446 protein-coding genes, 4 tRNA genes, 5 pseudogenes, 2 riboswitches and 2 other annotated features (2 of these 459 cut by a window edge) are annotated in these 461,373 nt (G+C 45.1%); of the genes and pseudogenes, 61 read left to right on the top strand and 394 right to left on the bottom strand.

Annotated elements, in window-relative coordinates; translation table 11 throughout:
• The 14 genes from MHI37_RS15375 to MHI37_RS15310 form a co-directional block, all read right to left on the bottom strand.
• Nucleotides 1-2,066, bottom strand: the 5' portion of a protein-coding gene (locus MHI37_RS15375; RefSeq protein ID WP_076338625.1) for a UvrD-helicase domain-containing protein. It extends 19 nt beyond the left edge of the window; only the first 2,066 of its 2,085 coding nucleotides appear in the window; it begins with the start codon at nt 2,064-2,066; its stop codon lies beyond the left edge, outside the window.
• Nucleotides 2,067-2,146: 80 nt separating this feature from the next.
• Nucleotides 2,147-2,452, bottom strand: coding sequence for a DUF1294 domain-containing protein (locus MHI37_RS15370; RefSeq protein ID WP_076338624.1), 306 nt, complete (start codon nt 2,450-2,452; stop codon nt 2,147-2,149).
• A gap of 284 nt (nt 2,453-2,736) precedes the next feature.
• Nucleotides 2,737-5,259 carry an ATP-dependent helicase HrpB gene (hrpB, locus tag MHI37_RS15365; protein WP_076338623.1) on the bottom strand — a complete coding sequence of 841 codons (2,523 nt, stop codon included), beginning with the start codon at nt 5,257-5,259 and terminating at the stop codon, nt 2,737-2,739.
• 28 nt (nt 5,260-5,287) lie between these two features.
• Nucleotides 5,288-6,112 carry a hypothetical protein gene (locus MHI37_RS15360; RefSeq protein WP_076338622.1) on the bottom strand — a complete coding sequence of 275 codons (825 nt, stop codon included), beginning with the start codon at nt 6,110-6,112 and terminating at the stop codon, nt 5,288-5,290.
• 25 nt (nt 6,113-6,137) lie between these two features.
• The gene (gene corA / locus MHI37_RS15355) at nt 6,138-7,085 is read right to left on the bottom strand and encodes a magnesium/cobalt transporter CorA (RefSeq protein WP_076338621.1); all 948 of its coding nucleotides are present in this window, start codon (nt 7,083-7,085) and stop codon (nt 6,138-6,140) included.
• Nucleotides 7,086-7,111: 26 nt separating this feature from the next.
• Nucleotides 7,112-7,822, bottom strand: a complete 711-nt coding sequence (locus MHI37_RS15350) for an adenosylcobinamide amidohydrolase (RefSeq protein WP_076338620.1) — start codon at nt 7,820-7,822, stop codon at nt 7,112-7,114.
• A gap of 33 nt (nt 7,823-7,855) precedes the next feature.
• Nucleotides 7,856-8,959: a threonine-phosphate decarboxylase CobD gene (gene cobD, locus MHI37_RS15345; protein ID WP_076338619.1), complete on the bottom strand. Its 1,104-nt coding sequence runs from the start codon at nt 8,957-8,959 to the stop codon at nt 7,856-7,858.
• Between the two features lie 18 nt (nt 8,960-8,977).
• On the bottom strand, nt 8,978-9,793 hold the full coding sequence (gene cobS, locus MHI37_RS15340) for an adenosylcobinamide-GDP ribazoletransferase (RefSeq protein WP_076338618.1): 816 nt from the start codon (nt 9,791-9,793) through the stop codon (nt 8,978-8,980).
• Complete coding sequence (gene cbiB, locus MHI37_RS15335) at nt 9,775-10,755, bottom strand: adenosylcobinamide-phosphate synthase CbiB (protein WP_076338617.1); 981 nt, start codon at nt 10,753-10,755, stop codon at nt 9,775-9,777. Before cbiB ends, cobS begins: the two co-directional genes overlap by 19 nt.
• Entirely contained in the window at nt 10,752-11,342 is a 591-nt protein-coding gene (gene cobU / locus MHI37_RS15330; protein WP_076338616.1) for a bifunctional adenosylcobinamide kinase/adenosylcobinamide-phosphate guanylyltransferase, read from the bottom strand. The genes cbiB and cobU overlap by 4 nt, the downstream gene beginning before the upstream one ends.
• A 10-nt stretch (nt 11,343-11,352) precedes the next feature.
• Nucleotides 11,353-12,417: a nicotinate-nucleotide--dimethylbenzimidazole phosphoribosyltransferase gene (gene cobT, locus MHI37_RS15325; RefSeq protein ID WP_076338615.1), complete on the bottom strand. Its 1,065-nt coding sequence runs from the start codon at nt 12,415-12,417 to the stop codon at nt 11,353-11,355.
• 32 nt (nt 12,418-12,449) lie between these two features.
• On the bottom strand, nt 12,450-13,232 hold the full coding sequence (locus MHI37_RS15320; protein ID WP_076338614.1) for a heme ABC transporter ATP-binding protein: 783 nt from the start codon (nt 13,230-13,232) through the stop codon (nt 12,450-12,452).
• Entirely contained in the window at nt 13,229-14,266 is a 1,038-nt protein-coding gene (locus MHI37_RS15315) for an iron ABC transporter permease (protein ID WP_076338613.1), read from the bottom strand. Before MHI37_RS15315 ends, MHI37_RS15320 begins: the two co-directional genes overlap by 4 nt.
• 4 nt (nt 14,267-14,270) lie before the next feature.
• Nucleotides 14,271-15,263 carry an ABC transporter substrate-binding protein gene (locus MHI37_RS15310; RefSeq protein WP_076338612.1) on the bottom strand — a complete coding sequence of 331 codons (993 nt, stop codon included), beginning with the start codon at nt 15,261-15,263 and terminating at the stop codon, nt 14,271-14,273.
• Nucleotides 15,264-15,405: 142 nt separating this feature from the next.
• Nucleotides 15,406-15,560: riboswitch (cobalamin riboswitch) on the bottom strand.
• Between the two features lie 195 nt (nt 15,561-15,755).
• Between MHI37_RS15310 and MHI37_RS15305 the strand changes: the two genes are divergently transcribed.
• Complete coding sequence (locus MHI37_RS15305; RefSeq protein WP_076338611.1) at nt 15,756-16,199, top strand: hypothetical protein; 444 nt, start codon at nt 15,756-15,758, stop codon at nt 16,197-16,199.
• A gap of 13 nt (nt 16,200-16,212) precedes the next feature.
• On the opposite strand, the gene MHI37_RS15300 is transcribed toward MHI37_RS15305, so the two are convergent.
• The 9 genes and pseudogenes from MHI37_RS15300 to MHI37_RS15260 form a co-directional block, all read right to left on the bottom strand.
• Nucleotides 16,213-16,899 carry a sulfite exporter TauE/SafE family protein gene (locus tag MHI37_RS15300; protein WP_076338610.1) on the bottom strand — a complete coding sequence of 229 codons (687 nt, stop codon included), beginning with the start codon at nt 16,897-16,899 and terminating at the stop codon, nt 16,213-16,215.
• A complete protein-coding gene (locus tag MHI37_RS15295) occupies nt 16,896-19,166 on the bottom strand; it encodes a heavy metal translocating P-type ATPase (protein ID WP_179090277.1) in 2,271 nt (756 codons plus the stop codon). Before MHI37_RS15295 ends, MHI37_RS15300 begins: the two co-directional genes overlap by 4 nt.
• 99 nt (nt 19,167-19,265) lie before the next feature.
• A complete protein-coding gene (gene argS, locus MHI37_RS15290) occupies nt 19,266-21,131 on the bottom strand; it encodes an arginine--tRNA ligase (RefSeq protein ID WP_076338609.1) in 1,866 nt (621 codons plus the stop codon).
• Nucleotides 21,132-21,181: 50 nt separating this feature from the next.
• Nucleotides 21,182-21,415, bottom strand: a binding site (T-box leader).
• A 74-nt stretch (nt 21,416-21,489) separates the two neighbouring features.
• Entirely contained in the window at nt 21,490-22,818 is a 1,329-nt protein-coding gene (locus tag MHI37_RS15285) for a HAMP domain-containing sensor histidine kinase (protein WP_076338608.1), read from the bottom strand.
• A pseudogene (locus MHI37_RS15280) lies at nt 22,811-23,486 on the bottom strand (response regulator transcription factor). Before MHI37_RS15280 ends, MHI37_RS15285 begins: the two are co-directional and overlap by 8 nt.
• Nucleotides 23,487-23,512: 26 nt before the next feature.
• Nucleotides 23,513-24,928, bottom strand: a complete 1,416-nt coding sequence (locus tag MHI37_RS15275; protein WP_076338607.1) for a hypothetical protein — start codon at nt 24,926-24,928, stop codon at nt 23,513-23,515.
• A 182-nt stretch (nt 24,929-25,110) separates the two neighbouring features.
• A complete protein-coding gene (locus MHI37_RS15270; protein ID WP_179090276.1) occupies nt 25,111-25,959 on the bottom strand; it encodes a MetQ/NlpA family ABC transporter substrate-binding protein in 849 nt (282 codons plus the stop codon).
• Between the two features lie 41 nt (nt 25,960-26,000).
• Nucleotides 26,001-26,663: a methionine ABC transporter permease gene (locus tag MHI37_RS15265; protein WP_076338605.1), complete on the bottom strand. Its 663-nt coding sequence runs from the start codon at nt 26,661-26,663 to the stop codon at nt 26,001-26,003.
• Nucleotides 26,656-27,672 carry a methionine ABC transporter ATP-binding protein gene (locus MHI37_RS15260; RefSeq protein ID WP_076338604.1) on the bottom strand — a complete coding sequence of 339 codons (1,017 nt, stop codon included), beginning with the start codon at nt 27,670-27,672 and terminating at the stop codon, nt 26,656-26,658. The genes MHI37_RS15265 and MHI37_RS15260 overlap by 8 nt, the downstream gene beginning before the upstream one ends.
• A gap of 1,404 nt (nt 27,673-29,076) precedes the next feature.
• Here MHI37_RS15260 and MHI37_RS15255 point away from each other — a divergent pair.
• Entirely contained in the window at nt 29,077-30,732 is a 1,656-nt protein-coding gene (locus MHI37_RS15255; protein WP_342556554.1) for an exosporium glycoprotein BclB-related protein, read from the top strand.
• 422 nt (nt 30,733-31,154) lie between these two features.
• On the opposite strand, the gene MHI37_RS15250 is transcribed toward MHI37_RS15255, so the two are convergent.
• The 8 genes from MHI37_RS15250 to MHI37_RS15215 form a co-directional block, all read right to left on the bottom strand.
• Nucleotides 31,155-31,625: a hypothetical protein gene (locus tag MHI37_RS15250; RefSeq protein WP_076335976.1), complete on the bottom strand. Its 471-nt coding sequence runs from the start codon at nt 31,623-31,625 to the stop codon at nt 31,155-31,157.
• A gap of 2 nt (nt 31,626-31,627) precedes the next feature.
• On the bottom strand, nt 31,628-31,822 hold the full coding sequence (locus MHI37_RS15245) for a helix-turn-helix transcriptional regulator (protein ID WP_076335977.1): 195 nt from the start codon (nt 31,820-31,822) through the stop codon (nt 31,628-31,630).
• Between the two features lie 185 nt (nt 31,823-32,007).
• Nucleotides 32,008-32,577 carry a hypothetical protein gene (locus MHI37_RS15240; RefSeq protein WP_076335978.1) on the bottom strand — a complete coding sequence of 190 codons (570 nt, stop codon included), beginning with the start codon at nt 32,575-32,577 and terminating at the stop codon, nt 32,008-32,010.
• A gap of 124 nt (nt 32,578-32,701) precedes the next feature.
• Nucleotides 32,702-33,781, bottom strand: coding sequence for a GerAB/ArcD/ProY family transporter (locus MHI37_RS15235; protein WP_256710333.1), 1,080 nt, complete (start codon nt 33,779-33,781; stop codon nt 32,702-32,704).
• Between the two features lie 39 nt (nt 33,782-33,820).
• Nucleotides 33,821-34,063, bottom strand: a complete 243-nt coding sequence (locus MHI37_RS15230; RefSeq protein WP_076335980.1) for a hypothetical protein — start codon at nt 34,061-34,063, stop codon at nt 33,821-33,823.
• Nucleotides 34,064-34,083: 20 nt separating this feature from the next.
• Nucleotides 34,084-35,229 carry a Ger(x)C family spore germination protein gene (locus MHI37_RS15225; protein ID WP_076335981.1) on the bottom strand — a complete coding sequence of 382 codons (1,146 nt, stop codon included), beginning with the start codon at nt 35,227-35,229 and terminating at the stop codon, nt 34,084-34,086.
• 6 nt (nt 35,230-35,235) lie between these two features.
• Nucleotides 35,236-36,822, bottom strand: coding sequence for a spore germination protein (locus tag MHI37_RS15220; RefSeq protein WP_256710267.1), 1,587 nt, complete (start codon nt 36,820-36,822; stop codon nt 35,236-35,238).
• Between the two features lie 174 nt (nt 36,823-36,996).
• Nucleotides 36,997-37,749, bottom strand: a complete 753-nt coding sequence (locus MHI37_RS15215) for a ThuA domain-containing protein (protein WP_076335982.1) — start codon at nt 37,747-37,749, stop codon at nt 36,997-36,999.
• Nucleotides 37,750-37,906: 157 nt separating this feature from the next.
• Between MHI37_RS15215 and MHI37_RS15210 the strand changes: the two genes are divergently transcribed.
• Nucleotides 37,907-39,568, top strand: coding sequence for a GMC oxidoreductase (locus MHI37_RS15210; protein ID WP_076335983.1), 1,662 nt, complete (start codon nt 37,907-37,909; stop codon nt 39,566-39,568).
• Nucleotides 39,569-39,865: 297 nt separating this feature from the next.
• On the opposite strand, the gene MHI37_RS15205 is transcribed toward MHI37_RS15210, so the two are convergent.
• Genes MHI37_RS15205 through MHI37_RS15195 form a run of 3 tightly spaced genes read right to left on the bottom strand, consistent with a single transcriptional unit; the run spans nt 39,866 to nt 42,494 of the window.
• Nucleotides 39,866-40,522: a response regulator transcription factor gene (locus MHI37_RS15205; RefSeq protein ID WP_076335984.1), complete on the bottom strand. Its 657-nt coding sequence runs from the start codon at nt 40,520-40,522 to the stop codon at nt 39,866-39,868.
• Nucleotides 40,519-41,682 carry a sensor histidine kinase gene (locus MHI37_RS15200; RefSeq protein WP_076335985.1) on the bottom strand — a complete coding sequence of 388 codons (1,164 nt, stop codon included), beginning with the start codon at nt 41,680-41,682 and terminating at the stop codon, nt 40,519-40,521. The genes MHI37_RS15205 and MHI37_RS15200 overlap by 4 nt, the downstream gene beginning before the upstream one ends.
• A 29-nt stretch (nt 41,683-41,711) precedes the next feature.
• Entirely contained in the window at nt 41,712-42,494 is a 783-nt protein-coding gene (locus MHI37_RS15195) for a CPBP family intramembrane glutamic endopeptidase (RefSeq protein WP_342556553.1), read from the bottom strand.
• Between the two features lie 195 nt (nt 42,495-42,689).
• Here MHI37_RS15195 and MHI37_RS15190 point away from each other — a divergent pair, with 195 nt between their 5' ends.
• Together MHI37_RS15190 and MHI37_RS15185 are read left to right on the top strand one after the other, a co-directional pair.
• Complete coding sequence (locus tag MHI37_RS15190) at nt 42,690-43,271, top strand: TetR/AcrR family transcriptional regulator (RefSeq protein WP_076335987.1); 582 nt, start codon at nt 42,690-42,692, stop codon at nt 43,269-43,271.
• A 24-nt stretch (nt 43,272-43,295) separates the two neighbouring features.
• Nucleotides 43,296-44,492: an MFS transporter gene (locus MHI37_RS15185; RefSeq protein ID WP_076335988.1), complete on the top strand. Its 1,197-nt coding sequence runs from the start codon at nt 43,296-43,298 to the stop codon at nt 44,490-44,492.
• An 84-nt stretch (nt 44,493-44,576) separates the two neighbouring features.
• On the opposite strand, the gene MHI37_RS15180 is transcribed toward MHI37_RS15185, so the two are convergent.
• Nucleotides 44,577-45,008 carry a VOC family protein gene (locus MHI37_RS15180; RefSeq protein WP_076335989.1) on the bottom strand — a complete coding sequence of 144 codons (432 nt, stop codon included), beginning with the start codon at nt 45,006-45,008 and terminating at the stop codon, nt 44,577-44,579.
• A gap of 327 nt (nt 45,009-45,335) precedes the next feature.
• Between MHI37_RS15180 and MHI37_RS15175 the strand changes: the two genes are divergently transcribed.
• Genes MHI37_RS15175 through MHI37_RS15165 form a run of 3 tightly spaced genes read left to right on the top strand, consistent with a single transcriptional unit; the run spans nt 45,336 to nt 47,201 of the window.
• Nucleotides 45,336-46,190, top strand: coding sequence for an ABC transporter ATP-binding protein (locus tag MHI37_RS15175; protein WP_076335990.1), 855 nt, complete (start codon nt 45,336-45,338; stop codon nt 46,188-46,190).
• Entirely contained in the window at nt 46,183-46,836 is a 654-nt protein-coding gene (locus MHI37_RS15170) for an ABC-2 transporter permease (RefSeq protein ID WP_076335991.1), read from the top strand. Before MHI37_RS15175 ends, MHI37_RS15170 begins: the two co-directional genes overlap by 8 nt.
• A complete protein-coding gene (locus MHI37_RS15165) occupies nt 46,836-47,201 on the top strand; it encodes a GntR family transcriptional regulator (protein WP_076335992.1) in 366 nt (121 codons plus the stop codon). Before MHI37_RS15170 ends, MHI37_RS15165 begins: the two co-directional genes overlap by 1 nt.
• Before the next feature lie 226 nt (nt 47,202-47,427).
• Here MHI37_RS15165 and MHI37_RS15160 read toward each other — a convergent pair whose 3' ends face one another.
• The 11 genes from MHI37_RS15160 to MHI37_RS15110 form a co-directional block, all read right to left on the bottom strand.
• Nucleotides 47,428-48,717 carry an extracellular solute-binding protein gene (locus tag MHI37_RS15160; protein ID WP_076335993.1) on the bottom strand — a complete coding sequence of 430 codons (1,290 nt, stop codon included), beginning with the start codon at nt 48,715-48,717 and terminating at the stop codon, nt 47,428-47,430.
• Nucleotides 48,718-48,758: 41 nt separating this feature from the next.
• Nucleotides 48,759-49,919, bottom strand: a complete 1,161-nt coding sequence (locus MHI37_RS15155) for a biotin/lipoyl-binding protein (protein WP_076335994.1) — start codon at nt 49,917-49,919, stop codon at nt 48,759-48,761.
• Nucleotides 49,920-50,028: 109 nt separating this feature from the next.
• Nucleotides 50,029-50,904: a carbohydrate ABC transporter permease gene (locus tag MHI37_RS15150; RefSeq protein ID WP_076335995.1), complete on the bottom strand. Its 876-nt coding sequence runs from the start codon at nt 50,902-50,904 to the stop codon at nt 50,029-50,031.
• 13 nt (nt 50,905-50,917) lie between these two features.
• Complete coding sequence (locus tag MHI37_RS15145) at nt 50,918-51,829, bottom strand: sugar ABC transporter permease (RefSeq protein WP_179090168.1); 912 nt, start codon at nt 51,827-51,829, stop codon at nt 50,918-50,920.
• 114 nt (nt 51,830-51,943) lie between these two features.
• Nucleotides 51,944-53,041: a HAMP domain-containing sensor histidine kinase gene (locus tag MHI37_RS15140; RefSeq protein ID WP_076335996.1), complete on the bottom strand. Its 1,098-nt coding sequence runs from the start codon at nt 53,039-53,041 to the stop codon at nt 51,944-51,946.
• Nucleotides 53,034-53,729 carry a response regulator transcription factor gene (locus MHI37_RS15135; protein WP_076335997.1) on the bottom strand — a complete coding sequence of 232 codons (696 nt, stop codon included), beginning with the start codon at nt 53,727-53,729 and terminating at the stop codon, nt 53,034-53,036. The genes MHI37_RS15140 and MHI37_RS15135 overlap by 8 nt, the downstream gene beginning before the upstream one ends.
• A 217-nt stretch (nt 53,730-53,946) precedes the next feature.
• Nucleotides 53,947-54,810 (bottom strand): M15 family metallopeptidase, encoded by an 864-nt coding sequence (locus MHI37_RS15130; RefSeq protein WP_076335998.1) that lies wholly within the window; start codon nt 54,808-54,810, stop codon nt 53,947-53,949.
• 587 nt (nt 54,811-55,397) lie between these two features.
• A complete protein-coding gene (locus MHI37_RS15125) occupies nt 55,398-58,028 on the bottom strand; it encodes a cation-translocating P-type ATPase (protein ID WP_218638926.1) in 2,631 nt (876 codons plus the stop codon).
• A 611-nt stretch (nt 58,029-58,639) separates the two neighbouring features.
• Nucleotides 58,640-59,092: a VOC family protein gene (locus tag MHI37_RS15120; protein ID WP_076336000.1), complete on the bottom strand. Its 453-nt coding sequence runs from the start codon at nt 59,090-59,092 to the stop codon at nt 58,640-58,642.
• A 217-nt stretch (nt 59,093-59,309) separates the two neighbouring features.
• The gene (locus MHI37_RS15115; protein ID WP_256710275.1) at nt 59,310-60,200 is read right to left on the bottom strand and encodes a hypothetical protein; all 891 of its coding nucleotides are present in this window, start codon (nt 60,198-60,200) and stop codon (nt 59,310-59,312) included.
• A 618-nt stretch (nt 60,201-60,818) separates the two neighbouring features.
• Nucleotides 60,819-61,901, bottom strand: a complete 1,083-nt coding sequence (locus MHI37_RS15110; RefSeq protein WP_076336002.1) for a glycoside hydrolase family 172 protein — start codon at nt 61,899-61,901, stop codon at nt 60,819-60,821.
• A 176-nt stretch (nt 61,902-62,077) separates the two neighbouring features.
• On the opposite strand from MHI37_RS15110, the gene MHI37_RS15105 reads away from it, so the two are divergent.
• Entirely contained in the window at nt 62,078-62,962 is an 885-nt protein-coding gene (locus tag MHI37_RS15105) for an AraC family transcriptional regulator (RefSeq protein ID WP_076336003.1), read from the top strand.
• Nucleotides 62,963-64,130: 1,168 nt separating this feature from the next.
• Here MHI37_RS15105 and MHI37_RS15100 read toward each other — a convergent pair.
• The 15 genes from MHI37_RS15100 to lepB (MHI37_RS15030) form a co-directional block, all read right to left on the bottom strand.
• Nucleotides 64,131-64,535 (bottom strand): hypothetical protein, encoded by a 405-nt coding sequence (locus tag MHI37_RS15100; protein WP_076336004.1) that lies wholly within the window; start codon nt 64,533-64,535, stop codon nt 64,131-64,133.
• A 162-nt stretch (nt 64,536-64,697) separates the two neighbouring features.
• Entirely contained in the window at nt 64,698-65,444 is a 747-nt protein-coding gene (gene map / locus MHI37_RS15095) for a type I methionyl aminopeptidase (RefSeq protein ID WP_076336005.1), read from the bottom strand.
• 143 nt (nt 65,445-65,587) lie between these two features.
• Complete coding sequence (locus tag MHI37_RS15090; protein WP_083676156.1) at nt 65,588-66,007, bottom strand: hypothetical protein; 420 nt, start codon at nt 66,005-66,007, stop codon at nt 65,588-65,590.
• Nucleotides 66,008-66,182: 175 nt separating this feature from the next.
• Nucleotides 66,183-66,494, bottom strand: a complete 312-nt coding sequence (locus MHI37_RS15085) for a rhodanese-like domain-containing protein (protein ID WP_076336007.1) — start codon at nt 66,492-66,494, stop codon at nt 66,183-66,185.
• 110 nt (nt 66,495-66,604) lie between these two features.
• Entirely contained in the window at nt 66,605-66,916 is a 312-nt protein-coding gene (locus MHI37_RS15080) for a YbjQ family protein (RefSeq protein ID WP_076336008.1), read from the bottom strand.
• An 80-nt stretch (nt 66,917-66,996) separates the two neighbouring features.
• Nucleotides 66,997-67,335 carry a DUF3889 domain-containing protein gene (locus MHI37_RS15075; RefSeq protein ID WP_083676157.1) on the bottom strand — a complete coding sequence of 113 codons (339 nt, stop codon included), beginning with the start codon at nt 67,333-67,335 and terminating at the stop codon, nt 66,997-66,999.
• A 157-nt stretch (nt 67,336-67,492) separates the two neighbouring features.
• Nucleotides 67,493-69,073 carry a SagB family peptide dehydrogenase gene (locus MHI37_RS15070; RefSeq protein ID WP_076336009.1) on the bottom strand — a complete coding sequence of 527 codons (1,581 nt, stop codon included), beginning with the start codon at nt 69,071-69,073 and terminating at the stop codon, nt 67,493-67,495.
• Between the two features lie 28 nt (nt 69,074-69,101).
• Nucleotides 69,102-71,039, bottom strand: a complete 1,938-nt coding sequence (locus tag MHI37_RS15065) for a TOMM precursor leader peptide-binding protein (RefSeq protein WP_076336010.1) — start codon at nt 71,037-71,039, stop codon at nt 69,102-69,104.
• Complete coding sequence (locus tag MHI37_RS15060) at nt 71,036-73,000, bottom strand: putative thiazole-containing bacteriocin maturation protein (protein WP_306010665.1); 1,965 nt, start codon at nt 72,998-73,000, stop codon at nt 71,036-71,038. The genes MHI37_RS15065 and MHI37_RS15060 overlap by 4 nt, the downstream gene beginning before the upstream one ends.
• Nucleotides 73,001-73,163: 163 nt before the next feature.
• Nucleotides 73,164-73,301, bottom strand: coding sequence for a hypothetical protein (locus MHI37_RS15055; protein ID WP_179090169.1), 138 nt, complete (start codon nt 73,299-73,301; stop codon nt 73,164-73,166).
• 380 nt (nt 73,302-73,681) lie between these two features.
• Complete coding sequence (locus tag MHI37_RS15050; protein WP_076336012.1) at nt 73,682-76,705, bottom strand: efflux RND transporter permease subunit; 3,024 nt, start codon at nt 76,703-76,705, stop codon at nt 73,682-73,684.
• A 24-nt stretch (nt 76,706-76,729) separates the two neighbouring features.
• The gene (locus MHI37_RS15045) at nt 76,730-77,419 is read right to left on the bottom strand and encodes a response regulator transcription factor (protein WP_076336013.1); all 690 of its coding nucleotides are present in this window, start codon (nt 77,417-77,419) and stop codon (nt 76,730-76,732) included.
• Nucleotides 77,397-78,875: a HAMP domain-containing sensor histidine kinase gene (locus tag MHI37_RS15040; protein WP_144023632.1), complete on the bottom strand. Its 1,479-nt coding sequence runs from the start codon at nt 78,873-78,875 to the stop codon at nt 77,397-77,399. Before MHI37_RS15040 ends, MHI37_RS15045 begins: the two co-directional genes overlap by 23 nt.
• Before the next feature lie 159 nt (nt 78,876-79,034).
• Complete coding sequence (locus MHI37_RS15035; RefSeq protein WP_076336015.1) at nt 79,035-79,967, bottom strand: DUF4184 family protein; 933 nt, start codon at nt 79,965-79,967, stop codon at nt 79,035-79,037.
• A gap of 20 nt (nt 79,968-79,987) precedes the next feature.
• Nucleotides 79,988-80,530: a signal peptidase I gene (gene lepB, locus MHI37_RS15030; RefSeq protein ID WP_076336016.1), complete on the bottom strand. Its 543-nt coding sequence runs from the start codon at nt 80,528-80,530 to the stop codon at nt 79,988-79,990.
• 164 nt (nt 80,531-80,694) lie between these two features.
• On the opposite strand from lepB (MHI37_RS15030), the gene MHI37_RS15025 reads away from it, so the two are divergent.
• Both MHI37_RS15025 and MHI37_RS15020 read left to right on the top strand, forming a co-directional pair.
• Nucleotides 80,695-81,906, top strand: coding sequence for an MFS transporter (locus MHI37_RS15025; RefSeq protein ID WP_076336017.1), 1,212 nt, complete (start codon nt 80,695-80,697; stop codon nt 81,904-81,906).
• Complete coding sequence (locus tag MHI37_RS15020) at nt 81,903-82,508, top strand: HAD-IA family hydrolase (RefSeq protein ID WP_076336018.1); 606 nt, start codon at nt 81,903-81,905, stop codon at nt 82,506-82,508. Before MHI37_RS15025 ends, MHI37_RS15020 begins: the two co-directional genes overlap by 4 nt.
• On the opposite strand, the gene MHI37_RS15015 is transcribed toward MHI37_RS15020, so the two are convergent.
• Nucleotides 82,476-84,203: an ATP-binding cassette domain-containing protein gene (locus MHI37_RS15015; RefSeq protein WP_076336019.1), complete on the bottom strand. Its 1,728-nt coding sequence runs from the start codon at nt 84,201-84,203 to the stop codon at nt 82,476-82,478. The genes MHI37_RS15020 and MHI37_RS15015 overlap by 33 nt on opposite strands.
• Nucleotides 84,193-85,059 carry an ATP-binding cassette domain-containing protein gene (locus tag MHI37_RS15010; RefSeq protein ID WP_076336020.1) on the bottom strand — a complete coding sequence of 289 codons (867 nt, stop codon included), beginning with the start codon at nt 85,057-85,059 and terminating at the stop codon, nt 84,193-84,195. The genes MHI37_RS15015 and MHI37_RS15010 overlap by 11 nt, the downstream gene beginning before the upstream one ends.
• Nucleotides 85,060-85,165: 106 nt before the next feature.
• Between MHI37_RS15010 and MHI37_RS15005 the strand changes: the two genes are divergently transcribed.
• A complete protein-coding gene (locus MHI37_RS15005) occupies nt 85,166-85,780 on the top strand; it encodes a biotin transporter BioY (protein WP_076336021.1) in 615 nt (204 codons plus the stop codon).
• A gap of 962 nt (nt 85,781-86,742) precedes the next feature.
• Here the strand turns inward: MHI37_RS15005 and MHI37_RS15000 are convergent.
• The 3 genes from MHI37_RS15000 to MHI37_RS14990 all read right to left on the bottom strand — a co-directional run bounded on the left by MHI37_RS15000 (nt 86,743) and on the right by MHI37_RS14990 (nt 89,524).
• Nucleotides 86,743-87,237: a YlbF family regulator gene (locus MHI37_RS15000; RefSeq protein ID WP_076336023.1), complete on the bottom strand. Its 495-nt coding sequence runs from the start codon at nt 87,235-87,237 to the stop codon at nt 86,743-86,745.
• A gap of 16 nt (nt 87,238-87,253) precedes the next feature.
• The gene (gene miaB / locus MHI37_RS14995; protein ID WP_076336024.1) at nt 87,254-88,849 is read right to left on the bottom strand and encodes a tRNA (N6-isopentenyl adenosine(37)-C2)-methylthiotransferase MiaB; all 1,596 of its coding nucleotides are present in this window, start codon (nt 88,847-88,849) and stop codon (nt 87,254-87,256) included.
• Between the two features lie 69 nt (nt 88,850-88,918).
• A complete protein-coding gene (locus tag MHI37_RS14990) occupies nt 88,919-89,524 on the bottom strand; it encodes a TetR/AcrR family transcriptional regulator (protein WP_083676158.1) in 606 nt (201 codons plus the stop codon).
• A 182-nt stretch (nt 89,525-89,706) separates the two neighbouring features.
• Here MHI37_RS14990 and MHI37_RS14985 point away from each other — a divergent pair, with 182 nt between their 5' ends.
• Nucleotides 89,707-91,200 carry an MDR family MFS transporter gene (locus MHI37_RS14985; RefSeq protein ID WP_076336026.1) on the top strand — a complete coding sequence of 498 codons (1,494 nt, stop codon included), beginning with the start codon at nt 89,707-89,709 and terminating at the stop codon, nt 91,198-91,200.
• A gap of 92 nt (nt 91,201-91,292) precedes the next feature.
• Here the strand turns inward: MHI37_RS14985 and MHI37_RS14980 are convergent, their stop codons facing one another.
• The 98 genes from MHI37_RS14980 to sucC all read right to left on the bottom strand — a co-directional run bounded on the left by MHI37_RS14980 (nt 91,293) and on the right by sucC (nt 190,155).
• Nucleotides 91,293-91,865, bottom strand: a complete 573-nt coding sequence (locus tag MHI37_RS14980; protein WP_076336124.1) for a phosphate propanoyltransferase — start codon at nt 91,863-91,865, stop codon at nt 91,293-91,295.
• Between the two features lie 106 nt (nt 91,866-91,971).
• A complete protein-coding gene (locus MHI37_RS14975; protein ID WP_076336027.1) occupies nt 91,972-92,838 on the bottom strand; it encodes a 2-oxoacid:ferredoxin oxidoreductase subunit beta in 867 nt (288 codons plus the stop codon).
• The gene (locus MHI37_RS14970) at nt 92,816-94,573 is read right to left on the bottom strand and encodes a 2-oxoacid:acceptor oxidoreductase subunit alpha (protein WP_076336028.1); all 1,758 of its coding nucleotides are present in this window, start codon (nt 94,571-94,573) and stop codon (nt 92,816-92,818) included. Before MHI37_RS14970 ends, MHI37_RS14975 begins: the two co-directional genes overlap by 23 nt.
• A 183-nt stretch (nt 94,574-94,756) precedes the next feature.
• Nucleotides 94,757-95,701, bottom strand: coding sequence for a dipeptidase (locus tag MHI37_RS14965; RefSeq protein ID WP_083676159.1), 945 nt, complete (start codon nt 95,699-95,701; stop codon nt 94,757-94,759).
• 111 nt (nt 95,702-95,812) lie between these two features.
• A complete protein-coding gene (locus MHI37_RS14960; RefSeq protein WP_006036664.1) occupies nt 95,813-96,073 on the bottom strand; it encodes a stage V sporulation protein S in 261 nt (86 codons plus the stop codon).
• A gap of 137 nt (nt 96,074-96,210) precedes the next feature.
• Nucleotides 96,211-97,005 carry a TIGR00282 family metallophosphoesterase gene (locus MHI37_RS14955; protein WP_076336030.1) on the bottom strand — a complete coding sequence of 265 codons (795 nt, stop codon included), beginning with the start codon at nt 97,003-97,005 and terminating at the stop codon, nt 96,211-96,213.
• A gap of 89 nt (nt 97,006-97,094) precedes the next feature.
• Nucleotides 97,095-98,636, bottom strand: a complete 1,542-nt coding sequence (gene rny, locus MHI37_RS14950) for a ribonuclease Y (RefSeq protein WP_076336031.1) — start codon at nt 98,634-98,636, stop codon at nt 97,095-97,097.
• Nucleotides 98,637-98,818: 182 nt separating this feature from the next.
• Nucleotides 98,819-99,523: a RecX family transcriptional regulator gene (locus tag MHI37_RS14945; protein ID WP_256710290.1), complete on the bottom strand. Its 705-nt coding sequence runs from the start codon at nt 99,521-99,523 to the stop codon at nt 98,819-98,821.
• Nucleotides 99,524-99,602: 79 nt separating this feature from the next.
• Nucleotides 99,603-100,652, bottom strand: coding sequence for a recombinase RecA (gene recA, locus MHI37_RS14940; RefSeq protein WP_076336032.1), 1,050 nt, complete (start codon nt 100,650-100,652; stop codon nt 99,603-99,605).
• Nucleotides 100,653-100,895: 243 nt separating this feature from the next.
• Complete coding sequence (locus MHI37_RS14935) at nt 100,896-102,146, bottom strand: competence/damage-inducible protein A (RefSeq protein WP_076336033.1); 1,251 nt, start codon at nt 102,144-102,146, stop codon at nt 100,896-100,898.
• Nucleotides 102,147-102,232: 86 nt separating this feature from the next.
• Nucleotides 102,233-102,808, bottom strand: coding sequence for a CDP-diacylglycerol--glycerol-3-phosphate 3-phosphatidyltransferase (gene pgsA / locus MHI37_RS14930; protein ID WP_076336034.1), 576 nt, complete (start codon nt 102,806-102,808; stop codon nt 102,233-102,235).
• Nucleotides 102,805-102,948, bottom strand: coding sequence for a hypothetical protein (locus MHI37_RS14925; protein ID WP_179090170.1), 144 nt, complete (start codon nt 102,946-102,948; stop codon nt 102,805-102,807). The genes pgsA and MHI37_RS14925 overlap by 4 nt, the downstream gene beginning before the upstream one ends.
• Nucleotides 102,949-103,106: 158 nt before the next feature.
• Entirely contained in the window at nt 103,107-103,601 is a 495-nt protein-coding gene (locus MHI37_RS14920) for a YajQ family cyclic di-GMP-binding protein (RefSeq protein WP_076336035.1), read from the bottom strand.
• 30 nt (nt 103,602-103,631) lie between these two features.
• The gene (locus MHI37_RS14915; protein ID WP_076336036.1) at nt 103,632-104,546 is read right to left on the bottom strand and encodes a RodZ domain-containing protein; all 915 of its coding nucleotides are present in this window, start codon (nt 104,544-104,546) and stop codon (nt 103,632-103,634) included.
• A gap of 18 nt (nt 104,547-104,564) precedes the next feature.
• Nucleotides 104,565-105,332 carry a DUF3388 domain-containing protein gene (locus MHI37_RS14910; protein WP_076336037.1) on the bottom strand — a complete coding sequence of 256 codons (768 nt, stop codon included), beginning with the start codon at nt 105,330-105,332 and terminating at the stop codon, nt 104,565-104,567.
• Nucleotides 105,333-105,519: 187 nt separating this feature from the next.
• Entirely contained in the window at nt 105,520-105,771 is a 252-nt protein-coding gene (locus MHI37_RS14905; RefSeq protein ID WP_076336038.1) for a DUF3243 domain-containing protein, read from the bottom strand.
• 107 nt (nt 105,772-105,878) lie between these two features.
• A complete protein-coding gene (gene fabG / locus MHI37_RS14900; RefSeq protein WP_076336039.1) occupies nt 105,879-106,625 on the bottom strand; it encodes a 3-oxoacyl-ACP reductase FabG in 747 nt (248 codons plus the stop codon).
• Entirely contained in the window at nt 106,622-107,908 is a 1,287-nt protein-coding gene (locus MHI37_RS14895; protein ID WP_076336040.1) for a pitrilysin family protein, read from the bottom strand. The genes fabG (MHI37_RS14900) and MHI37_RS14895 overlap by 4 nt, the downstream gene beginning before the upstream one ends.
• Before the next feature lie 3 nt (nt 107,909-107,911).
• The gene (locus MHI37_RS14890) at nt 107,912-109,204 is read right to left on the bottom strand and encodes a pitrilysin family protein (RefSeq protein WP_076336126.1); all 1,293 of its coding nucleotides are present in this window, start codon (nt 109,202-109,204) and stop codon (nt 107,912-107,914) included.
• 129 nt (nt 109,205-109,333) lie between these two features.
• Nucleotides 109,334-110,119 (bottom strand): spore cortex-lytic enzyme, encoded by a 786-nt coding sequence (gene sleB / locus MHI37_RS14885; protein ID WP_076336041.1) that lies wholly within the window; start codon nt 110,117-110,119, stop codon nt 109,334-109,336.
• Nucleotides 110,120-110,237: 118 nt separating this feature from the next.
• Nucleotides 110,238-112,913 carry a DNA translocase FtsK gene (locus MHI37_RS14880; RefSeq protein ID WP_076336042.1) on the bottom strand — a complete coding sequence of 892 codons (2,676 nt, stop codon included), beginning with the start codon at nt 112,911-112,913 and terminating at the stop codon, nt 110,238-110,240.
• An 81-nt stretch (nt 112,914-112,994) separates the two neighbouring features.
• Nucleotides 112,995-113,207, bottom strand: coding sequence for a YlzJ-like family protein (locus MHI37_RS14875; RefSeq protein ID WP_076336043.1), 213 nt, complete (start codon nt 113,205-113,207; stop codon nt 112,995-112,997).
• Complete coding sequence (locus MHI37_RS14870) at nt 113,204-113,938, bottom strand: ClpP family protease (RefSeq protein WP_083676169.1); 735 nt, start codon at nt 113,936-113,938, stop codon at nt 113,204-113,206. Before MHI37_RS14870 ends, MHI37_RS14875 begins: the two co-directional genes overlap by 4 nt.
• A gap of 184 nt (nt 113,939-114,122) precedes the next feature.
• Nucleotides 114,123-115,802 (bottom strand): ribonuclease J, encoded by a 1,680-nt coding sequence (locus tag MHI37_RS14865; RefSeq protein WP_076336044.1) that lies wholly within the window; start codon nt 115,800-115,802, stop codon nt 114,123-114,125.
• Nucleotides 115,803-116,290: 488 nt separating this feature from the next.
• A complete protein-coding gene (dapA, locus tag MHI37_RS14860) occupies nt 116,291-117,166 on the bottom strand; it encodes a 4-hydroxy-tetrahydrodipicolinate synthase (RefSeq protein ID WP_076336045.1) in 876 nt (291 codons plus the stop codon).
• A gap of 27 nt (nt 117,167-117,193) precedes the next feature.
• Entirely contained in the window at nt 117,194-118,408 is a 1,215-nt protein-coding gene (dapG, locus tag MHI37_RS14855; protein WP_076336046.1) for an aspartate kinase, read from the bottom strand.
• A gap of 58 nt (nt 118,409-118,466) precedes the next feature.
• The gene (locus MHI37_RS14850) at nt 118,467-119,501 is read right to left on the bottom strand and encodes an aspartate-semialdehyde dehydrogenase (RefSeq protein ID WP_076336047.1); all 1,035 of its coding nucleotides are present in this window, start codon (nt 119,499-119,501) and stop codon (nt 118,467-118,469) included.
• 32 nt (nt 119,502-119,533) lie between these two features.
• On the bottom strand, nt 119,534-120,121 hold the full coding sequence (locus MHI37_RS14845; RefSeq protein WP_076336048.1) for a dipicolinate synthase subunit B: 588 nt from the start codon (nt 120,119-120,121) through the stop codon (nt 119,534-119,536).
• Complete coding sequence (gene dpsA / locus MHI37_RS14840; protein ID WP_076336049.1) at nt 120,118-121,017, bottom strand: dipicolinate synthase subunit DpsA; 900 nt, start codon at nt 121,015-121,017, stop codon at nt 120,118-120,120. The genes MHI37_RS14845 and dpsA overlap by 4 nt, the downstream gene beginning before the upstream one ends.
• Before the next feature lie 121 nt (nt 121,018-121,138).
• Nucleotides 121,139-121,618 carry a dUTP diphosphatase gene (gene dut, locus MHI37_RS14835; RefSeq protein WP_144023633.1) on the bottom strand — a complete coding sequence of 160 codons (480 nt, stop codon included), beginning with the start codon at nt 121,616-121,618 and terminating at the stop codon, nt 121,139-121,141.
• On the bottom strand, nt 121,563-122,831 hold the full coding sequence (locus tag MHI37_RS14830) for a pitrilysin family protein (RefSeq protein WP_076336051.1): 1,269 nt from the start codon (nt 122,829-122,831) through the stop codon (nt 121,563-121,565). The genes dut and MHI37_RS14830 overlap by 56 nt, the downstream gene beginning before the upstream one ends.
• 123 nt (nt 122,832-122,954) lie before the next feature.
• Nucleotides 122,955-123,953, bottom strand: coding sequence for a polysaccharide deacetylase family protein (locus MHI37_RS14825; protein WP_083676160.1), 999 nt, complete (start codon nt 123,951-123,953; stop codon nt 122,955-122,957).
• A gap of 206 nt (nt 123,954-124,159) precedes the next feature.
• Nucleotides 124,160-126,259 carry a polyribonucleotide nucleotidyltransferase gene (pnp, locus tag MHI37_RS14820; protein WP_076336053.1) on the bottom strand — a complete coding sequence of 700 codons (2,100 nt, stop codon included), beginning with the start codon at nt 126,257-126,259 and terminating at the stop codon, nt 124,160-124,162.
• A 149-nt stretch (nt 126,260-126,408) separates the two neighbouring features.
• Entirely contained in the window at nt 126,409-126,678 is a 270-nt protein-coding gene (rpsO, locus tag MHI37_RS14815) for a 30S ribosomal protein S15 (RefSeq protein WP_053375765.1), read from the bottom strand.
• Between the two features lie 210 nt (nt 126,679-126,888).
• Nucleotides 126,889-127,839: a bifunctional riboflavin kinase/FAD synthetase gene (locus MHI37_RS14810; protein ID WP_083676170.1), complete on the bottom strand. Its 951-nt coding sequence runs from the start codon at nt 127,837-127,839 to the stop codon at nt 126,889-126,891.
• A 44-nt stretch (nt 127,840-127,883) separates the two neighbouring features.
• A complete protein-coding gene (gene truB / locus MHI37_RS14805; RefSeq protein WP_076336055.1) occupies nt 127,884-128,798 on the bottom strand; it encodes a tRNA pseudouridine(55) synthase TruB in 915 nt (304 codons plus the stop codon).
• A gap of 3 nt (nt 128,799-128,801) precedes the next feature.
• Nucleotides 128,802-129,791 (bottom strand): bifunctional oligoribonuclease/PAP phosphatase NrnA, encoded by a 990-nt coding sequence (locus tag MHI37_RS14800; protein WP_076336056.1) that lies wholly within the window; start codon nt 129,789-129,791, stop codon nt 128,802-128,804.
• On the bottom strand, nt 129,788-130,144 hold the full coding sequence (gene rbfA / locus MHI37_RS14795) for a 30S ribosome-binding factor RbfA (protein WP_076336057.1): 357 nt from the start codon (nt 130,142-130,144) through the stop codon (nt 129,788-129,790). The genes MHI37_RS14800 and rbfA overlap by 4 nt, the downstream gene beginning before the upstream one ends.
• A gap of 7 nt (nt 130,145-130,151) precedes the next feature.
• A complete protein-coding gene (gene infB / locus MHI37_RS14790) occupies nt 130,152-132,785 on the bottom strand; it encodes a translation initiation factor IF-2 (RefSeq protein WP_076336058.1) in 2,634 nt (877 codons plus the stop codon).
• A complete protein-coding gene (locus MHI37_RS14785; protein ID WP_076336059.1) occupies nt 132,775-133,107 on the bottom strand; it encodes a ribosomal L7Ae/L30e/S12e/Gadd45 family protein in 333 nt (110 codons plus the stop codon). Before MHI37_RS14785 ends, infB begins: the two co-directional genes overlap by 11 nt.
• Complete coding sequence (locus MHI37_RS14780) at nt 133,094-133,408, bottom strand: YlxR family protein (RefSeq protein WP_076336060.1); 315 nt, start codon at nt 133,406-133,408, stop codon at nt 133,094-133,096. Before MHI37_RS14780 ends, MHI37_RS14785 begins: the two co-directional genes overlap by 14 nt.
• A gap of 52 nt (nt 133,409-133,460) precedes the next feature.
• Nucleotides 133,461-134,558 carry a transcription termination factor NusA gene (gene nusA / locus MHI37_RS14775; protein WP_076336061.1) on the bottom strand — a complete coding sequence of 366 codons (1,098 nt, stop codon included), beginning with the start codon at nt 134,556-134,558 and terminating at the stop codon, nt 133,461-133,463.
• Nucleotides 134,559-134,595: 37 nt separating this feature from the next.
• Entirely contained in the window at nt 134,596-135,057 is a 462-nt protein-coding gene (gene rimP, locus MHI37_RS14770) for a ribosome maturation factor RimP (protein ID WP_076336062.1), read from the bottom strand.
• A 169-nt stretch (nt 135,058-135,226) separates the two neighbouring features.
• The gene (locus tag MHI37_RS14765; protein WP_076336063.1) at nt 135,227-139,534 is read right to left on the bottom strand and encodes a PolC-type DNA polymerase III; all 4,308 of its coding nucleotides are present in this window, start codon (nt 139,532-139,534) and stop codon (nt 135,227-135,229) included.
• A gap of 42 nt (nt 139,535-139,576) precedes the next feature.
• Nucleotides 139,577-141,025, bottom strand: a complete 1,449-nt coding sequence (gene proS / locus MHI37_RS14760; RefSeq protein ID WP_076336064.1) for a proline--tRNA ligase — start codon at nt 141,023-141,025, stop codon at nt 139,577-139,579.
• A gap of 10 nt (nt 141,026-141,035) precedes the next feature.
• Nucleotides 141,036-142,310 (bottom strand): RIP metalloprotease RseP, encoded by a 1,275-nt coding sequence (gene rseP, locus MHI37_RS14755; protein ID WP_076336065.1) that lies wholly within the window; start codon nt 142,308-142,310, stop codon nt 141,036-141,038.
• A gap of 88 nt (nt 142,311-142,398) precedes the next feature.
• Complete coding sequence (locus MHI37_RS14750; RefSeq protein ID WP_076336066.1) at nt 142,399-143,538, bottom strand: 1-deoxy-D-xylulose-5-phosphate reductoisomerase; 1,140 nt, start codon at nt 143,536-143,538, stop codon at nt 142,399-142,401.
• A gap of 17 nt (nt 143,539-143,555) precedes the next feature.
• Nucleotides 143,556-144,350, bottom strand: coding sequence for a phosphatidate cytidylyltransferase (locus tag MHI37_RS14745; RefSeq protein ID WP_076336067.1), 795 nt, complete (start codon nt 144,348-144,350; stop codon nt 143,556-143,558).
• A gap of 27 nt (nt 144,351-144,377) precedes the next feature.
• Nucleotides 144,378-145,142 carry an isoprenyl transferase gene (locus tag MHI37_RS14740; protein ID WP_076336068.1) on the bottom strand — a complete coding sequence of 255 codons (765 nt, stop codon included), beginning with the start codon at nt 145,140-145,142 and terminating at the stop codon, nt 144,378-144,380.
• Between the two features lie 61 nt (nt 145,143-145,203).
• Nucleotides 145,204-145,758, bottom strand: coding sequence for a ribosome recycling factor (frr, locus tag MHI37_RS14735; protein WP_076336069.1), 555 nt, complete (start codon nt 145,756-145,758; stop codon nt 145,204-145,206).
• The gene (gene pyrH, locus MHI37_RS14730) at nt 145,758-146,486 is read right to left on the bottom strand and encodes a UMP kinase (RefSeq protein ID WP_076336070.1); all 729 of its coding nucleotides are present in this window, start codon (nt 146,484-146,486) and stop codon (nt 145,758-145,760) included. Before pyrH ends, frr begins: the two co-directional genes overlap by 1 nt.
• Nucleotides 146,487-146,589: 103 nt before the next feature.
• The gene (tsf, locus tag MHI37_RS14725; protein WP_076336071.1) at nt 146,590-147,240 is read right to left on the bottom strand and encodes a translation elongation factor Ts; all 651 of its coding nucleotides are present in this window, start codon (nt 147,238-147,240) and stop codon (nt 146,590-146,592) included.
• Between the two features lie 161 nt (nt 147,241-147,401).
• Nucleotides 147,402-148,100, bottom strand: a complete 699-nt coding sequence (gene rpsB, locus MHI37_RS14720) for a 30S ribosomal protein S2 (RefSeq protein WP_076336072.1) — start codon at nt 148,098-148,100, stop codon at nt 147,402-147,404.
• 185 nt (nt 148,101-148,285) lie between these two features.
• Nucleotides 148,286-148,837 (bottom strand): hypothetical protein, encoded by a 552-nt coding sequence (locus tag MHI37_RS14715; protein ID WP_076336073.1) that lies wholly within the window; start codon nt 148,835-148,837, stop codon nt 148,286-148,288.
• Complete coding sequence (locus MHI37_RS14710) at nt 148,830-149,399, bottom strand: hypothetical protein (protein ID WP_076336074.1); 570 nt, start codon at nt 149,397-149,399, stop codon at nt 148,830-148,832. Before MHI37_RS14710 ends, MHI37_RS14715 begins: the two co-directional genes overlap by 8 nt.
• Before the next feature lie 38 nt (nt 149,400-149,437).
• Nucleotides 149,438-149,764 carry a hypothetical protein gene (locus tag MHI37_RS14705; protein WP_076336075.1) on the bottom strand — a complete coding sequence of 109 codons (327 nt, stop codon included), beginning with the start codon at nt 149,762-149,764 and terminating at the stop codon, nt 149,438-149,440.
• Between the two features lie 38 nt (nt 149,765-149,802).
• Entirely contained in the window at nt 149,803-151,209 is a 1,407-nt protein-coding gene (locus tag MHI37_RS14700) for a FapA family protein (protein ID WP_076336076.1), read from the bottom strand.
• A gap of 14 nt (nt 151,210-151,223) precedes the next feature.
• Nucleotides 151,224-152,009 (bottom strand): FliA/WhiG family RNA polymerase sigma factor, encoded by a 786-nt coding sequence (locus MHI37_RS14695; protein ID WP_076336077.1) that lies wholly within the window; start codon nt 152,007-152,009, stop codon nt 151,224-151,226.
• Nucleotides 152,010-152,013: 4 nt separating this feature from the next.
• On the bottom strand, nt 152,014-152,454 hold the full coding sequence (locus tag MHI37_RS14690; RefSeq protein WP_076336078.1) for a hypothetical protein: 441 nt from the start codon (nt 152,452-152,454) through the stop codon (nt 152,014-152,016).
• Nucleotide 152,455: 1 nt separating this feature from the next.
• Nucleotides 152,456-152,950 (bottom strand): chemotaxis protein CheD, encoded by a 495-nt coding sequence (locus MHI37_RS14685; protein ID WP_076336079.1) that lies wholly within the window; start codon nt 152,948-152,950, stop codon nt 152,456-152,458.
• Nucleotides 152,947-153,567: a chemotaxis protein CheC gene (locus MHI37_RS14680; protein WP_076336080.1), complete on the bottom strand. Its 621-nt coding sequence runs from the start codon at nt 153,565-153,567 to the stop codon at nt 152,947-152,949. The genes MHI37_RS14685 and MHI37_RS14680 overlap by 4 nt, the downstream gene beginning before the upstream one ends.
• A 2-nt stretch (nt 153,568-153,569) precedes the next feature.
• The gene (locus tag MHI37_RS14675; RefSeq protein ID WP_076336081.1) at nt 153,570-154,031 is read right to left on the bottom strand and encodes a chemotaxis protein CheW; all 462 of its coding nucleotides are present in this window, start codon (nt 154,029-154,031) and stop codon (nt 153,570-153,572) included.
• Nucleotides 154,032-154,044: 13 nt separating this feature from the next.
• Nucleotides 154,045-156,141: a chemotaxis protein CheA gene (locus tag MHI37_RS14670; RefSeq protein WP_076336082.1), complete on the bottom strand. Its 2,097-nt coding sequence runs from the start codon at nt 156,139-156,141 to the stop codon at nt 154,045-154,047.
• Between the two features lie 44 nt (nt 156,142-156,185).
• On the bottom strand, nt 156,186-157,544 hold the full coding sequence (locus tag MHI37_RS14665; protein ID WP_076336083.1) for a chemotaxis response regulator protein-glutamate methylesterase: 1,359 nt from the start codon (nt 157,542-157,544) through the stop codon (nt 156,186-156,188).
• A 26-nt stretch (nt 157,545-157,570) separates the two neighbouring features.
• Complete coding sequence (locus tag MHI37_RS14660; RefSeq protein WP_076336084.1) at nt 157,571-158,440, bottom strand: MinD/ParA family protein; 870 nt, start codon at nt 158,438-158,440, stop codon at nt 157,571-157,573.
• Nucleotides 158,437-159,657, bottom strand: coding sequence for a flagellar biosynthesis protein FlhF (gene flhF, locus MHI37_RS14655; protein ID WP_076336085.1), 1,221 nt, complete (start codon nt 159,655-159,657; stop codon nt 158,437-158,439). The genes MHI37_RS14660 and flhF overlap by 4 nt, the downstream gene beginning before the upstream one ends.
• On the bottom strand, nt 159,654-161,684 hold the full coding sequence (gene flhA, locus MHI37_RS14650; protein WP_076336086.1) for a flagellar biosynthesis protein FlhA: 2,031 nt from the start codon (nt 161,682-161,684) through the stop codon (nt 159,654-159,656). The genes flhF and flhA overlap by 4 nt, the downstream gene beginning before the upstream one ends.
• 22 nt (nt 161,685-161,706) lie before the next feature.
• A complete protein-coding gene (gene flhB, locus MHI37_RS14645) occupies nt 161,707-162,804 on the bottom strand; it encodes a flagellar biosynthesis protein FlhB (RefSeq protein ID WP_076336087.1) in 1,098 nt (365 codons plus the stop codon).
• A 12-nt stretch (nt 162,805-162,816) separates the two neighbouring features.
• Nucleotides 162,817-163,614 carry a flagellar biosynthetic protein FliR gene (fliR, locus tag MHI37_RS14640; protein ID WP_076336088.1) on the bottom strand — a complete coding sequence of 266 codons (798 nt, stop codon included), beginning with the start codon at nt 163,612-163,614 and terminating at the stop codon, nt 162,817-162,819.
• Nucleotides 163,615-163,625: 11 nt separating this feature from the next.
• On the bottom strand, nt 163,626-163,895 hold the full coding sequence (fliQ, locus tag MHI37_RS14635) for a flagellar biosynthesis protein FliQ (RefSeq protein ID WP_076336089.1): 270 nt from the start codon (nt 163,893-163,895) through the stop codon (nt 163,626-163,628).
• 21 nt (nt 163,896-163,916) lie between these two features.
• On the bottom strand, nt 163,917-164,624 hold the full coding sequence (gene fliP, locus MHI37_RS14630) for a flagellar type III secretion system pore protein FliP (RefSeq protein WP_256710341.1): 708 nt from the start codon (nt 164,622-164,624) through the stop codon (nt 163,917-163,919).
• 37 nt (nt 164,625-164,661) lie between these two features.
• Nucleotides 164,662-165,261, bottom strand: a complete 600-nt coding sequence (locus MHI37_RS14625) for a flagellar biosynthetic protein FliO (protein WP_179090171.1) — start codon at nt 165,259-165,261, stop codon at nt 164,662-164,664.
• Between the two features lie 56 nt (nt 165,262-165,317).
• Nucleotides 165,318-165,680 (bottom strand): response regulator, encoded by a 363-nt coding sequence (locus tag MHI37_RS14620; RefSeq protein WP_028611027.1) that lies wholly within the window; start codon nt 165,678-165,680, stop codon nt 165,318-165,320.
• 21 nt (nt 165,681-165,701) lie between these two features.
• Nucleotides 165,702-166,934 (bottom strand): flagellar motor switch phosphatase FliY, encoded by a 1,233-nt coding sequence (gene fliY / locus MHI37_RS14615; RefSeq protein WP_076336091.1) that lies wholly within the window; start codon nt 166,932-166,934, stop codon nt 165,702-165,704.
• Nucleotides 166,924-167,925: a flagellar motor switch protein FliM gene (gene fliM / locus MHI37_RS14610; protein WP_076336092.1), complete on the bottom strand. Its 1,002-nt coding sequence runs from the start codon at nt 167,923-167,925 to the stop codon at nt 166,924-166,926. Before fliM ends, fliY begins: the two co-directional genes overlap by 11 nt.
• A gap of 37 nt (nt 167,926-167,962) precedes the next feature.
• On the bottom strand, nt 167,963-168,427 hold the full coding sequence (locus MHI37_RS14605; protein ID WP_076336093.1) for a flagellar basal body-associated FliL family protein: 465 nt from the start codon (nt 168,425-168,427) through the stop codon (nt 167,963-167,965).
• Complete coding sequence (locus tag MHI37_RS14600; RefSeq protein WP_076336094.1) at nt 168,424-168,651, bottom strand: flagellar FlbD family protein; 228 nt, start codon at nt 168,649-168,651, stop codon at nt 168,424-168,426. The genes MHI37_RS14605 and MHI37_RS14600 overlap by 4 nt, the downstream gene beginning before the upstream one ends.
• A gap of 56 nt (nt 168,652-168,707) precedes the next feature.
• Nucleotides 168,708-169,526, bottom strand: coding sequence for a flagellar basal body rod protein FlgG (gene flgG, locus MHI37_RS14595; protein WP_076336095.1), 819 nt, complete (start codon nt 169,524-169,526; stop codon nt 168,708-168,710).
• 114 nt (nt 169,527-169,640) lie between these two features.
• On the bottom strand, nt 169,641-170,018 hold the full coding sequence (locus MHI37_RS14590; protein WP_076336096.1) for a TIGR02530 family flagellar biosynthesis protein: 378 nt from the start codon (nt 170,016-170,018) through the stop codon (nt 169,641-169,643).
• Nucleotides 170,018-170,524 (bottom strand): flagellar hook capping FlgD N-terminal domain-containing protein, encoded by a 507-nt coding sequence (locus tag MHI37_RS14585; RefSeq protein WP_076336097.1) that lies wholly within the window; start codon nt 170,522-170,524, stop codon nt 170,018-170,020. Before MHI37_RS14585 ends, MHI37_RS14590 begins: the two co-directional genes overlap by 1 nt.
• 41 nt (nt 170,525-170,565) lie before the next feature.
• On the bottom strand, nt 170,566-171,924 hold the full coding sequence (locus MHI37_RS14580; RefSeq protein WP_076336098.1) for a flagellar hook-length control protein FliK: 1,359 nt from the start codon (nt 171,922-171,924) through the stop codon (nt 170,566-170,568).
• Between the two features lie 33 nt (nt 171,925-171,957).
• Nucleotides 171,958-172,863 carry an MgtE protein gene (locus MHI37_RS14575; protein WP_076336099.1) on the bottom strand — a complete coding sequence of 302 codons (906 nt, stop codon included), beginning with the start codon at nt 172,861-172,863 and terminating at the stop codon, nt 171,958-171,960.
• Nucleotides 172,864-172,900: 37 nt separating this feature from the next.
• A complete protein-coding gene (gene fliJ / locus MHI37_RS14570; protein WP_076336100.1) occupies nt 172,901-173,347 on the bottom strand; it encodes a flagellar export protein FliJ in 447 nt (148 codons plus the stop codon).
• An 8-nt stretch (nt 173,348-173,355) separates the two neighbouring features.
• The gene (gene fliI / locus MHI37_RS14565; protein ID WP_076336101.1) at nt 173,356-174,681 is read right to left on the bottom strand and encodes a flagellar protein export ATPase FliI; all 1,326 of its coding nucleotides are present in this window, start codon (nt 174,679-174,681) and stop codon (nt 173,356-173,358) included.
• Nucleotides 174,668-175,507 carry a FliH/SctL family protein gene (locus MHI37_RS14560; protein ID WP_076336102.1) on the bottom strand — a complete coding sequence of 280 codons (840 nt, stop codon included), beginning with the start codon at nt 175,505-175,507 and terminating at the stop codon, nt 174,668-174,670. The genes fliI and MHI37_RS14560 overlap by 14 nt, the downstream gene beginning before the upstream one ends.
• Entirely contained in the window at nt 175,500-176,513 is a 1,014-nt protein-coding gene (gene fliG / locus MHI37_RS14555; RefSeq protein WP_076336103.1) for a flagellar motor switch protein FliG, read from the bottom strand. The genes MHI37_RS14560 and fliG overlap by 8 nt, the downstream gene beginning before the upstream one ends.
• 11 nt (nt 176,514-176,524) lie before the next feature.
• Entirely contained in the window at nt 176,525-178,093 is a 1,569-nt protein-coding gene (gene fliF / locus MHI37_RS14550; protein WP_076336104.1) for a flagellar basal-body MS-ring/collar protein FliF, read from the bottom strand.
• Nucleotides 178,094-178,135: 42 nt separating this feature from the next.
• Complete coding sequence (gene fliE, locus MHI37_RS14545; RefSeq protein WP_076336105.1) at nt 178,136-178,441, bottom strand: flagellar hook-basal body complex protein FliE; 306 nt, start codon at nt 178,439-178,441, stop codon at nt 178,136-178,138.
• 139 nt (nt 178,442-178,580) lie between these two features.
• Entirely contained in the window at nt 178,581-179,030 is a 450-nt protein-coding gene (gene flgC / locus MHI37_RS14540; RefSeq protein WP_076336106.1) for a flagellar basal body rod protein FlgC, read from the bottom strand.
• 2 nt (nt 179,031-179,032) lie between these two features.
• Nucleotides 179,033-179,446, bottom strand: a complete 414-nt coding sequence (flgB, locus tag MHI37_RS14535; protein ID WP_076336107.1) for a flagellar basal body rod protein FlgB — start codon at nt 179,444-179,446, stop codon at nt 179,033-179,035.
• Nucleotides 179,447-179,661: 215 nt separating this feature from the next.
• The gene (gene codY / locus MHI37_RS14530; RefSeq protein ID WP_076336108.1) at nt 179,662-180,432 is read right to left on the bottom strand and encodes a GTP-sensing pleiotropic transcriptional regulator CodY; all 771 of its coding nucleotides are present in this window, start codon (nt 180,430-180,432) and stop codon (nt 179,662-179,664) included.
• A gap of 27 nt (nt 180,433-180,459) precedes the next feature.
• Nucleotides 180,460-181,860 (bottom strand): ATP-dependent protease ATPase subunit HslU, encoded by a 1,401-nt coding sequence (gene hslU, locus MHI37_RS14525; RefSeq protein ID WP_076336109.1) that lies wholly within the window; start codon nt 181,858-181,860, stop codon nt 180,460-180,462.
• A 68-nt stretch (nt 181,861-181,928) separates the two neighbouring features.
• A complete protein-coding gene (gene hslV, locus MHI37_RS14520) occupies nt 181,929-182,474 on the bottom strand; it encodes an ATP-dependent protease subunit HslV (protein ID WP_076336110.1) in 546 nt (181 codons plus the stop codon).
• Nucleotides 182,475-182,533: 59 nt separating this feature from the next.
• A complete protein-coding gene (gene trmFO / locus MHI37_RS14515) occupies nt 182,534-183,853 on the bottom strand; it encodes an FADH(2)-oxidizing methylenetetrahydrofolate--tRNA-(uracil(54)-C(5))-methyltransferase TrmFO (RefSeq protein ID WP_076336129.1) in 1,320 nt (439 codons plus the stop codon).
• Nucleotides 183,854-184,261: 408 nt separating this feature from the next.
• Nucleotides 184,262-186,367 (bottom strand): type I DNA topoisomerase, encoded by a 2,106-nt coding sequence (gene topA / locus MHI37_RS14510; RefSeq protein WP_076336111.1) that lies wholly within the window; start codon nt 186,365-186,367, stop codon nt 184,262-184,264.
• A 28-nt stretch (nt 186,368-186,395) separates the two neighbouring features.
• On the bottom strand, nt 186,396-187,529 hold the full coding sequence (gene dprA, locus MHI37_RS14505; RefSeq protein WP_256710327.1) for a DNA-processing protein DprA: 1,134 nt from the start codon (nt 187,527-187,529) through the stop codon (nt 186,396-186,398).
• Between the two features lie 471 nt (nt 187,530-188,000).
• Nucleotides 188,001-188,933 carry a succinate--CoA ligase subunit alpha gene (gene sucD, locus MHI37_RS14500; protein WP_076336112.1) on the bottom strand — a complete coding sequence of 311 codons (933 nt, stop codon included), beginning with the start codon at nt 188,931-188,933 and terminating at the stop codon, nt 188,001-188,003.
• Between the two features lie 61 nt (nt 188,934-188,994).
• Complete coding sequence (gene sucC, locus MHI37_RS14495) at nt 188,995-190,155, bottom strand: ADP-forming succinate--CoA ligase subunit beta (protein ID WP_076336113.1); 1,161 nt, start codon at nt 190,153-190,155, stop codon at nt 188,995-188,997.
• 348 nt (nt 190,156-190,503) lie between these two features.
• Here sucC and MHI37_RS14490 point away from each other — a divergent pair, with 348 nt between their 5' ends.
• Nucleotides 190,504-192,075, top strand: coding sequence for a YifB family Mg chelatase-like AAA ATPase (locus tag MHI37_RS14490; RefSeq protein ID WP_076336114.1), 1,572 nt, complete (start codon nt 190,504-190,506; stop codon nt 192,073-192,075).
• Nucleotides 192,076-192,137: 62 nt separating this feature from the next.
• Here MHI37_RS14490 and MHI37_RS14485 read toward each other — a convergent pair whose 3' ends face one another.
• The 7 genes from MHI37_RS14485 to rplS form a co-directional block, all read right to left on the bottom strand.
• A complete protein-coding gene (locus MHI37_RS14485) occupies nt 192,138-192,542 on the bottom strand; it encodes a YraN family protein (RefSeq protein ID WP_076336115.1) in 405 nt (134 codons plus the stop codon).
• On the bottom strand, nt 192,535-192,843 hold the full coding sequence (locus MHI37_RS14480) for an EscU/YscU/HrcU family type III secretion system export apparatus switch protein (RefSeq protein ID WP_076336116.1): 309 nt from the start codon (nt 192,841-192,843) through the stop codon (nt 192,535-192,537). Before MHI37_RS14480 ends, MHI37_RS14485 begins: the two co-directional genes overlap by 8 nt.
• A complete protein-coding gene (locus MHI37_RS14475) occupies nt 192,840-194,693 on the bottom strand; it encodes a hypothetical protein (RefSeq protein ID WP_076336117.1) in 1,854 nt (617 codons plus the stop codon). Before MHI37_RS14475 ends, MHI37_RS14480 begins: the two co-directional genes overlap by 4 nt.
• 244 nt (nt 194,694-194,937) lie before the next feature.
• Nucleotides 194,938-195,552, bottom strand: coding sequence for a ribonuclease HII (locus tag MHI37_RS14470; RefSeq protein ID WP_256710330.1), 615 nt, complete (start codon nt 195,550-195,552; stop codon nt 194,938-194,940).
• Between the two features lie 21 nt (nt 195,553-195,573).
• A complete protein-coding gene (gene ylqF, locus MHI37_RS14465) occupies nt 195,574-196,440 on the bottom strand; it encodes a ribosome biogenesis GTPase YlqF (protein WP_083676163.1) in 867 nt (288 codons plus the stop codon).
• Nucleotides 196,441-196,449: 9 nt separating this feature from the next.
• Nucleotides 196,450-197,070, bottom strand: coding sequence for a signal peptidase I (lepB, locus tag MHI37_RS14460; RefSeq protein WP_256710344.1), 621 nt, complete (start codon nt 197,068-197,070; stop codon nt 196,450-196,452).
• 186 nt (nt 197,071-197,256) lie between these two features.
• A complete protein-coding gene (rplS, locus tag MHI37_RS14455) occupies nt 197,257-197,598 on the bottom strand; it encodes a 50S ribosomal protein L19 (RefSeq protein ID WP_076336118.1) in 342 nt (113 codons plus the stop codon).
• Nucleotides 197,599-197,797: 199 nt separating this feature from the next.
• Between rplS and MHI37_RS14450 the strand changes: the two genes are divergently transcribed.
• On the top strand, nt 197,798-199,210 hold the full coding sequence (locus MHI37_RS14450) for a CAP-associated domain-containing protein (RefSeq protein WP_076336119.1): 1,413 nt from the start codon (nt 197,798-197,800) through the stop codon (nt 199,208-199,210).
• 92 nt (nt 199,211-199,302) lie between these two features.
• Here the strand turns inward: MHI37_RS14450 and MHI37_RS14445 are convergent, their stop codons facing one another.
• Nucleotides 199,303-199,587 carry a hypothetical protein gene (locus MHI37_RS14445; RefSeq protein ID WP_179090146.1) on the bottom strand — a complete coding sequence of 95 codons (285 nt, stop codon included), beginning with the start codon at nt 199,585-199,587 and terminating at the stop codon, nt 199,303-199,305.
• 249 nt (nt 199,588-199,836) lie between these two features.
• Between MHI37_RS14445 and ltrA the strand changes: the two genes are divergently transcribed.
• Nucleotides 199,837-201,099, top strand: coding sequence for a group II intron reverse transcriptase/maturase (gene ltrA, locus MHI37_RS14440; RefSeq protein WP_342556552.1), 1,263 nt, complete (start codon nt 199,837-199,839; stop codon nt 201,097-201,099).
• Between the two features lie 80 nt (nt 201,100-201,179).
• On the opposite strand, the gene trmD is transcribed toward ltrA, so the two are convergent.
• The 18 genes from trmD to MHI37_RS14350 all read right to left on the bottom strand — a co-directional run bounded on the left by trmD (nt 201,180) and on the right by MHI37_RS14350 (nt 217,717).
• Nucleotides 201,180-201,932, bottom strand: a complete 753-nt coding sequence (trmD, locus tag MHI37_RS14435; protein ID WP_076335263.1) for a tRNA (guanosine(37)-N1)-methyltransferase TrmD — start codon at nt 201,930-201,932, stop codon at nt 201,180-201,182.
• Between the two features lie 3 nt (nt 201,933-201,935).
• Nucleotides 201,936-202,460 (bottom strand): ribosome maturation factor RimM, encoded by a 525-nt coding sequence (rimM, locus tag MHI37_RS14430; protein WP_076335264.1) that lies wholly within the window; start codon nt 202,458-202,460, stop codon nt 201,936-201,938.
• 153 nt (nt 202,461-202,613) lie between these two features.
• On the bottom strand, nt 202,614-202,844 hold the full coding sequence (locus tag MHI37_RS14425; RefSeq protein ID WP_076335265.1) for a KH domain-containing protein: 231 nt from the start codon (nt 202,842-202,844) through the stop codon (nt 202,614-202,616).
• Nucleotides 202,845-202,869: 25 nt separating this feature from the next.
• On the bottom strand, nt 202,870-203,142 hold the full coding sequence (rpsP, locus tag MHI37_RS14420) for a 30S ribosomal protein S16 (RefSeq protein ID WP_053375694.1): 273 nt from the start codon (nt 203,140-203,142) through the stop codon (nt 202,870-202,872).
• 33 nt (nt 203,143-203,175) lie between these two features.
• Complete coding sequence (ffh, locus tag MHI37_RS14415; RefSeq protein ID WP_076335266.1) at nt 203,176-204,552, bottom strand: signal recognition particle protein; 1,377 nt, start codon at nt 204,550-204,552, stop codon at nt 203,176-203,178.
• 26 nt (nt 204,553-204,578) lie between these two features.
• Nucleotides 204,579-204,941, bottom strand: coding sequence for a YlxM family DNA-binding protein (ylxM, locus tag MHI37_RS14410; protein ID WP_076335267.1), 363 nt, complete (start codon nt 204,939-204,941; stop codon nt 204,579-204,581).
• Nucleotides 204,942-205,107: 166 nt separating this feature from the next.
• Nucleotides 205,108-206,115 carry a signal recognition particle-docking protein FtsY gene (ftsY, locus tag MHI37_RS14405; RefSeq protein WP_076335268.1) on the bottom strand — a complete coding sequence of 336 codons (1,008 nt, stop codon included), beginning with the start codon at nt 206,113-206,115 and terminating at the stop codon, nt 205,108-205,110.
• A gap of 46 nt (nt 206,116-206,161) precedes the next feature.
• On the bottom strand, nt 206,162-209,737 hold the full coding sequence (gene smc, locus MHI37_RS14400; RefSeq protein WP_076335269.1) for a chromosome segregation protein SMC: 3,576 nt from the start codon (nt 209,735-209,737) through the stop codon (nt 206,162-206,164).
• A gap of 188 nt (nt 209,738-209,925) precedes the next feature.
• A complete protein-coding gene (gene rnc / locus MHI37_RS14395; protein ID WP_076335270.1) occupies nt 209,926-210,630 on the bottom strand; it encodes a ribonuclease III in 705 nt (234 codons plus the stop codon).
• Nucleotides 210,620-211,861, bottom strand: a complete 1,242-nt coding sequence (gene fabF / locus MHI37_RS14390; protein ID WP_076335464.1) for a beta-ketoacyl-ACP synthase II — start codon at nt 211,859-211,861, stop codon at nt 210,620-210,622. The genes rnc and fabF overlap by 11 nt, the downstream gene beginning before the upstream one ends.
• Before the next feature lie 269 nt (nt 211,862-212,130).
• Nucleotides 212,131-212,364 carry an acyl carrier protein gene (locus MHI37_RS14385; RefSeq protein ID WP_053375686.1) on the bottom strand — a complete coding sequence of 78 codons (234 nt, stop codon included), beginning with the start codon at nt 212,362-212,364 and terminating at the stop codon, nt 212,131-212,133.
• A gap of 91 nt (nt 212,365-212,455) precedes the next feature.
• Entirely contained in the window at nt 212,456-213,205 is a 750-nt protein-coding gene (gene fabG, locus MHI37_RS14380) for a 3-oxoacyl-[acyl-carrier-protein] reductase (RefSeq protein WP_076335271.1), read from the bottom strand.
• A gap of 23 nt (nt 213,206-213,228) precedes the next feature.
• Complete coding sequence (gene fabD, locus MHI37_RS14375) at nt 213,229-214,158, bottom strand: ACP S-malonyltransferase (RefSeq protein WP_076335272.1); 930 nt, start codon at nt 214,156-214,158, stop codon at nt 213,229-213,231.
• Between the two features lie 22 nt (nt 214,159-214,180).
• A complete protein-coding gene (locus MHI37_RS14370) occupies nt 214,181-215,167 on the bottom strand; it encodes a beta-ketoacyl-ACP synthase III (protein ID WP_076335273.1) in 987 nt (328 codons plus the stop codon).
• A 9-nt stretch (nt 215,168-215,176) separates the two neighbouring features.
• Entirely contained in the window at nt 215,177-216,166 is a 990-nt protein-coding gene (plsX, locus tag MHI37_RS14365) for a phosphate acyltransferase PlsX (RefSeq protein ID WP_076335274.1), read from the bottom strand.
• Nucleotides 216,150-216,746 (bottom strand): transcription factor FapR, encoded by a 597-nt coding sequence (fapR, locus tag MHI37_RS14360; RefSeq protein ID WP_076335275.1) that lies wholly within the window; start codon nt 216,744-216,746, stop codon nt 216,150-216,152. The genes plsX and fapR overlap by 17 nt, the downstream gene beginning before the upstream one ends.
• Nucleotides 216,747-216,985: 239 nt before the next feature.
• The gene (gene rpmF, locus MHI37_RS14355; RefSeq protein ID WP_006036546.1) at nt 216,986-217,159 is read right to left on the bottom strand and encodes a 50S ribosomal protein L32; all 174 of its coding nucleotides are present in this window, start codon (nt 217,157-217,159) and stop codon (nt 216,986-216,988) included.
• Between the two features lie 36 nt (nt 217,160-217,195).
• A complete protein-coding gene (locus MHI37_RS14350; RefSeq protein WP_076335276.1) occupies nt 217,196-217,717 on the bottom strand; it encodes a DUF177 domain-containing protein in 522 nt (173 codons plus the stop codon).
• Between the two features lie 160 nt (nt 217,718-217,877).
• Between MHI37_RS14350 and MHI37_RS14345 the strand changes: the two genes are divergently transcribed.
• Nucleotides 217,878-219,125 carry a nucleotidyltransferase gene (locus MHI37_RS14345; protein WP_076335277.1) on the top strand — a complete coding sequence of 416 codons (1,248 nt, stop codon included), beginning with the start codon at nt 217,878-217,880 and terminating at the stop codon, nt 219,123-219,125.
• A 10-nt stretch (nt 219,126-219,135) separates the two neighbouring features.
• Here the strand turns inward: MHI37_RS14345 and MHI37_RS14340 are convergent, their stop codons facing one another.
• Nucleotides 219,136-220,191 (bottom strand): S16 family serine protease, encoded by a 1,056-nt coding sequence (locus tag MHI37_RS14340; RefSeq protein ID WP_076335278.1) that lies wholly within the window; start codon nt 220,189-220,191, stop codon nt 219,136-219,138.
• A gap of 206 nt (nt 220,192-220,397) precedes the next feature.
• Here MHI37_RS14340 and MHI37_RS14335 point away from each other — a divergent pair, with 206 nt between their 5' ends.
• On the top strand, nt 220,398-221,618 hold the full coding sequence (locus MHI37_RS14335; protein WP_076335279.1) for a nucleoside recognition domain-containing protein: 1,221 nt from the start codon (nt 220,398-220,400) through the stop codon (nt 221,616-221,618).
• Nucleotides 221,619-221,642: 24 nt separating this feature from the next.
• On the opposite strand, the gene coaD is transcribed toward MHI37_RS14335, so the two are convergent.
• From coaD to MHI37_RS14045, 58 genes are all read right to left on the bottom strand, one after another.
• A complete protein-coding gene (gene coaD / locus MHI37_RS14330; RefSeq protein ID WP_076335280.1) occupies nt 221,643-222,158 on the bottom strand; it encodes a pantetheine-phosphate adenylyltransferase in 516 nt (171 codons plus the stop codon).
• Nucleotides 222,145-222,738: a 16S rRNA (guanine(966)-N(2))-methyltransferase RsmD gene (gene rsmD / locus MHI37_RS14325; protein ID WP_076335281.1), complete on the bottom strand. Its 594-nt coding sequence runs from the start codon at nt 222,736-222,738 to the stop codon at nt 222,145-222,147. The genes coaD and rsmD overlap by 14 nt, the downstream gene beginning before the upstream one ends.
• Nucleotides 222,739-223,136: 398 nt before the next feature.
• A complete protein-coding gene (locus tag MHI37_RS14320) occupies nt 223,137-223,436 on the bottom strand; it encodes a YolD-like family protein (protein WP_076335465.1) in 300 nt (99 codons plus the stop codon).
• Between the two features lie 44 nt (nt 223,437-223,480).
• Entirely contained in the window at nt 223,481-224,746 is a 1,266-nt protein-coding gene (locus MHI37_RS14315; protein WP_076335282.1) for a DNA polymerase IV, read from the bottom strand.
• Entirely contained in the window at nt 224,736-224,933 is a 198-nt protein-coding gene (locus tag MHI37_RS14310) for a hypothetical protein (protein ID WP_076335283.1), read from the bottom strand. The genes MHI37_RS14315 and MHI37_RS14310 overlap by 11 nt, the downstream gene beginning before the upstream one ends.
• A gap of 195 nt (nt 224,934-225,128) precedes the next feature.
• A complete protein-coding gene (locus tag MHI37_RS14305) occupies nt 225,129-225,419 on the bottom strand; it encodes an STAS-like domain-containing protein (RefSeq protein WP_076335284.1) in 291 nt (96 codons plus the stop codon).
• Nucleotides 225,413-226,408 carry a hypothetical protein gene (locus tag MHI37_RS14300; protein ID WP_076335285.1) on the bottom strand — a complete coding sequence of 332 codons (996 nt, stop codon included), beginning with the start codon at nt 226,406-226,408 and terminating at the stop codon, nt 225,413-225,415. Before MHI37_RS14300 ends, MHI37_RS14305 begins: the two co-directional genes overlap by 7 nt.
• 42 nt (nt 226,409-226,450) lie before the next feature.
• The gene (locus MHI37_RS14295) at nt 226,451-227,212 is read right to left on the bottom strand and encodes an N-acetylmuramoyl-L-alanine amidase (RefSeq protein ID WP_076335286.1); all 762 of its coding nucleotides are present in this window, start codon (nt 227,210-227,212) and stop codon (nt 226,451-226,453) included.
• A complete protein-coding gene (locus MHI37_RS14290) occupies nt 227,205-227,441 on the bottom strand; it encodes a hypothetical protein (protein ID WP_076335287.1) in 237 nt (78 codons plus the stop codon). Before MHI37_RS14290 ends, MHI37_RS14295 begins: the two co-directional genes overlap by 8 nt.
• Before the next feature lie 12 nt (nt 227,442-227,453).
• Nucleotides 227,454-227,750 carry a hemolysin XhlA gene (locus tag MHI37_RS14285; protein WP_144023606.1) on the bottom strand — a complete coding sequence of 99 codons (297 nt, stop codon included), beginning with the start codon at nt 227,748-227,750 and terminating at the stop codon, nt 227,454-227,456.
• Between the two features lie 57 nt (nt 227,751-227,807).
• On the bottom strand, nt 227,808-228,017 hold the full coding sequence (locus MHI37_RS14280; protein WP_076335288.1) for a hypothetical protein: 210 nt from the start codon (nt 228,015-228,017) through the stop codon (nt 227,808-227,810).
• Between the two features lie 83 nt (nt 228,018-228,100).
• Entirely contained in the window at nt 228,101-228,559 is a 459-nt protein-coding gene (locus MHI37_RS14275; RefSeq protein WP_076335289.1) for a hypothetical protein, read from the bottom strand.
• Between the two features lie 39 nt (nt 228,560-228,598).
• Nucleotides 228,599-230,707 carry a phage tail protein gene (locus tag MHI37_RS14270; protein WP_076335290.1) on the bottom strand — a complete coding sequence of 703 codons (2,109 nt, stop codon included), beginning with the start codon at nt 230,705-230,707 and terminating at the stop codon, nt 228,599-228,601.
• Between the two features lie 208 nt (nt 230,708-230,915).
• On the bottom strand, nt 230,916-232,142 hold the full coding sequence (locus tag MHI37_RS14265) for an acyltransferase (RefSeq protein ID WP_076335291.1): 1,227 nt from the start codon (nt 232,140-232,142) through the stop codon (nt 230,916-230,918).
• 236 nt (nt 232,143-232,378) lie between these two features.
• Nucleotides 232,379-233,830 (bottom strand): hypothetical protein, encoded by a 1,452-nt coding sequence (locus tag MHI37_RS14260; RefSeq protein ID WP_076335292.1) that lies wholly within the window; start codon nt 233,828-233,830, stop codon nt 232,379-232,381.
• An 18-nt stretch (nt 233,831-233,848) separates the two neighbouring features.
• Complete coding sequence (locus MHI37_RS14255) at nt 233,849-235,021, bottom strand: tail fiber protein (RefSeq protein ID WP_076335293.1); 1,173 nt, start codon at nt 235,019-235,021, stop codon at nt 233,849-233,851.
• Nucleotides 235,022-235,033: 12 nt separating this feature from the next.
• Complete coding sequence (locus MHI37_RS14250; RefSeq protein WP_076335294.1) at nt 235,034-235,765, bottom strand: hypothetical protein; 732 nt, start codon at nt 235,763-235,765, stop codon at nt 235,034-235,036.
• Between the two features lie 12 nt (nt 235,766-235,777).
• Entirely contained in the window at nt 235,778-236,590 is an 813-nt protein-coding gene (locus MHI37_RS14245) for a phage tail domain-containing protein (RefSeq protein ID WP_076335295.1), read from the bottom strand.
• Nucleotides 236,587-241,353, bottom strand: a complete 4,767-nt coding sequence (locus tag MHI37_RS14240; protein ID WP_179090147.1) for a phage tail tape measure protein — start codon at nt 241,351-241,353, stop codon at nt 236,587-236,589. The genes MHI37_RS14245 and MHI37_RS14240 overlap by 4 nt, the downstream gene beginning before the upstream one ends.
• A gap of 330 nt (nt 241,354-241,683) precedes the next feature.
• Nucleotides 241,684-242,007 (bottom strand): hypothetical protein, encoded by a 324-nt coding sequence (locus MHI37_RS14235; RefSeq protein WP_076335298.1) that lies wholly within the window; start codon nt 242,005-242,007, stop codon nt 241,684-241,686.
• Between the two features lie 45 nt (nt 242,008-242,052).
• Nucleotides 242,053-242,835, bottom strand: coding sequence for a hypothetical protein (locus tag MHI37_RS14230; RefSeq protein WP_076335299.1), 783 nt, complete (start codon nt 242,833-242,835; stop codon nt 242,053-242,055).
• Between the two features lie 30 nt (nt 242,836-242,865).
• Nucleotides 242,866-243,045 (bottom strand): hypothetical protein, encoded by a 180-nt coding sequence (locus MHI37_RS14225; protein ID WP_076335300.1) that lies wholly within the window; start codon nt 243,043-243,045, stop codon nt 242,866-242,868.
• 5 nt (nt 243,046-243,050) lie between these two features.
• Nucleotides 243,051-243,485 (bottom strand): hypothetical protein, encoded by a 435-nt coding sequence (locus MHI37_RS14220; RefSeq protein WP_076335301.1) that lies wholly within the window; start codon nt 243,483-243,485, stop codon nt 243,051-243,053.
• A gap of 4 nt (nt 243,486-243,489) precedes the next feature.
• Nucleotides 243,490-244,071, bottom strand: coding sequence for a hypothetical protein (locus tag MHI37_RS14215; RefSeq protein WP_076335302.1), 582 nt, complete (start codon nt 244,069-244,071; stop codon nt 243,490-243,492).
• Nucleotides 244,068-244,637 (bottom strand): hypothetical protein, encoded by a 570-nt coding sequence (locus tag MHI37_RS14210; protein WP_076335303.1) that lies wholly within the window; start codon nt 244,635-244,637, stop codon nt 244,068-244,070. Before MHI37_RS14210 ends, MHI37_RS14215 begins: the two co-directional genes overlap by 4 nt.
• Before the next feature lie 6 nt (nt 244,638-244,643).
• Nucleotides 244,644-245,084 (bottom strand): hypothetical protein, encoded by a 441-nt coding sequence (locus MHI37_RS14205; protein ID WP_076335304.1) that lies wholly within the window; start codon nt 245,082-245,084, stop codon nt 244,644-244,646.
• Complete coding sequence (locus MHI37_RS14200) at nt 245,074-245,460, bottom strand: hypothetical protein (RefSeq protein ID WP_076335305.1); 387 nt, start codon at nt 245,458-245,460, stop codon at nt 245,074-245,076. The genes MHI37_RS14205 and MHI37_RS14200 overlap by 11 nt, the downstream gene beginning before the upstream one ends.
• Nucleotides 245,461-245,475: 15 nt before the next feature.
• Complete coding sequence (locus MHI37_RS14195) at nt 245,476-246,492, bottom strand: major capsid protein (protein ID WP_076335306.1); 1,017 nt, start codon at nt 246,490-246,492, stop codon at nt 245,476-245,478.
• A 15-nt stretch (nt 246,493-246,507) separates the two neighbouring features.
• Nucleotides 246,508-246,876 (bottom strand): head decoration protein, encoded by a 369-nt coding sequence (locus tag MHI37_RS14190; RefSeq protein ID WP_076335307.1) that lies wholly within the window; start codon nt 246,874-246,876, stop codon nt 246,508-246,510.
• 2 nt (nt 246,877-246,878) lie between these two features.
• Nucleotides 246,879-248,153, bottom strand: a complete 1,275-nt coding sequence (locus MHI37_RS14185) for a hypothetical protein (RefSeq protein ID WP_076335308.1) — start codon at nt 248,151-248,153, stop codon at nt 246,879-246,881.
• 4 nt (nt 248,154-248,157) lie between these two features.
• Nucleotides 248,158-249,606 (bottom strand): hypothetical protein, encoded by a 1,449-nt coding sequence (locus MHI37_RS14180; protein WP_076335309.1) that lies wholly within the window; start codon nt 249,604-249,606, stop codon nt 248,158-248,160.
• Nucleotides 249,607-249,642: 36 nt separating this feature from the next.
• Nucleotides 249,643-251,097 (bottom strand): AAA family ATPase, encoded by a 1,455-nt coding sequence (locus MHI37_RS14175; protein WP_076335310.1) that lies wholly within the window; start codon nt 251,095-251,097, stop codon nt 249,643-249,645.
• Nucleotides 251,090-251,863: a phage terminase small subunit gene (gene terS, locus MHI37_RS14170; RefSeq protein WP_144023608.1), complete on the bottom strand. Its 774-nt coding sequence runs from the start codon at nt 251,861-251,863 to the stop codon at nt 251,090-251,092. The genes MHI37_RS14175 and terS overlap by 8 nt, the downstream gene beginning before the upstream one ends.
• 214 nt (nt 251,864-252,077) lie before the next feature.
• Nucleotides 252,078-252,638: a tyrosine-type recombinase/integrase gene (locus MHI37_RS14165; RefSeq protein WP_076335312.1), complete on the bottom strand. Its 561-nt coding sequence runs from the start codon at nt 252,636-252,638 to the stop codon at nt 252,078-252,080.
• 673 nt (nt 252,639-253,311) lie between these two features.
• The gene (locus MHI37_RS14160; protein ID WP_076335314.1) at nt 253,312-253,704 is read right to left on the bottom strand and encodes a hypothetical protein; all 393 of its coding nucleotides are present in this window, start codon (nt 253,702-253,704) and stop codon (nt 253,312-253,314) included.
• Between the two features lie 86 nt (nt 253,705-253,790).
• Nucleotides 253,791-254,090 carry a hypothetical protein gene (locus tag MHI37_RS14155; protein WP_076335315.1) on the bottom strand — a complete coding sequence of 100 codons (300 nt, stop codon included), beginning with the start codon at nt 254,088-254,090 and terminating at the stop codon, nt 253,791-253,793.
• Nucleotides 254,087-254,530, bottom strand: coding sequence for a hypothetical protein (locus tag MHI37_RS14150; RefSeq protein WP_076335316.1), 444 nt, complete (start codon nt 254,528-254,530; stop codon nt 254,087-254,089). Before MHI37_RS14150 ends, MHI37_RS14155 begins: the two co-directional genes overlap by 4 nt.
• Nucleotides 254,531-254,534: 4 nt before the next feature.
• Nucleotides 254,535-254,864, bottom strand: a complete 330-nt coding sequence (locus MHI37_RS14145; RefSeq protein ID WP_076335317.1) for a hypothetical protein — start codon at nt 254,862-254,864, stop codon at nt 254,535-254,537.
• Nucleotides 254,865-254,894: 30 nt separating this feature from the next.
• Nucleotides 254,895-255,227 (bottom strand): ASCH domain-containing protein, encoded by a 333-nt coding sequence (locus tag MHI37_RS14140; RefSeq protein WP_076335318.1) that lies wholly within the window; start codon nt 255,225-255,227, stop codon nt 254,895-254,897.
• Nucleotides 255,228-255,446: 219 nt separating this feature from the next.
• Complete coding sequence (locus tag MHI37_RS14135) at nt 255,447-255,929, bottom strand: DUF2538 family protein (protein WP_256709987.1); 483 nt, start codon at nt 255,927-255,929, stop codon at nt 255,447-255,449.
• A gap of 73 nt (nt 255,930-256,002) precedes the next feature.
• The gene (locus MHI37_RS14130; RefSeq protein WP_144023609.1) at nt 256,003-256,284 is read right to left on the bottom strand and encodes a hypothetical protein; all 282 of its coding nucleotides are present in this window, start codon (nt 256,282-256,284) and stop codon (nt 256,003-256,005) included.
• Nucleotides 256,265-257,104, bottom strand: coding sequence for a hypothetical protein (locus tag MHI37_RS14125; RefSeq protein WP_076335321.1), 840 nt, complete (start codon nt 257,102-257,104; stop codon nt 256,265-256,267). The genes MHI37_RS14130 and MHI37_RS14125 overlap by 20 nt, the downstream gene beginning before the upstream one ends.
• Before the next feature lie 97 nt (nt 257,105-257,201).
• Entirely contained in the window at nt 257,202-258,572 is a 1,371-nt protein-coding gene (dnaB, locus tag MHI37_RS14120) for a replicative DNA helicase (RefSeq protein ID WP_256709989.1), read from the bottom strand.
• A 4-nt stretch (nt 258,573-258,576) separates the two neighbouring features.
• A complete protein-coding gene (locus MHI37_RS14115; RefSeq protein ID WP_076335323.1) occupies nt 258,577-258,945 on the bottom strand; it encodes a replicative helicase loader/inhibitor in 369 nt (122 codons plus the stop codon).
• Nucleotides 258,942-259,823 carry a hypothetical protein gene (locus MHI37_RS14110; protein WP_076335324.1) on the bottom strand — a complete coding sequence of 294 codons (882 nt, stop codon included), beginning with the start codon at nt 259,821-259,823 and terminating at the stop codon, nt 258,942-258,944. The genes MHI37_RS14115 and MHI37_RS14110 overlap by 4 nt, the downstream gene beginning before the upstream one ends.
• Before the next feature lie 32 nt (nt 259,824-259,855).
• Nucleotides 259,856-260,899 carry a DUF3102 domain-containing protein gene (locus MHI37_RS14105; RefSeq protein WP_076335325.1) on the bottom strand — a complete coding sequence of 348 codons (1,044 nt, stop codon included), beginning with the start codon at nt 260,897-260,899 and terminating at the stop codon, nt 259,856-259,858.
• On the bottom strand, nt 260,896-262,476 hold the full coding sequence (locus tag MHI37_RS14100) for a PcfJ domain-containing protein (protein ID WP_076335326.1): 1,581 nt from the start codon (nt 262,474-262,476) through the stop codon (nt 260,896-260,898). Before MHI37_RS14100 ends, MHI37_RS14105 begins: the two co-directional genes overlap by 4 nt.
• 14 nt (nt 262,477-262,490) lie before the next feature.
• Nucleotides 262,491-262,826 carry a hypothetical protein gene (locus MHI37_RS14095; RefSeq protein ID WP_076335327.1) on the bottom strand — a complete coding sequence of 112 codons (336 nt, stop codon included), beginning with the start codon at nt 262,824-262,826 and terminating at the stop codon, nt 262,491-262,493.
• A gap of 57 nt (nt 262,827-262,883) precedes the next feature.
• Nucleotides 262,884-263,624 carry a hypothetical protein gene (locus MHI37_RS14090; protein ID WP_076335328.1) on the bottom strand — a complete coding sequence of 247 codons (741 nt, stop codon included), beginning with the start codon at nt 263,622-263,624 and terminating at the stop codon, nt 262,884-262,886.
• Between the two features lie 32 nt (nt 263,625-263,656).
• Complete coding sequence (locus tag MHI37_RS14085) at nt 263,657-264,037, bottom strand: hypothetical protein (RefSeq protein ID WP_076335329.1); 381 nt, start codon at nt 264,035-264,037, stop codon at nt 263,657-263,659.
• A gap of 35 nt (nt 264,038-264,072) precedes the next feature.
• Entirely contained in the window at nt 264,073-264,225 is a 153-nt protein-coding gene (locus MHI37_RS14080; protein ID WP_179090148.1) for a hypothetical protein, read from the bottom strand.
• Nucleotides 264,222-264,416 (bottom strand): hypothetical protein, encoded by a 195-nt coding sequence (locus MHI37_RS14075; protein WP_076335330.1) that lies wholly within the window; start codon nt 264,414-264,416, stop codon nt 264,222-264,224. Before MHI37_RS14075 ends, MHI37_RS14080 begins: the two co-directional genes overlap by 4 nt.
• 254 nt (nt 264,417-264,670) lie before the next feature.
• Nucleotides 264,671-264,883 (bottom strand): hypothetical protein, encoded by a 213-nt coding sequence (locus MHI37_RS14070; protein WP_076335331.1) that lies wholly within the window; start codon nt 264,881-264,883, stop codon nt 264,671-264,673.
• A 77-nt stretch (nt 264,884-264,960) separates the two neighbouring features.
• A complete protein-coding gene (locus MHI37_RS14065) occupies nt 264,961-265,161 on the bottom strand; it encodes a hypothetical protein (protein ID WP_076335332.1) in 201 nt (66 codons plus the stop codon).
• A 14-nt stretch (nt 265,162-265,175) separates the two neighbouring features.
• Nucleotides 265,176-265,427, bottom strand: coding sequence for a helix-turn-helix transcriptional regulator (locus MHI37_RS14060; protein WP_076335333.1), 252 nt, complete (start codon nt 265,425-265,427; stop codon nt 265,176-265,178).
• Nucleotides 265,428-265,599: 172 nt separating this feature from the next.
• The gene (locus MHI37_RS14055) at nt 265,600-265,797 is read right to left on the bottom strand and encodes a helix-turn-helix domain-containing protein (protein WP_076335334.1); all 198 of its coding nucleotides are present in this window, start codon (nt 265,795-265,797) and stop codon (nt 265,600-265,602) included.
• Nucleotides 265,798-265,812: 15 nt separating this feature from the next.
• On the bottom strand, nt 265,813-266,022 hold the full coding sequence (locus tag MHI37_RS14050; RefSeq protein WP_076335335.1) for a hypothetical protein: 210 nt from the start codon (nt 266,020-266,022) through the stop codon (nt 265,813-265,815).
• Between the two features lie 29 nt (nt 266,023-266,051).
• Complete coding sequence (locus MHI37_RS14045; RefSeq protein ID WP_076335336.1) at nt 266,052-266,297, bottom strand: helix-turn-helix transcriptional regulator; 246 nt, start codon at nt 266,295-266,297, stop codon at nt 266,052-266,054.
• A gap of 152 nt (nt 266,298-266,449) precedes the next feature.
• On the opposite strand from MHI37_RS14045, the gene MHI37_RS14040 reads away from it, so the two are divergent.
• The 4 genes from MHI37_RS14040 (at nt 266,450) to MHI37_RS14025 (ending at nt 269,843) form a co-directional block, all read left to right on the top strand.
• Entirely contained in the window at nt 266,450-266,848 is a 399-nt protein-coding gene (locus MHI37_RS14040) for a helix-turn-helix transcriptional regulator (RefSeq protein ID WP_076335337.1), read from the top strand.
• Entirely contained in the window at nt 266,845-267,636 is a 792-nt protein-coding gene (locus tag MHI37_RS14035) for an ImmA/IrrE family metallo-endopeptidase (RefSeq protein ID WP_076335338.1), read from the top strand. The genes MHI37_RS14040 and MHI37_RS14035 overlap by 4 nt, the downstream gene beginning before the upstream one ends.
• 116 nt (nt 267,637-267,752) lie before the next feature.
• Nucleotides 267,753-268,931 (top strand): site-specific integrase, encoded by a 1,179-nt coding sequence (locus tag MHI37_RS14030; RefSeq protein WP_256709991.1) that lies wholly within the window; start codon nt 267,753-267,755, stop codon nt 268,929-268,931.
• A gap of 519 nt (nt 268,932-269,450) precedes the next feature.
• Nucleotides 269,451-269,843, top strand: a complete 393-nt coding sequence (locus tag MHI37_RS14025; RefSeq protein WP_179090154.1) for a (deoxy)nucleoside triphosphate pyrophosphohydrolase — start codon at nt 269,451-269,453, stop codon at nt 269,841-269,843.
• A 115-nt stretch (nt 269,844-269,958) separates the two neighbouring features.
• Here the strand turns inward: MHI37_RS14025 and MHI37_RS14020 are convergent, their stop codons facing one another.
• Both MHI37_RS14020 and MHI37_RS14015 read right to left on the bottom strand, forming a co-directional pair.
• Complete coding sequence (locus MHI37_RS14020; RefSeq protein ID WP_076335341.1) at nt 269,959-270,435, bottom strand: GNAT family N-acetyltransferase; 477 nt, start codon at nt 270,433-270,435, stop codon at nt 269,959-269,961.
• A 425-nt stretch (nt 270,436-270,860) separates the two neighbouring features.
• Nucleotides 270,861-271,604 (bottom strand): restriction endonuclease, encoded by a 744-nt coding sequence (locus MHI37_RS14015; RefSeq protein ID WP_076335342.1) that lies wholly within the window; start codon nt 271,602-271,604, stop codon nt 270,861-270,863.
• Nucleotides 271,605-271,853: 249 nt separating this feature from the next.
• Here MHI37_RS14015 and MHI37_RS14010 point away from each other — a divergent pair, with 249 nt between their 5' ends.
• The gene (locus tag MHI37_RS14010) at nt 271,854-272,198 is read left to right on the top strand and encodes a hypothetical protein (protein ID WP_076335343.1); all 345 of its coding nucleotides are present in this window, start codon (nt 271,854-271,856) and stop codon (nt 272,196-272,198) included.
• 471 nt (nt 272,199-272,669) lie between these two features.
• Here MHI37_RS14010 and MHI37_RS14005 read toward each other — a convergent pair whose 3' ends face one another.
• On the bottom strand, nt 272,670-273,377 hold the full coding sequence (locus MHI37_RS14005; protein ID WP_076335344.1) for a zf-HC2 domain-containing protein: 708 nt from the start codon (nt 273,375-273,377) through the stop codon (nt 272,670-272,672).
• A 2-nt stretch (nt 273,378-273,379) separates the two neighbouring features.
• On the bottom strand, nt 273,380-273,859 hold the full coding sequence (locus MHI37_RS14000; protein ID WP_076335345.1) for an RNA polymerase sigma factor: 480 nt from the start codon (nt 273,857-273,859) through the stop codon (nt 273,380-273,382).
• Nucleotides 273,860-274,210: 351 nt separating this feature from the next.
• On the opposite strand from MHI37_RS14000, the pseudogene MHI37_RS13995 reads away from it, so the two are divergent.
• Nucleotides 274,211-275,383: pseudogene (locus MHI37_RS13995) on the top strand (GDSL-type esterase/lipase family protein); the annotation flags it as partial.
• Nucleotides 275,357-275,995 carry a cohesin domain-containing protein gene (locus MHI37_RS13990; protein WP_342556563.1) on the top strand — a complete coding sequence of 213 codons (639 nt, stop codon included), beginning with the start codon at nt 275,357-275,359 and terminating at the stop codon, nt 275,993-275,995. The pseudogene MHI37_RS13995 and the gene MHI37_RS13990, both read left to right, overlap by 27 nt.
• A 292-nt stretch (nt 275,996-276,287) precedes the next feature.
• Here MHI37_RS13990 and MHI37_RS13985 read toward each other — a convergent pair whose 3' ends face one another.
• The 9 genes and pseudogenes from MHI37_RS13985 to MHI37_RS13945 form a co-directional block, all read right to left on the bottom strand.
• The gene (locus MHI37_RS13985) at nt 276,288-279,323 is read right to left on the bottom strand and encodes a GDSL-type esterase/lipase family protein (protein WP_179090149.1); all 3,036 of its coding nucleotides are present in this window, start codon (nt 279,321-279,323) and stop codon (nt 276,288-276,290) included.
• Between the two features lie 59 nt (nt 279,324-279,382).
• A complete protein-coding gene (locus MHI37_RS13980; protein ID WP_076335348.1) occupies nt 279,383-280,411 on the bottom strand; it encodes an S-layer homology domain-containing protein in 1,029 nt (342 codons plus the stop codon).
• 74 nt (nt 280,412-280,485) lie between these two features.
• Entirely contained in the window at nt 280,486-280,914 is a 429-nt protein-coding gene (locus MHI37_RS13975; RefSeq protein WP_342556562.1) for a dockerin type I domain-containing protein, read from the bottom strand.
• Nucleotides 280,915-280,998: 84 nt separating this feature from the next.
• Nucleotides 280,999-281,289 (bottom strand): annotated as a pseudogene (locus MHI37_RS13970) (cohesin domain-containing protein); the annotation flags it as partial.
• Between the two features lie 27 nt (nt 281,290-281,316).
• Nucleotides 281,317-283,680: pseudogene (locus tag MHI37_RS13965) on the bottom strand (rhamnogalacturonan lyase); the annotation flags it as partial.
• 343 nt (nt 283,681-284,023) lie between these two features.
• Nucleotides 284,024-284,605: a hypothetical protein gene (locus MHI37_RS13960; protein ID WP_076335350.1), complete on the bottom strand. Its 582-nt coding sequence runs from the start codon at nt 284,603-284,605 to the stop codon at nt 284,024-284,026.
• 242 nt (nt 284,606-284,847) lie between these two features.
• Complete coding sequence (locus tag MHI37_RS13955) at nt 284,848-285,753, bottom strand: NAD(P)/FAD-dependent oxidoreductase (protein WP_076335467.1); 906 nt, start codon at nt 285,751-285,753, stop codon at nt 284,848-284,850.
• A 129-nt stretch (nt 285,754-285,882) separates the two neighbouring features.
• The gene (locus MHI37_RS13950) at nt 285,883-286,284 is read right to left on the bottom strand and encodes an RrF2 family transcriptional regulator (protein WP_076335351.1); all 402 of its coding nucleotides are present in this window, start codon (nt 286,282-286,284) and stop codon (nt 285,883-285,885) included.
• 57 nt (nt 286,285-286,341) lie between these two features.
• Nucleotides 286,342-287,496, bottom strand: coding sequence for a benzoate/H(+) symporter BenE family transporter (locus MHI37_RS13945; protein ID WP_076335352.1), 1,155 nt, complete (start codon nt 287,494-287,496; stop codon nt 286,342-286,344).
• Nucleotides 287,497-287,707: 211 nt separating this feature from the next.
• On the opposite strand from MHI37_RS13945, the gene MHI37_RS13940 reads away from it, so the two are divergent.
• The 3 genes and pseudogenes from MHI37_RS13940 to MHI37_RS13930 all read left to right on the top strand — a co-directional run bounded on the left by MHI37_RS13940 (nt 287,708) and on the right by MHI37_RS13930 (nt 288,540).
• On the top strand, nt 287,708-287,830 hold the full coding sequence (locus MHI37_RS13940) for a sporulation protein YjcZ (protein WP_083676087.1): 123 nt from the start codon (nt 287,708-287,710) through the stop codon (nt 287,828-287,830).
• A 143-nt stretch (nt 287,831-287,973) separates the two neighbouring features.
• Nucleotides 287,974-288,396: pseudogene (locus MHI37_RS13935) on the top strand (NucA/NucB deoxyribonuclease domain-containing protein); the annotation flags it as partial.
• Nucleotides 288,391-288,540, top strand: a complete 150-nt coding sequence (locus tag MHI37_RS13930) for an excalibur calcium-binding domain-containing protein (RefSeq protein WP_342556561.1) — start codon at nt 288,391-288,393, stop codon at nt 288,538-288,540. The pseudogene MHI37_RS13935 and the gene MHI37_RS13930, both read left to right, overlap by 6 nt.
• Before the next feature lie 33 nt (nt 288,541-288,573).
• Here MHI37_RS13930 and MHI37_RS13925 read toward each other — a convergent pair whose 3' ends face one another.
• On the bottom strand, nt 288,574-289,782 hold the full coding sequence (locus MHI37_RS13925) for an MFS transporter (RefSeq protein ID WP_256709919.1): 1,209 nt from the start codon (nt 289,780-289,782) through the stop codon (nt 288,574-288,576).
• Between the two features lie 57 nt (nt 289,783-289,839).
• Nucleotides 289,840-291,369, bottom strand: coding sequence for an FAD-dependent oxidoreductase (locus MHI37_RS13920; RefSeq protein WP_076335355.1), 1,530 nt, complete (start codon nt 291,367-291,369; stop codon nt 289,840-289,842).
• 136 nt (nt 291,370-291,505) lie between these two features.
• On the opposite strand from MHI37_RS13920, the gene MHI37_RS13915 reads away from it, so the two are divergent.
• On the top strand, nt 291,506-292,381 hold the full coding sequence (locus MHI37_RS13915) for an MBL fold metallo-hydrolase (RefSeq protein ID WP_179090151.1): 876 nt from the start codon (nt 291,506-291,508) through the stop codon (nt 292,379-292,381).
• Between the two features lie 251 nt (nt 292,382-292,632).
• On the opposite strand, the gene MHI37_RS13910 is transcribed toward MHI37_RS13915, so the two are convergent.
• Nucleotides 292,633-292,899, bottom strand: coding sequence for a hypothetical protein (locus MHI37_RS13910; RefSeq protein WP_144023610.1), 267 nt, complete (start codon nt 292,897-292,899; stop codon nt 292,633-292,635).
• 393 nt (nt 292,900-293,292) lie between these two features.
• On the opposite strand from MHI37_RS13910, the gene MHI37_RS13905 reads away from it, so the two are divergent.
• Both MHI37_RS13905 and MHI37_RS13900 read left to right on the top strand, forming a co-directional pair.
• Nucleotides 293,293-293,451, top strand: a complete 159-nt coding sequence (locus MHI37_RS13905) for a hypothetical protein (protein WP_179090152.1) — start codon at nt 293,293-293,295, stop codon at nt 293,449-293,451.
• 109 nt (nt 293,452-293,560) lie between these two features.
• A complete protein-coding gene (locus MHI37_RS13900) occupies nt 293,561-294,151 on the top strand; it encodes a nucleotidyltransferase family protein (protein ID WP_076335358.1) in 591 nt (196 codons plus the stop codon).
• 401 nt (nt 294,152-294,552) lie between these two features.
• Here MHI37_RS13900 and MHI37_RS13895 read toward each other — a convergent pair whose 3' ends face one another.
• From MHI37_RS13895 to MHI37_RS13830, 14 genes are all read right to left on the bottom strand, one after another.
• A complete protein-coding gene (locus tag MHI37_RS13895) occupies nt 294,553-295,332 on the bottom strand; it encodes a glucosaminidase domain-containing protein (protein WP_076335359.1) in 780 nt (259 codons plus the stop codon).
• 130 nt (nt 295,333-295,462) lie between these two features.
• Nucleotides 295,463-296,281: a TatD family hydrolase gene (locus MHI37_RS13890; protein ID WP_256709923.1), complete on the bottom strand. Its 819-nt coding sequence runs from the start codon at nt 296,279-296,281 to the stop codon at nt 295,463-295,465.
• Nucleotides 296,281-297,078, bottom strand: a complete 798-nt coding sequence (locus MHI37_RS13885) for an ABC transporter ATP-binding protein (protein ID WP_076335360.1) — start codon at nt 297,076-297,078, stop codon at nt 296,281-296,283. Before MHI37_RS13885 ends, MHI37_RS13890 begins: the two co-directional genes overlap by 1 nt.
• A gap of 3 nt (nt 297,079-297,081) precedes the next feature.
• Complete coding sequence (locus tag MHI37_RS13880; RefSeq protein ID WP_076335361.1) at nt 297,082-297,855, bottom strand: ABC transporter permease; 774 nt, start codon at nt 297,853-297,855, stop codon at nt 297,082-297,084.
• Nucleotides 297,845-298,147, bottom strand: a complete 303-nt coding sequence (locus tag MHI37_RS13875; RefSeq protein WP_076335362.1) for an MTH1187 family thiamine-binding protein — start codon at nt 298,145-298,147, stop codon at nt 297,845-297,847. Before MHI37_RS13875 ends, MHI37_RS13880 begins: the two co-directional genes overlap by 11 nt.
• 59 nt (nt 298,148-298,206) lie before the next feature.
• On the bottom strand, nt 298,207-299,232 hold the full coding sequence (locus MHI37_RS13870; protein WP_076335363.1) for an ABC transporter substrate-binding protein: 1,026 nt from the start codon (nt 299,230-299,232) through the stop codon (nt 298,207-298,209).
• Between the two features lie 173 nt (nt 299,233-299,405).
• Nucleotides 299,406-299,514: riboswitch (TPP riboswitch) on the bottom strand.
• 60 nt (nt 299,515-299,574) lie between these two features.
• The gene (locus tag MHI37_RS13865; protein ID WP_076335364.1) at nt 299,575-300,999 is read right to left on the bottom strand and encodes a glycosyltransferase; all 1,425 of its coding nucleotides are present in this window, start codon (nt 300,997-300,999) and stop codon (nt 299,575-299,577) included.
• A 234-nt stretch (nt 301,000-301,233) separates the two neighbouring features.
• Nucleotides 301,234-302,325, bottom strand: a complete 1,092-nt coding sequence (locus tag MHI37_RS13860; RefSeq protein ID WP_076335365.1) for an endospore germination permease — start codon at nt 302,323-302,325, stop codon at nt 301,234-301,236.
• 17 nt (nt 302,326-302,342) lie between these two features.
• Entirely contained in the window at nt 302,343-303,551 is a 1,209-nt protein-coding gene (locus MHI37_RS13855) for a Ger(x)C family spore germination protein (protein WP_076335366.1), read from the bottom strand.
• A gap of 20 nt (nt 303,552-303,571) precedes the next feature.
• Complete coding sequence (locus tag MHI37_RS13850; protein WP_076335469.1) at nt 303,572-305,119, bottom strand: spore germination protein; 1,548 nt, start codon at nt 305,117-305,119, stop codon at nt 303,572-303,574.
• A 157-nt stretch (nt 305,120-305,276) separates the two neighbouring features.
• Entirely contained in the window at nt 305,277-306,212 is a 936-nt protein-coding gene (gene cysK, locus MHI37_RS13845) for a cysteine synthase A (RefSeq protein WP_076335367.1), read from the bottom strand.
• Between the two features lie 282 nt (nt 306,213-306,494).
• Nucleotides 306,495-306,977, bottom strand: coding sequence for a hypothetical protein (locus MHI37_RS13840; protein ID WP_076335368.1), 483 nt, complete (start codon nt 306,975-306,977; stop codon nt 306,495-306,497).
• A complete protein-coding gene (locus MHI37_RS13835) occupies nt 306,974-308,227 on the bottom strand; it encodes a DNA polymerase IV (RefSeq protein WP_256709931.1) in 1,254 nt (417 codons plus the stop codon). The genes MHI37_RS13840 and MHI37_RS13835 overlap by 4 nt, the downstream gene beginning before the upstream one ends.
• Nucleotides 308,228-308,882: 655 nt before the next feature.
• Entirely contained in the window at nt 308,883-310,175 is a 1,293-nt protein-coding gene (locus tag MHI37_RS13830) for a DUF2515 domain-containing protein (RefSeq protein WP_076335370.1), read from the bottom strand.
• Between the two features lie 183 nt (nt 310,176-310,358).
• Here MHI37_RS13830 and MHI37_RS13825 point away from each other — a divergent pair, with 183 nt between their 5' ends.
• Nucleotides 310,359-311,054, top strand: a complete 696-nt coding sequence (locus tag MHI37_RS13825; RefSeq protein WP_076335371.1) for an SOS response-associated peptidase — start codon at nt 310,359-310,361, stop codon at nt 311,052-311,054.
• 40 nt (nt 311,055-311,094) lie between these two features.
• Here the strand turns inward: MHI37_RS13825 and MHI37_RS13820 are convergent, their stop codons facing one another.
• The 5 genes from MHI37_RS13820 to MHI37_RS13800 form a co-directional block, all read right to left on the bottom strand.
• Entirely contained in the window at nt 311,095-311,382 is a 288-nt protein-coding gene (locus tag MHI37_RS13820; protein ID WP_076335372.1) for a stage VI sporulation protein F, read from the bottom strand.
• A 70-nt stretch (nt 311,383-311,452) separates the two neighbouring features.
• Nucleotides 311,453-313,504, bottom strand: coding sequence for an ATP-dependent DNA helicase RecG (recG, locus tag MHI37_RS13815; RefSeq protein ID WP_076335470.1), 2,052 nt, complete (start codon nt 313,502-313,504; stop codon nt 311,453-311,455).
• Between the two features lie 7 nt (nt 313,505-313,511).
• Nucleotides 313,512-314,366: a DegV family protein gene (locus tag MHI37_RS13810; RefSeq protein ID WP_076335373.1), complete on the bottom strand. Its 855-nt coding sequence runs from the start codon at nt 314,364-314,366 to the stop codon at nt 313,512-313,514.
• Between the two features lie 35 nt (nt 314,367-314,401).
• Nucleotides 314,402-316,129, bottom strand: coding sequence for a DAK2 domain-containing protein (locus tag MHI37_RS13805; protein ID WP_083676099.1), 1,728 nt, complete (start codon nt 316,127-316,129; stop codon nt 314,402-314,404).
• Nucleotides 316,130-316,186: 57 nt separating this feature from the next.
• Nucleotides 316,187-316,546: an Asp23/Gls24 family envelope stress response protein gene (locus MHI37_RS13800; protein WP_076335375.1), complete on the bottom strand. Its 360-nt coding sequence runs from the start codon at nt 316,544-316,546 to the stop codon at nt 316,187-316,189.
• Nucleotides 316,547-316,838: 292 nt separating this feature from the next.
• On the opposite strand from MHI37_RS13800, the gene rpmB reads away from it, so the two are divergent.
• Nucleotides 316,839-317,027 carry a 50S ribosomal protein L28 gene (gene rpmB / locus MHI37_RS13795; RefSeq protein WP_053375639.1) on the top strand — a complete coding sequence of 63 codons (189 nt, stop codon included), beginning with the start codon at nt 316,839-316,841 and terminating at the stop codon, nt 317,025-317,027.
• Nucleotides 317,028-317,125: 98 nt separating this feature from the next.
• Here rpmB and spoVM read toward each other — a convergent pair whose 3' ends face one another.
• The 23 genes from spoVM to MHI37_RS13680 form a co-directional block, all read right to left on the bottom strand.
• Nucleotides 317,126-317,206: a stage V sporulation protein SpoVM gene (gene spoVM / locus MHI37_RS13790; protein WP_010345573.1), complete on the bottom strand. Its 81-nt coding sequence runs from the start codon at nt 317,204-317,206 to the stop codon at nt 317,126-317,128.
• Between the two features lie 120 nt (nt 317,207-317,326).
• Nucleotides 317,327-317,602: a hypothetical protein gene (locus MHI37_RS13785; protein ID WP_076335376.1), complete on the bottom strand. Its 276-nt coding sequence runs from the start codon at nt 317,600-317,602 to the stop codon at nt 317,327-317,329.
• Nucleotides 317,603-317,614: 12 nt separating this feature from the next.
• A complete protein-coding gene (rpe, locus tag MHI37_RS13780; RefSeq protein ID WP_076335471.1) occupies nt 317,615-318,259 on the bottom strand; it encodes a ribulose-phosphate 3-epimerase in 645 nt (214 codons plus the stop codon).
• Between the two features lie 5 nt (nt 318,260-318,264).
• Nucleotides 318,265-319,257, bottom strand: a complete 993-nt coding sequence (gene rsgA / locus MHI37_RS13775; protein ID WP_256709939.1) for a ribosome small subunit-dependent GTPase A — start codon at nt 319,255-319,257, stop codon at nt 318,265-318,267.
• Nucleotides 319,190-321,316, bottom strand: a complete 2,127-nt coding sequence (gene pknB / locus MHI37_RS13770; RefSeq protein WP_076335377.1) for a Stk1 family PASTA domain-containing Ser/Thr kinase — start codon at nt 321,314-321,316, stop codon at nt 319,190-319,192. The genes rsgA and pknB overlap by 68 nt, the downstream gene beginning before the upstream one ends.
• A gap of 5 nt (nt 321,317-321,321) precedes the next feature.
• The gene (locus MHI37_RS13765) at nt 321,322-322,083 is read right to left on the bottom strand and encodes a Stp1/IreP family PP2C-type Ser/Thr phosphatase (RefSeq protein ID WP_076335378.1); all 762 of its coding nucleotides are present in this window, start codon (nt 322,081-322,083) and stop codon (nt 321,322-321,324) included.
• A 7-nt stretch (nt 322,084-322,090) separates the two neighbouring features.
• The gene (gene rlmN / locus MHI37_RS13760; RefSeq protein ID WP_076335379.1) at nt 322,091-323,137 is read right to left on the bottom strand and encodes a 23S rRNA (adenine(2503)-C(2))-methyltransferase RlmN; all 1,047 of its coding nucleotides are present in this window, start codon (nt 323,135-323,137) and stop codon (nt 322,091-322,093) included.
• Nucleotides 323,138-323,236: 99 nt separating this feature from the next.
• The gene (rsmB, locus tag MHI37_RS13755) at nt 323,237-324,760 is read right to left on the bottom strand and encodes a 16S rRNA (cytosine(967)-C(5))-methyltransferase RsmB (RefSeq protein ID WP_083676092.1); all 1,524 of its coding nucleotides are present in this window, start codon (nt 324,758-324,760) and stop codon (nt 323,237-323,239) included.
• Nucleotides 324,757-325,713 carry a methionyl-tRNA formyltransferase gene (fmt, locus tag MHI37_RS13750; protein ID WP_076335380.1) on the bottom strand — a complete coding sequence of 319 codons (957 nt, stop codon included), beginning with the start codon at nt 325,711-325,713 and terminating at the stop codon, nt 324,757-324,759. The genes rsmB and fmt overlap by 4 nt, the downstream gene beginning before the upstream one ends.
• Nucleotides 325,714-325,717: 4 nt before the next feature.
• Entirely contained in the window at nt 325,718-326,203 is a 486-nt protein-coding gene (gene def / locus MHI37_RS13745; RefSeq protein ID WP_076335381.1) for a peptide deformylase, read from the bottom strand.
• 42 nt (nt 326,204-326,245) lie between these two features.
• On the bottom strand, nt 326,246-328,738 hold the full coding sequence (priA, locus tag MHI37_RS13740; RefSeq protein ID WP_076335382.1) for a primosomal protein N': 2,493 nt from the start codon (nt 328,736-328,738) through the stop codon (nt 326,246-326,248).
• Complete coding sequence (gene coaBC / locus MHI37_RS13735) at nt 328,735-329,949, bottom strand: bifunctional phosphopantothenoylcysteine decarboxylase/phosphopantothenate--cysteine ligase CoaBC (RefSeq protein WP_076335383.1); 1,215 nt, start codon at nt 329,947-329,949, stop codon at nt 328,735-328,737. Before coaBC ends, priA begins: the two co-directional genes overlap by 4 nt.
• A gap of 74 nt (nt 329,950-330,023) precedes the next feature.
• The gene (locus tag MHI37_RS13730; protein ID WP_076335384.1) at nt 330,024-330,548 is read right to left on the bottom strand and encodes a YfiT family bacillithiol transferase; all 525 of its coding nucleotides are present in this window, start codon (nt 330,546-330,548) and stop codon (nt 330,024-330,026) included.
• Nucleotides 330,549-330,712: 164 nt separating this feature from the next.
• Nucleotides 330,713-331,246 (bottom strand): NUDIX hydrolase, encoded by a 534-nt coding sequence (locus tag MHI37_RS13725; protein WP_076335385.1) that lies wholly within the window; start codon nt 331,244-331,246, stop codon nt 330,713-330,715.
• 87 nt (nt 331,247-331,333) lie between these two features.
• Nucleotides 331,334-331,522: a hypothetical protein gene (locus MHI37_RS13720; protein ID WP_076335386.1), complete on the bottom strand. Its 189-nt coding sequence runs from the start codon at nt 331,520-331,522 to the stop codon at nt 331,334-331,336.
• Between the two features lie 161 nt (nt 331,523-331,683).
• A complete protein-coding gene (locus tag MHI37_RS13715) occupies nt 331,684-332,694 on the bottom strand; it encodes an iron-hydroxamate ABC transporter substrate-binding protein (protein WP_076335387.1) in 1,011 nt (336 codons plus the stop codon).
• Nucleotides 332,695-332,813: 119 nt separating this feature from the next.
• Nucleotides 332,814-334,427 carry an AraC family transcriptional regulator gene (locus MHI37_RS13710; protein WP_083676093.1) on the bottom strand — a complete coding sequence of 538 codons (1,614 nt, stop codon included), beginning with the start codon at nt 334,425-334,427 and terminating at the stop codon, nt 332,814-332,816.
• A 698-nt stretch (nt 334,428-335,125) separates the two neighbouring features.
• Nucleotides 335,126-335,335 (bottom strand): DNA-directed RNA polymerase subunit omega, encoded by a 210-nt coding sequence (gene rpoZ / locus MHI37_RS13705; RefSeq protein ID WP_076335389.1) that lies wholly within the window; start codon nt 335,333-335,335, stop codon nt 335,126-335,128.
• 16 nt (nt 335,336-335,351) lie between these two features.
• Nucleotides 335,352-335,969 (bottom strand): guanylate kinase, encoded by a 618-nt coding sequence (gmk, locus tag MHI37_RS13700; RefSeq protein WP_076335390.1) that lies wholly within the window; start codon nt 335,967-335,969, stop codon nt 335,352-335,354.
• 13 nt (nt 335,970-335,982) lie between these two features.
• Nucleotides 335,983-336,243, bottom strand: coding sequence for a DUF370 domain-containing protein (locus tag MHI37_RS13695; RefSeq protein WP_005548256.1), 261 nt, complete (start codon nt 336,241-336,243; stop codon nt 335,983-335,985).
• A gap of 330 nt (nt 336,244-336,573) precedes the next feature.
• Nucleotides 336,574-338,451, bottom strand: a complete 1,878-nt coding sequence (locus tag MHI37_RS13690; RefSeq protein ID WP_076335474.1) for a bifunctional homocysteine S-methyltransferase/methylenetetrahydrofolate reductase — start codon at nt 338,449-338,451, stop codon at nt 336,574-336,576.
• 30 nt (nt 338,452-338,481) lie between these two features.
• Nucleotides 338,482-339,312 carry a diaminopimelate epimerase gene (dapF, locus tag MHI37_RS13685; protein WP_076335391.1) on the bottom strand — a complete coding sequence of 277 codons (831 nt, stop codon included), beginning with the start codon at nt 339,310-339,312 and terminating at the stop codon, nt 338,482-338,484.
• A gap of 121 nt (nt 339,313-339,433) precedes the next feature.
• Nucleotides 339,434-342,217 (bottom strand): calcium-translocating P-type ATPase, SERCA-type, encoded by a 2,784-nt coding sequence (locus MHI37_RS13680; RefSeq protein ID WP_076335392.1) that lies wholly within the window; start codon nt 342,215-342,217, stop codon nt 339,434-339,436.
• A 180-nt stretch (nt 342,218-342,397) separates the two neighbouring features.
• Here MHI37_RS13680 and MHI37_RS13675 point away from each other — a divergent pair, with 180 nt between their 5' ends.
• Nucleotides 342,398-344,164 (top strand): NFACT RNA binding domain-containing protein, encoded by a 1,767-nt coding sequence (locus MHI37_RS13675; RefSeq protein ID WP_076335393.1) that lies wholly within the window; start codon nt 342,398-342,400, stop codon nt 344,162-344,164.
• A gap of 473 nt (nt 344,165-344,637) precedes the next feature.
• Here the strand turns inward: MHI37_RS13675 and MHI37_RS13670 are convergent, their stop codons facing one another.
• From MHI37_RS13670 to MHI37_RS13640, 7 genes are all read right to left on the bottom strand, one after another.
• A complete protein-coding gene (locus MHI37_RS13670; protein WP_076335394.1) occupies nt 344,638-345,507 on the bottom strand; it encodes a PHP domain-containing protein in 870 nt (289 codons plus the stop codon).
• Nucleotides 345,498-346,409 (bottom strand): selenium metabolism-associated LysR family transcriptional regulator, encoded by a 912-nt coding sequence (locus tag MHI37_RS13665; RefSeq protein WP_076335395.1) that lies wholly within the window; start codon nt 346,407-346,409, stop codon nt 345,498-345,500. The genes MHI37_RS13670 and MHI37_RS13665 overlap by 10 nt, the downstream gene beginning before the upstream one ends.
• A gap of 131 nt (nt 346,410-346,540) precedes the next feature.
• The gene (locus MHI37_RS13660) at nt 346,541-346,978 is read right to left on the bottom strand and encodes a hypothetical protein (protein WP_076335396.1); all 438 of its coding nucleotides are present in this window, start codon (nt 346,976-346,978) and stop codon (nt 346,541-346,543) included.
• A gap of 212 nt (nt 346,979-347,190) precedes the next feature.
• Nucleotides 347,191-347,454, bottom strand: coding sequence for a YlbG family protein (locus tag MHI37_RS13655; protein WP_076335397.1), 264 nt, complete (start codon nt 347,452-347,454; stop codon nt 347,191-347,193).
• A 47-nt stretch (nt 347,455-347,501) separates the two neighbouring features.
• Nucleotides 347,502-347,996 carry a YlbF family regulator gene (locus MHI37_RS13650; RefSeq protein ID WP_076335398.1) on the bottom strand — a complete coding sequence of 165 codons (495 nt, stop codon included), beginning with the start codon at nt 347,994-347,996 and terminating at the stop codon, nt 347,502-347,504.
• A gap of 70 nt (nt 347,997-348,066) precedes the next feature.
• Nucleotides 348,067-350,109: a helicase-associated domain-containing protein gene (locus MHI37_RS13645; protein WP_076335399.1), complete on the bottom strand. Its 2,043-nt coding sequence runs from the start codon at nt 350,107-350,109 to the stop codon at nt 348,067-348,069.
• Entirely contained in the window at nt 350,106-351,809 is a 1,704-nt protein-coding gene (locus tag MHI37_RS13640) for a DNA repair helicase XPB (protein WP_076335400.1), read from the bottom strand. Before MHI37_RS13640 ends, MHI37_RS13645 begins: the two co-directional genes overlap by 4 nt.
• A 280-nt stretch (nt 351,810-352,089) precedes the next feature.
• Between MHI37_RS13640 and MHI37_RS13635 the strand changes: the two genes are divergently transcribed.
• Nucleotides 352,090-352,938 carry a thermonuclease family protein gene (locus MHI37_RS13635; protein ID WP_076335401.1) on the top strand — a complete coding sequence of 283 codons (849 nt, stop codon included), beginning with the start codon at nt 352,090-352,092 and terminating at the stop codon, nt 352,936-352,938.
• Nucleotides 352,939-353,029: 91 nt separating this feature from the next.
• Here the strand turns inward: MHI37_RS13635 and MHI37_RS13630 are convergent, their stop codons facing one another.
• Entirely contained in the window at nt 353,030-354,226 is a 1,197-nt protein-coding gene (locus tag MHI37_RS13630) for an amidohydrolase (protein ID WP_306010659.1), read from the bottom strand.
• A 274-nt stretch (nt 354,227-354,500) separates the two neighbouring features.
• Between MHI37_RS13630 and MHI37_RS13625 the strand changes: the two genes are divergently transcribed.
• Nucleotides 354,501-354,845, top strand: coding sequence for a YugN family protein (locus MHI37_RS13625; protein WP_076335402.1), 345 nt, complete (start codon nt 354,501-354,503; stop codon nt 354,843-354,845).
• 10 nt (nt 354,846-354,855) lie between these two features.
• Nucleotides 354,856-356,016: a putative lipid II flippase FtsW gene (gene ftsW, locus MHI37_RS13620; RefSeq protein ID WP_076335403.1), complete on the top strand. Its 1,161-nt coding sequence runs from the start codon at nt 354,856-354,858 to the stop codon at nt 356,014-356,016.
• Nucleotides 356,017-356,119: 103 nt separating this feature from the next.
• Here the strand turns inward: ftsW and MHI37_RS13615 are convergent, their stop codons facing one another.
• Entirely contained in the window at nt 356,120-356,509 is a 390-nt protein-coding gene (locus MHI37_RS13615) for an Asp23/Gls24 family envelope stress response protein (RefSeq protein WP_076335404.1), read from the bottom strand.
• A gap of 273 nt (nt 356,510-356,782) precedes the next feature.
• Between MHI37_RS13615 and cax the strand changes: the two genes are divergently transcribed.
• The gene (gene cax, locus MHI37_RS13610) at nt 356,783-357,841 is read left to right on the top strand and encodes a calcium/proton exchanger (protein WP_076335405.1); all 1,059 of its coding nucleotides are present in this window, start codon (nt 356,783-356,785) and stop codon (nt 357,839-357,841) included.
• A 68-nt stretch (nt 357,842-357,909) separates the two neighbouring features.
• On the opposite strand, the gene MHI37_RS13605 is transcribed toward cax, so the two are convergent.
• The 5 genes from MHI37_RS13605 to MHI37_RS13585 all read right to left on the bottom strand — a co-directional run bounded on the left by MHI37_RS13605 (nt 357,910) and on the right by MHI37_RS13585 (nt 362,758).
• Complete coding sequence (locus MHI37_RS13605) at nt 357,910-358,197, bottom strand: YlaN family protein (protein ID WP_076335406.1); 288 nt, start codon at nt 358,195-358,197, stop codon at nt 357,910-357,912.
• A 139-nt stretch (nt 358,198-358,336) separates the two neighbouring features.
• Nucleotides 358,337-358,579, bottom strand: a complete 243-nt coding sequence (locus MHI37_RS13600) for an HPr family phosphocarrier protein (protein WP_076335407.1) — start codon at nt 358,577-358,579, stop codon at nt 358,337-358,339.
• Between the two features lie 138 nt (nt 358,580-358,717).
• Nucleotides 358,718-359,833 (bottom strand): aminopeptidase, encoded by a 1,116-nt coding sequence (locus MHI37_RS13595; RefSeq protein WP_076335476.1) that lies wholly within the window; start codon nt 359,831-359,833, stop codon nt 358,718-358,720.
• Nucleotides 359,834-359,908: 75 nt separating this feature from the next.
• The gene (locus MHI37_RS13590) at nt 359,909-360,622 is read right to left on the bottom strand and encodes a hypothetical protein (protein ID WP_076335408.1); all 714 of its coding nucleotides are present in this window, start codon (nt 360,620-360,622) and stop codon (nt 359,909-359,911) included.
• Nucleotides 360,623-360,814: 192 nt separating this feature from the next.
• Nucleotides 360,815-362,758: a diguanylate cyclase gene (locus tag MHI37_RS13585; protein ID WP_083676094.1), complete on the bottom strand. Its 1,944-nt coding sequence runs from the start codon at nt 362,756-362,758 to the stop codon at nt 360,815-360,817.
• Nucleotides 362,759-363,122: 364 nt separating this feature from the next.
• Here MHI37_RS13585 and rpsD point away from each other — a divergent pair, with 364 nt between their 5' ends.
• Entirely contained in the window at nt 363,123-363,725 is a 603-nt protein-coding gene (rpsD, locus tag MHI37_RS13580; protein WP_076335410.1) for a 30S ribosomal protein S4, read from the top strand.
• A 58-nt stretch (nt 363,726-363,783) separates the two neighbouring features.
• Here the strand turns inward: rpsD and MHI37_RS13575 are convergent, their stop codons facing one another.
• Together MHI37_RS13575 and MHI37_RS13570 are read right to left on the bottom strand one after the other, a co-directional pair.
• The gene (locus tag MHI37_RS13575) at nt 363,784-365,310 is read right to left on the bottom strand and encodes a flotillin family protein (RefSeq protein ID WP_076335411.1); all 1,527 of its coding nucleotides are present in this window, start codon (nt 365,308-365,310) and stop codon (nt 363,784-363,786) included.
• A 27-nt stretch (nt 365,311-365,337) separates the two neighbouring features.
• Nucleotides 365,338-365,868, bottom strand: coding sequence for a protease (locus MHI37_RS13570; protein ID WP_179090153.1), 531 nt, complete (start codon nt 365,866-365,868; stop codon nt 365,338-365,340).
• A 308-nt stretch (nt 365,869-366,176) separates the two neighbouring features.
• Between MHI37_RS13570 and MHI37_RS13565 the strand changes: the two genes are divergently transcribed.
• Complete coding sequence (locus MHI37_RS13565) at nt 366,177-369,248, top strand: transglycosylase domain-containing protein (protein WP_076335413.1); 3,072 nt, start codon at nt 366,177-366,179, stop codon at nt 369,246-369,248.
• Nucleotides 369,249-369,420: 172 nt separating this feature from the next.
• On the opposite strand, the gene MHI37_RS13560 is transcribed toward MHI37_RS13565, so the two are convergent.
• On the bottom strand, nt 369,421-370,380 hold the full coding sequence (locus MHI37_RS13560; protein ID WP_076335414.1) for an aldo/keto reductase: 960 nt from the start codon (nt 370,378-370,380) through the stop codon (nt 369,421-369,423).
• Between the two features lie 226 nt (nt 370,381-370,606).
• On the opposite strand from MHI37_RS13560, the gene MHI37_RS13555 reads away from it, so the two are divergent.
• The gene (locus MHI37_RS13555; protein WP_076335415.1) at nt 370,607-370,990 is read left to right on the top strand and encodes a VOC family protein; all 384 of its coding nucleotides are present in this window, start codon (nt 370,607-370,609) and stop codon (nt 370,988-370,990) included.
• 81 nt (nt 370,991-371,071) lie between these two features.
• Here MHI37_RS13555 and acsA read toward each other — a convergent pair whose 3' ends face one another.
• Complete coding sequence (gene acsA, locus MHI37_RS13550; protein WP_076335416.1) at nt 371,072-372,796, bottom strand: acetate--CoA ligase; 1,725 nt, start codon at nt 372,794-372,796, stop codon at nt 371,072-371,074.
• 238 nt (nt 372,797-373,034) lie between these two features.
• Between acsA and MHI37_RS13545 the strand changes: the two genes are divergently transcribed.
• The gene (locus MHI37_RS13545) at nt 373,035-373,670 is read left to right on the top strand and encodes a GNAT family N-acetyltransferase (RefSeq protein WP_076335417.1); all 636 of its coding nucleotides are present in this window, start codon (nt 373,035-373,037) and stop codon (nt 373,668-373,670) included.
• Between the two features lie 154 nt (nt 373,671-373,824).
• Nucleotides 373,825-375,006, top strand: a complete 1,182-nt coding sequence (locus tag MHI37_RS13540; protein ID WP_076335418.1) for an acetoin utilization protein AcuC — start codon at nt 373,825-373,827, stop codon at nt 375,004-375,006.
• Between the two features lie 65 nt (nt 375,007-375,071).
• Here the strand turns inward: MHI37_RS13540 and MHI37_RS13535 are convergent, their stop codons facing one another.
• From MHI37_RS13535 to MHI37_RS13490, 10 genes are all read right to left on the bottom strand, one after another.
• On the bottom strand, nt 375,072-375,401 hold the full coding sequence (locus MHI37_RS13535; RefSeq protein WP_076335419.1) for a hypothetical protein: 330 nt from the start codon (nt 375,399-375,401) through the stop codon (nt 375,072-375,074).
• A gap of 143 nt (nt 375,402-375,544) precedes the next feature.
• Nucleotides 375,545-375,802: a DUF1871 family protein gene (locus MHI37_RS13530; protein ID WP_076335420.1), complete on the bottom strand. Its 258-nt coding sequence runs from the start codon at nt 375,800-375,802 to the stop codon at nt 375,545-375,547.
• A gap of 865 nt (nt 375,803-376,667) precedes the next feature.
• A complete protein-coding gene (locus tag MHI37_RS13525) occupies nt 376,668-376,925 on the bottom strand; it encodes a hypothetical protein (RefSeq protein WP_076335421.1) in 258 nt (85 codons plus the stop codon).
• Nucleotides 376,926-377,060: 135 nt separating this feature from the next.
• Nucleotides 377,061-377,432 carry a VOC family protein gene (locus MHI37_RS13520; protein ID WP_076335422.1) on the bottom strand — a complete coding sequence of 124 codons (372 nt, stop codon included), beginning with the start codon at nt 377,430-377,432 and terminating at the stop codon, nt 377,061-377,063.
• Nucleotides 377,433-377,490: 58 nt separating this feature from the next.
• The gene (locus MHI37_RS13515) at nt 377,491-377,886 is read right to left on the bottom strand and encodes a nucleoside 2-deoxyribosyltransferase (RefSeq protein ID WP_076335423.1); all 396 of its coding nucleotides are present in this window, start codon (nt 377,884-377,886) and stop codon (nt 377,491-377,493) included.
• A 174-nt stretch (nt 377,887-378,060) separates the two neighbouring features.
• Nucleotides 378,061-378,759 carry a 5'-methylthioadenosine/adenosylhomocysteine nucleosidase gene (locus MHI37_RS13510; protein WP_076335424.1) on the bottom strand — a complete coding sequence of 233 codons (699 nt, stop codon included), beginning with the start codon at nt 378,757-378,759 and terminating at the stop codon, nt 378,061-378,063.
• Nucleotides 378,760-378,764: 5 nt separating this feature from the next.
• Nucleotides 378,765-379,769, bottom strand: coding sequence for a catabolite control protein A (gene ccpA, locus MHI37_RS13505; protein WP_076335425.1), 1,005 nt, complete (start codon nt 379,767-379,769; stop codon nt 378,765-378,767).
• A gap of 317 nt (nt 379,770-380,086) precedes the next feature.
• A complete protein-coding gene (locus MHI37_RS13500; RefSeq protein WP_144023612.1) occupies nt 380,087-380,389 on the bottom strand; it encodes a stalk domain-containing protein in 303 nt (100 codons plus the stop codon).
• A 36-nt stretch (nt 380,390-380,425) separates the two neighbouring features.
• A complete protein-coding gene (locus tag MHI37_RS13495) occupies nt 380,426-380,803 on the bottom strand; it encodes a hypothetical protein (protein ID WP_306010660.1) in 378 nt (125 codons plus the stop codon).
• Nucleotides 380,804-380,998: 195 nt separating this feature from the next.
• Nucleotides 380,999-381,436 (bottom strand): VanZ family protein, encoded by a 438-nt coding sequence (locus MHI37_RS13490; RefSeq protein WP_076335428.1) that lies wholly within the window; start codon nt 381,434-381,436, stop codon nt 380,999-381,001.
• A gap of 53 nt (nt 381,437-381,489) precedes the next feature.
• Here MHI37_RS13490 and MHI37_RS13485 point away from each other — a divergent pair, with 53 nt between their 5' ends.
• Nucleotides 381,490-382,020 (top strand): type 1 glutamine amidotransferase domain-containing protein, encoded by a 531-nt coding sequence (locus MHI37_RS13485; RefSeq protein WP_076335429.1) that lies wholly within the window; start codon nt 381,490-381,492, stop codon nt 382,018-382,020.
• Here the strand turns inward: MHI37_RS13485 and ptsP are convergent.
• The 6 genes from ptsP to MHI37_RS13455 form a co-directional block, all read right to left on the bottom strand.
• A complete protein-coding gene (gene ptsP / locus MHI37_RS13480; protein WP_076335430.1) occupies nt 382,017-383,759 on the bottom strand; it encodes a phosphoenolpyruvate--protein phosphotransferase in 1,743 nt (580 codons plus the stop codon). The two genes, MHI37_RS13485 and ptsP, sit on opposite strands and share 4 nt — an antisense overlap.
• Complete coding sequence (locus MHI37_RS13475) at nt 383,756-385,642, bottom strand: glucose PTS transporter subunit IIA (RefSeq protein ID WP_076335431.1); 1,887 nt, start codon at nt 385,640-385,642, stop codon at nt 383,756-383,758. The genes ptsP and MHI37_RS13475 overlap by 4 nt, the downstream gene beginning before the upstream one ends.
• A gap of 398 nt (nt 385,643-386,040) precedes the next feature.
• On the bottom strand, nt 386,041-386,664 hold the full coding sequence (locus tag MHI37_RS13470; protein WP_076335432.1) for a hypothetical protein: 624 nt from the start codon (nt 386,662-386,664) through the stop codon (nt 386,041-386,043).
• Between the two features lie 111 nt (nt 386,665-386,775).
• Nucleotides 386,776-387,216, bottom strand: coding sequence for a CoA-binding protein (locus tag MHI37_RS13465; protein WP_076335433.1), 441 nt, complete (start codon nt 387,214-387,216; stop codon nt 386,776-386,778).
• Between the two features lie 47 nt (nt 387,217-387,263).
• Complete coding sequence (aroA, locus tag MHI37_RS13460) at nt 387,264-388,571, bottom strand: 3-phosphoshikimate 1-carboxyvinyltransferase (protein WP_076335434.1); 1,308 nt, start codon at nt 388,569-388,571, stop codon at nt 387,264-387,266.
• A 78-nt stretch (nt 388,572-388,649) separates the two neighbouring features.
• Nucleotides 388,650-389,174: a shikimate kinase gene (locus MHI37_RS13455; RefSeq protein WP_076335435.1), complete on the bottom strand. Its 525-nt coding sequence runs from the start codon at nt 389,172-389,174 to the stop codon at nt 388,650-388,652.
• Nucleotides 389,175-389,319: 145 nt separating this feature from the next.
• On the opposite strand from MHI37_RS13455, the gene MHI37_RS13450 reads away from it, so the two are divergent.
• Nucleotides 389,320-389,643: a hypothetical protein gene (locus MHI37_RS13450; protein ID WP_076335436.1), complete on the top strand. Its 324-nt coding sequence runs from the start codon at nt 389,320-389,322 to the stop codon at nt 389,641-389,643.
• Nucleotides 389,644-389,656: 13 nt separating this feature from the next.
• Here MHI37_RS13450 and gndA read toward each other — a convergent pair whose 3' ends face one another.
• The 6 genes from gndA to MHI37_RS13420 form a co-directional block, all read right to left on the bottom strand.
• The gene (gene gndA / locus MHI37_RS13445) at nt 389,657-391,069 is read right to left on the bottom strand and encodes an NADP-dependent phosphogluconate dehydrogenase (RefSeq protein WP_076335437.1); all 1,413 of its coding nucleotides are present in this window, start codon (nt 391,067-391,069) and stop codon (nt 389,657-389,659) included.
• A gap of 262 nt (nt 391,070-391,331) precedes the next feature.
• Nucleotides 391,332-391,928 (bottom strand): hypothetical protein, encoded by a 597-nt coding sequence (locus MHI37_RS13440; protein ID WP_076335438.1) that lies wholly within the window; start codon nt 391,926-391,928, stop codon nt 391,332-391,334.
• A gap of 230 nt (nt 391,929-392,158) precedes the next feature.
• Complete coding sequence (locus tag MHI37_RS13435; protein ID WP_076335439.1) at nt 392,159-393,856, bottom strand: proline--tRNA ligase; 1,698 nt, start codon at nt 393,854-393,856, stop codon at nt 392,159-392,161.
• Between the two features lie 356 nt (nt 393,857-394,212).
• Nucleotides 394,213-395,373: an ABC transporter permease gene (locus MHI37_RS13430; protein ID WP_076335440.1), complete on the bottom strand. Its 1,161-nt coding sequence runs from the start codon at nt 395,371-395,373 to the stop codon at nt 394,213-394,215.
• On the bottom strand, nt 395,366-396,535 hold the full coding sequence (locus MHI37_RS13425) for an ABC transporter permease (protein ID WP_076335441.1): 1,170 nt from the start codon (nt 396,533-396,535) through the stop codon (nt 395,366-395,368). Before MHI37_RS13425 ends, MHI37_RS13430 begins: the two co-directional genes overlap by 8 nt.
• Nucleotides 396,536-396,547: 12 nt before the next feature.
• Nucleotides 396,548-397,492 carry an ABC transporter ATP-binding protein gene (locus MHI37_RS13420; protein WP_076335478.1) on the bottom strand — a complete coding sequence of 315 codons (945 nt, stop codon included), beginning with the start codon at nt 397,490-397,492 and terminating at the stop codon, nt 396,548-396,550.
• Nucleotides 397,493-397,711: 219 nt separating this feature from the next.
• Here MHI37_RS13420 and MHI37_RS13415 point away from each other — a divergent pair, with 219 nt between their 5' ends.
• Genes MHI37_RS13415 through MHI37_RS13405 form a run of 3 tightly spaced genes read left to right on the top strand, consistent with a single transcriptional unit; the run spans nt 397,712 to nt 400,199 of the window.
• The gene (locus MHI37_RS13415; RefSeq protein WP_076335442.1) at nt 397,712-398,842 is read left to right on the top strand and encodes a sensor histidine kinase; all 1,131 of its coding nucleotides are present in this window, start codon (nt 397,712-397,714) and stop codon (nt 398,840-398,842) included.
• A gap of 39 nt (nt 398,843-398,881) precedes the next feature.
• A complete protein-coding gene (locus MHI37_RS13410) occupies nt 398,882-399,526 on the top strand; it encodes a response regulator transcription factor (protein WP_076335443.1) in 645 nt (214 codons plus the stop codon).
• Nucleotides 399,527-399,551: 25 nt separating this feature from the next.
• Nucleotides 399,552-400,199, top strand: coding sequence for a DUF1054 domain-containing protein (locus MHI37_RS13405; RefSeq protein ID WP_076335444.1), 648 nt, complete (start codon nt 399,552-399,554; stop codon nt 400,197-400,199).
• 178 nt (nt 400,200-400,377) lie between these two features.
• Here MHI37_RS13405 and MHI37_RS13400 read toward each other — a convergent pair whose 3' ends face one another.
• Entirely contained in the window at nt 400,378-403,401 is a 3,024-nt protein-coding gene (locus MHI37_RS13400; protein WP_076335445.1) for an efflux RND transporter permease subunit, read from the bottom strand.
• A gap of 262 nt (nt 403,402-403,663) precedes the next feature.
• On the opposite strand from MHI37_RS13400, the gene MHI37_RS13395 reads away from it, so the two are divergent.
• Together MHI37_RS13395 and MHI37_RS13390 are read left to right on the top strand one after the other, a co-directional pair.
• The gene (locus MHI37_RS13395) at nt 403,664-404,347 is read left to right on the top strand and encodes a helix-turn-helix domain-containing protein (protein ID WP_076335446.1); all 684 of its coding nucleotides are present in this window, start codon (nt 403,664-403,666) and stop codon (nt 404,345-404,347) included.
• A 20-nt stretch (nt 404,348-404,367) separates the two neighbouring features.
• Nucleotides 404,368-405,222, top strand: coding sequence for an IS3 family transposase (locus MHI37_RS13390; protein WP_342556523.1), 855 nt, complete (start codon nt 404,368-404,370; stop codon nt 405,220-405,222).
• Nucleotides 405,223-405,342: 120 nt separating this feature from the next.
• Here the strand turns inward: MHI37_RS13390 and MHI37_RS13385 are convergent, their stop codons facing one another.
• Nucleotides 405,343-406,524: an MFS transporter gene (locus MHI37_RS13385; RefSeq protein WP_076339229.1), complete on the bottom strand. Its 1,182-nt coding sequence runs from the start codon at nt 406,522-406,524 to the stop codon at nt 405,343-405,345.
• Nucleotides 406,525-406,716: 192 nt separating this feature from the next.
• On the opposite strand from MHI37_RS13385, the gene MHI37_RS13380 reads away from it, so the two are divergent.
• The gene (locus MHI37_RS13380) at nt 406,717-408,186 is read left to right on the top strand and encodes an aminotransferase class I/II-fold pyridoxal phosphate-dependent enzyme (RefSeq protein WP_076339187.1); all 1,470 of its coding nucleotides are present in this window, start codon (nt 406,717-406,719) and stop codon (nt 408,184-408,186) included.
• 196 nt (nt 408,187-408,382) lie between these two features.
• Nucleotides 408,383-408,799 carry a DUF1885 family protein gene (locus MHI37_RS13375; protein WP_076339188.1) on the top strand — a complete coding sequence of 139 codons (417 nt, stop codon included), beginning with the start codon at nt 408,383-408,385 and terminating at the stop codon, nt 408,797-408,799.
• Between the two features lie 135 nt (nt 408,800-408,934).
• Here the strand turns inward: MHI37_RS13375 and MHI37_RS13370 are convergent, their stop codons facing one another.
• From MHI37_RS13370 to MHI37_RS13360, 3 genes are all read right to left on the bottom strand, one after another.
• Nucleotides 408,935-409,243, bottom strand: a complete 309-nt coding sequence (locus MHI37_RS13370) for a DUF1292 domain-containing protein (protein ID WP_076339189.1) — start codon at nt 409,241-409,243, stop codon at nt 408,935-408,937.
• A 115-nt stretch (nt 409,244-409,358) separates the two neighbouring features.
• Nucleotides 409,359-409,922 carry a stalk domain-containing protein gene (locus MHI37_RS13365; RefSeq protein WP_076339190.1) on the bottom strand — a complete coding sequence of 188 codons (564 nt, stop codon included), beginning with the start codon at nt 409,920-409,922 and terminating at the stop codon, nt 409,359-409,361.
• Between the two features lie 167 nt (nt 409,923-410,089).
• The gene (locus tag MHI37_RS13360; protein ID WP_076339191.1) at nt 410,090-410,293 is read right to left on the bottom strand and encodes a hypothetical protein; all 204 of its coding nucleotides are present in this window, start codon (nt 410,291-410,293) and stop codon (nt 410,090-410,092) included.
• 140 nt (nt 410,294-410,433) lie between these two features.
• On the opposite strand from MHI37_RS13360, the gene MHI37_RS13355 reads away from it, so the two are divergent.
• Nucleotides 410,434-411,150, top strand: a complete 717-nt coding sequence (locus MHI37_RS13355) for an MBL fold metallo-hydrolase (RefSeq protein WP_076339230.1) — start codon at nt 410,434-410,436, stop codon at nt 411,148-411,150.
• Nucleotides 411,151-411,249: 99 nt separating this feature from the next.
• On the opposite strand, the gene MHI37_RS13350 is transcribed toward MHI37_RS13355, so the two are convergent.
• Nucleotides 411,250-411,501 carry a DUF3892 domain-containing protein gene (locus MHI37_RS13350; protein ID WP_076339192.1) on the bottom strand — a complete coding sequence of 84 codons (252 nt, stop codon included), beginning with the start codon at nt 411,499-411,501 and terminating at the stop codon, nt 411,250-411,252.
• 153 nt (nt 411,502-411,654) lie between these two features.
• Entirely contained in the window at nt 411,655-411,822 is a 168-nt protein-coding gene (locus MHI37_RS13345; protein ID WP_179090305.1) for a hypothetical protein, read from the bottom strand.
• Nucleotides 411,823-412,211: 389 nt separating this feature from the next.
• Between MHI37_RS13345 and MHI37_RS13340 the strand changes: the two genes are divergently transcribed.
• Together MHI37_RS13340 and MHI37_RS13335 are read left to right on the top strand one after the other, a co-directional pair.
• Nucleotides 412,212-412,379 (top strand): aspartyl-phosphate phosphatase Spo0E family protein, encoded by a 168-nt coding sequence (locus tag MHI37_RS13340; RefSeq protein WP_083676502.1) that lies wholly within the window; start codon nt 412,212-412,214, stop codon nt 412,377-412,379.
• A 226-nt stretch (nt 412,380-412,605) separates the two neighbouring features.
• A tRNA-Val gene (locus MHI37_RS13335) sits at nt 412,606-412,678 on the top strand.
• Between the two features lie 593 nt (nt 412,679-413,271).
• Here the strand turns inward: MHI37_RS13335 and MHI37_RS13330 are convergent.
• Nucleotides 413,272-413,967, bottom strand: a complete 696-nt coding sequence (locus MHI37_RS13330; RefSeq protein ID WP_076339193.1) for a CAP domain-containing protein — start codon at nt 413,965-413,967, stop codon at nt 413,272-413,274.
• Nucleotides 413,968-414,245: 278 nt separating this feature from the next.
• Between MHI37_RS13330 and MHI37_RS13325 the strand changes: the two genes are divergently transcribed.
• Nucleotides 414,246-414,422 (top strand): YjfB family protein, encoded by a 177-nt coding sequence (locus MHI37_RS13325; protein ID WP_076339194.1) that lies wholly within the window; start codon nt 414,246-414,248, stop codon nt 414,420-414,422.
• 86 nt (nt 414,423-414,508) lie between these two features.
• Here MHI37_RS13325 and MHI37_RS13320 read toward each other — a convergent pair whose 3' ends face one another.
• Nucleotides 414,509-416,014, bottom strand: a complete 1,506-nt coding sequence (locus tag MHI37_RS13320; protein ID WP_076339195.1) for a stalk domain-containing protein — start codon at nt 416,012-416,014, stop codon at nt 414,509-414,511.
• Between the two features lie 249 nt (nt 416,015-416,263).
• Here MHI37_RS13320 and MHI37_RS13315 point away from each other — a divergent pair, with 249 nt between their 5' ends.
• Nucleotides 416,264-417,217, top strand: coding sequence for an S-layer homology domain-containing protein (locus tag MHI37_RS13315; protein WP_076339196.1), 954 nt, complete (start codon nt 416,264-416,266; stop codon nt 417,215-417,217).
• 66 nt (nt 417,218-417,283) lie between these two features.
• On the opposite strand, the gene MHI37_RS13310 is transcribed toward MHI37_RS13315, so the two are convergent.
• The gene (locus tag MHI37_RS13310; RefSeq protein ID WP_076339197.1) at nt 417,284-417,979 is read right to left on the bottom strand and encodes a uracil-DNA glycosylase; all 696 of its coding nucleotides are present in this window, start codon (nt 417,977-417,979) and stop codon (nt 417,284-417,286) included.
• A gap of 501 nt (nt 417,980-418,480) precedes the next feature.
• A complete protein-coding gene (locus MHI37_RS13305) occupies nt 418,481-418,966 on the bottom strand; it encodes a hypothetical protein (RefSeq protein ID WP_076339198.1) in 486 nt (161 codons plus the stop codon).
• 172 nt (nt 418,967-419,138) lie between these two features.
• Here MHI37_RS13305 and MHI37_RS13300 point away from each other — a divergent pair, with 172 nt between their 5' ends.
• Entirely contained in the window at nt 419,139-419,669 is a 531-nt protein-coding gene (locus MHI37_RS13300; RefSeq protein WP_076339199.1) for an RNase H family protein, read from the top strand.
• Between the two features lie 47 nt (nt 419,670-419,716).
• Here MHI37_RS13300 and MHI37_RS13295 read toward each other — a convergent pair whose 3' ends face one another.
• From MHI37_RS13295 to MHI37_RS13280, 4 genes are all read right to left on the bottom strand, one after another.
• Nucleotides 419,717-419,926, bottom strand: coding sequence for a hypothetical protein (locus MHI37_RS13295; protein WP_076339200.1), 210 nt, complete (start codon nt 419,924-419,926; stop codon nt 419,717-419,719).
• A gap of 275 nt (nt 419,927-420,201) precedes the next feature.
• Nucleotides 420,202-420,287: transfer RNA gene (locus MHI37_RS13290), tRNA-Leu, on the bottom strand.
• A gap of 21 nt (nt 420,288-420,308) precedes the next feature.
• Nucleotides 420,309-420,385: transfer RNA gene (locus MHI37_RS13285), tRNA-Ile, on the bottom strand.
• 37 nt (nt 420,386-420,422) lie between these two features.
• Nucleotides 420,423-420,499: transfer RNA gene (locus MHI37_RS13280), tRNA-Met, on the bottom strand.
• Nucleotides 420,500-420,940: 441 nt separating this feature from the next.
• On the opposite strand from MHI37_RS13280, the gene MHI37_RS13275 reads away from it, so the two are divergent.
• Complete coding sequence (locus MHI37_RS13275; RefSeq protein WP_076339201.1) at nt 420,941-421,453, top strand: 2'-5' RNA ligase family protein; 513 nt, start codon at nt 420,941-420,943, stop codon at nt 421,451-421,453.
• Nucleotides 421,454-421,529: 76 nt separating this feature from the next.
• On the opposite strand, the gene MHI37_RS13270 is transcribed toward MHI37_RS13275, so the two are convergent.
• From MHI37_RS13270 to lspA, 16 genes are all read right to left on the bottom strand, one after another.
• The gene (locus tag MHI37_RS13270; RefSeq protein ID WP_076339202.1) at nt 421,530-423,047 is read right to left on the bottom strand and encodes an extracellular solute-binding protein; all 1,518 of its coding nucleotides are present in this window, start codon (nt 423,045-423,047) and stop codon (nt 421,530-421,532) included.
• Nucleotides 423,040-423,942, bottom strand: a complete 903-nt coding sequence (locus MHI37_RS13265) for an ABC transporter ATP-binding protein (protein WP_076339231.1) — start codon at nt 423,940-423,942, stop codon at nt 423,040-423,042. The genes MHI37_RS13270 and MHI37_RS13265 overlap by 8 nt, the downstream gene beginning before the upstream one ends.
• 8 nt (nt 423,943-423,950) lie before the next feature.
• Complete coding sequence (locus tag MHI37_RS13260; protein ID WP_076339203.1) at nt 423,951-426,848, bottom strand: FtsX-like permease family protein; 2,898 nt, start codon at nt 426,846-426,848, stop codon at nt 423,951-423,953.
• A 3-nt stretch (nt 426,849-426,851) separates the two neighbouring features.
• Nucleotides 426,852-427,919 (bottom strand): efflux RND transporter periplasmic adaptor subunit, encoded by a 1,068-nt coding sequence (locus MHI37_RS13255; RefSeq protein WP_076339204.1) that lies wholly within the window; start codon nt 427,917-427,919, stop codon nt 426,852-426,854.
• Nucleotides 427,891-428,622 carry an ABC transporter ATP-binding protein gene (locus tag MHI37_RS13250; protein WP_076339205.1) on the bottom strand — a complete coding sequence of 244 codons (732 nt, stop codon included), beginning with the start codon at nt 428,620-428,622 and terminating at the stop codon, nt 427,891-427,893. The genes MHI37_RS13255 and MHI37_RS13250 overlap by 29 nt, the downstream gene beginning before the upstream one ends.
• A 177-nt stretch (nt 428,623-428,799) precedes the next feature.
• Nucleotides 428,800-430,527, bottom strand: a complete 1,728-nt coding sequence (locus MHI37_RS13245) for a HAMP domain-containing methyl-accepting chemotaxis protein (protein ID WP_076339206.1) — start codon at nt 430,525-430,527, stop codon at nt 428,800-428,802.
• A 178-nt stretch (nt 430,528-430,705) separates the two neighbouring features.
• Complete coding sequence (pyrE, locus tag MHI37_RS13240) at nt 430,706-431,353, bottom strand: orotate phosphoribosyltransferase (RefSeq protein ID WP_076339207.1); 648 nt, start codon at nt 431,351-431,353, stop codon at nt 430,706-430,708.
• Nucleotides 431,346-432,083 (bottom strand): orotidine-5'-phosphate decarboxylase, encoded by a 738-nt coding sequence (pyrF, locus tag MHI37_RS13235; RefSeq protein ID WP_076339208.1) that lies wholly within the window; start codon nt 432,081-432,083, stop codon nt 431,346-431,348. Before pyrF ends, pyrE begins: the two co-directional genes overlap by 8 nt.
• A gap of 131 nt (nt 432,084-432,214) precedes the next feature.
• Nucleotides 432,215-435,439, bottom strand: a complete 3,225-nt coding sequence (carB, locus tag MHI37_RS13230) for a carbamoyl-phosphate synthase large subunit (RefSeq protein ID WP_076339209.1) — start codon at nt 435,437-435,439, stop codon at nt 432,215-432,217.
• Complete coding sequence (gene carA, locus MHI37_RS13225; protein WP_076339210.1) at nt 435,426-436,571, bottom strand: glutamine-hydrolyzing carbamoyl-phosphate synthase small subunit; 1,146 nt, start codon at nt 436,569-436,571, stop codon at nt 435,426-435,428. The genes carB and carA overlap by 14 nt, the downstream gene beginning before the upstream one ends.
• A gap of 61 nt (nt 436,572-436,632) precedes the next feature.
• Nucleotides 436,633-437,919 carry a dihydroorotase gene (locus MHI37_RS13220; RefSeq protein WP_076339211.1) on the bottom strand — a complete coding sequence of 429 codons (1,287 nt, stop codon included), beginning with the start codon at nt 437,917-437,919 and terminating at the stop codon, nt 436,633-436,635.
• Between the two features lie 46 nt (nt 437,920-437,965).
• Complete coding sequence (locus MHI37_RS13215; protein WP_076339212.1) at nt 437,966-438,865, bottom strand: aspartate carbamoyltransferase catalytic subunit; 900 nt, start codon at nt 438,863-438,865, stop codon at nt 437,966-437,968.
• Nucleotides 438,862-439,437 (bottom strand): bifunctional pyr operon transcriptional regulator/uracil phosphoribosyltransferase PyrR, encoded by a 576-nt coding sequence (pyrR, locus tag MHI37_RS13210; protein WP_076339213.1) that lies wholly within the window; start codon nt 439,435-439,437, stop codon nt 438,862-438,864. The genes MHI37_RS13215 and pyrR overlap by 4 nt, the downstream gene beginning before the upstream one ends.
• A 348-nt stretch (nt 439,438-439,785) precedes the next feature.
• Nucleotides 439,786-441,021 carry an LL-diaminopimelate aminotransferase gene (locus MHI37_RS13205; protein WP_076339214.1) on the bottom strand — a complete coding sequence of 412 codons (1,236 nt, stop codon included), beginning with the start codon at nt 441,019-441,021 and terminating at the stop codon, nt 439,786-439,788.
• Between the two features lie 119 nt (nt 441,022-441,140).
• The gene (locus tag MHI37_RS13200; RefSeq protein ID WP_083676504.1) at nt 441,141-442,079 is read right to left on the bottom strand and encodes an RluA family pseudouridine synthase; all 939 of its coding nucleotides are present in this window, start codon (nt 442,077-442,079) and stop codon (nt 441,141-441,143) included.
• Entirely contained in the window at nt 442,060-442,581 is a 522-nt protein-coding gene (gene lspA / locus MHI37_RS13195; protein ID WP_076339216.1) for a signal peptidase II, read from the bottom strand. Before lspA ends, MHI37_RS13200 begins: the two co-directional genes overlap by 20 nt.
• Before the next feature lie 182 nt (nt 442,582-442,763).
• On the opposite strand from lspA, the gene MHI37_RS13190 reads away from it, so the two are divergent.
• Nucleotides 442,764-443,495, top strand: a complete 732-nt coding sequence (locus MHI37_RS13190; RefSeq protein WP_076339217.1) for a TraR/DksA C4-type zinc finger protein — start codon at nt 442,764-442,766, stop codon at nt 443,493-443,495.
• On the opposite strand, the gene MHI37_RS13185 is transcribed toward MHI37_RS13190, so the two are convergent.
• The 12 genes from MHI37_RS13185 to spoIIGA all read right to left on the bottom strand — a co-directional run bounded on the left by MHI37_RS13185 (nt 443,496) and on the right by spoIIGA (nt 454,711).
• On the bottom strand, nt 443,496-443,834 hold the full coding sequence (locus MHI37_RS13185) for a DUF5665 domain-containing protein (protein WP_076339218.1): 339 nt from the start codon (nt 443,832-443,834) through the stop codon (nt 443,496-443,498). It lies immediately after the preceding gene.
• A 143-nt stretch (nt 443,835-443,977) separates the two neighbouring features.
• Nucleotides 443,978-447,076: an isoleucine--tRNA ligase gene (ileS, locus tag MHI37_RS13180; RefSeq protein WP_076339219.1), complete on the bottom strand. Its 3,099-nt coding sequence runs from the start codon at nt 447,074-447,076 to the stop codon at nt 443,978-443,980.
• A gap of 51 nt (nt 447,077-447,127) precedes the next feature.
• Nucleotides 447,128-447,432 (bottom strand) — a binding site (T-box leader).
• Between the two features lie 77 nt (nt 447,433-447,509).
• Nucleotides 447,510-448,010 carry a DivIVA domain-containing protein gene (locus tag MHI37_RS13175; protein WP_076339220.1) on the bottom strand — a complete coding sequence of 167 codons (501 nt, stop codon included), beginning with the start codon at nt 448,008-448,010 and terminating at the stop codon, nt 447,510-447,512.
• Nucleotides 448,011-448,106: 96 nt separating this feature from the next.
• Nucleotides 448,107-448,889 carry a YlmH/Sll1252 family protein gene (locus tag MHI37_RS13170; protein ID WP_076339221.1) on the bottom strand — a complete coding sequence of 261 codons (783 nt, stop codon included), beginning with the start codon at nt 448,887-448,889 and terminating at the stop codon, nt 448,107-448,109.
• A 33-nt stretch (nt 448,890-448,922) separates the two neighbouring features.
• A complete protein-coding gene (locus MHI37_RS13165; protein WP_256710677.1) occupies nt 448,923-449,195 on the bottom strand; it encodes a YggT family protein in 273 nt (90 codons plus the stop codon).
• Nucleotides 449,196-449,202: 7 nt separating this feature from the next.
• Nucleotides 449,203-449,652, bottom strand: coding sequence for a cell division protein SepF (gene sepF, locus MHI37_RS13160; protein WP_076339222.1), 450 nt, complete (start codon nt 449,650-449,652; stop codon nt 449,203-449,205).
• A 2-nt stretch (nt 449,653-449,654) separates the two neighbouring features.
• Entirely contained in the window at nt 449,655-450,374 is a 720-nt protein-coding gene (locus tag MHI37_RS13155; protein ID WP_076339223.1) for a YggS family pyridoxal phosphate-dependent enzyme, read from the bottom strand.
• A 3-nt stretch (nt 450,375-450,377) separates the two neighbouring features.
• Nucleotides 450,378-451,229, bottom strand: a complete 852-nt coding sequence (gene pgeF, locus MHI37_RS13150; RefSeq protein WP_076339224.1) for a peptidoglycan editing factor PgeF — start codon at nt 451,227-451,229, stop codon at nt 450,378-450,380.
• 207 nt (nt 451,230-451,436) lie between these two features.
• The gene (locus MHI37_RS13145; RefSeq protein WP_076339225.1) at nt 451,437-451,718 is read right to left on the bottom strand and encodes a YlmC/YmxH family sporulation protein; all 282 of its coding nucleotides are present in this window, start codon (nt 451,716-451,718) and stop codon (nt 451,437-451,439) included.
• A gap of 425 nt (nt 451,719-452,143) precedes the next feature.
• Nucleotides 452,144-452,926 carry an RNA polymerase sporulation sigma factor SigG gene (sigG, locus tag MHI37_RS13140; protein ID WP_076339226.1) on the bottom strand — a complete coding sequence of 261 codons (783 nt, stop codon included), beginning with the start codon at nt 452,924-452,926 and terminating at the stop codon, nt 452,144-452,146.
• Between the two features lie 104 nt (nt 452,927-453,030).
• The gene (gene sigE, locus MHI37_RS13135) at nt 453,031-453,753 is read right to left on the bottom strand and encodes an RNA polymerase sporulation sigma factor SigE (protein ID WP_076339227.1); all 723 of its coding nucleotides are present in this window, start codon (nt 453,751-453,753) and stop codon (nt 453,031-453,033) included.
• Between the two features lie 37 nt (nt 453,754-453,790).
• On the bottom strand, nt 453,791-454,711 hold the full coding sequence (spoIIGA, locus tag MHI37_RS13130; RefSeq protein ID WP_076339228.1) for a sigma-E processing peptidase SpoIIGA: 921 nt from the start codon (nt 454,709-454,711) through the stop codon (nt 453,791-453,793).
• A 321-nt stretch (nt 454,712-455,032) separates the two neighbouring features.
• Between spoIIGA and MHI37_RS13125 the strand changes: the two genes are divergently transcribed.
• The gene (locus MHI37_RS13125; protein WP_256710678.1) at nt 455,033-455,719 is read left to right on the top strand and encodes a DNA-binding response regulator; all 687 of its coding nucleotides are present in this window, start codon (nt 455,033-455,035) and stop codon (nt 455,717-455,719) included.
• 1,438 nt (nt 455,720-457,157) lie between these two features.
• On the opposite strand, the gene ftsZ is transcribed toward MHI37_RS13125, so the two are convergent.
• From ftsZ to murA, 4 genes are all read right to left on the bottom strand, one after another.
• A complete protein-coding gene (ftsZ, locus tag MHI37_RS13120; RefSeq protein ID WP_076339893.1) occupies nt 457,158-458,270 on the bottom strand; it encodes a cell division protein FtsZ in 1,113 nt (370 codons plus the stop codon).
• A 117-nt stretch (nt 458,271-458,387) separates the two neighbouring features.
• Nucleotides 458,388-459,629: a cell division protein FtsA gene (gene ftsA / locus MHI37_RS13115; protein WP_076339894.1), complete on the bottom strand. Its 1,242-nt coding sequence runs from the start codon at nt 459,627-459,629 to the stop codon at nt 458,388-458,390.
• 219 nt (nt 459,630-459,848) lie between these two features.
• On the bottom strand, nt 459,849-460,610 hold the full coding sequence (locus MHI37_RS13110) for an FtsQ-type POTRA domain-containing protein (RefSeq protein ID WP_076339895.1): 762 nt from the start codon (nt 460,608-460,610) through the stop codon (nt 459,849-459,851).
• Between the two features lie 113 nt (nt 460,611-460,723).
• Nucleotides 460,724-461,373 carry the 3' portion of a UDP-N-acetylglucosamine 1-carboxyvinyltransferase gene (gene murA, locus MHI37_RS13105; protein ID WP_076339896.1) on the bottom strand. Its footprint extends 619 nt past the window's final position, so only the last 650 of its 1,269 coding nucleotides appear in the window; its start codon lies beyond the right edge, outside the window — the gene reads right to left on this strand; its stop codon occupies nt 460,724-460,726.

The following is a 461,373-nucleotide window of genomic DNA, read 5'->3' as shown; positions in this document are numbered from 1 at the left end:
AACAGCGTTGTAAGATTGCCTCTGTAGAAAAGCTTTAGCTTATGAAGTGCACGCGTACAGCCGACATATAGCAGCTTCGCATCAAGCGCTGTATAAGCATCCTCACCGCAGTCAGCAACGAGCACAGCATCAAATTCAAGACCTTTAGATAAATAGACTGGAACGACTGACAACCCGCCGCCATACGCAGGCTGCTTGCTTTGGACAAGCGAAGCATCCAACCCTTGTGCAACCAGATGCTCATAAATTTCATCACATTCAAGCGCTGTCCGACCAATTACAGAAATGGTTTCATATTCGCCTTTTGCTTGCCATTCGCGAACTGTTGCTTCGATAGAGGAGAGCCAGCTTTGCTGAGCTACGCTTTCAGTAAATACTTCATCGCCACTGCGGAATACAGGGACTGCCGGCTTAACGCCGCCTGTCATGCTTCCTAATATTTTGTTGGCAAATTCGATAATTTCCATCGTTGACCGATAGCTTCGGTTTAGCTCGTAGAAGCCTATTTGCTCTTGCTCGAACAATGCCGTGAGCTCTTCCCAGCTTCGTACCCCTGCATAGGCATGAATTCCTTGCTGCAAATCTCCCAGCACCGTCATTGAAGCTGTTCGCTGACATAGTCGAAGCACTTCAAGCTGGAATGGGGAATAGTCCTGCGCCTCATCGATGACAATGTGATCAAACGCCTGCTTCGGCAACCCGAATAATTGAAGCTGGATATAAGCAAGCGGCGCCAAATCCTCAGCAGCAGCCAACCCTTTTTTCAATCTTGCAGCTGTTGCAGCAGCAATAGGCTTAGGTATGCTGCTTACGAGCTGCTTCCCGCTGAATAAAGAGGCATAGAGCTGGACAGACGTATAGGCTGGAATTTTCTTCGTATAGCTATTAAATCTTGTGAGCGCCTTCGCACGCACCTTCTTATCCGCGATACCCTTCATTTTCAGCTCAGACTCAAACCAGCGGCGAATACGGCTCACTAATCGATCGCGCTTCTTCATCAAGGTTTCCTCACCGTAATCGGTGTCATACCATTCGCGCATTTGCGCTGGCGACAGCTCAAGGCCATCGATTGGAATAAATGGAGTCGTTGGCATGATTCTTTGTTCAAAATCAACCATTCGTTCATCAACGAGAGCTTTAAACGCTAAATTCCCTTTAAACCGGCCTGACGCATGCTCGATTTCATCTGCCGTCCTACGCTCCTCAAACCAATACGCCATCGTATCTGCTGGATCAGTTATCATTATCGTTTTTTCCAGCAGCTCAAGCGACCAGTCGCTGAAAGTTGTCTGTTGAATATCACCAACGCCAAGCTCGGGCAATACGCCGGATATGTAGTCGAGAAACATTCGGTTTGGCGCAAAAATAATCATGCGCTCCGCCCGCATGCGGTCAGCGTACTGATAGAGCAAGAAAGCAAGGCGATGCAGCGCAACCGTTGTTTTACCGCTGCCTGCTACTCCCTGTATAAACAAAGCTTTATTTCGATCCGCACGAATAATTCTATCCTGCTCGCCTTGAATCGTCGATACGATGTCCCGCAGCTTGTTGTCCTTGTTCTCGCCTAGACGATATAACAGAAATTCGTCGGTAACGTTGCCTTCCTCCTGGCCTCGCACATAGCTATCCACCAAGCGAACGATCTCGCCCTGACGAATCACGAAATTCCGTTTTAAATGAACGTAGCCTTCGATTTCCCCATCAGGCGATTCATAGGAAGCAGGCGCATCGCCGCCAGTAAAGGAATAAAATACGCTTGCTGCCGGCGCACGCCAGTCAATAACGAGAAGCTCGTTGCTGTCTTGCTTGGCTACGCCTGCTTTGCCAATATATAATGGTTTCTGCCCTTCTGCGGGCAGCTCTTGAAAATCAATACGGCCAAAATAAGGCTCACGCTTAGATATTTCAAGCCTTAGTCGCCGTTCCTCTTGCTGTAGATCGAGCATTTGCTCCGTAAAATCATCGCCCTTATAGCGTGGGCCGATCTCTTGCAGCTGTCTCATAATGTCATGCAATGCTTCCGTTAACCGATCCTGCTCCTCTTGATAGGCACTTTGAACTGTCAAGTCAGTTACCTCCTAAGTTTTGATGTGCTAGAAAAAAAAAGAGAAGCCCCAATATAACATAGGACAGCTTCTCAAAGCAATTAAGAGTTTGCAGTTATTCCAATAAGCCACAATGCGCCAATTAGCAGCAGCAAATTTAAACCAAACAAAAAGGGAATGCCGACGGTAAAGGAGCGGTGCTTCGTCTTATGACGCCATGCCTTCATCGCAAGCCATGTCCCTCCAGCTCCGCCGATGGCGCTAAGGGTAAATAATCTGTTTTCGGATATACGCTGACGATGCTTTTTGGCTCTCGATTTATCTAAACCCATGATCGCAAACGTATAGACATTAATAAGAAGAACATAAATAATTAATAGATATAATGTAGTAATATTAAAGCACACCCTCTCTACATTTAGTTAGAACATGTATGGTGCGGATCAAGGTGAAACGGCTGTCGCCGTCCCTATGGCGGTGGCGCGTTTCATTCCGGAGAAATATAGAGAAAGTATAGCGAAATGATATACTTTCCTATATTTCAAGGTGAAACGGCTGTCGCCATCCTTATGGCGGTGGCGCGTTTCATTCCGGAGAAATATAGAGAAAGTATAGCGAAATGATATACTTTCCTATATTTCAAGGTGAAACGGCTGTCGCCATCCTTATGGCGGTGGCGCGTTTCAAAAAATCAACCTTGTCTGGGCTTCGTCCGATTCGTTGGCATTGCCGCATAAGGATCATCCGGCCAGGAATGCTTCGGGTATCTACCCTTTAAATCCTTCTTCACCTCGAAATAGGCATTCTCCCAAAAGCTTCTGAGATCCCGCGTTACTTGAACAGGACGCTGTGAAGGCGACAATAAATGCAAAGTTACGGGAAGCTTGCCTCTCGCTAGTCTAGGCGTATCCTTCATGCCAAACAGCTCCTGCAATCGAACAGCAAGCACTGGCGACTCCGGGTCACTATAGTCTACTGGTATGCGTGAACCGCTTGGAACAACGATATGTGTTGGCACCTGCTCGTCCAGCTCCTGCTTCTGCTTCCAGCTGAGTCTTCCTTCCAGCAGTTGCACCATCGGCAGCTTCTGTAGATCCGAGCGGCTTCGCATTCCATAAATATGCGGCTCGAGCCAATCTTCGAGCGTGTTCAGCAGAGCTTCGTCAGAGGCATTAGGCCAATCCTCACCGGCAAGTGACATCAGCTTCATGCGAGCCTTCATCTGCTGCGCCTGCCTGCTCATTGGAAGCATGGTGAAGCCTGCTTGTCTAATGGCCATCAGCAAGGCGGCAGCCACTTGCTCTTCATCTGGCTGTTGTAGTATAGATTCTTTCAGCACAATGCTGCCTAATCGAACTCGTTTTCTCGCTCGCACAGCTTGAGCAGACGGTTCCCACTCTACCACGTTTTCTGTAGAGAGATAGGAGCCTAGATAGGTGTTTAACTCTTCTAAGCTTAGCTCCGCGGCAAGCCGTATTCGGCTCTCAGCTCCAGCATCATCAAGCTCACAGGCTGCAAGAAACGCTGATCTGGATAATGGCTGGAGCTCAGGCAGCACTGCGCCTCTTCCATTTGCTAATAAATGCCGGCCGTCGCTGCGTCTTTGAGCAATCCGATCTGGATATGCATAAGCCAAAAGAACACCAAGCGGAAGTGGTTCTTTCCTTTGTGATTGGCTTTTACTCTCTTGCGCAACCAATCGTTCCCATTGCTCCGCTTGAGCACTTATTCGAAATGCAGCTTGAATGTCGAGCTGCCGGCTTTGATTACTTTGATGAGCCTGATGGTTTCTTCCAGTTAGCTGATAGAAAAGATCCAGCCGTAGCTGCATATCAACATTTCTCTCCTGTGGAAGCAGATCCCTTTCCGTTAACAGCGCAGCCAAATGGCAAGCCTCTTGCAGCGATCCTTGCTCGGATGCCTTTAGAATCATCGCGCCAAGACGAGGGTGCAGTCCTAGCTTCGCCATTTGCAGCCCTTCGGCTGTCGGCTTTCCTTCGACATTGATCGCATTTAATTGCCGTAGTAATGCGCTCGCTTGTTCATATGCTGCAGCTGGAGGCGGGGTCAGCCAGCTAAGCTCCAGCGGATCTTGAATCCCCCATACCGCCAGTTCTAGTGTAAGAGAAGCTAGGTCTGCTTCAAGAATTTCAGGAGTGCTTTGCTCAGGCAAAAAGTGCTGCTCAGACTCTGTCCAGAGCCTGTAGCAGCAGCCCGGCGCTAAACGTCCTGCTCTGCCGCGCCGCTGATTTGCGGATGCAGCGGATACGGCTACTGTCTCCAGCCGAGTCATTCCAGTTCTCGGAGAGAAACGAGGTATACGCATTAACCCGCAGTCAACGACAATCATAACGCCTTCAACCGTCAAGCTCGACTCCGCTATTGAAGTAGCTAGCACAATTTTCCTCTCGCCAGAGCGGCAGGGAGCTACAGCCGCATCCTGCTTCTCCAGCGGCAAGCCGCCATGCAGCTCCTCAATACGAATATTTGCTGGAAGCGCTGCTTCCGCTAAACCTCTCGCCGTTCGCCGTATCTCGGCAACGCCCGGCAGGAAGGCAAGCACATCGCCCTCATGCGCCCGCAGCGCCGCAGCAATTGTTTGTACCATATGGGACTCCACCGGCCCTGTGTGCTTAGCTTTCGCGTAATATGTTGCTACGGGAAACACTCTGCCTTCACTGCGAATAACCGGAGCATCGCCCAGCAGCTCGGCAACCGGCCCCGAAGCAAGCGTTGCCGACATGACGACAAGGCGCAGATCCTCGCGCAGCAGCTGCTGCGACTGTAAACAAAGCGTTAAGCCAAGATCGCCGTGCAAATGCCGCTCATGGAACTCGTCAAACAAAATAGCTCCCACCTGCTCAAGCGCTGGATCCTCTTGCAGCATTCGGGTGAGTACCCCCTCCGTAATGACCTCAATGCGAGTACGCGAGCTCACACGTGAATCCAATCGGACACGGTAGCCAACGGTTTCACCTGTCCGCTCGCCTAGTGACTTCGCCATAAATTGTGCAGCGGAGCGTGCAGCAAGTCTGCGCGGCTCCAGCATTATAATTTTTTTGCCGGCAAGCCATGGCTGATCGAGCAGCGCAAGCGGTACGCGCGTCGTCTTTCCCGCTCCCGGCTCAGCTACCAATACGGCATTTGTACCGCTGACCAGAGACGCCAGCAGCTCAGGCAACACCGCATCAATCGGCAATTGCAATGGATTCATGCAGATTTCCCCTTCACTTTTCCCCTACTTATTTTACAATGCGCAGCATTTGTACTACGGGCCGATTATCACCAGGCAAGGCTGCCTCTTTGCTGAATAGCTGTGAGGAGCCGTCACCATCAAGAAATATACCATCAACAAGCTTACCGTCACCAATACTATTAACAATTGCCTCACGAAACAGAGCTAATGAACCTTTTGTCTCACTTACGATAAGATACAAGGTACCCGAGAGGTCATATACCGCAGCTGAGCGAAGTCGCTCTTCCTCTGAGAAAGGCGCATTTTCCTTTTTGGCCTGCTGAGCCCAAGCCTCGTCCTTGCCAAGACTCATGCTGATGCCTCCCTGTGCCCAAAATCGAGTATGGTCCTTTACCTTCAGCTCTGATGCTTTGCTGGCAACCTGAACGCTTAATTCATCCGCTGCCCCATCCCAAACGAGCGTCCCGCGTGCATATTTTACGTTCTCATCCCCGATGCCAAAGTTGCCAATATCCCTGTTAACCGGAAGACTATTTACCATGCCGATGCTGAGCAGCTGATTTCCATAAAAAAATCCACCATTAATGCCAACCTTCCCTGACAAGGTAACGTTATTATTAATCGTTTCTAGAGTTACATAAGCAGGCTTCGTCTCCAGCACATGGAGCTTCATGCCGTTTGAAGAGGCTTTAGTAAAATAAGTATAGTGGAGTGTTTGCTCCAGCTTCAACGTATTCGCCGCCGAGCGGTTGCCAAGCGCAATAATCATCAAATAAAGCATGACAGCAAGACCAATAAATATGGCCGCCAATATCCCTACAATCGCAATCCAGTTTTTTTTGCTCGTTGGAGTGGATTCTTTCATTTCCATGATGGGCTATTCCCCTTAACATTCCTCATTTAAACCATCCTTTTCTTCGAAACCATGCATACATAGAAACCCCGATGATGAGCATGACTATTAATACTGCAAAATATCCCCAACTCCATTCAAGCTCGGGCATATTGCGAAAATTCATTCCATAAACGCCCGCCATAAAGGTTAACGGCATAAATATAGTCGTAATTACGGTAAGAGTTTTCATAATGTTATTCATCCGATTTGAATTGAACGAAATATAGCTGTCACGAAGGTCAGCCGTCATCTCTCTGCTTGAATCTATCATCTCAGAAAGTTTAATCAGATGATCATAAATATCATGATAAAAAGCCAAATATGGCTTTAGCCCTTGAATTCGATCTGTATTCGTCAGTCGATACAATAAATCCCGCATAGGCATAATCGTTTTTCGAAGCCGAAGCAATCGCGAGCGAATGTTGAAAATATCACTCATGACTGTCTGGCTTTGATCATTGCTCCCAACCTCCATATCCAGAAGCTGATCCTCAAGCTCATGAACCGCAGGGAAATATTGATCCACAAGCTTGTCTATAATGAGATACGCCGCATAAATTTGGCCAGTCTCGCCTATTTTTGTGCTAGACATCAGCTTGCTTCGGGCATCATTGATTTCAGGAGATGAGGCATAATGAAAGGTCACTAGAAAATGGGGTCCGATAAACATATTAATTTCATTGATAGTTAACGTCTTCCACTCCACCTCATGCAGCACCATAAAATGAACATCCTCGTAATGATCCAGCTTAGGCCGCTGCAGCAATTGATAGCAATCCTCAATGGCTAACGGATGAAAGTGAAAAAAAGTTTCAAGATGCTTGCATTCTTCCTCAGTAGGGTTAAAAAAATCAACCCAATACCAATCGAGCTTTTCCGATTCGAGATCCTCGAAAGTCAGGTCCGTCCACCATTCTTTGTTTTTCGTATATCCATCAATTCGAATCAAGGGAGAACACCTCCATTATAAATAGATCAGTCCTCATGCTGAGTACGAGTTGCCTCAAGCACCGTATCATAAACAGCTTCGCCAATGGCACAGCCGATCGTCGTCGCTACGCCAGCATAGGCGTGCAGCGCATTCCAGCTTGCCGCCTGGCTAACGCCAATTACGATAGCGTCTGTTGTCGTTCCGGTTGCTGCTTGTCCGTTCGCTTGCTCTATAATGCCTAACTGCTGCAGTGCCGCAGTTTTTGCTTCCGTTGCCGTTATGATCGCGTTAACCATAGCAGCTTCTGTCATTTGTCCATCAATTAAAATAATCGTATTGATCGTTCCAGCGGTGTATGCGGGAAAGGTACTGCGCGGCAAGCCTGCTCTAGCTGCATTCCGAGTCCCGACAGTCGTGCAGCATAGCAGCTTAAACCGATCTCCCTCAACCTCTGCTACAGCTGCATGCGTCAGCTTCGCCGCAGTAATCAGACCAATCGTATCTTTGGCATCGCAGCCCCACTCTTTGCAATGCTCAATTATATCACGAACCGGATCATCACACTGATACGTCAGCGGTACTCTCCAATTTACAATTCGATTCGTATAGGAGAAGCCGCCTGGATGAATGGCACTGCTAAGGGCATACAATTGCTCTGGAGTGCTCGCTTCAATGCGATCCTCCTTCAGCAGCAATGTAACACCGCTCCAAATGGTTGAATCATATTGGTCTCCCGATCGAAAGGGCTGAGTCACGAATCCCCCTCCTCTGACTTATTAATGTTCCAATCATTTAACGCCGTGGGTCTCATTAGGCTGCAAGCATTGCTTAAATGCCGCCACTAGCTGTACATTTTGCTCGCGAAGCTTAATCGCTACACGAATATAGGTATGATCCAGACCGGAAAACCGGGAAGCATCACGGATAAGCACCCCTCGCTTGCCCATCTCAAGCTGAAGCATGCTGGCGCTAAGTCCAGCTGACTTCGGAATACGAAGGAGCAAATAATTAGCAGCACTTGGGTTTACCACAAAGCCGATATCCTCAAGCTGTGCGGTCAGCCACGGCCTTTCCTGCTGCAGCCAGCGTATCGACCGTTCTTCGAATTCAGAGTCCTCCAGCACCGATTCTCCTATGAGCTGCGCCAAAGAATTTACACTCCAGGGAACCTGAAGACGTCTCAACACACTTAACGATCTTGGCATTCCGACGATATAGCCCAGCCGAATACCAGGGATAGAATAAAATTTGGTCATCGAACGAATAACGAACAATCTCTCATGCTGCGTCGCTTCTTGAATCAGGCTGAGCCTCGACTCATCGGGGACAAAATCCATAAACGCCTCATCAACAACGACATACGCGCCCATGCTAAGCAAGGATCGAATGTGGCTTGGATCAACAAGCTGGCCTGTCGGATTGTTTGGCGAGCCAAGTATAAATAAAGAGCCCGCTGCAGCCGCAGCGCACACGTCCTCAGCGTTTATGATCCATTCAAAATGATTTTCTGCGGCAAGCTTGATTTCGTATACTGCGCCGCCTATTTTTCGAACTGCATCACCGTACTCATCGAAGCAAGGGATGGCGAGTGTCGTTAATTCCGGCTGCAAAGCACGAACAATTAAATCAATCAGCTCTGCTGCTCCATTGCCAACAACAATCGACTGCTCATCGATATTGTGCCGCTGCGCCAGCTTGCTTCGCAAACCGCGAACGGCTGGGTCAGGATACTGATCTATCATATCCGCATAGGCATGCAACGCTTTTTTCACACCTGATGGCGGACCAAGCGGATTCATATTAGAGCTAAAATCAACAAATTGTTGGGCGGGTATGCCGAAGGCTTCCTCAGCGGTTCGCAGATCACCACCGTGACCGTATCTTTCCAGCATTTTCAAAACTCAACTCCTCTATATCTGAGCATGTATCCAAATGATAGCTGCCAGCAGCAGAACCGCTTCCACAGCTTCATTCAAAGCACCATAGGTATCGCCGGTTAAACCGCCAAGCTTATGGCTTAACCAAGCAGCAAGAAGTCCGCCGCTGCCGATGGTGAGCAATAAAATAACGATTAACCACATTAAAGAAATCGCAGCTCCCATATCAGCGATCCAAAAAACAAAGCCCGAGCAAAGTGCAGCCACAGCCATTGAGGCCGCAGCATGTAAACCTTTAACCTCATTAAATAATACACCAATTCCTTCACCTTGCCTTGCGCTCGGCCAAAAGGCTATCGCAGCACTCATCCAAGCTCTGCTCCATATCGGACCAATCAAGAGCAGCGGCCAGTATAATTTCAAATGATTTCCCTCTAGCAACTCAACCATTAATGAGGCTTTGAGCAGCAGCAGCAGGACAGCAGCAAGCACCCCCATCGCGCCCACCCGGCTATCCTTCATAATTTCGAGCATACGCTCGCGGGAACGGTGACTGAGCACGCCGTCTGCGGTGTCCATCCATCCATCTAGATGCAGTCCACCGCTTAATGCGGTCCATATGGCGAGCACTAGAACTGCGCTTGGCCACGGTGGAATAAATAGAGTGAGCAACCAGGCGAAGGCTGTGAGACTTACACCTATGAGTGCTCCAGCAAGCGGGAAATACACTACACTTCGCTTCAGGACAGATCCTTGAAAAGGAACGGCAATCGGAATAGGGAAACGTGTTAAAAATTGAAAAGCTGCGATAACCGCTTGGAATTGCAGCTTTACCTCGCGACGAACCATACGGCTATCACTCCTATAAACAAAATGACGCTGACACTATACAATAAACGGACCGTTTGCATAATGTCCTGTGGCTGCAATTCGCGCAGCGGCCAGCCCATTCTTGCACGCTCACTAGGAACACCAAAATAAACATTTCTCCCGCCCAGCTCGATGCCAAGCGCGCCCGCAACCGCTGACTCAGGAATCCCGCTATTAGGGCTTGGATGAAGATGTGCGAAGACAGCTATCGCCCGTCCAGCCTGCCTTGCATTCATTTTCGGAAAAAAAAGTGCAGAAATCGTAAGCATTACGCCAGTTAGCCTTGCTGGGATGTAATTTAGCCAATCGTCCGTCCGTGCCGAGCACCAGCCAAAATGCACATATTTCTCATTTCGATAGCCTACCATGGAATCAAGTGTATTTGTTGCACGGTAAAGCATAGCCAGCGGTGCTCCTCCAATAAGCGCAAACAACAAAGGAGATACAAGAGCATCAACCGTGTTCTCCGCAACCGTCTCAATGGTCGCACGCGATGCCTCTCGCTCATCAAGCTCGGCGGTGTCTCGGCCAACAATATACCCTACATACTTTCTAGCCTCGTCCAGCCTTCCCATGACCAGGGGACGATAGACGAGCACGGCTGCATCCTTCAAGCCCTTCACTGCTAGTGTTGTCGAAATAAGCCAAGCGCTCACCGCATAGCCAAGCCAAGGATGCAAAGCATCTGCTGTTAAAACAATACCCCAGGTAGAACCGAAGCTGATGAGCAGCGTTATAGCAGTCAAAGCAACGCCCAACTGTTTAACCACTTTGGGCTTCGCAGCAAACCGCTCTGGTGCAAGAAGACGCTCCAGCCAGCGAATCAGCCGTCCGATCCGAATGACGGGATGGGTTGGCCATTTCGGATCGCCTATGATCCAATCTATCACTATCGCTGCTGCTGCAAGCAGCAGCAGCTCCTTCAACGAGTAAAGAATCATAATTGATCCCACCTAAAAGCTTGCGACTTCAGCTCTATCGGTATACCTGCCGTCACGAGAAAAACACGCTCGCAAATCGCAGCAACCCGCTGATTCAGACGTCCCGCCTCATCGCGGAACAATCGGCCCAGCGCATAAGCGGGTACAATACCGTCACCAACTTCGTTTGTGACGATAATCAGCGGATAAGGATAGCTATGTATAGCTTCCAGCAGCTTCATTATTTCTATTTCCAGACGATCGTCTGTCAGCGATTGCTGCTCTATTTGCATTAGCCAATTCGTCAACCATAACGTTAAACAATCGAGCAGCACGACTGGCGACTCCTTGCCCTGCTGCGCTTCCACAAAAAATTTCTTTTCTAATTGTCGAAGTACGTCCGCTGCAGCATACGCATCCTCGATCGTCTCCCAGCTGAAGCCTGAATCATCTCGATCCGACTGGTGCTTCCCAATTCGCTTGCTCATTTCTTCATCATACGGCTGACAGGTAGCAATATAAATGCCACTTGCCGCGACTCGCATCGCGTATTGCTCTGCGAAGCTGCTCTTGCCGCTGCGCGTTCCGCCGGTTACAAGTACTGCCATGGACGCTCACCTAATCCTTAGATACGCCTGCGCTCTCAAACGTTGCCATCTCTTGCATGAGATGGAGCGCAGCGTCAATGAAATGAAAACATAATACAGCTCCGGTGCCTTCACCCAGCCTCATTTCAAGCTGCATGATAGGCAGCAGGCCAATGGATTCCAGCAGCTTCAAATGTCCCTGCTCCTGAGAGAGATGTGAAGCGATCATATAAGGCAGCGTTTGCGGCGCAATTCGTGATGCGACTAGTGCAGCTGCTGACGATATGTAACCGTCGATAACTACAGGGCAACCGCTCGCAGCAGCACCGATAATGACACCGACCAGACCAGCAATTTCCGCTCCGCCTAATTTAGCAAGCACATCAATAGCATCATTCGCATCAGGGTTATTTATTGCAATCGCACGCTTCACAACAGCTACCTTATTCAGCCAGCTTGCATCGTTAATGCCAGTGCCCCGGCCCACCGACTCTTCAGGTGCGAGTCCGGTTAATACCGTTGTTAGAGCGGCGCTTGCTGTCGTGTTGCCAATGCCCATTTCACCCGTGGCAAACAATTGACAGCCGCGCTGCACTTGCTCATTTACTACTTCAATGCCTACTAATATCGCTTGCAGAGTCTCCTCGCGAGTCATCGCGGGCTGCTTCGCCATGTTCGCAGTTCCTCGGACTACCTTGCGGCTAATTAGCAGCTCATGCTCTAAATCCGCATTTACGCCAATATCAACGCATACGACCTCAGCGCCTGCTTGTCTAGCCAGCACGTTCACTGCCGCACCGCCATTCAAAAAATTCATAACCATCTGAGGAGTAACCGCCTGTGGAAATGCGCTGACCCCTTCCTCGCATACCCCATGGTCCCCTGCCATGACAATGACTGCTTTACGCGATAAATCCGGCCATAATTGCCCTGAGATTCCAGCTAGCTGAATAGAAATGGATTCCAGCTTTCCTAGACTTCCGGGCGGCTTCGTTAATCCATCGGAATACTTCATCGCTAAAGCAGCTGTCTCTTCATCGAACGGTTTGATTCTTTCAATTGTTTCCGCCAGCTTCGTGTCCAAATTGCTGATCATTTTTAAAAACTCCTTTTATTCTAATTGGAAAATTAGTATATGACCTTCGGCTGCAGCATAATTTGCGGAGCTCCCGTTAGTGGATGCGAGATGATTGCTGTTTTTGCTTCGTAAACCTGATCGATTAGCTCAGTCGTTAATACAGCATGAGGAGTGCCTACTGCTGCGACTTTTCCTTGATGAAGCACAACGAGCTCATCGCAATATAGCGAAGCCAAATTCAAATCATGAAGCACCGCGATGACAGTCAGCTTCCGCTCGCGCTGCCAAGCCCGCACAGTATCCAGAAGCTGAACTTGATAGCCAATATCCAAATAAGTCGTCGGTTCATCGAGCAAAATAATCGAGGGCTCCTGTGCCATCAGCTTAGCGAGTGCTACACGCTGCCGCTCGCCTCCGCTTAACTGATCCATTTTGCGATGCTCCAGCTCTTGAAGCCCCATTGCCCTTAAAGCAGCATTAATGATCGTCTCTCCATCCTCCGAATCAGTACCGAGCCAGCTCTGGAATGGGGATCTCCCCATGCTGACGACCTCGCGGACGGAAAAACCAACAGGGGGCAAGCCGCTTTGCTGAAGAACAGCCATTTTCTTAGCTAGCTGCTTGCGCGGGTAAGAAGCCATACTAACGCCATCCAGCCGTACCTCTCCGCGGCTTGGCTGATCAACCCCAGACAATAAGTGCAGAAGCGTTGACTTCCCAACACCATTTGGACCTATAACACCATACATGCATCCTTGCTGGAAGGTACAGGAAAGACCATTCAGTACAGGTCTTCCTTGTACTCTATGTACAATATCGCGCACCTCAATCATAGTGCTCCTCCTTGCTTTTGCTTCCGTCTATGCAGCAAATAAGCAAAAAACGGCGCGCCAATGAGTGCAGTAACGACGCCAAGCGGAATTTCCTTAGGAGTCAGTGCCATTCGCGCCAGCGTATCTGCCCACAAGACAAAAATCCCGCCTCCGATTGCGGCTAATGGTGTAATTAATCGATAATCTGGTCCAACGAGCAATCGGATGACATGCGGAACAACTAAACCGACGAACCCTATAACACCGGATACGGATACGGCAGCTGCTGTTAATAGCGTTGAGCTGATTAGTACAATTAGCTTTGTGCGTTCCACGCGTATGCCCAGATGGGCTGCATGCCGCTCGCCAAGCACGAATAAATTTAGAGATTGACCATATAAGAGCAAGATCGGCAGACCTAGTGCTAGAAGCGGAAGCAGCATATAAACATTGCTCCAGCTGCGCATAGCTAGCGAACCCATTAGCCAAAACAAAATTTGGTTCACAACGCCCTCCGACATCGATACCATGAAGGATACAAAGGCGCCTAAAAACGCTTGTAAAATGACTCCTGACAAAATCAATGTTTCAATCTGCATGACCCCGTTGTTTCGTGACAGCCAGAAAACGCCTAACAACGTAACTGTTCCTGTTCCGAATGCAACGAGCGGTATCGTCCACATGCCAAGCGCTGTCTGCAAGCCGAACAAAATAATAAATGCAGCGCCGACTGAGCAGCCCGAGGCAACCCCTAATGTATAGGGATCAGCAAGCGGATTGCGAAGCACTCCTTGAAAGCCAGTACCAGCTAGTGCAAGGCATGCCCCAACAAGGACAGCAAGCAATACGCGCGAGAGCCGTACCTGCGTTACGATTGCAATTTCTGCGGACGAATAAGGAACTGGCTGATCAGACAGCCAAGGCAGTTGATGCAGCATGATTCCCCATACGTCCCTTACTGAGATGCCGGCTGATCCTATCGAAAGGCTGACAACGATAGAAACAGCAAGAAGGAGCATAGCTGCTCCTCCATACCAAACCAATTTATATGTCATTTTATTATTTTACGAGATCCGGGTGAATAACTTTAGCAAGCTCCAGCAAACCATCAGCAAGACGCGGTCCTACGCGTACGAGCGGATCCTCGGTCACTGCATGCATATGCTTGTTCTTCACTGCATCGATGACATTCCAGCCTGGGCGGCTTTCAATGCTCACAACGATAGGATTCGGCTCCTCCTTCAATGCAGGATATATAATAAACTCTGGGTTTTTCTTGACGATATCCTCAGCGCTAATCTCGTACCAGCCTGGGAGCGAACCGGAAATGTTGCTGCCGCCAGCGAGCGTAATAAGCTCATCAAGAAATGTGCCGGAGCCTACAGTCCAGCCAGCATCGAACTCTAAGTATACCTTCTTCTTCTCGGCATCCTTAACCGCTTCAGTTACCTGCTGCTTTACTAGGCTCATATGCTCAGCAATTGCAGCTGCCTCGGATGGTTTATTCATAATATGGCCTAAATTTTCGATTTTGGCAATGACTGCATCGTAGGTGAGCGGATCTGTTGCATAAACGTTGATGTTCAGCTCGCGAAGCTTCGCAATCGCTTCTGTATTCATTGACGATGATGCGAGTACAAGATCGGGCTCAAGGGCGAGTACCGCTTCAATATTAGTCGTGATATCGCCTACCTTTGGCTTAGACGCAACCTCCTCTGGATAATTGCTCCATTCATCAACTCCAACAATCTGCCCGCCAGAGCCTATAGCATAAATGGCTTCTGTTTCACTAGCTGCAAGCGTGACGATCTTAGTTGGCACTTCCGTAAAGGTGATTTCTTCTCCTGTATCATCCTTTATCGTAAAGGGATAAACAGTGGCACTCCCTTCTGGCGAAGGCTCATGCGTCGTTGTTTGCCCAGATTGATTTGCTGTATTTGTTGGCTTGTTCTCGGTATCCTTGACATCACCGCATGCAGCTGTAATCATAACCAGCATCGACAATAGCAAAGCGAATAACAGCTTCATCCTATTACTGTTTTTTCCAATCATCTTTTACTACACTCCCATAATTTTTTTCGTATGAACAACAAAAAGCATCTCTGACAAAGGTGTCAGAAATGCTGTTATACGCTGCTTAGCCGTTAGCTTAAGCGAATAGCTTCTCCAACACTTTCCCCAAGTCCACGTAGGTTTAAGCGTTACATAAACAGGCAGATTTTCTGACTCGGCAGCTGCAGCGCTGCTATTGCATAGCTGCTGTGCCTTACAGTGGCGGGTCCGTGCCGGATTTTCACCGAGCTTCCCTATTAAGCGTAAGCTAAGACCATCTATGTGGACATTCATCCTCATCGCTTAGCTCCTGCACCTGTTCACTTCAATCTATGAGATTATCAGTAGTAAATATAACATTGACCCATAAAATTTGTCCAATACTGACCTAGCTATATGAAATGAAGGGTACCAGTTCTGCTCACAGCATTCACCGCATAGGTAACGTAATGAGCGATATTCGGATTAAGGCGAAGGAGGTTTTTATTAAAAATGACGTCTGAGCCAAAAGCACATGCTCCCTTCATCAAATATATACTCATATTTGTTGTGCTAGCGCTGCTTGCCAGCTTGACATTTATTTGGCTCCGTTCAGGAGCTAAAGCTGCTCCCCCAATTACAGAACATACATTTGAGCTTGGTCAAGCTGTTTGGGAGATAGATGCCTACCCTGCCAAGGTGCTTCAAGAAAACCACTTCGAGGTTGGCCTTACAGATCTAACGGGTGCTCCCTTGCAGGGTGCAATTCTTTCCGTCAAGCTTGAAATGCTGAATATGGTTTGTGGAGATTATGAATTTCAAATGACTGAAGTTCTGCCAGGAAAGTATTCTGGTGAAGGAATACCTTTGATGGCAGGCAAATGGAAAGCAACAATAACGCTGGAAAAAGCAGAGCATAGCTACACCCTCGTTAGAGTGCTGCAAGCGATTCATTAGCAGCATTGCTTTCTTACCACAGCCACGGATTAATAGAAGGAATAAAGCCGTTAGCGGCCAGTCCTCGCAATATCGAGATGATTCCAACAGCTAAAGCCGTTGCTACACTCGCTTTCCTCATAAACCGACGCCACTTTTTGTTTGCGAATGCTGCGATAGATGCAGCCGCCGCTAACGCAGGAAAGGTTGATAAACCGAATAAGGCCATGACGGCCGCCCCTTCGAGCCATGATCCCGTGGAGGCTGCCGTCATTTGCATCGCATAGGTCAGGCCGCAGGGCAAAAAACCGAACGAAATTCCCGTAGCGAGCAAATGTCTAGTTTCTTGACTTTCTGACCGCTGTACTCCCCCAGCCAAGCGCTTATGGAGAAAGGCCGATAATCGATGCATGAATGGCAGCTGAAATCTCCTCCACAGCCAGAGCAGCAAGAAGCAGCCGCCTATAATAGAAGCTAAGCCCTGTACCCCTGCGAGTCTGCCTGCTACATCGACGAAGGAGCCAACAGCACCCATCACACTTCCCAGCAAGGTATAAGATAATATTCGACCTGCATTATAAAGGAGCATTGATTTCGTTACCGATGCGGAGGAGTTCAAGGACACTGCCGATACGATGCCTCCGCACATGCCAATACAATGCGGTGCGCTGAACAATCCGGTTAAAATAATAAACCCGATTTGCTGCCATGTAATAGTCATTGTCCAGCTCCAGCTCGTCGTCTCAGCTGGCCGCTCAGCCTAAGCGCATTAGCAACGACCGATACGGAGCTAAGCGCCATCGCGGTCCCAGCCATCCAAGGCTCAAGCAGACCAAACGCGGCAAAGGGGATAATGAGCACATTATATAGGAATGCAAAGGTTAGGTTTTGACGCACATTTCGAATCGTTAAGCGGCTAATTTTAATCGCTTCTGGTATTGCCTGCAGCCGTGAGAACAATAGCGTCATATGACCTGCGCTTAGTGCTGCGTCAGCCCCCTCCCCCATTGCAAGCCCCACATCGGCGGCCGCTAATGCAGGCGCATCATTCCAGCCATCGCCTGCCATGGCGACACGCTTGCCTTGACGCTTCAGCAGCTCCACTAACGCAACCTTGCTCTCGGGCAGCATTGAAGAATATAAATTAGTGATGCCTGTCGCTTTAGCTACAGCTCGAGCAGGCGCTTCATGGTCACCGGTAGCAAGCAGCGAAGCGACACCTAACGCTTTGAGTTCTCTAATCGTTTCTCTCGCGTTAGCCTTCACTTTATCGCTTAATGCAATAACGCCTATGCACTGTCCTTCTACGGCAGCATAAAGCAGCGTTTCCCCACTCTCCTGACGCTGCTCTGCAAAGCTTGACACCTCGGTGTTCATCGCCCAGCCCCGATCCGAAGCAAATTTGGCATTGCCAATGGCAAATTGCTGGTCTTCAATGACAGCTTCTACTCCGCCTCCAGGTGTAAACAAAAAATCACTTACCTTTGGAATAACTAAGCCTTGCTTGCCAGCTTCATGAACAATCGCAATAGAAAGCGGGTGAACGGCTTCTGCTTCAGCAGCAGCCGCTAATCGGAGCAAAGAAGCTCTGCTTCTCTTTATTGCCAGTACAGTGCTGACATGAGGCTTGCCTTCGGTTAAAGTACCCGTTTTATCGAAAATAATCGTTTGAATTTTTGCCATTCTTTCAAGCGCTCCCGCTTCCTTGGCAATTATTCCGTACTTGGCTAGCTTGCCGGATGCAAGCACTAGAGAGATCGGCGCCGCTAAGCCAAGCGCGCAGGGACAAGCGGCTAACAGCACAGCAATTGCACAAATGAAAGCCTGGCCCCAATTGCCTGGATCTAGAAATAACCCCCACATTAGAACCGTAGCAAGCGCAAAAGCAAGCATCATCGGCACAAACCAGCTTGCCGCTGCGTCAACATTGCGTTGAATATTGGATTTCGAACGCTGTGCTTGCCGTACCAGCTCTTGAATCCGATTCAGCATCGTATCATGTCCCGCAGCCTTCGTGCGGATTCTCAAGTCTGAACTTATATTATGTGTTCCTGCCCACACCGAATCTCCCTCACGCTTAGCAATCGGCAGGCTTTCGCCAGTGAGCAGTGACTCATCCGCTGCAGACTGACCGCCGCATACAATGCCGTCAACGGCCACGATCTCACCGGCTTGACAGACAACAATATCGCCTGCTCGTACAAACTCTGTTTGAATTTGTATAAGCTTGCCTCCGCGTTCCACACATGCCGTCTGGGTTTGCAGCTTGCCATAACCCTCAGTCCCTTGCTGTGCGCGGATCGAGGCTGAAGCTTCTATAAATTTCCCGAGCAGTACGGCCGTAATGACAACCGCTGACGTTTCAAAATATAATGGGGCCGCATGCGTGGCAAAGGCTGACAAAGGCTGCAACCATCCATTAAGAAATACAACATAGTGACTATAGAGGTAAGCTGCTGTTGTACCAATGACAACCAACACATCCATGTTTGCGCTTCGCTCACGTACCGCATGGTAAGCGCCGAAATAAAAGGGCATGCCGATGACGAACTGGATAACCGTTGCCAAAACAAGCTGCAGCCAAGGCATCGTCAGCCATAATGGCAAGCTTGCCAGCAACGGCTCTAAAAGGGGAATATGCTGCAGCATTCCCGTTAGAAGCGGCAGCGTAAGAACAGCCGACATAATAAGCCTGACTTTCAGCGTCTTATGCTCTTGTTCCAGCCCTTCCTTGGCTGTTTCATTCAGCAGTGCAACAAAGCCTAGCTGTTTGACTCGATCAGCTATTTGCTCGGGTCCAAGCTGCTCTGACTTAAATTGTACCCATGCCGTTCGAAGCGGGAAGCTGACTGCTGCCATCTGGACACCGTCCATTTTGCCAACAGCCTTCTCAATTCTCGCCGCACAAGCGGAACAACTCATCCCTTGTACAGCAAAATCTATCGTTACATCTGGTATGAACTCATCAACTTGAGCTGCATGCTCCAAGCTAAGCACCCGCCTTCCATTCGTCGCTATCCTCAGCTGCCTGTACCTCTGCGTTAAACTATATGACAGGCAATCGAATTGCATGAATGGAACATACGGCTACATTCGGCTCGGGGTGGGCAAACCCAAAATCTCAAGAGCTTCCTGCATAGCCTGCTTATAGCGCTCCGTAAGCCAGATACGTTTGGTCTTGACCTGCCCCTCTGCTTTCAATATCGGACAAACCGCATAAAAATGGTTAAATAAAGCAGAGAGATCATAAACATAGCTGCAAAGCAGGCTTGGCGAGAGCTCCTTGACGGCTGCTTGCAGCGTCTCCGGCCAGTAAGCCAGCTGACGAAGCAGCTGGTGCTCGGCAGGCTCTAGCTCGCCTAACGCCAGCTCCCAGCCTAAGCTGCGACCACCCTCCCCTGCCTTCTGCAAGATACTGCAGGAGCGGGCATAGGAATACAACATATAAACGCCGGTATTTCCTGAAACCTCTGTCGCTTGGTCAATATCAAAGACAATCTCCGTCTGAAGCTGGAAGCGCAATAAATAGTAGCGAATGGAAGCAGCAGCTATCGCATGGCTCGTAATGCCAGCTTTGCGGGAACGCTTGCCGTCGATGATTTGCTCCATTTGAACTAAGAAATCTGCAATTTTTATGCCAATTCCCTGTCTTCCACTCATGGCATAAGCATGCTTGCCCTCTGATGTATCGATGCCTAACCCTTTTGCTGTATTCGCGCTTAATGAAACAACACCGTAGCTAACATGTCGCAATTGCTCAGCTTGCTGCTCGTAGCCAAGGGCCAGCAACGCCTGCTTAACCATCGCCTGCGGGTATTCCTGTCTCTGATCAATGACATTGATCACCATATCAGCGTGACCGATTTTTTTCTTCGCTCCGCTTGCATGGGTTGACCATAGACGGTCTGAAAACCTTTTGTAACGGAAATCTTTATCCAACAAACCAAACTTCCAAAGATGATAGGCAATATCCTTCGCTGTATACGTTAAAATCCCGTTGGAGCGCACAAGCACCTTATCCGTCTGATACTCATTAGTTTCATCTGCCTCATGCTCCTGATGCTTAAGCACCCAGCAGCCTGCCAGCTTCCCTTCGGTTTCCTTGCGGAAAATGCTTGTTTTTTGCAGCAGCTCGAAAGCTCGCTCCCAAAACCCCTCTCTTACGATGCTGCTCTCCCACACCAAAACGTCATAGGAAATGCCAAATTGCTTCATTTCCTCTACATGCTCCCGTACAATACGTTCAGCAATGAGCAGCCCCATCCATGCAACATTCGAATGGCCTTCCTCCAGCTGGGTTAGTACACTCGTACGCTGCTCGAGCAGATCTGGATTTTCCTTATATGCTTTATTTATTTTAGAATACGTCTCCCAGCAAAAATCCCCGAAACGCTCGTAAGGCTGCTTCGTCGTTGTTTGTAAAACACCAACCACCGTATCCGCCAGCTGATTGCCAAGATCATCGATATAGTTGTGCACCTCAACTTGGCAGCCTGTTTTTGTCAGCATTCTAGCTAATGTGTCGCCTATGCAGGAGTTGCGCAAATGTCCAATATGAGCCGATTTGTTTGGGTTGATCGATGTATGCTCTACTAGCACCTTATTTCTCAATGCTGTTTTTGAAGTTGAAGTCTGCTCAGAGGCTGCTGCCCACCACGACCAATCCACATAAAAATTCAGGAAACCTGGCGAGGCAACCTCGATTTGTGCAATCGAATGAGAAAGGAGTGGATGGGATTGCAGCTTTTGCTGGAACTCGCCAGCAATCTGAGCGGGTGCTCGCTTTAATAACTTGGCTAGCTGCATCGCTATGTTGCTGCTGTAATCACCATGCTCCAAATTAACAGGATGCTCGAGAGCAATGACGAGCTTCTCTGGCCGAGCAAGCTTACCCTCCAATAACATACTTTCCGTCATTTCTTCAATGGCTGCTATCAATTGTTCGTGAATCATCCCTGCATCCTCCCCTTCCTCGAAAATAAAAAAAGGCCCCCGTCTCTATAATAAGAGACGAGAGCCGTGAAGATCCCGTGGTACCACTCTAAGTGCCAAGCCTGTTTCCGGACTTGACCCCTCGTTTTCGTAACGGTCCATGACCGGATTTGCCTACTTCTGCTTGCTCGGTTCGGCAAACCATTTCCTGGGCCCGCTTCATCTAAGACATCCGTACCGGCTTCCACTGACCCGGCTCGCTGCGACTATCTGTCCAAGATTACTGTCCCATTCACTAATGTTTGATATCCAGTTTCATGCTTAAATGTATTTATACAGGAAGCGGGCTGCTGTGTCAAGATTTATGTTGTGTGAACTATTACGATTTAACTAACGCTCCCCTGGCCTCAGCGCTTTTGGGGATGATGACAATAAACGTTTTTCCGTCCCCGCTATCCGATTGTACTTGAACGCTTCCCTCATGGATATCAACGATTTTCTTCACAATGGATAGACCTAATCCGTTGCCTTCTATAGAGCGGTCTCTGGCTCGATCCGCCTTGAAAAATCTATGAAATATTCGCTCGCGATCCTCAGATGCGATTGAAATCCCATTATCAAAAAATCCGACCTTCACTTGCTCTTCTTCAGCATACAAATCGATTGCGATCTTCCCGCCTATAGGCGCAAACTTAATCGCATTCGACATCAAATTGATCCATACTTGGTTCAGAAGCTCTTCATCCGCATGAACCATCGTTCGGGATGCTCGCATCTCTACGTCCAACTGCCTAGCCGACCATAAAGGCTCAAAAGTGAGAACCGTGCGCCTAATTTGTTCAGCAAGATCAAAGTACACTTTGGAAGACACATACTTCTCTGAGTCTATTGTCGCTAACCGAAGCAAATGCTCGCTCAGCTTCGATAAGCGATCGCTCTCCTGCATCATGATCTCAATGGATCGTACACGCTCCGATTCATTAAGTGTTCCCTCAAGCAGCATGGTAGAAAAGCCTTTAATTAAAGTAAGCGGAGACTGGAATTCATGAGATACGTTAGCAACAAACTCCTGCCGCTCTCGGTCCAGTTGCCCTAATTCCACAGCCATTTGATTAATGGCTGTAGATAACGAGCCCATTTCGTCCCGACGATCCTCGGGTAGCTTCACATTAAAATCGCCTGTTGCAAGCTGTTTGGCCGCTATCGTAACCTTCTGAATCGGGCTAACCAAATGTCTGGCAAACAGCAAAATAATCGATCCTCCCACTAAAAGGACAATGGCCAGTATAAGTGCAATTTCCGTTAAGACTGACGATCCGTAGGCATCTACGGAGGATGATTGAGCAAGCTCCATGTGATAGACATCCCCATTTAATACCCATGGGACAATGATCGATAGATCACAATCGCAGAAACTGTCCTCCGCAGACCAGTTAATGAACTGCTCTTCTTGCGAATCCGGAGCAACGATCTTCAACCTAACGGACGAGAGCTGTGCAGCCTTCTCCAAAAACAACTGCTTATCCTCAGGATTAGTTTGATTGTACAGCTTAACGATATTTTCACCTTTCTCCCGAAGCTCACTTTCCGTATATTTATTTTTAGAATCCTGAAAAACAAAAAGCGCTGAAGCCCAAGCGACTACAACTCCTATAAGGACAGCAGAAAAATAATAGAATACAATTCGAACATAGAGCGTCTTAAACATGCTTAACCTCCAACCTATATCCGAACCCCCTAACTGTCACAATTTCAAAGCTGTCTGTTAGTTTAGAGAACTTCTCCCTAAGTCGCTTTACATGCACATCTACAGTCCGTTCATCTCCTTCAAAATCGACGCCCCATACGCGCATGATGATCTGATCACGGGTCAAGGTTCGGTTCGGCTCCGAAGCGAGCCGATACAAAAGCTCAAACTCTTTAGGCGGCAATGGTACGACCTGATCTCCCACACATACATGCCTCTCGGCATTCAAGTACAGCTCGCCAATTTGAAAAGAATAGCCTTGGTCGAATCGATATCGCCGAAGCAGCGCCTTCACACGATAACTCAGTTCTTTTGGATCAAATGGTTTTACGACATAATCATCCGTTCCAGCTTGAAATCCAGTCACCTTGTCGATATTCGCAGCTTTGGCTGTCAACATAAGAACAGGGATATCAAGATGCCGTTTGATCTCCCTGCACACTTCAAGTCCATCCTTGCCAGGCATCATAATGTCTACAATCGCAAGTTCCAGCCGTTCGGAGTGAATTTTGGTAATCGCGTCTGTGCCATTCTCCCGACTCCAAGATGCTATAACCATCTGAACGCAGTGCCAGTCTGACCAGCTCACGAATAAAAGGATCATCATCCGCCACTAATATATTTATCATCCAGTCCCCCCGCTTCGATTACAACCTTATTCTATTGTTTTAACATGTACATCAAAAAACTGCACCAACTTTTCATTTATCGTTTCAATCAAAGATAGATCACCATCTCCCAATAATGGCGAGTACAGCACCGTATCGGAGAAGCTCATGTGATCAGCGCCAGAAACCACCCATTCAGACCCGCCATTCTTCAACATCCCATTCTTTCTTCGTGTATACTCAGCCGCAGCCTCAAAGTATTCCTCTTCGGATTCCAGTCCAGGATATTTTTTGGAATCGGACCAAACATCCTCCGAGAGCTCTCGTTTTCCAAAGGCATCACTGTCAGTCGTTTGGATATATAAGAAAGGATTAGTCAATCCGTCTTCAATCGCTGCGCCATATGGAAATCCATCCATATTCAAGCCAGCCAATACCCGAGAATCCTGATGCATCACCTGTGCAGCAGCCGCGCCTCCGAACGAGTGACCTAGCATGCCAATACGATTCAAATCCATCTTTCCAGATAAAATGTTCTGATCCTTTGATTCGTTTAACACGTACAATTGATTGAGGACAAACCTCACGTCTTGCGCCCATAGCTGCATATGTTCGCTCATATTGTCCCACATGAATGGGTCTGCATCTAACGCCACCTGCCCTGCTGTAATTCTTCCATCTGGATAAATAGTCGGTATTTGCGTATAATACGGGTGCTCAATTGCAACCACGATGTACCCGTGGCTTGCCAAGTTTTCAGTAAAACTCGTATACATGAAATTGGATGCTCCAAAGCCAGGCGACATGAGCAGAACAGGATAGCGGCTTGCGACAGAAGAGACTGGCACTTGAAGATACGAATGTACCTTTGTATTTTTAATAGCATCTAGTAATACCTTCACATATAATGGTTGATCGTTGTACAATTGCTCCATTTGTTCAACGTTATATGCGTAAGAGGCAGTTTTCATATTTTCTATTGGTTCTGCTGGGTACCAGACACGAACTAAGACATCTCTATGGTCGGCTTCATCAGATGTAAATGACTCCAAACGACTCTCGTCGATCCAGTTGTAGCTGGACGTGCCTATTATATGCGTCCCCGTCGGCATGGGCAGAGTAATTATAGGCAATACGTATAACGGAATGAGGAAAGCTATTGCCAGTATTACCGTTCCTATGCCTCCAACAGTTATTCGCTTCCACAACCTCGGCTTCTTTTCTAATTTCACCGTTCTTCTCCATAATGCCCATGCTGTGAAGCTTAACAAGCTGACCGCAAAAAGAAGATAAAACAAAAGCATTTGTATTCTGTAGCCATCACGCACCAGTTGCAGACCAAGCATCAATGTTCCTACGCCAAGTGCAGTAAATATCCTTCTCCCTATCATTAGCACACCTGACATATACCCCAATATAATTACAGCAGTAATCAATGCTAAACTGATCTCTAACCAACTCATCTGAACCTCTCCTTTCATTTCAAAGAGAGCGTAACAGAGCATTATGAACAATTGATGAATGAATCGAAAAAATATTCACAAGATAAACAACTCATCGATCATACACAGGCTCTCTAAGCTGGACTAACATAAATAAGACCGTGCTGCATGATGAAGCAGCACGGTCTTATTTATTCATTCTCTTATTTTGTCATCCATTCAGGTTTAGAGAAGCCTTGGAACTGCTCATCGATCTTTTGCTCGAATTCAGCAGATTCAATAACTTCTTTCAAATCCTTGGCGAATTGGCTTTCAGCATCTGTTGTTCTAACAGCTACAACGTTGCGATAATTCTCTGACATGTTCTCAAGCTGCAGAGCGCTAGTCAGGTCCATCCCCGCTGCAAGGGCGAAGTTCCCCGCTACAACAGACAGATTGGAACTATCCAGTGTCCGCGGAAGCTGTGCAGCCTCGAGTGATGTTATTTTAAGATTCTTCACATTATTTTCAATATCCTTATCGGAAATCGTCGCCGGATCTGCATCGTCTTTAATTGTAACGAGCCCAATATCCTGAAGCAGCAGAAGCGAGCGTGCTAGGTTGGCAGGGTCATTCGCAATCGTAAGAGAACTTCCCTCTTTAATATCGTCAATGGATTTGATTGTATTTGAATATAGCCCCATGGGCGCAGTTGGAACACTTATGACAGAGCTCAGTTCAAGCTTGTTATCCTGAGCAAACTTGTTCAAATAAATAATGTGCTGGAACAGATTGGCGTCGATCGATCCGTTATCAAGCGATTTGTTCGGCTGAACATAATCGTTGAACTCAACAATCTCAATTTTATAGCCTTTCTCTTCCATAAGAGGCTTAATCGCTTTATTCACCATATCACTGTATGGACCAGCCGTTGCTCCAATTTTCAGCGATTTTTTCTGCAGTGCAGCTCCTTCGTTAGAAGCTGTTCCTTCTTCTTTGTTATTGCTGCCGCAAGCGGCCAGCATTGACATTAACAGGATGCACAACGTAACGATCATTAATTGCTTTTTCAAGATTATTATCCCCTTTTTCTAAGTTGTGAAAATCTTTTATCTTAACGTTTATCTACTTTACGCGATGCCCAATCTCCAACGAATTGGATGATTTGGACAACCACGATAAGTAGAATAACCGTTGTGAACAGAACTTCATTATCATAACGATAATAACCGTATCGTATGGCCAGGTCCCCAATTCCTCCGCCGCCGACCGTACCTGCCATCGCAGAGAAACCAAGCAAGCTGATAGCGGTTATGGTAAGTCCTGAAATGATGCCGGACTTTGCTTCTGGCAGCAGTACCTTGCGGATAATAAGCCAAGGTCTTGCCCCCATTGCTATAGCGGCTTCGATGATCCCTTTATTCACCTCTCTAAGTGAGTTTTCTACCAAGCGCGCATAGAAAGGTATAGCTGCAATGGAGAGTGGAACAGCTGCGGCTGATGGACCAATCGTAGTTCCAAGTAAAAATTGCGTAAATTTCAACAGCAGCACAAGTAAAATTAAGAACGGGATCGAACGTACCATATTCGAAACCACGCCCAAAATCATATTAATTGCTCGGTTCTCTGAGAATAGCCCTTTGCTGCTAATAAACAACAGTACGCCAAGCGGCAGACCAAGGATGAATGCTATCAATAGCGAGATACCAACCATGTAGAGCGTTTCATAAAATGCTTTTCCCATATCGGGAAGCATTTCAATCAAGGAGCTAAACATGCTGAACCACCTCCACAATGCAAGAACGATCATTCAAATACCGAATGGCCGAATCAACTTCCTCATTTGTTCCGGTCACTTCCATAATGAAGGTTCCAAGAGGCTTCTCACCTATATACTCTATTTTCCCATGCAAAATATTTGCTTTAATGCCGCTCTTCTTCAGCAAATCAGAAATAATTGCCTGTTCTGCTGCATCGTCACGGAACAACACCTTTAAAACCTTGCTAGATCGGTCAAGCTTCTCCCATAGTTTCGCTGGCAGCTTAAATTCCAATACACTATTGATAAATTCTCGAGTCAGCGGCTGTACTGGATTAGCAAAAATCTCATATACGCTGCCGTCTTCAATCACCTGACCATTCTGCATAATGGCAACCCGGTGACATAGCTCCTTCACTACTTCCATCTCATGAGTAATGAGCACAATTGTAAGCCCCAGCTTACGATTGATTTCTCGAAGCAGTGCCAGAATCGACTGTGTGGTCATCGGGTCAAGCGCTGACGTTGCTTCATCGCATAACAGCACTTGCGGATCGTTGGCCAACGCGCGAGCGATGCCGACACGCTGTTTTTGGCCTCCACTTAATTGAGCAGGGTAGCTGTCTGCCTTATCCGCCAGACCGACGAGCTGAAGCAGCTCCGTGACTTTGCTGTGAATAGCCGACTTCGGAGTATCCGCTGCTTCCAGAGCAAGCGCAACATTCTCAAATACGGTTTTGCTTCCCACAAGGTAGAAATGTTGAAATATCATGCCGATCTTTTGACGAGCGACTCTCAGATCATTTTTACTCAAAGCGGTAAGTTCAACGCCGTTCACCAGCACTTTTCCTGAGGTTGGCTTCTCAAGTAGGTTAATGCAACGCAGCACTGAGCTTTTGCCCGCGCCGCTATAACCAACGATGCCAAATATTTCACCTTTAGCGATATGAAGATTGACGTGGTCGACGCCAACTACTGTGCCTTTATTCGTTTTGTACAGCTTGTGTAAGTCAATGAGTTGAATCAACCTTTATCCTCCTAGCCCGCCAGTTACTTAGTTCTCTATATATCTGTCTATGATTCGTTCTATTTCCGATGATTTCGCTGTGAATTAGTATAACAAATAATTTAGGTGATTTACAATTTATTTTTTTCCTTTTTTCTAGTTCTTTTGGTGCAATCTAAATTATTATTATTGTAAGATAGAACATATTCTCTTCTTGAATACAAATAATACCTATTATGTATTTAGTTATGTATATTGAACATGCGATTCTCTCCAACTATTATTGATGATTTGAGTAAATTCATGGGCACTACGATCTCCATACTACTTTCTTTGCTGCCCTAGCCAATAGCAATGAGTTTACCATTATGATTTATTATAACCAAAATATAATAAAGCTCATGCTATCTCAGCATGAGCACATTCGTTGTCGTTATGATGAAGTTAAAGCATCCATAAGTGCAGTATTTTTATAAACTTTAGCTTCGTATTACAGAATGGTTTTAGAGTTTTGAATAGATAAATTTCATAAATGAAACCATCAGCTATATCTTCGACAAAAGACACTTTAAGTCTTTTGATGTTCATATGTTATATGCGAGGGTAGATGCTCCCCTTAAAACCATCGTTTCATTTCCTTATTTTTTTGAACATCATGTCAAGAATCAGCTCATTTTTCGAAAAATCCCTTTAAGTAAATTGAATATTTTTATTATTCTTTTAAAAGATATTTAATTTAAGTTCATTCAGGCTACAACTTCGCCACCCCCTTTTTCTAAATAATTATTGATCCCTCCCACAATGCCAATGGTGCCAATCGAAAGTATGATAGCCGTTAAGATGATTCTGTAGATGCCCTTAAGGTTATCTCGGTCACGGGGTACTAATCGCTGTCCGCAAAATCCTACCACAGTCCCTAGTTGCTGCTTTGAGAACAGTTTATATGGATGTATAACTTTGAGCAACTCCGTCACATCTCATTTATTGATTCAGAGTCATCAATATTAGACACTCCACATGAGAAGAGTGCTGAGGATAGAATAAACTAAGATGTGGCTGTATTCCCCATCCACCTGGTTTTTTTACTTTCGTTCCAATTGCATTCGAACAAAAGTGTAATCCAGATTACAGAATTTAATGTTGGCTTGATTTATTATAGAAATAACTAAACCAGTTTCGGTAAGTATCCTTGTTTATTTGGGAAGGGAATAAGTGAACTGGAAAGGAGATTGTTACCAAGAGAGGGGCATAGTCGGTATTATGTGAATGGTCGAAAAATTTGTCAGTATAAGGAGGTCCCATTAATGGAGAGCCAACTCCATTTCTTTGAAAAACAAGTATTACAACTATGCTGTACCTCTGTCATACTCGCATAGTTTGCTATATTTCTAAGTTGAAAGTACACCATCACGAGGAGGAGTTTATGTGCTCAAGAGAAAAGTAATCGCTTTTCCAGTTATTGTTGCACTTTTATTTCAAATTATGTTCATTCCCGTAAGTTATGCTGCAAGCGCAATAAAGCTTGAGGTCAACGGCATTAGTAATTCTGATGAACATGCCCCTGTTCTCATAAATCAAACTGTGCTCGTACCTTTCAAGTCTATTTCCGACACATTCAAAACATCCATTCATTGGGATCAAAGAACGAAAACAGCGACATTGATCAAAGATAACGTAACCGTCGTACTGGTCATGGGATCGAACAAAGCAACTGTGACTATCGATTCTGTTGCGAAGGAAATTGATCTTGCCGAGCCCGCTCAAATCAAAAATGGAAGAGTAATGGTACCAATCCGTGCACTCGCCGACATTTTCGGAGCTAAAGTCTCTTGGGACAAATCCTCCCAAATGGTCAAAATACAAATAGAGGAAGATTCTACAGGTTCGTCTGGCGCGCAAGGTCCTGCGGGTTCACAAGGTCCTTCCGGCGCGACTGGCGCTACCGGGCCACAAGGTCCTGCGGGTCCGGCCGGCGCTACTGGTGCGACTGGCGCAACTGGACCGCAAGGCCCTGCGGGTACGAATGGCGTAGGCTTAAATGGACTCGTTGCTTTCAATCCAGCTCAAGCTCCATCTTATCCGGTCTATCAAGTTGTTACTTATGACGGAAGCACTTATATGGTAAATACTGTACCACCGACAGGAACACCGGATAGCTCTTCGGATTACACCTTACTTACAAGCAAAGGCGCCACAGGTCCGCAAGGTCCTGCGGGTTCGAACGGCACTACAGGTGCAACTGGACCACAAGGTCCTACGGGTCCAGCAGGTCCAGCAGGTCCGGCCGGCGCTACTGGACCGCAAGGCTCTGCGGGTACGAATGGCGTAGGCTTAAATGGACTCGTTGCTTTCAATCCAGCTCATGCTCCATCTTATCCGGTCTATCAAGTTGTTACTTATGACGGAAGCACTTATATGGTAAATACTGTACCACCGACAGGAACACCGGATAGCTCTTCGGATTACACCTTACTTACAAGCAAAGGCGCCACAGGTCCGCAAGGTCCTGCGGGAGCGACTGGGGATACAGGCCCAATAGGTCCGGCTGGCGCCGATGCTGCGGGTACGATCATACCATTCGCTTCAGGCACGCCCATCGCATTAACTACGGTTCTCGGAGGAACACAAAACACAAGCGGGTCGATTGGCTTTGGCAACTCAGTCAGCGGTATTAACATCACTGGAGGAACGATCGATCTAACCGGAGCTTCTGGAACTCTAGCAAACTTCGCGTTTTCAATGCCTAGAGCCGGTACAATAACGGACATCTCCGCTTTTTTCAGCACAAGCGCTGGCTTGAGTTTGATAGGATCAAATATTTCGATTACAGCACAATTGTTCCAATCTACTGTACCTAACAATACTTTCACTGCCATTCCAGGGGCAATCGTAACCCTGTATCCTACTCTTACAGGGATAATAGGAATTGGTACTCAATCCAATGGAGCAACTACCGGATTATACATCCCCGTTGCAGCCAACACACGACTTCTGCTCGTATACACAGCTACCGTAACTGCCGGACTTGACGTAGCCACTGCAATACAAGGCTATGCAAGCGCTGGAGTCAATATCAAATAAGGCGCTCCACCCGCGAGCATCATAATCTCATTCAGGAGCCGAGCCTGCCCAGATAACATTACCGGTTAAACACCCTAATTGTGGACACTGTACCTCTTATTCGACATTGAGTCCCATCTTTTGACCGACTTCATATATACGTATGGAGAGAAGCCATGTATGCTGCCATGTAGGCGAATGCGGTACTAGTTGGCATGCATCTGCAGGGTGCAGTGGCGATATTCACTGTCAATATGAAGCATAACAAAACAAAGGCTAATTCTCATTCATAATAAATGGAATTAGCCTTTGTTTTACTAAAAGCTGACCTCATCGCTGCCAGCGATGTGCTCTCTCGCCTAAGGGTATTTAATACCCTTAAACATACCTCATATTAATTCCCATCATCTATAGCTGCAAATGAAGTTATCCTTTCCTGCACCCTAATTCATACCATGCTTAGAATTGTTTTCACATAACAAATGCCGATATATTCCTTGTAGAATCATAGATCCTAATAAGAGTATTAATAATATCCACCATCCGGCCGACTCGAAAATTTCATGTGGAAAAATAAATGTGTAACCAAAATAAGTTAAAAACAATACTCCTTGGAGTAATTTAAACGTTTTCGCATCGGCTTCATTATTTAATGTCACAAGCCTTTCATCACTCTCTTTAATAATAATGCTTCGCATCTTCTGGGGGGATTTCTTTATTCTTAATAATTTCAGGAAAGAAACGAATGCTAAGCTTAACGGTAAAAGTGACAATGCTATCAATGCCTTATTGTTTGAAATTAAAGTAATATCCAATTGTCTAAATACAAGACCGACTAACAAAAGAACGAGACCTACGATCAACGATACAGACATAGTCACTTTTGCTTCTTTAACTATTTTCTCACCACTCATACTCATTCCTCCCAAAATAGATCATTCAAAGTTTTGCCCAGTGCCTTGCATATTTCAATACATAACTTAAGGCTCGGATTATAGCTGCCGGACTCGATTAAATTTATTGTTTGCCTTGTGACACCAACGATCTCAGCTAAACGCTCCTGCGATACTTCGGCTTCTATTCTGGCAATCTTCATTTTTTTATTTTTCAAGATGCCTCATCTCCTTTCACTTATATAATACCAAGTCACATTACATAATGTCAATTATATATTACATTATGTAATGTTTATAATTCAAACAGACTGCAAAACATGTAATCAAAGTAAAAAAGCAGCCGCATTGGGCTGCACAATTCGTATGACTTATGGATCCTGATGGGAATGAGTAATTTTTTTCATAACGTGCTAAGCCGAAGTTCATAAAAATACTGCACAATTGGATGCTTCAACTTCATCTTTTCGGTCATGTTTAAAATCCGTTTTTTCCCAACGCGTCTGTCCACCAAAGCTAGAATATTTAATAAGATATCATTGCTCTCTATGCTTTCTTCTATAGATATGGATAAAAACTTAGTAGCTACAACGATAAAATTCGATTTACTTAATGAAGACTGTGCTAACAAAAGCTCTTTTGCATATTCTGATATTTTTCTACTTCTTGCAATTACTTTCAGACGATCCTCCGGAACGATCCCCTTGGTATCTCTTCTGACCGCTTCAATTTCTTCATTGTTGATTGGAATTTGGATATCTGAATCATTTTTAATTTCCAGATCCGTCTGATACCATCTGATTAAGGTAGTTGTATCACTCATATTGAGTATGTTCTTTTTATCTACCGCGATATAACAAATTCCCGCTTTATCAGGTAAATAACGATAGCCGGTTGCTCGGTATTCGACCCTTCCATTTAACGCAGGACTGAGAAAGCTCTCCAGATGTTGCTTTAATTTGCTCCAGGACATGTAATCCTCCTAAGTTCTATATTATAAATAACTATTAAGGCAGTCATTCTATTAACCATAATACAATAACAAGCAGATCGATAGTTGTACAGTTCGGATAATTACCAGCAGCCTCAAAACGTTTTCAGTTAGCTGTCTTTTTTTTGAATAAGGCGATAACCGTGAGCAGCAGCAATGGAATTATAAATGCCGCAAACGTCCATACGGGATGAATCGTAGTCACGATGTATCCCCACTCCGTCGCCCCATCGACGGTTACCAGTCCCATAAAGAAACCGATTAAGGCTAATGGCATAACTAAGGTCTGAGTATTTTCAAAACGAAACAACTGACTTAAATACAAGTTAAGCACATACAGCGTTATGGTTGTTTTCATGAATGAACCCAAAATCAAGGACATCCCTATAATCGACTCTATTCGTTGTATGATCTCCTGGAATTCGACGACCCGAGCCAGTGAAAAAAACACATAAGGTTTCTCGCCAGCGAAACTGCCAAAAATCATAATTGCGCATATGACAGATAAACAAAGCACCAAAATATTAATACCCAGCGCAAACAGCATCGTCTTAGATAGCTTGCGGGTCGGGCCATCATTGACAAACGGCAGCAGCATGGAGAACAAGAATACCTCCACATAAGGGAAACCAAAGGTAAAATATGCCCCATGCAGAACGGGCTTGATCCCTTTTGGCAATATCGGGAGCAATAGAGCAGGATTATAGTCTGGGATAGCGATTATTAGTACAAAAAAGATACTTATCGATGTCAAAATCATCGTCAATGTAAACATTCTCGCCATGACCTCAATTCCCGCACGTACCACTACAGACGATATGGCAAATATGAGGAAAGTAAAAGCATACATTGGCGTTTCTCTTAACATTGAGCTGACCATAAACAGCCCAACGTCATTTACAATGGCCGATTGCATTTGAAGGAGAAAGGATATCGTAAACAGAGAGAAGAGGATTGTAAGCGGTGTCCCCATTAAATGGCGGCTATATTGCACAAAGGTCATGGTTGGAAATCGCCGATGCAAGAATAAGATACAGATTAGAATGAGAAAGCCTATACCTCCGGATAGGAGCAGAGAGAGCCAAGATCCATTATCTGCCTTACCAATGAGTGTACCTGGAATATTGATGATGGAAGAACCAGTCATAAATACAAAAAACAGTACGCCCATCTGGTATGCACTTATCGTTTGCTTATCGATGCTTTTCTCCTCCCTTATCCACTGTCATGCATTCACATTTAAGAAGCCATCTATCGCTTTAGATATATCTTCAAAAACAGGAATCATCAAATCAAAAAAATCAAACCAATCCTTATTTACAACGAAGTCCATGCCCATGTATAAGCAAATGAGGCAGGCAATGGTGTATATTCCTTTCTCACGCTTGCTGACTTTTTTCAAAGTCAACAAATCGTACAGCAACATACTGCCAAAGCCCACGACTATGACTAGAATTCGCTCCACCATGCCAACTCACCTTTCCCTGCCTAACCGGCAGGCTTACCGGATATCGTTCCGGTTGTGATTAATCTTAGTTTTATTTGAATAGTAAACGGGAGTTCAGAGAATTGCGTATCCCAATTCTCTTTTAACCGCTCCCATTTCCGAGGATCTGAACGATAGATCGTATCCGCGATTCCAATCACATCCAGCTTGTTCGACTGAAGAAATTGAAACGTGCTTTTAATCTGCTCCGACAGTTTAACTTCTATTTTCTTAATGAATTCCTCTTCATCTTCGGTACTTTTTATATTGCTGCATTTAAGCTCTCCAATCGCGATATCGCTAACAATCGTGCTGTTGACTGAAATTTGATCTCCTTTTATCTGAGGCTTCGTTTTTGCGTTAAGCGAGAGAACCTCCGCCGTTTCATAATCTCCATTTTTTCCGGGACATTTGATCTCAATGACACCGGATTGATAAGAATTGCGAAGCATAAGCAGCCCTTCTACTTCGGAAGAAGGCAGAACGGCTTTCATTTTCCCATCTTTTAAGAGGGCTAGTCCTGCCGCTGAAAATATATCCTTTGATTTTTTGTCCTCATACACAAAAGGAACAATCGCATCGCCGTTGGCGCTTCGCAGCTGGAGCATCAAATCCAGCAAATTATAATCTACCGTTTTGGCCGAGGTGATGTATGAGGATTCTTTCGCTCTTAAGAACTGCTGCGCAGTAGTCTGCTCGATTAACGGTTTCTTCTCAAATAGCTTGCCCGCAGTTCCCTTTGAGATCATGATGGTTACACTGCCTCTTGGCTCATGAGCCCGATAGAATAGATCCAGAAGATGACCGATATTGCTCGATCTAGCTAGCTTCTCACCTACAATAATGACGCGAAGATGGCTCCATTGCGCTTTCCTTCCCAAGTGTATTGGAATATCGCGAATCGCTTCCATCACCGAATCATCTTTGGTCTTAATGTTAATACTGGAGGCGCTGCTTGAGACGGAAGATAGTGTCTGTGTAGAGGTTGGACGGTAAATTTGTGTAAGTAATTCAATCTCCCCATTCTCTCCTTGATCGAGAGCGACACCCATTACGAATGCCCGTTCAGTCAACTCAAATTTACTCCAACAACCGGAGACTATAAATATGCTAAGCAGCAGAGCAAGACATAAAGTTCCTTTTTTCATGATTCCTCAATCCTCATTCTTTCCGTTATGAAGCGGTTTGTGCTTATGATGATTTCGAGGAGAACGAAGCAGTGTCTTGAGCGGCGCTCTTATGACGACATCCCTTAGCTCCTTTAATCGAAACGGTGCCAACGGAGCCAAGTAAGGCTGCCCAAGCGAGCGCAGCTTGCAAACATGGAGCAAAAGGAATAATAAACAAATCATCATCCCAAATCCACCTAATACTGCTGCGCTAATCATAAGCGGAAACCTTAGAATTCGCATTGCGATCGCAATGTTATATTGTGGAATCGCAAAGGAAGCAATGCCCGTTAAGGCCACAACGATAACCATAATCGGAGAAGCGATCCCAGCGCTTATCGCCGCATCTCCAATAACAAGAGCTCCCACAATACTGACAGCGGAGCCTACCGGCCGAGGCAGCCTCACGCCCGCCTCACGCATCAGTTCGAAGAAAAACTCCATGAGCAGCGCTTCAAATACCGCAGGCAGAGGCAAGCCCTCGCGAGCATCAAGGATAGCCAGAAGCAGAACTGTAGGAATTAGCTCTGGATGGAAGGTCGAAAGCGCAATGTAGATGCTCGGCAAGGTTAAGGCAATAAGGAAGGCAACGATCCGAAGCCAACGGACCAAAGAAGCGATGAGCGTGCGCTGGTAATAATCCTCGCTGGATTGAAAAAATTCGGTAAATAGCCCCGGACATAACAAAATGCCGCCCGTGCCTTGGCTGAGTACTGCAATTTTCCCAGCGAGCAGTCCTGCTACCGCCATATCGGTCCTCTCCGTGTAGCGATGCTGCGGAAATGGTGAATAAGTAGAGTCTTCAATCAACTGCTCGATATAGGAGGTTTCCAAAATTTCAAGCTCTTTGATTTGCACTATCCTTTTTTTGAACTCCGCCAGCACTTCTGCATCGACGGCATCATCAATATAACCGTAAACAACAATCGTTTTGGTTTCTCCACCCGAAATAATTCTTTCCAATTTAAATTTTGGTGTTTTTAGACGTAGACGAAGCAAGCCTAGATTTTTCTGTAAATTTTCTACGGTACTTTCCCTTGGACCCTGTACAACGGATTCATTTACAGACTCATTGACTTGTCTCGTCTCGACGGATTCCGCTTTAAAGCTTAACGCTTTATCCCATTGATCAAACAAAATGAGGAGACGGCCATTCGATATCTCATCAATGACCAGCTCCAAATCATTAAGAACGGCTGCTTTTTTCGCCGATACGCCATCATGCTCAAAAAATGAACGAATATCCTGAGGTGTAACATCCATGCCTGGACCAATCTCATGTGTGGCTAGGTCTTGCAGCGAAATTTTCATGTAATTAACGGTATCTTCCTGAACGAGCGATTCATAATATACCGAACATGCGGCAAATTTCAGCTCAGGACCGTAGTTCCAATGCCTGAAAACAATATCTGTGCTTTTCGAAAAAATCGTTTCTAAATAACCAAAATTATCCTGCAGCTGTTCGGAAATGTTTTTTTTCGGTGTGTTAGTCGGTTTATCGCCGTTTGCTCCCATTGTTCCGCTTGAACCTGATGTTCCGGATTGTGTTACTCCTGAAGTACTGTTCGCCATGAAGAAACCACCTTATTTCACTTAGTCCCATTATTCCCTTCCAGTGTGGCTATATACAGAATAGCCCATTTTCATTTCTATTCTTCTCTTCATAAGCCAGCATCAGGTTAAGATTCCTGTAGCGCTCGGCCCTCATCATGCTTGTGCTGAGCGGTAATCTCTTGTATGTTATTCTCATTCCAGAGGCTTCGCATTTCCGAACACAGGCTCTGCTCCATGAGGAGATGCCGCCCATCTAACTGCATTCGCGATTACTAGTAAAATCTCTTTATTATAATAAGTCGGATGCGTTTCATGTCCTGGTTGAAAATAAAATATTTTCCCCCTTCTACGATAAAACGTACAGCCGCTTCGAAAAACTTCTCCTCCCTGAAACCAACCTACGAAGATGAGCTCATCCGGCGCAGGAATATCAAAAAATTCCCCATAAGTCTCTTCCTGCTGCAGTTCGATATAATGTCCAAGCCCTTCCGTAATGGAATGCGACGGATCTACGACCCATAAAATTTCACGTTCATTCGCTTCCCGCCATCTCAGTTGACAGGTCGTTCCCATCAGCCTCTGAAACAGCTTAGAAAAATGTCCGGAATGTAGTACGATTAGCCCCATGCCCTGCAATACCTTTTGATAAACGCATTCGACTACAAGGTCATCCACCTCTTCGTGCGCCAAATGCCCCCACCAGATTAACACATCAGTATCGTTAATGACCTGCTCTGTCAATCCGTGCTCGGGCATATCTAAAGTTGCCGTTCGAATCCGCAAGCCATAAGGAGCCAGTCCCTCTGCTAAGGCATAATGAATCCCTTTCGGATATATGTTAGCTACCTCAGGATCCGTTCTTTCAGCTACAAATTCATTCCAAATCGTTACTCGAATTATTCTTGCTTCTATGAATGCCTTACTGCCTATCACCGCTTTAATCATTTGCATTAGCACCTCAGATACAATCAATGTTGTTTATTTTATGCGCCTATGCCAAAACGGTGAACGTTGAGAACCTATTCAGCACGACCCGAAGTTTATCATTAAACGGATTCAAATACATAAATATAAGGAAACCTTGACAAAGGAAGTGTGCGCAATGAGGCTGTACATTGCTGGCAAGAATGATACATTCGAAACCATCGCCAAACAATATCAAATAGACGTGGAGCTGCTTCGCATGGTCAATACACATATCCTACACCACCATACAAGCATTGCCGGGGCAACTATACGAATTCCTGACGGGTCTGAGGGCGTTACGTCTGGCACCACCTTCTCCTGTCCACCTGTAGATCCTACGCCTTATTTGAATAACTGGATTCCACTAGCCTCTCTGCAGCAAATGGCGGAAACGGAATATGACGTTCTCATTATCGGTTCTGGAATAGGCGGAGGCGCAGCCTTATGGCGCTTATGTGAGCATTGGTCGTCTACCGGCATGAAGATCGGGGTAATTGAGAAAGGCGGCCTCCTGCTGCAAACACATTCTTGGAATGTTCCAACCTTAAATAGCAGCAGGGCAGCCCGGCTCTTTGCCAATCCTGCCGTCTCCACTCCTATAGGCTTGACTCTTCCCCAGTTTTCAGGAGCGAGAGAAGTATACTCGCTCGGAGGGCGCACACAGTTTTGGGGCGCGGTTACACCTCGCCTCCAGCGTCATGAGATCGCCAATTGGCCGATATCGCCAGAGGAATTAACGGCTTATTACAACATCGCGGAAAGCGTCATGACCGTCTCGAACGGATACAGCAAGGATTCTTCGATGACCGAATCGGTGCTGAATAGGCTATGGGCGAACGGCTTCACGGAAGCAGTAAACAGTCCGCTTGCGGTAAATATGAACCCGACCAAATACGGAAAGATTCTTTCGTCGGCCGTGTTCAGCTCTATCGATTTTTTCGCAAAAGCGCTTAATACAGCTCCTTTTGATTTAGCGGTAAATACGTATGCCACGCGAATCGTAACGGAGGGTAACAGGGTTATCGGCGTTCAGGCGGCCAATCCCGACAAAAAAAACTTCTTCCTGAGAGCAAGATCCGTCATTCTAGCTGCCAGCGCCCTGCAAACGCCTCGTTTACTTCTGCATTCGGGAATTCCCGGCAGAGCCATCGGGCACTATCTGACCAATCACTCCATGGTCGTTACGAACGGATCGATACCTACAGCTTCATTTCCTGAAGTACAAGGGACGTTAGCCATTCTGCTGCCATCAACGTCTAAGAACCATTATCAGGTTCAAATCCAAGGTCCGGAGCCTTACTATTGGTATCATGACATGACTAAGGAACTGCAAAACGATGGGATGCTTAATTTCTTTGGAGGGTTCGGTACCGTTGAATCGAGGTTTGAAAACGAAGTCTATCTGGATTACTCCTGCAAAGACGAACACGGTGTTCCTGGCATTGCGGTCAACTTCTCCTACAGCGCCAAAGACCAAGCTATTATTGAACAAATAAAGTCCAATATTCCAATCATCGCACTGGCAGCCGGCATTCAATTGACGGGCTCCATGGGGAAGCCCGATCTTTGCCTGCTAGCGCCCGGCTATGACTTTCATGAATCCGGCACATGTCGAATGGGTGATGACCCTAACACATCGGCTGCGAATCGTTATGGCCAGATTCATGGCATATCCGGTCTTTACGTCGCGGGAAACAGCGTATTGCCCTCCATTGGAGCTGCAAATCCAACGCTCACCGCTGCCGCTATGGCCATAAGAACAGCAGACTATTTGTCAGAGAATATGTCTCGAATATAAGTGCTTTTAAATAAGATAAACTTAACATTTATGGTTTAGGCGCTGCACGAGTAGATCATTCTGGATGGTCGCGGTTGCAGCCAGATTCTTTGATTTCCTAAAGTCACCGCTAGATGAAGGAGAAGCGCCTACACTGCACTATGTACAATGAAAACCTCACATGAGAGCTGTTTCGTAAGGCTACGTTGTACAAACTGCAACGTAGCCTCTTCCTATAGCGCTGAGCCCATCGAGCTAGTACGATCACCAACTCGCCAGTTCCCTTTTTGTGTTCATATCTTCATAGCCATTCTGTTCTCAAGATGATAAATACCTGCTTAATAACAAGACCGCTTTAGCCCGGTCATTAGTGCCGATCTTGCTGTATATGTCACTCAAATAGTTTTTAACCGTACCTTGAGTCAAAAATAATTTTTCGGCTATTTCCTTTGAATTGTAGCCCTCTACAAGCAGTCTTGCGAGGTCAAGCTCTCTTTGCGTCAAGTCAAGCTCTTCGCCAGCTCTTTCAAACCGGCTTTTCTTGTTGCGAATATTACGGGCAAGCTTGTGAGCCACTTTGCCAGTCAGAAGCAAATTTCCGGAAAGCGCTTCATAGATGGATTGAACAAGCTTGTCTCCATCGATGTCTTTAAGCAAATAACCTGCAGCCCCATTGCTTAAAGCTTCTATGATATACTCATCATCGTCGAAAGTCGTTAAGATGAGAATAACCACATGCGGATGTAGCTCCTTAATCACTTCGGTTGCCTTCACCCCTCCCATACCTGGCATGCGGATGTCCATCAAAATGACATCCGGAACGACCGAACGAAGTCGTTCAAGCGCTTCTTCTCCGCTTTGAGCCGTCGCGACGATCTCCATGTGCGATCGTATCGAAAGCAACGTTTCCAATCCTTCCAGCATAATTTTCTGATCATCCACAAGTATAACGCTGATCTTGCTATCGACATTCACTGCTCATCCCCCCTTGCAATAGGTATTCGGACTTGAAGAACGAATCCATTGATAGGTTCACTTAGCACGCTCAATTGGCCTCCGATGGCCTCAATCCGTTCCTCCATCGATTTAAGACCAAAGCCATAGATGACCGAATCGCTGCCTGTTCCATTGTCCCTCACCGTAATATGAATCATATCTTGTTGCTCTATGATACTGATTTCAATCCTGCTCGCGTTTCCGTGTTTTAGCGCATTAGTGATCGATTCCTTGATGGAGTTGATCATGACATACTCCTGAAGGGATATAAGGGAAGTAGTCATCTCATAATGAAAAACAAATTGAACCCCCGTCTGCTTCGACGTATCATTCATGATCTTTTGTATCCCTTCCTTACCTCCCATAACATCCAAACTCCCGTCTTTTGCTTTCAATGTTCGGACGACTTGACGGATGTTGCCAAGTCCCTGCTTTAGTTGTTCACGCGCGACGAGAATCTTCCGTTTAGATTCCTCTGGTTTTATATGGAAGAGCAGCCCAGCCCCCTCAAGGGCAACAATCGCTGTCGTTAACGAATGTCCCACCGTATCATGAACTTCTTCCGCTATACGAATTCTCTCCTTATATATTGCCAGCTCTTCCCTCGTTCTAGCTTCCTGAATCAAAGCTTCGTTTAATCGAAGGTTCATATCCCTTTGATTGAGCAGCAGCTTAGTGCTCCAAATCGGAATAACGAGACATGTATAGCTTAAAATATAGAAAACATTCCGCCACAAATCTTTTCCATCTGCTGGCCACAAAAAAAGGTAGGCTACAAAACCGTCGTAAGCAAAAGGTAAAGCGTACCACGACTTGTAGTGAAGGAGAAGATCCGCAACAAAGAGGACAAATACGATACTCTCAATTTCCGTACCGCTCTGCAGAAATAATAGAAATAGAAGCACGATTTCGACGACCGGGGATACGGCTGCAATGAGATGAAACCTCGGATGGTTTAACACATATTTTGAGTGCCTTATGAAATAGAGTCCAATCAGGATCGCAACTACTACCAAACCTTTATATTGAAAAAGTACAACATAAAGCAATAATAGGATCACGTAAGCGCAAGCCAACCCATAAAAAAATATTCTTGATACTTTCGTATTGCTTAGTGTATAAACAGCTGAAATATTCATTTGACCACTCATCTCTTAGAAATGGATCGTTATAGAAAACCTAAAATGACGGCGGTAACGCCTAATAGCAATGGAATAGCTTCCACTCCATGAATAAGGATAGCCGGCCAAAAGCTGCGGTATTTGGCGTTTAAAAAACCATAAAAAAGCGAACCAACGATAAACAAAGGAATTTCCGATACTTTATGAAGGTGGTACGTTGCGAACAAAACACCGTTCATGACCCAATCCCATCTTCCAAAGGCTCCCTTCATCTTCGGCAAAAGAACGCCTCGGAAGAATAACTCTTCCCCTAGTAAATAATTAAAGAGACAACTGATCAGAGCAATACCGAGCAAATACCAGGCCCCTACAAATTCAGGGATAGCCAGATTTTCTATCCTAGTATAATCCTCGGGGGCCAACAATGGAAAAATAAGGTTGATCGTTTCTTCAATAAAACCAAACAAGCCAGTGCTTTCAAAGAAAAAAGCGTACATAATGATTGGAATTGTGAATGCATATGCGATTTTATAAACCTTGAACGTTTTCGGATGTACTGGATGATTTAACCACAGTCTTTTTTTTAGCTTCTCCCAGCTCAAATTGCCCAATTCTCTTTTTAAGAGGAAAACAGATAGTACAAACTGCCAGATCATGCCGACAATCATAAGAATCCAATAGAGAATACCCGGATGAAAACTGACGATGGGTGCAAGAACCGGCAGCAACATGAATCGAAAGAAGACCATCGGCAACGCGACCAAAGCCCATAAACTAAAAACCTTTCTAATACTGTATTGTTTTATTTCCAATTCCATTTCTCTATGCAACCTTCCCACTCCTTCTAAGACAAAGTCAATTCTGAAAATAAATATATATAAAAAGACCATCATATGATAAGTGACGATCGTCATAAATGCAGTACACCAATCTCTCTAAACATTGAGAGCAATTTACATTTGTAAAAAGAAATTAAATTTGATAAAATAACTGACGAACGTTCGTTAATATTCGAGGTGATAATATTGAAAAGTAATGAGATTAAAGACGTAGCTTTAAAATTTTTCACCATTCATGGGTATGAGGGAGCTTCTCTGTCTCAAATTGCCGAGGATGTTGGTATGAGAAAACAGTCTCTTTATGCTCATTTCAAAGGGAAAGATGATCTATTTCTACAGGTATTGCAAGATGCCAAAGAGGCAGAAACCTCATCGAAACTAAAATATTTGAGTAAAGTGGACAAGCACAATCCCAAAGCAGATTTATTTGGCTATCTGCAATTGGTTATTGAATTGTTTCAAAAGAGTGAGCAGTTAAAGTTTTGGCTCCGTATGTCTTTTTTTCCCCCTCTCCATCTGGCAGCAGCGATCAATGAGGAAGTAATGGATACGGAAGAAAAAATTCAAACCGTACTTGAAAGCAAGTTTCAAGATTGGATCGATGCCAAAGCCATCATGGAAGATGTCGCCTCCATCCCTACTCTTGCTTTCTTAGGTGTCGTTGATTCGATCATGTTAGAGCTTGCATATGGGAATAATGAAAAACGTTTGGATGATAAATTACATGCCTCATGGACCATATTTTGGAGAGGTATTTCACAGCTATGATTTTACAGAGAGAGGTATTTCTTCATGACGAAACCATTGAAAGAACAAAAAACAGTCTTACTCATTCTATTAAGTAATATATTCATTGTTTTTCTAGGAGTTGGACTTATCGTCCCTGTTATACCATCGTTTATGAATATTATGCATTTATCAGGACAAACGATGGGCTATCTTATGGCGGCCTTTGCGTTCGCACAATTTCTTATGTCTCCCCTGGCAGGAAGATGGATTGATACTTATGGCAGAAAGAAAATGATCATCATAGGCTTACTCCTCTTCAGTATATCTGAGGTAATCTTTGGTTTAGGTACACATGTATCCGTGCTTTATTTATCCAGAATTCTAGGAGGCATTAGCGGTGCATTTATTATGCCAGCCGTAACTGCCTTTATTGCAGATATTACCTCAGTAGAGGAAAGGCCAAAAGCGATGGGCTATATTTCTGCCGCCATTAGCATCGGTTTTATTATTGGTCCAGGTATCGGAGGTTTTATTGCTGAGCTCGGTGTGCGTGCCCCCTTCTATTTTGCTGCTGGCTTCGCATTGATAACATGTATTTCATCCCTGTTTATTTTAAAAGAGCCGTTAACGAAACAGCAACTTCTGGAAATTTCTCATCTCAAAAAAGGGACCAGCTTTGTATCTGATCTTAAACGTTCGCTTCATCCGCAATACATTATTGCCTTTATTATTGTATTTGTACTGGCCTTTGGTTTATCCGCATATGAAACCATATTCAGTCTGTTTTCAGATCATAAATTTGGTTTCACTCCAAAAGATATTGCAACCATTATTACAATAAGTGCAATCTTCGGGGTTGTAGTTCAGGTCTTTATGTTTGGTAAAATGGTAGATAAACTCGGTGAAAAAAAACTCATCCAGATCTGCTTAATTGCTGGCGTAGCATTAGCGGTAGCATCCACTATGATCTCCAGCTATTTAGCCATTTTGCTAGTCACTTGCTTCATCTTTCTCGCATTTGACTTGCTGCGGCCAGCATTAACGACCTATTTATCAAAAACGGCTGGGAAAGAACAAGGATTTGTTGCTGGAATGAACTCAACCTATACTAGCCTCGGCACTATTGCCGGACCTGCGTTAGCCGGTATATTATTTGATGTAAACATCAACTATCCGTATCTCTTTGCGGCAGTCATTATGTTTATTGGTCTTGTCATTACAATGATGTGGAAAGAAAAACAATCAGCTAGCGCTTGGTAAAATAAAAACAACCACGTCTATGGACGTGGTTGTTTTTATTTGTGGAACCTAGGGGATACATCTGGCCTAACTCGAGCGGTAGATTCAGACGACGTGCTCCTCAATATCCCATGCGGGATTCCAAACTATTTCCCACAAATGGCCGTCAGGGTCGAGGAAATGTCCGGAGTATCCTCCCCAGAAGGCGTCGTGCGCAGGATCCGTGATGCTGGCTCCAGCCCGCTCAGCCTGCAACATAATCCTATCCACTTCTTTTTTGCTGCCGACATTATGACCGATTGTCATTTCAGTTGAGCTTGGCGGCAATAGAGGAACTTTCGTTTCATGAGAGAGATCCTTACGGTTCCAAATGGCAAGCTTCAATCCCGCCTGCAAGTCAAAAAAAGCAACCGCACCATGCTCGAATTCTCTGCCCACGATCCCCTCCGTCGGAAAACCTAATCCGTCCCTGTAGAACGTTAACGATCTTTCCAGATCATCTACTCCCAATGTGAGTACGGTAATGTGTGGTTTCATCATGTTAACCTCCATTCAAAAAATGATTTCGTGCGCCCTACCTTTCTCCTTATGATTTTTCACTTTCATTTAAAGAAAACACGATTGAATCTGAGTTTGCTTAGATTAATAAGCGCTACGCATTCGCTCCATATTCACAGTCTAACCTTATAGGTCTCCATCAACCAATAAAAATCTGATAAAATGGTTTTATATTGGTTGATGAAGTCTAGAGGAATGTGTGAATCTTTGAAAGAATGGCTTTGATAAAAGTTATTGACATAAGAACGGTCTCGATGATATATTGTGCATGCACAATATGCACAATTTTGAATTGGAGGAGACAATATGCTGGCATTAGATATCAAAAATTTAAATAAAAAATACGAACATTTTCAATTAAAAAACGTATCTTTTCAACTGGAAAAGGGTTATATTATGGGATTTATCGGAGCCAATGGCGCAGGAAAAACAACCACCATTAAATCCATTTTGAATTTAATACGCATGGATAGCGGCGAGATTCAGATTTTAGGCAGGAACATGACCGAGCATGAAGTTCAATTGAAACAAGAGATTGGCTTTGCATTTGGAGACATCAACTTTTATACGCGCAGTAAAATCAAAACGTTAACGAATATGATCAAAAGGTTCTATTCAAATTGGGATGATAAAACCTATTACAAGTATTTGAAAAAATTCAACTTGATTGAAGACAAAAAAATAGCTGAATTATCAACTGGCATGAAAGTAAAATACAGCTTGGCCCTTGCCTTATCACACGGCGCAAAGCTTCTTATTCTGGATGAACCAACAAGTGGACTAGATCCAATTGCCAGAGACAATCTGCTGGATATTTTTCAGGAGCTGGTGCAAGATGGCGAAATCAGCATCCTGTTTTCATCTCATATCACATCCGATTTGGAAAAATGCGCAGATTATATTACCTATATCCATAACGGACAGATTATCAACAGTGCGGAGAAGGAAGAATTTATCGATACGTATCGCTTGTTGAATGGTAAGAAAGAGCAATTGGATACGGTCAAAAACCAACTAATCGCCTACAAAATCAATTCTTTTGGCTTTACAGGCTTGATCCATACCAAAGACTTTGAACCATCATCAGACATTAAATCATCCGTACCGAATCTTGAGGAGATCATGATCTACTGCTCAAAAAAGGAGGATATGTATGTATAACTTATTAATAAAAGAATTAAAGTTAGGCGTAAACCCTTTTTTTTATTTCATGCCTTTTTTGACAGGCGCGTTAATGCTCATTCCTGGATGGTTATATTTCCTTGTCATCCTTTACTTTTGTTTTCTTACAGTACCGAACATGTTTGCAGGCTATAAAACTCAGAACGATTTAATATTTTCAAGTATGATGCCTGTTACCAAAAAAGACATTGTAAAAGCAAGGGTGTCGGTTATTGTAATCCTGGAGGTCATGCATATTGTTGTTGCCATGATCTATGGCGTGATAACACTACGTTTGTATCCGAATCTGAAGTACTTTTTCTTCGCACCCTCCTTTGGTTTCTGGGGGCTCTGTTTCGTCATGCTGGCGATTTTCAACATTATTTTTATTATCATGTATTACAAGACGGCGTATAAATACGGCGCGGCAGCGATTGTATCCATTACAGCTGCTATACTGTTTGCCGGGGGTGCAGAATGGCTCGGCATACAAAATTCGTTCGTCTTTGATCTCTTCAAAGGAACTAGTGCTGACAATTTGGCCATTCAACTATCCATCTTGATCACCGGTATCGTCATTTTTGCGATATTTACGGTAATTGCTTATCATATTGCCAACAAACGGTTTGAGAAAGTGGAAATATAATGAACATAGCGATTTCGAACACATCTGATAAACCTATTTATCAGCAGCTTTTTGAACAAATCAGCGCTCAAATTTTCAAGGGTGAGCTAGAGAATGGATACAGTTTGCCACCTATTCGACAAGCGGCTGCGGAGCTTCGTGTCAGTATCATTACCGTCAAAAATGCGTGGGAAGAACTCGAACGACATGGTTTGATTTATACTGTAACCGGCAAAGGATGTTTTGTCGCTGATCTCTCTCCCGATAAGATGCTTCAAAAACGCAATGAAATGCTCCTGAAGCAGATGGTTATTGATACTTCGTATTACAAATCCTTTGGCCTCACGATAGAAGAAGTTTTTGAACTTTTGAAAGTAGTTTATTGAAATGCAATTATGAACAGACAACCACGTCCATAGGACGTGGTTGATATGGATAACTCCTTATTGAGTCAGGGCTTGTTCCAACTAATTTGTTATCTATTTGATTCATTTTTGTTGCTTAGTGACGGTAATTCAGAACATTTCGCTTTGCAAGCATTTATTATTTTCTATGTTGATAGCTTTAAAAAAGCAGCGCAAGTGATACGCGCTGCATCAGTTTCAATGATTGCTACTCGTTTAATAAGGTTGTCACCTTGTTCTGGATCAGCTTGGCTACTTCCTCCGCAGACTTTTGCTCGCTAAAAAATGATCTGGACTCATCTCCTATAATGGAAATCACACTACCGTCCGCATCTGCAAAGTTATCCGCTGTACTAATGAGTTGTTTGAACTGAGTAAATTCTTCGTCCGACACCTTGGAAGCTTTCCCGTCTGGAAGCTTGTACGTTCCGCTCTTAACTTGTTCCTGAATGTCGTTCATCTGCTTCTCATTCACAGATTTAAGCAGTGAAAACCCTTGTCTCTCTTGCAGGGATTGCCCTTCTTCGGATAACAAGAAGGCAATAAACTTCCAAGCCTCCTCTTTAACCGGAGATTTGGCTTGAATGGCGAACCGGGAAGCGGTGATAATCCTCGTTCCACCTGTTTGTTCTGGTTTTTGCAGCAGCTTCGGATTTGAGAAGAATAGATGCAGACCATTGATAAAATCTGCCGGCGATTGCAAAACGGTAGAATAGAACATTTGCTTGCCTATATCCGCCGGTTCCGAAGTCATGACTTTATTATCATACATTTTTTTAATTTGTTGCATTACTTCCACGAATAAGGGAGAATCGAACTTTGCCTTTTTCGCTGTATGATCAACGAACTCTGTGTATTTATCAACAATCATTTCTTGAAGGAGAAGCTCCGGCGGGTCATTCGCTACAGCATAGCGGTGTTCTGTGCCGCTCTCCCCAAGTTCCTTCGAAGTCTTTTCAAACTCCCTCCAGGTCCAGTTCTTATCGTCAATGTTCTTGTTCTCAAGAATGTCCCCATCGCCTACGAATGCTCGCAGGCTGAACCCGAAAGGCATGGCATACATACCGCCATTCAACTTCAATTCATCCAAAATATTCATTTGCAAATCACTTATATTCAGTGTTTTATCTTGCTTCATGAGCTCATCCATGTTCAAGAGAAGCTTATTTCTCACATAATCGTCGATAGGCAAGCTGCTTATTTCGAAGATATCCGGGCCTTTCCCTGATAGCAGCGCTGTATTCGTCGTTTTTTGGTATTTCTGATAATCATCTGTGATCTGAATTTGCAGATCGATGTCCGGATACTTTTCTTCAAACTTTTTCTCTGCCGTCTGATAAAATGCGCTCGATTGTTGCATAGACAAAGTAACGACTGTTTGCCCCTCTTTGCTTATCGGTTTCTCCGTACTTGCCAATTCCTCGCTGCCTCCAGAACTGCACGCGGTTATTGACGTCATTAAAATACCAATAAATATCATACACAGCCACTTTTTCATCGAATGAATTCCTCCTATAATTTTATCGCATACCTACTTAACTATTGCAGACGAACGCGGTTTCCGTCTTGTAAAGGCTCACTGCTCTCCAGAATAATCAGATCCTCTTCATAGAGGCTGTCCGATTGAATCATCGTTTCTTTGTCATTCGTTTCACTAGAATGAATTCGGACTTTACGGGCAACAAAGACATTACCTAATGCACCTCTCTGCTCGTCAATTTTATAAACAAACATGCCGTCACGGTCCTGATGAATTGCCTCATTGGAAATGACCACCCCCTCTTGGTGTGAGCGTTTTTCGAGTTTGATTTCTGCCTGTTCACCCCCTTTCAGCTCAGAATCAAAGACCTTTATGTGAAGAGCCTTCTGCGGGATTGTTAGGGTCAGCCCCGCTTCTTCACCTGATGGGCTCACGATACGAGGTTGTGCATTTACTACTTCATCAATCGTGCCTTCGATCATACGGGTTTGTTGTTCTTGGCCTGTATCTACCTTGACCTCTATCTTATCTCCGATCGAAATCCCCAAGCTAGAAAGCAACCTTGACTCGGCAAAAACATCCATTCGATAACCTAGGCTGCTGTTCGAGATAAGAACATCCGGTTCTCCCGCTGATGTTAACCCTTCAAGGGCATTCAATTTTGTTATAATACCATCGAACGGGGCGGTCATTTCCTGTTGGCTTGTTAGAAGGTCTCTCAACTCGTTAATTTTACGTTCCTGCATGCCTAGATCAAGTTTTCGCATTTCGATATCTCGACTTACTTTCCGAATACGGAGTTCGTCCCCTTCCCAGATCGACTCGATGTACTGATCCTGAATATTCTGCAACTCGATTTTCTGCTTGTCCATGTTGGTTATTTCATCTTCCAATACTCGTTCGGCAATTTTTCCATCATAAATGATAAGCTTTTGCCCCGTCTTCACATAATCCCCTTCTTTTACGAGAATCTTTTGGACCTTCCAGCCAGCAGGGTTCAATAATCTTTCTTCGGCGAACGGTAGCAGTATACCGTTACCTTCAATACTAAATAAAAGACTTCCGTTAGCTGCCTTTTCCGTTCTCACTTTCGGCAAGGTCAGTGACTCCAGTGTGTTGCTGAACAACGTAAAAAATAGTAACAATCCCATAAAAACAATGAACACGGCTTTAATGTTTCGTTTGCGCCTACGATCAGCCGGCTCTTTTTCTAACTCCATATCCCATCTTCCTCCTCCTAAGAACTTTCCGTAGGAAAGTTTAATTTGTAAGCATTGTCTGAGTTTTACTTATGTTAAGCTTGCCTTGCAAGCATCAGATTCGCAAAAACTAGCCCTTGATACCAGACAATTGTATGCCTTCAATGAAATACGTTTCCGCATACAGAAACAGCAGCACCATTGGAGCCATGTAGAGCATGGATGCAGCGAAAGCAATCCCCAGTTCACCATTAATACTGGATAAATAAACCGATAGCGGCTGCTTGAACGGATCGTCCAGAAAAATAAGCGGCTGCTCCACCATGTTCCAATAATCGACGAACAAGAGGATAACAAGCGCAGACAGACCCGGTTTGATCATTGGGATAATAATCTTGTAAAAAATTCGCACATGTCCAGCTCCATCCATCTTGGCTGCTTCGATGTAGGCATATGGAATATCCAGCATGAACTGTCTTAGCATAAACACACCGAAGGATGCGAAGACGCCAGGTAATATAATGGCATTCGAACTATTGAGCAGACTAAGCTTATCCGCCATAATATAATTCGGCACTAGCGTCACTTGGAATGGCATGAGCATCGTCAAGACATAGACGAGAAACACGTGTTCCCGGCCGCGAAATTGCAGCTTGGAGAACGCGTAAGCAGCAAGTGCTGCTACGAGGGTTTGTCCTGCGATGATCGGCACTACCATAAATACCGAATTCCAGAACATCATCAGATATCTCGGGCTGCCCACCAACACCTTGCCATACTGCTCCAAGGTCACTTGATCCGGCAGCAGTTTTAAATTCACAAAAGGATTTTCTCTCCCTGCAACGGCTTTGTTCATCTGCCCTATGGGTCCATAATTAATGCCAATTTCTTGTTCTGTCATGAGCGAATTTGTGAAAGTGATCACAATCGGGAATAGTAATAGAACTGCTATAATGACCATGACGACCGTTAACGCACTTTTTTGCAATACTTTAGCAACTAGCACGGCCTTACTCCCCCTATTCCATGTACTTCCGATGCCGGCGTTCAAGCGCAAACAATCCCATGACCATCAGAAGAATACAGCCGACCATCAAGGTCGACGCAGCAGTCAGCTTCTGTATATCCAACGACGTGAACATGTTGTTCATATAGTGCTGCATCATGTATATACTGTCATGCGGATAATCGCCTGCGATCAAATACGTTTCCCGAAATACTTTAAACGAATTAATGATCGACATAATAACTACAAAGAACATGGTGGATGTTAAATAGACAATTGTAATACTGCCAAACTGCCGTAAACGCCCTGCCCCTTCAATTTGGGCGGTTTCGTAATAATCTTTCGGGATTTGCTGCAGTCCTGCTAAAAATAAAATCACGTTATAGCCAATGTTCTTCCATAAATAAACGACAATGATTACATTTCTGGCCGCATCGGTCTTCATCCAATCCACACGTTCGAAGCCGAAGCCGCTCAGCCAGGCGTTCAAGGAGCCGTTCCAATCGAACAGAGTCTGCCAGATCAGAATAATCGAGGCGACTGGAACGACAAGCGGCAACACAAATATCGTCCGCAGCCATTTGCGAAGATATATATTTTTATTCAACAGCATGGCTAAACCTAACGAAAGCGCAAGTATAAGCGGAACAGTAACCACGCTAAAATAAAACGTGTTGGATGACGCCTTACGGAAGGAATCACTCGCAAGCAGCTCGCGGTAGTTATCCAATCCAACGAATTGACCACCGACCGCACTGTCCATGAAGGAGTACAACATTCCCATGGCAAACGGAATAAGGTAGAACAACGCAAACCCGATAAGGCTCGGTGCCAGAAACATCAAAGCCGCTGAAGTATCCTTGCGAATCCATTTTTTTATTTTTTTCTTCATTATGATGAGATGCCAAAAACCCCACTTCTTCATTCACAGCTCGCTCCTCCCATTCCTACATTTAGAATAGGGCAGACTGTTAAATAAAAAAGTGGGGCAAATATAAAATTTTCCTTAAATACTCGACTTAAACATTAACTGAATGTTTCAGATCCGTTTTTTTTGCGGGAAATGGACTTCAAAAAGCGTGCGAATTAAACTGCTTTGAGCCGAAATTGTGCCTTGATGCTGCTCCACAATATTCTTCGCAATAGACAAGCCAAGGCCGGTGCTCCCCTCACGATGAGTTCGCGCTTGATCGCCCGTAAAAAACATATCGAAGATATGCGGCAGCTCTTCCGGGGAAATATGATCTCCATAATTGACCACTTGAATCACCACATCTTCTGCATCAAAATTGCAATTAATGTCTATAAACTGGCCATCATTTCCATAGCGAATGGCATTCGTCAGAAGATTTTCAAATACGCGTGCCAATAGCTCACCATCACCCCAAATTGTCATATGCGGAGTCACATTCAATCGGATTTCCAGGTTATTTTTCTCAAACACAGGGTATAGCTCCTCAGTTAATTGGATGAGAAGTTCACTCAGATCGATCGATTTTTTTTCAATTGTAAGCTTGCCATAGTTCATTCGAGTGATTTCGAATAGCTCGTCAATGAGCTTTTCTAAACGTTGAGACTTGGTATAAGCAATGCTCGTATAATGATTGATTTGTTCTGCAGTGAGTTGATCGTCCTGAAGAATGAAATCCAAGTAACCTAAAACCGAAGTCAACGGCGTGCGCAAATCATGAGCCAAATTCAAGACCAATTGTTCCTTGCTGTTTTCTGCAAAATCTCCTCTCTCCAAAGCTTTCTGTAATTTTTCACTTGCCAGATTAATATCTCTCGCAACATCCCCAAATTCATCATTGGATGGAATATGTATACGATTGTTGAAGTCACCATTCGCAAGCTGATTAATTCCGCTGAATATTTCTTTAAAATAAGCCGCATATCGTTTGGTGAGGAGAAAGAAAAACAAAAAAGAGAGAGGAATGAAAATAAGCATAAAAAAGTTAACATCCCCAATATCTCTTATAAAATAACGAATTTTAGTCAATGGACTTTCGAATTGGGTCGTATAATAATAGATTTGGATAGCTTTAAAGAGTGTATAGGTCAGGATAGCGGAAAAGAGCATACTTAAACCAAAGAGTTGAATCATTTTAAATCGAAAGCTTCGGATGATTTTAGCCATTAAATGTATATCCCACCCCCCAAACGGTTTTAATCAGTTTGTTTTTATGAATGTCTTCCCCAAGCTTCTTCCGCAAGGTACGAATATGTACCATGACCGTATTGCTGCCTTCATAGTATGCATCACCCCACACCTGTTGAAAGATATTTTCTGCACTATAGACTTTCTTTGGATAACTGGCTAGCATATACAAAATGTCAAACTCTTTTGGAGTTAGTTCAATTGGCTTGCCGTAAAGGAATACGGTGCGTTCTTCGGGATAAATGACAAGTCCGCCTGCCTCCAATGCAGGGTTGTTCGTATGCGTTGATTGATTAAACTGCGTGGAACGCCTCAACTGAGCATTCACACGGGCAACCAATTCCATTGGGTTGAAGGGTTTGGTCACATAATCATCTGCTCCTCTTATTAGCCCTGTAATCTTATCGAGGTCGGTCGCTTTGGCGCTTAAGAAAATGATAGGTAAGTGATGCTGCTCTCGAATTTGTCTTGTTACTTCATAACCATCCAGTTTAGGCATCATAATATCTAAAATCGCCAAATCAATGGAATGCGTCTGAATAGCAGAAATAGCTTCCCGCCCATCCAATGCTTTAATGCAGCGGTAGCCTTCTTTTTCTAAATGCAACTCAATCAAATCGGCAATCTCTGCCTCATCATCAGCTATCAGAATTGTGATCGACTTCATTCGTTCCACCCCTGTATCACCTTAGTATTGCTTTAATTGTATCAGACGGATCTTCCTCTTGCTTGGATAACACTTGATGTAGTTACTACCTTAGCGAATAAGGTCTGCGCGCATTCCAAGATTAGACTTATACCTAAAGAATGAATGAACGCTTCTGCAAATGATATTTTTTTGTTTTTTAACATTAAACCAAGCAAAATACCGTACGGCATGAATATCACGAATACACGGTCACAATGATACCGTCCATATTGTTGCCTGATAACTCATATCGACCATTCACAGGCACAGGGATAGTTGTATTTTTGGAGACAGGGTAGTAGGAGATTTCATAGGTTTGTTGATTTACTGTAGTCGTAATGGACTTATGTTCTTTCAAGTAATCTAGATATTCTTCCAAGACAAAATTCTTTTCTTGCATAATTGCGCTGTGCGGCAAACCAACATAACGAAAATGCCAGGGCTCATACTGAATACCTGTAATTGCAGTTTTGTCACTCGGATAACGCAAGATAAACCCGTGTCTCCATGCGTTTTTATTCAACCATTTCCCTTCTGGGGCTTGGCTCATCTCCGCCCGCGTAGATCCAATATCAAGCGATAAACCTAAATTATGTTCGCTATAACCTGCAGGCAACGCATAATCAGCACCCATTTGTTGATAGAGCTGATCTTGTTGTTTGTTGTCCCTGTAACCGCTGCTAATTAAAAAACGGCTGACCCCATCATTTGCTGCGGCACCAATCATACTTGAAAATTTTTGCACCAAGCTTGGCGACAGCTGAATCGAATTGTCCAGCACAATGAATCCATTCAACAGTTCTTTATGCTGAGAAAGATTGACCGCATCGGACGCTTCACCACCTGAAGGTACAGGATGATCTTTATTAACCAACAACAAATTGCCTTTGTAAATCTGAGCTTTTGTTACTTTAATCGTGTGCTCGTTCTGTTGCGAAATCACCTCTTGCGCTTGATTGTCTTCTTCTGGTGATTTCCCGTTAATGATTTTTTGTTTATGTTGAGCATATCCATAGCCAAGCAGTAATAATATAACTAGCCATAAAAACCATTTCTTCATCCTTTGGTTCCTCCTAATCCTTCATTAACTTTAGGATAAGGAATACTATTAAAATAGAAATGGGGTTAAAAATAAAGTTTTTCTTAAACTTCTCAATCAATGAGGGTAAACATGCTTCAAAGACGGTACGAATCAAACTCGGGTTTGAGGTACGAGTTCTAAACCAAGCTAATCTGGCCTCACCTTGTCCATCCTCTTCAACCTACTCGCCTCAACCTCTTTCCACCCCTCTATGCCCTTCCCGTACGAAAATTTAGCCATCATTTATTGTAGGATTCCCCGCAGTTGATCTTACATCTGTTTAGCAAAAAAAAAAATCAGCAAAGAACTTAACAGAGCATTTCAAGAAAATAAAAGCCTCAAAAGTTATGTCCGCCTGGGTACGAATAGATATTATATTCAGGTAAATATGGCTCCATAATTTCACTTTCTCACATCCGACACACAGCACGCCACATGTATCGTATACTGGAACAAAACAAGAAGAATAACCTTCCTTCAAAGGAGGGCTATTCCTCTAGATCATCATTGTAAAAACTCGATTCACTTTAATAATTGAAGGTTAAAAAATCCGCTTTCCTCCAATATCAACGCTTGCTTGACATACGCCCGAATAGCTTAATTAATTCATTCACAGCTAAAGGAATTAACGCTAATGCAATCACCAGTCCCCAATCAGCTAAACTTAGATTATGAACCTTAAATGCGGCCGCGAGGAATGGAATTGTGATTACTGCGAATTGAAGAACAAAACCAATGACAACTGCACCAACTAAATACATGTTCGAGAAAAGTCCTACTTGGAATATGGATTTCGTTGTACTTCTCATGGTGAAGGAATACAGCAGCTGTGAAGCAGCCAGTACGACGAACGCCATTGTTCTCGCATAAGTCATAGCCTCATCACTAATATTGTCTGCCCCTAGGCTAAAACCAAATTCTCTTAAGCCCATGAAGAATGCAACTAAAGTCGTTATACCAATCAATAATCCACCAATGACAGCTCTTAAGCCTGCACCTTTCGCGAAGAAGCTCTCCTTAGGATTCCTTGGCTTCTGCTTCATAACATCTTCATCACCTGGATCAACACCGAGAGCAATTGCCGGCAATGTATCTGTGACTAGATTGACCCATAAAATTTGCGTGGCTAGAAGTGGGACCGGCCAGAAGAATATAATCGAAGCAAGTATCGCTACAACCTCTCCTAGATTACAGGATAAGAGGAAAATAACGGCCTTCCTTATGTTGAGATAGATGTTCCTGCCTTCTTTAATTGCCTGCACAATCGTTGTAAAATTATCATCTGTTAAGATCATATCACTGGCGCTCTTGGATACATCTGTACCAGTAATGCCCATGGCTACACCAATGTCAGCATATTTCAACGACGGTGCGTCATTCACTCCATCACCAGTCATAGAGACGATGTTTCCCTGCTTCTTAAATGCCCTAACAATCTTCACCTTATGCTCAGGTGATACTCTAGCGAACACTCGGATGTTCCGGATCTTTTGAGAAAACTCCTCATCTGTTAACTCTTCGATTTCTGCACCAATCATACTCTGCTCAATCGAGCTGGCGATCCCTAATTCTTTTGCAATAGCTACAGCTGTGTTCTTATGGTCGCCAGTAATCATTATAGATGTAATTCCTGCTAGGCTAGCTTCTCTAATGGAGTCCTTCACTTCTATTCTAGGAGGATCTATCATTCCTACGAATCCGAGTAAAGTGAGGTTCCGTTCCATCTCCTCAGAAGGTATGAGCTGGTCTGTATCCTTATATGCTGCTCCAAGTATTCGAAGTGCATCATTCGACATATCCTCTGCAGCCTTTAGAATATTACGCTTTATCTCATCTGTTAATGCGACTATCTTGCCCTCCACGAAGACCGAGGTGGATAATGTAATCAGCTGATCGATTGCTCCCTTAGTATGAACACGATAACCATCTGCCATCTTATTAAGTGTAGACATCAGCTTCCGATCAGAATCAAATGGTTTCTCAGAAACCCTCTTATGCTCAGCATCTAATGTCATTTTCGACAGGTTGTTCTCTTCACCGAATACAACTAAGGCAATTTCTGTTGGGTCTCCCGTACCTTGGCCATTCTCATAGGTGGCATCCGAACATAATACGAAAGCTTTAATTAAGTCGACAGGAGCCTCTTCGTTATCAGAATCGACCGTATAATGCTTAACAACCGTCATTTTATTCTGTGTTAATGTGCCTGTCTTGTCTGAACAAATAATATTGACAGAGCCTAAGGTCTCGACTGCTGGGAGCTTCTTCACAATCGCATTAATCTTAGACATTCGAGTTACGCCTAATGCCAATACAATCGCGACAATAGCTGGCAAACCTTCCGGAATTGCAGCGACCGCTAAGCTAATAGAGATAAGGAACATCTCGAAGAGGTCTCTATCCTGAAATAGCCCAATTATAAATATGAGTACACATATCCCAATTGCCGTATATCCAAGTATCTTACCGAGCTCATCTAATTTTTTCTGTAGTGGTGTCATTTCCTTCGTATCTTCATCTAGAATCTTTGCAATTTTCCCCATCTCTGTTTCCATTGCGGTAGCAACCACAACACCCTCACCTCTACCATAGGTAACGAGTGTAGACATAAAAGCCATGTTCGTTTGATCACCAATCGTCGTCTTCGGATTCTCATGTAGATGGTCAGCATTCTTATCTGTAGGTACAGACTCACCTGTTAATGCAGATTCTTCAATTTGTAGATTTGCACTCACGATTAATCTTAGATCAGCCGGTATGTATCTGCCTGCATCTAATAAAATAATATCTCCTGGTACGATATCCTCAGAGTTGATTTCTTTCACTTCACCATTACGTCTTACGAGCGAGTGTGGTGTCGTCATATTCTGCAGAGCCTCAATAGCTTTCTCCGCTTTGTTCTCTTGAATGACTCCTATTGCCGCATTCAATACAACTACGATTAGTATAATAATCGTATCCACATACTCACCAATGAGAAGTGTAACAAGAGCTGCACCTAGAAGAACATAGATGAGCATATCTCTCAGTTGTGAAAAGAATAAAGCAATCATGCTTTTCTTTGGTTTACCTGTTAGCTTATTCGCACCATACCGCTCCTGTCTAGATTGTACCTCGTCTGTTGTCAACCCTATAGCAGCCTCTACTCGAAGCTCTTTCAGAATGTCCTCTTGTGATTTGGAAAACCACATCGCCAGCACCTCACCATCTGCAGTATTTGATATAGAATAAAAAAAGACCGCGCCTTTACAAGGTTTACGGTCTCTCATATGACTAATGTATTACAACCTACCTGAGAACATACTACCATGTATTGAAGTATGGCACACTTTTCAACTCCTTATTCCCTCCAATACCGAAAGAGCTGCAGATAGCATTCAAACGGGATTTTGATCAGCTTGCTAAGAGAGCATATACGAAGAAAAAGATTTTAATTATAGGCTATGTTAAATCCTCATGTTGATCTTTACGATAAGAAAGCTGCCTCGTTGAAGAGGGGCTTTTTGAGCTATCGTACCCGACCCTTTAATTTAGTTTTGCATTGATTCCGTTAAAGTTCATGCATCACGAAGTCCCACCGAGTTAAGCAGCTTGCTGCCGGCCGCGATGCGATTAGTCGGTGCGGATATATCCCGGCAATTACTTCATCGTTCCTTGTTTCCGGGATCGAGAGTCGCAAAGACCCAGAGCGTGAATGCGGTGTTTATATGATGCACTCGACTTCTTCTATACACTTTCACACTGCTTTTCTGTTTCTATTTTTACTCTAGTAATGTATATTTCAGTTAAGTTTTCTTTTAAACGTCACTTATTTATTACCAAGTTGTTCCGCCAAACCGATTAGAAGTCCTTCATTTCCACGAATGTAGCAGAGCCGATACGAGTCCTCGTACTGAACCACTTCTCCAACGAGCTGAGCACCATACTTAGTGAGTCTGGATACCATTTCATCAATGTCTTCAACGGTGAACATGACGCGTAGATAACCGAGGGCATTTACAGGAGCAGTTCGGTGATCCGATATAGTAGGTGGGGTGAGAAATCGCGAAAGTTCAAGTCGGCTGTGGCCATCTGGGGTAACCATCATAGCAATCTCTACATACTGTGAACCCAGCCCGGTTACGCGACCAGCCCATTCACCTTCGACAGTAGCTCGCCCTTCGAGCTTCAAGCCAATCTCCTCGAAAAAAGCGATTGCGTCATCAAGGGATTCTACAACGATGCCAACATTGTCCATTCTTAGTAATTTGTTTTCTGCCATAGTTTTATCTCCTTATGTGTACAAATTCATTACCTGATCATCTTCATATTTATTCTATCAAGAATTACTAATTCCTTCCAAACGATTAACATCTTGTCACAGTTATGATAACAAAGATAAGTCACAGTATAGTAAAATGTGAAATTTGGTTTTCGGATATGTCATACTAACTTTTAACTAAACTGTCCATAAGAGCAGTTTGAATAAACAGCAAAGCTCATAGGATACGACGGAACGATCGAAAATCAGAAAGAGTGCGACCGGCCATCTGGATGAGCTTCAAATAGCTGTACGCATATTTATAATAATGACCATGCCTGCTGTCAACCAATGCTTGTTCCCAGTATGAAGGTTCCCACGGATTTAACGTTATATCTGAATGCGCAATATCGGATTCAATCACTTTTTCCTCGAGTTTGTTCGCATAAGTCAAGATATTCATTCTTTTGTGAAAAGCTGAATCTAGGTTGTCGAGAACATAGTTGCTCGAAATTTGTTTCAATTCTACTATAGCGTGACCATGCGTAAGGATATGCCCCAATTGCATATCACCTTGCTCCATATGCCGAGATCTCTGGAAGTTATGAAAAGAGTCGAGTACAGTTTCCGAATTAAGTTGAAATCTTGTACTTGCATCCGCTATGCCGTCAGGATCAATGACAATATTCTCTCCATTCACAGTAACAAAACCAGGACCTGATGCAAGGAAATCTTTAACCATCTTCTTCATGGCCTCAAACAATTCAGCAGTTGCAGGTATATTGGAACGCGACAGCATATTTATCAAATAGAACATGTAAATAACATCATGACCTAGTGCATGACAAGAACGATAATTTTTGGAAAGCAGCTCTATCATTTTGTCAGTAAGATCTACATACTCGTTGTTTATCTGATACTGCCGTTCATTTGCGTGTTCTTCCACCATTTTGACCAGGTTTTTCTGAATTAACGCTTCCATCGAAGCAGGTACAAGCTTCTCCTCCAAGAGATTCGTCAAGGCTAATACCGCACATGCCCAGTGTCCGTCCCACACATTATTTTGTGAGCATTCGATAAATTTTTGACATGCCCATTTCTTATAGAAATCGCTTTCCAACGTAATCACCTCCTAATCCCCCTTAATAATTACATTTATAGTAAGCCACTCTTAAAACTTAATCAACAAAAATGTATATTAAGTATAAACTGTTATTCGATATTCCTACATCCATGTTAGTCTGTCTTCTTGAATCAACCACAAAAAACCACACTTCAATAGCGTGGCGTGGTTTGATTTGTATGGTGGAGCCTAAGGAATCCAACTCGCACAAGCTGACCTTTCCATTATCGTATGTCCGAATCCTGATTATATCGCTGAAGAAGACGACTCGAGAAGGACTTTTAGCGGTAGATTCAGACGTCGTGCTCCTACATTAGATGCATTTTCTTCGAAGCATATTTATCTATTCAGTTCGTACATGCAAACTCCTGATCTCATCGCTGCCAGCGATGCTCTGCATAGCCTTATATCTCACAAACAAATGAAGACTCGTAAACATAGTCTTTTAGGGCGAACTATCCCCTCGCATTACTCTGATAAAATCGTACCATAGCTATTGATAAGACGTAAACATTCCTATCATAATCGCAAATAAAATTAATGTGCAAGCAAAAATCCGTCCAAGGTTCGCCCTTGACGGATTTTTGAAAGTCCTTATTAGCATGATTGGATTGCGTGCCCCGGTTAAATCACCTCAAGCTGTTCCCGATGCGGCAGCTCCGGATGCCGCAGATGCGGCTCCGTTTGATACCAGTAAGCCACAGACGAGATATCGTCCTGCAGCGGCAAATACTTGCCGTGCGAACGCCAGCCGAGTGCCTGAACCGTAACGCTCAGATCTTTCTCGAAACGGATCGGGTCCATCACATGCCAACGGTACATCCCAAAGCGTTGATTCGCCCGGTACAATCCGTTAGGCTTAATATGCTGATGCATGCCGAGAAACGGCGTCGAATACGTCACATACTGACCTTCCATATCCCAGTTCCACGCGCCGCCGAAGTAGTCTTCCAACCCCGTGCTGCAGATCGTCGGAAAGTCCGTGTCGCCGTCCATGTAATGCTTGACCTCGCCCTCGCCCCACCAGTTGTTGCTGTTCACCTGCCAGGCCAAATAAGTTCCGACGTAATGCCCTTTGCCTTGGATGCCATCCACGATCGTATGTACATCCATATATGCCAAAGGATTGCTGCGCCGCCACTGTGCATGGAAATATGCCATATCCTCCGGCACTTCGGTAAGTGTATAATTAATTTGATAATAAAGCACGGCTTGGGTCGTTCCTACATTCTCCATCGTAAACTTAGCTTTCTTACGGAACGGCATCTCCCAATAACTATTAAAGCCGTTGGCAGGGTTGACGGAAATCGGCAGTGAATTGACCAGACTACGCTCGCACCAGCCGTTGCAGAAGAAGTCCCCTACCGGTACGCTAACAGACGGAGCTTCCTCGTCATCCCAATAAATGTTCAGAATAAGATACCGCCATGCCTCGACCGGACATGTCAGCCAGAAATGCTGAATGACGCCGGGACCGTCGATCTCGCCCATGGTAAGCGTTGTACCTGGCTCAATGTAAACGGAAGGGGATATTTTCCAGCCTTGACCAAGCGTGCCGGATGCATGCAAACCCGTTCCTTCCGTAGCCATAGCAGCTTTTCCCTTTTCTCCTGTAAAATTTTCTGGAGATATGGAACGCGTCACCGCGTTCGACAGTCGCGCAAGATTGCCCAGTCCCATCCCTATTCCGTTAAAACCGTTAGACATTGTATAAAGCCTCCTCGATCGTATGCGTAATCGATTCATATGAATAAGCTGCTGATGCTTGTACAACGTCATTATAGTTCGAATTACTCTTTAGATATTTAGCAATTGTTTTGTATCTTTTATCAATTATTATAAGATAGAATGGCCTTCATCACTGGATCATTGGAGTTGACTCTATGGATGCTACAAATATACAAATGCTCTCGCCTTATGTCCGCGTTGCGATGGATCATTGGCTTCAGTCAGGAACGGTGATTGCCGAACGGATGCTGTGGGATTACGAGCTGCTGTACGTAAAACAGGGAGCGTTGAAGGTGGAGCTGGAGCATACGGTTATGGAAGCCGGCGCAGGGCATGTACTGCTGTTCAAACCACGACAGCGTCACAGCATTAAGGTGATCGGAGATTCGCCCGTAGCCCAACCGCATGTTCATTTCGACCTGATCGAGCTGCCGGACAGCGCCGATGTGCCGGTATCCTTCAAGCTCGCAAAAGATATGAATGCCGAAGAAATGGGATGGTTCCGCGAGGATCTGCTGTCCGGCCCGGATCTCGAGCTCCCTGTTCGGATACAATTGCGTTCGATTCAGCCGTTCGAGGAGCAGCTATTTCGAATTATCCGAGAATACGAGATTCGTCTGCCCTTCTATCAGCTTCGGTTAAAAGGCTTGATGCTGGAGCTGCTAGTCTGTCTGCTGCGAGACTCCTATTGGCCGAATCAAATGGGCGAAATCAGCGGCGCCGATCAGTTGGTGGCTATTCAGCATTATATGAATGCCCATGCGGGCCGCGAGCTTACGCTCAATGAACTGGCAGGACAGTTCCACATGAACAAGCATCATCTCATCCATTTGTTCAAATCTGCCTATAGGATTACGCCAATCCAATATCATCGACAAATGCGGATGGAGCGCGCGCGGAATCTGTTGGAATTCACTCAGCTCACGATTCAGGAAATTGCTGACTCGCTCGGTTATCCAAGCATTCATGCCTTCAGCCGTGCCTTCAAAAACAAAGAAGGCCGCAGCCCTTCTTCGTACCGGGCGGCAGCCATACAGTAGCTCAGGTGGATAAGCCAGCTTATCATCAATCTGTAATTTGCCTATTATATGTCATAGCAAATGACCCGACTTGATTCCATGTTGAGCCGAACGGCATGTCGCCACCAGCGTATACGTTACTCCGTTTTTAAGCGCTGGCGGACTCTATAGCCGTTATTCCATTCCGGCCCAATAAGGACCGTTAGTCCGCGCTAACTAACTGATGATGAAGTTTGCTTCTTTAACCTCTATGATAAGCTACTCACAGATGCCACTCTACTGCAAAAAGTGCATCAGAAACCTGATATGACGTGCTTTATGACTTCCTCTGCTGCACAAAGTGCATCCTAACTTCATCCGTGCCAGTCAGTACCTAAGTAGTTATTACCGAAATCGCCCAAGTATGCACACCCTCCAAATCACCTGCTGCACCCTAACAGCCGCTCGTTCCCGCCACTGATTTGTCCCTATCCGAACATAAAGGCGTCCTTCAAGCAGCTTACGCTGCTTGAAGGACGCCTCTTAGTTACTCTCAATCTCGACAATATCGTCTGCCTACCGGAGTAGGCGAGCATTTCCTCCACAAACCCGTTCATCTTCTACAGGTGTGATATGGCTAGATCTATATTCATCCTGAATATCTAATGGTAAAATGTCATAATAAAAGTCAATATTGATGCCTAGATAATCTTCTAAATTAGTATTACCAAGCTTACCTGAACAAATATTTAGGTAATATTAATTCAAGTTTATCTCCAATATCTATGTATTCATCTCCATTGAAAATCTCGATTTCTAAAAAATGATTAACAATGAACCTCTGGTATTCAATTCTTTTGGGTGTGCGAATGCTACATGCCGTGCTCAGGAATGAGTTAAGTTCCCAACCCATATAAATAATCGCTATGAGCAATAAAGAATCTTAATTTATAGCACTTAATACTGTCACCGCTTCCTGTTAATAAAGTGCTTGAACTTAGTCGATTTTTCAACATCGCTTCTACCTGCAACTCCCTGTAAAAACCTTTATTAGCCTCCATCTTAGTCTGGATCACGTATTCTATTCCAATTAAAAATGTACTGCCCGCTTTCTTATTATGTTTTTGCCTCGCACTACATTTCTTCGATATGCAACGACCAAATCACAAGTCAAATGCCTCCATAAAACAGCTGTTATTTCCTTTTCGGCTTATAAACACTTCTGTTCATTCTCTATAACGCCGTCATTAGTGATCGTTAGCTTTATTCTTCCTGAAAGTGATTCTGTATATCCGCAAGCACTGGTTTCTGTTACGTCCCCTCTGGAATCCGTATATTTTAAATATACAGCACCTTCTCCAACTAAGCTTAGCTTTGGCTTAATACGAGCGCTGTCGCCTGCTTTGATCTGTTTATCGTAAATATGTTTCGATGTGCCAGCCACAATACCTGTTTCTACTGAAACGATATCGTAGTCTGATTGGTTATTTATCGTCACAGAGAAGCTCTGAAAATAACCAAAATTATCGGTATTTATTCTAATCCAATTGAGTACAAACAAAATAAGGATGAGCGATAATACCGCCAAAAGAATATAACCATGTTTCGTTTTCATATCGTTTCCTTCCTTTCACAAATTTTCTAATCTATAGTTAGACGGAGTTCATTCCTAAAAAGTGACAATATCGATATAAGAAGCATACACAATTAACTTTCGTATTGACAACAAAAAACGGCCTCATAGTCATTGAAGGCCGTTTCTGTTTCTCACGCTGTATTATTGTTCTGTCAAAATAATTGGACCATCTTCCGTAATGGCAAGTGTATGCTCATATTGCGCGGACAAGCCGCCATCAACGGTTCTTGCGGTCCAGCCGTCAGAATCAATTTTACTATGATATTTCCCTGTATTCAGCATCGGCTCAATAGTCAATACCATTCCTGCCTTTAATCGTGTGCCTCGATTCGGAGGCCCATAATGAGGCACCTGCGGCTCCTCATGCATTTTCTGACCGATGCCATGACCAATAAAGTCACGCACGACAGAGAAGCCCTGTGCTTCAGCATACACTTGAATAGCATGTGAAATATCGCCGATACGATTTCCGACAACCGCCTGTTCGATACCCTTGTAAAGTGATTCCTTCGTAACATCCAACAGCTTCTGTGATTGCTCCGACACCTCGCCAACCGCATAAGACCATGCGGAATCCGCAAGCCAGCCATCCAAATTGACAACCATATCAACCGTAATAATGTCACCTTCGACTAACAGCGTTTGACCAGGAAAACCGTGGCAAATGACATCGTTTACAGATGTGCATGTCGCGTATGGATAACCACTATATCCCTTCTGCTCAGCTATGACACCATTTTTATTCATAAACGCTTCAGCAAATTGATCAATTTCCATAGTCGTTATCCCTGGACAGATAAAATTGCGCAGCTCTCTGTGGCAAGCGGCTAATATTTCACCCGCTTTTTTCATCTTCAAAATTTCTTCCGCTGTTTTAATGACAATCATTTCAATCACCCAATCCTTTACTTCATTTATAGCATCCCTTTGCTTTGATGTGCTTCACCATGAAGAGTCATAAGTAATATATGATTTCAAGCTTCATAAGTTGTAATCTTAAACAAAAATTCGCAGGCATCACGCTTCTACACTTAGAGTGGAGATGGGATACTCTCATATAATTTTTTTACTTTTTGAATAAATAGGCCCCAATCGTATCCATGCGATATTCGCATACCAATACCCGCTTCACGAAGCATTGCTCGCAGCTCAACATAATGCTCCTTATCCTCTGCCTCTAAAACCGCATGCTTATAAAGCTCATCTACAGGATATTGCGACAGCTTGCTATATAGCTTCTCCAGAACTGTTACATCTTCAGCAGAAGTCCAAAGCCACTTTCGGTTCGCATCAATGCCAAGATACAGAAGATCTACAATATTACTCAATTTATTGGTAACCAAATGCGGCGTTGACCAATTATTTTCCTCTTCAAAGGCAATAAGTCCCTCAAGCTCAACGAGCTTATACTGTATGTCAGCATAAATTGGCTTCTTCTTTGAAATATCCAAATTTACGATGCTCCAAACCAGAACAACTGCCAGCACTAGATTTAAAAAAAGTGAAGCTCTAAAAACCCACTTTCTCTTAGCATTCAGCGGCTGTCTCCTCCTCCAAAAACGATTGATTAAACAGAAAAAACCCTATAAAGGGCCTTTTCCAACAAAAATCTTCGAAACGGGCTAGTTATTCACCGTATGCAACTTCGCCTGACCACTGCAGCATACCGCCGCTGACATTAACCACTTTAAAGCCTTGAGCATGCAGAAAATCGCAAGCTTTACCGCTGCGTCCACCGCTCCGACAAATCAGAACAATGTCTTGCTCGCCTTGCTTAAACTCATTTATACGCTCCTGAAGCTCAGATAGCGGAATGCTGCGTGCTTCCTTAATATGGCCTTCTTGCCACTCATCCGCCTCACGAACATCAATCAAATTAATTGCTTTTCCTTCATTAAGCTGGCTTTCCAGCTCTGCTGCCGTTATTTCTGGATACATATCGTACTCATCCCTTCAAGCTTCGCTTGTTATTATTCACCTTTATACATTGTAGCGCGATGATTATTTAATGTCTACAATGCTGTAGGTTAAGGCAGCTGCTTGAACGTTTACAACCGAACAGCTGTGCCGCTTACAGCAACCATCAGCATTCCTTCGCGAACGACTTCATAATCAATATCGATCGCTACGATCGCGTTTGCACCCAGTCTTGAAGCTTGATTTTTCATTTCATCAATCGCTACATCACGTGCTTCCTTTAGCTTACTTTCGTATGCACCAGAGCGCCCTCCGACAATGTCCGTAATGGAAGCAAAAAAGTCCCGTACTACGTTGGCCCCCATAATGGCTTCACCTGTGACGACTCCTACATATTCCTGAATCGGGTGTCCTTCAATCGTTGGTGTAGTCGTAATTAGCATAGTTAGGCTCCTCTCGCTTCACAACAAAGCGTATCATAATGTTTGCTTCTATTACGATACAGCCGCGCCGTATGTTTCAACTATTTAGAATTAAGCTCATTCATTTCGAGATGAACTAGCTGATCAGAGCTTGTTTGAAAAGTAATGCTTACCCTTACGCCAAATTCCTTTGTATCCTTGCGCAGCCACAGCACAAAGGTCTCTACTGCTTGTCCTTCTTTCAATACTTTTCTGCCTTCATGCTTATAATCTATAATCGACGCATTGTGATATACCCTCGACGTTTCTTCAATGGCCAGCTTTCCCCATTTTCCGTAGGAGGGTTCTGCATATAACGCACTCTCGTCAGCAGTCCTCACCTCGGTGTGAGCTAAGCTCAGTAAAATAAATACAGCCTTCATTACAATATGACGCAGCAAATGGCCGACAACCTTTCTAGTTGATTGTTATACTATTAGCGTCACCTTCTTAGATTCGTCCTATTCATCCTGTTTCGCAGTAAGCTTATTCTTGATTACCCATAAATAAAGGTCAGCTTAATCCTGGTAAACCGTTAAGCCGACCTTATGAATAACTCTAGTATGCCAAGCTTCCTTCCAGGCGTGAGGGAGTGCGACAATGACCAACTGGTATTTGAATCAGGCTCGTTAAACCATGAGATTTCAGATCGTATATATGATTAATTAAGTTTGCATCAAATCCGAGCAGCGGTCGTCCTCCCATTTGACCAGCTGCAGCAGCGAGCAGTAAACGTTGAACGAGCATCCCCGCCTCCATTTGCTGGATTCTATAGCCTCGGTAGCCTAACTCAGCGAAATGATGCGAGAAATCCCCGACAACATGAAAGCAAAGCGGTACTTGAAACAAATTGACGTTGTGAAACGACATCGCTTCCTGCAATCTATGCCGGTGGTCTCCGGGACGTATCATTCGCAAAGCGTTAGCAGAGTCAACATGGTGATACGCGCCATTTGGAACACCATCAACACCAAATAAACAGCCATATAAGGATACGCGTGATGCTGGCTTAGGATGCTCACCGTCAAGATCATTTCGATAGTGGTAAGAGGTGGTAGCCTCCTGAAGCAGTGTTGACAGATTAGGTTGATTGACTGCGCGGAGCTCATAATCATTTTCAGGTGAATATCTTTTATGGCATGCAGCTGCAAACGGGTACGGCTTTCTGCTCGCCGCAGGCAGCCGATAAAGTGAAGCTTGTTCGTATGCTTCGATTTCCTTTGGCATTTGTTGAAACGCTTGTGTGCATTCCAGCATAGATGCTTCATTTATATGGATCAGCTTGGGATATTCCAGAATTTTCGCGGAGCTTACATAATGCTCGTGTTCAACAACGGCCAGCTTCTGAATTAGATCTTGCGCAGTAATAGGCTTCTGGTCCTCCCCCTCTTTCCTGAACCAATCTATTCCAGAGCTAGACGAGAGCGGAATCACGGCATAAGTGCTCTCCTCCTTTTCATTTAGCCCTAATAAATGGTTGACCGCACGATCAAGAAATTGAAAGTAGACCCCCGTCTCCATTCCGAATCGTTTGGCTACCTCTAGCAGTTGACCAAGGAGCAATCCAGCATCAAGCCCTTGCAGGCGATAGGAGAAATTACTGTATTTAAAATAATTTTTCCAAAACATCGTTGTCACCATCGCAACCCCGAAGCAAGCAGAGATGTCACAGCGATTGCCCAAAGCCTCGCTCACATACTCATCAAACTGACCCTCTCGCAGTAGAATTAAGCGATGGTGTGCCGCATCATAATGATAGACACCGTAGGGCAGCTCTTCCAGCTTCAAATAAATATAAAGCTCACTTGGATAGAGCCCGCCTCCTGATGGAACAAACCGCCGACATTGCTGCAGCGTGCTTCCCCAAGCCTCACCCGCATCCGGTCCAAATACAGATTGGCTTAACTGAGTTAGCCCGAAAGTAAACCATAAAAAATGACCTAGCTCTTGAAGCGATGGCGTGCAAGGTTCACGCTCACCCTCTAGCGTAAGCGGAACCTCTGCCGAGAGCGGAAAAGCAGGCAAACGCCGGTACAGCTTATACGGAAGCGGAGCGTCCGACCAATCCGCCTCCCAATCCGGAGGCTTGACTTTGTCTGTATCGTATTGCAATTGGTGCAAAAAAAGCTTTAAACTCATTCCGTCTCCCCTACTTTCTTTGCGTAAATTATGGGAACGGATGCGGGTGTAGATTAAGCTGCTCGGGCGTTAGCGGCTCATCCGTATAACCAAGCACTGCTGGTATTCTAAAAACTCTCTCCAAGCCTGATAAACGAATGAGATGATGCCCGAACGTCATCGGCAGCATCCCCGGAATCAACACTTTTACACAATGAAGGCCATTGCGGAGCGTTTCGGGTGTCGTCTGATTCACTACAATTACGTCCATCGCTAAATCCTTGAACGCTTGAATAAGTGAAGTTAATTCATCCGTCAAATCAGCATGATTAGCTTTTATTTTGAATGCCTCTTCAAAGCTTCGCGACGGACGTCCATTTTCCAGTAAAAAGCCCAACCGCTCCTCCGCCTGCTTTAAGCTGTACAGCATCGCATGATCATCCATTTGCCGAACGAGAAAAGGATCGTTCAGCATTTGCTCGAATTGTTCTCGATTCTCCTCTAACTTGTCGTTCAGCGAGAGCAGCATGCCAGCAAGCTCATGTATCGCTCCCTTAACCGCACGTACAGGGTCTGGATGGGCGCCTCCTGCGCATATCAGATTTGCACCTTTATCTGTCTTATTTTTTGCAATTGCCCATACACTCGGAATACCGTGCTCCATCGTCGAATTAAATAAATGCACATCGTAGCCAAAAACGTCACTTAATCGCTCAATCATCAGGCTTAATTCGAGATCATCAGCAGAATAAGGATCAAGTGGAGAAAGCTGCAGCTGTGCGTACCAGGTCAAAAGAAATGAATCACGCTCTACCACTTCCAATATGCCGTAAAATATAGCCTCCTCCAGACTGCCGCCTAATGCGCAGCCGTTGGAGGTTTCATATACAAAGCCATGTCCGCAGCCGGAGCTGTAATAAGCGAGCAGCTCTGGCACCAGAATCGGCCGCTCCTTCAAGAAAGAATAGCCCCATACCCAGTCGATAGCCTTATCCTTATCGAACGGTTGAAGTGGAAAATCAGGCCGCTCATACATCGACTTCTCATGCACGCCTACGAGAGTCGGGTCAAGCGCTAGCTCGCTTATATGGTTGAAGCTATCCTGCACGACTGTCCGCTTCTCGCGCGGCGACATGCCGCAATAGCGCTCCAATCCTTCCAGTATCGCCGTCATCTCGCTGTCCGCATAACTATGTGTTCGGCCAGCACAGCCCTCATCCCCCGAAAACAATGGCAAATTAATGCTAGAATCGGCAAAAGGAGACGAAAGATCGATCATTTTCCCATTCAAAAAGCCCATCCGCGGGTCCAAATATTGCTTAGCCAGCAGCCCTTTCAATTCCTCCATCGAACGACAACGGTAGCTGTTTTCATTAATTTTTGGACTTGATTGCAAGGTAAGCTGAGCAGCCTCTGCTGTATCGTCTGATATTCGACCACATACTGGGCAGAGCGGGTTTGGCAAAAAGAAATGAGAGGTACTGCTTAGCGATTGAAGATGGATAAATAGTATTCGATCTTCCGTCTGTACTCGCTCGCCAGCAAGCACTCTTCGAGCTTCCTCAGCCATTCGATGTGCCATATGGAGTAGACCTGTGCGCGAGGACCAGACATCTGGGAAGTCCCCTCCACGATTGTGCTGCTGAAGCTCCCACATCTCCTGTCTGTGCGTACCTGCCATTAAGCGCCGCAGATCTGCACATTGAGAGCAGCCTTCCTTCCCTGGAAAAACCAATGGCCCAATAATTCCCTCGCCAAACGAAACAAACCCGCGCAGCCAAGGGATACCTGCTTGTTGGAGAACTTCCTCTGCAAGCAAATGCTCATAAGAGTTGTCACCATCATTCAGTATTAGCGCAAGCTGGGCTCCTTTCGCAACCTCGGTAGTGAAATCCTTCTGACGAGCAATTTGGTGCGCATCAGACAATTCTCTGCAAACAAAATCAGCAAGCTGCCCCTCTCCAATAACTGCTATGATAGCACTCAATCTGCAGCCTCCCCTCGAAGCGACACGCCAAATACGCCTCCCAGCTCCTCCTTCAAAAATGCCTCCGATGCTAAATCAAATACATCAATCGTTTTGCCTGCGTCCTTCAACAGCCGCAGAGCGGCACGCAAAGGCTCATAGTGGTCTAGTGGATCGCTTACCGGCAAACATACCTTCACATCTGTCCTAACAGCTGTCACATTAACAGCAGACCTCACAGCTCCACTAGAATTACTGCTGCTATCCATAGCATTCTTATTCTGAATATCCAGCAGCGCTCGCTGCAGCGCCCTGCGAAGCGCCCGCGTTTGATCAAAGTCAACCTCACCGTACCAGCAGTCATGAACACCAACCCATGCAACTGGGAAACCAAATAGAGCTTCGCTATAGCCGATTGCGGGTGAATGCTTCATCGTATTCAATGTCCGTAAATAATAGCGGGTTTGCTCATCGTCTACTTGATCAAGCGTTATTAGCGAGACTGATGGTGTATCGTGCTCCAGCATAAGTCTTAGTGCTTCGAATAGACATTTTTGCAATCCTCGACTGATTCCTTCTGCGAAGGTTTCTCCCGCTCCAATGCCGACGAACCTCGTTAGGCTGCTGATAGCTGAATTAGGGTTCTCCTTTCGATTAGCTTCTAGCACTAAAGGCGACATTCGCGACATATAAGCCTCTATCCCGGCAAGCCCTGCTTCCTTTCGCGCCTCTTCATGGCTAATCCCATTGCAAATGATGACCGGCAGCAGCTCGCTCGGACCCGCTGATAATGGATCAGCCACCTGTACAGAGCATTGCGATAATGGCAGCTGCCGCAGCTCGCCCTCTTCCCAGCGATGAAAAATTCCGATTTCACTTGATGTTAAGCGGCTGAAATAAGGGATCAATCGGTTAGGATCACTGCTATTCGTTTGATTTTCAATTAGCTGTTCGAAATCCTCTATCCTATGGATAGTTGGAATACCAGCTGCAAGAGGATGAGGAAGAAAGGGATGCCAGTTGCCTTCCAAGGTTTCCAAATTCAACAGAAATATTTTGTTGTACAGCTCTGATACCGCCACCTCCGCAGCCGTCTTTAACCATTCGAAAACGATGACGTTCGCGAGCATCGCTTCTGCCGTAGAAGATACAGTATGAAGGGTGGAAACTTTATGGATAGCGGAATGATGAATTCTTCGTCTAGCGGATTCCCAGCAGCCCCGAGAATTCGGGTGCACGAGCGGTCCTGCAATCCCTGCCTGCTTCATAATTAAGGCAGGCAGCAGTATTTTATTTTCATCTCTGCACGCTTGATGGAGAGCCTTTAATTCCGCTTCTTCTGATTCATGGGAAACAAAAAATACGACATCGAATGGCTCAATCACCTTTCGCCAACCCACGACACCATCCTCCGTTACATGAATCTCGTCCAATTTAACAAGTGGATCTGTTAAGCGGGCATACTCTTCCAGTTCCAAAATTCGTTTTCGATTCGTAGATTCCGGGTTTGTTATAACCATTTGAATTTGCGGCATTCCTGACTCCAATAATGATTTCATTAACGACACCATAAAAGAGCCGGCCCCAATGGCGAGAACGCGCGATTGTCGAAAAAGCTGAAATCGATATGCGCCCGATCCTTCAAAGCTGTCTAAAAATTCAATTTGGGAAGCAAATTTCTGTTGAACGCTTTCTTTCAGTTGATGCGGATGATCACGGCTTACGTCCCGTACAAAACCGTTCGTGAACAAAACCTCTGCAATCTCATATACCCTCTCTTGATATTGTTCAGGAAGTCCATTCGTTACTTCCTGCAACGAATGCTCACCGTTAAATATCGGCATAAGCTTTTCTATCCATTGATTAATGGAGATGCCTTCCATTCGAAACGAGCTCATATTGTTCCTGAAATAGACGCTTCCATCTGAGCTGGGGAGAAAAAACGTATCCCCTTTCACCTTTAGCCGCATAGAAGGATCCAACTTTCATTCCTCCTTATCGAAAATAGTGACAATCCGTATCGCATCGCCTTTATTACATTATGTAGCGCTATTTGTCCGTCATGCCAATGGATATATAGAAAGACCCCTGACAGCGAATTCGCTGCAGAGGCCTTATTAGAATATTCGTCATTTCTCCCTTTATCTACTGACTAGCGGCAGCGGGCACAACCGCCACATCTAGCGCAGCCTCCACATCGCGCACATCCGCCGCCGCATCTAGCGCAACCGCCACAGCCGCCGCAGGAACAAAATCCAATACAGAAACCGATACAGAAGCCAATACAAAATCCGGCACATAGACGTGCTTGGCTCGGATCCATTTGTCCCTGCCCCGAATTTGGCGTCACGCCGCTCGATTTGTAAGGATCAATGTTTAGATTTTGCAGCTCATTTTTAAATTCATCCATTGCATTAGCCTCCAGTAGGTGTTCATGATTTTATCAACGATTAGACAAAAATGAACATCTATCGATAAAGCCGATTGGACTAGTCTAATGTCGTTGATCATGTATGACTTATAGGTATGAATTTACCTCCGCTAGTGTGCCTGTTTCATTTGGCTAGCCCTACTTTCCTATATTACAAAAAGAGACCGCCTCCTTGGTCAATGACCTTGGAGACAGCCTCTTCATTCCTTAAATATCTGCAATACTGTAATCCTTATTCTACTACACGGGTTTTACGTTTGCGGTTTAGGAACTCGTATACGATTGGTACGATGATTAGCGTAAGCAGCGTCGAGCTCGTCAATCCGCCGATTACGGTAACCGCCATTCCTTTGGAGATCAGTCCGCCAGACTCAAATCCGAAGGCTAGAGGAAGCAACGCCCCTACTGTCGCAATAGCCGTCATCAGAATCGGACGAAGACGAGTACCAGCCGCCTCAAGCAAGGCTTCCCGTACAGATAATCCTTCTTTCTCCTTCTGAATCACACGATCGACGAGTACGATCGCGTTTGTGACGACAATACCAATCAACATTAGCGCACCAATCATTGCCGTTACACTTAATGTTTCGCCTGCAATAAGCAGACCGAGCAGTGCTCCGATAATGGTGAAAGGCAACGAGAACAAGATAGCAAATGGCGTTAACGCTCCGCCAAAAGTTATAACAAGCACGAGATATACGACTGCAATTGCTGCAAGCATTGCTAATCCAAGCTGAGTAAATGATTCGTTAATTTGCTCGGTTACGCCGCCCATCTCAATGTCAACACCCGAAGGAAGATCCGTAGCATCAATCAATTTTTGGATTTCAGCTGACACTTTACCGATATCGGATGCTGTTACATCGGCAGAAACCTCTGCATATACGCGGTCATCACGTCGTGTGATCGTATTTGGCGATTCGCCTTCCTCGATCGTTACCACATCTTTTAATGCCACCTCTACTCCAAGTGGAGAGGCAATCATCACATTTTCCAAATCAGCTTTACTCGTATAGGTTTTTGTCTCAACCTTTACATAGACGTTAAATTGTTCGCCGTCCTTCTCGATCGTTGTAAGCACAGGACGCTCACGAGCTGGACTCAGCGCCATTGCAATTTGACCAGCAGTTAGACCATTTTGACTTAGCTTCTCTTGATTAGCTACTAGTCGATATTGCTCATAAGTCTCAGACATGCTGGAACCAATGTTTTTCAAATTTTTGTTGTCAGCAAGCTTAATCAACAAGTCATCGACAACGGGCTTAAGCGACTTCATATCCGAACCGAATACGAGCATGGACACGCCCGAACCGCCAAGTCCGCCGCCAGTAACGTCAAGCTCCTTCCATTCTCCGGCTCCGCCTAGCTCCTGCAAGAGCGGTACAAGCTTTTCTTTCTCTTCAGTAAATCCTTTAAAATCTTCTTCATAGCTCAAATTGAACAATGCTTGCTTTGAAGCACCTGGACTAAACGGATTTTGCCCGCCGACTGCGTATTGTACAACGATAACACCTTCACGCTCCAGCAGCTTCTCCTCTGCCTCAAGCGCCATCTTCTCGACTTGCTCAAGCGTTTCTCCCGGAGCTGGGTTGTAGGAAATAACAGCCATTTTTTGCTCATCGCCTGAGATAAAGCTAGTGCCAATGACAGGAATGAGGAACAAGCTTCCTACTAATAAGACACACGCCAGACCAAAGGTAACTAGCTTGTGGTTAAGTGACCATTTCAGTACGCCCTTGTACCACTCAGCCAAGCGGCTTCGTTTCTCATGATGAGCCTTCCCAGGCTTCATCCCTTTGCGGAACATCATATGTGCCAGCATTGGAACGACTGTAATAGCGACCAATAGTGATGCAAGAAGCGCAAACACGATCGTTAAGGCGAACGGAAGGAAAATTTCACCAATCATGCCTGACACGAGCGCCAAAGGCAGGAATACCGCAATCGTTACGATTGTCGATGCTAGTATCGGAACGAACATTTCTTTTGTTGCGTCAAGAATGAGCTCTTTGCCCTTGAGTTTCTCTGTGGGGAGAGACATTCGGCGATACACGTTTTCTATGACAACGATGGAATCATCAATTACACGCCCGATCGCAACGGTCATCGCACCAAGTGTCATAATGTTCAGCGTAATATCCATCTGACCTAATATCAACAGCGCGATAAGGATCGATAACGGAATCGATACGACAGCTATAATGGTTGAACGAATGTCACGCAAGAAAATCATAATAATAATTACCGCAAACAACGCACCGATGATTGCTTTACTTATCATCGTGTGAACTGAATCCTCGATCGGCTTGCCCTGATCTAGCGTAGTAACGAAGCTTAATCCGCTGCTTTTGCTCTCAAGCTCATCGATTTCAGCTTTTACATTATTTACAACATCGACCGTATTTGAATCTGCTGATTTGACTATATTCAAACCAATTGCAAATTTCCCATTCGTACGGGAGACGGATTCTGCTTTGCCAATGATGCTGATATCAGCAAGATCACTAAGCTTGACTCCTGGTACGATGATCATATTTTTAAGATCATCCTCGCTGGAAATGTTTCCGTCTACGAGGATCGCCTTCTCTGAATCTCCAAATTCATAAATGCCAAGAGGTACAGATATCGCAGAGGCTTGTATCATGCCTTTAACCATATCCTCAGTTATGCCCATTTCTTTCATCTTGTCGGATTTAAACGCAAGCTCGCCTTCTTTTACGTTTTGTCCAGAAATCTGAACGCTCGCTACACCTTCAATGCCTTGCAAGCGCGGCAAAATATTATCCTGCAGTTCCTGTGTTAACTGCTCCAAATCCATATTGTCGTTAGACACGCTTAGCGCCAGCACTGGGAAAGCATTTAAGCTGATTCTCGATACGGAAGGCGTCTGCACCCCCGCAGGAAGCGATAGCTCATTAAGTACACTTTGCACTTCCGCAGCTGCTTTCTCCATATCCGTTTTATACGTATACTCAATGACTACCGATGAAGCATTTTCATAGGACGTCGAGCTGATCACATTTACACCTTTAAGATTACGTGTACGCTGCTCGATTGGCTTCGTAACTTTTTCCATAATGTCTTCAGGAGGTGCGCCTGGATATATCGTCGTTACGCTCACAATGGGAATGGTGATATCGGGCAATGTTTCCATTTTCATATTCAATCCTGAATAAAGTCCCGCAAATAATACAATCAACGTCAAAATCCATAAAGCAAATTTGTTATTCAGAGAAAACCGTATAATGCTTTTCAATTTCTTCCACTCCTCGTCTTCTATCTAAACTTTAAAGCGATAGCCTACTCCCCAAATCGTCTCGATATATTGGGGTTTAGACGGGTCATGCTCTATTTTTTCGCGCAGCCTCCGAATATGTACCGTTACCGTAGCTGCGTCACCGTTTGAATCCATCCCCCATATGCGCTCGAATAGCTCTTCTTTTTCAAAAACTCGGTTCGGATGCGAAGCGAGCAATAAAAGCAGCTCATATTCCTTTGAGGTGAGCATCGCCTCCTTATCATGGATCATCACTCTGCGAGACGGCTTGTCTATAAATAATCCTCGAATGCGAACCTGATCTCCACGTTCCGATTTATCCATAGTTAACCGCTCATAACGCGCCAAATGTGCTTTTACACGTGCTACCAGCTCACTTGGACTGAACGGCTTCGTCATGTAGTCATCCGCACCTAGGCCGAGACCTCTAATTTTATCAATATCTTCCTTTTTGGCAGTAACCAATAATATTGGAATGTTAACCTTCTGCCTAATTTGCCGACAAATCTCAAAACCATCGATCTTCGGAAGCATCACATCTAAAATAATGAGATCAAATTTTCCTTCCAACGCTTTCTCAAGGCCAATGTCGCCTCTCCCTTCGATTTGCACAGCAAAACCGTGGCTCTCCAAGTAATCGCGTTCCAGCTCGGCAATGGCTTTCTCATCTTCAATAATCAGTATGTTGCTCATGCACATCCACCGTTTTGGCAGCTACCGATTGGGGAAGCTTCAGACAGAATCTGGCACCGCCATGCTCTGCATTTTCCGCCCATACGATACCGCCATGCCCTTCAATAATTTGTTTGACAATCGCAAGCCCCAGTCCACTCCCGCCTGTTTCCAGGTTGCGCGATTGCTCCGCACGATAAAAACGATCGAAAATATAGGGCAGATCGTCTTCTTCAATTCCAGGACCTGTGTCTTCGATTTCCACCAAGATAAATGCCCCCTGTTCCTTTACGCTTACCTTAATATCTTGGGAGTCACTCCCCGTGTTGTCTCCCATATATTTGACACAGTTATTCAAAATATTAGTTAATACACGGCTAAGCTTATCGGGGTCTGCAGCAATTAAGAGCGGTTTCGCATCTGAACTGGAATAATGCAGCGCAACTCCCGACTTATCCAAATCAAATCGCTGCTCTTCCAAAAAATGCTCCAAATAACGAGTAATATCAATCTCTTTAAAATCAAAGGCAACCTTATGGAGATCAAGCTTCGAAAATAGAAACAGCTCATCAATTAATTGATCCATATCCGTAGCTTTGCGATAGATGGTTTCCATATAGCGCCTTCGCTTCTCATCCGTATTGGCGATGCCATCCATAATGCCTTCCACATAACCTTTGATAGCCGAAATCGGTGTTTTCAAATCATGTGAAATATGCGAAAGCAGCATTTTACGGTTCTCATCATATTGAAGGCTTTGATCAATAGAATGCTTTAATCTTACTCGCATATCCTCGAAAGCGTTGCTAAGCTGTCCGATTTCCCCCTTCGTCGTTGCTACGACTTTATGAGATAAATCACCATCCTTAATTTGCAGCGCAGCCGCTTCCAGCCTTTTTATTGGTTTTATTATGCTTCTAGAAACGAAATAAGTAAGCAGCAAGCTCGTCAAACCAATAAAGGTCAAGGAAAAGGCAGCCGACACTGGTCTCCAATAAATCGGCACTGTATCGTTGCGTCTGAACAGAACCATCGTTCCTGTGCTTCCATCTGGATAATTAAAAACTGTCTTGAATGTTTCAAAATGATACTTTCGAAAAGTAACCTTAGCTGGAGGCTGGTCCAACAATTTTTGCCAGTCTTCACCTGGAGCTGCTTCCTCCAAAAAAGGAGCAACCGCAATTACTACCCCATTCTTTGAGATGACATGCCCTGCCCACAGCTCTCCCAGCCTCTTTTGGATATCGTTCAGATATGCTTCATCCTCCAGCTTTCCAGTGTCATTTTGCAGTACATAAGAAAGCTCGCCATACACTAGAGCTTGACGATAAGGCTCGTTGTGTTCTTTATCAAAATATTGGCGAATGTCCTCAATTCCGCCTGCAAAAAAAATGAACACCATAAAAGTAATCATTAGAATAAACGGTACAAACACCATGGCCAAGTAAGACATATACAGCTTCACTCGAATGGACACTCCGGTTCACGCCTCACTGATCGTTAATTGTTGTGTCTAGGTTTCATCATAACGGGTATTTCTAAACGAATTTGTAACCAATTATTACAAAACTATTACGATTGGCTTCAAGATTGCCGAAAAGGCATCTTTTTATTTATTAATAGCATAAATTATTAATTACATTAATTTAAAGGGACTGTCATTTTTTCGCACCAAAAATGCACTCACACTAAGGATAATCGCTAATACCCCATTGTATACAACCCAAATTGCAATTGAAAACTCCGAATGAAGAGACCAAAGCTTATAGACAACAATAAACAGAACAAGCACGAATAAAATCAATACGGCTCGTTTTGTTTGATGCGCCTTTTTGGCGGAATGAAGCATTGCTGCTAGATAAACGCCAAACAAAACCGAGGTTATCGGAGCAACCGCCCAAATGCTGATGGAAAAGATATGGTCTGAGAATAAAAGCTTTCCCAAAAACATAGCGAGCGCAGCAAAGAAAAGCAGTCCCCACAGCTTTCTAGATGAGCTATGCATCCTTATGCCGCTTGACTGCTTTCTCTGTTTTTTCTTCCATGCAAAATAATGATTCAATCCATAAATCCCTGCTGCCGCGAAGCCTGAGAGGGTGAGAAAATGCTGAAGGATATGATAGAGCTCATCACCTATTATTATTTTTTGCAAAAAAGGAATTCGTTGTACGAACCAGCCGCTGCTATGCGTAAAATGATCTACAAATACATGAGTTAAAAAACCAATGATTACTGATAAAATAAAACGCATCCATTCTTGCCATGTGGCTAGAGACCAAGGACGGTTCAAATAAGCAGCATATGGCTTCATTGAACCGATATCTGGAAGCAACTCCGGCAGTGCCGGCTTCACAATGCGGTGGAAGACTAATGAAAAAGCAATGCACGCAGGCAGCACAAGCAATAGTAAACCTAATACGGAATGTCCGATGCTTCGAAACGGCTGCATAGAGACAAAATATTCGAAATCCGGTGACATGCTGCCTAGAATCAAACCCGTTAAGCTCAAGCTTGGGATGATCTTCTTTAGCGGTGCAGCGAACAAGGGATGGGCAAAGGTATGCGGCATCGGTTCTGAAACAGCTCCTTCTATTCGCTTAGTGATCCGAACTTAGGCAGCGGCCATATGCGAAAAACAGCTTTTCCTTCAATACTAGATCTAGAAATCGGACCGATTGCCCGGCTATCAAAGCTATGCTCTCGATTATCGCCCATAACGAATAGCTGTCCTTCCTTTACTGTAAAAGGAATCGGTATGCTGCCGGCAAACGTTTGGCCTTTAACATAATCCTCATTGATAGCTTCTCCGTTTAAGAAAACCTGTCCATTTTGGATATCAATGACGTCCCCTGGCAATCCAACCACTCGTTTAATAAGACGCAAGTCGCTTTCTGGTCCATTAATAATGACAATATCTCCATGTCGCGGCTCGTGAAAATGATAGGACCACTTGTCCTCGATTAAACGTTGGCCGGCTACAAGTGTATTTTGCATAGAGACGTTTTGGACCTCGGATTGCGCGTACACATAATTCTGAAACAGCAGTGCTACAGCCATTGCTATGCCCAGCGACACTGTCCATTCCTTTATTTCTTTTAGCCAGCTCTTTCGTTTGCGATTTTCTAATTGCATTGCATTCACCTCATCAAAATATAATTAGCGGTTAGAAATTGTAAAAAGTCCATTGTTTAATACGGCTGCAGCTGGACATGGTTTCCAAATTAGCTTGGAAATTAGGAAGTGACAACCGAAGGCGGCATGCGCTAAAGTGGTAACGAGAGGAGTTTTCCATAACTATGAATCCCACATCCGCTTCCCAACGATTGCTGTTTACTGCCATTACCATTTTATACTGGACGTCTATGTTTGTATATGTTCCTACCTTATCCCCCTATTTAAGTGATCGGGGCTTCTCCCTGTCTCTTATTGGGATCGTTTTGGGAAGCTACGGCTTCGTTCAGATGCTCGTTCGTTTTCCGCTCGGAATTCTGTCGGATCGTTTCGGCAAACGCAAGCCGTTTATTGTGCTCGGAATGCTGGCCGGCGGAGTCAGCTGCATGCTGTTTCTTATTCCCGGCTTATGGATATGGCCGCTGGCAGGCAGAATGATGGCTGGAATATGCGCCTCTACCTGGGTAGCCTTTACGGTGCTTTATGCCAGTTATTTTGGCGCAGGGCAGACCGGACGCGCCATGGGCAACATTAGTGTGATGACTGTCATTGGTCAAATGATCGGCATGCTCCTCAGCGGCTGGCTTACGGACGGCTTTCATGTGAATGCTCCGTTTGTTTTTGGCGCTGTCATTGCGTTTATCGGCTTGCTGCTTGCGCTTATGCTTAAAGAACCGATAGCAGCACAACGCGATCAGCCCGGCATGTCGTTTACAATGATTAAAAATGTCGTGCGAACCAAAACACTGCTGCAAGTTTCACTGCTCTCCATTCTCGCACATGGCATTCTCTTTATTACGATGTTTGGCTTTACACCGCTCAAAGCAGCAGAAATGGGCTCCAGTGGCTTACAGCTCACCTTGCTCGTATTCGCTTTTATGCTGCCGTATGCCATCTCCTCTCTTGTAACAGCAAGATGGTTCACTCCTCGCTTCGGGTATTGGGGTACGATTGGAGCTGGATTTTTACTCAGTGCGATATGCACGGGGGCTATGGCGTTATCCAGCTCATTTGAGATGCTAATCGCAACGCAAGCGATAAATGGCTTTGCTCAAGGGCTGCATATTCCGTTATTGCTCGGACTAGCTATTCGAGATGTGGAGCTTGCAGGACGTGCAACGGCTATGGGCTTGTATCAGGCTTTATACGCTATAGGAATGTTCTCCGGACCGTTCCTTGCTGGATGGCTTAATGATGGCTGGGGGCTTAATGGCGGCTTTGTATTCGGCTTATTGCTTGGAGTAATCGCATTCGGTTTTGTTATCGTCTGGGCGATGAAGGAGCGCAAACCTGCTGTTAAGCTGGTGAAGACATATGCAGAGGAGCACCGCGGATGATGAGACCACAGCTTGTCCTTGATATTGGAGGCGTTCTTGCAACTAATTTATCCCCGCTCCTCTGGCAGCTTTTAGCCGCTGAAGCAGCTGTTTCAGAAGATACACTATATTTTCAATACAAGCAGGAAATCAGCGAGCAGCTTTGGACTGGACATATATCTGAAGCACAGTTTTGGAAATGGATTACTGCTTATGCACCATCGTTAACGATGAAGCAAGCGAAAGCGATAATAGAACAAAGTTTGCGGCCGTTGCCAGCACTTGAGAAAATAGCCGAATGGAGTGTACATGCAGATATTCATCTGCTAAGCAATCATCTGAGCGCTTGGGTGGAACCGATCGTTCTGCCGATCAAGCCTTATTTGAAAAGCGTTACGATTTCCAGCGAGGCGGCTCTCAAAAAGCCGGATCGTGCTATTTTCACAAGGTTGGCTGCGCAGCTCCCACAGTCAAGCTATGTATTATTCATCGATGACCAGAACAAAAACATTGAACAAGCAGCGTCGCTCGGATGGCATACGCTGCTTGCCGATGAGTCTGGCGGGTGGATTTCGCTCGTTCACACCCTCCTACAGAAAGCTGGCGAGCAAGAACAGTGTTAGCCCGCTTGCCCCGGCAATGCTGAGCAAACAAGCATCATAGCGGCCAAATGCCAGGCGAAAGGCGTAGGTTGGTTTTCGCTTCGTGTAGCCAAACCCCCGCGCTTCCAAGGCATCTGCCATTTGCTCCGCAAGGCGCAGAATAGATCGAACGTATGGAATCAGCACCGATAATAAATGATTGAAGGGTACTGTTCGAAGCGGTGTAATTGCCTTCCCTCTTGCATGAGCAAGCTTTGCGAAGCGCTCCCACTCTCCGGTTAGCAGCGGGATAAACCGAAAAATAAGGGTAACAATTAGTGCGAAGGAGTGAATAGGCACTCTAAATCTTCCAAGCCAGCCAAAGGTCTGCTCAATAGAGCGCTGGAGCCGATACGGCGTCATCAGCTTAAGCAGCGGCATGCCAAGGAGCATAATCAACAGCAGCTTGCCAAACCGAAGCACGATCGGCCAAGCTTTAGCCCATTCGAAGGCAATAGGAGCAAAGCTAATTCCTCCAATAATGCAAAACATAATAATCATGATCGTATACGCGCGTATTACGCGAGCCCAAGGCCATATGAGTGTTCGCAAAGGGATGATCAACAGCAGTGTGGCTGAAGCAGCAAGCAGCAGCTCCACTGCTGTTTTTTGTGTTAATATGCTGGCTGCCAAAATTAGATAAGCGAGCACCAGCGCCCGTGGATCAAAACGATCAGCGCGGAGCCATTCGGATTTCACCGTCTGTGTGTTCGCTTGCGTGAGCTCCTTCGCGCCAGCATCCTCCTGAGTCGGAGTCGCTTCCTGTACCGCTACGTTCGCAGGCTCTATGCTGCTGCCCGCGGTGCGATCCGCCGCTCGCCGCCGCAGCTCCGCTGCCAGCCCCGCCGCTACCTCGCGCGGCGCTGGCCACGGCGCCCCGTCGCTTGGCGCCGGCTCCTGCGGCGGCAAAGCCGCCTCAGCGCGCAGCTGCGCCAGCACGCGAAGCGCCTGCGGCGCAGCTGCGGCATGCGCGATCGCCGCCGCAGGAGCCGCTGCGCGGACCGTGCCGCCGCTGACCACGGCGACCGCGTCCGCCAGCGGCAGCAGCGCGTCGAGGTCGTGCGTGGCAACGACCGCTCCGCGCCCCGCCGCCCTGTGCGCCTCAAGCACCGCGCACAGGCGGCGTATACCGACAGCGTCTAACCCCGCTGTCGGCTCGTCGAGCAGCAGCCATTCCGGTTCACACGCCAGCAGGCAGGCGAGTGAAAGCCGTCGCTGCTGCCCGCCGCTAAGCGTCCACGGATCTTGCGTCAGCACCTCCTGCGGCAGTCCTGCCTCGGAGAGCGCCCGCTCCATCCGCTCCTGAGCGAGCTCGCCTTCCACGCCATAGGGCTTCAGCGAATATAGAAATTCCTCCCTAACGGTGGATGCAAACCACTGCGATTCCGAGCTTTGCATCGCTAAGCCCAGCTTTAATGCGGCGCTGCGATTCAGCCGATCTTTACGTTTATGCACCATCCACAGCGGATCTCCGCCAAGTGAAATATCGCCTGACTCCATCATTCGAATTCCTGCCATCGTCTCCAGCAGCGTCGATTTCCCCGCTCCGTTTCGCCCGATGAGCAGCGTAATTTCACCTGCTTTAAAAGTGTGACTGACACGCTTAAGCAGCTGCCTCTTATCCGCACTGCTTCCTGCATAAACATTAACTTCTTGCAGCTGCCAATCAGCGCCCATACTGCTTCACCGCCTTTGCCAGCAGCTCTGCCGTGAATGGAAATGGCGACAGCTGCACACCTTGCTCCTGAAGCTCCCATGCCACCTGCGCTGCATAGGGGGCCTCGAAGCAAAGCCGCTCGCATATGCTGTCCTTCTGAAGTGGAGCTGTTCTAGCAAACCAAGTCTCCGCTTGTCCGTCAAATACGATTGCTCCTTCATCCATAGCAATGATTCGATCAGCCTCTTGCAGCTCCTCCAGCTTCTGTGTAATCCATATAACCGTTACACCGCTCTTATGCAGTCCTCTTACTTGCTCCATCACAGAGCTCGAAGCTTCTGGGTCCAGCATAGCAGTCACCTCGTCGAGAACGAGCAATGGAGAGCTCATTGCGATGCAGCCAGCAATCGCAACCAGCTGCTTCTGTCCTCCCGATAACGTTTCGATGGACTGATGAAGCCGCTCGCCCATGCCTACGCTTCGCAGAGCCAGCTCCGCCTTCAACGGAATTTCATCGCCTGGAAGCTCATTCTGTTCAAGCATCAGCACAACATCCTCCCACGGCGTCGCGCCAATCATCCCTGCCTCTGGCTGCTGCATGACGATAGGAAGCGGCCTTCCCTTCGCTGCTGTCTGTATATTTCTGATCACTTGTCCTGCAGCGCCAGCTACACGATAGCCCGCGGCTACTTTAGCAACGGTACTCTTCCCGCTTCCATTGCGGCCAAGCAGCGTTATCCATTCGCCTTGATGTATCGTAATAGAAACGTCTTTAACAATCGCCCTGCGCATCTGACCTTCTAACATAATCGGCGGCGCAACCGTAATTTTCTTCATTTCAATTTGAATCGCTTGTTCCAAAAAAATTTCACCCAACCTCTTCCCCAAAACGTTTGGCTATGCTACAATTCGATTTGTTAACCTAATAATAATATAAATGGTTAACAATAAAATCGCAACTACATAAAGGAGTCGTTTTTCTATGCAAAGCAATAATATTCGTTCTCTAGTGTTCATTGCCTTATTCGCAGCATTGTTTATCGTCATGAGCGCAGTGACCATTAAGCTCGGAGGCTCGTTCGTCCCGATTACGCTTCAAACCTTAGGTGTTGTCCTAGCAGGATTATTTTTGACGCCGCGCAATGCGTTTCTCAGTATCTTCATCGTTATACTGCTCACCGCCTTCGGCTTGCCGCTATTTAGCGGGCAAGGCGGAATTTCGACTTTAACAGGTGCTACCGCAGGCTTTATCTTTGCTTTCCCCTTCTGTGCGCTTCTAGTCAGTTTAGCAGTAGGCGCATACCTTCGCGGCAGCAGTATTAAGCAAAATAAAGTGCTTTCGTTTATCGTATTCTTCCTTATATTCGAGCTATTCAGTTCCTTATGCGCTTATATTCCAGGCATTCCATGGCTCATGCACGCACTCGACTTTTCATTTCAGAAAGCGATGGTCGTCGGGTTTTATCCATTTATTATCGGCGACGCGTTAAAATCGCTGGTCGGCACGATTTTAGCCATCTCCTTAACACCTTACATCGTCCACATTCGCTCGTCAACCGCTAGCAGCAAAACACAAGACTCGATTTATCAAGCGTAGTTCTACTTTAAAAACCACGTGCACCTCTGCATGTTTACAGCCGAGGCATACGTGGTTTTTTATTTAACTTATCCTTTATCCACTTCATTTCCCTATTGTCCATAAGCTTCTTGTAATCAATTAATGTATGTATCACTCAGTTAGATAAGTGGAACTAAATAAATCGGCTATTAAAACCTAACACTAAAGCGATCCATAATGGAAGTTGTAGTTTTCTTTATTTCAACCATAAACTGCCCGACTTTCTTACGAATTTCGGTTACGATATGATAAAACAAGTAGTTGATTACATCAGCTATCCTGCACGTATGCATTAGAATAGACTGATTTCGGCTTAAGATACACCTGTAAGGCTCTCTATAGTGCAGCGGTGCAATATAGACAAGCAGGAGCTCGAAAAACCAGGTGCTATCCTGCAAAGTGCAGGATAGCGCCATAGTTGGTTAGTTGGAGAGCATGTTGGAGGACGGGTTAGAGGGTTAGCTGGAGGGCTAGTTCTAAGATAGTTGTACATTCACTCCGAGCACGAACCTCAGCCTCACCGAACGGCCTATCCTGCACATTTGCACTAACTTCGTGCTTTTCAGCCTCACCGAACGGCCTATCCTGCACATTTGCATTAGAATAGACAGATTTCGGCTCAAGACACATCTGTAAGGCTCTCTATATTGCGTGAGTGCAACATAGTCACGTTAGGGCTCGAAAAACTACCTTCTATCCTGCTAAAGTGCAGGATAGGTGAGTAATTAAAAACTAAATAACTAATGGACCACGGATCGTTGTGAAGCTAAACCAGCTAAGTTGCTTAAATCAGGCTTTTAAGAAGAACCGACTGCGTCCTACTTGACTACGGAAAAGAATTTCCTCTAAAAAAAGCCGAATTTCAAGCTGCAGCCTAAAATAGGCTGCAATGAAATTCGGCTTTTCTATATGCATATGAATAATCAGCAGCCAAAAATATCTTAGTCGCTGCATTCCTCAGGAGCAGGCTCAGAAGCATCCTCTACATTGATTTTCTCCGATACGGTGTCCCGTACAATAGAGATAACCAGCTGCAGCAAATAATTGATATCCGTTTGGCTCTGTTGGAATTCATTGACGATTGGAATGCCTTCAAGCTCCTCTTGCAGCGTTTCCATCTCGCCCTCGATTTTCTTCACCATATCAGCGTTTTTGAAAGTCGTTTCAAATGCGACAACTTCCTTTTGCTTCTTCTTGATCTTCGTAATCAGCTGCTGTACACGCTCATTGCCATTGATCTGCAGCTCTGCGCGGCGATAGTGCTGAACTTCCTCTGAAGTAAAAATCAGATCAGCCAGCTCCTTCGCTTTCTTGGAAATATCCTCGCGAACGATAAGATCGCGTGTGTGGAAGCTAGGAATTCCACAGCCCTCGCCATGCTCATGATCGTGGTCACAAAGCTCGGCTTGATTTTCTGCTATATGCTGCTCTGACATTTCTCATCTCTCCTATTTATCCGTTAACTACGGTTTCAATTGTGCTTTGCTCTAGTGGTTCTGCTTTAATATACCAGGTTTGGGCTTCGGTTACCTTGGCCATAATAAATTTGCCAATCCAATCCTTAGACCCTTCCAAATGCACTAATTTATTGGTGCGCGTCCGTCCAGAAAGGAAGTTCGCATTATTTTTACTCTCGCCCTCAATAAGCACCTCAACGACTTGTCCTAGCAGCTGCTCATTCTTTTCTCTTGCATTCGCAGCTAGCTGTGCGTTCAAGCGCTGCAGACGAGCCTTCTTCACCTCTAGCGGCACATTGTCTTCCATACTTGCAGCAGGCGTCCCCTCACGTGGAGAGTATAAGAAGGTATAGGCAGAATCAAAGCCTACTTCCTGCACGAGAGTCATCGTATCCTCGAACTGCTCATCCGTTTCGCCTGGAAATCCAACGATAATATCCGAGGTCAGCATAGCATTCGGGATTGCCTTTTTAATTTTTCCAACCAGCTCTAAGTAAGCTTCCCTTGTGTACTTGCGGCTCATTCTCTTCAATATCTCCGTGCTTCCAGACTGTACTGGCAAATGGATATGCTCTACCAAATTACCGCCCGTTCCTAGCACTTCAATCAGATGATCGTCAAAATCCCGCGGATGGCTCGTCATAAACCGAACACGCGGAATGTCGATTTTGGACATGTCTTGCATAAGATCGCCGAAACGATACTCTATGTCTTCAAAATCTTTGCCGTAAGCGTTAACGTTCTGGCCTAGCAGCGTAATTTCCTTAAACCCTTGTCTAGCGAGCTCACGCACCTCAGCGATAACATCCTCCGGCCGTCTGCTGCGCTCCTTGCCCCTTGTATACGGAACAATGCAATACGTACAGAACTTATCGCAGCCATACATAATATTAACCCAGGCGCGCATTCCTTCGCGTTTCTTGGGCATGTTCTCGATGATGTCGCCTTCCTTGGACCATACCTCTACAACCAGCTCTTTGCTGAAATAGGCATTTTGCAGCAAGAAAGGCAGCCTGTGTATATTATGCGTACCAAAGATCATATCAACGAAAGCATGCTTTTGCAAAATTCGTCCGACAACAGACTCCTCTTGCGACATGCAGCCGCAAACACCGAGCAGCAGGTCAGGCTTCTCCGTCTTTAGCGCCTTCAGATGTCCAAGCTCGCCAAACACCTTGTCCTCCGCATTCTCACGGATTGCGCAAGTATTAAGCAAAATAACATCTGCAAGCTGACGATCCTCTGTAGCTGTATAGCCCATTTCCTCGAACATGCCCTTCATAACCTCGGTGTCATGCTCGTTCATTTGGCAGCCGTACGTTTGGATCAAATAATGCTTGCCAATGCCCATCGTCCGAAGCTCATCCGGAATAGCGAAATTATAATGAACCTCAATATCCTCTTTGCCGCGCTTCTTCTCATCCTTGTGGCTCGGTGCCGCATTTATATTGACGATCCTTCCTTTAATGCGGTAGGTCGTTGAATTCTCATCCTGATCAATTACTTTTGCATCGCTAAAATCAAAATATTTGGAATAATCCTTTAGCTGGCCTTGCTTACTGTCTGTAGCGAGCTGCTTACTATCCTTCATCAATGCCGATTCACTTCCTTATGGTACATATAGGTGGTGTTCATAGAGCCCAATTCAGTATTATACCAGTTAACGGAATAATGGGTCAATAAAGGTCCTGCAAAACCGATCCTGAATCTCTTCACAACTATAGCCCATCACATAGCGGAGATGCCTAAACGTGTGCGGTGATTGTACGGATATAAATGAATGAGCCGTATAATTGGGATCGATAGACTGAATATATTCAGTATCTATAGCTTCTTGCAATAATCCGCTAATTGCTGCATGTAAAAAAAGGTACGGAGCCGATTCAAAAAAATCGCTTTTTTGAACTTCGATTTTAGTAAAAGACTGCATAACCCCTAGCCATTTCGACTCTTTGTCGATAAAAGCAATAATTTTTCGCATGACCATGCTCAATCTCTCATGAATAGGCTGCATGGCATTCGTCATCAAATACTCTTCGATTTCTTTAGTGAACAGGTTAAGGTTATCCTTCATCATGTCCATGCACAAGTCACCTTTGTTCGAATAGCGGCGATACAGCGTGCCTTGTCCGATTCCAACCGTTTTAGCAATTTGGTGCATGCTTACCGATTCTACCCCATGCTTGGAAAACAAATGATTAGCTGTATGCAATATAGCATTGCTCAGCTCTTGTTTCGTTCTGCCGTTTTCTGGTGCAGCCATCATTCTATCTCCTCTTTCCGCATCACCAAAATAAACAATTGACAATTGTTTATTTCGTCATTATTATTCAGTAGTGCGGACAATTGTCCGCACATAGAAGCGGTCATCTTATTATTGTAGCCCGACAGGTCATGGAAGGTCAACAATAGGAAGAAAAGACCCCTATAAGGATAGGAGGATACGAAATGGCTTCAGCTTCAAAGAAAGCAGCCCCCGCTGGTGATCCGATGTCGATACGGAATATTCTTGCTCCGCTTATCGCCATCATCGTCGGTATGTTTATGGTTATTTTGGATGGTACCGCAATGAATGTTGCCATGCCAGGTTTAATGAAAGATTTTCAAAGCTCGATGTCGATCGTTCAATGGACGATTACCGGCTACGCGCTTGCACAGGCAGCCGTCATCCCTCTAGCGGGATGGATGTCTGATCGTTTTGGAGCCAAACAAGTCTTCTTGTTCTCGATCATTATGTTTACGATCGGCTCTGCTCTTTGTGCTCTAGCTTCTACAGCAGAGCAGCTTATCGTATTCCGTGTCATTCAAGGTCTAGGCGGCGGTATGGTTGCTCCAATCGCTATGGCCTTTACCTTTAGGCTAAGCCCTCCAGGCAAGCAAGGCGCAGTTATGGGCATGATCGGTATTCCGATGCTTCTAGCACCTGCTCTTGGCCCTGTAGTCGCTGGTTATCTCGTTGACTATGTATCATGGCATTGGATTTTTATTATCAATCTTCCAATAGGTATTATTGCGGTAATCATCGGTCTTCGCACCTTGCCAAATGTCGATCGGAAACGAGTGCCTGCCCTTGACTTCCTCGGCATGATCTTTGCTCCTCTAGCGTTTGCTATGCTGGCTTATGGCGTCAGCTCTGCTGGCGGCGGTGAAGGCGGCTCTGGAAGCGGCTGGACGTCTCCTCAGGCTTTAACAGGCATCATTGTAGGCGGTATTGCCCTCATTATTTTCGTTATTGTTGAGCTTAATCGCAAAGAACCGCTGCTTGAGCTTCGTGTGTTCAAATCAAGCAACTTCACCCGCGGCATTATTTTGCAATGGGTCGTTCAAATCGCTTTGTTCGGCACTTTGTTCCTGATTCCGATTTTCTTGCAAATCGCTAAAGGTTATTCCGCTTTCGACACAGGTCTAATCCTGCTTCCTCAAGCACTTGCTGCAGGTATATTCATGCCGATTGGCGGCAAGCTCTTTGACCGCTTTGGCGCGCGGCCTCTCGTCATTACGGGCTTAGCCATCGTGTCGGTTGCCGGCTTCTTGCTTAGTCAAATTTCCGCGGAAACGACTCTGCTTACGTTAATGATTCCAATATCAATGCTGGGTGCGGGTATGGGCCTATGCATGATGCCGCTCAATACACATATTATGCAATCTGCTCCTAGAGAGCTCGTAACCCGTGTAACCTCTCTTACGGCAGCAGCGCAGCAAGTAATGACCTCGTTCGCCATCGCTGGTCTGTCAACGATATTAGCTAGCAGAATCGAGCATTATGGCACGGCTAGTCCAGGACCAAATGTGGTCTACTCCTCTTATGGAGATACATTTTTTATTTTGGCGGCCATCTCTATCGTTGGTGTCATCTTCGCATTACTGCTGCGCAGACCTAAGCAGGAGCAAGGCGTGAGTACAGATGAAAAACCAGAAATGTCCATGATGATGGGACACTAGCAGTTGGTTTTCAACAGATGCACTTAAAAAGACTGCTTCCCCTTCGTCAATGACGATGAGGAAGCAGTCTTTTTTAACGGTTATACTCGAAGCTAATCAATGATTTCTCCCTTATCCCCGTTCTTTACTCCCGCAGCATTCGCCTCATCTGTATCAATATGCATATCTAGTGCATACTGATCCGAGACGCGTGCGACAACATTTTCAAATACGACGCCACGCTCTCCTGCAAAGCGAACACGAAGCGACTGCTTGTCCGCTATGCCAAACCGCTCAGCATCGCTTGTATGGAAGTGAATATGACGAGCAGCAACAATTACGCCCTCTTCTATTGCAACCTCGCCAGCAGGTCCTTGAAGCGTGATTCCCGCTGAACCTGACGTATCACCTGACTCGCGTACGGGTGGGTTTACACCTAAAGCGAAGGAGTCTGTGCGCGATACTTCAAGCTGCGTCTGCTTGCGCGCTGGACCCAGAATTCTCACTTTAGCGAATGAGCCCTTTGGACCGACAACAGCAACTGTTTCATTTGCAGCATATTGTCCAGGCTGAGATAATGGCTTCATTTCTGTTAATGCGTAGCCTTTGCCAAACAATAGCTCGACATGCTCTTGTGATAAGTGAATATGTCTTGCTGATACGCCAATGGTAACTTCTTTATGTATCATATTGTCACTCTCCAGTTATGAAATAATTAGTGTGCTATATTCCCGCAAAGCACCCAAAATAAAAACAGCATACGGCAGCAATGCCGTATGCTTATCATACCATTTATTTAAATTCGGCAACAAGCTTATCAAATTCCTCGGCGGTAATTTTAATATTTTGTTTCGCTAAACCCTCTTGCTTAAAGCCCGTAACGAGATCCTCATAGGCTTTGCGTGTTTTGTTCTGATAGATAAGACCTGTAAGCATACCGTTCGTTTCCATAATTTTATTCATCGCCTCGATGCGGTTTGAGGAATCATATTCGGGGAATTGCTCCAAATTAACGATATTCTCCTTAAACCAATCGTACGTATTAATTTTGTTGAAGGTTACGCATGGGCTGAAAACGTTGATTAATGAGAAGCCTTCATGGTTGATGCCCTCTTCAATCAGCTTAGTCAATTGCTTCAAATCACTTGAGAACGATTGAGCAACAAAGGTTGCTCCCGCTGACATCGCGATTTCAAGCGGCGAAAGCGTTGACTCAATCGAGCCCTCTGGCGTCGATTTGGTTTTGAACCCTTCCGCGCTGCGCGGAGAGGTTTGACCCTTCGTCAAGCCATAAATCTGATTGTCCATAACGATATAGGTTACGTTCAGATTGCGGCGTATTGCATGTACGGTATGTCCCATTCCGATTGCAAAGCCGTCGCCGTCACCGCCTGAAGCAATAACGGTAAGCTCGCGGTTAGCAAGCTTAACTCCCTGCGCAATAGGTAGCACACGTCCGTGAATGCCATGGAAACCATAGGCATTAATATAACCAGAAATCCGGCCTGAGCAGCCAATTCCCGAAATAACAGCAAGATTCTCAGGCTCTAGCCCTACGTTCGCTGCTGCCCGCTGAATAGCTGCTTGAATTGAGAAATCTCCACAGCCTGGGCACCAGTTAGGCTTTACATTATTTCTAAACTCTTTGAACGTTGCCATCTAAACTCAACTCCTTACAAGCTTTGTGAACATCGGAAGGCAGGAACGGATTGCCATCATATTTAAGCAAGTTTTCGATTTTTTCTGCGAAACCTGCATTCATTTTGATTTGGGCAGCCAATTGTCCGGTAGCGTTGTTCTCGATGACGATCACTTTTTTTGCATTTTGCAAGTAAGGAAGCAAAGGCTTCGTCGGGAACGGGTGAATCTGGCGAATCGTAATATGATTCGTTAAAATGCCATTCTGATCCAGCATGGTTCTAGCCTCATCAATCGTGCCGCCTGTTGAACCCATGCCAATAATGAGCAGCTCCGGCTTTTCGTGAGGTGCATCTACACGAATAGCATCACGAATATACATATTGTCCAGCTTGCCAAGACGCTTATCCATCATGTTCTGACGGTTCAAGGCATTTTCAGATGGACGTCCTGTCTCATCATGCTCAACGCCCGTTACGTGATGCAGACCGCCCTTCTCCCCTGGCAATACGCGCGGTGAAACGCCATCCTCTGTAAGCTCATAGCGTTTAAACAAATTATGGCCTTCAAGCGCTGGAACATCGTGAACGAGCTTGCCGCGATTGATATCAATTTTATTATAATCCAGCTGATCACATGATTGCTTGCCGAGCGACAGCTGCAAATCTGTCATCAAAATAACTGGAACCTGATATTGCTCAGCAAGGTTAAAGGATTCGATCGTATCGTAGAAACAATCCTCAATCGATGCTGGTGCGATAACGATTTTAGGAATTTCCCCATGCGTTCCATATACCATTGCGTTCAAATCTGATTGCTCCTGCTTAGTCGGCAATCCTGTTGATGGACCGCCACGCTGCGTATTTACAATGACCAGCGGCGTTTCGGTCATGCCGGCAAGTCCAATAGCTTCCATCATAAGTGCAAGACCAGGACCCGCAGATGCAGTCATCGTGCGAACACCGGCATAGTTGGCACCTATCGCCATCGTTACAGCTGCAATTTCGTCTTCGGTTTGTACCACTGTACCGCCAAACTTAGGCAGCTTCTTAATCAAATATTCCATAATCTCAGACGCAGGTGTAATCGGGTACGCAGCCATTAGACGACAACCTGCCGCAATAGAACCAAGTCCGATTGCTTCATTGCCGATCATAAACAGCTTCTGCTGTCCATCTGCCTCATCAAGCTTAAATTCATCAAGCGGTCCTCCCGCTTGCTCCAGAACAAACTCGGCTCCGCGTTTAACCGCTTCGATATTTTTTTCTACGACAGCCGCGCCTTTGCGTCCAAATTCCTCTTCTACTGCTTTATTAAATACTTCCAGCGGCAAGCCAAGAAGAGCCCATGATGCACCGGAAGCAACCATGTTTTTCATCAACGAAGTGCCAAGCTCCTCCGCCATTTTCGTAATGGGCACAGCAAACAATCTCGCATCGATACCCGCTGGGATCGTCGGAGTAAACTTCGCATCGGCTACGATAACCCCGCCTAGACGCAGCTCCTTCGCATTCAAATCAATACTTTCTTGGTCAAATGCTACTAAAATATCCAAGTCATCCGAGATTGCACGAATCGGTTTTGTACTAATGCGGATCTTATTATTTGTATGTCCACCCTTGATCCTTGAGGAAAAGTGTCTATATCCATATAAGTAATAGCCCAAGCGATTAAGCGCCGTGGAAAAGATTCGGTCCGTACTCTCAACGCCCTCTCCTTGTTGACCCCCGATCTTCCAAGACAATTGACTAATCAAAATGCCCAACTCCTCTTTTTCTAAAACGTGCTAATAATCATTATCATTAAGATATTATTATGATTTAATTCTTTACATTCACAACAATTTTAAAGCGCAAACGTATAAAAATCAAGATGTATACGCTTAATTTAAGCATAGTTTGTTTCGATTAATCCCATACCGCAAATAGATTGAACAGCTTTAAGCGCTCGGGAGATTATTTCTTAAAAAACGAAGAGCATTACCGGACAAAAATTGCTCGGTCTGCTGTTCAGAATATCTTTGGAGCAGCGCCTCTTGAAGCAAGTTAACCTCGCCTGGATGCGTTAATCCGTTAATATAGCTGTCAATCCCGTCAAAATCTGAGCCCAGCATAAGGCTGGACTGCCCACCCATCTCACAAATATGCTCGATATGGCGAAGCAAATCGTCAATCACGACAACCTCTGCACTGGAAACAAACCACGGCACATAGGTAACTCCAATCAAACCTTGGTTTTCGATCAGCTTCTCAATCTGTGCATTCGTTAAATTGCGCGGATGATCGCAGATCGCTCTTGCATTTGAATGCGAGGCAATCACTGCCTTATTCGAGTGCTCAGCAACCTCCCAAAACGCTCGTTCAGACAAATGCGATACATCTAATAGTATATCCAATTTATTACATTCCTCTACAAATAAACGGCCTTTTGTCGTCAGGCCTCCGCCTCTAGGCTCCATCGCTCCGTCTGCGGCCCAATTCGCATGATTCCAAGTCATTCCTGCAGCCCGTATGCCTAATTGGTGCATAATACGGAGCATAGACATTTCGCCTTGAAGCCCATCGACACCTTCCAATGACAATAACGCGCCTATTTTCCCTTGCTCTATACAAGAGTCCAGCTCCACGGCCGTCCTCACCCATTTCATATTCTCACAGGACATTACCATTTGGTGAAACCGATCAATACTCTCCAGAATAGGCTCTAAACGCCCATTCATCGATTGTGGAACATAGATCGCAAAAACTTGCAGAATCGTTCCAGCTGCCTTCAGACGCTCGTATGTAACATCTAATTTACCTGGCTTGCTCCCTTGAAACGTCAGTTGCTTATCGAGCAACAATTTACAAAGCACATCACAATGAAAATCGACTATTTTCATCATCTCGCCCCTCGCCGCTTGTTGGAATCACAGCAAAAAAACCTGTCTACGTCGTAAACAGGCGAAACAGTTCCTTTTATCTAGCTGGCGTATTACTTACGCCACCTAGACTTGCTACCGAGGCTCGACAATCAATTTGATTGCAGTTCGATCCTCCCCGTCGATAACGATGTCCGTAAAAGCTGGTATACAAATTAAATCCACCCCGCTGGGAGCTACAAATCCGCGAGCGATTGCTACTGCTTTAATCGCTTGATTTAATGCGCCAGCACCAATGGCTTGCAGTTCCGCACCGCCACGTTCACGAAGAACACCAGCTAGCGCACCTGCAACGGAATTTGGATTAGACTTTGCTGAAACTTTTAATACATCCATAAAAAGAACCTCCCCTTGGACTGTTGGATGGATTCCACTTTTAAATAGTATTCGAGGGAGTTTAAAAAATTCCTGCTTTTATTCCGATTATTCACAAACTGTTCTGAATAGTCGGAACAGTTTGAATGTTATCATCATTACATAAGAAGCCATTCATCCTCTGTTAGACGAATCTTTTCAATTTTTCGAGCTTTTCCCGTTTCATCATCGATTTGCACTGAAATAGCATGCAAATGCCATTTGCCTTCATCGACAACAAAACGAACAGGCAGCTGTGTAATAAATTTGTGAAGCACGGCGTTCCGCTCCATGCCAAGCACACCTTCTTTGGGACCAACCATGCCCACATCTGTTATGTAAGCCGTCCCGCCTGGCAAAATGGTATCATCATTCGTCTGTACATGCGTATGCGTACCCAGTACAATCGATGCTCTTCCATCAAGATGCCAGCCCATCGCGATCTTCTCCGAGGTTGCTTCAGCATGGAAATCGACAAGTATATTGCTCGTTCTCTCACTTGCCTCTTCAATCAGCTCATCTGCTTTTCGGAAAGGACAATCAATCGGCGGCAAAAATGTACGCCCTTGCAGATTGATAATCGCCAGCTGTTTTCCTCCTGCTTTAATAAACGCCATCCCTTGTCCAGGCGCGCCTTCGGCGTAATTGGCTGGACGAACAAGGCGAGGCTCGTCATCAATCCATTCAAAAATATCTTTATTGTCCCACGTATGGTTGCCCATCGTTATGCCATGGATGCCCCATTCGAAAAATTCCTTCGCTATTGTTGCTGTAATTCCACGGCCTGCTGCCGCATTCTCACCATTTGCAATAATAATATGAGGGTTGTATTTGCTTTTAAGTGCCGGCAGTACACGCTTCAAAGCGCTTCTTCCAACGTTTCCTACAATATCACCAATAAATAATACATTCATGTAAATACACTTCCTTTTTTGTACGCTTGCAAACAGAAAAGTGGCTAACAAGCAGCCACTTTTCTGAAAAGCTAATATTTTTTTGTTACTTATTTCGCATATTCAACCGCACGAGTTTCTCGAATAACCGTAACTTTAATATGTCCTGGATAATCGAGCTCGCTCTCGATTTTTTTCGTAATATCACGTGCAAGGCGGAATGCTTCAGTATCGTCGATTTTTTCTGGCTGCACCATGACACGCACTTCGCGGCCAGCTTGTATCGCATACGATTTTTCAACACCCTCAAACGATTCAGAGATATCTTCTAGCTTCTCCAGTCGTTTAATATACGTTTCAAGCGTTTCACGACGAGCTCCTGGACGTGCTGCCGACAAAGCGTCAGCTGCTCCTACGAGCATCGCGATAACGGAAGTGGCTTCCGTATCCCCGTGATGAGAAGCAATACTGTTAATAACGACAGGATGCTCCTTGTATTTCTTAGCAAGCTCCACACCGATTTCAACGTGTGAGCCTTCCACCTCGTGGTCAAGCGCCTTACCGATATCATGCAGCAAGCCTGCACGCTTCGCCAGCGTAATATCTTGGCCAAGCTCTGCTGCCATCAATCCAGTTAGGTAAGCGACCTCCATGGAGTGCTTCAAAACATTCTGACCGTAACTTGTCCGGTACTTCAATCGACCTAAAATCTTTATCAAATCCGGATGCAAGCTATGAACGCCAACCTCGAAAGTGGCTTGTTCACCGTATTCACGGATTCGCTCATCAACCTCTTTGCGAGATTTTTCAACCATTTCTTCAATTCGGGCAGGATGGATACGACCATCAGCTACAAGCTTTTCTAAAGAAGTGCGGGCAATTTCGCGTCTTATCGGGTCGAAACCAGACAAAATGACCGCTTCCGGTGTATCGTCGATAATTAGATCGATACCAGTCAATGTTTCCAAAGCACGGATATTTCGGCCTTCACGCCCAATAATACGGCCCTTCATTTCTTCATTAGGCAAAGTAACAACGGAAACCGTCGTTTCTGCCACATGATCGGCCGCACAGCGTTGAATAGCAAGTGATATAATATCACGGGCTTTCTTATCGGCCTCTTCTTTCGCTTGCTGCTCGATCTCTTTGATCATCTGTGCTGTTTCATGTCGTACTTCCTGTTCAACATTGGATAAAATGATCGATTTCGCATCTTCCGTTGTCAGACTCGATATACGTTCCAATTCACTAAGCTGCTGCTTGTAAATGGAATCGATCTGCTCTTGCGTTTCTTCGATCCGTTTTTCTTTGTTGGCTACAGTTTCTTCTTTGCGTTCCAGCGCTTCTAACTTTTTATCCAGCGACTCCTCTTTTTGGAGCAAACGTCTTTCCTGACGTTGAGCTTCGTTGCGTCGTTCACGAATGTCTCTCTCAGCTTCGGAACGAAGTTTGTGGACTTCATCTTTTGCTTCCAGCACCGTTTCTTTCTTCTGAGCTTCTGCTTCCTTCTTCGCATTTTCTACGATTACGATGGCAGCCTGCTCAGCGCTTGAAATTTTCGCCTCAGCAATCGACTTTCGAGTAAAAAAACCAATCCCAAAGAAAATTGCGCCAACAAAGAGACAGATCAAGATCCAAATGACATCAGGCATCTTGTTCACCTCCTTGTTGCATACACCAAGGCACTGCTTGGGATGATATTAGGTTTTCAACCGGCTTCAAACCGTTTCAACATTTACTAAATTTGACGAAAATAATCATTTCGAATCAACTTTTGGAAGGAAAATTGATTCTAATTTGAAAGAATACAACCTCATTTTATCTTTTCACAAAATCAATTGTCAAGCAAAAGCCCATCATCTTCCTCGAATACATTGTCTTCCCCATTCAAATCGATCGACTTGATCGCTTCCTTGACGATATCTACTGAGAAGCCTCTGCGCATTAAATAGCCCATTAGCTTGCGTTTTTGGTCTAAGGGCTCGCCTTTTAAGGAGCGAGATTTCTTCTCAGCCGCCTTCTTCGCCGACAGCAATTCAACTTGTTCATCCAACGCAGCTGTCGCTTCTGCTGCTGCTTCTTTCGACACGCCTCGCATTTGCAGCTCCTGCTGAATGAAGCGTCGTCCCTTCAAGCTGTTTTTTAGTCGACTTTTCGCAAATTCTCGTGCATATTGTTCATCATCCACAATATGCTCTCTTTCTAAACGGTCAAGCGCATATTGTATATTCTCCGTCTCAAATAATTTGCGCTGCAAATATTGCTCGATCTGTTTTTTTGTTCTTGGCCTTGCACCTAAATAAGCGATTGCCAGCACATAGGACCGATAACGTTCATCTTCCATGCGAATCTCTTCGATTTGGGCCTCCGTTAATGTATGCCCCTTCGTCAGCCGATACCGAATTAGTATATCTTCATGTACGGACAACATCGGCTTCTCTGAGTCAGCAAACAGATGATATAATCTCCGGTCCTTCTTATCCGTTCGAACAGACAAAATCATCCATTCCTCTTCATTGCTAACATGGTTACCCGTCACACGGTACATCCTCTCTAAACGCAGCTTCGCCGTCCCTAGCGGGACGGCGAAGCATCAGCAAGTATGAAATCAGGTCACTTTATTCTAGATCTTCAAATTCTTCGTCGTCTTCCTCAGGCTTGAAATTAGCCTGATTTGCAGTGGCAGACAAATTGCTCGCATCACGGATCTGCTTCTCAATAACCTCAGCAACATCCTTATGATCCTTCAAGTACTGCTTCGCATTCTCGCGACCTTGGCCCAAACGCTCGCCATTATAAGAGAACCACGCACCGCTCTTCTGTACAATATCCAGCTCGACGCCAATATCAATTAGCGTACCTTCTCTGGAAATACCTTCGCCGTACATGATATCAACCTCAGCTTGTTTAAACGGAGGAGCCACTTTATTTTTAACTACTTTAATACGAGTACGGTTACCAACCATGTCGTTGCCTTGCTTCAGCGTCTCAATACGACGCACGTCAAGACGAATGGTGGAGTAGAACTTCAATGCGCGACCGCCTGGCGTTGTCTCAGGGTTACCGAACATTACGCCTACTTTCTCACGCAATTGGTTGATGAAGATCGCAATGGTCTTCGATTTGCTGATTGCTCCTGAGAGCTTGCGCAAAGCCTGTGACATCAGACGCGCTTGAAGACCAACGTGAGAATCACCCATATCGCCTTCAATTTCCGCTTTCGGTACAAGTGCCGCAACAGAGTCAATAACTACGATATCAACCGCACCACTGCGAACTAATGCTTCTGCGATTTCCAAACCTTGCTCTCCCGTATCTGGCTGTGAAAGCAATAGCTCATCAATATTTACGCCAAGCTTGCTTGCATAAAGCGGATCCAGTGCATGCTCTGCATCGATGAAGGCAGCTTGTCCGCCAATACGTTGGACCTCAGCAATCGCATGAAGCGCAACTGTAGTTTTACCTGAAGATTCCGGTCCATATATTTCAATAACACGACCACGCGGCAATCCGCCTATTCCTAATGCGATATCTAGAGCAAGTGAACCGCTGGGCACGGTCTCAACTTGCATGTGTGTGGATTCTCCCAATTTCATGATGGAGCCTTTACCAAATTGTTTCTCAATTTGACGCAAAGCCATTTCTAGTGCAGCGCGACGATCCGACAAGAAACTCACATCCTTCTTTATTTATAATTTTATGATACCTTTTTTCAGGCAGGTTGACAAGCATTTTTTCGAACATACATTCGCCTTTTTGCTTTGCCTCCTTACATGAACATAAAAAAACCGCAGCAAAGTATTCTTCGCCACGGTTCTTCCGCTAATTAATCTTTATTATAACGGCTTGCCTGCCAATTGACAAACATTATTTCTTGTATCGGAATGGGTAGGTGTCGCCGCATGCTTCTATTACTGTGCTTGCAGAGCAAGCCATAAACGGTATAAAGCCGATTTAACCGCACGCAACCTGATCATGCTTCTGCCGCCTCTGAGATTAAGAGTATGTACGACGGTTGGCTTGCCGCGCTCTGCGATTGCTACATATACAAGCCCAACAGGCTTGCCCTCGGATTCCGACGGCCCTGCAACGCCTGTTAAGGACACGCCATAATCCGCATCTGAAAGATTTCGCACCCGCTCCGCCATCAACGCCGCTGTTGAATCGCTTATTGCGCCAGGCGCCCCCTCGCCCTCAAGCTGACTCAATGGGATGCTGAGCAGGTGATGCTTCATCATGTTGGTATAAGTGACCACACCTCCTACATACTCCCCGCTGCTCCCAGGAACGTTCGTAATCAGCTCTGCGAACAAACCCCCACTACAGCTCTCTGCGCTCGCCAGCTTGCGTCCTGAGGCTCTCAGCAGGCGCACAATCTCCTCCTCGATGGTGATGTCCTGCTCTGCGTACAAAAATTCACCTATTCGTTCTTTTATTTTGGCGACGGTATCATCTATTTTCCGATCTGCATCTATTAATGAAGCAGCTTTGGTTGATACCCGTATAGCGACCTCGCCCTCTTTGGCATAAGGAGCAATCGTCGGATCAACCTGAGCATCAATCAAATCGAGCAGCTTGGCTTCAAGATTAGATTCACCTATGCCTGCAAACTTCAACACGCGTGAATAGAGCGGGTCTGCCTCGCCAAGCACAGATCGCAGCCACATCTCTGCAGCGCCATCCATCATCGGCTTCATCTCGCGCGGCGGCCCAGGCAGCAGCAAATAGTGCGTTCCGTCTGCGGTCAAGCCATTTCCAACTGCTAAGCCTGTCGTATTTTCAAGCGGCTCGCAGCCTTCAATCATCAGCGCCTGACGCCGATTGCTCTCCACCATATGAATGCCCCGCGAGCTGAACATCTCCTCGATTTGCTCCATTGAAGGCTCATGTATCAACAGCTTTCGTTTCAAAAACTCCGCTAAAACGTCCTTTGTAAGATCATCCTGTGTAGGACCAAGTCCACCTGTAAAGACGAGCAAGTCCGCCCTGCTCCGGCCGATCTCAATCGCTTGCCGCAGCCGCTCGCTATTATCGCCGACTACCGTTTGAAAATAAACATCTATCCCAAGCCCCGCCAGCTTTTGTGATAAAAACTGTGCATTTGTATTGACGATTTGGCCAAGCAGCAGCTCTGTTCCGACCGCGATAATTTCTGCTTTCATTTGTTCATTTCCCCTTTTCATGTGATGCGTGCGGCAATGCTCTAATGACAAAAGCATCTCTCCGTCTAACGGAAAGATGCTTTAACTTATTCAACAGGTATCAAATGCTTGTTCTTTAAGAAATAATCAACACCTGAGTATACCGTAATAGCGGCGGCTACCCAGCTGGCAATGACATCAAATGGAAAATCAATAAAATTGAATGGGAAATTGTTGATTAAAAGCGCAATGATCATCGTAATTTGGATCGCTGTCTTCCATTTGCCCCAAGTGCTCGCAGCCATAACGGAGCCTTCCAACAGAGCAATCTGGCGTAGACCAGTGACCGCGAATTCACGACTGATAATCACGATTGCAATTAGAGCATTCAGCTTGTCCATTTCCACTAGTGAAATAAGCACAGCTGCAACAAGAAGCTTATCCGCTAAAGGATCAAGCAGCTTGCCAAGGTTAGTGACGATTTTGTTCTTGCGTGCGATGTAGCCGTCTAATCCATCTGTGCTTGCTGCCACAATAAAAATGAGTGCCGCTGCGATTTGATTGTATGTAATGGAGAAGTCTGAGATGCTGAACGACCCCAAATTTACTTTAATTAGCAGGAAAAACATAATAATCGGCACCAAAAATATTCTAACTAACGTAATGCGATTTGCAAGATTCACGCATTTCCCTCCTTAAAGCGATCTACCCCAAAGGTGTGCATAGCGTGAGTCGTTCGTTCGAAAAAATGACCGGATGCTGTGACCGGCCGCGCGGTATTTGCCAAGCTGGCATGAGTTACTGCATTTGTAGTCTCTCTCATCTATGTATCCCCCAGATCCTTCCGTAAAGCTGTTTCACCAAGTATAATACATGCTCAATACACGTGTCAAAAGCGGCGAAAGCCTCATTTCTCAAGTGAATCGGCATCTAATCGAAAAAGCCTCGTTTATCGAATATCGACAAAACGAAGCTCCGTTCTTATGAGCGATAATTAGTAAATTGAAGCTCCACAGGCAAATCAGCTTCCTTAAGAAGCTTCATCACCGCTTGCAAATCATCTAGGCTCTTTCCAGAAACTCGGATTTGATCGCCTTGGATCAAGCTCTTCACCTTAAGCTTCGAGTCGCGAATCAAAATATTAATTTTTTTCGAAACATCCTGCTCGATGCCTTGTCTGAGCTTAATGCGCTGACGTACCGTGTTGCTTGAAGCCCCTTCTATTTTGCCATAATCCAGATTTTTGATGGGAACGCCTCGTTTTACCATTTTGGATAATAAAATATCTAGTACGCTTTTTAACTTATAATCATCCTCGGAAGCCACAACAAGCTCTTCCTTCTCGAGTGCAATAGAGCTTTTGCTGCCTTTAAAATCAAAGCGAGTTTCAATCTCACGCTCCGCTTGCTTAATCGCATTAACTAATTCCGACATATCCACCTTGGATACAATATCAAATGCATTTTCTGAAGCCATCCCAAAATCTCTCCCTTGTTACAGTAATCATTATTCTGTTTTCGAAGTGCCGGTTTCGACAGTTGAATCCGGAGTTTCCTCTGTTTCAGAAGTTTCATCAACAACAGGATACAGCAGCAGCTTCTTGGAGCCGGCACGGTCGCCATCTGGCACTAATACACCATTCACTGTAATTTCCGTAAGGTCTGCTCTGCCTACATTAATATAAATAGTTCCTGTAAGATCATAGGTTTCTACTACGCCATCCTCCGCATTGGCAGAATAAAGCTTCTCGCCAGTATTGCTGTTCGCACGAACCTCCAGCCAGCTTCTCCCCCCGGACACCTTCACTTGAACCTTATGATTTACACCCGCGGGACCAATATCATATTGATCAATCTTTCCAACCTTGCTGCCAAATGCTACAGTCGTCGGCGCTTGTGTTGGCGTTGGCGTAGCTGTCGGTGTGTCGCTTGGCGTATCGGAGCCATTATTTTCAGTCGTCGGTACAGGAGCCTCGGAAGCCTCAGTTATATTGGTACTATTGTCCAGCTGCTCACGCTCGCCATCGTCCTTATTAATAACAAACATCCATATGACGACTACGATCAAAATAAGAAAGGACCACATCATGACATTGAAGCCAATTTTGCCAAGCCACTCTGATGATTGGGATTTAACCCGACGCGGCGCTCTAACGACACTAGGCTCTACAATTTGCTCTACCGGTCCAGCAGGAATCTCATGCTGATACAATCGAAGAACTTCATCCGGATCGAGCCCAACAGCCTCTGAGTAATTTTTCACAAATGCCCGCACATAAAAAGCACCTGGCAAAACCGTATGATCGCCACTTTCAATTGCTTCTAAATAGCGTTTTCTAATTTTTGTAGTCTCTTGAATATCATCTAGCGTCAATCCATGCTCATTTCTAGCTTTGCGAAGCAATTCACCTAAATCAGACATGAGATGGCCTCCTTCCGATTAGAAATCGTCTGTGTAATTCGTTGTAAATTTCTCATAGGATATTTCCTCATCTGGCGTATTACGAAGTTCAACAATAATGTCAAAATGGCTGTAATCGTAGTTGGATTCTTTAATAAAAATATCTGGATGCTCAATAACCTTCGTTGACGGCAGCGCCATAATTTCTTGCAGCAGCCCATAATGCTTCTCATTTGAACGAATAGTGCTTACGATACCATCGATAATAAAAATATTGTTTGGCTGCATTTCATCCTCTGAAAGCTGGCTTCTTACCGTCTGTCGCAGCAGCGTCGAGGAAACAAAGGTCCAGCGCTTATTGGAGCAAACACTGCCGGCAATAATGGATTCGGTTTTCCCAACGCGCGGCATCCCTCTAAGTCCTATAACCTGATTACCGTCACGTTTAAACACTTCACCCAAAAAATCAACTAGAATCCCAAGCTCGTCCCTCGTAAAACGAAACGTTTTGCGATCATCAGAATCACGTTCAATATAGCGTCCATGACGAACCGCTAATATATCTACTATCGTTGGCGTTCTAAGCTTGTTTACAGTAATATTATCAACTTTTTGAAGCATTTTGCCAAGCAATTCAATTTTCTCATCATCATCCGTCTGAAGAAGCATTCCCCTGGTCCTATCCTCAACACCATTGATCGTCATAATGTTAACTTCCAGCATACCTAGCAATGATGCGATATCGCCAAGCAAACCTGGTCGGTTTTTATGTATTTTGTATTCCATATACCACTGTTTCTTCTCCACGCTGTCACCATCCTAAACCAAATCGTATAGAAGTATGTTAATAATAAAGATTAACATCAAGAACATAATTCTACAATTTTCGTCATAATCCTGCAACCCAAAAAGAAACATTGCAGAAAAGCCTCCTGGTAGGAGGCTCCCCTGCTTCTGCTTCTATAGACGAATCGTCGTCTCCATTTGGAGATAGCTAGGATTGTTGGACGAGCTTAACCATCAAGCACGCGAGCGTTTTGCGCTCGGCTTCGTCGCCAGCATCCCATAGCTGCTTCAACACGCGCTCTTCCTCATTTTTCGGATCGACCTTTTCATCGAGAAAAGTTCCGATTTCGAAAGCTAAGGAGGCTATCGTTTCTTCCGTCATTCCGATCTTCTTCGCTTGCGAAACACGCTCCGCCAAGAATTGCTTCCATGTTGCAAAATTAGTAAGGACAGTTGACATTTTTTTTCGCCTCCTAAGATTATAGAAAAGAATCATCAACGGTCTTATCATGTGTATAAGCCACTCTAATTATGCAACAAGCCTGTCCCTTAAAACCGCCCTTGCTGCTAAGTATGCCACCCGCCATTGGGACTAATAATCTGTCCAGTTATGTAGGATGACTCAGGCAGTGCTAAAAAATAAACAAGTGAAGCAATCTCATCCGTGGAGCCAAAGCGTCCAATTGGAATTTCCTGCTGAATAGCAGCCTTCTCCTCCGCATTGAAGCCATCCATCATCTCCGTCTCTACCGCACCTGGGGCAACAGCATTTACAGTAACGCCTGTTGGCGCCAGCTCCTTAGCCAGCGCCTTCGTAAAGGCGTTCATGCCGCCTTTCGTCGTAGAATACAGCACCTCGCAGGAGGCTCCCGACATTCCCCAAATGGAAGAAACGTTTATAATTCGCCCATAGCGCTGTGCAATCATATTTGGCATAAAGAGCTGAGAACACAAAAACATTCCCTTTAAATTGACGGCCATCACATTATCCCATTCTTCCTCCGTCACATCCATTAGCATTCCATAATGCGAAATCCCACCATTGTTAACGAGAATATCTGGAAGCATATGATGACTCTCCAGCTTCTCCCGCATACGCTCCAGCTGCTCCTTCGAGCGTAAATCTGCAGATATGGTTAGTACGTTAGCTCCTAGAGCCATGCAAGTACGCGCTGTCTCATTAGCCGTCTCATGGGAGTGCAAATAATGAATGACAATATTGACTCCTTCAGCCGCGAATCGTTTTGCAATTGCTGCTCCGATGCCGCGGCCTCCCCCCGTAATCAATACCGTCATTTGCTGCAAAGTTTTCATTTAGACGGATGCTGCACAATGGATACGGCAAGCTGTTCGAAATCAAAATGCTCACGCAGCCGCGCATTAACCTCATCAAGCGTGCAGTTCTCATAACAATTAAGAACTTCAAACATATTGCTGTCACGGAACCGATATCTCGTAAATTCACTGGCAATCGCTTCTGGGGAGTTCAGCATACGCAAATATCCGCCGATTTTTTTTCGCTTGGATCTCTCGAATGCACTCGGCTCAATTCCGCTAATCAACGCAGCCTCTACCGATGATTGTATTTCTTTAATCAGCTCATCAGGGCTTGGCGTGTCTCCGCCGATAACCGAGAACGCATAGCCAGTGCTTGAATTGTATTCATGACCGAAGGAATCCGAAATCAGATCCTTCGCATACAGCTCCTGATAAAGCTTCGAGCTCGGACCAATCAGAGCCTCCAGCATAAGCTTCGTCGTTACTTCCTGCTGAAGGAGCGCAGCCCCCGTCAAACCTGTCTTCTTTTCTTTAAAGCCAAGCATGCACTTAGGCAAGGATACGGACAGCTCTGTTACCTTGCGAGCAATTTTAACCGCTTCCGGCTCTTTCTCAAAGAAACGTTCAATTTGACCTTGCGGTTCAAATGATTTGCTGTTTTGGTTCTCTCGTACAAGTTCGAACACTTCCTCCGCATTTACCCCGCCCACAACAAACAGCAGCATATTTGACGGATGATAGAATGTTTCATAACAACGATACAAGGTTTCCTTGTCAATTTGTCTAATTGACTCCACTGTTCCCGCAATATCAATATGTACCGGATGCTCGTGGTAAAGCGCGTCAATCAAGCCAAAATAAACTCTCCAGTCCGGATTGTCACGATACATATTAATTTCTTGCTCAATAATCCCTTTTTCTTTTTCAACATTTGCATCCGTAAAATAAGGGTTTTGCACAAAATTGATCAAGGTCTTCAAGTTAGCGTTTATCTGCTCCGTAGCAGAAAATAAATAAACGGTTCGATCAAAGCTAGTGAACGCATTGGCTGAAGCGCCTTGAGATGCAAAGGTTGCAAAAATATCACCTGTAGGCTCCTCGAACATTTTATGCTCCAAAAAATGAGCAATGCCGTCAGGCACCTTAACAGGAGGCTGATTGCCGACTGCAAAATGATTATCAACCGACCCGTACTTGGTCGAAAATGTAGCGTAGGTTTTATTAAAGCCTTCCTTCGGAAGCACGATAACCTCTAGTCCATTATCCAGCACTTCTCGATACAAGGTCTCCTGAACATTTGGATAGCTAAGCTTTTCCATAGGTTATACCTCCTCTCGATCGCGCAAAAAGTAGACCGTATCGAGCTGTACGCCTTTTGCAACTTTAACAATGTCCTCTGCGGTTACGGCCTGAACCTGCTCCAGCAGCTGCTGAGCGCTTCGCTCGTTTCCTGTCAGCACACTATTGAAATCGTAGGCGATCATCTCATAGGCAGAGTCTTGAAGCTCACGAAGATGATTGGAAATCATCGCTTTCGTCTGATCAAGCTCGAGCTCTGTCAGCTGTCCTTGACGCATGTTTTCAAGCTGCTCCTCGATAATCGTAAGTGCACGCTCGTAGTTGGCGAACTCAATTCCTGATTGAATGGTGCAAAGCCCTTTATGGCCGTCAAGACGGGATGCAGCGTAATAAGCTAAGCTTTCTTTCTCCCGTACATTTAGAAATAGCTTGGAATGCGGGTATCCGCCTAGAATGCCGTTATACATCAAAGCCGCAGGATACGCATCATCATCATAGCCAATTCCGGTGCGAAGCCCTAAATTAAGCTTACCTTGGCTAATGTCCATCTGCTCGGTAATCCGTTTCACTTCCTTGACCGGATGATGAACGTCAGTAGCAGCGTATGCCGATGGAGCTCCGTCTTTGATTTGAAAAGCTTTCGTTACCAGCTCCGTAACCTCAGCTAAAGATGTGTCTCCTACCACATATAAATCAAGAGCAGCATCATCCAGCCACTGCTTGTAATGCTCATACAAAGATGAAGGAGTAATGGCATCAATATCTGCCAGTTTGCCCAGTGGATGCAAGCGATAAGGCTCATCTGCACACATTTCCTCCAAGCAGCGTTCAGCAGCATACCTGATCTTATCGTTCACGATGGCTTCGAGCCGTTTCTTCAACGTCGTTTTTTCTGCTTCTACATATTTATTTTGAAAAGCATTATTATTGATAAGCGGGTCAGTTAGCACTTCTCCTAAAAATTGCAGCGATTCAGCTAAAAGCGATGTGTTCGATGAAACAAATTCATCGTTTATAACATCCATTCTGAACTGAACAATTTGAGAATCCCCTCTTTTATACACATCAAAGCCAAAGCCTGCTCCATATAGATCATCTAGCTTCTCGCGGAATTCAATCGTTTCTGGCAGTTTCGCTGTGCCTCTTCTTAGAACGAACGGAATAAGCGCTACCGGTGTTACCGTCGCTTCATCTAGTGTTAGTCCAGCAAATAAGGAAATAGCAAACGTTTTGAATCGTTTGGTAGGCAGCACATGCAGCCGTACCCGATGCAGCTGTCCTCTTTCGAATTGGGTCACTCGGTTTGCTCCTTTCATCAGCGCGTTATAAAGTAAATCTATTCCTTTTGACAAATCACTATTCCATTCTAACCTATGCCAAATGGAAGAAGCAACCACTGCTGCGCTTGGCAGTAACGGCTGCTTCCTTTCGTGAGCAATGTATAGTTACATACAGAATATATGCTTGCCAATCGTCTTAATTTGCGTCCGTGTCCAAATCCACTTTGAGGTTGCTGTTTCCGGATTGAAATAGTAAAGACAACCGCCGGAAGGGTCCATGCCGTTAATGGCATCCTCTACTGCCTCTCTTGCCTTCGCGTTTGGCGTTAGCCAAATTTGTCCATCAGCAACTGCTGTGAAGGCACCCGGCTGGAAAATGACACCATAGATCGTATTCGGAAAGCTTTGTGATTTCAATCGGTTAATAATGACCGCTGCCACAGCAACTTGCCCTTCGTACGGTTCGCCGCGCGCTTCACCGTAAACGGCATTGGCCATCATTTTCAAATCATTTTCCGTCAGGCCAAGCCGGTTAGACTTCGCAATGTCCGTTTTGTTTCCAGTGGAGCTTCCTGTTTCTTTGTTGCCTGCTCCTGAGCTTGCGCCACCCGAGGTATCCGCTGTGGGCTTCCAAGCTTTTGTAGCTTCCCACAGCTTTAGCTTCGTTTTAGCGCCTACTACGCCATCCGACTTCAGTCCAAACTTCCATTGGAACCATGTTACTGCATTTTTCGTTTCTGTTCCAAACTTGCCATCAACTGTCCCCTTGAAATAGCCAAGGTGCTTCAGACGTCCTTGTAATTCATAGACATCCTGACCAGAGGTTCCTACCGTTAAAATAGCGCTGCTGAACGTTTCCTTAGCTTCGTTATTTTCACCGCGAAGCAATGAAAAGGACCCGAACAGCAGCAGCACGATAATCGTGGTCAGTAGTATTAAACGATTTCTCATGTTGGGATCTGCCTTTCTCATGCAAGTTAGTTGGCTTTAAGTAGCGTTACCTAACTTTAGTATGAGAAATTTCTCCCGCTTCTATGCACAATATTCCGTTTCCTGCAAACCTCGGAAATTAAGAGCTTACACGCCCTGCTTGAAACTCGTCCATCGTAATAAGAACCTCGCGCGGCTTGCTGCCTTCATAAGGGCCAACGATAGAGCGAGCTTCCATCTGATCTATTAGTCGCGCAGCTCTAGTGTAGCCAATACGCATTCTTCGTTGCAGCAAGGATACGGAAGCCTGCTTCGCTTCTAAAATGATTTGCACAGCTTGATCATACAGCTCATCCACTGCTTCCTTGGGATCACCGGACTCTTCCTCAATCTCCGGCACAAGATCCTCTTTATATTCCGCTTCTGCTTGTCCTCGCGAGTAATTTACAAGCGTTTCTACCTCCTGATCGGAGAGAAAAGCACCTTGTACCCGTATCGGCTTAGACATCCCTACAGGCAGGAACAGCATATCGCCGCGTCCGAGCAGCTTCTCGGCACCAACCATATCAAGAATCGTTCGCGAATCCACCTGCGAGGAAACGCCGAAGGCGATCCGGGAAGGAATATTTGCTTTAATTACACCTGTAATTACATCTACTGAAGGACGCTGTGTTGCAATAATAAGATGTATTCCCGCAGCTCGCGCCATTTGGGCCAGCCTTGCGATTGAATCTTCAACATCATTGGCAGCAACCATCATCAAATCAGCAAGCTCATCTACAATAACAACGATATAAGGCAGAACTGCCGCCGGGTTGTCCGCCATTAATGTGTTGTAGCCTTCTATGTTTCGTGTCGCTGATTTGGAGAATAGCTCATAGCGGCTTTCCATCTCTACAACAATCTTCTTCAAAGCAAGCGAAGCCCGCTTAGGATTTGTTACGACTGGTGCGAGCAAATGCGGGATTCCGTTATATACGTTCAGCTCAACCATTTTAGGGTCAATCATCAGAAATTTCACTTCGTCAGGCGTTGCTTTATACAAAATACTCGTTATGATACCGTTAATACACACGGATTTTCCTGAGCCTGTAGCACCTGCCACAAGCAAATGGGGCATTTTTGCTAAATTGCCGACAATCGTTTGACCAGAAATATCTCTGCCAAATGCAATTGATAATTTAGATGCCGCGTTTTGGAATGTCGCAGTTTCCATGACCTCACGCATCGTAACGATCGATACTTCCATATTAGGCACTTCTATCCCAATAGCTGATTTTCCTGGGATCGGCGCTTCCATCCGAATATCTTTAGCTGCCAATGCCAAAGCGATATCATCAGTCAGACCAACGATACGGCTCACCTTCACGCCTGTAGCAGGCTGCACCTCGTAACGGGTAACTGCAGGACCCCGAACAACATCAAGCACCTTAGCCTTAACGCCAAAGCTCTCTAACGTAGCCTCAAGCTTTCTACGCGAGTCATACATATCGGAAGCGTCTGCATTTTTGCTCATTAAGCTGGGTTTAGTCAACAGAGAAAACGGCGGCAGCAAGTACGGCTTAGTCGTATTCTCCTCTACCTCCGCAATAGGACGCCTAGGAATGGCTTGAACGCTGTTCTCTTCGGTCGCAAGTGCTTCTGATTCTTCAATAGCGACGTCAAGCAATTCTATCGGATCTTGAGCTTCTAGCTCCTGCTCGTCCTCCATTGGAACGTCTTGTACAAGTGAGGTGTCACTATCGTTTGCCGAATAGGACGACGCCTCCCAAGCTTCCTCTCCTTGGCGCTGCAGCTGCTCTTGATCAATAATTAAGCCTGGCTCAGCCTCTTCCCAAGGTACTTCATTATCGCTAATATATTGTGAATCAATAATATCTGTATGTAACTCTTCCCCTAGCTTCTCCCACGGCGGCTCTATATCGCTTTGCCATGCGGGTTTGATGCTATTAGGTGTTCCAGCAATATTAGGTTCAAAAACCCATTCGTCCTGATCATCATCTGACTTGCTTTGCTGCTCGGTTTGATTTTCTTGTCTCCATGAGAAAAACAGCGATCTTCTTTTCTTCGGTGGAGCTACCACATAGCCATCATGATCCTCTTCGTCATCCATCGTATCATCGTCGTCCAAATCAGTTTGTCCCGTATTAGCAAATGCAGCTGCTGCTGTTCTCTGAGCCGCTCGTTTCTCCCATTTCGCCCCAAGCAGTTTAAACATATTAGTAGCTCTAGTCCTTACGAGCCTACCTAATTCCACATACGATTTCCCCGTCATCAGCATAATCGAAATCGCAAACATGACAAACATAATAAGCTTTGCCCCATAATATCCAAACAAAGAGAAAAATAAGGAATATTGTATGGCTCCAATATATCCGCCGCTTATTTCCTTATCTCGGATAGGTAAATCACGATCAATCGGAACACTAATTAGTGATAATTGCAAATCGCTGCTTAGCTGTCTAAAGATCTCCGTACCCGTTAAATCGACAGTTGGAAGCAGCTTTTGCTCGATCTCTGAGATAGAGCTCATCAATGTAAATGCCAGCACCAATATGAGCAGGCCCGTTCGTCGATTCGTCCACCCTCTAGGCCAAGCTCTCTTGACCATTACGGAAAGCCCAACAATAATCCCAACGATTGCAAGCACAAAATAAAACTTGCCGAGCACAAGCCCAAACAGCTTGGATAACGAGCGCCCGACAGCAGCTTCTCCGGATAAAGCTATAATCGAAATGGTAATCAATAAAATTCCGTATACTTCGTATTTTAAGTTTGTTCCAATTGATTTTTTTCGTCTCTTTTTCTTGGCCAATTTCGTCACCTCTGGTTAAAGATTATACCATAGGTGGACAAATGTGCCTATGAGACATTCGTACGAACATCCGTTTGCTGTTTAATTATAGTGAATGATCATACCCGGCATCAAATTTGGATCAAGATAATCATCCAAGCTGCAATCAATTAAACGAACGATCTTTCCCATTCCAGGTGCAACAGGCGTAACCTGCATCCTGACACCATTAGACCAAACCTCTTGATACTGACCCATTTCCTCATTTATCCCCTCAAACACAGCCTCAAGCGGCATATTCGTATAAATCGTCATACGCTGGTCACCTCAACTCTTTCCGCTTTTGTTGCCTCAATTCTTCGCTTTAATTCCTTTAATGCTTCGCCTAAGCCGCCAACTGCATCGATAAGTCCATGCTTAACCGCATCGGAGCCAATAACGGTTGTTCCAATATCACGAGTGAGCTCACCTGTTTTAAACATCAGCTCTTTGAAAATATGCTCAGGCACATTCGAATGTGATGTAACAAAACGAACGACACGCTCCTGCATTTTATCCAAATATTCAAAGGTTTGCGGAACCCCAATAACTAAGCCATTCATTCGAATGGGATGGATCGTCATCGTTGCTGTCTCTGCAATAAATGACATATCGCCAGCAACCGCGATAGGAACACCTATCGAATGCCCGCCGCCAAGTACAAGCGTTACTGTTGGCTTAGAAAGCGAGGCAATCATTTCAGCAATGGCAAGTCCTGCTTCCACGTCTCCCCCAACCGTATTTAGAACGATAAACACACCTTCAATTTTCGGGTTTTGCTCTGCAGCAACGAGTTGTGGAATAAGATGCTCATACTTGGTCGTTTTGTTCTGTGGGGGCAAGATGAGATGCCCTTCTACCTGTCCGATTATTGTCATGCAAAAAATATTAGACTCCATTAATGATGGCGTACTTGTCTGACCCAGCTGCTGTATCGTTTCGACAACAGCATTCGTTTTTTTTCTCTCATCTGCACTCGGCTCTGGCTGCTCCGATGTCAAATTCATTTCTTTGTCCAAACTCACGTAAAATCCCCCTCTAATGAAGTGTAGCTCGTCATAGTATGAGGTCTGTCGTCGAATTTATACAAAAATGGACAGGATAGCTTTTTGAAATAAAAAAAATCGCTTGCATCCGCCGCGGCAATTGCGGGATGAACAAGCGATTCTCTTCAAACATTTATTTATCGTATTATACTTCCATAATAATTGGCAGGATCATTGGACGACGGCGAGTTTGCTCATACAAAAAGCGTCCAAGCGCATCCTTAACATTCGTTTTGAGCGATGCCCATTCATTTACTTTATCATTCATCAAACGAGTTAACGTTGAAGTGACGATACGGTTAGCTTCATCAAGAAGTCCTTCTGACTCACGAACATACACGAATCCGCGAGAAATAATGTCTGGACCAGATAGAATGGCACCATCCTGCTTGCTGAGTGTAACAACAACGACCAAGATGCCATCTTGTGAAAGCAATTTACGGTCGCGAAGAACGATATTACCTACATCGCCTACGCCCAAACCATCAATTAGTACATTTCCTGCTTGAACCTTCGAGCCTTTACGACCGCTGCCATTTTGGAATTCAACAGTATCGCCATTATCAATAACGAATATATTTTCACGTTCAATTCCAATCGCTTCGCCGAGCTTGGCATGCTGGCGGAGCATACGGTATTCACCATGGATAGGAATAAAATATTTTGGCTTAATTAGGTTAAGCATAAGCTTAAGCTCTTCTTGGCTGCCGTGACCAGATACGTGTACGCCTGATACTGAGCCATTTCCATAAATAACGTTTGCGCCTAAACGGAATAATTCATCAACTGTACGACCAACATAACGCTCGTTACCTGGAATAGGAGTAGCCGCGATAATTACGGTATCGCCAGGCAAAATATCTACTTTGCGATGTGTCGAACGCGCCATACGAGTTAGCGCCGACATCGGCTCGCCTTGACTGCCTGTACACAAAATAACTACGCGATCTGCAGCTAGCTTATTTACTTCTTCAGGCTCAATAATCATGCCTTCTGGAATATTCAAGTATCCAAGATCTGAGGCAATCCCAACTACGTTAACCATACTGCGGCCAACTACAGCTATTTTGCGACGGGTCGCGATTGCAGCATTGATAATTTGTTGAATACGATGCACGTTGGATGCAAAGGTTGCAACGACAACACGTTGTGACGACTTGCGGAAAATATCTTCAAGATTGTCGCCCACCTGTGCTTCTGATGGTGTATAGCCGGGACGCTCTGCATTCGTACTATCCGAAAGAAGCGCCAAAACGCCGCGTTTTCCGATTTCTGCAATGCGCTGCAAATCAGCAAATTGCTCATTAACCGGCGTATGGTCAAACTTAAAGTCCCCTGTATGAACAACTGTTCCCTCTGGCGTATCCAAGCTAACACCAACGGAATCCGGGATACTGTGATTCGTTCTGAAGAAGGATGCACGTATTGTGCCTAATTGAATTTCGCTGTCCGCGTTGATGAGAATACGCTTCGTTTCTCCAAGCAAACCTGCTTCCTTCAATTTTCCTTCAATGAGACCTAGTGTGAGTTTTGTAGCATACAGCGGCACATTCAAGCTTTTCAGTACATATGGCAATCCACCGATGTGATCTTCATGTCCGTGAGTTATAATAATTCCGCGAACTTTGTCACGATTTTCGGTCAAGTACGAAATATCTGGAATAACGATATCGATGCCCAGCATGTCCTCTTCTGGAAACTTCAAGCCCGAATCAACAACAACTATGTCATTGTTATACTGGATGACGTACATATTTTTTCCGATCTCGCCTACTCCGCCTAGTGCAAAAATGAGCAGTTTATCTTGGTTGTTCTTCTTAGACAAGTGTATCTTTCCTCCTTCAAATTTTGCGAAGCAAAATTCGCTTCGTAAGCATTTTCTTAGATTTTGCGAAGCAAAATTTGCTTCGTAAGTATTTTTCTTAAACTTGGCGGAGCAAAACTTGCTCCGTAAGTATTTCTCTAGAACATTGCGAAGCAAAAGTATGCTTCAAAATATGTTTATTAAATGAGCGAACCTATACAGTTTCGTAAGTCTTGTCTACCTATGGAAAAGAAAAATTCGCATCAGACTGATCCACTTTTGTGTTGTGATGCCAAACTTTTATACAATTATGAACATATTTCGTCAGATGCCGCTCTGACGTCTAAGTTCAATTCCAAATATTTGCCGCACCCAGTCACTTGCACTTATTATACATGAAGAAAAAGCTGGAATACAAGTGAAACCCGATAAAGCAATTATTCACTATGCTTCCCAAAAAAATAAAACCGATGCTGGATGCATCGGCTGCAGTCAACGAAAACGTTTATTCAGGCAAGCAAACTGCGTAAGAATGCGGCTTCTGCCTCGGTTACTGTTACAAGCGGAAGTCTTACTCCGCCAACTAAAAAACCTTTAAGGCCAAGTGCATATTTTACTGCAACTGGATTAGGTACAGGGTGAGGACAATGGAATAGACCTTTGAAAACTGGAAACAAACGTCCATTTATGCGTGCAGCCTCCTGCACATTCCCGCTAATATATGCTTGAATAAGCTCTTTCATTTGAACACCGATAATGTGACTTGCTACGCTAATTATGCCATAGGCGCCAATAGCCAAAGCTGGAAGTGTAGCTGAATCATCTCCACTATACACTTTGAAATCTGCCGGAGCATCACTAATAATCTGTGTCAATTGATCGGTTGAGGCACAATCCTTTGTTGCAATAATATTGTCGATTTGCGCTAAGCGAAGTGTCGTTTCGACAGAGATGTTAACCGCAGTACGACCCTCTACATTATACAAAATAATTGGCAATGCCGTTGCTTCCGCAATAGCTTTAAAATGCTGATATAACCCTTCTTGACTAGGACGATTATAATATGGAGCGACAAGCAAAATGCCGTCCACGCCAGCAGCTTCCGCTTCTTGCGTCAAATGGATGGAATGGGCTGTGTTGTTGCTGCCCGTACCGGCAATTATTTTGCAACGTCCATTGGCATGTTTAACTGAAAACCGGAACAATTCTAGCTTTTCTTCATCGGACAGCGTCGGCGATTCGCCAGTAGTGCCTGAAACGACAAGACTATCGCTTTGCTGCTCCTCAATTAAATAATCAATCAATCGGCCTGTCGTTTGCCAATCAATCTGACCGTCTGCATCGAATGGGGTTACCATTGCCGTAATTAATCTTCCAAATTCCATTTGAATACCTCCCAAAAGTGTTGCTCTCTATCGATGAAGCTCGAACTTCGCGTGCAGAGAACGAAGTGCCTCTGCCATATCCGCTTCACGTACGAGCACCCAAATCGTTGTATTAGAATCAGCTGATTGCATGATAGAAATCCCTTGCTCCGTCAGCGCTTCCACGATGCGGGCCATGACGCCAGGCTCTCCATTCATTCCACCGCCGATAACAGATACCTTCGCACAGCCATTGATCGCTGCAGGTGCGAAACCGCAATCCTCCAGCACATGTACCGCACGTTCTGCATCTTGGTCAAAAACAGTATAAATTGCACCGCTAGGCGTTACATTAATAAAATCAACGCTTATATGATGTTTAGCCATGGATTGAAATACCTGCAATTGAACATCATTTCGTCCTTCAATTGCTTTGACAGATATTTGCGTTATACCCGATACATGAGCAATACCTGTGACATGCCGGTCTTTAACAGACACCTCCGCTCTCAGCTCAGCTGAGTCCGTGACTAAAGTGCCTGTCTCGTTGGAGAAGGTCGAACGTACACGCAGCGGTATTCGAGCTTGCTGAGCTATTTCTACAGCACGCGGATGAATGACCTTAGCCCCTTGTCTTGCCATATTGCATATTTCTGCATAACTTACAACTGCAAGCGCCTTTGCTTCCTCGACAATACGCGGATCTGCTGTCAGTATTCCGTTTACGTCAGTATAAATATCAACCATCTCCGCGCGAAGCGCTGCTCCAAGTGCAGTAGCTGATGTATCACTGCCGCCGCGACCGAGAGTAGTCGTTTCTCCCAGTGCCGTGCTTCCTTGAAATCCGGTTACAATAACGACCGAGCCTGTACGCAAATGATTGAGTATTTTTTCAGGAACGATTTCTTTAATTCGGGCATGCCCATATTGTTCGTCAGTAATAATCCCCGCCTGCCCGCCAGTCAAAACGACAGATGGAATACCGCTTGCAAGAGCCAAGCTGCATAAAGTGGCTGCGGAAATCAATTCTCCGCAGCCTAGCAGCATATCCCGCTCACGCAGCGGCAGCTTGTCGCCATTATCACGAATGAGCTGAAGCAGCGTATCCGTAGCGTATGGATCGCCTTTACGGCCCATTGCAGAAACAACAACAACAACAGCAAAGCCATTACTACGTTCTCTGCTAATATGCCCAATAACATGATCTCTGGCATGATCAGTAGAAAGTGAGGTGCCCCCGAATTTTTGAATCAGGATGCGCATTAAATTAACCTCCATGATCGATCCAAGAAGATGCCGCAAATTAACTCGTCTTAATACATTAACCTTTTGTGATATGTTCTGCGATTTGAACAGCGTTCCATGCTGCGCCTTTGAGCAGGTTATCGGATACTATCCACATATTAAGTCCGCGCTCAGAGCCTAGATCACGTCTCAAGCGACCGACAAACACATCCGGTTTGCCAGTAGCATCTGTTGCAAGCGGGTATTGCTGATTAGCAGGGTCATCAACGAGCGTAATGCCCGGTGTATCCGCCAGCAGCTGCTTAACCTCTTCCAGATCATAATCGTTTTTGAGCTCAACGTATAGAGATTCCGAGTGACCATAAACGACAGGAATACGAACGCAAGTAGCTGTAACCTGAATGGACTCGTCACCCATAATTTTTTTGGTTTCGTTAACCATTTTCATTTCCTCAAGCGTATAACCGTTCTCTTGGAACTTGTCGATTTGCGGAATCGCGTTGAATGCGATCTGATGCTTTACGGGCAAAGCCCCCACAGGCAGAATGGCAGGAGAAACCTCTTCGCCATTTAGAACTGCCTGCGTCTGGCGCAGCATCTCTTCAATCGCAAGACTTCCTGCACCTGATACCGCTTGATAGGTGGAAACAATAACACGAGAAATGCCATAACGATCTTGAAGCGGCTTAAGTGTTGCGACCATTTGAATGGTCGAACAGTTCGGATTCGCGATTATGCCCTTATGCTCGCTAATCTTCTCTATATTCACCTCAGGAACGACCAATGGTGTGTTTACGTCCATACGGTATGCATTCGTGTTATCAATACAAATAGCACCATGCTCAACAGCGTGTGGAGCCAGCGCTTTGGTGACATCGCCGCCAGCGCTAAATAGTGCGATCTGAGTGCCCTTAAAGCTATCCGGTGTTGCTTCTTGAACCGTAAGCTCTTCCCCTTTAAACATAATCTTAGTGCCGGCTGAACGAGCAGACGATAACAGCTTAAGCTCATTAATCGGGAAGTTTCTGGATTCGAGTAATTTTAGTATTTGTTCCCCTACTGCGCCTGTTGCACCAACTATTGCAACATTAAACAATTTTTGATTCAACATTTGCTGTCATCTCCCCTCTGCAACATGAGTCCTTAGTGCCGTTCGACGAGCAGAGGCTGCAGCTGCTTGCCTGCAAGAGCTGCCTCGCATGCTTCCAAGACCAAATCCATTCTGGCAACAAGCGAATTTGGCTTCTGCACAGGGTTATCCTGGCCGAACGGAACAAAATAAATATGTTTAGCCACTAAAAGCTTCGCTATGTTAGCAGCATTTAAACCGAGTCCATCATTAGTAGAAATAGCAAGAACAAGCGGACGTCCATTGCGCATTTGAGCCTTCGCAGCCATCAGCACTGCACTATCTGTAATTGCATTTGCCAATCTGCTCGTTGTATTGCCCGTGCATGGCGCAATGACAAGTACATCAAGAAGCTTGGAAGGACCAAGCGGCTCCGCCTGAACGATCGTTGAAATTAATTCATTTCCAGTAATTTCTTTCAGCTGTGTTTGCCAGTCCTCGGACTTGCCGAACCTCGTATCCGTAGTCATAAGCGTATTCGATACGATCGGCACCACATTCGCACCCGCATCGACGAACCGTTTAATTTCAGGCATAACCTCAGCAAATGTACAGTGTGACCCAGACAAAGCATAGCCCACTGTTATTCCAGACCAATTCATATCCCATTCCCCCGCTTAATCGTATCGTCCAAAATCAACTGTGTTAAACAATCCGCCATGATACGTCCAGCTGTTTTCGGTGCGACGATTCCGGGAAGTCCGGGTGCGAGTATCGCTTTAATTCCCCGCTTCTCTGCAAAGCGGAAATCAGTCCCGCCAGGCTTCGATGCGAGGTCAATTATTACGGCCCGCGAAGGGAAATTTGCGATAATTTGTGCTGTGACTATCATAGTCGGAATTGTACTAAAAAGCAAGTCAATATTGCTCACATGCTGCAACAAACCACTGATGTAGAAAGGCTCAAAACCCATTTCCGAAGCTCTTGCATACTGCTCTGAGCGACGTACGCCAACCTTTACTTTTGCCCCTAATCCTTGAAGCGTCCGTGCCATTGTAAAGCCGGTTCTGCCAAATCCCAGCACCATGGAGGAAGAGCCGTGAATGGTGATATCCGTGTTCTGGATCGCCATCATCAGCGCGCCTTCCGCAGTTGGAATTGAATTGTATATAGCGACATCATCACGGTCGAAAAGCTCGACTAACGATAAAGAATACTGCTCACATAGCTGGCGTAAATATGGCTTTGCCATGCCTGTATACACGGTGCAATGCTTCGGCAGCTTTGCCATGTGGTTTTCTGTAATCTGCATTTGACGATCGCTGAATACGGCATGAATCAGACCTTGATCGTCGGTCCCCACCGCGGGAAGCAGCAATGCATCTACGCTCTCAAACAACTGCTCCTCGAACTCTGCCTGCACAGCACCGTCCAACGACGAATGTAAGCCATCAAAGCCAGAAACGGTCACAGTAGCATCAAGCTCTGTCAGCTTTCGTATAACCTCAAGCTGCCTTGCGTCACCACCAAGCAAGAGCACCTTCACGCCTGTTAGCATTTAGCTCCACTCCTTTCTTGCTACTAACTCAAGATCATCTTATGCTTGCGCCCAAAGGGGGGTGAAAAATAAAAAAAAAGATCGAGCAAATTGCTCGATCTTTTCACTCAAACCTTATCGTCTAGACACCGGTATGGCCAAAACCGCCAGCACCGCGTACGGTGTCAGGCAATTCTTCCGCTTCTAGAATAGCTACAACCGGAACTTTCTGGAACAGCATTTGAGCAATCCGCTCTCCGCGTGTAATGGTAAATGGCTCCTGGCCTAAATTGATAAGCAGTACCTTAACCTCTCCGCGGTAATCAGCATCAATCGTACCTGGCGAATTCAAGCAAGTAATGCCATGCTTATACGCAAGTCCACTGCGCGGTCTAATTTGTGCTTCCAGCTCCCCAGGCATCGCCATGGCAAAGCCTGTAGGTATGAGCTTGCGTTCACCAGGCTCAAGAACAACCGCCTCTATTACAGCAGCTTGTAAATCAAAGCCTGCTGCCCATTCCGACATTTTTTGTGGAATGGCTATATCTTCATTTCCTTCTAATCTTTTAAACAATACTTGATACAAATTGATTCCTCCCCAATTGCGCTGCTGCCTTATCATTAGAGCCTACCATCGCGACGGAGAAAGGAACAGCAAGCATCCGCTTCGTAACCTCCACAATATCCGCCATCTCTACTGAATCGATGCGTTTCAACAACTCATCCAACGTGTAATGATGGCCTAGCATCAGCTCATTTTTTCCTAACCGATTCATCCTGCTGCTCGTACTCTCAAGGCTCAGTATCAAGCTTCCTTTTAATTGCTCCTTGCCGCGATGCAGCTCATCCTCGCCTAGCCCCTTAACTGACAATTCATTAATTTGCTCCATCGTCAGATCAAGAACTTCCTTCGTTTGCTTTGGCGCAGTACCTGCATAAAGTGTAAATAAGCCAGCATCCGCATAGGAGGTGTGATAAGAATAAACCGAGTAGGCCAGCCCGCGCTTTTCTCTAATTTCCTGAAACAGCCGAGAGCTCATCCCGCCGCCAATTGCATTGTTAAGCAAAATCATCGCATACAAATTCGAATCGGTAATGGAGCAGCCTGGGAAAGTAACACATATATGATTTTGCTCCGTTTTCTTTTTGTAAAATAAATAGTCGCCATGGAACGTCGGCGGACTAACGATCGAGCTAACTGGCTTACTATTCGTAAAGCTGCCAAAATGCTTTTCTAATAGAGCTAGCAGTGATTGCTCCTCCACATTGCCAGCTACGCTGATAACCGTATTTTCCAATGTGTAATTATCGTTCATATATTTACGAAGGGTATCAGAGGTCATCGCAGTTAAACGATCCTCTAGCCCTAATATGGAATAAGCCAGTGGATGGTTGCCAAATGCGGCACGCGACGCTTCATCATGCACCTTATCGTCAGGAGTATCCTCATACATAGAAATTTCCTCGAGTATTACATTTTTCTCCTTAGCAAGCTCCTCTGGATCAAGCTGAGAATTGAAAAACATATCCGAAAGTGCATCTACTGCCAGCGGCAAATGATCATCAAGCACCTTGGCAAAGTAGCATGTATATTCCTTTGAAGTAAACGCATTGACATTCCCGCCAATTCCGTCAAATAAATCAGCAATATCCTTCGATGTTCTCGTTTCTGTTCCTTTGAAAAGCATATGCTCAATAAAATGAGAGATCCCGTTATTTTCTTCTGTTTCATATCTAGATCCTGTTTTGACCCAGATGCCAAAGGATACCGACCTAACTGTCGGTATGTATTCAACTACAACACGCAGTCCATTGCTAAGCGTGAATTTATTCATCAGTATTCCTCCTCATGTTTTGTGCGCAAAGCTGATCTATTCATTTTATCTGTAAGCTTTGCCTTACAAAACTGTCATCGTTCGCATGTGTATATAAACATGAATGGTTTTACTATAGCAGAATCAGCCATTGCTCTCAACATCGGTGGAAATACGCTTGGAGGAAAGCGTCTCGCTTACAGTTCCAATTGCGTATCCTTTCGCTTTTGCAGCAGCAATCATACCCGGAAGAGCATCTCTTGAGGAGGCGGTCGGATGCATTAATATTAAGGAGCCCGGCTCGAGTCTAGATGCTATTTTCCGAACGATTGAATCTGCCGGAGGCTTCTGCCAATCCACCGTATCAATCGTCCATAACACGGTATACAAGCCATTCTGTGAAGCAATTTGGACAGTGGCTGAATTGAAGTCTCCCGAAGGCGGAGCAAACCATTTATTATTTACATTCAATGTCTCTTTTAATAAAGCTTCTGTTTTTACGATTTGATTATTCTGATCCTGCCTGCTTAACGTACTCATATTAGGATGTGAATACGCATGATTGGACAGTTCATGTCCTTCCGCCTGAATTATCTTAGCGATCTCAGGATTTTTCTTAAGCCAGCTTCCATCCAGGAAAAAAGTTGCCTTCACATTTTCTTGCTTAAGCGTTGTTAGTATAGAGTCTATGTATTCGTTGCCCCAAGCCACATTTATCATGAAAGTTATCATTTTTTTATTCGGATTGCCTCTATACACGGGATAAGCACCCAGATCACTCAGCTTGATGTTTGGCTCTATTTCCTTGAAAACATAGTTAATATTCTCTTTAGAAGGCGCAAGCAATGCAGCCTCTAACGTTTTGGGTATATCCACCTCGAGACCATTATAACCAGGAATCGCTTTCCATACACGATCGATCCGCGCATTCACAGGTGCAATTCGCAGCTTTTCAGCTTCCGCTGTAATGGAGGTCATCAGCCTTTGACGCTCCTCGTCTGAGCTGGCTTGCATAGCTGCTACTGCTTTTGCACCACCATATTTCATGGAGGCGAGATAATTCGAAACATCATCATTTATTCTCACAAATACGATCAACATGAGCATACTTGCCGCAATCGCAGCTGCTTTTCTCACTGACATCACTCACACTCCTATAAACGACCTCACATGCTCCAGAGGCATGGCCTTAGGCGAAGCATATTGTTTCATGTTTATGAAATGTTGGACGAGATTATGCAAATGCCAGCTAATGTTCCCTTTTACTATCGTAAGAAAAACAAAAAGAGACAGATCAAATCTGACTCTTCTCTTCATTATGATTATTAATGTTGCAAAAGCTCTTGCAATTATTGTGGAGATGCTTCAGGTGTCATGAGTATTTTTGCAGACAAGTTGATACGGCCTTGCTGATCAATCTCGGTTACTTTAACCTTAATTTGATCACCAATGTTTACAACGTCCTCAGTTTTGGCAACACGCTCTGTTGACAGCTGCGAAATATGGACGAGACCATCCTTGTTCGGCAAAATTTCAACGAATGCGCCGAATTTCTCGACACGTTTAACTGTACCAAGATAGATTTCGCCAACGACGACTTCCTTCACGATACCTTCGATGATCGATTTCGCCTTTTGGTTCATCTCTTCATTAGATGAAGCGATAAATACCATTCCGTCCTGCTCGATATCAATTTTAACGCCTGTTTCTTCAATAATTTTATTAATAATTTTACCGCCTGCGCCAATAACATCACGGATTTTGTCCGGGTTAATACGAAGCGTCAAAATTTTAGGAGCATACTTGGACAGGTTAGCTCGTGTCGTCGGCAAACTTTCAAGCATTTTACCAAGAATGAAAATACGTCCTTGACGCGCTTGCTCAAGAGATTGCTCCAAAATAGCACGATTAATACCCGCAATTTTGATGTCCATTTGAATCGCCGTAACACCTTCTGCAGTACCTGCAACCTTAAAGTCCATATCGCCAAGATGATCTTCCATACCTTGAATATCCGAAAGGATAGCGAAATGGTCTCCGTCCTTAATCAGACCCATTGCAATACCCGCTACAGGAGCCTTGATTGGAACGCCTGCATCCATCATAGCCAGCGTGCTTGCACAAATGCTTGCTTGGGAAGATGAACCATTCGATTCAAGAACCTCAGATACTAGACGAATCGTGTACGGGAATTCAGCTTCAGAAGGAATAACCTTAGAAAGTGCACGCTCACCCAGCGCACCATGACCAATTTCACGACGACCAGGCGGACGCAGCGGACGAGCTTCGCCTACGCTGAACGGAGGGAAATTGTAATGATGCATAAAGCGTTTTGTTTCTTCAGGAGAAATGCCATCCAAAATTTGAACGTCGCCCATTGCTCCAAGCGTACAAATGCTAAGTGCCTGTGTTTGTCCACGTGTAAACAATCCAGTTCCATGTGTACGCGGCAAAATCGCTACATCACACTCAATTGGACGAATCTCGTCAAGTGAACGACCGTCAGGACGAATTTTATCATGAGAAATTAGTCGACGAACCTCTTCCTTCACGATGTCATAAAGAACTTCCTTAACATCGGATATCAGTTCAGGTGTATCGATATATTGCTCTTCAAAGTGGGCAGCAGCCGCACTATTTACTGCGTCAATCGCATCTTGACGAGCGTGCTTCTCTTCAACCTTAATGGCTTCGACTAGACCAGCAGAAGCATAGGCACGAACATCTGCATTAACTTGCTCGTTAACGGTATGTAGCTTAACTTCCATTTTCGGCTTGCCCGCAACGGCTTGCAGCTCTTCAATCTTTGCAACTATTTTTTTGATTTCATCGTGACCGAACATAATAGCTTCGAGCATTACTGACTCAGAAACTTCGTTCGCTTCCGCTTCTACCATCATAATTGCATCTTTTGTTCCTGCTACAACTACGAAAATATCCGTTTCCTGGCTTTGCTCTACCGTAGGATTAATAATAAATTGACCGTTTACACGACCAACGTTAACTCCGCCAATAGGACCGTCAAATGGAACATCGGAAATTGACAGCGCTGCCGAAGTTCCAATCATAGCCGCGATTTCTGGAGAGCAATCTTGATCCACACTCATAACGATATTCATTACCTGAACGTCATTACGAAAGCCTTCAGGGAATAACGGACGAATAGGCCTGTCTGTAAGGCGGCTGGACAAAATCGCCTTCTCACTTGGACGGCCTTCGCGTTTAATGAACCCACCTGGAATCTTACCAACCGCATACAAACGTTCTTCGTAATTAACCGTCAGTGGAAAGAAATCCAAATCCTTTGGTCCTGTTGATGCTGTTACCGTACACAATACGACAGTCTCGCCATATTGCACGGTTACTGCTGCATTCGCTTGCTTAGCAAGACGGCCTGTTTCGATGGATAGAGGTCTTCCGCCTACTTCCATCTCGATTCGTTGTACCATTATATCCCTCCTATAATTAGTAGATTTATTATATTTCAATGCATAAAGCAGTTTTTCTGAGTGCTCCCTATTACAAAAAGCAACCCGAATCCGCGTATCCGTTATTCCCGGACGGCTGGACAACCAGGTTGCTTTTCATTACGCATGTTTTAGCGGCGTAGGCCGAGTTTTTCGATCAATGCGCTGTAACGTCTAACATCATTGTTTTTCAGGTATGCAAGCAGCTTACGGCGCTGACCTACCATCTTGAGCAAACCACGACGGGAATGATGATCTTTCTTGTGCTCCCGCAAATGTTGAGTCAAGTTAACGATGTTTTCAGTCAGGATAGCCACTTGAACTTCCGGAGAACCGGTATCAGTTGCATGTGTCTTATGCGTCTCAATCAGTTCGTTTTTACGTACTTGTGTAATTGCCATCCTAATTCACCTCCTTCTAAATAATCGCCATTAGCCTCGCTGCCGTCGGTGAGATCGGACACCCAAGCTAAGGTTAAGTATAGGGTAGTCCACATAAAATGTAGATCTACTCACAACGTTGTATAGTATAACATATAAAATAAGCACTTGTCGAGTTATATAACCTCTACATAACCAAAAGAGTATTTATTCCTGCATAATAAAACAATATTAATCAGTATAGCCTAGTATTTCCTTTGCGCGCTCGGAATCAGCTTCAATTTGCTTGATTAAATCATCGATAGAATTGAATTTTATCTCAGCGCGTATAAAAGAAATAAATTGCAGGCGAATCTGCTCACCGTAAATGTCGCCGTTGAAGTCAAATAAATGTGCTTCCATAATCGGATGAGGATCATTTTTGTTAAAGGTAGGCTTTAAACCGTAATTCAAAACACCGGAGTATGCCTTTTCCCCGATCCAGGCTGTAATGGCGTACACACCTATTCTCGGAGCAATATAGGGGTCATTAATTTGTAAGTTCGCAGTAGGAAAACCGATTGTACGTCCACGTTTATCACCATGAACAACGATTCCCTTCACCTCATAGGATCGTCCAAGCAGACTGTGGGCAAGTTCAAAATCACCTGCTTCAAGTGCTTCACGAATATAGGTGCTGCTTACCTTAATCCCCTTCTCAATCAAAGGCTCAATCACATGAACAGAAATATCAGGCTGACCAAGTTGCATCAAGGTCTCTGTATTTCCTAATCCTCTATGACCAAAATTGAAATCAAATCCTACAACTACCTGCTTAGCACGCAGTACGCGCAGAACATCATTAACAAACCGCTCAGGAGTGACCTCCGCAAATTCGAGATCAAACCTCATAATAAATACGAGGTCTACACCAAGCTTTTCGAATAAAGCTGTTTTGACGTCAAGTGGCGTAAGGCAACGGTAATAATGGTCCCCTTGCCCGAGCACCTCCTTCGGATGAGGATCGAAGGTCAAGACCGCTGATAGCATTTCGGATTCCTTCGCCTCAGCTACCGCCTGGCGGATGACGTTTTGATGCCCGCGATGAACACCGTCAAAATGACCGATTGCTATGGAAAGCGGCTTGTCCAGCGATAACATGGACAAACCGTTTAAAGGAAAACTTAATGGTATAATTTCCAACGCTGAAGCACCTGCATTTCCTTTTAACTTTCTTACTCCAAACATTAAGCCGAGAAGACTTTAACTGGCTTGAATACCGCTAACTTCTGATCAATTTGATATATTCCAAGAAATAAGCTTTGATCATTATAAAGTCGAATTAATTGACCATCCTCGCTTGAGGAAGCTTCACGATCAGCATGGGATAAACTAACCTTCTGCCCCAGCAACGCTAGCCTTCCAATCGACTCCGGCACCACTGCTTTCGCTAAGTGGGTAATCGCTTCATCTGCGGCAATAAGATGCTCGCTTAATTGACCTGATTGCTGCAATTCCTCAATTTGCTCTAAGGTTAAGCAGCTTTCCTTCGTTATGCCGCCTGACATCGTTCTCGTCAAATGCGCCATTGTCGCAGGGACACCTAACGCTTTGCCAACGTCCACACATAAGGTGCGAATATATGTACCTTTTGAACATACGACAGAAAACGTAATTTTGGGCTGCTCCAGCTCTAGCTGTACGTTAATGAGATCGATTTGATGAATCGTCACCTTTCTCGATTTCCGCTCAACCGTCTTGCCTTCTCGTGCAAGCTCATACAATCGTTTACCATCTATTTTGACAGCAGAGTACATTGGAGGCACCTGTTCGATCTCGCCTACAAAACGCAGCAGTGCTTCACGAATCGCTTCCTCTGTAACAGTTACTGAAGATTGCTGCTCGATGACCGTACCCGTTATGTCTTCTGTATCCGTAGCAATTCCGAGCTGCAATACTGCTTCATAAGACTTGGGCCGCTCTTGAACATATTCAACGACCCTAGTTGCACGCCCCAGACATAAAGGAAGAACACCCGTAACCATAGGATCAAGCGTTCCAGCATGTCCAATTCGTTTCATCTTAAGAATTCGGCGAACCTTCGCAACCACATCGTGAGAAGTCCAGCCTTCAGGCTTCCAAACTGCCAAGATGCCGTCCATCGATTAAACCAACGCCTTTCCAACTGCTTCAACAAGCTTTGTAATCGAATCTGCTACCGTGCCTTCAAGACGACAGCCTGCTGCTCTAACGTGACCGCCACCGCCAAACTCTTGAGCGATTGCAGCTACATTAGCTTTACCAGCAGAACGAAGACTGGCTTTGACAGATCCATCCTCTGCTTCTTTAAATAAAATCCCTACCTCAACACCATCAACATTAAGCGCATAATTTACAATACCTTCAAGATCTTCAGATACTGCGCCTGTATTGCGCAAATCGTCTTTGCCGATAAATACCCAACCGATTTCCAAATTGTCAGTAAACGTGAGTCGATTTAAAGCCATTTGGAGAAGCTTGAGCTTAGCCATCGTCATTTTTTCAAGCAAATGATCGGCGAGCTTGTTGCCCGAAACGCCTACCGCTAGAAGCTGCGAAGCAATCTCCATTACACGCGGACTCGTATTGGAATACCGAAAACCGCCAGTATCCGTAAGCAAACCGGTATAAATCGCTGTTGCGCAATTTAAATCCAAAGCAATCTCTGCTCTTTCAATTAAATCAAACAGTATTTCTACGGTTGCGGCTGCTTCAGCTCGTATCACATTTACGCTGCCAAATCCGTTATTCGTTGGGTGATGGTCAATATTAAGCAGCTTTGCATCTAGTGCAAAGCTGCTCGCTACCTCACCAATTCTTTTGAAATCGGCACAATCGACTGCAATAATAGCATCGAACTGCTGCTTGGGAGCAGCTTTCTTATAATTTACAATGGTATCGAATTCAGTTAAATAGCTTAGTCTAGAAGGCAGCTCACCTTCATTAATAAGCACAGCAGATTTTCCTAGCTTCTGAAGCAGCCATCCTACCACAACAGTTGAGCTAATCGCGTCACCGTCGGGTTGAACATGTGATACCACTAAAAAATGATTATAATCATTCATAAATGCTAGCGCATGATCAAGCTGCTTCAAATAGCTGCTGTGAGCCATCATCGAGTTGCATTCCCATTGTTAATATTTTCAAGCAAAGCCTCAATTCGACTGCCGTACTCAATACTGCTGTCAAACTTGAATAGCAATACCGGTGTATGACGAAGACGCATACGCTTGCCAAGCTCCGTACGAATAAAGCCTGTACCGCTAGCAAGAGCCTTTAGTGTCGCTTCCTTCTGCTCTTCACTGCCCAGTACGCTCAAATATACTTTCGCTTGTGACAAATCGCTAGACGTTTCTACGCCAGTCACTGTAATAAAACCAATTCTTGGATCCTTAAGCTCGGTCTGTATAATTTGGCTAAGCTCTTTTTTAATCTGCTCGCCAACCCGTCCTACTCGGATTTTTGCCATGCTATACTCACCTCTCTACTGTTTCCATGACAAATGCTTCAATTGTATCGCCTTCACGAAGATCATTGAAACGATCAAGCGTTATGCCGCACTCATAGCCTTGTGCAACTTCTTTAGCATCATCCTTGAAACGCTTAAGGGATTCGATTTTACCAGTGAAGACAACAATCCCTGCACGAATTAAGCGTGCTTCAGCGCTGCGAGTGATTTTACCAGAAGTAATCATACAGCCGGCAATTGCTCCAACCTTCGTAACTTTAAATACGTTACGAACTTCAGCATGACCGATAACGACCTCTTTGTAGATCGGATCAAGCATCCCTTTCATCGCTTGCTCAATCTCATCGATTACGTTGTAAATAACGCGGTGCATACGAACGTCAACTTTTTCTTGAGCGATAGTAGCTTCTGCTTGTGGATCAGGACGAACGTTAAAGCCGATTACAATTGCATTGGAAGCAGATGCCAAAATAATATCGGATTCTGTAATTGCGCCAACACCGCTATGGATGATTTTAACGCGTACGCCTTCGATCTCAATTTTTGCAAGTGAACCCTTAAGTGCCTCTGTTGCGCCCTGAACGTCTGATTTAATAATAACATTCAGATCTTTAATTTCACCATCTTTGATATGGTTATACAGATCTTCGAGCGTAACACGTGTATTGGAACCCATATCCGTTTGGCGCTGTTTAATGGAACGACGATCAGCAATCGCACGTGCCTTGCGCTCATCTTCAAATACCATAAACGGATCTCCCGCTTGCGGTACTTCAGTTAAGCCAGTAATTTCAATTGGAGTAGATGGGCCTGCTTCTTTTAAGCGGCGGCCTTTATCGTTAACCATCGCTCTAATACGACCGAAGCAATTGCCGGCAACGAAAGCATCTCCGATTTTCAAAGTACCATGCTGAACAAGAATACGTGCAACTGGGCCTTTACCTTTATCAAGCTCGGCTTCAATTACGGTTGCACGAGCGCGTTTATTTGGATTAGCTTTATAATCATTAACTTCAGCTACGAGCAAAATCATCTCAAGCAAACCTTCAAGACCAATTCTTTGTTTAGCAGAAACCTCGACGAAAATCGTATCGCCGCCCCACTCTTCCGGAACTAGTTCATATTCAGTCATTTCTTGTTTGATCTTCTCAATATTTGCTTCTGGCTTGTCGATTTTGTTAACCGCTACAATGATCGGAACGCCTGCTGCTTTAGCATGGCTAATCGCTTCAACCGTTTGCGGCATAATGCCATCATCAGCTGCTACGACAATAATGGTAATATCGGTTACCTGCGCTCCGCGAGCACGCATTAGCGTAAACGCTTCGTGACCAGGTGTATCAAGGAACGTAATCTTCTTATTATTAATTTCAACTTGATATGCTCCGATATGCTGCGTAATTCCGCCTGCTTCTCCGCTTGTTACGTTTGTTTTACGAATGGCATCAAGCAATGTTGTTTTACCGTGGTCAACGTGACCCATTATCGTAACTACTGGCGGACGTGATACCAAATCAGTTTCTTCGTCTGCTTCTTCAACTGTTTCAAACGAATCTTCCTCAACAGGAATCTTCACTTCAACCTCAACACCATAGTCGGTAGCGATCAGATGAATCGCATCCATGTCGATTTCTTGGTTGATTGTAGCCATAACACCAAGGAAGATCAGCTTCTTAATAACTTCAGATGCATCTTTATGAAGCAATTTAGCCAATTCCCCAACAGTCATCGTACCGCGTACGATAATTTTCTTAGGTGTGTTATCAATTTTTTCACGTGGAGGCTGCTGCTGCTGGAATTTACCGCCGCGGCCTTTTTGTCCGCCACGATTGTTGTTGCCTCTATAGCCGCCTGGTTTACCATCTTCAAAACGTTTTTGACCAGGTCTTGCATTTTTATTATCATTGCTGCGAGCTTGGCCTTGTGCAGGCTTAGAGTCAAAGCGACTTTGACCTGATGAAGCCGGACGGCTAGTAGCGTCTTGACGCGGTGCGCTCGGACGGCTTGGTGAATTTCCTTGTCCACCTTGTGCTGGACGATTTGGTCCTGATGAAGCCGGACGATTGCTTTGTCCGCCTTGCCCTTGACTTGGACGGCTTGAGCCTGTGCTGGATTGCGCAGGACGATTGCCTTGTCCGCCTTGTCCTTGACTTGGACGGCTTGAATTAGAACTGCTTTGTGCTGGACGGTTATTGCTGGACGTTTGCGCCGGACGATTAGTTTGCTGTCCTGCTGGTCGCTGTTCGGACTGCTCTTTGGTTTGTGGTTTCGTATTAATAGAATTCATAGGCCCCTGTCTGTCTTGATTCGTATTTTTATTTTCTGTTGCTGGCTGTTGCTTAAGCTCCTGTTGAGCCGGTGGCTGCGATTGCGGCCGACTTGCAGCAGATTGTGCGGAGGATACAGACGCAGTTGTCGTTTCCTGAGCCCGTTTAGCTGCGGCATTCGCTTTAATATTACGGAAAAAACCTTCAACCTTTTTCACCATTTCATTTTCCATGACGCTCATATGGTTATTGACTGGCAAATCAAGTCGTTTGAGAATCGTAATAATTTCCTTGCTGCTCATATTCAGTGACTTGGCATACTCGTAAACGCGCAGCTTATCCTTATTGTCCTTGCTGTCTTGTTTATTGTCCAATATGATCCACCTCCGTATTATGGCTCAGATGACTCGCAATCATTTTTCCGAATTGCGCATCAGTTACCGCTAGTACAACCCGATCGGGCTTACCAATCGCCTTTCCTAGTTGCTCACGGTCGAATGCTTCGGCGAGTTGTATTCCGTAGGTGTTGCATTTGTCACGAAATTTTTTTTTCGTATTTTCTGAAGCATCTCCTGCAATGACAACGAGATGCACTTTTTTGTTTCTTACAGCCTTAAGGACGATTTCATCCCCTGTAATCAGCTTCCCCGCACGCATTGCCATGCCAAGCTGCGATAAGCTTTTATTCTGCTTCATCGCTTATCAGCTCCTTGCTTGCGATAAACTGCTCCTCTACCGCTACAAAATCCTGTTCAAGTTGATCGTAAATATGCTCTCCGACATGCTGTTTAAGCGCTCGATCAAGCGCCTTAGATTTTTTCGCTAGTTTAAAGCAACTGACTTTACCGCATAAATACGCTCCGCGGCCTGCTTTTTTGCCTGTCAGGTCAATCTGCACCTCTTCGGCTGGTGTCCGCACAATCCGAATCAGTTCCTTCTTCGGCATCATCTCCTGACAAGCGACACATTTGCGAAGCGGTACTTTTCTCGGTCTCATTGTACACCCCTCCTCTGCCAGCTGAATTGACGCTTATCGGTCCAACCATTACTTAATCGATTGAAACGGAATCCTGATGCATAACCGTCGTTAACGATTTCGGACGGCCATACTCCTGTTCTGCTTGCGTTTCACTTTTAATATCGATTTTCCAGCCTGTAAGCTTAGCAGCAAGCCTTGCGTTTTGGCCTTTAATGCCAATTGCAAGCGAAAGCTGGTAATCTGGAACGATAACTCTTGCCATTTTCTCTTGTTCGAATACGATAACCTCTAGCACCTTTGACGGGCTGAGTGCATTCGCAACATATTCGTCCACGCTTTCAGACCAACGAACGATATCGATTTTCTCGCCCTTTAGCTCGTTTACGATCGTCTGAACGCGCAAACCCTTTTGCCCTACACAAGATCCGACTGGATCAACCTCTGAATTACGAGAGTGAACAGCGATTTTCGAACGGAAGCCAGCTTCACGGGCCACCGAGCGAATCTCAACGACACCATCATAAATCTCAGGTACTTCGAGCTCGAAAAGACGTTTTAAGAGGCCAGGATGTGTACGGGATAAAATGATTTGAGGACCCTTAGTCGTATTCTCAACCTTTGTAATATAAGCCTTAACACGGTCGCCATGTTTGAATTTATCGGTTGGCATAAGCTCCGTCAAAGGCAGTACCGCTTCAACCTTGCCAAGGTCGACGAACAGGTTGCGAACATCCTGACGCTGTACGATACCGTTGACGATATCTTCTTCCTTATCGATAAATGCGTTATAGATCAGTCCGCGCTCTGCCTCACGAATACGCTGAGTTACAACTTGCTTCGCTGTTTGAGCAGCGATACGGCCAAAATCACGCGGAGTTACTTCAATGTCGGCAATATCGTCAAGCTGATAATGCGGATTGATTTCACGCGAAGCCTCTACCGTAATTTCAAGCCGTGGATCGAGAACCTCATCAACGACAGTTTTACGAGCATAAACTTTAATAACGCCAGTGTGACGATTAATATCTACGCGTACGTTTTGAGCGGTGTTAAAATTTCTTTTGTAGCTGGAGATAAGCGCTGCCTCAATGGCTTCCAGGAGTACATCTTTAGTAATCCCTTTATCTCTTTCTATTTCCTGCAGTGCTTCAATAAAATCCATACTCATTGGACTGAGTTTCCCCCTTTCAATATAAAAACGAATATTAGAAAACGATAGCGAGCCTAGCGCTTGCTACCTTGACATATGGAATGCTGTACTCTTTCTTTACAGTACGTACAACCGCTGTTTCCCCGTCAAATGAAAGTAGCAGCCCCTCAAATTCTTTAGCGCCGCTAATCGGTTCATATGTCGTTATGTAAACGTGTTTACCGATAGCTTTACTTACATCAGCTTCATTCTTAAGCGGTCTTTCCGCCCCTGGCGAAGATACCTCAAGAAAATAAACATCTGTTACTGGATCATTCGCATCCAATTGCTCACTCATAAATTCGCTGATACGTCCGCAATCATCAATGTCGATGCCGCCTTCTTTATCAACAAATATGCGAAGGAAATAATTGCTTCCTTCTTTGACATACTCAATATCAACCAGTTCAAATCCATTACTGCTTAGAAATGGCAGCGCCATTTCCTGTACGGCAGCTTTGATTTTGGAAATACTCAAATTCAGTTGACCTCCTGTTTATACGCACTATGCCATTTTGCCGTTTACAAAACGTAAAGAGTGGGTTTCCCCACTCTTCTGCATCAAAGTCTTTATAATCATCATTGCCACAAAAATTATAACATAACCGCACTATAGTGACAAGAAATGTTTTCTATATGACCTCTTGTCAGAACAGGGAAAGCTGATTGGATTCAGGCAAACCTCGGAAGCATCCCATACCATTAAGTACCTCAACAATCGTCTTGGACGCTTTCGATTTCATCTGGAAATCCTCGATCGATAAGTATTCACCGTCATCTCGTGATGCCGCAATATTGCGTGCAGCATTGTCGCCAATACCTGCGATCGCAGCAAATGGAGGAATCAGCGAATCACCATCGACTAAAAATTTTATAGCGTCTGAGCGGTAGAGATCAATGGGCTTGAAGGAGAAGCCTCGTGCCGTCATTTCAAGCGACATTTCCAGCTGAGAGACCATGTTTTTCTCTTTAGGAAGCGCATTAAAGCCTTTCGCTTCGATTTCGATCAGCTTTCGAAGAATCGCATCATACCCTTGGCAAAGCAGCTCCAAATCAAAATCGTCTGCCCTAACTGTAAAATATGTCGCGTAATATTCTATTGGATGATAGAGCTTGAAATAAGCAGTTCGAACAGCCGAGATAACGTAGGCGGCAGCATGAGCTTTCGGGAACATATACTCGATCCGCAAACAAGAATCGATATACCACTGAGGCACCTTGCAGCGCTTCATTTCCTCGATCCATTCCGGCGTCAAGCCCTTCCCTTTACGTACGCTTTCCGTAATTTTAAACGCAAGACTGGCGTCCATCCCTGCTTTATAAATCAAGAATAGCATAATATCATCCCTACAGCCGATTACTGTCTTGATGTTGCAGGTACCTTTCTTAATGAGCTCCTGTGCATTCCCAAGCCAAACTCCCGTCCCATGAGACAATCCGGAAATTTGCAATAAATCGGCAAAAGAGGATGGCTGAGTTTCCTGCAGCATCTGTCTAACAAACTTTGTACCCATCTCAGGGACACCGTAAGTCGCTACGGAAGAACGAATTTGCTCACCAGGTATGTTCAGCGCCTTTGTAGAGTTAAACATACTCATAACCTTTGGATCATTCATTGGAATGGAAGTAGGATCTACACCAGTCAAATCCTGCAGCATCCGCATCATCGTTGGATCATCATGTCCTAGAATATCGAGCTTAAGCAAGTTTTCATCGAAGGCATGATAATCGAAATGCGTCGTTTTCCATTCCGCATTCACATCATCGGCTGGAAATTGAACAGGTGTTATATCCTCTACCTCGATGTAATCAGGTACTACGACGATGCCGCCGGGATGCTGTCCTGTGCTTCTCTTCACTCCGGTACAACCGCTCGCTAGTCTAGCAAGCTCAGCGCCACGCCATTTTTTGCTATGCTCTTCCTCGTATTTCTTAGTGAAGCCGTAAGCTGTTTTCTCTGCTACTGTACCGATTGTTCCAGCTCTAAACACGCTTTTCTCGCCAAACATTATTTTTGTGAAATTATGGGCTATTGGCTGATAGTCACCCGAAAAGTTAAGATCGATATCGGGAACCTTATCCCCCTTAAAACCTAGGAAAGTTTCAAACGGTATATCCTGCCCCTCGCCCTTCATCGGCTTTCCGCATTTTGGACATGCCTTATCAGGCAAGTCAAATCCACTTGGTACGCTTCCGTCTAAGAACCATTCGCTATAACGACAGTCAAAATCTTTGCATAAATAATGTGCCGGCAGCGGGTTTACCTCAGATATGCCTAGAAACGTAGCCACTACCGAAGAGCCTACAGACCCCCTGGAACCAACCAAGTAACCATCTGCATTCGATTTTTTTACAAGTTTTTCGGAAATCAAGTAGTTGGCAGAAAACTTAAATTTAATAATTGGAATGAGCTCTTTTTCAAGTCTGTCAATGACCACCTGCGGCAATTCATCGCCATACATTGACTTTGCCGTATCGTAGCAGGTATTGCGAATTTCCTCGTCGGCCCCTTCAATGTTTGGAGCGAACAATCCTGTAGGGAACATATCGTACGGCTCAAATCGATCTGCAAGCTCAACCGTATTGGTTATTACGACCTCACGTGCTTTTGCCTCGCCAAGAAATGCAAATTCCTCGAGCATTTCTTCCGTTGTTCGGAAGTGAGCATCCGGTTTGCGAATACTTTTGAGCGGGCTAAAACCAGTAATCCCGAGAATCGTAATATCACGATATATTTTGTCGCGCGGGTTCAAGTAATGTACGTTGCCTGTTGCAATGACCGGCTTGCCCAGCTCATCACCGATTTGACAGATCCGGCGATGCGCTTGCTCAATCTCAGCCCGACTGCCCACTAGCCCCTTCTCAACTAAATGCATATAGAAATCAATCGGTTGAATCTCGAGGACATCATAGAATCTGCCAACCTCAAGCGCTTCCTCATACGATTTATTCAGCACCGTCTCGAAGAACTCACCCTTCTCGCAGCCGGATATAATAAGAAGACCTTCTCGCAACGCTACCAGCTTACTCTTTGGCATGGTAGGCACGCGCTTAAAATGCTCGGTGTGTGAAAGTGAGATAAGCTTAAATAGATTTTTTTTGCCAACGGCATTTAAAGCATAGACATTACTATGAAACGGGCGCGAATTAGATAAGTCGATACCGACATAGTCATTAAGCTGATGCAAATTCGTAATATTCCGCTCTGCTGCGCTAGCAATTAGGCCATACAATATACCGCCAAGAGCAAGTGAATCATCTACTGCACGGTGATGGTTCTCAAGGCTAACCTTATATTTATCAGCTAACGTATTCAAGCGGTGGTTTTTGAGTGTTGGAAAAATAAATCTGCCAAGCTCTAGTGTATCAAGAACAGGGTTTTTGACCTCAGGCATGCCAAAAGCTTTACAATTGGCCTGAATAAAGCCAATATCAAATCTGGCATTATGAGCGACAAGGATATCATCACCTATAAATTCGATAAACTCTCGCAGCTTAGGCTCTATGTCTGGCTGTCCTTTTACCATATCATCATTAATGTTCGTCAGCTGTTGGATGTGGTAAGGAATTTTCTCATGCGGATCAATAAGCGTTGAAAAACGATCAATTTCTTTTCCATCGCGCATTTTAACGCCTGCAAGCTCTATAATTTTATTGTTGATTACCGACAAGCCCGTGGTCTCAATATCAAATACGATATACGTTGTAGTAGCGAGCGGCTCAGATCTGGAGTTCAATACCATAGGAATGGCATCATTAACGATATTAGCCTCGACGCCGAAGAGAACTTTCACTCCATGCTTCTTAGCTGCTTTATTTGCATCAGGATAACATTGAATATTGCTGTGATCAGTTACAGCTATCGCTTTATGTCCCCATCTTGCAGCAGTCTTGACGTACGTATCTATCGACGTTACCGCGTCCATAGCACTCATCGTTGTATGAAGATGAAACTCGACACGTTTCTCCTCTGCTTTATCCATACGATCTGGAGGAGATTTCACTTCATGCAAATCATTCGGCATCATAACAAGCTCAGGCTCCTGCATAAAGCGGTCATATTCAATCCGACCTCGAGCTTTAACCCATTTGCCATTAGCGAGCTGGTTTAATATTTTCACATCGTCCTTCGTCTTGGCAAACATCTTCATTGCAATAGAATCAGAAAAGTCGGTCACGTTGAACGTAAACAGCGTACTTCCGTTGCGCAGCTCTTTCATATCAAGACCGAACACCGCTCCCTGCACAGTGATCTTCTTTTCTTCTTCAATGATGTTCATCAAAGGTACTGGCTCTTCACGAATATCATAGCCAACTGCAAGTCTAATTTCAGCCTCATCCACAAGGTCTGACTCGGACTGTGAACTCGCCATCAGCTCCTGCACATATTCACGTTCTTCTTGAACGATTCGAAGGGCATACTCATCTAAAATTTCTTGACGAGATTCACTGACGATCATTTTGACTTTAAATACGCGTTGGAAGCTATTGTTGTAAAAACGAATAATATCGTCATCCAGACGTTTTTTGCGCGCAAGCTCAAGTCCTGTATTGTCAAGCAGCGACAACGTCAGTACGTCACCTTCTACGGCAATGGTTGCTTTTTGCAGCCAACCGTTTACAGAAGCATTCTCACGCTGAGCCTGTTCCACGAATAAGAGCCAATATTGCAAAATAATAGATTCCGTCTCAATGACCTCATCATAAATAAACTGAAAATCGACTGCAGCAATATGCTCGAATTTCAAACGCGCCGCTTGAACGAGACCGTTATAGGCCTTTAAAGGAACCATGGACGTTTTGCGGATGCAAAACGTCCATTCTCGATTACTGTTGCTGACGATGACTTGATCAATATATCCATCCTGAAAATAAGTTTGTATAAGTTCCTGCGGCAGCCCTGCCTGCTGTAAAAGCATCTCAAAGCGCTGCCGTTTTTCTGTGGTTTGGCTCATAAAACCCACTCCTTAAGATCCGAACCGAACTAGCTTCAGTCCTTAATAAGCTCGTGCAAAAACTACAGTATGCTTAGCTGAATCGCCGCATACAAGGCAAGTTTCCTTATGAACGGACGGCTCAAAAGGTATATTCCGGCTTGTTGCGCCAGTTTCTTCCTTCACCTGCTTCTCACAAGCAGCTGATCCACACCAGCCAGCTTCTACGAAGCCGCGCTGTTCTTCAAGAAAACTCTTCATTTCATCTAATGTATCTACAGTGCGCGAGTTATCCGCGCGGAATTGCTTGGCGCGATTAAACATCTCAAGATGTGTTTCTTCAAGCATTGCCTCTATCTCAGCAACAAGATTTGCTTGCTGAACAATACGTTTTTCCCCTGTAACCCTTGAAACGAGTACAACTTGTCCATTTTCCATATCACGTGGACCAAGCTCTAGGCGAAGTGGAACACCGCGCATTTCATACTCATTAAATTTCCAGCCCGGGGTAATATCAGCACGATCATCTACACGAACCCGCACGCCAGCTTTTTTAAGCTCAGCATACAGCTCGTCTACACGTCCAACTACTTGCTCACGCATTTTTGCAGGACCGATTGGAATCATAATCACTTGAGTTGGAGCAACCTTCGGAGGCAGCACCAGTCCGCGATCATCGCCATGAACCATGACAAGGGCACCGATAAGTCTAGTGCTTACCCCCCATGACGTAGTGTGTGCGAATTGAAGGGTATTCTCACGATCTAAAAACTTGATATCGAAAGCAACGGCAAATTTTGTCCCAAGATAATGGGAAGTACCCGCTTGGACGGCTTTCCCGTCCTTCATCATAGCTTCGATCGAATACGTATCAACAGCGCCCGCAAACCGTTCTGATGGTGTTTTTTCACCTTTAATAACCGGAATTGCAAGAAACTCTTCTAAGAACTGAGTATAAACATCCAGCATTTGCATCGTCTCTTGACGTGCTTCCCCTTCTGTCTCATGAGCGGTATGGCCTTCCTGCCATAAAAATTCGCTAGTACGCAGGAATGGCAGCGTCCGCTTCTCCCAGCGAACCACATTGGCCCATTGGTTGATCAGCAAAGGAAGATCGCGATAGGACTGAATCCATTTGGAGTACATATGACCAAACATCGTCTCCGATGTTGGACGGATCGCAAGCCGCTCCTCGAGCTTCTCGCCTGCCGCCTCCGTTACCCAAGGCAGCTCAGGGTTAAAGCCCTCAACATGCTCTTTCTCCTTTTGAAAAAAGCTCTCAGGAATAAAAATCGGGAAATAAGCGTTGCGATGACCCGTTTCTTTAAAACGACGATCTAGATCCTTCTGAATATTCTCCCAAAGCTCATAGCCTTCTGGACGGAACACAATGCAGCCACGGACAGGTGAATAATCCATGAGCTCTGCTTTTTTGATGACATCAATATACCATCTGGAGAAATCCTCGCCCTGCGGCGTAATTTCAGTAACAAATTGTTTATCTTTAGACATGAGCGACTAATTACTCCCCTCTAACCAATCGTAGAATATCATTATAGGTTACTACAAGCATTAAAAGCATAATAAGCGCAAAACCCACAAAATGCACCATGCTCTCACGGTTCGGATCAATGGGACGACGGCGAATCGCTTCAATTCCAAGGAAAATTAGTCGACTGCCATCCAGCGCCGGTATCGGCAGCAAATTGAAAATCCCTAAATATAAGCTGAGCAAAGCAGTCCATGACGTAAGCTGGGCTATTCCCTGCTTCGCAATTTGACTCGTTACTTCAGCAGTACGTACAGGACCACCTAAGTCATCCAGCTTGAATTGACCAAAAATAAGCATCTTAAAGCCTTCAAAAATACTTACCGTCATATTTTTCATAAGCTTGGCTGAGCCTGTAAACGTTTCTGTAAACGTCGCGGAACGCGTTGGCAGTGCTGCACTAATGCCCACCTTGCCTACGCCCTCTTCATTCGGTTCAGGAGTGATCACAACCTGTTTGGCTATGCCATCTCGAATAATTTCCATTGTAACAGGTATATTCGGAGATTTGCCGATAATTTCAATCATTTTATCAAAATCAATTCCGATTTTGACACCATTGACTGTATCAATGACGTCGCCCTCTTTCAGATCAACCTTCGAGGCAGGCATATTTTCTGAAATCTGTCCTACCAAAAGCTTATCTGGCGACTCAACAGGAATTCCAGCCATTTGAATATACGCAGCAAACAAAACGAAAGCAAGAACAAAGTTCATCATAGGTCCTGCAAAAATAGCAAGCGCACGCTGCGCAACCGTTTTACTGCCAAATTGTCTATCCAGCGGTGCGATTTGTGTTTCCTTGCCTCTAGAGATCATTAGCGCTGTAGGATGTACGGAGAAGCTCTCGTTCTCTCCTTCAATGTCCAATGTAACAGACAGCTTGTTCTCAAGATCTATGGAGACAATTTCACCGCGAACTACAGAGCTGCGCTCATCAAGGCGATCCAAATACAGCCTGGTCACTAGATTATCTTTCAGGCGGACAGCTATGGTTTGGCCTGGTTGGACATCGATGATTTCAGGGTCCTCGCCTGCCATTCGCACGAATCCACCTGCAGGTATTAATCTTAGCGTGTATCTAGTCTCACCGCGTTTCACCGAAATGAGCTTCGGCCCAAAACCAATTGCAAATTCTCGAACTAATATACCCGCACGCTTGGCGAAAAAGTAATGACCCCATTCATGGATCGATACGATCACGAAAAAGACGAGTACAGTCAAAAAGACGACTTGAATCATGTGCATTAAGCTGAAGCCTCCTGTTCATTACGGCCTGTACATAGATTATCATTATTCTCCCGTCCGATACAAGAGAACCGGTATTTGACCGATATTATACGGATTCTGCCAGCTGGCGTGCCCAAGCGTCCACTTCTGCAATCATTTGCAAATCATTGATTTCAATGACAACATGTCGATCGACCACTGTTTCTAGTACTCGCTCAATATCCAGAAATGTAATCTCGCCTTTCAAAAATCGTGCTACAGCAACCTCATTAGCCGCATTAAATACAGCTGGCGCGGAATGGCCTAGACGTCCACATTCGAAGGCGAGCTTCAAGCAGGGATATCTTGCAAAATCCATCTCTCGAAAATGCAGCTTGCCAATTTCCGCAAGATTTAGTCTATTGGTTGGCGTTTCATTTCGCTCTGGATAAGATAGCGCGTACTGAATAGGTACGCGCATATCAGGCAGTCCCATTTGCGCAATTACACTATGATCGGTAAATTCCACATAAGAATGAATGATGCTCTCCGGATGAATAATGACATCTATTTGATCGTATGTAACATCGAACAGCCATCTTGCTTCAATAACCTCAAGACCTTTGTTTACCATCGTGGCTGAATCAATCGTTATTTTCGCACCCATAGACCAGTTCGGATGATTAAGTGCCTCATTAACCGTCACGCCTTCGAGCTGCTCCCTAGAGCGATCACGGAATGATCCGCCCGATGCGGTCAACGTGATTTGCTTGATCGATTTTCTATTTTCACCATTCAAACACTGGAATATGGCAGAATGCTCACTATCAATAGGTAAAATGGATACACCGCGCTGACGCGCACGTTCCATTACGATATGCCCTGCCGTAACGAGCGTCTCTTTATTAGCTAAGCCAATGGTTTTGCCTGCTTCGATTGCAGCTAGCGTTGCTGGCAAGCCCCTGCTTCCCATGATTGCAGTTACAACCACGTCAGCGTCCGTACCAGCCGCTATTTCAATCAAACCATCTTCCCCATAGACAACCTTTGTACTGCTCGGCAGATGGGCTTGTACGGCTTCAGCATCAGATTTGGATGCCATGCTAACGAGCTCCGGCTTAAAAAGCTTCGCCTGCTCAATCAGCAAATCAACATTTGATCCTGCAGATAGTCCAACAACCTTATAACGGTCAGGATCATGGGAAATAATATCTAGCGTTTGTGTTCCAATTGAACCTGTTGAGCCTAAGATACTTATCTTTTTCATGCAAAAACCCTCCTGATTTATAAGGGCAGCAGCTCTGTCAGTACTAACAGCGGGAAAACAATTAGCCAGCTGTCGCATCGGTCAAGCACGCCACCGTGTCCCGGTAACAAAGTGCCTGTATCCTTTATATTTCGCACTCGCTTATAAGCAGATTGGATCAGATCACCGAATTGACCTGCCACCGCAGCTATCAAACCAACTAGCAACGCTTTTGACAATTCAATATTCTCAGGAACAATCAAAGCAAAAACAACAGCCACAATCAAGGAAAATAAAACGCCTCCTAAAGCGCCCTCAATCGTTTTGTTAGGACTAATAGACGGCCAAAGCTTTGTTTTCCCAAAAGCTCGTCCCATAAAATAGGCACCAATATCCGATGCCCAAATGCAGCCAAAAGCCAATGAAGTCCAAAATAGTCCATGCTGCTCAATTTGACGAACCTCGCCCATTGCTGCAAAGCCATAACCAACATATAAAGCGCCTAGCAACATAAGTGCGGCGCCGTCAATTGTCGTTCTATTTTTTGTAATTACGGTTAAAGCAAGCAATAAGAAAGCTAGCATCCACAAAATAGTGAGCGCCGATGGTATTGCAATCCCCCACTCTGACCATGGAAGCACAAAAAGCAGCACACCCACATACCCGAGCAAAGAGGACGGATGCGACCATGCTACATTATTCATGCGCGCATATTCAGTAAAGCCAATTAAAGCCAGCAATACAAGAAGAGTAGTAAATAGCCACCCTCCTACTATCGTTAGACCGATGAACAACGCTCCTGCAATAACTCCGGTAATTATTCTTTGTCTCAATGAAATGTCACACTCCGTTGCTTGAAGCTACAATCCACCATACCGTCGTGCACGGCGCTGATATTCCAGTATCGCCTCTTGGAAATGCGTTTCTGTAAACTCTGGCCAATACACATCCGTAAACCATAATTCACTGTATGCAAGCTGCCACATCATGAAATTACTTAAACGCAGCTCACCACTTGTCCGAATCAATAAATCCGGATCTGGCATTCCGCTTGTCAGTAATCGATCCGCCATAACCTTATCATCTATATCATCAATGGCTAAGCGACCCTGTTGTACCTCGGCAGCGATATTTTTTACAGCATCAAGCATTTCCATCCGACTTCCATAATTCAAAGCAAAATTCAATACGAGTCCTGTATTATTTGCCGTCTTTACGATTGCTTCTTCTACAGCGCTAATGGTGAACGATGGCAATTCCTCTTTATGACCCATCATACGGACTTGAACATTGTTTGCAATTAACTCTTCTAATTCAATCTCAAGAAATTGCTGTGGCAGCTTCATGAGAAAATCAACTTCTGCTTTCGGTCTTTTCCAGTTTTCCGTTGAAAACGCGTATAACGTCAAATATTTGACGCCTAACCGATCAGCTGCCATCGTAATCCGTTTGACCGCTTTCATGCCGGAATGATGACCTGCCATTCGTGGCAATCCACGATCTTTAGCCCAGCGACCGTTCCCGTCCATAATAATGGCAACGTGCTCAGGCACATTTTCTAAGGCCATAGAATCAGTCGGCTGTAAGGACGATTTGCCTAGTTTGGCCCAAAGTCGCTCGATCATCTTACTTCCTCCCAACCGAAATCAAAACCAAACCCCACCTATCGGAGGGGCCCAGAGATCATTATACTTCCATAATTTCTTTTTCTTTATCAACCAACACTTTATCGACAGCAGCGATAAATTTATCTGTTGCTTTTTGGATGTCTTCCTGATGACCACGTGACTCATCTTCAGAAATCGATGTTTTTTCGAGTTTTTTAACACCCTCATTCGCATCACGGCGAATATTGCGAATAGCTACCTTTGCTTCTTCACCGAATTTCTTCGACATTTTCACAAGGTCAGCACGACGCTCTTCCGTAAGCGGAGGAATAGAAATACGAATCGCCGTTCCATCGTTAGACGGTGTTAGACCAAGATCCGATTTCATGATCGCCTTCTCAATTGCAGAGATTGACGTTTTGTCCCACGGTTGAATAAACAATGTACGTGAGTCAGGTGTATTAATGTTAGCTAATTGATTAACAGGCGTCATAGCCCCATAATATTCAACTTGAATGCGATCTAGTAACGAAGGATTAGCTTTACCAGCGCGCAACGAGGATAAATCACGTTTTAGTGCAGAAATCGCTTTTTCCATACGTTCTTCGGCATTTTTTTTGATTTCTTGTGGCATTATTTCGCACTTCCTCTCACTATCGTTCCGATTTTCTCACCCAGTACGACACGTTTAATATTCCCTTTCTCTGTAATCGCAAATACGATCAGAGGAATATTGTTGTCCATGCAAAGTGAGGCTGCAGTTGAATCCATAACACCTAAATTACGGTTTAGCATATCGAGGTATGTAAGCTCCTCAAATTTTTGAGCTGTTTCATCTTTAAATGGATCTGCGGAGTATACGCCGTCCACTTTGTTCTTAGCCATCAAAATAACTTCCGCTTCAATCTCAGCAGCGCGAAGCGCCGCAGTCGTATCTGTGGAGAAGAACGGATTGCCGGTACCCGCTGCAAAAATGACGACACGTCCTTTTTCCAAATGACGAATAGCACGTCGTCTAATGTACGGTTCAGCAATTTGCTGCATTGCGATCGACGTTTGTACGCGAGTTGGTACATCGATTTGTTCCAGCGCATCTTGAAGTGCTAGCGAGTTCATAAGAGTAGCAAGCATTCCCATATAATCAGCAGTAGCACGGTCAATACCTTTTGCAGAACCTGCAATTCCGCGCCAAATGTTGCCTCCGCCGACGACAATAGCTACTTCTATACCAAGTGCAACGACTTCCTTCACTTGCTCTGCTATAGAAGATATGACAGTAGCTTCTATGCCATAACCTTCTTGCCCAGACAATGATTCACCGCTAACCTTCAAGACTATACGTTTGTACACAGGATGCTCCAACGTTAATACCTCCATCATGCACCTCAGTAGATGAGGTCCTTCAAATATGTTCTATTCATACAAGCAGGCGGGGCGGACGCCCCGCCCCGCCTGTGCGTTCGGATTATTTTTTTACTTGAGCCATTACTTCTTCAACAAAGTTGTCTACTTTTTTCTCTAGACCTTCACCAAGCTCATAACGAACAAAGCGACGGATGGAAATGTTTTCACCAATTTTGTTGATTTTCTCATTAAGCAAAGTCGCGATTGTTTTGTCTGGGTCTTTGATGAAAGACTGCTCTAGCAAACAAAATTCCTCGTAATATTTGGAAATACGGCCTTCAACCATTTTTTCAACGATTTTTTCAGGTTTGCCTTCGTTAAGTGCTTGAGCTTTCAAGATTTCGCGTTCTTTTTCAATCTCTTCTGCTGAAACTTCTTCACGACGAACAAATTTAGGGTTAGCTGCTGCGATTTGCATAGCAACGTCTCTTGCAAAATCACGGAATTGATCCGTTTTTGCAACAAAATCAGTTTCGCAGTTAACTTCTACGATTACGCCGATACGACCGCCTGCGTGGATATACGATTCAACTACACCTTCAGTTGCAATACGACCAGCTTTATTTGCTGCTGCTGCCAAACCTTTTTCACGAAGCAAAGCGATCGCTTTGTCAACATCGTTGTTTGTTTCGTCCAAAGCTTTCTTGCAATCAAGCATCCCTGCTCCTGTTCTTTCACGTAGCTCTTTTACTGCGCTAGCACTAACTGCCATTGTAAACCCTCCTATAATTTGTACGGAAACCTGTCGCTCCGCAACTATAAAATTGTGTTTTGTTATAAGTATCTATTTTTAGTGATTTACATTCAAAAAAAGGGCAGTGAGAGGTTTATCACCATCTGACCACCCTTTGTTGACTAATTAAAGTCTTTAAATTAAGCTGTTGTTTGTTCGCCTTGATTAGCTTCAACAATTGCATCAGCCATTTTCGAGGTCAGCAACTTAACAGCACGAATTGCATCATCGTTACCAGGGATTACGTAGTCGATTTCGTCTGGATCACAGTTAGTATCAACGATACCAACGATTGGGATACCAAGTTTACGAGCTTCTGCAACAGCAATACGCTCTTTGCGTGGATCAATAATGAACAACGCGCTTGGCAAACCTTTCATTCCTTTAATACCGCCAAGGAATTTTTCCAAACGGTCTTTTTCTTTGTTAAGAATGATAACTTCTTTCTTAGGTAGAACCTCGAAAGTGCCATCCTCAGACCATTTTTCAAGTTGTTTCAAACGCTCGATACGTTTTTGAATCGTTTGGAAGTTAGTCAAAGTTCCACCCAACCAACGTTGGTTGATGTAGAAGTTGCCGCAACGCTCTGCTTCTTCTTTCACGGAATCTTGAGCTTGTTTTTTCGTACCTACGAACAGCATAGTGCCGCCGTCTGCAGCGATCGATTTAACAAAGTTGTACGCTTCGTCAACTTTTTTAACCGTTTTTTGCAAATCAATAATGTAAATACCGTTTCTTTCAGTGAAGATATAACGATCCATCTTCGGGTTCCAACGACGAGTCTGATGACCGAAGTGTACCCCAGCTTCTAGTAGCTGTTTCATGGAAATAACCGCCATTTCTTCAACACCTCCTAATAATGGTTTTTTAGTGCTCCTCCGCTAGTCGCATCTTTCGCCAAAACTCCCGCCAGGCGGAAGCACCGTTTGACAAAATTGACCTGCGTGCGTTTTTAACACCGTGTATTAATATACCATAAATACATATCACGTGCAACAATGCATTTATAAAAGTCCAATTAATTTCATTTTTTATTAGAAATAATTAATTCCGCTTCTGCTTGCGTTAACGGTTGGCCTGTAACTACTGCAATTACTTCTTCCACAGTGCTATTTTCATGAAACAAAAAATAACCGGCACGCACAACCTTTGCCGATTTTTTCATTTGTTTTACAAACCCTGCTTCATCATCAATAACACGATCATTCGCAAGCAGCTTTGCCGTTTTCGCTAGACCCGAGCCGACTTCGATACGGATGACATGTTCAATAACAGGTTTTTCCGTTTGCAACGCTTCTGTTGGCTCAGCTGTTTGACTTACCTCAGCTTGAGGAGTAGCTATTGGAGAATTGGTTTCTTCAACTGGCTGCTTTTCCTGCTCTTTTTGAATTAAAGCTCGCTCAGCTTGGAGCATGCTCTCTACTTCGTCAGACGTATACAACGTCTCCTCTGTCTCCTTCCCAATGAGGCCTAATCTTTCTCTGCTTTGCTCACCAGAGAGCATTAATTGAAACAAGAGTGCCCCAATGATAATTCCTGTCCCTAAACCTATTAGAAATGAACGGTTTCTAAGCATGGGCAGCGACCTCTTGCTTGGCAAGCTGAATAATAAGCTGGACCTCACCTTTGTTCATTCCAAGCTTTTTTGATATCATCTCAATTGATTTTCCTTGTTCATATAAAAGAAACAGATCAGAGTACCGAGCTTGTATCGTATCTGTTCGCAAAGTCTCTTCGGGCTGCTGATCTTCTGTTTCTTCGCTAACAGTAGGTTCACTCTTGAGGATGCTCGCAGACGAAGTTTGGAGAAATGAAGCTGTCTGCGGATTCGTTATTGCAGTTGTTGTACGTGATTCCTGCAGCTTGACAGTCAATTGCTCACACGTCCTCTCAAGCTCTAAAATTCGCTGCTCTTTTTGCTGTGCATCGATTTTTGTTTCTTGCTGTGCTTTTCTGACGAGCAGCACGAGCTCCTCATTATCCTTCTCCATATTTTCCATAAATTGCTCCAAAGCAGTTTCCATATTTTGCATCGATTGAGGAGGCAGTGCCGAATCTTGTTTTTTCCTAGGCATTACAAAGGCGCCAACAATGACAACCGCGCCAAGTAAAACAATATATTGCAAGTATGGTTGCATCGTTTATAACCTGCCTTTCTAACTTATTGCCCATAAGCTTATAGTTTAATATCAAACTTATGACCTTTATAGGGATGAGTCGGAGGCAGATCCTTCTCACTTTCGAGCCCCTCCGATTCTTCTTTCGTACGTCTTGACTTCTGATGAGGCTGTTCTTGCTGTCCATCTTGCTCATTTCGAATCTGGATACCGCTTGATTGTTCAACAGCAGCATTTTTCCCACGCAAGAGCTCCGTTTGCTTGCTCGCTTGCTCAGCCAATTTATTCTGATCAGCAACAGGTTTATGAATAGCTTGTCCATGCATACCGCTGAATTCTTGCGTGCGTGGTATTGACATCTGCAAATCGATGGACTTGAATGTCATAACAGCTCACCCCTTTGCGCAAATGATCTTAACCATATTTATTTAGTATAGGGAAACGCGACAATATCTCCGTCAGAATATTGAAAGGTAATACGCTGTGAGGAATCCTTAATAAACTTCGTGTATCTTCCAATTACAATTTTTGTTCCGCCGAACACCGTATTACTAATTTCTATTTTTGAACGATCGGTGTCCTCTAACGTTTTTTCAATTTCAAGAATGCTGCTTTTCGTTTGCTCATTCTCACTGGTCATTTGGCGTTTTGAAGCTGTCAGCTTTATACGTAAAGCAAGCTTATCTGGTGTCAGCTGACCTGCTGCAGCCATTTGATCGAGTATAACGAGCGCTTTATCTGTCTTATCAAGATTTTGCATGAATTGCTTAAGTGACGCCCTGAGTTCAAGCAGTAAAGCACGGTCTTCTGGTTTAACCCCAACCTCGATAGTCGTAGCGGTTGACATCGAATTTCCGATAATACGTGCATGCACTAGATCACCCGCCTGTATCAGACCTCCGACAATTAATCCTTTGGTACCGGAGCAGATTACATTTTTCTCGGCTCTCACATGGGAATGCATAATGCTTTGTGAGACGATTACGTCCTCACCGGCTATGACATTGCCATCCTGAATAAAGCTACACTTTACATTTCTAGAAGCCTTGACATAACCCTTGTTGCCTGCCAAAATACCGCCTGTAATCTCGATGGAGCCATCCGACTCTAATTCAGCGCCTTCAACACCGCCAACGACACGAATATCGCCGGAAGCCTTAATTCGAAAACCACTCAATACATTGCCCCTAATCACTACCGTACCTACAAAATCAATATTGCCAACGCTGTAATCAACATCTCCGTTCACCTCATAAACTGGAAAAACATTAATTTTTTCTTTTTCCGTTAGAGAGATCAAGCCATCAATTGCCGAATACATTGCCGTTTGAGTGTCATTGAGCACCACATTTTTGCCTACTTTGAACCTAACGTGCTTGCCGAGCTTAGATGGCACTTCTTCACCCGTTACGGTTCTGCCTGAAGGACCCGCCTGAGGTTCAAAACGTTCAGCAATTAATTGACCGCGCTTCACATTTTTTAACTGTACTACGTCTTTATAATCAACTTTTCCATCTTCAAGCTCCGCAGGAGCGCTGTTTTTTCTATCCATATCGTATACAAGCTTAATATAACCATCATTGCCTGGTATAGGTAGTTGCCCTTTAGCAACCAAGGTTTGCTCTTTGCAATATGCGAGAGGATTCGTTGCAATCTGATGAAGGACTTCAGAACGCAAGCCAAAAACGATTCCTTTGCTCCGCAAGAATCGTTCTAGCTCGTCCCCATTACTTTCAAATTCATCTGTAATTCGGTTGAATTTCAAATAGGCAGTCTGCTTATCCGCAGATGTCTGGATGCTTAGGTATGATTCTAATTGTAGATTATCCACCTTAACCCCCCTCTCTAATGCTCCATAAGTTGATCTTTATGTTTAGCCAAAGCTCCTCTTAGGCGTAAAATAGCTTTCGAATGAAGCTGTGATATTCTAGAAGGTGAGAGTGACATTACTTCAGCAATTTCACTTAATGATAATTCCTCGTAATAAAACAAAGAAACTACTGTACGTTCTTTCGCCGTAAGCTGATCTATTCCTTTAACCAATGATTCCTTCAAATAAAACTCATGTACCTTATAGTCCGGATTTTTAGCTTTATCATCAACTAATAGGGACAGTCTAGTCTCCGATTCCTCTTCTCGAATCGGGTCTTCTAAAGAACAAACGGTAGTTACTGCAATATCTTGAAGCATATTTATAAATTCTTTCTCGGACACCTCAAGATATTGACTAATTTCTGCATCAGTGACCGAGCGCAAATATTGCTGCTCTAAATACTGGTAAGCCTCTTCAACCTTTTTCGCTTTTTCTCTAACGGAACGAGGTACCCAATCTCCCTGCCGCAGCCCATCGATTATGGACCCTCTAATTCGCCATGAAGCATACGTTTCAAATTGCAAGCCACGGCCATAATCGAATTTTTCTATTGCATCAATAAGACCCATAACACCATTGCTGGCAAGATCATCCTTGATTACATTTTTAGGAAGTCCAATCGCCATCCGATTCGTAACATAATCAACAAGCGGTAAATATTGTTCAATAAGCTTCTTCTTCGCTTCCAAATCGCCTTGTTCTCTCCAGGCTTGCCACATCTGCAAGTTTGTCAGATGAGGGGTCTTTTGCTCAATCATCGACTCACTCTCCTGTCAGGTGACGAATGGCTTTAACCAATTCCTCAGGTTGTTTATTTTTTGCGGATAACAGTTGAGGAGGACTTAACGGTCGAAAATCGTTTTGTTCATTGCTTTGTACAGCAGAAGCTGACGGCCCAGTTGAACCCTCCTGCAATTGCGATTTCAACAGATTGTTAATTTCTACTGCCTCATCGGGTGTCTGTAGATCAAGCTGACTACCTTTTCCTTCTTCCTCTTCGGGAAGCACTCCTACTAAGGAAGGAGGTTGAAGAATGTATGCTAATATCAGCCTTACTCCATAAGCAAGAACAAAAAAAGCGATGAAAGCATACATACTTCTTAGCAGCATAACTGTAATCGGATTGTTACCGATTGAGAAAGCTACCGTCAGCACGGTGCCTAATGTTCCAAATACGACATTCCATCGCCATGTTCCTAACATATCAAATCTCCTTTGTTCCAAACTGTACACTTCTAATAGACAATATACCTGTAACACTATTAAACTCAATCGTTCGGCCAAAGTTGCCGCCCGTATCCTGAGAGATAATGGGTATTTCAAACCTCCGCAGCATTTCTACACATGAATCTACGTTGCGAGGGCCAATTCTCAAAGAATCCGTATGACTAGACATGGCAAACATTTGTGCACCACCTGCCATTTTCGCTTTCATTCGTTCAACGTAAGCCCCGGCCGCTATCATTCGATCAAGCAGCTCGGGAATGGCAGTGTCTGCATACTTCGCAAGGTTTAATTTGGTCTCACGGGCAATTTCTGAAGAAGGCAGCATCACATGAGCCATACCGGCTATTTTTCGTACAGGGTCATACAATGTTAGTCCAACACAAGACCCTAAGCCAGTCGTTTTAAGTACAGCTCCATCTGCTGCGATATTTAAATCTGCCATGCCTACTTTGACCAAGTTTTGTTGTATCATTCGCTAACGACTCCCAAAGCCCTAAATATTTTTTCAAACGACTCTGGGTCTGGAATGAGGAAAAAATGTCCTTCGAGTGATTGACAATCCTCTAGAAATGTCGTTTCAATAAGCAGGGCCGAGTCTCCCATCTCACCGTATTGCATAAGACCATAGCTTAAAATTGCGCCTGCCATATCTACTGCAATAGCTGGAACAGATGGGGCCATCGTTAAATGAGTGAAATCAGCTAAAGACGATAAATAGGAGCCTGCCAAAATGTTGCCAATTTCGCAAAGCGCTGATAATTCCATTTCCGTATAGCCTTCTTGCACTTCTATATTAATAGAGAGCAGCTGTTGTAAAATCCGTCTAGCAGAACCCTCTTCGATGATGAAAAACATATTTCCAGGCGCTTCCCCTTCTACTCGAAGAAACACTGCAATGACAATTTGTTCGGAACCGCCGACACGCTCGGCTATCTCTTCAAATGGGACTAAGCTGACCTTTGGTACGGCCATATCAACCGGTTTATTTAACAAGCGAGATAATGCTGTAGCTGCGTTTCCAGCTCCAATATTGCCGACTTCTTTCAGTACATCAAGTTCAAATGCTTCAAAGCTGCTATAGAGACTCACAGTTAAACCTCAAGCTGCTCTATTTGAATAATTTCGCTTTTGTTTAATACTTCTGACAAATTCAGCATGATGAGAAGTCGACCTTCACCAAGCTTTGCAATGCCTCTCAAATATTTCGCTTTAATGCCTCCAACAATTTCAGGTGGCAAATCAATCGTATCGGTATCAATATCGATGACATCATTAGCGGAATCTACGATAAACCCTACTTCGATGTCAGCTACGGCAACAACAATGATTCTAGAATTTTCAGTTGGCGTCGTTTCCGTTAGATTAAATCGACCACGCAAATCAATTACAGGTACGACTATGCCGCGCAAATTAATAACACCTTTAATAAATGCAGCTGTTTTCGGGACACGAGTGATCGGTGATAATCTCTCAATCGTACGCACCTTGTCTACTTCAATCCCATACTCTTCATTGCCGAGCGCGAACACAATAACCTTTAATTCTTCTCCCATTGAAAAAACCTCCCTATTTGATTAATGCGTTCGGATCAATAATCAAAGCAACATAACCGTCTCCAAGAATCGTAGCACCAGAAATAGCTTCTACATTAGTCAGATATTTCCCTAATGTTTTTAGTACGATTTCGCTTTGGCCGATAAACTCGTCCACCATGACTGCAGCCCACTTCTCACCTTTGCGAACGACTACGATTTCCGTTTCTTGCTCATCATTTTCGTCATAGTCTGGAGAATCAAGCACTTTGCTCAAGGATACGAGTGGAATAATGACGTTTCTGAATTCAATCATTTTGTTTCCATGTACCTGTAATATTTGCTCTTTACGGATGATAGCAGTTTCAACGATCGAGGTTAACGGAATTGCGTATTTCTCAGAGCCTAGCTTAATCAGCATCGCAGAAATAATAGAGAGCGTCAGCGGCAATTGAACCGAAAACTTCGTTCCTCTTCCAAAGACAGAATCTATCGTAACATTGCCGCCTAAAGATGTAATTTTGGAGCGAACGACATCAAGCCCTACGCCACGTCCTGAAATATCAGAAATTTTATCCGCAGTGCTAAAGCCAGCCGCAAAAATCAACATATTGATCTCATCATGCGAGAGCAGCTTAGCTTGCTCCTCAGTAACCACACCATTTTTCAGTGCTGTTTTTAGAACACGCGCATGATCAATGCCTCGGCCATCCTCTTCTACCTCAATGAAAACATGATTTCCGCTATGGAAGGCACGCAAGTGAATGGTTCCCGTTTCAGACTTGCCAGCAGCAATACGCTCTTCCTGCGTTTCAATTCCGTGGTCTGCTGAGTTGCGAAGCAAATGTACAAGCGGATCACCAATTTCATCAATAACGGTACGATCAAGCTCTGTGTCTGCCCCAGTAATGACTAAATCAATCTTTTTATTGAGTGACTTAGCAATATCTCTAATCATTCGAGGGAAGCGATTGAATACGGAATCTACAGGAACCATTCGAAGCTTGAGTACAATACTTTGAAGGTCTGAGCTTACACGCGTCATATGCTCAACCGTCTCCGTTAAATCATTTCGTTTAATCTCACTAGAGAGCTGCTCAAGTCTTACACGATCGATAAGCAATTCGCTGAATAGATTCATCAACGCATCTAATCTCTCAATATCGACTCGTATCGTTCTCGATGCACTAGCAGGAGTAACTTGTGCTGCCGAAGCAGCTGCCTTACTTGGAGCAGAATTTGGTGTTGAAGCATCATCTTTCGATACTGCTGTTGCAGAAACAGCTTCTGGTTCAACGAGCACTACTGCCTCTGCGGTTGCAGCAACGGTAGAGTGACTTAACACTGATAACGATTCTGCATCTAATAGAGTTACAGCAGCGGACTCAATTTCTGAAATGTTAAGAAGCTGCGTTTGAAGCTCTTCCTGTGTCAGGCGACATATTGTAAACACAGTAAAAGTAAAATCGAATTTTTCTTGTTCGATATCCTGTACGGAAGGATCTGACTTTATTACCTCACCGCTCCGCTCAAGCAAATCGAATACCATATAGGCACGTACTGCTTTTAGCATACAATTTTCGCGAATACTGATTTGGATGTGAAACACATTATGACCGGCCTCTAGCGATTGAAGCAATATCGAAGATTGAAATTCATCGAGCAGCAGTGCACTCGATATCGTACCATTTGAATCTCCGGCAGCTTTTGCGGCTACCGTTGGAGCCACCAATGTTTTGTCAGCATTATAATCGCTTTTCAATATCTCTTGCAACGACGCTACGATAGAAGTAACATCCGCTTTACCTGTTCCACCGCCCACAATATCCTGGACCATAGCCTCTAGGGCATCAAGCCCTTTGAACAGCGTATCAAAAATAAAGCTGTCCATCTTAAGCTTGCTATTGCGAACGAGATCGAGAACATTTTCCATTTCATGCGTTAACGCAGCCAAGTCCTCGAAGCCCATAGTAGCTGACATCCCCTTCAGCGTATGAGCGGAACGAAATATATCTTGTACGATACTGAGCTCCTGAGGTTCGCCTTCCAGCCGAAGTAAGTTTTCATTTAAGGATTGCAGGTGATCATTAGATTCATCGATAAACATCGATAAGTAGGCATTCATATCCATTTCCTAGCACCTCCTGTTAGTATGGTTAAGCACTTCAAGCCTATTTATTTCATCACTGCTTGCACGAGCCCAGACGCTATATGCTGCAGCGGCAATACTTTATTAATACATCCCGTTTCAACTGCTGATCTAGGCATGCCATATACAACACAAGTTTCCTCAGCTTCAGCAATTGCTGTTTTAATGCCGCTCTCAACAAGAAGCTTAATGCCTTTTGCACCATCGCTGCCCATGCCAGTCATAATGACAGCATGTCGCTCTAGTTCTCGATAAGCGATCATAGATTCGAACAATACGTCGACAGATGGACGATGTCCATTACGCTGCGGCTGCTCTGTCAGCAAGATTGAAAAGCCATTAACATCCTTGGCAAGCTCCATATGATACCCGCCAGGAGCAATATAGACGACTCCGGCAGAAACTCTCTCGCCTTGCTCGGCTTCAACGACACGCAGCTCGCTAAAGCTATCCAGCCGCTGGGCCAGAGACTTTGTAAATTTTGGCGGCATATGCTGAACGATAAGGACAGGAGCTGGAAAATCTGCTGGCAAAGCAGTAATAACTGCATGCAATGCTCTTGGGCCCCCTGTAGATGTGCCTATTGCTACAATATGTTGAAAAGCAGCTGCCGGAATATTTGCTTTTGTATTTCGAGCTGCAGGCGTATCCAGATCAATAGACCTAGAAAGATTTGGTGGTTTCTTAGAAACTGTCTTCCGAACAATTTCTAAAGCTTTTAACTCGTTTAGCGGTGTTTCCATTGTTTTTTTCAAAATTGCTTTTTTTGGCAAGACCGGTGCTGCTTGCTCTGATGATTTGCGCTCTTCTTTTGGCAAAGCCAATTTGCTGTAATCCTTAATAGATGCCCGCGGCTTTGTTAACAACGGTTCTTCTCGAGGCAAAAGCTTTTGCTTCGCAGAAGACTCATCCTCCATGAATGGAGCGACGTCAATAGCTGTCGATTTTTCTTTTTCATGAATAGAAATAATGGGCTGATAGCTCTTTATTAGAACAGCTATTCGAAGTTTTTCTAGTAAAAAATCGCCAACCTGATGAATATCATTGGATATCGCACTTGATGGCTTTCTAATAAAGTCAAAAGCACCAAACTGAAGTGCCTTAATGGTCTCTCTTGTGTTATCTTCACTAATACCCGAAAGCATAATAACTGGTGTCGGATATTCTCTCATAATTGTTTGCAACGCTTCTATTCCGTTCATTAACGGCATCTCTAAATCCAATGTAACCGCATCCGGTTTCCATTTATGAACAGCATCAATCGCTTCTTGTCCATTTGCAGCTGTTGCTACAATTATAAATTGCGGATCTTGAACAATTAAATCACTTATAATTTTCCTCATAAACCCGGAATCATCAACAACAAGTACACGATAAGGAGCCATGCTATTTCCTCCTCACTTTCAAAGGATTATCTTGAGAGTCTAAACATTTTATGCAAAAATCCTTTGATACCACTATTGCTTACCGGTTGCTGTGATATTTCTAAAAAGTACCGTGCGATTCGATCAATTGCGACAGAGGCTTCAGTTCCAGGATAAGCAACAGTAAACGGTATTTGGCGTTTAACCGCTTTAGAGACGTTGGGATCATCTGGTAAAATACCTAGATGCGGTAAATTCGATTGCAGAAATCGCTCGGTTACCAAACTGATCTTATCGGCAGTTTGCTTGCCTTCCCGATAATCAGTTGCACGATTAACTACCAGTTTAAATTGAACATCCAAGTCCATACCTTTAACCATCTTAATTAATGCATAAGCATCTGTAATGGATGTTGGCTCGGGTGTAGTCACTACGATCGTTTCCTGTGCAGCAGTAATGAACTTAACCGTTTCTTTAGATAGACCTGCTCCTGTATCAAACAAAATGATGTCATATTTGCCATGCAGCTTACTTATTTCTTCTGTAAAAAGATCAAGCTGCTCCGCAGATAAATCCATCAAATCACGAAATCCAGAACCTCCAGCTATAAAATTAATCCCTTCCGGTCCTTCTTGGACGATTTCCCATATCGTTTTTTCCTGCTTGAGAAGATGATATAAATTATAGGTGGAGGAAACCCCCATAAGTACATCGATATTGGCCATTCCTATATCTGCATCGAATACAAGAACCTTTTTACCTAACCGTTGTAGCGACAAAGCAAAATTTAAGCTGAAATTTGATTTGCCAACGCCCCCTTTGCCGCTAGTTACCGTCACGACACGTGTCGTTCGACCTTCCTCGTGAAGTTCTTGTTGCTTCACTAAATTACGCAGTGCTTCAGCCTGATCCATCATGATCCGTTACCCCTAAGAAGCTTTTGTATATAGGTGTCAACTTGAAATTTTTCAATATCATCTGGCACCGTCTGCCCGCTGGCCAAATAAGTAGGCAATAATTCGAAATTCATGATCAAATTGAAAATAGCCCCGTAAACCGACGTCTCATCGAGCTTCGTAAACAATACTTTTTGAACGCCGTATTTACAAAACTGCTCTGCCACTGCGGCCATATCGCGTGTTTTTCCCGTCATACTAAGAACCAGTATGGTCTCGCTTGGCTCAGATGATTGAAGTAAGCTATTCACCTCTGAAACATGCAGCTCGCTTCTAAAATTCCGACCAGCAGTATCCATATAAATTAAATCTCTCTCTGCAAGCTGCTTCATGGCTCTAGGCAAATCCATTTGAGAAAAAACGACCTCTATCGGTACATTCAAAATGTTGGCGTACGTTCTTAACTGGTCAACCGCTGCGATTCGATAAGTATCAGAAGTAATAAATCCGACCTTGCGTCCTTTTTTAATGGTTTGCTCTGCCGCCAGCTTAGCTATCGTAGTTGTCTTGCCAACACCAGTTGGTCCAACAAAATGAACAACCCTTGCACTGCTGCTAATACCGCTTCCTTCATATGGTCGAAGCCATGCTTCAAGCTGTTCGCCAGCATGCTCCCAAACCTGTTCTTTGTTGTACTCGCTGCGTTCTTCAACTTGCTTATCTATAATGGCTTGCAGTAACCGTTCAATCCATAGCACGTCCATTTCCTGCTCGGACAGATGCTCTTGGAGCTGAATCAAATGGACTGACATTGCTGAATTGCTGCTTTGCTGCTTTGAGAGCTTGATCATGTACTCCCGTAAATCTCTAATTTCATCAATGATAAACTGTTCACGTTCCATTTTTGTAGGACTTCCACTTACTGGTTGAGCAATAATCGGCTCCATCACTGCAGTAGCTGCTGCTGACGGGGTTTTGCGCTGTGCTGTCTGCAAGATTTGCTCCACAACCGCATCCACTTCTGGACTCTGAACACGCTGTTGCTGAACAGGTGGAGCATTCACCTGATTCGACTCGATGGCTGCTATAACTTCCACTTTTTTCTTGCGGAACATCCCCATAAAGCCGCCAACCTTAATTTCCTTTGTATTCAAAATTACAGCGTCTTTCCCAAGCTCTGAGCGAATCATAGATACCGCCTCGGGCAGTGCATTCACAATATAACGTTTTACTCTCATAGGTTCACCACCCCAACGCTTTGGACTTCAACATTCGGTTCAAGCTCGCTGTATGAAAGTACTGGAACATCCTGCATTGTTCTCTCTACAATTTGTCTTAAGTACATTCGAATCGTTGGAGAAGCAAGAACAACGGGCTGTTGGCCAGCCTGGATTTGACGATTAACATGTTCATTCAGCTTCTGATAAATTTGTTGTGTTGAAACTGGATCGAGCGCAATATATGTACCTTGATCTGACTGCTGAACCGACTCTGCAATTTTCTTTTCAAGCTGCGGACCAACAGTTATGACACGTAATGTATCCCCTGCAGATGAAAACTGCTGTGTAATTTGTCTTGATAAAGACTGACGAACATATTCCGTTAATATATCAGGGTCTTTCGTATAATTTCCGTGATCCGCTAATGCCTCAAAGATCGTTACAAGATCACGAATAGAAACTTTTTCACGAAGGAGCTTGGATAATACCTTCTGTACATCTCCAATGGCAAGAATAGAAGGAATCAACTCATCAATTAACGCTGGGTAAGATTCTTTTACATTTTCAACAAGCTGCTTCGTTTCTTGACGACCAATCAGCTCATGTGCATGACGCTTAACGATTTCAGTTAGATGCGTTGCGACTACAGATGGAGGATCGACAACTGTATAGCCCGATAGCTCCGCTCGTTCCTTCATTTGCTCATCAATCCAAATGGCAGGCAAACCAAAGGCTGGCTCTGTCGTTTCAATCCCGACTACGGAATCATCTTCAAAGCCTGGACTCATCGCTAAATAATGATTAAGCAGCAAATCCCCGCGAGCCACTGTATTTCCCTTAATCTTAATGACATACTCATTTGGTTTTAATTGAATATTATCGCGAATTCGAATGACCGGTACAACGAGCCCCAGCTCCAAAGCACATTGCCTTCGAATCATAATAATCCGATCAAGCAAATCCCCACCCTGCTGCGTATCCGCAAGTGGTATTAAACCATAACCGAATTCAAACTCGATAGGATCTACTTGCAGCAAACTAATTACACTCTCTGGACTTCGAACCTCTTCAATCTGCTGCTCTTCGACGAGCATATCATCTTGCTCTTGCTGCTTGTGAACCTGTTTCTGCATATACCAGCCTCCGTATGCAAGCATAATAGCAAAAGGCCAGGTTCTGAAGATACCGATAGGAGTTAAACCAAGCAAACCTATCGTACCAGCTGCAATAAATAATAATTTCGGATATTTGAAGAGCTGTGCGGTCATATCCTCAGCCAAGTTACCTTCTGATGCCGCTCTTGTTACAATTAAGCCTGCTGCAGTAGAGATGAGCAGCGCTGGTATTTGACTTACGAGACCATCACCGATGGTCAGGATGGAGAAGGTAGACAAGGATTCACCGAAGCTTAAATCATGTATAGCCATCCCGATAATGAAACCGCCTACGAGATTTATAACGAGAATAATAATCGATGCGATGGCATCGCCCTTCACGAATTTACTGGCACCATCCATAGCACCGTAAAAGTCAGCTTCCCTTGCGATTTTGGAACGGCGCTCTTTCGCCTGCTGTTCATTAATCATGCCGGCATTGAGATCCGCATCAATACTCATTTGTTTACCAGGCATCGCATCAAGCGTAAATCTTGCAGCTACCTCTGCCACACGCTCAGAACCTTTGGTGATGACGATAAATTGGACAACAACGAGAATGAGAAAGACGATAAAACCGATCGCGATTTGACCGCCGCCAACCCAGCTACCAAATGTAGCAACTACCTCGCCTGCTTCTGCATGAGATAGTATATTTCTTGTAGTGGAGACATTTAGCGCTAGTCTAAATAGGGTAGTAATCAATAGAATGGCTGGGAATATGGAGAAATCTAACGCTTCTCTCGTATTCATAGCGATCAACAAAATCATCAAGGCGATAGAAATATTTAAAATAATGAGTATATCTAGTAGTAGGACTGGGATCGGAATTATCATCATGAGCACAATACCAATTACGCCAAAAAGTACTACTAAGTCTTTTGCTTTCATGACGCCGCCGCCTCCCGTAGTGTTATGATGATTTCACATGACCTTTTAACTTATAAACATATGCAAGAACCTCAGCCACAGCTTGGAACAAGTCTGGGGGAATGACATCCCCAATTTCCGCACGTTCGTAAAGCGCTCTGGCCAGTGGTTTATTTTCCATCGTTATTACACCATTTTCTTTCGCTATTTCTCTAATGCGAAGCGCGACATGATCCATGCCTTTGGCAATAATCCTTGGCGCTTCCATTTTTGTTGCATCATATTTCAATGCAATAGCAAAGTGTGTAGGGTTAGTAATGATGACATCTGCTTTAGGAACCTCTTGCATCATACGCTGTAAGGCCATTCTGCGCTGGCGCTCACGAATCTTACCTTTAATTAGCGGGTCACCCTCGGACTTTTTGTATTCATCCTTGATATCTTGCTTGGACATCCTCAAGCTCTTACTATGTTCGTAACGCTGATAGAAATAATCCGCTAGCGCGAGTGCAGTTAGCACCGCTCCAATCTTGATTCCCAATTGTATGGTCATTCCAGCAGTAAAACTAAAGATCTGCTGAACTGGCAAGCTGGCGAGCACTAAGATACGCTCCCACTGACTCGATATCGTTGAATAAACGAGAACTCCTATAATTAGGAGTTTCAATACACTCTTTAAAAATTCTACTAATGTTTTAGCTGAAAAAATCTGCTTAAATCCTTTAATAGGGTTCAGCTTGCTAATTTTCATTTTCAGAGGATCGCCTGTCAGCAAAAATCCAAACTGCACTACATTACCGAGAATGCCAATAAGGATCGTTATTGCAAAGGTCGGCAGCAGTATTAAGAGCAGCTCGATTAAAACTTTATTGAAAAGCGACATCACATTCTCAGTCGTCAATTCCATCAACAGCCAGTTTTCAAATAGGTTATTAAACAATGCCATAACATGCTGTTTATAATATCCGCCTAACATGATAAAACCCATAAAAACAAATAGTAATATAAATGAACCAGGCAAATCAGAGGACCTGGCGATTTGACCTTTTTTTCTAGCTTCATCCTTTTTCTTCGGAGTAGCTTGTTCTGTCTTTTCCTGACTGAACAGCTGAAGATCAAGCTTTAGCCGGTAATTTCGCACGAGCGCATCCTCCTATTGCCCTCCAGGCGGCGGTCCTTGCACAATTCCGAATAACTGCTCCAAAGAGTCGAACATAATGGATAACAATCTTTCGAACAAACCAGCAAGACTTGGCATTAACAAAGTAAGCAAAACCATTCCTATAATTAATTTAAGAGGAATCCCAATGACAAACACGTTAAATTGCGGTGCTGTTTTCGTTAAGAAACCTAATCCAACATCCGTCAAAAACATGGCTACAACAAGCGGTGCCGCTATTTGCAAAGCGAGCAAGAACGTATTGCCTACAGCCCTTGTCAAAAAATCAGTTATTCCTCCGCTCATCATCCGACTAAACAATTCATTGGATAGCGGCATCCATTTATAGCTGTCCATAAGCGCTGTTAATAAAAAATGATGTCCGTTCATCATTAGAAATACTACGATGAGCATCATATATTTGAAATTACCGAGCAGCGGGGCTGATGTGCCCGTATGTGGATCTACGATGTTCGCCATTGCAAAACCAACCTGCAAGTCCATAAATGCACCTGCTGTTTGCACAACAGTGAAAAACAAGTAAACTACATACCCCATAAGGACGCCGATCAATATTTCGCGAAACAAGACCAGCACATACTCTGCATCGGGTACGATGGTTTGCTGCATCCCATAGGTTAAAAAAACGAAAAGGGAAATGAAAAAACCTAGTCCAATTTTGAACACATTCGGTACGCCGCGAGACGAGAACACTGGCGCTACGACGAAAAACGCTGTTATTCGACAAAAGATTAACAAAAAAATAGGAAAGCCTTGTACGATCGCGTTCATTCACCCACAACCTAACCGATGTAATTATGAAGATTGTTCAGCAGATTATAAGTGAAGTCGATAACCGTATTAAGAATCCATGGTCCAAATATGACGATCGATACAAAAACAGCTACAATTTTCGGGACAAATGCAAGCGTCTGCTCCTGAATCTGTGTTGTAGCCTGAAATATGCTGACAAGTAAACCTACGACCAAAGCAAGAACGAGCATTGGTGCACTGGCTTTCAAAACTACGAATACAGCCTCACCGGCCAATCCGATAATGAAATCAGTACTCATCGAGCGTCCCCCCTGCTAGAATCACGTGTTGAAGCTTAATAACAATGATTTTACGATCAAATACCATCCATCCACCAATACGAACAGCAGCAGCTTAAATGGCAACGAAATCATTACCGGAGGCAACATCATCATCCCCATCGCCATCAATGTGCTCGCAACAATCATATCGATGACAAGAAAAGGTATGAAGATCATAAAACCCATTTGAAACGCTGTTTTGAGCTCGCTAATCGCATACGCAGGTATTAAAACTGTAATTGGAATGTCTTCAACCGTCTCTGGTTTTTCTGTTTTGGTGTAATTCATGAAAAGCATTAAATCCTTCTCCCGAGTATGAGAGAACATAAACTTCTTCATAGGCACTGTTGCCTCTTGAAAAGCCTCAGTTTGTGAAATATCACCCTTCAGATATGGCTGCAACGCTACCTCGTTCACTTGTGAGAATGTCGGTGCCATAATGAAGAAGGTCAGAAACATCGCAAGTCCAATCAACACCTGATTTGGCGGCATTTGCTGAGTACCAAGTGATGTTCTTACAAATCCAAGAACGATAACAATTCTAGTAAAGCTTGTCATGAGCACCAAAATGGCTGGAGCGACACTTAGTACTGTTATTAATAGAAGTATGGATAGCGCACTAGTGTCAGGCGTATCACTGCTGCCGTCCCCTATGTTTATCGAAATATCGGGCAACGGCTCCGCAAATGCTTGATTATTGATAAACATTCCGAGCAGCAATACAGCTACGATTGATAGCCACCACTTATTTTTCATCATCCATCAACCGTTCATTTGATTTAGAGTCATACAATAAATCTTCTAGTTGTTGCTTTCGCTCTGCTTGCTCACTGAGCTTGTTATGTAACAGTTGCTGAAATGAATCCGTCTTATTCCACTGTTCATTTGACGGCTCAGGCTCGGATTTTCCATTTCGGTTTTTCAGCTTTACCAACAATTGAGATAAATGATCTTTGGACCAAGCTGTCTCATGCTGCCTCTCTAATACAGCAATGATGGCATGCACTTGTTCAGGGTCCTCAATTTTGTCAATGAGGGTAATATTTTCACCAATACCTACAATGTAAATCCTGCCAGCAATCTCAATAACCTGAAGTGAATTGTTTTGTCCTAGCGCAAGACCGCCGAGTGAACGAAGTGAACGATTCGTTCCCCACCTTTGGCTGCGCTGAGACAGAAATTTAATAACTAAAATAATCAATACAATAACGATGGCAAGAGAGATGATGACCCAGATTAAGCTTCCCGCTAAATTGCTATTTCTAGTAAACGTAAACTGTCCATCATTGTTTGCGCTGCTGCCGTCTAATGCAGCAGCAGCCGCAATACGAGGCCAAATCGCCATCCCAAGAGCAGACACCATTGAAATGCGCGAAGCTATGTTAAACATAAGTCTAACCGTTATCCGAGAGTTTTCTTGATCGCTTCAATAACGCGATCTGCTTGGAACGGCTTAACGATGAAATCCTTTGCGCCTGCTTGAATCGCATCAATAACCATTGCTTGCTGACCCATCGCTGAACACATAATAACTTTTGCGTTGCCATCCAGCTTTTTAATTTCTTTAAGAGCCGATATGCCATCCATTTCAGGCATTGTAATATCCATTGTCGTTAAGTCTGGTTTTAATTCCTTGTATTTCTCTACTGCTTGGGCGCCATCTTGGGCTTCACCGACGACTTCGTAGCCGTTCTTTGATAAAATGTCTCGAATCATCATGCGCATGAATGCTGCGTCGTCTACGATAAGAATGCGGTTTGCCATCTTTTTTATCCTCCTAGGATGCTATTGTAATTTTTGAATTCGGTCCCATTGGCTTACGATATCCGTTACGCGAACACCAAAGTTTTCATCAATAACAACAACTTCGCCTTTAGCAATCAGTTTATTGTTTACAAGGATGTCAACTGGCTCGCCTGCTAGCTTGTCCAGCTCAATAATCGAACCTTGCGACAGCTCTAAAATATCCTTTATTTGCTTTTGGGTTCTCCCTAATTCTACAGTGACCTTAAGCGGTATGTCGAGAAGTAAATTAAGGTTTGTCTCTTCTTGTTGAATAAAAGGAGCATTGCCGAAATTGGCAAATTGTACTGGCTGTACATTAACATTCCGATTCGCTGCATGTCCATATGTATGTGGTCCAGGCGGTTGCATTGGCATGTCGTAGCCAGCTGCAGGTGTTTGATACTGTGTAGGCGGCATTCCTTGAGACGGCGGTGCCATATATGCAGCCGCTGTCTCCTGCATTGCCGCCGCTTGTTGTACCGGTGCTGGTGGCGCTGCAACTGGAGCCGGTGCAGGGGTGGCAATAGGCTGCTCATCCACTGTTCCCATTAATATATCTACCATTTGTTTTGCAAAAGGGATTGGGAGCAGCTGCATAATTGTTGAATCAATCAAATCACCGATCGTCAGTCGAAATGATATTTTGATAAACAGATCAACTGGCGGCAAATGCTCCATTCCATTGCCGTTATTCACATCTAAAATATCGATGCCTGGCGGCGATATATTGACAAATCTGTTGAAAATCGTTGACATAGACGTCGCGGAAGACCCCATCATTTGATTCATCGCTTCTTGAACAGCACTAATATGAATCTCATTCAGATCTTCAACCGTAATATTAGTACCTTCACCCCCAAGCATTAAATCAGCAATGATTTGAGCATCCTTCGTCTTGATAACAAGAGAGTTGATGCCTTGAAATCCATCCACGTATTGTACGCTAACGGCAACATGCGGCTTAGGAAATATATCTGCTAGCTCGTCTTTTCTTACAATGGTTACCTGAGGCGTTGTAATATCAACCTTCTTGCCAAGCAGCGTTGATAACGCTGTAGCAGCACTGCCAAAGGTTATATTCCCAATTTCGCCCAGAGCAGATTGTTCCATTTCGGTTAAGAAGTCTGAAAGTTGTTTTCCAACATCAGAGGACTGCTCCGGTTCCATTTCATTGGAGGATTGTCGAAGCAATGCATCAATTTCCTCTTGGGACAAATAGTCCTTACTCGTCATGATCTTCTTCCTCTCCTTCACTGACAATCTCGTCTATTTGTACAGCCAATCGATCCTTGACGGAGCCAGGACTGCCAATGAACTTAAGCTTGTCTCCAACTTTAATTTTCAGGCCATCCGTAACTGATTTTTTAAGTGAAATAACATCTCCTACATTTAGTCCTAAGAACTCACTAATAGAAATCGTTGATTCACCTAACTCAGCTACAATTGGAAGTTTTGCTTTATTAACTCGCTGCTCCAAAATTTCAACCTCTTCCGGTGCACGGGCTTTCTTCTGCGAAACAAACCAATGATGAACGGAAAGTCTTGACATAATCGGTTCAATAACAACATGCGGGATACAAAGATTTATCATCCCTGTCGTATCGCCAATTTTTGTGCTAAAGGAAATGAGCGCTATCGTCTCATTCGGAGAGACGATTTGCATAAATTGCGGATTCGTCTCCAAAGCTTCCAACCTTGGCGAAATGTCAATTATTGTTTTCCAAGCTTCTTGTAAGCTTTCAAACGTTCGACTAAAAATACGTTCCATAATAATCGTTTCAATCTCAGTTAAATTATTAATTTTGGATGGCGCGATGCCTTGACCGCCTAACATCCGATCAAGCATAGCGTAAGCTACGTTGGGATGAACCTCAAGCACCATACGGCCTTCCAGCGGCTCCGCCTCAAAGATATTTAAAATGGTCATCTTTGGAATGGAGCGAATAAATTCGTCGTAAGGCAATTGCTCAACCTGCACAACATTAATTTGAACAAAGGTGCGTAGTTGCGCTGAGAAATAGGTTGTCAAATATCGCGCGAAATTTTCATGTATCCGGGTTAAACTTCTAATATGATCCTTTGAAAAACGTACGGCGCGTTTAAAATCATACAAGCTGACCTTTCGTACCGTTTCTTCCTTTTTTAAATCCTCTGCATCCATTTCACCGGAATCCAAGGCTGCTAGTAGCGCATCAATCTCATTTTGCGATAAAACATCAACCAAATATCTCACCTCCTTCGAGGAATGTCGGCTTAGTCAGTTAAATTTGAGTAATCATAAAGTTTGTGATTTCTACTTTGATCAATTTGCCTTTTGAAACGACTGGAATTAATAGATTCAGCAGCTTCGATTCCAGAGCATCCTCACCCTGCGAGCCTTGCAACTCCTCTGCAGTCATATCGGCTATCGTACGATTTATGACAGGCCTAATCTCAATTTCCATTATCTTATCGAACTCTTCTTTGGCTTTCTTGCTGTCTAGCTGGAAAGCAAAGCTTAATACTACAAAATACTCTTGTTCCTTCAGGTTTCTTCTAAATTCCTTCAATTCGGAAGTAACAGCCACTCGTTGATCCGCTGACAATGCTTTGACCTCAATGGTTTTTGTCTCTGTAGCCAGCTCATTTGGATCTGCAAAAAATGACTTGAACAATATAATTGCAACAATAGCAATTAATGTAATAGACAATAATATCGTTATTAACCATGGAAGCATTTTTTTCATGATGAGGTATCCTCCAATTGCTCACTCTTTTGAGCTGCTGCAATAAGCCCAATAGTTTTCAGGAATTGCTGATTAAGCAGCAGAAGCTCCGCTGTCTTTTCTTTAACGACCAGCTTTTTACCTGTCGTGAGCGTAATAACTGTATCAGCAGACTCTTCAATTAATTCAATCAAAATCGCATTAATGGTTACTTTTGTTCCATTTAAGCGCGTTACGGTGATCATCAGCTGCCCCCTCACACCTTGGGGAGGCTTAGCGCCTCCCACTCGTTATAACTTACCTATCGTTTCAAATTTACAACCTCTTGTAAAATTTCATCAGAAGTCGTAATAATACGTGAATTCGCCTGGAAACCACGCTGTGCAACGATCATTTCTGTAAATTCAGCCGTTAAGTCCACATTGGACATTTCAAGCTGGCCCGCAATAATAGCCCCTGTACCAAGCTCTGCATCACCTGCGAAGGTCATGAAGTCCTCAATTGAGGCGTCAGGGTTAGCGTTGGCCGTTACACGGTACATATTGCCGCCCAGCTTCTCTAGTCCGCTAGGATTTACTACCTTTGCAATACCAAGCTGCGCAATAGCTTCAGTGCCATCAGCTGTTACTCCAATAATTGTACCGTCCTGACCAATTGAAAATGCAGTAATCGCTTCATCAAGCACGATCGGCTCTTGGTCGACGCTTAGAACAAAATAACCATCGCTAGTAACAAGCTGTCGATTAGCATCAAGCGTAAAGTTGCCAGCACGTGTTAAAAGCATTTCTGAATCATCACTTGCTCTTACGACAAAAAATCCATCGCCATCAATTCGAAGATCTGTAGCTTGGTTAGTAGTCATGGCACTGCCAGCTGTATGTACCGTGTCGATAGAACCGATAGATACCCCAAGACCAACCTGCTTCGCATTCACGCCGCCACGAGCGCCTTCCTCTGGCGCAGTCACACCTGCCACCGTCTGGCTTAAAATGTCTTTAAACATCACACGTCCTGATTTAAAACCAACTGTATTGACATTCGCGATGTTGTTGCCGATGACGTCAAGCTTTGTTTGGAAGCCGCGCATACCGGATACGCCCGAATACATTGATCTTAGCATTATTCGTTATTCCTCCTGAAATATTGATTTGTCGATCCACTTAACATAAATCAATGCACTATCAAAAGCTGCTTCAATCGGTCCACAGCTTTAGGCTTCCTGATAGGTCCAGCCTTAATTTAAAATAATAGCACTATCTATTTGGGTAAATACATTGCTTCTCATTTGTCCACCATCCATTGCTGTAACAACGGTACGACTAGGGACGTTCACAATCATAGCAATATCACGAAATACAATTAGGGAGTCCTGAGCACCCTTAGATGCTGCGTCTTCTACGGCATTAATGATTTTTGTCAATGATTCCGGCTGTAATTTAATGCCTCTTTGCTGCATCCTTACTTCAGCATGGTGACTAAACTTAAGCACCTTTGAATCAAGTAAGTTTTGAAATTCCGTTGGTTGCACTGAACGACTGGCTGCCGCTTGGGTAGACTGCAGTGGTGTGGATTTAACCGGGAAAATATGACCGATTTTCACTCCATTATTCACTAGCTCTCAGCCCCCTCCGCAGCATCTGCTGATTCAGAAGTCGTGTCATCATTCGATGAAGGATTCGTGTCCGTTTTCGTTTCCGAAATTGAAGTCACATAATCAAGTGCAACCTCAGTTGCGCCTACTGCAGCATATAGAATGCCTTCCTTCGAAATAATGGAATCAACTACTCCGTTTACAGGTACAACGCTGCCTGCATCATTATATTCATTCCACTGAATTGTTTTTCCGATTAGACTGGATGCTGAGCCTATGCTCTGACGCATTAATGTAATCTCTGAAGCCATATTCATAAGCTGCTCTACAGATGTAAATTGCGCCATTTGTGCTATGAAATCTTTATCTTGAAGCGGCTGCATGGGATCCTGATTTCGCAATTGTGTCACTAGAATGCTCAGAAACTGATCTTTGCCTAAAGTATCTGTCTTTTTATTGGCTGCTGCTTGAACATTGGCTGTATTGTAGTTAGGCCAAACTGCGCGAGTCGATATGCTATTTGCCATATCCGATCACCTCCATTCTTACAAGAGATAGAATAGAACCTCTAAGCTTTTACGTTTAATCCCCTGCCAAACCCAAGGCCTTGAATTGACGCTTGCTCAACCATATCCGTTTCAAATTGAGATTCGCCCACGTTATCTTCTCCATTGCCAGATTGGCGCTTGGATGCTTGCTGCTGGTTGCTTCCTTGCCCTTGCTGTTGTTGAAAGAGCTGCGCAGCTGATTGCCCTTGAGATACCTCCAGCTTATCGACCATGAGGCCTTGTGCCTGCAATGCAGCTCTGAGCTGAGCCATTTGATTATCCAGCATATCCTTCGCCATAGCCGTATCGGTTTGGAAGATTGCTGTCAGCAAGCCATTCTGCATCGTAATGCGCACATCGACTTGACCTAGATGCTCAGGGAAAAGCATAAGCTTTGCTTCTGAAACGCCGTTTAAAGTCGAAATATCGAATTTTTGCACGATCATTCCTGTCATTGATTTAGCAAACTCATCAGCGACTACGAATGATGTTGCCGGCGCTGAATTTACGGTAAGAGGTGTAATTCCACGCGGTGTTTCAGCTTGACTATTTCCAAGCTGCACCTGTGAAATAACTTCAAGCGGTGAAGCATCTGCTTCAACTGCTTGCTCCAGGTTTTGAATTGCTGCTGACAATACTGCTGGATGTGCCGCTTGCTGTGATAGACGCTGCAGCAGCACACTGACATCAGCCTGTGATATCGGTTTTGCAGTGAACAGTTGTTGTGAAACAGCTTCCGATTTCGTTTGCTTCTTACTGCTATCCACCGGTTCGCTTTCCAAAATCGCTGTTAACTCCTGGAGCTGCTTTGCAATCAATACAGTTGGATCTTGCTGCCCAATAAGCTTTGACGTACCTTGCTGGAGCATCGCTTGCACTTGAAGCAGCGTATCCTGCAAATTAGACTTTAAACTCGTTGCTTGTGTATTCAATTGAAGAATCGAAACGCTGCCCTCCTCCGAAGCTATTGCTATCGGTGCCGGTTGAATTACAGGCACTGGAATGCCAAGCAATGCAAGCAAAGCGCTCATTTGATCAAGAGCGGCCGCAAGCTGATCTAGCTGCTGCTCATCTTCAACTGGTGAAGCGTCCCCTTCATCGCTGGCAACACTCAGCTTCTCTAGCAAACCGTCAACAATGGACATTAAATCAGTCAAAGTAGCCGAATCTGCAACATTTACTGTTACAGCAGCGGCTTCCGTAACAACATTAGCAAATAATTGTTTATTTTGAGCACTATCTGTCGGACTTGTGTTAGTGCCATTAATTTGCTGAACTAATGTTTGTTGGAACACTGCTCCGCCTGTATTTTTAGCCAATTGTCCGGTTGCTGTCGTTTGTGCTTGAGGTGCTGCTGCTTGTGAGACTGCCATTTCCATTTTTTCACCTCCCTTCACCTTTGTACAAGATCACTAGCTGCCAGACATTAATTTCGCTACAAGCTGCGCTGTCGCCTTATCATTGATTTTAGACATTTCCGCTAAAATCGATGATCGGGTTTGATCACCAACCGAGTTAAGTATGCGAAGCACCTTGCTTGGGCTCACATCAATCATTTTAACTAGCAACTCGGCAGCGCTTGAAGCATTCATAGCCGAGAAAGTAGCGCTTAACTGCTCTTGGTCAAGAACAGATGACGCAGTCTTTGTTTCTGTCGACTTCTGAGCAAGCAGCTTGGCTTGCAAAGCCGCGATTTGCATGTCCTTAGCCTTCACATTGTCCTTTAGCATCATCGCAGCGTTAGCAGCGATCTGTGGATTCATCTTCTCCATAATTCTGACTCTATCCTCATTTTTCATATTCGAGAATACGAGAACCATTTCTTCTAAAGTCATGCTTTGCAATATTGGAGCCGCTTTGCTTGGTGTTATTTTGGAAAACATCGTTGCAAGCTCTTGAATTTTTTCTTGATATTGCTCGTCCTCTAGCAGTTCCTCATCATTTACACTCTTGAGCTGAGTATTATCGTTTTGTAAATCCTTTATTTCTTGCTCAAGCGTCGATTTCGTTTGATTTGCAGCGGCAAGCTCAGATTCAATTGCACTTAACTGCGCTTGTAGATCTGCAATTTTGGATGACATAGTAGCCGTTCTTAATCCTTCATCATTTAATTCACCATCTGCAACCTTTGGTTCAGGAAGTACGTCTCTTATGAATGGGATTGAATTGCCAGCTTCAAGCATTTTATTGCGAAAATCCATATTAAACAAGGTATATAATACACCGAGTAGTACAATTGCGAATAATATCGGCGTCATCAAGAACATAATTCGTTCCAATGTACTATAGCCTTGTTTTTCATTATCGGTACCCGCCAATTCCGTTCACTCCCTCTAGCTGGCATCACACATTACTTTATGGGGTTGATATCATGAAACGGACGCTTGCCAGCTCATCCAGCTCGTTCTGCTCTTTGATTTGCAAAGCATACTGGAACCGGTCTCGCGCATGATCTTTTGCTTTAAGCCACACTTTCTCATCCTTCATTTTGTCTGAGAGCTTAAGCCTGCTTTGGTCAACCGCCTTTTGCGCGCGCAACACATCTTTCATTTTGCTTGCAATACAAGTAACTAAATAATCTAAATATTGCTGAATAATTTGAAGCTCTGACAATGGAACAGCTGTACTTGCGGCAGATATCAGCTTTTCTTCCCAATCTCGCTTCTTTAACTGCAATTGTTCCAATGAGATCTCCTCTTCAGTCAATGCCCCAATTGCGGATGATAGAATCCACTCTGCCTGTGTCTTTTCACTAGACTTCAAATCGACAACCCTTTGAAACGAATAACGAAACGATGACATCTATCGATTCAACTCCTGTAAAAATCGGTAATCAAACGATTTTGCGCTTCCTCTAGGCTCACCTTTTCATTGGTCTTCTGCTTTGTATAGCTCTGAATCGGTTCAATAAACTGAATCGCCATATCAATTTCTGCATTTGATCCTCGTTGGTACGCCCCAATATTGATTAAGTCTTCCGAATCTTTATAAGTAGACAGAAGTTTTTTCAATTCATTGGCGGCATCCTGTTGCTCATCAGTCACAATTTCTTTCATGACTCGACTTACGGAAGCTAATACATCAATTGCAGGAAAGTGACCCTTATGAGCAAGCTGGCGACTTAACACAATGTGACCATCCAATATTCCGCGAACAGCATCGGCTATCGGTTCATTCATGTCATCGCCATCGACAAGCACAGTATAAAAAGCTGTAATTGATCCTGTTGGACCTGTTCCTGCACGTTCGAGCAATTTCGGCAGAGCAGCAAATACGGAAGGTGTATAACCTCGTGTCGCTGGAGGCTCGCCGACTGCAAGACCTACTTCGCGCAAAGCCATTGCATAACGTGTGACTGAATCCATCATCAGCATGACATTTAGTCCACGATCACGAAAATATTCTGCAATGGAAGTTGCAATCAGTGCGCCTTTTATACGGATTAGTGCTGGCTGATCGGAAGTAGCCACAATAACGACTGACCTGGCAAGACCCTCGGGTCCCAGATCCTTCTCGATAAATTCAAGCACCTCGCGTCCGCGCTCACCGATAAGAGCTATGACATTGACATCTGCAGAGGTGTTGCGAGCAATCATTCCAAGCAGTGTACTCTTCCCAACACCAGAGCCTGCGAAAATCCCTACCCTTTGACCACGCCCTACCGTTAGAAGGCCATCTATTGCTCTCACACCGATTCCAAGCGGTTCCACAACACGTGGCCGCATAAGTGGATTGCTAGGCTCATTATGGGTAGAATAATGCGGCATACGTCTTGGTAGAAAAGAACCATCAAGTGGATTCCCGAGTCCATCAAGCACTTTGCCCAGCAGTTCAGAACCAACCTGAACCGTTAACGGCTTGCCCGTTCCAACGACGTCGCACCCTGGACTTATGGCATGAAGATCGCCTAAAGGCATTAATATAACTTTATTTTCACGAAACCCAACGACTTCAGCCTTTATAGGCTTTGCGCCTTTGGTTGGATAAATGAAGCATACGTCCCCAATACTCGCGTCCGGCCCTTCAGACTCGACCGTTAGACCTATAACCTGCGTAACTTTACCATTTATTCGAACTGGATCTATTGGCTGCAAATGCTCAATGTACTTTAATACATCTAGATTATTCAATATCATCAAAATGTCCTCGCTCTTCGCCGCTATGATGAGCAAGATGGATTAACTCACGTTTAATTTCCGACAACTGTGTATCGATACGCGCATCAATACTTCCAAATGAAGATCGAATGACACAACCGTTATCCTTCACAGTAGAATCAGGTAATATTTGGAGCTCCGCCTGCGAATCGATAGCGAAATGAAGCTCTTCTCTGGCTGCCTGTACGAATGCAAGATGAGCTGGTGAGACACATAGCGTGATAACGCCCTGCTCTCTTCTTCTCGATAGCGATTTCCGAATGAGCTCAATAGCCATGTCTGGTGCAAGTGTTAGCTGCTGCCCAATAATTTTTTCAGCAATTGCACAGCTTAACTCAACTAGGAAAGGCTCTGCTTCCTGAATGATTTGTTCACGCATGTCAAAAGCAGTTTTCAAAACCTCGGATGCTTCTGCTATCTTTTGCTCCCAGTTCTGACGCAGCTCTAATTCAGATTGCGCTGCTCCTTCTGCATATCCACGCTCATAGCCGGCATTTCGCGAAGCTACTGAGGCTTCCTCATCTTCAGTTCTTTTTTGGAGCCACCAGACATCAATTTGCTGCTGCGTATCCGTTAGCAGCTTCTCGCTTTCTTGTGAAGCTTCACGAAGCCGTTCCTCTGCATACAGCTGTGCATCATTCAAAATTTGATCTCGCAATGAAATCGTAGCTTCATCCGGACTAATCTCTTGTTGTTCCTCCGGAGCATCCACTTCATTTGCTTCAATACTGTTTTGAGCGAGCCCTTCCAGCTTTTTAAATTGTTCCAGATTAATAACACTCGAAGATTTTATCAGATTAGACAATGATATCGTCTCCTCCACCGCGGGCAATTATAATTTCACCAGACTCTTCCAGTCTCCGAATTGTAGCCACGATACGTGTTTGTGCTTCTTCTACATCGCGAAGTCGAACAGGTCCCATAAATTCCATTTCCTCTTTAAAGGTATCAGCCATACGTTTCGACATATTTCTAAATATGGCTTCACGAACCTCTTCACTAGCCACTTTAAGCGCAAGCTGAAGATCCGTGTTTTCAATATCACGGATGATCCGTTGAATCGAACGATTGTCGATATTAACAATATCCTCAAATACAAACATACGTTTCTTAATTTCTTCCGCGAGCTCCGGATCTTGAATTTCAAGAGCATCCAGAATAGTACGCTCTGTACCGCGATCGACGCCGTTCAATATTTGTACAATTGAATCGACACCACCAGCATTTGTGTAATCCTGAGTAACCGTTGATGACAGCTTTTGCTCCAGTACACGCTCAACCTGTGAAATAACTTCAGGCGATGTACTGTCCATAAGCGCTATTCGCCTTGCGACCTCCGCTTGTTTCTCTTGGGGAAGCGAAGAAAGAATGTGCGAGGACTGCTCTGACTGTAAATAGGATAATACTAAGGCAATCGTCTGCGGGTTTTCGTTTTGAATAAAATTCAAAATTTGAGTAGGCTCTGCTTTTCTAGCAAAGTCGAACGGCCTAACCTGCAGCGTGGCCGTCAAGCGATTAATGACCTCAAGCGCTTTTTGTTCGCCAAGTGCCTTCTCCAATATATCCTTTGCGTAAGATATACCGCCTTGTGTAATGTACTCCTGAGCCATACATATTTGATGAAACTCACTTATAATGGTTTCACGATCATGACTATCTACTTTTCTTACATTCGCGATTTCAAGCGTAAGCTGCTCAATCTCTTCATCTCGCAAATTTTTGAATATTTGTGCAGATACTTCAGGTCCCAGTGTAATAAGCAAAATCGCTGCTTTTTGACGTCCTGATAATCCTTGCATTGCTTTAGACAATTGAACCACCTCTATTCATCCGCTAGCCATGTGCGAAGAAGATTAACAAACTCATCTGGTTTACGTTTGGCGAGTGTTTCAAGATTTTTCCGGGCTTGACTATCATTATTGACGTTTTCCATATCAAGAGTAGGATATTCAATCGGAGCTGGCTGCGACATTTCAACTTCTTCTTGAACTTGTTTTTTCCGACGACGCGCTAATGCATAGATTAAGCCTGCGATAATCGCCAGTGCTGCGCCACCAATGCCGATAAGCCAAGGTGTTGACATTAAGCCTGTATTGCTAGCTGAGCTGCTGCCTGAGAAAGTTCGTGCGATCAAGGTTACTTTCTTCTCCATCATGACATCATCGTTCACATCTTGTCCAGAATCAGCTAATTGAGATCTTACCAACGCCGTCATCGCCGACATAATTGCAGCTTTGCTGGCTTCATCATTCAATTCTGACTGCTCGATGCCGATACTAATAGAAAGGTCTTTTAACACATACGGTGCAGAATCAATGTTATTGATTATTCGAGTAACATCATAATTTCTAATAATCGAGCTTGATTCAGAACTTTCCGTACTCGAGGCTGCCTCATAACCAGGTACATCTGTTTCTCCAGTACCTGCTACACCGCCATTTTGATCAGAACCACCCGTCGAGCTATTATTAACGATCTCTTCACTAAGAATAATCCCATTATTATCGTTGTTATCCAGCGGCCTCACAACAGACTCTTGTGAACTCTTCTTATCGAAATTCATGCTGCTCGATACTTGAATAACTAAATTTTCAGGACCGACAATCGCACCGAGAAATTCTTGGATACTCTTCTTCAGTTCTGATTCATATTTCTTCTGAATGACAAACTGAGATTCAATCGCAACTGTATTTCCTGCTATGCCACCGGTTTCCTCTGAGAATGATAATTCTCCTTCGGGACTAGAAACTGTAATATCCTTTATTGCCAAGTTAGGCACTGCTGTTTTCACAAGATTATAATACCCGTCAACTTCTTTTTGACTAGGACGATAACCAGTAGTAAATTTCAACATAATGGAGGCTGAGGCTTGTTTAGCTTCTTCAGTAGAGAGAAACACACTCTCCTCTGGAAGGTTAACCAGCACTTTAGAGCTTTCAATCCCTTGCATCGCGTTCAGAAGCTGTTGAATCTCTCCATTTAATGCATTCAAATACTTAACATTGAATTCGTTCTCTGTTGAACCAAATGCACTAGAACTCGTAGTAAAAGCCTCAAAGCCCAATGACCCATTTTGAACCAATCCTTGTGAACCTACATCGACCTTGATTCGCGCTGCATCAGTGCTTGGCACAGAAATATTTTTCCCATTGCCGCTAAGCTCGTATGGAATGCCGCTGCTGTCCAAATAGGTCATAATAGCCGCTGCATCAGCAGTATCCAAGCTTTGAAAAGCAATCTCATATTCCGTTCTTGTAAACACAATTGTTAACAAAATGATCGTTAGCAAGAGCCCAGCAATTGATGCTCCCAACCATATTTTTTGTTTTCTGCCCATCTGGCTCCAAAACTGTGTGAGCCTTACCCGATATTGGGCGATTCTTTCGTTCACGTTGTCACCTCACCCAAATACTTTCCTAGGACATAAGTACGATTATATTTGCATCCGCATAATTTCTTGATATGCCTCAACCACTTTGTTGCGGATCTGTGAGGTTAACTGCAAGCTAAGCAACGATTGCTCAGAAGCAATCAACACCTTTGAAACATCGACTTCACCTATCAAATACTTGTCATTGAGCTTATGAACGTTTTGCTCTTGACTGTTAACACCTTCGATAGCCGTTTGTAGAAATTCTCCAAAAGATTGTGTTGCTTGTGCTGGAGTCGCTTGTTGAATCGAAGTAGCTTCAGTTATTTTTACTGGCTGTACGGAACCGAGCATCATCGATTGAATCATTATTATTTCCCTCCTGCTTCATCTGTTGTTTTAAAATATAGGAAAGTATATTATTTCACCCATACTTTCTTTATATTTCTCGGAATGAAATTCGAAACGCCGCCAAAGGACTGCGACTGCCGCTTCACCTTATGTAGTGTTATTTACCTATTTCTAGCACCTTTACAAACATCGATTTTGTAGCATTTAGTGCAGTTACATTTGCCTCATATGAGCGTGTAGCACTAATCATATCAACCATTTCCTTCGTTACATCAACATTGGGCATATTTACATAGCCATTTTTGTCTGCATCCGGATGTGTTGGATTGTATACGAGCTTATTCGGCGAATCATCCTCTTTAATTTTAGTGACCTTAACCCCTTGTGCCGCTGATTTCCCATTCATTTGCTGAGTAAGCACACTTGAAAATGACGGTTGCAGTGACTCCATGACAACCATTTTTCTTTTATATGGCTGGAACTGACCATTCACGTAGCTGCCTCGGGTTGTTTCTGCATTTGCGATGTTTGAAGAAATAACATCCATACGAAGCCGCTGCGCTGTTAAAGCGGAGGCACTAATATCAAATCCTGTTGACAGTTTCATTATTAGCCTCTCCCCTCAATTGCTGTCCGTATCATTCTTACTTCGTGATTAATTTGCTGGACATATACGCTGTAGCTTAATTGGTTTTTAGCCAGTAACGACATTTCGCGATCGATATCAACATTATTTTGATTATTATTCATCGCAGTTGTTTCATCCGTGATAAGTTTGGGTATAGGTATTTTAGAAGATGCTGACCCAATCGAAATATGTTTCTCATTCGTTCGCTGACCATTTAATTTCCCTTGATTATTTCCCAGCGTTTGCTCCAATAACGTTTCAAATAAAACCTCAGAACGTTTGAAATGCGGCGTATCATTGTTTGCGACGTTATTTGAAATGACCCGCTGTCTCATTTCTGCTGCTTGAAGCGCACCTTCCATTCTTTGAAATGAAGCGCCATTCAACAAATTCATGCAGTTTCACCACTTTCAATTAGAAGATCATAATTACGTATTCAACAGATTACTGCTCATTCCTTCTTTATTCGACAGTAAAAATTAAAAAAATGAGATTCGTTTGTCGGTTTTCGCCGACATGATAATATTCCTCATTTTCCTAATTTATTACAATAAGAAAAAAGCCCTATCTTTATAAAAAGATAGGGCTAAAGTCATATAAAGATATCGATTTACGATTTGATCTTATCTAGTTCTTGAAAAAGCTGGTGATTTAATATTTTAATGTACGTGCCCTTCATGCCAAGTGATCTTGTTTCTATCACTCCTGCACTCTCGAGCTTACGCAATGCATTAACAATAACGGAGCGAGTGATGCCTACTCGGTCTGCAATTTTCGAAGCGACCAGCAGTCCTTCCTTGCCATCAAGCTCTTCAAATATGTGCTCCACCGCTTCCAGCTCACTAAATGACAATGAACCAACAGCGACAGCTACTACAGCTCGGCTGCGAACCTCCTGCTCAATTTCCTCAGTCCGCTCACGCAAAATTTCCATCCCTACAATCGTAGAGCCATATTCAGCCAAAATAAGATCTTCATCGTCAAAAGCGCCAGCTACCCGAGTCAGCACTAACGTACCGAGACGATCCCCCCCGCCGATAATCGGCACTACCGTCATAATTTCTTGATCTCCCAACCTTGGAAAGGTTTCATAGATGCCAGGATCGGGATTTACATTCGTCATCGTCTCCTGCATATCAAGAAACTGCACGTTGCTTGCCTGTGGAAACCGAAGCTCATCAGCAGATAATGTTCTCATAAAATCATGATTATAAGGATCTACTGCTGAACAGCCAAGTATCTTTCCCTTGCGACTGACAACGAACACATTCGTCTGAATCGTCGTGCAAAGCACCTCTGCCATTTCTCTAAAGCTGAGAGCCTTGCCAGCAGCCCGCTGCAGCAAACGGTTCAGCGTTCTTGTCTTAGTTAGTAAAGTCATTCCATTGCCTCCCAGAACTCATAACAACTACAATATATATTGACTCAAATCACGATTTTGTGCAATGCTTCCTAATTTTTCACGTACATATTCTGGAGTGATCGTCATTTTCTCAAGTGAGAGCTCCGGCGCTTCAAATGATAAGTCTTCAAGCAGCTTTTCAAGTATCGTATGCAGCCTGCGGGCACCAATGTTTTCGGTATTCCGATTCACATCTGCCGCGATGGACGCCAGCTCGTGAATAGCTTCATCTGAGAACTCTATTTGAATGCCTTCCGTTTGGAGCAATGCCGAATATTGTTTAGTCAATGCATTTTTAGGCTCTTTCAAAATGCTGACAAAATCTTCGAGCGTGAGGCTCGTTAACTCCACCCGAATCGGGAACCTACCCTGAAGCTCCGGAATCAAATCCGAAGGCTTAGCAACATGGAAGGCTCCTGCAGCAATAAACAAAACATAATCCGTTTTGACCGGCCCGTACTTAGTCATGACCGTTGAACCTTCTACGATTGGCAGTATATCCCGTTGAACACCCTCTCGAGATACGTCAGGACCAGAACCACGAGATGGACTAGCAATTTTATCAATTTCATCTATGAAAATAATGCCTGACTGCTCTGCTCGCGTAATCGATTCAGATATAACATCGTCCATGTCGATTAGCTTATTGGCTTCCTCTTGAGTCAGCACCTTACGTGCTTCCTTAACAGGCAGCTTGCGCTTCTTAGGTTTTTTTGGCATTAATTGTCCGAATAATTCCTGCATATTCATGCCAATACCATCTGGACCTTGGCCGGAGAGCATATCCATCATATTAGGCGAGGTATCCTCTACCTCAATTTCTATCATTTCATTTTCAAGCTTGCCTGCTGCAAGCTGCTCTTTTATTTGCGATCGTTTCTGATACAAACCATCCTCAACCTCAGGCTCTTCCTTAGTTTCCTCGGTTTGCTGTTGATTTCCGAAGAGCATTTCGAAAGGATTTTTCTGAGACTTCGTTTTTGTTGCCGACGGTGCAAGAAGTGCCACGATTCTATCGTTCGCAAGCTTCTCCGCTCTATCCTTAACCTTTTCAGTCTTCTCCGTTTTCACCATGCGAATAGCCGTTTCTATGAGATCGCGCACCATCGATTCAACATCACGTCCAACGTAGCCGACTTCAGTAAATTTAGTCGCTTCCAGCTTAACGAAAGGCGCTTTAACGAGCTTCGCTAATCGGCGAGCAATTTCCGTTTTTCCGACACCGGTTGGTCCAATCATCAAAATATTTTTCGGAACGATTTCATCCCGCAGCGTTTCATCGAGCAAACTTCTACGGTAGCGATTACGAAGCGCTATGGCTACCGAACGTTTAGCCGGTTTTTGTCCAACGATATACTTATCTAGCTCCGCTACGATCTGGCGAGGTGTCAGTGCATCATTTACCATTACAAAATCCCTCCGATATCTATGCTTTATTAAGACTTTCCGCATCATCATCAACGATTACACAAAAATTACTCGATCTCTTCCACGATAATATTGCTATTCGTAAACACACAAATTTCAGATGCAACCTCAAGCGAAGAGCGAGCAATATCCTTTGCTTCCAGTTGCGGCGCATGACGTTTGAGCGCTCTCGCTGCCGAAAGTGCAAAACTGCCTCCTGAGCCAATAGCCAGTAGACCATCATCTGGTTCTATAATTTCACCATTACCTGAAATCAGCAGCAAGCCCGTTTTGTCCATTACAAGCATCATTGCCTCGAGCCTTCGGAGCACCCGGTCGGAACGCCATTCCTTTGCAAGCTCCACAGCAGAGCGCTGCAAGTTGCCATGATGCTCCTCCAGCTTCGCTTCGAACTTCTCGAACAAAGTAATGGCATCGGCAACCGATCCCGCAAATCCGGCAACAACTTGACCGCGATAGAGCCTTCTTACTTTTTTCGCTGTATTTTTCATAACCATGCTATTTCCGAAAGTTACTTGTCCATCACCGGCAATTGCACCTTTTCCTTCGTGCCTGACAGCGCAAATCGTAGTTGCGTGAAATTGCATTTCCATTGCTTTGCCTCCTCAAGAATCCATTTTGAAAATAACTGCTATGTCTTCATTACGATTGTCTACTGCAAATGTTCCCGTTTAAATTGCTCAATACCCTCTAATGCGCGATTTGCAATCATTTCATTTTTTTCTTTTTTACTGCGCATCCGTTTTTCAAGCGGCGGAAACAAACCAAAATTTGCGTTCATTGGCTGGAAATGTTTGAAATCAGCAGTCGTAATATAATTACCCATACTTCCTAGTGTAGTTTGCTCAGGCAGCACAAGCGGCTCTAATCCGCGCGCTAGTCTCGCAGCATTCATACCGGCAATTAAACCAGATGCTGCTGACTCTACGTAACCCTCAACACCCGTCATTTGCCCTGCAAAAAATAAAGTATCACGATTATTGAGCTGATAGGTCGGCTTAAGCAATCTTGGCGAGTTAATAAACGTATTGCGGTGCATGACCCCAAATCTTACGAATTCAGCATTTTCCAACCCAGGAATTAAAGAGAATACGCGTTTTTGTTCTCCCCATTTCAAGTGAGTTTGGAAGCCAACCAAATTATAAAGTGTACCAGCAGCATTATCTTGACGAAGCTGAATAACAGCATGCGGCAGCTTTCCGGTATGCGGATTAACGAGCCCAACAGGCTTCATAGGTCCGAACAATACCGTTTGTTTTCCTCTGCTCGCCATAATTTCGATTGGCATGCAGCCTTCAAAATATACTTCCTTCTCAAAATCCTTTACCTCTGCTTTTTCGGCTGTCGTAAGCGCCTCGTGAAAAATCTCGAACTCCTCTTCCGTCATTGGACAGTTCAAGTAAGCCGCTTCCCCTTTATCGTACCTGGAAGCCAAATATACCTTAGTCATATCAATTGAATCTTTTTCCACGATTGGAGCAGCTGCATCGTAAAAATAGAAGTATTCCTCGCCCAGCAGCTCTTGAATTTGTGAGGATAAGCCTGGAGCCGTAAGTGGACCGGTAGCGATAACAACAATACCATCAGCCGGAATTTCAGTTACTTCCTCATTGCGCACTTCAACAAGCGGATGCTCATGAAGTCTCCGTGTTACTTCACCTGAAAAGCCATCTCGGTCTACGGCAAGCGCGCCGCCAGCAGGTACTGCATGTTGATCCGCGCAGCTTAAAATAAGCGAATCGAGCTGACGCATTTCTTCCTTTAGTACGCCTACTGCGTTTGCGAGTCCATTTGCTCTTAGGCTATTGCTGCAAACAAGCTCCGCAAATTGGTTTGTATGATGCGCCGGTGTTTTCGTTACTGGACGCATTTCATATAAAACAACTGGAACTCCCTGTGACGCGATTTGCCAAGCAGCCTCACTGCCTGCTAGACCTGCTCCGATGACGGTTACTTTTTGTGGTTGTGACAAAATATGTTCAATCCTTTCAGATATAATTACCAAACCTTACAGGCTTTTCGAACCCTCCCAAACCCTCCCTTCCAAGGGAGGGCCCCAAGGACTGCGTCCTCTGGACTCCTGCAATTGCACTAACGGTTAGCGATGATCTGGCGGTTCATAGCAGCGTTAGCCGTAAGATCGCTTTCGTCACTGCGTGACAAGCTTACATTAAAGATTAAAAATTAAAGATTAAAGATTAAAAATTAAAGATAGAAATGCCTCTATTTAAATATGCTCAATTACCGGAATAATAGACTTTTTATCTATCTTGAATAAGCCCATTTAAAAACGGTGTCCCCCCTGTTTGAAGGGAGGACGGGTGCTGAGAATTTCATTAGATTCGTTTTCATTCTTCATGGTCTTGAGACTGGATTTTTCTTAATCCGTATCTGTCCCTTGCTCGTCTTCATCCAAAATTTCTTCAGAATAATCGCAAGACTGACAAATCAGCTTGGCACCGCTGCGATTGCGCTTCTCTACTAGCTTGGTATCGCATTGCGGACACGGCTTGTTGGTCGGTTTGTCCCATGAAACGTAATCACAGCCCGGGTATTGATCACAGCCGTAGAACACGCGTCCTTTTTTGCTGCGGCGCTCAATAATTTTGCCTTCCGCGCATTTAGGGCAGGTTACCCCTATGTCTTTGACAATCGGTTTCGTATTACGGCATTCTGGGAAGCCTGAGCATGCAAGGAATTTACCGAAACGACCCATTTTGTATACCAGATGGCGTCCGCATTTCTCACAAAGCTCATCAGATACCTCATCCTGAATTTCGATTTCCTTCATTTCGTCCTCAGCAACCGCTAGACGCTTCTCGAACGATTCATAAAAATTAGCTAAAACCTTCACCCAATCCTCAGTGCCTTCTTCGACATGGTCAAGATTGCCTTCCATGTTGGCGGTGAATTCAGCATCGAGAATTTCAGGAAAAAATTCCTCCATGAGCTGGATAACAAGATCACCAAGCTCGGTAGGCATGAATTTTTTCTCTTCCATTGCGATATAACCACGCTTCTGAATCGTCTCCAGTGTTGGTGCATACGTACTTGGGCGACCTATACCGAGCTCTTCCAGCGTCTTAACTAATCTAGCCTCTGTAAATCGCGGCGGCGGCTGCGTGAAATGCTGCTTAGGATCCACCGATTCCGAATGGATTACATCTCCTGCTGCTAGAGGAGGTAAAAACTTATGCTCCTCTACCGTACCGTCATCGTTGCCCTCTACGTATACCTTCATAAATCCGGCAAACTTAACTTTCGAGCCTGTTGCTCTAAAAACGGTTTCGCCTGCTTGCAAATCAACCGTCATCGTATCCAGCACTGCAGACTGCATTTGACTGGAAACAAAACGCTCCCATACCAGCTTGTAGAGACGGAACTGATCGCGGCTCAAAAATGACTTCATTGATTCAGGATCCCGTAAAATTGAGGTAGGACGAATCGCTTCATGCGCATCTTGAGCATTGCTGTTCTTCTTCGTATAGATACGCGGCTGCTCCGGTACGAATGGCGCACCATACTTTTCCGTAATAAATTCCTTCGCTTCCTCTTGAGCAATAGGTGAAATACGCGTGGAATCCGTTCTCATATACGTAATTAAACCGACCGTGCCTTCCTTGCCAAGCTCAACGCCTTCATATAGCTGCTGTGCAACCGACATCGTCTTAGACGCGCGGAAGCCTAGCTTCCTTGCCGCTTCCTGTTGGAGTGAGCTTGTGATGAATGGTGGCGCCGGATTGCGCAGACGCTCCTTCTCTCGCACGTCGGACACCGTAAACTGACTGCCCTTCATGGCACTCAGCACCTCTTGCACATCCGCTTCCTTGCCAAGCTCTCGCTTGTTACCATTTATGGAATAATATTTGGCATCAAAAGGTATGCCAGTATGGCTCAGCTTAGCAGTGATCGACCAATATTCCTCGGGCACGAATGCGTCAATCTCATTTTCGCGATCGATGATCAGCTTCACTGCAACCGATTGTACCCTACCGGCAGACAAACCTTTTTTCACTTTCTTCCATAGAAGAGGACTAATCTTATAGCCGACCAAACGATCCAATATACGTCTTGCCTGCTGTGCATTAACTAAATCCATATTAATTTTACGAGGTGTCTTGAAAGCATCCTTAACAGCCTGCTTCGTTATCTCATTAAATACAACGCGACAAGTATCCGTTTCATCCAGCTCCAAATAATGTGCCAAATGCCAAGCAATCGCTTCTCCTTCGCGATCCGGATCGGCTGCCAGAAAGACATGTTTCACTTTTTTGCTGGCATCCTTTAATTCCTTAAGAATGCTGCCTTTACCGCGAATAGTTATGTATTTAGGATTAAAATTATTTTCAACCTCGACGCCAATCTGGCTTTTGGGCAAATCCCGAATATGTCCCATGGAAGCTTTAACGATATATTTGCTGCCTAGATATTTCCCAATCGTCTTAGCTTTTGCGGGTGATTCCACGATAACTAAAGAATCTGCCATATAAGGCGCCTCCTCTCTTCATTGCAAGCTATAAAGCAATATATATTGAGCCGTGCTGCAATTGTATTTTTCGTTTTATACATAAATTTAGCAGAAGTGCGTTCAAATGTCCAAACGGGATGGCTGAGAGCTCATGCAATTCATTAATCGATAAGGGCTGATCTCTTAGAAAAGCGATCAATTTAAGCTCTTCCGGCTTAAGCTGTTCATTTTCCAATTCCTGTTTGGCATTACTCGTTTTCTCCGCTTCCTTGTAAGCTTCTAATGCTGATGGCAGCCAGTTCAGCTCATCAATGATATCCTTCACACAGCTGATAAGCTTCGCTTCGCCACGCTTGATCAGCTCGTTTGGGCCTTCGCTCTTAGGTGAAGAGATCGGACCAGGTATCGCGAACAGCTCTCGCGACATATCCGACGCATGCTGCGCTGTAATAAGCGAGCCGCTCTTAGTAGCCCCTTCCACAACGACAGTTCCGACAGAAAGTGCTGCAATGATTCGATTGCGCTGAGGAAATTGGCCAGGATGCAGCGGCGTACCGATTGGTGTTTCGGAAACCAGCAAGCCTTGCTCTGCGATTCTCTGAAATAAAGATAGATTCTCAGGCGGGTAACACTTATCTATCGGAGTCGGAAGTACCGCAATCGTGCTTCCCGCTCCGGTGAGCGCTGCTTCGTGTGCCTTGCTGTCAACCCCTCTTGCTAGCCCGCTAACGACGGTTAAGCCTGCAGACGACAGCTCCTTTGCGAGAGTGGCAGCAGAATGTCTCCCATATGCTGTCGGCACTCTTGTACCAACTACCGCAATCGCGGGTCGCTGCAATAATTCCAGCCTACCTCTGGCATACAGGACCCAAGGAGGCTGAGCAATTTCTCTCAAAATAGCGGGATACGCAGAATCAAAGGGCGTTAAAGCAACTGCATTCGCGTTTGCAACTGCAACTGATGGATCTTCAATTTGCATCCAGGATTGCCCAGCATAACGATCTATAGCTGCTTTAGCTTGACCTCGATGCAATCCTATGGCAAGTAAATCCTCTATACTCCATGAATGTTTATTCCAAAACTGATGCTTAACAGCTTTCTGAATGGCATGCCATCCGATACCTGGAACTTCATGAAAAGCAATAATCATTTGCCTGCGAATATCCTTTTTATGATCCACTTTATCCAACCCCTTCTTCTCTTGGGCTGGCCTGCTTTCTTATCTATTGTGCGTTACACAGCATAAGATTGCAAGTCAACCGATAAAATAATGGCTACTGCTAAGGTGAAACGGCTGTCGTCGTCCTCTGGTGACGCTGCGCGTTTCATTCCGAGAAATATAGAGAAAGTATGGCGAAATGATCTACTTTCCTATATTTCAAGGTGAAACGGCTGTCGTCGTCCTCTGGCGACGCTGCGCGTTTCATTCCGAGAAATATAGAGAAAGTATGGCGAAATGATCTACTTTCCTATATTTCAAGGTGAAACGGCTGTCGTCGTCCTTTGGCGACGCTGCGCGTTTCATTCCGAGAAATATAGAGAAAGTATGACGAAATGATCTACTTTCCTATATTTCCAAAAAAAAAAGCAACCTTTCAACTCCCGTTTTCGGGTCGTAGAAAGGTTGCTTACCTTGTATCAAACTATATAATTATTTGCGTGTGATGCATTTTTCTAACAGGCCTTGCTCTTCCAAAACGGATACAAGCGTTGAGCCCATCTCTGATGGTGTTGGAGCCACTTTAATGCCGCATGCTTCAAGCGTAGCGATTTTTTCAGCAGCTGTTCCTTTACCGCCAGAAATAATAGCGCCAGCATGTCCCATACGTTTTCCTGGAGGCGCTGTAGCGCCGCCAATGAAGCCTACAACTGGTTTCTTCATGTTCGCTTTAATCCACTCAGCAGCTTCTTCCTCTGCCGTACCGCCGATTTCACCGATCATGATTACCGCATAAGTTTCTGGATCTTCGTTGAACAAATTTAAAATATCAATAAACTCAGAACCCTTAACCGGGTCGCCGCCAATACCTACTGCTGAGGATTGACCAATGCCGCGTGTCGTCAATTGATGAACCGCTTCATATGTCAACGTGCCTGAGCGAGATATAACGCCAACATGGCCTTTGGTATGAATGTAACCAGGCATAATGCCGATTTTGCATTCATCCGGAGTAATAACGCCTGGACAGTTCGGTCCGATTAGAACCGATTTGCTGCCTTCCATGTAACGTTTTACGTTTACCATATCAAGCACTGGAATTCCTTCAGTTATACAAATTACCAGCTCAAGCCCAGCGTCAACAGCTTCCATAATCGCATCTGCTGCAAATGCAGGAGGCACGTAGATAACTGAAGCAGTAGCGCCAGTAGCAGCTACAGCCTGAGAGACAGTGTTAAATACAGGCAATGATACGAGCGTGCCGTTATCAAGTGTAATGTCAACGTTCGTTCCACCTTTACCAGGTGTTACGCCGCCAACCATTTGCGTACCGTATTCCAATCCACCTTTGGTATGGAACAAGCCAGTAGCGCCTGTAATACCTTGGGTAATGACTTTAGTATCTTTATTGACCAAAATGCTCACTCTTAACTCACATCCCCTGAATGAATTCGTATGCGGCCTTGGGGCCACACAGCAAGTTATCTTATTTCACGAGAGCGACAATCTTCTGCGCGCCGTCCGCCATGGAATCCGCAGCCACGATGTTCAATCCCGATTCTTTCAAAATAGTTTTTCCGAGGTCTACGTTTGTACCTTCTAGACGAACAACGAGCGGACGGTCAAGACCGACTTGCTTCGCTGCTTCGATAACACCGTTGGCAATAACGTCGCAACGCATAATGCCGCCGAAAATGTTAACGAAAATGCCTTTAACCTTTTCATCGGACAAAATGATTTTGAATGCTTCGGTTACCTTCTCGGCTGTAGCACCGCCCCCTACGTCTAGGAAGTTGGCAGGGTCGCCGCCGTAATATTTGATAATATCCATTGTCGACATTGCTAGTCCCGCACCGTTGACAAGACAACCAATGTTGCCGTCAAGAGCGATATAGCTTAGGTCGTATTTGGACGCTTCGATTTCTTTTGCGTCTTCTTCCTCGAGGTCACGAAGCTCAACGATATCTTTGTGACGGTAAAGAGCATTGGAGTCAAAGTTAAGCTTCGCATCAAGTGCAATAACTTGTCCGTCGCCAGTAATGACAAGCGGATTAATTTCTGCAATTGAAGCATCCTTCTCTACGAATGCAGTGTAGAGTGAAATCATAAACTTAACAGCTTTGTTTACAAGCTCATTAGGGATGTTAATTGCGTATGCCAATTTGCGAGCTTGGAAAGCTTGCAGACCAACTGCAGGGTCAACGATCTCTTTGAAAATTTTCTCCGGGGAGTGCTCGGCTACTTCTTCAATCTCAGTGCCGCCCTCTTCAGAAGCCATCATAACGACACGACCTGAAACACGGTCCAATACTACGCCGATATAATATTCTTTTTTGATGTCGCAGCCTTGCTCGATCAGAAGACGCTTAACTTCTTTGCCTTCTGGACCTGTTTGATGTGTAACGAGTACTTTGCCTAAAATTTCACTAGCATACGCACGTACCTCGTCGATACTTTTTGCTACTTTAACGCCGCCCGCTTTACCACGGCCACCTGCGTGAATTTGTGCCTTCACGACAACTACCGGTGTTCCGAGCGCTTTAGCCGCTTCAACAGCTTCGTCTACGGAGAAGGCTACTTTACCTTCTGGTACGACAACACCATACTGTTTAAGGACTGCTTTCCCTTGATACTCATGGATATTCATTGTTGAAATCCTCCATTTCACAGACTGAAATCAGTCATATGTACACAAACCTCTATTATTGTAGCATCTTTCCCGATTAGTTACCTCTATTTCACACATTATTAATACAGCCTTTTTGATATGGGTTTCATCTCAAATATAGATCGAAGCAAAAATCGCTGCAAAAACGATCTTTTTGAACGGTTTTCAACCACGCCATCTAGTATAACCCATCCCCTATTTTTGTACCCAAAAACTTGTCATGTTGACAGAAGCAAGACATGTCATTTATGATATTGGAAAATTCATACTTTTGTACGGAATTGTAAGGAAGCACCTTCATTCACTACTATGGGGGTGCTATTTGTCATGTTTAGTTTAATACAGAGTGCAAGCGTTTATGGCGTAGATGGCAAAGGAATTTCAGTCGAGGTTGATATTTCGAGTGGTTTGCCGCAAATTAATATCGTAGGGCTCCCAGACCCCGCTGTCCGTGAATCTGTTGAACGAGTTAGGGCAGCGCTAAAAAATAGCGGCTTCACCTTCCCGATGGATCGAATTACCGTTAATCTTGCACCTGCCGATCTGCGTAAAGAAGGTACCTCCTTTGATTTAGCCATTGCAGCTGGTATATTAACGGCTAGCGGTCAAATCAATGACCAGCCTTTTAAAAACACACTGCTCCTAGGCGAACTATCGTTAAACGGTAACGTTCGCCCTGTAGTCGGTGTATTAGCCATGCTTGAGCAAGCGAAAAAGCTTGGTTATAAGCGTGTCCTGCTTCCCATTGATAATGTAAAAGAAGCCATTTGGATCTCAGAGATGGAGCTGTTTGCTTTAAGTCATTTGAATGAGCTGGATTTGCACAAAAAGAAACAGAACGGCTGGGAGCACATCAGAGTCAGCCAAACAAACGACAGGTCTACTCTGTTGAATCGCAGCTTCATTTTGCCTGATAAAGAGGACGAAGAGGGCGATTATGGCGACGTTATCGGTCAGCATCAAGCTAAGCGTGCCATGCTAATCGCCGCAGCTGGAAATCATAATATTTTGCTGAGTGGTCCGCCTGGTACCGGAAAGACGATGATGATTCGCCGGCTTCCTGGCATATTGCCACATTTGAACGAGCAAGAAGCGCTCGAGGTTACGAAAATATACAGCGTAGCAGGCAAGCTGCTTGAGAGCTCAGTTGGGCTTATGACAAGGCCGCCTTTCCGAGCACCGCATCATACGATTTCAGCAGGCGGACTCATTGGCGGCGGCTCCATTCCTAAGCCCGGCGAGGTGACGCTAGCCCATCGCGGGCTGCTTTTTCTTGACGAGCTTCCCGAGTTTCCAAGGCAAGTGCTGGAGGTGCTTCGCCAGCCGCTAGAAGACCGTATCGTCACCATCTCCCGATCCAGAGCAGTTTTTCAGTTTCCAGCCAGCATCATGCTTGCAGCTTCCTTCAACCCTTGTCCGTGCGGCTACTATGGTCATGAATATGGAGATAAGTTTTGTACGTGCAGCGCTGCCAATATTCATCGGTATCGATCTAAAATTTCTGGTCCCTTGCTTGATCGTATTGATCTGCAGCTAGAGGTGCCGCGTCCGATTTCACTAAATCAAGAATCAAGCGGCCCATCTCTAAGCTCCGCTCATATGAGAACGCTGGTACTCGAAGCTAAAGCGTTTCAGAAAGCCCGCCATGCTGAGTATGGCTTTAAGGAATTGAAGTCGCTGACCGGTGCGGCACTTCGTAAGGCGGTTAATATTCGTCCAGATGCAGCAAATCTACTAGAAAATGCATTTGAAGCTCTTGGAATCAGCATGAGAGCTTATGACCGAATGCTCAAGCTAGCCCGGACCATAGCCGATTTGGAGTCAAGCGAGTATGTAGAAACGCGCCATATTGCAGAGTCTATTCAATATCGCGGCATTGAAACACAGCCCGCACCGTAATATAACAAAGAGCTTCCAGTGAAGGATTGCCCCTCATTGCAAGCTCTTATTTTGCTGCGATTTCAAAAAGCACCCTCGTAGTGTTTGCATTCTACGATCGTCCCTTCTGACCGGCTTACCGAAATCGCAATGACATCAAATCGAATAGCAGCGCTTGCTCGGCCGATGCTGCGCAAATAAACCTGCGCTGTGTCTCTAACCTTCTGCCGCTTCCGGCTATCGACCGACTCAGCCGCTGTTCCGAATCTGCCGCCTTCTATTCTTGTACGAACCTCGATAAACACAACTCGGCCACCAGCTTCTGCGATAATATCGATTTCTCCACTGCGGCAACGCCAATTGCGTTCGATTAGTGTATAATTCGCATCTTCCAAAAAACGGCATGCAGCCGCTTCTCCTAACTTTCCCGTTTGCTGCCGCTTATCTTTCTTCGTTTGTTCATTCAACGGTATTCTGTCACTATCCATCTTTCATTTCCCCCGCTTTACGGTCAGAGCGATAAACGAAGCTTAAAATCTCTGCAACTAATGTATACAGCTCGGACGGGATTTCCTGATCAATGTCAAGCTTAGACAATACTTCGACAAGCGATGAATCCTCCTGAACCGGAATTCCATTCTCTTTTGCTTTTTCAAGGATAAGATCTGCCAAATGGCCTTTGCCTTTAGCGATCAGCACGGGCGCGGTTTTCTCACCAGGCTCATACTTTAAAGCAATTGCTTTTTTTATGCTTGATTGCGGCGAGTCATTCGCCTGCTCGCTGCTCATATGCGATAGTCCACTCCTTTATAACGATTGGACGTGAAGGCTGACATCTCCGGCAGCTGCGGACTTTTCTTCGTTTCTTCATTCGAGACTTGCTCACCAGCCTTAGGGAGCGGGGTTGTCCGCAAAGAAAGCAGCTGAAAGCCTGCTTGCTGAAGACTTTCAGCAATTTCGGATCTTGAAGACTCCGTAAGCATGGCGATAGCTGGATGATCATTCCAAAGGTTCAAGCTGACAATCTTATCCGTCACATTAACATCCACCATGGTATCCCCAAGTGTATTCATCGACAAATTGAACAGAAGCCTGCAGTTTGATGCGTCTAGCTCTCCCTTGCGTCCTCGCCTTGTCTGAATATGAACCGAGGCCGTCTGCTGACCATCGGGACTGCTTAGCGGTATAAACATGGTCACATGTGTTAATACAGAGCTATTCCGCTCTGGTGTGAGCAATAGCTGCTGGCCGGTAATTTGCTGAACGAGCTGCTGTGCAGTTTCCTTAATAGCCGCTGGTACCTGATCCGACGAAATTAATGACAGCAGTGCGCTTTTTAAAGATTCCTGCTGAGTAGGAGCTCCCGTACTATGCGCTTGAAGACCCTCCTCAGTTGATGAGATTAAAGCAGCGACTGCCCGTTCAATTCCTTGCCTTGGATCATTATTCTTGATTTGCTGCAGCTGCTGCTGCTCATCAGCCACCTCCAGCTTCCCAGCAGCCTGCATGTTCAATGGAGCTGCTTCTTTACCAGATGTTTCTGATACTATAGGACTTGCTTGAGTATTTGCTTGGTTCTGAGCTGCTGCAGCAGGTACAGGTTTAACTGATTCTTCTGCTGTCATTGCCTGTGAAACCGTCGATTGCGCAGCAGGCTGGCCATCACCAGCGAACGCCTTCGCAAGCTGAAGCTCATGATCCACGCCCATCCATTTCATCATCTGGCCGAGCCAATTCGTTTGTCCCACAGCAGCTCTTGCTGACTGCGGCAAAGCAGTCTCCGCATGACCTTCCTCTACCGGAGGGGACACAACATTAGATAAGATAGGTTCTCCCTTAGCCAATTGTGCGGGCTGAAGGGTCTGCAGCTTAGCAGAAGCTGCAGCAGCGGCTTCCTTTGCCCCTGCTTGCGCAGCATTTATTGTATTTTCAGGTTCCGAAGCCGCTATACGCTGCAGCTCCATTCCATTTGCCAGCAAGGCTAGTACCCGTGCAGCAGCTTGAGGCAGCGGCTTAGCTGATTCTGGCGCAGCACCTTCCGTCCCTCCCGTATTCACAAGAGAAGTAAGCTGCCTCTGAAGCGTTTCAAGAAGCTCGTGCGAGCTGCGACCAAACATAACCTGCTGCATAGCACCTATTGTGGCTCCCGTCATCGGCAAGCCCCTTTTAAAAGTCGAAGCCGCAGCCGTCATCCATTCCTCTATATCACCACCAGCAGGCATCGCTGCGGCTGCTTGCTGGAAGGCACTTGAAATTTCACGATTTAAAATAATGCCTTCTTTCCGCAAATCCTTTACAACTTCAATTGCCCATTTCTGTTCGGGCAGTGCGAGCTGCTTAGCCCATTCCTTAAACGTATCCTCTGGCAAGCCTACTTGTCCAGGCTCAACCGCTTTAAGCACGACCAGTGCACCACTCGTTTGCGGCTGTACCTGCAAAATCGCAGATTGTCCAACTTGCAGCGGTGGATCCATCTTTGCACGTACCTGCACACCATTTATTTGAACAAGCGCCTCATTGTTTTCTGTAACTTGTAAAACAACACCACGTACAACCTGACCAGCCTTAAGCTCCATCGCTCGTGAATCTGTGCCAGATGCTTCACCCAGGAAGCTTCGCATCATTTGACTTATATTCATTGTTCTTCTGCCTCCGCTGCCCCAGCGCCTATATCCGAGCTCAAGCTCAAGCGCCTATCATTTGCTATACGAATTTTTCGAATCCATTCATCCTATACCCTTATATCGGCTGCATGGGGCTTCGCTTGAAGTCATTCACACGAAAAAATAGCGCTATAATCAAAAACGCCCGATGATTACACAAGCCATTCTATGGCTTCGCATATTCAATCGAGCGTTATTTTATTTAGTTTAAAGAAGATGTTCAGAAATCGAGCAATTGTTCCTTCGTAAACAGATTGCCCAGAAACGACCTCCGATGCAGAGCGCTTGGGCCATGCTCTAGCAATTTCTCACGGTGCAGCTTTGTTGCATAACCTTTGTGAATAGCGATTCCATAGGCAGGATATTCCTTCTCCCACTCCGTAGCACAGAGACGATCACGCGTAACCTTGGCAACAATCGAAGCTGCTGCTATCGATTGGCTTGTCGCATCCCCTTTAATTATGGACATCTGAGGCAGAGCAACATCAACCTTCTCAGCATCAATAAGCAAATAGTCAGAAGGAATTTGTAAAGATTCTACTGCAATCCTCATGGCAAGCCTGGCTGCCTGTTTAATATTTATCCGGTCAACGGTTTGCGCATCAACACGAGCAGCAGACCATGCGACACATTCCTGTAAAATAATATCATAAAGCTGGTCGCGCTTCTTCTCAGACAGCTTCTTAGAATCATTAACACCGTCAATGACGAGCCCCGGTGGCAAAATAACCGCCGCTGCGACTACATCTCCAAATAGACAGCCTCGACCAACCTCGTCAACTCCCGCTATTGCTGTATAGCCTTCCTGCCATAACGACTGTTCGTACTGCAGCACGTTACGTTCCCCCATTTCAAATCAATACGGTGGAGCCTCAAGCGTAATGCGTCCTAGCTTCCCTGAGCGCAAATCACGCAAAATAATGCCTGACGTCTTCTCGAGGTCAATACGTCCACCACTTAATAAACATCCTCTGCGACGCCCGATAGCCTCCATTACTTTTACAATCTCATCGGAATCAGAGGTATCCTTCGGAGGCGACTCAAGCTCATATCGTTCCTGAATCGACGGCCAGTAGCGATCAATTAGCTCACGCATCGCAAAGAATGCGATGTCATCCACATTCAATATTTGCTCTCTAATCGCGCCAGTCATCGCAAGACGGTAACCAACAAGCTCATCCTCAAACTTCGGCCACAAAATGCCTGGCGTATCGAGAAGCTCCATTTCGGTCCCAATCTTAATCCATTGCTGTCCCTTCGTAACGCCTGGACGGTCGCCCGTCAAAGCAATAGCACGTCCTGCCAGCTTGTTAATAAGTGTAGACTTCCCAACGTTCGGAATACCAACGATAAGCCCTCGAATCGCACGCGGATTTATCCCTTTAGCAATTTGACGAGCGATTTTTTCATGCAAAATTTGTTTCGCCTTTAGCGGAACCTCATTTACTTTCGTTCCAGTAGAAGAATCAATCGCAATCGATTCATGACCCTCATTGCGAAAATAGGCCATCCATTGCTCCGTCGTCTTCGGATCAGCCAAATCGGATTTATTCAGCACGATCAGCCTTGGCTTCCCGTTTAATATTTCTTCAATCATCGGATTGCGGCTCGATAGCGGTACTCGAGCATCCAATAGTTCAATGGCAAGATCAATGAGCTTGAGCTTGTCCTGTATTTCCCGTCTCGCCCGTGTCATATGACCCGGAAACCATTGAATGGTCATTCACTCACCTCATTTAGTCCAGTGCTTTATAAACTCAAGCTTGTCGAGCGGCCAAAAAATAATATCGGCACGTCCTACAACCTCTGAATCCTTTACAAAACCGATTACTCGGCTGTCTGTGCTGTCGCTGCGATTGTCTCCAAGCGCAAATATTGTCCCTTCAGGAACCGTCATTTCCGGCACCTCAGTGTTAGGAAAGTTTGGACCGTTTTGATTGTAGAGCTCACCTTTAGCTTGCGCTGCTGCAATCGCTTCTTTAATATATGGCTCGTCGATGAGCTTGTCATTAATGTACAAGTCATCGCCTTCAAGCTTAATCGTGTCGCCAGGTACACCGATCACTCGTTTAATAAATTTCCGCCCTTGCTCCGGCACGTCAAAAACAACAACCTCACCGAATTTCGGTTCACGAATAGTATATAAGATTTTGTTAACGATTAAACGTTCACCCGTCTCAAAGTTTGGCTTCATGGAAGGTCCATCGACGATGAATGGTGAAAACAAAAATTGACGAATGAGAAATACGAGAACGACCGCTATGACTAACGCTTTGATCCATTCTACGATCTCTTTATAGGTTCCGCCTTGCTTTCCTGAGCCAGATGCATGGACTGAGGCACGGTTTGGCATATTTTGCTGATTGTCCGCATCGTTCTGCGTATCTTTCAATTCATTATCGCTGCCGCTGTCCATCCCATCATTGCGCTGCTGTGAATCCACTCTGTTCGCCTTCTTCCCCATTGCTGTAATATGTAAAATACCTTGAGAAAAAACGAAAAGGAGCTTGTTTGCGCAAGCTCCTCTTGTCGTTTGTTCTTAACGAATTTCTTTAATACGAGCAGCTTTTCCGCGAAGACTACGTAGGTAGTACAATTTCGCGCGACGTACTTTACCACGGCGAGCCACTTCGAGTTTTTCGATTTTAGGCGAGTTAAGCGGGAAAGTTCTTTCCACACCAACACCGTAGGAAATTTTACGCACTGTAAAAGTTTCGCTGATTCCACCGCCGCGACGTTTGATTACAACGCCCTCGAACAATTGGATACGCTCACGAGTTCCCTCGATAACTTTTACATGAACTTTTACCGTGTCACCAGGACGAAAGTTCGGTAGACCTTGACGCAGATTTTCTTGCGCAATTGTTTGCAAAAGATTCATTTGATTCACTCCTTCCACATAGACGTTCTTATAAGCTAACCGAGTTCCACTGAACCGGATCATCGCTGATAGCGGACCGTCCGACTTTACGAACAACACTAGAAATTTTACCATAACCAGCCCAATAATACAATACGATTTTTCATTCTCTTTTCATGTATACTGAATAGTGACAAACTTTTACAAAGAGGTGAATATTTTGCACCACCCAAAACAATTTTTTTCTATTTTGAAAAAAGGGGGAATAATTGCTGTATCATTTATACTGATAAGCTCAGCAGCTGCGCAGGCTGCTACTGAAAAAACAGCTTTTAAGGATACGAACGGGCATTGGGCCAGCACCTACATCGCCTGGGCGATTGACCAGAAACTAGCACAGGGCTATGAGGATGGCAATTTCCAGCCTAACAAGCATGTAAATGAAGCAGAGTTTCTTGCCATGCTGATCAGAGCTTACAGCTTAGTCAACGAATCGGCCGAAAACGACGGTGGTTGGTCCAAGCCTTATTACGACTATGCTGCTAATCACGGATGGCCGCTAAGCACCTTAAAGCCAGGCGGCGAATTGCTTCGCGGACAAGCTGCACTGCTTCTCGCGTCTGCCGCGGTTGGCAAATCCTTCTCTGAGCAAAGCGCCATACAATGGCTGCTTGACGAGAAAATTTCAAGCGGAAGAACCTCTGCAACCGTAAATGGTTTTAATTCAGACGGAAAGCTTACGCGTGCAGAAGCTCTTACCTTCTTATATAACCTCAAGCTTCATTCCAACGCTCTATCAGAAACTAAAATCCAGAAAATCGACAACTCATTAGGTGGGATTTCATTAAACGATTCACTGCAAAAGCTTGAGCAGACGCTCGGTCAGCCCTCTCGTATCGATCCTAGCGAATATGGCTTCTCATGGTATGTTTATAATAAGAGCTATGCAAACCTCATGATGTTTGGCATACAAAACGACCGCGTAGCTGCACTCTTCTCCAATGCCGGAGGAAGCTGGAATATGGTATCAGGAGCAGCAGTCGGTCAAACGATTGATAGCGCTAAAAAGCTGCTGCCAAAAACGACGAAAACAGAGACTGCAGACGACTTTTATGCCTATTCCACAAGCAAGGATCGCACTACGCTTTTTATCGACAGACAAGACAGCAGCAAAATAAGCGGAATTTTGATTTTGGATATTGCCTACTCCAAAGCTTCAAAAATCACGTACAACAGCAAGCTGGAAGCAGCATTTGAAGAGCAGCTGTTCGACTTAGCCAATGCGGAACGTGCCAAACGAGGCATTCCGTTGTTTATATGGGACAAGCTTGCAGCCGCCTCAGCCCATGGACACAGCAGCGATATGAGTGCTCGCGGCTTCTTTGACCATACGAATCCAGACGGCTCATCACCCTTTGATCGAATGAAAGCAGAGGGCGTCAAATATCATTCAGCTTCTGAAAATATTGCAGCCGGATATCCGAATAGTATTTTTGCGCATTATAGCTGGGTTAATTCAAAAAGTGGCCATCGCGAAACACTGCTGAGCAGCAAGCTAAAGCGGCTAGGCACCGGAGTTGCCATAGGCGGCAGCTATCAGGTTTATTATACCCAGAATTTTTATACGCCATAGTTGCGCTGGTTATATGAAACAAATAAAAGCAAAGCTGTGACGAAATAAGTCACGGCTTTGCTTTTTATGTGCGCCCAGCATGGGCGCTATCTCTAGGGTTCAAGTCCCGAATGGTGAAGGCAGTAGTAGCCATAGCTTAAGGCAAGGGTGTCCATCGCGAGATGGAATCTGAAGGAAGCCGACGGCAAATCTCCGGTCTGAGGAACACGAACTTCATACAAGGCTAGCGTACGTTGGATGAGACTGCATAACAAGTCAAAGTCCTTACTGCCGAAGGCGTACGAGAGTAAATGAAGCAGATAGATGGAGAGGAAGATAGCGTTCTTACCTGGGGAGATCTGTACGGAAGGCGGAGCAAACTCCGTAACCTTGCTCATGAGGGCAAGCTGAACGTACAGAAGTCAGCAGACGCCATAGTACGCAGATGGTTGCAACCGTCTGCGGAAGGGCTGAACATGGAATAGGAATGAGGAAACTTGGCGTTCGAGGATGGATGATGAAAGCAGACAATCCGAAAGGACTTATCTGGGGAAAATAGCGGTGAATACGTGAGGGTACCCAGAAGGGCGGAGTCCATCAGCGGCACAAAGAGAAAGAATCGTTCACGCAAGGGAGTGTATCGAAGGATGATTGAGAAAGTGCTGTCACGAGAAAATATGCTGTCGGCGCTAGCAAGGGTTGAGGCGAATAAAGGAAGCCATGGCGTAGATGGTATGTCGGTAAAAGACTTACGCAGACACATCGTACAAAACTGGCAAACCATTCGCGAAAGCATCGAGAACGGAACCTATGAACCGAGTCCAGCGAGGCGGGTCGAAATCCCGAAACCGAACGGTGGAACTCGGCTCTTAGGCATACCGACCGTGACAGACCGCCTCATACAACAGGCGATCACGCAAGTATTGACCCCTGTATTCGACCCGACGTTCTCCGAACACAGCTATGGATTTCGCCCGAAAAGGCGAGGACATGATGCGGTAAGGAAAGCACGTACGTACATGCAAGAAGGACATCGCCTTGTGGTGGACATTGACATGGAGAAATTTTTCGACCGCATCCATCATGACCGCTTAATGGCAAAAGTGGCGCAGCGAGTACCAGATAAGGCGGTACTGAGGCTGATCCGCTCTTACCTAAAGGCGGGAGTCATGGAAGGTGGTCTCGTCCAAGCAACAACAGAAGGAGCACCGCAAGGGGGTCCACTCAGTCCGTTATTATCGAATATCGTATTAGACGAACTAGATAAAGAACTGGAGAAGAGGAACCTTCGCTTCGTGAGATACGCCGATGACTGTAACATTTACGTGAAAACGTGGAAGGCAGGAGATCGGGTGATGAGATCCATAACCACATTCATTGAGGATAAACTGAAACTGAAAGTTAACCGAAGGAAAAGTGCGGTAGACCGTCCGTGGAAACGCAAATTTCTGGGGTTCACGTTCAGCTGGGATAAGCAGAACCCGCGAATCAAGATGGCAAAGACAACCCTGCAACGAGTGAAAGCCAAGATCAAGGCGATCACCTCCCGCAGCAAACCGATCCCAATCGAAATGCGGATTAAAGAACTCAATCCGTATCTAACAGGTTGGTGCGGTTATTACGCACTAACCGACACGAAGAGTGTATTTCGAGAGTTGGATGCATGGACGAGAAGAAGACTTCGAATGTGTGTCTGGAAACAATGGAAACAACCTAAGACAAAGGTTAGAAAACTACAGTCTCTGGGAGTTCCGAAACAGAAGGCGTACGAGTGGGGGAATTCAAGGAAGAAATACTGGCGAATCGCAAGTAGTCCAATTCTCGACCGATCATTAAATAACCAATACTGGTCATCTCTTGGTCTAAAGAGTCTAACGGACAGATACAACCAATTGCGGAATATGACATGAACCGCCGTATACCGAACGGTACGTACGGTGGTGTGAGAGGACGGGGGCTAGTCACCCCCTCCTACTCGATTTCAGTTGTTCTACTTCTTCACTTGTTCCGACTCCTGGCTCGTCTGAGCCGCCAGCCATTTCCGTTCCTTATCAGACATCTCCGCGCTCTTCAGGAGATCAGGACGGCGCTCCAGCGTCCTTAGGAGCGATTGCTGACGCCGCCACACCTCGATATTCGCGTGATGACCGGAAATGAGCACATCAGGTACTTCCCAGCCGCGAAACTCAGCAGGACGTGTATAGTGAGGGTGCTCAAGCAAGCCTGTACTATAAGAGTCCGTTACAGCCGATGTCTCATTGCCAAGCACGCCGGGAAGCAGTCTCACGACACTATCTATTAATACCATCGCTGGAATCTCCCCGCCAGTCAGCACATAATCGCCAATCGACAGCTCATCTGTAACTAGATGCTCACGAATTCGCTCATCATAGCCCTCATAATGCCCGCAAATAAGAACCAAATGCTTCTCTTTGGAAAGCTCTTCAGCCTTCTTCTGTGTAAATTGTTGTCCCTGCGGACATAACAGAACGACGCGAGGCTTTATCGTCTCATCCAGCTTAAGATCCTCGACTGCAGCGAAGACAGGCTCCGGCTTCAACACCATGCCGCCACCGCCGCCGTAAGGATAGTCATCTACTGTATTATGCTTATTGCCTGAATATGCGCGGAAATTGATCGCCTGCAGGCTGACAATCCCTTTCTCGTTCGCCTTCCCCAAAATACTCGCCTGAAACACGCCGTCGAACATTTCCGGAAATAACGTCAGTACATCTATTTTCATTGCTTAAATCAATCCTTCCATCAAGTGAACCGTCACAAGCTTTTCTTTCGTATTGACGGTTCTTACTACTTCATCAATAACGGGAAGAAGCAGCTGCTTGCCAGAACCCTTTGGACGATCCACAACCCATACATCATTTGCACCAGGACTTAATATTTCTGAGATTACTCCCAGCTCTTCACCCTCTTCTGTCACAACGCGACAGCCAATAATTTCATGATAATAATATTCGCCTTCATCAAGCTCAAGCAATTTATCTGCAGATACTTTAAGCACCCAGCCTTTGTATTGCTCGACTTCATTAATATTAGTGAAGCCTTCCAGCTTCAATATGTATATGCTTTTGTTCGCTCTGGAGCTAACAATCTTCACTTCAAGCGAGGCTCCGCTTTCCTCATTCAGCATAAGAAGCTTGCTTCCTACAGCGAATCGATCCTCCCCAAAATCCGTTTGGGACAATATTTTTAGTTCTCCCCGAATTCCGTGCGTATTTACTACCTTCCCGACCGTAAACCATTTATCGTTCATGACAACCAGCCCTTCTAATGTGTATACCTTATTATACATGCAAAAACGGCATCGTTCCAAGTTCGAGAACGAAGCCGCTGGCATATTCCGATTTAGTCCCACGTATAGAAAGAAGGCTAGGACATTCATCCCAGCCTTCTTTCTATACGTGCATCATGACATAATATCAACGATAACACGCTTTTGCGATTTGACGGATGCAGAAGTCACAACCGTACGAATCGCTTTCGCTATGCGTCCCTGTTTACCGATGATTTTACCGATATCCTCGGGGTGAACCGAAAGCTCGTATATCGTGCCACGATCATCATCCTTCACATTGATTTGCACCTGATCAGGATGATCAACCAATGCCTTCGCTATGACAAGAATCAATTCTTTCATCTCAAGGCCCTCCGCTATTCAACAGTTATTTCTGTTGCTTAAGCTCATGGAACTTTTTAAGAACACCAGCTTTTGAAAGCAAGTCACGAACGGTATCAGAAGCTTGTGCTCCTGTTTGAAGCCATTTCAACGCTTTTTCTTCATCGATCTTAACTTGAGCCGGTTGTGCAACCGGGTTATAAGTGCCGATCTCTTCGATAAAACGTCCGTCACGCGGCGAACGGGAATCCGATACTACTACGCGGTAGAAAGGAGCTTTGTGAGCACCAATTCTTTTCAAACGAATACGTACTGCCATGAAAATTCACCTCCTTCAAAGAGTAAACTAGGTTTAAAACGGAAACTTCATATTTTTACCGAGCATGCCCTTAAGGCCCTTCTTGCCGCCCTTTGGACCTTTCGGACCCATCATCGATGAGAATTGCTTCATCATTTTCTTCATATCATCAAACTGCTTAATGAGGCGATTCACCTCAACGATTGTTGTACCGCTGCCCGCCGCAACACGCTTGCGCCGACTGTGGTTAAGCAGCTCCGGCTTTTGCTTCTCCTCTTTGGTCATGGAGCGAACAATGGCCTCAACACGGCCGATTTGCTTCTCATCGACCTTCATATCCTTCATGCCCTTCATCTTGTTCATGCCGGGCAGCATATCCATAATTTGATCAAGCGGTCCAAGATTACGAACCTGCTCCATCTGCTCCAGGAAATCGTCGAACGTAAATTCTGCTGTACGCATTTTACGTTCCATTTCCTTCGCCTTATCCGCATCGATATTGAACTGTGCTTTCTCAATCAACGAGAGCATGTCGCCCATGCCGAGAATACGAGAAGCCATACGCTCAGGATGGAAAGGCTCCAAGGAGTCGATCTTCTCACCCATCGCTGCAAATTTAATCGGACAACCCGTTACAGCTTTGACCGACAATGCCGCGCCGCCTCGAGTATCTCCATCAAGCTTCGTCAATACAACTCCCGTTAAAGCAAGCTGCTCGTGGAAGCTTTGCGCTACGTTAACCGCATCTTGTCCAGTCATTGCATCCACCACAAGGAGCACTTCATCCGGCTTCGTAATCTGATGAATTTGCTTAAGCTCTTCCATCAGCTCTTCGTCGATATGCAGGCGGCCAGCGGTATCAATAATAACGTAATCATTGCCGTTCTCTTTGGCATGCTGTAATCCAGCACGCGCAATTTCTACAGGCGAGACCTGATCACCTAAGGAGAATACCGGTGCATTGATTTGTTCACCTAGCACCTGAAGCTGCTTAATCGCAGCCGGACGATAAATGTCGCATGCGATAAGAAGCGGCTTATTGTTGCTCTTCTGAAGCAGCTTTGCAAGCTTGCCTGAGGTTGTTGTCTTACCGGCACCTTGCAAGCCCGCCATCATAATGACAGTTGGTGGCTTATTAGCCTTCACAAGCTTGCTTTGTGTGCCGCCCATCAGCTCGGTCAGCTCTTTATTTACGATATCGATGACGACCATGCCGGGCGTAAAGCTCTTAGATACATCCAATCCAATAGCCCGTTCCTTCACCTTTGCGATAAAGTCCTTCACGACCTTAAAGTTAACGTCAGCTTCTAGAAGCGCTAAGCGAACCTCGCGCATCGCTTCGCTAACATCTTCCTCGGAAACCTTGCCTTTACCCCTCAGCTTGCTGAACACATTTTGAAGCCGACTTGATAAGCTCTCAAATGCTGCCATGTACCGTCACCTCCATTCTTTATGTGTTATTCGTTCAATTCCAATTGTGCAATAATGCTCATAAGATGCTGCTTATCCTGCTCAGCAATTGAAAATGTATTCACGCTGTGCACAAGCTGTGCAGTCAATAGTGAAATCGATTCATGCTTTACGAGCAAGCCAAGCTTACTCTCATAGCTCTCAAGCATTTGCTCAGCACGTTTGATATGCTCGTATACCGCCTGCCGGCTAATGCCGAACTCAGCTGAAATTTCTCCAAGTGAGAAATCATCGTGAAAATAATATTTGAGAAACGTCCGCTGCTTCTCTGTTAAGAGCAGCTCGTAAAAGTCGAACAACAAGTTTATTCGGGTCGTCTTGGATAAGGCATCTGGTTCATTTGCTTTCATCCCCTCAGCCCCTCCTGCTATTTCTTTTGTGTCACCGACAAGGTAAATACCTTTACACCTGACAACGTCTTTTATAATACACGATGCTATAGGCTGCTGTCAAGCATTTTACCTTGTCACCTTTACAAGCTGCTGCAGCAAGCCGCAGCCGCATCTCAATCACGCATTATTCCACCGTTTTTTCGGAGTCTTCCTCTTCCTCGCGCTGAATTAATCCAGCAAATAAAGCATGAATGAATTGCTCCGAGTCGAACTGCTGGAGATCTCCCATTTTCTCACCGAGTCCTACCAGCTTCACCGGCAGACTAAGCTCATTGCGAATCGCGATAACGATGCCGCCCTTAGCAGTACCATCGAGCTTTGTCAGGACAAGACCCGTTACACCGCTCTTCTCACCAAACAGCTTCGCTTGGCTAAGTGCATTTTGACCGGTAGTTGCATCGAGCACCAGAAGAACCTCATGCGGAGCATCCGGCAGCTCACGCTGAATGACACGAAAAATCTTATTGAGCTCCTCCATCAGATTCGATTTATTTTGCAGTCTGCCTGCTGTATCGCAAAGAAGCACATCGACGCCACGCTGCTTAGCAGCCTGCACCGCATCAAACATAACCGCCGCGGGATCTGATCCTGACTGCTGTTTAATGACGTCAACACCTACACGATTTCCCCATACCTCCAGCTGCTCGATCGCACCGGCACGGAATGTATCTCCCGCTGCCATAAGCACGCTTTTCCCTTCGCTTTTGAACTTATGAGCCAGCTTGCCAATGGTTGTCGTTTTGCCTACACCATTGACGCCCACGAACAAAATAACGGTAATGCCGCTCGGTGCCATATTAAGACCCGAATGATCGTCACCTTTCATAAGCTGAATCAGCTTCTCAGAGAGAATCGGCTGCAAATCTGCAGCGTCTTCAATCTTGCGCTTCTTCACCTCAACGCGAAGCTCGTCGATTAGCTGCATAACAGTGTTGACACCAACGTCTGCGCCAATGAGAATCTCTTCAAGCTCCTCATAAAACAGCTCGTCGATTTTTTTGCGGCGGGTAATCAGCTCCTCAACCTTTTCTACGAACGCAGTACGCGTCTTCGTCAAGCCTTCTTTAAAAATATTCGTTACCGCTTCTGTTTTTGTCGCGATGCTTTCCTTCAGCTTTTTAAAAAAACTCATCGTTTCAACTCCCCATCCATCCATTGCCTTCTATTTAAATGCGTATTTATGCGGATACCGACTCTTCATCCTCCAAGCGCACCGACACCAGCTTCGATACGCCGCCTTCCTCCATCGTAACGCCGTATAACACATCTGCTTCTTCCATCGTGCCTTTGCGGTGCGTAACGACAATAAACTGTGTAAGCTCTGAAAACTCTCGCAAATATTGGGCAAAGCGCGAGACGTTGGCTTCATCAAGCGCTGCCTCAACCTCATCAAGTACACAGAACGGCACAGGCTTAACCTGTAATATCGCAAATAGCAGCGCAATTGCAGTTAGTGCGCGCTCTCCGCCTGATAACAGCTGCAGGTTTTGCAGCTTCTTGCCAGGAGGCTGGGCGACGATATCAATCCCCGTATCCAGCACTCGCTCCGGATCAACGAGTACCAGATCTGCTCTGCCGCCGCCGAACAGCTTCGCGAATACGATAACAAAATGGCCGCGGATCGCTTCAAAGGTCGCTTTGAACCGTTTCGACATTTCATCATCCATCTCACGAATGACCTGATACAGCGTCGTCTTCGCATCTACCAAATCATCTTTTTGTTCAGTCAAAAACTCAAACCGTTCACTCACTCGCTCGTATTCCTCGATTGCGCCTAAGTTCACCTCACCAAGCGATGAGATTTGACGTTTAATGTCTCTAACCTCATTTTGCGTCCCGACAACATCTTCCGGTACAGGATACTGCTCTTTAGCCAGCTCATAGCTCAGCTCATATTCCTCACTCAGCTTGCGCAATAAATTATCGAGCTCCACATCCAGCCGATTTGCCGCAATCTCGGTTTGCCTCATCTGGTCTTCCACTTGTCTTAACTGCGCACGCTGCTCCTTCGTCTCACTCTCGCCAAGATCGAGCTCAGCAATACGCTGCGCGCGAGCAGATCTCTTAAGATCTGTTGTCTCCGCGCATTGCTGCTTCTTAATACGAAGATGATTGAGCTGCTCTATTTGCTGAACTGACTCTGTGGTGTGCCTCTCGAGCTCCTCTTCTTGTTGAATAAACAATGAGCGCAGCCCTCCAAGCTCCTGCTTGGCCCGCACAATATCGGTGCGTACACGTGCCGATTGATCCTCGAAAGAGAGTCTCTCTTGATCTGTTTTGGCAGCTGCGATCTTAATGTCGGTTAGCTGACCCTGAAGCTCTTCTTTGGCAGATTCGCTTGCCTTGCGGCGTTCCTCAGCCAAACGGATCGCTTCTTGCAGCCGAGCTTCATCCACAACCAGCTGCTCTAAACGGAGCTCTGCTGCTGCCGCAGCTTTCTGCACATCCTTCTGCTCGGACAGATGCGTATTACGGTCTGCTGAATACAGCTGCCGCTGCTCGTCCAAATGTTTAGCTTCATTATGAAGCTGCTGAATTTCTGCTCTAATTTGCTGCTCTTCAATTCGGCTTTTCTCGCCTTCCACACGCAGCTCTTCTATATTATGCGTACGTATGGAATGCTCTTTGCGCAAGTCGCTAAGCTTGTTCCGCAGTTGAGCGACCATTCTTTCGGCATCAGCAATTTCTTGATCAAGCGCATCTATTTGCCGTTGACGACCAAGCAGGCTCGCGCCTTTCTTCTGCAAGCTGCCGCCCGTCATGGAGCCGCCAGCGTTAACGACATCGCCTTCAAGCGTTACGACACGATAGCGATACTGGCATTTCGATGCAATGCGGTTCGCTTGCTCCAGCGTTTCGGCAAGCAGAACATTGCCAAGCAAGCTGTTCACAATTGCCGAGTAGCGATCTTCGGAGCTAACTAAGTCAGCCGCAACGCCCACGAAGCCCTCGACAGATTCTGCTGTCCGCTTATCATGCTCAGACACTTGTCTGCCGCGAATGACATCCAGAGGAAGAAAGGTTGCACGGCCCAGCTGACGCTGCTTTAGAAAAGCAATTGCCGTTCGTGCACTCTTCTCATCCTCCATAACAACATGCTGCAAAGCGCCGCCAAGCGCCGTTTCTACAGCGACCTCAATACGTTCCGGCACACGAACAAGCTCCGCTACCGCACCATGAACGCCAGTGATGGCGCCATTGCTTCTCCGTGAAGCTTTCAGCACCTCTTTTACGCCCTGCTGGAAGCCATCGAGCGCATCCTGCATTTCCTTCATCGTGTCTCTTCTCGAAACATGGCTGTCGAGCTTTTGCTCCCACTTGCGTATCGCCAAGGTCACTTCTTCCAAGCCTTGCGAAATGGCTCTTATTTGCTCCGATTCCGTAAGTGTTTTGTTTCTTGCCTGCTCTAGCCTAGCAAGTGTAGTCTCCAAAGCCTCTGCTAGCTCCAAACGCCTAGCATCGAGCCTCGCTTGCTGCTCCAGCCACTTCGTCTCATCCTCACTAATTCGCTCCATCCGCCGCTGAAGCGTTTCCTGCTGCTGAGCTGCATATCGAATTTCATTGCGATGCTGAGCCATTGCGCTAAGCACCTCTAGCAGCTCGCCTTTAAGCGTCTCCTCTGCATCAGCCACTGCGCCCCCAACTACACCCAATAAACGAGCTTCCTCATCGGAAATCTTTGCGCGAAGATCCGCGAGCTGCAGCTGCAGCACGGCTGCACGGCTTCGGAATTCCGCTTCCTCCTGCGTTAACTTTCCAATACGATCATCCTGCGCCGCAATGGACTCTTCCAGCTGCCGTTTATTTTGCTCCAAATTTCGTTTGCGTTCTTTGAGAACCTCGCCATAGCCTTCACATTTTTCAAAATCTTCGCCAATTTGCAGCATCGCTTCATGCAGCTGATCCAGCTCGACCTCCAGCTCACGCAGCTGCTGACGATCCTTCTCTAGATGCGCATCATGCTTGCTAACAACAGTCGATAGCTGAAGCTCCTCCTGCTTTAACCGTTCAAGCTTGCCGCTTGCCTCGGTCCATGACCCATGAATCTGTTCAATGTTATGTACATACATGGAGATCTCTTTTGTTTTCAGCTGCCCTTTAAGCGATTTGAAATGAATCGCTTTCTCCGACTGCTTGCGAAGCGGACTGACTTGATCTTCAAGCTCTGTGACAAGATCATGAATACGCAGCAGATTTTGCTCCGTTTCATCAAGCTTTCTCTGTGCCTCGCGTTTACGCGACTTATATTTCACAATACCGGACGCTTCCTCAAAAATACCGCGGCGATCCTCCGATCGCGTACTTAAAATTTCTTCTATTCGGCCTTGTCCAATAATGGAATAGGCTTCTTTACCGATACCTGTATCCATAAATAGCTCGGTAATATCTTTTAGCCGGCATGGCTGTTTATTAATCAAATACTCACTATCACCGCTCCGATGCACACGCCTAGTGACCGTAACCTCGTTATATTCAAGCGGCAACGCGCCGTCAGTATTGTCGAGGGTCAGAGAAACCTCGCTATAGTTGACAGCCTTCCGAGCATCGCTGCCGGAAAAAATAATATCCTCCATCTTGCCGCCGCGCAGACTCTTGGCGCTTTGCTCACCAAGAACCCATCTTATACCATCTGAAATGTTGCTTTTACCGCTGCCATTTGGTCCTACAACCGCAGTGATCCCGGTCACGAATTCCATTTCAGTTCGATCGGCGAAAGACTTAAAGCCTGATAGTTCAATCCGTTTCAAAAACATGTCTTGGTGTTCACCTCACCCCTCATTGTATCATAACTTATGGGCCTTGATAACCATATTAACGCGCAAAAACATATCGTAAAAACAAGCCTAAGGCAATATTCAGCGATCCGCTTTACCCTTCTTTTAACAGAAAAAGAGAGCATCCATCAGATCGCATGACCTGCTCTGGACACTCTCTTCGCTGACTAGGCTTGCTCCTGCGATAGGGTTCGCCATGCTTCAGCAGCAGCACGCTGCTCCGCTTCCTTCTTCGTTCTCCCGCTTCCAACGCCAAAGCGCTCTTCACCGAGATAAACCTCAACAACAAACTCACGATCATGCGCAGGACCGCGCTCTTCTATGATACGGTATTCAACCGCCCCAAGCCCATGATGCTGTGAACGCTCCTGCAGCTTGGACTTTGCATCCTTAACCAGCAGGCCGTAGTCGTTCGACTCAACAAAGGGGAACATATGCTCATTTAGGAATGCTCTTGTTTGTTCAATACCCGCATCTAGAAAGATCGCTCCAACAAATGATTCGAACAAATCTGCAAGCAGCGCCTGACGCTGCCTACCGCCAAGCTGTTCTTCACCGCGGCCAAGCAGCACATGCGAGCCTAGCTCCAGCCGTTCCGCGAATTGTGCCAAGGAAGGCTCACAAACGATGGAAGCACGCATTCTTGTAAGCTCACCCTCTGGGCGCTGCGGGTACGCGGAGAACAAATATTCCGACACAAGCAGTTGAAGCACCGCGTCACCCAAAAACTCAAGACGCTCATTATCCTGAGCCGATCCGCGTTTATGCTCGTTCACATATGAGGTGTGCGTAAAGGCTTGTCGCAGCAGCTTCGTCCGCTTAAAGCTGAGCTGCAGTCGCTGCTGCAGCTCATAGAAGGAATCACGCTTCATAAACTTTCATCACAATCGAAGCGTTGTGTCCGCCAAAGCCGAATGAATTGGATAATGCTATCTTTACATTAGCTTCGCGCGGTTTATTAGGTACATAATCCAGATCACACTCTGGATCTTGATTTTCTAAATTAATGGTCGGTGCAATGATGCCGTTTTTGAGCGTCAAGCCTAGTATTACAGCTTCAACGCCACCTGCAGCACCGAGCAAATGACCTGTCATCGATTTTGTCGAGCTTACCGCTACCTTGTAGGCATGATCACCGAGCGCTTTCTTAATCGCTTTGGTCTCGGAACGATCACCGACAGGAGTAGATGTGCCGTGTGCGTTGATGTAGTCGATCTCGGATGGCTCAATTCCAGCATCCTTAAACGCCTTCACCATGCAGCGAGCAGCACCGTCCGGGTCTGGCTCGGTCATATGATGGGCATCACCGCTCATGCCGTAGCCAATAACTTCGCAATAGATTTTCGCCCCGCGTGCTTGCGCATGCTCTAATGATTCAAGCACCATTACGCCAGCGCCCTCACCCATAACAAAACCATCACGATCAACATCAAACGGACGGCTTGCTTTCTCAGGCTCATCATTGCGAACAGACATCGCGCGCATCGAGCAAAAGCCAGCCATACCCGTTGGTCTAATCGTCGCCTCTGCACCGCCAGCAATCATCACGTCGGCGTCGCCGCGTTGAATCAATTTGAAGGAGTCGCCTATGGAATGAGTACCCGTTGCACAAGCGGTGACCGCTGTACTGTTCGGACCCTTCGCACCAGTCAGCATCGATACTTGTCCAGAAGCCATATTCGCGATCATCATCGGAATAAAGAATGGACTAACGCGCTTAGGACCCTTCTCAAGCAAAATATTATGCTGGTCCTCCCATGTGCCAAGTCCGCCGATGCCGGAGCCAACCATAACGCCCACACGCTCTGCATCCGCATTTTGACCAATTTGCAAGTCAGCATCTTTAACCGCCAATTGGCTTGCGACTGCTGCAAACTGTACAAATCGATCCATTCTGCGCGCTTCTTTTTTATCTAAACCGTAATTCTCGGGACTGAAGTTTTTTATCTCTGCGGCAATATAGGTCGGGTATTCAGAAAAATCGAACGCCTCAACAACCGATACCCCTGATTTACCTTCTAGCAGGTTTCCCCAAAATTGCTCCAAATCGGAACCGAGCGAGGTAATAACCCCCATACCCGTAACAACCACTCTTTGTTTCATTCGATTCACCTCAATGTCCAGCAAAATAGATGAGCAAGCTGCATCATCTTTGTTAAATATAAGTCGATATGACTGCAACGCGTATACCCTGCTTATATTTCTCGATAAATACAAGCCAGACCGTTTATAGACAGTTTGAACCTTTACGCTCGAAATATAAGGAGGTATAAATATTATGCGTATACTAAACAACAATTTTCAGCTTTGTCTAAGTAAAAAATCAACTAGATGGAGAGAAGTCCCGTTTGTTATAAACGGGACTGTCCTTCTTACGTATGAGATTGTATGTATTTAACAACTTCTCCCACAGTGGTGATTGTCTCAGCATCTTCATCAGAAATTTCCATATCAAACTCGTCTTCTAGCTCCATGACCAATTCAACGACATCAAGAGAGTCAGCGCCGAGGTCATCTTTAAATGAAGCTTCAAGTGTTACTTCCGCTTCGTCTACGCCAAGTCGGTCGATGACGATACGTTTTACGCGATCTACTACTTCGGACATCCGGTTCACCTCCTCCATGGTATTATACGAGAATTAAAGATAAAATGCCATACGTAACCGTTTTAATTCCAGATTGCCAAATTAATCAGTGTTACATATACATGCCGCCATCCACATGAATCGTCTGCCCAGTCATATAGGCTGAGGCATCCGAAGCAAGAAAACGAACAGCGCTTGCGATGTCACTCGGATCACCGAGACGGGCAAGCGGAATTTGGCCAGTCAACGATTGACGCATTTCTTCCGGAAGCTTGTCTGTCATCTCGGTTTGTATAAATCCAGGGGCAACACAGTTAACAGTAATGCCCCTGGAAGCAAGCTCGCGCGCACTAGCCTTAGTAAGACCAATGACACCCGCTTTAGCCGCAACATAATTCGCCTGACCTGGATTGCCGATAACGCCAACCACGGAAGAAATGTTAATAATGCGGCCATAACGCTGCTTCATCATCGAGCGAGTGACCGCTTTAATGCCATTAAATACACCTTTAAGGTTCGTTTCAATGACTTGGTCGAACTCGTCTTCCTTCATGCGCATGATTAAATTATCTCTAGTAATACCTGCATTATTCACCAAAATGTCGATTGCGCCAAATTGCTCAATAACTTCCTTAACCATCGAGTCAAACTCGACTACTTTACCAACATTCGCTTTGATGACGATTGCACGTCTGCCAAGCGCCTCTACTGCCTCTGCAGTTTCTGCAGCTGCTGCCTCGCTGCCTGAATAATTGATGGCAACATCAGCTCCTGCTTCGGCGAGCGCGACAGCAATCGCTCTGCCAATACCACGCGATGCTCCGGTAACGAGTGCTTTCTTTCCTTCCAAGCTGGCAAACATCGAATCCCTCCACCCTATTATTCTTATCCCTTAAGCGCTTCTATCGCAGAGATGCTGTTTACCGAAACGATACGTAGATTTTTATCGATTTTTTTGATCAAGCCGGCTAGCACCGTGCCTGAACCAATCTCCACAAATGTATCTACGCCTTGCTCGATTAGATACCGAACACTGTCTTCCCACAGAACAGGAGAATATACCTGCTCCACAAGCAAGCTCCGAATGTCTGCGGCGGCTGTAACCGATTTTGCCGTCACATTGGCAACAACGGGAATAGCAGCATCCTTCATTTCAATAGCTGCAAGCGTAAGCATCAAATTATCCGCGGCAGGCTTCATCAGCGATGAATGAAACGGCCCGCTAACTTCGAGTGGAATGACCCGCTTAGCGCCCGCCTCCTCCTTGCCTCGTTCAACGACCGCTGCTACGCCTGCTGCTGTACCGGATACGACAATTTGTCCCGGGCAGTTCACATTAGCAAGCTCAACTGCTGAGCCCTCCGACGTAATCGCTGCGCAAAGCGCGGCAAGCGTCTCGCGCTCAGCGCCAAGCACTGCCGCCATCGCACCTTGTCCGCTTGGAACGGCTTGCTCCATAAATTGACCGCGAGCGCGTACCGTACGAACGGCGTCCTCAAATGAGAGCACACCTGCAGCAACAAGCGCACTGTATTCTCCCAGACTGTGACCTGCAACAAAATCAGGCTTCAACCCGCATTCAGCTAAAGCTTCAAGAAAAGCGACACTAACGGTGAGCAAAGCAGGCTGGGTGTTCGCCGTTTGCTTAAGCACCTCATCAGGTCCTTCGAAAATAATACTGCTTAATGAAAAACCCAGCGCTTCATCGGCTTGCTCAACAATAGAGCGCGAACGATCAAATGCGTCGTAAACATCCTTCCCCATTCCAACGACCTGTGCGCCTTGACCAGGAAATACAAATGCTGTTTTACTCAATGCGGTTCCTCCATTAATAAGATTACCAAACTAGAACTGAAGCGCCCCAAGTCAAGCCGCCGCCAAAGCCGACAAGAACGATTTTATCACCGTCGCTCACTCGACCCTGCTCGACTGATTCCGCTAGTGCAACCGGAATAGATGCGGAGGACATATTGCCGTATTTATCTAAGTTGATCATCGCTTTATCCTCCGACAAGTTCAGTCGGTTCATAGCGGATTGAATAATTCGTATATTCGCTTGATGCGGAACGAGAAGATCAATTTCTTCCTTCGCAATGCCTGCCATCTCTAACGCTTCTTCCGCAACACTACCCATAATTCTTACCGCAAATTTAAATACATCGTTGCCGGCCATATGGATAAAATGCTGCTTCGTCTGAACGCTCTCCTCCGAAGAAGGGATACGGGAGCCTCCGCCGCTCACTTTAAGCAATTCCCCGCCGCTTCCGTCAGCTCCAAGCTTGAATGCTTGGAAGCCGCGACCTTCTTCTACCTGTCCAAGCACTACTGCGCCTGCACCGTCACCGAAGAGGATACAAGTATTGCGATCTGTGTAATCTGTAATTCGTGACAGCGTCTCTGCGCCAACAACAAGCACATGCTTATACAAGCCGCTTGCAATCATGCTCGAGCCCGTCGCGAGTCCATAAATAAAACCTGAGCATGCAGCTGACAAATCGAATGCCGCAGCCTTCTTCGCGCCCAGCTTATCTTGAAGAAGACAAGCCGTCGATGGAAAGAACATATCCGGAGTAATCGTCGCAACGATAATGAGGTCGATGTCCTCAGCAGTCAAGCCTGCCGCAGCAATAGCTTTCCGTGATGCATGCAAAGCAAGATCAGAGGTCGCTTCTTCTGCTGCTGCAAGGCGGCGTTCCTTAATGCCCGTACGCGTTACGATCCATTCATCATTTGTCTCCACCATTGCTTCAAGCTCTTTGTTCGTCAAAATACGTTCAGGCACGTATTTACCCGTTCCGATAATTCCTACAGGATGTAAACCCATTTCACACACTCACTTCCCGTTTATTTCTGCTGCTATCGTTTCGATCAACTGGCCTTGAATAGCGCTGCGTGCTTGCCTTACAGCGTTCTTCACAGCGAGTGCATCCGAAGAACCATGGCATTTGACAACAAGGCCGTTAAGTCCTAACAATGGCGCGCCACCGTGCTCTTTGTAGTCCATTCTTTTCTTTAGTGTACGCAGCTTAGGCAACATGATCGCCGCTGCCAGCTTCGTCAATAAGGTTTCACCAAAGGCTTCCTTCAGCGAAGTGAATATCGTGCCCGCTGCGCCTTCCATCGCTTTCAACATAATATTGCCCGCGAAGCCGTCACATACGAGTACATCACAATTGCGATTCAAAACATCCCTTGCCTCGACATTCCCGATAAAATGTACCGGCGCTTGCTCTAGCAAAGCGAATGCCGCCTTAGACATCTCATTCCCCTTCATCGCTTCTGTACCCACATTCAAAAGTCCGACTCTCGGCTTCTCCAGTCCATGAACCTTTGAACGATAGATGCTGCCCATAATCGCATATTGCAGCAAGTGCTCTGGCTTAGCATCCATGTTCGCTCCCAAATCCAGCGTAAGAATCCCTACATCATCCATCGTAGGCATCATAGGCGCTAACGCCGGGCGCTCAATGCCATCCATTCTTCCTACTACGAGAAGGCCTGTGGCCATCAATGCGCCTGTGTTGCCAGCGGACAGCATCGCATCCGCCTGTTTCTCTCGCACGAGCTGTCCGGCTACGACCATAGACGCTCCTTTTTTACGGCGCACTGCTTTCACGGGCTCGTCATCAGGACCTATCACCTCATCCGCGTGACAAATCGTCACATTGGCAGGCTTTTGTCCTTTCATGAACGTTTCAATAACAGCAGTGTCGCCGACAAGCAGCAGCTCTGTATCCGGCCACTGCGCCGCTGCGTCAAGTGCCCCTTGTACAATTAAAGCAGGCGCGTTATCTCCGCCCATCGCATCAATAGCGATCCGCATGTTCGTCGCCTCCCTCAGTATCTGTGTCTCCTGCGGACCGAAAAATTACAAAGTTCCCTTGGAACACCATTTCATCTCCAACATATGTAAACAGCTCAACCTTTGCCTTGCTGCGCTCGCCCGAGATCGACCGAACATAAGCTTTGGCAATACATTTCTCTCCCAGCTTCACGGGACGAATGAACCTGATATCTGCTGTTACAGTAAGTGCAATTTCATCATCTATAATAGCAACTGCCAGTGAATTCGCTTGTGCAAATACGTGATGACCGCGTGCAATTCCGGTTCTCGAGAAGACATGCTCTTCCCTGATCTCAAACACAGATATCCCGCTCTTGTCCAGCTCCAGATCGACAATGTCGCCAATGACCTCGTGCAAGGGCAATGACCGAACCGAATCGTAGGAACGTTCAGCCATTAGCTTCAGCCGTTCTCTAAGCTCTGGAATGGCTAGCTCCATGCGGTCGAGCCGAATCGTCTGGATGCTCACCTTCAGCAGTCGCGTAAGCTCCCGATCCGTTATAAAGGGATTTTCATCAATATATCGGGCAAGCTGCTGATGCCGCTGCCGTTTGGGCATTCGTTCGATTTTCGGCACCACCTTTGATCATATCGTCAGACCATCCTGCTTTGATCTATAGCTTTGAAGCTCGATCTTATCACCTGGTACTAATTAAGTATATAAAAAAATACGACCGAGTGCAATGTTGCATACAAATATCAGGCGCATTGAATCGTCGAAAATCACAAAAATGACTTAAATTCAAAAAAAAATAGCACCTCATCAAGTGATGAAGTGCTATCCCCGACATCAATCCACTATTGGGAAATGATCTCTTTTGTTTTGTAATATCCACAAACTTTACATACGTGATGAGCCAATTTAAGCTCTCCGCATTGCTCACATTTCACCATGCCCGGTACTGCAAGTTTGAAATGCGTACGACGTTTATCACGGCGAGTCTTGGATGTTCTACGCTGAGGTACTGCCATATTTAACACCTCCTTCAAATATTCAATCAATCATGACTATTCCTTAAATAGATCCTTCAGCGCTTCAAAACGGATATCAATCTTTTCCGTAGGGCAGTCGCATTTGTGCTCATTTAAGTTCTGCCCACATGTCGGGCAGAGACCCTTACAGTCATTGCTGCAAAGCGGAGCAAAAGGCATGAATAGTTGAAGCGCTTCTTCCACATAAGGCCTCAAATCCAGTCTTTCCGCATCTACCTCAATGAAATCACTCTCTTCCTCTTCCATGTCATCATTGCGATCCGCGTCAGACGTGGGAAGCTTGAACATTTCAGAGAAATGAATAACCGTATGATCCTTCACCGGATCGAGACAACGCGCACACGCAAGCTCGAAATCAATGGATAGCCTGCCATCAACCTCAATAAAGCTTTCATGTCCGGCTACCTGAAGCGATACTCGGAGTGGTCCCGTACGATAAACATCTTGGCGTCCTTTAAAAAGGTCACTGACATCCAACTCTTCGTCGACTGTCGTTTTCAAGCCTTTGGACATTGTTTCTTGAATATGAAACTGCATCAGATCACCCCAAACAAACAAAGATTATTATATCTATCAGACTACTGTTTTGTCAACATTTTCACAAGGCTTTCCTTAATGTTATTAGCAAATCGTGATTGAACACCTGCTCTATGCTATAGTGAAACAACCAACATTTTACTAAAGAGAGGTTAAGCTTATGCGCACAGTCGGACTCATTGTCGAATACAACCCGTTTCATAACGGACATTTGTATCATTTGCAGCAATCGCGCAAAATAACGGAGGCTGACACCGTCGTTGCCGTTATGAGCGGCCATTTCCTGCAGCGCGGCGAGCCAGCCCTGCTCGATAAATGGGCAAGGACCCGGATGGCGCTAGAGGGCGGTTGCGATCTCGTCATTGAGCTGCCAGTGGCATATGCAACGCAACCAGCCGAATGGTTTGCTTATGGCGCAGTTTCCTTGCTTGAAGCGACAGGTGTTGTGGACAGCTTCTGCTTCGGCACAGAGAACGGAGATCTCGCACCGCTGCTCCTAGCTGCCGAAATCATCGCAAAGGAGCCTCCAGCCTTCAAAACATTGCTCATGCAGCTGCTCCAAACAGGCATCAGCTATCCAAACGCATATAGCCGTGCAATTTCGACCTATTTGTTGAATCTTGGATTTGACGATGCTGCTAGTTTTCCATTTGCACTTCCTAATCATACACTAGCACTGCATTATTTACTCGCATTAAAACGACTTGAAGGAAAAATGGAACCATTTACCATCACACGTGAGAAAGCACAGTACAGCCAAGAAACCGTCACCGATCAACAAATCGCAAGTGCGACAGCCATTCGCAAGCTGCTGCTTGAGCAGCATTCACTTGAAGCCGTCCGCTCTTTTGTGCCTGCCTCCACCTTTCGCATTTTGCAGCAGGAATGGCTTGCCGGCCACTGTCCAATAAGCTGGGAGCCGTTCACAAGCGCTTTACTGCATGCGATCGTTACACGCTCTCCAGCTCAGCTTGCCGGCATGCATGAAATAACAGAGGGCTTGGAACACCGCATAAAAAAAACGCTGCCTAAGCTGGCATCAACACAATTCAATGATCTATTGGAAGCTTTGAAAACCAAAAGATATACGCGGACAAAGCTGCAGCGTGCTCTTCTCGCCATTCTACTCGGGCATCACAAAGCAGATTTCACTTCAGAGAAGCTTGCAACAGGCGTTGAATATATAAGAGTACTAGGCTTTACGGAAAAAGGGAAGCAAATACTTCGCCGCATGCGAAGCACCGCCAAGCTTCCAGTGCTGCTTAGCGCCGCTAGAGCACCTGATTCCTATCGATACTTGGAGCTTGATACCCAAGCGAGCAGCCTTTACAGTCTGGCAGTTCCTGGCCTAGAATCAGCTAGGATGTTGTTCCGTGACTTCACGGACAAGCCTATTACCATTGAATAATCGCTCAACGCTATTTTACGGACGCTGCACGAAATGCTTCTATCTGTTCCATTGCTTCCTGCAGCGTACTGACACTAGCAACAACCATCTCTGTCTTCAGCGAATTAACGGTTTCCACGGCTGACTTGTAATTTTCTGCTGGTACTAGAAATAGCTGCGCCCCCTCTTGACTGGCGATCATAATTTTTTGCTTCATACCGCCGATCGGCCCGACAACTCCGTCTGCCGTTAACGTACCCGTCGCTGCAATTCGCTCACCGCCGGACAAATCACCTTCCGTCAATAGATCCAAAGACTGAAGCGCGAAGACAAGTCCTGCCGATGGACCGCCAATTTCACCAGCTGCTATATGCAGCGTCTTATTGCTATCCGCCGGCTCTATGCTCCTCAGCTCTGTCAAGCTCTGAATTCCCAGCGCCTCCAGAAGCTCATCATCTGTTAGAGGAGAAGAAATCGCATCAGCCGGATACACGAGGCTAAGACTGCTGCTGCCCCGCTCAATATTAAATTCAATAGGCGCACCCTTACTGCTATTCCGAAGAGTCTCCAGCATATCCTTCACACTGCTGAACCTATAGCTTCCATTTATTCCAAGAAGCTGATCCCCGGCTTCAAAGTAGTGAGCAGCCTCTTGCCCTTTTGCAAGCACGTCAGATACGATAATACCTTCCGTCTTCGTCCCATATGGCAAGCCTGCATAGCGATATGCCGCTTCGATCGCATTATTTTGCGAGCCCAGCATATTGACCGACATTCTTGCTGTATATTGCTCCTTCGTGTAGCCTCTGAGAACATCCCGCTTGAGATGAACCTCTCTGCTTGAATTCCACATCGACTGAATCGCAAGCAAAAAATTCGGCTCAATCATTTTGACTGCCGTAAGCAAAAAATCACCAGACCCAAGCTGATCTCCCTCTTCAATAGCGACCATAGACCTAACTGGAACAGCAATGCCAGGCTCATAAACGATATAAGGGGTTGGCGCATACAATAAAACCCACATCATCACCGCAGCAGCTACCGCATATAGGACGACTCTACGTATTTCAGATCGTTGTTTTTGCACTCGGAGGCCTCCATTCCAGCTTCCATTTTCCTCGGTGTATCTCTTAAACCATCTTAATTACTATATGCCATATCCATATGGTATAACCCACACCACGCTCGCGTACTAATAAACGTATAGGATTGTCCCATTCATCATACCGACCGCTTGTCTCTGGTCAAGTTAAATTCATGATTTCCCCTTTGAAATTAAGGAGTTGAGTAGCATTGGCTAAAACAGTACTGCTAGCGTTCCTGTCCATCCTGCTAGTTGTTTCCATCATTTTGCAACCAGATGCTGCTTTCAAATCATCCCTGCAAGGATTGACCGTATGGTGGAATATCGTATTTCCTGGTTTACTGCCATTTCTCGTATTATTCGAGCTAATCGCCGCATTTGGCCTAGCGCACGCTCTTGGATCACTCTTTCAGCCGCTCATGAGTCGTATTTTCAAGCTGCCGGGCGAAGCTGCACTCACGATCGTGATCGGCTGGATGGGAGGGTATCCGGGCGGTGCTGAAGCAACAGCCTCCTTGCGCAAACGAAACATTGTATCCAAAAAACAGGGCCAGCGATTGCTAGCCCTTGCGCATATGCCAAATCCTTTATTCATGCTTGTCGTTGTTGGTGCAGGCTTTCTCCATAAGCCGATTGTTGGGGCCATTATAGCAGCAGCAGTCTGGCTATCGGCCATCTGGATTATGCTGCTATCGGCTGCGTTCAGTCGTAAAGAGCAGCAGTCCATTTCTCCTATCGCTCCACTGAAGCTCGGCTTCCTTAATCAAGCAGCAGAGGCGCTCCGCCTAGGCAGAGAGCAGGATGGACGAAGCTTCGGCAAGGCGCTAGGCGATTCCGTTTCTGCCAGCGTTCAGAAGCTGATGATGATCGGCGGCTTCATGATTCTGGCAGCCTTGCTCGCCAAGCTATCAGAGCCGCTCCTCTCTCCGCTGCTTGCTAATACAGGCCTAGGCTTTATCAGCCAAGCCTTATTCGAGGGTCACCTGGGCGCTTATGCAGCGTCCATATGGGATGGGCCAGGAACGAGCACCCTTGGCAATGCTGCAGCGATTGCTGCTGTACTTGCGTGGAGCGGACTCAGCGGTATTTTGCAAGCCGGCTATTCCATTACAGGTACGGATCTTAAGCTGCTTCCGTTCATCATGTGGAGAATTGTCCATGCTCTTCATGCTTCACTATTTATGATCCTGCTGTGGAAGCCCATTACAACGCTGCTGCGCCCCTTGCTTGCGCCAGGAGCTGCACCGACACTCGCTGCCTACGAATCCATCGAAGAAACACTAGGCACGTACGCTGCATTTTCCTATAAAGCAAATGATTTACCCGTATTATGGCAGTATTCCTTGTCTACCTGTGCAATACTCGTGCTGTTGGGAGTTGGTTTGTCCTTAATGCTGCTCCCTTATCGAAGAGCTGGTAGAGAGCTTTAGCTAGTTATAGAGAATGATGTCCTATTAATCGTTCTTATCTGTCTTCGGCTTATATTTCTCACGCAATTGAGTCTCTACTAGCGGCGGCACAAGCTCGTGCACAGCACCATGAAATTGAGCAATTTCCTTAACGATGCTAGAGCTTAAATACGAGTATTTCGGGTTAGTCATCATAAACATCGTATCGATTTCAGCATCAAGCAAATGATTCGTTGATGCGAGCTGAAGCTCATATTCAAAATCGGTAACCGAACGTATCCCCCTAATAATGACATTTGCCTGACGAGATTTCATGAAGCGGACGAGCAGATCTCGGAAACTGTCGATCTCCACATTTGGAATATCCTTGGTCACTTCTGTCAGAAGCACTTTACGCTCCTCTACACTGAACAGCGGATTTTTACTTGAATTATTCAAAACAGCTACAATGAGCCGATCAAATTGTTTCGCTGACCTGCGGATAATGTCCAGATGACCATAGGTAACTGGATCAAAGGTACCTGGATATACGGCTACTCGCTCTTTTTTATTCATGGACATCGGTTTCTCCCCCGTCGTGGCTGACTGAATTGTAATAGTGGTAAATGGACACGGCGATATCTCCGTATTTAGAATGCTTCAACTGTTCAAAATGCTCCAGCTGCTCCGGATATAAGTGGGCTGCGTCATGCTCTACTACTATAATTGCATCCTGCTCAAGCAGTTGATTTTCCACGAGCTGAGCCATCAGACTATCCATCGAAATCATTTTGTATGGCGGATCAAGAAAAACAAGCCGGAACCTCTGTCCCCGCTTCGCTAGCGCTTTCAATGCACGCTCTGCATCATTCCTATAAATCTCAGCGGCGCTGCCCATATTCACCGTTTGTACATTTTGTTTAATCGTGTCAACGCTTATTTTCTCACGATCAATAAAAACTGTTTTTTCAATACCTCTGCTCCAAGCCTCAATGCCTAATCCTCCCGTACCTGCGAACAGGTCCAGTGCCATTCCACCGTCAAAGTAAGGTCCGATCATGCTAAAAACAGCTTCCTTTACCTTATCCGTTGTCGGTCTCGTGTTCATGCCAGGCACAGCCTTCAGCGTGCGGCCCTTGGCCTCGCCTGCAATGACTCTCACTGCAATTGCCCCCTTCTATCTCATTCCCGCCTATCGTACCATAGAAACCCTTTCATAATAAAGTAGAAGCCTGTCGATAAATAGGCAGTAATTTCACTTACAAAAAATACTCCTTAAAATTCCAAGGATGTATCATGTATATTTTCCAATTATCCGGACAAAATGTATTTATCGGCGTCGCAAGATGTCGTAGACAACCGCGGAGAAGACTTACGTTTCCCCATAAGCTCTTCGTCCGGTTTCTCCTCTCCCATGAATAGGAGCCCTAGTGATAGGGCTCCGATTTGTTGTTTAAAAGCCTTATAAATAGCGGAGTTTTAGAACTTTCTCTTCTAATTAATTGTTGTAAAATATATAATTGTCGTTCATTTGTCGTTCTAATTAAAAATGTGGAGAACTCATTGTGAGTTCTCCACTTTCATTATATCTATAAACGGCACTTTAGTTACCTCTCCGTTATATTGGAGGTGCACTAACTTTGTACGTGAGTCAATAGTGATGATCTTCCCTTTCACCGACTCCTCCTGGTTCCACACAATAAGCCGCAGTTCTGTTTCTTCTTGATGAGCTTCTGCCAGACGCCCTCCTAGCTCCTCTAATTCAAACTCATCGCGTGTTGGTCGTTTCGGGCCCCTCATTCTCGCCACACCAATAACCGCCCTTTTTTTTATTATTGCTTCTTTATGCTCCGGCAGCATCATGCGACTGGACTCCCACAAACCATTACCCTCAAGCTTTTTGCTCACTTGTAATGACCTCCGATCTTCTCAGCACGGTGCAGCGCTTGCCCCGCAGGAGACACGGATGCAGCCCTTAAAATAATGGTGTCCCCGTACTTACGCTTTAGGGCATCGGTCGCTTTCTCGAGCGCCATATTTTTTTCGCGATCGAGATCAAACAATGACGTTTGATACTGATCGTCTGGCAATAGTTTTGATAAACTAACACCAACTTTCCTAACCGGATGACCTTCCCAGTGTTTCGACACTAATTGAACCGCAGCTCGATAAACCTGATTTGTAACGTTTGAAGGATCATCCATCTTCATTTGTCGATTGAAACCGGATGAATTATCATAGTCTGCTCCCATCAAGCCGACTGTTACCACATACCCCATATACCCTTTTCCTCGGCAGCGCTGGCACACGAGCTCTGCCAATTCAAGGAGCACTACTTTTATTTCATCCAGCTTTCGATAATCACGCGGAAGTGTCATCATGTGCCCAACAGTTTTAGGAGCTACTTGATGTGTGCCTGGCGTCACCGGACTATCGTCGAGTCCATTAGCAATACGCCAATACAATTCAGCGCTTATATCGGATTGTTTGCCCATTTTACGCCGCATCATAAGTTTAAACTTCTCGAGTGGCGTTGCAGCTAGCTTGCCAATCGTATCCAAGCCCATCGCGTTAAAATGACGTGTCATGCGGCTTCCGACCATAAACATCTTATCGATCGGCAATGTCCAAAGTGTCTCCGCGATATTGGCCGGCGATAGTGTAAACTTGCCAGATTCATTTTTTTTAGCATAATTGTCACATGCGGTCTTTGCCAATATCTTGTTCGCAGCAATCCCAAACCTTGTGTAGATTCCCGTTTCAAGCTGAACTCGTTTTTGTATGAGATGAGCCATCTCCTCTGGCGATCCGTAGAGATGTAAAGATCCGGTTACATCCAAAAACTGCTCATCAATTGAATATGGTTCTACTAGATCAGTGTAGGACTCGTAAATACGTGTTATCACCATAGAGATATCAATATAAAGTTGCATCCTCGGTTTAACGATAATTAAGTTTGGGCATTTGGCTAGAGCGTCTCCAATCCTCTCTGCGGTCGTTACGCCGTATTCTTTAGCGATAGGACACGCAGCTAAAATAATACCGGATCGCCTTTCTGGGTCGCCCGCAACGACTAGCGGCAAATCTTTATACTCAGGGTGTTCCATTTTCTCGACTGATGCATAAAAAGACTGACAATCCGCAAGCATGATTACTTTTTCACGAGACATTGCTTTTCACCGGCTCAACGTCAATGATGTTAACGATATTAAATATACGAGGGGCATTAGCTGTATAACAAAAAGCTTTAACTTTACCATCTCGTACAGCGCGAACCTGAATGGTTCGAATAGATATCTTGCGATTTCGGTCGTTATATATGATTTGAACGGTACGGCCAATATAATCTTGAATCATGACCATCACTCCAATGCGAATGTTTGTTCTCATTTTAATACAAACATACGTTCTATTCAAGGGAAATTTTAAATACTTACAAGGTTCATTACTAAAATCCCAAACGCTTGTGAATTTGAATATTTATTATTGCGTAATACACGAATAAGCCCACTGACCTAATGGGCCAGTGGGCTTTAGAATTAATTTCGTTATTCAAGCACGGATCGTATCTTCTTCTTGTTTAAAACGTCTTATTATCATTTCGTTAATGGATTTGTTTGAGTCTACAAACTTTAAATTTCTTTTAACGTGATCAAGATCCGAACGATCCAACAGAGGGATAAAAGCAGAATTTAAAAATGAAGAGGTTACTGAGCTAACACCCTTAAATGATACAGTTACAGTCTGGCCATCAATTATTGTTTGATAAATCTCATTATAAACAACATCACCATCTTGATTTGTATGGCATCCTTGGACAATATCTTGTACGACCACTACCATTCGAAATCCTCCTCCTCTTCAATATCTAATGTATCGGTTTTAAAGTTCAGCATGATTAGCGTTCCATTGTACGAGTAATCATCCTCATACAGTCGGATTTTATTAGGAACACGAAGTTCATTATGATTATAATCATACGTTAATTTTCCTTTATTGGATAGTATAATCATGGAACCCTTATTATTTTCCATGATGGCCAATAGATTATCAAACCCCATTCCTCTATTGGAAGGCTTTGTTTCTGTTGTGACTTTAGCTCTAGTTGCGTACAGCATTGTGTCCGAATCATTCTTAAATACTTCGCCGCGATGATTAGTGGTGAATTTTGTTCGCATTCTAGTTGGTATCCCCCAACCACTGTCAGCGACACAAAAATTTATCTCTTTATTTCTCGGATAGTGCTGCGCAAAAGCGCACCCGCCTATAGGGGATTTTGAATGATCATTAATATTATTAAACACTTCACCTAACGCTGTCTCTAGAGTTCCGAATGATTTTTTTCTCAGATGTACATTTGTCTTTAACCAAGAAATCGTTTTATTTATATAGTTTATATTATAATACCCAATTTTTAATTTTTCTAATCCATTTGTTGTTGCTCTTTCTTGAGAGAATGGATGTTGTTTTTCTCCCATAACCTTCTCAAAAAAAAGACTATCGTCTAGATAATCTATCGCTAAATATTTTCGAGGGTTTGCTTTATAATCGTTAGGGATTCTATAAAAAATTGCAGCTGGGTACTGTTTTTCTATATAATCCACCATATTCCAAAGAGTAACAACGCCTGCAGGTTTAATGAACTTAATATTACTGAAGTCAAAACAAATCTTATTTGGTTTTACTTCATCTAAATCAAGCAATGTTTTTTGAAAGAAAAAAGACACATCATCAATATCCAAACGGCCAGGGATAGCAATCGTATGCAACTCTAGTTCGCCCCTTATTCTTTTTCCAAATACTCTACCATTAATTATCACATCTGGAAACAAAAAAATCTGCCCACCGTCCGATTGGGACAGTAGGCTTTGTTTTTATTGTGTAGGCTGTCCGCTTGCAGTCCGCAGCACATTTGCCAATCGTCGGTTTTCGTCTCTGCTCGCTTTATCTTGCGCAATCGCATACGAAGCGCTCAAAAAAGAGATGATCTTATTTGCGTCCTCTGGTTTCATTTTCGATTTCACCTCCTCGATTTTTATAGGTATCTTAACCGGCTCAACTACAGATATAAACTGCCTGTCATACAGCTCGCAAATACCTCTTGCTAGCTCTTCTGCGCATTCCGATCTGTAAGCTGTAGACAGTAACAGCTTAGCCCCTTCGAGATTAGTCATAAATTCACACTCGATCAAAACTGCAGGCATTACCGTCTCTCGAAGAACTTGAAAGTCAGCTTCCTTGACTCCACGGTTAGGCATAGGCGAGCCGGCTATTAAATGACGATGAATGATTTCAGCTGCCTTCTTGCCTTTTACACTACCTGGAAAATGAAACGTCTCAATTCCGCGTACTGTATTCCAACCAACAGCCCCTACTGCGTTTGCATGAACACTAATATATAAATCCGCCTTGGCGTTATTAGCGAGGGATGTTCGCGTGCGGAGAGGCGTATCAATGTCCGTTGGTGCAACTATCAGCGTGCGGAAGCCGCAGCGTTTTAAATGTACATCGAGCAGAGCGACAACTGCACGGTTGAATTCGTTTTCGCGCATGAATGTTCCGTCAGAAAACATCGGCGTCCGCTTCCCCGCCGTCTCCATGCCGTGTCCATCACATAATGCTATTAACTCAGACATCTTTGCTACCTCCTTGCTTTTTAACATAGTTGTATGCTCCGCTAGCTGTAAGACCTACGATTGATATAAGCGCGATCTTCTCCCGAACAATTTCCGGGGACAAAACAAAAACCGCAGCTATGATCAGCGCGGCCAAGTGTGTCCATTTATCTTTTAAACCAAATCCTCTTACCACACCGACATAGGCAGCTACCAGCGCGGCTAACTGTAAAATATCTGTTTCGTTCATTTCTTCATCCCCTTATCTTTCGATCAACTTCCACAGAAACCCGATTGCTGTAAAAAATAAACCAAGTGTGGTCAGTGTAATCCCGATAGCCCATTTATTTGTCGATTTGACGTCATCAACACGCCTATTAAGATCATCTATGCGATGATGGGCAGACTTGGCGCTTAGGAGGGCTTCAGCTGCCTCCTTTGCAGCTGCCGAAGCCGTTTCTTTTGTCTCAATCATTGCATCCATCTTTGTTTCAACGCGAACCATTCTCTCACGAATTTCTGATAACACTTGAATATCATTACCTGTTATGCCTGGCATTCTGAGCCCCTCCAAACGTTCTCTTTCTATTTATCTATCTATATAAAAAGGACCTGACTATGCAGGCCCTTGGGTTTCTTGCTCGGTATTTAATTGTCTAGCCTCTGCATCTCCGATCGTCTTACCAAGCCATAGTTCAATTTCCTTTAAAACATCCAGCTGCTGTGGACCATGAAACATAGAGATGGCAACAACACATTCCTTTATTTCCTCCACCGGATTGTCAATATCAACAACTAATTCTAGCTTTTTCTTAATTTCCGCCATTCGTAACAGCTCCTTAAAAATGAAATAGCCCTCGAAGGCTATCGAGGGCTTTCGAAATACTATTTAACTGAATATAGATACCATTACTTCAAAAGGTCTGCCTTTTGTTTTTCCAACTCAATAATTTCAGCTTCCAATACAGCAATCTTATCCTCAATTATTTTTCTTTTATCCTCGATATCAAATACTGATTGTTTAAAACTGGTTAATGATTTTATTTCTGATTTTCTATACTCTATAGCTGTTTCAACATCTGCAAGTGCCATAGGAACATCGCCCTTCTCTACTGATTTAAGTATTACATTCTTATCTGAAAAAGTAACATCAAACCCTGCTGCCTCACCAATTACACGAACGGGAGCATAACTTTTTCCGTCAACAATTAATGCTGTGCCAAGATTTTTCCCGTTAAGAGTAACTGACCACTCGCTTTGAATCTTCTTCCCAATTAGACTTGACAGCTCAGCAGCGTAAGCACTCGACCCAATGCTTAAAACAACCCCGATTATTATTCCAAATAAAACATAGTATAACTTTTTCAAAACTATCACCCTCCAGTATGTGGTATTTAAACCATTGTACTAGATTACATGATAGTGGGTAAACCCTCCGCTCGCCGACCAAATGTACGATCCTATTACATCGCCACTAGTGTTTACAACTGCAAGACGAGTACCGTCAGGAATTCCATGATTATGATTAGGTTGAACATGATTTGATGTTGTTGCGCCCACATTAGCTTTTCCGTTCAATTCTTCTTGTAATGTCCGGTTTGCGCTTTGGCTATGCAATCTATCCCATCCATCGATTTTTATGCGACCTATTATAGCTCTTAAAACAAGATCATTCCATGCGATTACTTCCAAATCCCTCTGACTTCCGCTTATAATTAAATCGTTAGCGCTTGAACCGTATACCGCTCCAGATCTCAATCCATTATTCATAAACTCCACTGCAGGCCCACTGTCCATGATCGGCATAAAATTAACATAGTTATTGGCGTTGTAGTAGGCTCTCAACAAATCACCTTCAGAGTTCAACTCAATCCTCGGATATACACCTGCAGGCTTGGTTTGTATCTTTGCACCTGTAAGCGTCCCGCCTGTGATTGTACCGTATGCAGATATATTCCCAGAAAATGATCCGCTTGTAGCATGGATCTCACCAGCTATAGTCGCCATACTCGCAAGCAACTCTCCAGCCATGTTGACTCGGAATGGTGAGCTGCCAAAGTCTTGATGTCCTAAATGGATACCGCTTTGATTTGCCTTAAAAACATTATTACCTACACCTATTTCGATTTCGATGAAATTACCCAGCTTACCTATTACCTTTTCAGCTACGAGTCCTGCTGCTGTTAGTGCTGCATCAGCTGTAAGTCCACCATCACGTGTAATATATAAGCCTTTGGAAGATAGCACCACTTGATCATTAGAAATCACCTTACTACGTAGTATGATGCCGCGATCGTCATAAATGATCTCCGACTTACTGTTATTGATGTCGTAGACCGCTTGAGCTGCAAAAGCCTCGAAGACTGCTGTCCGTACTTTGCCCCCGCTTATGATGTTATCAACAATCTGCTTGGACTTGTCCAAGTCTGCAATGATGTCCATATAGTCCCGCAAAAAGTAGTTGGCCAGCTTTACATCTGGATGCTTATTCTTTTCATATGGGTATTCCACAACTTCCATGGCTCGTGCTGTGATTCCGTTTATCTGCATACCTGCATCATACATAGCGACCGTATCACCTAAATAAATCTCAGGCTCCTCATCATCGATCTTGTGTAGGTCTGCTGCGCTAATCGTAACATCAAGAGCTGGCACTTCATTTTCTCTCAGTGCTTTTCGAGTAGCGATCAGCAGCTCTATAGGATCTTCAATATCCTGATTGATCGTTTCGTTGTCAAAATACGTGTTTGTCGAATTCGACCAGTAGCCGACATAGGGAGATATGAGATAGTTAACTCTAATTTCTCCATCTACAATTGCACCAGGCACCGCATTTAATAAGGCGTACTCTTCTACTGTGAGGTTTGAAGCAGCTAAACCTATAAATGTCCGTCCATCTTTCATTTGAGCAAACATCCGCGTTGCAAGCGTTCTGGAACTGTCTTTGAAATTAACATTGATGATATTCTTTTGGAAACGATATTGCAGTCCGCGATCCATACCGATTTGCTTTTTGATATGGATAACGAAGTTGTCCGGTTCAATCTCGCAGCCATAAATCTCAATCACTTTGTTGAGTGCCTGCAGACAGTTGCCTTGTCCAAAATCCTTTACGTCTTTCAAATCAAAATCGTCATCAAGCGAAAAAGTAAACTTGCCGCCTGTTGCCGCTGATATGGTGTTCAGCAACGTGACAATGTTGATTCCAAATCCTTCATCCATGTAAGCTGCATAAGGGAACTTGATGTCTGAAAGTTTGAACATGACATGCATGCAATCAAACTGTACAAGCCTCTTCTGTCCGTCCCGCTTCCGTGATCGATCGTTAATGACATAATACTGACCACGCTCGTCTTGAACGTGGCCTTTAATCTGTATTTTGTCATAATCATCGCTAATCATCGGCAGGGTGAAGGATAGTTCATAGTCGCTGTTTAAGCGGCGAGTACGCTGCACGTCAATGGCATTCGGCAACACTCCTTCGGGAACCAAATTTTTATCGAATACCTTAAGCATTTCATCACCTCCTTGCATTAAAATAGGCCCCGCTTATGCGGAGCCCAATCAAGAGTATTTTATTATTGCATGACAAACCTTATATGCCGTTCCCCACTCTTCTTTTTGATGTGTATGCTGCACAGTATGGTCCTTAATTGGAACATATTTTCTAAATGGCACCATGGCAAAACGGGTAGTCACATATCCCAAGCGATCCGGTTTTTTCTTAACCTTCAAGTGTTTTTTTATCGCTTAGTCGTTTCGTGTTCAACATACCTATCACGAACTTTCTCACCTTATTCGTTTTAGCTTCGGTGAGTATTGAAATAAGCCATGCGAATATCATGAAGATCACACTGACCACTGCAAACCAATTATAAAAGTCTGGTTGCGGTAAGTGCCACCACTTCGATATCTTCAATTGATAGAAAAAATCCAATACTGGGTAATGAACAAGATACAAGGTATAAGAAAATCCAGCTAATGTGCTGGATAAATACCAACGTGACACCTTAGTAGGCTTTTGATTGAATAAACACATAATGAGATAGATTGTGATGGAAAACGAGATACCGACCATCATATCAGGAAGAAGCCCAGGTATTTGAAGGTTCGCTCCTGCTAGAACGTAGTTAAATGGCGCGCGTGCTCCTAACTCAAGAAAGTAGTTAAATACATTACTATTAATCATTACAATATTTAGTGTAATTGAAAGTACTAGTAATGATGCACCAATAATAAGAGATTTAAACCGAATGGCTCGCATAAAAACTAGAAGGGAACCGAGCAACCAAACTAAAAACAAACTCACAATACTACTACCCAAAAACCACATGATGATTAAGGTTACGGCTGCGTATAGTAGTTTTGTTATCCGTTTTGGTGACTTTATAGCAAGAACAATGCAAGGAAATAGTATATAGTACCAAAACTCATAAGATAGACTCCATAATGGGCCATTATGTCCAAATATAGGAAAACCGTCAATACCTTGTAAAAAAAACATATTACCTAAGAAAGTGGTCCATCTCTCGTCGCTCGGAGTGCCGTCTCCAAGACCAAAGAATTGATACTCTAAAAATTTCCCTGCGGCAGTAATTAGTAAAGCGGGTATTAAAACAATCCATAAACGAGTTAATCGATTCGTTAGATACACGCGCCACGACCAACTATTGTTTTCTATCGTTCTAAGAACGCTGGACGACACAAGAAAACCACTTAGTACGAAAAATAACATAACAAACTTAAATCCGCTTAATGACCATTCATATAAACCGTGCTTGAGAAGATCCACAACCACATTACCTGTTTCTTGTGGAGGCCCTCCTACACCAAATACAGGAGCCATATGTTGCAGCAATACAGTTAGAGCCGCAAAAAATCGTAGGAAGTCTAAACATCGGGACGCTTTACTATTAGCTTCAACAGATATACCGACTAGCTTTCTTGACATGATTATCCTCCATGAAATTATATCTATGAAACTTAGTTCATTATAGATGTATATAGGTTAAATGCCAATTGAATTTCCACAAAATAGTCCCTAATATTTGTAGTCATTCTGGCTTGGTTGCATTTATTTACAATTTCAGCATAGTTTCAAACGGTGATATCCAATTTATATTTGTAATACATAAACCAGGCCCCGCTTACGGAGCCCTCAAGTTTACTGCGTATTTGCAACCTAAATTAAGTTTGAGACCCTACCACAATACCATCAGTATCCGTTGTAGGTACGCCGTTTTTAATTCGTAATTTCCCTGTAGAATCTACCCAAAAGTGATAAGCGCCCAACGTAAAATGCCCCGTATTATAAGCTCCACCAGTTACGTTCAAATCACCTAGCACAAATACTTCTTCTACTAATTTAATCCTACGCTTACCAGAAAGTGAGTTGATTTCGCCCAAAAACGTTAAATCTGTATCGGGAATGACATGAGCCGTACTCTGGAAACCCTCTTGCAAGTCTCCTTGGTTGAAAAAGAACCTTTGAAAAGGTTTAATGGAATTTTTGTTCCCCTTTTCTAGATTGAAACCAAACCTAAAATCACCATCGATGTAGCCGATCCTGTAGTTCCCATCATGATCCATAGCGCTGTACCAAATCTGATAATAGCCATCGCTACGCTTAGTGAAAGTTCCCCTGTAGATATAAGAGTCATCCCAACCGCTTCCTGATGGCGTTACAACTGGGTTTCCGTTGTTCTCCAATATAAAATTCACTCTATCAGTGGAGGAAAGGATGAACAGCGCATCAGGGGAATGAGCACTGGCAGGGTTCGTGTTGAGAAGTAATTCCACTCCGGTATGAGTTTTGATCGCATCAATATGCCACGGTCTCCGTCCGCTTGGAAGCGTTGGAATATTGACATTAATCGGTGCGCTCCATAATTTCATATTATTTGAGGTTCGTTTCTTTATAGTATAAACAAGAGATGCCGTGATTGTTGTTTCGACATAATACATCTCAAAGCTATTCACTCCTAACCTCACTATTGCAGGTGAAAGGTTGTGGTTTACGTTGTCAACGTAGCACTCATAAGGGGCGGACCAAATGATACCGCCATCACCAGATTCGGTGTACATTATTTTATTTGTAAGGGTTGCTGTGTTTCCTGCTCGATAAATCATCTTCATATATGTGCCTCTGTCATCGTCTGGATCAATTAGCCAATCCGGGTCAGAGTTAAACGCTCCGGATGTTACTGTATTAACGAATGGAACAACACTTCCGGCAGCATCAACAGGTGCAACGATAGGGTTTGTGTAGCCAAGTGGAACAACCCAGTTGACCCCATCATTAGAAACCCATAAAGATGGATTTTCATAGTTATCATTTGCCATAGGGAACGGTGTCGCCACCATCCAGTAAGTATATCCTGCATATGTTGCTGCCGTTTCCTCGCCATTCCTCCCGAAGTTCGAATAAACTTTGTAAACATCAGGATGCACTACACGACCTGAAAAGTCATACGTCATCATTAGTAGTGGATCAGTTGCGTTAAGGTTTGCCGTAGTATTCGCCAACTGGGTCTCAACGCTAATCCCGTTGTTGCCAATTACATTGGATGCTTTTGTAATCGGGTGCAGTTCCACCCACGCTGTACCATTCCAGTGCTTTTGCAATACATTTTTAGCCATATGTTTTTCCTTCTTTCCTTATATTTCTTGATACCATACATCTGCATCGGTTGGCGCGCTTGCCGAGACAGCAATCCGACTTTTGGAGTTTGCAATTTCTGCAGCTAAACGTACTGCATTAGCCGTCGCTGCCTGAGTGGCACTGGTTGATATTGTTGTGTTATTAAGTATAACTGCTCCCTTAACACTCCCCGTTGCATCAGGCAATCTGTCTGCAGCTAGTGTGCCTGCATCGATATCTGATGCGTTATGTTGATGCGTGGAAGGTGCAAATGTGGCAGGTTTGCTGGTAATGCCTGCCCAAGGCACACTGTCAGCAGCATCGGCGTTATCAACCCTACCGTTATTATTAGTGTCGTAAACAGACTTGAGCATGTCGCCACCGCCAAGATCAGCAGTCAACTTAATGATCGCTTGCTTGGTTTGTAATGGTGACATGTATTTATTTGTAACTGTACCCGCCTCGGCTTCAGCCTGTGTAGCAATAGCGTAGTTTTCAACATTTCCAAGTCCTACATCACCTTTTACAAGTGTAACTGCACCGGTCTTTCCCGCAACGCTTTGCACTGGAGATGTCGGGTTAAGCAACTCTTGCCAGTTAGCTAGCACCGTTGCGGGACTCGTTTTTAGAATGAAAGATTTGCTTAAATCAGTACGTACTGCAACATCTCCCACCTCGACTGTCAATGCCAACATAGCTGCTTGTGTAGTTACCACAAATGTATCTGTTATCGCAATAGCCGGTAGCGTCCCAACATCCAATTTGCCGTTAGCGTCTAATATAGGGATGTTACCTGATGCTGTGCCTGTATTTTTGCTTGCCGCCGTACCCGCATCCGATATTTTTGCCAATGCTAAAGTTGGGATATCAGTTGCTGCAAGGGCAGACCATGTAGCTGTGCCTGACGCACTATTTTTTAAAAAGTTACCAACTGCACCGCCGGTAGGAATATGATTATTTCCTGCGCCTGTTGGGTGAGCATAGTTATTAGCATTAGGCGCTATGTTAATCAGCTTAATCTTTTCAGCAGCGGTAAAATCTTCTGAAGAGAGCCCTTTACCTACAACCGTATCTACTTTGCTATCTAAGAGTGGAGTCAGCCCTTCAACTAATTCCGCTTTCGTTTTTGGATAAAGATCATCCCAGATTTCTCCGTTTTTATATCTTACCTGTATATTTTTAGTTGCCATACCGTTATCCCCCTAAGTGAGTTCTGCAAACCATACATCGTCATCGTCGGCCATGCTTGCATTACCGATTATTAAACCGCCACCTCCTCCCAAATCAGGTGTCTCCCCCATGTCTTCGAGCCACCATGTATTACCACCACTTGGATTAAGTGGAGGACTGTTAGAAAGGTATATTTTAGCCATGTCCGCTTTATCCTCTCCGGACATGAGTCCAGAGTTTCCGTTAGCTATTGCATCAGGTATGACATCCGAGCCACCAGTAACATGAGTTGATGCATGCGCGCCTGGTGCTGCGGTTCCTGTTGCCGTTATGGTAACAGTATCCGTTGTCGGGTTCGTCGTTACCGTAATACCGATACCACCCGCAATATTGAGCGTATCTGTTTTTGATTCGGCGTCCACATCGCTTTGTCCGGCAACGGAAACTTTAGAAAATGCGTTCTGATTGACCTCAGCTCCTGCCGAAATGTCTGCTAACTTATCTTTTTCCGTTTGTGTTGTGTGAATGCCCGTATTTGACGTGTGGGTATCTAAGTTGTTTTGAACGGCGGTTGCTTTGCTTTGCGCGCCTATTGGCGTTTCTGCACCTATTTGCGCTGCTGTGACATCGTGCGGATTGTTTTTATTTGCAACATGAAGGTCATGCTTATCCAGCTCCGTCTGTATATCCGAAAAGTTATCATTGTGGCGCTGTAAATTGGCTAAGTCGAGAAATTTGGTAATAAGTCTCGGGATGAACGCCATGTCTGCTCCTCCTTAATATAAATATTGGTGTCTGAAAATGAATTCAATGGAGAAATTCGGGTTAATACCGCTTGCCGTAAAATTCGTTATGCCTGGCTTGAGAATAAAAAAAACGCCGTTCGATTGAGAGAAGGCGTTTTGATTGTTCAACTTGATTGTTTTCTTCCTCTGGCTGCTGTCCACTTCAAGAACAGCATTGGTCATGACACCACCAAATGTGAATGTGTCCTGACCATCCGATAATGATAGATTTGTACATGAGCCAGTGATTCTAAGCAGAGGAAACGCCTCTGTCGTTCCTTGGTTTTCAATCTGGAAGGATTGACCACTTAAAGTAACGAGCACCGAATAGGCGCTGTATTCGTAGCCCTGCCCATATTCCAAACCTTGACCATACTCTCGAAGCACGGTATCTCGCGGCGACTCCGGAAAAGGATTGTGCATTTTCATCGGAATGGAAAGATTGCCATCGAAAATGATTTTTTCTATATTCATTGTTCCGGCGTAACGGGCAACGTATCGCCTGCCCGGAATATCGGAATAAGTTAAAATGATATCGCCGCTCCGCGCATTAAATATTTGGGCAATCCGCGCCAGCTTTTCGTGGTAGTCGAATGTTGGATTGTCAGCCATCAGCACACATTCGTGTTCAATAACTCGCGGACCGTATTCAACACCAAAATCGATCTCACCGTCCATACCTGCGATGACCTGGTTGTATTCCCTCGTTTCAGGAAGTACGGGGATATCTCTTCTCTTGAGCCCGAGTCCAAGAGAAGAGAATGTATCTATACCGCCTTTATGCTCAATCGTCACCTCGATCATCGTTGTTTACTCCCTCCCGACGACTGAATTCTGCGAACAAGGCCATCCCGTTCCGACCAGAACGTTTTAGCGGTGGAAGGATCGTCTATATTAACGTCCCCAGTAGAAACGTTATAGTAATAATGGTTCACAATGGACTCTTGCGATCCGGACGCCATCGAAAAACTCGGCATCGAGAAGCTGAGTTGAGGCATTTTGAAATCTAGCAGTCGAAACAAATTGCTTTGTTGTTTGGCATTTAGAATCAACTCTTCGCCATGAGCGATAACCGGAACCGCTTGTCCCCTCATCCCTTGAACAATGCCGCCCTCTGAGAAGTGCTGAAGCTTGCCTGTATCGGTCACAACTCCATATTGGTCACGAATAGCTTTATTCCGAGCTGCAAGGGATGCCATCTGGGTTTTATCGCCGCTTGCTTTGGCTGCATCCCACAAATCTTTATTGCTGTTGTACTCCTGCAAGTCGCGCTCTTCTTGAGTTAGAGAGAGGTTGCTTATTTTGCTCATCTTCGCTTGATAAGAAGCAATGAAAGCATCTAGCTGGGTGAGGATTTCAGCGTTCTTCTCCGATTCCTTTAAAACCTGAATCTGCTTCAAAGTATCCGATTGCTTAATGGTTTCATCCGAAAAATCTTTGAACGCACTAATCAGAGCATCATAATGAGTTTCCAATGCTTCAATTTGATCCTCGTAAGCCGATACTTTAAGCACTTTTTCATCCTCAAGCTTCTTCTTATCAGCTTCTAGACTGCGAATGGCAAGATCACGACCACGATCCAGCTCCATCTTTGCAATTTCTTTAATTAAGTCCTCGCGTTCTTTAATACCCTCAGGACCAACTGCCGATTGCAGCAGTAATAGCCTAGCTCGCTTTTCGGCTAGCTGGGCTTCATAATCGTCATCTGAATTCTGTTCCCTCATGGAAGCGATAACCGCATCGATCGCTTTAATCTTCTCGTCCTGAGCAGTAACAAAAGCATCCTTTTCATCGTTTATCCGCTGGATGTTGTCCTTCTTAGCCTTTTCGAGCGCCTTGTCCTGCACTGCAATTAGCTTCGTGGTATCGGTTGTTTCTTTATCAATGAGCTGCTTTTTCAAGGCATATACTTGCTCATCAGCCCGCTTCCGCTCTTCGGTTCCCTTTAGGTACCGCGCTTGCATTCGCTCCCACGCCTTTAGTTCATCCTCAAGAGACATACGACCCATGGCTTTTTCATGGCTGATATAAGACTCTGATAGGGCCATTGTCTCACGAATTGCCGCTTTCTTTGCCGCGTAAACCTGCTCGTCCAGACTCATACGAATTTCAGAGCCTACTTTATATTTACCTTGTAGACGCTCAAGCCACTCTAATTCCTCTTTTGCCGATACTTCTCGGATTCCCTTCTGATGAGATATCCAGTTTGCAGACGCATTATAGGAGTCCTTCTCTTTCTTCTTGGCTTCTTCGATCAGTTGAAGCTTGAGGGCATATACTTTTTCATCAGCTGCCATGCGTTGATCAGAGCCTTTGATATATTGTGACTGCACTCGCTCCCACGCTGTTAGTTCAGCTTGAGTAGATAAACGCCCCATAGCCTTTTGATGTTCAATATATTTCTGGGATGCTGCAAAAGCTTTAGCTAGCGGATCTTCCTGCTTACTTGATTTCTTCTCTGTTTTTTCTTTTTCCGCTTGCACACCGTAGCCAGGGTCAGCACTCAATTTGCTAAATTTTTCGCGGATGGCAACGATTTTCGCCAGCTGTTGAACGCTTTCGGGGACATACATCGAATGTACGCCAATGCCTTTCGTCATTTGCTCCATAGCTGATTGTGCTTCAGCCAGGCTACTGATGGAATCTAGTTCGATACCATAATACTCAAGCCGTGATTGCAGCCCGCTGTACATAGAAGCAGTAATTCCCGCCTGTGCTAGCCTGGAGGTCTCTAGCAATTCGAGTTTTGCTTGTCGGACAGACTTAACAGCACTTTCTTCAAAAGCCCATCCATCTGCCGTTTTATAGATTTTGTCAGCCAATTGAGGATACTGGGCAATTAAATCAGCAGCATTCTGAGCATTTAGTGATTGACCACTAGCTAAATCGGCTAATAACTGGTTTAAGTCCGCAATAGCCGTTCCGCTGTTGTCAATCGATTTTTGTAAATCATCCATCGCACTACCTACATCGACGATGGCATCTTCAGCTACTTCTGTTTCATTCGCAGATTCGGTCATGGCTAACCTGAAATCGTCCGCTGCATCTGCCGCGTTGTTCAGCTTGCCATTCAATACATCCAGTGATTGCTGACTATTTTTTATTCTTTCATCCAAGACGCCGATCTGCTCACTCACTTCAACGATTTCCTTAGCGACTTTAGGGCTAATTTTATTAGCGTTAAGAATGCCACCTGTGATATCAGCCACTTCAGCAGCAAGGGACTTCGCCAGTTCTTTATTCCCTGCTTTTTGAGCATCCATGAATGCGATCAAAACATCTAAATCACTTTTCAATGTCTCTCTTGATTTCTTAGACTTTCTTAATTCCTCTTCCTCTACCATTCGGAGAGCGTCTGCATACTCTTTCCCGAATGACTTTATTTTTTCAACGTTAATATCCATTGCTTTGCCGTTTTCATCCCAGTTTGAAATCATTTCCGGCATGACCTTGTTCATTCGCTCAATGACATTTGTTAATTCCGCTTTCGCCGTCTTAATGTCTTTGTCCGAACGGGTGTTGTCATCAATAATTGCTTTGAGTTCTAAATACTTTTCGCCCAGAGCATTGGCGTCTCTTTCGGCTTGCTTCGTTCCATCAACTACTGAATTTTGCACACCATTATAGGCACTCAAAGCGACTGTTGCCACACCAAGAGCTAAAGATATACCCGTTAAAATTGCACCTAATGGAGTAGCGATGAAGCCTCGTTGAGCTACTGTCGCTGCATCTGTAGCTGTTTTTAACCCCAGCATTGATCTAGCGGCGGTTGCAAGTCCACCGGCCATCGCCATGATCGATTGACCAGTGAGTAGTTTCATGCCTGTATTAAGTGTCATGATGCCAGCACCAAGCAGTAACGTTGCAGTTAACGCATTCCGGATTGGATCAGGAATTGAATTAAAACCATCGACCATCAGCTTCGTGGTATCCGTAAGATCTTTTAATACGACTAGCAATCCACTATCGCCAGCGGAAACTATTAATTGGTCCCACGTTGCTTTAAGTTGCAGAGACTTCTTTTCTAACGTTTCCATAGCTAATGCGTTCTCGCGCTGAGCCGATCCGAAGGAGTTTTCAGCTGTTTCAGCTATCTCTAGTACTTTACCGTAGTTGTTCATTAATGCAATGAATTTAGAAGCCTGGTCCCCGCGGGCAATCGCTTGCGTAATCTCATGACGTTGCGAATCCGCTAGCGTGTCCCAATTAACGGATATACGACTTAGAATTTCGCTGAACGGCATCATTTCGCCATTTGCTTGTTTAATAACGCCTACGTACTTTTCAAGTTTATCTATCGCAATATCACGACTGGAAAATGAAATAAAAGATTTAATCGCATTACCGGCATTGGTTCCGCTAAATCCCGCTTGATTGAGTACGGTTAGGTAACCGATTAAGTCATTAATTGGAACCTTAGCGTTTTTTGCAGCAGCTCCGACTCGGTTCATACCTTCAAGAATCTTTTTTGAAGTTGTCGGGTAATTATTAGATACCTCATTGATGCGATCTAATAATCTCGCTGAATCCTCAGCCGCCAAACCATAGTTGAGAACTGCACCCGTCATGAGTTCCTGTGCTTGAGCTGCGCTTTGGAAAGATTGTTCAACGTTTTTAGCCATTAAAGCAGTTGTGGCCAGAGATTCCGTTTCCCGCTCATTGAAACCGCTCTGTGCAATGAGTGTATACACGCTTGCAGCTTCTTTAAGGACATAACCGTATTCTTTGGCAGATTCAATCATCGAATCTTTTACAAATGCGACATCTGCCGTATCCCCCATAACCCTCTGAACATTTACAAGCTCATATTCAAAGACCTTCAGAACAGAGATCGCTTCATTCGCTGCTCTGATTGCGGCAGAATACATGGTTGCAGATAGCGCATATTGCGATGAACGATTTAATATCCCTTGGTTGTTGAGTCGGGCAAGCTGTTGAGCTTGAAGCACCTCTTGCCTCGCTATTTCCCGTCTGACTCGCTGCTCATATTGCAAAGAACGTTCACGATCAGCTGTGACTCGCTGCACATTAGTTCGCTCTTCAATTTCAAGCTGCCGGCGCATGCGGTGTTCCGCCTGCAGCACGCGCTCCCTTGTCGTATCATCCGTCCCCGTAGCTTTAGCAGTAGTTGCGTTGGACGATGTAACCCTATTTTGCAACACCTGCATACGTAGCTGGTGCTGCATCTCCTGTTGCAAAATGGCATCATTTCGCTTTTGGACGATAGCTTGCTGCGCCTTAAGCTTTTCTTCAACAATCTTGTTGGTTTGGTTGAGTCCTTGTGTCTTAGCTTTTAGCAGCTCAGCCTGAGCCTTTCGCTGATCCACCAGTGCATTAGACTCTGCCATTATTTTTTTTCGACGTTCATCTGCACTTAAAGCGACTTTATCAGCAGCTTTAGCCATGGTTGTGTAGCTTTTCTCTGTCTGAGCCAGCTCTGTGTTCAACGCCTTAAAAGATTCCGCATTCTTCCGTGCTCCACCGTCTATAACCTTAAACGCAGGCGTCATTTTGGTAATGTCTAAATTCAGCCGGGCTCCTACTACGTCTTTGTTCAGGGCTTCCACTTTATCACCGTCCTTTCTACGATTCTTTAACAAATAAAACAAGCACACCATGAGCATGATGTGCTTGTTTTATCCGGTAAGGAAAAGTTTCCTTACCGATTGAAGTAACCTAGGATCTCCGCGATCCCTGATTTAGATAATTTTTTAGGTTCTTCTATTTTCCCGCCATGCAGTTGAATTTGCTCTTTCAATTCCTCATTTAAATCGTCGAAGATAGCAGATATCTCGTACCAGTTATGGTCATACCACGGTTTAGAGAGCTTACGTCGAGATAATCGCCCATAAAGCTCTTGCATGGTCAATGGTTTGCTATCACCGGAAGTTTGCGGCTTATCCGGCCCCTTGCTGACCGAGGAGAAATCGCTCCACAGCGGATTCCATCAATTCCGGAATGCTGTCTTCGAATTCCTCCTTGTCAAAACCCTCAATACAGATGATATTGAGAATTTCTACCCATTTAGCTGTAGCGACTTCCTTTTCCTCCGGAGTTCCAATCGCCAGTGAGTACTTGATTTTGATTAATCCGTCATTATGTAGCTCATTGACTTCTTTGATTTGTTTGACCGTACCGACACGGATTGTCTTCTTAATGTCGGCAGAGAATTGCAATTCGGGACCTATGCCCATAATCAAATTCATTTGTTCCTGTTCCATGTCTTCCCCTCCTGGGAAGGGGCTGCAAGAGCCCCTGATATTTTACTAAGTAGCAATAATGTCGATGACTTTGCCGTCTGCTCGTCCCGCATCTAGGATCGCAAGATCGATGGAATTCGCGGTAGCGGACTTTCGCTGCTGGTCAATGGTAAACGTACCTAACATTTGCGCTTTATAAATTACAATAATGCAATCAAACCACTCATTCGTTTCATCATCTAGCGCTTTGCCATAGGCAACAAACTTGTATGGCTTGTTTCTCGATGTTGTCTTGAGCGAAGCCACAGAAGCCGTAGTGGAATTGTAATCATAAAAGACCCTGATATCCTGCCCGACCAGCGTTTCGTCACCAAGCGTTACTACACCCGCAGATGTAATACTATATTGTAGAGCTGTTGGTGCAGATGCAACACGAGTCAATTGCTCTCCGGAGTTTGCCAATCCTTTAGTGGCGACTACGATTCTGTCTGATTCCGCGACAAGTGAAGCACCCTTAGACAAAGTTAATGTCGACCCGGTTAATACGGTTAACTTTTCCACATGAGGAACAATCGTTGCCGCTGTAATTAATGTTGCTCCTGTTGCTGCTAGCAATTGATTATAATCCAACATTGCATTTTCGATTTGGATGCCAGACTCCGCATCTTGCTCCGTAAGGTGAAATGAATATTTACTGGTACCGCCATACACCCGTTGCTGCTTTGCATCGATGTTCATCGTCAGCTTATTCAAATGTTCAAAATACGCTGACGGATCTCCGCTAACGATATCAAACAGCGCTGCATTCGAAATGTCATCGACGACCCATTGTTTTGTAGACAGTGACATACATATATCCTCCTTTGAAAATAAAAAAGCCTAACCGTTAGTGATTTCGGCTAGACGTTTGTCGATCTCTTCAATTCGCTTGAAATCCTTCTTGGTTTCGTATCCCTCAATTGGATTAAAGGATTTCCAAATCCCAAGTTTCTTGGCTAGGTTAATTTTTTCGTTAATGAGCTTGTCCTCTTCCGATTCGGTTTTGTCCAAGTTAGTCATTAGATTCACCTCCTCACAAAATCAACATCGTAAATGGCTAAATATCCTTTAACGCCCGTGATGCCCGTTGTCAGATCGTCATCAAAGACTAGGTGGCATTTAAATGATTTAAACGATTCATGCGAAATGTATTTGTCATGCAGGAGTTCGAAGGCGCACTGCGCAATGTTTCGTGCATCGGCAGCTGTTGGTGCGTAAAAATCCAAACGAAACTTACCCTGGAATACAAGATGGTTCCGAATGCTGAATCGTCCCGGCACCACATACATCAAAATTTGCGGAACGTTTTTACTCGTAATTGCCTGATCAGGTTCCTTGCTTTTAATTAGCCGCAGGCTCGCATCCTTTGGCAGCGAGGTTGGCGTTAGACCGAAGAACGCCATAAACGCCTCATCCCTTTTAAGCACGCTGTACAGCCCATCTATAAGCGCTTGGCTCAAGTCTTCACCTCATCCTGAAATATCTATGATATGGGAAGTCCTCAATCACTCGCTGCAGACCATCCAATATTCGTTGTCGATTCGACTGCAAAGCGATTCGCAAAAAGAATGTCGGCGGCGTGGGAGCAAACTTCTTATCGATATCCCCACGCTGGGCCAACTCTTCAAGATCCACGCCAGCCATGCCACCCTCTGAATATTTGATTGTTCCATCAATGGATTTGTACCTACCCATTCCACGCCCAGCTACAGCTTTACTGGATCGAGAACGCAATTTGTTCCAAAGCTCTGAATTCATGTAACGGGATACACCTGGGTTATCGCTAGGCCCCGCCATAAGCGAACCCTTACCAAACTGCTCTAGCCATGCTTGCCAGTAATCAGCTGTAATCTCCATGCTGAACATGTTGGAAGCTAATACTTCTAGCTGCTGCCTTACATGATTCCTCACCTCGGGATAATGCCTAATGTTTCCTTTGGCTGTCTCAGTGACCAAATCAGCAAGCTTGATGATCTCTGACAGCAGAGCGTTCTTCAGGTCTCGTTCCGCAGTTGCCGAATCGTATCCTGTGTATCCATTGCTCATCTCGTATCCTCCGATACCTGCACATTTAATAGGCTCGGATACTTCAAGCTGTCAACCACATCAACTTGGTAAGGCTGTCCATCTATAATAATTCTGTCAGGTGAAGGTAATCCTTGTGGACGCTTCACATCGACAGAGGTTTGCAATATAACTAAATATTTAGTTGTAGGCAGCAATCCTTGATCCTGTTGCCTTAAATCAGCTGTGACGTATTGTACGAAGCAGACAACCCCTTCTTGCGCTGTGATGAAGTCCGGCGCGCCTACAGGGTTATCATTGGAATCAAATTCTTGATCGTATCTTTGAACCTCAATGATTGCGTTTGATTTAAGCAATGAACAATATTTGTCGCGCTCCACCGTCTGCCGCATGGTTAGGACCATAAAAGTTGCATCCGTCTCCACGAGATCACCAAGCTTAACGATAGAGGTTGGCGCAAACAAACCGTTGTAGACGTATTCTTTGCCCATTACAGTCGTTGCTTTGGTTTCACGGGATAATACGACACTTTCCGTTGTGCCGTTGATTAGGCAGGGAGTGTGGCGTTCCATGAACTCATAAAACATACAACTTCACCTCGACTTATACGAATCATCCAACCTTGTTGGTCCTGAAACGCCAAACACGGGAACGGATGCTTGAACTCCTTCGCCATCCTCTATCATTCCGATAAGCTCAAATGCCTCATCAATCAATTTAATAGAGGCTGCTTGCCAATCTACCAATTGGTTTTCGATTGCCCAATCAAAATCTTTCTTGGACTTTTTGATCCTCGCTGTCATGGAAGGGGCTAATGTAGCTGCAACCATGCAAATGGCTGCAGCATACAGATAGTTGGCATTATCATCCGTTAAGCTGGTGTAATTAGGTACGTTTTTAATTACCTTAGATTCTGCGATAGGTAAAACGGAAGGGGCATCGATGTCGGTATTGGATATAATCTCTTTACCAACACCTAGACGCCCTCTTATTTCATCATGATAGGTTTCGGTTGTAAGAATCCTATTCGGCACCTGAACCACCGCCAGCAGCTTCAATAGCCACTTTCAACTCGTCAATGCTCATTTTAGTGTAGCCGGATACTTTCAATTCCTTAGCAGTTGATCTCAACTCTCTCAAATCATTCTCTGCACGAAGAATATTAAGTTGCTCCATCAGTAGCGCTTCACGGCCTCTTGATTCATCCAATTCCACTTGAAGCGCAAGTTCGCGCTCTGTTGGATCGTTAACAAGTTCATCACTCTCGATAATCACCGCTAACAGTTCGCCGGAAGCCGCATTACGAATTTGTTTCTTAGCGATCTCAACAAGCCCAGCAGGGGCATCGCTAACGATGTCCCCTGCATTGTATTCACCAACAGCGTCTACTAAAACCTTTACTATTGTCATGGTTGGTCTCCTTTCTTAAGCTACAGTAGCAAAGATATGCCAAGTCACGTATTTAAGCTTCGGCAGCACAGTTGCTCCGTTAATAACTTGCCATTGATCAGGATCACCTTTGATCAACTTAGGTAGTGCGAACTTACCTGGATGACCGGTGAAAATATCTTCGTAATTATTCGGGCTAGTTACGAGATCCATCATCGTTCCGGTAACGCCTTGTCCTACGATGATCACAGCGTTGTCCGGAATAAAAGGATACACCATCCCTGACTCATCAATATAAACGCCGTCATATACCTCATATTTAAGCCCATTCAGGTTCTGATCAATGACAGTTGCCAGCGAATCCGCAGTTACGATGTTTTTACCATGCGTATTTTTCAATAGATCACGAATCTTCTCATTTTGCTTCAGGTACGTATCGACCTTTTTATTCACAATGATTTTAACCGCCCGTGCGCCACTGCCGCGGAAACGAAGAATCCAGTCATCCAAATCTTTAAGCGGGTCAGCCGTTGCTGTATTGCTCCAAAGAACGGAAGCGGTAGGCTTATTGTTAGTCGGCACGCCATAATTAATTGTAAATGCTGGTTTGGTTGCTGTAGCTGGAATAACAAGCGTTCCAGTTAGGGCTTGCCAACGCATCCACTCAAAACGCGTTTCAAGACGAGCGTTAAGATTGATCATCCGTTCGACCATGTATTCTTCTGCCCAAAGCTGATCCAGCTTCGTGCCAGGTTGGCGCAGGACTGCCATTTTCTCACGGTCAATGATCACTTTTTCCCGCCATTCCTGATTCGTGAAGCTCATTTCCTTAACGAGTGGAGGGGTGTGGATTGGAGAAGGATCATTTAATCCGGTTGGTGGCGTCATACCTGTATCGTCATACGTGATATCGTATTCGATAGTAAGTCCGCGTTCTGTTTTAAGGTCTACGCCACCCGTCAGTAGTTCCGCACCTCGGAATGAATTAATATCCGTACGGATATTTTGAACGACTTCCGTTAGAAACATTGGATCGAGTACATTAATTGCCATTATTGATTATCCCCCTTATGCGAAGTAGCATAGACGCAATGCTGTTTTAGCAGTTGCATCAATGCCCGTCAGTTTTGATTCTGTGAAAATGCCTGCAATCCACGCAGAAGCTCCGATATCTGAAACGGTTGTATCCCGATCATTATCCAAGATGCAAACAGCCACTTGGGAACCGTCAGTAGCTTCGGAATTATAAGGGATGAATTTCTTAGATGCTGTTATTTTCCCAAGCACCGTCCCTTTCTTTACAACACCATTACCTTGAGCTAGCAAAACGCCTCCGGGTATCTTGGCTTGAAGATCGGTTGATGCGAGCACCTCAGTGAATTCTTGCGTATAAATTGGGCCCGGTCCTGGGGCACCATTGTACGGAGTACGATTCATAATTATTTGTCCTCCTTAATCAGATTGGAATGACCTGAGCTTTTAAGAGCTGCCCGAGCATCTTCTCGTGCCAATGCTCTAAGTTCTTCAGGTGTCTTTTCGGCACCATCATTTTGCGAATTACCCGGCGCAGACCCACTCAACGCGCCTGCTGGCAAGTCGATCTTTGCTCCGTGTGTATGTTGACCGCCCCCACCCAATGCCAATAACGCTTGAGCTTCATAAGTAGCATTGATTTTTTCGATTTCGGATACAGGCAAATGAGATAATGCCGTTTTCATTGCTTCGACATTAAACGCTTCGCCTAACGCGCGAACGCCTGCACCGCACGCTAGCTCAGTTACTTTGACCTTGTAAGCTGCACCATCGGCTGCCTGAGCACTTAATGCGGTAATCTTGCTAATAATTTCAGAATCATCTCCTGCGCATAGCGCTACCTTGATTTGTCCGAGCAAACCACCTGTCGCTGCAAGAGCAGCTTTTTGTTCTTCTGTCACGGTTTCATCTCCTTCGGCCAATGTATTGGCCTGTTCTTTAGTATGATGTTGCTTGGATACAAAAGCAGACACGCCGCCTTTGTTACCGCAAAAATAAAAGACACGACCATCGCCATCAAGCGACTTCGCATCTAAGGAAAGTGGTTCATATTCAGTTTTAGTTTTCTGCTCAATTTCTCCATGCTGATTCGACGAGAGTGAACCGCGCGTGATTCCCGCCCCTTCATACCCTCCATCGAATACAATGGAGTTCTCCATGATATAACCGTCATCCGCTAATACGAGGCATTCTTTGCCCTCATATTGTTGACCACGCATATGAGAACAATTTGCGCTCCTGAAGTAATCTCCGCCACAAATACTGCAAGTGTGCTTCGTGGATACGAAGCCTGCTGAGGTGTCGAATATTGTACCGGAATCGATACCTATAGCTAATTGATCCGTCGAGATCCCATTTGCCTCTAAGCCTTTTGCCATATAATGATCACCATAAAGCTCCAGCTCTCCATTTTCCTCAACAATGCGGCTGTCGAAGGTTCTACCATAAGGAAAAGATAAGGCTTCCCATTTCTGCCATGGATGATCGACCAGCAAGGCAACTCCTTCTCTGACTTCATCAGCCATTTTGCGAAGGAAATTAGGTGTAATCTTCATTTTGTATTTATCGATCCGTTTGGTTCCAATGATTCTGGCCTGAAATACATGCACCTGTTCATCGGTTAATGGTACCAAAGCCATTTGATTAATCTTGACCAGTTGCTCTGCTGTCGGTTTTGCCATTTAGTTATTCACCTCCTCCCTCTGGATCAGGAACTGTATCTCGCTTATGCTTCAGTTTATCTGCCAGTTCAGCAGGAATCTTGGCGTCCAAACCAAGTGTCCAACGAACTTCCTCCGCAGCCTCTAGCGGTGTGATATAAAGCTCCTTCTCAGCCAAAACATAGTTACCAATCTTGGAACGCCTATCTCTTTCGACCTCATTTTCAGATCGCAAGTCAATAGGAGCATAATCAACTTCTACATTCGTTTGTGTTCCCCTTACCCTAGCGGACATAGAAAAAGCCCGCTGCCAGAAACGCTTGGTTACGCTCCGTGCGGACTCTACATTTTTAATGTATATTTGGGTATCAATAGAGCTGTATGTCTCTGTCGAGCCTTGATGCCGAGATAAGATGGTCAGTAACGTTTTAAGTGATGTAGCCATTTGCGTATCAATGATGTCGATTAGCTTCTTAATATCGATCATCGGGCCAGTGCTACCGCCTTTTAGATACTCCACCTTAATGCTGTCCCAATGTATGAAAGTATCGTCCGGTTTCAGAGAATTGAAATGGGCCATTACTTCGCCCATTCGTTCGCTTAAAAACTTCTGCTGAGCAGCTGGATCATTCTTTACAGATGGTGGTGCGTTCTTCAACATGATCTCTTCCATCATGGAAACGTCTAAGCGTGGATAGCCTTGGTTATGCACGACCGCTTTAAGATCCTGCAACACCTGAAGATGGAAGAACACTACTTGAAGCACCGGCAACATCGGTGTTCGACCATAGGGATCATCAACCATTGGATCGAACTCTTCATATATGAATGTCGGAGTGTCGATCTTCTTGTATTGCCCGAACCATTCTTCTCCCGATAGTCGCCTTGGATACTTAACATATTGCCAAGGTGTGAGGCGATCGGTGTCCGTCTCCCTTCTAAACCATATGAGGGCCGGATCAACAGGAACAATATCAATGACATCATTGCATCGTTCATTCAGCACGACTTCTCCAGCGCAAGCTCCACGAACCATAACCATCATCCGCTGAACGGTGTCCAGCTTATCCAAGGAACGTCCATGCTGATAACCAGGTGACGGCAGCGGTGTATTCAGCATGCTTTTGATATCATCCAGTACACGTTGTCCGCTTTTATCGTTATTGTTGTTGGACTTCTTCGCTGTAAACGTTAACGATGTGTCTCCCATCCTCAAGTACGTGTACAGGGCATAGGAAACGTCCGGATGAACGGATATAAGCAGCTCTAGCAATTCCTCAGCTGTATAGCTTTGAAGCTTGGTTAGATCGATGTTGTGCGCTTGTTGGTACTTCTTTGGTAACCAGTTGAAAATACCAGTGGGATTCGCACTCTTTGGAACGGTTGCCCTTCCTCCTCCCATCATCCGATTCTTAACAGATGCAGGGAGCACGCTCATTGCAATCGAATAGATTGCCTTCTGATACCATTTCAAGTCTTCGCCTCCTTTCTATATGGAACATTGTTATCGCTATCTCCGAATAGTCACACCACCAATGAAAGGTGTCATTACACGCTCTATCTGAGGCTCCACCATATACTCACCAAAGGCTAATACGAAAGCATCCGCTCTATCTGGCGACTTAAGCCCACGATTTTTCATATCATCCTTGCTTTCCAACATGATTTTACCTTTGGAAGTCATCCGCCATTTACGAGTGGAGAGCTGAGAGATCAATGTATCATCATCAGGAAGCTCAAATTCAGGTAGCTGTCCATTGATGAAATCTGTCATGTTTCCTTCAAGCTCGGTCCGAATCGTACCCCACATCTCTGAGCCTAAGTTTCCATAGTGCTCATCAAGCGTCTTGCCGTTGTTGTTAATCGGTACGATCTCCCAGAATAAACCTTCTTCTAGGACGATTTCGTTTAACCGATCCGTTACGCCGCCGCCGACACCGGTATCATCCACTCGAATAATAATTCTTTCGATGTTGGTATGCTCCAGCAAAAGATCCTTTGTTAATCGCACCACCCAGCCAGCGGTAACCATCGTATTCTCTTTATGATGATGCTTCTGACCGACTGTCTTCTTACCTATGCCAGCATAGATCGAGGTTTCGTCATCTCCGAAACGAGCAACGTCACAACCAATCGTTAATACGGTTCCGGTATGATTAACCTTAACTTCCTTTGCAGCAAATTCAGCAGCTTCTAATGTGATAAATGTTCCTGCTTCACCGCGGGGAAACTGACCTTCTACCCTGACGCGCCATACATCGCTATCCCTGCCGTACTTTCGTTCAAGCATGGCGATATTTTCTTTGCTGGTTCGTGGACTATCGAGACAAGACACTTGATGCGTTTTATATATGCCGCGGTCTCGGTTGTGTGAATCAAAAAAGAACCCACTCGTTTTAGTTGGGTTCCCACACATGAAAAGCTTATTGTTCTCTCCGGAGAGTGTACCGAATATCGCAGCCATAATGCGATCGTCAACACCGGATGCTTCATCCACAATAAACAACATATTGTCTTCGTGGAATCCTTGCATGTTCTCAGGCTTAGTCGCTGTTCGGGCTGTTGCGAACCATCGTTCTTCATTCTTTCGCATATAGACTTTTGTTTTCGTCCATTTAAGAATGCGTTTCAGAATTGGGCTCTTGGACTGCCATTTGCTGATTTCAGCCCATAGTACATCATTAAGCTGCTGTCGCGTTGGAGCTGTACATACAACACGAGGGAATGGAAAGCAACATAGGAACCATAGAGCAATAGTTGCCTCGACCGCTGTCTTACCTACGCCTTGACCTGATCTAACGGAAACGAGCGGATGATTAGCTATATCGCTTGAAACTTCTGCCTGCCACTGATCAGGTGTGAAGTTAAGAACCTCACGAAAAAAGGTATTAGGGCTCTTTTGATATACCGGTATCCGCTTCTTGAATGCTGCCATCCGCTTTGTTAGGCTCTCTAACTTACTCATTTTGCATTACCCCGTTTACCCAATCATCGATTAATTTGGAATCGTCATCGATGTCATCATCGTTGTTGGCCAGTTTCTCGACTTCTAGCTTCAGCTTCTGGATGCGCAATTTATGTTCTTCTTGTACGTCCTCAACTGGCATTGTACGAAGCATGTCTTCGTATTGCTTAATTGAACGCACGATGGTGTTAAATGCTGCTGATTGGGATGTCATAGCAACAGCTTGCTTGTCCCAAGGCTGTTGATACTCCCACTCTTGCTCAGTACCGAACATACCAGGTTTCTTTTTAACGAGAACCTTAGTGATGTCCTTCTTATCTTTGACATGCTGAATCGTTTGTGAGCGAATGAAATTAGTCCACTTGATTCGTATGCCTTCCCATAAAATATCAAGAGGAGATAAATCCGCGGTCATATCGTAAATCTGTAATGTTTCCTCATCCTGCGGTAGGAATTTACGGAATAGACCATGTTTAACGGCCTTATCATTTCCAACAGGACCGCCGCCTTTGTTACCAATTGCATTCTTATTGCCTTTAGGAGCACCGCGACCTTTGGGTTTGATTTCTTCCCACTTGTAATAACTTTTCCATTTACGAACAAGCGCTGCGCTGATTCCTAATTCTTCTGCAATTGCTGCTGGTTTCATGGTCTTTCCGCTATCAAACCACAATTTAAACGCTCGTTTTTGGTCTGGGCTTTGCTCTCTCGCCATTACTTCATCAACCCCACCTCCAAGTGAATTGAGTGGTTTTCCTATTTTCACCTTATCGCGCCCTAAATGATGAAAAGCGCTGTGCGTAATTCGTTGTTTCGACTACATGATAATTACCTCTTTTCTCCTAAAAACTGGTTCCTGAGTGAATCACAACTAACATTGTGTTGCACTCGCTAAAACATGGTTTTTCTAGCATTGTCAAGGCTTTTACTCGCTTTCTGAAAATGAGTGCAACAATGACCGTATTATGATGCACTCAAAATCATTTTAGGCGCGATATTGCATCGTCCATCATGTCTTGAGTCATACATATATAGTCTAGTGTGATCCTCATTTCACTGTGACCGAACATCTTCATTAGTAACGCTATGTTCTCGGGATCTTGCTTATATAATTGATAACCCCAAGTTTTTCTAAGGCTATGACATCCAATGTCTTTCAGTTTGAACTCTCGAGAAACATTGTTCAACATGCGATAAGCTGTGCTGCGATGAACAGGTTGCTTCTTTAAACGCGCCTTTGTTTTTACCTGGCGACTCGGGAATAAAAAATCATTGTCTTGCATCCCCTTAATATATGCATCTAATACTTCTCTGATTGATGGATGAATGATGAAGGTTTTATCATGAATGTTCTTCTTTTCGATAATTCTTACGTGAGTTCCCTTTACCATCCAGACGCGCAAAGATAATAAATCAGAAACGCGCAATCCGCTGTAGATGCCAATACAAAATAAAAGGAAGTCACGAATGCTCCGCAGCTTGAGGTACGCCTTAATCCCATCTATGACTTCTTGATCGCGGATGGGCTGTACTAGTTTCATCACCACCACCTCACTCTAAAATCCCAAACGTTTGGGATTATTAATCTAATGAATCAAGTTAAATATCAAAACAAAAATTCCTATCCATATGATGATGCTGAATAGCAGCCCCCACAACAATCCGCGAAAAAACTTCAATTCGTTCTACCATGTCGACGCTCTCTACGATTTCGCGGCGCTGGTGATGATTGATCGAAAATTCTTTTTAGTATTCGCTTCAGCCATTTCTTCATTTCTCACACACCTCGATCTGTGACATATTTGAACTGTATCTTGCCATTTACCCCAAATACAACCACGGCATTTAACCGGCTGAATGATTGGTGGTGGAGATCTTCTTTTCTTCATGTCCAGCTCCTCCTTCTTAGCGGGATTTTACTCATGCAAAAAGCCGCCCAGTTGGACGGCTCGAATTACTATTATCCGTTCTTCGATTAACCGGAATGATCCAGTTAATTGAACAAGGGACAATCGTCACCTTGTAAAGGGCATTTAACCCCACCTCACCACCACACGCTTGACGCTAAACGTCTAAGGTCATATGACCCACCGCATGGCCGAGTCCTGCAAATGATAAGGGATACAGCAGGAGTCTCCCGAGCTTTCGCTCTATTGACTCTACTGTATCCCTTATAAACGTTTTCCGTAGCGGCAGGATAACGGCAAAACACCGTCATTTTACCGTCATTATTTTGTAAGACTCAGCAACCGACTCAATGCCTTTACATAATTTCCTTTCAATAGTTCTATCGTCCATAGGGCCAGAAAAATGTTCGATTGTTACTGCATGCTTGTTGCCCTCAATGTAACGATACTCTATAATCTCACGAACCTCTGTGTCAATAATAAGATTAACTGCACTACGTAGATTAGCTAATCTGCTGATAAGTAAATTATATAAATTGAGTTGTTGGACGGTCAAAGTGTCAAGTCCGCGCCGTTTTAATTCAGCTGCCATTGATTCATATTTTTGGAAGTGGTTTAAATGTTTTTTAGCATCTCTAATATCAGTTACCGTCGCCCTTGGAAATAGATCCACCTGTTCAAAGTCTGCCATTGCCAGCATCCCCTCATCCCCTTTATGTTATAATGGAAGATGAGTGTTGTATAAAGACCTTCGGCGCCCGTTCCCCAACAGAGCCGGAGGCTTTTTTATCTTTGTAGCCTTAAACGTTCTATTTCTTCCAAAAGCTCACCAATAACCTTGTGGTTATCTTCGCATGCTGCAAGTAGAGTTAAAATAATGACTTCCGTGCTTGGTGCCATCGGTTTTGTATCAATATTATGTTGGATGATTTGCCTAGTTTTCTCCTGTAAAGAAGCTGATGCGATGTTTTTCATTTTTATTGAAAAAATCCGATCTAACTTTTCTGTAGCTGATGGAAGAGAGTCGAATAATTCCTTTGCACCCGGCAGCGTGCCTCTTGCGTATGCTCCTTGTTGTTCACTCATATGGTTACTGCCTCCTTTGTATAGTTGCGAACAATGTTGCCTTTCTTATCAAAGTACTTTGTCTCCCACCATGGGTGGCAGTTCTCTCCGTGCCATTTTCCATCAAAACATACAAGAAGGTTGAAACCATGGCTTCCGACGATAGTTCCCATGTCGCCAGCTACCTCGACTCGCATTCCCATACTAGCGAATTCAAGATTTCGATTGTTCTTCATATCTTCGAAAAGATCACTGTTACCAAATAGATCCGATGCTTTAAACCCTCCCACTTTGCGGCACTTGATGAATTTCAAGAACTGGAAGAAGGTCATATCGTAAGCGTCACTGAATTCCAAATAGCAAGTGTATTTGGCCGCACCAGCCGTTTTGCCCGATACCGTCTTGGAATAATCCGGATTGTTTCTAAAGAAATCAGGAAAGCTTATTTCATAGGTGTTCATTGATTCATACCTCCTTACTATTTTGAAAATCCGGCTCTCCTGGGATGATTAACGGTGTCCAATGTGTATGAAAGTTCGGCCAGTTCGAGTCCAGCGGCGATCCGCAATATGGCGGTTCTTGGATCGGGAATAACCACCATAATACATCACCTATATCTTCGTGCCATTCATCAATTGGATGTGGTGCCACTGCATCCTCAAATTGTTTGAGCCGAGTCACTGCGAAAGAATAATTATAAAACGCCTCATATTTGCTGAACTCTCCCGACTCACTCTTATGATTTTTAAGTGTTGCGAAAACTCCGGTTTGCACTTCATCCGTTAACCGCTCCATTTCGTTCCTCCTTGTCGTCTTACGTATTCACTATAAATTCACCCAAATTACAGCCCCTTGTGGGTGCTTGAACGGAATGGGTTTATCATAAAGTTGTGGCGAACTAAGTTCCCACACATAGCGCTTTTTGTATCTGTTTTCGTAATTTCCCGGTATGCAGTGGTGTTTGCCGCCTTGATTGTATGCCTCATCCGTAACTTGAAAACTTTTAATTAAAACCACTGTTCCGTAAATCATTCCACTTCCGCTTTTTATAAGGGCGATGGTTCCGCGGATCTTGGTGTTTGATCCTCTTATCTCCCAGACCTTCTCGCCTGCTAGTATTTTCTCGATCCATGGCGATTTGATAATCAAACCTTTCATATTGCGCCTCCCATACATCTCAATATTCACTGAATTACATTATCTCGATAAACGCTTTTTGAACGATTTCCCACACCCAGCACAGGAGCTCCTAACATATTTGTTTGTTGTTTTGCATTTCTTGCAAACCTTCAACTTGATAATGGATGCAGCTAATTCGATGTGATTTTTCTTGACCTTTACGGTAATTCCATGATCACTCATATTCACCACTCCATCTCACTCAGATATATCGATTACGAATCGATCCCTGCGAATATCTAAAGACTGAACAAACAATTTGTACACTTCATCACCAGCATTGCCTAGCCATCCCATCAAATTAAAGTAATGCTTGCTACCGGTGTATAGTTCTACAGTTGATTGGACCAACCCACGGTATGAACTGGATAGTTGTCCGACTATAGCTGATTCCGACCAATAGCCATTTTCATCATCATCATCTTGACCAATCCATTCTCCCCAATACCAGCCTATCGGCCCGCTGGATGTATTCCAGTTAATTCTATGAAAAATCTCGGGGTGAGAAACAATGTAGCAAGCTGCCGCATACTCTGGATTCTTGTGACAATTAAATTTTTCTAGCAGTTGAATGAAATTCACACCATGTTCTTTGGAAGAAAACCAAACATCACCCAGCGTCATACCATTCTTAGCCGGCATTCCAGACTTTTCTTTGACCGTTTTTTCAATATTTTTCATATCCAAATTTATTGAACCTCCCATATATTTCTGATATTCATCCAGATACTTAACAGCCCTTATTTGTTATGTCCTACAAAAAACTACCAAAGCTTTTACTAATAACATCATCTTGCCCTTTTTCTTCGTCACGGAATATTTGTACGCTAGGAGCCTCTATGATCGACATACTTGATTTCGCCTGTGCAGATAATAAACCCTCTCTCCCCTGAACTCTATCCAAATGAATGAGTTGCTTTACATATCGACTAAAGTTTTTCCGCTTCATGGCATGTTCTAAGTCTGCACTTTCATCAGGATCATCCATGTTAAAACCGATGCTTTTCCGAATCGTATTATCCTCTTTGCTCACCATAGACCCCCTTGGCTATTGCAAAAAAGGCTGCAGCACTTCCGAATGTTGGAGAAACACGAACGTCATTAATCACCGGCTCATAAGGAACTGCTTGAACATAATGACTTTGCAGAGCCTCTGCTAACTTATCGGCCACGCCACCAATTACCCGGACGGGATTATCCTTTGACCATTTTGATTGCGTTTTTGATATAAGCAGCCTTGCCATCGCCGAAATATCTGCTTGCTTGACCGTATCCATCCCGAATAGTTCTGTGTCCGAATCCCTGTCTATCTTCCGAACAAACTCACCGTCGAAATAACATGTCGCCCAATTTAATGTGCCGCCTCCCAGATCCACTATGTGAAAGTGACCAGGAGTTGGTTCAAGCATTCCAACAGAAGCGCATTCTGCTCCTACTTCGACCCGATTGATTTTAAATGTCTTGGTCTCGCCATTTACTGTCATCGTATGTTCGCCAATGAGCATGTTCTTGATGGCTGTTTTTTCTATATCCGTGTGTTTGCTTATCGGTTGCCCTACAACGATAGCGTTATCCACATCTTTTGAATATTGATGAACTGCAAGCAGCACACGAAGCTTGGCATCCTCATTTGCTTTGGTATCTCCTTTAATGCTACCTGAGAACTCGCTTTCGAAACGTGCAAGTGTTCCAGCAAAACCCTTGCGACCGTTGTATTCGAAATCCATATCATCAGCCCCATAAACCGTAATGAGGTTACGTTCGCGCCATTCCCCGATATCTGAAGTGAAAGAAAAAGCACCATTCTTATTCACTACTTTTACACTGTGGTTTCCTGCATCAATTCCAAATATCATGTTTTCATTCTCCTTTTTAATAACTGGTTAATAATTTGATGGTGGTTTAGTCTTGAATGCTCTTTTTTTATTAAAGGGTTATTAAAACAAAGAAGAATTAAGCTCCCTTATACATGTCAGGAACAGAATTACCTGATTTTTCTTTAGATGGCTGATTCGAATGATGACCACGGTCAATACCAATAAATTTATTGAACTGCTTATGAAATACGAGTTCTACTGTTCCGACAGGACCGTTCCTCTGCTTGGCAATAATAATTTCAATAATATTTTTCTTTTCTGATTCTTTATCGTAGTAATCATCCCGGTACAAGAAAGCCACTATGTCCGCATCCTGCTCAATTGCACCCGACTCACGAAGGTCTGACATCATAGGGCGTTTATCCTGGCGCTGTTCAACACCACGACTGAGCTGGGAAAGAGCGATGACAGGAACGTTCAATTCACGAGCGAGCTGCTTGAGCGTTCGCGAAATATCAGAGACCTCTTGCTGCCGGTTCTCTCCTGACTTGCCTCGGCCAGAAATGAGCTGAAGGTAATCAATCACGATCATGTCCAATCCTTCACTCTTGTGCAGCCGTCTGCACTTACTTGCAATCTCCCGCACCGTTAGTGCTGGGCTATCGTCAATATAAATTTTAGATTCGGATATGGAGCTAACGGCCATGGTCAAGTTTTCCCAATCACCATTCGCCATGTAGCCAGTACGAAGCTTAGTTGCATCAATATTGCCCTCTGCACTTGTCATCCGTTGTACAAGCTGTTCTGCTGACATCTCTAAGCTAATCAGTGCAACAGTTTTCTTCGCTCTTATACCCGCAGCTTGAGCGATATTTAGGGCGAATGCCGTTTTACCTACTGACGGGCGAGCTGCAACGATTATCAAATCACTATCTTGAAAGCCACTTGTCAGCTTGTCCAAATCGTCGTATCCAGACGGTATGCCTGTCACATCATCACTGAAATTCGCAAATCTATCTTCTACATTTTCAAACACCTTCAGCGCTACCTCACTACTCGTTTTGAAATCCCTAGTTTTAATGGACTGATCGGCAATTTCAGCGGTTGTAGATTGAATGTCGGCAATCAAATTACGCGGATCGTCAGCCTCCCAAGCCTCTTTTGCCATCCGCTGCGTAAGGGTGATCATTTCTCGCAGCAAATATTTATCATGAACAAGATCCACATAATATCCAATTCGCGTTGCTGTCGGAACAGAACCACTCATCCTCGACAAGTAACTTACCCCGCCAACCTGATCGAGGAGCTTGTCATCCTGCAGTTTGACTGTAAGTGATACTACATCAACTGGCTTGGCTTGATCTGCAAGCTCTCGCATCTTCTCGTAAATCGTTTGATGCTGGCCTATAAAAAAATGATTAGGCTCCAATCGCTCTGTGCCATCAAGCTGTTGGCTTAAAAGTATCGCTCCAAGAACCGCATGTTCTGCCTCGATGCTGTGCGGCATTACTCTATTTTCCAAGTAATTCACGCACCTTTCTTCGTTGCTCTTCGGTTGGTGGAACAGCCTTGTTACGCATTAATTCCCATTGCTCGAGCGTCATCATACCGGAGGCTTGCATATGCTCGTGATATCGATCCGCGTCTGTCCTTGTGTCCAACGGTCTTGCTAATGCTCCTGGATGCGGTGGATATTTATTATCTGGATTTAATACATATCTCCGAAGATTCACTTTTACCGTTTCATCAGGAATATCTGCCAAAAAATCTGACCATTCTTCAACCAATTCCCTCAGAGAATTGATTTCATCAGGAATATGGAACATAGCATATGCCCGTTTGATCCGTTTGAAGATTTCGGAAATCTCCGCCTTATTCATATGCTTTCCTCCATCGCGATTTGATCCAATAAATCAAATGATTGCTGCTGCTTTGTACGTTTTTGCGATGCAAGGGAAACTACAGGAACTGGCACCTCGCTAGTTATGGATTCTTGGTATACCGTAATCGTCTGAGAATTGTGCCAAGCCTCGTTAATGCCATCCACAAAATATAAAAAGCTGGTTGGAAGTTTGAAATTCTTACCTTCACGCGTTCGCTTATCCTCAAGTAGGAGCTCCATAGTTCGGATGGTAAAAGGGATCGGCATCCCTCCGGCGACCATCTTACCCATGGCTTCACGTTCACGCGGTCTTACATGCAAATCCAATCGGTTGTGCAATTTGCAATAAGCATTCAGAATCGCTATCATGCCATTCATAATTTCCGATTGGCTTAAATTAACAATGGGAATAGTAGTAATAGTATCTTTAAGATCTCTTAATACAGTGTCCACAGAGTTGTCCATATTTTGGACAGGTTTTTTCATTTCTTTCGAAAAGTGGTCCATTTCTTGGACAACTTGACCATTGTTGTCGCTTGAGTTGTCCATTTTATGGACAACTTTCTTGCTAAAGTTTACGTTTATCACGTAATCGCCTTTCGATTTCCCACGAGGCGGTGCAGAATAATGAATGATGTTTTCATCAGCAAGCATCTCGCGATATGTATTAATAGTCTCGCGACTCTTGATGCCCGTTTGATAATGTAACTCGGTGTTAGTCATAGTAAAGGATGGAAGCCATCCGAGCTTTCTTGACTTACGCCATATCGCTAAGATAATGGCCGTCCCGTTAGGCCCGAACGTCTCAGGACCACCTATATCTTCATATTGATCCATCAAGCTATCCAGGGACGGTTCAGTCAGTGTGGGTTGCATACACGCCCCTCCCATTCGGTATTTTCAATCGTTTAAAATAATGCCTTTAGCTTGTCCGCAACGATCTTAGCTGCTTCTTTAAGCTTCACTTGTTCCTCTGGCTCTTTAATGTCCGCAATTGCTTTGACCAACACATCACCTTGAGAAATGATCTGTTGAAGCTGCAGTTTGGCTTTTAGGAAAGCTTCATTATTACTTCTATCGAGCTGCTGATTCAGCTTAGCAAGCTGTTCATTCAATCCTTTTTCCTTTTCAACTGCCTGCTTCTCCAGTTCCAGACGTTGCTCTGCAAGACGAGCTGTGACAGTCTGTTCAAGCTCTGCCTCTTTCTGCTTCATCGCTGATCCTAACTCTTCTATCTTCTTTTTCGAGTCGCTAGCGGCCTTCTCAGCCTTTCGAAGCTCTGTTTTAATCTTTGCTGTCTCTTTTACATCACCGCCAGCATTCTGTGCTTTCTCTACTTCCTGTTCAAGCTCGCGAACTCTGTCCTCTTGAGCCTGGCGGAGGTTAGTTTCAAGCTGATATTGTTCATACAATGCGTCGCGTTCGCTTTTCTCTTGAGCTGAGAGTTTATCAAATTGTTCTTTTTGCCCTTTAGCCCACTTATCATATTGCTCTTTTTGCTGAGCTAGCTTCCTTTCGAGCTCTTGCTTTTCTTTAATGGCTGCTTGCAACTCACGAGTAGACATTTCAGCAGCGTTGTTCTCTTCCACGAAGGTTTCCCGATCCTCGGCTGGTAGACTGAGCAAGGCGACCGCTTGGCTATAAGACAAATTCGAAAGTGCAGGAGTACTTTGATAGTCAGTAGCTATCTTCATGAAATTGCCTGCTGTAGATTGGCTATAATTGACGTTGGTCTTAAGCCACTCGCCCCATTCGCCATGCGCTACAAGAGTTTTTGCTTCGTGTAGACGATGGCCAATATCAATGGCGGACTGAAGAACAACCTTCCGCGCCTGGTCATCAATGCTTCTGATCTCGGCCGCGATAACCTCAACGGATCGAGTACTTAAGCTGGTATCAACTACCGGTGCTGGTATAATCGCTACATCCTGCTTTGCTATTGCTTCACTCATACTGCTGCCTCCTGAAGTTCCGGCATACTACCGGAAACAATTGTTTTGTTCTTTTTCTTTTGCTTAAGCTTTATATTTTCAAACTGCTCTACGAAAGCTTTAACATCCTCAGTCATACTGCAGTTACTTTTACCTCTGCATTGCACAATCTTCCCGTTTAATATTTCCATTGTGAAAAATGGCTTTTCCGGCTCCGAAACATACCGGATAACCAAGATGTCACATTTTCCTTTTGCATATCTATCAGCGTATGAACCTACACAATGTCGTAACTGTTTTCCTTCATTAATAAGTTCTTTAGTGTCAGCCGCCGCTCTAATAATGAATCCATCTTGTTCAAATGTATATTTTGATCTCCGCTTTAAACTGAGCTGGATGAGATGATTAAGCTCCTCGCTCTCCTTGTACTTCACTTGTTGAGTCGTATTCAGATGCGCCACATGTAAATTTTTTGGAAACAGAATGGCATCATCTTGCAAGTTCAAGCCCAATTTATCGCAATCAGCAAGATAATCCCTCAAAGTAACCAAAACCGAATACGCTCCAACTCCCCGTTTCGCTTTCTTTTCAACAGCGAGTTGCTTCATCACAAAATTAACTGATCGACGAAGCGTTGCATGCTTCAGCATCTTTTGAAACAATGACCAGCAATTCTCTAACTTGCCTGCAATATTATCTAATTCGTGCAGTTGGTAGCCTGAGCGTTCCTTAATTGAAATTTGAAACAATCTCAGTGTAAGAGGATTGTTGATATTTTTGAGATTGGAAACAAATTCCTTAACTCTCTGCTTTTCGAGCTTCAATACCTTATCAATCGTTTTACCGCTCCAATTAATTGCTCCATATGTTTTTAGTCCATGGAGCTTAGCCGAAACAAAATACTTCATATTCAATTTTGTTAGATATTCAATGCATGGATACCGACTGAATAAATCAAAAATCTTAACGTTGTCCGCCTCATGATAGTCTTCCCAAGTGCTGAACTGGAATGGTGTTCCTGCTGCAGCCTCTATAATCCATTCTTTAGGGCAAGTCGACCTATAGCCGCCAGTGTAGGCGTATGAATATTCAGACTTGATGGACTCTCGCTTTCTCCACTCCTTTGATCCCCAATTTGGTTCGTACATGACAGATTCGCCCATTTTAAATAAGTACATCGCGGATGGAGAATAAAGTGTTTCAACTTTCATATAATCGCCGCGGTAGTCGCGTGCCACACTCATGCTTCTAGCAACCATAGCTTGCGAGTCAACAACTGATTTCTCGTAAAAGACGATATGGGCACGATCAATAAGATAACTTCTACCTAATCCGCTTTTTTTGACAATACAAGTAGAACCGCATTGCCTGCACTCTACTTTCTCATTTTGCTTCAGCCCTTTGGTACGGTATTTTTGTTCGCAATGAGTACAATAACCATACTGGAGCTTGTTCTCGCGTGTGGTGAACAGGTAACGGCTATTCAGAAAGATTACATCGCGGACATAATCTCTTACCTTTTGACTGATGTCCGGTGGAAAATGTGCTAGAAACGCTTCCCGTTCCTGCTTCTCTTTCTTCTGATTAACAAGCGTCATGTGTACTATCCCCCTTACAGAAGATCATCAATCGATACTGCAAAACTGGCTGGTGCAGCCGGAGCTATTGGCAGGTCAGGAATGGTCACTCCGAAATATTTCAAAACAATATTGAACCCATCCTCATCAGACATCACAGCGCGGCCTTTATAAGCTTCCTTTTGTGCGACCTTAGCCATCTCCGCTAAGCTGCCGTCAATAGTCTTACCTTTAGTCAAAATGAGAGCCGCTTGATCTGGATTCTCGCGAACATGATTGATCAAAAAACCTCCGATAACCGGCACATACTTATTTTTCTTATCAGCTGCTCCTATCTCGGCGCTCAGCTTCTGTAATGCTTGCTGTAACATTTCTTACCCTCCTGATTAATCAGGGGCCGAAGCCCCTGATACAGATTAATGAAAATATTAACCTACAATAACAACCTCGCCTGCTTCAATGCGTTTCTTCAGTAGACCAGCGAAATACTCTTTAATTGCAGATATAGCAACAACCTTCCAAACGCCTCCGTCAGCTTCGAACAATGCCGCTGTAGGCCCTTTCTGCATTCTAAGTACAAAGGATGATAGAGGCTGTTCGATCTCTACAAAGGTCCTGAAAGGCTTAAGATGAACGGGATTAGGTACTACGACAGGCTCAACCGTCGCAACACCCGTTTTAGCCGTAACGGATTGACTAATGCCGTTATCACCAACAGATACAACTTCCTCGTCTTTAACATTGCCTACCAGTTTCAGCACAATTTCACGATCGTTTGGCAGCCCATCTTCAAACGAGTTAGGAACAAAGCAGCTTTGAAGCAGAATATTAAATGACTCAATATCGAGATATTTATTAAATTCGATTCGCGGAAGCAAGGCAGACGCTTTAACAAGTGTGCTCCTGTTTGAATCGCCATTTAATCCAGTTAAGACGTGAACCTCAGTTGGCGAAATAACGTGAATGATGACAGGCAGTTGTTTGTCAAAGTCCGACTCTAAATACTCCACAATGCCGCTCAAATTATGAACGTCAATATTGCTAATTGTGGCTGCCGAGATACGGCTCAGCTCAGCAGTCGTATAGGTCCTGCCAGCGATAAATGCTGTCTGGATAGGAGCTGTATGCTTGGAAAGACTTAATATTTTATCAATTGCTTCTTTAATCATGGTATGGTGAACCTCCATTTAATTGAATTTCATTACCTGTAAGGCGACATATTAACGACCTTTTTGTCTGGCTGCTCTCCAGCGCCATCTACAACCGTACCTGAATTGTTAAACATCATTTGATTACGATCATGGGTTACGAGCTCGGCAACCACACCGTCACCCTCTTGGTCATAATCAAAAACAAATCTTGACGGAACGCCTTCTCTCCCCGCAAGCGATGCATTGACCTGAGTATCGACGGCAGCTGACTGCCTGTCCTTGTCAGGCTTGATCGTGATGCTGATCGTCAGCTTACGAGCAGCGGTTGCGCTAGTGTTCGGATCGAGCACGTTATCAGCGATACGGCGTAGTTCACGTTCAATTTGCTCTGCAACCGCACCGCCAGCGAGTGAATTAACACTAATCTTCATGGATTTCACCTCCCTTCATTAAAGAAATTAGAAGACTATGCATGAATGACTCTTGTTTTTTCTGAGATGCGGTGAACAATATGCAATCGATTTGGCTCAACCTTAAAAACAAGCCAATTTGCAGGAGTAAGCTTTACACTTGAGATTGCATTTTTCTGCTTACGAGTAGGGACTTTCCCGTTTTTCAATCCTTCCACCCCCCTCCATACTTCTTAGGACGTGGAAATACTTCTACAACTTTTGATGCAGGCAAAGGGATAGAAACATTATCTGATTCGCGGTTAAACCACATGAATGGTCTAGCTTGTCCCCATACTTCGGTCACAATGCCAACATCCCCGTTCGCTAGACGAACTTTGTCATCCTTTAGCACAATCATTTGCTGTCCCTCCCTTATGCTTGCTCTGCATCGTCAGAGGTCCCCAGCTGACGCTTGAGACACCTGACGATAAAGGCAATCGCCTCTATCGCCTTACAAGCGCTATTACAGCGCGACAACTTTATCAATCACGTGACTAAAATACGGATGTGTACAATAAGGGCAGCTCGGTTCTTCCGTCAGATTTGGATCGATTGCATACAGCCCTTCACATTTCTGATTGTCACAAAGATAAAAAGAAAATAGTTTTTCCATTATGTAATCCCCCGTTGCCGATTATGTCGAACCGTGTTATGATTTAAACAACTAATAGTTTTACATGCATCACTTACTGTCCAATTGGCGTTGGGCAGTTTTTCTTTTGTCTCTTTCACAATTTTCAATTCGTACATACTGAAAAATGATGTGACCATTACACCGATAAACAACAGAGCTCCTATTGCTTCCCACCACCAGGTATTAATCAAATAACTACCTCCTATTAAATCTTTTGACCTGCAAACTAATTACCGTTTAGTTTCCACTTTCACCAAAACCCTTCAATCTAGGATTCGATTTCTTCATAACGTTCTTTAATTTTTGCTACTTCTTCAGTTGTCACATCTTCATAAGCGACCGGTTTCTGTAAGTAGTACGGAATTCCTAATTCAGCAGCTAGTTCATCTTTTACAAACAAACAGCTAATTGATTCTCCATCCATCCTCGATCCCGCAGTAACAGTTTTAAATGAATATCTTTTTGACACTAATTTCCCTCCTATTAAGCTGCTCCTGATATTTGCAACACAGTTTGTAAAATAGACGCTGGATCTACTCCGTATAAAAACGCGATTCCTGCTTCCATTTGATTCGTTATCTTTGTCCAATCCCTAAAAGTTGCTACATCTACCGGATTTTGATCTTTCTCAAGCTTACTTATGCTTGATTGCGTTCTGTTCATAAGCCTCGCTAGCTTCACTTGGCTGATACCCGCTTTTTTCCTACAATGCTTTAATAAAGTACCGGCAGTCATACCACTCACACCCCCTTCCGTCAATTCCTATTAGGAATATATTCCTAATTGGAATCTCATTGAGGATAAATCACTTTATAATTCAGATATACCGTTTCACCGCGATGCCTTGCTAATGTTCCCCTCATCTTGCCCGACATCAGTGTTCCCGGTGTCGGGCATTTTTTTAAAACTAGACAACAGCTTCTTGCACCAAAGCATCAGACTCTTTGTCAGTCATCCACTGATTTAGAGTTGCAATACGGAAGAATATCCGACCGCGAATCCTAACAGCCGGAATTTGTTTCAATCGAACCATATCGTAGATCAACCATTGTGATACTCCGAGATAATCAGCGGTGTCTTGCACATTTAAAGTTTGACGTTTCACAATAAATCAACCTTTCTATGTGATTTCTAAATTCTCTGCAAATGTTTTGAATTGATTAGCAACCAGCTTCAATTCAATAGACGAGCAGTTATAACGCATAATTGCATGTGACCAAATATCATTTACTAATCTGTTAAGTTCAGCAGCCCTACCTGCACTGATTGGAAGATGAGTATCAGAGCTAGCAGCGACTTCATCAATAAAATCATTGTTATTATCAGGCAATTAATTTTCCCCCTAGATAAGACACACTCTTAAGCGCCTTTTATTTTTCGCTCTAAAATGTTCGCATTTCGAACATCACTTTCAAAAAAAATGCTATCTGTACTTATGCCAAGTTTCTTCGATATCAACTGAGCCACTTTTAATGACGGATCATGTTCACCGCGCTCTATGTTGGCAAGAAACGCTCTTGAAATACCGACAGATTCAGAAAGTTCATTCTGTGTAAGTTTTTTCTTCTTTCGAGCAGCGATTAATTCCTCTCTTCTAGCATGCATTTTATTTCACCACCTTCTGTATTATGTTCGTTTATCGAACGCTGTAACTCTATTATATGTTCGTTGTACGAGCATGTCAACACAAATGTTCGTTTTAAGAACGTTTATTTTACGAACATTTTCTATTATTATAAAGTTAGGTGGTGATAGTATTGATTTTTCAGGAGAGATTAAAGAAACTTAGGAATGCAAAAGGTATTACCCAAGAGCAATTAGCTACTGCGCTGGATATACCGTCGGCTTCAATCCGACGATTAGAAACCGTTAATTCCCTCCCACGAAGGGAACGTCTCGATAAAATTGCAGATTATTTTAACGTTAGTATCGACTACCTTACAGGTCGCACAGACATCCAAGAGGTAACTCCTAATTCAGTTCCTCAATCAGATACATCTAAACCCATGCCTGAACAAGACTACCATTTTTTTGATACAGAAGGCGTTCAATTCATTGCGCGCTCTAAGAAAAACCTTTCTCCACAGGCCTATCAAAAGATGCAAGAGCTCGCAAAAAAGGCCAAAGAACTTTTTGAGGATGACGACGAGGATTGAATGAGGAAGCTGCAGTACGCGTTGCGCTTCGTCCGAACTTCACGCGAGCAAATAAGATAGCGGACGAAGCACTACGTAATACGGGGTACCCCAAAGCCCCTATTCCTCTTATTCATTTAGTTGAATCTAATGGTTGGAAGGTTCAACATGAGGAATTGCATGGAGCTGACGGATATACAGCTAAAGTTGAACGAAGAAACTCCTTTAAATACGTGATTTATATCGCGACAGATATGGATAGTCAAAAATACTCACAGGCTATAATTCAATTCCGGCAGCGATTCACCCTCGCTCATGAAATTGGCCACATATTACTACACAGTCATATCGATTGGCATAATGTCAGTGAAGAACTGGATGAAATTTTGGAAGTTGAAGCGAATTGGTTTGCCTCTAGATTGTTGATGCCAGATTACATATTTATTCATATTAGTGATATGGATCCTAATCAATTGTCTGAGAAATGCCAAGTGAATTACTCAGCAGCCCAAAAACGAATTGGTTATTTAAATACAAAGATATCCAACCACTTAATACGCGAAGCGTCTAAGTGGGTTAACCTGGAGGACGTTCCACCCGAACCTATCAAACAAACAGCTATGAGTGATGAAGAATATACAGAATTAGAAGATTTTATTTCCGGCCTAGTATTTAAAGAAGTTGCTATTACATATGAAGATGATGAAATTAATTGTTTTGTTTGCGGACACACCTATTTAACAACACTGATCGACACTGTACCTCTGAGGTGTGTGCATTGCGGAGCAGATAACCTTGACCTTGGGTAACGGTCTTTTTTTATACCTACCTACGGAAAATATTTCTTAATTTTCTAATATCTAACGACATAATTCGACATTTTTTGTCGCGATTATTACACAAGGAGGAAATCGACTTGGCTAATATGCGAAAACGAGGTCAAAACTCATGGACGTTTACAGTCGACGTTGGAACTGACGCACAAGGAAAAAAGGAACGTGAGTTTAAAACGCTTAAAGTCACAGATCCAACCCTGCTACGTGCTCCCAAGCGACTACAAGAGTATTTGGAAACAGAACTAACCAAATTCAAGTTGGAAGCACTTGCTGGGCAACATAAGAAACACGGTAAAATGCTCTTTTCAAAGTTTCTCGAAGAGTATTGGGAAGTTAACTTCGTGAATATTGATTTAGAAGAAAAGACGCAGGCGAGTTATTTATTTCACAGAAAAAAAAGAATAGAACCATACTTCGGACATATGTACATGGATCAAATCGAGACGACTCACATACTTAAATTTATGCAATTATTAAGGCATCCAAATGCTAGAGCGGACGGTACAGGTCCTTTGAAATCCGCTACGCTCGTATATAACTACAGAGTGCTTAAGAGCATATTCTCAAAAGCAATGGAATGGAAAATCATCAAAGAAAACCCTATGACCGGTATTAAGAAGCCAAAGGAAGATGATGTTAAACAAATGGAGGTTTATGATGAGAAAGAAATCAAACTGTTGTTTGAAGCCCTTGATTATGAATCACTCCAATTAAGAACAGCCATCACATTAGCGATAACAACCGGCATACGCAGAGGTGAAATGGCAGCTCTTGAATGGACAAAAATAGATTTCGAACGAGGCCACCTGTATATCACTCAATCAATACCAAAAATGAAAGACGGACAACCTATTTTAAAACCACCTAAAAACGGTAAGCCTCGGAGGATAGTGTTATCTGAAACAGAACTCGCTGAACTACGCTTACTAAAAGCTGAACGGGATGCAGAGCTAACCGATCTCCCAGATCAGTGGGGAGATGGTAAATATTCGTTCGTGTTCTGCCACCCCGACGGAATGCCTTATGACCCGCAATGGTTTACTAAAAAATGGATCGACTTTCATCGTCGCCATCAATTAAAAGCTATCCGATTTCATGATTTAAGACATACATCGATTTCATGGATGATATACAAACAAGTTCACTCCGAAGTGATAGCAAAAAGAGCTGGTCATTCAAACATTAAAATGCTAGAGATTTATGGCCACATTTTTGAATCTGTCGAACAAGCTGCAGCATCGGTTTTTAATGATATTAAAAAGGGATAGAACGACAGTTGTCGTTCGTTTGTCGTTCCAATTTTCAATAATTGACCATAAATCGCTAATCTGAGCTTGTTCAAGTGCCCAATAAGTCTAGGAATTACGTGATATTCATATATCATCCTAAACAATAACCTCTCCTCTCCCATGAATAGGAGCCCTAGTGATAGGGCTCCGATTTGTTGTTTAAAAGCCTTATATTTATAAGGATTTTAAGCAATTCTTTATATGCAATCATTTTTTGCTTGTCCACCAAATTCCCACCAAATAAAAAAACACACCAATTCAGATGCTCTAATTGAATCATTACAGTATTCTTTTGCTACAATTATCGCAAAGAACTCTCTAGTGTCATTCCAGGTTTTTCTCCTTTTGTACCGTGGATCGTAACTAATTTAGAAATTACCTTGTTTTAGTTAACGCAGATTGTCATCGACTATGCTAGTTGCTACACAAAATACTATAGAATATTTTTTAAATAGTAATTATAATTGTCGAACAATAATTTACTATTACGGGGAGAACATTATGAAAAAAGTTCGTGTAGTTGGAGCCGTTATTATAAACTCAGAAAAAAAGGTTCTTTGTGCTCAACGTTCAGAAAATATGTCTCAACCATTATTATGGGAATTCCCAGGTGGAAAGATCGAAAAAACTGAAACTGCATCGGAAGCACTTATTCGTGAAATCAAAGAAGAGCTAGACTGCGATATACAAGTTGGTGAGCTTTTAACAGACATCATGCATGAATATACAAATATCATTGTGAATCTAATTACGTACAGAGCAAAAATTATTTCTGGACAGCCTGTAGCAAAAGAACATGCGGATTTAATTTGGCTGTCAATAAATGAACTCCCTATGTTGAACTGGGCACCAGCAGACATCCCTACTCTAAATATCCTAATTAATGAGTGATAAAAATAGTTTAGTGTTAACTACACATACATATGGCATTTATAAATTCCTTCGATAAAGTACAGGCATAATAAAAACAATTTACCACTTAGATTTAATCCTAAATGATAGTAAATCAGAGTCGCAATACGGTTATTGGCTCGTCGTGGCAGATTTCTCCGTTCTCACGGAAGCCAAAGCTTTCGTATAGCTTTTTTGCGACGATGTTATCGGCTTCATAACAAGTCCAACAATAAAGCGCAGGTCCGGCCGGAAAGGTACGGATATATTCCAAGATTTTTTCCATAGCTTCACGACCGTAGCCCTTGTTCTGGTGGTGCTTGTCAATCATTAATCGTAAAATGCAATAGCTGTTGTCTGCGATTGATGGGAGGTCGTATCCAGTGATTCCGTAAGTTAACATAATAAAACCGACTGGCAGCTCATCCGCATAAATAGCAAATGGGAATGGATGGCCCCCGTTGGTTGCAAGGACATAACAAGAAGCCACACTGGACAGATTGGATGCTACGAAGCGACGTTGTTCTTCAGAAACTTCCAGGTTAAATATGGCACGCCGGTTTTCCAGCGTGATTTTCCTGAGCGTAATCATGTAGGTTTCTCCTCCCTTCAATTACTCATCGTTGTTATCTTTAGCTGTTCCGTTTCTCTTATCATTTTGCGCTGCTGCCTCTTAATTACCATACAATTTATACTAAAAAAGTAATAGACTTATGTTGGAAATTTTTATAGACTATTATGTATCCATGGCATTTTTAAGGAGCTTAACCAGCACATCATTGTGCTGGTTTTTTTGTGTCAAACTGTCCGCTAGCTTAACGCCCCGCATATCATAACTCATCCCTATTAATCGGATTATTATCAACTGAAGCATTTAAAAACTGAAATTAGAGATCTTATCAAGCCAACCAACTTTCGAACCAATTCCTTTTACAGTACTCACTCTTTAATAAACAACCGCGATAAAGTTCCCTCCTGCGTTCGCCATGCAATCGAGTATATATGTAAATCAATTAATTACTGCAATGCCTGCGTATGTCTGCATTTCGGAAAATTAGAGCAACCATAGAACTCTCCGCGTGAACCTTTCCTCTTTACCATTAAATAGCCGCAGCGTTCACACTCATCATTATTATGTTGTTCTTGTTCCACCTCGGCTATCGATTGTTCGGTAACTTGATCTATAGCTGGTACAGCTACTGGTCCATTCAAAACTAGTATCATTTCAATTAATTGTTTGCGATTAATCAAGCGAACTCCATTAGACTTAGCAAGTGTATAAGCTGCTGCTGTATAATCACTGTTAGATACAACCCAAGCTTCTGATGCGCCATAATGAGCAATAGAAGCCTGAGCTTCCTGAACTGCTTTGATACCTACGTTACTACTATAACGCTTTGCCTGTATTACAATTTTCTTTCCTGCTTTGTTAATCACCAGATCGGCTCCAAAGTCGCCAGCAGCTTGTGTTACCTCCACATCATAGCCATGTGCTTTAAAGAGATGACCGAGATATATTTCGAATTGCCTACCTTCCATCTTGTCAATCTCGGCTATTCCAGATCGTTTGAGCCTCTCATCACGTTTCTTTTTGATCGCTAAAATAATCAAAACGTATGCTGCGATCACACAACCAACAGCTACTCCAACTGCGAACCACGAATTCGTAAGCCTATAAGCCCCCCAGCCCGCTCCAATCATAAGTAAAAGAACTACTGCCTGCTCTGGTTCCAGTTCATCTTTTTTCCTTCTCCTAGCCACTATCCTTAATCTCCCTCCGGTTATCATATTGATCTATTACTTTCTTTATCGGTCATCAGCTAGGAAATTTGAACTATATGAATATTAAGTTGTTATCAATAATAGATGTACTTAACGATCCAAAATATGCGTTGATATACAACCATACAATTTTCGATATTTTTAAATTAATCAAAAAGTTATCTAAATAAGGTGTACAATACTCATATACTCCTATTTAGTAGTAAAATGAAATGATGAGGTGTTCTTTTGATTCCAGAAGGCGTTGAATGTTCGGTATTTTTTGATGAAATTAAACAAAAACCTAAAAGCAGCTCTGCATTATTAATTAAAGGGCTTGTCAGCTCAGGCTTTAAAATTAAAATGAATTTGGAATATACAGGGTCAGATCTTATTGATAACAGTAACGCTATGATGCCCGAAGAGATTTTGAGCTTAATAAACGAAGACTTAAATGAGATTTTTGGAAACGGACCATTTGATAAGAAGGTATTAAAGCAAGAAATTAAAAACCTTAGCATGCTGTATTATGTTAGATATAATGGCAAAGCTTATCGAACTGATGAATGGAACGCAATTAAACTAACATTGTAAATTAAAGCAAGCCCTTAAAGGAGCAGCTCCCATTGGAAGCTGCTCCTTTTTTTGTTGAACAATATAAGTTGAACTTGAAAAATGAAGTTTAGAAGAAGTGAGACCCAAAACGTGTATTTCTAGTTCAACTGATCTAGTTGGTTACTTTAGCTTTCTTTCTCCGGTTCTTAGATTGGTCATACTGGCTCGATGGGTTCAGCGCTATAGGAAGCGGCTGCGTTGCAGTTTGTACAACGTAATCGACGTTGCCAGCCTAACTAGGGCACGTACACTGTAGTTTGTGCAATAGAATGCCAATTCTCGGGTGATATTCGTTGGTTTGGAGCTCATTCTACTGCAATAGTACAATGTAGCCATCTGAAACAGCGCTCATGTGAGGTTTTCATTGTACAAAGTGCAGTGTAAGTGCTTCTCCTTCAACTAGCGGAGACTTGTACTGGAGAAACGAAGTGTACGCCTATTTAGTGAGAATTATTCCAAGTCAAGATTAACAAATTGAGACTCCATCGCATCACTTGCTGCCGGCAATTCCATCCCTTTTTTCCAAATCAGAATAGGATCTTTTGGTGATCCATAATAAACGGCTTGAATATCTTCCTTGCCAGGTTTGTTTTGATTGCCATTTACCTGTTTGAGGTCTACGAAATCGTACATATTGGCCAGTCCAATATCAGCAAATTTCTTGGATTTAATAATCGGGCGAACAGGTGTCATGTAAAAATTTCCAGAATCATCAAAATTAAAATTGATTTGGTTTACATTGTAGCCGTCGGTCATCTTAACGTGGTATGCTATTTTCCCATCCTTCAGCTGACTTACATTTGTTATTTTTATAACATCTGCAGGTACTTTTGTAACATTCCATTGGAATAAACCAACGTAACCTAGATATAGTGCAGTACAAATTCCAGCAGCCAAAATCAATCCTTTAGCAAATGCCACTGATTTGGTACGGTTCCATTTTGAATGAATGCTTTTTAGCCCGCTTCCCTCCAGCTTATTTTTTTCAATGGTTTCAAACGGCAAGCCGATGCTGTCATTCATCTTGTCCAGTATCATTTTACAGTCCACACAAACGGCTATGTGCTCATCTACCATTTCTTTAGTGGCTTCGCTGCATATGTCATCGTAATAAAGCGGCAGCAAGTCTTTAATGACATCACATGATATTTTGTTCATAGTCATTCCTCCATCATTAATACTTTTATTTTGTGCCTCGCTCGATGAAACGTCACCCTTGCCCAACTCTCCGTTTTCCCAAAAACTTGGCTGATGTGGTCGAACGATAATTCTCCAAATATTCTTAATGTGAAAACTTCCTTATACGGCTCGTCCAGTCCATGCAATAACTTATGAATACGTAAGGTTTCCGCTTTGTCGACGAAATGTTTTTCAATATCAAAACCGCTGGCTCTATCAGGTCGATCATCTGTTGCTAATCGTTTCTGCTTGTCCATATAGGAATAATAGGTGTTTTTGGCGATTTGACACAGCCAGACGCTAATTTTGCAATTGCCTTTAAATTGCTCTATATTTTTCAGCGCTTTAAAGAAAGTCTCCTGCGTTATTTCCTCCGCAATTTGTTCATTTCGACTTAAGGACAAAGCAAATAAGTATATGTCTTGAAAATACTGATCATAGATTTTTTTCAAATCAGCCACTCGTTCACCCCCTTGCATTAATAAGACTGGCTAACCGATGATTCGTTACAAAATAATACAAAACTATTTCAGGCATGAAAATCCTGCATGCGTAAGTAGTGCACCATTTTCTCGTTTAAGAAGCCTATTATATCAATTGGTCAGAATATTGAACAAAAAGCGCTGTTTATTAACTTTACTAATAATTGGATTACTTCTATTATTTGTATGCATACTGATTTAATAGACTTCATTAACGCTATTTATAATATTTTGAAGGGAGGGAATTCATTTTCACAAGCTTATGCAGCTCACAAAAGTCAATATACTACATTCAATAGTAAACGCTTTCAATTGATAAGGAGGATAGCTATGCGACAAAGCATATTACCAAAAGCTTTCACTATTTTTCTAGCGCTAATCGTTGTCATTAGCGGTTTAAGCATTCTACCAGCAGAAGCCGCTGCGAGTTCATCAGTCGTTTATCGTTTTGATTTTGGCAATCAAGGTGTTGAGAGTGGTTATGTTGGGGTCAGCGCTATGGATCAATATGATTCATCCATAGGTTATGGCTTTAACACACCTGAGCATATGAAAAATGTTACTGCTTCGGGCAGTGGCGTTCAGAGTGATGCTGTGCAATTTGTCACTTTTGGCAACAAAAGCACAAACACCTTTAATGTTGATTTACCTAATGGACTATACGAAATTGGGGTTACCTTAGGCGATACAGAAAGATCTACTGTCGTTGCCGAAGGTGTTTACCAAATCATTAACCTGACTGGAAACGGAGCTCAAGACAAGGTTCAGTTCCCTATTACGGATGGACAATTGAACCTGCTCGTTACTGAAGGGCTGGTTGGTGCGAATTACACATTAAGCGCACTTGAAATTACGAAGCTGTCTGACCTCCCTGCGACGAAAAGAACTATATTTATTGGTGGAGATTCCACTGTCAGCAGCTACTACCCGCTGGATACGACCTTCCAAGCCGGCTGGGGGCAAATGCTGCAGCAATTTCTTGATCCCGAAACCTTTTATGTCAAAAATTTGGCTTCCGGCGGTCAGTTTGCAAGAGGCTTCCGGAATGATGGACAATTGGAAGCTATTCTGAAGTACATTAAGCCCGGAGATTATTTCATATATCAATTCGGCATTAATGATACTGCTGCCAAAAATGAAACAACAGCCTCTCAATTCAAAGATATTACACGCGATATCATTAGACAGATCAAAGCAACAGGCGCGACCATCATCCTCTCTACCCCACAGGGGAGGTCCGGTGATTTCAACGCCTCCAATGTTCATACGAATCCGAATCGATGGTACAACACTCAGGTTCGACAGCTCGCAAACGAAGAAAGCGTTCCGTTAGTTGACCTGAATGTTCTAAGCTCCGCTTACTTTACGACTATTGGAGCCGAGGCGACGAACCAGCTTTATATGTACACGATTAATGATACATTGCATATTAATCGTGACGGCGCTACTCAGCTTGCACGTATTTTTGCTGAAGATCTGGTACGACAAGGACTCGATGGTTTTGCAGAAACGACATGGAATGGAAACCAGATCGTAAAAGCTGGAGAAGAGCTTGATGTTTTCTTCGGGCTAAGCGGTGTGAACGAGAGTGTGGCAGTATACGCTCAGGACATTTCAGTACATTATAATCCGAATGATGTAGAGCTTGTGTCAGCCAACGCGCAAAAGGATGGTTTCATCATTGCAGACAAGGTTCTGACTGAAGGAAAAGCCCGATTCATTACTGTGTATACCGGTAAAAGCCCAAGACTTAGCGGAAACCTGCTCAAGCTGACGTTCAAAGCAAAGTCCGACGCTGCGGAAAATACGGTCATTACTTTAAACTCAGTAGTTCAGTCAAACGGTCAGGGCATTGAAAGCCGCCTGTCAGGCGCTGCTCTCCATGTCCAAATTGAAGAATCAACCGGCAATCCGAATCCTCTGCCGGGAGATGTGAATAACGACGGTAGACTTTCAATTGGCGATCTGGCTCTTGTTGCGTCAGCATATGGCAAAACTTCCGCTGATACGGATTGGGCTCTCTACAAAAAATACGATCTTGTGCAGGATAACATCATCGATATAAGCGACCTCGTATTTATGGCAAGAAGCATATTGGATTCGACTTCCCAATAATTGTTTTCCGATTACTTGTAGCGGTTAGATGAACCGGTAAGCTGCAAAAGATGAAAAACACAGCCAACATCCCCTCGGATGTTGGCTGTGTTTTGCTTACATAGGCCAAATTTCAACATACAAGGTGAAACGGCTGTCGCCGTCCTTTGGCGGCGCTGCGCGTTTCATTCCCAGAAATATAGAGAAAGTATGGCGAAATGGCTTTCCTATATTTCAAAATAGGTACAGATAAGCTGAACGCCTAATTAGGTGTCCAGCCTATCTGTACCCTTTTCATTTACCTATTACATAATTATGGATTGCTAGTAATGACCAATCTTGCCAGAGCGCTCAAATCTACAATATCAATAACATTGTCTCCGTTGACATCTGCCGACTTCACAAGCTCCCATTCCGAATCCCCAAGCCTTGTACCGTAGTGGCTTGCAACAATCGCCAGATCACCTATAGATACGCGCTGATCGTTGTTATAGTCTCCAGTCAAGCGGACAACGGAATCGAGGAACACTTGCCGTGCAGCGTCCAGTAAGGCTGCTGCACTTGCTACTTGTTGATCGGTTGCTGTAATGTCTTCACTAACCTGCTGGGCTGCAGTGATTGCCTGCTGCAGCTGAGCTTTCGAGCTGGATGAATATTGCCCTGCATCGGTGCCTACTACAGCAGCCTGATGAATCGCTTTTACCGCTGTGATCAATGCGTTCAATGCAGCCTTGTCAACAACATTGATTCTAAGCGTATAAGATGTACCTAACTGACTCGTTTCTACTCCGTTCGAATCGGCGGTTATCAGCTGCGAGACGTCAATTTTCGCATCACCCGCTGCCGCTCTCGCTCTAAACTTCAATGTGAGCAGATCCTCATTCGGATTGCTTTGAGCCCTGTCTAGATAAACAATTAAGAGATGAGCTTCACCAACGCTTTCCTTAGTATCCACAATAACAGCATACTTTTCGTTGTTCAGGGATTCCGCAGAAACAAACTCCAACTTTTCACTGTCAAAGCTGAAAGTCACTTCCTGAGCGAGCACTTCTGTTGTTACCTTGCGCAAGCTATAAGTCAGATCAAATGCCTGACCTGCGAACACCTCTGCCGGCCCGCTTAATGCCGCTTTTTCTTCTACAAGACTCAGCTCAATTGCCGCTTCCGAAGGGGGTGTCTCCTGATTGTTGCTGTTGATTGCAGTTACCGTATACACATAGTTCACATCGGGCTCAACGGCAGTCACAGGATAGCTATTCGTTTCCGAGGAACCTAGCCATTCACTCACTCCACCGTTAGCGCTGCGATATATTTTATAATTTACTGCGTTTTCGACTTTTGCCCAGGCAAGTGAGCTGCCGTCAATAGTCACATTTGTAGGTGTCATCAGCAATTTCTTAATCTCTAGAGCGTTAACAATGGCTGTTGATCCAGTGAAATTAAACACCATTTGCCCATCAGCAAGCGTGACTAGAGGGATTTCTCTTTCAATATGGGAGCTTGCAGCCGCATTAAAAGCACCATAGCTCACTCCCTCAATAGCTACGTTAGTTCTTGCCGTGCCCGAATAATCACCTACATACAACTTAACAGCATACAAGCCGTTAGGAAGATCAACCTTGAATTCCCAGCCTACATTAAAGTAACCGAGCCAGTCACGAACCGCATCACTTAAGATTGTACTCAATGTCGGTCTCTCGCCTCGGTCTCGACCAATCATGTCAGTGGAATCAGTAATGCCATAGCCTCTTTCCTTCGTATAAAGCGTGGACAAATTGACTTCCGTATATCCTGCTGCAACAGGGCTGCCTGCGAGACCAAAGTCGAAATTCAACCCTGCCACAGACGTCTCGAATGTGACAACGGCCGACTTCTCCGATTCACCGCTGCCGCTGATTGCCGATACGCGAACATCGTATTTTTTGCCTTCGACCATTCCACTAATATTAATACTCGTATCGGAGGTTGTCATCAATGACACATAGTCCGTGTCAGAAGCAAGCTTTCGGTAAATCTTATAAATTTCTGTGCCTTCTGAGGCGTTCCATGATATTTTAGCACCCGTATTGCTAAGATTGCTGACCGCAACATTTTGTGGAACTGACGGCACGGGCGGAATCGTCACATCGGTTACTAAGCCTGCCAATGGGATATCCAATTGCTTAACTGCTCCTGCCACAAGACGGGCAATTTGGATTGCTCCAAACTCCTGAAAATGAACATTATCGATCAAGCCATCAGGGAAGGCCGAATAAATGGCTGCTGGAACATGAAGATAAACCAATTTAGACGTTTCCGGACCAATCAGATTCAGGTAAGCGACGCTTAGCGCGCTCAGGTCAACGAGCGGGGCATTCATTTCTACAGCGACTTCCTTAGTAGCGTTTACATAATCAACAAACGACGGGATGGCTTTACCTTCCTGATCAAAATATCGCATCGTGACCGTCGTAACTAATATAGGTGTGGCTCCGCGCTGCCGTGCACCGTTGATATAGAGCTTTAAATAGTTTTTATAATCCGGCACAGAAGCATAACGCGCCTCATTGTCTATGCTTGCATCATTGTGTCCGAATTGCACAAACATGTAATCACCAGGCCGAAGCTCCTGCAGCAGAGAATCCAATCTTCCCTCCACGATAAATGATTTGCTGCTTCTTCCACCAATGGCGCGATTGACAAAATTCACATCAGAGGTGAAGAAACGGCTGATCATTTGCCCCCAGCCCGCTTGCGGCTTTGCACTAGCACCGTAGGAAGACACGGTAGAGTCAGCTGCCAGAAATACGTTGGGAACTGTATTGGCCGTCCGCTCTGGAAGCTTTGTAATAATCAGACTGTTAATTTTCGGCGCTGTACCTGTAAAGAACATATTCATCTGTCCATCCACCATAGAAAGCGTAAATGACCTTTCCATAAATGAACCAGAAGCAACGGCTGTAGTCGCCACCTTCTGAATCATTTCCACAACCATGCCAACATGAGCAGCCTCTTGCGAATCTCCACTGACCACAGTGATGGAATAATCACCATACGGCAAATCAACGTTAAAGGAGGTATCGCCCGGGGCAGCATAATCGGTTCGCAACGCGTCTGCCGTACTCCGATCGCCCCAGCTTACTTTTGAAATATCCGCAAACCCATAAGCTAATTCAGAAGAATACGCAGACGACGAGTCTACTCGTACATACCCCTCTTGCAGCGCACCTGAGCCAAAGTCGAATTTCCACTCATTCTGTGCGGCATAAGCTGTTTCAGTGACAGAAAAAGCACCAGGCACAGCTCCAAAAAATAATATTGCAAACATCGTAATGAGTGCAACTGTCCTCCTAAAACTATTACTCCTCAAAGTAACCATCCTCGCCTTCATTAATCATTTTTGATCGCCCTCGCATGCGATGATCACAATCATTTTGTTTGAAGATAATTGAGAAGGTTTAAGATCATAACTACGGCCTCTGCACGTGTAGCTTTGCCATTAGCGTCAAACAAATTATTATTTTTCCCATTGATTAGACCGTTCGCTTTGGCAGCTGAAACTGCTGAATAAGCCCAGCTCGGAATAGCCGCATCATCAGCAAAGTTAGCCGAATCGCTTTCCGACAAATCGAGCTTGGCAGCTCGAGCTACCATAACAGCCATCTCAGCACGGGTAATATTGTTGCTCCAGCGGAATGTTTGATCCGGATAACCAGAGATAACACCGGCAGATGCTACTTCTGCAACGTACGGAGCAGCCCAGACGGGAATTTGATCATTGTCAGCAAAATCTAATACTTTGTCTAGGGCAGCAGGCAGTTGAACCGCACGTGCCAGCATGGCAGTAAATTCCGCTCTATTAATATTTGCGTTTGGACGGAATGTATCGTCTGGATAACCATTAACAAAGCCGATAATGGCAGCCTCTTCTATCTGTGACTTTGCCCAGTGCTTGTCAATGTCACTAAAGGATACTTTCGCATTCTCAGTAATATGAAGCGCTGCTTTGTTTTGTGGTGTTACAACGACTGATTTCACCTGCGAATCGACAAGCTTAATTCTTGTCAGCGTAATCTCTGTATCACCTTTGCTTCTCGCTTCGAATGTGAAAGTAGCTAGATCGATTGATCCAGACTCCCCTTTTAATGTACCAAGCTTTGTATGTGCGAAGATAACCTCCCCATCCTTACCAGAGTTAGGCACAGAAAATCCCGACCAAGAAGCAGCAGCACCCTTGAATCGCAAGCGTTCGGTATCGTAGGATAGACGGATTTCATAGCCATACAAGTCTTGAATTTGAGCTCCTTTTACAATAACCTGAATATCCCGGCCGACCCCGACAGTTGAGCTTGCAGATGATATTGAAAAGGAAGGCACTTCAGCCCCCATCACCATTGAAGGGAACAAAGAGACCGCAAGTATAATCACTAAACTGAAATGCAACCAACTTCGTTTCATGCAGCAGCAGTCCTTTCACACAAGTAGTTTGGAGGGAGAAATGAATTCCCCCTCCGGGCCAAGCTCCATCCCTATTAATTATTTTTGAAAATGATGATTGCAAGTGCAACAAGATCAGCAATGTCTATCACATTATCCTTGTTCATATCCAGATGCTTCACTTGATTCCAATTGGCATCAGAAGATGTCGCACCATAAGCTTTAGCCAAAATGGCCAAGTCTCCAATGCTTACTTTGGCGTCATTGTTAAAGTCACCTGAAACAGAGACATTAATAGCTGCCTTGAATGCTTGCAGCGCTTCATTCAGTTCATTAGCAGCTTGCTCTACTTGCGCTTGAGTTGCTTCAGAAAGATGAGCAACTTGGACTGCTTTGTCTATTGCAGTTTGTAGAGTCGCTTTGGAGCCTGCTGGATATTGACCAATGGCTGTACCTTCCACAGCGTTGTTTTTCACAGCCTGCGCCTCAGTAATGAGGTTATTCAGAGCCGATCTGTCTATCACATTGATTTGAACCGCATGAGACGACCCACTTAGTAAGAACTCCTCGCCTAATCCGTTCGCCGTTTCTAGCTTGCTGACCGCTATGTTAGTAATTCCAGACGCAGCTGTTTGCTTCGCTTTGAAGCTGAGCTTGATTAAATCGCTGTTTAGATTCGTCTGCGTATCGCCAAGATGAACGACTAATACTCGAACAGTACCAGGTTTTTCATCATAAGCGGCTATTATAGCTTTCTGCTCATCCAGTGAAACAGGCGGAGCAACAAACTCTAGTGAATCTGCATCGTAGGTAATGGTAATATCCTGCGCAACAATTTCCCTTTGAACATTATTTAAGCTGTAAGTAAGATCGAATGACTGACCAGCAATAACTGCGTTAGCACCATTCAATACAGCGCCACTAGCTTCACTCGGAGCTTCATCTATCATTGGGGTCCAGAAATCAAGTACGTTGACTTTAGAAAAGTCTGTATCGCTTGCGAAATAGTAGCTTGGGTACGCAGGCTGATTATATACCGTTTGCTGTGTTGCCACTTGCATTCTGTATTGTGCGTCGTGCATTAACGTGTGAAGCTTCCGATCCGTTACGCTGGTGCTCAAGAAAATTCGCAGCGCGGAGCTGTCTACCGTTCTGACAATCAGCTCCTCTCTCCAGTCACCAAACAGATCGGCCACAAGGCTAGGATTACCTTTAGTAGAGTTGTTTGTTCTTGTATTTGTTGCTGTCAGTACGGTAGATACAGAAGGAGAGCGTTGCTGGATCGTCGGAGTAGAGTTGCCAGATCCGTCAACAATTTGGGTTGTCATGTCGCTATTCCAGTAAATGCTCATATTCGATCCAGGAGTGCCTCCGGTCACTGGCGCGCCTGTGGCACTCAGCAGCGAGACCGCCCATGTTTCCAAACCTCTGACACTAGGATTTACATCGCCGATCATGCCGCGACCGGTATCCCTGCCTGTATAAGCGCCATAGATAACGACTCCTGTTTTGGCGTCACGCATTTCATAACCGTATGGAACGCTTGCCCCGCCTTCATGCACCATGAAGATTTCGAGACCTGGACGATCGGGGTCGATATCTGCAACGTGCAGAGCATCACCATGGCCAAGCCGGCGAATCTCACCAGGAGCCTCACTGCCTGCAGGCATCGCACCTTCCGAATTGTACAAGACAGTTCCATCATCATCGATCGTCGATGCACCATAAATAATTTCTTGCTTGCCATCAAAATCGACATCCGCTATGCTCATGAAATGACCGCCCTGAGTTGTCAATCCTTCATACCCAGCATTAGTGCCAAGTCGTCCATGCGGGCTGTCAAAGAACGGATTGGTCATTGGAACATGGCCGCTGTCAACAAACCAATATTCCTCCAGATGATTCCCATCCCAGCTGTATGCAGCCATCGTCATTCTTGTGTATACGCCTCTGGCCATAATGGAATAAGGCTTTTTCCCGTCGAGAAAAGCAACGCTGCTCATGAAACGGTCTACTCGATTGCCGGGCTCAACTCTACCAAGCGCATAGTCGCCCCAAATAAGGCCATCGTCTTCACGTCCCGGCTTGTAGCGAATCGTTTCCATCTCATTGCCGGTTTCGCCATTAAATACCGTCAAATATTCCGGGCCTGTCAGGATAAAGCCTTCGAAGGTACGCAGCTGATTGTTGACGCTCCGTTTAGGGGCAAGAACATCAATATAATAGTCCGCCAAGGTCTGCGCATCTGCAAGTGACAATGGATATTGATGCACCGGCATTGGAGTCAATGCAGCACTGCCAGTGAATAATGCTTCTATCGGACGGAAAGCTTCTTCGAGGGTTGCCGGCCAATTACCTGCAATAACCTCTGGGTGGTTATGATAGTCCTGAAACATCCGAACAAGATGGTTGTAATAGTCGGTTGCACTGTAACGATAGTCATCCGTGTTGCTATAACCGCTAGCGATGTCTTCTGCCAGCATCGTAATGTATTTCTCAGAGGCAACATTGCCTGCCTCGTCATATTTAATAATTTTAGTGCCAGGGGCAGTCTTGAACATCATTTCAGCTTTTCCATCGCCATCAAAATCATAAACGTTGAATTGCGTGTAATGTGAGCCTGCTCTAATATTGACACCTAGGTCAATCCTATAAAGCAGCTTGCCTTCAAGCGTATAGGCATCGATGAGTTCATTTCCAGTGTAGCCTTTTTGGGAAACGTCCTTTGAATTCGAGGGGTCCCATTTGACGAAAAGCTCATATTGCCCGTCTCCATCAACGTCTCCAACACTCGTATCATTTGCTGAATACGTATAGCTTTCCCCAGAAGGCGTTACCCCAGGTGCCGGCACTTTTAGCGGGACATCAAGATAGTTGCTTGTCCATGGCTTTGCAGCAGCACCCGTACCTGTTTCTTCTCCGTTAACAGTGGCTACGACTGAATACTCGTTTTCCGCTGTTCCATTATTGTCGAGATAATTAGTACTGTTAGTTACGGTTGCGATCTTCTCGCCATTACGGTAGACATTAAAGTCCGTACCCGTCAGACCCTTGTCAGAATAGCCCTGTACCTCATTGCCCAACAGCCTCCAGCTCAAAAAAACGCCATTGGATACCTTAGCAGCTACGAGCCCACGATCAAGGTATTCCAATTGATAGCCGTTTTTTAGTGATAATGAATTGGCTTGAGCACTAGCTGCTGTAATGCCTGACATACTTGATAGAAGTACTGTCACTCCTAAAAATGTGGTCATTGTACTCTTGAGTAATGAAGATTTCATTAAAGCCATTACGATCACCTTCCCCTGCTTTTTTATTAGTTTCCAAATGTGAAAATTTGAATATTGCGTAGCTTCTCCCAAGTAATGTCTAATTGCAGAGCTGAAGAAGGCAATCATGATTAGTTATTAAAATAAAGTAACCGCTTTCACTCCTTAGTGGAAATTTAACTAACATAATCGCGGAGATTAGTTTAAAGTATAGGTTGTCTGCAGCAATCCCAAAATATAAAAAACAGTGAGTTACCATAAAAAAACAGTGTTTCTTTTTTATGACAATTTTCGACTCTTAATCGACAAACTGAAAGAAACCGTCGCATGATGGGCGACGGTTTCTTATTCACGATTCGTTTATCTACTTCCAATAAACCTCTTTCTTCTGCTTTTCACTTTGGAAATGTACTCCCGATACAACCGTATAGCCTGAAGTAGATATATTTTGATCCGTGCTGCCTGAGAAATTGAGATTATATTGGCGATTTGATCTTGGCGGCACTACAATTTCATTATCCTTTATATGAATCAAAGTTAAAGCTTCACCGTCATTTTCTTTAAATACTGGTCGTATCTTAATTCCCTTTGCGCGATTACTATAATTAATCAGTGTTAAATTACATTTAAAATGGACGGTACCCCTATCCATATCCGTACTAAACTGACAGGTAGAGTTCTTTTTGGAGTAATCCAAACTCATAATTCCGGGTTGATTATAATGAAGGAGCAGCATAACCCCGTTGGCTATCCAAGGAAATATAAACAGGAAAATAATACTACTAATAACGACGACTCTGCCCGCTTTCACATATCTGCCTCTATAATATTTTATGAGCAAACGACCGCTTATTAAGAGCAATGGAATGCCGATAATTACTGGAAAATGCAGCCCCAAGCCGCGCTCCTTATTACTCCATGGCGATATTCCGAATAAATTAAACATTTGGTCACCAAAAGAATATCCGCGATGATCGATAACCAAGAGGAGTAAAGAAAAAAGCAGCAGCAACAGATAAAAAAGTCCTTTGTATTTACTTATTTTGTATTCACCCCACTCTATCTAATGGATATGCCTCACCTGTAATCATACCACAATAAACCAATAATTTTGTTAAAAACTGTATACAAAAAACAGACCTTGTACCCTTAGGGCACAAAGTCTGTTTCAATTTTTACGATAAATGACTACAATCCAAACTGCTCATCTATCAAATCCATGTTAACTCCAACAGCTGCTTTACTGCCATCGGCTGCGGCGTAAATGAGCTGGGAAGGCATGAAATACGATGCATCTCCTGCAGCGTATAGCCCATGTATCGTGCTTCTGCCAAAATCATCCGTCTTTATTCCGCCTATCTCCGTCAGCGCACAGCCTAGGCTTTCTCCGAATAAAGCTTTCGGCAAAAAGCTTGGGCTCACGAAACCACCAGTTCTTTCAATTTGTGTGCCATCCGTAAAGCGGACCTGCTCAAGCATTCCATTTTGACCAATGAAAGCAGAAATAGGCTCTTCTCTGATCGTTATTCCTTTTGAAAGAAGCAATTCCTTTTGATCATTGGTCAAAGTCGCATGACCGTTCGTACAAACGATTAAATCCTTGCTCCAATTATAAACGACTTTAACAAAATGAAATATCATCGGAGACTCTGAGACGATAACAAGTGGTTGATCCCGAAGCTCCCACCCGTCACAATAGGGACAATTAAACAAGCTTTTTCCGTATAATGCATAAAATCCTTCAATTTCAGGAAAAACTTCCTTTAATCCAGTAGCGAGGATGACTTTCCGTGCTTGCACATGCTCTCCTGATTGCATCGTTACTTTAAAGCCTGATTCTGTTTTTATAACGGATGCTGCTTCAACTTGCCAATGCTCGACCGATGGGTAACGAAGCACCTCTTCATAAGCAATCCCGCGAAACTCGCCCGGAGTTACACCATCTCGCGTCAAAAATCCATGTGAGGCATGTGTTACTGCATTTCTAGGTTGATTATTATCAATCAACACAACGCTTCTTCTCGCTCTGCCAAGCACCAGCGCTGCATTTAATCCTGCGGGTCCTCCGCCAATAATAACACAATCGTATAACATAACCGCCAGCTCCATTTCCATCATTTAATGTTTTTTCCTCGAATCATTAAAGACATTAGAGACATATCATATCTCCAATTAAACAAAAAAATATATCAAAGCAGCAGCTCACCAATGACTCACTGAGAGCTACAGGCTCACAGTGAGTGTACCAACTAAATCAACTATTTTTTGGTCTTTCAAATGCTGCTCCATCTTTTGCTCCGCCTCTACCATTACCTTCTGAATTAAGCAATCGGTTGTATGGTTGAGTGTGCAATCGAACAAAGAAGTCGTCCCTTCAATCGCATGAATAATATCCAAAAAAGAAATGTCTTCCTTCTTCCTTTTTAGGAGATACCCGCCGTTTGCTCCCGAAGCTGATTCAATCAACCCTGCCTTCACAAGCTTTGTTAATATTTTGGAAAGATAGGTTGGCGAGACCCCTTGCTTCTCAGCAAGCTGCTGTACGCCAACTGGTTTATCTGATGCGGCAGCGACCAATAAGAGCATCGTATGCAGCGCATAATTGGTTGCTTTTGAGTATTTCATATTCCACCTCAATCACAGACTTTATAGATCTATAATAACCTCTAATACTAACACTAGTCAAGCAGCTTTCCCTTCTCTGAACCACTTCATCATAAACAGCCCGACCACAAGACTCCAAACGGGTGCGGAAATACCTAAAAAAGAAACGTTCGATACTGCGATAGCGAAGGCAATGACCGTTGAATAGCTAAATTGCTGCTTCGAGAAAGCGGATTGCATGCTCTGGATAAACACACCGAGCAGCGAAAATCCCGTCACGATCAAAATAAAGGAAAGCGGCAATATTTTCATAAATGCGATGACTTTCCATGCAAACAATCCAAACAAAGCAACAAGGACACCGGAAACGATCCCAGAATAATACCGCTTCGCTTGAGGTCCTGCCTCCTCACTGCTGCAGAGCATGCTCATCATTCCACCAACATTGACAGAATGACCCCCAAGCCATCCCACAAGCGAGGTAGCCACTCCTGATATTGTGATCGCCTTTATCGCCGAGGGCTCATAACCATTTTTCCTAAGCGCCGCAAGAGCAACAAATAGATCATTGCTTAAGATAAGCAGCGATATCGGTAAAGCTAATGAAATAAAGCTGTTCCACGAAAATACAGGCGAAATGATATGCGGCAGCGCGAACGGAATTTGATCAGCTGCAGGAAAATCGTAGCCGATCCAGAGCGCCAGCATGCCCATACAAACTACACCTAAAATCGGTGGACATTTCTTGAATATTTTAGGAAACAACAGAAAACCAAGCACGGCCAATCCTCCAATAAAAGGACTTTCCTTGAATGCCGGCACTATTTTCACAATATGATTGAATATCAATCCGGCCAACATCGCATCAAGCAGCGGTTTCGGGAGATAGGTCAATACCTTATCTGCAAGGCCTGATAATCCAAAAACAGCAATAATCAGCCCCGACATGATCGCTGCCCCTGCCAGCTCTTCGATAGAAAATACAACAACGGATGTACTTAAAAAAGCAACTGCCGTTATCGAATGTGCTCCGCCAAACGGAATTTTATAATAGAGCGACAAGGCTGCGTTTAACAATCCTCCAAAAAAATAAACCGAAAATATCCACGAGATAAGCTCGTAATTTGTATAGCCTGCATTCTCGGCGCTGCTGACAATGAGTATGGCCCCGCCAGTACATGCAAGTAAAGCGGATAAAAAACCAGCTAATAGCGGTTGTGCATGAAGCTTCATTTTGTAGTCCCTTCTCTGCTGTTCAATGATAATCAGCTCTGTTGGCTGGACATAAGGATAATCGAACAGGAGCGGTTGCGTCAACCTTTTGCAGCAATTTCCGATAGGCGGATGACCTAATTCATTCGTAAAGGGAACAAACACCCAATCAGAAATTCGTTCTTAGTCATAACCTACAATGTACACAAGAAGCAAGGAGGTGCAATGACCTATGTCCGGACACGTTGGCGGTGCTTTTACGAGCACAGGAACTATTTTAGTTCTTTTCATCTTATTGGTCATTATCGCTTGCAGCTGCGGTATCTTTGGCGGCGGCTACGGTAAGGGCTACTAATATCCTTGTCAAACAACCTCTATAGATGTAAACGCACAGGACTCATTTCATGAGCCCTGTGCATTTTGTTTGTTACTCATGCTTTTCGCTCGTTAAGCTCATGTAGTATGATAGCTTCAAACCACTTGAAATGGAGATACATAATGAAAACATTATTAACCGCAATGCTAGCACTTGTTCTTCTACTCTCAGGCTGCGGAGTTTTATCCCTTCCATCAAATGCAACGAGCATTGAAACGAATGCAGAGCACGATATGAAGATTATTTTGCCAACTGATCGATATCCAGAGACGATGGCTCATATTGCCTCTGCGATTGCGTCCGGTGCGTCTGCTGTTTGTACGATTGATCGAAACGGTGCAGATGCTAATCGCGTAGCTTCTTTACGCGGCATACCGACGAAAAAAGGATTTGATCGAGATGAATGGCCGATGGCCATGTGTCAAGAAGGCGGTGAAGGTGCAGATATCGCTTATGTCTCACCTAAGGATAATCGAGGGGCTGGCTCTTGGATTGGCAATAAGCTAACGGATTTAGCGGACGGTACACGGGTATTATTCATCATTAATGATTCCGAAATAACGGAAGAGATCGTATACTATGCTAATTGCAGCGCTGCGCGGGAAGCTGGAGCAGCACCACTGTATGAAGGAGATCCTGGCTACAGCATTAAGCTTGATCGGGATAGAGACGGCATCGCCTGCAGCTAGTGCTTCATCAAGGCGAAAAGGCTGCTTGCCATATCAAGCAGCCTTTTCATCTTTACTGGGCTTAATCGTCAGCAAGGCTAACACCGTGCAGAGCAATGCGAAGCCGGCAAACAGATAAAATAAAAATGCCTCTTTCGTTAAAAGCCACGACGCAATGAGCGGCCCAGCCGCTACACCTATAAATCGGGCACTGCTGTACAGCGAAGTAATCGTTCCTCGTTGTTTTTTCTCAATGCCTTCCGTAATTAAAGCATCTAGGCTGGGGAGAGCTAATCCGATCCCTGCACCGCTTACGAACATGAAGGTTAGCAGAAACATAAGCCCTTTTGTATTCATAACGCCGCAGGTGAACATCATTATCGCTAACATCGCCGTACCTACAACGATTAGCCACTTCATTCTGTTTTTGTTTTCGCCAACCATTTTTCCAGTAATGAACGAGGCAAGGCAGATTGCGATTAACGGGATAGCAAGAACGAGGCCCTTCCATATGCCTTCGATATGATAATGGTCCTCCAGAACTGAGGATAAGTAGTACAAAAAACCGAACATAATAAACATGCTAATTCCACCGATAGCGAATGTTGCATATAGCCAGTGTCCCTTTTGTGCAAGAATAGCTTTAAGTGACTGAAAAAAATTGCTGAAGCTGTTTTTTTCATTGCTTTTTTGCTTAGGCACCTTAACAAAAAAAATGACCCCGAGGATGGCAATCAACGATATAAATGGAATGACAGCTAGCGGAAGAAACCAAATAACCAGCGCAAGCGCCGAGCCTAAGACAGGGCTGAGCACTTTTCCGAAGGTATTAGCGGTTTCAATCATGCCGAGTCCACTGCTTACTTCCTCTTCACTCTCGAACATATCTCCAACTAAAGGCAACACAATGGGAAAGGCCCCGGCTGCACCAATGCCTTGAATGAATCGCCCCGCCAAAATGACCACATACACATGAGAATCCATTAACCAAGCAGCCAAGCCTGATATTAGCCCGCCTACAGCAGCAATCGAAAGACCAATAATGATCACTACTTTTCGCCCAAAGCGATCGGACAGATAACCGGCAATAGGAATACACAAAATCGAAACGGCAGCATAAACCGTTATGATTAGGCTTGACTGCACGGAAGAAATATTTAGTTTTTTCTGCATTAATGGAAGAACGGGAATGAGCATAGAGTTAGCTAATGTCATAATTAAAGGTATAGATGCTAAAGCAGCCAAATCCCACCTTTTCCCCACTGTCACTCACCTTTCTGCTGCTTAAACACAAGCTCTTAATCGAATGACAAGCGATAGCTATAGCTTTAGCGTCTTTAGAGGCATTTCTGCAGGTCCTTCGACAACAGCTCCGTTAAATGCAAATCTTGAGCCGTGACATGGACAATCCCAAGTCCGTTCACCGTTATTCCACTCCACCTCGCATCCCATATGTGTACAGGTTGTATCGACAAGGAACAGCTTTCCGTTCTCATCCTTGTAAGCACCTGCTCTTTTGCCATGAAGCCGCACGACACCGCCCTCGTCCTTTGCCAAATCCTCCGGTCTGCTGTGAACCACTTCCAGCTTTCCTGCAATAAGATGCTTAGCGACATCCGCATTGTCTACGACAAGCTTTCCAATTGTACTAAGCGATATCGATCGTGATGGTGTAAAAAGCTCTTCATAGGCGTTATTCTTCTCCAAAATTAAATCACGAATAAGTAAAGCAGCCGCTGTTCCATTGGTCATTCCCCATTTTCGATAGCCGGTTGCTATATATACATTTGGAGACGAAGCGGTTATCCGTCCAATATACGGAAGATCATCTCCTGTCACCAAATCCTGGGCTGACCAACGATAGGCAATTTCCTTTACTTGAAAATGCTTCGATGCATAGCTCTTTAGCTCCTCATAATGATTGATCGTGCATACTCCCTGACCTGTCTTGTGGCTCTGTCCCCCCATGAGCAGCAGCTTCTTTTGCTCTGGCGTCTCTGCATAACGAATAGAGCGCTTCGGCTCCTCTGCGCTTAAATACATCCCATCCGGAATATCTTCCTCAACATGAAGCCCAAGCACATAAGAGCGATCCGCATGCATTCTTGCAAAATAAAAGCCGTGACCATCATAAAATGGAAAGTGCGTGCAGGAAACCACATGCTTGCATTTGATACGGTGGCCTTTGCTTGTAATGACCTCAGGGAGTGGATTCTCCTCTACATCAACTGCCGTTGTTTGCTCATAAATGGTACCGCCAGCCTCTACAAATTTAAGCGCAAGAGCTGATAAATAGTGCAGCGGATGGAACTGTGCTTGCTCGTGCATAATGACTGCCGCTTTAGCAGGCAGCTGAAGAGTAATTTGCTCTGCGTAAGCTCCCGCTATTCCAAGCTTATTATAAGCAGTCATTTCCTTCTCCAGCTTGCTTATATATTTTTCTGAATCCGTATATACATAGGAATCCTGTATAGAGAAGCCGCAGTTGATGTTTTTCTCCACGATCATTTGCTTTATAAACTGCAGCGCTTCATTATTTGCCTGATAATATAATAAAGCCTTCTCAGCCCCAAGCTTCGTTATAAGCTCATCATAGATTAAATCATGCTGGGCCGTAATTTTAGCTGTTGTATGTCCCGTTGTGCCATTAAGGAGCTGACCTGCTTCTAACAGCACAACCTTCAGCCCTTCCTTGGCAAGTAGATAAGCTGTTGTGATGCCGGATATTCCACCCCCTACAACCGCAACATCTGCTTCTATGCTTTGCTCAAGAGCAGCATACTGAGGCAGTATCGTGGATTGTATCCAATAAGACTCAGGAAACCTAGGAATGCTGTATGGTTCTGTCATTATGTATCTCCTCCTGCAAATCATTCATCTCCTAATATGTACGATAACCTCCCCTTTCATCCTCACTAAAAAAGAAACGAATAACTCTCCTTCGAGCAGAATAAGCGGCCCATATTGGGACAGTTTATTAAAAGCAATGGAAGATGATAAAGGAGGCGCTGTTCACTTGGAGAGCTCATTTGAAAATACTTTTATGCCGATAACGACTTTTGCTAGTGGAGAAGGGCTCGCTTATCGTCCTGATATCTTTTGTTTTCCTATTCAAATCGTTAACGTTTGTTTTATTGGTGACCCTAATAAACCAGAGGACGGCTGGGTGCTTGTTGATGCTGGCATGCCAAGATCCGCCAAGAAAATTATTGCAGCAGCGGAAGAACGCTTTGATCGAGCTCCAACAGCCATCATATTGACACATGGCCACTTTGATCATGTAGGTGCCATTATTGAATTGATTGAGCACTGGAATGCACCTGTCTACGCACATAAGCGGGAGCTGCCTTATTTGACCGGCAAGTCTGATTACCCGCCTGCTGATCCTAGTGTTCATGGAGGACTTATAGCACAAATGTCTTCCTTCTTTCCGCATGATGGAATTAATCTCGATGATCGTGTACAGCCGCTGCCGCCAGGCGGGAATATTCCGGGCCTTCCAGACTGGAGATACATTCATACCCCTGGGCATACACCAGGTCATATCTCTTTATTTCGTCAAGATGACGGAACTTTAATTGCTGGAGACGCTTTTGTTACCGTGAAACAGGAATCGCTATATAAAGTAATGACACAGGAACAAGAAATTAGCGGCCCGCCCAAATATTTTACGACAGATTGGGAAGCAGCTGAGAAATCCGTGAAGAAGCTAGAGGATCTAAATCCGTATTTGGCAATAACAGGCCATGGTGAACCCATGTTCGGCGAGACGCTTAAAGACAATCTAAAGCTGCTTACGCAGAAATTTAATGAGATTGCTGTACCAAAGCAAGGACTTTATGTTCATAATAAGCTCCATTAAGGGGGAGCCGTGCGTTTTGCTGTTTCTCCACAACAAAAAAAACCGTCCTCTTTTGGACAGTTCAGGATTACTTTCTATCGGTTGCTGCCTGCGGACCGGCGATTTAGATTAATGAATTAAGGCAGCTGCTTCAATAACGCCCAATATGCTCCTTTGCTTCGTGATGATCACATAATGATTACCAGGACCCGCTAAACCATATCCAACATCCAGAGCTGCGCCCAAAAGCTCAAGCGGAGATTCAATATTAGCTATAAGGGGGCTTTATTCATTAACTTTAGCACTGACTGCCTTTGCCAAGTATCCAGTCCACCTGGACCATTAAGCTTTAAAAAAAAGAGCTCTCTTTTCACCAATCCAATCGGCTGCTCTTTCTTATCACATACGATGATGCAGGGAGCTTCTGGGTTGCTTTGAAATGCTCGAAGTGTTTCATAGCAGCTTTGTTTCCCATACACACGCGGTGCATACTGTACCCTGTCAGCTATTTCGGATTCAAGATTTTTTGCAATTGCCATCGCACTCATTGCTAATCACCATTCCTCTCTTTACTTACTCCTTTATCCTAAACGGCATTGATTAACTGCAATGGTGACAAACATTTTCTCCATGTAAAATTTCCAGAAAAATTTCCTTCAATAAACCGACATGCTTTTTTAATGTTGAGTTAAGGTTTATTTTTTATAATAAGAGACATCAACCCCACTGTTGATATATAGATCTAGGACATCGGCCCACAGCAATGTGGGCCATTTTTTTGTCTTTCGTTCCAGGGTGAACTAGAGATTTTAAACTAATTATTTGGAACCTAACACCAATAAAAACGGTATAAACGAATATACTTTCTGGAAGCAGCTGCTTACGAAGAGGGCTTTGCTCCACATAGGCAAAGCTTTAGGAGGCGATTGACGATGGGAACAGTCGGCAGAGGCTGTCTGTACATTATTATTGGCGTTATTATAGTCACGGTGCTGGCCGTAGTTGTTGGCGGAACCATTACCATTCCCTGGTATATCATCATTCCACTTATTATTCTCGCCTTCTGGGCCGCCTCCAAAAAAGGCAAATGAACTGAATATCGATGTACCACAAGGAAGCCGGCAATCGACCCTTAGTGATCGGATGCCGGCTTCTTCCTGTGCAAGCATTGCAAAAAGTAATTTTAAGGAGGATGTCCTATTGAATATTCGTAATGAAGCTGACATTATTCAGCTCGTGAATGACGATGAATGGATGATCGGAGTTTTGAAAGCAGCCAAAGCTTTGCAATTGCCGGATTGGTGGGTATGTGCAGGCTTTATTCGCTCCAAAGTTTGGGACGAGCTTCATGGCTTTCTCGAAAGAACGGCTACGCCTGATGTTGATGTTATTTATTTCGATGAAAGTAATTTAGACGAATCAGAGGAAAAGAAGCTCGAGTCTCGGCTTCATACTCTATTGCCAGGTATTCCTTGGTCCGTCAAAAATGAAGCCAGAATGCATCTTCTCGATCAGGCGCCGCCCTACCTTTCTTCCGTTGACGCAATATCAAAATTTCCGGAAACGGCCACTGCGCTTGGACTTACGCTGGATCATGACGATAACGTCGTGCTGACAGCTCCATGCGGGATTGACGATGTTATTCACATGCGTGTCAGGCCTACCCCTTTTTTCGCAGCCTCTCCAGCGAAGTTAAAGCATTATGAAGCTCGTATCTCCAAAAAAAATTGGAAGCAGCGCTGGCCATTGATTCACATCTATACTGCGGGGACAATCATCGATCTCGTTTAACCTCCCAGCACAAGAAAAAAACCACCCTTACGGGTGATTGGAAATCGCAGACGCGTCAGCTCACACTTCTAACGGAAACCAGAGACGCTAAATCGTCTTGATTTTCCGTTTCAAGATTCTAACGGAAACACGGGCCTCTATTTGTACCCTACATGCCCGATCTCGCTTCATTTCTGCGGAATAAAGTCTCTCATTTCCGTTAAAATGTGAAGCTAACCAAAAATGCAACAATAGCGTCCCTGACTTCCGTTAGCTTTCTTTATCCGCTCTCCGGCTGCTCGTGCAGCATCGTTATCAACAAGTTCGGAGAATCCATAGTTTCCTATACAATAAGAAAGCCAGCGGAGCTCCGCTGGCTTTCTTATTGTGCTTCTGCAAACAACACTTGACCGTCAAAATGACTACACCTTAGCAAGCACGATTACGCGTGCAGCTGAATCCCAGCTTGCACTAAGCTCTACCTCTGCCGCCAAATCTCGAATTCGGACATAGCCCGTTGCTTCCGACAAAATAGAATCAAGCGCCGTTCCATTTACCGTCACCTGTGTTCCAGTCCAATCTATTTTCGCTCCAAGCGCTTCTCCAAGAAGCCTAGCTGGTACCCATGTCACTCCGTTTAGCAAATAGCCATCCGAGATCACTTGACCGTCATGTACAACAACGACCAGCTCTGCCTCTTTCAGCTTTTCTGGCTTCGGTACCTGCTTACTGCCCAAGGGGTCAAATCTTTTTAAATTGTACTGCGAAATAATAGCCTTTAATTTAGTGGAATAAGCCGGGTCTGTCGCATAGCCGCAAGCTAGGAGCATGTCTGCTTGCCCCTCAGGCGTTGCTGCCTTGCGAACGCGCTCATAGCGCGGGGTTGCCAGCAGTAAATCCAAATCCTTATAAAAATGATACACGCTCTTGTAAGCCCGGAAGGCTGCACTCGTATTTATGCTTCGTCCATCAATCACTTCCCACGTACCCTTTACGACTGCTTCGCCATGCCAGAATGCATTCGTTTTACCGCTGCCAACCTTAATGCCTCCTAAATTGTACCAGGAATGAATGACACCCCCGGTTTCAAGCAGATTTTGTGCCAATCGAACAGACGGAAACATCGTCGAGCCTTCTTGTCTTATTCGAATAACCGTTGGTGCCAATAAAGCGATAAATTGATTTCTTGTCAGCTGTGCCATCCTGTGACTCCCTTCTGCCCTATATTTTAAGATAAGACTAAAAATAAAAACCTGTCCTTATCTTTGTATGCAGGAAAGGCGCCACTTGCAAGGGACAAATAGGTATGAACTGAGGCCGATCATACAAATTCTATGAAATTCCATAAAAACGACGTGTATTCGCAAGCAGCCGCTCAGCCACTGATGCCGCTGGCAGTTGCTTAATGTCGGCTATATGCCTCGCTGCATCAGCAGCCATTGCAGGCCGCGTTGGCTGACCCGCATACGGTCCTTCGAATGGCCATGGTCCATCTGTTTCAACCATCAGCTGCTCCAGCGGGTATCGCTCCACAAGCTGCCGAATTTCTTCCTCATACGCTACGTCCGGCGTAATCGAAACCATATAGCCGCTCGCTGCCATTCGTGCAATGACATCTGCGCTGCCCTTAAACCAGTGAAAATGTGCTTTATGTACACCATGCTTCTCCAGCATATCGCAAGCTTTATTTGCGTCCTCATATACCGCATGCAATATAATGGGCCGATCAAGCTCGGCAGCAAGTGCGATGAAGCGCTCCAGCAATACTAAATAAGGCTTTTCATCAAACGGCACCTTGGGCTCCGCTTCCTCTGCCTCTATACGCATATAATAGGGCAGACCGACTTCTCCGATAGCAAACGCCTCACCGGCTTCATGGCACAAGCGGATCCATGCAAAGAGCTTGCCCAGCTCATCCTCATCTGGAATAGATTGCTCTGGATGAAAGCCATAGGCTGGATGCACGCGGCCTTTGTAGCGAATGGCCAGCTCATGGTTTACCAAGGCGGATGGTCTATGCATCGAGACTGCAACTACTGCTGCCACTCCTTCAGCGAAGGCATTCATAAGCAGCTTATCCCGCTCCTGTTCATCGTATAAATCAACATGCACATGTGAATCAATATAGAATTGCTCCATTGCCTTCGGCATCAAATCGTTCCTCCCTCGGTTCCGAGCCTCAGCAGCTCGTAAATACGCTGCTTAAGTGCGATGAAGCTTGGCTCAGACCATATCGACTCGTGGCGTGGACGTTCAAATGGCATTTGAAATTGCTCCAAAATAACAGCGGGTGATGCTGAGAGCACAATAATCCGATCCGATAAAAACAACGCTTCTTCTATGCTATGTGTTACCAGCAGCACAGATTTACGGTTTTTCTCCCAAATAGACATCAGCCATTGCTGCATTTGCACACGGGTTAGAGCGTCCAAAGCGCCAAACGGCTCATCCAGCAGCATCAGCCGCTGCGGTGCGAGCAGGGCGCGGAGAAAGGAAACGCGCTGCTGCATTCCTCCTGAGAGCAGATGCGGGTAGCTTTTGGCATATTCCTCTAAGCCGATCCGCGCCAGCCATTCGATTGTTTTCTCCTTCGCCGCTCTCCGATCAACCCCGGATATAGTAAGCGCCAGCTCAATATTTCCCGCAACGGTTTCCCATGGCAGCAGCGACGCTTGCTGCGGCATATACGCAATATGTCCGCGCTCACCCGTCGCCAACTTGCCATCAATCCAAATCTCACCCTCTGATGGCCTCTCTAAGCCGCCAATAACCTGAAACAGTGTCGTCTTTCCGCTGCCAGACGGGCCTATAATCGAAACGAATTCTCCGTCTGCTACAGAAAAGGATAAATCGCCAAGCACTACCTTGCTTGCGCTCCCTTTGCCAAATTGCTTCCGAATACCGTTCACCTGAAGGGCAGTCTTTTTATTTTGCTCGTCATTGCTCATGCGCTAGCTCCCTCCTTTCTCTGGACGCCAGCGAATAATGAGACGCTCCAACAAAGTAATGAGTCCAAATAACGTTAAGCTGAGCGTAACGATAATAATAACTGCGGCAAACACACGATCCGGCTGAAAGCCTTTGGAGGAGATCAGCATAAATGCACCCAGCCCTTTATTGGTACCGAGCCACTCCGCCACAACCGCGCTTAGTACACTATATGAGGCTGCAATTTTCAAACCGGAAAATACATGAACCACAGCATGAGGAAGCTCCAAGCGCCAAAACAGCTTCCATTTGCGAATGCCGATCATTTGCAAATAATTGCGAAGCTGTGCATCCGTGTTCATTAAACCGCTCAGCATAGCTACCGTTACTGGAAAAAAACAAACCATAATAACTAACAGAACTTTAGGCAGCAGCCCCCAGCCTAACAGCATCGTCAAAATTGGAGCAATCGCTATGATAGGCACGTTTTGCGACAATACGAGCAGCGGGTATACCGCCCCTCGTACGCCAGGAATTAAATGCAGCAAAGCGGCGAGCACGAAGCCCACCGCTGTTCCTCCTGCAAAACCTAACAAAGTTAGCGTTACAGTTGCCTCTGTATGCTCCATTAGCCGAGGCCAAATCCGAATGGCCTCCTCCACAATGGATATGGGCGATGGAAGCAACCAATCCTGAAATAGCCCTAGCTCCAATAAAGCCTGCCAGCAAGCCAGCAACAAAATCATCAGCGCTGCTGGCGGCCATATTTTCGACCAAGCGCTTTTCTTATTGCCCATCTGGATATTTCTCCAGCAGCCTGCCCATCGAAGCTCCATTGGCTGGATTGTAGTAAATTTTGATTTGTGAAATAACAGACGGACAGCCCATCTCCGTCATCGCCTCGCTCATAGACTGCACGACGCTTAGCAGATGACTAAGCTCACCCTCCATCGTCGTTTCAAGCGGTGCAACGCGGTATGGTACTCCTGCTGCTTTAATGATTTCAATAGCCCGATCCACATAAGGAAGTACGCTCTCTCCCCCTGGTGTTGTCGGCAATATTTGAATGCTTACTAGTGCGTTTGCCACTATGGTTTCCTTCTTTCTCTTCGTTGTTATCATAGGCGGTAAACCCGCTTCATCTGCTCTTACTCAGGCAAAAACTCATTCGTGAACGCTTTGTCTGCTTCAAGCTCCTTCTCCAGCAGCTTGTGCGCGTACATCCAGCTTGCGTAGTTTTCCCAAACGGAAAGCTTCTGCTCGCCCCAACGCGGCGCGTCATCTTGATATTTGGAGCTGAGCCACGTTTGACTGGCACGTACAAGGTCCGCATTGAGGTCTGGTTCTGCTTTCATTAAAATTTCTGCAGCATCCGCAGCATTGCTGATTGCATACTGATAGCCTTTGGAAGCCGCAGCAGTGAACGCTTTGACCAGCTCTGGCTGATCCTTAATCAGCGCTTCGCTGGTCGTTAGCACAGGTGTATAATAATCCAGCTTATCGCTGTAATCGGTCAAATAAAGCATATTGATCTTCTCACCGCGAAGTTCTGCCTCCACACCTGTCCATCCATAAAAAATCCAAGCAAAATCAATATCGCGCTTCACCGCTGAGAAAAAATCGCTGTCGCCGATGCTAATCAGATTCACTTTGCTGACGTCTGCTCCCTTTTCCAGCATCAGTGATTGAATGACCGCCTCCTCGACCGGAGCACCCCAGCCACCGTAGGTCTTGCCTTCAAATTTTTCCGGTGAATCGATCCCTTTCGCAAGCGGGGATGCAAAACCTGAGGTGTTGTGCTGTATGACCGCAGCGATCGAAACGAGCGGCACGCCAGCGATTCTAGCCATCGTCACCGACTCTTGATAGCTTACGCCAAATTGCGCTTTTCCAGATGCCACCATCTGGTCTGCACCGCTTTGACCGGGCTGAATAATTTCTACATCTAAGCCCTGCTCCTTAAAAAAACCTTTATCTCTAGCTACATAAAGTCCGGTATGATTCGTATTTGGCGTCCAGTCCAGCACAACCTGCACCTTCGCAAGCGGCTTGTCCGCTCCCGCTTCTTGCGGCGCCGTATTGTTATTTGCTCCGCAGCCTGCCAGCGCCAATACGAGCACGAGCATAGCCATGGCACTCTTCCATGATAATTGTCTTGCGTTCCTCTGCTTCATGTTCTCCTTGTTCCCCTCTCACTGCCTCAATTTGTATCTGGTGACGATGCCTCATTAGTATCCGGATCAGCAAAATAAAGAAAAAGACGCCCTCCTGATTCGGAGGACGCCATGTCATTGGCTGCGCAGCTGGCTGTTGCAGGCAAAGTCTAGATCGTTTTGATCGAGCATGCCTATCAACAGAGCTTATGTCCCTACGCTGGCATTATCCAGATCAGGTACGGTCGAAAACAGATTAGTTTTCCTCTCAGCTAGGTGCTCCTAGCTCCCGGATACTATTAAGTTGTATGTCACTGTAAATATACAGACATTTTTTTAAACAGTCAAATTCATTTTTTAATTTTAGTCCCGATAGATAGGTTCATGTTCACGACATCCCTGTTCCTCGGCTGCATAAGGCATTCGTCCAAACGCCAGCAAATAGTCGGCCGTAAGCTCCCTTGCCATGACCCCATCCGCGAGCTGCTCCAACTGGCCAATATAAGCAAGCTCCTCCTGCGGTTTGTTCTCAGTAGGCGTCACCTTCACAAAAGTAAAACCAGCTATTAAGTAAAGCTTGTTGAGCTGCTGAGTCGTATATTGCATACTTGCCTGGCGCTGCGCCTCTGCATTCATAGGATCTAAATATTTTCTGATATTGCCAAAATAAAGCCGGTTCGCGAAGCAGCCAACCACCCAGCCGCCCGGCCTAAGCAGGCTAACTAGCCGCTTCATCGTCTCCGGTGATCCGTAAGTATGTGCATCACTGACGATGATGCCATCCAGCCCCTCTGCTGGCAGCAGCCAGTCCTCCGGCTCACTAGAGCGGAATACGGTCATTCCTGAAGTTTCAGCAATTGTCGCGGCCAGCTCATTTTGCTCCACGCCGTACCATCTTGCCGTAAGAAATGGCTTCTTCAAATAAAGAGCTGCAGCTCCGCAGCCGCAGCCAAGCTCCATGATCGAGCAGGCTTTCCTTTTATATTCATGGGATTCCCGCTGAATGACTGTACTAATGTCCTTGCGCATAAACGTTATATCACTTGGATAAAAGCCCCATTTCCTCATAAAAACTTTACTATTCCCCTTAAATCTCTCCTGGAACTCTGCTGGATCTGCGGAGCTCGCAGTATTTTCCCCGCTCGAATGTATGAACGTATCTCCACCGAGCATTAGCCTATAGCCTGCCAGCCGCAGCCGCAAGCTGTAGTCATCAACTTCAAAATCGCTCATATCGAAGCTCTCGTCCAGCGGCCCCGCCTGCTCCCATGCCTCTCGTCTTATCAGCAGACAATAGCTAACCAGCTTGATGCACTCCTCCCACTTTGCTTTATCGGGAAGCGCATGCAGTGCACAAGCGTATAGCTCCATTTCCTCTATCGTCTTGTAGGGAACTGTTATAGCTGTCCAATACGAGTCTGAATTCGTTACAGGGCTAACTGCTCCAATCCGATCATCACTCCGCAAGCAGCGCTTTAATCCGTCCAGCCAGCCTGGCGTTACGATCATATCGTGATTGAGCAGCATAAGAAGCTCTCCTGAGGCCGCAGCAAGCCCTATATTGCAGCCCTTAGAGGAGCCGACATTGCATCCGTTATCAATCACAAGAATGCCGCCTTGTTTTTTGGCCCATTGCACAGTACCATCAATCGATCCGTTATCTACAATAATAAGCTCATAGGAGCCTCGTTCCGTATGCCGCTGTATGCTCTCTACGCATTGCTTCGTGTAATCAAGCTCATTGCAAGTAACGAGAACTATGCTTGTTATGCATTTGTCATCGCTCACGCGTATCCTCCTCAAGCGAGCGTAAACGGCTTACGCAGTCCTTCGGCGGCACAAGCCCGTTTCGCGGTGAAATATACGCAGCTTTCCTATATTTCAAGGTGAAACGGCTGTCGCCGGCCTTATGGCGGTGGCGTGTTTCATTCCGGAGAAATATAGAGAAAGTATGACGAAATGATACTTTCCTATATTTTAAAATATGTCACCACTTCCGTTTCGGTGAAAACGGGAAGCTAACTACCCGGCCGCAATGCTGCTTTTATATTTTTTCCGAATACCCACAATGAGCATAAGCAGCGGCAACACAATTTGAAATATAGGAACGAACTTCAGCGTAATTTCAAGTCCAATCCACATGTGATATGTATTGTTCGTCTCTAGAAAGGAAGCTCCGTAAATAACAATTCCTATGGGCAGCACGCAATAACGATAGGCTATACCGGTTACGGCCTTGAAAGTGAATACTGATGCCATATACATAGCAGTCATTTTGACATAAAGACCAATAAACAAAAGCAGCGTCACCGTAACGTCCAGCCGCTCCAAAATATTAGCAATTCTAATCAATTGCACAACCTCAAGCAGCGGAAGCGCTGTAAGAGCAGCAAGCTCTGGTCCTAGAACACACAGCGTGAGCACATTCATAAGAATAAGGAAAACGGATACGCAGATATAGGCCCAATAAGACACTCGGCCAATTATTTTCTTCTCACTTACATGCTTCCAAAAAACGAAAAAAACGACCATTTGTCCAAAGGGGAATGACAGCAAATCGGGGAAGGCCACCTTCATGACAGGCAGCAACCCATTTTCTAAAATCGGCAGCAAATTTGTAATTTGGGGCAATCGAGTAATGAACAGCAGCACGAGAAGAAAACCATAGCTGATCGCCGCAATTGGAAACAGCAGCTGCACGACGCGTACAAATACTTCGAGTCCCTTGCTGACCGTGTATGCGGCAACGCTAATGATGAGCAGCATAATTATCCACCTCGGAGTAGAGGTAAGCAGTGCCATCACGGTTAGCTCGCCGACGTCCCGTACATTGCGCATCGATTCATACGCGAACCATAAAGCGTATAGAAGTCCAACAAACCCTCCGAGATAGCGTCCAAAATGCATAATATACAGCTCGGCCAGCTCGGACTCCGGAGAACGCTTCTGGATGTGAACATACATCACAGCCAGCAGCAGACCGGCAATTGCAGCCAATATCATCGCGATCCATGCGTCCTGCTTAGCCTTGATGCCTAGTTCAAACAAAGGCGTACTGCCGATCAAAAAAACGATAATAAATACAGAAAGCTGACTTTTCCCGATCTGCTGCATAGCTTCCTCCTTTCTGTTTATGAGCCGCGCTTTTTCTGTGACATCTTAAAACTGCTTCCGCTCAGGCCCGTTGAATTCAGCTTCACTTTTATCGATAGCTTTACTTCCGTGCTTGGAAACAGCTCCGACCAGCTATCGCTTGTTTTTGACCATTGCTTCGGATATTTTTGATGAATGACGCTCCCAAAGCCTATGACATCTGCTTTATATTTGCGAACAGCCTTCCAGCCCTTCTCCATAATGGCAGTTATCTCGCCTTCGATGAGCTTCTCAACCTCTTCGACCTGCTTCGGATCTGCTAGATCGCCTTGGCAATCGTACTCGAGCAGAGTTCCTTCTGCTTGCACATCCACATGCATAATCCATTTGCCGTTCGCCGGCTCGGGGCGAAGCTTAGTTCTCGCATGCGTAATTCTAACTGATGAGCCTCTCTGTCCCTTCCCATTCTCCGCACATGTAAAGGGGATCGTCGTTTTCTTTACATGATTGGATAGCCACATCACGCCTTCGCTTTCATCGTTGTTAATCCAGCCAATCAGCTTATCGCCCGAAATCAGCCCCAGATCAAATAATCTCACCTTAGCGGGTGTACTTGTTCTAGTGAGCTGCTCCGTGCTATCTATACTCTCATTCGTCCCGGCAATGACGAGTCCTGGTATTGCGGTGGCATGCACCGGACCCAGCAAATCCAGCAGCACCTGATGTATCGTCATTTCGCGGAAAGTAGAGCTGTTCATTTCCTCATTCATGGTCATGCGCTGAATCGCTGCAGCTGGAATTTTTTCAAGCGGAACGAGCTGCTCCAGCATGCGGCGCGCGCTTCCCTTCGATAAATATACACTGACAGTCTCACGCGAATCATGATTGCGCAAATAGGTATCAAGCAGCGAACCGAATCCTTTGCGGGCCGCCTCCTGGCCGATGATGACAATTTGAGTATGTGAGAAGTAGAGACGTCTGGATATCTCCAGGCTGGTCTTGCTTACTGCGCCTCGAAAGCTCTCCGCCTTTGTCGAAAACACGTTGACTGCCGCTGCGTTGCTCGACGGACTTTGACTGGAAATAACCTGCGGCATGACAACCTGATAGGAAACGACCCAGCTGCCGTCCTTCCAATCAATGCCTGTTCCCGAAATGACAGCAATATCGTTCAGCTCCACACTGTTCCAGCAGCCTGCAGTCAGTACACATACGAGCAGCGGCAGCAGCAGCTTCCAAATATTCATAGCCATTCCTCCCTTTTTTGTTACGGTTTATCCGAATGACGCTGCGCCGGCGGCCTCTTCCCGTTCGGTCGCCGCTTAAGATTGCGCAGATCCAGATCAAGCGGACGAAATACAATCGCCCACCATGGCAGCCTGATGAATACATCTTTCCATAGCCTTGGCTTGGTCGGCTTCGGGGCCATAGGAGACATGTAGGGTACTCCGAAGGAGCGCAGCGACACTAAGTGAATCAACATAAACAGCACCGAAATAAAAATGCCGAAAAAGCCGAACATCCCCGCCATAATCATAAAGAGGAAACGAATGATACGGGAGGTAGCCCCCATATTGTATTCCGGCATGACAAAATTTGAAATCGCCGTAAAGGATACGATGATAACCATTCCCGCCGATACAATGCCTGCCTGCACCGCAGCTTGTCCCAGCACGAGCGCGCCGACGATTGAAATCGCGGGCCCTATCGCACGCGGCATACGCAGTCCCGCCTCGCGCAGCACCTCGAAGGTCATCTCCATTAACAGCGCTTCGACGAGGCCTGGGAAAGGAACCCCTTCTCTCTGCGCTGCTAGACTAATCAGCAATGTAGTTGGAAGCATCTCCTGATGATACGTCGTAACGGAAATGTATAAGGCAGGCAAAATAATTGAAACCACATAGGCAACATAACGAATGATACGAACAAACGATGCAATATCAAACCTTTGGTAATAATCCTCCGGCGATTGAAAAAAGGTGAAAAAGGTCGTCGGAGCCATTAGCGCTATAGGCGACCCATCGACTATAACTGCCACCTTTCCCTCCAGCAGCGCCGCTGCCACAGTATCTGGCCGTTCCGTATTCAGGAGCGTCGGGAACAAGGTGAACGTCTCGTCTTGAATAAACTCCTCTACATATCCACTCTCAAGCACGCCATCGATCTCGATAGCTGCCAGTCTGCGGTATGCCTCCTTCACAACCCCTTCATCGGCTATCCCGTGCAAATACAACACTGCCACATTCGTATGGGTTTGCTCACCTAGCTTATGAACCTGCACATGAAGATCAGAGGATCGAATAATACGCCGAATCAGGCTAATATTCGTACGAAGATTTTCTACAAACGCATGCTGCGGTCCCCGAATGACCGTTTGAGTCTGAGGTGTCGATACTGCGCGCTGATCTCCCCCGCTTGCATCTGCTGTTAATGCCGCAGCACATCCGTCCGCCATAATTAAGCATACTCCATCTGTCATATCCTGGAGTGCTTGCTCTAATGCCGTAATTTCCTTAACCGATCCAACGGAAACAACACAACTGCGAAGCGCTTCCAGCAGCTTGCCGTCCAATATATAGGTATGGGGCGGCAGCTGCATAGACATTAACGGCTCCATAATACTTTTGTTGATCGTCTCCGAATCCACAATGCCCTCTACATACATAATTGCAATCTCACGCTCTGGAGCCGCATCGCTGCGAAATATTCGAATCACAATATCGGTGCTTCCTCCGAAACGATCGCGAATCATATTAACGTTCGCTTGTAATGATGGACTAAACGGCGTTAGCGCTCCTGCGGTTTGTTGGATCATAATAGCACCTTTCGTTTCCATGTTGCTTCTATTTTGGCGCATTATGGGTTTAAATATGTACTGCATTATTTCGGAGTGTGCTTGAAACCATTGTGGCGGTGTAAAATATAAAAAAAAAGCAGCTGCATATTAGCTGCAGCTGCCTGGTTCGATTGTCTTATGCGTCTGGATATAGAGCCGTCGATAAGTACCGCTCTCCTGTATCCGGCAGCAAGACGACTATTTTTTTATTGTTATTTCCTGGTCTCTTCGCAATTTGTAGAGCTGCGTAAACAGCAGCGCCTGAAGAGATGCCTACAAGCAGACCTTCACTTTTGGCAAGCTGTCTAGCCGTTTCAAAAGCAGGCTCGTTCTTCACTTGAATGATTTCATCTACAACGGCCTCATGAAAGTTATCAGGAACAAATCCAGCGCCGATCCCTTGAATTTTATGCATCCCTTTATTGCCGCCAGAGAGCACGGGAGAATCAGCTGGCTCGACTGCAACGAGCCTTACAGCTGGATTTTTCTCCTTAAGGGCTGCGCCCACACCCGAAATCGTGCCTCCAGTGCCGACACCCGCAACAAAAAAGTCAATCTCACCGTCCGTATCTCTCCAAATCTCTTCCGCTGTCGTTTTTTTATGAATAGCTGGATTGGCTGGATTATTGAATTGCTGAGGTATATAGGAGTTAGGTGTAGCTGCTGCGATCTCCTCTGCCATTCTAATCGCGCCGGCCATTCCCTCATTGGCCGGAGTAAGTACTAATTCAGCGCCTAGCGCAAGCAACAACTTGCGACGCTCTACACTAAAGCTCTCAGGCAGCGTTATGATCAATCGGTAGCCAAGGGCAGCAGCCGCAAAGGCAAGACCAACGCCGGTATTCCCGCTAGTAGGCTCCACAATAACAGACTGCTGATTAATAAGGCCTCTCTCTTCCGCATCTTTTATCATGGCCACGCCAATTCTATCCTTAACGCTTCCAGCTGGATTAAAGTATTCTAGCTTCGCAATAAGCTTCGCTTCAACCTGCTGCTGCTTCATAAAATTATTAAGTCCCAAAAGTGGTGTATTTCCAACAAGCTCCGTTAAATTGTTAGCAATTTGGGTCAATACGATCCCTCCAGTAACATTAATTCCAACTTCCTCAGTTGGTTTATTTCCTTACCATATCAGCTGCGTGGAGTAAATACAATAGCGAATCCTCTACAGCTCCTCTGACCCGCTGTTATCAAAAATAACCACAAAAAAATCATAGGATAAGAGCGTAAGTTCCGTATATAACGAGAATAAACTTGCCTATCGAACGCAAAGCCTTTCGATGCAAAGAAATTCTGGAATAAATAATTCACTAATAAAAGTGGCCTGTGACCGGCCACTTTCCATACAATAGACTCACTTCTCATTATGTCTAAACATATCAGATACATACCTTGAAATCCGCACACTTATTTCCGCTCGTGCTACATCACGCATCATTGCAAACGTATCTTCATATCCTCGGCAAACAAAGCGATAATGGATAGCACTGTCCACGCGCTCTTCTTCGAATACTTTAATGTTTCTTACTTTCATTTTTTTCCTTACCTCGCTTAGATCTGCGTGAATTCGTATCATTAGAGCTTGGGAAGCTTTTATATAAAGATTTTTTAGTGAGTAGGAGGAGAGTCCAACCTCAGTACTATTTTTATCAACTATTGTTAGCATCATAGGAAGTAGAACAAAATCCCGTACTAATTCAAGTTCTTCCTTACTCGGTAACGCCGTCTTTACTTGCTCTTGATGTCCGTGCCTCCGACTTAAATATTGTTCCCTATGTTCTGGAAGCATCATTCGACTGGATTCCCAACGGCCGTTACCCTCAAGTTTTTTGCTCACTTATAGTGCCCCCCGATTTTCGCACTACGTTCAAGAGCCTGCGCAGCACCCAATAAAGATGATGCACGCAAGATTGCTGTTCCTCCGTAGCGGCATTTAATTTGATCTGTAGCCCGCTCTAACTTCCTCGCTTTTTCCCTGTTTCCAAAAAGTGTGAGCTGGTACTGATTATCACTAATTAACTTTGACATCACTACCCCAAGCTTTCGAACAGGAAGTTCATCCCAGTGGGTATAAAACAGCTTACGGACAATCTCAAATACTTCATTGGTTATATTAGTTGGATCAACAGCGGTGACTTGTCTGTGAAAGCCAGTAGGCAAGTCAAAATCAGCTCCTTGTGCGCCTACTGAAATAACTTGCCCCATGTAGCCTTTTGCCCGACAACGCCGACAGACCTCCTCACTTAGTTCAAGAAGTATGACATCAATGTCCTCCTTGCGGCTGTAATCGCACGGCAATGTCATCTGGTGTCCGATGGCTTGCTGATGATCATATGTGCTTGGGGTGACCATACTGGAATCTATACCATTTGCTGTTTGCCAGTATAGTTCTGCTTGAATATCACTATTTCTCCCCATAACAATTCTCATTTTGCGCTTAAGCTCAGCGAGTGGAAGTCTGGCTATATCACCGATCGTAGTAATTCCGATTCGGTTAAAGTGTGCTGTCATTCGTGAGCCGACACCAAACATTTTATTTATAAGCTGAGGCCACAAAAGGCTCTCGACGTCACTCATGGATAATGTATAAATACCCGTTTCACTTTTCTTGGCCCAGATATCTGTGGCCATTTTGGCTAATACCTTTGTTGAGCTTATGCCCACCCTTATCCAAACTCCTGTGTACATCATCACCTTTATTTGAATTCGTCGTGCAATTTCCTCTGGAGATCCAAAGTAGGAAATAGAGCCGGTAACATCTAAAAATTGCTCGTCAATTGAGAATGGTTCCACCAAATCTGTAAACGATTCAAAGATCTCTGTAATCATAAGGGATACATCGATATAGGTTTGCATATGCGGGCGAATAACAATTGCATCAGAACATTTCCCCAAAGCTTCCCCCAATGTTTCTGCCGTCGTTATACCGAATTGTTTCGCTATCGGACATGCTGCAAGTACTATCCCTGATCGGCGCGCGGGATCTCCGGCAACAATAAGCGGTTTATCCCGATATTCTGGGCGCGCTGCTTTTTCGACTGATGCATAAAACGATTGGCAATCCGCCAACATTATTACAGGCACCACAATGACACCCCCAACAAATGCGAATATATGTTCTCTTTTCATTATATACCGAATGTATGTTCGTAATGCAAAGGTTAAATCCTCCAGTTAAGGTATTTTTTCTGATTCATAATCTGCCTGGCTTATCTTAAGTTTCTATTTTCCCTTCTCCCGTTCATAGGTTAGGCGAACTAGTGGAATTGGTTCATTTATGAAATAGCGCTAAAGGACGAGGCTACGCTGCACTTTTGTACAACATAATCGAAGTTACTAGCCTGACTAGGGCAAGTACACTGCAGTTTGTGCAGTAGATTACCTAGTATAGGGCGATATTCGTTGGTTTGGAGCTCATTCTACTGCAATAGTACAATGTAGCCGTCTGAAACAGCTCTCATGTGAGGTTTCTATTGCACGAAGTGCAGTCTAGGCTTCTTCTTCAATTAGCGAGGGACTCTGGTGTATGATGCAGCGAATTTCGGGTGGTACGCAGCTAACGATGCTGCAAAGTTAGCTGCGTATTGGAGTCTAATCTATAAAAATGAAGATGTAGCGATGCGAGAAGATCGTTCTAGAGAAACGAAGTGTTCGCCTTTATAGTCCCTTATTCTTACCTTTAAATGTCTTAGAAAATCAAAGAATCTGGCTGCAAGCGCGATCCTTAAGAAGGATCAGTCTTTTATTTGCCTCGCATCATGGCTAGTACCGCCAGCTCGATCTTATTCAGCATTAGTCCGTATTCATTCGTAATTTCAAAGGAATGCGGCATCGGCAGCTTTTGAAAATAAGGAACTACGTCTGAAGTCGACACAAACCAGTCGCCGGGCTCAGGAGATTCTAGCGGCTGGTCGCCCCATGCAGCGCCCAGCTCCGGACTATAGATCGGCTCCGCTTCAGGCTTCAGCCGCCCGCCTAGCAGCCGCTCAGTATAGACGCGCTGAGGCGGCTTCTGACGAACACTCGCGAATATATGCGGCGCGTAGTCCGCACGCGAGCCAGTATGCTTAACAGCGGCTGCAAAGCATCTTACACCGTCATATACACGCGGGATACCGAACAGCATCGCATACAGACGCTTGCCTAATTCAATTCGCTCCTGCAAGCTTTCAAATCGTTCCAGAATAAGTCCCGAGAGTCGCAGAGCGTCCATTCCCTCCCCTTTCGCTTTCCCTTTTCCATAGGGGAAAATGACGCCATTAAGCTGCAGCAGCGACTGCAGTCCAAAAAATAAGGTGTGCAGCACTTTTTCGCGAAAATAAGGATGCTGGACAACACGCTGCTCGATATAATGCTGCTCATTCACAATTAAAGCAATTGTAAGCGGAGCAGCCTCGCCATCACGCCAAAACTGCTTCCAAACCGGGAGCATGAACACGGATACCCCAAAGGCCGGCAGCAAATGAAACAAGCTCCTCCCCTCTCTCCTGCTCCATTCATATAAAAGCAGCTGAGGATACGCATCCTGAAAAATAAGTGCATTAGCCTGCTCCAAAAAACCGAATACCGCGACGCGTTGCTCCTTGCCGAGCAGCCACGGCAGCCATTCCCCTTGCAAATCGGTCATATTCCAGCCGCCATTACGCGATACCATATGGGCAAGCAGCGCCCAATGCAGCTCTGGGGTTCGAAAATACACGTCGCGATAAGCCTCTGTACGAGTCACATTATTGCGGTTGCAAGCAGCAATCTCCAGGCGAATGCGTTCAATAAATGAAAGCTCAGCCTGCGTCCAATTGCTTGCTGCCTCATGATAGGATGCTGCGCTCGACTTAGACCAAGCATACGTTAGCTTTGCTACAGTAGAGGAAGACAGCTGCAGCGGAACAGCCTCGGAAAGCATCTCACTTGACGCGCTTAGCGCTGCCCATTTCCCTATAGCATACTCAAATGCCGCGCCAGGAAGCGCCAGCAGCTGCTGCAACCAGTAGCCGATTGAACGGCGAGTTGTCCGAACCCCATTCTTTTTGCTCATCGTAAACGCTCCTTAATCAACGTCATTGCCTGTGTATGAAACCAAGCATAGCTGACAAGCCTATATAAACCAGTATCCACCACAATACACATTGTCATACTTTGTAAACAGCATATGCGCTGCGGCTAGCTGCGATATATAATAGAATGATAGAAGCAGGAGAAAGGAAAGGAGAAGAGAATTATGTGTGGAAGATATACGCTTACTATCACGCTGGAGGAGCTTATGGTCAGATATATGATCGAGGAGACAATGATGCCGTTTCACCGCCCGAAGTACAACGTAGCTCCAAGTCAGCAGGTGTTAGCGATCATTAATGACGGGAAAGCCAATCGTTTAGGAGAGCTGAAATGGGGTCTTATTCCGCCATGGGCAGACGATCCGAAAATCGGCTTTCAAATGATTAACGCGCGCTCGGAGACCGCAGCAAGCAAGCCCGCCTTTCAGAAGGCGCTGCGGAGCAAACGCTGCCTGATCCCAGCCGACGGCTTCTACGAGTGGAAAACGACGGCTGGCGGCAAGCAGCCCATGCGTATCGTACTGAAAAGCCGTACAATCTTCAGTATGGCAGGGCTTTACGAAACATGGCTCTCTCCTGATGGAACTAAAATAAACAGCTGCACAATATTAACGACTGCACCAAACGAGCTTGTTGCCCCGATCCACGATCGTATGCCGGTCATTTTACGTCCCGAGGATGAACAGCTATGGCTAAGTCGCACCGTAACAGATAACGCTTTGCTTATGCCGTTAATGACCCCTTATCACCCGAATGAGCTGGAAGCCTATCCTGTTTCCACTGCAGTAGGCAGTGTTCGTAACGACGAGCCATCCCTTATCGAGCCTTATACGGTAGACGAGCAGCTTGAGCTTTGGTAGCCGCAGCAAGCCAAAAAAAAAAATCGCTGACCGTAGACAGTCAGCGAAACATCCCCCACAGCTTCAATAAATGAAAAGTGTTATTGGGATCAATTTTTTGCCCCATCACGAAGGCGACAATTTGGTCCTCCTGTGTATCCGTAAGCTGCTCCTGCAAAATAACGGCCGTTGCCTTCACAAGCTTCCTTACCTTTGGCCGATCCTGCAAATCATACTTCGTCACATTTCCAAGCAGTTGTCTGACACGATCCTTCACGATTGGGTTTTTTAATTTGTATTTGACGCGTTCGACCAGCTGCGGCCGAATTCCATAGTCTTGGTAACTCACTGCCCTGACACCTCCATCTGGCGATCCAATCACATTGTTTAACTATATGCCGCCAAGTGGAAATTATTGCCTAGTCCAGCTGTTCTCCTTGAAAAAATTGATCCTTCTGCAGTACGCTGCGTACTCTCGCATAAGACTCGTTAGACCAAAAATCATCACGATCCGTAAGCTCCGCCGCATCCTCCCTTGCGATTTCCAGTACCTCATAATCGGCAACCATATCCGCCAAACGAAACTCTGGAAGACCGCTTTGCTTTGTGCCAAAAAAATCACCAGGACCGCGTATTTCAAGATCGCGCCGCGAAACCTCGAAGCCGTCATCCGTATCCGTCATAACCTTCATCCGCTCACGGCCCGTTTCTGATTTCGGATCAGCCACCAATATACAATGTGATTGATGCTCCCCACGTCCAACTCGGCCTCTCAGCTGATGCAGCTGAGACAAGCCAAAGCGTTCCGCGTCCATAATAATCATGAGCGTTGCATTAGGAACATCCACACCGACCTCCACGACTGTCGTCGCCACCAGCACATGAGTCTCATTTGCACCGAAAGCACCCATTACGCTTTCTTTCTCAGAAGCATTCAGCCTTCCGTGCAGCAAGCCGACACGAAGATCAGGGAAGGTTTGCTGCGTCTGCACATAGAGATCAATCGCATTTTGCACATCGAGCTTCTCCGACTCCTCAATCAACGGGCAAATAATATACGCCTGTCGCCCCTTGCCAGCCTCCTTGCGTATAAAACCAAACACGCGCTCCATCATCGTATGCTTCACCCAATACGTCTTAATCGGCTTGCGGCCATGCGGCCGCTCGCGAATGGTCGACACGTCCATATCACCGAAGGCCGTAATGGCCATCGTTCTCGGGATTGGCGTAGCCGTCATGGTAAGAACGTCGGGATTCATCCCTTTATGGCGCAGCACACTCCGTTGGTTAACACCAAATCGATGCTGCTCGTCCACGACCACAAGACCGAGGCTTCGAAAAAAAACGTCCTCCTGAATAAGCGCGTGCGTGCCAACAACGATATCGATAAGGCCCATTTGCAAACCAGCTAGCAAATCCCTACGCTTGCGATCCGTAAGGCTGCCTGTCAGCAAAGCAACCTGAATGCCCAAATCGGCAAACATTTTTGTTAGTGAACGCATATGCTGTTCCGCTAATATTTCGGTCGGCACCATCAATGCCCCTTGATGGCCAGATTTAACCGCAACGTAAAGGGCAATAGCTGAGACGACCGTTTTACCAGAGCCAACATCGCCCTGCAGCAGACGGTTCATGCAAGAGGGTCTTCTCATATCGACGCATATTTCATTGACAACCTTCTTCTGCCCATCAGTCAGCTCAAAGGGCAGTGTCGCGGCAAACTGGCGCACCGTCTCACTTTCAATTCGATGTGCAATGCCGTCATTTCGTTTCCGATTAAGAGCACGATAAGCCTGCAGCTTTAGCTGAAACAGAAAGAGCTCCTCATACACAAGCCTTCTGCGGGCTTCCTGCCCTTCTCTCGTATCCTCCGGCAAATGAATTCGCTGAACCGCATCACGTCTTACCATCAGATCATGCTGACGGACAAGCTCCTGCGGCAGCAGCTCTTCAATCATGGTCCCATACTGCGTCAGCGCTTGCCGCACCGTCTTCCGCATCCACGGCTGCGTGATGCTCCCGCCGACCGAGTACACAGGCTGCAGCGTTCCCGACTTAGCCGCTCCTCCGCTGCCAGGAAACTCCGAGTCCGATACCGTCATTTGCATGCGCTGCTGCTCCCATTTCCCTGTGAGCATGATTTCGCGCCCAATGACAAGCTGATCCTGCAGAAAATGGCGATTGAACCAAACGGCACTAACTAACCATTGACCTACCTCAACCTTACAGGTCAATCTTGATTTGCTTTTACCATAACGCTGCAATACAGGGACACCCCTGACATGCCCGAGCACCGTAACCTTCTCGCCTTCCTTCACATCTGTGAGCTCGCGAATACGGTAATCCTCGTAGCGAAACGGAAAATAATCCAATATATCTGCAACTGTGCTAACGCCAAAGGCGTGAAGCTCCTTTTCCTTAGGAGCACTCACGCCTTTGATTTGCCGAACTGACATTTGATCCAGCTTCATCATCCGATCACATCCTGTACATAAACACAGCGGATGCCCCAGGCCCAGTATGCGTGCCAATAACCGCACCTATCGTCGTCCATGCAACCTCTTGCACATTAAACTCGCTTTTGAGAAGCTTAAACAGCTCCTCCGCCGAATCCTTGCTGGATGCATACGCCATCGTCATGCCAACAGGCTCATCCCCGTATTCTTTTTTCAGAAGCTCGACGATACGCGCCATCGCTTTTTTTGTGCCGCGCACCTTATCTACAGCGAGTACAACGCCGTCTGGGTCCAGTGAAAGAATCGGCTTAATATTCAGAATCGAACCGATTAATGCAGCAGCCTTCCCAATTCGGCCTCCCTTTTGCAAATATTCCAGCGTGTCCACAAAAAAATACAATTCTGTATCGCGCTCAAGCCGTTCCATTTCTTCAATAATCCGTTCCTTCGATTCCCCAGCCTCAGCCATCACAGCTGCTTTTACGACACGCATTCCGAAGCCGTATGAGGCCGATTTCGTATCAATAATCGTAATATCCGCCTCGTTCTCCAGCATAGAACGCGCAATGAAAGCTGATTGGTAAGTCCCGCTAAGCGCTGCAGACAAATGAAGCGAAATAATCGGCGAATCCGCATCCTCAGCAAGCAAACGCTCATACACATCCGAGAATTCCGCAGGCGAAGGCTGAGATGTCGTAGGAAGCGCAGTGACTCTCGTCAGCTTCTCATAAAATTGATCTGGAGTTATCGTTACAGCATCCTGAAACGTCTCCTCGCCAAACAACACCTTAAGAGGCACCATATTTATGCCATGTCGTTCTCTTATTTCTGGCGGTATATCCGCTGTACTGTCCGTTACAATTCTAACCTTTCCCAAGTCCAAACCCCTCCCAAGCTAAACAAGAATGCAAGCTACTCTAATGCAAAAACGTAAGGATAAAGCGGTTGTCCGCCTTTTTGCAATTCAAGCTCTAGCTCTGGATATTGCTCCTGAATCCATTCATAAAGCGAAGTCGTTTCAACAGAATCAGCTTCCTCGCCCGTAAGTATCGTTAGCAAATCACCGCCATTATCCAGCATGCTGGATATAAGCAATTGGCAAGCGGCCTGCAAGCTAGCGTTAGACACAACGATTGATTTTTCCTTAATCCCGATAAAATCGCCCTCACGTATAGCTACGCCTTCAATCGTTGTATCTCGTACAGCCTTCGTTACTTGTCCGGAGACGACTTGCTCCGCTGCATTTTTCATCCATTCGCTGTTACGCTCAGCTGTTTCATCCTCTTTGAACGCTAGAACCGCAGCTAAGCCCTGCGGTACGGTACGCGTTGGAATAACCGTAACCCTACGCTCACTCAGCTCTGCAGCCTGCTCTGCAGCCAAAATAATATTTCCATTATTAGGCAGTATGTAGATATGCTCCGCCGACAACGACTCGATTGCCTTCACAAAATCCTCCGTGCTGGGATTCATCGTCTGACCGCCCGATAAAACGGTGTCTACTTCGTTTTCCAGAAAAATATTAGTTATTCCTTCACCTAAGGCAACAGCAATAATGCCAAATGGAGCCCATTCGAACACTTGTGATGGCGGAATCCCTTGTACAGCTTCGCCTGCAAGCAGCTCTGCCGCGGAAAAGTCTACAATGCTAAAATCCGTTTTCTCCTGCTCCAGCAGATCGCGATGCTGCTCACGCATATTAAGAATATGAATATCCGTCAGTTCGCCATATGGAAGGGATAAATTAAGAACATCGCCAGGCTTGCGGGAATGCACATGAACTTTTATAATATCATCTTCAGCGATAACCAAAATGGAATCACCATCTTTGCTTAGCGCCTTCTTGTAAGCGTATTCATCAAAAAATGCCGATACATTTCCGCCAAGTTTCCGATTGATAAAAAATTCCATATCGTATAAAAACTCAATGGCATCCGTTGCCAATCGTGCTTGAGCAGATGCTGGCTCTTGCTTTCGAATCGAAGGAGCGGCTATAGGAACAGCTACTTCCTCAGGCGGTGCAGCTTCTGATTGCTGCGAATCAGAATCGAGCTGTCCATCCAATTCCAATAAACAACGTACAAAGCCTTCATAAATGTATACAAGACCTTGTCCGCCTGAATCAACCACGCCTACCTGCTTAAGCACAGGGAGCAAATCAGGTGTACGCTGCAAAGCCTCATCAGCCTTCTGGTGAACCTCGCGCATCAAGTCAATAACATCGCTTGTTCTGCGTGCATACTGAACAGCGTGCTTCGCAGCTTCCTTCGCTACAGTAAGAATCGTTCCTTCTACAGGCTTCACAACCGCTTTATAGGCAAGGTCAACACCATGCTGCAAAGCAGCGGCCAGTTGCGCCGTTCCTGCTTCTTCAAGGCCGTTAAGCGATCTCGAAAAACCACGGAACAGCTGTGACAAAATAACGCCAGAGTTTCCCCTAGCGCCCATAAGAAGCCCTTTCGACAAGGCCTCTGTCGCTTTCCCAATGCTGTCTGACGGCTTGCTGCGAAGCTCGCGAACGCCTGAGGTCATCGTTAAGTTCATGTTCGTTCCCGTGTCGCCATCTGGCACTGGGAATACATTCAATGCGTTGACATGCTCAGCGTTTCGTTGTAAATAATCCGCGCCGAGCAGTGCCATTGCGGTAAAATCCGATCCGTTTATAAAACGCTTACTCAACGATTTGTCCCCTCTCTGTTACTTAAGTACCCGAACATCTTGCACAATTATATGGACTTCTTCCACTTGTAGACCGATTACATCATTCAGTACATACTTCACCTTAGATTGAATGTTATGAGCGACCTCGGAAATTTTCGTGCCATAGCTCACGATGATGTAGAGGTCGATGTGAAGCTCTTCATTTTCTCTTCTAATTTCAATACCACGAGTCAAATTCTCTCGTCCGAGCAACTCGGCAATTCCATCCTTCAACTGCTTACGAGACGCCATACCGACAAGTCCATAACAATCCATAGCCGCAGACCCGGCAATAAGCGCTATACAATGGTCTGAAACATGAATGGAACCATATTCTGTACTTAGCTGTAGAGTCATGTAATTACACTCCCTTACTGTATAAACTATGGACTAAGTACCATTGTACTATAAACAGCCTCTTTATAGAAGTCCGTTCAATAAATCCAATCTTTCTGCATCTTCACAAACTTTCGCAGCCATAAAGAACATGCATATCCGTATATTTATGTTGAATAGAAGAGATGTTTATGATACGATATTCAAGTGTGTTTAAATGTTATTTCGCTTTCGAATCAATTTTTCCTCACGCATAACGAGCCATATTTATGGAATTAGTTTTGCTCACGCAAGATCTAAAGGAGGTGTAGTCATGTCCCGCAAATGTTTTCTTACAGGTAAAGCACCTGGTAAAGGTAACAACGTTTCCCACGCAAACAACAAAACACGTCGTTCTTGGGGCGTAAACGTGCAGAAGGTTCGTATTTTGGTTGACGGTAAACCGAAACGTGTTTATGTCAGCACTCGCGCACTGAAGGCTGGTAAAGTTACCCGCGTATAATGATGGCTTTGGCCATAGACAAAAGCACCTGAGCTCTCAGGTGCTTTTCTTTTACTTTTTGTACGATCACGGCCGAAGGGTGTCCCGCAGCATCTGATCTAATTTTTTTGGAAGGTATTCAAAATTGCCTTTACGAATCCGCCCAAAAATTTAGGCAGTTTGATTGTATAAAATTTCATGCCTCATCCCTCCTCAGACACGCTCATCGAATTAATCCGTGACAAACATCCTACGCTCATGTAAACATCCTATGCGTCATTAGTTCGTCCTATTCCATCGCGAGCCATGAAGAGAGACCATCACACTCCCGGTAGAGTGTCTGAATATTGCTTAACATAAATAAACATGGAGACAATGACTGCAATCAGTAAATAAAATATAACTGACAACACAAAGTAGCCAATACGCAATCCCAGCGTCTCAAACCGTCGAAAGAAGCGAATGCCTAAATATAACGCCAGCAAAGAAAAAAGATAGCGATAAAACTCTTCTATGAGTGAAAAAACCGTCAGCATCAGGCCAGTAAGAAAAGCATAGCCAAGCAGCCAGAATGTCGTTTTTAGCCGTTCATTCATCGTAGATCTCCTCTAGCGCAATCCGGCAATTGCCGCGGCGCGATCCTTCTCTGCAAACACAGCATTCCCGGCTACAAGCACGTTAGCTCCTGCCTCTCGAATCACCGCTGCCGTTGATGAATTAACACCGCCGTCAACCTGAACCAATACTTCATCAAGCCCCCGCTCTTCAAGCATCGCGCGAACCTGACGTAATTTCACCAGCGAGTAGGGAATAAATTTTTGTCCGCCAAATCCCGGATTGACCGTCATAATCAATACTAGATCAAGATCATGCAAAATAGACTCGAGCACCGATACCGGTGTGGCTGGATTAATCGCTACGCCAACAGGGAGACCCTTTTCTTTGATATCATGCACTGTTCTGTGCAAATGCACACAAGCCTCAGCATGGACCGTAATTCTGTCGGCTCCCGCAGCAATATAGTCAGGAATCGATAGCTCCGGACGTTCAATCATTAAATGAACATCGAACGGCAGCTTAGTCGCTGATCGCACAGCCGAGATAACCGGCGGACCAAACGTCAGATTGGGAACAAAATGCCCATCCATCACATCAACGTGTATCCAATCCGCTCCCGCTGCCTCGACGGCCTTAATTTCCTCGCCAAGACGTGCAAAATCAGCGGACAAAATAGATGGCGCGATAATTGTCATAGTCATTAGTACCTCCGTTTATTCTCTTTCATCTCTGCCAAAAATAATAAGTAATGCTCGTGCCTGCTTTTTTCTATTTTCCCGGCTTCAAGCGCTGCAAGTACAGCGCAGCCTGGCTCATGGACATGCGTACAGCCCCTAAATTTGCAATCAGGAGAGAGCTCCCGCATCTCCACAAAGCAATATCCCAAATCCTCTATGCCGAGCTCTTGGAAATCAAGCTGGCTGAACCCAGGCGTATCAGCTACTAAACCGCCGCCAATTTCAATCAGCTCGACATGTCTAGTCGTATGCTTGCCACGCCCAAGTCGATTGCTAATTTCGTTCGTTTCCAGCTTTAATCCAGGAACGATTGCGTTTAGCAGTGATGACTTTCCTACACCAGATTGTCCGGCAAAAACGGCCAAATGACCAACCAGTCTTTCTTGAAAAGGAACGATCCCCTCGCCAAGCAGCGAGCTTGTCCCATAGACCTCATAGCCAAGAGGACGGTATATACGATTAACTGCAGCAGCAGCGACCGTTGCTTCCTTTGACTCTAAGCCTTCATTTTCCAGATCTTGCTTGCTTAAGCAAAGTACAGCTGGTATGCCTGCATGCTCGATATGCACAAGAAACTTATCCAGCAGCTGTAAATTCAAAGCGGGCTCCGTAACGGAAAATACGAGTATCGCCAGATCTATATTAGCAACCGGCGGACGTATAAGCTCGGATGAGCGCGGCAATAGCTCCTCGACCGTTCCCTCCCCGTTCTCCGTTAGGCTGTACATAACCACATCACCAACTAATGGTGTAAGGCCCCTATTCTTAAAGACGCCTCGAGCGCGGCATTGGATCGTTACCGAATCCGATGCCGCATGCTCAGCGCGTACATAGTAATAACCGCTTAACGCCTTTACGATTGTTCCTTTGAGATGTCCTTCTTTGCTATTATGGCTGCTCTGACTCTTGCTGCTGTTCTTGCTGCCCTGTTTGCTCTTCTTCAATTGGCTCATCATTGCTTTCGTCAACCTCCGCTTGTACCGGCTCTTCTGTCGCCTGCACTTCTTCACCCGGAATAGTCAAGGTGGATGAATTCGTACCCTTCAATAGTTCCTCGTACGTGATGACTTTTCTATCGATGAACTGATTGTCGCGATAAACCGTCACATTAGCTTCCGTATCCGGCGCCACGATAACCGTAACAGGGAATGTTTGCGTGCTTGTAATTTGCCTCTTATCCCATTCGATATTTTCACCGCTTGCATCGGAATATATAATTCTAATTTCACTGGTCTTTCCTGCCTCTGCTGGAGAAATCACAATATTGAACTGATGATTCTTCGCATCGGCTGGCGGACCGGAGCTCACTCGGATCGATATCTTAGCGCCTTTTGAAACCAGATCCTTCGGCTTGTACGGATCTTGGCTAATGACAAAATCCTTCTGATGCAAATAGCTTGGCTCATATAAAATATCTGCAGTGTCAAGCGTCAGCTCGTTTGCCTTAATTAAATCTTTGGCTTCATCAAGCCGCTTGCCAATGAGGTTCGGCATAGGAACCGTCTCACGGCCTTTGCTGACCATGAATTTGAATTCAACAGACTCTGGGTTGTATTCCTCCCCTGGCTTAGGAGACTGCTGAATAATCGTGTCTGCAGCTTCCTCGCTGAACACGTATTCTATCATGATTTGATCCTCTATAACGCCTAAGGCGCCCAGCTCATCAATCGCCGTTTGCAGCGATTTACCGACATAGTTGCCCAGCTCCTCGAGCTCGGGTCCGTCACTGACTGTAATTTGAATGAGGGAGCCTTCCTTGACTCTCATATTCCTCTTGGTTTGACTAAGCACCTGATCCTTCGGAACTTCCTTGTTATGCTCATGAAGAACAGGATCCTCAACCTTAAGTCCAACCGCCTCAATCATCTGCCGTGCTTCTGTTTCTGACTTGCCAACCACATAAGGCACATCCACCTCAGCAACATCCAGCCAGCCTAAAAGCCAGATAAAGCCCCCTATAATAAGTGCTAGAATAATTAAAGTCACCCCAACGACAGTTAGCGGCTTCTTCCACCCCTTCGCCTTGGGCGTCAGCGTACTATCTTTTGCTTGCTCATCCGTTTTAGAAGAAAGCGGTTGATTCCTTTCCTGCTCCTTAGGCGCTGGTGGCGGGAAATCACCGCGAATGGCCGGCATAACACGCGTCTCTTCCATATCGTTCACATGGATAAATGTGATTTTGGGTTCCTTCAATCGCTCTGGGCGCAAGCAGGTATCCAGATCAAGCAGCATTTCATGCGCGGAGCCGTAACGCTCGTTCGGATTTTTGCGCATCGCTTTAAGTATCACGTTCTCAACGCTTTGCGGAATATGTGGATTGACGATACGCGGCTCCTCGAAATTTTCCTGCAGATGCTTCAAAGCAACGCTAATTGGGCTCTCGCCAAGAAAAGGCAGCTTTGCTGTCAGCATCTGATAAAGCACGATGCCGAGGGAGTATAAATCCGATTTCTCACCGGTATTGATCCCCTTCGCATGCTCAGGAGAAAAATAGTGAACCGAGCCGAGAACCGAGCCCGTCTGTGTAATTGTAGACGAAGTGACTGCTCTAGCAATACCGAAGTCTGTAACCTTCACACGTCCATTTTTACCAATTAATATATTATGAGGCTTAATATCGCGATGAATAATATGATTCTGATGCGCATGATCGAGCGCATCTGCAATTTGCATAGCAATACGCACCGCTTCATCAGGCTGCAACGGCGCACGCTCTAGTATCACTTCATTCAAATTATGGCCTTCAATGTATTCCATAACGATATAATGTGTATCCTCTTCTTGTCCTACATCATAAATGCTGACGACGTTCGGATGCGATAGCGCAGCCGCAGACTGTGCCTCGCGACGGAAACGGCGAATAAATTCCTCGTCATGTACAAATTGCTGCCTCAGTACCTTTACTGCAACATTTCTATTCAGCAGCACATCATGTGCTTTATATACAAGCGCCATCCCGCCGCCGCCAATGCGTGTCAAAATTTCATAGCGTCCGCCTAGATCTTGTCCGATCATCCTTGTCACCCCTCTCGATTCGTGCCAATCGCTTCTTGCAGAAGTACGACGGTTATATTGTCGTCCCCGCCAGCATGAAGCGCAAGCTGAATGAGATGATCAGCTTTAGCATCCAACTCAAGCTGCTCACTTGTGACCATTTGCAGCATTTGCTGCTCGCTCACCATATTGGATAGCCCATCGCTGCACAGCAGCAAAATGTCCTCAGAGGACCATTCAACTGCCTGTACATCAATGTCAACATGCGAATCCGTACCAACTGCGCGAGTCAGAACATTGCGGCGGGGATGATGTGCCGCCTCCTCCTCGCTAAGCTGTCCGGATTTGACCAATTCATTAACTAGAGTATGATCATGCGTTAATTGCGTAATGACGCCTTGCGTAATTTTATAAGCTCTGCTGTCGCCAACATGTCCAATAATCGCATTATCCTGCTTTACTAAGGCAGCTACAATTGTTGTCCCCATATTATGATAACGCTCATTGCGGGAAGCCAGCTCAAATACAGCATCATTTGCTTGCGAAATCGCTTGCCTAATGAGCATTTTTCCTTCTTGAATAGAAAGATCCGCCTTTGCAGCGCTTTGCACCAGCATGCTGCGAAATGCATCGACAGCCTTCTGGCTTGCAACGTCGCCAGCCTGGTGTCCACCCATGCCATCGGCTACGATGGCAATCGTTATTCCATTATTCAATTGACTAACCCAAGATTGATCTTCATTGACATGACGGACCCGTCCAATATCACTTCGGTTTGCCGTTAACAACAAGTCATCACCTCGCCTGAGACTCCATATGTTTCGCTCTTAATTGACCGCAAGCAGCCGCAATGTCATGCCCTTGCTCTCTCCGAATCGTAACGCTGACTTTATTCCGCTCCAAGACGCGTTGGAATTCAAAAATATCCTCACGCGGTGTACGAACATAATTCCGTTCAGGCACATGATTGACAGGAATCAGATTGACGTGGCATAGCATGCCCTGCAGCACTTCAGCCAGCTCCTGCGCATGCTCGGCCTGATCATTGACTCCACCAATTAGCGCATATTCAAACGTAATTCTTCTTCCAGTCTTAGCGATATAGTTATGACAAGCTGCTATAACATCATCAAAAGGAAAACGACGATTAACCGGCATCAGCTTTGAGCGCAGCGCATCATTTGGCGCATGTATCGACAAGGCCAAATTAATTTGCGTGTTCTCTTCAGCGAATTTATACATGCTTGGCACAATGCCGCTTGTGGAAACGGTAATGTGGCGCTGTCCGATATTCAGTCCTTTTTCATGAATCATAATGCGCAGAAATGCCATCGTTGCATCATAATTCTCAAACGGCTCGCCAGAGCCCATAATTACGATACTGGATACGCGTTCGCCAGTCGCATCTAGCATCTGCTGTGCAGTCACGACTTGGGCGACGATCTCGCCAGCAGTCAAATTCCGCTTCAAACCGCCTAGCGTAGAAGCACAGAACGTACAGCCAATACGGCAGCCAACCTGCGTTGTTACACAAATGCTATTGCCATAGTTATGGCGCATGATAACCGTCTCGATTGCATGCGCGTCATGAAGACCGAACAGAAACTTTACGGTGCCGTCCTTTGATTCAAACTTTGTAATTTCGCTTAGCGTTATAATCTGAAAGCTTTCCTCCAGCTTGTCACGAAGCGATTTTGAGAGATTGGACATATCTTCAAAGCTCTTAACGCGCTTCACATACAGCCAATCAAACAGCTGCCCACCCCGAAATACCGGCTCGCCGTTATCTTTCATCCATTGTTGAAGCTGCTCAAGCGTATAGTCATATATGCATGGTTTCATTTCATCACACCTGTACCTTATAGTAGGCCGGCTTAAAGTCTTCTTCGCCGCCATCGATTTATTTTACCACAAACGTCCATGTTGAGCTATAATCCACAATTATAGACGCTTAACCATCCTTGCAATGTAAAAACCGTCGCTGTCAAAATGCTGCGGAAGCAGCTGTGCTTGTCCATCAAAATGCTCGCCAACAGCCCCTGCTTTCTTCAACTGCTCCACGATAGCCTCCGGCCAATCGCTATTCAGTTCAAATTCAGGGTGTTCCTGGAGAAAACGTGCGATCTGCTGCTCGTTCTCATCCTTCTCAATCGTACATGTGCTGTATACGAGCACGCCGCCTGGACGAACTAATCCGCACACTGCGTTCAACAAACGCTGCTGAACCGCTGCAATATCAGATACGTCTCCGGCGGTTTTCGTCCATTTGATTTCAGGCTTTCGCTTAATAACGCCGAAACCCGAGCATGGCGCATCAAGCAATACAGCGTCCATCGATTCCGGCTTAAAGCGATCCGCCAGCTTAAGCGCATCCTCGGTAATCGCCTCGACATTACGAAGCTTTAAACGCTCCGTCTGTGTCACAATAAGATCGCGTTTATGTGCATGAAGATCATTAGCCCACACTTTGCCTTTGCCGCCCATCAGCTCTGCCAGATGTGTACTCTTGCCGCCAGGTGCTGCGCAGCAATCCAATACCTGCATGCCTGCCTTTGGAGCAACGACTTCTGCAACGAGCATCGAGCTCTCATCCTGCACCGTCCATAAACCTTCTCGAAAACCATCCGTATCGGCCAAATTCCCGCCGCGATTGATCGCAATCCCTGTTGGAGCGATTGCTGAAGGCACAGCCTCATAGCCTGCTGCTCTCAATTGCTCGATAACATCCTCTCGACTGCCGCGAAGCGGATTTGCCCGAACGCTGGAATGCGGATGCTCATTGCCTGCAATACATATGGCTTCAGCCGTTTCTACACCGTAAGCCTCAACCCAGCGACCGACCAGCCATTCGGGATAAGAATGGCGCAGCGCAATTTGAACGATGGGATTTGCATGTTTTATTTCCGAGGCTTGAAGCTCGCCACGGCCCCGATCGACGCTGCGCAGCACGCCGTTCACCATTCCTGATATGCCGGAATGGCCTCGTTTTTTGGCGATCGTCACCGCTTCATTAACTGCTGCATGCGCGGGTATGCGATCCAAATACAATAGCTGATAAGCGCTCATTCGGAGCAGCTGGTGAACCCACGGCTCCAGCTTATGCAGTCCTTTGGAGACGAAGCGGCTTAACCAATAATCTAGTGTTGCTTGTCGCTGAATTGTCCCATATACAAGCTCAGTAACAAGTCCGGCGTCAGCACGCTGCAAGCCGGCCTCCTGCAGCGTTCGATTAAGCTGCAGATTGCTGTATGCTCCTGTTTGCGCAACCTTTACAAGCGTATCCATCGCTAGCTCACGAGGCGATTTTTGCTTGCGTGCTGCTGGTTGCTGTTGAGGCTGCCCGTTCTGCGAGGCATGTCCTCTGCTGCCAGGTCGTTTATGCCCTTGCTTTGCTTTAGGCTTCGCTCTCATGGTGCTGGCACCATTGCTATTGCCGCTTGGCTTACGAGTGTTGCTGTCCGTCATGCTGCACCTCCATCGCCAAGCAGCGTACCCGCTTCAAGACGGGCACCCTGCAGCCAATCCGCAGCACTCATCGCGCGTTTGCCTGCAGGCTGAATTTCTTTCAGCACCAGAACTCCCGCTCCGGTCTGCACATGGATGCCATTGCTATCTGCTGCAATAACTGTGCCTGGTGCAGCGGTTGCTGGCTTAGCATTTATCGCCTCAGGCACTGCGCAATGCCATACTTTAAATACTTCTCCATTTAGGAATGTAAAAGCTCCAGCCATCGGAGACAAGCCGCGAACCTGATTGAAGATAGCACGAGCCGGCTCCGTCCAATCGATTCGCTCATCCTCGCGAGTCAAATTTGGAGCATAGGTTGCAAGCTCATTTTGCTGCGGAACTGCTTTCGCTTCACCAGCAATAATCGACGGCAGCGTTGCTCCAAGCAGCTCTGCTCCGGCAAGGCTCAGCTTCTCAAACATCGACCCCGAGGTGTCCTCGTCCGTAATCGGAAGCTTCACGACGCTAATCATATCGCCGGTATCCAATCCCTCGGCCATATACATAATCGTCACGCCCGTTTCAGCTTCTCCATTCATGATTGAGCGCTGAATAGGTGCGCCTCCACGATATTGTGGAAGCAAGGAGCCGTGCACATTAATACAGCCGAGACGCGGAATCGCAAGCAGCGCCTTGGGCAGAATCTGACCGTAAGCAGCCGTTACAATTAGATCAGGCTTAAGCTCGGCGATTGCGGCAACAGCGTCTTCGCTGCGCATCATCTCAGGCTGCAGCACGGGCAGGCCAAGCGACAACGCCGCTTCCTTTACAGGCGGCGGCGTCAGCGTTTTTTTGCGGCCCTTCGGCCGATCAGGCTGTGTTACGACAGCGACTACATTATACTGCTGCTCCAGGAGCAGCTTCAAAGAGGGAACCGCAAAATCTGGCGTTCCCATAAATACGATACGCATAAAGCTATTCGCCGCCTTTTCTAGCTCTTTCCGAAATGTCGTAAATGCTCTCCGCCAAATCGGTAAACAAAATACCATTCAAATGATCAACCTCATGCTGAAACGCACGCGCAAAATAACCCTGAGCTTCAACCGTAAACGTCTGGCCGCTGCTATCTTGACCAGTAACCACGATACGCTCCGCACGCAGAACATCGCCGTTTAGATTAGGAATGCTCAAGCAGCCCTCAGGACCAAGCTGTTCGCCTTCCTGCTCTACAATAACAGGATTGACCATTTCGACCAAACCGTTTTCATCGCCAACATCCACAACGATCACTCGCTTAGAAATACCGATTTGTGGCGCTGCAAGACCTACACCCTCAGCGTCATACATCGTTTCAGCCATATCTTTAAGCAGCTTCTGCAAATTTGAATTAAATTTTGTTACTTCCATAGCCACTTCCCGCAATACCGGATCTGGCTCTTTCACAATTATACGGATACTCATAGTATTCCCTTCCTTTGCATTCATTAAAATAGTAACAGCTATTTATAATATAACTTGCGGATCTACGTCAATACTGAACTGCACTTGGCGCTGCGGTGGACCGTCCGTGAAGGACTTAAGCGCCTTGCGAACAAGGGCGGAAGCATCGATGTTCCCCCGATATTTTATCACACATTGAAATCTGTAGCGATCCTTCATTCTCGAAATCGGTGATGCAACTGGTCCAAGCACCTCAAGCGCTCGCCCAAATCCACTGCTCAGCGGCAGCAAAACGCCTTCATTCTCAGCAAGCTCGCGCAAATCTGCCGCGAATCTCTCGCTAATTGAAGAGAGCAAGGGCAGCTGCTCATGAGACATCGTCACGAGAATCAGTCTGCAGTATGGCGGGTAGCCCATCGCGCTGCGATGACGCAGCTCCTCGCCTACAAATGCTGCATAATCATGCTGCTGTGCAGTTACGACTGCATAATGCTCCGGCGCATAGGTTTGAATAACAACCTCGCCCGGCAAATGATGCCTGCCTGCACGTCCTGCTACCTGAGTCAGCAATTGAAATGTCCTCTCCGCTGCGCGAAAATCAGGAAGATTGAGTGACGTATCCGCTGCAATGACCCCAACGAGCGTAACAAAAGGAAAATCCAGCCCCTTCGCCACCATTTGCGTACCAAGCAGCACGTCTGCCTTCCGATCTCCAAACTGCTTCAGCAGCTTCTCATGCGAGTTTTTCTCCGTTGTCGTATCCACATCCATTCGGATGACTCGAATGCCAGGGAACAGCTTGGAGAGCTCCTCCTCCACACGCTGCGTCCCCGTCCCAAAATATCGAATATGCTCGCTTTGGCAGGAAGGACATGTAGTCGGCGCCTGCTCTGCATGGCCGCAATAATGGCAGCGCAGCGCACGTGATTTCTGGTGGTACGTAAGCGATATATCGCAGTGCGGGCATGCCGCTGTATAGCCGCAAGACCGGCACATCACAAAGGTTGAATAGCCACGTCGATTCAGCAAAAGCACGGACTGCTCGCCACGCTCAAGCCGCTCAGCAAGCGAGCTATGCAGCAGTCTGCTGAACATTGAACGATTGCCCTCCTTGAGCTCCTCCCGCATATCAATAACGGCAACCGGAGGAAGCGGCCTATCTCCAACACGGCCTGGCATCGGCAGCAAAGCTGGCTCTTTTCCCTCATCTCGAGCGGACAGCGGACGGCTGGCCGCAGCAAAGGATTCCAATGATGGTGTCGCCGAACCGAGGACGACGGCAGCTCCATGCTGCCTGGCCCTTCTAACCGCGACATCGCGTGCATGATATTTCGGGCTCTCTTCCTGTTTATAAGAAGATTCATGCTCCTCATCAATAATAATAAGCCCAAGTCTTTCAAAGGGTGCAAAAATAGCCGACCGTGCTCCAATGGCTACCTGAACCTGCCGAGCGCGAATTTTCCGCCACTCATCGTAGCGTTCGCCATTCGAGAGTCTGCTGTGCAATACGGCAACCGCGTCTCCAAATCGTCCCTTGAAGCGTTCTACCATTTGGGGCGTCAGCGAAATTTCTGGAACGAGAACGATCGCCTGCTTCTCCTGCTCCATACAAAATTGGATGGATTGCAAATAGACCTCTGTTTTCCCGCTTCCCGTCACCCCGTGCAGCAGCATCGTTTGAGGCTCCTCTGCAGCTACAGCACGAACAATACGATCATAAACAGCATGCTGGGCGGCCGTAAGCTCAAGCGGAGTTGTACGCTCGAATACACGGCCAGCATAAGGATCACGCTGCTGCTCGACCTCTTCTAGTACGAGTAAGCCTTTCTCCGCTAACGAGCGCACGCTTGCAGCAGATCCCCCCGCCTCCGCAAGCAGCTGTTGAAGCGGCAGCGGACCCCCATGTTCAAGCATATGCGCGAGCACCTCGCGCTGCTTCGCTGCACGCGCTGGCAAAGCTTGCAATTGCGCGCGAATAGCATCTACATCATCAGGCACGTAGACGGTCAACACCTTGCGTATGCCATGCCGGTCGCGTATGGACGTCTGTTCGATGAGTACACCCTCGCGAAGAGCCGCCTTCACAGCTTTCGCATGATCAGGGAAACGCTCAAGCAGCACCTCCAGCTTCACGAGCTGCCCATTCATGCCGATCCATTCGGTCATCGCAGGCGGAAGATCCTCCTGCGCCGCCTCTACATCTTGAATACCGATAAGCCGTTCCGCTTTCCCCTTTAGTGCTGCTGGTATCATCGCCTGCAGCGCTGTCGTCCAAGAGCAGCAATATTTCTCGCTCATCCACTGCGCCAGCTCGATAAGATCAGGAAGAAGCGGCGGAACATGATCAAGCAGCTCGGAAACAGGCTTGATCCTGCTTATTGCAACATCCGTTGTATCAGTGAGCTGGGTCACGAAGCCTTGGAGTACACGACCGCCAAATGGGACGCCGACGCGGCTGCCCACTTCAATCCATTCTTCAAGGGCAGCAGGAACCTCATAATCAAATGGCCGATCCGTCTGGCGGCTCGGCACATCCACAATGACTTTAGCAATCATTCCTTTCCCCCTCCAGAGAACACAAGCCGCTCCGCGATAATATCGAGCAGCCGAAGCGCAACCTCACGCTTAGAGAGCAAAGGCATAGCTTCAATAAGTCCCTCTGGGCCAAACACTTGAACGATGTTCGTATCGCCGTTAAAGCCCGCACCGGCCAAGCCCACATCATTCGCGACAATCAGGTCGCAATTTTTCCGTGTTAGCTTGTCCATCGCGTAATGCTCGATCTGCTCCGTTTCTGCCGCAAAGCCAACTAAAAACTGATGCTGCTTCCGCTTCCCCAGCGTCTCCAAAATGTCAGTCGTCCGCTCAAGCTCCAGCACTAGATTTTCGCCGTTCTTTTTCAGCTTCTGATCGCTGACATATACCGCACGATAGTCCGCAACTGCGGCCGACTTTACTACGATATCCATTTCAGCATAAACACCCGTTACTGCCTCAAGCATTTGCTGTGCAGATTCAACGCGAATAAGATTAACGCCGCTTGGAGGGGCCGCTGTTGTGCGGCCTGCCACCAAAGTAACCTCAGCTCCCATAAGCAGCGCCGCCTCCGCAATGGCGAAACCCATTTTCCCCGAGGAATCGTTCGTTAAATATCTAACAGGGTCCAGCCTCTCCATCGTGCCCCCGGCTGTAACGAGCAGTCGTTTCCCTTTCAGCTTGCTGCCTGCGTCAAACCACGAATGAATGGCAGCCACAATGTCCTCCGGCTCAGCGAGCCTGCCTTTGGCCACGTAGCCGCAAGCGAGCTGCCCTGTCCCTGGCTCCACAAACATAGCACCACGCGATGCCAGCAGCTCCATGTTATGAACGACTGCAGGATGCTCGTACATATGAACATTCATAGCAGGAGCAATAATAATGGGACATGTTGCTGCAAGCAGCGTCGTACTGAGCATGTCGTCCGCGTGCCCGCCAGCCAGCTTCGCAATGGCATTGGCTGTAGCAGGAGCAATCACAATCAAATCCGCATGATCTGCCAAATGAATATGCGATACGACAGCAGGATCTCTTTCATCGAACGTATCCATATAAACTGGATTGCGCGACAACGTTTGCAAAGTAAGCGGCGTTATAAATTTTGTCGCTGATTCAGTCATAATTACATGAACATTAGCGCCCGCTTGCACAAGCTTACTGCACAGCGCTGCGCCTTTATAGGCTGCAATTCCGCCTGTGATGCCGAGAATAATTGTTTTTCCGTTTACCATGGAGTATCTCCCGTCAAGCTTATGAAATAATATATTTTTAAATTAATAATGTCCGGACCTCGAGCTCATTTCGGTTACCAGTCTTTGCGGCTTCTTATGCTTGTAATATGAGCCACATGGTGCTTTCCGTGCCAAGCTACGAAGCCAAGAAAATTAGCTAAGCCTATTTGAGTGCCCTTCTCAGGGTGATAAAACATTTTTTCAAAATCAGACGCCTGCATGGAACGCAGCAGCAAAACCCAACGCGCATAAATCCCCTCGACAATTGCTAAGCTAACGTCTGGGGCTGCCTGCAGGCTGTCTGCCGTCTCCGCCCAACGCACCTCATTGAAGGGCTTAATCGTCGGATTGGACTCCGTCAACGCCAGCTTGAAGCGTGAGAAGCTGTTCATCGAAGCATCTGCCAGATGATGAGCTACCTGCCGCACAGTCCAGCCGCCGCTTCGATATGGTGTATCCAATTGCTCATTATCCAAATCTGCTAACGCTTCACGCAGCTGTCCTGGCAACTTTTCAATATCTGCAATCCACTGCTCTCGATGCTTTACTGTCATTCCCTCGAACGAGTACCTACCAATTGGATAACGCAATTTGTCCATTCCGTTCCCTCCTGTTCATTCGTAACTACAGCATTCATCACTTTTTCTATCATATCATATACGACCTCAAAATCTAACCAGACCGTTCATATTTTGAGCGAGTATTTAAGCTTTTTTTGAAGCAGCCTTAAGCAGCAAGAAGGTGAGCAAGCTAAAACCCGCCTTTACCGTATGTCTTCTCTCAATTCATGCGCCATGCGGTAAAGCTCCGCAATGTCATGCCTGTCAATCTCTTCAAACCTTCGGATTGCTTCTTCAATAGCAACCACCTCAACCGCAATGACCTGCTCGCCATCCGGCGGGTTTAATGGGGCGCCCACAATATGGACCTCGCCATAGCCGACTAATCTCACAAAATGGGGATGCGGAATATGAGGGCGATACGGCTCACTTGCCGAGGATTGACACTTAAAACAGCCAAACGGCTTGTAGTTTACCAGCTCTGCGCCGATTTCCTCCTTCACTTCCCTCACCAAAGCATCCATATAAAATTCATCAGGCTCCAGTGTTCCGCCGATAAGCTCCCATTTGCCATTATCAATTTTCATGATGACATATTGATCTCCAACCATTGGAATAATGCTAATATTGCTGATTGAAGCCTCATCTACCTCATAATCAAGCGAAAAACAATTTTCAACAGCGCCCCACACGATCCCTTTGGATAGAGCCGGGTACTGATTCAGAGTCATCTTCATGCGTCCATTCTTCCTCTGCATCTATTTTTTTCCAGAACGATCTTCCCGCTTTGCTTAAACTTCATTTTTCAAGTTCAGCTTATCTATTTATTTTTGATGAAAGAACTGAATAATACCCACAGCCAAGAGCATAACAAAAAAAACAATAAAAAAACCAATAGCAAACCTTGACCATGACGATCTCTGCCGCCTCGAAGCTTTTTTTAATTGAGTCACTTGATCTTCAAGCTTGTGCAATGTTTTCTTAATCTCCTGAATTTCTTTCTCATCAGCCAAAACATTCACTCCTTCCAAGCAAGCATTAATCAACGTCCACCTATTCAGCAGCAGCTTTTCATTATTAGTTTTAATAGTGTAACAAATTTTCGGCCTCTGTTACACAAAAAGCTGCCCAAGGCAGCTTAGCTACACCTCGGACAGCTTCTCATATCGGATGGTTACTTCTGATTTCTCTCAAGCAGCAGATTAGTTATTTCCTCTGCCTGTGCCAGCACCGATACTGGATCAAAATACCAATAGCGGTCAGCAGCAAGCTCATAAACATGATTATTTTTCACTGCAGGAATTGCCTTCCAAATATTGCTTTCCTTGAACTCAGCTGCTCCTGTTTCTGAAAATAACAATACATGATCCGCTGCGTATTCAGGTATTACCTCGAGCGAAAGCTCCTTCCACTGCACTTCCATAAGCTCGTTTTTTATGATTTCGGAGGGCGTTAGCTGCAGCGCGCCATAGATGGCTTGGCCGCCTCTGCCGAAGTTATCTCCAAAAGTATAGAACACGCCGCCCCCTCCTGCTTCAATGATCGAGAAGGTTTCTGTCGGCGCAATAACACCAGCAAGCTTGCTGCGCAGCTCCGCAATTTTCTCATCGTACTTAGCAAGCCATGCCTCTGCTGCTTCTTGTTTGCCAAGCAGCTCGGCAATCCCCCGCACCTCTTCATGTACACCCTTGAAGGTTGCATCCGTTCCGAATGGAATAACGACAGTCGGAGCAATCTTAGAGAGCTGCTCATACGTATTGGCGTCCGTAGTTGCTGTAATAATAAGATCAGGCTCGAGTGAAGTAATCTTCTCCAAATTTGAACCGCTTCTATCACCAACACTTTCAATGCCTGCTACCAAATCCGCTGTGTATGGATTTTCAATATAATAATCATTGCCACCAACCGGCTTAACTCCTAAAGCAAGCACTGTTTGCAAATACTGCTCTGCAACGATTCGTTTGGGTTCAACTGGTATTTCCACATCGCCATTTACTGTACTATAGAGCCGTGTCGTCTTTTCCACTTCTGCTGCTGGTGCTTCGGTACTCGTGTTTTCTGTCGCTGCCGCTGCTTCATTCCCAGTCGTATTGGTCGGTTTATTCGCTCCGCCACATGCTGTCATCAACATCATAAGCACAAGAAAAATCGACCCCAACCCTAAACCTTTATTCCATCTTTGCATCTTTTCTTTCCTCTTTCCGTTAGTTATTTAATACGAATGATAATCATTCTCAAAAATAACTTTACCAACATCGCTGTACCTGCGTCCATGCCTAAATGTGATGCAGCCCTAAATTCGAGCTATCTTCTTGTCATCAGCCTCATGATGTCCATAAGCTGCTTCTCCGTTGAAGCGGGATCAAAACCATAAAAAATATCATTTTTTATGAAATAAACATGATTATTTTGAACTGCAGCCATCCTTCTCCAGCTTTCTTTATTCATGAATGCCAATACATCAGACCTTTCCTGTCCATGTTCAGGAAGGCCAAAAAACATATGATCAGCAGCAAAGGCGGGAACGGCTTCAAGTGATGTTTCTATATAACCGATCGTACATTGTCCATCCTTCAGCAAGCACTCGGGCGGCGTAAATTGCAGTGAATCATACAACATATGAGTACCCCGTCCCCACTTGTCTCCATACACATAACAGGTTTCAATACCAAGATCTATGACAACAGCTGTGCCGCGCTTGCCGATTTCACGGTCAAGTCTCTCGCTAGCTTCCTCAATTAATGCTTGCAGGCGATTCAAGCAATCATTTGCTTCCGTACCTTTATCCACTACGTCAGCAATATAACGAAACTGCTCATCCCAAGGAAGCTCCTCGAACGGCAAGCTTATAAGCGGCGCGATAGCACGCAGCTCAGTCGAACGCTCTTCTGTCGAAGTATAATCAATAATCAGATCAGGCTTAAACGGACGGATAGATTCGAATACACAATTGGGGACATTATCATGCCATTTCGCTGGTTGCTCCTTGATCACACCTCGAAAATGATTAAAGATCCAGCTCGAAACAACGCCCACGCTCGGCGTCACGCCCAGTGCCAATAAGCTTGCAGAATAATTATAGGTTAAAGAAGCTATTTTTTTGGGCTTTTTCAAATAGATCGTTGGAGCCGCTCCAACAAACTGCTTGAATTTACGACTTAAATAAAACCCATCCTGATAGCCGACCTGCATCGCTATTTCTACCAAATCTGATTTTGTGCCCAACAGCTGCTCTTGGGCTGCACGTATGCGCAATTCTGTCACATAGCCTTTAAAGGTTTTACCGCTATGCTTTTTGAATTCCCTTGAAAAGTGCTCAGCGCTTACACCCGAAATCGCAGCTAGCTGCTTTCTCGTCAATGGCTCGCGATAATGGTTTTTAATATAAAGCAAAGCCTGTTCTATCCAGGGCTGGGCAACCGAGTGCTTTTCCTTTCCATGAAGCTCGTGAAGCTTGCTTAAAAACTCACTAAAGAGTGCTTGCACCTCGAATGTCTGCTCTTGCTCCAATTCGAAATGAGCGTGTCGCTCCAAATTCGCCGTCATTTGCAGCGTGTGGCGATTCAGATTAAGCCTGGCACTTTCTTCAAACGGCCATTTCTTTACTGCTCCTGCCGCTTGAACAACCGGTTCCTCGGAGAACTCGATTCTCAACATATGCATAGAATGATAGGGAGCCGCTCGGAAAGTAATAAGACTGCCTTTCGCGACAGCAATAGCCGTGCCGCATTCTGCTTCATAGCTTTTATCGCCAATATAGGCGATTCCATGCCCTGCCACAATAACCGTTATTGAATAGTCGTCACTATTTTCAGCTATTACAAAGCTTTCCACCATCTGTTTGTACACTCGTCTTAGACGACAATGCACTCGTCCAGGCAAAGCTGTGTTTAATACTGGAACATTCTTTAAAGACATTTTCACAACATCCTTTTCTTTATGACTGCATAAGGGTGATCCAATCAATAGAATATAATGATAATCATTCTCATTATATACAAAAGATTGTGATTGTGAAACACCATTTATTATTAATTTGCACAAGGTGAAACGGCTGTCGCCGTCCTTATAGCGGTGGCGCGTTTCATTCCGGAGAAATATAGAGAAAGTATAGGAAAGGATATACTTTCCTATATTTGAACAAAATCACCCTAACGAGTGATTAGAATTCGCAGATGCGTCAGCTCACACTTCTAACGGAAACCACAGACGCTAAATCGCCTTTATTTTTCGTTTCAAGATTCTAACGGAAGCACAGGCCTCTATTTGCACCCAACATGCACGATCTCGCTTCATTTCTGCGTAATAGCGTCTCCCTGTTCCGTTAAAATATGACGCTATCCAAAAATGGAACTTTAGCGTCTCTGGTTTCCGTTAGCTTTCGTTATCCTCTCTCCGGCTTCTGGTGCAGCATCGTAATCAACAGGTTCGGAGAATGCAGAGTTTCCTATACAAGGTGAAACGGCTGTCTCCATCCTTATGGCGGTGGCGCGTTTCATTCCGGAGAAATATAGGCGGAGTATAAATGTGAAACTTATACTTTCCTATATTTCAATAAAAAAAACGGAGTGCCTGCAGTATCGCTGGCACTCCGTTCCATATGGATATTCAGTAAACTAATCCTCTTTCGTCGCGAGGTTTTCTACTCTGAGAATGTCACCGTAAATTTCTTCTAGTGCTACACCTACATACTTGCGGGAGCGCGGATTTTTAAGCTCCGACTTATCTCCGTTGCGAAGCATGCGAGCGCGTCTTGAAGCTGCTACGACTAGCGTGTATTTACTGTCAACTTTTTTCACCATTTCATCAATGGACGGATATAACATTGTTCATTCTCCTCACTCATGCTTTCTCAATTGCGGCAACCATTCCTGAAACGTAAGGTAAATATCTTTCTCTGCGGCAATGCTCGGCAATCATGATACTGCGAATACGATCGCAAGCAGCATCTATCTCATCATTCAATACCGCATAGTCGTAGTGTCCGAGCAAATTCATTTCCTCTACAGCTACAGACATACGGTTATTGATCGTATCCAGTGATTCAGTACCACGGCCTGTAATCCGCTGCTTCAGCTCATCCAAGGATGGGGGCAATAGAAATACGAAAATACCTTCGGGAAACTTTTGTTTCACCTTAAGTGCTCCTTGTACCTCAATTTCCAAAATAACATCCTTGCCGCTAGCTAAAGTGCTTTCAACGAAATCACGCGGCGTACCGTAGTAGTTTCCAACGTACTCAGCATGCTCCAGCAGCGCATCCCGGGCAATCATATCCTGGAACTGCTCTCTGCTTCTGAAAAAATAATTCACACCATCTACTTCTCCCTGACGCGGCAGCCTTGTCGTTGCCGACACGGAATATACCAGCTCAGGCACCTTGTTACGAAGAACGGAGCATACCGTTCCTTTGCCAACCCCTGAAGGGCCGGACAATACAATTAGTAATCCTTTATCCATATTACTCCCCGTACTATTCGTCGTTATCGTCGTCCTTAGTAGATAATCGGTGGGCAACCGTCTCTGGTTGAACCGCCGATAAAATCACATGATCACTATCCGTAATAATAACAGCGCGCGTTCGGCGTCCATATGTTGCATCTATTAGCATATGGCGGTCACGTGCCTCTTGAATGATCCTCTTAATCGGAGCCGATTCCGGGCTTACGATGGAAATAATGCGGTTAGCTGATACAATATTGCCAAATCCGATATTAATAAGTTTAATAGCCAAGCCTGGTTCCTCCTCCGCCCACGGTCTTCCCTTGGTGCATCTGCCTGCAAATGTTCAATACCATTTTTTATGTTTAATAGATGTAAAGACGACAAGTTCGCGTTCTTGCCAAATACCGACAGAACTACTGCACTATTGTTGACGAAAAAAGTGCCGGACATACGTTCCGAGGCACGCTTAAGCCTACGCTGAAGCAGCAACGGTCAATCTGTCCTTGCCATGGATGTTAGTATCCAAGCTTTATTTTAATTGATTTTTCACAAACGAACAAGCGAAAAAGCGAAAACAGGCAAAAAAGCCTGCTTTTCGCATTCATTCTACTCTTTTTGGCTACATACGGCCGGTCTTATCCCATACATATTGTGTAAGCTGCACACCCATATCATAGAACATGAACGGCGTAATTAAATAAATGCCATTAAAATGCGGTAAAGCCGCATCGAGCAGCTCCTTCGCAATTTGTATACCCTCTGCTCGACCTGCTTCGCCTTCGAGTCCAGCCATTCGCTGCCGAACCTCGTCAGATAGCTGAATACCTGGCACCTCATTATGCAAATATTCTGCATTTCTTCCGCTGGCAAGCGGCATGATGCCAATAAATACAGGCACACTCAAATGTTTTGTTGCTTCCGCAATGCGTTCGATTAAGCTAGGATCGTAAACTGGCTGTGTCATAATATAGTCTGCACCGGAAGTGATTTTCCGCTCAAGACGCTGTACTGCTTTATCCAGATGCTTAACGTTAGGGTTAAATGCAGCGCCTACAACAAATTTCGCCTTTTGCTTCAATGGCTTTCCTGAGAATGCCGTTCCGTCATTCAGCTGTTTGATCATTCGAATCATTTCGAATGAGGTTAGATCATAGACCGAGCTGGAATCCGGCAAATCGCCAAAGCGAGCAGGATCCCCGGTTACAGCCAGCACATGATCAATATCAAGGGCATCGAGTCCCATCATATGAGACTGCGTACCGATCAAATTGCGATCTCGACAGGCAATGTGGACGAGCGGCCGAATGCCTACCTTCTCTTGAATAAGCGCCGCTAGCGCAATATTGCTCATACGGGTTACAGCAAGCGAGTTGTCGGCCATTGTAACAGCGTCAGCCTTCGCTTCCTTAAGCGCAGCCGCACCGTCCATAAATTTGCGAATATCCAAATCCCGAGGGGGGTCAAGCTCAACAATAACCGTATGACGCTGCTTTACAAGATCAACGATAGACGGCTCCTGTATCACCTGCTTTTGCACCGAAGCATCGAGCGGTTTCTCCTGGCTCTCGGGCCGCTTGATAACGATCTGTTCTGTCGCAGCTACAACGGTGGTCGTTGGTATCGTTTGCGGTATGTAGCCATCAAGCGCCTCTGCTATCGCCTTAATATGTGCAGGCGTCGTACCGCAGCAGCCGCCAATGAGCCGCGCTCCACGGTCTGCAAACCGCTGGGCACTCTCTGCGAAATATTCAGGACCCGCAGAATACGCATATTTGCCATCAATATAGTCAGGTATTCCCGCGTTTGGATATACCGACAATGGCAATTCAATGGAACCTTCTATCGCATCAATAGCTCGTATGATGCCGTTAGGGCCGCTCCGGCAATTAAATCCAACAATATCGGCTCCCTCCGCTTGAAGCTGATCAAAGGCACTCTTCATCCCATTCCCCGTCTGCGCACGGCCAACGTCCTCGACCGCAAACTGGCAAATAACAGGCACATTTGACGAAGCTCTAGCTATTCTCAGCGCTAGGAGCATCTCATCTAGATCATAAAATGTCTCAAGCAATAGTCCGTCTACACCCTCATCAAGCAAAGCATGCATTTGACGCTGATAAGCATCGATGACCTTCGCTGTCCGTAGGTTTTTAAGCTTCCCGTCACGGATAGAACCAACGGCCCCGACAACATAAGCATCCTTGCCGATTGCTGCGCGAGCAACGCGAACGCCAGCACGGTTAATCGCATCCATCTCATCTTCTAAACCGTACTTGGATAGCTTCTCCAAATTCGCCGAAAACGTATTGGTCTCTATGACTCTGGCACCGGCATCATAATAGCTAAGATGAATATTTTCAATAATATCAGGACGAATCATATTAAATTCTTCATAGGAAACGCCGACAGGGAACCCCATCTGATATAGATAGGTTCCCATCGCGCCGTCCCCGGTTAAGATACGCTGCTTGAACGCCTCTCTTAAATCCGGTTTCATTTTATTTATACCACCCATCATACTGTGCTCTTAGAACGTACCTCTGAATGATACCGCAGCTGGGCCACTCATGTAAACATGATTGTCCGACTCATTCCATTCGATAAAGAGATCGCCGCCTTTTAGCGACACAGTAGCCGCCCGATCCACAGCGCCATTTAGCACAGAAGCAACGACTGTAGCACATGCGCCTGTACCGCAAGCAAGCGTAGGGCCTGCGCCTCGCTCCCATACACGCATATCCATATGAGTGCGCGAGTTAACGGTCACGAACTCCACGTTGATTTTACGAGGAAATAACGGGTGGTGCTCAAGCTGTGGTCCCCAGGTGCTTAAATCAAAATTCGCAGCATCATCCACATAGATAACACAGTGCGGGTTGCCCATCGATACAGCCGTGAACTTAAATTGCCCTCCATCAACCTCTATCGGATGCTGGATGACTTGCTCTGCATCAACGGTTGTCGGCACCTGCAAACCATTCAATATCGGCTCGCCCATATCTACACGCACAGACGATACTTCGCCATCTTGAAGCGTAAGCTGCACTCGCTGTGCTCCTGCGCCCAATGTCTCAATCGTAATAACCTCTTGATCGGTTAATTTATTATCATAAACATATTTCGCTACGCAGCGAATCGCATTCCCGCATTGCTCAGCTTCTGAGCCATCCGAATTAATAATACGCATGCGGAAATCTGCTATGTCCGAAGGCAATATATATACGAGTCCGTCAGCTCCGATTCCAAAAAAACGATTGCAAAGCTGAATCGCAAGCTCAGCCACATTTTCTGGAAGCTGCTGCTCACCTGCTATTACGACAAAATCATTTCCTAGACCGTTCATTTTTGTAAATTCCATAGGTTTGCCCTCTCCCTGCCGCATCTCTAAGTATGAAATAGCTGTTATTAATTGCTATTAGCATACCCCAAAGCAAGGAGAAAGGGCATTCACCATTTGTATCATCATTTGCATTTTCTTGTTATCTCGCAGCGCTTTGCGGTCCAATCGGCCACTTGGCTTTGTTCTTCTTTTTGTTCGAGGTGCCGAACACGCTCCCTATTCCCATTAGGAAGGTTGGAATTCCCGCAGCAACAAATACAAGGCACCATTCCCGGAAGCCAATCGGAACGGTTTTGAAGATCGGCTGCAGCGCTTCGATATAGAGCACACCTATCATTAGCAGCAGCGATGAAAGCACGGCAAGCACCAAATATTTATTTTGAAACGGATTGCGGTGGAAAATAGACCGCGAGCTGCGGCAGTCGAATACATGAATGAGCTGAGCCATAACGAGAGTTGCAAAAGCGACCGTCTGTGCTTTCATAAGCTGTGCAGCGCTGCTTGGCCCATCTTGCAGCGTTAGCCAAAATGCCCCCAACGTACATATACCAATCAATATTCCACGGCTAATAATTTTCCAGCCAAGCCTGCGAGAAAAAATGCTTTCCTTGGCTGAGCGTGGCTTTTGCTGCATAAGATCTTTTTCCGCCTGATCAACGCCAAGGGCCATCGCCGGCAAACCATCGGTCACCAGGTTAACCCATAGAATTTGAATCGGCACCAAGGGCAGCGGCAGACCCGCCATCATAGCTAGGAACATGACAAGGATCTCGCCAACGTTCGACGCTAATAAATATCGGATGAATTTTCGAATGTTCTCGTATATGCCTCTGCCCTCTTCAATAGCAGCTGCAATTGTCGAGAAATTGTCGTCGCTCAGCACGAGCGCTGCAGCTTCCTTAGTCACATCGGTGCCGGTAATGCCCATAGCGATTCCGATATCTGCCGCTTTTATTGCTGGCGCATCATTTACCCCGTCACCGGTCATGGCAACCACATGCCCTTGTCGCTGAAGCGCCTTGACGATACGCAGCTTATGCTCAGGCGATACGCGGGCATAAACATAAATGTTATCTACCAGGCGGTCGAGCTGCTCATCCTCCATCGCTTCGAGCTGCTTGCCGCTCATGGCAATGCCTCCGCGCGGCATAATGCCCAGCTGGCCGGCAATAGCCTCAGCCGTTAATTGATGATCGCCCGTAATCATCACTGTTTTAATTCCCGCACGTCTACATGTTGCGATCGCTTCCTTCACCTCGCGGCGCGGCGGATCGATCATACCCGTAAGGCCAACAAATACGAGCTGGCATTCTGCATCGCTTTCCGTCTCGCAAGCATCGGTGGCGCGCAGATCGCGATAGGCAAGTCCCAGCACTCGAAGCGCATTTTGAGCCATAAGCTCACCCGCTTCTGCACATTTACGCTTCAGCGTGCCGGTGAACGGCACAACCTTGCCTTCCCATAGCACATAGGAGCAATGCTCCATCAGCAAATCAGGTGCACCCTTCGTACAAATGAGGCGTCCGCCCTGATGAGACACAATGACCGACATGCGCTTGCGCTCTGAATCAAATGGGAACTCCTTCTCCCGCTTATATAGCTGCTCCAGTGATTTAGCCGAAGAGCCTAGCTTAGCTGACAGCACGGCAAGCGCACCTTCTGTTGGGTCGCCTTTAAGCACCCATTCTTCCTGAATCTCCTTGCTTTTTCGCTTGCCAGTATCCGCTGATTCGACCTTCATAATTTGAGCATTGTTGCAAAGCGCACTTACTTGCAGCAGCCGCTTAATCGATAAATCATGCTTGATATCCAAAGCATTTCCCGCTTCATAAATAGCACCCGTAGGAACATACCCTTCACCCGAAACCTCTAATTGCCTGCCGCCAACCCAGACATGCGTAACTGTCATTTTATTTTGTGTCAGCGTTCCTGTTTTGTCTGAGCAAATGACAGAAGCGCAGCCAAGCGTCTCTACCGATGGCAGCTTGCGCACGATCGCCTTCCGCTTGATCATTCGTTGTACCCCGAGTGCAAGCGCGATGGTCACGATCGCCGGCAGCCCCTCCGGAATGGCAGCAACGGCTAAGCTTACCCCTGCCAGGAACATGCCATACGCTGGCTGACCATGCAAAATTCCAGCGACAACAACCATTATTGTCAATACAACGGCAACGACTATTAATATTTTGCCCAGCTGCTCAAGCCGGTGCTGAAGCGGCGTCTCCATGGATTCTGTTTGCTGAATCAGCCCTGCAATCTTGCCCATTTCTGTATCCATACCGGTACGAACAACGACCGCCTTCGCGGTGCCGCGTGTCAGCATGGTGCCCATGAACCCTATATTGCGCTGATCTCCGAGGGGAAGATTCTCCTCTGCAATCACTGCTGCATGCTTGCTAACCGGCACAGACTCTCCGGTCAACGCCGATTCCTCTACATAGCAGCTGTTCGCTTCCAGCAAACGCACATCAGCCGGAATACGATCTCCGCTCTCCAGATAAATGAGGTCGCCCGCAACAAGCTCCTTAGCAGGAACGGTTAACAGCTCGCCTCCTCGATAAACCTTGGCAGAGGGCGCCGACAGTTCCTTCAGCGCCCGCAAGGAACGCTCCGCTCTAAACTCTTGCACAAAACCAAGGACGGCATTAATGGCTATGATGGCGACAATCGTAATCGCATCCAGATATTCACCCAGCAAGCCAGAGATCAAAGTCGCTCCCATCAAAATAAGTACCATAAAATCTTTAAACTGATTTAGAAAAAGCAATATCGGTGAGACACGCTTCCCCTCCGTCAGTTCATTCCGTCCATTTTGCTCCAGCCGATGCGCCGCTTCCGACGTCGTCAGCCCTTGCTCAGGGGAGCTGACTAAAGCGTCCACCAGCTCACTTGTCCCCATTTGATGCCATTTCATTTGTTCCATGGTATAACTCCCTCCCGTAATATACCGAGCCAAGCCGTAACGACGCCGGGCCTTCGGACAGCCTTTATAGGGTAAATGTATTCGGACAGCCTATAAAATATCCCACTAGGGGCTTAAGTTTTTGTCTCAACTATGGCATGATAGAGAAAGACTGACTAAGGAAGCGAGGAACCACACACCATGGCATTAGACGGCATCGTCACCCATGCAATAGCACATGACCTTCAGCGCTGCGTAGGCGCACGTATACATAAGATTCATCAACCTACCAATCACGAGCTTGTATTCAGCATTCGCGGTGCGGGAATGGGCAAGCTGCTTCTATCCGCTAATCCCACCTACCCACGAGTCCACTGGACGACTGGCACATACGTTAACCCTATGGAGGCGCCGATGTTTTGTATGCTGCTTCGCAAGCATTGCGAAGGCGGACAGATCGAATCCATTCGTCAAGTTGGACAAGAGCGAATTCTTCATATCGAAATAAAGCATCGCGATGAGCTCGGCGATTTATCGAACAAAACGATTATTGTTGAAATAATGGGACGACACAGTAACATTATTTTGATGGATCCAGCAACAGGCATGATCCATGACGGCATACACCATGTTACACCTGCCATCAGCAGTCACCGTATCGTGCTGCCTGGAAGCAGCTACACCTCTCCGCCAGAGCAAGGCAAGCTCGATCCTTTAGCCATTTTAGAACAGCAGCAATTTTTCGACGCTCTTCATGAAACCGATGAAGCTGAGCCTCTGCATAAGAGACTGGTGAATAAGCTTAGCGGCTTCAGCCCCTTGCTTGCCAAGGAGCTGGTATATCGCGCACAATCGAGTACTGATGCCGAACCAGCTTCCGAAGAGGCATCAGAGCCCAACTTAGCAGCTCTATGGAACAGCTTCGCAAGCTTTGCAGAGCAAATAAGAAACGATCAATATACACCAAACATCAAAACCATTCCTGATTCAGGGAAATCATTTTTTTCGATCACTGAGCTTACTCATATTGAAGGTGAAGCTGTCTTTTTCCCGGATATCAGCGCTTGCCTGGAAGGCTTTTACGGCAACAAGGCCGAACGTGATACCGTTAAACAGCGTGCTGCGGATCTCATCAGATTCGTCCAAAATGAAAGAGCAAAAAATATTACGAAGATTAAGAAGCTCGAGGATACGCTCACAGAGGCGAAGGATGCGGAAAAATATAGAGTGCTTGGCGAATTGCTAACCGCCTATATGCATCAAATCAATCGAGGCGATACCAAGATCGAGCTCGTTAATTTTTATGATGAAGAGCAAGCTTTAGTCACCATTGATCTCGACCCGCAGCTTACTCCATCCGATAACGCTCAGCGTTATTTCCGGAGATATACGAAGCATAAGAATAGCCTGTCCATCGTCACCGAGCAAATGGAAATTGCCCGTACAGAAATTCAATATTTCGAGTCGCTGCTGCAGCAGGTGGATAACGCCTCGCTTGGCGATATCAGCGAGATTCGCGACGAGCTTGTCGAGCAGGGCTACATGAAAGAGCGAGGCAGACGCGGAGCCAAAAAGAAAAAAATACTCAAGCCTACCTTGTTATGCTACACCTCCTCTGAGGGCGTGACCATGTATGTCGGCAAAAACAATACGCAAAATGAATATTTAACGAATCGTCTAGCCTCGTCTTCTGACACTTGGCTTCATACGAAGGATATTCCTGGCTCACATGTCGTTATCCGAGGCGGCCAATTCGGCAACGCGACACTGGAGGAGGCAGCGATGCTCTCCGCCCATTACAGTCAAGCACGCGATTCCAGCTCCATTCCAGTTGACTATACCTTCGTTCGGCATGTGCGTAAGCCAAATGGCGCGAAACCGGGATTCGTCATATACGACAATCAAAAAACGCTTTTCGTTACACCGGACTTGCAGCGCATAAAAGCACTTGCATGCGAATTAAAGTAATCCATTGCAGTCAAGCAATAACACCTTCGGCGTCCTCAGACGTCGATGAAGCTTTGCAGAGGTTATACAGAATTGGATAAGTGTGTCGCTTCCGAATTCTGTATAAATAAGAAAAAACAAGGTGAAGCCGGGACTAATCAGTCCCGGCTTCACCTTGTTTTTATTTTTGTATAGGAAACTATGGATTCTCCGAACCAGTTAATAACGATGCTGCTCCAGCAGCCAGAGAGGGGATAACGAAAGCTAACGGAAACCAGAAACGCTAAAATGCCATTTTTGGTTAACGTCACATTTTAACGGAAGTGGGAGACGCTATTACGCAGAAATGAAGCGATATCGTGTATATTTGGTACAAATAGAGGCCCGTGTTTCCGTTACAATCTTGAAACGACATATATAGGCGATTTAGCGTCTCTCGTTTCCGTTAGAAGTCCGAGCTGACGCGTCTGCGATGTGCAATCAGGCAGATGTACTTAGCCCCTTGCAGAATCTAGCAGCTGAAGCACATTAACATCTACCGTGCGACTCCCTACCTCACCATGGAACACGATTCCTTGGCGCGATCCATGAAAATCCGAGCCGCCTGTCGCAATCAGCTGAAAGCTTTCCGCAAGCTCCAGATATCGCCGCTCATCCTCAAGGTCGTGATCCGAGTGGAATACCTCAATGCCTTGTACGCCATAACGAATAATTTCCTCTACTAAAGAATCGTTGTTGTACAGACCGGGATGTGCAATTACACTAACTCCTCCTGCTTCTCGAATCCATTCAACCGCCTCGAAGGGATGCAATCTGGGCGGATTAACATACGCTGCGGCACCGGCAGCCAAATAACGGTCAAATGCCTCCTTCATGCTGGAGACAAATTGTTTTTGCAGCAGAACTGCTGCAATATGCGGCCGACCAACACTGACTGCGGCAGACTGCAACGACTCTTTCGAAGCAGCTCCGTGCGCAGCAGCCCTAACCTCGTCCATCGTGATCGACAAGCCCAGCTCTCTCAAGCGAGCAACCATCATTTCATTCCGCTCATCTCTTGTGCCGCGCAGGCTTGCTAACCTCTCCAGCCATTTCTCATCATCATTTTGAGTATAGTAGCCTAAAATATGAATATCCGTTCCATTTGCAACGGTACTCACTTCCACACCTGGTACTACTTGAATGCCTAACCGTTCTCCCTCCAGCATCGCTTCTGCGACGCCTGCAACCGTATCATGATCCGTAATTGCAATCGCAGCTAGTCCTGCTGCTTTGGCTAATCGGACATTTTCAGCAGGGGATTGCATCCCGTCCGAAGCAGTCGTATGCGTATGCAAGTCAACAAGTCCATGCACTAGAGCCATTGCTGCAGATCCCTCTCTCTCAAAAAAGATAAAAATGTAACTGCGGATATCGGTAAAATGGCAGATTTCAAATAAATCGAATAAAACTTTCGCTGAAACTGTGAATCGGATACTTTGATCATACGAATGAGATCAAGCGCCACCTCATGCTTAACGGAAGAAGAAGAGATAAAGGATATGCCTAAGCCCGCCTCAACAGCCGACTTTACAGCACCTGTACTGCCAAGCTCCATTACGATCTTCATCGATGCAGGATCAATATCCTTTTTCCTTAGCTGCTCCTCCATAACCAGTCTAGTACCCGAGCCTTGCTCACGCAGTACAAAAGGATATTCCATAACCTCTTCTAACGTTACGGATACTCGATCCGCGAGTGGATGCGACTTGGATACAATTAGCCGAAGCTCATCGCTCATAACCGCCTCCATATGCATATCGGGATGATTCACAGGCGCTTCAATTAAGCCAAAATTAAGCTGATGGCTCAAAATATCCTCCATAATTTGGGATGTATTCATTACCTTTAAGCTAATTGATATATGCGGATACTCTTGGCCAAACGGTCCAAGCAGGCGCGGTAAAATATATTCGCCTATCGTAAGGCTTGAGCCTAGCTGAAGCCTCCCCTTGAGCTGTTTCGTGAATGCGGACATCGCTAGATCCGTGTCCCGTATTATATCAATGCTGCGTTGAGCATACGGCATAAGCGCCCTGCCTGCTTCCGTCAGCTCGATTCGTTTAGTCGAGCGCTGCAGCAGCTTTGTACCGAAATAATCCTCGAGCGACTGTACTTGCATCGTTACAGCAGGTTGAGTCATATGTAAAGATTGCGCCGCTGCAGAAAAACTGCCGCGTTCTGCAACCGTACTAAAAATATGCAGCTGGTGAAAATTAAGCGCCATGTTCAAATCATCCTTTCTTCTAGTTCATATTATACTACAAACCATGTACAGTATCTCAAAACAGTGCATAAAAGGCGTGCAATCTTTTTTTGATTGCACGCCTAGTTTCCATACTATATCGTTTTCCGGTTTTATTTTCGTTTTCTGCTGCTCTTTACAAGGGTCATGCGCCGAGAATGACGTAGCCATGAATAATAGGATTTCAGATCCCTAAGTTCAATCGTTTCTGACATTCGTCCAAGGAAGGTTACGATGATCATTTTCTGTAATGGAATTCCGGTAATATCCGTTTCCGTAAGCGAATCTGCAAACTCAGCAACAAAAACGAGATCATCGTCGATTAAATAAACATCCTGTTCGTTGCGATAATAAGGCTGGACTCGTCCTTCCTTCAAGCATTCCCAAAGAAATTCAGCTATATCCTCATAGCCGGTTCTTTTGCTTTCAATCCGATCCAGCCAACGACTTTTGGCATGGTTCGTAATTACGACATCCGCTACTTTTTTATCTCCCAAATCGATATAAAACGACTCATATGTACTCCATCTTCTCGTCATTTTATCTTTCATTTCGCAACCAACTCCTCCCAAGGAACCGGGTCTTTTTAACTATGAATTTAATTCCATTTTACCATGATTGTCCGATATTACAACAATGAATTAAATTCAAACCATATTTGTATATTATTGGATATATAAAATAAAAAAAGACGCTTCTCAGCTAATAGTTTGCTGAAAAACGTCTACTATACATAAGTTAATATTTATGAAGGCACTGAAAATTACAGACTATAAAATCTTGTCTTGTCTTCAGTATCCTTACTGTATTCGGTCTTGATTTCATTGCGATATGAACGTTCAATCTTCCGAACATATGAAAGCTTACCCATTTGGCGCACAGCCTCTTCCGAGCGTTCAGCGTTCATATACATCACGACGTAGTGCATCTTTCGCGACATATAATGAACGGTTCCAAACCGCTCCAGTGACCTCGCAGCTTTCAAATCGCTTACCCATACGATATAACCCGTTCGCTCTGGCAGCATCCTTTCCCTCCTAAAAAGTTTGCAAATAAGCAAACCTGCATCGTTAGCTAGCTGCATCCACCGCTTCCGCAGCTGCATGACCCGCCGCTTCCACAGCTACCGCCGCCTTTTGCCTTCTCATTTCCTGGAACTTTGATATTGTCGGAAACCGACTCAGCGATCATCCGAGATACATCATAAAGCATCTCATCTACAACCTGCTCTGCGGATTTAAAGCGGTGAACGCTTTCTATCTCGCTAAGCTCTTGCTCTATTTTTTTTACTTTGTCTTTCGCTTCGTTGTAATTCGGATGAAATCGTCCAAAGCGCTCGCATTCAACAAACAGCTCCTTCGCTTTCTCGAAGCGTCTTGTTATTTGCTTTACTTCCTCGTCCTCATTCACAACCGACTTCCAATATAAATATTCGGCAACTTCCGCCGATTGATTGATCCAATCCCCTAGTTCATACGCACAAAGCAGCAGTGACGCCATATCGAGAGAAGAAACGCCGCCTTGCGGTTGCTCCGACTGAATAGCTGTTAAACCTTCAGCAGTTGGCATTCATCCACCTCATTTCCATTCGCTAATTTCTAAACTATCATATCATATTCACTTAACCAATAGATAGAGATTATATTGAAGTATCCTGTCCTGGAATTACTAGCCGCATTTCCTCCCACATATCCGGAGTGAGCCGAATAGATTGACGCTGCGGCTCATTGCGTAAAATTCCAATGACAGCCCATCCTTCACTTTGCTGCTCAAGCCGCTCGGGAATAAACGAGCGAAGCTCATGCTCTATTCGCAGCTGCACCGGAGTTTGCCATTGCAGCGCTTGCTCAATGAGCTCCCTTCTAGTGGAATGATGATAGGCTCGCAGCTGCTTTATCCACATCGCCGGCACTCGTTCCCTTTGAGCTGCGGTTGGAAAGCTTGCTTGACTCGGGTTTTCACTCAGCTCAAAATGATGCAGCGGAAAGGCTTCATAGATATAGGTCGGCGCAGCTCTATTCGGCTCCAAGGCTGACCTGCGTTCTGGCAGTATTTTACCAACAGCTTCTTCTATGTTAATTATCGGATAACCTGTACCTTCGCTCTCGTCATTTGACTGGATCGCCTTGCGGGGAGAATAGCCGGATTCCTTCAGCAAATTTCTAATTTCGGTCACTCGAGACTTTTGAACTATAAAATCAAGAGAGCCTAGCTTTTGCAGAAGATACGGTGACAGTGACAGATTCTCCTCCACTACTGCAGCCATTGCCGAGTCCACACAGTGCAGCAGTGTAACCTCCGCGAATTCCACCCGGCAAGCTCGACTTGTCCATACCTCAAGCGATGCCTCTACAGCGGCATGCAGTGGCTCACCGCCGGATAAAAACAATAGAAAAGCTTGAATACCTGATCTTGTTCTGCCATGCTCCATTGCCTCGGCGATTGCGGCAGCCTCCAACCGATAAACAGATACCTGTTCATCTGATTTTTTTTGCGCAAGCAGCTCCAGCTCCCACCTTATCCAGAACGGACACTGAGGTTCAACCATTATTTCTCCATTAGGCTGTATTACAGCATATGGAGAGGTGTTCTGGTTTATATCCACAATCTCAGCTCCCAAAGGTGCAGCAGTCTTCCATCTAAAAAACAGCTGCTTATGATCAGTGCTAAAGCAATCAGCTACCTCCAGCCAGCCCAAGCTATGCCATAGCCCATACCAGCGCTGCAAAGCTAGATCATCAGCCCGCTCTTCCCCATCACTAACAAGGACATTGGCGCTATGCAGCATAAAATTCATATGCTGCTCGGCATACCATTTGCCTGCTTCCAGATCCGTCAATACCGCTGCCAAATGTGCACTCTCTCCACTCGCTGGCAGCAGTAAAGCAAGCAGCCAGCTCATTAATTGCTGCTCTCGTTCTGCTTCCTCAAGCATGAGCCACCGGCTCAGTCTGTCCTTGTTCCATTTCATTGTGCCCTCATCTTGTTCAAGCAAGCCTGCAGCAAGGCTTGCTTCCAAAATAAAAGCAACGGTTAATGGATAGCTTTCCGGGTATGACCATTTTAAATGAAAGGCGCCTAGCCAGCGCTCGTCGAAATCAATGGATTGCAGCAGCTTGCTGACTGTTTTTTTCGGAAGCGTACCGCTTGCCGTAAGCTTTAAACCGCTGCGTCCTAATGTCACAAGTGCCGCGAGCAGCTGTCTCCCGAAAGGTCGACAATAAGGTCTGATGTGGCCATTCATCAGATCTTCTTTTTGCTGCAGCGATATCTGCTCCGCATGAAAGGGAAATATTGCTCTTTGCCAACTAGAGAAGCTTTCCAGTGGTAAAAAATACAAACGTTCCCCCCATGCTTTACGGACGGAAAACAATATACCTGCTGCTTCCAGCTCGGCTAATCCCAGCTGACATTCTGCACCAGATAAATCAGTACGCTTGCGTACCTCTTTCACAAGCTGCTCTCCCTCAACTGGAGCTGCAGCAAACAGACGCAGCATTTCTTTCAGCACCCCCGCTGCGCAAGGGGACAGCAAATGCGCCGCTTCCTGAATCATTTCTTCGTTAACTGCTGCTGCTTCCCATGTCCAACCTTTTTGACGAGCCAGCCTCCATACAGGCGACTGTATAAATTTTTCGATACGTTCTATTGAAAGCTTTCCAAGCAGTGATTTTATTCTCATAGAGCTGCCGTCTCCTCCAACTCAGTTTCAGCAGCCGGCTTGCTTATTCGCTCATACTTATAGCCCTGCTCCAGCATAAAAAGCTGTCTTTTCATCGCAAACTCGACTTCTTTCGTTTCCTCGGTCACTATCGTATAAAACCAAGCATAATTGTTGCCGGGCTTAGGCCTTAGCAGCCTACCTATTCTTTGCGCCTCCTCTTGCCTTGATCCGAAGCTGCCGGATAGCTGTATAGCTACAGCCGCATCAGGCAGATCGACGGCAAAATTAGCCACCTTGGAAACAATCAGCACAGAAATCTCTCCTGTTTTAAAACGGTCATAAAGCAGCTGCCTCTCCAAATGAGAGACCTCTCCTGTGAGCACAGGAGCCCCAAGCTTCCTAGACAGTTCATGCAGCTGATTCAAATACTGTCCAATAATTAAGGTCGGCTTACCTGCATGCTCCTGTAATAATTGCCGAACCACATTGATTTTCGCAGGATTCTCAGCGGCAAGCCTAAGCTTTGAGCGAGCGGTAGCCTGAGCATAGAGCAGCTCTTTATTTTTATGGAGCGGAACTCTAATTTCAGTACATGTAACAGCTGCAATATGTGAGCCTGCCTCCGCAGTCTTCCATTGCATGTCATATTGCTTCGGACCAATTAATGAATAAACATCCTCTGCACAGCCATCCTCACGAACGAGTGTAGCCGTTAAGCCTAGCCGTCTAGTCGCTTGAATGTCTGCTGTCATGCGGAAAACCGGAGCTGGCAGTAAATGAACCTCATCATAAATAATAAGACCCCAATCCCGTTCAGAGAAAAGCTTCATATGTGTAAATGGCGCTGTCTTCGATTTCCGATGCGTTAGTATATTATAGGTGGCGATTGTTACGGGACGAACCTGCTTGAGTGTGCCGCAATATTGGCCAACCTCCGCATCCGACAGCGATGTTTTATCCAGAAGCTCGTCCTTCCATTGCTTTACGGAGGTGCTGTTCGATGTAAGAATAAGTGTAGCCCTGCCTAGACGGGCTAAAGTGGCAATGCCTACAATGGTTTTACCCGCTCCGCAGGGCAGCACGATGACGCCGCTCCCCCCCTGCACAGTTCCCTCTTTGTAGAACTGCTCAACAGCTGCATACTGGTAGTCCCTTAATTCAAATTTGCGTTCGCTTCGCGTGCATGACTTCAGCTGTACAGACAGCGCTTCTCCAGCATGATAACCCGCTAAATCAATAATGGGATAACCCAAACGAGTCAGCTCCTGTTTCAACAGCCCTCGGACGCTAGTATTCATCTCCCAAGCAACCGTTGAAAGCTTTGCAGTAACATGGCTTATAATCGACTTATGCTCAATCAGCTCATTCATCATCATTGCGTCTCCATGCAAAATTAATCGTTCAGACTCTAGCGACAGCCAAAGCTTCCCATATCTGCCGATCAGCTTCCGTATGGCAGCCTCTGCTTGAAGCGGAAGCTCATACCGCCCGTAGTCGACGAGCCAGCCGATAATATCGTTTGCCGTTATGCCTGCTGCTGCTGCATTCCAGAGCGTTAACGGCGTCATTTGATACGTATGTATATTTCCTGCTCTTCGAACCGCATCCATGAAGAGAACCAGCTTATCCCTCGCTTGCTGCGCTTCTGGCATACGCTCATCAAGCAGCACCATCAAATTCGATTGAACAATCAATGGCTTATCGTTAAGATCGTGCATTATTCTCCTCCTCCAAGGTTTGCGGAGCAAACCTACTTCGTAAGCATAAGCCAAGGTTTGCGCAGCAAACCTGCTTCGTAAGCATAAGCTAAGGTTTGCGCAGCAAACCTGCTTCGTAAGCATAAGCCCACAACTTCCTTATCCTTACAGTATGAAGAGTTCAACACTTTTTTATGCTTATCTCCCGTACAAGCGGTACGCGATTTTTTTATGCAAAATGTGTTATAGTAAATAAAAAGCTCCTATTTTGACCGCACACCGGGCTGGAGGTACTACATCAATGAAAAGAATGATTATAATTCTCCTCATGCTTGCTTGCATCCCGCTTGCCAGCTGTACGGCCATCTCCGAGCTTTCGTCGAACGTGATTCAAACGAACCAATGGTATCAAGTAGACCGTGTTATTGACGGTGATACCTTTAAGATCAAGACGGGTTCAAGTGAAGCGACGATTCGTCTGCTATACGTAGATACGCCGGAAACAAAGAAGGCTAATGCTCCGGTAGAGGAGTTTGGAGCAGAGGCAACTGCTTTTACAGAGAAGCTGCTCTCTGAATCGCAAGAGGTTAGACTAACCTTCGACAAGGAGCTAACAGATCAATACGGCCGAACGCTGGCCATCGTCGAGCTAAAGGATAGCCGGATATTAAACGAGCTTTTGCTGGAAGAAGGCTTGGCTAAGGTACTCATCGTTGAGCCCAATGTCAAGATGGAAAACACATACAAACAGCTTGAGCAGCAGGCAAAGCTCGCTAAACACGGGATTTGGAGCAACGCATCCGAAATCACTAATACCGAATTCCCCATTAAGAAAGCAATTGAAAGCGGTATTCTTATCGAGGTAGATAAGCAAGCTGAGCTTGTTACCATTACGAATACTACAAACAATGACATTCAATTGGATGGCTGGAAACTTGTCAGTGTTCGCGGCAATCAAACATTTCCTTTCAGGTCTTATATTTTAAAGGCAGAGCAGCTAGTAATTATTTCTTCCGCGGATGAGACGATATCATCAAATCACGACGTCTTGCTGTGGGGAGCCTCTAATATTTGGAACAATAAGGAATCAGATCCTGCTGAGCTTTATAACCAATACAATGAGTTAGTATCCGTCTGGGAAGACGAATAGCAAGAAACTCAAAAGGCTGCCCGATGCGTAACGTTACGCATCGGGCAGCCTTTTTGGCATGGATCGTTAAAATAACTCGCAGCTTCAATCATTATGAGGATGCTCTTATGCCCTCTGCGTAATCATCTGCCATCCCAATAAGAAGCCTTGCAGCTTTCAGCATAGCATTCTCTTCGATATCAAACTTAGGATGATGATGAGAGAAGGTTGCACCGCAGCTCTCATTTCCGGCTCCAACAAATATGAAGCACCCGGGTACCTTCTCTAAATAATAGGAGAAATCCTCAGCAACAGTTATTGCTTCCGACCTTATCACAGAAGAAGAACCGAACAATCGCTCACCTACTTTAAAAAAACGTTCTGCTTCCGTCTCATCATTAACCACTGGCGGATATCCAATACGCATCTGGTAATCAAACTCAGCTCCATGCATCTGACATACATGTGTGACTAGCGATTCTAGACGTTCATGGATCATCCATCGTGTCTGCTCGTCAAAGGATCTCACGGTTCCCTTCAGCCTGCAGCGTTCTGCAATTATATTATTGGTTGACCCTGCTTGAAATGACCCAATCGACACGACTGCCGGCTGGAGCGGGTTTACACTGCGGCTAACGATGGATTGGACAGACTGCACGAGCGTTGAGCCAATCATAATGGCATCGATCGCTTGATGCGGCAATCCGCCATGCCCGCCGCGTCCGATGATATCAATAACAAACTCGTCCGCAGCGGACATAAACGGTCCCGGCTTGGAGGCAACTAAGCCGTAGGCAAGCGGCGTCCACAGATGCACGCCATAAATGGCATCCACACCTTCAAGCGCACCATCCTTAATCATCGGCAAGGCCCCGCCCGGCGTGACCTCCTCTGCCGGCTGAAACAGCAGCCTGCGTTCTCCGTTAATTAAAGCCCGATTAGATGAATAATAAGCCGCAATCGCCAGCATCGTAGCTGTATGTCCATCATGGCCGCAGGCATGCATGACATTCGGCACCTTTGATGCATAATCGCATGATTTCTCATCTTGAATCGGGAGAGCATCAATATCAGCCCGCAGCGCGACGACCGGCCCTGGCTTATCTCCAGTAATAATGGCAATGATTCCGTGTCCGCCAACGCCTGTTCTAATGTCGCAGCCTAGCTCGCTCAGCTGATCCGCGATCCAGCTTGATGTCACACGCTCATGAAATGACAGCTCCGGGTATTGATGGAGATGCCTGCGCCAGCGCACCATTTTTGGAAACAGCATCTCAAGCTCACGTTCTACAAAATCCTTTGTCTGCAAATCGCAAACCTCCTAACTTTCGAACAGATGATATCATTTCGTATAGTTTATCAGAAAAAAGCAGTATTAAGAAAGCTTATCCGTTATTGAATCATTTAGATGAATACTTTTCTTCAAAATGTCACTTTTGTTTGCTTCAAGTGATGGGAGTAAGGGTTGCGCTTGCAGGGGAAACATACTATCATGAGAAAAGAATGTACAACTCTGTCTTTTAATTGGGAGCATATGCTTACGAAGTCAGTTTTGCTTCACAAAACCTTTGGGAGGAACTACCATGATTATTGAAAATACCGGCTTAAACGGTGTTACAAGCGAACTCGACCATTTAGACGAATCTGCTGAAAAGGCTGGCTTTGTCCGTTGGCAGTGGGAATATTATCGTGCTACATACGATTTAAAACTAGAGGACCGGGCAAGCGGCTCCGATTATTATTTGAGAATTACTACACGTGCAATCGAAGGCAAGCTTGAATCGCCTCATGCCGTGCTAATTATTGAATCCGTCTACATCGGACGCTCCACTTTCCCGCATGGTCTTGAATATGAATCTCCGGTGCCACAGCCTATTATGAACATTGCAACACAAAGACTTCAGCAATTGAAACAACTGCTATCGTAACGGTGGAAACATGAAAGCCACGCAGAACGGTAGCCGTGGAAGACCGGACTTTCTGCTTCTCATTTTAACCCTTCTTCTCGTCGGCTTCGGGCTCGTAATGGTATTCAGCGCGAGCTCAAGCATAGCGGTCGTTACGAAAGAAGATGCCTTATATTTTACCAAGCGCCAGTTCATGTGGGCTGGTCTTGGTATTATGGTTATGTTATTTATGATGAATCTACGCTACCAGGTATTTAAACGCTTCTTTTTACTTTTTTTCATACCGGTAGTTATTATGCTTGTTCTCGTACTTTTTATTGGTCAAAATCTTAATGGCGCACGCAGCTGGTTCGGAATAGGATCACTTGGCATCCAGCCTACTGAGCCCGCTAAGCTAGCCATTATTTTGTATCTCGGTGCGCTTATTTCGAAGAAGGGCGATAAGTTTCGCAGCTTCAAGAAAGGGCTCCTGCCCGTTATTGTTATCGTCGGATTTATTTGCGGCTTGATTATGATGCAGCCGGATCTTGGCTCCTGCCTTGTCCTCGCTGCGAGCGCAACCGTTATGATCCTAGCAGGCGGAGCAAATTTAAAGCAGGTTTTTCTCTCCGGTACGATCGTATCGATGATTCTTGCAGTCGTAGTCAGCATTTCAATGGCTGTAAACCCTAATTCTTGGAAATACCGGATCGATCGGCTCACTGTATTCAGAGACCCGCTCAGCGACTCTCAAGATAGCGGTTGGCATCTTGTATCCTCGCTTCAGGCTTTCGGACACGGTGGATTGACGGGTGCTGGATTCGGCGAAAGCGTTCAAAAGCTGCATTATTTGCAATATCCTTATAACGATTTTATTTTTGCTATTATTGGTGAAGAGTTCGGATTCATAGGCAGCACCATTTTCTTGCTATTCTATTTAGTTTTTTTGTGGCGCGGGTTAATTGTTGCACTCCGTTGTCCAGATCAATACGGTACAGTAGTCGGAGTCGGCATCGTTGGATTAATCGCCATTCAGGCCTTTGTTAATATCGGCGGCGTTACAGCTACAATTCCGCTAACTGGGGTTACCTTGCCGTTTATTAGCTACGGCGGCTCATCGCTTTTGTTCTGTCTTATGTCTATGGGCATCTTGCTAAGCATATCTCGTGAATCCAATCGTATTGAGAATCAAAGCAACGCTCGCAAAATATAGGCGGAGTATGCATGTGAACTTTATAATTTCCTATATTCAAAAAAAACGGTACCTCTTAGTTATAAGAGATACCGTTTTTTGTCGTTTGTTGTGTACCTTCGCCTTATTTCAACCGCTGCTGTTGCTGCTGCGGCTCATCCAGCTCTTCTTCTTTAAAGGCAACGCCTTCTACCTTCACATTCACTTCCACAACATGTAGTCCTGTCATGTTCTCAACTGATTCTCGTACATTGAGCTGAAGCTGGCGACAAACCTCTTGAATCGGAATACCGTAATGAACGATAATTCGAAGATCAATTGCGGCTTCAGTCTGCCCAACCTCGACAGACACTCCTTTTTGCACATTTTTGCCGCTGAGGCGTTTAGCGAGTCCTTCAGAAATTCCACCTGACATTGCAGCTATGCCTGGTGTTTCGAGCGCTGCTAGTCCAGCTATCGTTGCTACTACATCATCAGAGATTCGGATAAGACCTGTTTGAAGATCTTCTGTCATGCGACTCACTCCTCATTTTGCCATATATAGCTATTATAACAGACAGACATTCACACAGCAAAGCCGAATCTAAGAAGCGACGAACGCCAGCCTCTGAGAAAAAAAGCTCTGTTTACGGTGAATATAAGCCCAGTATAAGTGTAAAATCTATATTGCATATGCATTGATGTCTTACGCCGCTACATATAGGTAAATTAAAGATAATTTTGCGTGCTTTTCATTTTTAGATATAGTGATGTTAGGTTTCCAGCAAATTGTGAAGAGGTGTTTGTTTTGAATCAAAAACTGTTTTTCTCCGGTTTACTCATCATGTTTGCGCTCAGCGGGATTGGTCATTATGCCCATTGGGACAACACGCTGCAGTTCATCATTTCAGCGATTGCCATTATTTTTGTGGCTGGTTTTCTAGGCAAAGCTACCGAAAGCGTTGCACATTATGCCGGTCAACGACTCGGTGGGTTTCTTAATGCGACCTTCGGCAATGCTGCTGAGCTCATTATCGCTATCTTTTTGATAAAAGCACAGCAATTCGACATGGTTAAAGCCAGCTTGACAGGGGCTATCATCGGAAACCTGCTGCTCGTTTTGGGGCTTAGCATTTTGCTGGGCGGACTTAAGTACAAGGAACAGCGGTTCAATCATCAATTGGCTGAACACAACTCTACCTTGATGATTATGGCTGTTATTGGTCTGTTTGTGCCAGCCGTATTCGTTGTGTCAGAGAAGTTCACTTTCGAGAAGGATCAATTTTTAAGTCTGGCTGTTGCAGGCATTCTGATTGTCTCCTACATTCTGTGGCTCATTTTCTCCATGTTTACACACAAGGATATGCTCTCCGATGAGGTAATGAATGCGGATCATGGAGAAGAGCCCGTATGGTCCAAAGGTAAGTCAATCCTGTATCTGCTCCTAGCAACGGTTATGGTGGCTTTTGTGAGTGAATGGCTCGTACATACTCTAGACGCCTTTAGCGAGAAATTTGGCCTATCTGAGCTGTTTATAGGGGCATTCGTCATTGCTATCATAGGGAATGCTGCTGAGCATAGCGCAGCTGTCATGCTGGCACTCAAAAACAAGATCGGCGCAGCCGTCGAAATTGCGATAGGGAGCAGCCTGCAAATCGCATTGTTCGTAGCCCCCGTGCTCATCCTCGTCAGCACCTTGTTTGGTCATACAATGGATATCGTCTTCACTCCGATCGAGCTGACTGCGATTGGCGTTTCTGTCTTTATTGCCAAATCCGTATCGCGTGATGGACGCACCAACTGGTATGAAGGCGTACTTCTCATTATGGTTTATATTATACTGGGCATTGCTTTCTATCTCGTATAAGTTCAGTCTGATCCAAGCACAAGCATTTAAGAGACAATAAAAAGAAAAGGATAACCTCGAAGCTGAGGCTACCCTTTTCTTTCTAATGCTTCGTATAGCATAGCTAAATTACGCTCTAGCCTGCTGACAATTTCTTTACCTGCATGCTCTGCAAGCAAGCCAGCCCGAACTGCAAAGTCAACCTCTCGCGAGAAGCCATACATCTGTGTATCTAGCACCTCTTCGTACAGCGGACATTGACGGGTAGTCAAATTTTCCATCTGGACTTCGATTAGCTTTTCTATTTTACTCGCATCTTCCTGAAGGAGACGAAGTGCTTTCTCATGCAATTGTACCGTAATTTCCGGTGAAGACATCGTTTTCCCCCCTGTGTGCGTATCCGCCGTCTTCTATACCCTTTATATTAGACGAAAAAGAGGGATTATACAAGATCAAAACAGAAAAGCGCCTCTTCAAAATATGAAGAGACGCTCATTCCATGAGATTACAATACTACTAGTCCGAAATAACGGTAACATTTAGGTTATGCTTAGTAAATACATTGTTCATAGCGGTCTTAGCTTCTTCAGCATCAGGACCGTGTACATGCAATTCATATGCATGACCGCCTACTAGTGTTGTGAATAGTCCGAGAATACTTTTAACATCGATATATTTGCTCTCGGCCTGCAGAACGATAGATGAAGTGAATTGGCTAGCCGTTTGGGAAATTTCTACAATAGCTGCATTGTTGGACATGGGAGATCCCTCCAGTTAAATTAGTAAAGCTTACCTTTGACATCATGATAACCTGAATTGTTGCATCCAGCAAGAGGGAAAATGCAAAACGCATTATTTTCCATTTCACAAATAGGAAATCAGCGCCGATATCAGCTGTTATTTTAAGTTATCGGCGTTCAAGCCTTCCAGCTCCGGCAATACGAATACACCATCTTTACGAATAAGCACATCGTCAAAATATATTTCTCCTCCACCGTATTCCGGACGCTGAATGAGCACTAAATCCCAGTGAATAGAGGAGCGATTTCCATTATCGGTTTCCTCATATGCCTGGCCTGGCGTGAAATGCAAGCTGCCCGCAATTTTCTCGTCAAACAAAATATCGTTCATCGGGTGTAAAATATGCGGATTAAATCCAATCGCAAATTCCCCTACGTAGCGTGCTCCTTCATCCATATCAAGAATTTCGTTCAATCGAGCAGTATCGTTGCTTTCTGCTTTTACGATTTTGCCATTCTCAAATGTAAGTGAAATATTTTGGAAGGTTACGCCGGAATACACGCTAGGTGCATTGTAGGCAATCGTCCCTTGCACTGAATCACGCACAGGCGCAGTGAAGACCTCGCCATCTGGAATATTGCGGTGGCCTGAACATTTTTTGGACCCAATATTTTTAATGGAAAAGCTCAAATCCGTACCTGGCGACACAATGCGAACGCGATCGGTTTTGTTCATCAGCGCCTGCAGCGGGTCCATTGCTCTGTCCATATTGGCATAATCCAAATTACAGACGTCAAAGTAAAAATCTTCAAACGCTTCTGTGCTCATATTAGCCAGCTGAGCCATTGATGCGTTTGGATATCTTAGAATAACCCATTTTGTTTTTTTGACTCGCTGCTCCATATGTACAGGATTCCGATAAAGCTGATCGTATAACCGCATATTAGCTTCTGGAATGCCTGCCAGCTCATTTACATTGTCACCTGAGCGGACTGCGATGTATCCCTGCATATTTTTCATACGCTCCAAATCCAGCGATGCCCACAGCTCCATTTGCTCCTTTGTCGCATGCTTTAATAAGCTGCGAAGAACAGAGCGGTCGCTTAATTCTACAAATGGTCGTCCGCCTCGCTTCGCAACCTCCTCTATTAAACATTTTGTCAGCTCTTTCTCTGAGCCGACCATGTCGATCAGCACATTTTCTCCAGGCTGAACGTCGATAGAGTATTCGACTAAGTTTTGTGCTAGTTTCTGTAATCGTGGATCACGCATGTCCATATCCTCTCCTTCTAACTTTCACAAGTGAATTTCACCCGTCAACTCCTTAATGGTAACATGGTTCAACGTCTATTGCACAGCATTAGTCGCCGTTCCGTTGAAGGCTTGAAAGCGAACAGTCGTGTATCTGGACTCTGAAACTGGCTGCTTCCCATACGTGTAGCTAAAAGTTGTTTTTTCCTCCATTTTGAGTGGAAGCAGTCGATCACGATCAATCGTCAGCTCGTATTCAGTCGCTGCCTCCATCGATTTCAACATGGTTTCTAATTGCTCTCGCGAATGAGCGAGCTCTGCCATCCATTCCTGGCGTCCTGGACTACCCTCGGCAGGTGCAGCAGCTACAAGCTCATCAAGCTCATTGCGCAGGCGCTGCTCCCATCTTTTCTTTGAGGTGTCCGAATGCTCTTTAATGAGCAGCGTGACCGTTTCCGACTCCTTCGTATCCGAAGCGGCTATGCGAATCTCTTCATTGTTATTATTTAAAGCTCCAAGCACTTGAACAGGGTTCCAATGCAATGGGTCCTCACTATTAGATTGTAAAGTGAGCTGCTTATGATCCACCACTTTGCCTTCAAAAATTTCCGGTTTAAACTCCAAGCCCGCTGCTGTTTTTATGCTCATGGACCCCGTAAACGCATATTGATCCGTTGCTGCGAGCCCCGAATAAGATAAGGAAAGCCATTCCTCTGGCGTTCGCTTAGCATCCACATTACCACAGCCAGTCATCGTTAAAAAAGACGAGATAACGATTATTTTCACAGCTATTGCATGCTTTCGCTTCATTCTTCACCCTCCCTTTATAAGCCGTTACTCTACTATCGTCCCTAACCGTACTGCTCCTTATTCCTAACCGTGGAAACAAGGTGAAACGGCTGTCTCCGTCCTTTGGCGGCGCCAGCGCGTTTCATCCCCAGAAATATAGAGAAAAGGATGCCATAAATGGCATCCCTAATTATCTTACCTATTCTGAAAGCATCAACTTTGTCTAATATAAATACAATTTCTCCCATTGTTCTTCGCTTCATAGAGTGCCATGTCAGCACGATAAAATAATGATTCTACGCTGATCTTTTCGTCCTCAAAGGTCCATTCCGACACGCCACACGATACCGTCACGACAGGCTCCGTTTCATTCTCAACATGAAGTCGTATACGCTCAGCTATCCGATAAGCCTGCTCTGCTTTAATTCCCGGGAGGTAAACAGCAAGCTCTTCGCCGCCCCAGCGTGCCGCAATATCTCCTTGTCTAATCGTGCTGCGAATAATTTCGCTTACCTGTATGAGAATCCGATCGCCTACTTGATGTCCGTACGTGTCGTTTACTCGCTTGAAAAAGTCAATATCCACAAGAATAAGTGCACCAAATACATCTTTGCGCTGACGTCTTTGGATTTGCTCATTTAAATAATGGCGCGCATGCAAACCGGTCAGATTATCTGTAATAACCATTCGACGCACCTCTGCATGCAAGGAAGCGTTGGTCACGGCAAGACCGATATGGGTGCTCATAACCTGCAGCAGTTTATAGTTCTCGTATGAGAAGAAGCTTGCGGCTTTGTGTGTCACCAAAATGACGCCAACAACCTCCCCGTCAACTAAAATGGGCGCTGCAATAAGCGATCTCGAGCTGGTATTGTCCATGAGCTTGGAGGTTACAACACGGGTATGCCAATAATCTGAAATAATTAGCGGCTCCCGTGTACGATAGACCATGCCGCAGAAGCCGTAGTCTGGTGAGAACACTTCGCTAGAAAGTGCAGAAAAGTTGCTTGACACCACAGCAAATTCATTTTTATCTTTGTTAAGCTGCAATATACAGCAATAATCAGCATCAAATATCGTCAAAAGCTCGCTCGTAGCAAATTGAAAAATCTCTTTTAGCTTCAGTGACTGGTTCAAGCGCTTCGTTAGCTCATTAATTAAACGCAGCTCATTAATAAGCAGATTAGATTGCTCATACAGCTTAGCGTTCTCGAAGGCGAACCCTGACGTATCCGCAAGTATGAGAAAGGCCGCTAAATCCGACTCGTCCCATTTGCCAGGACCAATGGTCATGTACAGCACTCCGTAAGCGGCCTGCTTACCTGTCATGGGCACTGCAAGCCGAAGCGTTCCATCCCGATCATGCTCTGTTACGGACTTTTCATTTAAAAATGCTTTTGCAACCGGATCATGCTCTATATTTTTGAATATGAGAGGCCTCACACGCGGATCCCCATTCAAATGATCCTGCGACAAAAATAAAACGACCTCAGAGCTAGGATAAAAGCTTTCCAAACTGCTCAGCAGCTCTGAGAGCACTGAGGAAACGTCAATTTGATTGTAAAGTCGTTTAGTCGCTTTAAATAACTCATCTCTTCTATCCGCTTCCTTGTCTGCCCGCTGCTGCTGAAGAAGAAGATCCTTTACGTAAAGCAATTCAAAATTCTGATAAAAGCAGCATCGAAAGTGACGGGCACAAGCTTGGAGAAGCGGTCGATCCTGCTGGGATTCGACTAGTGTCACATATGCAAAAACGCAAAATACCGATTTATCTTTTCTTCTATAAATCGGTATTGCTGTTATATACCTATTTTCTATAACTGTGCAGCCAGCTTGTCCGCTGCCTAGCACATCTTTAATTAGTGCTTCCAGTTCCGTACTATTATAATCGGCCTTATTTGTGTTGATGCATCCTGCTGCTGCAATTTCTTGTACAGCTTTATTAAACAACATAAATTCGCCAGTCTCGAACAAGGTCAGTTCTTCTGACTCACTTGCCCACTGTTGAAAACTGTTTTCTAATAATGGATTCAGCAAAGGCTCATCTGCATCGCTAATATCTTCATTATTAAACCAAACCGGTTGTGAATCTGCTGACGTAATCTCGATAGGTGATGTTTTACGATATGCAAAATTACTTTTCATTCGTTCAACCATGCAGCCCCAACCCTTCCATCTGCCAAATAAGGAGATGAGCTTCCCAATTGCCGCTAAATTTTATTATTATCATACTTCATTTTTGAGAATAATGCACTATCATGCTTGGAAAAGTATAGGACTTTAGATGCTATTTTCAATACTTTTAATTTCACACTTGAACCTTGACAACAACTACCGATTTCATATATTATTTATTGATGAATAGATGGGCGTACGGTTTTGTGTCACCCTCATGAAATACGTTCACTGCAGGCCAGCGGCTGACTAGCCTGACAGGGACGAGCATGCTCGGACGATGGACGTATTCGGCGAAACACAACCCCATTCACAAATTTATTTGATGAAGGAGTTAATATTACGTATGTCACGTTATACAGGACCTAAATTTAAACTAAGCCGTCGCCTTGGAATTTCTTTGAGCGGCACAGGTAAAGAACTAGCTAAACGCGCATTTCCACCAGGTCAACATGGACCTAACCAACGCAAAAAACTGAGCGGCTATGGCGTTCAATTGCAAGAGAAGCAAAAGCTTCGTCACATGTACGGTTTGAATGAAAAACAATTCCGCAACTTGTTTGACAAAGCGGCAAAAATGAAAGGTAAAGCCGGTGAAAACTTCATGGGCCTCCTTGAAAGCCGTCTTGACAACCTTGTTTACCGTCTTGGCCTTTCCAACTCTCGTGCAGGAGCACGTCAATTGGTAGCACACGGTCACGTAACTGTAAACGGCAAGAAAGTGGATATCGCTTCTTATAGCGTTTCACTAGGCGATGTAATCGGTTTGCGCGAGCGCAGCCGCAGCCTAAGAACAATTAAAGAAGCAATGGAAGGTCGTCATCACCTTCCGAACTACTTGGAGTTCAACGATCAAGCATTGGAAGGTAAATTCCTTCGTCTGCCTGACCGCGGTGAGCTTTCCCAAGATATCGACGAGAAACAAATCGTCGAATTCTACAGCCGTTAATATTGAAAAAAGCCTTGAACCCATTGGGTTCAAGGCTTTTTCTTGTCTATACGCTATATTACGATAGGTCAGGAAGCTTTGGTGCTGCAGGTGCAGGAATAATTTCAACTGGCTTCACACTTGGAGCTGGAGCAGTTAACGTTTTGCTAGTTAACCCTTTAATAAGAGCATTCACATCGATACCCGACACACTCTTCAGCATTTCTGGAGCTGTCGACATCAATGACGTTACATAGTTGCTTACCCTTGCAGCACCCTCGCCGTTGCCAGTATCAACGACTGTAAGCTTATCAATATTGCTGAGAGGCTCTGCTATTTTACCAGCAAGCTCCGGCAGCATTTTGACAATAATATCGAGAACCGCAGCCTCTCCAAATTTCGCAAAGGCTTCCGCGAGCTTCTCTTTCGCTTCCGCTTCAGCCAAACCGCGAAGACGAATAACATCGGCCTCAGCCGTACCCTTAGCTCTCTCTGCCTCCGCTACTGCCAAACCGTCCAATCGCTTCTGCGCAGCATGCGCCTTAGCTTCTGCTTCAATACGATACTGCACTGCATCCGCTTCACGAAGTTGCTTCGCTTTATTCGCTTCTGCTGCTTGTTCAACTGCGTAGCGATCCGCATCCGCCTTCTTCTTCACTTCTGCGTCATACTGCTTCTCCCGGCGGAGTATTTCTTTGCCCTCTAGATCAATCTCGCGCTCTTTACGTACGAGCTCTACCTTCATCTGCTCTTCGACAACGCTTTGCTTCGCACGAGCTTCTTGAATGGAATAAGCCTGATCCGCTTCCGCCTTTGCTGTATCTTGATCGCGTTTAAAGGAAGCAACCTTCATTTCCTTCTCCTTCTCCGCCTCAGCAATATTTGTATCACGAACAAGCTCAGCCTTCTGACCCGCCTCAGACGCAAGCGCTTTCTGAATTCGAGCATCCCGTACTGCCTCGGCTTCTGCAATTTCCGCATCCCGCTTCACTGCAGCAATTCTTGGCTTACCAAGCGCATCTAAGTATCCATGCTTATCTCGCAAATCTTTAATCGTGAAGGAAACGATCTGAAGCCCCATTTTCTTCAAATCTTTAGCTGCAACCCCTTGTACCTCTTGCGCAAACTTATCACGGTTTCGATAAACCTCTTCAACAGTCATGGAGCCCAGTATTGCGCGCAAATGGCCTTCAAGCACTTCCTGTGCCTCACTCTTCAAGGCTTCGGTGGGCTTGCCTAAAAATTGCTCTGCGGCCGTTGCAACGTCCTCAACTGCTCCACCTATTTTAATGATAGCGACCCCATCTGCCATAACAGGAACCCCTAGTTCTGTGTACACCTCAGGAGTTGAGACATCAAGCTTATGTGAAAGTAAAGATAGAAACTCGGCTTTTTGGAAAATAGGTAGAATGAACGCCCCTCCACCTCTAATAATTTTCACTTTGCGGCCCGATTCGTCCGTGCTTGCATGTTTGCTGCCAAGAAACGATCCTGTTACGAGCATCGCCTCATCCGGACTAACGGTTCTGTAGCGCGCCCAGAAGGCAAGACCAAGAACGACAAGAACTCCAACGACAATAATAGGTATAACCAAAGATTCTGGCATAAGTATAACTCCTCCCCACTGGTTGTTTTATAATAGGTCTATCTCCGATACATAAAGCGTGCTGTCCTTTACCTCTATTACTACGACCTTTGCACCTCCTGCAATATCAACGCCATCGAAACTCGCTGCGATTTGATTCGTATTACCGGCCCCAACCTTGACCATTACTTCCCCATAGCCCGAAGCAGGAATTGGAGTCAGCACTTCAGCGACCATGCCTGATAGTCCGTTAAGTGAAAACGCAATGGAGTTCTCACTTTGTTCCATCGGCTTGATATACAGAAAAAACACTGCTGTTCCTGCTATCAGCCCAATTAACAAAGCCATAATGACAATTGAAGCTGAACCAAAGACCGTATACTTCTCCAGCATGAGGCCAGCACCGCCAAATACGGTGATTCCACCTACAAGAGCAGTCGGCGACAGCCATGAATGACCGTCTAATGATAGAAAATCGAGCGCACCGTCGAGCGCTAGTCCCAACCAATCCCCGAAAACAACGCTAATGAGTGCATATAGAATTCCTCCGACTAAACAGGACATAAATAGCGTCTCCAACTTCATCCTCCTCTCATATTATCCCTTAGATGTAAGGTCTTCTGTTATTTAATACGTACAAAATGGGATTTTGTTTCCAAAAAAAAGAATTTTGTTGCTTTAACTAGCATTATAGCAAGCAAACACTCAAACGTCATTTGCTGTTTCTTCCTTTCCATTTTCACTTTGCCATACAACTTTTCTTTACTCGTTTGCGTATATATAGACATTGGATGATCACCGCGTAAAAGTCAAAAATCGTTAAAGTATGCGATACTTTGGAGATTTATGTTATAATAGGTGTGCTATTTGGAGGAGGAGTCATAATAATGCAAGAAGATCGTCAACCTACGCCAGTCAAACGAAGCAAGTGGCGTACTTTTGGAATTGTAACTTTTATAACAGTAAAATGGATGGTATATTTCGGAATCTTCATCGCTTTGCTTGCTGGGGGCGCAGTAACCGGCTATGTTGCAGCAAATGTGAAAAACGAAGAAATACGACCACGTACATTAATTGAAGAAAAAGTTGGCGAAAATGCAATTACCGGCTTCGTTTACTTCAATGATGAATCTCTTATTGGTCAGCTTAGAACATCAGAAGACCGAATGATTATTACATATGATGATTTACCGCCCCAGGTCATCAATGCCGTACTCGGTATTGAAGACAACAACTTTCTTGAACACAAGGGCGTAGACATTAATGGACTTGGTCGTGCGGTTAAACAAAAGCTTTTAAATGAAGATACACAAACCGGGGGAAGCACGCTGACCCAGCAGCTAGCCCGTCGCGTATTTTTAAGCTTAGACAAAACGGACAGTCGTAAAATAAAAGAAATATTTTTATCGCTGCGAATGGAACGATATTTGACTAAGAAAGAGATATTGGCAGCTTACTTGAACAAGGTACCGTTTGGTAACGGCAACAGCGGCTATAATTTATTCGGAATTAAAGCTGCTTCCAAAGGGATCTTTAATATTACTGATCTTAACCAGCTAAATATAGCACAATCCGCTTATTTAGCCGGGCTGCCGCAGCGTCCATCCGCGTATACAGCCTACACAGGCAAGGGACAATTTAATCAAGCAGGCTTCGACCTGGCGTTAGGCCGTCAACGGACTGTATTGAAGCGAATGTTCGAGACAGGCCGCATCACTCAGCAAGAATATGATGAAGCTCTCAAATTTGATATTAGAAAAACACTTGCTGAGCCTTCTGAGAAGGCCTACACCACCTATCCTTATTTAATGCTCGAAGCTGAGCGGCAAGCTGCAGAAATTATGCTGATGGAGCAAGACAGCAAATTAACCAAAGCTGATCTGAGAAAAAAAGAAAACGCTGCTCTCATCGAGGAAGCACGTGATCATCTCCTTCGCGGCGGTTATCATGTTTATACGACCATTGACAAAGATATTTATCAGCTCATGCGTGAAATTGGAACCAACGACGAAAACTTTACGCCTTACAGTGAGACTAAAGGATTAGAACAAATTGCTGCCATCATGCTTGACCATAAATCAGGTGCGATATTAGGAATGCTTGAAGGCCGTGACTTCTACGAGGAGCAGTTGAACTACGCGACTCAAATGACGAGACAGCCAGGTTCAACTATGAAAACATTGGCTGCCTATTTGCCGGCAATTGAAATGGGAATTATCCAGCCTGCTAGTATTATTGATGATGCACCGATCGTTCTCAAGGACGGTCAGAAAGGTTTTCATATTCCGATGAACGTAAACCGGAAGTTCGCAGGTTTAGTAACCGCACGCGAAGCTCTGAACCGTTCATTGAACTTGCCAGCCTTAAAAATATTCAATGAAGAAGTAAAAATCGAAAACGCATGGGAATTTGTCAAGAAGCTTGGTATTACAACACTGCAACCTGAAGATGCTTATGCACAAACCGGCGTTATCGGCGGTCTCAGCATCGGTGTATCTGTAGAGGAGCTTACCAATGCATACGGAGCCATTCCAAACAAAGGCGTTTTTAATGATGCATTTATGATTTCAAAGATTACCGATGCTAACGGTAAAATCGTATATGAGCATAAAGATGTGCCCACTCGTGTGTTCTCAGAGCAAAGCGCATTTTTGATGACCGATATGCTCTCGACCGTTATCTCAAGCAGCAGCGGCTCTGCCAACAAGCTAAAATCGCAATTCGATAAATACGGTGAAATTCCGATTGCAGGTAAAACGGGCTCAACGCAAAGCTATGGCGATGTTTGGTTCATGGGCTTCTCGCCTGATGTTACACTCGGCGTGTGGGCTGGCTACGAGGAACAAGTCAATTCCTTATCCGAGAACGGCAAAACACGAGCCCGTTCGATATGGGCATTAATTATGAACAAGATGGCAGAGACTAAGCCGGAAATATTCGTAACTAAAGAGTTCGAACGTCCAGAAGGCATCGTGAAGGCCACCGTTTCCAGTGCAAGCGGCCTGCTGCCAAGCCAGCTAACTAAGGAAGCAGGCAAGCTCGTAACCGACTGGTTTAATAAAAAGGATATTCCTAAAAAAACGGATGATGCGCTTGTCAAGATGGCGTATGTAACCTATGAAGGTGTTAATTACGTTCCGAATCCTGCTACGCCAAGCGATATGGTGAAGGAAAAAATCGTTATTAAACGTAAAAAACCACTGGATGTCCTAATGGATGAAATCAAAGAAGCGCAGTCGAAGCTGCCAGCAAGCAGCAGACGCGCGCTTGAGATATACTTGCCTGCTGACGCAGCAGACAACGCGCCATCTAAGCCCGATCCGCGTACTGACGACGGAGCAGCACCTCCTCCGCCATCAAGTGTTAAGCTGCAGTCGACTGATGGCGTGCTCATCTTAACCTTTAATAGTAGTACAGCAGCGGACGTAGTCGGCTATCGTGTTTACAGATCAACCGATCAACAAAAGTACGAGAAGCAAGGCGAGTCCATTATTTCAGATACCGAGAAGCGTATGAAGCTTTACGCATCTGCCTCTCAGAGCTATACGTACTATGTCACTGCAGTTGATGTTGTCGGCAAGGAGTCCGCACCAAGCCAGCTAGTTCAGTATGGCAACATTCCTATCGTCCCTGAGCCGCCTGTGAGCGATAATAATGGGGCTGGGAATGGAACGGGAACGGATACCTCAGTTCCAGCATCTGCTGCTCCAACGGGCCTGCAGGCAGTGAAATCAGACCTTAGCGTACGGTTAACCTGGGCAGCCAACAGCGTGTCTGATCAAGTCACACAATATCATGTGTACTACAGCTCAAATAACGATGGAAAATATTCAAAAATCGGCTCCACATCTGAAACTAGCTTTGAGTATGTTGCTCCGCTAATCTCCGGATCATTTTATGTAACATCGGAGAATGCAACCGGTGAGTCAGCTCCCTCCTCAAAGCAAACGGTTAGTTAAAACGGATTGTCCGATTAACAAGGTGAAACGCGCCGTCCTTATGGCGGTGGCGCGTTTCATTCCGGAGAAATATAGAGAAAGTATGGCGAATGGATATACTTTCCTATATTTGAACAAAAGGAAGCAGCCTTGCTAACAGGCTGCTTCCTTTTATTGTATAGATCATATTTTTTTATATCATATAGGAGGAATCCGTCTCAAATAATCGACTAATTTGCTCATAGTCCTCTCTCGATAATCTCCATCTTGCAGCAGCTGCATTTTCCTCTACTTGTTTTATCGTTTTGCCGCCAACCATAACTGCTGAAATTTCATTGCGATACAACAACCAATTAATCGCAACCTGACTTAACGGCTTACCAATCGACCGGGCTATACCTGTAAAAGTTTCGACGATCACAAGATTTTTGATAAACTGCTTATCAGAAAATAAGGGATTGAGCTGTTTGCGAACATCTGTCTCGGAAAGCCTTGTTAAATAGTTGAACTTGCCCGTCAACAAGCCTTGAGCCAGTGGACTGTAGGGGATAAAGCCTATATTTCTCTGCTTTGCATAAGGCAAAGCCGCATGCTCCACATCACGTTGGAACAGATTATATGTCGACTGCAAAGAAATAATTGGACTTACCGTTTGTGCTGCTACAAGCTGTTGAACATTGAAATTCGAAACACCAAGATGACGTATTTTCCCCTGCTCAACCAATTTATTTAAGGTTTCAAATATCTCCTCAATTGGAGTTTCATTATTGGAATTTGGCCAGTGCACCTGATATAAATCTATATATTCTGTATTTAGCCGGCGCAAGCTTTCTTCAATCTCACGAACAATTTTCGCCTTCGTTACATTTATAGTGAAATGTCCTTGATCTTTCCATAGCAGATTAGCTTTTGTGGCGATAATGACATGCTCCCGAAAAGGCTTAACTGCCCTGCCCAGTACTTCTTCTGAATGGCCAAGACCATAACCAGGTGCCGTATCATAGAAAGTAATACCTAGTTCATAAGCCCGTTGAATAGCAGCTATAACATCATCATCATCGACCTCACCCCAGCCAAACTTCCCCGCGGCGTACGAGCCGAATCCTATAACGGAAGGATAGAGCTCACTGCTGCCTAATTTACGCTTCTCCAACAAGTAAACCTCCTTTACTCAATAATTCCCATTAGAATACTATGACTAATTCAATTATAAATCCGCACAACTAAATGTCAAACCATTTTTTAAGTATAAGAATTCCCCTCTTAATTAAATCCGATTATTCCAGCTTGACAACTAAATATCTTCTCCTTATGATAGGAAACACTAATCAATAGTGAAATGATATTACATTATGGATGTTGGAAAGGATTAAGCGATAATGATACAAAAACGAATCGATCACGTAGGCGTTATGGTTAGAGACATTGAAGCCTCCATCGCCTTTTATACCGACATTCTCGGTTTTGAGCTAAAAGGACGCACACCGCATTCGAATGGAGTTATTGAACTCGCCTTTCTCGGCTTCGGTCATTCCGACGAAACAGAGCTTGAATTAATCCAGGGCTATAACGACAGCCTCCCCGCCGAAGGCAAGGTGCATCATTTTGCCATAACCGTTAGTGATGTACAAGCTGAGTTTGACCGTTTGCAGCAGCTCGAAGTTTCCTTCATTGATGAAGCTATTACGACACTTCCAAATGGCTATCGTTATTTTTTCATTAGCGGACCTGAAGGGGAACGGATCGAATTGTTTCAAAGATAGCACGTGAACAATAAAAATAGAGGATGCCTCCTGAATGGAAGCATCCTCTATTTTTATTGTTTTCTTTCATAACTATTTGATCTAATCCTCAATCGTAGACAAATCCCCTGTTGGCAAATTCAGCTCCCAGGCTTTGAGAACCCGGCGCATAATTTTGCCGCTGCGTGTTTTAGGAAGCTTATCCTTAAACTCAATTTCTCTAGGCGCAGCATGAGCAGACAAACCAAGCTTTACAAATTGAGAAATCTCCTGCTTCAATTCATCGGAGGCTTCGAAGCCTTCCCGCAGCGCAATAAATGCTTTAATAATTTCACCGCGCATCGGGTCAGGCTTGCCAATAACACCTGCCTCCGCTACTGCCGGATGCTCGACGAGCTTGCTCTCCACCTCGAACGGACCTACCCGCTCCCCGGAGGTATTGATGACATCATCTATACGTCCTTGAAACCAAAAATATCCGTCCTCATCCATATAGGCTGAGTCCCCCGAGATGTACCAGCCCTTGACGTAAAAATATTCCTCATATTTCGAAGGATTATTCCATACCTTGCGCATCATAGACGGCCAAGGCGTCTGAATCGCTAAATTGCCCATCCGATATGGCGGAACCTCATTGCCGCTGTCATCAATAATGGATGCTTTAATTCCTGGCAATGGCTTCCCCATCGAGCCCGGCTTAATATCCATGCTCGGATAGTTGCAAATAAGCTGCCCACCCGTCTCAGTCATCCACCAAGTATCATGAATACGTTGACCGTATACCTTCAAGCCCCAACGAACAACTTCTGGATTAAGAGGCTCTCCTACGCTCAGCACATGCCGCAGGCTGGTAAGATCAAACTCCTTGGAAATATCATCGCCTGCACCCATAAGCATACGGAAAGCTGTAGGCGCGCTATACCACACGGTCACACCATATTTTTGAATAATGCTATACCAATCGCTTGGGCTGAAGCGTCCGCCCCGAACGACGTTAGTTGCTCCATTTAGCCACGGTCCAAAAATGCCATACGAGGTGCCTGTAACCCAACCTGGGTCAGCTGTGCACCAGTAAATATCATTTTCTTTCAAATCAAGTACAACTTGGCCTGTATACAGATGCTGTATCATTGCGTTTTGCACATGGTAGACGCCCTTCGGTTTACCCGTTGATCCAGAAGTATAATGTAAAATAAGACCGTCCTCACGATCCAACCACTCGATTTCAGCTTCATCCGATGAACTAGCCATCTCTTCGGCGAAATCAATGATGCCTTCATCCTTAGGCACATCCTGACCAAATACAATAATATGCTTAAGATTCGGCAGCTCTTCACGCTTAATTCTTTTATATAGGGCGGGGGTCGTAATGATCGCTGTGGCTTCGCTATCCTTCAGCCTATCCTTAACCGCTGTCTCCATAAATGCCTCAAATAACGGTCCAACCACTGCACCAACCTTAAGTGCTCCGATTGCACTAAAATAAAGCTCAGGCGTCCGAGGCATAAAAACAAACACTCGATCCCCCTTAGTAACGCCTAGCTTACGTAAAACATTTGCAAATCGATTGGATTGCTTGCTTAGCTGAGCAAAGGTGTAGGACTCATCTCGTTCACCATCACTGTAGTATAGGGCGATTTTGTCACCTTTACCAAGCTCAACATGTCGATCAATGGCCTCATATGCCATATTAACTTTGCCTGTCGTATACCAGCTAAACTGACTTTCGATTTGAGTCCAATCAAAAGATTCTACCGCTGCTTCATAGTTTGGTAAATTCGGATTTGTTGCCGTCGCTGGAATTCTTTCTTGATGCAAGTTGATCATATTGTCACTCTCCCATCAAATCTACATGTCATTTTTATAAGAATACGCTTTCAAATTATAACTTTGCTTGAGCAAACAAGCAGTGCTTCATTTGCGTATCCCTTTTTTAAACCGCCAAACCTATTATAGCATAACCTTTTTCTATTCGACTACGCTTTTCATTTCTTGAAATGTTTGTTATAAAGAGTATTAGAGGTTTGAAATCGTCAGCTAACGAAGAGTAAAGGAGGTTCAGCCTTTGGAACACCGAAAGCGCTTGCAGAGAGAGCAGCTTTCTCTTGGCGAAAGCCGTGAGCTTATCTTGGAAGGACCTGTAGCACCCAATCGACTAGCCGAAATGTCAATGCACAAAGCATTAGATGCTTTCCGCAGACCGCTAGAGCAGCATATAGCGCTAGTTGAAATTGCCGGCCTTGATGAAGGAAGAATTATTTTGGCGCGTGAAGGCAATGTCATTGTCGGTTATGTCACCTTCCACTATGCCGATGAGCTTGAGCGCTGGTCAGACGGCGGCATGACAGATCTTATCGAGCTCGGTGCGATTGAAGTAGCTGATGATTATCGCGGCTGCGGACTTGGGAAACGAATGATAGAGCTTGCTTTCGCAGAGGAGCAATTAGAAAATATGATCGTTTTTACGACTGAATATTATTGGCATTGGGATTTGGAAGGAACTAAGCTTAATGTGTGGGAGTATCGCAAAATGATGGAGCGTTTGATGCAAGCAGTAGGCATGGTTTGGTTTGCTACAGATGATCCCGAGATTTGCTCCCACCCTGCTAATTGTCTCATGGTGAAGATCGGTAAAGAGGTGCCGCTTAGCTCAGTCGAGCATTTCGACCGGGTACGATTCCGACAAAGATTTATGTATTAATCTTACGAAGTGGTTTGCTTCGCAAACCTTAGCTCATGCTTACGAAGTGGTTTGCTTCGCAAACCTTAGCTCATGCTTACGAAGTGGTTTGCTTCGCAAACCTTAGCCCATGCTTACGAAGTGGTTTGCTCCGCAAACCTTTAGGAGGATCCGAATGACTTCAGATGCTATTTTCATAAATCACACCGATTCTAGCGGGTATAAATTTGGTGAAGAGCACCCTTTTGACCCCCTCCGCATAACGCTGACGATCGATTTGCTTAAGGAAGTCAAAGCATTGACCGAGGAGCATATCGAAGCTCCAGCAGCTTATACGGAAGCGGAACTGCTCTCACTCGTGCACCGAACCGATTATTTGTCGGCAGTTAAGCAGTTAAGTGAAGATGAGCATTTCGCTGATCGCAGCTTGCTCGCGCAGCAGTTTGGCCTTCATACTGAGGACACCCCGTACTTTCCAGGCATGCATAAGGCCGCTATGACCATCGTCAGCGGCTCTGTAGCGGCAGCTGACGCTGTCATGTCGGGCCGGGTCAACCATGCTTACCATATTGCCGGCGGACTCCATCACGCCTTCCCTGACCGCGCCTCCGGCTTTTGCATATATAATGATGCAGCAGTGGCGATCAAGCATATACGTCAAACCTATGGGGCAAAGGTACTTTATATTGATACCGATGTTCATCATGGGGATGGCGTTCAATGGGTATTTTATGACGATCCTGACGTATGCACTTATTCGATTCATGAAACTGGGAAATTTTTGTTTCCAGGTACCGGCTTCGTTCATGAGAAAGGAGTGGACCATGGCTTTGGTGCTTGCTTCAACATGCCCCTTGAGCCTTATACCGAGGATGACTCCTGGCTTGAGAGCTTCAATGTCACGCTGCGCAAAGTCATCAAAGCTTTTCAGCCCGATGTCATCATTAGCCAACACGGCTGTGATGCGCACGCTTATGATCCTCTCTCACACATTCATTGCAGCATGAGAATCTACGCTGAAATCCCTGCTATCCTTCATGAGCTAGCTCATGAGTATACGAAGGGGCGGTGGATCGCGCTCGGCGGAGGAGGATACGATATTTTTAGAGTGGTGCCTAGAGCTTGGTCCTTGGTCTGGCTTACGATGATCGACCACCCCATTACCAAAGCAATCGCTAACAATGAAGAGGCTTTACTTCCTGAGTGCTGGCTCAATCGCTGGTCACAAATGAGCCCGCATACGCTTCCGACAAAATGGTTGGATGATCCAGCAGATATTGAGCCTATGCCCCGCCGCGCCGAGATAAGTGACAAAAATAAAGTAATGCAAAAAATCGTTATTCAAGATATTGAATGATTATCTGTTCGTAAAATGGATGTCTGCTTCATATCTTGGAGTTTTAGCGGAATAAACTGCGATGATCATGACTTGATGGTCTTAGATTTCCACATTCGATATAGTCCAACAACTAAAAAGCTAAAAGCAATAACTTCTATAATTCTAGGAAGTAGAGTAAACCAAGCTACTAATTCGCCAATAGTCATTCCCATGGGAGTATTACCGCTAGTCGATGAATAATCAATGTATCTATGAATAAAAGGGGAATAAATATAAGGTAAAATCTGATGGACAATTAAGAGAAGAAAGAAATAAAAGCCTGCTGTAAAGGAATGTTTTCTACATTGTATAAGTCCAAATATAAACAAAGCTAAAAATATAGCAGTGAGTGAAATGATCATAATATTAACCAAAATATCACCTCCTGACATACAAATATAACCACATTCTTCATTACAGTTTGTAAGTATCCCGACCGTTAGCTCAACCAGGCTGCCGATTTATGCCGGCAGCCTCTTCTTTGTGAATGTTAAGCTATACGTTCCCTTTAGTTCAATCATGTATTGTTATTACGTTCAGTTACTGTAAATGCCTGATTTAAGCAGCTTAGATGATCTAGCTTCACACCCATCATATCATTGAACACTCTATATATAAGTTTTGCTAATTCTATTTCATTTGTACATGTTATAGACTTTTGCACAATCTGACTGATCTCAATATCATACTCATTCTGTGGAGCACCTCCAGCTAACAGACCGATAGGATCCCAATTATTAATCACTTCAGTTAAAAGCTTAGTACTTATTTTCACCTTGTATCACACCTTATTGGGCAATCTCTCTATATAAGTTGAATTTAAAAAATGAAGTTTAGACGAAGCGAGAAGATCATTGTGGAGAATCGATCTTCTCGCTTTTGCAACCCTTATCTCTAGTTCAACTTATCTCGTTGGGTTGCTTTAGCTCTCTTTCCCCTGTTCTTAGATTGGTCGTGCTAGCTCGATCGGTTCAGCGCTGCTATAGGAAGAGGCTACGTTGCAGTTTGTACAACGTAATCGACGTTACTGGCCTAACTAGGGCACGTACACTGTAGTTTGTGCAATAGAATGCCTATTCTCGGGCGATATTCGTAGGTTTGGAGTTAATTCTGCTGCAATAGTACAATGTAGCCGTCTGAAACAGCTCTCATGTGAGGTTTTCATTGTAATAAGTGCAGTGTAGGCGCTTCTCCTTCATCTAGCGGTGACTTTAGTGTAGGATATAGCGAATTTCGAGTCGTACGCAGCTAAGGTTGCTGCAAGGTTAGCTTAATAAAAAAGAGCGGGTCACCGTAGCGCCTGCTCATCCATATGTTATTAAACTATAGTGTATAGTCCGTCGTTTTTAAGGATTTATCTCACATATACTCACTCATTCGCAGGATTTCGTCACCTTGGATCAAGTCCATCTCAGATAGCAACGCAGTTGCTGCCGTTTGAGGTGGTAGGCTGGGCATGCGGAAATAGAGGAACACTCAGGAAATATTCCCTAGGGTTTGAAACATCTTCTCTTGCCATAAAACTTTCAACTTCAGATCTCCATTTAAATAATCTTCTTTCAAAACGGCCATTAGCCTAATAAAAAGGCTAGGGCAGCTGCCGCGGCCAACTCCTGCTATTGTCAAACTAAAACTTCCCGCTAGAAAATGCTTTTTAATGAATCGTAGATATTAAATCCAAAAAAAACTGAAATATTTATTATTATTGCCCATCGAATTATTTGTCTTAGAGACCTTGGAATTTGATTTAGTAGTTTTGGACTTTGAAATCCATTTACAGCATCATAATGCTTTAATACATCATTAAATCCTTGTCTATCGGAATAATCAGCAGTATTGTTATCTGACTGAGTTGTGTGAATAGTTTTATCATCAAAGGGATTGTATTTATTCTCCATTCTACACCTCCAGAAAGACATTTACTGGATAATACGTTCCGTAGACGTTGGAGGTTCCTAAATTGGAAATATATTTAAATAATGCTAACTTAAATATTTTAACTAACCATTTCTCTACGTATGCCATTATCTACTTCATCTGTGTTGATCTATAAGAATGGAATTACCATCCGGATCTTCAATGGTAAAACTTGCAGGGCCTTCGCTTGTTTCATCTGCCTCAGTCAGTATTTTAATTCCTTTTGCTTTAAGCTGTTTTTGAATATCCCGAATGTCCGTAAACGAATTAAGATTTTCGGCATTTTCATTCCATCCTGGATTAAAGGTCAGAATATTCTTTTCGAACATCCCTTGGAATAGACCAATTATACAGCTTTCATTCTTCATAATGAGCCAATTTTGGCTAATATCGCCTCCGAAGATTTGAAATCCTAGATTTTCGTAAAATAATTTTGATTGGTAAATGTCCTTTACACTTAAACTTACAGAGAATGCGCCTAGTTTCATATTTCCTCCAATAAAAAATTATTTTTAGATAGTTTATTACACTATCCAACTCGATAGCTTAATGATGCTGGTAATCAAGACAGACCCAATTTATCAAATCATCTAATAAGCCAATACTCTGTTGAACTGCTTCCACATGATAAAATGTACAAGTGTTTCCGATTTCATTCAGTTCATTGGTTGAGGAGTATAAATAAATTTTCTTACCGGCCCCCAGAGCAATTCCTAACTCAACATGACTACCTTTCCCCGCTGGGATCATGACAATGACAACATCTGCATCCAAAACCCCTGTTACTTCTTCTTGGCCAATTTTACGGAGTTTTGATAAGCTGTCTATGTTCGAATGTGTTGTCCAGTCGTATGTTTGTTGAAAACCACGTGCTTTCAATTTTTCTGCAACTTGCCTTACATTTTCTATATTTTTAAGACTAGAAGCTATGTAAAATTTCATATTGTTCCCCGATTCGACCTTCTAAACATGTAGTTGTATATTAGCATATACTGAAACATCCTGACCGTTAGATTAATGAAGCACAGCCAAAAAGCAGCTTTCGAAGGGTGTCATACATAAAGAATCAGCCTCGATACGAATATCAAGGCTGATTCTTTATGTAGCTTTAGTGAATTAAATATGTTGAACCATATCGTCAATAATCTGATAAGAATGATTAGAAGCAGTTACAGTAAACTCAGCGAAGTTCACATGTGCTGATCCATCCGCCTTGTCCGACATGGAACGAATAATAACAAACGGTGTATCATTCATATCACATACGTGAGCGACTGAAGCACCTTCCATTTCCGCACATGCACCTTGCAGCGTCTCATGAAGAAACTTCACCGTATCACGGCTGGCAATAAATTGATCTCCTGAGAGAATCTTTCCTTCGAGACTGTGTCCCGAGAAAAGTCGGTTGCAAGCTGATGAGGCGAGATCTACTAAGCGCTCGTCAGCTACAAATTCAGATTTAGGATGAAATGGTATCGTCCCCCGTGCGTAGCCCAGCGGCGAGCAATCCATATCATGCTGAACGCAGCTTGATGAAACGACGATGTCGCCGATGTTCAAGCTAGGATCAACGGCTCCCGCTACGCCTGTGAAAAGAACACAATCTGCTCCAAGATCAATCAAAATTTGTGTACAGACAGCCGAATTGACCTTACCTACACCTGATTTGCAATAGATGACTGTCTTGCCATGAAGCGTTCCCTCGTAGTAGGTAATGCCTGCCTTCGTTGTCTGAGAGGCTACAGTTACATGCTCATGCAGTAATTCTATTTCCTCTGCCATAGCGCCTATAATACCGATTTTGTTAAAAGACATTATACTTATACTCCTCCAACCGATTGTCGCTCGATAATTTCATGCGGCAGCACTACTTTGGATTCTTCAACATTTTCTTTCTTCATGAGCTTAGTCAACAAACGCATCGATACAGCACCGATGTCATACATAGGCTGTGCAACCGTAGTAAGCAGCGGACGAACCATCGATGCCATCCGGCTGTTATCAACACTAATAACGGAGATATCTTCAGGAACCTTTAAACCGGAATCCTGAATGCTATGGATTGCACCAATAGCCATCTCATCCGTTGCAGAAAATACAGCAGTCGGACGCTCGTCCAAATTGATAAAATATTTCATAGCCTCAGCACCAGATTCATATCGATAGTTGCCGATACGCACTAATGACTCATCGTAAGTGATGCCTGCATTCTCAAGTGCTCGTTTGTAGCCTTGGAACCGAGCAAAACCGTTAGATGGGTCTTGCAGCGTTCCACTAATCATCGCAATTCGTTTATGTCCTTGCGATAGCAGCTTCCCAACTGCATCAAATGCCGCATCCTCATGATTAATGTCGACAGATGGAATTTGTCCACTCTCATCCGTTGTCGCACATAATACGATTGGAACATTGGCCGATTTAAAAGCTTGCATATGTTCATCGGTCACAGCTCCACCCATAAACAGCAGTCCGTCAACTTGTTTCTCCAAAAGTGTGTTAATAACGCGAATTTCCTTGTCTTTTTTCTTATCTGCGTTACACAAAATAATATTATAATGATACATATTCGCAATATCTTCAATTCCGCGAGCTACTTCTGCAAAAATAGCATTTGAAATGTCAGGAATAACTACACCTACTGTAGTCGTTTTCTTGCTTGCCAAGCCTCTTGCTACGGCATTCGGACGATACCCGAGTCTCTCTATTGCTTCGTATACTTTCTTCCGCGTTGCTGGTTTCACATTAGGATTGTTATTAACAACCCGGGAAACCGTAGCCATCGACACTCCCGCTTCTCTTGCTACATCATAAATAGTTACCGTCACAGTGGTTCTCTCCATTAGCTCAAATTTTTAAATTTCGTACGTCTTATATTAACGTAATCATAGCATAAAGGGTACGGCAACGCAAAGCGTCACAGTGTAAAAACCCATAACCCATAAGGTTTTCATAGATTTTCATAGCAATGAGGCTGGTAGAAAAATGTTATGCTTCGATGATCTTGAATGCTGGGAAAGCAAGTCTAATCTGGCGAATCGGTTTTAATTGCGGCCCTTTAGAATTCTAATGCCATAAATAATGCGAGCTGACCACTTCGACATGAATCGACACTTAAGACTTGACACCATTTTGACAAATTTAATTATTTGGTTGAAATATACAGGCTTTTATTATCAATCGATATTATTTTTCCATTTGCCCATTTCACCGCAGAACGTATCGGAATGTAATAGGAACCATCAACTTTTAGTGCTTTGACCTCCGTAAGCTTCCCATCGATGTGTATTTTATTGTTCGAGTGAATAATTTTAATAACCGTCTTATCTTTTTTTAAAATAATATCATTTGATTTATCGATCTCAACACTAAAACCAAATATGCTTAAAAAGAAAGCGACGATCACTGCCCGGCATGCTGCCAAGAAAAGATCGTCGCTTAATTCCAATGGATGCTGACTTACATCATACTTTAATCCGACTAGCTATGTATGCAGCGAGCGACGGCTTATTTGCTCCAGTCGCTTTTCTATATCCGCTATCCAAGCCATATCGTTCAGAGAATTTGCAAGCAAATACAAATCAAGCAGCTTGTTAATTCTTTGCTCAATTAATCTTTGAAAAGCAGGCTCATCCGTCTTTAGCTTATCCGCCTTAGCTTCCACTAACAAATTAGCCCATTCATTACATTCGTTAAAAAGGAAAGTTTGCTTATCCGGCTTAGCACCGAGCTGGGCAATTAAACCAGTTAAATCCGGCTTTACCTCTGGAAACACTTCACTTCTGTTGCAGGTGGTGCAGGAAAAAATAGGTACGTTGTCAATTTCAACTTTACCCGAATAAATAACAGTTCGCAGTTTCATCCTCATGATGTCACCACAATGACACCGTTTATGCAAAGCGGTCCACTCCTTCTTAGTAGCAGCTATCGCCGCTAAGCATTGCTTTCAGAGTTACAATGTATTAAGGATTCGACCATTTTCGCACAAACTCCTGCTTTTAATCTCATGTAATTTTTACTATTATTATGAATTTAATTAAAAGCATAACCCTTCCAACTAAGGAGCTATTTTTCTCCATACTTTTCGGATAGGAGCAATGGCTGCAACCGCTGTCCATAGCGCTGCACCAATAATATCATTGCGTATATCCATGATGTCAGGCATACGTCCACCTACAAAAGATTGATGGTATTCATCGGTAATTCCATATAGTCCACAAATGAGTACGATAGCAACTTTAATCCAGAAACGATCACCCTTTTTGCCTATACCGTAATCAAGTGTTAAAGCTAATATGAAATAAGCGAGAAAATGACCCCAATTGAAATCATTCACAAAAGGAAGGAATTTTTGAAAGAAGGGCAGCAGCGTATTAATCTCATCACTCGTTCTTGCAGATAGTACAAAAATAACAGTCATCCAAGCGACGGCAGGCAAAAAACGCAAAATTCTAGGGAATGAAAAAATAGTTCTTGCAGGATCTGTTTGCTTCATTGTTACTCCTTCGCTACAATAATAGAGATCTTTAAGAGATGGAGGGAAAAATAATGACCTTACAAAACAAAACCGTCATCTGTTTGCTAGATGATGAATTTGAAGATTTAGAGCTCTGGTATCCGGTATATCGTGCCCGAGAAGCAGGGGCAACTGTCCTTTATGCAGGTCCCGAAAAAGGCAAAAAGCATATCGGAAAATACGGTGTCCCTGCCGTTGCCGACCTATCGTTCGACGAAGTAAACAGTGAAGACATTATCGGTTTATTGGTTCCGGGCGGCTGGGCACCGGACAAGCTGCGCCGTTATCCTAAGGTTTTGCAGCTGGTTCAAGAGCTGAATGCTGCGGATAAGCCGATCGGACAAATCTGTCATGCAGGATGGGTGCTGATCTCTGCCAAAATTTTAGAAGGACGCAAAGTAACCTCAACCCCTGGAATTCGTGACGACATGGAAAATGCAGGAGCTACATGGTACGACGAAGCGGTTGTTGTCGACGGCAACCTCATCTCCGCTCGCCGCCCGCCTGATCTGCCGCCTTATGCTAAAGCTTTTGTAGATGCATTAATACAGCGAATGGTTTAACCATTCGCTGTTTTTTTATTAATTCGCTCAATAAAACCATTGAGCTTCTCCAAAATCTCCGTACTCGTACGACAACTATCCAATTGTTGAAAAACCTCTTTGCTTTCTTCCTGAGTTGTACAAAGCAGCCTTTCCTTAACCTGTAAAATCGAATGAGAGGACATGCTTAGCTCATCTACATCCAAGCTTAGCCAAATCGGCAATGCTCTAATATCTCCTGCCAGCTCACCGCATACTCCTACTGTAATGCCTCCGCGCTTTGCTGCTTCAACCGTCATTCGCAGCATCCGTATCAGTGCAGGATGATAGGGCTCGTACAAATGAGAAATTTCCTCGTTCATGCGATCGACCGCTAACGTGAACTGCACCAAATCATTGGTTCCAATGCTGAAAAAGTCGACCTCATCCACGAGCAGATCCGCAATCATAACGGCTGCAGGTACCTCAATCATAATACCGGTTTTCATTCCTTTGTCATAAGGATGACCCGCTTCCTCCAGCTCACGCTTCGCTTCGTTTAAAATCGCATTTGCTGCACGAACCTCGTCTACCGATGAGATGAGCGGATACATCAATTTCACTTGTCCATAATGGCTTGCACGCAATATAGCGCGCAGTTGTGTTTTGAATAGATCCTGACGGTCTAGTGAAATACGAATCGCTCTGTAACCAAGAAACGGATTATCTTCTTCCGGCAATTCAAAATAATCCAGCTGCTTATCGCCTCCAACATCAAGCGTTCGAATAACAAGCGGCTCTCCGGCTAACCGCTCTGCAACGCTGCGATAAATCTCGAATTGCTCCTCTTCCTTTGGAAACCGATTGCGATCCATATATAGAAATTCAGTACGGAACAATCCAACGCTGTGTGCTCCGCTCGATAAAGCAATTTCAAGCTCCTTGAAGGAGCTGATATTAGCAGCAAGCTCCAGCTTCTTTCCATCTGGAGTTACAGAACGGTGGCCTACAATGCCATGCAGCTTTTTTTTCTCTTCTGTCTGATAACTGTGAAGCGCTGTGTAGGAGTCGATAATTGGCTGTATCGGGTCGATAAAGATTGAGCCATCACTGCCATCAATAATAATGGTTTGTCCGGTTTGTATAGGCTCCTCCAGCTTAGTCTCAACCCCTACAACGAGAGGCACGCCAAGCGCACGGGCCATAATTGCCGAATGTGAGGTCGTACTGCCTACAAGGGTCACAATGCCAAGAACATGCTGTGGATTGATGTGAGCCAGCTGAGAAGGAGAGAGCTCCTTAGCGATTAGAATAAAAGGCTGCGTATCTGACGGCAGCGTAATTTCAGGCGCGCCAAGCAGATGCTTCAGCAAGCGATTTCCAACGTCCTTTATATCCAGGGCACGTTCCTTCATATATTCATCATCGAGCAGATCAAACATGGTCACAAAATGATCAATCGCTTCTTTGACAGCTACTTCAGCCGCTTTATATTGGCGTTGAATAATGCCTTGTATTTCATTCATGAAGACAGGATCGTCCAAAATGGCGATATGAGCATCGAATATGTGCGTTTCCTCCGACCCGACAACATCTCGCAGATCATCCTTAATCTGCTCAATCTCCGACTTAGAGGTACGAATGCCTTCGTAGACACGTTCGAACTCGCGAGCAAAATCAGCGACATCGATCTTTTGCTCTGGCAGCTCCCATTCCCAATTCGGAAGCACAAACGATCTCCCAATCGCTATGCCTGCTGACGCCCCTATTCCTTGAATCATTGTGATTCCCCTCCACCGTTTCTCTCTTTAAGTACAACTGACATAACCGAAGACTGTCCCTTCTTCACCGCTTTAAACGGTGCAAAACGCCACGATTGTACAAGATCTGAATTTGTAATAACCATCGGTGTAGCCAGTGACTTGCTTTCCTTGCGAACACGCTGCAAATCAAACTTAATAAGCAGCATGCCTGGCGTAACCTCATCGCCTTCTTTTACTACAGCATTAAAATATGCCTTGCCTGATAAACGAGAAGTATCAATTCCAATGTGCAGCAATACCTCCAACCCCTCAGGTGTTAAGATGCCTATCGCATGCATCGTTGGATAAATATGCATGACCTTTCCTTTTACAGGTGAGACCAGCTCTCCCTTATCAGGGATAAAGGCAACGCCTTGTCCAACAAGCTTTCCTGCAAATATCGGATCGGGCACCTCTTCGAGCGGAATCATTCGGCCTTGCATAGGCGAGTGGAACAATATTTGTGCTTGATCCCGATGAATCGTCTTAATCATTTCCTCTCGGATCAGCTCTGAATAAGTACCAAAAACGACTTGAACTTGTCCACCGCCAAGCTTAATTACACCAGCAGCTCCCAAGCTGCGAAGCGCATTAATATCCAGCAGCTTATCATTGGATACTTTAAGTCGTAATCTTGTTATGCAGGATTCCATCTTCACAATATTTTGCTTGCCGCCGATCGCTTGCAAAATAAGCGGCGCACGATACGGAATGTCTCCTGCCCACTCATCCAGCTGCGAGCCTTCCTCACGACCAGGAGTAGGAATTCGAAATTTACGAATTGCCCAGCGGAATAAGAAATAGTAAATAAATCCAACAACGACGCCAATCGGAATAATAAGCCAGCCGCGAGTTGCCAAGTGCTCATTAATTACGAAATCAATTGCCCCCGCTGAGAAAGAAAAGCCATGTCTAATACCAAGCTCATATGTAACCCACATAATTATGCCGGACAATATGGCATGAACGACGTATAAATATGGAGCAACGAATAAAAATGCGAATTCAACCGGCTCTGTTACACCTGTTAGAAAGGAAGCAAGTGCAGCATACAGAAATGTTTTTTGAATTTTCGGCTTTAAATCCTCACGCGCTTCATGAATAATGGCAAGCGCAATGGCCGGCAAAGCGAACATCATAGTGGGATATAAACCTGCCATAAACACGCCTGCTGACGGATCACCCGCAAAAAACCTTGGCAAGTCGCCAAACACCATATCTCCTGCTGGTGTCTCATAACCGCCGATTTGAAACCAGAACACATGGCTTACTAAATGATGCAGACCGAATACGACCAAAATTCGATGCACGAAGCCATATAAAAATATACCGAAGCCTCCGCCTGATGCAACGATTTCTCCTAATTCAATCATTATTTTCTGCAAATAAGGAGCAACATTAATCATGCCTATGGAGAATAGCAGCGTAACAAAGCTTACAAACAACGGAACGAACCTAGGTCCGCCAAAAAACTGAATGTATTCGGGCAACCGCAAGCTTTTAAATTTTTCATGGCTTACGCCCGCCAAAATTCCTATTAATGTACCAATAAGCACCGTTGGCTCAATCTGTACCTCTGACGTGCCCGTTATACCGCTATAAATCATCATGCCTACTAATGCTGCCATACCCGCTGCGAGCGCATTTCCAGTTAATCCAAGCGAGATTCCAACTGCGAAGATATATGGTAAAAACGTAAAAATGGCTTCACTCGCTGCTACTAAATATCCTTCCATACCTGGCAAGCCAATGTAAGACCATGGCAGCTTGCTTAAGCTAAGAAAGATAGCTGCCCCTGGCAACACAATCATCGGTAGCATAAACGCTCTACCGAGCTGCTGCAGGCTTCCCATAAAGATCATTCCGCACCTCCTAAAGTTTTGCGAAGCAAAACTAACTTCGTAAGCATTTGCCCTGTTTTGCGAAGCAAAACTAACTTCGTAAGCATCTATATAAGTTGAACTTAAAAAATGAAGTTTTAGCGAAGCGAGAAGATCGTTCTGAAGAAACGAAGTGTTCGCCTTTGCAGCCGGATTCTTACCTTTAAATGTCTTAGGAAATCAAAGAATTTGGCTGCAACAGCGATCGTAAGAATGATCTACTCGCGCAGCGACCAAAACGTAAATGTTTAGTCCAACATTTATAGTCCATTATATCTATTTCGATGTTAAGCGTTTGCTGCGTTTTTGTCAAAGTAAAACGGCGAGCCTATTAGGCCCGCCGATGTTGATGATTCTTTTTCTTTATTTGTTAATTGGTGTTAACGATTGCCGCCGGAATACGGAGAGTTTGCTGCACTTTGCGACTGCCATCCCAAATGGGAAATCACTGGTCCTGCTTGTTGATAAGCGTTGGTCGCCTCATAAACAGGGTGAATCGATGTGTTGGAATGAGTCGGCGTCATGCCACCGTAATTATGCTGCATATTAGCTTGGTTGTTGCCCCCATAATTAGGTGCTGCATGCTGAGCATACTGCGATCCCATATGAGAGGATGGCTGGAAATGCGAATGTTGTTGATCTGGACCCGCTTGATAGCCGTAATGAGCAATAACCGGACCCACATTGCCAAATGCTGTTGCTGGTGATTGTGCATAGCTTTGAACGGGCTGATGCGAGATGAATGAATTGTTCGTTCCTACCGGATGGGTCATATTCGAATAGCCTGATGGCTCATAATGCTGTGAGCCTTGATTATAGGAATTTGACGATTGATAACCGCCTGGAATATTCGAAACGATTGAATTCGTTTGTCTGCCGAAGGTCGGTTGACTGAGCTGTCCTTGATAGTGCGATTGCACATTTCCAATTGGTTCATAATTGCTTTGGTTTTGGAAGCCCTGTTGTCCTTGATAGTTACCCGGTTGTTGCGAAAATTGATTCACTTCGTGTCCTCCTTGGAATACAATCATAAAGTCTTCAAAGTACAGCCGCTGTTGTAGCTAGGCGCTTGCTCTCTGAAGCCTTCTTATTGTGCAGGAGTTGCCCTTTTTTTATTAAAGTAATGTTTTGGGTTTTCCGTTTGGCAGCAAAATTGAATCCTCTACTTTAATGCAGCGATCCATAATGACCTCTAAGCCGCCTGCAGCCGCTATTTCTGCGGCTTCCTCATTTGCAATACCAAGCTGAAGCCAAAAGGTTTTGGCACCAATAGCAACTGCTTCAGCCGCTACAGGCGGAGTATGCTCGCTTCTACGGAACACATTGACGATATCTACGGGTATTGGAATATCTTTCAACGATGCATAGCTTTTTTGTCCTAAAATGGTATCGGCGTTCGGATTGACTGGAATAATTGTATAGCCCTTCGCTTGCATTGCCTCGGATACCATGTACGACACACGCTCAGGATTATCAGATAACCCAACGACAGCAACTGTTGTACTGGTCTCTAATAAATGCTTAATATGCTCACGAGCAGGATTTTCAAATGTCATCGCTACACCTCAACTCATTATTTTGAAATAAAAAAGCTGCTTCGCCTTTATTCCTTCGGCTTACCTTCAATCCATTCAATATTGGCTCCCAATGCTTTCATATGATCAAAGAAAATAGGATATGACTTGGCAACGTGATGAGCATCACGAATCCGAATCGGTTCTTTGGCGCGCAAACCAACGACAGATAATGCCATAATGACACGATGGTCATAATGCGCGTTGATCTCCACCCCGCCCTCAACGCCTTCCGGACGGCCATGCACAATAATTTCAGCCTGACGCTCTTCAACATTTGCGCCGGCCTTGCGAAGCTCATTCAAATAATCTGTGATCCGGTCGCATTCTTTGTATCTCAGGTTCTCTACATTATAGAAACGTGAAGTGCCTTCTGCAAAAACAGCCGCAGCAACCATCGCAAGCACAGCATCTGTGGCATGGTCACCGTCAAATTCTACCGCTTTCAGCGTCTTGTTCCCTCTTACATGCACAATTCCATTCTCATGCGTAAGCGGAACCTCCATCATTTTCAATACATCAACGACAGCACGTTCTCCTTGCTTGCTGTTCTCTTCAAGTCTATGAACGATAACATCGGATTCTGTAACAGCCGCAGCAGCTAATATAGCTGCAGAGCCTGGGTAGTCACCTTGTACGGAATACGTTTTTGCAGCATAGCTCTGACCGCCAGGAACACGGAAACGCATATAATCCTCATCTGCATGAATGATGATGCCTGCTTGCTCCAGCACCTCAAGCGTTTGGCCTACAACGACCTTGGATTTCAAATCATGCAGCACTTCAATTTCACTATCCTCTTCGAGTAGAGGAGTCAAGAAAAGCAAAGCGCTCAAAAACTGTGAGCTAATATTTCCGGATACTTGAATTTTACCGCCTTTTGGTGCTCCGCCTTGTATGCGAATAGGCAGCTTGCCATCATGATGGGTAATCGCAACTCCCATTGCGGTCAACGATTCAATCAAGTCACTATGCGGGCGTTTGCCCAGTGAATCCGGATAACGATTAATGAAGGTAACGTCTGGGCATAGCGCTGCGATAGCCATCAAAAAACGCAGTACCGCTCCTGCATTGCCTACATCTAACTGCTCCACTGGTTTAGGATTACGACCGAAACCTGTGATGACAATTTTCTCATCATCCTCTTCCACAGTGGCCCCAAGATCACGAATACAACGACGCATAGCATCACTGTCCTCACTATGAGCCGGAAAATATATGGTGCTTGTCCCTTCCGCAAGCGCTGCTACCAGCAAGTAACGAGTCGTGTAATTTTTTGAAGAAAGCGCTTGAAGTTCACCTTCAAGTCTTGGCGTTGGTGTCACTAAAACGTCCATAGTTCGTATGATCTCCCTTTACAATAAAATATACACCGAAACCAGCCTAGCGGCCGATCGACGTAGATATAAGTTTATTTACTTCTGTAAGCTCCATTGTTCCAAAATAACCTCAACAACCGCATCTGCGGACAAATTCGTCGTATCGACTGAGAGATGTGCAAAATCATACGCATGTTTACGCTGTTCAAGCAGTACATTGACTCGCTCCGCAGCATCGCCTTGCAGCAGCGGCCTAGCACTATCCGTCTTCACTCGCGCGAGAATTTGCTCTGGACTTGCCTTTAGCGCTACAACAAAACCTTTGCTGAGCATAAGCTCACGATTGACCGAGCTTAGTACGGCTCCGCCTCCTGTTGCAACTACTGAAGAGTCTCCGCTTTCTAAAATCGATGCAAGCACATTCAACTCAATTGCCCGAAAGCTTGCTTCGCCATCAGCAGCAAAAATGTCACTGATCCGCTTGTTTTCACTTCTTTCGATTTCTTCATCAACGTCTACTCGCATCCAGCCCAGCTTCTCGGCGAGCAGCTTGCTGACGGTTGATTTCCCGGTTCCCATAAATCCGATTAACACTAATTTGTTGGGTTTTTGCCTTACCATAGTAACCGTTTCACCCTTTTCGTTCTTCTTCAACCAATTTTTCTACAATATCATATCATTTTTTTGTAATATAAGGGTATAAAAAAGTTACTTCTGCCGTATGGATGATAATGATGTTTATTCTAAAATAGGAGTGATGCTAGCCATGACCAGTAATCCTCATCTATCCGATTCCCATCCCACTCAATTGCGGATCAGTCGCATTCTTAACCCTGACCACCCTCTTTGCCGAGAGGATGTCGTCTGGATGCTTGAATATATTAAAAAAAAGGTGGCTGACGAAGATCCCGCATTGATGGATCTTTCGCAGCCACGCTTATTGCAAAACTTTCATTTTTTTGCCGAAGCGGCTATGTCCCTCATTCATCGTAGACATTATTACGATCAAGAGGCCGACCGGCTGCGCGACTGGCTGCGTCAAGCAGCATATGGATTGAATAAGGACAATCCTCGCGAGCCGAAGAGTTAACTAGCCTTCCGAATTAAGATTGCATCCAGTTGAAGTGGAAGCTGCCTTCTTTGTCCACACGTTTAAACGTGTGAGCACCAAAGTAATCACGTTGAGCTTGAAGCAGGTTAGCTGGCAAACGCTCTGTGCGGTAGCTATCGAAATAAGCAATCGCACTTGAGAAAGCAGGAACTGGTACACCATTAGTAACTGCAGTACCAATTACTTCGCGCCAAGCGTCTTGGTAGGTCTCAACGATATTTTGGAAGTATGAATCCAGCAATAGGTTGCGTAGGTTTGGATCACGGTCGTAAGCATCTTTGATGTTTTGCAGGAAGCGTGCACGGATGATGCAGCCGCCGCGGAAGATCATCGCGATTTCGCCATAGTTAAGATCCCAGTTATATTCTTCTGAAGCGGCACGCATTTGGGCGAAGCCTTGTGCGTACGAGCAAATTTTACTAGCGAACAGCGCTTTACGAACAGACTCAATGAAAGCGGCACGGTCGCCTTGGAAAGGTTTTTTCGTTGGGCCATTAAGTACTTTGCTTGCAGCAACGCGTTCTTCCTTCATTGCGGACAAGAAACGAGTAAATACGGATTCTGTAATAATGGATAGCGGCACGCCAAGATCAAGCGAGCTTTGGCTTGTCCATTTTCCTGTTCCTTTTTGACCAGCAGAATCTAGAATAACGTCAACCATCGGCTTGCCTGTCTCTGGATCATATTTCGAGAAGATATCTCTTGTGATCTCGATTAGATAGCTGTCAAGCTCGCCTTTATTCCACTCGGAGAAAATTTCATGCAATTCTTCAGCGCTAACGTCAAGAACATTTTTAAGCAGATCATATGCTTCGCAAATAAGCTGCATATCGCCGTACTCAATGCCGTTATGAACCATTTTCACATAATGTCCAGCGCCGTCAGGTCCGATGTATGTGCAGCAAGCGTCATCGCCAACTTTAGCAGAAATCGCCGTTAGGATCGGCTCAACAAGCTCATAAGCGGATTTTTGGCCTCCTGGCATAATGGAAGGTCCTTTCAAAGCGCCCTCTTCGCCACCGGAAACGCCAGTGCCGATAAAGCGGAAGCCTTGTGCTTCAAGATCTTTGCTGCGGCGAACGGTATCAGGGAAATAAGCATTACCGCCATCGATGATGATGTCGCCTTCAGCCAAATGTGGAACTAGTGAATCAATCGTAGCATCTGTACCTGCTCCTGCTTGTACCATGATCAAAATTTTGCGCGGTACTTCAAGCGATTGTACAAACTCTTCAATTGTGTAAGCAGGAACAAGGTTTTTGCCAGCTGCTTCTTGAATGAGATCATCTGTCTTCTCGCGGGAGCGGTTAAATACAGAAACAGTAAAGCCTCTGCTTTCAATGTTAAGGGCAAGGTTTTTACCCATTACGGCCAATCCGATAACGCCAATTTGCTGTTTAGACATTTGGTTCTTCCATCCTTCATCATCTATTTTTGGTCACGATATTTCTATCTTACTCTTTTTGTGCCAAGAAGAAAACTATCTAAACGGAAAAATGTCGATATATCAGCATTAGAATTATTGACCGTTTCGAAAAGTTTAGCTTATATATGATGATAGGACGCTGATTTCCGGGCGGCTGAACAACCTAAAAACGATCAAACACTGCAGCTTTAGCGCAGCATTCAATCGCTTTAGGTTTTCTTATAGAGACCAAAATCCATCATTAGAGCTCCAGTTGCAACATCTCCGAACGCAGTGTCATGAGACGTTCTTTAGACTCCGCGATAGCGTCTTCATCTGTGCCTTGCAATGCATCAAACAGCATCGACAGCTCATAATCCAGCTCATAGCGCAGCACTACTGCTCTTTCCTCAGCTCGTTTTGACTGAAAAGCTCTAATCATTTCTTCTATTGTAACGAAAGGCTTCTTCTGATAAATAATCCGATGTTCCATACCGGACACCTCCACGAGTCGTATAATCTCACCGAACATAATACTCTCAATGACGATTTGACGATCTTTAATGCGCTTCACAACCGCATGTCCACGTGTGTCATTAATCAGCTTTTCAATCAATTCAGAAAGTTTCTCGTCTTTAATAATATAATCCCCGACAATCTTGTAACGATTTTTCATTCGTTGGAATTGAAGTTTCACGAGCTTGCGGCCAGTTCGGATCGATACGAGAAACTGTCCCTCCGTTTCACTCCAATACAAGGAGTAACCTTCCTGAATAAGATCGCGGATGAGATTTTGGATTTGCCGGCGGTCAAATCGCAGCTCCAAATTGCAATATTCGACTTCATGGCTTTTGTTCACGGCAATCCCTCCCTTACCTCAGATTAGTTGACGAAATGTTCTGATAATTTGTTCTTATCTTCATCTTATACTCCATCTTATGTTATGGCAACTTGGATTATTGACTATTTTTACTGTTATGGCCGAGGAAAGTTAAAAAAGGGCGCAGCCGTCTTCAAATGAAGGCGGCTGCGCCCTTGTTGTGCCTATAATCCATAGGCATTTCGTTAAATTTTGAAACAAAGTTTTATTTATTTCTTTGCGAAGGCTATCGCTTCCTCTAGATTCAGCTTCAGTGACTCCAGCTCGTTTCTGGGCTTTACCTCAACGATTCCTTCGGCAGCATGCTTGCCTACAACGATGCGAAGCGGTATTCCGATAAGATCCGAATCCTTGAATTTAACCCCAGGGCGCTCGTCCCGGTCATCGAGCAGCACCTCCAAACCCGCTTCACCTAAAGAAGCTGCAAGTTGAAGGGCCAAATCCATTTGCACTTGATCCTTCGAAGACACTGGGACGATATGCACATGATAAGGCGCGATTGATTTGGGCCATATGATACCGTTGCTGTCGGAATGCTGCTCCAGTACAGCAGAAAGCAGCCGTGAGACACCGATTCCATAACAGCCCATAATTAGAGGCTGTTCTACCCCCGAGGCATTCAAAAACTTAGCATTTAAAGCTTCACTGTACTTGGTGCCAAGCTTGAATACATGTCCAACTTCAATGCCGCGGTGAAAGGTCAGACGTCCCTGCTCACAGCGTGGACAGCCATCTCCTTCAACTGCATTGCGATAATCTCCTGCTTGCGCATTTCCCAAGTGCACGCTTGGTATTACATGAGCAACGTGGTAATCCTGCTCATTAGCTCCTGCAATCCCCTCTTTCATGGCAAGCAGCGCATAATCTGCAAGTATTGGCATTGATAAACCAATTGGGCCCGCAAACCCTAATGGAGCGCCCGTCACGCATTCGGTCGTTTCTTGATCAGCAAGCTCTAGTGCTTTTGCAGCCAATACATTCTTTAATTTGATCTCATTGACCTCATGGTCTCCGCGAACAATTACAGCGACAGGTTTTCCATCAGCGACATAAATTAAGGTTTTCATAAAAGCATTCGAACCAAGGCCAAACCATTCAGAAAGCTGATCTATTTTTTTGATATCCGGCGTATGGTGGCGTTTAAGCTCCTGCTGCTGTATAGAAATCACATCTACTCGCTTATCAATGCGATACTCCGCTTTCTCGAGATTTGCCGCATAGCTGCAATCCGTACAGACAGCAATTGTATCTTCGCCAATATCAGCAAGCGCCATAAATTCATGTGTTCCACCTTCACCGCCGATAGAGCCAGCATCTGCTTCAACCGGACGGAAATAAAGTCCGCAACGAGTAAATATTCGATTATAGGCCTCGTACATGCTCGTATAGCTGCGGTGAAGTCCCTCCCAATCCTCATCAAAGGAATAAGCATCCTTCATCAGAAATTCTCTGCCGCGCAGCAACCCATACCTTGGACGCTTCTCATCGCGGAACTTGGTTTGAATTTGATATAGTGTCAGCGGCAGCTGGCGATATGAGCTGACCTCGCCTCGAACCAAGGCAGTAATAACCTCTTCATGTGTTGGGCCGAGTGTAAATTCACGATCGTGGCGATCCCGTAGTCGAACAAGCTCTGGTCCATAATCTTCATAACGCCCAGATTGCTGCCATAGCTCTGCTGGCTGCAGCGCGGGCATCAGCACCTCCTGTGCACCTGCATGATCCATCTCCTCGCGTACGATCTGCTCAAGCTTTCTCAGTACACGGCGGCCAAGCGGCAAATACGTATAAATGCCAGCTGCCAGCTGCCTGATTAGACCTGCCCTCAGCATCAATTGATGGCTGGCTGCCTCCGCCTCCGAAGGTACCTCACGCAATGTAGGCATTAATAATTGACTTTGTCTCATGCCTATTCCTCCTCCAATTTATCGTATTTCCGACTAAAAAAACAAAAAGAACGCATTCGTAAGGGACGAATGCGTTCGTGGTACCACCCTAATATAGCTGCTGATGCTAGCAAGCAGCTCTCTAGAGATAACGGAATAAGAAATTCCGGCAGCGGCTTTGTTCTTCACCGCTGCAGCTTGCAAGGTAGGGAATAATCAATCGTCTATAGAAGCCTTGCAGCCTGCGGGCTTCCTCTCTGATATAAACGGAGGCTGATTAACGTAGCCTTGGTCGACGCTGTTGTGCTGTCATTAACTTTTGTCAAATTTACATTACTATGCAAACGAAGTCAAGCAGTCATTGATGATGGAAACCATCACGATTTGCTCATCCTGTTCGGTCTTAATACCGCTGATCCAAAAGCAATCAACACAGCGGCAAATAGGAGCAATATGAAGAGCTGTAAACCAATATCGGCAAAGGAGCCTCCGCCGTCTAAACGATCAATGGCTTGAATCGCCCATTTTTGCGGAGTGAAATTCGCGAGCTTTTGCATAAAGTCTGGCAGCATGGATAGGGGGAAGAAGCAGCCGCTAATCATGCAGGTAGGCGTAATGACCAAATTATTGATTTGAGCCAGCTGGACGCTGTTCCGCACAAGACCGCCTACCGCTGATGCAAGCCCAACTGCCGCAAGTAAGAAAAATTCCATAACAAGCAGCATCGCTCCAAATAAAATACCTGGCGAGTAGCCAAATACAAAGTAGGTTAAGCTGAGAACGATAACGAGCTGAATCGTGCCTACTAGCATGCTGCCCATAAAATTGCCGATAGCGATATCCATGGCACGCAAAGGTGCAGTAAACATTCTAGCCATCGTTCGCCGCTCCCGGTCCTCCATGATGAAGCCCACCGACTGACTGACAAGCAGCATGACAAACATTAGAATAAGCCCAATCATCATCGGATTCGATACGATATTACCAAGCTTCATATCAGCGTTTTCCACGCCTGCCAAAGGTTCTGCTTGTGCTTCAAGCAAATCCATAAGCTTTCCTTCACTTACTTCCGCTTCGCTGCCTGCGGCTCGCACAAGTGCTACAGAAGCAGACAGCTTATTCGCTTCGTCTGTCAGCATAGCTTCTAGCGACGCATTCCACAGCTGCTCGTTCATGCGGTACAAATCAGCCTTAGACTGGCCATCCTCCAGCATTTTTTCTGTGTAATCAGACGGGATAAAGATTGCTGCATCCGCTTTCCCGTCAAGCACCATTTTCTTTAATTGTTCATTAGAGAGGCCGGATTCCAAATGAATCTCATATAAAGTCTCCGTCTCCAAGGAAGAAACAAGATACGAGCCTAGCTGTCCAGAATCAGTATTTTGAATAGCAATAAACGCTTTTTGTCCTTCCAAATTAGAGAAAATTCCAGAAATAATAGATAAAATAATAGCTGGCAGCAACACGTTCATGAATAGGCCGCGGCGGGTCCCCATCGTTCTGCGAATGAGATGTGCTGCGATATGTAAGCTAGGCATGCTGCTTCACCACCTTAGGCAGTCTAATCACTGCGATAATCGTTAAAACAAGTGCAATCAAGCTGAGAACCCCAATTTCACGCCAGACGTTCGATGTATCAGAATGACTCATAATGGCTCTCAAGCTTTCATTCGCCCAATGATTGATCGTAAATTTATTGGCACCGCCAACCAATCTCTCGATCCCTGTTATCATGCCGCCGCTAAGAAAGGTCATGCTGAATACGATGATTCCAAATAAGCTTTGTGTTGTTTTTACCGTGCGGGCAATGGAAGCGATTGTTATAGCCAGGCCGGCTCCTGCCGCAGTAGTAAGCAAGCAAATAAGTGTAATCCACATAAAATGATTTCCCCAATCGACGCCGTAGACATACGCTGTAAACGCCACAATAATGACTGCCTGCAGTGCAGCGAGCAGTACTGCCCCAACGATGATCCCAAACACAATAGATCTGAATGAGCCGGATATTGCATACATTCGCTGCAGAGTACCATTCTCTCGCTGATTCAGGAGTGCAATAGCCGCCGTCATGCCGCCATACAGCAAGAACATAATTAAATACGCTGCTGAATAATACTGGAGAGAGGTTGTTTTCCCAAAGCTTTGATTATCTCCTGCCCCTAAATTGTAGGTGGATATGGGCGGGACAATCGTCTTAGCTTCGCTGATGGTTTCTTTAAAAGTCTCTAAAGCATCAGGCCCCAGTGTCTCCACTACTGCCAGCTGCAAATTCAACTGACCCAAATAACCGTTTACAACAGCATCTGCGGCTATATTTTTTTCCTCATAACGCCCTGAATACGTTAACCAATTCGCCGCTTCACCAGCAAGCAGCCGTTCTGAGAAACCAGCGGGAATGTGTACGCCGTAATCCGCAATTCCTTCACGCAGCCAATCCTGAATCTCCTTATTCGAATTGGCAGGCAATACCTTAATGTAATGACTTATGGCCTCGTCGTTCCAAAATGTATCCATGCTGGCACTCATTTCACCCTGATCCGCTATAAACAGAGCGACCTTCGCTGGCTTAATTTCGGTGTCAAAGGCGCTGCCGAGCAGTAGGATTAATACTAATGGCAAACCAATTAATATAATAAGAACGGAACGCATTCGGCTATATTTGAGCAGCTCATAATGAGCTGCTATCCACCATTCCCGCATCACACGGACCTCCTATTCATCACGCAAATTGCGTCCTGTCATTTGTAAAAATAGCGATTCCAGGTTTGGCTCAACACGCGAAAGCTTGCGAAGATTAATCCCGTGCTTCTGAATAATAAACAATAAATCCTGCAATATGGAGGGTGACTCCTTCACCGTAACCTCCAATGTCAATCCCTGATCACGCTCATCCAGCTTTTGCACGCCGGGATGCTCTATCATTTCTGCTAACGCCTTCGCCAAATTCCGATCAATCTCAAACACAAGCTTCTCTTCTTGCCCTGCCTGACGCTTCAATTCATCCTTCGTCCCGCATGCGATAAGCTTGCCTTGATCAAGGATGCCAATTCGAGTGCAAATGGCCTCAACCTCCTCCATGTAGTGGCTTGTATATATAACGGTTGAGCCCAGCTCATTTAACGATCTAACTGATTCCAAAATGTGATTGCGTGATTGTGGATCAATGCCTACTGTCGGCTCATCCATAATGATCAGCTTCGGACGATGCATAATCGCGCAGGCGATGTTGAGCCGCCTCTTCATCCCCCCTGAGAACGTTGAGGGCTTATCCTTGGCTCGTTCCAGCAAGCCAACAAACTGCAGTGCTTCATCTACCCGATCACGAAGCAATGAGCCTTTAAGACCGTACAGCTTTGCAAAAAAGGTTACGTTCTCGCGCGCCGTAAGTGATTCATAAATAGCGAGCTCCTGCGGCACCAAGCCAATCCTTTTCTTCACCTCAAGCGGCTGCTTTCGAATAGAGAAGCCATCTACCAAAATATCGCCGCTGCTTGGATCAAGCAGTCCTGACAGCATATGGATAGCCGTGCTTTTGCCTGCTCCGTTTGGGCCCAGCAGCCCGAAAATTTCTCCTTCCCCAATATTAAAGGTCAAATGATTTACAGTTAAGGTCGTATCGTATTTTTTGACAACCTCTCGAAATGAGACTAAACTCATTAATCTTTCATCCTCTCTGATTGCTTCTAATAATCCCATTGTAGACCATAAGCCGCTTGCAAACAGGTCTAAAAAGTCACCTCCTGAAGGTGACAAAAGTCATTTTTCCACCTAAGCCGATAACTCTATGAAGGTTGTATGAAAAGCTTTGCCAATTTCGTTTATCCGTTCAACAATATGCTATAATGGAGCAAATTCAGCTGCAGGAGCAATTCTATTATGAATATCATGCTAAATCGGATTAGGGCTTTGCTCGTAGCTGTCCCATCTATGATTAGCATCGTGAACGTAGGCGCGGGCTCGTACGCTATATATACCGCTTACGTGCTGGTCGCTTTGCTTCTTATCAAGTCCAGCGCCTTGTTTACGAAGCACAGTCAGCTCTTGCTGCTAGCTGAGCTAATACTATTCTCTTGGTTATCCTACACCTATGCCAGCGTCTTGTTTCTCTTGCTATTCTCCACGCTTATCGCTATATTCCAAAGCAAGCCATCCTCACAAGCCAGTATATTATGGACAGCTGTCGGTATAGCTGCCCTGCTCGCAGGATTGCATGAAAGAGTGTATGAGGTTGTTTTTTCCGTCGCCATTCTCTGGATTACAACCGCTGCCATTTTATATACTTCTAATAGATTCGAGGATAAGCATCACCAAATCGAGGATTTGTATGAGGCATTAGCAGCTAGCAACGTAGAGCTCGGTGCTGCAAAGAGCAGAATGCAAAATTATGCCTCTCAGGTTGAGCTGAATGCTCAGGTCGAGGAACGGAATCGAATCGCCAAGGATATTCACGATGATCTTGGCCATCGACTTATACGTGTCAAAATGATGTCCGAGGCCGCTCTGCATTTATTCGACACTGATACAGCTAGATCGAAAAACACGGTAGAGCAAATACGCGATCAGCTGCAGGACAGCATGGAGCTGATGCGACGTACAGTTCGTAGAATTGCAGTCGATGGGGATAAGGATGCAAGACGATATGCGCTTGATCGGTTAGTCGAAGAATCCGCTTCGGGTCTAGGGATCACGGTTAGCTTTCAAGTAACCGGCAATGCTAGGCCGCTCTATCCAAGCGTTGAGCTCATTTTATTCAAAAATGCACAGGAAGCGATCACCAATGCCGTTCGTCATGGCATGGCAACAACGGTTGACGTTGAGCTCGAATTTATGGCAGCCAGCGTATCGCTGACCGTTTCCAATAATGGCAGCTTGCCAAGCGAGCCTATTGAGGCAGGTATCGGCATGAAAGGCATGAATGAGCGGATTGCCCTTATTGGAGGGCGGCTAGAATGGCAGAAGGGCGATCGCTTCTCTGTAAAAACGACACTTCCACTGCTCGGAGGATAAGTCAATTACATTCGCTCAGAATTGGAGATGTGCCCGCATATGATTCAAGTGTTGATCGTCGATGACGACCCTTTTATTCGAGAGAGTATGAACGTGATCTTAGGACTGGATGCCGATTTGCAGGTTGCCGGTGTCTGCTCCAACGGGCATGAGGCGACCGCGTTTGTCCGCGAGCACCCTGTTGATGTTGTACTAATGGATATTCGAATGCCTGTTTGTGACGGCGTGGAAGGTACAAAGCTACTGCGAGCACTCACCCCTCCTCCTGCCGTGCTGCTGCTGACGACCTTCGACGATGATGACTATATCGCGCAGGCGATTAGAAATGGCGCCAATGGCTATTTACTCAAAAACGTACCTCCTAGCCGTATCATAAGCGGCATCAAAACCGTACACGAGGGCTCGATGCTAATCCATCCTGACATTGCCCGCAAGCTGGCTGGCATGATCGGAACGCCTCGCAAAGAAACAAACAAAGATTTAACGATCTTTGGACTTACAGCCGCTGAGGGCCAAATTGTTCGCCTGATCGCTGAAGGCCAATCGAACAAAGAAATTGCTGCCTCCTTGTTTCTCAGCGAGGGAACTATCAAAAACTATATATCTGAAATATTAAATAAGCTTGAACTGCGCGACCGTACACAAATCGCAATCTATTATTTGAAATTATTGCATCAATCATGATGATGCTTAAAGGAGATTTATAAATATGACCACACAATCTGCTGCTGTTTCTCTACCAGGATTCTCGCAAGCCGACTTCGCCGTATTTCAGCTTGCAGGGCTCGAGGAACGCATGGCTGCTATACAAAACCAAATTCAACCCAAGTTCAGAGCCATTGGAGAGCAGCTCAGCGTCGACGCTGCCGTTCATGCCGGTAATGAAATGTATCTTCATGTCGCAAGGCATGCTCGGCGTAAAGTAAATCCGCCTAAGGATACTTGGCTTGCGATTTGCAATAATAAACGCGGCTACAAGGCACATCCGCATTTTCAGCTTGGCTTGTTCGATGATCATTTATTTATATGGCTTGCACTTATTTATGAAGTGCCTAATAAGGCCAACATAGCAACAGCTTTCTTAAAACAGCTGGACACCGTCATTGCTGCAGTACCAAGCGACTATGTAATCTCGCTTGATCATATGAAGAAGGAATCCATGGCGGTCAGCGAAATGTCTAAGCAGGACTGGAATGACGCACTCGTTCGCTTCCGTGATGTACAGAAATCTGAGCTGCTGATTGGCCGCCATATAGAGGCAAATGACCCTATCCTGCGTGATGGCAAGGCACTGCTCGCACTGGCATCCTCTACTTACGAGACTTTAATGCCGCTTTATCATATGGCTAGCATTTAATCCCCCCTTCAGCAAGGTGAAACGGCTGTCGCCGTTCTTATGGCGGTGGCGCGTTCATTCCGGAGAAACATAGAGAAAATATGGCGAAATGCTATACTTTCCTATATTTTAAAAAAGGCTGTACCTACAGGTCGAGATCGACCCGCCTAGGTACAGCCTTTTGACTATTAAGCTTACTTTACTGCGATACGGCGGCCTCAGCTTGCTCAGATGCTGTACCAGCTCTTCGCTGCTTGCGCGAGGTCCGATAAAACAACAGCTCATACACACACGGTACAATGACGAGTGTAAGAAGAGTAGCTGCTATTAAGCCCCCTATGACGACTATGGCTAGACTTTGTGATACGATGCTTCCTGATTCATGAGAGCCGAACACAAGCGGCAGCATCGCAGAAATCGTTGCTAAAGCAGTCATTATGATCGGACGCATACGAGTAACGGCTGCTTCAATTAACGCCTCTCGAATAGGCATAGACAGCTCGTTTTGCTTAACCCTGTCTATTAAGACGATTGCATTGGTCACCACAATTCCAATCAGCATCAAGGCTCCGAACATGGCTGTGAAGTCTGGCGTTACGCCCGATACGAGCAAACCGGTAACTGCGCCGATGGCAGCAAGCGGCAAGGATATCATAATAGCGAGCGGTGCCCGCAGCGTCTTGAAGGTCAGAACCATAATGAGATAAACGATACCAATTGAAATAAGCGCCGTCATGCCCAAATCAGAAAAATCACTGGATTGATCTGCCGAAGCACCTCCGACCTCTATAACAACTCCCTCTTGCAGCTTAAGCCCACTCACAGCCTTCGTTATCTTCGTCCCAACTACCGACAGCTCTTTTGGCTCAGCACTAGCTGTAACGCGAATATAGGTCTTGCCTTCTTTATGATAGTACAGGGAAGGCTCTTCAGAGCGAACTAATTTGGCAACCTTTGAGACCTCAGTAACCCCATTCTCGGTCATCAATTTCAAATCCTCAAGCTCGCGCATTGATGCTGGATTAATAATCGGCTGTAAAATAACCGGCGTATCGCTATTCTCTATCCGAATGGAGCCAATAGGCAGAGGATTAAGCATGCTTTGCAGCTGCACGGCTACGTCCTGCCCCTTTGCAAGGGTAGGATCGACAACAAAGGAATATACTGATTTTTTCTCCTCTACGTTGCTCTCCACCTTTTGCACCCCGTCAATCGGCTTGATCGCTGCAATCAGCTGCTCTGCTGATTTAGCCAATTGCTCTAGGTCATCGCCAGTAACATCAATAAAAATTTGCGGAGAGCCTCCCCCCATAATGAGATCTGATGCATTAACCATTAAATCTGCTTCCTTGTAATTAGTCTGCTGCGACTTTACGTTATCCATGAATTCCTCAGCATTCACACCACTATTCAAGTCAATCATATACGTAATGAGTGTAGGTGAAGAAACGGAGCCATACTGAGCCGCATCTGCACTATTTCCAAGCATCATCATTACCCAATCGACATCTTGGTTTGCGGTCAAATAGGATTCGAGCTGCTTTCCTGCTTCTAATACTTTGTCTGCAGGGGTTTCACTTGGATATTGCAGCGTTACGTTAATGTTTTCAGCACTGGATGAGTCCAATGCACCCTTTGGCATGAATAAATAAGCACTTATTGAGCCCGCAAAAAGCAGCACGGCAATTATTAATGGCACTAATTTATGTGCCAAATTCCAGCGAATGAATAATGCAAATTTAGGTGAGCCTGCATGCGCCTTCTCCTTCGTGCCGCGCAGCAGCAGCGCACTGAGAAGAGGCACTACTGTTAACGCTACGAGCAGAGAAGCCAGCAGCGAATAAGCGACGGTCAGCGCGAAGGGAAGCAGGAACGCTTGCAGTGAGCCTCTCAGAAGCCCCATTGGTAAAAATACAGCGACCGTTACGAGCGTGGACGACGTAATTGCAGACGCCACCTCTTTGGTTGCATCCGTGATAAGCGTAATTGAAAAAGCTTCCTTCTGAAGCCGTCTATAGATGTTTTCAATGACGACAATACTATCGTCTACTAAACGCCCTACCGCTACCGCGACACCCCCGAGCGTTATAATATTAAGAGATACTCCAGATAGCTGCAATAAATAGAGCGTGATGGCTAGCGACAAAGGAATCGAGACAATCGTTACGATCGTGGCTTTAAAATTACGCATAAACAATAAAATAACGATAGTGGCAAACAACGCGCCTAGCAGCACCTCTCGCATCATACTATTAACCGAAGAGACGACCGAATCCGATGTGCTTAAAATAATGGAAGCATCGATGCCCTTAATATCGGCATTTAATCGATGTACCGTGTTTTTAATGCCATTGCCAACCGTTACAGCATTCGCATCGGCTGATTTCGAAATCGTGAACATAATCGCATCTTTGCCATTCATTCGACTGATGCTTTCTTGATCCTTGGCTAGCTCAACCTTTGCTACATCTCCAAGCTTAACGCCTGCTCCAACAGGAAGCTTGCGCAGCGTCTCCAAATCTGTCACTTGATCATAGACGTTCAGATTACCGGCGGCCCCGTCCAAAGTTCTCTCCCCAATGGACACTGAGACTCCTCTTCCTTGGAGCACGCCCATGAGCGACTGTACCTGAATGCCGGCCGCTGCCAGCTTATCAGCATCTGGAGTAAGATGAATGGTCGGTGTGGACTTGCCGCTCGTACTTACCTCGCCAGCACCTTCTGTTTTTTGCAGCTCTGCCGCAACCGCCTTCAGCTTCTCTTCCTTTTCTTGCCCGCTCAACCCATCATCGAAGGTTAGTGTAACCCAAGCAATCGGAATCATAGAAGTGTTCAGCTGTACGACGAACGGCTTCATTACATTTGCAGGCAATTGAACCTGCTCTATCAACTGCACGATCTGTGCCTTAGCATCCTTCATGTTTGTTTTGGAATTAAAGTTTAAACTCAGCTGGGCATATCCGTCACCTGATGTCGAGAACATATCGGTCTTGCCTTTAACTAGCGTTACGGCCTCCTCCAGCGGATTTGTAACGAGCTGCTCCATCGACTTGGCATCGCTGCCAGGTCCGATAACGGTAATCATCACCTGCGGATTATCCGCTGCTGGCAGAAACTCCATCGGCAGCCGGAAATAGCTAATTGCTCCCATCACCAAAGCCATAATGACGATCAGGATGACTGCCGCCTTATTGCGAAATGACCATTCAGTTAATTTGCTCATTTTACCTTTGACTCCTTCTCCTAAAAACGATTTTTATTGCTTTTGTCTTGTTTAATGATAGGTGCATACTTGCATGCTTAAAAACGTCTAGAGATGGGATTTTATTCCGGTCCCAAGACGCAACCTAGCTAAGACTCCAGACGGAGAAGGATTTTATAATAATAAAAAAACAAGCCGGCTGCTCATCCTGTGATATGCTCCCATCATAGTAGACAGTAGAAAAAACAAAACTTCTACTTCTACCATGATAGGAGTTTTTGCTTTGTCAAAAAGGAGTGCAATTTCATTAGATGTAAAACTACAGGTTGTAAAAAGATGCCTTAAACAGGATTCAAATCCTCATCATGAAGCAAAGCAACTGGGGATCGACGATATGACTGTTGTGGATTGGATAAGGAAATACAAAGCAGATGGTTATGAAGGGTTAAAGGAATCCAAAGCTTGGAAAACGTACTCACATGAGCTCAAGCAGACCGCGGTTCGTGACGTTCTATCCGGAAAGTACTCCATCCGAGAAGCGACAAACCAGCATCACATTTCAAGTAAAAGTGTTTTGACGAACTGGATTTCCAAGTATACTTGTGGGAAAGAAATTAAACCTACTCGTAAAGGAACGGTTCACATGAATAAAGGACGTAAAACCACTTTTGAAGAGCGTATTGAAATTGTGCAGTATACCCTTGCCAATCAGTTGGATGATCAGAAATCGATGAAGAAGTACGATGTTTCCTACCAACAGGTGTACGCATGGGTTCGTAAATATCATTCAGGCGGCGAGGAGGTTCTTAGGGACCGTCGTGGGCGCAGTAGACCTGAGGAAGAACTGGATGAGGCTGAACGTCTTAAACTCCGAATCAAAGAGCTAGAAGCGCGTAACGAGTATTTAGAAATGGAGAACGCCTTCGAAAAAAAGTTGGCAGAGATCCGGCGAAAACGTACACGCTAACCCTCGTTCGACACGTAGACTTGTATCAAGCGATTCAAGAACTGCACACGGAAAAGGGCTACGCGATACTAGCGTTATGCAAGCTCGCTAACGTCGCCAGATCTGCCTATTATAAATGGTTAAAATGGACGCCGTCCAATCGAGAACTTGAACGGCTTTCACTAGCAAAAGAAGTGAAGCTTCGCTATGACAAGCGAAAAGGGATACTGGGTTATCGCCAAATGCGTCTCCAATTAAACCGTAAACTGAAAAAGACTTACAACAAAAAGCGTTACTACGGGATTATGAGAGCTCTCGGATTAAAAGCAGTGATTCGGAGGAAGCGTCCAAGCTACGTGAGAGCCACGGAAACACATGTTGCCGAAAACGTCATGAACCGTGACTTTCAAGCCGCTGCTCCGAACCTAAAGTGGTGTACAGATGTCACCGAGCTGAAGTATGGGAACGGTCGAAAGTCCTATTTGAGCGCCATGATTGATGTGCACGATAACTCCGTCGTTTCGTGGGTGCTCAGCCACTCCAACAACAACAAATTGGTCATGGACACGGTAAAGAAGGCATATAGGGGAAAACGTGGAATCACGCCACTTCTGCATAGTGACAGAGGTTTCCAATATACCTCGCATGAATATAATCGCTTGAAGGTGAAATACGGTTTCACAACAAGCATGTCTCGTGTGAGTCGCTGCCTGGATAACCAGCCGATCGAGCGATTTTGGGGCACATTCAAGGCAGAAAGCTTTTATTTGAAGAAATACGATACCTACGATGAAGTTCTTGAAGATGTGAGGAACTATATTCGATACTACAACAACTACCGATATACGGAGCGACTTAACGGCTTGTCTCCCCACGAGTATCGCCGAGCTGCTTAATAAAAATAATCCCCCAGTTCTCTGTACTTGAACTGAGGGATAGGTCTAATCGTTTTTTGTTTTTTTCTACTGTCTACTTGACAGGGAGCACTTCACTGCGATGATTAACCGGCTTGTTTTTTATTTGGCTGAATCCACGAGTGGCTCTCCTACACTATTATGCTTGTCCAGTTGACGGAAGCGAAGCAGCAGCAAAAGTGCAGCTATACATAATATACCGCCAAACAAATACGGCAGTCCCATCTCAATTGTAAATAAGAAGGAACCGAGCAGCGGCCCAGCGATCCGACCTAAGCTGTCCATGGATGAGCTTAGACCTGAAGCCACCCCTTGTCCTACCGTCGTTTTCTGCGTGATGAGTGAGGTCACACACGGTCTTATTAAAGAATTGCCGATACCGAAAATGGCTAATGACATCGTAGCCCACCATAAGGAGTGTGCTGCCAGAAGAAGGAAGAAGCCCAGAGCCGAAATAATGAGCCCGATCGCAATATACTTGGGCTCCTCCCCTTTCTTAATTAACCGGCGTACGACACCACCCTGCACGAGGGCACCCACAAAGCCGCATACAAAAAACAAAATGCCGACCTGAAGCGGCGTAACATCAAAGCGCCGCATTCCGAAAAACTGCAAGGTAGCTTCCATTCCAGCAAGCGTAAATGTCACAAAAAACGCGAGTACATATAAATATTTCAGCGGCCCTGTAAACGCAGCCCAACGTGAAACATTTTTCTCTTCTTTACTTCTCCGCTGGTGTGGAGCAAGCGATTCCTTCAGCTTCATGAAAGCTAAAACGAAGGTAATCAACGCCAGTGCTGCTGCAACGTAAAATGGGGTTTCGAGCGAGAACACGCTCAAGAGGCCGCCTACGCCGGGACCAATCGTAAAGCCTAGGCCGATGGACATCCCAACCAGCCCCATCCCCTTCGTTCTCTCCTCCGGTGGCGTAATGTCTGCCACATACGCTACAATAACCGAAGCAACGGCTCCTGAGAATAAACCGCCAAGCACCCTGGACAGATACATTAGCGTTAAATCGCCTGAGGAAAGACCAAATAGCAAAAAGCTTGCAGAAAATCCAAGCACGCCAACTAAAATAATTGGCCGTCTGCCGATGCGATCGGACAAGCTCCCCCAAATAGGCGATAGAATAAACGACACAGCCGAATAAATAGCCAGCATCCGTCCAGTATGTATTTCCGCCTTATTCGGATCTGTCGCTTGAATAATTTCTGGCATAACCGGAATGATAATTCCGAAACCAATAAATGTTGTCATTAAAATAGCCATTACAATAAGCATACGTTTATCTTTCAAGCTGCAATCCCTCCACCAATCCTATGTTACCATATCCATTTATGAAGCATCTATGAACAATTGAAGAACAAATTAAGCTTTACCGTATCTTTTACAAAAATGTTGCTTGCATTCCCACCTGTATTTGCTATACTCAATTTTGTTTGCAAACTCTAATGAAAGGCAGGGATGATAACGATGGATCACAATAAAACCCCGCTCTTCACCGCGCTTCGCCGGCATGCGGAGCAGGATCCCGTACAATTTCACATTCCCGGACATAAAAAAGGATTAGGCAGCGACCCGGAATTCCGCGCATTCATCGGCGATAACGCGTTGTCTATCGATTTAATCAATATAGCACCGCTTGATGACCTGCATCAGCCGACCGGCGTAATTGAGGAAGCGCAGCAGCTCGCTGCTGATGCGTTCGGAGCAGATTACACTTATTTTTCAGTACAAGGAACAAGTGGCGCAATTATTACAATGATCATGACCGTTTGCGCGCCTGGCGACAAAATCATCGTGCCGCGAAATGTTCATAAATCCATTATGGCCGCTATTATTTTCGCAGGTGCAAGACCTGTATTCATCTCACCTGCACGCGACAACAATCTAGGCATTGATCATGGCATCACTACTCGTTCTGTCCGCAAAGCACTTGAGCGTCATCCTGATTCCAAAGCCGTGCTGGTGATCAACCCTACTTACTTCGGCATCTGTGCCAACTTAAAGGAAATAGTTGATCTTGTGCACAGCTACGACATCCCTGTGCTGGTAGATGAGGCTCATGGCGTACTCATACATTTCCACGAGAAGCTTCCGATGTCTGCTATGCAGGCTGGTGCGGACATGGCGGCCACAAGCGTACATAAGCTTGGCGGATCCATGACACAAAGCTCCGTACTCAATGTTCGCAAAGGAAGGGTCAATCCACATCGCATACAAACGGTAATCAGTATGCTGACGACGACTTCAACCTCTTACATTTTGCTCGGTTCGCTAGACACCTCTAGACGAAATCTAGCTCTAAATGGACATGCTATCGCTGAACAAGCCATTGCACTCGCGCAGCATGCACGTCAACAGATCAACGAAATTCCAGGTCTTTATTGCTTCGGTGAAGAAATTCTCGGCGATGAGGCAACCTATGATTACGACCCGACCAAAGTTTCCATTCATGTCCGGCACCTTGGCATCACGGGCTATGAGACGGAAAACTGGCTGCGTGACCATTTTAATGTTGAAATTGAAATGAGCGACATGTATAACATTCTTTGCCTAGTTACGCCTGGTGATACGTCTGACTCTGTGTCAAAATTAATAATTTCGCTTCGCGGGTTGTCTGAACGGTTCCATGAAGGCGCTGAAGCACGTGAATTAGTCGTAAAAATCCCGGATATTCCTCAGCTTTCCCTGACGCCAAGAGATGCTTTCTATGGTGAAACAGAAGTTGTTCCGTTTAAGGAATCTGCCGGCCGAATCATCGCTGAATTCATTTATGTATATCCTCCCGGCATTCCGATCCTATTGCCAGGCGAAGTGATTACACAAAAAAATATCAATTATATCGTTGATCATGTTCAGGTCGGTCTTCCGGTCAAGGGACCCGAGGATCGGAGCATTGAATTTGTTAAAGTAATCGTGGAAGAAACCGCAATATCGTAATTGAAACAAAAAAGCCAGCCCACTGTGCATCTCCTATGCTGTGCGGGCCGGCTTTTTTGTGTTACTTTTCAATCTATAGGAAGGTATCAGCTTCACATGCATACTCCGCCTATATTTTTGCGAAAAACTTCTTGAGTATACCACTTATTGTCAATGCTTTTCGCTCGTGCTATGATGTTGGCAGAGGTGAGATACGATGAGTCAGAGCGCTTATATCAAATTCGTGCAAGGATCATCCGTTGAAAAACTGTCCTTAGAAGAGATTAAGAGTCAGCTTCTTCATTATCGCGAGCAGACCGCTTTAACCGGCACACAATTAGATTGGGATTATGCCGGAGCGGCTTTCCCTTACACCATTGAGTCAAAGCAAGACGACCGTTGGTTTTATTTGAAAGGACTTAACCCTCTTTACAAACATATCATATTCGGACCTGGAGAAGCTGCAAGCTCAAGCGGGCAACAATTTCCATGTGTACAAGTTGTCCTGCCAGACGAAGCGACTCACGGTGACAAAGCAAAAGCAAATGAGTTATGTAAATATATCGCCAAGCAGTTGAAAGCAGAGCTTACGATGTTTAATGGTCGAACCATTTATTATAATCCAAGAAAATGAGCTTTATCCGAATTAATTAATGCTATTAAATAAGAAAAAACGATTTACTTTCCTATATTTTAAAGAAAGAAAGGTCCACGAGCGTTGCCCGCAGACCTCTCTTTGCTTGCTCTTTCAAACGAAAACAGCCGAGAATTAGTTCTCTTCGTTCTCTGTGCGAGCAATTTCTTCGTAGATCGCAGTTACGCGATCCCATTCGGCATCGTCTTCGATCCCAACGAGGAAGGATTCATCGTTTTCTTCTTGAATGCGGAAAATAACGCCGTCCTCTTCCGGATCGTTGCGATCCAGCAATACAGCATACACATTGTTCTCGGATTCAAACGTATAAACCATGACCATTTCGCGTTCTTGGCCCTCGTCGTCAGTCACGATTAGAACTTGCTCTTCATGCTCGTGGTCTTCTCCACAGCCGCAATCAGCGCCATGCTGATGTTCGCTCATGTTATTACCCCATTTCAATAATGTTTATAGACTATCGTATATTATCATGACATTCTATGAACGGTCAAACGAATACGCACCTCGTGGATGAGGGCGTATTCGTTTGATGATGTGGTTATAGGGAGGAAATCAGCTTTTCTGAAACAGCAGTCCATTCATCTGAACCTTTCTGCTTGACGAAGAAGCGAATCGGATATTTTCCACTAGATTCGAATTTATATTCGATTTCATCTGTAGCATACCAAAAATTATCTTTCGTAGTATTAACGGCTTCCGTTTGGATCACTTTCTCTTTGCCGTATGGGTCAAAGATCGATACCTTCACAGCTGCAATATTAGTCTTCAGGTTGTCGATCTGAGCAAACACTTTGAATTTTCCTTGATAGCCCTTTGCTACATTTCCGAATACTGCATTGTTTTGGAAAAGGAACATATGCACATTGGGCTTATACACGGTCGCACGTTTGTTCTGATTGTCCCATTCAACGATGGCTTGCATAGAAGTGGCTAATTGACGAAGCGGCAAATACGTCTTGCCTTCGGAGACTATTCCCCCGTCATCCTGGTCTAAACTGTTGATCACGACGCGTACTTTTTGTGTTGCAGAGTCTGCAAACAGCATCGTACCACCCCAAAGTGACAACAATGTCAGCAGAATGACAACTTTTCTGAATTTCATAGTTGTTAGCCCTCCATCCGATTGCCTGGATGTAAGGTTATACTCGTTAATTCATGCAAAGTTGCGCCTGCTCCTAAACAATTTTGTCCGCTTTGCCTATCGGCCAAAACTGTCAAACGGTGTTGAATCCTGCGCTTGCCTGGGAAATAAGCAATTATTCCAAATCATTACCCGAGTCTTCTCGTTAATATACAGGGAACGCCCTTGCCGACTGCTCCTGGCTGTCTCATTCTGGACAAGTAGCTCATTCCTCTGGCGCATGGTGTTTTACACACCGCACAGGTGTCCGAGAGCACCAGCTTATACGAGTACTGCTTCCGATCACTTGCAGGCTGTTTCTTCTTAACAACTTTACCTTTTCCTTTGCTCATCACTCATTCGCCTCCATTAACATACTGCTTTTGCATTGTATGTAGAGAAGGGTCAATGTGTATCAAGCATTGTCAAGAGTATATCGTTTTTGTTACATTAAAGAAGTGGAACTTAAGGAGGTTTTTTCTTGTACATAACAATGATTGGAACAGGTAGTGCTTTTGCAAAAAAGTACGATAATAATAATGCCATTATTGAAGCGAACAACTATAAGCTGCTTGTTGATTGCGGAATTACTTTGCCTAAAGCGCTCCACGAACAAGGGCTCTCCTTTCCTGAACTTGATGCGGTATTAATCAGTCACATTCACGGTGACCACGTTGGCGGATTGGAAGAGTACGCGTTTCAAATGATGTTCAAATATAATCGGAAGCCTATCTTGTACCTTGCGGAGTCACTTGTGGAGCCTTTATGGGAGAACACGCTGCGCGGTGGATTGACACAGGGGTCGCTGAATACGCTAGAAGATTTTTTCGAGGTTCGTCCACTTGCCCCAAATAAAGATATTCAGCTGAATTCAGGGCTAACGGTAAGGCTGCTGCAAACGAAGCACATCCCGAATAAGCCAAGCTATTCCTTTATTTTCAATCATCACTTCTTCTATTCAGCTGATATGCGTTTTGACCCTTCTCTTCTTCAACAGCTGTCTGATGAAGGCGTCACGACTATTTATCACGATTGCCAGTTGGAAGCACCAGGCGTCGTTCACGCTTCCCTAGAGGAGCTTCTAAAGCTTCCAGAGGCATTGCAGAAGAAAACCTGGCTTATGCACTATGGAGACGCGATAGAGCAGTATAAAGGCCGTACAGGCCATATGCGTATTGTCGAGCAGCATGAAAAATATGAAATCAATTAAATTAAGGAAGGCGCCTACATGCCAATCATGCGGCGCCTTCCTTATTTCCACCCTTTAGGCAGCAATTCAACAATTATTTTATCACATTAATTATTTTTCTTAGAAGATTGGCAGCTGATCCAGATTGTTAGTCGGATCTCCGTCTGCGTCACCTCGGATATAAAATTCTCCATCCTTGCCTTTGAACGTGTTAACGCCCGCAATATGTCCTGCTTGCACTTCTTCCAGCGCAGAAGCATAATCAAGAACGCGACCATTTGTCGTTTTGAATGCAGTCAGATCGCCGTCTCCATTCTTTTGCACTGCAACGATTTGCTCTCTCGTATCCTGCCCGCCTGTAATCTCGCTCATGTTTTCCTAGCTCCTCTCGAATTCAGAAAATGTAAATCCAATTTTTATGATGCCCCTTCTTCGATAAATTAATCAAAGTTCTTTTAGGTCTGAAAAATCAAAAAATCCGACGTATTCGCATCGTATGCGATCGCCGGATTTCCGTATCTCTTTTCATTTCTCATTATACGCATCTGCTGGAAGCTTCCTTCGCCAGACTAATTGCTCATCATGAGCAAGGGAATCATAAATAGTAAACCTCGCCACAGCACCAATGACAATACCGATAATGCCAAACATACCCGCTAGCCATATGGCTAAATAAGCATACTCTGCTGCCAACAGAAACCGCCTCCTGCGCGCTTTCTTTAAAGATATGCGGAAAATTTTTTGTTTAGTATTTGACTCAAGCATTATGCTGATATAAAAAATAAAATAGATATAAAAAAAATCCACATATCTGCCGATAACATAATTAGGAGGTGTATGGTGGAAATTCCAGCAGCATAATTGCTTATGCGGGAAATCGACTAACGCTGACAGTCATTTATATTAATGCAAGCATAAATAGAACCCCCAGAGGCTTATTTGCCTTTGGGGGTATTTCATCCCACTTATCTTTATTCGATTAGTTGTTCAAAAAACTAACATAAACCTAATTTCTATTTGAAAAAGTTCTAACAACCTTCGTTTATTCTAATACTAACAAATGAAAAGTTGGAGGGATTATAATGGACAACCATTTTTCACAACAGAAGATCGAAGATTTAAGAGCAGAAATGGTTCTTTTATTTGAAGCCTGCAACAATTTCACAGATCATGCTGTTGTCAAAATCAGTCAAGAGCTAGACAAGCTCTTAAATGAATATTCTGGGCGCTTAGCGAAGAGATCGCGTTAATTAATGGCATTAAATGAAGATTTCATTATATAGTTCCGCTTATTAATGGTTGCGTATACATCAATAATTCATACCTCCCATCCTAGCCAATAATAAAAGCTCAGGTTTTAAAACGTTGACGTTATTAGCAAGCAGATTATTATCAAAGTTCTATAAGAAAAAATCCCCAAAAAGTGTTGACTTAACTCTATGCTTCTGATATATTACTAATTGTCGCCGCTAATACGATCTGGTAGCTCAGCTGGGAGAGCACTATCTTGACAGGGTAGGGGTCACAGGTTCGAACCCTGTTCAGATCATACAGAAAAGTCCTTACACTGTAAGGACTTTTTGCTTTCTATGACTCATAGTCATCCATTATTACGATTGAAATTCGACTGTTCAATTCCGATTAAAGATGGTCAAGCATCGCTCTTACGGAAAGATCGTGCGTTTTGATGCGTATGTCCAGCCGCGGTCATTCAACGCCTAACTGTTAGAAGGTCTAAATATCACAAGAGACGCCGGATGCCACTGGAGTACGGTGAAATAAGTCTAATTTTTAGCTCTAAATCCTCCGAATTAGCTCAGAGCGCAGGAATAGATCTAATAAATAGATCTATTAACACACTTTCCAGCCAAATGAGCACTTAATGCCCTCTCTACGATGAAATAAAGCTAATTTTTAGCTCTAAATCCTCCGAATTAGCTCAGAGCGCAGGAATAGATCTAATAAATAAATCTATTCATACACTTTCCAGCCAAATGAGCCACCTAGTGAGTATCGAACAGTGATCCTTTTTCTTGCCTCTCGTGGCTTGGTAAGACTCGAGAGATCATCACACCGTAACGATCAAAAGCCGCTTGCGAATTCAAAATTCGCTAAGCGGCTTTTTTAGAACGTATAGGATTCTTACCCAATAAATTCTTGTACCCATTCTCCGTTATAATAAGCAATTCCTATTTGGGTAAAACTATCTTTCAAAATATTAGCTCTATGCCCAGGGCTATTCATCCAATCATTCATAACTTGTGTCGGGCTTTGTTGGCCTTTTGCGATATTCTCTCCCGCTGAGCTGTACTCGATCCCGAACTCCTTCATCATATCAAATGGAGATCCGTACCTCGGTGAATTATGATCAAAATAATTGTTATCGTGCATATCCTTAGCCTTGACCATCGCCATATTCGATAATTCACTATTCATTACTAGGGATTTCAACCCAACTTTGCTTCTCTCTTGATTAACCAAATCTAATACTTGTTGCTCGAATTGAGTTTGGGACGGTTTTGAAGTCTCATTCGGTGCTGTTTTTGCCGGTGCTTGGTTCGCTGGATTTTCAACCGAAACCTGACCGCGATTAAACCAATCAAACCAATCTGTAGTTGATGTATTGGGTACCTGCTTCATCGAAATAGATGATTTCCCATCCTTCGATGTAACGATGGATGAAGCTTGTGTCTTCCTAGTGATCGTATGAGCTTTAGTATCGAATTTCTCGACTTGCGTTTGTTGAGGAGTCACTTGATTTGGTGGTAAATCATTCTTGGCATTAGCTCCACAACCTGTTATCAATAAAATTGCCGCTAAAATAATAATTCTAAACATTAAACCCAACCTCTCCTCGATTGATGTTATCGAGTTTAAGATTGACAAAAGGCTCTACATTTATTCTTCAATTGTGTTCCCTTCAATTTCCCTAATTCGGTAACCACTTGATAAGCCTCTCTAAAATCATTTCTCAGCTTAGCATAATACATGGCTTCCCCCTTCCATGTATTTCTAAATTCAGCTTCTAACTAAAAATAATTTCTTGTTAGCAAAGAATTGCAAGTACATTTTCCGATATATAAAATGTCAGATCATCATTCATCAAGGAGGACCACATGGACATCGCAGCGCTATCAATATCCTTAGCTCAGTACAACTTATCCCAAGCTGTTGGATTAAGTGTTCTTAAAATTGCTAATGAGCAATCTACTGAACAAGCTCAGCAAATGGCAAAAATGATGGAACTTAGTGTACAACCAAACTTAGGCGGAAATCTAGACATAAGTGGATAAGCGTAATTTGAGGAGAAGGATATTTCTTCTCCTTCCTCAACAGATCTGAAGGATCCATACTTTTCACTCGTATGTGTTTATTCATTCTAAAAAATCGAATGATCAGTTAAAATCGTGATCATTCGATTTTTCTCATCCCATTCGACTGAAGCTCCTAGGCCCTCACTTACAAAACGAAGCGGAATCATAGTCGTACCCCTGATGACTAACGGTGGACTGATCAGCTTCATACTTTGCCCGTTTTTTGATGCGTCTGTCGTTCTAATCTTGAGCTTAAGCAAATTCTGATCGTTCGATACAATAATGTTGCCGCTATCATATTGAACCTGTCCGCCCATCTGCTCAATCACCCCTCGCAGCGGAACATAAGAAACACCGTTTATAACGATTGGGTTTGTAGTTAATGTAACCTCCTGTCCATTAAGCTTTAAAATGATCGCTTTCCATACAGCTCTGAGCTGAGGCTCATTCACCATCTTTTCAGTTAGATTCGCATACTTCTTATAATCTGGATCATTTATCATTTCATTACCGGTAATAGAAGAAATCGGGCCATAAGAATATACAGTACCATCCGTTTTTAGAAGAATAGTAGAATAATTAAACTCTATTTGTTTTAACTCAAGCGGGTTTATCACTAAACCATGCTTCTGAATATCATTAATGTCACTAAATTTAATGGCTTCACCACTCGTTTTCATAACACCGCAACTATTGTATACGCAGTTAAATGTTAGAACATCTTTCATGATTTGCTTTAGCTTTAACGTTTGTTGCACTTCCCAAAGTGTGCCATCTAACTTTGTCACGTAGATACGACTTCTCATATCATCGATTTCTTTGATCGGGAAATCAAAGAGCTTTACAGGCGCCCATTTGGATATTTGATGATTCACAATGTCGAAATAACTGCTTAACGTCCCCCAAGCCCATGTTATTCCAGCCTCATCCGTTGCTGCGGAGAAACCATATCCTGCATAAATAGACTTTATATTTTGAAGACCGGGCACCTTCATTGGCGTATAAGCTTTCGCTGAGGATTCCTTCCATTCGGGTCTTCCCAGTACGCCCCCATTTGAACCTCCCCAGGTCCACACCGTTCCATCTGATTTTAAGGCAAGGATATGAAAGTTGCCGACTTGTATATCAACGATGTCAGACAGAGCTTTAATTTGTATTGGAGTAACGAAGTCGTCATTGTAGGCGTTTAACGCCCCAGCCCCTTGCAAACCATTTGCATCACCCCACATCCAGACGGTACCATCATTTTTAAGCGCGAAGCTATTCGATTGTGTAGTATCAATTTTTTTGACATCCTTAAATACTGGAACAGCAGCTGAATTTCTGCCTTTAATTCCATTACCTAATTGGCCATTAAAATTTTCTCCCCAAGCCCAAACAACACCGTTCTGATCTAAAGCTAAACTGTGAGTGAAATAGTATTCGTGCCCTCCCGAACTACTTACCTGTACAATGTTGTCTAAGTATTTTGCACTGGATTCAGTAGCAGCAAATAGAGGAGTTGGAAAAATAATAAGGGTGGAAAGAATTGAAGCGAGAAGCAGCTTCGTTATATTTGGGTATTTATTCATCGCTTCCTCCTTAAAAATATACATTTGACAACATTTACAAGACGTTTGCGTATATACAAATGTTGCAGTTATAATGTCATCGTTCATGAATGCAGCCAGCAAGTTGCATAGGCGACAAGCATGCGTTAAAGTCGCTGAGAAGAGTTAGCTTGGCGCCGATGGTTTATTCATTATTAGGAAATTTGCAACAAATTATCTTATAATTACGTCAAATACAGTGCTGCAGCAAATAAACGATGAGGTGACACTATGCGAAAACGTTCAGTATTAATTTTGACACTAGTTGCAATGATGCTCTTCACACTCGGACAAACCGTCTGGGCATTCAAAGATGTCAAAAATGACGTCAACGAGCAAAAGATTGCCGAGCTTAAGAAACTAGGCATATTGAGCGGTGATAACAACGACAGGTTTAATCCACAAGACAAGCTGACTTATGCGCAAGGCGTTTCCTTGATCGTAAAAGGGTTGGACATCAACATTGATCACATTCGTTTCATTAAAGCTCCTAAAGCAACCGATTATTTCCCAAACCTTAAGGACGATGCCTGGTATGCTGACGCGTTCATCATTGCGAGCATTAACGGGTTAGAAATTCCCCAAGCAGTAAAAGCTAATGATGTCATGACCCGTGAGCAATTCGCTCATCATTTGTTCAAGGCAATGATGACCAAAGGCGATTATGCCTTTATTGAAATCTTCATGCTGCTCGATGATGAAGCTGACGTTAATAAAGATTACATGGACAGCATACAAAAGCTAATCATCAGTAAAGTCATTACGTTAGATGATACCAACAAGTTTTTACCGAAAAAAGCGATTACGCGCAGTGAAGCCGCTGGCTGGGCCTTTGATGCTATTCAATTCGTAAAGGAGACGACTCCTATTCCAGATTTGCCAGAGCAGCCTACACTTGACCTAAAGCTTTCGGTCACAGCTGTAAATTCGGACGTTAACAAAGTAACGGTTTCCGCTCAGGTGCCGCATCCAGGTTATGGCATACGAATTTCTTCCATTGGTTTCGAGGGGGATCAAGCGATTATTTATGTCGAAACGGTACTACCTGATCCTGAAAAAATGTATCCACAGGTCATCACAGATGTGCAGGTCTCCACTTTTGTTGACGCAAAGCTAAAACCGGTGCTGCCTGCAGCTTTCGATTCGAGCGAAGCATCCACAGGTCCTGCAATTATTGCACAGTAATCATTACAAAAATGGGCTTCTCTACTTGTCTGTACGATTGTACAGTCAACAGAGAAGCCCATTTTTTTATTTCATTTCTAATTCAGCTAGCTTTGGAATAGACCAATCAATCGGCTTGCTGCCAATTTCCTCTAAAAATTCATTTGCTCGCGAGAACGGTCTGCTGCCAAAAAAACCTTTACGAGCAGCAAACGGACTTGGATGCGGTGAAGATATAATGAAATGTTTATCTGTATTAATAGCTGCTGCTTTGGCCTCCGCATGCTTGCCCCAGAGCATAAATACAACGGGCTTATCCCTCTCATTCAGGGCAGCAATAATAGCATCGGTAAAACGCTCCCACCCTATGCCTTGGTGGGAGCCTGGCCGGCTCTTCTCCACGGTGAGCACGGTATTAAGAAGCAGCACGCCTTGATGTGCCCAAGCTTCCAAGCTGCCATGGTCTGGCATCTGTGCACCTATATCTGCTTCAAGCTCTTTATAAATATTTTTCAAGGAGGGCGGCACCTTTATACCAGGCTGCACAGAGAAGCTTAGTCCATGAGCCTGCTGCGGCCCATGATACGGGTCCTGCCCCAAAATGACTACCTTCGTTTGTTCATAGGAAGTATAATGAAGGGCATTAAAAATATTCGATTTGTCTGGATATACCGTCAACGTTTCGTATTTCTCCTCTAGCATAGCTAGCAGCTCGGCCATATACGGCAAACGAAGCTCCTCCTCAAGCAGCTCCGACCAATCATTGCTTAGCTTTATCGTCATGGCTTCCTCACTCTCCCCCAGCATCCTATTCAAGGTGAAACGGCTATCGCTGTCCTTATGGCGGTGGCATGTTTCATTCCGGAGAAATATAGAGAAAGTATGGCGTAATGATATACTTTCCTATATTTCATAAAAATCTCCCTTGCATGGACCTGAACAGTCAGATCCATGCAAGAGAGATATGATAGCCTGATAGGTTTTTCATGTTATTCTAGCATAGACGCAGGTCATCTACAAACCTTTTGCTGAGCAATCGGTGTTAACGGCGGATTCGTCACCGCAGCCAATATCGTATTATCGAAGCTGACAATCGACATTTCAGAAGGCACCCCAGTCATGAGCAAGCTCTTGGAACGCGCTGGACAACGCGAATTCATCTGTGTAGTCTAGCGATACATTTTTCCGGGAATCTTGTTCTTTCACAGCGCAAAAAAGACCCAAATTGGCTTATTCCGTGTCAACATACCGGCTAAGTCAAAAAGGGTCCCCTAAGGTTATACTTTACTGCTTGTCAAACCAATTATAAAAAGATTGATTAATATATTGTCCTGCAAGCAGATAGGGCAGCGTTTCCTCTTCAACAAACGTTTCTCTACCTTTTATGCTAAAATAAAGCCAGAGCGCAATTCCTTCGGAAAATGCCCCTGAATGGTAAGCAGAATCATTCAGCAGCTTAGAAATCATACCCATACAATCCTCAATTACAGCTTCTCCTTCTGGATGCTGTGCGCTGAGCTTTATTTTTAAATAGGAGTAAATATATGGAAAATCCTTACTCCCTGATAGCACTGAGCTAAATAGCGCGGTTGAGATCGAAGCGGCCATGATGCCCATTTTCCAATGGTCAGCCTTCTCTATGATGGATTCATCGTCCTTAAACCTCTCCAAAAGGTCATTATAGAGCGTATCCTTCAATGAGTATACTTCCGCATACAACAATCGCGAGCTCTGTCTAAGCGTAGACTCCTCGTTCTCCTGCTGCTTCATTAGATCACCAGCTTCCCTTAATACTCATTTATTACAATCTAACCTCTAGTTTACTTCATTCAAAATAAACAATGCAAAAAAAGCTATAGGTTTAGATCATGCTCGTTAGGTTTATCCTTATCGCATAACCCTCGACTTATTTCAACCTTTATGAAAGGAGAATGATAAACTCATGAATTTAACTAAGGACAAATTGATAAAAAAAGCATTTGCCAACCCGCGCTTTAGACAAAATATATTTAATACGGGTACATGCTTCCTATATTGCGATTATGCTGGATTTGCAGTTCAAAACAATTATGGTGCCGCTTGCTGCTTCGTCTACAATCGAGAGATAAACGTCACCGCTAAGAAACTAATCATTGAAAAAGATAGAGGTTCAAATTATGGTGAATTATTAGCTATCCTTTATAGTCTTGAAATACTTACAAAATCACTGTCTGAGCATCAACCCAAAATTGCCGTCATTTATACGGATTGCAGCTCTATTTCACGAATATTATCGAGAAGCTATTTTCAAAATCAACATGATGAAAATTGTAGAGATGAGATCTTAGCTTCTCTAGATCATTTGAATAAATCGTTTCCCGAGGTCCAAGTCAGTATAAAGTATATTAGTAAACATAAGAAAAATAATTATTTGCACAGGATCGCTCATAATGCCGCTAGGGAGGCTGCTAGTCAACATTCAGGCGTGGAATAAATGGAATGCAAAAAAAATAGACCGACAGAAACGTCGGTCCGAAACATTTAAACAAAAAATGAGTTTGCGCCTCTGTGGATAATACTTCCGTCAGACATGCGGATTGAATCATCGTTATAACCTACAATGGTTGTTGCTGGTCTGATTTGCATTCCATTTTGGATTGCGCTAATCACTGCTTTTTGAGCAATTGCGACTTCAAAATCTTTGTTAGTGATTAGTTGTTGACCAGGTACAAGCTTGATTTTTTCTTGCATAGTTGGTTTCCTCCATAAATCTGTATGTTTGTCATTCCAAGGTAAAATGATACACTATAAACTTAGCAATATGCAATGGAAGAGAGTTGTATTTTTTTTGACAGTAATTGAAACGGAGATATTACTGACTTACTAATACATGCAGGCGGAATGAAAAAACCTCCTTCGTTTGCATCTGATTTAGCAGATACTAGAAGGAGGTTTTTTCAACTTTACGTACTGTAGTACATTATGTACTTCGTGAAAACTATTGAATCCTCAAAGTTTTCTAGGTATGCCGAGGACGGGAATCGAACCCGTACGGTGGTCACCCACCGCAGGATTTTAAGTCCTGTGCGTCTGCCAGTTCCGCCACCCCGGCATGAGATGAAGGTTTTGCTTATGGTGGGCCCTGAGGGACTCGAACCCCCGACCAATCGGTTATGAGCCGACCGCTCTAACCAACTGAGCTAAGGGCCCTCGAAAAACGTATATTTCAACGTGTTCATCGAAAGGTTGGTTGCGGGGGCAGGATTTGAACCTGCGGCCTTCGGGTTATGAGCCCGACGAGCTACCGGGCTGCTCCACCCCGCGACGTATATCCATTTGAGCAAAGCTTCTTGAAATGGCGACATAAAATAATATACTATATGATGGTGTTTTAAGTCAAGCATATTATTATAATTTATTTTATTTCTTTTTTTGCGGTATAAATCTAACGCCAAAACGCCCTTTACGCGATCGAAAAACTTCGACCTCGTGAGGCGATTCATAACCATAAACCCACCAATCGTTTTCCATCCTTCTAACCAGGCACCCAGCTTGAAACTTCGTATCGTATAGACGAACCCAGTACACCCATCTCATGTGAATCCCCCCGCTGTTTAATAGAATGAGCGGCCGCTGGCCGCTTAACCGCTTAACAAAGGTTGTAGCTATTAGGATACCCCGAAAATTGAAAAATTCTTATCTTCTCCTATTTTCCATACAAATTGGATATACTCAATCTAGGTCACTATGAAGGAGCTGAAGAACATGTTATATGGAATCGTCGCTTTCCCTGAAAAGCATGTGCAGGATTTCGCTAACAGCTGGCGAAGGCGCTATGACCCGCATTACTCTGCTATTCCTGCGCATCTTACTTTACGAGAGGCGCAGGAGTGGTCGGATGAAGAGCTGCAGCTAGCTGTCGCTCATTTAGAGCAGGCAACCGCAGCTCTCCCTCCATTCACAATAGCCTTGGATCGAGTGTCTACCTTCTATCCTGTAAGTCATGTGCTCTATTTAGCTCTGCAAGACACAGCTGCTATGCAGAGGCTTCACGAGGCTATATGCTGCGAGCCGCTAGCTATTACTGCCTCTAAGTACGTGTATACGCCTCATGTCACCATTGGCCAGGAGCTGTCTGCTGATGAGCTTCACGATTTATATGGCAACCTTAGAATGCAGTCGATCCATATTTCATCAAAAATTGACCGTATTCAATTGCTTTATCAAACCGATAATGGGTCCTGGACCGCTTTTCAATCATTTCTTTTAAGAGGATGACCAAATCCGTATATATTTCAAAATAAAAGCCCGTAAACGACTCTTTGGTCGTTTACGGGCTTACTGTCATTCCGTCTTACCTAGGCATTGGCATAATATCGACGGAGCCGTCTCCAACACCCTCATCAACAGGTAAATTGTTTTTTATTTTTTCCAAAACTGCATTTCCACGTGTCTCCCACTCTGTGAGTGCCTCGCGAGCTGACTTCGTTCCGTTAATTACTTCCTGGAACAGCTCATAGCCAGGCTGCTGTGCCTCCCAAATGCCTGGATTTTCACGGTAAATCTTTTCATCATCCGTGTTCGTAGGCATCAATGGCTTCAATGTTGTAAAAGCATCAATATTGTATTGCATACCGCCAATTGGAGTTAGAAACTCTTTGCGAGCTACCATCTCGTACAGGCTTCTGGATTTCAGCTTTGCCCATTCCTTGCTGTTCGAAAACTTAATAAATTCCCATGCATCTTTATCATTTTGCGCTTTGCTGTTTATCGCCATTAATTGGCTTAACGCAATATTGCCGCCTACATTCGGATCGTTAGGATGAACTGGCACCGTTACGACATCCCAGTCTACAGGCTCAAAATCTTTAATTTTTGAAGCGTTGTCTGATGCCTTCTTGAGTTCATTAATATAGCCATATTCTCCGATCGTCATAGCTACCTTTCCTTTAATGAACAAATCTCCATAAAAAGGATCATTTACACCTTCAGTGCTTTGCTTCTCATAAATTTTATTAATAAATTCTTGAGTTGGAACAATTTCTTCCTTGTACAGCGACGCAACCGTACTCCATACATCTTCCCACTGATCGCTATTAACTAGCATTTTCTCAACCTTGTCATCCCACATCTTCAACTGAAGAGCTTGACTATATAATTGCGCACTGCTATAACCATCGGACTGCCAACGATTAAACGAGAATCCAAATTTACGATCCTCACCTTCACCTGAAGAAACTTGACGAGCAAGATTCAATACATCAGCCCATTGCATTTTATCTGTCGGAGGGGCAATGCCCGCATCAGCAAACAATTTTTTATTATAATAAAGTGCAGAGGAGCTGAACGTAGGCGTCAAGGCGTACAGATTGCCGTCACCTACCGCTTTTATGCCTTCAATAACAGTAGGGACATAATCAGTCAAATCAAATTTATCCTGTGTAACAAGCGTATCCAGTGGTTGAAGCAGGTTATCCTGCGTCATTCGGCGCAGCATGCTGTAATCAATGACGACTACATCAACCGGATTTGTGCCGTTAAGCATTCCTTTCATTTTCTCATACGTATCGGGCTGAGTATAAGGCTTCGATGGATCGGTTTGCTCGAAGCGCTGCTCATCATAATTGATTGCACCTACAATTTCAAACTCAATGTTGGGATGCGATATTTCAAACATATCCGTATACTGCTGCCGGAAATAAGGCTCGTTATCTGATCCGCCATAAAGAACGCCGATACGAAGCACTCGTTTTTCAGTAGATTCCTCCGCGCCGCTGCTGCACGCAGCAAGCAAGCCGATTAGCAGCGCTAGAGTCAAGCTAACCAAAGTGAATTTACGAAAAATTTTACCTGAAAATCGCTTGTTATTCATCCGATTTAACCTCCAATGATTTTGGCGGAGTTATAATAATCCGTTCGCCGTCAAATTCCATAGTTGCTTTGTCTTTAATATTTAAAGCTGTTAAATACTCCTTGGGTACTTGTAATCGTCCGACTCGGTCTACGACGACATAAGCTTCATGCACAGACTGCAGCCCGCTGGCAGCAGCAGAAACCTCTAGCGAACCATCCTCCAGATTAATATTCGGGTTTCGCTTTATAAACTCGGTGCTCGTCAAACCATCCCGAATGGCTACCACTCGGTCAACCTTTCCTGCCAGCGTTAAATCATGCGTTACGATTACGATCGTAATCCCAATCTCGCGATTAAGCCTTCGAAAAATACCCATTATTAAATCGGATGTTGCCGTATCTACCGACCCGGTTGGCTCATCGGCAAGCAATAGCTTAGGCCGATTGGAGAGCGATATCGCAATCGCTACCCGTTGCTGCTCTCCACCGGACAGCTGATGGAGCTTATTGTGCATTCGCTCCTTCAAGCCTACCCATTCGAGCAGCTGCTTCGCATAAGCGCGGTCAACCTTGCCAGAGAGCATCATTGGCATTTCTACATTTTCAAGCGCTGTGAGGTATGGCAAGAGATTGCGGGCATTATTTTGCCAAATAAAGCCTACCGTTTCTCTCTTGTACTTCACAAGATCCTCTTCAGAAATTTTGAGCAAATCCCACGGTCCGACATGCACCTGTCCAGCTGAGGGGCGGTCAAGACCGCCCAGCGTATTGAGCAGCGTCGATTTGCCGCTGCCGCTGTTCCCGATGATAGCCATAAGCTCGCCTTCATTAACTTTTAAATTCAAGCCTTGCAAGGCGACAACCTCTAGATCGTCTGTCTTGTAAATTTTCACCAAGCCCTCGCAATCGATCATCGCTGTAGTCATCGTTCCTCTCCCATCTTGACGGCTTGATGCACTCTAAGCCTGCGAATATGCAAGAAGAGCAGCAGAGCACCAATCAGCATCATAAATCCTACTACAACAAACAATTGGTTCGTATCGTTCGCTTCGAAGATAACTCGGAAAGGTGGCACGGTTTCCGCAACATTTTCTGCCGTTTGTAGAAATGGAAGAAACAGAAGACTAACCGCTTTCCCAATGATTACACCAAGCCCGATGGCAAGGCCCGCTGTGAAGATCTGCTCTAGCAGCAGCATTCCTGTAAGCTGTCTGCGAGATAGTCCCATCGCGCGCAATACGCCAAACTGAACGACACGTCCAGACAAATTAAAGAACCAAAAGAGAATATAGCCCGCTAAAGTGATTATTACAGATACAAGAAAGCCTAGACTTAAAATGCCGAATACACCGCCCCTTGTTGGCAGCTTCGATTGCATAATCAGCTCGCTTCTTACATCCTTGACGGCTGCGAGCTCAACACCTGCTTTTTGAAGCCCTTCAACGATTGGAGCAACCTTGGCATCGGGTTTCATCTTCAGCCATACCTCATATGGAATAAGTGGAAGCTGATCATAAATATAATCTAGATTTGTTATGATAAAAGGTGATTTATCCGGATATTGGCTAGGCCAATACGGCAAAATGCCAACGACTACAAAATCGACCTTTCCTTCAGGAAAGCCCACGGAAACGGGATCTCCAAGCTTAAGCTGATACTTCTCCGCTACTTTCGTAGGAATCAGCGCAGCATTCTCATAGAATCCTAAGTTATTTAAATAATAGTTAGGATGAGCAGCGTAAAGATCGTTGCGGAACCAGCCTACCTTCGCAAAATCCACGTTGTCAATTCCCATAATGGTACCTTGACCGATGGATTTCCCTGAAATCACAACGCTGCCCTTAGTTTGCAGCACACGTGCAGCAGCTTCTACGCCTTCAAGAGAACGAAACAGCTCAAACGGAGGCTCACTATACAAAATTTTAGTTGGCACGCTTTGGCCGTTGCCTCCGGAGCCGCCACCAGCTCCGCCCCCGCCAGCTCCACCGCCTGAGCCTCCACCGGTTCCACCGTTGTTGCCGCCATTATTATTGCCTGGCGTTGTTACAATTTCAGCAGAGCCTTCCCACACCGTTTGAATCGTCACATCAGCGCCATATTTATACAGCGTGCGTTCCGTTGAGTTCAAATCGATAGTTCTAGCTGCAGATGCGTTGTAAACGCCAAGTCCAAGCGTTAACACTAACAAAATCATAAGTGGATAATACCCCTTAGAGGAGCGTGAAAGCTGTGTGAGTGTCAAATAAAGCGGCACAGGCAAGAACTTGCGTCCTATCCATGTGAATAGCTTCAACAGCCACGGGAACAGCCGCAAAAAAAACAACCCTAATGCAAAAATAGACAGCGCCGGAACAAAGAACAGAAACGGCTGAACATTCAATTGATCTGTCGTCATCCCAGTTTTGAACGTCAGCATTTGCCGCTCATTGAACATATACCAGCCATAGCCTGCAGCAGCGAGCAATAATACATCCAAATACCAGCGCTGCCAGCTCGGCTTCCGATCCGATCTTGCCAAATCCTGCTTATAGCTGACAATGGATGATCTCGCATAGATAACGGCGGGAATAATTGTCGCTAGAAGAGCGAGCAAGACCGCTGCCGCACCTGCGATAATCGCTTCTGTTGAGAAGCCGACCGGTATGGACTTTCGATTGACGAAGGAGAGGAAGCCATTCGCCGAGCCAATGCTCTTGGCCATGAACCATCCGATAAAAGGACCGCTGGCAAGTGCAATCGCTCCAAGGAGCAGTCCTTCCAGCAAATAAATCCAAATGATCTGACGTGTGCCTGCTCCCCGGCTTCGAAGCACGGCTATATCACTGCGCTGTTTATCCAGCGACTGCCGAGCATTCATAGCAATGAAGAAGAAAACCATTGCCAGCATCGGAGCAGCGAGCGTGAACAGCAGCGTCTGCAGCTGCAGGCTTTGCTTCTTGAATTCCGTTAACGTAGATGCAAAAGAAATTTCGACTCTTGTCTCAGCCAATCGCTGATACAATTCAATATTCAAGCGCTCCAGCGTCCTGCTTAGCGGCGAAAGCTGACTCGTTTGAATTTCCGAAAGATTAAAGGCATAATACCAGCTGGCATTATGAATAGGAATGCCTCTTTTCGCAAGCAGCACCTGATCGAATGCCGGCTCGCTAATTTGGAAAGTATTCAGAAGGCTCTCCATCCCTTGATACCAGTAAGCACTCGTTTCTGTCAGCGGTTTAACCGCACCGACGATTTTGACCCGAAGTGTAAGGTTTAGACCGCCGTATACCGGATATTCAAAAACATCACCGATATGTACATCATTACGATACATCGCTTCCTCGAACATCACAGCCTCGAGAAGCCCTTCATCTCCTGCAGCATTCACAAACCATCTGCCCTGTGCAAGCTCCGTATTCGCTTCAAGCTCTGACATCGTCATGATGGTCAATTGCCGATTGCGCCCAGCATCCACCTTCGTGGCATCCTCAGGCACTACCTCAGCACTGCGAATCGATTTACTATTAACATAGGTGCTGAAGGGAAAACCAATTTCTTGCGGAACACCTTCAGTTATGTAACGCTCAAGCTCAGATAACGCCGATAACTCCGTTTTCCCGCCAGCGGGTGATTGATACCTCATAAGCAGTGAGCCTGCCGGCAAGCCAGCACTCTTCTGCTGCAGCGATTCAGCCACAACTCGTTTGAGAGCACCGTCTGCGTACATTGGTATACTGGTCGCAAATGCAACCGCTAAGGTCAGACCCGCTAGCGTGCTTAAGGTTAGCCAGCGCGTGTTCCACATTTTGCGAAACAAAAAACGAAACAGCGGAATCCCCATCGGCTATCTACCTACAACTTTCTGCCCCGGCGTCAAGCCTTGCAATATTTCAATCTGGGTCGCCGTTTGTTGGCCGACCTCTACGTCTACCTCACGCTTGCCATCCGCATCAATCACCTGCACATAAGTACGAGACCCGATTGAACGAAGCGTGGAAGGAGGAATAACAATGGCGTTTACCGTGCGCTTCGTAATGATGTTAATGGAGAGCGGTGTGCCTCTATTCAAGTTTTTAGGCAAATCCGTAAGATCAACGATCATGAAATCCTCTGGCCTCTCCGGCTTCACTTCACCAGAATTGCCACCGCCTCCTCCGTTGCCAGTTTGGTCCTCTGCTTTGACTGGGAGAAGCTTCACCTTCCCTTTAAAGGTCCCTACATTACTAATATTAGCTGATACCTCTAAGCCTACAGCAATCTTCTCAAGCTCTGTTTTGGTTAGCTTCGCAGCCGCCGTAATTTTACTCGTATCGGCTACAATAGCAATGGGTGCATACGCTTTAATTAAATCGCCTTTCTGTACATTAAGCGTAACAATCGTCCCGCCAAACGGGGCTGTCAAAGTCGCTTTGGCAATTTCCGCTTCCTTATCAACCAGCGCCTGCTTGCGCTCCTCGAAAGCAATCGATTTTTCTTCGAATTCAATCGGGTCCATTTCGTCGCGCGCACGAAGCGTCTCTTTCATTGCAATTTCCTCTTTTTTAAATGCAAGCTTATCCATCCTTAACGCTTTGGCCAAATCATCAACATCCAGCTCTCCGATCACTTGCCCTGCCTTTACTGTCTCTCCTGCTTTCACATACAGCTGCTTCAAATGCTTGCCGTCCAATGTGAAAAACAATGTTTCTTCTTCCAAGGAGATCAGCTTTCCAATAACCTGTACTTTTGTCTCAAGCGTCGCGGTCGTCACCTCATACTCCGGCTTCTTAGCGATTTGAGGCGGCGCTATTTCAGGCAATACCTCTTCTTCTTCCTCTGCTGGGAGCAGAGAGCACCCGCTTGCAAACAATAATGAAACACTCATAACAGCAACCATAGTATTTTTAAATAAACTTTCCGTCCACCATTTCATAGACACGGTCGGCAACCTCCAAAATCGTAGGATCATGTGTAGTCATACAAATTGTAACTTGTTCAGTGCGAATAATATTTTGGAAAACCGCCATAATTTGAGCCGACATTCCTGAATCAAGCTCCGCTGTAGGCTCATCAGCCAGAAGGAGCATCGGCTTATGTGCGATTGCCTTGGCAATGGCGACACGCTGCTGCTCTCCCCCTGACAGCTCGAAAGGACGATGATTCATACGTCGCTCCAAGCCTACCAGCTCTAGACATTGCAGAACTCTATCCTTCCACTGGGCTCGTGGAATTCCAGCCATACGCAACGAGAGCTCAACATTTTCTCTCGCCGACAACAGCGGCATAAGCGCAAAAGCTTGGAAAATGAACCCCATATGCTTCCGTCTAACTAATGTTCTTTGATCATCGCTCATGCTGTGAAACGGCAAACCGTTAAATAAAATTTCTCCATTGCTAGGTGTATCCAGCCCGCCCAAACAGTTCAGAAGCGTTGTCTTGCCAGAGCCTGACCTTCCTCTTAGCATGACTAATTGACGCTCCTTGAGCTCCATTCGTATACCTTTCAATACATGCAGTGGCGTACCACCAACTTTAAATGTACGTACTAGATCGGTAACGGTAAGTAGATTGCGGCTTTCTTCAGCCGATTCAAGGTTTACTTCTGTTGACTCTTCATCTCCTTGCAAAATGGCCATTTGTGCTTCTGATTCCTCCTCAACCTACCTTCATAATTCTCATCTTACATGATAGACGCAGGATATGATTAAAAAGTTACGTCAAAATAAAACATCTTTTCAAAACCACTCAGTTTATAAAAAAGAGGCCTTTAGCGAATGCATATGCATAACGCTAAAAGCCGCAGCTGCAACCTTTTATTTCACTTTGAACTGAGCAATCGCATCATCAAGCTCACGAACAATTTCATCCAAATGCGCAGCAGCTGACGAAATATTGTCCATAAGCGCAAGCTGTTCCTCTGTTGCGGCTGCAACGCTCTCCGTCTTCTCCAGATTAACTGAAGCCGTCGAAGCGGTTTGCTCCATAGAAGCACTAACCTGCTCTGAGCTTGCGGACATTTGCTCGGTAATTGCTGAGTTCTCATGAATCTGTTCACTCATTTGGATAATCGAAGCGACAATTACATCTAAGTTTTGTCGAACCTCGCTTACTCGCTCAGCGCCTTTCTCCATCTCTTCCATCGTTTGGGTCATGTAACCCGCAGCTCCATCAATTTCACTGCGAGTTACGTCAACAAGCTGGTGTATCCCATCCGCGGAAGCGAGCGAGCCTGCCGCAAGCTTTCGAATTTCTCCTGCGACCACAGCAAATCCTTTGCCATGCTCACCTGCACGTGCAGCTTCAATCGATGCATTAAGCGACAAAATATTCGTTTGGTTGGAGAAGCTCGTAATGTTGTCAGCAATTGTCCCTATCTCCCGCGAACGATGCTCCAGCGTTAAGATTGTAGCAGACAGCTTGCCTATAACCTTAGTAATCTCGTCCATTTGAGAAACAAGACGCAGCAGCGCTTCATGGCCAAGATCCGCCTGCTCAGCGGTTGACGTAGATTTATCAGCTATGGAAGCTGTATTCTCAGCGATCCGCTGAATACCAATCGTCATTTCACCAATCGCTCTAGACGTTTCCTCAGCACCTCTTGCCTGCACTTCCGAGCCGTTGGCTACCTCTTGAATATTAAGAGCCACATGCTCAGCAGCTGCTGCGGATTCCTTCGAAGCTGTTGTAAGCTGATGCGTCGACTTAGTAACTTCCTCCGCATTCTCTGCGATCCCGCTAATTAGTCGCTTCATCGCATCTATCATATGATCAACAGACCGTGCAATACTGCCCAGCTCGTCCTTACTGTACCTCTGATCAGGAGGTATGCTCAAATCACCTTGCGCCACTCGTTCCGTTTTGAAGACCACACTTTTAATTGTCCTCATAATTTGACGAACAATATAGTAACAAGAGATAAGCAGTATAAGCGTCACCACGCCTACAGACACATTTGTAAATAGCTGACTGTCGTCCAAATCATCGGCTATACTCGCAATTTTCTCCTGCGCATAAATGTCTATGCTTTGCCCAATCTCATCAATGCCAGACCGGCTCGTTTGAAAGCTATTATCGATTTGTTTGTTTTTGAAATTATCGGAATTATTAGCCGCTGCTTTAACCGCTGCCGCTGTCCAAAAATTAAAATTAGCCTTGAATTCGATTAAAATCTGATCAATGCTGCGCTTGGACTCACCAGCTGCCAAGTGCTGAAGATCATTTTCGTACAAAATCTTCTGAGCTTCTCCGATACGTTCCTCTACCTGTTTAATATTCTCTGCTAGTTCTTCCCGTGCTGCATCAGCCTCGGGCTGATCAAGCGTTCCTGACTCAATCTTCAAATAAGCCTGATACGCCTGATACATATCGCGATCCGCATTTAGAACCAGCTTGTCGACTTGATTAGTCGTCTCATAAATTTCTTCTTTCATTTCTGTGAAAACACTTCTCTGCTGTCCGAGCAAATAAAAGCCGCTCACCGCATAAAAGAAGAGTGGAATAAGTGCTAGCAATGCCAGCCTCACTCGTAAAGATAATTTCATTAATAAACCGCCTTTCAATTCTTGGAAATACTTCTACATCTTATATCGGGAAAATTAATTAATTTGAGAAGAGGATTTCAAAAAAAATTTTTTATATCGAATACACGATTCCTTCAAACAAAAAAGGCGTGTTCTCGTAATAAAGAGAGCACACCTTTCAGGAAAAAAAGAATTCAGATTATTTACCGAATGATTGTGGATCTTCTCTCCAGGCTTTCAGTGCTGCTACGTCTTCTGGAGCGATTTTTCCAAGCTCTAGTGCGGATTCAATTAACGCACTGTAGTTAGACAAGGTTGCAAGAGGCACATGCTCGGCTTCAAATGATTGGATCGCTGAAGCGAATTCATAGGTGAAGATTGCTAGTACTGACAACACCTCTGCGCCAGCCTCCCGAACCGCTAGCGCTGCTTTCAGTGAGCTGCCGCCAGTTGAGATTAAATCCTCGATGACAACAACCTTCTGACCAGGCAATACACGCCCTTCGATCTGGTTTTGCTTGCCGTGGCCTTTCGCTTTATCGCGAATATATGCCATGGGCAGATTAAGCTTCTGCGCAACCCACGCTGCATGAGGAATTCCTGCTGTGGAGGTGCCGGCAATAACCTCGGCATCCGGATAACGATCGCGAATAATTGCCGCAAAGCCTTCAGCAACCATTTCACGAATAGCCGGATAAGTCATCGTAAGACGATTATCGCAGTAGATTGGTGAAATGATGCCAGATGTCCATGTGAATGGCTCATTTGGGCGTAATGCAACAGCTTCGATTTCAAGCAAGCTCTTTGCAATTTGGTTAGGCAGTTCTGCTAATGATAGTTTACTCATGGTTAGTCATCTCCTCAATAATGGATTCAAGCGCACTGCGTGGACTAGCTGCTGCCGTTATCGGACGGCCGATGACCATATAATCAGTGCCTTGACGCAGCGCCTCGCTTGGCGTCATAATACGAGATTGATCATTTAGAGCCGCTCCCGCAGGGCGAATGCCTGGTGTTACTGTTTTGAACGACGCACCGCACAGCGCCTTAATGGCCTCAACCTCGGAGGGTGAGGCCACTACGCCATCAAGACCGGCTTTTTTCGTAAGCTCCGCATAGCGCAGTACGGCAGCCTCTACTGAGCCTTCGATCCCAATTTGCTCATTCAGCATCGATTGGCTCGTGCTCGTCAAGTGGGTAACAGCAATGACGGTTGGTTTACGAAGCCCACTCCCGCTAAGCGCAATGTCTACCCCTTCGAGTGCAGCCTCAAGCATGTCGCTGCCGCCTGCGGCATGAACATTAAACATGTCCACACCAAGCTTCGTCACGCTGCTTGCTCCACCTTTAACTGTGTTCGGAATATCATGCATTTTAACATCGAGAAAAACGTAATAGCCTCGCTCTTTTAAGCTCTGCACAAATGAAGGACCTGCGGCGTAGAACAGCTGCATTCCCACCTTCAAATAACAAGGAATGCCCTCCAGCTCGGCAATTAAACGCTCGGCTGCTCCTGCATCCGGATAATCAAGCGCAACCATAATTCGCCCTGCTGCTTGCTCGTTTGTCAACTTCATTCGAAATCGCTCCTTTTTCTCTGTTCATTTGCATAATAAACGGCCATACGTTTGCTCCACCCTAATCTCTTCATTAATGAAAAGATTAGGGGAGCAAGTAACGCTGGCCGTACTTTTAAGCTTGTATCAGCTTATTTCTTTTGAAGCAATACCGGCATAGAGCGTGATGAGAAGTTCAACGTTTCGAGCATCACTAGCAATGCGCGTACAGTGTCCAGCGATGTCATACATACAACACCGTTCTCAACAGCTTCACGACGAATCCGGAATCCATCACGCTCAGGCGCTTTGCCTTTTGTCAACGTATTGACAACAAACTGCGCTTCTCCTTCACGAACAAGATCTAGAATATTCGGTGAGCCTTCGCTTAGCTTATTCACAGTCGTAACGATCAAGCCTGCTTCTTCAAGCGCTTTTGCCGTTCCGCCTGTTGCAATAATTTTGTAGCCGAGGTTAAAGAAGCCGCGCAGCAATTCTGTAGCCTCTTCCTTGTCCTTATCCGCTACAGTTGCAATAATGGCACCCGAGGTTGGAATTTTCATTCCTGCGCCGATGAGGCCTTTATAGAGAGCTTTAGCATACTGTACATCGCGGCCCATGACTTCACCCGTCGATTTCATCTCCGGAGTCAATGTCGGGTCAACGCGGCGAAGCTTAGCGAAGGAGAATACAGGTACTTTAACCGATACGTATTCATCCTCAGGCCATAAGCCATCTACATAACCGAGATCAGCAAGCTTCGTTCCAAGAATCGCTTGAGTAGCAAGATTCGCCATAGGAATGTTTGTTACTTTGCTCAAGAATGGTACAGTACGTGACGAACGCGGATTAACCTCGATGACATATACCTTCTCTTGATGGATGACGAATTGGATATTTACTAGACCAATGACATTCAACGCTTTGGATACACTGATCGTAATGTCGACGATTTGCTTTTTAATATCATCGGAGAGCGACTGTGGCGGATATACCGCGATGGAGTCACCGGAGTGAACACCTGCACGCTCAACATGCTCCATGATTCCAGGGATAAGCACAGTTTCACCATCACAAATCGCGTCTACCTCTGCTTCTTTACCAAGCATATAACGGTCAATAAGCACCGGATGCTCTGGGTTGATTTTCACAGCAACCTCCATGTAGCTAAGCAGATCTTCATCGGAGTATACGATCTCCATAGCACGGCCGCCAAGAACATAAGAAGGACGAACAAGTACCGGATAACCAAGACTTTGAGCAGTTACAACCGCATCATCTACCGTAGTAACGGTCTTCCCGTCAGGCTGTGGAACATTCAAGCTGCGAAGCAAAGCTTCGAACTTCTTGCGATCTTCCGCAGCATCGATGCTCTCTAGGCTGGAGCCTAGAATACGAATGCCCGCTTTGGATAGTGGTGCTGCAAGATTAATGGCTGTTTGACCACCGAATTGTACGATAACGCCAATCGGATTTTCTTGCTCGATAACGTTCATTACATCCTCGAAGAACAATGGCTCAAAGTACAATCTGTCGGATGTGCTGAAGTCTGTCGATACCGTCTCTGGATTGTTATTAATGATAACCGCTTCATAGCCAGCTTTCTGGATTGCCCATACCGCATGGACAGTAGAGTAATCGAATTCGATACCTTGGCCGATTCGAATTGGACCTGATCCAAGAACAAGCACCTTTTGCTTGTCTGTTTGGATAACTTCGTTTTCCACTTCATAAGTTGAGTAGTAATAAGGTGTTGACGCTTCGAATTCAGCAGCACATGTATCGACCATTTTGTAAACTGGCTTTAAGTTAAGCTGCACGCGAAGTGCACGCACATCTTCTTCAGTTGTATGACTTCCATTTGGAAAACCTTCGTTCCGAACCTCTGCGATCGAGCGATCAGAGAAGCCTTTGCGTTTTGCTTCATATAGCGTTTGTGCAGACAGCGTTGACTCACTGCGCATACGATCCTCGAACGCTACGATCGACTGGATCTTGTCAAGGAACCACCAATCGATATTTGTAAGGTCTTGAATATCTTGCAGCTTGTAACCGCGGCGGAAAGCCTCCGCTACGAGGAACATACGCTCATCGTCCGGCTTCTCAAGGCGCGAGCGAAGCACGGCATCCTCCAATGAAGATGCTTCCTTCAAATGAATGCGGTGTGCGCCGATTTCGAGCGAGCGAACCGCCTTATGAATCGATTCCTCGAAAGTACGGCCAATCGCCATAACTTCGCCTGTTGCTTTCATTTGCGTGCCTAGCTTACGGTTCGCGTTAACGAACTTGTCAAAAGGCCAGCGTGGAATTTTCGATACGATATAGTCAAGTGTTGGCTCAAAGCAAGCATACGTTTGTCCAGTAACTGGATTAACAAGCTCGTCCAAAGTGTAGCCAATCGCAATTTTTGCTGCCATTTTCGCAATCGGATAGCCCGTTGCTTTAGAAGCAAGCGCCGATGAACGGCTAACCCGCGGATTTACTTCAATAACATAATATTGATAGCTTTGTGGATCTAGCGCGAACTGTACGTTACAGCCGCCTTCAATGTTCAAAGCGCGAATGATTTTCAAAGATGCCGAACGAAGCATTTGGTATTCACGATCAGACAAGGTTTGGCTAGGTGCTACTACGATGCTGTCGCCTGTATGAACGCCAACCGGATCAAAGTTTTCCATGTTGCAGACCACGATACAGTTATCGTTCGCATCACGCATTACTTCATATTCTACTTCCTTCATGCCTGCGATCGATTTCTCGATCAAGCACTGGCTGATCGGGCTGTAACGAATACCGGAAGCAACGGTCTCGCGAAGCTCTTCCTCGTCCGCACAAATACCGCCGCCTGTACCGCCCAGCGTGTATGCAGGACGAACGATGATCGGATAGCCAATCGTATTGGCAAAGCTGATCGCAGCTTCAACAGTCGTAACGATGTCACTATCGGGTACCGGCTGCTCCAATTCGCGCATAAGGTCACGGAACAAATCGCGATCCTCTGCTTTCTCGATAGCTGTCAGCTGAGTTCCTAGCAGCTTAACGTTTTCGCGTTCAAGAACGCCTGCACGTGCTAGCTCAACAGCCATGTTAAGGCCGGTCTGTCCGCCTAGCGTCGGAAGAAGTCCATCCGGACGCTCCTGGCGTATAATTTGTGAAACGAAATCTAATGTAATCGGCTCGATATATACTTTATCAGCCATATTTGTATCCGTCATAATCGTTGCCGGGTTACTGTTTATAAGAACAACCTCGTAGCCCTCTTCCTTGAGTGCCTGGCAAGCTTGAGTACCTGCATAGTCGAATTCTGCCGCTTGTCCGATGACAATTGGGCCAGAACCGATCACGAGAATTTTTTTGAGTTCATTATTTTTGGGCATACTGAAGCTCTCCTTTCAACGTCTCCGATAACACTGCTTGACGAGGTTTTTGTGGGTTATTTTGCTTGTGCGTACGGATCATTTGCAGGAATTCATCGAACAAGTAGCTGGAATCATAAGGTCCCGGTGCCGCCTCTGGGTGATATTGAACCGAGAAAGCTGGGAATGTTTTATGCTTTAAGCCTTCAATCGTACGGTCATTGTTATTGATATGAGTAATCTCTAGGTTAGTGCTGCCTATAGAATCATCAAGCACGGTATAGCCGTGATTTTGTGAAGTAATGTAGCAGCGATTCGTTGAGAGCTCTTTAACCGGGTGATTTCCACCGCGATGTCCGAATTTCAGCTTTGTTGTCTCTGCTCCACAAGCAAGTGCGAACAGCTGATGACCTAAGCAAATGCCGAAGATTGGATATTCACCAAGCAGCTCAGAAATCATTTTCACAGCGTATGGTACATCCTTCGGATCCCCAGGGCCATTAGACAATTGAATGCCATCTGGAGCTAGGCGACGAATTTCATCTGCTGTTGTATTGTGAGGAACTACAACGACATCGCAGCCGCGTTTCGTAAGCTCGCGCAAAATCCCGCTTTTCGCACCAAAGTCTACCAATACGATACGCTCGCCTTGACCAGGGCTTGAGAATACATGTGATGTCGATGTACGTGCAACTTGATCTGTCATGAGCTGAGAAATATTGAGGCGCTCAGCAAGCTCTTCAACACGCTCGTTGCCTGTTGTAATAAGGCCCTTCATCGTTCCGTAATTACGCAGCTTACGCGTAAGCATACGAGTATCAATTTCGCTAATGCCCGGAATGCCATATTCCTTCAAAAGCTGGCCTAGTGAATATTGTGCACGCCAGTTGCTTGGCACTTCTTCATGACGACGTACTACAAATCCGTGAATAAAGGGACGCATAGCTTCAAAATCATCACGAGTAATACCATAGTTTCCGATTAGCGGATAGGTCATCGTCACGATTTGCCCACAGTAGGACGGATCGGACAGTACCTCTTGATAACCTGTAATCCCTGTATTAAATACAACCTCTCCCATCATTTGTGCTTCTGCACCGAACGAAAGGCCCGTAAACAACGTACCGTCTTCCAACAATAATCTTGCTTGCATCCGTATCACTCCTCAGGTGTTGATTAACCCATATATTGGCTTAAGTATGTTGATAAAATGATTATTCTGACCACACAACCGCGCCGTCTACAATCGTTGTCACAGGCCAGCCGCTAAGCTTCCAACCGCCAAATGGCGTATTATTGCTTTTCGAAGCGAATGTGCTTGGATCAACGGAACGCTCGCTGTTTAGATCCACGATCGTTATATCTGCTGGCGCACCTTGCTCCAAGCGCCCTGTCGGCAGACGGAACACGCGAGCTGGATCAGCAGTCATGCGCTGTAATAGGAAACCAAGTGTCCACTTGCCCGTTTGCACAAATTTTGTGTACAAGAGCGGGAAAGCTGTTTCGAATCCTACGATGCCAAATGGTGAAAGCAGTACACCGCGCGCCTTCTCTTCAGCGCTGTGCGGAGCATGATCGGTAACGACCATATCAATCGTTCCATCCTCTAATGCCTCGATAACCGCTTTAACATCGCGCGGCGTGCGAAGCGGAGGATTCATTTTCCAATTCGCATCCTCAAGGCCCGGAATATCCTCATCGGACAAGATCAGATGATGCGGGCAAACCTCAGCAGTTACACGTACTCCGATTTGCTTAGCCAAACGGATCAAGCGAACCGACTGCTCCGTGCTGACATGGCATACATGATAATGAACGCCGGTCGCTTCCGCTAGCAGCACATCTCTTCCGACATGAATGGCTTCCGATTCATTCGGAATGGCTTTCAAGCCATGCTTGCGGGAGAACTCGCCTTCCGATGCCCAAGCGCCTTCCACCAAAGTGTCATCCTCACAGTGAGCGATAATCGGCATATCCATCGATTGCGCTAGCGCCATCGCGTTCTTCATCATTTGCGCGTTCTGTACACCGACGCCGTCATCTGTGAAACCAATGGCTCCGGCTTCCTTAAGTGAAGCAAAATCCGTCAACTCTCGGCCAAGCTCGTTTTTGGTAATAGATGCGTAAGGCAATACCTTAACGATACCCACCTGCTCGGCTTTATTTTTAATATAGCTCACGGTTTCAGCAGTATCGGTTACCGGACGCGTGTTAGGCATACAAGCAATCGTTGTGAAACCGCCCTTAGCAGCTGAGCGAGTACCTGTTGCAATATCTTCCTTGTACTCGAAGCCCGGGTCCCGCAAATGGACATGCATATCGATAAAGCCTGGAGATACCAGCTTGCCTTGTGCATCAATAACCTCTGAGCTGCCTGTGTCTGGTGTTTGTCCTCCGTCTATAACTGCATCAATTTTACCGTTTGTTATTTGTATATGCTTGCTCTCTAGAGCACCAGAAGCTTCGTTCCATACGCTACCGTTCATAATCCATAAAGACATTGTGTAATCCCCTTCCGAATTGGTTCGATCTCTGCTGCTTTTATGGTTAGCTTAGAGCCCGTTCAATGACGGCCATCCGAATCGGAACACCATTCTCCATTTGAGGGAAAATGCGTGATTGCGAATGCTCAACAAGCTCATCGTCAATTTCTACATTCCGATTAATCGGCGCAGGATGCATAATAATCGCATGTTTGGCTAGCCTGCTTGCCCGTTCCACCGTTAATCCGTATTGCTCACGGTAGATTTCAGCAGAGCTGAGCATGCCGCTTTCGTGACGCTCAAGCTGTACCCGAAGCATCATCACCACATCTGATTTTAAAGCTTCATCTATAGAAACATAATTCACATCGAGCTCAGCAGCCTGCATATTCGGCGGTGAGCAGAAGTTTACGTTCACCCCAAACTTTTGCAGCGCCCACAGATTCGATCTTGCAACGCGGCTGTGAAGCACATCGCCTATGATCGAAACCGTCAAACCTTTAAGATGCCCAAAATGTTTCTGCATCGTATACATATCCAGCAGCGCTTGAGTCGGATGCTCATTATTTCCATCACCAGCGTTAATCAAAGGAACCTTAATTTTTGTTGCCAGTTCGGCAAGCACCCCAATTGGCTTTAATCGAATGATGCCCACATCGATCCCCATTGATTCTAGTGTGCGAACTGTATCATAGATCGACTCGCCCTTTTGCACGCTCGATACCGCAGATGAGAAATTCAGTACCTCTGTACCGAGACGTTTCTCAGCAACCTCGAATGAAAATCGAGTTCTTGTACTATTCTCAAAAAACATATTAGCTGCAAATTTCCCTTGCATTGTCGTATGAACCTTTGAGTCTTGCTGTTCCCAATAAGCCGCTCGATCAAGAATAGATTGAATCTCTTCCTTATCAAGCTCCTTTAATCCGAGCAAACTCCGTTGTTTGAGCTGTGTCACCGTCATCCGGCTTGCCCCCTTTGATTAATTATCGTGACTTGATCGATTTGGTCAATTTCAGTTAGAGCCACTTCGATTTGCTCCTGCTTTGAGGAAGGCACGTTTTTACCGACAAAATCAGGCCTAATCGGCAGTTCTCGATGTCCTCTATCCACCAGCACTGCGAGCTGTATCGATTGCGGACGCCCGCAATCCATAAGTGCATCCATCGCCGCTCGTATGGTACGTCCTGTGTAAAGCACGTCATCGAACAATATAATTCGTTTGTCCTCGACCGTGAAAGGGACACCATCCGTATTCCCTATAGCCGCTGCTATTTCTACATCCGCAGAAATGACCGACTTGCGATCATCGCGGTAATGTGTAATATCCAGCTCGCTAACGGTCACTGGCTTGCCTTCGATTTCCCCGATTCTTTCTGCAATTCGCCGAGCGAGATATATCCCGCGAGTGCGAATCCCTACAATAATACAATTATCGATGCCCTTGTTCTTCTCCACGATTTCATGAGCAATTCGCGTTAATGCCCGGCGAATTGCCGTTTCATCCATGATGACCAAATGCTCTTCTTCCGTCATTTCCGCTGTCTCCCTCCATAATCGCCTAAATGTAAGGTTGCGATAAAAAAAGCTCCTTGCAAAAATCGCAAGGAGCTTGTGATTGGCCATGAAGGGATAGGGACATGCCTAGGCCGCTTCCGTCACAGAAAGCTGCTTATTAGGCTGTCCTATTCTTCTCTTCGCTGAACCAATTATTCACGCTACCTTGCCAGCCTCTCGGGACTGAGTTAAAGGTACTGCTATATATCATAGAAATTATCCCACGTTCGACAAAACATGTCAAGTAAAAACGAATATTTCCGCTTGAACTTAGTGTGAACTAATTCTAATTAGCTATACCTAGGCAGCGCTGATCACTCATTTTTATTACAGAGTTAATTTACGAATTCTTTCAACTGCTTTTTCTGTATTTTCTTTGCTGCCGAATGCTGTCAGCCGGAAATAGCCTTGACCGCTTTGACCGAAGCCTACGCCAGGTGTTCCAACGATGTTCGCTTCTGTAAGCAGCTTATCGAAGAAGGACCAAGAATCCATGCCCTTCGGTGTTTTCAGCCAGATGTAAGGAGCGTTCACTCCCCCAAACACTTCAAGCCCCAGTGACGCCAGTCCATCACGGATAATCGCTGCATTGGTCATGTAGTACTCAACCAACGATTTGATTTGTTCTTTGCCCTCTGCCGAATAAATAGCAGCAGCACCGCGTTGAGTCACATAGGATACACCATTGAACTTTGTTGTATGACGGCGATTCCACAGATCATTGATCAAAACCTCATTGCCGAAAGCATCAAGACCCTTAATTTCACGCGGAACGACTGTATACGCGCAGCGAACGCCGGTAAAGCCAGCTGTTTTAGAGAAGCTGCGGAATTCAATGGCTACCTCACGTGCGCCTTCGATTTCATAAATGCTATGCGGAACATCCTCTTCTTGAATAAAGGCTTCATACGCGGAGTCATAAAGAATAATGCAGTTGTTTGCCTTCGCATAATCAACCCAAACTTTAAGCTCTGCCTTCGTAAGCGTCATCCCTGTCGGGTTGTTCGGATAGCACAAGTAAATGATGTCTACCTTGCGATCCGGCAAGCTTGGCTTGAAGTCATTTTCAGCCGTGCACTCCAGATAGCTGATATTGTCGTAACGCTTTGTCTCTTGGTTGTATTTGCCTGAGCGACCAGCCATTACATTCGTATCTACATATACCGGATATACAGGATCTTGAACGGCAACGATGCTGTTTTGGCTAAAAATTTCTTGAATATTGCCGACGTCGCATTTCGAACCGTCACTAACGAAAACTTCATTCGTTGCAATGTCAATGCCCCGTGCTTTATAGTCATTCTCGATGATCGCGTTAATTAAGAAGTCATATCCTTGCTCTGGGCCATAGCCTCGGAACGAGCCCGGCTCTGCAAGCTCGTTTACCGCGCTATGCATCGCATTTAGAACGACATCCGGCAAGCCGCGAGTAACATCGCCAATGCCCAGACTAATAATTTCAGCAGTCGGGTTCTCTTCAATAAATTTATTGCGGCGCTTAGCAATTTCAGAAAACAAGTAGCTGCCTTGCAGTTCCAAGTAGTTTTGATTTATCGATGTCATTTCATGTCACCTGTCCTTATTTTCTCATTGAGTTCTGTCGTTATTGCTTAGAATAACTTACTTCCCAGCTTGAAATAATGAAGAATGTGGTGAAATGTTTGCACTATTGGACGATCAAACTATCTGGATCGCAAATTGCTTAAAACATACTCAAAATCAGCAGGCAAAGGCATCTCAAATTCCAGCCGCTCGCCGCTCCGCGGATGCGTAAAGCCAAGCCGTGTAGCATGCAGAGCTTGTCCCTTAAGCGCTACTGTTTTGTTGCGTCCATAAACCGGATCTCCAGCAAGCGGATGACCGATATACTTCATATGCACACGAATTTGATGAGTGCGCCCTGTCTCAAGCTGCAGCTCAACAACGGTATAATCGCCTAACCTCTCCAACACATGAAAATGTGTAACTGCATTTCTGCTGTTGCGTTCTGTCACTGTAAACAGCTTGCGGTCGTTCAAGTCACGTCCGATCGGCGCATCTATAGTTCCTTGATCATGCGGTAAATTGCCATGAACGAGAGCAATATATTTTCGAGTGACCGTATGCTCCTTCAACTGCTCAGCCAAAGAGATATGTGCAAGATCATTTTTCGCTGCCATCAGCAAGCCTGTAGTATCTTTGTCTATACGGTGAACAATGCCCGGACGAATCATGCCATTGATACCGGATAAATCCTTGCAATGATACATTAGAGCGTTCACAAGCGTCCCCGAGGAATGGCCTGGGGCAGGATGAACGACCATGCCGCGTTTTTTATTGACCACTATCAAATCTGAATCCTCATAAATAATTTCCAGTGGAATATTTTCCGGCACAATTGCCGCTTCCTCAGGCTCCGGAATTTGTAAAACAACACGATTCCCTGGAACAATCTTCACATTTGCTTTGGCAATCTTGCCATCTACTTGAACGGCACCTGCCTTAATCCATTCTTGTACTTGTGTTCTGGATACACCTTGATTATCAATTAGGTCTGTTACAAACTTATCTACCCGTTCTCCTGACTGCTCCTCTTCCGCAATCCACTCCAACGGCTCTTCATTATACAGGTTGCTGCTCATGATTGTTTTGATCCTTGTCCTCTCCATCTTGCATACGTTTTTTTTCATCTTTTGCTGACATTAAGGTGTCGATAAGAATGAGTATTACACCGCAGACGATTCCTGAGTCCGCAATATTGAAAATTGGAAATTGATAGCTGCCAAAATTAAACTGCAGAAAATCGACAACCTCTCCAAAGCGCGCGCGGTCCAAAAAGTTTCCAATCGCTCCTCCAAGCACCATTCCGAGTCCGATTAACAACGCCGGGTTAGCAGTCTTCCGCATTACCTGTATGTACCAAATAATACCTGCGACTATTACGATCGTAATGATGATGAAAAAAAATCGTTGCTCCTGCAAAATGCCAAATGCAGCACCTCGATTTCGATGCGAAGTAATAAGAAAAAAATTACCGATAACGCTAATTTGTTCCATGATCTCTAATTTTGACTCAATTAATCTTTTTGTAACAAAATCAAGGATAAATACCAAAACCGCTAGCCAGTAATAATAAAAACGCATCTGATCACTCCTATTTTTTTGTGAAGCAACGTTTCAATCCCATCAATTGTAGCATACGGAGCCAAAAGAGAGCCAGCGCCCATAAATAAACTACTTGCTTCCATTGAAGCCCATACTGAAAAGCTGACTTTCGGATAAGCTAATACAGCAATTATGTTTGTCTGCTAAGGAGTGTGATCGAAATGACAACCCTATCACAAGGTCAATTACAATTGCTGCAAAGCAGGTTAATGAACGAACAGCGTGAAATCGAGCATCGTCTCGCTGACGATGATCATTACGGTCTTGCTCATTCCCTTCGCGATAATACCGGTGAGCTTTCTACAAATGACAATCACCCTGCGGATACAGCAAGTGAGCTTTACGAGCGCGGAAAAGATATTGCGCTAATTGAGCAGGAAGAGCTTCATTTATTACGTATTGAGGCCGCCCTAAATGCCATTTCGAGCGGCTCATACGGTATTTGCGAAGCCTGCCATGAACCGATTCCTCTGGATCGATTGGATGCTGTGCCCGACACTTTATATTGTATTGAACATGCTCCCCGCCAGCAATTGTCGACTAACCGGCCTGTTGAGGAATTAGTGCTTGATCCTCCATTTGGCCGAACAAGCATGGATGAGCACGATTCCTACAACGGCTTTGATGGCGAGGATGCTTGGCAAATTGTTGAGCAATTTGGTAATTCAGATTCTCCCGCCATGTCTGAAAATCGTGATGTGGCCGATTACGACCATATTGGCATTGATGCCTTCGAGAATGACGGCTTTGTAGAGTCTATCGAAAGCTTTCTTGCAACAGATATTACTGGCCGTCACGTCTCTGTCATTCGCAACCGAGAATATGAGCATTATATGGAAAGTGGAGAAGGAGATCATGTTCTCGAAAGTGATGAGCCTAACGAGAACGGATGACTAATAGGATTTCCCTTCAAGCTGAATTTGTACAATTCGAACGATGTCAGCAATATAATCGCCAATAATAGGCAGATTGAGTGCACCTAGTATTTGCAGCACGTATAAAATCGTTGCAGCAAAAAAAGTAAAGCCGATCGCAATGCCTACACCTCTTGCCGTACCTGCAAGTAGGTTTCTCCAAATTAAAGATCTTGGACGATTAAGCAGATCAACATATTCAGCAATTTGTGTACGCTCCATATCGGCTGCAATAGATTGCAGCCGCTTGTCAAGCTTGCTTAACGAGGATTGCAGCTCATTCAAATTTTTCGGCTGTTCCGGGTTTTTTATTTCCATCCGTGGCATCCCCCTTGTCAAACAATAAAACGAGGCTTAACCTCCCCCAGCCGCAGTGAACTTGCGACCTTTCGGTCGCTTGCTTGCGCAGCCGGAAGGCGACAGCCTCGTTTTCACTTCTTATTTTCCTTTATACTATATCCTTAACCGCGAATGAAAATCCCTATTTCTTTATTTCCGATTGCTACTTTTTCCATTTCAGCAACCACTTCGTATGTGACCGTTTGTACAAGCACATTATCATGTAGCACTTCTTTGAATGCCTCAAGCGCAGCTTTAAGCTCGCTATCCACATCAAGCACAAGATCAATACGCTTTTCAATTGGCAAATCAAGCTTTTTGCGCGTATCTTGAACGGCACGAATAACTTCACGGACTAAGCCTTCTTGCTCTAGCTCAGGTGTAATATCTGTATTCAACGCTACAGTAACACCATTGCCAGATGCAGAAGCAAAACCTGACTTCGCCTGCTTCTCCACTAACAGCTCATCCACTGAAATCGCAAGCTGCTCGCCCTCTGCACTTGTGAAAGCGAAGCTGTTGCCATTAACGATGCTGCGCGTTTGTTCAGCGTCCAAGCCCTTCAGCTGAGCTTGAATAGCACCTACGTTTTTGCCATATTTTTTGCCGGCAACCTTCAAATTCAGCTTCAGCGTAAAATCAACAAAGCCGCTGTCTGAGTTTTGGACGATGATCGCTTTTACATTAATCTCGTCCTTCACGATCTCCTCGTAGCCTGCCACATCAAAGTCGCGATCCAGAGAAACGATCAGCTCCGATAGAGGCTGGCGCGTTTTTATCCCTGTTTCATTGCGCACATTGCGTGCGAGCTCTACGATTTGCTTCGCGCTTTCCATATCCTGCTCTAATGTTTCATCGATTGCAGCTTCATCCGCTTTAGGGTAATCCGCCAAATGGACGCTTCCAGCTCCGCCGAGGTTTCCGTAAACATCCTCCGCGAGCAATGGCGCATAAGGTGCAATGACACGGGAGAGTGTAAGCAATACGCTCCGCAGCGTCTGGTATGCAGCAAGCTTCTCTGCCGACAGTCCGCTTCCCCAGAAACGATCACGTGAACGGCGAATATACCAATTGCTAAGCTCATCAACAAATAGCTCGATCGATTTGGCTGGGTTCAGGAAGTCATTTACTTCCAGTCCTTTGTTTACCGTTTTGATTAGGCTGTTCAAGCGCGAGATGATCCAGCGATCAAGCTTGTTGCTCGACGTCGTTTCTTCATGCTCAGCATATTGATAACCGTCGATGGATGCATACAACGCGAAAAACGCATGCGTATTTACAATCGTATCGATAACCTTTGATTTGGCTTCGCCAACAATACCGCGTGAGAAGCGTTTGCTGTTCCAAGGCGCGCTATCTGCAAGAAGAGCCCAGCGGAATGCATCGGTTCCGTACTCATTGATGATTTCCCAAGGATCGATAACATTCCCCTTCGATTTGGACATTTTTTGTCCATTTTCATCCAAAATATGACCTGTCGAGATAACGGCTTTATAAGGTGCCTTGCCATTGTAAAGCGTTGAAACCGCAAGCAGACTGTAGAACCAGCCCCGCGTTTGGTCAATACCTTCACAAATGATGTCAGCCGGATATTGTTCAGCAAATTGTTGATCGTTCTCAAAAGGCTGATGCTGCTGCGCGAACGGCATTGATCCGCTGTCGAACCAAACATCAATAACTTCTGGCGTGCGAGTCATTTCCGCTCCCTCAGCAAATGGTGATCTCAGCTTAATATCATCCACGTATGGCTTATGAAGCTCAATATCCTCCGGCACATCACCGATAGCCATCGCACGCAAATCAGCAATGCTGCTTGGTGAATACTCCTTGCCTGTCACATCACAGACCCACACATTCAGAGGCGTACCCCAGTAGCGGTTGCGGCTAATATTCCAATCCACCAGATCCTCTAAAAACTTGCCAAAGCGACCCTCGCGAATATGTCCTGGGTACCAGTCCACACCATTATTGTTGGCGATGAGTTGATCCTTAACTGCAGTCGTCTTAATAAACCAGCTCTCCATTGCATAATAAATCAATGGTGTTTTGCAGCGCCAGCAGAACGGATAGCTATGCTCATAGCGCTCTTTGGAATAAAGCAAACCGCGTTCGCTTAAGTTTTTCACGATGTCGATGTCGAGCTCGCTGTCTTTAACGAAACGACCTGCAAAGTCTGTTACTTCTGCTACATACCGTCCTGCCAAATCAACAACACTCAGCATGCTGATGCCATTCTCCCGTGAAACCCGATAGTCATCCTCACCGTGTGCAGGAGCAATATGAACGATACCTGTACCGCTGGTGTCACTGACGAAATCGCCAGCAATGACAATATGTCCTTTATCGATGGCCATATAATTAAATGGCGGCTCATAGCTAAGGCCTACTAGCTCAGCACCTTTAACAACAGACAAAATTTCATATTCTTCCTTCAGAACACTCTCCGCTAAGTTTTGAGCAACGATATAAACTTCGCCGTTCTTAGCTGCCCGAATGTAATCTAGCTCTGGATTAACTGCTAACGCTACGTTTGCTGGCAGCGTCCAAGGCGTTGTCGTCCAAGCCAGAATGAATTCACCCGACTCAGCAAGCTTGAATTTCGCTGTTGCACTTAAATCCTTAACATCCTCATAGCCCTGCGCTACCTCATGTGAACTCAGTGTCGTTTGACAATCCGGGCAATAAGGACTTACGCGGTGACCGCGGTATAACAAGCCTTTACCATGAATCGTTGATAAAATATGCCAAACACTTTCGATATATTCATTTTTTAGTGTGATATACGGATTGTCTAAATCAGTCCAGTAAGCAATAGCTTCTGTAAGCTCGCGCCACTGCTTCTCGTATTCAAATACGCTGGCTTTACATTTTTTCACAAACTTTTCTACACCGTACTCCTCGATCTCCTGCTTGCCGGAAATACCCAGCTGCTTCTCAACGCCAAGCTCAACGGGAAGTCCATGTGTATCCCAGCCCGCTTTACGAATAACCCGGTAGCCTGCCATCGTCTTGTAACGACAAATAAAATCTTTGATTACACGACCAAGCACGTGACCGATATGCGGAGCGCCGTTTGCAGTCGGAGGCCCTTCATAAAACACAAAGTTTGGCTTGCCTTCCCGATTAGTAATCGATTGTTTAAAGGTATCCTCTGTTTTCCATTGCTCCAGCACACGCAGTTCACGACTGCGTGCACGCTCCTTAACATCTACGCGTTGCATGATTTCAGCCTCCTATGTTTAAAAAAACAAAAATAAAGCCTCATCCCTATGAGAAGGGACGAGGCTTAGTCGCGTTACCACCCTTGTTCCGCATCTGCTTCTGCCCAAATTTCTGGACTTAAGCTGAAGGCAAGCAGCTCAAGCGAGCTGTGCTTCATGCGGCACCTTAGTCGCGAACTCTACGTTCGCGTTCCCTGTAACGGGGGACAGCCGTCAACACTTACTGCTGCTCTCGCAGGTTCGGCGCCGCTTCTCAGAGAGGATATTCCGCAATAGCTCACACACCGGACTTTCAGCTGCCGCCGGCTCTCTGAGGAGTGAACTTAAAGTGTACTTGTTCTCTTCAACGAAGTTTAGATCATCAATTCAATATTCTAGTTATAGCTTAACAGCAGGCTAAATGTCAAATGGCAATTCGCCTATTTATCAAACCTTAACCTCTTGTAAGCTCATGCTCGGAATGTCTTGAAGCCTGCGGCTCCAGTGTATCCCAACCATCAACAGTAAGCAGCTCAAGCTGTGCTTCAACTAGTGTACGGAAACGAGCACGGTATACTGAGGCTTGCTTCTTAAGCTCTTCCACCTCAAGAGAAACCCTGCGTGATTTCGCTAGTGAATCATTAATAATTCGATCAGCATTTTTCTCTGACTCCTTGATGATCAGCTGCGCTTCCTTCTTCGCATTGCTTCTCACCTCGTCAGCCGCTTCCTGTGCGACGATGATTGTTTTGCTAAGTGTTTCTTCTATATTCGTAAAATGATTCAATCTTTCTTGCAGCCCAAGCACTTGATTCTGCATCTCTTTATTTTCACGAATGAGCGATTCGTAATCTTTAATAACCTGATCGAGAAATTCGTTTACCTCATCCTCGTCATAGCCGCGTAATCTCCGGCCAAACTCTTTGTTATGTATGTCCAATGGCGATAGTGGCATTGGGGCACCTCCTCATGGTATTTGTAATTCTGGGAACCGATTTATACTGTTTGTTGTGAACAATTTCGACAAGCGCAGTTAAATTCCTGCATTCGTTCAAATAAACTTGCCTATTTTGACACGAATTCTGCCCTTTTTTGTCACTCCATCCATCTCCAGCACTTTAAAACGGCCAAGCCCCTTGAACGACACCACATCTCCCCCGCGGAGCTGCTTGGAAGGGTCCTCCTCGGATTTCCAATTCACTCTGCATCTGCCTGCTCGAATCGGGTCCACAATCTTAGACCTGCTGATCCGATAAACGTCGCTCGCAATTCCATCCAATCGCATGGAAGCAACCGATAGGTTCATCTCTTCAAGCTTTGGAACGACTATTTTGAGTTCAGCCAATGAAACGACGTCTGTCAGCACATTAATACGGTGAACCTGTCTAAGCTGAATATTCAAGTAATCAGCAATTTCATCCATAACGACAATATGACAAAAATGCTCATGAACATGGATGTCGCCAATTCGGTCGCGCTTAATGCCCAGTCCGAGCAGCGCACCCAAAAAGTCACCGTGATCAAGCTCAAGCTGAGCCTGTCCTGGTCCATTTACGACAAGCACACAAATTCCCATTGCCTCATCATCAAGGCTTCGATAGTCCGGACCAATAATAACTCGCCTGCGCTCCGCTTGATCATAGCCGCCATCTAGACGAACAGTGACATCTGGATTCCGATTAGCCAAAGCCATCAATATTTGCGCTTGTCTCGGGTCTAAAAAATCGGTCCGCTTCAGCTCATGCTGCTGTGCGGACCGCTCTATCCATTCCTCTGCCCGAGCGACAAAAGGTTTCTCGTCGGGATGAAAATGATCGTATATGCCTTCTTTCATAAAAACACATTCCTTTATTAATCAAAAATTGATTTAAGGTATCAAAAATTCGATTACTGCAGTCAAACCGCTAGCTACGAAACGCAAAGCGAACAGTGCAATGATCGGCGACAGATCCAGCATACCCCCAATAGGAGGAATAAATCTCCGGAAAATCCCGAGATAAGGCTCTACCATTTTGCCCAAAAATACGCCAATAAAGCTTTCACGAGCATTAGGCAACCACGACAGCAGCACATAACCAATAATCATAAAGCTGTAGATACTTTGTAGTGTATCTATTACATTTCCCACACTATTAAACAACTCAAGGTCACCTCATTTTGTTGTAGTCGTTCTCCTCCGCCAGCATTTCCGTTATAGCACCTTGAATTTCAACTGAATCCGGCGTGCATAGAAAAATATTAGGGCCAAGCTTAGAGATGCTTCCGTTTAAAGCGTACACTGTACCGCTTAGGAAATCAACAATGCGCACGGCGAGATCGCTCCGAACGCGCTGTAGATTAACAATGACGGCACGGCGCGAGCGAAGATGATCCGCTATTTCTTGCGCTTCATCATATGAACGGGGCTCACTAAGCACAACTCGTACATTTTTCTGCGAGTGTATGCTGACGACATTGTTACTCTTTGTAGTTTTACGTGCTTCGAACGGAGAGGTTTCAGCTTCTTGTTCTTCCGGCTGTACAACACGTTCTCTCTCCACTATCTCTTCCTCATCCTGGAGACCGAGAAAGCTCATAAATCGGTTCATGACGCTCATCCTTATTCCTCCTCTTTCCCTACTAATATCGTACCCAGGCGAATCCATGTCGCTCCTTCTTCAATCGCAACTTCAAAATCATTCGACATGCCCATGGATAAATGAGTGATCGTGCTTGCATGCTTCGAGCTCTGCTGAACTTCATCACGCAATTCACGAAGTGCTCTAAACACTGGTCTTGTTTGCTCCGGCTCAGCTTCGTACGGCGCCATCGTCATTAAACCAATGGGCTTAATGGAATGGAATCGCTCAAGCTGATTTACAAATGGAAGCAGCTCTTCTGGTTCAAGACCTTGCTTTGAGTTTTCTCCTGAGACATTAACCTGAATAAAGCAAGGAACGATAATGCCAAGCTGTGATGCCTTCTTATCAATAGCTTCGGCTAACGACAGCCTGTCCAATGAATGCATGTATGTAAACTTCCCAATGACGTCTTTCACCTTATTGGTCTGCAATGAGCCGATGAAATGCCAAATCGGATGCTCGCTCAGCTTCACGTCACATTCCTCGGTAATCGCTTCCCATTTCACCTGAGCATCCTGCCAGCGATTCTCGCCAAGATGACGATAGCCCAGCTCAAGAGCTGTCTTGGTCGTATTCAACGAAACATATTTGGTAACTGCAATAATGTGAACTTCATCCCTGCTGCGTCCAGAACGCTCGCAGGCTTGTTTAATACGCTCTTCAACGAGCTCGACGCGATTCTCAAATGTAGATGACATATTTCACCTCTCCCGAATACCGATCCAACTGGCCATTCGGCCGGTTAAGCCACCTTCTTTGCGATGGGAAAAAAATAAATCCCGTCTGCATCCAGTGCACCACTGTGTTAATTCGATATGGATCGGCAAAATTCCTGCTTTTATCATAATCTGTCGGTTTATTTCTTTCAAGTACAAGTTCGCTTTCCCATTCTCGGACCGTTTGAGCATATGGTCAGTTACTTCTCCTTCAAGTCCAAGCCTCTCAGTGAGCTGCTGCACCTGATCAATCACTACGCCATCAACCTCATAACAGCAGCCGCTGATCGATGGTCCAATTGCAGCTAGCAGCGTATTTGGAGCCGATCCATACGCATCTCCCATCGCTTCAACAGTAACTTTAGCAATTTGCTGCACCGTGCCCTTCCACCCTGCGTGGGCAAGCGCTACGGCATTATGCACAGGATCATAGAAATAGAGCGGCACACAATCCGCATAAAAGGACGCTAAGAGCACGCCAGGCACATCTGTCATTATGGCGTCGCAGTCCTTAATTACATCGCTCAGAGAGTCTCTGCCTCTTCCCTTATCAGTCTCCACGACCTGATGCACGACATTGCCGTGCACCTGCTCCGCGCACGTCCACGCGTCGAATGGCCATCCAATGGCTTCCGTCAGCAAACGCCGATTGGCAATAACCGAATGATCCTGATCGCCTACATGCAGTCCCATATTAAATGAAGACCATGGAGCTTTGCTTACTCCTCCACCCCTGCCAGTAAATCCTACAGTAAGCTCCTCGTTCCGAGCCATCCAATCAGGCAGCAAAAACAGCGAAGGCCCCTTCGCTGTTTGCAAATGTTCAAATGCTTCCATTTGGCTTTCACCTCTATTCAAAGGTTTGCTGTGCAAACCTGCTTCGTAAGCGTAGGCTTAAGGTTTGCTGTGCAAACCTGCTTCGTAAGCATTAGCTTTAGGTTTGCTGTGCAAACCTGCTTCGTAAGCATTAGCTTTAGGTTTGCGCAGCAACCTTTCACATTGCAATACGTTTCTGTCTAATTAACATAAAAACAGTGTACAGTGTTATGAGCGAACGTGCAAATCCTCCTCTTCGGAACGGAGCTGCTTTGTATCATCCATTCGCACCAGTACGACATCTGCACCTATTTTCACAATATTGCGCCACGGGATCACAACCTCCGTGCCTCCCCCGCCAAATATCCCCATAAACTTAGTGTATTGGGGAACAACAATCGAATCGATGCGACCCTGTCTTAAATCCAGCTCCAAATCTGATATTTGACCAAGCTTTTTTCCATCAACAATATTAATAACATCCTTCGTCTGAAAATCAGATATTTTCATTGCCCTCACCACGTTTCATTTAGAGTAATCGTCCATGTATCTCTCCTATAACTATATGAGCAATTAGCCCAAAATGTCCTTCCATTCAAAAAAGAGATTATTGGAAATCGCAGACGCGTCAGCTCACACTTCTAACGGAAACCACAGACGCTAAATCGCCTTTATTTTTCATTTCAAGATTCTAACGGAAGCACAGGCCTCTATTTGTACCCTACATGCACGATCTCGCTTCATTTCTGCGGAATAGCGTCTCCCACTTCCGTTAAAATATGACGCTAACCAAAAATCGAACTTTAACGTCTCTGGCTTCCGTTAGCTTTCGTTAGCCGCTCTCCGACTGCTGCCGCAGCATCGTTATCAACAGGTTCGGAGAATCCATAGCTTCCTAAACAACAAAAAAAGCGGTGCCTCGCGGCACCGCTTCTTTACGATTTCACATGTTTTTGCATTTGCTGAATAGCTGATTTTTCAAGCCTAGATACTTGTGCCTGAGAGATGCCAATTTCATCGGCTACTTCCATTTGCGTCTTGCCTTCAAAAAAGCGCATCGACAAAATCATTTTTTCTCTATCATTGAGCTTATGCATCGCTTCTCGAAGTGCAATTTCCTCAATCCACGATACATCCTTATTGCGTTCATCGCTAATCTGATCCATAACGTAAATCGGATCTCCACCGTCATGGTAGATCGGTTCAAATAAAGAAACCGGATCTTGAATCGCATCTAATGCAAAAACAACATCTTCCTTTGGAACGTTTAGCGCTTCTGAAATTTCAAAAATAGTTGGCTCTCGCGAATTTCTGTTCGTCAGGCTATCCCTAACCTGAAGCGCCTTATAGGCGATGTCCCTTAAGCTGCGAGACACTCGAATTGGATTGTTGTCACGCAAATAACGGCGTATCTCTCCGATGATCATCGGAACGGCATAGGTGGAAAATTTGACATTTTGGCTAAGGTCAAAATTATCTATCGCCTTCATAAGTCCGATGCAGCCGACCTGAAATAGGTCGTCCACAAACTCTCCCCTATTGTTAAACCTTTGAATTACGCTCAGTACTAGCCGCAGGTTGCCGTTTACTAATTTCTCTCTTGCTGCCCACTCGTTGCGGGTTTGCAATGCCGTAAACAATTCTCTCATCTCGACATTATTTAGGACAGGCAGTTTCGCGGTATCCACTCCACAGATCTCGACTTTATTTCGGGTCAACGTGATTACCTCCCAAGGAGAAACATTACTGTACATTATCTCCTGAGAAGGTCTTTTTATTCCTATTGCGACATCATTCGACAACTGCAAGCAGGACGCGGCCTTTAAACCATTTTATTAAATTCTTTTCGAAGTCTTTTTATAATCCGCTTCTCCAGCCGTGAAATGTAGGACTGAGAAATACCCAATAAGTCAGCAACATCCTTTTGTGTTTTCTCTTCGCCATCTGCAAGTCCGAAGCGAAGCTCCATAATGATCCGCTCCCGCTCAGAAAGCTTATCAAGCGCCTTATGAAGCAGCTTGCGGTCAACCTGCTCCTCAATGTTTCTGTATATCGTATCATTTTCCGTACCGAGAACATCTGAGAGAAGCAGCTCATTCCCATCCCAATCGATATTGAGCGGCTCGTCAAACGATACCTCTGTACGCGTCTTGCTATTCCGGCGCAGATACATCAATATTTCATTTTCGATACAACGCGAGGCATAGGTCGCAAGCTTGATTTTCTTTTCTGGATCAAATGTGTTCACCGCTTTAATCAGACCAATCGCGCCTATCGATACGAGATCTTCAATATGAATGCCGGTATTTTCAAACTTGCGGGCAATATATACGACAAGCCTTAAGTTTCGTTCAATTAGCATTGCCCGAATAGCTGTGTCGCCCGAAGGAAGCTTTTCCAGCAAATATTCTTCCTCTTCGCGTGTTAAGGGCGGCGGAAGCGCTTCACTTCCACCAATGTAATAAATTTCTTCACTTTTTAATCCGAATAAAAACATGATCCGATAATAATATAACTGAAGGATTAATTTGTACTTGACGAGCATCTGGCCCATCCCTCCTCGTTTGTATAAGCATACGGTTTTATTGTTGTACCATAGACGGATGGATAATGGCTCGATATGCTCCATCAGACGTTAGCTTTCCGCCGTCAAGCCCGATAAGCACCTTTCGCGTTTCAAAAACTTGTCCTTCCCTAGTTATCTCAACCGCGTCGGGTTTTATCGCCAGCATGAACTGTGATCCCCGGTTGACACCTCTGAATGGTACGAGACGAAGCCTGTCTTGCCATATAAAATAGGGCTGTTGATCCATTCCCGCCACGAGACGATCCACTTGTGCATCTCGTATGCTATTCAACCACGATTCGGGCAAATCTTCTTGCCATAAGGAAGCTTCCATCACCATAACAGGTGTCCTTGTGAGCGGATCATATAGCTGATTGCCAGTATCGATTAGACCAACACAGGTTTGAGTCCGATCTCCAATCGTAATTTTCACCTCTGCTAAATGTGTTTGCACCAGCTCCCGTTCTCTTTTTTGCGTTAATACAGTACGGTATATATACAGACCGATGCAAAACGCAGCAATTAAATAAAACAATCCCATCTTGAGCTCTACATGCATGCTGCCGTTTACGAATGTAATCGTCCTCCAAACCTCACCAGACCCTTGCATAAACAGATAATAAATCCCAAGCACCGCACCAGCAGCAACAAAATTAACCGCATAAAACGCCGCAACATTTCTCAAAAAATTTTGCAAGGAGGAGAAGCCAAAAGCGATCCATACCATAAAAAACGACATGCCGACCTTCACAATTAACGTAAATAAAAAAGATAATTGCGGAAAAAGCATCAAAACGACATAACAAGCTCCGACAGCAGAAGCTGTTAACACCCGCCACGGCCTAGGTTTCAAATGACGGACCCACGCGGTAGTTAATAGAATTGCACCATCCACGAGCAGCTCTCTTAGAAACATCACATCCACATAAATAGCCACTTCGGTCACCTTCCTGCAACTGGCGATACACGGATCTGTAAATGGCTCCCGGGAGAACGATTGACACTAGTATATTAAAATCCTATTTCAAAGTCTGTCTATTCATGACAGCATGACATATCTTTTTTTGTCGAGTAGGAGTATAAAAACCGCCAAGTATGTTTAATTTCGATACGGCCACGACCGCTAGAAATTTGCTTGTTCAGCTCTACAAAATATCGTATGATATTTGATATAGAAGTAAAGCAGTGAAGCACACCGCTTACTCGGGATAACCATACCCGCAGTATGCGGTTTTTTTATTTTCTAAGGGAGAGTGAGATGGACATGACGTTTGAAGTGAATTACGGACACTGGCTGGACACGCAGATAAAAAACTATAAAGGAGAGCGCAAACGTAGGCTAATAGAAGGGCATGGTCATGCTGAAAAACTGTTTACAGAAAAAATTTGGTATCCTGCCTTCCATGATTTTGACGGGCTACATGCAGAGTATGAAGTTGCCGATTTCCGTGATGGCAGTCGATTTTTGGACTTTGCCTACTTGAAGGATGGTTTACAGCTTGCTATCGAAATTGATGGTTATCGCACGCATTCGGCTGAAATATCACGTTGGCAATTCTCCGATTCTTTAATGCGCCAAAACCATCTCATTGTTGATGGTTGGAAGATAATACGCTTCTCCTACGATGACATTAAAGAGAAGCCGCGTATGTGCCAGCAGCTTCTTCAGCAATTTATGGGCAAAAGCTTACTTGGTAGAAAAAAGGTGAGCAGCGCAGAAATTTTCTTGCAACGAGAAGTATTAAAACACGCTTCAAGCTTACAGTACCATATCCGCCCCAGTGACGTCATTGATCTTTTGAAAATCAAAAAACGCGATGCTCAAAAGCTGCTCCATAGTATGGTAACCAAGCAACTGTTGCTTCCAGCAGGAAAGGGTACACAAAGAATTCGCTGTTACAAAATAAATCCCGAACAACCATCCTCTTTATTTGTTCAGCAATAGCGGGTTGAACAACGTTGCTATTTCTCAATATGGTTAATCATTTTCTGTTTGTATGAAGTCAACTCATTCATTCTTGTTTAAATGTTCCTTTTTCGGAGCAGTCATAAATATTGCATGTAATTGTCTAATGACCTTCCAACCTCGTTCAACTTTGTAAGCACGTATATGTGCTTACAGGCCACCATTACCGGTTACTCCTTCGCTGTAAGAGCATATACGTGCTTACAGCGTCCTTTCATCCTCCTCCATACGCCGTTTTCACTCTGTAAGCACGTATATGTGCTTACAGGCCACCATTACCGGTTCCTCCTTCGCTGTAAGAGCATATACGTGCTTACAGCGTCCTTTCCTCCTCCTCCATGCGCCGTTTTCACCCTGTAAGCACGTATATGTGCTTACAGGCCACCATTACCGAGTACTCCTTCGCTGTAAGAGCGTATACGTGCTTACAGCGTCCTTTCATCCTCCTCCATACGCCGTTTTCACTCTGTAAGCACGTATATGTGCTTACAGGCCACCATTACCGGTTACTCCTTCGCTGTAAGAGCATATACGTGCTTACAGCGTCCTTTCATCCTCCTCCATACGCCGTTTTCACTCTGTAAGCACGTATATGTGCTTACAGACTACCGTTACCGGTTACTCCTTCGCTGTAAGAGCATATACGTGCTTACAGCGTCCTTTCCTCCTCCTCCATGCGCCGTTTTCACCCTGTAAGCACGTATATGTGCTTACAGGCCACCATTACCGAGTACTCCTTCGCTGTAAGCACGTATACGTGCTTACAGCGTCCTTTCATCCTCCTCCATACGCCGTTTTCACTCTGTAAGCACGTATATGTGCTTACAGGCCACCGTTACCAGTTACTCCTTCGCTGTAAGAGCATATACGTGCTTACAGCGTCCTTTCATCCTCCTCCATGCGCCGTTTTCACTCTGTAAGCACGTATATGTGCTTACAGACTACCGTTACCGGTTACTCCTTCGCTGTAAGAGCATATATGTGCTTACAGGCCACCATTACCAAGTACTCCTTCACTGTAAGAGCATATACGTGCTTACAGCGTCCTTTCATCCTCCTCCATACGCCGTTTTCACTCTGTAAGCACATAGATGTGCTTACAGGCCACCGTTACCAGTTACTCCTTCGCTGTAAGAGCATATACGTGCTTACAGCGTCCTTTCATCCTCCTCCATGCGCCGTTTTCACTCTGTAAGCACGTATATGTGCTTACAGCGTCCTTTCCTCCTACCCCATGCGCCGTTTTCACCCTGTAAGCACGTATATGTGCTTACAGGCCACCGTTACCAGTTACTCCTTCGCTGTAAGAGCATATACATGCTTACAGCGTCTTTTAGCGCTCCACTATACGCCGCTTTCTCTCTGAAAGAACAACAAAAAGCCTCACCATAAATGGTGAGGCGAATTAGAAATGCTTCTAGCGATCGTTACGTGGACGATTGCGAAGGAATGCTGGGATTTCCAGTTGGTCGCTGGAAGTGTTGCCCGCTCCAAAAGGCTTAACACCACTAGTGGTACCTTGTTGTCTTGTATCAACCGCTTCTGGCTGCTGTGGAGAACGACGAGGTGTAGGTGGCTTGTGCTCAAAGCCCGTCGCAATTACGGTTACTTTGATTTCATCCTTCAGATCCTCATCGATAATCGCACCGAAGATCATATTCACATCTGGATCAGATGCAGAAATGACAATTTCGGCTGCTTCATTAACTTCGTAGAGAGACAGATTGCTGCCACCCGTAATATTCATAATAACACCGCGTGCGCCATCGATAGACGTCTCTAGCAAGGGGCTCATAATCGCTTTGCGAGCTGCTTCAGCTGCACGATTCTCACCTGTTGCGATACCAATACCCATCAGGGCAGAACCACGTTCAGTCATAATCGTTTTTACATCGGCAAAATCGAGATTGATTAGACCTGGAACAGCGATAAGATCAGAGATACCTTGTACAGCTTGACGAAGTACGTTATCCGCTTCACGGAAAGCTTCAAGCATCGGAGTCTTCTTGTCTACGATTTCTAGCAATCGGTCATTTGGAATGACAATTAGTGTATCTACTTTTTCCTTAAGTGCTTCGATGCCAAGCTCAGCTTGTCCCGAACGCTTACGTCCTTCAAAAGTAAATGGACGAGTAACAACACCAACCGTCAAAGCTCCGCACTCACGAGCGATTTCGGCGATTACTGGCGCCGCACCGGTTCCTGTTCCGCCACCCATACCAGCTGTTACGAATACCATATCCGAGCCTTTTAGCTGGTTCATTATAATTTCACGAGATTCCTCTGCCGCTTTGCTGCCTACATCTGGATTCGCACCCGCACCAAGACCACGTGTCAGCTTATCGCCGATTTGCAGCTTATGCTCGGATTTTGCCAAATGAAGCGCCTGAGCATCGGTATTTACCGTAATAAACTCTACGCCCTTAACACCATTCTCTATCATTCGGTTAACTGCATTGCTGCCGCCACCGCCTACACCTATTACTTTTATTTGAGCAAGCTGCTCAAGCTCAAAGTCAAATTCCAACATCTTTCATTTTCCCCCAGTCAAGCGTAAACTGCTGACAGCATCATGAGACGGTACAGCAACGTTTCGCGGTAAAATATAAGCATCGTATAGAGGCGAATCTTATATTAACTTATATTTTTAAATAAATTCGTTAAACATACTTTTGATACGCTCAAACATACCGGGTTTAGTTGAAGCTGCTGGACTTGCTTTGCGGTTTGCCGTTTTCTTCACCGCTCCAGTTCCACGAGCTCCCATATATTTCGATACGTATTGAATCATGCCTACACCGCTGCTAAATGCCGGATCTCTTACTCCGATATAATCAGGCAGTGCGATTCTCACGGAAGTCTCCAGCTCTGTCTGGGCCAAAGCGAGCGTTCCTGGCATCGATACCGATCCGCCGGTAAGAACATAACCGTTAACCTTTTCTCCATAGCCAAGCCGGCGAACCTCTTGCCGAATAAGATGAAAAATTTCTTGCATACGCGGTTCAACAATGCTTGCTAGATCAACCTGTGAAAATTCCTTCTCTACATTGCTGCCCATACGCGTCACCTTAAACTTCACATCTTCTGCTGCATCAAGTACATTCGCACATCCGTATTTCAGTTTAATTTTCTCCGCTTGATCGGTCTGTGTACGTAAGCCATATGCAATGTCATTCGTAACATATTCGCCGCCAATTGGAAGCGTCGATGTTGCTGCTAGCCCGCCCTGATCATAAATCGCGATCGTGCATGAGCCTGCTCCAATATCCGTTAGTACCGTGCCCATCGATTTCTCATCCTTAGTCAAGGACACCACGCCTGATGCCAGAGACAGTAGAATAACACCAGAAATACGAAGGCCCGCTTTCTCTACACAACGCATAAGGTTATGTATGGCAGTCTTCGTCCCCGTGACGATTGTCGCCTCTACCTCAAGGCGTACTCCAATCATACCTCGCGGATCTGAAATCCCTTCCAAGCCATCAACCAAATACTGCTTTGGAACCAGATTGATGATTTCACGCTCAGGTGGAAGCGCCACTACTTTAGCTGCTTGCAATACACGTTCAATATCTTCTTCACCTATTTCACGATCCTCGTTGGATACTGCAACGACGCCACGATTGGTCTGCAGTGCAATATGGCTGCCCTGAATCCCTACATAAACGTCGGATATTTGAATGCCTACCATGCGTTCCGCATGCTCTACGGCATTACGGATCGAATTCACGGTTTGGTCAATATCTACAATTGCTCCTTTGCGAATACCCTCTGAGTCGGCAGATCCAACTCCAATAATATTAATGGCTCCATTACTCACTTCACCAATAATAGCTCGAACTTTGGATGTACCGATGTCCAAACTGACGATGATGTCGTTGCTGCTCATCTTGCGGCACCTCCGTTTCAAATAAAAGTTATTACAATGCTCATTATGATCTTTCTACTTATTCAACGCTATTTATATTTTCCCTCTTTTTTCAACAGATTTTTCATTGTATCTACAATTAATGACGTGTACTGCCCCTTGCAGCACCCTGATTATCCTAATGTTATCCAGCTCCATCGAGTATAAATGCGATAAATAAAATTCTACCATTCTTTCAAGCTATTGAGTAGTGTCTTTTTCATCGGATTCTAAATTTTCATTAATAAACGGTTCATACTTATCCGCAAGCAGCATCGTGAGCTTGCCCGGTTCTTGCGTTTCAATTACCGCATTTAATGTGTCAATTTTTTCTGTTAGTACAGAAACGGCCGTTATAACTTCAAATTTAGTTCTCGTATACATCAGAATTCGATCTGGATAAGCAGATGAAGGTGAAGGCATAATTTCCGAGATGTCAGATAGCTGCTTTGCTGAAATTTTGCCGAGCTGCTTCGTGAGCTCTGCTTTGACCGGGTCATCATCTGTCCAGCCGGACAGCACAGGCTTGTCCACAAGCTGCATAACATCACTGTCTGCTTCGACTGTCGTTCCATTTGACAATAGCGCCGTCATTTCTCCCTGCTTACTGAGCTCAAACGCAACAACCGGGAACTCCTCGACCATTATTTTCAACAAACCGGGAAATACCTTTGTCACTTTGACCTCATTAATCTGCGGCAGTATAAGGATGTTGGCTTCTATCGTAGAGGATGAAGTCCGAAAAAATGCATCGCCAATAACTATTTCTGAGGCTGCGCCAATCGCTTCCTTCGTAACGAATCTAGTACCTTCGATTTGAATCTCTGAAACTTTGCTAATGGAGGAATTAAAAAATAAAACTGCCAGCAAAGCTACAAATAATAAAATGATTATAGTCAACAGTTTACGGCTGCCCATCCGTTTTCGACTTGGCTCTTTCAACACAGGCATCTGCTCGCCCATAACTTGTCCCTTCTTTCCCCAAAAAACATCCGGAAGCCTCTATCTGCAGCAGCCTTCGCTTTGCAGAACCAGGGGAACCGGCTGTTTCTATCTTGCAGCACAATCGCATAGAATCAATTGTTAGGCACTGGCGAATTACGTGATATGCGCGCACCTAACCTAGACAGCATGGTTTCGATTTTCTCATAGCCCCGGTCGATGTGATGAATTTGCTCAACCACCGTCCTGCCCTGCGCAGCTAATCCAGCAATAACCAAGGCCGCGCCTGCACGAAGATCCGTTGCTTCAACAGTCGCTCCATAAAGTCTTGGTACTCCACGAATAAATGCAGCATTCATATCCACTCGGATATCAGCACCCATGCGGGACAGCTCATCTACGTGCTTCAATCTGCCTTCAAAAATCGTTTCTTTCAATACGCTCACACCATCTGCAAGCGTAAGCAGTACCATGATTTGAGACTGCAAATCGGTAGGAAAAGCCGGATACGGAGAGGTTACTATTCTTTCGACCGCTTTTGGCCTTGTAGCACAGCCGACTTTAATTATATCACCGTCGACAACAATTTGAACACCTGCACGACGCAGAACATGAATCAAGGAGGATAAATGTGCGGGCTGTGTATTTTGGAGCGTCACCTGACCGCGTGTCGCTGCAGCGGCTACCATAATAGTCCCTGCTACTATACGGTCCGGAATGACCTTGTAACGACATGGTGTTAGCGACTGTACCCCATCTATCGTTATTGTGTCCGTTCCTGCCC

The organism is Paenibacillus sp. FSL H8-0548 (genome assembly GCF_038630985.1).
In the GTDB taxonomy this organism is placed as follows: domain Bacteria; phylum Bacillota; class Bacilli; order Paenibacillales; family Paenibacillaceae; genus Pristimantibacillus.
This window is presented reverse-complemented; position numbering and strand designations above follow the sequence as displayed.

What these genes read in the sequence shown, in the direction of transcription:
- pnp (WP_076336053.1), bottom strand. Translation starts at nt 126,259, where the DNA reads ATGGTACAACGAATCGAGATGGAAGTAGGCGGAAGACCTCTATCCATC.
- MHI37_RS14195 (WP_076335306.1), bottom strand. Translation starts at nt 246,492, where the DNA reads ATGGCAATTAATGTACTCGATCCAATGTTTCTAACGGAAGTCGTTCAA.
- MHI37_RS13220 (WP_076339211.1), bottom strand. Translation starts at nt 437,919, where the DNA reads ATGTCTTTATGGATTATGAACGGTAGCGTATGGAACGAAGCTTCTGGT.
- MHI37_RS13340 (WP_083676502.1), top strand. Translation starts at nt 412,212, where the DNA reads ATGGACAACCATTTTTCACAACAGAAGATCGAAGATTTAAGAGCAGAA.
- fabF (WP_076335464.1), bottom strand. Translation starts at nt 211,861, where the DNA reads ATGAAACAAAGAGTGGTTGTTACGGGTATGGGGGTTATTACCTCGCTC.
- MHI37_RS13380 (WP_076339187.1), top strand. Translation starts at nt 406,717, where the DNA reads ATGGATCACAATAAAACCCCGCTCTTCACCGCGCTTCGCCGGCATGCG.
- fliI (WP_076336101.1), bottom strand. Translation starts at nt 174,681, where the DNA reads ATGATATTGAATAATCTAGATGTATTAAAGTACATTGAGCATTTGCAG.
- MHI37_RS13450 (WP_076335436.1), top strand. Translation starts at nt 389,320, where the DNA reads ATGACCAGTAATCCTCATCTATCCGATTCCCATCCCACTCAATTGCGG.
- MHI37_RS15105 (WP_076336003.1), top strand. Translation starts at nt 62,078, where the DNA reads ATGGATGCTACAAATATACAAATGCTCTCGCCTTATGTCCGCGTTGCG.
- MHI37_RS14750 (WP_076336066.1), bottom strand. Translation starts at nt 143,538, where the DNA reads ATGAAAAAGATAAGTATCTTAGGCTCAACAGGTTCAATTGGAACACAA.
- MHI37_RS14135 (WP_256709987.1), bottom strand. Translation starts at nt 255,929, where the DNA reads ATGAAAAATATTGAAAAAACGGTCAAAGAAAAGTCTGGAATGCCGGCT.
- MHI37_RS14260 (WP_076335292.1), bottom strand. Translation starts at nt 233,830, where the DNA reads ATGGCTAAAAATGTATTGCAAAAGCACTGGAATGGTACAGCGTGGGTG.
- MHI37_RS14685 (WP_076336079.1), bottom strand. Translation starts at nt 152,950, where the DNA reads ATGATACAACAAAACTTGGTCAAAGTAGGCATGGCAGATTTAAATATC.
- rnc (WP_076335270.1), bottom strand. Translation starts at nt 210,630, where the DNA reads ATGAAGCGTGATTCCTTCTATGAGCTGCAGCAGCGACTGCAGCTCAGC.
- MHI37_RS14935 (WP_076336033.1), bottom strand. Translation starts at nt 102,146, where the DNA reads ATGAAAGCAGAAATTATCGCGGTCGGAACAGAGCTGCTGCTTGGCCAA.
- MHI37_RS15135 (WP_076335997.1), bottom strand. Translation starts at nt 53,729, where the DNA reads ATGAAGTCGATCACAATTCTGATAGCTGATGATGAGGCAGAGATTGCC.
- MHI37_RS13725 (WP_076335385.1), bottom strand. Translation starts at nt 331,246, where the DNA reads ATGAAGATGACTCTGAATCAGTACCCGGCTCTATCCAAAGGGATCGTG.
- MHI37_RS13960 (WP_076335350.1), bottom strand. Translation starts at nt 284,605, where the DNA reads ATGTTTAATTTATTCGGAATATCGCCATGGAGTAATAAGGAGCGCGGC.
- dnaB (WP_256709989.1), bottom strand. Translation starts at nt 258,572, where the DNA reads ATGCCGCACAGCATCGAGGCAGAACATGCGGTTCTTGGAGCGATACTT.
- fliR (WP_076336088.1), bottom strand. Translation starts at nt 163,614, where the DNA reads ATGAACGCGATCGTACAAGGCTTTCCTATTTTTTTGTTAATCTTTTGT.
- argS (WP_076338609.1), bottom strand. Translation starts at nt 21,131, where the DNA reads ATGATTCACGAACAATTGATAGCAGCCATTGAAGAAATGACGGAAAGT.
- MHI37_RS14475 (WP_076336117.1), bottom strand. Translation starts at nt 194,693, where the DNA reads ATGAATATAAGTCAAATGATGCGAAGCTTCCTGGGTGAAGCATCTGGC.
- MHI37_RS13510 (WP_076335424.1), bottom strand. Translation starts at nt 378,759, where the DNA reads ATGTCTTTTAACAAAATCGGTATTATAGGCGCTATGGCAGAGGAAATA.
- lspA (WP_076339216.1), bottom strand. Translation starts at nt 442,581, where the DNA reads ATGCGTTTTTATTATTACTGGCTAGCGGTTTTGGTATTTATCCTTGAT.
- MHI37_RS14990 (WP_083676158.1), bottom strand. Translation starts at nt 89,524, where the DNA reads ATGATGGCTGCACCAGAAAACGGCAGAACGAAACAAGAGCTGAGCAAT.
- MHI37_RS14230 (WP_076335299.1), bottom strand. Translation starts at nt 242,835, where the DNA reads ATGTCACTGTCTACAAAACAATGGGTCGTCGATGACATTTCGAATGCA.
- MHI37_RS13410 (WP_076335443.1), top strand. Translation starts at nt 398,882, where the DNA reads ATGATTCAAGTGTTGATCGTCGATGACGACCCTTTTATTCGAGAGAGT.
- map (WP_076336005.1), bottom strand. Translation starts at nt 65,444, where the DNA reads ATGATTGTCATTAAAACAGCGGAAGAAATTTTGAAGATGAAAAAAGCG.
- MHI37_RS13360 (WP_076339191.1), bottom strand. Translation starts at nt 410,293, where the DNA reads ATGAGCAAAGGAAAAGGTAAAGTTGTTAAGAAGAAACAGCCTGCAAGT.
- MHI37_RS15320 (WP_076338614.1), bottom strand. Translation starts at nt 13,232, where the DNA reads ATGATTGAGGTGCGCGATATTGTACATAGAGTACAAGGAAGACCTGTA.
- acsA (WP_076335416.1), bottom strand. Translation starts at nt 372,796, where the DNA reads ATGATCAACTTGCATCAAGAAAGAATTCCAGCGACGGCAACAAATCCG.
- priA (WP_076335382.1), bottom strand. Translation starts at nt 328,738, where the DNA reads ATGATTGCTAAAGTCATTGTGGATGTGCCGAGCCGCCAGACGGATCGG.
- coaBC (WP_076335383.1), bottom strand. Translation starts at nt 329,949, where the DNA reads ATGGTAAACGGAAAAACAATTATTCTCGGCATCACAGGCGGAATTGCA.
- MHI37_RS14255 (WP_076335293.1), bottom strand. Translation starts at nt 235,021, where the DNA reads ATGGCAACTAAAAATATACAGGTAAGATATAAAAACGGAGAAATCTGG.
- MHI37_RS13710 (WP_083676093.1), bottom strand. Translation starts at nt 334,427, where the DNA reads ATGTCTTTAAAGAATGTTCCAGTATTAAACACAGCTTTGCCTGGACGA.
- MHI37_RS13825 (WP_076335371.1), top strand. Translation starts at nt 310,359, where the DNA reads ATGTGTGGAAGATATACGCTTACTATCACGCTGGAGGAGCTTATGGTC.
- coaD (WP_076335280.1), bottom strand. Translation starts at nt 222,158, where the DNA reads ATGTCCATGAATAAAAAAGAGCGAGTAGCCGTATATCCAGGTACCTTT.
- MHI37_RS13680 (WP_076335392.1), bottom strand. Translation starts at nt 342,217, where the DNA reads ATGGAACAAATGAAATGGCATCAAATGGGGACAAGTGAGCTGGTGGAC.
- rpmF (WP_006036546.1), bottom strand. Translation starts at nt 217,159, where the DNA reads ATGGCAGTACCTCAGCGTAGAACATCCAAGACTCGCCGTGATAAACGT.
- MHI37_RS14370 (WP_076335273.1), bottom strand. Translation starts at nt 215,167, where the DNA reads ATGGGTTTACATCCTGTAGGAATTATCGGAACGGGTAAATACGTGCCT.
- MHI37_RS13495 (WP_306010660.1), bottom strand. Translation starts at nt 380,803, where the DNA reads ATGAAACTGCGAACTGTTATTTATTCGGGTAAAGTTGAAATTGACAAC.
- nusA (WP_076336061.1), bottom strand. Translation starts at nt 134,558, where the DNA reads ATGAGTATGGATTTTATTGAAGCACTGCAGGAAATAGAAAGAGATAAA.
- MHI37_RS13880 (WP_076335361.1), bottom strand. Translation starts at nt 297,855, where the DNA reads ATGGGCAATAAGAAAAGCGCTTGGTCGAAAATATGGCCGCCAGCAGCG.
- MHI37_RS15170 (WP_076335991.1), top strand. Translation starts at nt 46,183, where the DNA reads ATGTATAACTTATTAATAAAAGAATTAAAGTTAGGCGTAAACCCTTTT.
- dpsA (WP_076336049.1), bottom strand. Translation starts at nt 121,017, where the DNA reads ATGCTAACAGGCGTGAAGGTGCTCTTGCTTGGTGGTGACGCAAGGCAG.
- cbiB (WP_076338617.1), bottom strand. Translation starts at nt 10,755, where the DNA reads ATGATTCTTTACTCGTTGAAGGAGCTGCTGCTGCTTGCAGCAGCAGCG.
- MHI37_RS13250 (WP_076339205.1), bottom strand. Translation starts at nt 428,622, where the DNA reads ATGGCCATTTTGCAAGGAGATGAAGAGTCAACAGAAGTAAACCTTGAA.
- MHI37_RS13465 (WP_076335433.1), bottom strand. Translation starts at nt 387,216, where the DNA reads ATGACATTTGAAAATCCTGCTCGTGAGCATATTAAGCATTTATTAGAG.
- frr (WP_076336069.1), bottom strand. Translation starts at nt 145,758, where the DNA reads ATGCCACAAGAAATCAAAAAAAATGCCGAAGAACGTATGGAAAAAGCG.
- MHI37_RS13595 (WP_076335476.1), bottom strand. Translation starts at nt 359,833, where the DNA reads ATGCGTGATCCACGATTACAGAAACTAGCACAAAACTTAGTCGAATAC.
- flgG (WP_076336095.1), bottom strand. Translation starts at nt 169,526, where the DNA reads ATGCTAAGATCAATGTATTCGGGCGTATCCGGTATGCGCGGCTTCCAA.
- fabG (WP_076335271.1), bottom strand. Translation starts at nt 213,205, where the DNA reads ATGTTTGCCAGCTTGGAAGGAAAGAAAGCACTCGTTACCGGAGCATCG.
- MHI37_RS14150 (WP_076335316.1), bottom strand. Translation starts at nt 254,530, where the DNA reads ATGAACACCTATGAAATAAGCTTTCCTGATTTCTTTAGAAACAATCCG.
- MHI37_RS14085 (WP_076335329.1), bottom strand. Translation starts at nt 264,037, where the DNA reads ATGAAGATTAGTGTTAATTCACTCGCTGGCGGTGCGGTTGCAGAGCAA.
- MHI37_RS14310 (WP_076335283.1), bottom strand. Translation starts at nt 224,933, where the DNA reads ATGATTCAAGATTATATTGGCCGTACCGTTCAAATCATATATAACGAC.
- MHI37_RS14160 (WP_076335314.1), bottom strand. Translation starts at nt 253,704, where the DNA reads ATGCTGGCAATGGCAGACTTTGAACAGGTGGATCTATTTCCAAGGGCG.
- MHI37_RS14285 (WP_144023606.1), bottom strand. Translation starts at nt 227,750, where the DNA reads ATGCCAGGCATAACAGGTAATGATATTCAAGTGTTATCAGAAATTCGT.
- smc (WP_076335269.1), bottom strand. Translation starts at nt 209,737, where the DNA reads ATGTTTTTGAAACGGATTGAACTATCAGGCTTTAAGTCTTTCGCCGAT.
- MHI37_RS14690 (WP_076336078.1), bottom strand. Translation starts at nt 152,454, where the DNA reads ATGTTAGGAACATGGCGATGGAATGTCGTATTTGGAACATTAGGCACC.
- MHI37_RS14145 (WP_076335317.1), bottom strand. Translation starts at nt 254,864, where the DNA reads ATGGAGCGGTTAACGGATGAAGTGCAAACCGGAGTTTTCGCAACACTT.
- MHI37_RS15310 (WP_076338612.1), bottom strand. Translation starts at nt 15,263, where the DNA reads ATGATTGGAAAAAACAGTAATAGGATGAAGCTGTTATTCGCTTTGCTA.
- rpoZ (WP_076335389.1), bottom strand. Translation starts at nt 335,335, where the DNA reads ATGTTATATCCGTCCATTGATGAAATGGTGAAAAAAGTTGACAGTAAA.
- MHI37_RS14210 (WP_076335303.1), bottom strand. Translation starts at nt 244,637, where the DNA reads ATGTTTTATGAGTTCATGGAACGCCACACTCCCTGCCTAATCAACGGC.
- MHI37_RS13670 (WP_076335394.1), bottom strand. Translation starts at nt 345,507, where the DNA reads ATGGCTCTAGTGCATGGACTTGTTGACTTGCATACGCATACGACTGCT.
- MHI37_RS14345 (WP_076335277.1), top strand. Translation starts at nt 217,878, where the DNA reads ATGCGCACAGTCGGACTCATTGTCGAATACAACCCGTTTCATAACGGA.
- pyrE (WP_076339207.1), bottom strand. Translation starts at nt 431,353, where the DNA reads ATGAGTAAACTATCATTAGCAGAACTGCCTAACCAAATTGCAAAGAGC.
- MHI37_RS13950 (WP_076335351.1), bottom strand. Translation starts at nt 286,284, where the DNA reads ATGAAATACTCAAAAGCAACCAATTATGCGCTGCATACGATGCTCTTA.
- MHI37_RS13830 (WP_076335370.1), bottom strand. Translation starts at nt 310,175, where the DNA reads ATGAGCAAAAAGAATGGGGTTCGGACAACTCGCCGTTCAATCGGCTAC.
- MHI37_RS15070 (WP_076336009.1), bottom strand. Translation starts at nt 69,073, where the DNA reads ATGAGTTTAAAGCTTTTTTTGCACCAATTGCAATACGATACAGACAAA.
- MHI37_RS13125 (WP_256710678.1), top strand. Translation starts at nt 455,033, where the DNA reads ATGGACATGACGTTTGAAGTGAATTACGGACACTGGCTGGACACGCAG.
- MHI37_RS13305 (WP_076339198.1), bottom strand. Translation starts at nt 418,966, where the DNA reads ATGAAGCAGCAGGAGAACGAGGAGTCTACGCTTAGACAGAGCTCGCGA.
- rpmB (WP_053375639.1), top strand. Translation starts at nt 316,839, where the DNA reads ATGTCCCGCAAATGTTTTCTTACAGGTAAAGCACCTGGTAAAGGTAAC.
- ftsZ (WP_076339893.1), bottom strand. Translation starts at nt 458,270, where the DNA reads ATGTTGGAATTTGACTTTGAGCTTGAGCAGCTTGCTCAAATAAAAGTA.
- MHI37_RS14600 (WP_076336094.1), bottom strand. Translation starts at nt 168,651, where the DNA reads ATGATCACCGTAACGCGCTTAAATGGAACAAAAGTAACCATTAATGCG.
- MHI37_RS13850 (WP_076335469.1), bottom strand. Translation starts at nt 305,119, where the DNA reads ATGATCCAACAAACCGCAGGAGCGCTAACGCCGTTTAGTCCATCATTA.
- MHI37_RS15160 (WP_076335993.1), bottom strand. Translation starts at nt 48,717, where the DNA reads ATGAAAAAGTGGCTGTGTATGATATTTATTGGTATTTTAATGACGTCA.
- dapA (WP_076336045.1), bottom strand. Translation starts at nt 117,166, where the DNA reads ATGGAATTTGGAAGATTAATTACGGCAATGGTAACCCCATTCGATGCA.
- MHI37_RS15110 (WP_076336002.1), bottom strand. Translation starts at nt 61,901, where the DNA reads ATGTCTAACGGTTTTAACGGAATAGGGATGGGACTGGGCAATCTTGCG.
- MHI37_RS13940 (WP_083676087.1), top strand. Translation starts at nt 287,708, where the DNA reads ATGTCCGGACACGTTGGCGGTGCTTTTACGAGCACAGGAACTATTTTA.
- MHI37_RS15200 (WP_076335985.1), bottom strand. Translation starts at nt 41,682, where the DNA reads ATGAATATTTCAGCTGTTTATACACTAAGCAATACGAAAGTATCAAGA.
- ftsY (WP_076335268.1), bottom strand. Translation starts at nt 206,115, where the DNA reads ATGAGTTTTTTTAAAAAGCTGAAGGAAAGCATCGCGACAAAAACAGAA.
- sucC (WP_076336113.1), bottom strand. Translation starts at nt 190,155, where the DNA reads ATGAATATCCATGAGTATCAAGGGAAAGCAGTCCTTAAACAGTATGGT.
- MHI37_RS13915 (WP_179090151.1), top strand. Translation starts at nt 291,506, where the DNA reads ATGGAAGATGATAAAGGAGGCGCTGTTCACTTGGAGAGCTCATTTGAA.
- MHI37_RS14920 (WP_076336035.1), bottom strand. Translation starts at nt 103,601, where the DNA reads ATGGCTTCAGAAAATGCATTTGATATTGTATCCAAGGTGGATATGTCG.
- flhF (WP_076336085.1), bottom strand. Translation starts at nt 159,657, where the DNA reads ATGAGAGTAAAACGTTATATTGTGAATGCACTGCCCGAGGCGGTATCT.
- fliQ (WP_076336089.1), bottom strand. Translation starts at nt 163,895, where the DNA reads ATGAGTACTGATTTCATTATCGGATTGGCCGGTGAGGCTGTATTCGTA.
- ltrA (WP_342556552.1), top strand. Translation starts at nt 199,837, where the DNA reads ATGATTGAGAAAGTGCTGTCACGAGAAAATATGCTGTCGGCGCTAGCA.
- MHI37_RS14250 (WP_076335294.1), bottom strand. Translation starts at nt 235,765, where the DNA reads ATGGCGTTCATCCCGAGACTTATTACCAAATTTCTCGACTTAGCCAAT.
- MHI37_RS14385 (WP_053375686.1), bottom strand. Translation starts at nt 212,364, where the DNA reads ATGTCCGAAGTAGTAGATCGCGTAAAACGTATCGTCATCGACCGACTT.
- MHI37_RS15015 (WP_076336019.1), bottom strand. Translation starts at nt 84,203, where the DNA reads ATGGGCGCTGATTGGCAGCTGCAAGAAGTTAATGTTTATGCAGGAAGC.
- sigE (WP_076339227.1), bottom strand. Translation starts at nt 453,753, where the DNA reads ATGCTCGTCAAGTACAAATTAATCCTTCAGTTATATTATTATCGGATC.
- MHI37_RS14245 (WP_076335295.1), bottom strand. Translation starts at nt 236,590, where the DNA reads ATGATCGAGGTGACGATTGAGCATAAAGGCGGTATAGATACATTCTCT.
- MHI37_RS14190 (WP_076335307.1), bottom strand. Translation starts at nt 246,876, where the DNA reads ATGAATCGTACTCCGTACAATGGTGCCCCAGGACCGGGCCCAATTTAT.
- sleB (WP_076336041.1), bottom strand. Translation starts at nt 110,119, where the DNA reads ATGAGAAATCGTTTAATACTACTGACCACGATTATCGTGCTGCTGCTG.
- MHI37_RS13885 (WP_076335360.1), bottom strand. Translation starts at nt 297,078, where the DNA reads ATGAGCAATGACGAGCAAAATAAAAAGACTGCCCTTCAGGTGAACGGT.
- MHI37_RS14020 (WP_076335341.1), bottom strand. Translation starts at nt 270,435, where the DNA reads ATGATTACGCTCAGGAAAATCACGCTGGAAAACCGGCGTGCCATATTT.
- MHI37_RS14850 (WP_076336047.1), bottom strand. Translation starts at nt 119,501, where the DNA reads ATGTTGAATCAAAAATTGTTTAATGTTGCAATAGTTGGTGCAACAGGC.
- trmD (WP_076335263.1), bottom strand. Translation starts at nt 201,932, where the DNA reads ATGAAAATAGATGTACTGACGTTATTTCCGGAAATGTTCGACGGCGTG.
- ffh (WP_076335266.1), bottom strand. Translation starts at nt 204,552, where the DNA reads ATGGCAGCATTTGAGAGCTTATCAAGTCGGCTTCAAAATGTGTTCAGC.
- MHI37_RS14165 (WP_076335312.1), bottom strand. Translation starts at nt 252,638, where the DNA reads ATGAAACTAGTACAGCCCATCCGCGATCAAGAAGTCATAGATGGGATT.
- MHI37_RS13245 (WP_076339206.1), bottom strand. Translation starts at nt 430,527, where the DNA reads ATGAAATTATCTTTACGAGTGAGGCTGGCATTGCTAGCACTTATTCCA.
- MHI37_RS14225 (WP_076335300.1), bottom strand. Translation starts at nt 243,045, where the DNA reads ATGACTAACTTGGACAAAACCGAATCGGAAGAGGACAAGCTCATTAAC.
- rpsD (WP_076335410.1), top strand. Translation starts at nt 363,123, where the DNA reads ATGTCACGTTATACAGGACCTAAATTTAAACTAAGCCGTCGCCTTGGA.
- MHI37_RS13260 (WP_076339203.1), bottom strand. Translation starts at nt 426,848, where the DNA reads ATGGGGATTCCGCTGTTTCGTTTTTTGTTTCGCAAAATGTGGAACACG.
- ylqF (WP_083676163.1), bottom strand. Translation starts at nt 196,440, where the DNA reads ATGACCATTCAATGGTTTCCGGGTCATATGACACGGGCGAGACGGGAA.
- MHI37_RS13370 (WP_076339189.1), bottom strand. Translation starts at nt 409,243, where the DNA reads ATGAGCGAACATCAGCATGGCGCTGATTGCGGCTGTGGAGAAGACCAC.
- MHI37_RS13945 (WP_076335352.1), bottom strand. Translation starts at nt 287,496, where the DNA reads ATGAAGCTTCATGCACAACCGCTATTAGCTGGTTTTTTATCCGCTTTA.
- MHI37_RS13525 (WP_076335421.1), bottom strand. Translation starts at nt 376,925, where the DNA reads ATGGAGAATAAATACAATCCCTTTGATGATAAAACTATTCACACAACT.
- MHI37_RS15240 (WP_076335978.1), bottom strand. Translation starts at nt 32,577, where the DNA reads ATGTCCTGGAGCAAATTAAAGCAACATCTGGAGAGCTTTCTCAGTCCT.
- MHI37_RS13145 (WP_076339225.1), bottom strand. Translation starts at nt 451,718, where the DNA reads ATGAAAATATCTGATTTTCAGACGAAGGATGTTATTAATATTGTTGAT.
- MHI37_RS14200 (WP_076335305.1), bottom strand. Translation starts at nt 245,460, where the DNA reads ATGACAATAGTAAAGGTTTTAGTAGACGCTGTTGGTGAATACAATGCA.
- MHI37_RS14005 (WP_076335344.1), bottom strand. Translation starts at nt 273,377, where the DNA reads ATGAACAAAATATCATGTGATGTCATTAAAGACTTGCTGCCGCTTTAT.
- MHI37_RS13565 (WP_076335413.1), top strand. Translation starts at nt 366,177, where the DNA reads ATGCAAGAAGATCGTCAACCTACGCCAGTCAAACGAAGCAAGTGGCGT.
- rimM (WP_076335264.1), bottom strand. Translation starts at nt 202,460, where the DNA reads ATGAACGATAAATGGTTTACGGTCGGGAAGGTAGTAAATACGCACGGA.
- gmk (WP_076335390.1), bottom strand. Translation starts at nt 335,969, where the DNA reads ATGGATAAAGGATTACTAATTGTATTGTCCGGCCCTTCAGGGGTTGGC.
- MHI37_RS14140 (WP_076335318.1), bottom strand. Translation starts at nt 255,227, where the DNA reads ATGAAAGGTTTGATTATCAAATCGCCATGGATCGAGAAAATACTAGCA.
- MHI37_RS13315 (WP_076339196.1), top strand. Translation starts at nt 416,264, where the DNA reads ATGCGAAAACGTTCAGTATTAATTTTGACACTAGTTGCAATGATGCTC.
- rsmB (WP_083676092.1), bottom strand. Translation starts at nt 324,760, where the DNA reads ATGACGGACAGCAACACTCGTAAGCCAAGCGGCAATAGCAATGGTGCC.
- MHI37_RS13920 (WP_076335355.1), bottom strand. Translation starts at nt 291,369, where the DNA reads ATGACAGAACCATACAGCATTCCTAGGTTTCCTGAGTCTTATTGGATA.
- MHI37_RS14605 (WP_076336093.1), bottom strand. Translation starts at nt 168,427, where the DNA reads ATGAAAAAAATGCTTCCATGGTTAATAACGATATTATTGTCTATTACA.
- MHI37_RS15020 (WP_076336018.1), top strand. Translation starts at nt 81,903, where the DNA reads ATGATGAGACCACAGCTTGTCCTTGATATTGGAGGCGTTCTTGCAACT.
- rpsB (WP_076336072.1), bottom strand. Translation starts at nt 148,100, where the DNA reads ATGGCGGTTATTTCCATGAAACAGCTACTAGAAGCTGGGGTACACTTC.
- MHI37_RS15165 (WP_076335992.1), top strand. Translation starts at nt 46,836, where the DNA reads ATGAACATAGCGATTTCGAACACATCTGATAAACCTATTTATCAGCAG.
- MHI37_RS14445 (WP_179090146.1), bottom strand. Translation starts at nt 199,587, where the DNA reads ATGAGCAAGGTTACGGAGTTTGCTCCGCCTTCCGTACAGATCTCCCCA.
- MHI37_RS13805 (WP_083676099.1), bottom strand. Translation starts at nt 316,129, where the DNA reads ATGGCACTGCTCGGCGCGGATTATTTACAACGAAACGCTGAGCATGTC.
- MHI37_RS13265 (WP_076339231.1), bottom strand. Translation starts at nt 423,942, where the DNA reads ATGATCGATTGCGAGGGCTTGGTGAAAATTTACAAGACAGACGATCTA.
- MHI37_RS14350 (WP_076335276.1), bottom strand. Translation starts at nt 217,717, where the DNA reads ATGCAGTTTCATATTCAAGAAACAATGTCCAAAGGCTTGAAAACGACA.
- MHI37_RS13110 (WP_076339895.1), bottom strand. Translation starts at nt 460,610, where the DNA reads ATGGGCGAGCAGATGCCTGTGTTGAAAGAGCCAAGTCGAAAACGGATG.
- topA (WP_076336111.1), bottom strand. Translation starts at nt 186,367, where the DNA reads ATGGCAGATTCTTTAGTTATCGTGGAATCACCCGCAAAAGCTAAGACG.
- MHI37_RS14915 (WP_076336036.1), bottom strand. Translation starts at nt 104,546, where the DNA reads ATGTCTGATTTAGGTGAATTGCTTCGCAAAGCTAGAAATGAGCATGGA.
- MHI37_RS14845 (WP_076336048.1), bottom strand. Translation starts at nt 120,121, where the DNA reads ATGAATTGGTCTGGAATAACAGTGGGCTATGCTTTGTCTGGGTCACAC.
- MHI37_RS13895 (WP_076335359.1), bottom strand. Translation starts at nt 295,332, where the DNA reads ATGGCACAGCTGACAAGAAATCAATTTATCGCTTTATTGGCACCAACG.
- MHI37_RS15045 (WP_076336013.1), bottom strand. Translation starts at nt 77,419, where the DNA reads ATGAGCAACATACTGATTATTGAAGATGAGAAAGCCATTGCCGAGCTG.
- MHI37_RS13400 (WP_076335445.1), bottom strand. Translation starts at nt 403,401, where the DNA reads ATGAGCAAATTAACTGAATGGTCATTTCGCAATAAGGCGGCAGTCATC.
- MHI37_RS14090 (WP_076335328.1), bottom strand. Translation starts at nt 263,624, where the DNA reads ATGATTAAAGAAGCAATTGATAAAATATTAAGTCTTTCCAAGCATACA.
- MHI37_RS13175 (WP_076339220.1), bottom strand. Translation starts at nt 448,010, where the DNA reads ATGCCACTATCGCCATTGGACATACATAACAAAGAGTTTGGCCGGAGA.
- MHI37_RS14715 (WP_076336073.1), bottom strand. Translation starts at nt 148,837, where the DNA reads ATGCTTAGAAACCGTTCATTTCTAATAGGTTTAGGGACAGGAATTATC.
- MHI37_RS13255 (WP_076339204.1), bottom strand. Translation starts at nt 427,919, where the DNA reads ATGAAATGGTGGACGGAAAGTTTATTTAAAAATACTATGGTTGCTGTT.
- MHI37_RS15215 (WP_076335982.1), bottom strand. Translation starts at nt 37,749, where the DNA reads ATGATTAAAGCGGTGATAGGCAGTAAGGCATTCATAGAAGCAAGAATA.
- MHI37_RS13385 (WP_076339229.1), bottom strand. Translation starts at nt 406,524, where the DNA reads ATGCTTATTGTAATGGCTATTTTAATGACAACATTTATTGGTTTCGGA.
- rsgA (WP_256709939.1), bottom strand. Translation starts at nt 319,257, where the DNA reads ATGATGAGCCAATTGAAGAAGAGCAAACAGGGCAGCAAGAACAGCAGC.
- dapG (WP_076336046.1), bottom strand. Translation starts at nt 118,408, where the DNA reads ATGCGCATCCTGATTCAAAAATTCGGGGGCACCTCACTTTCTACTGAT.
- MHI37_RS15085 (WP_076336007.1), bottom strand. Translation starts at nt 66,494, where the DNA reads ATGTATCCAGAAATAACGGCAGCAGAGCTGGAAAGCCAGCTTAATGAA.
- MHI37_RS13475 (WP_076335431.1), bottom strand. Translation starts at nt 385,642, where the DNA reads ATGATCTTTATGGGAAGCCTGCAGCAGCTCGGTAGAGCGTTTATGCTA.
- MHI37_RS14290 (WP_076335287.1), bottom strand. Translation starts at nt 227,441, where the DNA reads ATGAACGAAACAGATATTTTACAGTTAGCCGCGCTGGTAGCTGCCTAT.
- ftsA (WP_076339894.1), bottom strand. Translation starts at nt 459,629, where the DNA reads ATGAGCAGCAACGACATCATCGTCAGTTTGGACATCGGTACATCCAAA.
- MHI37_RS13485 (WP_076335429.1), top strand. Translation starts at nt 381,490, where the DNA reads ATGACCTTACAAAACAAAACCGTCATCTGTTTGCTAGATGATGAATTT.
- MHI37_RS13190 (WP_076339217.1), top strand. Translation starts at nt 442,764, where the DNA reads ATGACAACCCTATCACAAGGTCAATTACAATTGCTGCAAAGCAGGTTA.
- cobT (WP_076338615.1), bottom strand. Translation starts at nt 12,417, where the DNA reads ATGATCAGCAATTTGGACACGAAGCTGGCGGAAACAATTGAAAGAATC.
- pyrR (WP_076339213.1), bottom strand. Translation starts at nt 439,437, where the DNA reads ATGACGGAAGAAGAGCATTTGGTCATCATGGATGAAACGGCAATTCGC.
- MHI37_RS13300 (WP_076339199.1), top strand. Translation starts at nt 419,139, where the DNA reads ATGAATTTAACTAAGGACAAATTGATAAAAAAAGCATTTGCCAACCCG.
- MHI37_RS13675 (WP_076335393.1), top strand. Translation starts at nt 342,398, where the DNA reads ATGGCATTAGACGGCATCGTCACCCATGCAATAGCACATGACCTTCAG.
- ylxM (WP_076335267.1), bottom strand. Translation starts at nt 204,941, where the DNA reads ATGAAAGCAAATGAACCAGATGCCTTATCCAAGACGACCCGAATAAAC.
- fliP (WP_256710341.1), bottom strand. Translation starts at nt 164,624, where the DNA reads ATGTTTATCAATAATCAAGCATTTGCGGAGCCGTTGCCCGATATTTCG.
- MHI37_RS14280 (WP_076335288.1), bottom strand. Translation starts at nt 228,017, where the DNA reads ATGGCGGAAATTAAGAAAAAGCTAGAATTAGTTGTTGATATTGACAAT.
- MHI37_RS14100 (WP_076335326.1), bottom strand. Translation starts at nt 262,476, where the DNA reads ATGACGCTTGTTAATCAGAAGAAAGAGAAGCAGGAACGGGAAGCGTTT.
- MHI37_RS13320 (WP_076339195.1), bottom strand. Translation starts at nt 416,014, where the DNA reads ATGAATAAATACCCAAATATAACGAAGCTGCTTCTCGCTTCAATTCTT.
- rpsO (WP_053375765.1), bottom strand. Translation starts at nt 126,678, where the DNA reads ATGGCAATTACACAAGTACGTAAAAACGAACTGATTGAGACGCATAAG.
- MHI37_RS15315 (WP_076338613.1), bottom strand. Translation starts at nt 14,266, where the DNA reads ATGACATATAAATTGGTTTGGTATGGAGGAGCAGCTATGCTCCTTCTT.
- MHI37_RS14185 (WP_076335308.1), bottom strand. Translation starts at nt 248,153, where the DNA reads ATGGCAAAACCGACAGCAGAGCAACTGGTCAAGATTAATCAAATGGCT.
- MHI37_RS14960 (WP_006036664.1), bottom strand. Translation starts at nt 96,073, where the DNA reads ATGGATGTATTAAAAGTTTCAGCAAAGTCTAATCCAAATTCCGTTGCA.
- MHI37_RS15180 (WP_076335989.1), bottom strand. Translation starts at nt 45,008, where the DNA reads ATGAAACCACACATTACCGTACTCACATTGGGAGTAGATGATCTGGAA.
- MHI37_RS13270 (WP_076339202.1), bottom strand. Translation starts at nt 423,047, where the DNA reads ATGAATAACAAGCGATTTTCAGGTAAAATTTTTCGTAAATTCACTTTG.
- MHI37_RS13325 (WP_076339194.1), top strand. Translation starts at nt 414,246, where the DNA reads ATGGACATCGCAGCGCTATCAATATCCTTAGCTCAGTACAACTTATCC.
- MHI37_RS14675 (WP_076336081.1), bottom strand. Translation starts at nt 154,031, where the DNA reads ATGGGAGAAGAATTAAAGGTTATTGTGTTCGCGCTCGGCAATGAAGAG.
- MHI37_RS13215 (WP_076339212.1), bottom strand. Translation starts at nt 438,865, where the DNA reads ATGACGGTGACACAGCTCAAACAACGGAGTTTGCTCGGATTAAAGGAG.
- MHI37_RS14485 (WP_076336115.1), bottom strand. Translation starts at nt 192,542, where the DNA reads ATGGATAGTGACAGAATACCGTTGAATGAACAAACGAAGAAAGATAAG.
- MHI37_RS14045 (WP_076335336.1), bottom strand. Translation starts at nt 266,297, where the DNA reads ATGCATGCTAGAAGAGAGGAATTAATCGCTGCTCGAAAGAAGAAAAAA.
- MHI37_RS13910 (WP_144023610.1), bottom strand. Translation starts at nt 292,899, where the DNA reads ATGGCAATTGCAAAAAATCTTGAATCCGAAATAGCTGACAGGGTACAG.
- MHI37_RS13665 (WP_076335395.1), bottom strand. Translation starts at nt 346,409, where the DNA reads ATGGCGCTTAATTTTCACCAGCTGCATATTTTTAGTACGGTTGCAGAA.
- fliE (WP_076336105.1), bottom strand. Translation starts at nt 178,441, where the DNA reads ATGATTCAATCGATGATGCTCGGTTCCGTACAGCCAGTAAAAATAACT.
- MHI37_RS15230 (WP_076335980.1), bottom strand. Translation starts at nt 34,063, where the DNA reads ATGGTGGAGCGAATTCTAGTCATAGTCGTGGGCTTTGGCAGTATGTTG.
- ptsP (WP_076335430.1), bottom strand. Translation starts at nt 383,759, where the DNA reads ATGATTCAAGGAATAGGGGCGTCAGCAGGCATAGCGATTGGGAGATCG.
- MHI37_RS13730 (WP_076335384.1), bottom strand. Translation starts at nt 330,548, where the DNA reads ATGGACAAATTGCGTTATCCAATTGGTAGGTACTCGTTCGAGGGAATG.
- MHI37_RS14870 (WP_083676169.1), bottom strand. Translation starts at nt 113,938, where the DNA reads ATGAATTTGACATCGGAGCAGCCAGAGCCGAGTGCAGATGAGAGAAAA.
- MHI37_RS14825 (WP_083676160.1), bottom strand. Translation starts at nt 123,953, where the DNA reads ATGTCAGTGAGAAAAGCAGCTGCGATTGCGGCAAGTATGCTCATGTTG.
- MHI37_RS14060 (WP_076335333.1), bottom strand. Translation starts at nt 265,427, where the DNA reads ATGACTGCCGGTACTTTATTAAAGCATTGTAGGAAAAAAGCGGGTATC.
- carA (WP_076339210.1), bottom strand. Translation starts at nt 436,571, where the DNA reads ATGCAAGCAAGATTATTGTTGGAAGACGGTACGTTGTTTACGGGCCTT.
- MHI37_RS13855 (WP_076335366.1), bottom strand. Translation starts at nt 303,551, where the DNA reads ATGAATATTTGGAAGCTGCTGCTGCCGCTGCTCGTATGTGTACTGACT.
- MHI37_RS14315 (WP_076335282.1), bottom strand. Translation starts at nt 224,746, where the DNA reads ATGTCTCGTGAAAAAGTAATCATGCTTGCGGATTGTCAGTCTTTTTAT.
- hslV (WP_076336110.1), bottom strand. Translation starts at nt 182,474, where the DNA reads ATGGAAATGCAATTTCACGCAACTACGATTTGCGCTGTCAGGCACGAA.
- MHI37_RS14270 (WP_076335290.1), bottom strand. Translation starts at nt 230,707, where the DNA reads ATGCTTAAGGTATTCGATAAAAATTTGGTTCCCGAAGGAGTGTTGCCG.
- MHI37_RS13585 (WP_083676094.1), bottom strand. Translation starts at nt 362,758, where the DNA reads ATGGTTGAACGAATGAAAAGTAATTTTGCATATCGTAAAACATCACCT.
- MHI37_RS15140 (WP_076335996.1), bottom strand. Translation starts at nt 53,041, where the DNA reads ATGGCTAAAATCATCCGAAGCTTTCGATTTAAAATGATTCAACTCTTT.
- fliY (WP_076336091.1), bottom strand. Translation starts at nt 166,934, where the DNA reads ATGACGAGTAAGGACTATTTGTCCCAAGAGGAAATTGATGCATTGCTT.
- MHI37_RS13980 (WP_076335348.1), bottom strand. Translation starts at nt 280,411, where the DNA reads ATGAAACGAAGTTGGTTGCATTTCAGTTTAGTGATTATACTTGCGGTC.
- MHI37_RS13785 (WP_076335376.1), bottom strand. Translation starts at nt 317,602, where the DNA reads ATGAATGAACGGCTAAAAACGACATTCTGGCTGCTTGGCTATGCTTTT.
- MHI37_RS14905 (WP_076336038.1), bottom strand. Translation starts at nt 105,771, where the DNA reads ATGTCAACTGTCCTTACTAATTTTGCAACATGGAAGCAATTCTTGGCG.
- MHI37_RS13375 (WP_076339188.1), top strand. Translation starts at nt 408,383, where the DNA reads ATGAGTCAGAGCGCTTATATCAAATTCGTGCAAGGATCATCCGTTGAA.
- MHI37_RS14975 (WP_076336027.1), bottom strand. Translation starts at nt 92,838, where the DNA reads ATGGCAACGTTCAAAGAGTTTAGAAATAATGTAAAGCCTAACTGGTGC.
- MHI37_RS15155 (WP_076335994.1), bottom strand. Translation starts at nt 49,919, where the DNA reads ATGGAGTTAGAAAAAGAGCCGGCTGATCGTAGGCGCAAACGAAACATT.
- ileS (WP_076339219.1), bottom strand. Translation starts at nt 447,076, where the DNA reads ATGCAACGCGTAGATGTTAAGGAGCGTGCACGCAGTCGTGAACTGCGT.
- MHI37_RS13955 (WP_076335467.1), bottom strand. Translation starts at nt 285,753, where the DNA reads ATGTTATACGATTGTGTTATTATTGGCGGAGGACCCGCAGGATTAAAT.
- MHI37_RS15130 (WP_076335998.1), bottom strand. Translation starts at nt 54,810, where the DNA reads ATGAAGAAATGGTTTTTATGGCTAGTTATATTATTACTGCTTGGCTAT.
- carB (WP_076339209.1), bottom strand. Translation starts at nt 435,439, where the DNA reads ATGCCCAAAAATAATGAACTCAAAAAAATTCTCGTGATCGGTTCTGGC.
- MHI37_RS15175 (WP_076335990.1), top strand. Translation starts at nt 45,336, where the DNA reads ATGCTGGCATTAGATATCAAAAATTTAAATAAAAAATACGAACATTTT.
- MHI37_RS13715 (WP_076335387.1), bottom strand. Translation starts at nt 332,694, where the DNA reads ATGCAAAGATGGAATAAAGGTTTAGGGTTGGGGTCGATTTTTCTTGTG.
- MHI37_RS14800 (WP_076336056.1), bottom strand. Translation starts at nt 129,791, where the DNA reads ATGATGGCTCACAGCAGCTATTTGAAGCAGCTTGATCATGCGCTAGCA.
- MHI37_RS13200 (WP_083676504.1), bottom strand. Translation starts at nt 442,079, where the DNA reads ATGAGCAGCAACCTGTATAATGAAGAGCCGTTGGAGTGGATTGCGGAA.
- MHI37_RS15360 (WP_076338622.1), bottom strand. Translation starts at nt 6,112, where the DNA reads ATGGAAATGAAAGAATCCACTCCAACGAGCAAAAAAAACTGGATTGCG.
- MHI37_RS14955 (WP_076336030.1), bottom strand. Translation starts at nt 97,005, where the DNA reads ATGAATGTATTATTTATTGGTGATATTGTAGGAAACGTTGGAAGAAGC.
- MHI37_RS14625 (WP_179090171.1), bottom strand. Translation starts at nt 165,261, where the DNA reads ATGGCGATTTGGCCTCGTATTGCGGCTGCTGCTGCATTAGACGGCAGC.
- MHI37_RS14095 (WP_076335327.1), bottom strand. Translation starts at nt 262,826, where the DNA reads ATGTTACAGCAAGCATTACAGAAGCTGAGCGCCGAGATAGGAGCAGCT.
- lepB (WP_256710344.1), bottom strand. Translation starts at nt 197,070, where the DNA reads ATGCCAAACCGTGCCTCAGTCCATGCATCTGGCTCAGGAAAGCAAGGC.
- MHI37_RS13155 (WP_076339223.1), bottom strand. Translation starts at nt 450,374, where the DNA reads ATGTCATCTACATTTGAGAATCGCGTCGAGCTCGTTGAAGAGCGTATT.
- MHI37_RS14695 (WP_076336077.1), bottom strand. Translation starts at nt 152,009, where the DNA reads ATGATTGAGCAAAAGACCCCTCATCTGACAAACTTGCAGATGTGGCAA.
- MHI37_RS14620 (WP_028611027.1), bottom strand. Translation starts at nt 165,680, where the DNA reads ATGGCAAACCGCATTCTTATCGTAGACGACGCAGCATTCATGCGCATG.
- MHI37_RS13490 (WP_076335428.1), bottom strand. Translation starts at nt 381,436, where the DNA reads ATGAAGCAAACAGATCCTGCAAGAACTATTTTTTCATTCCCTAGAATT.
- MHI37_RS13600 (WP_076335407.1), bottom strand. Translation starts at nt 358,579, where the DNA reads ATGTCCAACAATGCAGCTATTGTAGAAATTTCCCAAACGGCTAGCCAA.
- MHI37_RS14875 (WP_076336043.1), bottom strand. Translation starts at nt 113,207, where the DNA reads ATGACGATTTATACGAATATGCCGCTTGAGGCTGTGTTTGAGGGGATA.
- rpsP (WP_053375694.1), bottom strand. Translation starts at nt 203,142, where the DNA reads ATGGCAGTACGTATTCGTTTGAAAAGAATTGGTGCTCACAAAGCTCCT.
- MHI37_RS13605 (WP_076335406.1), bottom strand. Translation starts at nt 358,197, where the DNA reads ATGTCTTCACCGGAAATTACGGTACAATTGCATGAGAAAGCACTTCGT.
- MHI37_RS14965 (WP_083676159.1), bottom strand. Translation starts at nt 95,701, where the DNA reads ATGATGAAAATAGTCGATTTTCATTGTGATGTGCTTTGTAAATTGTTG.
- MHI37_RS14130 (WP_144023609.1), bottom strand. Translation starts at nt 256,284, where the DNA reads ATGGTGAGCAAAGAGGATAATACGATTCGGAAAAGCATCGGTTTTAAC.
- MHI37_RS13625 (WP_076335402.1), top strand. Translation starts at nt 354,501, where the DNA reads ATGATTATTGAAAATACCGGCTTAAACGGTGTTACAAGCGAACTCGAC.
- MHI37_RS14215 (WP_076335302.1), bottom strand. Translation starts at nt 244,071, where the DNA reads ATGAGCAATGGATACACAGGATACGATTCGGCAACTGCGGAACGAGAC.
- MHI37_RS14490 (WP_076336114.1), top strand. Translation starts at nt 190,504, where the DNA reads ATGTTTAGTTTAATACAGAGTGCAAGCGTTTATGGCGTAGATGGCAAA.
- MHI37_RS15080 (WP_076336008.1), bottom strand. Translation starts at nt 66,916, where the DNA reads ATGCTAATTACGACTACACCAACGATTGAAGGACACCCGATTCAGGAA.
- MHI37_RS13170 (WP_076339221.1), bottom strand. Translation starts at nt 448,889, where the DNA reads ATGAAAGAAGGCATATACGATCATTTTCATCCCGACGAGAAACCTTTT.
- MHI37_RS13205 (WP_076339214.1), bottom strand. Translation starts at nt 441,021, where the DNA reads ATGACATCGATAAATCAAAACTACTTGGAACTGCAAGGCAGCTACTTG.
- rny (WP_076336031.1), bottom strand. Translation starts at nt 98,636, where the DNA reads ATGCCTGATGTCATTTGGATCTTGATCTGTCTCTTTGTTGGCGCAATT.
- MHI37_RS14710 (WP_076336074.1), bottom strand. Translation starts at nt 149,399, where the DNA reads ATGCAACCATACTTGCAATATATTGTTTTACTTGGCGCGGTTGTCATT.
- ftsW (WP_076335403.1), top strand. Translation starts at nt 354,856, where the DNA reads ATGAAAGCCACGCAGAACGGTAGCCGTGGAAGACCGGACTTTCTGCTT.
- plsX (WP_076335274.1), bottom strand. Translation starts at nt 216,166, where the DNA reads ATGCGGATCGCTATTGATGCGATGGGCGGAGATAACGCGCCTGCTTTA.
- MHI37_RS14175 (WP_076335310.1), bottom strand. Translation starts at nt 251,097, where the DNA reads ATGAGTAAGTTAGAGAGCCTAACAAAGCGGATGGCAGCATTCAAGAAG.
- fliJ (WP_076336100.1), bottom strand. Translation starts at nt 173,347, where the DNA reads ATGTCATCGTTTCGTTATTCGTTTCAAAGGGTTGTCGATTTGAAGTCT.
- MHI37_RS13515 (WP_076335423.1), bottom strand. Translation starts at nt 377,886, where the DNA reads ATGAAATTTTACATAGCTTCTAGTCTTAAAAATATAGAAAATGTAAGG.
- MHI37_RS14830 (WP_076336051.1), bottom strand. Translation starts at nt 122,831, where the DNA reads ATGAATAAATTCACGCTTAGCAATGGACTGCGTGTTGTAGTTGAATAC.
- MHI37_RS14765 (WP_076336063.1), bottom strand. Translation starts at nt 139,534, where the DNA reads ATGAGCCAAACCACAGAAAAACGGCAGCGCTTTGAGATGCTTTTACAG.
- MHI37_RS14580 (WP_076336098.1), bottom strand. Translation starts at nt 171,924, where the DNA reads ATGGAAATGGCAGTCTCACAAGCAGCAGCACCTCAAGCACAAACGACA.
- MHI37_RS14235 (WP_076335298.1), bottom strand. Translation starts at nt 242,007, where the DNA reads ATGGAACAGGAACAAATGAATTTGATTATGGGCATAGGTCCCGAATTG.
- MHI37_RS14075 (WP_076335330.1), bottom strand. Translation starts at nt 264,416, where the DNA reads ATGATTGTGCTAAAGGATGACAAAGTTCGTCTAGCGAACGGGGATGTT.
- rplS (WP_076336118.1), bottom strand. Translation starts at nt 197,598, where the DNA reads ATGAATCTTTTGCAAACAATTGCGCAAGAAAATCTGCGTCAAGGTCTA.
- rlmN (WP_076335379.1), bottom strand. Translation starts at nt 323,137, where the DNA reads ATGAAACCATGCATATATGACTATACGCTTGAGCAGCTTCAACAATGG.
- MHI37_RS13355 (WP_076339230.1), top strand. Translation starts at nt 410,434, where the DNA reads ATGATTGGAACAGGTAGTGCTTTTGCAAAAAAGTACGATAATAATAAT.
- MHI37_RS15305 (WP_076338611.1), top strand. Translation starts at nt 15,756, where the DNA reads ATGACGTCTGAGCCAAAAGCACATGCTCCCTTCATCAAATATATACTC.
- MHI37_RS13860 (WP_076335365.1), bottom strand. Translation starts at nt 302,325, where the DNA reads ATGCAGCAGATCGGGAAAAGTCAGCTTTCTGTATTTATTATCGTTTTT.
- cobS (WP_076338618.1), bottom strand. Translation starts at nt 9,793, where the DNA reads ATGGTTCGTCGCGAGGTAAAGCTGCAATTCCAAGCGGTTATCGCAGCT.
- miaB (WP_076336024.1), bottom strand. Translation starts at nt 88,849, where the DNA reads ATGAAGGATAGTAAGCAGCTCGCTACAGACAGTAAGCAAGGCCAGCTA.
- MHI37_RS15025 (WP_076336017.1), top strand. Translation starts at nt 80,695, where the DNA reads ATGAATCCCACATCCGCTTCCCAACGATTGCTGTTTACTGCCATTACC.
- truB (WP_076336055.1), bottom strand. Translation starts at nt 128,798, where the DNA reads ATGGACGGCATCTTGGCAGTTTGGAAGCCTGAAGGCTGGACTTCTCAC.
- MHI37_RS15275 (WP_076338607.1), bottom strand. Translation starts at nt 24,928, where the DNA reads ATGAGTTGGTTAGAGATCAGTTTAGCATTGATTACTGCTGTAATTATA.
- MHI37_RS13590 (WP_076335408.1), bottom strand. Translation starts at nt 360,622, where the DNA reads ATGAAGCGAAAGCATGCAATAGCTGTGAAAATAATCGTTATCTCGTCT.
- MHI37_RS13645 (WP_076335399.1), bottom strand. Translation starts at nt 350,109, where the DNA reads ATGAGAATAAAATCACTGCTTGGAAAGCTTTCAATAGAACGTATCGAA.
- dut (WP_144023633.1), bottom strand. Translation starts at nt 121,618, where the DNA reads ATGATAAGGCAGCAGCGCAATTGGGGAGGAATCAATTTGTATCAAGTA.
- lepB (WP_076336016.1), bottom strand. Translation starts at nt 80,530, where the DNA reads ATGCAATTAGAAAATCGCAAACGAAAGAGCTGGCTAAAAGAAATAAAG.
- MHI37_RS13430 (WP_076335440.1), bottom strand. Translation starts at nt 395,373, where the DNA reads ATGCCTAGCTTACATATCGCAGCACATCTCATTCGCAGAACGATGGGG.
- MHI37_RS13690 (WP_076335474.1), bottom strand. Translation starts at nt 338,451, where the DNA reads ATGAAACCGGATTTAAGAGAGGCGTTCAAGCAGCGTATCTTAACCGGG.
- spoVM (WP_010345573.1), bottom strand. Translation starts at nt 317,206, where the DNA reads ATGAAATTTTATACAATCAAACTGCCTAAATTTTTGGGCGGATTCGTA.
- dapF (WP_076335391.1), bottom strand. Translation starts at nt 339,312, where the DNA reads ATGGAATTTACAAAAATGAACGGTCTAGGAAATGATTTTGTCGTAATA.
- tsf (WP_076336071.1), bottom strand. Translation starts at nt 147,240, where the DNA reads ATGGCAGTTAGTGCTAGCGCAGTAAAAGAGCTACGTGAAAGAACAGGA.
- MHI37_RS13185 (WP_076339218.1), bottom strand. Translation starts at nt 443,834, where the DNA reads ATGGAAATAAAAAACCCGGAACAGCCGAAAAATTTGAATGAGCTGCAA.
- MHI37_RS15300 (WP_076338610.1), bottom strand. Translation starts at nt 16,899, where the DNA reads ATGACTATTACATGGCAGCAAATCGGGTTTATTATTTTAACCGGATTG.
- rbfA (WP_076336057.1), bottom strand. Translation starts at nt 130,144, where the DNA reads ATGGCAAAAATCCGAGTAGGACGGGTTGGCGAGCAGATTAAAAAAGAG.
- MHI37_RS14115 (WP_076335323.1), bottom strand. Translation starts at nt 258,945, where the DNA reads ATGAATAAGGCGGAGATTTCCGAAATCTTCAAACGGATCAAACGGGCA.
- MHI37_RS15145 (WP_179090168.1), bottom strand. Translation starts at nt 51,829, where the DNA reads ATGAAGAAGTGGGGTTTTTGGCATCTCATCATAATGAAGAAAAAAATA.
- hslU (WP_076336109.1), bottom strand. Translation starts at nt 181,860, where the DNA reads ATGGTAAATGATGCACTGACACCTCGCCAGATCGTAGCGGAGCTAGAT.
- MHI37_RS13310 (WP_076339197.1), bottom strand. Translation starts at nt 417,979, where the DNA reads ATGACGATAAAGCTAAGCAATGATTGGTCGGAGCTGCTTGAGGAGGAG.
- cobU (WP_076338616.1), bottom strand. Translation starts at nt 11,342, where the DNA reads ATGGCAGTACTTGTAACCGGCGGAACGCGCAGCGGCAAGAGCAGCTTC.
- fapR (WP_076335275.1), bottom strand. Translation starts at nt 216,746, where the DNA reads ATGCCCAAACGGCAGCGGCATCAGCAGCTTGCCCGATATATTGATGAA.
- MHI37_RS13330 (WP_076339193.1), bottom strand. Translation starts at nt 413,967, where the DNA reads ATGTTTAGAATTATTATTTTAGCGGCAATTTTATTGATAACAGGTTGT.
- codY (WP_076336108.1), bottom strand. Translation starts at nt 180,432, where the DNA reads ATGACTTTACTAACTAAGACAAGAACGCTGAACCGTTTGCTGCAGCGG.
- MHI37_RS13540 (WP_076335418.1), top strand. Translation starts at nt 373,825, where the DNA reads ATGACTTCAGATGCTATTTTCATAAATCACACCGATTCTAGCGGGTAT.
- MHI37_RS13800 (WP_076335375.1), bottom strand. Translation starts at nt 316,546, where the DNA reads ATGACTCTACAGCTAAGTACAGAATATGGTTCCATTCATGTTTCAGAC.
- aroA (WP_076335434.1), bottom strand. Translation starts at nt 388,571, where the DNA reads ATGGACGTTTTAGTGACACCAACGCCAAGACTTGAAGGTGAACTTCAA.
- MHI37_RS14665 (WP_076336083.1), bottom strand. Translation starts at nt 157,544, where the DNA reads ATGGCTCCTTATCGTGTACTTGTTGTTGATGATTCCGGGTTTATGAGG.
- MHI37_RS13295 (WP_076339200.1), bottom strand. Translation starts at nt 419,926, where the DNA reads ATGCAAGAAAAAATCAAGCTTGTACCTGGTCAACAACTAATCACTAAC.
- fabG (WP_076336039.1), bottom strand. Translation starts at nt 106,625, where the DNA reads ATGAAAACTTTGCAGCAAATGACGGTATTGATTACGGGGGGAGGCCGC.
- MHI37_RS14785 (WP_076336059.1), bottom strand. Translation starts at nt 133,107, where the DNA reads ATGAAGCAGAATAAAAGCTTATCGCAGCTTGGCATGGCAATGCGTGCG.
- MHI37_RS13575 (WP_076335411.1), bottom strand. Translation starts at nt 365,310, where the DNA reads ATGCCAGAATCTTTGGTTATACCTATTATTGTCGTTGGAGTTCTTGTC.
- MHI37_RS13420 (WP_076335478.1), bottom strand. Translation starts at nt 397,492, where the DNA reads ATGAGTTTAGTCTCATTTCGAGAGGTTGTCAAAAAATACGATACGACC.
- MHI37_RS14925 (WP_179090170.1), bottom strand. Translation starts at nt 102,948, where the DNA reads ATGAGAGAGACTACAAATGCAGTAACTCATGCCAGCTTGGCAAATACC.
- MHI37_RS15000 (WP_076336023.1), bottom strand. Translation starts at nt 87,237, where the DNA reads ATGTCAGAGCAGCATATAGCAGAAAATCAAGCCGAGCTTTGTGACCAC.
- MHI37_RS13365 (WP_076339190.1), bottom strand. Translation starts at nt 409,922, where the DNA reads ATGAAATTCAGAAAAGTTGTCATTCTGCTGACATTGTTGTCACTTTGG.
- MHI37_RS14105 (WP_076335325.1), bottom strand. Translation starts at nt 260,899, where the DNA reads ATGAGTGAAGCAATAGCAAAGCAGGATGTAGCGATTATACCAGCACCG.
- MHI37_RS13425 (WP_076335441.1), bottom strand. Translation starts at nt 396,535, where the DNA reads ATGCGGGAATGGTGGATAGCAGCTCATTATGAGCTGCTCAAATATAGC.
- MHI37_RS13905 (WP_179090152.1), top strand. Translation starts at nt 293,293, where the DNA reads ATGGGAACAGTCGGCAGAGGCTGTCTGTACATTATTATTGGCGTTATT.
- MHI37_RS15120 (WP_076336000.1), bottom strand. Translation starts at nt 59,092, where the DNA reads ATGGCAGAAAACAAATTACTAAGAATGGACAATGTTGGCATCGTTGTA.
- MHI37_RS14320 (WP_076335465.1), bottom strand. Translation starts at nt 223,436, where the DNA reads ATGCTGCCGGAGCATAAAGAAGCAATAATAAAAAAAAGGGCGGTTATT.
- MHI37_RS14125 (WP_076335321.1), bottom strand. Translation starts at nt 257,104, where the DNA reads ATGATATTTGGAATTGATGCAGGAAACCACAGTGTAAAAGTAGTGAAT.
- cobD (WP_076338619.1), bottom strand. Translation starts at nt 8,959, where the DNA reads ATGCTGGAAAGATACGGTCACGGTGGTGATCTGCGAACCGCTGAGGAA.
- MHI37_RS14660 (WP_076336084.1), bottom strand. Translation starts at nt 158,440, where the DNA reads ATGATGGATCAGGCTGAAGCACTGCGTAATTTAGTGAAGCAACAAGAA.
- MHI37_RS13350 (WP_076339192.1), bottom strand. Translation starts at nt 411,501, where the DNA reads ATGAGCGAGATTACAGGCGGGCAGGATACGAGAGAGCAAATCGTTGCA.
- gndA (WP_076335437.1), bottom strand. Translation starts at nt 391,069, where the DNA reads ATGTCTAAACAGCAAATTGGCGTTATCGGATTGGCCGTAATGGGTAAA.
- MHI37_RS15210 (WP_076335983.1), top strand. Translation starts at nt 37,907, where the DNA reads ATGAGGCTGTACATTGCTGGCAAGAATGATACATTCGAAACCATCGCC.
- pgeF (WP_076339224.1), bottom strand. Translation starts at nt 451,229, where the DNA reads ATGGAAGCATTTGAACATTTGCAAACAGCGAAGGGGCCTTCGCTGTTT.
- MHI37_RS14265 (WP_076335291.1), bottom strand. Translation starts at nt 232,142, where the DNA reads ATGTCAAGAAAGCTAGTCGGTATATCTGTTGAAGCTAATAGTAAAGCG.
- MHI37_RS15035 (WP_076336015.1), bottom strand. Translation starts at nt 79,967, where the DNA reads ATGCCGCATACCTTTGCCCATCCCTTGTTCGCTGCACCGCTAAAGAAG.
- MHI37_RS14985 (WP_076336026.1), top strand. Translation starts at nt 89,707, where the DNA reads ATGGCTTCAGCTTCAAAGAAAGCAGCCCCCGCTGGTGATCCGATGTCG.
- MHI37_RS13650 (WP_076335398.1), bottom strand. Translation starts at nt 347,996, where the DNA reads ATGCCAACTGCTGAAGGTTTAACAGCTATTCAGTCGGAGCAACCGCAA.
- MHI37_RS14895 (WP_076336040.1), bottom strand. Translation starts at nt 107,908, where the DNA reads ATGGAAAAGCTTAGCTATCCAAATGTTCAGGAGACCTTGTATCGAGAA.
- flhA (WP_076336086.1), bottom strand. Translation starts at nt 161,684, where the DNA reads ATGAAAGCAAAAGACTTAGTAGTACTTTTTGGCGTAATTGGTATTGTG.
- pknB (WP_076335377.1), bottom strand. Translation starts at nt 321,316, where the DNA reads ATGATCGGACAAGATCTAGGCGGACGCTATGAAATTTTGACACGCATT.
- MHI37_RS15250 (WP_076335976.1), bottom strand. Translation starts at nt 31,625, where the DNA reads ATGAGTGGTGAGAAAATAGTTAAAGAAGCAAAAGTGACTATGTCTGTA.
- MHI37_RS13555 (WP_076335415.1), top strand. Translation starts at nt 370,607, where the DNA reads ATGATACAAAAACGAATCGATCACGTAGGCGTTATGGTTAGAGACATT.
- recG (WP_076335470.1), bottom strand. Translation starts at nt 313,504, where the DNA reads ATGAAGCTGGATCAAATGTCAGTTCGGCAAATCAAAGGCGTGAGTGCT.
- MHI37_RS13520 (WP_076335422.1), bottom strand. Translation starts at nt 377,432, where the DNA reads ATGAAACTAGGCGCATTCTCTGTAAGTTTAAGTGTAAAGGACATTTAC.
- fmt (WP_076335380.1), bottom strand. Translation starts at nt 325,713, where the DNA reads ATGCGTATCGTATTTATGGGAACGCCAGATTTTGCGGTTCCCTCTTTG.
- MHI37_RS13615 (WP_076335404.1), bottom strand. Translation starts at nt 356,509, where the DNA reads ATGACAGAAGATCTTCAAACAGGTCTTATCCGAATCTCTGATGATGTA.
- MHI37_RS15185 (WP_076335988.1), top strand. Translation starts at nt 43,296, where the DNA reads ATGACGAAACCATTGAAAGAACAAAAAACAGTCTTACTCATTCTATTA.
- MHI37_RS14295 (WP_076335286.1), bottom strand. Translation starts at nt 227,212, where the DNA reads ATGTCTGAGTTAATAGCATTATGTGATGGACACGGCATGGAGACGGCG.
- MHI37_RS14030 (WP_256709991.1), top strand. Translation starts at nt 267,753, where the DNA reads ATGCGAAAACGAGGTCAAAACTCATGGACGTTTACAGTCGACGTTGGA.
- MHI37_RS14890 (WP_076336126.1), bottom strand. Translation starts at nt 109,204, where the DNA reads ATGAAAGGAGCAAACCGAGTGACCCAATTCGAAAGAGGACAGCTGCAT.
- rseP (WP_076336065.1), bottom strand. Translation starts at nt 142,310, where the DNA reads ATGCACATGATTCAAGTCGTCTTTTTGACTGTACTCGTCTTTTTCGTG.
- flgB (WP_076336107.1), bottom strand. Translation starts at nt 179,446, where the DNA reads ATGAATTTGTTGAATGGCGCTTCATTTCAAAGAATGGAAGGTGCGCTT.
- MHI37_RS14425 (WP_076335265.1), bottom strand. Translation starts at nt 202,844, where the DNA reads ATGAAAGAATTGATTCTTGTCATAGCGAAGGCATTGGTTGATCATCCT.
- sepF (WP_076339222.1), bottom strand. Translation starts at nt 449,652, where the DNA reads ATGAGCGTCATGAACCGATTTATGAGCTTTCTCGGTCTCCAGGATGAG.
- MHI37_RS14305 (WP_076335284.1), bottom strand. Translation starts at nt 225,419, where the DNA reads ATGGTAGTGGTCGTACAAGATATTGTCCAAGGATGCCATACAAATCAA.
- MHI37_RS13655 (WP_076335397.1), bottom strand. Translation starts at nt 347,454, where the DNA reads ATGCTGCCAGAGCGAACGGGTTATATCGTATGGGTAAGCGATTTGAAA.
- MHI37_RS15005 (WP_076336021.1), top strand. Translation starts at nt 85,166, where the DNA reads ATGCAAAGCAATAATATTCGTTCTCTAGTGTTCATTGCCTTATTCGCA.
- MHI37_RS14585 (WP_076336097.1), bottom strand. Translation starts at nt 170,524, where the DNA reads ATGGCAAATAGCATATCGACTCGCGCAGTTTGGCCTAACTACAATACA.
- flgC (WP_076336106.1), bottom strand. Translation starts at nt 179,030, where the DNA reads ATGAAACTGTCAACAGGATTTGATATTAGTGCCTCCGCTTTAACAGCG.
- MHI37_RS13455 (WP_076335435.1), bottom strand. Translation starts at nt 389,174, where the DNA reads ATGGTAAGGCAAAAACCCAACAAATTAGTGTTAATCGGATTTATGGGA.
- MHI37_RS14480 (WP_076336116.1), bottom strand. Translation starts at nt 192,843, where the DNA reads ATGAGCAGCGAGCAGGCGAATGACTCGCCGCAATCAAGCATAAAAAAA.
- rpe (WP_076335471.1), bottom strand. Translation starts at nt 318,259, where the DNA reads ATGACAATTATCGCGCCATCTATTTTGTCCGCTGATTTTGCACGTCTT.
- MHI37_RS14155 (WP_076335315.1), bottom strand. Translation starts at nt 254,090, where the DNA reads ATGAGTGAACAACAAGGAGCATACGCAAGAGGCACGCTGCCGGGTGCA.
- MHI37_RS13660 (WP_076335396.1), bottom strand. Translation starts at nt 346,978, where the DNA reads ATGAAAGATAAAATGACGAGAAGATGGAGTACATATGAGTCGTTTTAT.
- MHI37_RS14110 (WP_076335324.1), bottom strand. Translation starts at nt 259,823, where the DNA reads ATGCAACCCACACTGACTGAACCGTCCCTGGATAGCTTGATGGATCAA.
- pyrF (WP_076339208.1), bottom strand. Translation starts at nt 432,083, where the DNA reads ATGAAGTTGACAAACGAGCAAGCAGCAGGGCGAATTATGGTTGCGCTT.
- MHI37_RS15285 (WP_076338608.1), bottom strand. Translation starts at nt 22,818, where the DNA reads ATGTTTAAGACGCTCTATGTTCGAATTGTATTCTATTATTTTTCTGCT.
- MHI37_RS15265 (WP_076338605.1), bottom strand. Translation starts at nt 26,663, where the DNA reads ATGTTTAGCTCCTTGATTGAAATGCTTCCCGATATGGGAAAAGCATTT.
- def (WP_076335381.1), bottom strand. Translation starts at nt 326,203, where the DNA reads ATGAGTATCCGTATAATTGTGAAAGAGCCAGATCCGGTATTGCGGGAA.
- hrpB (WP_076338623.1), bottom strand. Translation starts at nt 5,259, where the DNA reads ATGAATCCATTGCAATTGCCGATTGATGCGGTGTTGCCTGAGCTGCTG.
- MHI37_RS13275 (WP_076339201.1), top strand. Translation starts at nt 420,941, where the DNA reads ATGTTATATGGAATCGTCGCTTTCCCTGAAAAGCATGTGCAGGATTTC.
- MHI37_RS14780 (WP_076336060.1), bottom strand. Translation starts at nt 133,408, where the DNA reads ATGAGACCGAGAAAAGTACCGCTTCGCAAATGTGTCGCTTGTCAGGAG.
- MHI37_RS15225 (WP_076335981.1), bottom strand. Translation starts at nt 35,229, where the DNA reads ATGAAAAAAGGAACTTTATGTCTTGCTCTGCTGCTTAGCATATTTATA.
- MHI37_RS14740 (WP_076336068.1), bottom strand. Translation starts at nt 145,142, where the DNA reads ATGATCGAGCGACTTTGGGCCAAACTAGGCAAATCGTCCTTACAGCCG.
- MHI37_RS13890 (WP_256709923.1), bottom strand. Translation starts at nt 296,281, where the DNA reads ATGCCGAAGGCAATGGAGCAATTCTATATTGATTCACATGTGCATGTT.
- MHI37_RS13415 (WP_076335442.1), top strand. Translation starts at nt 397,712, where the DNA reads ATGAATATCATGCTAAATCGGATTAGGGCTTTGCTCGTAGCTGTCCCA.
- MHI37_RS13640 (WP_076335400.1), bottom strand. Translation starts at nt 351,809, where the DNA reads ATGCACGATCTTAACGATAAGCCATTGATTGTTCAATCGAATTTGATG.
- MHI37_RS14670 (WP_076336082.1), bottom strand. Translation starts at nt 156,141, where the DNA reads ATGGATATGAATGCCTACTTATCGATGTTTATCGATGAATCTAATGAT.
- MHI37_RS13635 (WP_076335401.1), top strand. Translation starts at nt 352,090, where the DNA reads ATGAAAAGAATGATTATAATTCTCCTCATGCTTGCTTGCATCCCGCTT.
- MHI37_RS15100 (WP_076336004.1), bottom strand. Translation starts at nt 64,535, where the DNA reads ATGAAAACGAAACATGGTTATATTCTTTTGGCGGTATTATCGCTCATC.
- MHI37_RS14705 (WP_076336075.1), bottom strand. Translation starts at nt 149,764, where the DNA reads ATGACATTCAAGTCCATCGATTTGCAGATGTCAATACCACGCACGCAA.
- MHI37_RS13405 (WP_076335444.1), top strand. Translation starts at nt 399,552, where the DNA reads ATGACCACACAATCTGCTGCTGTTTCTCTACCAGGATTCTCGCAAGCC.
- MHI37_RS15220 (WP_256710267.1), bottom strand. Translation starts at nt 36,822, where the DNA reads ATGGCGAACAGTACTTCAGGAGTAACACAATCCGGAACATCAGGTTCA.
- MHI37_RS13870 (WP_076335363.1), bottom strand. Translation starts at nt 299,232, where the DNA reads ATGAAGCAGAGGAACGCAAGACAATTATCATGGAAGAGTGCCATGGCT.
- MHI37_RS13435 (WP_076335439.1), bottom strand. Translation starts at nt 393,856, where the DNA reads ATGAGACAAAGTCAATTATTAATGCCTACATTGCGTGAGGTACCTTCG.
- proS (WP_076336064.1), bottom strand. Translation starts at nt 141,025, where the DNA reads ATGTCTAAAGATAAACAATTTGTTACTGAAATTACGCCGCAGGGCGAG.